Raw genomic sequence first — 452,642 nt, 5'->3', positions numbered from 1 at the left:
AATTCAGATGTTTACCGCACTCCATGCTGCACCCCCGCGCTTTGCGCACGAAGCCTTGCTGGTGGGCAGCGAGGGCAAGCTGTCGAAGCGCCTCGGCTCGCTGGGCTGCGACACTTTCCGCGAACGCGGGATCGAGCCTGAGGCGCTGGTGGCGCTCTTGGCACGGCTCGGCACCAGCCAGCCGGTCGAGCCGATTGCTGCGCGGGAAACGCTTGTAAACACGTTTGATTTGTCGACCTTCGGGCGCGCGCCGGCCAGGTTCGACGACGCCGAGCTGGACCGGATCAACGCCGCCATCGTCCACCAGCTGGACTTTGCCGACGTGGCGGATCGCCTGCCCGAAGGCATGGACGCGGCGGCCTGGCACGCGATCCGGCCCAACCTCGAAACTGTCGCGGGTGCGTCGGACTGGTGGCAGGTGGTCACCGGTCCGGTCGCGCCGCCCGCGTTCGACGACGAGACTCGCGCCTATCTTGCCGCAGCCGCTGATGCGCTGGCCTGGTCCGACACGCCGTGGGCAGACCTCACCGCCAGCCTCAAGGCCAGTACCGGCCGCAAGGGCAAGGCGCTGTTCCTGCCACTGCGGCAGGCGCTCACGGGGCGCGACCACGGGCCGGACATGGCCGAGCTGCTGCCGCTGATCGGCGAGGACGAGGCGCGCAGGCGTCTTCGCACCGCCGGCACGGCCTGACGAAAATGTTGCACCTGCTCACTTGACGTTCACGCCGCAGCGTCTAGATGCTGCATGATATATTGTATCAGTCCCTGTAACAGACAAGGTCGCTTCCCCCCAATGACCAACCGTTCGCCTGCTTTGCTCGCTTCCGTCGCGCTCGCCTGCCTGCTGCCCGCCGCTCCTGCCCTGGCGCAGGACGCGCCGCCCGAAGACATCGCCGAAGAGCCGCGTTCCACCGCTGACGACCTGCACAACGTCATCCTCGTGACGGCCGCTGGCGTTGACCGGCTCGACGTGGTGGCCGGTACTTCGGTCATTTCCGGGATCACCCTGCAGCGCGAAAGCGCGGGCCAGATCGGCGACGTGCTCGACCAGATCCCCGGCGTCACCGCCAGCGGCTTCGCCCCCGGTGCCTCGCGCCCCGTGCTGCGCGGCTTCGGCGGCGAGCGCGTGCGCGTGCTGACCGACGGGGTCGGCGCGCTCGATGCCTCGGGCGCCTCGGCGGACCACGCGGTGTCCGTCGACCCGCTGATCGCGGACCGCATAGAAGTGCTGCGCGGCCCCGCCGTGCTGCTTTACGGCAGCTCCGCCATCGGCGGCGCGGTGAATGTCATCACCAAGCGCATCCCGCCGCGCCTGCCGACCGAGCCGGTGCACATCGATGCTCTGGCCGGTGCCGACACTGCGGCCAACCTGCGCGAAGGCGGCCTGTCGCTCGACGCGCCGCTGGGCGGCGGCTTCGCCTTCCACATCGACGGCTCCTACCGCAACACCGACGATATCGAGATTCCCGGCTTTGCCGCCACGCCGGACCTGCGCGCCGACCTGCTGGCAGACGCTGCCGAGGAAGAGGAAGAAGGCCATGTCGACGAAGCGGAAGAGCTGCGCGAAGGCGCCAATACCCGCGACGTGTTGCCCAACTCCTGGACCGAGGCGACCTCCTTCGGCACGGGCCTCGCCTTCTTCTCCGGCGACAGCAATATCGGCGTCTCCTTCGACTATTACGACACCAGCTACGGCGTGCCCGGCCTGCCCGGCGTGGGCCATGTCCACGGTGAGGAAGAGGAAGACCACGACGAAGGCGCTGAAGGCGGCGAGGAAGAAGAAGGCCCTGTCTCCATCGGCATGAAGCGCTACCGCGTCGACCTGCGCGGCCAGCTGGACCTGGGGGACGGCTTCTTCGACCACGTGCAGACGCGCTGGGGCTGGTCCGACTACACCCACACCGAATTCGAAGGCGACGAGACCGGCACCGTCTTCGACGTGCAGGGTATCGAGGGCCGCATCGAGCTGGTGCAGGCGCGCCACGGAATCTCGCGCGGCTCGATCGGCGCGCAATATTCGCACGTCGATTTCGAAGCCATCGGGGCCGAGGCCTTCGTGCCGCCCAGCGTCACCGAGAACTTCGCCGTGTTCACCCTGCAGGAACTCGACTTCGATGCCATCGAGGTCGAGGCCGGCGTCCGTTACGAGCACACGTCGGTGAGCGAGGGCGTGCTCAACCGCGAGCGCAAGTTCGACACCTTCTCGGGTGCGCTGGGGGCGAGCTACACCCTGTTCGACGACTTCCGCCTCGGCGTGAACCTCAGCCACGCGGAGCGCGCGCCGTCAGCGCAGGAACTGTTCGCGGATGGCCCGCACATCGCCACCCAGCAGTACGAGGTCGGCAACGACGCGCTGGACGTCGAAAGCGCCTGGGGCGTCGAGGGCTACCTGCGCGGCGAGATCGGCGCGGTGCAGGTCAATGCCAGCGTCTATCGCAACTGGTTCGACGATTTCATCTACCTCGCCGAAACGGGGCTGGAGGAAGACGGCCTCGACGTGTTCGAATTCCTGCAGCAGGATGCCGACCAGTGGGGCCTTGAAGGCCAGGTCACCTTCCCGCTGCTGCACAACGGCGAATTCACCCTGCTGGGCGACCTGCGCGGCGACTATACCGAGGCGACGCTGGCCAACGGCGACCCGGTACCGCGCATCCCGCCGCTGAGCCTGTCCGGCGCGCTGGAAGCCCAGACCGGCCACTTCGACATTCGCGCCGAGGTGGAGTGGAACGATGCCCAGAACCGCGTCGCCCCGCTGGAAACCCCGACCGACAGCTTCACGCACGTCAACCTGTCCGTGGCCTGGCACCCCTTCGAGGGCGCAAGCAACCTGACCGTGCTGGCTGCCGTCGATAACCTGTTCGACGCGGAAGGCCGCCGCCACGCCAGCTTCACGAAGGAGTTTGTGCCGCTGCAGGGCCGCAACTTCCGCCTGAGCGTGCGGTCGAGTTTCTAGGTTGTCGTTGAGCTCGGGGCGTCGGCTTCCGGGCGGCGCGATGGAATCGTTGGCGGGTGAGAGGGGATGGTTAGCTGCTATCGAAAATTCAGCGCAGCGATCATTCGAGTTCTTGCTTCGGAAAGAAGCGCTCTCCGATGAAGTCGATGACTGCCAAGGCAATCCCAAACCAGAAATCCGAACGATCAGCAGTCCTCACTGCTCCTCTCCCAGAAGTCACGTCGAGTTCACCGAGGTTGGCAGAAGAGTGACATGTCCGCAATCGGGCCGAAAGCGGACCGGTCACAGCCTTGGTCAGGCGCATCGACCAGTCCGCTATGCTTGATTGCAGTTCGTGTCAGTCGTTCCAGACCTGACGACGTAGCAATATTTCACTACCCAAAGTGCGATACTCCGCGCGACCAGCAGATGCCTCCTGCATCTGTTCCGCGGTCATGGCCATGTGAGCCCGCATGGCTTCGCCCCTGGCTCGGCCTTCCTCAGGTGTCGTCCACTCGGTGTAGCGGGTCAAAAGATAGACATCGGGTTCGCCTTCGCGAGCGTGGACGTTGGTCAGGATCTCGTAGCTGTCGATCCAACCCTGTTCGACTTGAAAGTCCATCGACCGCCGCCAAAGTGTCGCGAGGTGATTGGCATAATCGAGTCCGTGACCATCATCTATATGGATGGCACTCACGTTCACGTATTCGGCTGGCCGCAATGGCGGATCATCCTGTGCTGCGACCATGGCAGGATTAGCAATGGCTACCGACAATATGGCAGCAGTAGAAAGAAGCAATTTTTTCATGAAGTCCCCCTGTTTGAAGCACGGCGTTAATCGCCGCATACTTGCCCAGGAGGCGCGCGCCCCTCACAAAATACTTAGCCCCCCGAACAGTTGCAATGAGCCCGAAGGTTAACGGCCTGTCAAGCTAAGAGGATTTTCTACCATAAGCACTTATGATCGCTTCACTTCTCGGACATTCGCAATCGGGTCGTTAACGGCTGGTCCGCTCCTCGCCTATTGGCAGCTCGTAAGACTAGACTAGAACTGGGTCGAAAGCGGTCGTTGGCCAGGATGGGCCATGCGTCAACTGTCTCATCTATTTGTAGGCTATGGCGGCACTACTTGGACCCGCAAGGTGCATCACCTCGGTCTTCTTAAATCCGGCCTCCGTGCACCATGCGGCGAAGTCAGCTCCTGTATAGTCGAAGGCATCACCACCCTCGATCAACATGTTCAGGCTCATCATTAGGCCGAATACATTCTCCCGCCGAGCATCGTCGATAAGTTGCTCTATCACGATGTAGGCGCCACCTTCGGGAAGTGCATCATAAGCCTTGGCAATGAGCATCTTCTTCGTCGGCAGGTCCCAGTCATGCAGGATCATGCCCATGGTAATGACATCGGCTTTTGGAAGGTCGTCCTTAAAGAAGTCGATCGCGCGGGTGGTCACCCGTTCACTCAACCCGGCTTCTGCGATCTTGGCCTGCGCAATCGGTTGGACGGGCGGCAGGTCCGCCGTGAGGCAGCTCATGTGCGGATTGGCCCGAGCCACTTCTATTGCCAGGATACCTTCCGCTCCCCCAACGTCACAGTGTGTTTGGTATGGAGAGAAATCGAAATCTGCAGCGAGAGCCTTGAAGTTGCCGGTTGAAATGCCACTCATGGCGGACAGGAACTGCTCGAGGCTTTCCTGACTGGAGTAGGCGGTCTCAAAGATCGACGCCATGCCTCGCTTGGCCTCATTCTGGGCCTCGCCAGTCTTTAGTCCCTCGCCTAGGTCTTCCCAAAACGGGTAGAGCCTGTCGTGCGCCATCTCCAGAAACCCGCCGATGTAGGCTGAACTTGCCTTGTCGAGGAAAAGGGCCGCTTCCTCGCTGTTGTGATAGCGTGCCTCGGGACCCTCACCATCTCGCTCGAGAAATCCTAGCGCCACCAAGGCATCTGGAAAGTCGGGAATGGCACGTGGCGCAAGGGCGAGCTTGTCGGCAATTTCCTCGCCGCTCATGCTTTGACTGCCCAGCGTCGTGAACAAGCCAAGTTTGGCGGCGGTCTGCAAAGTCCGCGCGGGCCAAAATCCCATGCCAACCTGAATGATCCTCTCAGGTGTCAAACTCGTCATCTCACCCCCCCCTTGCTCAAGCGATGCTTGGTAACATGACAAGAAGATGTGGCCCAGTGGGATCGCCTTGGGCCAGGCCTATTGAGTTAAAGAAAGCCCGCCGGCTGGAATTGGGTGGAAAGCGGACTTTCGCTCCGCTGGGACATGATCCACTTTCTCCGCGGATTTGGAGCGACTCCACGCGGAATGATAAAGACCCTGTTCGAACTCAGGCTCCGTCGGGAGAGGGAAGATGCACAGAACGGCGGTTCCATTGTCGATGAAGACGGCCCGCGACGAAGTTCTGATGGCTCTTTCTTCCCCGACTCAGCAAATGGCAGATGTTCATTGCCAACGCGCTGCTCGTCTCTTGAAGGATGCAGTCTGCTCGATTCAGGCCCACCCAAAATCCCATTATGACTGGTCTTTGTTGCGTTCGCAGGCAACGCCATGACAAGCCATAGTCTGCAGTTGGGTGGAGAGCGGACGTCTGCCAAGCCCTTCCCAATCGTCCCTATCGGCCCCTCCGGCGAGCAATCTTAATGGCCCCCCAAACGATGAGACCGACCGTAGCGGCAATAGCGAAAGAGGGGAGCAGCACTTGCGTCAAAAATCCCTTCTGACATGAGGTACCAGGCGCACAGTCTCCAAGCGCGTCAGCGACAAGCAAGAACAAGAAGATTGGCGTACCGACGAGAGTTGAAGCGATGCAACCCCACCTCTCTTCTGTAGAGCGTCCAGTATAGCCTTCGTCATCCATCGGGGTAGGATAGCCGCAACAGCCGTGTCCGCAATCGGGTCGCAAGCAGAACGGCAGGTATCCTGCGTCCGGTAATCAGAAGCGGACCGACTGCTTACGGCCCAACAAGAGATGTTACAGTGGGACTAGTCCCTGCATATGCCCTCGATTTGCGAACCGGCCAGTTGCAGTATTATTTCGATCCTGAGACGCTGGTCGCATCCAGAATCACGCGGACGGTCTCCTCTGGCTGATCCCACATCGGGAAGTGTCCGCTACGCTCGAACCAGTGCAGCGTCGCTTCAGGGAAGGCTTTCATCGCGCGATCCGCCTGCTGCGGTAAACACAACCGATCCTTACGTCCCCAGCCGATGACAACCGGTGCAGCCGTGTTTGCGGGACCCGCTTGCATCGCGCCGTTGGCGAGGTCCTTCACCAGCGAATTGACAGTGCGCGTATCAGCCAATGACTTCAGTTCACGCGCGACGAATGCCGGGTCGAGCGCCCAAGGCCTCGCTGAGAGCTGGGCCATCAGCGCTGTCCGTCCTGCGACATTTCCGGTGATGGCAGAAAGCGCCGGTCGCAGCGCGCGAACCAGGGCAACCGAAGGCGTTATGGTGGCTTTGAAGAACGTCCGCTCCCACCCATGCCAGAAGCCACCCGGATCCAGTGCGGCGACCGCGCCCGATTGGCCGCGCCGCGCCATCTCGAGCACCAGGCGAGCGCCCAACGAACTACCCACCATATCGACCCCGATGAGATTTTCGGTGCGGAGCCAGCTGTCCAGACTGCGCGCAAGTCCGTCGAACGTGCCGCTATCGGCCTCTTCGGGTGTCTGCCCGTGGCCGGGCAGGTCAACGGCGATTACCTCCCTGACTCGAGAAAGAGCAGGCGAGATCGTGTCCCACGAGCCGCAGGTCGCCCCCAGTCCGTGGACAAGGAGGAGGGGTTTTCCGCGCCCCGTGCGCGTGTAGTGCATGGTCATGTAATGGTAACGTCTCACACCGACTTATGGGCCCGTGGATGTCTACATTGCCGAAGGTGAGGCCAAGAGCGGACGGTCCGCTTCCGGGTCGTTAGCGGTCAGTTCGCTCCAAGCGCCAATTTTCTAGACTTCGTCGTAGTGAAACGGCGCGATTACCGCCTTGGGGTGGGCTTCGTATTCGAAGCTGGGCGGGCGGTCCGGCTGCAGCCCGTCGGTCGAGCGCAGCAGGGCGACGCCGCCCTTGTGCCAGCCTTCCTCGTATTCGGCGTAGAAGTTGATCACGCCGTGCAGGCTGGCGATGCGCCACTTGCCGTTCTCGCGGACGTAGGAGTTCTCGTAGGTCGCCTCGCCCCAGCGGCCTTCGCGGCCGATGAAGCCGACCATCATCAGCGTGCGCCAGCGGCCCTTGGCCGTGCCCGCCTCGCTGTCGATGTGGAGCACCGGCTGCAGCTGCATGTGGTTGTAGATCGTGCCGTCCACGTAGGGCGGCAGGTGGTGCAGGTATTCGCGCACCCGGTCCTGCCCGACGTAGACGCCGCGCCCGGCGATCTCGAGCGTGCCGTCCCTGGCGAAGAGGTCCGCCGCCTTGTCGAACAGGCCCTTGTCGACATAGTAGCCGTAGGCCGCCTGCAGGTTCATCAGGTCGCGGTAGTCTTCCGCCGCGAGTGCGCGCGTTTCGAGCGCCTCGATCCGGGCGAGCAGTTCTTCGGTTGTCGGCATGTGTCCTCCCTTTCACGCGGAGGAATAGGTCACAATCTCGGCAGCGTCACCCCGCGCTGGCCCATGTATTTGCCCGCGCGGTCGGCATAGGTGACTTCGGGCCGCTCGTTGCCCTGCAGGAACAGGAACTGGCAGGCGCCCTCGTTGGCGTAGATCTTCGCGGGCAGCGGCGTGGTGTTGGAAAATTCCAGCGTCACGTGGCCTTCCCAGCCCGGTTCCAGCGGGGTGACGTTCACGATGATGCCGCAGCGGGCGTAGGTGCTCTTGCCGAGGCAGATCACCAGCACGTCTTCCGGGATGCGGAAATATTCCACCGTGCGCGCGAGCGCGAAACTGTTGGGCGGGATCACGCAGACGTCGGTCTCGCGGTCGACCAGGCTGTCGCCGTCGAAATTCTTGGGGTCGACCACGGCGGAATTGACGTTGGTGAAGATCTTGAATTCGGGCGCGACGCGCGCGTCGTAGCCGAAGCTGGAGAGGCCGTAGGAGATATTCCCCTCGCGCCGCTGCGCCTCCACGAAGGGCTCGATCATGCCATGTTCGAGCGCCTGGGTACGGATCCACTTGTCGGAAAGAATCGCCATGGACGAGGGATTCCCCATGTGAGGGCGGGGGGCAAGCTGTCGGCGAGAACTTTCCCCCTTTCCGGTTCGCTCCTATTCGCCCGCGACGGTGAAGCGGGTGAAGAAACCGCTTTCCATGGCATCGGGAATTTCCGCGGTGATGCCGTATTCGCCGGGTTGGAGATCGACCCGGAAATAGCCTGTCGCGCCTTGCGGCATGTCGTGGATGCCGCCCACGAACCGTGCCGGTGCGGGGGTCTGCTGGCCATCGACGGGGAAGAAGTCCGGCCATGCTGCTGCCGCTTCGACATCGGTATCGTCGTCGATGCGGAAGACATGGGCGTCGTGCCCGACGAAATCGTTGTAGCGGCGCTGCTCCGCGAAATTGACCCGCACGGTATTGTCGCCGCTGACGAAGGCCCCCTCAGCGATGTCGTAGCCGTCGTTGGTCACGGTCAGCGTCACATTGGCATCGGGTTCGGCCATGCCCCCGTCTTCGGCGAGCACTGTCAGCGGGAAAACCATGCCGAACTCGCCTGGTGTCGGATTGTAGTTGTGCTGCACGCCGTTGGTCTTGACGTAGCATTCGACGATGTAGTTGCCGGGTTCGAGGAACATGGTGGCTTCGCCGGTGACGCCGTCGGACATCATGCCCGGCCCGCCCATCCAGACGAGGTCTGCCACCCAGGCCGGCATTGTCGCCGAGATGGCGGCGGCGGTTTCGAAATCCCCGGCGATAGCCGCGGTAAGGCTGGCTTGGATCGGCCGCACCACCAGTTCGTCGAGCATTTCCGCGGTCACGCCCTCGGGCAGGCGGTAGACCAGCGCATGGTGCGTCATGCCGCCTTCGTTGACGACGCGGATCGTGGTCCAGCCGGAGTTGATCGTGTCGGGGCCGGTGAAGGACAGGCCTTCGACCTGCAATTCAAGGACGTTGGGCTGCGCGACCTCGGTCGGGTCGCCTTCCGGCTCCGCTTCGCCTGAACAGCCCGAAAGAGCTGTCGCCAGTGCGAGCGCGATTGCGAAATGCTTCATTTGGTTTCCCCCCGGTCCGGAACGGCCGGGAGAAGAAGAGCATGTCAGGCCCGGCCATTCAAGACCGGTTCCCGCGTGTCAGGACTCGTCCTGCTCCGACCGCAGGCGCAGCATGTAGGCGACCAGCGAATCCACCTGGTGGGGTTCGAGGTGCACGCCCATCTCGGTGGGATAGTTGTGCGCTTCGTTCAGCCAGGCGGTGAGCGAATCCGCTGTCATGCCGGGCCGGTTGATCACCTCGCGAAAGGTCGGCGCATGGTCGTTGGGGGATTCCCCGCCCAGCGACACGGCATGGCAGCTGGCGCAGGAATCGCGCGCGATCAGCATGCCCATCGAGGCATTGCCTTCGTAGGGTGCGTCAGTGCCACTGGTCGCGCAGGCACCCAGGGCCAGCAACATGGCGGCCAGGGTGAAAGGTACTGCGGGGTTGGTTTTCGTTACAGCCATGCGGCCTGCTCTCCGGATCTTGCCTGAAAAATCAGGTTGGACCCGGAGCGGAGGCTTGGCAAGTGGCTGTAATCCGGAAGTGGATCAGGCGTCGGTAGGGAGCGCCAGGTTGGCAGCGCACCAGGCGCAGGCCGCTGCTGCGCCCAGCCGCAGCTGGAACTCGCCGATCCGTTCGGCGATGCCCGTTGCCTGCAACAGGTGGGCACGGCGACCGTTATCATTGGTAGCTGCCTTGGCAGACATCAACGCACTCTGGTGAGCGGCATATTCCAAGTTCAGGTCCATTGGCTTTCTCCGGGCGGTTGCGGGGATGCCGGAAGCATGGCCGCTGGTGTTGGTAATGCTCAGTCGACCATCGCCGCGACAAGCCGTCGCAATTCGAGGGTCGAAAGCAGTGCAGGGAAGGACGACTGGTTGCCGGTCTGCGCCTGCGGGCCCTTGCTCTCGCACGGGAGGGTATTCTGGTGCTTATGCGCACCTGCAAAAATGGTATTCATTATGTCCTTGTCGGCAGCACCATGGCTGCCGTTATCAATTCGCCGTCAGCGCTTGAATCCGCGTTTGCGAGGGCCGCCGGGACCTTGCCCGGGGGTTCGTTCGCGGAACACGATCCGACCCTTGGTCAGATCGTAAGGCGTCATTTCGACGTGCACGCGGTCTCCGGCTACGGAGCGGATCCGGTAGCGACGCATCTTGCCCGCCGTATAGGCGATGATCCGATGGCCGTTATCGAGTGTGACGCCGAAGCGACCATCGGGCAAAACCTCGTCGATTTCGCCCTCGATGGTCATGAGTTCTTCTTTCGCCAAACCCGGTCCTTGCATGCAAAAATACAATCCGCGCGCGGGTGCATCCCGTGGCGGAGCCATGCAGCATGAAATGGAGAAGGAGACTGCCGTGGGCAGTGATCAATTCCGTCGCAGGCGACGTTAGGCAATTTTCATATAGTCTATTCTAAAAAAATTGCAAGGAGCGACCTCAGACCCCCGCCAGCAGGCTCGCATTGCCCCCCGCCGCCGTGGTGTCGATGGTCGTTACCCGTTCGGTGGCGAAGCGCGTTACGTAGTGCGGGCCGCCCGCCTTGGGTCCGGTGCCGCTGAGGCCTTCGCCGCCGAATGGCTGGCTGCCGACCACGGCGCCGATCTGGTTGCGGTTGACGTAGAAGTTGCCGACACGGGCGTGCGCCTCGACGAAGCGGCGGGTCTCGTCGATGCGGCTGTGCAGGCCCAGCGTCAGGCCATAGCCGGTGGCGTTGATGGCATCGATCACGCTGCCCAGCGCGCTGGCCGGATAGCGCACGACGTGCAGGATCGGGCCGAAGTGTTCCTCGTCGAGGTCGAGGATCGAGCCCAGCTCGATGATCGTCGGGGCAACGTAGTGACCGTGCTTGCAGAACTCGGGCAGCTCGCGCCGCCAGACAGGGAAGCCGGACTCCTGCATTTCGGCCACGTGAGCTTCCAGCTTGTCCCTGGCCTCGGCGTCGATCACCGGGCCGACATCGGTAGCGAGGTCAGCCGGATCGCCGATCACAAGCGCCTCGAAGGCGCCCTTGATCATTGCCAGCATCTCGTCCGCAATGTCCTCCTGCAGGTACAGCACGCGCAGGGCCGAGCAGCGCTGGCCCGCGCTCTGGAAAGCCGAGGCCACGACGTCGCGGGTCACCTGTTCGGGCAAGGCCGAACTGTCGACGATGAGCGCGTTCTGGCCGCCGGTCTCGGCGATCAGCGTGCCGATCGCTCCTTCGCGCGCGGCGAGCGAGCGGTTGATGGCGTGGGCCGTGCCGGTCGAGCCGGTGAAGGCCACGCCGGCAATGCGCGGATCGCTGGTGAGCGCCGCGCCCACCTTGCCGTCACCCGGCACCAGCTGCAGCACGTCCTTGGGAATGCCTGCCTCGTGGCACAGGTCGATGGCGAGGGCCGCGATCAGCGGGGTCTGCTCGGCCGGCTTGGCGAGCACGGTATTGCCCGCCGCCAGCGCGGCCGCGGTCGGACCCATGAAGATCGCCAGCGGGAAGTTCCACGGGCTGATCGTGGCGAAGACGCCGCGGCCATGCAGGCGCAGCAGGTTCTGTTCGCCGGTCGGCCCCGGCAGCGGTTGCGGCGCGCCGAACAGCATGCGGGCTTCGCACGCGTAATAGCGCAGGAAGTCCACCGCCTCGCGCACTTCCAGCACGGCGTCCATCATGGTCTTGCCCGCCTCGCGGCGGCACAGGTCCATGAACCGCGGGGTGTTCTCTTCCAGCAGGTCGGAGGCCTTGATCAGCAGCTGCGCGCGTTCCTCGCCGCCCAGTGCGTCCCACGCGGGCTGGGCGGCAGTGGCGCGGGCAATGGCGAGGTCGATGTCGCGCTGGCTGGCGATCATGTATTCGCCCACCACCTTGCCGGTCTGCGGGGCGTGGATCTCGACCAGTTCCTCGTCGATGTCGGCGCGCAGGGTGGGGCGGGCCACGGGATGTTCCTTGCGCCAGAGCGCGAGGCACTTGCGTAGCTCCTCCATCTCCGGCGGGTGGGCGAGGTCGACCCCCAGCGAATTGCGCCGGTTGGGATAGATATGGGCCGGCAGCAGGATCGACGGATTGCGGTAGGGCGTCAGTGCGGCGAGGTCGTCCACCGGGCTGGTGGTAAGTTCTTCCACCGGCACTTCCGCATCGGCCATGCGGTTGACGAAGCTGGAGTTGGCACCGTTTTCGAGCAAGCGGCGCACCAGGTAGGCGAGCAGTTCCTTGTGTCCGCCTACGGGCGCGTAGATGCGTACCGGGGTGCGCTTGTCGCCCTCCATCGCCGACAGCACGGCATAGACATCCTCGCCCATGCCGTGGAGCCGCTGGAATTCGAACGATTTCTTGCCAGCGAGCGCCTTGATCGCACCGATAGTGTAGGCGTTGTGGGTGGCGAAGGCGGGGTAGATGGCATCGTCCGCCGTCAGCAGTTCCTGCGCACAGGCGAGGTAGGATACGTCCGTGCCCAGCTTGCGCGTGAACACGGGATAGTCGGCATAGCCGCCAACCTGCGTGAGCTTGATCTCGGCGTCCCAGTAGGCGCCCTTCACCAGCCGGACGAACAGCTTGCGGTCGTGCTTGCGCGCCAGCTTGGCCACCCATTTGCACAGCGGAACACCGCGCTTCTGGTAAGCCTGGATCGCCATGCCGAAGCCTTGCCAGCCTTGCGGAGTGCCGTTGTCGAACAGTTCGTCGTCGGCAACCAGCGCCTCGATGATGTCGAGGCTCAGCTCCAGCCGTTCGGCTTCCTCGGCATCGACCGTGAAATGGATGTTCGCCTCGCGCGCCATCATGGCAAGGTCGCGCACGATGGGGACCAGCGCTTCGACGGCGGCTTCGCCGTGGAAGAAATCGTACTTGGGATAGAGCGCGGACAGCTTGACCGAAATGCCGGGGCCGGTGTGGACGTCGCCCTCTTCCTTCGCCAGCCGCGCGATCGCGGTCTCGTAGGCCAGGCGGTATTTCTCGGCATCGCCATAGGTCATGGCTGCTTCGCCGAGCATGTCGAACGAGTGCGTCAGGCCGCGCTTCTTTTCGGGTGCGGCGCGCTTCATCGCTTCGCCGATGGTGCGGGCGTAGACGAACTGGCCGCCGATGATCTTCATCGCCTGGTTGGTGGCCTTGCGGATGACGGGCTCGCCCATGCGGCCGGTGGCGCGGCGCAGGGCGTTGGCGAGGCCCTTTTCCTGCCGCTCGCTGCCGCGCAGCACTTCGCCGGTCAGCATCAGCGAGAAGGTGGCGGCATTGACGAAAACGCTGCCCGATTCGCCGACGTGTTCGGCCCAGTCCTGCGTCGCCACCTTGTCGCGGATCAGCGCGTCGGCGGTCTCCTCGTCCGGCACGCGCAGCAGCGCTTCGGCGAGGCACATCAGGGCAATGCCTTCGTCGGTGTCGAGACCGTAGGCGGCAAGGAAGGCATCGAGCCCGCTGGAATCCTTTGCCCGCGCACCTTCGATCAGGTGGGCGGCAATGGCCTGGGCTTCTTCGTGCACCGAAGTGCTGACGGCGGCCTGCTCGAGCCGTTCGGTGAGGCAGGCGTCTTCGTCCTGGCGGTAAGCGTCGCGGAGCGCGGTTCTGTCTATTGCCATAAGTCGCCCTTGCACTTGGTTACTAGCGCAATCAAGTCAAGTCGGCGGTGACAGGTCGTCCGTGGGTCAGGGCACGACCCATTCGTAGCGGTAGGCATCGCCGTCGCTGCGGACATGCCCCGCGCTGGTCTTGCGGAAGTGCGCGGGGAAGCACAGCAGTTCCTCCTCCGCCGCGCGTTTCATCACCCGCTGGCGGGTCACGCTGGCCGTGGCCGGGTCGGCGTCGAAGGCGAAGGGCAGGTCCGGACGAAGCAGTTGCACCGGGTGGTGGATGACGTCGCCCCAGAAGATCGCTTCGCCCGCGTCGGCCTGCCCGTGGATCGTGCAGCAGCCGGGCGAGTGGCCGAAAGCCGGTTCCAGCCACACGCCGTCACCGATCTCGCGGTGGGCGACGTGGTTCTCGTCGACGATCACGCCCTTGCCCGCTTCCATCACCGGCAGCACCGAATCGATGAAGCTGGCGTGGTGGGCATCCTCGCCTGCAGGCTCGTCCTTGAAGTATTCGTAGTCGCGGCGGCCGAACAGGTACCTGGCGTTGCCGAAGGTCGGCACCCATTTGCCGTTCTCCAGCCGGGTGTTCCAGCCGACATGGTCGAAGTGCAGGTGGGTGCACATGACGAGGTCGATGTCTTCGGGCGCAAAACCGGCGCGGCGCAGGTTGCCAAGGTAATCGGTGTTGAGCTGGTTCACTTCGGGCACCAGCCGGTCCTTGTGGTTGCCGTCGCAGGTGTCGACGAGGATGGTCTGCCCGTCGACTTCGATCACCCACGAATGGACCGAGAAGGTCATACGCGAGTTTTCGGCATCCGCGCCGATTTCGTCATCGCCGGGATCGTACCACTGCCTGAGCCGCGCGAGGTCCTGCGGCGTCACGCCGGGCAGGTTCATCACCATCGGCGTGGGCGATTCCATTTCCATGACGCGGTGGATACGCATCCGGCCCAGCTGGATTGGCTGCATCTGACTCTCCCTTGGCCGCGATCCTAGCCCGCGCGCAGCAGGCAGGCTAGGGCACTTCGCCATGCGGATCGTGTTCTCGCGCAAGGGGTTCGACAGCGCGGCGGGGGGAGGGCCTTCGCCGATCGTCGAAGGGCGCCCGCTGAGCCTGCCGATCCCGGCGAACGGCGAACTTTCGCGCACGACCTACGGCGCGCTGGGGCTGGGCGTGCACGCCGCTGCCGCCAGCCGCGGCAAGCTGGGCGCACAGGACCTGTGCCACCACGACCCGATGTTCCTGCCGGACGGACGCGCGGTGCTGGGCCAGTGCGGCGCGGCGCAGACCCATCTTGAGCGGCAAGGCGTGGGCGAGGGCGATTGCTTCGTCTTCTTCGGCCTGTTCCGCCAAGCAGGCGAGAGGCCGCACCACCGGATCTTTGCCTACCTCATGGTCGAGGAGGTGCTGCCGCTACCCGAAGCGCCAGCGCACCGGCTGGAGGAACTGTCCGCGCTTGGCGTGCCGCATGCCATCGGCCTGCATGCCGCCAACGATGTTGCCTGGCTGGGACGCGGCGCCATGGCCAGGTCTGCCAGCCACGCCCTGCGGCTGACCGTTCCGGAGGGTCCGCCCAGCCTGTGGCAGGTGCCGCCATGGCTGCACGAGACCGGCCTCAGCTATCATGACAAGGCTTCGCGATGGCTGCCCGAGGGGCGCCTGCAAAGCGTGGCCAGGGGCCAGGAATTCGTCGCCGATGTCGGAGGGCGGCGGGACGCGCGCGACTGGCTTGCTGCCACGATTGCACAGATCGAGGGTTAGTCTTTCGGGGTATTCAGGGCATTGATGCCGGCATGCACCCGCATTTCGATCTCGGCGCGGGGCAGGCCCGGCTCGATAGGTTCGCCGAAATGGATCGTCAGCGTGCCGGGACGCTTGAGACCCGGCTGGTACACCGGCCCCGAATCCACCGCCACGGGCACCACCGGCAGGTCCAGCAGCTTGTAGAGCGCGGCAAAGCCTGCCTGCAGCTGCGGTTGCTCGCCGTGGGGCACGCGGGTGCCTTCGGGGAAGATCACGATGGGGCGATTGCTTTGCTTCATCGGTTGCAGCGCGCGGATCATGTTGCGCAGGGCCTTGGCCCCTTCCTGCCGCGCCACCGGCACCACGCCATACTTGCTCGCCGCCCTGCCCCACCCGGGAATGTCGAACAGCTCCTGCTTCGCGAACAGCGCGGGGAAGTCGAGCATGTGGGGCAGGTTGATCGCTTCGAAAAAGCTCTCGTGCTTGATCGCGTAGAAGGCGCGGCCTGCGGGCCGGTTGCCGGTTTCGACAATCCTTATGCCCAGCAGGTTGCGGCAGGCCCAGGCGTGCAACCCCGACCACATGTCCGGGAAGTACCGGACCTTGCTTGGCACGAGGTAAGCCGTGAGCACCGCCCCGATCACGCAGAAGATCGAGCCCATGTAGAAGGTGAGATAGAAGGCGATGTTGCGAAGAAGGATCACTCGAGAACCTGCAAGAACCAGACTGCGATCAGTTTGTGATATTCGAGGAACAGTGTTTTCAGGCTCGGCTGCGAATGCACGGCATCGCGCGTGATGCGAATATCGTCAGGGAGCTGCTGGCGCAGTTCCAGCGCCGCGCGGCGCATGTGCCAGTCTGCCGTGACCAGTCGCAGCGAAGTATAGTCCTGCTGTTCCAGCCACTGTGCCGTCTCGCGGGCATTGCCGCGCGTGTCGAGCGCCGAGAAGCCCAGCGTCACGCAGCAATCCATGATCCGCTGCGGCACCTGGAATTCCACCTGGAACTCGCCCGGCTGCACGGTGGTGTCGACGCCGGTGACCAGCATCTGTTCGGCGGCGCCCAGTTGCAGCATTTCAAGGCCGCGCTCGATGCGGCCGCCGCTGCCGGTTGGCACCACGATGGCATCGGTGCGTGATCGCGGTGCCGGCTGCGGCAGGAAGACCGTGAACCAGATAAAGCCGAGTGCCCAGAGGATCAGCGGTGCGGCAAGGACCCGGCGCAGCATCACAGCATCCTCCGCAAGGCGCCGATCACGGTGAGCCGCGCGGTCAGCACGGCCAGCACCACGCCTGCCACGGGGACTGCCGCGATGGTGATCCAGTCCTCCAATGCCAGGGCGCCGCCCGCAACCAGGCCTGACCCGAGATCGGAAAATTGCCGCCCCAGCACGAATATCGCGCCTACGCCCAGCGCGAGGCCCGCCGCGCCGCCCAGCGCGGCGTCGAGACCGATCGAGCGCTGGAAGATTCGCGCGATCTGGCCGTCACTGCCGCCCAGGTGGTGGATCACCTCGATGGTGTCGCGGTTCGAGCCGAGCGCCGAGCGCGCTGCCAGCCACACGGCAGCCACGCTGGTCGCCGCCAGCAGTACGACGAGGCCGATCGCAAGGTATTGCAGCGAACGGATCGCTTCGAACACGGGGGCCAGCCAGCCCGCTTGTGCGTCGAGCCGGGCGGCAGGCACTTCGGCCACCAGCGCGGCGCGCAGGTCTTGCAGGCGGCGCGCGGTGACGGGGCCGGACAGCCGCACGTCGATCAGCGCGGGCGTGGGCACGGCCTCGCTTTCGGTCGCCGCTTCTCCCAGCCAGGGTTCGAGCAGCGCCGCCAGTTCCTCGTCCGGGACGCGGCGGAAGGAAATGATATCCTCGCGCCCGCCCAGGAAGGTGAGCGTGCGGTCGGCCTGCCGTTCGCGCTCTGCCGGTGCGCCTTCGACGATCTGTATGGTGACGCCGCCCGCGATCTCGGCGCGGGCGTTGCTGGCGACATTGCTCAGCGCCAGTCCGGCACCGGCGGCCATCACGGTCAGCGCGATCATGATGGCGATCACCCAGGGCATGGGGCCGGCGATCCGCGCTTGCGGCATCATGCGCGACGAAGCCCCGGAAAACCGCGGCCCGCCGCGCCGGATGAGGCCGGAATTGATCATCCCGCGATCACCTCTCGCTTTGGCGGATAGCGCAGCGCCCCGGTGGGATCCGAAAGCGTCCCCTTGTCGAGCCGCATGATCAGCGAATCCGGCACCTTGCGCAGCAGGTGAACGTCGTGGGTGGCGACCACCACGGTGGTGCCCAGCCGGTTGAGCGCTTCGAACAGCCGCAGCAGTTTGACGGCCATTTCCGGGTCGACGTTGCCGGTCGGCTCGTCCGCCACGAGGATTTCCGGGCGGGCGATCACGGCGCGGGCGATGGCCACGCGCTGTTGCTCGCCGCCGGAGAGGGTGGCGGGACGCGCGTCGATGCGGTGTTCCAGCCCCACCCATTCGAGCATGTCGGCCACCGGCTTGGCGATCTCGCTCTCGCTCATGCCCGAGATGCGCAGAGGCAGGGCGACATTGTCGAAGGCAGTGAGATGCGGGATCAGGCGGAAGTCCTGGAACACCACGCCGATGCGCCGCCGGAAGTCGGGCAGACTCGCGCGCGGCTGGGTGATCAGGTCGTGCCCGAACATGCGGATCGCCCCCCGCGTCGGGCGCTGGGCGAGGTAGAGCAGCTTCAGCATCGAGGTCTTGCCCGCGCCGCTGGCGCCGGTGAGGAAGTAGAAGCTGCCGGGGTAGAGGGTGAACGAAATGTCGCTCAGCACTTCCTTGTCAGTGCCGTAGCGCAGCCCGACATTGTCGAACTGGACAATGGAATTTTCGCCCCCGCTCATGGCCGGTGCCTAGTGCGTCGAAACGGCATGCGGAAGGGTAAGCGCGACATTCACTATGCATATAAGCGCTGGTGCTTGTGGAAAAAAGACGGAACTGTGCGGCTCTTGCGCCTACTCACGCTTGTTGCATGGGTTTGTCGGGCGTAGGAATCATGACAGCCAGATGATCATCCAGTGCCCAGCCTGCTCGACGCGCTATGTCGTGCCAGATACCGCCGTTGGCGTCGAAGGCCGAACCGTGCGCTGCGCCAAGTGCCGGCATTCGTGGTTCCAGGAAGGGCCGGACATGTCCGCGCCCGCCGCGGCAGAAGAGCGGGTTGCCGCCCCGCCGCCACCTCCGCCACCGCCACCGCCACCTCCTCCCGCGCCCGAGCCGGAACCGGTTGCAGCTCGGCCGGTGGAAGAGGCAGTTCCTGCCCCTGGACCGGAGGTGGAGCCAGAGCCGGCTCCCGAGCCGGAACCTGGTCCCGAACCGGTCGACGATCCGCTGCCCGAACCACCGCCGCAGCAGGTGCATGAGGAAGTTGCGCCGCCGCCGGTGATCGAGGCCCACGGCTACGCCGAGGACGAGCACTCGCAGTTCGATGCGGAGCCGCCGTTCCGCCCGCGCCGCAACCCGCTCAAGATGTGGACCTGGGCCGCCGCGATCTTCGCCTTGCTGGCCGCCGGCACGATTGTTGCGGTCAGCTATTGGGGCCTGCCCGACTGGGTACCCGTCGAGCGCCCGACCTTCGCGGCTGACCAGCCGGACCTGCAACTCGAGTTTCCTGATGGCGAGCAGGAGCGCCGCACCTTGCCCAACGGCACCGAGTTCTTCGGCGCGAGCGGGCGAATCACCAATATCGGCACCCAGACGCGCACGATCCCGACGATCCTGATCGTCCTGCGCGACAGCCGCGACACCATTGTCTTCAGTTATGAAGTGGCCCCGCCGCAGCGCGAACTGGCGCCCGGCGAAACGGTGACCATCAACGAGGCCGTCACCGATATTCCCCGCCGCGCGGCCTATGCCGAATTCGGCTGGAAGCCCGAGTAATCACGCCGCGAGCAGGGGACTTCACTCACTGCTTGCAGCGGGCATACCTCTTTGCTAGTGGCGCGCTCCTACCGAGACGGGCCGCTGGCCGGTCGTTCGAATCGATGTGCGGTCGTGGCGGAACTGGTAGACGCGCAACGTTGAGGTCGTTGTGGCCGAAAGGCCGTGGAAGTTCGAGTCTTCTCGACCGCACCATCTCTTTCCCGACATCCGGTATGATACCGCCATGGGGCAATTGCCGACCTTCGCGGTTGAAATGTGTATTGGCTGGTTTAACGCCCTAGCCGATGATCACGGCGCTGCTCCTCAACGATACACGGATCGATAACCATCACGGCTGCACCACCGTGATCGAGACGATAGACCGGCTCTGCGCCGCCAATGGCGTCGAAGTGGTGGCGCGGGTTCCCGCCCATGCCGACTGGCGGCAGGACGCAGCCGCGCTGGAGGCTTTCCGGCAGGTCGACCTGGTGCTGGTCAACGGGGAAGGCACGATCCACCATGACCGCCCGGCGGGCAGGCTGCTGCTGGAGGCGGGCGCCCATGCTGCGGGGCTGGGCAAGCCGGCAGTGCTGCTCAATGCCACATGGCAGGCGAATTCTGCCGAGGCGCTCGACCTGCTGCGCAGTTTCAGCATTGTCAGCGTACGCGAGAGCGCCAGCGAGGCGGAACTGGTCGGGCACGGCTTCTCGCCCCGGCGCATCCCGGACCTCGCCCTGTTCCACGAACCGCAAATGGCGGTGCGCCGCGAGGGCGTTCGCTATTGCGACAGCGTGCAGGGCGGCAAGGCGATGGCGCTGTACCGGCGCATGTGGAAGCTTGGCGCCGATCCGCTGCCGATCACTCGGCTGGATTACCACCCGATGATCGTCCTGCGCTGGCTGCGGCGGTGGAGTCCCCGGAAGACGGCCCTGCTCAACCCGGTCCACCTCGCGCTGGCACTGCGTGCGACTTGGCAGGACTACACCCGGCAGGTGGCTGGCCGCGATGACCTGACGACCAGGGTCGCCGCGAGCGAACTGATAGTAACCGGGCGCTTCCACATGATGATATTCGCACTCGCCGCTTCCACGCCCCTGCTGGCCCTGGCATCCAACACCCACAAGATCGGCGCGACCATGCGCGATGCGGGGCTGGAGGACTGGCGGCAAGTGGATGACATCGCTGCCATCGACGCGGCGCTGCTGGAGAAAGCGTCTCGCTGGCACGGCGATGAAGAGGCGCGCCTGCGGGCGTTCCTCGAGGAGGGCTGTAGCGCCATGCGCACCCTGTTCGCGGACGTTGCGCAGCTGGCGGGGCAGTGATGCTGCCGACCCCGCCGGATGGGTCTGCCGTGGTCAACGCCACCCAGGTCGTGAGCGACAGGGTGAGCGGCATCGGTGACCGGCTCTGGCAGCTCGAATTGGCGGCACTGGCTGCGGGTGATCCGGCAGCAGCGCCAGTGCGGCGCAATCGGCTGGCCAATGCGCTGGCACAGCTCGCCGCCTCCATGCTCGCCCTGGGTGCGCTGCTGATGGTGCTTGTCCGTTTCGGTGGATCTTCGCCAGCACGCGCCGCGAAGGAGTTGCAAGCCGCGCCGCTGGTCATCGCGTTGCACGGCGAGGATACGACCCGCACCCGCCACTTGCGCGCTGCGCTGTCGCGCTATTGCGAAAGTGACGAGACCGCGCCTCCGCCCGTGCTCCTGCTCGGCAGGCCTTCCGCCCCGCTCGGCACTGCCGCGTCCCGCCTCGATCCGCAGGCGCAGCTTGCGGGCCTGCCGATGTTCCGCCCCCTCTCGCTCGGCAGCTTCCTCGCCGGTCTTGGTCCGGCCTTTCTCCTGCTGCTTCGCGGGATCGCCGCGACCCGCGCTTTCCCTGGCCCGCTGCCCTTCCGCGAGCGCGTGGCGATCAGCTACCGCATGGCGCAAGGCGCTGCCCATGCGCGATGGTGGAAGCGTGCGGGCCGTGGTGCAGGCCCTGCGAAAGTCGTGTTCGGCCACACCGGTACGGCTGACACCAGCCAGCTTGAACAGGCCATGCAGGCCGGCGGCGCGGTCACCGTGCACGCGGTGCACGGCGTGAACAATGGCTGGCCCTTCGCCGGACTGTCGGACGTGGCAGTCTTTCCGAGCGGCGCCGATGCGCGGCTGGGTGCCAGCCTGCCAGCCTACGGGCGCTGCCTGCACCTGCCGCTGGCGCGTCCTGCGGTCGTGGCCGGCAATCGCGACTGGGCCTTGCTGACGTCCTATACCCACCTGCTGAACCCGGCTTTCGCCACGCTCGGCTCCCAGCCGGATTGCGAACTTGTCCAATGGATGTGCGAGGCGGCCAAGGCCCACGGGCAGGACCCGTCGCGTGTATTCTGGCGCCCCCATCCGCAGATTGCGCTGGTTCCAGCGCCGGAGCGCGAGCGGCTGGAGCAAGCCATAACCGATGCCGGGTTCATCCGCTGGCCCGAAGAATTGCCTTACGAGGCACTCGGCAACTTTTCCGCCGTGGTGACGACGCCGTCGACCGTGCTGGTCGACGCAATGCGGCTGGGCCAACCGGCTATCGTTGTCAGCACGACCCCGCTCCAGCGCGACCTGCTCTATGCCGTGCATCCCTTGCTGGTCGAGGATCGCGACCGCCTGCCCGCTGCCATCGCCCGTGTCAGCGATCCGGAAAGCCGCGAGCAGGCCTTTGCCGATGCCTGGGCGGTGATCGAACCGGGCGACCGGCTCGACCTCGCGCACCTGCTCGCCGAAAGCTAGGGAACCAGCGACGGCCCGGGCTTGCGGCCCTGCGATCCAATGCGGATCAGCGGCTGCTCGAACACCCGCCACGACACCAGGCCGGCCAGGTAGGTGATCGCCGAAGCGATCAGGAAGGCCGGCCAGAAGCCCAGACCCAGGCCCAGCGCGCCGTCTGCCAGCAGGACCGCTTCGATCACGAAGAGGTGGAACAGGTACATGAAATAGGACACCAGCCCGATGCTGGCGAAGAAGCCGAGCAGCCGGTTCTCGGTCGGCTCCATCCGCGCCAGCGCGGCAACCCACAGCGCGGCGAACAGGCCGAAAATGGGATAGCCAACGGTCGCTATCAAAGGCGGATACCAGGTGGCAAAGCGGAAGGCGATGATCGTGCCGATTGTCAGCAAGCCATAGACCAGTGCGGCCCTGCGCAGGGCCAGCAGCCGGTCGAACCACCCGATGGCCGCGAGCGCGCCGAGGGCAATCGCATCGATGCGCGCAGGCGGGAAAATGCCGATCATGCCCTCGTCCCAGTGCAGCCACATGGCCAGCCAGAAGCGCAGCGGGACCGACAGGATGACCAGCGCCATCAGTACCTGCCCGAAACGCGGCCAGGCCTTCCACGCCAGCAGCCCCAGCAGCACATAGGCGCTGACCTCCACCGAGAGGGACCAGGTGATGGTGTAGGGTACCGCAGCCTCGCCCTGCAGCGGCTGCAGGTAACCCGTCAGGAACAGCAGCGGTTTCCAGATATTGGCCAGGTTCTCCCCGGCATTGGTGAGGTAGTCCGCAACGGCGAAGGTGCCTACGGCTATCACGAAGATCGGCACGATACGGAAGAAGCGCTTGCGGAAGAACAGCGCGATGTCCTGTCGGTTCTTCTCCTTCGCGAGGATCGATCCGACGAGGAAACCGCTGAGCGCGAAGAACAGGTCGACGCCCATCCAGCCGATCACCCGCAGCACCCGGCCTACCGGATCACCTTCCAGCGGGGCGAAGCGGTAGGACGTGTGGTAAGCGATGACCAGCAGAACGCCCAGCGCGCGGATTGCATCGAGTCTTGCCAGCCGGTTGGCCGCACTCACGGCAGGACACCGATTTCGAGGTCCCACGGATCGACGAACAAGGCGTTCCGATAAGGCAAGTGGGCCGACGAGGAATTGGCCATCGTCAACCAGACCACCATCACGGCAAGCATCAGGCCGCTAATTGCAAGACGAGAAAGCCTCCTGAAGCGGGGCACCACCACTGAAGGCAGAGCTGCCCAGACCCACATGGAGACAGGGAACCAGTAGAGCGAGATGCGGCCGGCAGCGGCAGAGGCGAAGAACACCAGCGGAAAGGTGATCATTGCCGCGAACGCCAGGTTTCGCAGTAATGGCGTGGGAAACAGCACCTGCCGGTAACGGGGAAACAGGAAATAGAGCGATGCCGGAATGGCGTTCATTGCCACATGATAAATCGCCCCGCTCGACTGGGTCGCGGCCGACTGGCCCACGCCGTAGGACCTGCTGTAATAGTCGCCATATCCGCTCTGTTGGATAATGTAGATTGCCACCAGCGAAAAGATCGCGATGCCCACCAGCTTTACCATGCGCGGCAGGCGCAAGTCGATAGCCACGAAGGCAAGGAAGATCAGCGCGCTGGCATGGAACCCTGCAATACCAATGATGCACAGCATCCTGACTGGAAGCTTCAGCCGTTCCCAATGGGCGATCAGCAGCATGATCAGTCCGGCGGCCAGCGCCTGCCGGTTTGCGCTCATCGCCACCACGACAATGTACAGGGGCATGGCTGCAGTCAGCGCCAACCATGGTTCGCGGGTGCGTCGCGCAAACGCAAATACGCCGATCATCGCCACGAAGGTGGAGACCAAATTGACCATATACATCCCGCCGCCAGTCCAGTTTCCGAAGACGAGCAGCAGTGCGTAGAAGGGCTCGCTGACGCTGATGGCCTGCGACCAGTCCCGCGAGATGTCCACGGCGTAGATCATCCGCAGGTAGTTGTTCCAGTCCATGCCAACGTGGTGCCGTAGGCCAACAAAAATCACGGTAAGCAGGAACACGGCTACCCATGGCATGGGCGACGGCTTGCCGGGGCGCCCGAAGGTCGCCGCAGTCGAGAAAATCCCGCCAAAAACAAGGAAAGGCCACATTCGAGGTGTCGCTCCGATGCGTGGTTGTCTCACCCGGAAAGTTGGCCTATCGGCCCAATTCCAGTTAAGACGCCTGTGCGAAGCGCTCCGCATTAACGAGGACCTACGCGATGTCAAAGGCGCTGGCGTGAGGCTTGCGCAGGCTGGACCGGGATAGGGGACCGATGAAATTCCGCCTCGTCGTTGCGCTGCTACTGGTGCCTTTCCCCAGTCTTATCAAGAAGGCAGTCTATCGGCTGTTTTTCGGCTACCGCTTCGGTCGCGGAGTGAAAATCGGACTCAGCGCGATCATCGCGCAAAACTGTACCATCGGCGACCGGACGCGGATCGGCCATTTCAACCTGCTCTACCGCAGCAAGGACTTGCGCATCGGTTCGGACGTGGTGATCGGTTTCGGCAATCGCATTTTCGGCGGGGACTTCGTCGTTATCGGTGATCGCTGCCAGATCTTCAGGGCGAACGAGATCAATTCTGGGCTCAATCCGCTGGTACTTGGCGACTTCAGGCCGGAGCTGGTGCTGGGGGCAGGCACTGTCATCACGGTCGGCCACAAGATCGATTTTAACGACAAGGTGACCTTCGGCGAGAACGTGGTCTTCGCCGGACGCCATTCCAACATCTGGACGCACAACCGCCAGAAGACCGCGCCGGTGACGATCGGGCGCAACTGCTATATCGGCTCCAACGTGCAGTTCGTGCCCGGTTCCGGCGTGGGCGATTATTGCGTGGTCGGGCTGGGCTCGGTGGTGACCAAGAAGATCGAGGCTGACTGGTCGCTTGTCGCCGGCATGCCGGCCAGGCTGGCCAAGCCTCTGGACGAAGACAGCAAGGTCCTCGTCACCTTCCCCACGCGACCGGACCTTGAGCCGGCACCGACTCCGGCTGCGGACTAGGCCATGAAGCTGCTTTTCGCCATCAAGGGGCTGGTCGTTTCCGGCGGCGGTGCCGAGCGCGTGTTCGTCGACGTGGTCAACGCTCTGCGTGGCCGGGGTCACGATGTGCAGGTGGCGACCTTCGATTCACCTGGGAAGCCGTTCTTCTATTCGCTCGATCCCGCGACGCCGGTGCATTCACTGGCGCAGAGCGGCCCGGCACAGCCGACGCGGCTGGCCGAGCTGCCCGGCATCATGCGCAAGTCGCGCCAGCTGGTGCGGCAGGAACGGCCCGACGCGGTCGTCGCCTTCATGCATTCGACCTTCGTGCCGGTCGGGCTGGGCGTGCTGGGCACCGGCGTTCCCTTCGTCGCCAGCGAGCATACGGACGACATCCATTACCGCACCCGCCGCTTGCAGCGCTGGTTGCGCGATGCGGTCTTCGCCCGGTCGGATGCCATCACCATCCCAACCGAGGCCTCGCGGCAGGACCAGCCGGAACGGTGGCAAAAGCGGATGTATGCCATCCCCAATGCCATCGATTTCGAGGCACTGGGCGCGCTGGCCGCCAATCGCCGGCCCGGGCAAGTTGTGCTGTCGGTCGGCCGACTGATGGCGGAAAAGGACTATCGCACCCTGATCCAAGCTTTCGCACAGGTTGCAGGCGAATTTCCCGATTGGCGCCTGCGGATCGCCGGAGACGGCCACCTGCGCGAGCAGGTCGAGGCCGAGATTGCGCGCAGCGGCGTGAGCGAGCGGATCGAACTTCCTGGGTATGTCCGAGACATTCCCGCCGAATATGCTCGCGCCGCGATCTTTGCCTCATCCTCGATCAACGAATCCTTCGGTTTGGTGACGGCAGAGGCGCTGGCCTCGGGCTGTCCTGCCATCGGCTTTGCCGACTGTATCGGCACCGCGCAACTGATCGAGGACGGTACCAATGGCCTGCTGGTGGAACCGGGTGCGGACCGCGTGCAATCGCTTGCCAATGCCTTGCGCAAGCTGATGGCCGACCAGGCCTTGCGCGAACGGCTGGGCGGGGCGGGGCCGGTCTCGGTGGCGCAATATTCGCTCTCGTCGATCACCGACAAATGGGAGACCATGTTGGAGAACGTCTGCAAGAGAGCGCGCGCGTGAGCGTGGCACAGCGATCACGGTGGCATGTGCTGCGACGCCGCGTCCTGGCCGCCTTGCTGTTTGCCGTGATCGGAATGACCGCTGCTGCCACATGGTACGTGCTTGGTCCGGCAGGGCAGGTCACCCCGGTCAACCAGGACGGCATCCCGGCTGAAGCCATGCCGCGCCTGACCGTCAGCGAAATCCGCGACCTGCCCATGGCCTGCCAAAGGATCGCGGAAGGCGGGGAGCCTGACGGGCAACGTCGCATCCCGCACCGCAACCACGTGTACCTGGCTCGGCACGACGGCCTCTACTTCGCCATGTTCAGCTATTGGTACGGGCCGGAAGACCAGCCGGGCGGCATCGTCCGTTATGCGACCTCAACGGACGGGATTACCTGGAGCGAGGCCCGGCCTCTGGCCCAGCCGGCAACGGGTCACGGCATTATCGCGCGCGGCTTTGTCGAACGCGATGGCCGGCTGTTTGCCTGGTATGCCACCCACACGGGCGACACCTTTTTTCGGGGCGGACAACCAACGTCCGCTGCGGCGCAGGAAGCATCGGAGCGCAACATTGCTATTCTCGAAAGCGAATGGATGGGCGAGGCAGATGGCTGGCGCTTCAACCGCACCGTAATCGAAGGCTACCTCAACAACTACGCCCCGCGAGGCTTCGACGGCACCTTGACGATGGCCCTGCGCGATCAGGACCGCCAGACCTTCCTCGCCACCAGCCGTGATGATGGCCTGACCTGGGATGTCGGCCCCGCCATGCCGGTGCCCCTGGTTCCCGAACGCGGCGAGCCGGGCCTGTTCCTTCCTGATGAGCCGGTGGTTGTCAGCCGGACCGGCAACGCTGCGCACGTCCTGCTGCGCAACAACAACACCTTTGACAGACGGCTGTGGGCGGCAGAGGTCGTCGATGGTGCATGGCAGGCGCCGTACCCGCTCGAATTTCCCGCCGCTGCCAGCAAGTTCGTGCCGCTGGACCTGGCCGACGGAAGCAGCGCCATGATCGGCAATTTCGAACCCGAAGTGCACCGCGCCCTGCTGCACCTGGCGCTGAGCGGGGATGGCGGCGAGAGCTATGACAGGCTCTATCGCCTCGCCCTGGAAGGCCAGTATTCCGATTTCGGCTGGCGTTCGCCGCAATATCCGCACGCGCTGGTGGACGGCGACAGGATGCTGCTGGCCTTCTCTTACGGCAAGCGCGACATAGCCCTATGTTCGGCGTCGGCAGAACCGGACGAGCTGGAACGGCAAGCGGGCTTTGCGCTTGTGCCGCGCCTGTTTGAAGGCCTGTGCAATCGCAACCTGCCCCGCTATCTGCGCCAGGCTGCCGGATATGCCGGTTGCCGCGAGTACTTCGTCTGGGGTTGAACTGAAGCATGTGCGGACTGGCAGGATTTTTCGGCTTTGACGCGGCGGGTCCCAACCCGCGCGCGGCGCTGGAGTTCATGTCGCGCGCCATTGCTCACCGCGGCCCCGATGCCGAGGGTTACTGGCTGGACAAGGAGGCGCAGGTCGCGCTTGGTCACCTGCGGCTTGCCATCATCGACCTGACCGATGCCGGTGCCCAGCCCATGCACTCGCACGACGGGCGATGGTCGATCGCCTTCAACGGCGAATTCTACAATTTCGCTGACCTGCGCGCGAATCTGGAGGCGCGGCATGGCCCAATCGCTTGGCGCGGCCATTCGGATACCGAAGTGGTGCTGGAAGGCTTCGCTCGCGACGGCGTGCAGCCCGTGCTCGACAAGCTGGATGGCATGTTCGCCATTGCCCTGTTCGACCACCGGGAACGCACGCTGACGCTGATCCGCGATGCCTTCGGCGAAAAGCCACTCTATTACGGCCTGTGGAACGGCAGCCTGCTTTTCGCTTCCGAACTCAAGGCGATGGAAGCCTTCCCGGGTTTCGCTCCCGCGATGGACCTCGATGCGCTGGGTGACTTCTTCAAGTACTCTTACGTTCCCGGACCGAAATCGATCTGGCAGGGCTTCCGCAAGTTGCAGCCGGGCCATCGCATCACCTTGCGGCTGGAACAGGCTCAGTCTGGCATGTTGCCCGATGCCGAGCCGTGGTGGGACCCGGTGGCCGATGCGCTTTCGTCGCGCGCCGACATGTTCGCCGGCTCGCTGGAGGATGCCCGCCGCGAAGGCGACGCTCTGCTGCTCGCCTCCACCAGCCGGCGGATGATGTCCGACGTTCCACTCGGTGCCTTCTTGTCCGGTGGGATCGACAGCTCGATGACGGTCGCGCTGATGCAGGCCAGCGCCACGCGGCCTGTTCGCACCTTCTCCATCGGCATGGCGGAAGACGGCTACGACGAATCCCCGGCGGCCAAAGCAGTCGCCGCGCACCTCGGCACCGATCATACCGAACTGGTGCTCTCGCCTGCCGAGGTGCAGGAGGCCATCCCGCATATTTCCGGCGTGCACGACGAACCCTTCGCGGATTCGAGCCAGGTGCCGACTTTCCTCGTCTCGCGCATGGCGCGCGAGCATGTCACCGTGGCCCTGTCGGGCGATGGCGGGGACGAGATCTTTGGCGGCTACAACCGCTATTTCGCTGGCCCAAAGGCGTGGAACCGCGTGGCATGGATGCCGGCCCCCATGCGCAAGGCCTTCGGTAGTGCACTGGCCGCGATCCCGTCTGGCCTAGTCGATTCCCTTGGCGGCCTGCTGTCGAAGGAGCTAGCGGCCGGACGCGGGGGAGAGAAGGTGCAGAAGCTGGCCCGCGTGATCGCCACCAGCGACGAGGCGGCCTTTCACGACCGCCTTCTCGCCACGGCAGACGCGCCCGGGGAACTGCTGGCGCAGGACGCGGAGCTCTCGATCCTCTCCGCACGGCAGGACCCACGTGCCGCGGCGCTCGACTTCGCCCATCGCGCCATGCTGGTCGACACCCAGAACTACCTGCCCGATGATGTTATGGTGAAGGTCGACCGCGCGGCCATGGCCGTCGCGCTGGAAACGCGTACGCCATACCTGCAGCGCGACCTGTTCCGGTTTGCCTGGAGCCTGCCTTCCGAAATGCGCGCGGGCGCGGGTCTGGGCAAGCGGCTGCTGCGCGAGATGTTGTACCGCCGCGTCCCGCGTGAACTGGTCGACCGACCCAAGGCTGGTTTTGCCATCCCGGTCGGGCGCTGGCTGCGCACCGGCCTGCGCGACTGGGCCGAAAGCGAACTGTCTGCCGAAGCGCTGGGGCGCAGCGGATTGCTCGACGCTTCTGCGGTCCGCAAGCGTTGGCAGGAACACCTTTCGCGCAAGCGTGATCACGAGACGCTGCTGTGGAACGTGCTAATGTTCCAAACCTGGTACGGACGGCAGGCGCGCTGATGCTGCGCAAGCTCCTGCAGCAGGGTGCCTCGGTGGCCACCATTCGTGTCTTGGGCACCGGCATGGGCGTCGCCATTTCGATCGTGCTGGCCCGCGCATTCGGAACCGAAGCGCTCGGTGTCTACTCATTCTGCATCGCGCTGTTCATGCTCGCCACGGTCCCCATTTCTTATGGCTGGGCGGGCATGCTTCTACGCAGCGTCGCGCGCGAGGGGCGGCTGGACGGAATGTCGCGCGCGATGGCGCGCTATGGCGCTGTCGGTGCTGTGGGAATGGCCCTGCTGGCGGCGGTGGTGGGATATGTCGCACTGCGAATTGGCCGGACCGACATTGCCACCTTGCTGGAACCTGTGGCGCTGGGCGCAGTCGGTCTTCTGGCCGTGGCCTTGCTGGCGGACCAGGTCAGCGCGCTGCGCATGGCCAGCCTGCGCGGCATCGACCGCCCCACGCTGGCGCAGTTGCCCGAGATGGTCCTGCGCCCGACCTTCCTGATCGCCGGGATAGGCGCGCTGTGGTTCTTCTACGGGCCCGACGGCCTTGCCCAGACGATGCTCGGTGTCTTTGCCGCCGTTGCCCTGGCGGCCCTGCTCAGCGCGCTGTTTGGGCAAGTGCTCTTGTCCCGCGTGGCGAAGCTGAGTCCGCCGCGCCGCGTCGACCCATTGACCCAGAGGCACTGGATCGCCAGCGCCGCGGCGCTCGCGGGAAGCGCCGGACTGGTGCAGCTCAACGGCTATGTCGACCTGCTGTTGTTGGGCGGCATGCGCGATGCGGACGAGGTGGGTCTCTACCGCGCGGGACTGCAGATCGCCATGCTCGCCAATTTCGGTTACATTGCGCTCAACATGCTGGCAGGGCAGCGATTTTCGAACTTGCTGGCGAAGGGTGACAAGCAGGCCGCATCGCAAACCGGGACCCATCTCTCGCGGCTCGCCCTGCTGACCGCCATTCCCGTGCCGATAGCGTTGCTGATTGGTGGCGAATGGATTTTCGGCTTCCTGTTCGGTGCCGATTTCGCGCCATCCGCGCTCCCCGCGCTGATCGTATCGCTGGGCTTCTGCTTTAGCGCGACGATCGGCATGGCCCACGCGCTGCTAATCATGAGCCACGGCGAATTCATCGCCATCCGGCTGACAGCAGTGGCGCTGGCGACCAACGTCATGCTGTGCCTGCTGCTGATCCCGGCTTACGGAATGCTGGGTGCGGCTGTCTCGAACGTCGTCGCCAGCGCGCTGTGGAATGTCCTGCTCTGGTATTTCGCACGCAAGCGGACCGGAATCGACCCGAGCGCGGTCGGGCTGATTGCCTCGGACGGTACCAATGGGTAGGGCGCTGCCTACAAGTCACGAAAAGGGCAGGACATTCGCATGAAAGCCGCATTGCGCAAGGCATTGACGCTCCGGCCGTTGAGCAAGGTTGCGGTCGGCGTGGCTCGCGCGATGCCCGGCACATGGCAGAAGCGTCTGCCGGTCAACGTCCCGTTCAGCAGACTAAAGGTCGACGGCGGAGACGACGTGCTGCTCTCCAAGCCGCACCGCTGCCATGTGGCGCAAGAAGTTTACTGGGGTGACGGCCAACTCGACAGCCCGCAGGACCGTAACGCACTCAGCGCCGCGCTGGCCTTTGCGCGTGGCGCGTCGACCTTCCTCGATATTGGCTCCTATACCGGCCTGTTCGCGCTCGCCGCTGCGCGTGCGAACCCTGACCTGCAGGCTTACGCCTACGAGATCGTTGGCGAGAATTACCTGCTGCTGTGGGAGAACGTGCTGCAGAACGACCTGGGTGACCGGGTGCATCCGCAATTGGTGGCGGTGGGCGGTGAGGATAGCGAGATCCGCATCCCCTATGCGCAGTCATCTGGCCAACTCGCCTCGTCGGTCGACATCGGCTGGAGCACCGATCACGGTGTGCGCGTGCCGATGAAGCGGCTCGACGACCTGCACCTCAACAGCCCCGGCCCGGTTGCGCTGAAGATCGACGTCGAAGGGTTCGAGATGGAAGTTTTCGACGGGGCCATGGCCTTCCTCGAAAAGCACCGGCCCGACATGGTGTGCGAGGTCTTGCGCCGCGCCAAGCGGGTGCCCGAAATGATGGAGTTGCTCGGCAGTCTCGGTTACCGCTGGTTCCACATCCGCGAGGACGGTTTTGCTCGCCGGGAGAACATCGTGGCCGACAAGTTCCGCCGTGACTGGATGCTAAGCTGCAAGACCGACGAAGAATTGGCCGAGCTTGGCCTCGCACTGATCGACTGACGGCGCTAAGGCGCAGCTTCGCTGTACTGAATCGAAAGAGCTTTCCATGACCGACCACATCAGCCCCGCCGCCAGCGGTGCCGAGGTTATTCGCACGGAGGTTGCTGCGCTCGGGCAAATGGCGGACAGCCTGGGCGAGGCCTTTGACCGCGCTTGCGAGATGGTCAGCACCTGTGCCGGCCGCGTCATCGTCTCGGGCATGGGCAAGTCCGGCCATATCGGCAATAAGATTGCCGCCACGCTCGCGTCCACCGGCACGCCGTCGTTCTTCGTCCATCCCAGCGAAGCCAGCCACGGCGACCTGGGCATGGTGAAGCAGGACGATGTCTGCATCGTCATCTCCAATTCGGGCGAGACATCGGAACTGCATGCCATGCTGGCCTATGTCACGCGGTTCGACATTCCGATGATCGCGATCACGCGCAGCCCCGATTCCACCCTGGCGCGGCATAGCACGGTCGCCCTGCTGCTGCCGGACGCGCCCGAGGCCTGCAGCGTCGGCATGGCGCCGACTACCTCCACCACCTGCACGCTGGCGCTGGGCGATGCCCTGGCCGTCGCCGTGATGCGGATGAAGGGCTTTGCCAAAGAGGACTTCCATGTCTTCCACCCCGGCGGGAAGCTGGGCGCGCAATTCATCCGCGTGAGCGACATCATGCATGTGGGCGACGAATTGCCCCTGGTCCGCGCTGACCAGCCCATGAGCGACGTGCTGATCGAGATGACCTCGAAAGGGCTGGGCGTTGCCGCGATTGTCGACGGCGATGGCAAGCTCGACGGGATCATCACCGATGGCGACTTGCGCCGGAACATGAACGGGCTGATCGAGCGCTTGGCCGGCGATGTCGCCACGCGCCAGCCTTCCACGATCGGTGCCGACGTGCTCGCCAAGGAAGCCACGGCGCGCATGGGCGAGCTCAAGGTCAGCGCGCTGCCGGTCACCGACGACAGCGGCAAGCTGGTCGGCATGCTGCATATCCACGATTGCCTGCGCGCCGGCGCGAAATAGGGCGAGACCATGTCTGCGAATGTAACCATCGTCATCCCCGCGCGCTTCGCTTCGCAGCGCTATCCGGGAAAGCCGCTGGCCGAGCTGACCGGCTGCACGGGAGAGGCGAAGAGCCTGATCCGGCGCTCCTGGGAAGCCGCCCAGCGCGTGAGCGGCGTATCGCGCGTGCTCGTCGCCACCGACAGCCCCGAGATCGTCGAAGCCTCGACCGCGTTTGGCGCGGAAGTGATCGACACGTCTTCTTCCTGCCGCAACGGCACCGAACGGTGCGCCGAAGTGCTCGAAGGTCTTAGCGAAGAACCGGACCTGGTGGTGAACCTGCAAGGCGATGCGCCGCTGACCCCGGCCTGGTTCGTCGAAGGCCTGATCGAGGCCATGCTGGCGGATCCGGACCTTGCCGTGGCAACCCCGGTGGTCCGCGTCGGGCGCGACCTGCACGCCAAGCTGGAAGCCGACGAGCGCAAGGGCATTGTCGGCGGCACTTTCGCGGTGGCCACGGCAGCGGGCCGGGCGCACTATTTCTCCAAGCGGATGATCCCGCATTTCGACATTGGCCGGATCGACGGCGACCAGCTGCCGCTGTTCCTGCACATCGGCCTCTACGCCTACCGGCCGGCAGCGCTGCGCGCCTATGCCGCGGCGCAGCCGAGCGAGCTGGAGCAGCTCGAAGGACTGGAGCAATTGCGCTTCCTCGACCTCGGCATGCCGATCAGGATCGTCGAAGTCGCCTCGCCCGACTGGGAAATCTGGGAGCTCAACAACCCCTCCGATATCCCGCATATCGAAAAGGCCCTGCAGATCATGGGCGTCGAATGAGCCTCGATCCGAAGTATCGCGTCCTGTTCTGCGACCTGTGGGGCTGCGTCCACAACGGCGTCGCGCCCTTTCCCGGCGCGGTCGACACCTTGCTGGGGTGGAAGGCGGAAGGCCGCACGATCGTGTTCCTCACCAATGCCCCGCGTCCCGCCCATGCCGTGGTCGAGCAGCTGGAAAGTCTCGACATCCCCGCCGATTGCTACGACGGCGTGGTGAGCTCGGGCGATGCCGCGCTGGCCTATCTGGCCGAGCGCGAAGCGGCGGAGCAGATGGTCTTTGTCGGGCCGGAGCGCGACCGGAAGGTGCTGCTGGAAGAGGGCCTCACGTTCGGCGACAGCGGCGATATCGTCTGCTGCGGATTCGCCGATGATCGCCCCAACGACATGGCCGGCGTTGCGCCGCTGCTGGAAGCAGGTGCGGCGCGCGGGGCGGAGATGGCCTGCCTCAACCCCGACCTGTTCGTGATCCGCGGCGGCAAGAAAGAGCTGTGCGCGGGTGCCATTGCCGAGGAATACGCGGCGCTTGGCGGCAAGGTCACCTACTTCGGCAAGCCCTATGCCCCGATCTACGACCGCGCCATGGCCGTGGCATCGCAGGCTGCGGGCCGTACGGTATCGAAAGAAGAGGTCGCCGCCATCGGCGACAATGCCAAGACCGATCTCCGAGGCGCGATCGACTACGGCCTCGCCTTCGCTTTCATCTCCACCGGGGTCGAAGCGGTGGAAGAAGGGGCCGAAGCGGGCCTTGCTCGGGCAAGACACCTATTCGCAGGCGAGGCCGATGCTGATAAGGCGCTGCTGATCGCTGCGGTCGAGGACCTGGCAGCACTTTCCTGAACCCATCCCAGAACACGATTTAAGGCAGTACCATGCAACTTTGCGGACATTCCATCGGGCTCGACCAGCCGTTCTTCCTGATCGCCGGCCCCTGCGTGATCGAGAGCGAGGACATGGCCCTGCGCACCTCCACCGCGCTGAAGGAAATCACCAACCGGCTGGGAATCCCGTTCATCTACAAGAGCTCGTTCGACAAGGCGAACCGCACCTCGGGCAAGAGCTTTCGCGGGCCGGGTCTCGATGAAGGGCTGGAAATCCTCGCCAAGGTGAAGCGCGAAGTCGGCGTTCCCGTGCTCACCGACGTGCACGAGAAGGAGCAGGTCGCTTCGGTCGTGCAGGTTGTCGACGTGATGCAGACGCCCGCTTTCCTTGCGCGGCAGACCGATTTCATCAGCGAGGTCGCGAAGTACGATACGCCGGTGAACATCAAGAAGGCTCAATTCATGGCGCCGGGTGACATGGCCAACGTGGTCGAGAAGGCACGCGATGCGGCGAAGGCTGCTGGCGGCACCGGCGAGAACATCATGGTCTGCGAACGCGGGGCCTCGTTCGGCTACCAGAACCTGGTTTCCGACATGCGCAGCCTGGCGATCATGCGCGAGACGGGCTGTCCGGTGGTGTTCGACGCCACCCATTCGGTGCAGCTTCCGGGCGGCAAGGGTACGTCCTCGGGCGGGCAGCGCGAATTCGTGCCAGTGCTGGCGCGCGCAGCCGTCGCCGTCGGTATCTCCGGCCTGTTCATGGAAACGCACCCGAACCCGGCCGAAGCCATGTCCGACGGGCCCAATGCCGTGCCGCTCGACAAGATCGAGGGCCTGCTGCAGACGCTCAAGACGCTGGACGATACGGTGAAGTCGCAGCCCTTCGCCGAAAACGATTTCGGCTAGTACCGCCTACAGCCGCAGGTCGGCCTCTTCGGCCGTGAAGAGGTGCTTCAGGTCGTAGAGCAGGTGGCCGTCGCGTCCGAAGGCGCGGATCGCATCGACGCCCATGGCGCGGTACTCGCTGTGCGCCACGGCCAGCAGGATGGCGTCGTAGTGCCGTGACTTCGGTTCGGCTGTCAGCGTGATGCCGTAATGGGCTTCCGCCTCGGCGGGGTCGGCGCGCGGATCGTGCACGTCGACCTCGACGTTGAAGTCACGCAGCTCGTCGATCACGTCGACCACGCGGGTGTTGCGCAGGTCGGGGCAGTTTTCCTTGAAGCTGAGGCCCAGCACCAGCACCTTCGCACCGTTCACGCTTATATTGCTGCGCAGCATGGCCTTCACCAGCTCGCCCGCGACATAGGTGCCCATCCGGTCGTTGATGCGGCGGCCCGCCAGGATCACTTCGGGATTGTAGCCGATCGATTCGGCCTTGTGGGTCAGGTAGTAGGGATCGACGCCGATGCAGTGCCCGCCGACTAGGCCGGGACGGAACGGCAGGAAGTTCCACTTGGTGCCCGCCGCCTCCAGCACGGCCTGCGTGTCGATGCCCAGCCGGTTGAAGATCAGCGCCAGCTCGTTGATCAGTGCGATGTTGAGATCGCGCTGGGTGTTCTCGATCACCTTTGCCGCTTCGGCCACCTTGATGCTTTCGGCCTTGAAGGTGCCGGCCTTGATGATCGAGGCGTAGAGCTGGTCCACCATTTCGGCGACTTCGGGGGTCGAGCCGGAGGTGACCTTGAGGATATCGACCAGCCGGTGCTCCTTGTCGCCCGGATTGATGCGCTCGGGCGAATAGCCGCAGTAGAAATCGCGGTTGAATGTGAGGCCCGATGCCTTCTCCAACACGGGCACGCATTCTTCCTCGGTGGCGCCGGGGAAGACCGTGCTTTCGAACACGACCACATCGCCCTGTTTCAGTGCGGCGCCGACCAGTTCGCAGGCACCCACCAGCGGGCGCAGGTCGGGGCGTTTGTGCTCGTCGATCGGCGTGGGCACGGTGACGATGAAGATCGACGCGTCGCGCAGGTCGCCAGCGGCATGGGTGAATTGCAGCTGCCCGGCCTCGGCCAGTTCGTCGGCATCGACTTCGCAGGTACGGTCGAAGCCCTTCTCCAGCTCGGCGATGCGTCCGGCGTCGATATCGAAGCCGATGACGGGGCGCCGCTTGCCGAATTCGACCGCCAGCGGCAGGCCGACATAGCCGAGGCCGAGGATCGCGATCCGCTTGTCTTCGTGTGTCATTGCGCTGTTGCTTCGCCTTATTTGTGTCCGCGAGCCAATGGGATATTTGAAACGGCGCTTGCCCTAATGCGTGATCGTCGCGGGTCCAAGAGCTTAATCGGTGATAGCGCTCATCCCGGTGATGTCTGCAATGGCCCTGCGATAGGCATTGGCCACGTGCGCCACGTCATATTCGCGCACCATCTTGTCGCGGCCTTCCTGGCCCATGGTCGCCCATTGTTGCGCTTCCATGTCGAGGAAGCGGCGCATGGCCGAGGCGAGGCTTTCGGCATCGCGGACCGTGCAGAGCAGGCCGTTGCTGCCGTCATCGACGATGTCGTGGCAGCCCGGTACGTCGCTGGCGATCAGCGGGCGTCCGATGGCCGCAGCCTCGATCAGTGTGCGGGGTGCACCCTCGCGATAGGAAGGCAGGACCACGCAGTGCGCCTGCTCGATATGCGGCCGCACGTCGTCGCTCGGGCCAAGGTATTCGATGCCGTGGGTCCGCTCCCATTCGTGCGCCTGTTCGGCGGAGAAGGCCGTGCGATTCTCCGATCCTGCCGGGCCCAGCAGCAGGAAGCGCGTGCCGGGGTGGCTTTCGCGGACCATCTTCGCCGCTTCGACATATTCCACCACGCCCTTGTCGCGCAGCAGGCGCGCGATCATCAGGAACTGCACCGGGCCATCGTGGGCGGGCATGGGAGCCTGGGCGAAATGCACGAGGTCGATGCCCGAACCGGGGACCACGACGACCTGGTCTTCCCGCACAAGGTTCAGACCGGTGAACAGCGCCGAATCGTCGCGGTTCTGGAAGAAGACGAGCGGGCAACCGGCGAAGGATACGCGATAGAGCAGGTGCGCCACACGTTGCAGGAACTTGCCCGAGAGGAAGGCAGTGCCCAGTCCGGTGACATTGGGGATGAAGGGAATCCCCAGCAGCCGCGCGGCGATAGAGCCGAACGTGTTGTTCTTGATCGTGAAGCCCAGAACCAAGTCGGGCCGCAACTGCCGGAAGGCGCGGAACATGGCGAAGAACAACCCCAGTTGCGCGAAGGGGTTGAGGCTCTTGATATCCATTTCGAGCGGATGAAACTCGCAGCCGAGATCGACCAGCCTGTCGACTGCTTCGTCGCTCGGGGCGAGCACCGTCACCCGGTGACCGTCGGCCAGCAGGGCAGTAAGCATCTGGCGGCGGAAGTTCCACATGTTCCAGGCCGCATTCACCGTTGTGACGATATGCAGGCGGCGCGTGGCAGCACTGTCGGCCTGACGGGCAGCAATGTCTGATTGCGGAAGGTTCATGGACGCTTTCGGTCGCGGCAGGACGGGTTTGCAGGGCGAGGCGGCGGAACAGCCGCATGGCCACCCCGCAAGTGACTGATAGCGGTTGTGCCGGGGCACTCAAGACAGAAGCCGGAGGGGCGGGAACATATGTCTGGCATTCACACAAGGCTTGCGAAGGCTAAGGGGGGATGCCACCGTAGAATTGAGTTCTTCACAACCCCTTGGGGCCACAAGCTGAATGCCAAATTCCACGACAATGGAAGGCCAGCCGCGCGATGCTGCGGCCTTCGATCTGGCGCTTTTCTACGCAGTTTGCGCGTTCACCGCGCTGCTCGGAGGCAGCTCTCGCTATGACCTGATGCAGATCCCCATGCTGCAGGCGGGCCTGTGGGCCATGCTGGCTGTCGCTATCGTGCGCATGCGCGGCGTGCCCTTTGCGCGCGGCCTGTTGGTGCTCGCCGTGGTCTATGCCGGCTGGTTGGTGCTGCAGGTGATCCCCTTGCCGCACAGCCTGTGGATCATGCTGCCGGGCCGTGAAGCGCTGGAGAACGTCGAGACCGCACTCGGCAGCCACCATGCCCGGCCTTTCTCCATGGCGCCCAGCCGCACCCTGAATGCCTTGGGAGGATTCGCCGCCGTGCTCGCGCCGCTGGTGGCCGCGATCAACCTTGGCCGGTCCGCTCCCAAGCAAATCGTCATCGTGCTGATCGCGATTGCTGCGGTTTCTTCGGTGCTGGCATTGTCGCAGGTACAACTTGGCAGTCCCTACCTCTATTCGATCACCAATACCGGCAAGCCGGTGGGCCTGTTTGCCAATTCCAACCACTTTGCCGTCTGTACCGCGGTGATGATCGTGGTGCTGGGCTATGTTGGACGTTTTGCCGCGCCGAAACTGCAGCCGGCGGCGGCCATCCTTGCCTTGCTGTTGGTGGTATCGGTACTGCTCGGCCCGTCGCGCGCCGGCCTGCTTACGCTGGTGGTGGCGATCATGGCGCTGGGCCTGTTCATGGTCCAGAACCTGCCTGCCGAAAAGCTGCTGGGTGGCCGGGTGCGCGCCTCGACCCTCGTCGGGGTTGCCGGTGCGGGTGGTCTGGTGGTGCTGGTCTTGGCAATGGCCAATTCCGACCAGGTGCCGGCGCTGGACCGCCTGCTGGCGAGCGACACTTTCGAAGACATGCGCTTTGCCATCCTGCCGACCCTGCTGGAAATGATCGGCGAATTTGCGCCGTTCGGTTCGGGCACGGGATCGTTCGAGAATGTCTATTACATGTTCGAAACCCGCGAGAACATGGAAGCGAGCTACGTCAACATGGCGCACAACGACTTGCTCCAGGTCCTGATCGAGGGCGGGGCTGTCGTGCTGGGTTTCATCCTCACCGCCGCTGTCATCGTGTATCGCACCGTGATGTCGCTCTTGCGCCGTCACGAGGCTCCGCGCCCGCTGTTGATTTGCGTCGCCGCCATCACGCTTATCGTTGTCATGGCGAGCGCCGCCGACTACCCGCTTCGGGCGCCGCTGTTCCAGGCCAATATTACCTTGCTGCTGGTCGCACTTTCGGCGTTAGCGGCAAAGGCTAGGCAGGAGGCGCAAGGTGCGCGGAAACAGGGAGGCTGGCAGTGAAGGCCCGGGCCCCCCACGGCGCCCCGACCGTTATAAAGGGCAGGGAAGGTGTTCCCCTGCATTGTGAGCAGTATATAGGCGACCTGCGGCTGAGCCTGCATGGAACGCCGACACGGATTGGCAAGGTAGTGAACTGAGTATGGCAACTGATTCCAACATCTATCCAGGCGAACGCCTCGATGGCGACGCAGGCGGCGAGGGCAACAAGCCCATCCTGATCGATTTTGTCCGCCTGTGGCAGCGTGTCATCCAGTATCGCTATTGGATCGCGGCATTCCTTGTCAGCGTGATCGTGACGGCGGTGATCATCACCATGCTGCAGACGCCCTATTACCGCTCGACCGCGCAGATCGAGATCAACCGCGTCGACGCGGGTGCAAGCCAGTCCGCTGGCGAGGGCGATTTCGTGGTCGAGGAGCGCGACGCGCAATACTACAACACCCAGTACGAGCTGCTGCAGACGCCCTCGGTTGCGGAGCGCGTCAGCGATGCCCTCAACCTCGCGCGCGATCCCGTGTTCAACGATGCCTTTGCCGGCAGTGACAGCGAGGTCGGCGAGCAGCGGATCATCACGATACTGCTGGACAGCGTGACTATCACCCCGATCCGCAATTCGAACCTCGTGGACATCGGCGTTTCCAGCCCGGACGCCGCTCTTTCTGCCGAGATCGCCAATGCCTGGGCGGAGCAATTCCTCGAGATGAACTACGAGAAGCGTTTCGGCGATACGATCCTCGCCCGCGAGCGGCTGGAGGGGCAGCTGGCTGAAATGCGCGTGCAGCTGGAGCAATCCGAGGCACAACTGAACGAATTCGCCAGCGACAACGAGATCATCGTCATCGACACGACTTCCGAAGCCGGTGAATCGGGGCGGAGCACGATCCTGGCCAACCAGCTCGAAGCCATGAGTTCGGCGCTTGCTGATGCCACCATCCGCCGCATTTCCGCACAGTCCGCGCTGCAGTCACGCAATGCTGATCGTGGCGGCCAGCGTGTGTCAATTCAGCAACGTATCGCGGAAACCGAAGCCGAACTTGCGAACCTTCGCACCACGCTTGGACCTGCACACCCGAGCGTGCTGGCGCAGGAAGCCGAGTTGCGTTCGCTGCGGGCGTCGCTCGACAATGCCGGTTCGGATGCCCGCGAGGAGCGCCAGGCGGCCTACCAGCAGGCCCTTGCAGAGGAACAGGAGCTGCGGGCCCGCTACGAGGCAGCAAAGTCGCAGTACCTCGGCCAGCAGGGTCGCGGCGTGGGCTACGGCATCCTCGAGCGTGAGGTCGATACCAACCGCCAGATCTACGATGCGCTGCTGCAACGCTACAACGAGCTCGGCCTCGTCGGCACGGGTCGCAACAATATGGCACTGGTAGAACAGGCGCGTCGTGCTCCTGGGCCGTACACGCCTTCGCTGCCGCGCAACCTGGCGATTGCCTTCGGGCTCGGCCTGGTTGGCGTTGTCGGCTTCGTCTATGTCAGCGACATGCTGGACCAGACGGTACGCGATCCCGACGAAGTGGCGCGCCAGTTCGGCCTCCGCCTGCTCGGACTGATCCCGGATGCGAGCGACATGCCTATCGAAGACGCGTTGCTCGACAAGCACTCGGCATTGTCTGAGGCCTACGCCTCGGCGCGTGTCGCCATGCAGCTCTTGCCCGATGAGACGCCAACCAAGTCGCTGATGCTCACCAGTTCACGACCGGCAGAGGGCAAGTCGGTCAGTTCGGTGGCACTGGCGAAGAGCTTTGCCGAAGTGGGCGAACGCACCGTCTTGGTCGATCTCGACCTGCGCCGCCGCGGCGTCAGCCAGATCCTTTCGATGAACCCCTCGGATATTGGCATTGCCCGCTACCTGTCGGGCACAGCCGAGGCCCCGACCCTGCGGCACCAGGAAGAACACGGGTTCGACTTCATCGGCTCCAATTCCAACGCGAAGAACCCGGTTACCCTGTTGTCGTCGCCCAAGCTGGCGGTGTTGCTGCGCGACCTGGCCAAGAACTATGACCGCATCGTGGTCGATGGACCGCCGGTCCTCGGCCTGGCTGACGCGATCGAGCTGTCGCGCATGGTGGACGGAGTGGTCTACGTGGTGGAGGCCAATTCCGGCACCAACCGTGCGATCCGCCTTGCCCTGTCGCGCCTGCGCGGTGCCTCGGCCAATATCATCGGCGGCATCCTGACCAAGCTCGATGAACGCAATGCGGCCTACGGTTACGGCTACGGGTACGGCTACGGTTATGCCTACGAGCCGAAGACCTGATCGACACGGGAGGAGGCAGTATCGTGTTGCGCAAGGCCATCGCCATCGTTCTCACGGTCGCCATCGGCATGTTTGCCCTTGGCAATGCCTTGTCCAATGCGCTTTCCCGCAAGAGCCCGGAAGCAGCCGCACCGCTGTCCGTCTATTCGGCGGATGCGCACCTGCAGCTTGCCATGCAGGAAATCGGGTCCGGCGCGGCCGACGGGACGCTCGACGTCACCAGGGCCCAGGACCAGGCGATGCAGGCCTTTGCGCGCGACGGGTTGGCGACCGAGGCGGCGGCCATCCTTGCGCTGGCGCAGGAGGATGCCGACCAGCGGGCGGCAACGCTCGATGTCATTGACGACCTGTCCCTGCGCGGGCGCTTGCTCAACTTCGGCCTGATGCAGTCGGCTGCAGAGGCGGGCGATGACGAAGCTGCGCTGGCGGCGCTCGACCGGCTCATGGTGCTCTATACGAATGTCCGCAGCCAGCTGATCCCGGCAATGGCCGAATATCTGCAGGACGAAAGTACGATTCCCGCTTTCGAGCAGATCCTGCGGGCCGATCCCGAATGGGCAGGGTCGCTCTTCTCTTATCGCGGCGGCGGCCCCGCTTCGGTCGGCGCGCTGGGCAGGTTGCGGGTTCGGCTGGGCGACCAGGTTACGATCGAGCCTGCGGCGGACAGGCAGCTCTTGCGCAGCCTCGTAAACGCCGATCAATGGGACGAAGCGACTGCGCTCTACGCCTTGCTCGGCGGCTCTGGCAACGCGACGGGCGGCAACCCTGACCAACTGGACTGGGCCAACGCCTTCCCGCCGTTCGAATGGCAATTGGCGGACGAGCGCGATTTCCATGCGCGGCCGAGCCTCGACGGTTCCGATGTCGCCGTACGCATCGATAGTGGCCGGGGCGGTGACTTTGCCACGCGGCTGGTCTCCTGGCCCGAAGGCGCCACCCACCTGTGGATCGAACACACGATGGAGCCGATCGCCCAGCTATCCGACATGAGTGTGCGGCTGACCTGCGCCGAGACGAACCAAGTGCTCGTGGAAGCCGAGTTCATGCCGTCTGTTACCGCGGCGCAGCTGCCGCAGACCGATTGCCAGTGGATCGAGATCGCGCTGGCCGGGCGGGCATGGACGGGGCGCACAGGCCTGTCCGGCGAGATCACCGAAATCCGTTTCGGGAGCTGATCAGCTTGCCGACTTGAGCAGGGCCTCGCGCTCTTCGACATACCAGTGCATCGCCGCTGCCAGCCCTTCACCGATCCGGTGCGTGGGGCTGTAGCCGATAGCGCCGCTGGCCTTGTCGATGCTGGCCAGCGAATGGCGTACGTCGCCCTTGCGGAAATCGGCGTAGACCGGGTCCTTGTCGTAATGGATCTGGTACTCGCGCAGGGCATCGCGGATGGCGCCGAACAGTTGGTTCAGCGACGTGCGATCACCCACGGCGACATTGTAGACTTCCGCCTTGCCCTGTTCCTGGAAAATCGCCGCGCGCAGGTTGGCCTGCACGGCATTGTCCACGAAGCAGAAGTCGCGGCTGGTCTCCCCATCGCCGTTGATCGTCACGTCCTCGCCGCGGATCATCCGGTCGGTCCACTTGGGGATTACCGCGGCATAGGCGCCTTCGGGGTCCTGCCGCGGGCCGAAGACGTTGAAATAACGCAGCCCGGTGGAGCCGAAATCGTAGGACCGCTCGAAGATCTGCGCGTAGATCTCGTCGAAATACTTGGTTGCCGCATAGGGTGACAGCGGGTTGCCGATGCGTTCCTCGATCTTGGGCAGGTTCGGCTCGTCGCCATAGGTCGAGCTGGATGCCGCGTAGACGAAGGCCTCGCAGCCGTTCAGCCGCGCGGCATTGAGCATGTTGAGGAAGCCGGAGACGTTCACGTCGTGGGTGGTCTCCGGATCGTCGAGCGAGCGCGGGACCGATCCCAGCGCGGCCTGGTGGAGCACCATGTCGATCCCGTCCATCGCCTGCGCACAGGTTTCGCGGTCACGGATATCGCCTTCGATCAGGCGGAAGTTCTCCCACGCCGCGCCCACTTTCGAAGCCACGTGCACCAGGTTGTGCCGGTGGCCCGTGGCGAAGTTGTCGAGCCCGGTCACCCGCTGGCCCAGCAGCAGCAGGGCCTCGACGATATTCGATCCGATGAAGCCCGCGGCGCCGGTGACCAGCCAGTGGCGCTGCTGGCCTTCGATCCGGGCTTTCAATTCCTGCTGGCTTTCCAGCGCGAACCAGTTTTGCGGTGTGATGGACATGGCTGCTCCGTAGAGCGCGACTTGCGCCGGTTCAATCGGCCAGTTCCCGATTGCTGCGATTGGCTGTTGAGTGGAGCCTGCGCTCGCTTGAACCGAATCGGGCGGCTCCCTAACTCCAGTGGCCGCACAGAAGGATTCGCGCCGTCATGACCACCCACACCACCCGCATGCTCATCATCGGTTCCGGCCCCGCCGGGCTGTCTGCCGCCATCTATGGCGCACGCGCAGGGATGCAGCCGATCGTGGTGCAGGGCCTGCAGCCGGGCGGCCAGCTGACCATCACCACCGATGTCGAGAACTATCCCGGCTTTGCCGATGTCATCCAGGGCCCCTGGCTGATGGAGCAGATGACCAAGCAGGCCGAAGCCGTCGGCACGCGGATGATGTGGGACACGATTGTCGACGTTGACATCGCGAACGGCTCCCCTTTCCGCGCCGTTGGCGACAGCGGTGACGAATACGTGGGCGACGTCCTGGTGATCTCCACCGGTGCCCAGGCCAAGTGGCTGGGCGTTCCGGGCGAGCAGGAACTGGGCGGCAAGGGCGTTTCGGCCTGTGCCACCTGCGACGGGTTCTTCTACCGCGGCAAGAAGGTGGCCGTGATCGGCGGCGGCAACACCGCCGTGGAAGAGGCGCTCTACCTCACCAACCACTCCGACGACGTGACCCTGATCCACCGCCGTGACGAACTGCGCAGCGAGAAGATCCTGCAGGACCGCCTGTTCGCCAATCCCAAGATCTCGACGCTGTGGAACAAGACCGTCGAGCGGTTCGTGGCGGGCGAGGACGGCAAGCTGCACCACCTCGAACTGGTCGATACGGTGACGGGCGAGAAGTCCACATTGGAATGCGACGGGGCTTTCGTCGCCATCGGCCATGCCCCGGCGACCGAGCTGTTCAAGGGCAAGCTGCCGATGGACGCTGGCGGCTACCTGGTGGTCGAGCCGGGCACGCCCAAGACCGAGGTCCCCGGCGTCTTCGCTTGCGGCGACGTGATGGACCACACCTACCGCCAGGCCGTGACGGCCGCGGGCACCGGCTGCATGGCTGCCCTCGACGCCGAGCGGTTCCTGGCGGCGAAGGAGCACGCGGCGCTGGAGGCCGCGGAGTAGCCACCAGCATCGACTTCGGCTGCGAAGTGCCCTTGGCGAGGGCTGGCGGCCCCTCGGCTGGCGCCCGCCCAAAGCGGTTTCAAAGGTAATTTTAAAAGCCGTTGTGCAGCCTTTGCGGCGGCGATACGCACCCGCGCTGTTGGCGGCAGGCCGATTCCTGCCGCCCGGTCGCAGCAGGAGTGGTTCGTAGATGGTTGAAGATCGCGTGTTGATAGCAGGGGCGGGTATTGCCGGGCTTACCCTTGCGCTGACCCTGCACGAGATCGGCGTGCCATGCGTAGTGCTCGAAAGCGTGCGCGAACTGCGCCCCTTGGGCGTTGGCATCAACATCCAGCCCAACGCCGTGCGCGAACTGGAAGACCTCGGTATCGGCTCTGCCGAGATGGACGAAGTTGGCATCCCGGCGCGCGAGTGGGCGCTGGTGGGCCTCAACGGGCGCGACATCTATTCTGAAGCGCGCGGCAAGCTGGCGGGTTACAACTGGCACCAGTATGCCGTCCATCGCGGCAAGTTCCACCTGATGCTCTATCGCAAGGTGATCGAGCGGCTCGGCGCGGATGCCGTCAAGTTGGGGCACAAGGTCAGCGGCTACCGCAAGGAGGCGGATGGTTCGGTCACCGCCCTGGCGCACAAGGCTGACGGCTCGACCGCGGAATTCGCCGGCTCGCTGCTGTTCGGGGCCGAGGGCATCCATTCCGAAGTGCGCGCGCAGATGCACCCGGACCAGCCGGAGATCCACTGGGGCGGCACGATCATGTGGCGCGGCACCGCGCGCAGCGTGCCGATCCGTTCGGGCTCCTCGTTCGTCGGGCTCGGCACCAGCCGCCACCGGGTGGTGTTCTATCCGATCTCGCACCCTGACGAGGACGGGATGGCAGATATCAACTGGATCGCCGAGAAGACTTTCGACGACACCCACGACTGGACCAAGTCGGGCTGGTTCCGCGAAGTCCACCTCGCCGATTTCGCGCATGATTTTTCCAGCTTCGTCTACGACTGGTTCGACCTGCCAACGCTCCTGCAGCAGTCGGACGTGGTCTACGAGAACCCGATGATCGACCGCGACCCGCTGCCCACCTGGGTCGACGGGCCGGTGGCCCTGCTGGGCGATGCCGCGCATCCGATGTATCCCACGGGCTCCAACGGCGCATCGCAGGCGATCGTCGATGCCCGGGTGATCGGACAGCTGATGCTCGAACATGGCGTCAATCCTGCCATGCTGCGCGCCTATGACGAGAAGCTGTGCGGCCCGGTGGGCGGCCTTGCCCTGCGCAATCGCGGAGCAGGTCCGTTCGGCCTGCTGAACATGGTGGAGGATCGCTGCGGCGGCACCTTCGACAACATCGATGATGTCATCCCCGCTGCCGAGCGCGCGGAATTCATGCTCGCTTACCAGCGTGCCGCCGGCTTCGCCCGCGAAACGCTGAACGCCGCGCCGCGCACCATTCCCGCAGGCGCGCGGGTGGAGCAGGTTACCGCGTGACGATCGCGCTCGAACATGCCTGCGACTTCACCGTCGAACTGTCCCCGCCGCACGAACTGGGCAGCTGCGACACCGGTGTGCGGCGGATCATCCCGATCGTGGGCGGCGCGGTCAGCGGGCCGCTGATCAATGGCCGGATACTCGACGTCGGCGCGGACTGGCAGACCGTCACGCACAATGGCGTGGCCGAACTGGACGCGCGGTACGGAATCGAAACCGATGACGGGGCCATGATCGAAGTGGTCAGCCGCGGCATTCGCCACGCTTCGCCCGAGATCCATGCGCGCATCGCTGCCGGGGAGGAAGTGCCACCTTCCGAGTACTACATGCGCACGGCAATCCGCCTCGACAGCGGACACCCGGACTATGCCTGGGTCGGCAAGTCGCTGTTCCTCGCGCGTGGCGGCAAGGTCGGCTCCACGGTAAGGCTGGCGGTCTACCGCGTAGCCTGAGCGGCGCTAGAACTTCGAGAAATCGGGCGCGCGCTTTTCCATGAATGCTGTGAAGGCCTCGCGCGCTTCGGCACTTTGCAGGCGTTCGGCAAAGACCTGCGCCTCGCGCACGATCACCGCGTCGATGGCGTCGAAATCGCGCATCAGCGCCTTGGTCGCCTGCACCGCGCCCGGCGGCATGGCGGCAATTCCTGCTGCCAGCTTGGCCACGGCCTCGTCGAGCGCGGCGTTCGGCACGACCATATTGGTCATGCCTGCCGCCAGCGCCGCTTTCGCATCCATGGCCTGCCCCAGCGCCAGCATCGAGAAGGCCTGCCGGTGACCGACCAGCTGCGGCAAGAGCACGCTTGAGGCGGCTTCGGGGACCAGCCCTAGCCCGACGAAGGGCGTGGTGAGCAGGGCATCCTCTGCCAGCACCACCTGGTCGCAGTGCAGCAGCAGGGTAGTGCCGATGCCTACCGCGCGGCCCTGTACGCCCGCCACCAGCGGCTTGGGGAAGCGGCCGAGCAGGCGGATGAATCGGAAGACATTGGCCTCGGCCACGTTGCCGCCGCTCGCCGCGGCAAGGAAATCGCCGAGGTCGTTGCCCGCACAGAACATGTCGCCATTGCCGCGGATCACCACCACGCGCACTGCCGCATCGTCCCGCGCCGCTTCCATGGCATCGGACAGCGCGCCGTACATGGCATCGGTCAGCGCGTTCTTCTTGTCGGGCCTGTTGAGCGTCAGCGTCAGCACGCCGCCTGCCTGTTCGGTTATGACGTGCTCGCTCATGACCTACTCCTGCTCGTTGTCGCCCGGATCGTGCTCGTGGCGGCCGAAGTCCGGCCGCGCATCGTCCTGACCCTGTTCGATGATCCGGCGGCGGATCGCCCGGGTCTTGCTGAACTGGTCGAACATCATCTCGCCGTCGCCCGCCCGGATGGCTTCGCGCATCATGCCGAGATCGGTCAGGAAACGGTCCATCATCTCCAGCACGGCCTCCTTGTTGTTGAGGAAGACGTCGCGCCACATGGTCGGGTCGCTGGCGGCAATGCGGGTAAAGTCACGGAAGCCACCGGCCGAATACTTGATCACCTCGCCGCGCGTCACTTCCTCCAGGTCGCTGGCCGTGCCGACGATGGTATAGGCGATGAGGTGGGGGATGTGGCTGGTCACCGCCAGCACCATGTCGTGGTGCTGCGCATCCATGATCTCGACCGTCGAGCCGAGCGCCTTCCAGAACTCCGCGAGATCGTCGACCTTGCCCTGCGGTGCATGTTCGGGCGGGGTGATGATGCACCAGCGATGGTGGAACAGGCTGGCAAAGCCCGCGTCGGGACCGCTCTGCTCGGTGCCCGCGACAGGGTGCGCGGGGATGACGACGTGATCGGGCAGGGCGGCGGAGAGTGCTGCGGCAATCGACTGCTTGGACGAGCCGACGTCGCTGATAACGGCATCGGGGCGGAGGCCGGGGGCAATAGCTTCGGCGGCGGACCCCATGGCGCCCACCGGGACACACAGGATGACGAGGTCAGCGCCCTGCACGGCTTCGGCGGGATCGTCGGCAATCGTTGCGCACAGGCCGCGCTCGCGTGCCCGCTCGCGCACCTTGGGGTCGGCATCGAAGCCGCTTGTGGCTATGCCGGGCAGGTGCTCTTGCGCGGCGAGGCCAATCGACCCGCCGAGCAGGCCGAGGCCGATGATGGCGACTTTCTCAAAGCTCATTCGAACCGCCCGCCAGCCCTGCCAGCAGGTCGGCAATCTCGTCCATCTGCGCGCGCGTTCCCACGGTGATGCGCAGGCAGGAATCAAGTTCGGGCAGGTGCCGCACGGCATAGCCGGCGCCCGCGATAGCATCCTGCGCAGCCTTTGCCGTCACCTCGCCACCGAATTGGACGAGCACGAAATTCGCCTCGCTCGGCACGACCGCAACCCCGCGATTGCCCAGCATCTGCATTCGCCGGGTAAAGCGTTCGCGCACCTCGGCGTTGTGGACGCGGCTTGCCTCGACGAAGTCCTGGTCGCCCAGCGCGGCCACGGCAGCGCGCTGGGCGCTGGCGGTGACGTTGAACGGCCCGCGAATGCGGTTGAGCGCGTCGATCAGGTGCGGCGCGCCGGTGGCCCAGCCCACGCGTTCGGCGGCAAGTCCGTAGATCTTGGAGAAGGTGCGGGTGACCAGCACGTTCTCGTGTGCCGCTGCCAGCGCGAAGCCGCCGTCCTCGTCTTCGGGAGCGACATATTCGGCATAGGCCTGGTCGAGCACGAACAGGACATCCTCCGGCAGCCCGGCGTGCAGCTTGGCCACGTCTTCCCGCGGCAGGTAGGTGCCGGTGGGGTTGTTGGGGTTGGCCACGAAGACCACGCGGGTGTTCGGCGTGACGGCAGCCAGCATGGCGTCCACGTCGGCGCGGAAATCGCGGTCATCCACTTCCACCGGCGTTGCGCCGCAGCGGCGCGTGGCAATGGGATAGACGGCGAAGCTGTTACGGCTGAACAGTACCTCGTCGCCCGGTCCGGCAAAGGCCTGCACCGCCAGGTTGAGCAGTTCGTCGGACCCCGTGCCGCAGACGATCCGGGCGGGGTCGATGCCGTGCAGTTCGCCGATGGCCGCGCGCAGCTCCTTTGAGTCCGGATCGGGGTATCCGGCCGGCTTGCCAATGCTCGCCAGGGCCGACAGTGCAGCCGGCGAAGTGCCCAGCGGGTTCTCGTTGGCGGACAGCTTCACCAGCGGCTTGCCGTCAGCACCGGCGCTCTTGCCGGGCACATAGGCATGGATTGCCGCCACATAGGGCTTCATCGTCGGGCGAGACATGGTCTGGTGAGTCTGGCGATTGTCTTCGGTCACGGAAAGGGCGCATAGCGGCCATTTACGGCGATTGACAGCCTGCTTCGCCTCCCCCAATCGGTGGCGCACTGATCATGGCGACGACTTCCACCACCTCCTTCCGCAGCGTGACGCTCGATGCGCCGCTTCCGCTCGACAGCGGACGCGAGCTGGCGGGCGTGCAGGTGGCCTATGAAACGGCGGGCGAGCTGGCGGCGGACAAGTCCAACGCGATCCTCATTTTCCACGCGCTGACGGGCGACCAGTTCGTGGTCGGTCAGCATCCCGTAACGGGCAAGCCCGGCTGGTGGGAGCGCATGGTCGGCCCCGGCAAGCCGATCGATACGACCCGCTACCACGTGATCTGCGCCAATGTGGTCGGCTCGTGCATGGGTTCGACCGGCCCGGCCAGCCTCGGCGCGGACGGCAAGCCCTACGCCATGAATTTTCCCGTCATCACCATCCGCGACATGGTGCGCGCGCAGATGATGCTGCTCGATGCGCTGGGGATCGAGACGCTGCACGCCGTTGTCGGCGGGTCGATGGGCGGGATGCAGGCACTCTCCTGCGCAGCCAATTTCCCCGACCGGGCGAGCCGTGTGCTGGCGATTGCCACCACGGCGCGGCATTCGGCGCAGAACATCGCCTTCCACGAGATGGCGCGGCAGGCGATCATGGCCGATCCCAACTGGCGCGGCGGCGACTACTATGATGGCCAGAGCCCGGACAAGGGCCTCGCCGTGGCGCGCATGGCGGCGCACATCACCTACCTGTCGGAGGAAGGGCTGACCGAGAAATTCGGCCGCCGCCTGCAGGACCGCGACGCCAAGAGCTTCGGCTTCGATGCGGACTTCCAGGTGGAAAGCTACCTGCGCCACCAGGGCCTGTCCTTCACCGACCGGTTCGACGCCAACAGCTATCTCTATATCACCCGGGCGATGGACTACTTTGACCTCGCGGAAGAGGCGGGCGGCCTGCTGGCCGATGCCTTCGTCGGGGCAAAGGAGACGCGCTTCTGCCTCGTCAGCTTCGACACCGACTGGCTCTACACCACGGCCGACATGCGCGAGGTCGTCCACGCGCTCAATGCCGTCGCAGCACCAGTGAGTTTTGTCGAATTGTCGGCGCCTTACGGTCACGACAGCTTCCTGCTCGACGTGCCCGCGCTGGACCAGGTGGTCACGGGGTTCATCGCATGAGCCTGCGCCCTGACCTTGCCAAGATCGCCAGCCTCGTGCCGCAAGGCGCGCGGGTGCTTGACGTGGGCTGCGGTGACGGCGCGCTGATGGCCGAACTGCAGGCGCAGAAGGGTTGCGACGCGCGCGGGATGGAGATCGACGCCGAGGAAGTGGCCAAGGCCGTCGCCCGGGGCCTGAGCGTGGTGCAGGGCGATGCCAACCGCGACCTGGCCGACTATCCCGACGGTGCCTTCGACGTCGCCATCCTCAGCCAGACCTTGCAGACGGCGGCGCGGCCGGACTGGCTGCTCGACCAGCTGCTGCGCGTGGGGCGCGAGGCTTTCGTCAGCTTCCCCAATTTCGCCTACTGGCGCATGCGCCTGTCGCTGCTGACCAATGGCAGGATGCCGGTAACGCGGCACCTGCCCGTCAGCTGGTACGAGACCGACAACATCCACCACCTGACCGTCGCCGACTTCCGCGAATTCCTCGACGCGCGCGGGGTGGAGGTGAAGGGCTGCTGGTTCTTTGCTGCGGGTCGGGAGATTGGTGGCAGCAACGCCAACTGGCGCGCGGAGCATGCGGTGTTCCGGCTGAGCAGGTGAGTGACTGCTCGTGGCCCGATTGCAGACGTTCGGCAAGATGGTCACTTCAAGCTACTCTTGAGGCTCTTGTGAACGATCTCGCATTCGCGAGCCTCTACAATCTCAATTTTTTAACCGGTTAAGCGCAGGGTCTCCCTACGAGGCTATCAACGTGACCAGATGGCAGGTCGCCAGAGGGATTTAGAATGCGTAGGTCGTTCAACTTAAACAGGGATTTCGAAGAAACGAGAGTTCAGGCTTCGCTTGATCGTATGATTAAGCACTGTGCCGATGAATTTGGCAGCGAGATCGCGCTCGTTTCGCTCGTTGACGAAGTGACCCAAACCTTCATCGCTACGCATGGAACTGAGCTCAAGGGCACGCCCCGAGAGTTCTCATTCTGCCGCTTCGTGGTTGAGAGCGAAGAAGGCATGCTCGTGAATGACGCGCGACAGGACGAGCGCTTTGCAAAGAATCCGCTTGTGCTCGGTGCACCGCATATCCGCTCATATGCCGGATCTCCCATCACGAATTCCGCGGGTAAGGTCATCGGGGCCCTGTGCCTTATTGACAAAGCTCCGTGCAAATTCCCCCCCGAGACGTTGGAAGTACTTGGGCGCTACGCAAGCGGCGTGAACGACATGATCCGTTTGCACGAAACTTCGCTGCAGTCTCGGCGCATGGCTGAAGAGCTCCAGGTCAAGAATGATAATCTTCGCTCAGCAAACCGCGTGTTCAGGCAAGCGGAGCGGATCGCCAGGATCGGTTCGTGGGAGGTCGAGATCGATAGTGGCAAGCTCTTCTGGTCCGAAGGCGTCTATCGCATCCATGGTTTGGAGCCAGGCAGGGACATTACTCTTGAAGAGGCTGTGTCATTTTATGACGAGTCCGATCAACTGACAGTGGCGGCGTTCGTCCAGAGCGCCATCAAGGAGCGCGGCTCTTTCGAGTTCGAAGCGGTCCTGAGCCTTCCGAACGGAGAAGCAAAGCCGGTCCACAGCAGCGGTGAATACCTGGAAAACGACGGTGAACGGCCCGCTCGGCTCGTCGGAGTCATTCGTGACATATCCTCCCAATACGAAGCCCGATCTGCGCTGGAACATGCCGCCAATCACGATAGTCTGACCGGACTGCCCAATCGACATGCCTTCGATCGGATGCTGCAAAGCCGTTTGCGGAAGCATAACCAGAAGGGCCAGGAAGTCATATTGATCATCTTGGACCTCGATGGGTTCAAGGACATCAACGACACTTTCGGTCATATCGCGGGGGATATCGTTCTCGAGGAAGCTACAATACGGATGCGGTCAGTGGCTCTGGAAGGCGTGATGCTGGCACGTTGGGGGGGCGACGAGTTCGTGGCCGTGCTGCCGGAGGGAACGAGTGTTCAGGGGGCAATCGATTACGCTCACGCGATGATCGAGACAATCGGCACTGACACTGATATCGGTGGCAGATCGGTTTCCCTGGGTGCGTCATGCGGCATTGCCAGGTCCAGGAGGGAAGTCGGGGCACGGGAACTGATCCGCCGTGCGGATACTGCCCTTTACCACGGCAAGAAAAGCAATCCCGGCGGCGTAACCGTTTACAGTTCTGAATTTGAAGCAGAAAATCGGCATCGCCAATTCGCAATAAGCGAAGTCAAAGCCGCGATCCGAAACGACCGACTCTTTGCCGGCTATCAGCCTATCGTCGACTTGGAAACGGGTGAGTATCTGGGCTTCGAAGCGCTCCTGCGCCTGCACTCGCGCACCAATCAACGCCTTGCGGCTACCGAAGTGTTACCCGCGCTGCTGGATCCGGCGATCTCGCGGCAGGTAAGCCGCAAGATGACAGAGTTCGTCGCCGCCGAGGTCACAACCTTATTCGAGCATTTTCCCGACCTTCGCTTTGTCAGCCTCAATGCCACCGAAAGCGATTTGCTGGATCCCCACTTTGTCGAGAGGTTTCTGGCTTCGTTCAGGAGCCACGGCGTCGACCTTGGACGGATTGTGCTCGAGGTGACCGAGACCATGCTCCTGGTCAATGATCCCTCCGCCGTCAGGAAGGTTCTCCGGGAACTGAGTTCGGCGGGAATCAAGGTTGCGCTGGACGATTTCGGCACAGGGTTCTCATCATTGAGCCACCTGCGCGATTTTCCGATCGACAAGGTGAAGATTGACCAGAGTTTCGTTCAAGGCATGGTTTCAGAGCAAGATTCCAGAATCCTCGTGCAGGCAATCATCGGAATGGCGAGGAGCCTGGGCAAAAAGGTCATTGCCGAGGGAGTGGAAACCCAAGCGCAGCGCAGCCTGCTCTTGCAGATGGGTTGCTCGGTCGCTCAAGGGTTCTTGTTCAGCCCCGCGCTCGACGTCGGCCAGATTATACTCCGTTCGCAGCACAACTGTTCCAAGAGGCACGGAAAAGCGCGAGCAGCCTGAGAATACCATGCGAGGGCTAGGTTGAACGAACGGAGGTTTCGCAAGTCGGGATCGTTTCCTGACCGGCCAGGCAATCTCCAAACCCCAACGAAGGGGCTTGGTTGATCTTCTTGAGGGCTGCCTCCCAGCCGCTAAGCGCCATTCACACAGATCACGCTGTCATCGCGCGCGAGGCACCACAGGCTGAGGCCTGCCGCCTTGGCGCGGTCGACGGCCATCGAGGTGGGTAGCGAGATCGTGACCAGCCGCGTTGCGCCAGCGCGCACGGCCTTCTCGACGATCTCGTAGGAACAGCGCGCGCTGGAGAGGATGAAGCCGTCCGCCGCGTCCTGCCCGGCGGTGGCGAGGGCGCCGACCAGCTTGTCCATGGCGTTGTGGCGGCCCACGTCCTCGCGGGCGTGGAGGATCATGCCGTCGGGCGTACAGAAGGCGGCGGCGTGGGCGGCGCCGGTCTGCTTGGTCAGCGGCTGGTGATCGCGCAACTTGCCGAGCGCGGCGAAGATCGCCTGCGGGTCCAGCGCTGCATGTGCGGCAACGGGCGGCAGCGGCGTGCTGACGGCTTCGAGGTTCTCGATCCCGCACAGGCCGCAGCTCGATTCGGCAACGCGGGTGCGCACGCGTTCGGTCAGCTTCTCGATACCGAGGCCCGACAACTGTGCGCGGACAATCCAGCCCTTCTCGACTTCGACCACGGCGATGTCGGCGATGTCGGCGGGAGTTTTGGCGAGCCCCTCAGTCAGGGCAAAGCCGCGCGCGAAATCATCGAGGTCCGACGGCGTTGCCATCATCACCGCATAGCTGAGGCCGTTGAACTCCAGCGCGACAGGGACTTCGGGCACCCATGAGCGCTCTGCCGGGGCAGAGCTGCCGTCCTTGCGGACTTCTATTGGGTTATCCGGCATCCGAGCTGACGAGGCCGTGGGTATTGGAGAATTCCGTCGCGCGCGTCTGCGAGCCGGGGTGGCCCTTTTCGTAGAGGTGCGCGATGGCCTTCGCCGCGACGTCGTCCAGCCCGCTGCGGTCGCCATCGAAGATGCAGGCCTTCATCCGCGGGTCCCAGAAGCTTTCGATGTGGTCGGCCGTCGCCAGAACCGCCTTGTCGTGACCCAGCGCCATGAAGTTCTTGGCGATCTGGTTGGCGAAGCGGGTGACCGTTTCGAGCTGGCTCTTGCTCATTCTGCGGGCTCCATTTCGCTGTCCTGGATCCGGCGCGATTTCTCGGACCAGCTTTCATAGCTTTCCTGCCAATCGGTCGGGCCGTTGGAGGCCGTCACCTGCACCGCCGTCACCTTGTATTCGGGGCAGTTGGTGGCCCAGTCGGAGAAGTCGGTGGTGACCACGTTGGCCTGCGTCGCCGGGTGGTGGAAGGTGGTGTAGACCACGCCCGGAGCCACGCGGTCGGTGACCTTCACCCGTAGCGTCGTCTCGCCGGTGCGGCTGGACAGCTTGGTCCAGTCGCCGTCCTTGAGGCCGCGGTTCTCGGCATCGACCGGGTGCATTTCCAGGAGGTCTTCCGGGTGCCACACGGTGTTGGCCGTGCGCCGCGTCTGCGCGCCGACATTGTACTGCGACAGGATGCGGCCCGTGGTGAGCAGCAGCGGGAAGCGCGGACCGGTCTTCTCGTCGGTCGGCACGTAGTCGGTGACCACGAACAGGCCCTTGCCGCGCACGAAGCCTTCGATGTGCATGACGGGCGAGCCGTCCGGGTGCTTCTCGTTGACCGGCCACTGGATCGAGCCGCGCTCTTCCAGCATTTCCCACGACACACCGGCAAAGCTGGGCGTCAGGCGGGCGATCTCGGCGAGGATTTCCTTCGGGTGGCCGTAGTTCCAGTCCGCGCCCAGCGAGTTGGCGAGCAGCTGGGTAACCTGCCAGTCCTCGTAGCCGCCATTGGCCGGTTCCATCACCTTGCGCACCGGCTGGATACGGCGTTCGGCATTGGTGAAGGTGCCGTTCTTCTCGAGGAAGGTGGAGCCCGGCAGGAAGACGTGGGCGTAGTTGGCGGTCTCGTTGAGGAAGAGATCGTGGACGATCACGCATTCCATCGCAGACAGGCCGTCGGCCACGTGCTGGGTATTGGGATCGGACTGCAGGATGTCCTCGCCCTGGATGTAGATGGCCTTGAAGCTGCCATCCACGGCGGCATCGAGCATGTTGTTGATGCGCAGGCCCGGGTTCGGGTCGAGCGACACGCCCCAGTCCTTTTCGAACAGTTCGCGCGTGGCACCGTCCGACAGGTGGCGGTAGCCCGGCAGTTCGTGGGGGAAGGAGCCCATGTCGCAGGCGCCCTGCACGTTGTTCTGCCCGCGGAGCGGGTTCACGCCCACGCCCTTGCGGCCGATGTTGCCGGTGCACATGGCAAGGTTGGCGATGGCCATGACGGTCGAGCTACCCTGCGAGTGCTCGGTCACGCCGAGGCCGTAGTAGATCGCGCCGTTGCCGCCGGTGGCATAGAGGCGTGCGGCCCCGCGCAGGTCTTCCGCGGGCACGCGGGTGACAGCTTCCAGCACTTCAGGCGAGTGGCGTTCTTCGGAGACGAAGGCGGCCCATTCGGCAAAGGCATCGGTGTCGCAGCGTTCCTGGACGAACTTCTCGTCGACCAGCCCTTCGGTCACGATCACGTGGGCCATGGCGGTGAGCACGGCGACATTGGTGCCGGGCTGCAGTGGCAGGTGGTGCGCGGCTTCGACGTGCGGGGTGCGCACGAGATCGATGCGGCGCGGGTCGATCACGATCAGCTTGGCCCCTTCGCGCAGGCGCTTCTTGAGGCGGCTGGCAAAGACGGGGTGGCCGTCGGTCGGATTGGCGCCGATCACCAGCGCGACGTCGGTGTGCTGGACGCTATCGAAGTCCTGCGTACCGGCCGAGGTGCCGAAGGTCGTTTTCAGGCCATAGCCGGTGGGCGAGTGGCACACGCGGGCGCAGGTATCGGTGTTGTTGGAGCCGAAGACGGCACGGATGAGCTTCTGCACGAGGAAGGTTTCCTCGTTGGTGCAGCGGCTGGACGTGATGCCGCCCAGCGCGGTGGCGCCGTGTTCTGCCTTGATCGACTTGAGCTTGCCCGAGGTGAAGGCCAGCGCCTCTTCCCAGCTCACTTCGCGCCACGGGTCCTGGATGGAATCGCGGATCATCGGTGAGGTGATGCGGTCCTGGTGGTTGGCATAGCCGTAGGCGAAGCGGCCCTTCACGCAGCTATGGCCGCGGTTGGCCTTGCCGTCCTTGTAGGGGACCATGCGCACCAGCTGTTCGCCGCGCATTTCGGCGCGGAAGGTACAGCCGACGCCGCAATAGGCGCAGGTGGTGACCACCGAACGTTCGGGCTTGCCGATTTCGGTGACGCTCTTTTCCATCAGCGCGCTGGTGGGGCAGGCCTGCACGCAGGCACCGCAGCTGACGCATTCGCTGGAGAGGAAGTTGTCCTCGTCCTGCCCGGCGGAGATGACGCTGGCAAAGCCGCGTCCGTCGACGGTCAGCGCGAAAGTGCCCTGCACCTCGCCGCAGGCGCGCACGCAGCGGCTGCAGACAATGCACTTGTCGGGCTGGAAGGCGAAATAGGGGTTGGAGGTGTCGTCGACCGTGTCGAGGTGGTTCGCACCTTCGTAGCCGTAGCGCACGTCGCGCAGGCCGACAGCGGCGGCCTCGTCCTGCAGTTCGCAGTCGTTGTTGGCGCTACAGGTGAGGCAGTCGAGCGGGTGATCGGAGATGTAGAGTTCCATCACTCCGCGGCGCAGCTTCTCGAGGCGCGGGGTCTGGGTCTTCACCACCATGCCATCGGCGACCGGCGTGGTGCAGCTGGCGGGTGTGCCGCGCGCACCTTCGATCTCGACCAGGCACAGGCGGCAGGAGCCGAAGGCCTTGACGTTATCCGTGGCGCAGAGCTTGGGAATATGGCCGCCGCTCTCGCTGGCAGCGCGCATGACGCTGGTACCCGCGGGCACGGTCACTGCGCGACCGTCGATCGTCAGGGTGACCTTTTCGGTCGACTGCGATTCCGGGGTGCCGAAATCCTTGGGTGCTTCATATCCCATGGTCTTGCTCCATCGCCGCAAGGTCTGCGGGCGTATTGATATTTGCTGGCGCGTAAGAGGCTTTCACGCCGCGCGCATTGGCGGCCTTTGCGAAAGCCAGCATCGAGTGGCGTCCTTCACTCTGGAGGAGGCCTGAAACGATTGCGGCGCTGTTGCTTTTCCAATGCCCTATGACGGGCTGCGATTCAAGGTAAGCCGAAGGCGGCGACAAGTCATCAAGCAGGCTGTCGGGCAGGGCGACCGAGTCGACCCCGCAGGTCAGCACCGAGTCGTAATCCTCGTCCTCGGCGTAGCGCAGGGCGGCAGCGATGCCGCCCAGCGGCCCCATGTCAGCGTGGGGCCAGTCGGGAATGGTCGGCGCCGGGGCATGTTCGCGCCCGACGACGATGACATGGTCGGCCAGGCCGGAGAGGGCGTCCACCGCGCGCGCGATCAGCGTATGCCCCTGCAATTCGGCGAGCGCCTTGTCGCTGCCGAACCGCGAGGACTTGCCGCCTGCGAGGACTGCCCCCAAAATCACTTCAAGACCCTCATCATTTCTGGCCGAACTCCTCGGGCCAGTGCTTGAGCGCGCTCATCACCGGGTAAGGCGTGAAGCCGCCCAGCGCGCAGAGCGAGCCGAACTTCATCGTCTCGCACAGGTCGGTCAGCAGCTCGACTTCGTCGGCCACGGTGCGGCCACGATCCTTGACCGTGTTGTGCATCTGCGGGGCCAGCTCGATCACGTCGCGCTCGCGGCCACCGGCAGCAATGCGGTCGATGATCTCGACCCCGCGCACCGCACCGATGCGGCAGGGGGTGCACTTGCCGCAGCTCTCCTCGGCGCAGAATTCCATCGCGAAGCGGGCCATGCCCAGCATGTCCGCCGTGTCGTCGAACACGGTGACGCCGGCGTGGCCGATCAGGGCATCAGCCGCGGTGAAGGTTTCGTAGTCGAAGACGATGTCGAACTGGTCAGGGTGGATATAGGCGCCCAGCGGTCCGCCGACCTGCACGGCCTTGACCGGACGGCCGGAAGCCGTGCCGCCGCCGATGTCGTTGACCAGCTCGCCCAATGTCACGCCGAAGCCGACCTCGTAGAGCCCGCCATGCTTGATGTTGCCGGCCAGCTGGATCGGCATGGTGCCGCGCGAACGGCCGAAACCGATATCCTTGTAGGCCTCGGCCCCGCCTTCGGTGAGGATGTGCGGGACAGCGGCGAGGCTCAGCACGTTGTTGACCACGGTGGGCTTGCCAAGGAAGCCTTCGAGCGCGGGCAGCGGCGGCTTGGCGCGTACTTCGCCGCGCTTGCCTTCGAGGCTGTTGAGCAGCGAGGTTTCCTCGCCGCAGACATAGGCGCCCGCACCCACTCGGATTTCCATGACGAAGGGCGCGATGATGTCCGCGCAAAGCTCGACAGCGGCGTTCATCTTGCGGATCGCGTCGGGATATTCGCTGCGCAGGTAGACATAGCCGCGCGTCGCGCCGACCGCCTCGCCCGCGATGGCCATACCTTCGATCAGGGCGAAGGGATCGCCTTCCATCACGGCGCGGTCAGCAAAGGTTCCGCTGTCGCCTTCGTCGGCGTTGCAGACGATATATTTCTGATCAGCTTCGGCCTTGCGGACGGTGTCCCACTTGATGCCGGTTGGGAAGCCAGCACCGCCGCGGCCGCGCAGGCCGGAGGTCTTCACTTCCTCAACAATGGCTCCGGCACCGATTGCACGAGCGCGCTTGAGACCGGCCCAGCCGCCGGTAGCTTCGTAGTCTTCGAGGCTCAGCGGGCGGGTCTTGCCCGCGCGAGCGAAAGTGAAGCGCATCTGGCCGGCAATGAAGGGGTGTGCGGCAATCTCGCCGATGCCCTTGTCGCTGGAGCCATCGAGGATGGCGTCGACATCGGCGAGCGTGGCGGGGCCGAAACCCTTGCCGTCCACTTCCACCAGCGGTTCGAGCCAGTGCATGCCCCAGCTCGAGACGCGATGCACTTCGCAGCCCTTCTTCTCGAAGGCGGCAGCCAGCTTGTCGGCTCCCGCCGCGCGTGCCAGTGCATCATCGGAAATCTTGACAATAGTCATGCGTTTTCAACCAGTTTCGTAATTCCGTCAGCATCGAGCCGAATATGCAGGTCGTCACCCGTGCGCGCAGACGGGCCCGCGCTGCACAGCCCGAGGCAATAGACTGTCTCGATCTTGACCCGCTCCCCGGCAGCCTTGGTGGCGGCATCGATAATCCGTTCGACACCGCGCGCCTTGCAGGCCTCGGCGCGGCAGACCTGCACCACGGGGCGCGGATCGGCTTCGCTCTTGTAGTCATGGTAGAAGCTGACGACGCCGTGCACGTCGGCGCGGCTGATGTTCAGCCCGTGCGCGATCATGGCTTCGCTCTCCGAATCGACGCAGCCGAACTCGGCCTGCACGTCGTTCAGGATCGGTAGCAGGGGGCCTTCCTGGCCATGGTGGCGGGCGATGATATCGCCGATGGTTTCGCTCTTGTCGCTCATGCTTTCAGCCTCTCTGCGTGCCACGCGATATGGTCCGCAATGAAAGTGGAAACGAAGAAATAGGAATGGTCGTAACCGTCCTGCATGCGGATGGTGGCGTTCATTCCAGCCTCTGCCACTGCCTTCTCAAGCAGGTGCGTCTTCAGCTGTTCTTCGAGGAAATTGTCAGCCGCGCCCTGGTCTACCAGCAGGTCGGACAGGCGGGCGCCGTCTTCGATCAGGGCGCAGGCGTCGTATTCGCGCCATGCCGCCTTGTCCGCGCCGAGATAGCCGGTCAGCGCCTTCTCGCCCCAGGGGCAGTTGAGCGGTGACACGATCGGCGCAAAGGCGCTGGTCGAGCGGAAGCGGCCGGGATTGCGCAACGATACGGTCAGCGCGCCGTGGCCGCCCATCGAGTGGCCGGAAATGCCCTGCCGGTCCATGTCGACGGGGAAGTGCTCTGCCACGATCGCGGGCAGTTCCTGCTCGACATAGTCGCGCATGTGGAAGTGCTTGGCCCACGGATCCTGCGTGGCGTTGACATAGAAGCCCGCGCCTTGGCCGAAATCGTAAGCCTCGTCGTCGGGCACGTCGTCACCGTTCAGGTCCGGGCCGCGTGGGCTGGTGTCGGGGCCGACCAGGATCACGCCCAGGTCCGCGCACGCCTTGTGATAGGCGCACTTGGTCATGGCGTTCTCGTGGGTGCAGGTCAGGCCCGACAGCCACCACAGCACCGGCAGCTTCTCGCCCTCGGCATGATCCGGCACGTAGACGGCAAAGGTCATCGGCGTGCCGGTGGAGCTGCTATCGTGACGATAGACGCCCTGTGTGCCGGTAAAGCATCGTGTTTCGCTGACGGTTTCGAGGGTCATCGTGCTTCCTTCAGTCGGGCCGGTAGAGGGCGCACAGCTTGTGGCCATCCGGATCGCGCAGGTAAGCGAGATAGAGCTTGGTCCCGTTCATGTCGCGCATGCCCGGCGGGTCTTCGATCTCGGTGCCGCCAGCAGCTGCACCCGCGGCGTGCCAGGCATCGGCCTGTTCGGGGCTGTCCATGGCGAAGCCGATGGTGCTGCCGTTCGACACGCAGGCCGGTTCGCCGTCGATGGGTTTGGTGACGAGGAAGATGCCACCGTTGTGCAGGTAGACCAGCCGACCCTTGGGATCGGTGATACCCGGCTTGCCGCCGATGGCGGTGAACACGGCATCATAGAAGGTCTTGGCTTTCTCGAGGTCGTTCGACCCGACCATCATGTGGCTATACATATCGCTTACTCTCCCAGATCGACCCAGAATGCGCAGAGCTTGTTACCCACGGGATCGCGCAGGTAGGCACCTACCATCGGCTTCTCGCCGTAATCCCGCGGACCGGGTGCGCCTTCATCTGTGCCGCCGTTGGCCATGCCCGCTGCGTGCCATGCGTGCACGGCTTCCGCATTGGGTGCGGCGAGGCCAATGGTGCCGCCATTGGCGCAGGTTGCACTCTCGCCGTCGGCGGGCGGGCCGACCATGAACATGCCGGTTCCGTGATCGCCGTACATGGCGTGGATGCCTTCGTGATGCTGGCCCGGGATGCCCAGCGCCGCAAAGGTCGCGTCATAGAACGCGATGGAAGCAGCCGGATCGCTGCTTCCCACCCTTACGTGTGTGAATATCCCGGCCAACGGATCAGCCTTCGGCGTTGGGGCAGAAGACGCAGATCTTGTTGCCGTCCGGATCGCGCAGGTAAGCGCCGTACATCCGGCCGGGCGAGTTCTCGCGAATGCCGGGGGCGCCTTCGTCGCTGCCGCCATTGGCGAGACCGGCAGCATGCCAGGCGTTCACTTCGTCATAGTTCGCAGCCTTGAGGCCCAGCGTCGCACCGTTGGAAACGGTGGCATCCTCGCCATTGGCGGGCTTGCCCACGGCAACGGCTCCGCCTTCGTTGGCATAGACCGTCAGGTGCGGATATTCGCCGGCAGCCGACACGCCGATGGCACCCATGGTTGCGTTGTAGAACTGGCGGGACTTCTCGACATCGTTGGTGCCGAGGAAGACGTGGTTCAGCATGGTTTTCTCTCCTCCACGCGCGCGGGATCGCTCGCCCGCCGCGATTCATTTCATCACATAGCCGAAATTTTCGGTCTTGTGAAAGACTGATTGGCCGGGGAGGGCAGAAAAGTGCCCCCGCCCGGTCAATTCGATGTCAGTAGACCACCACGGAGCGGATGCTTTCGCCCGCATGCATGAGGTCGAAGCCCTTGTTGATCTCTTCCAGCGTCAGCGTGTGGGTGATCATCGGGTCGATCTTGATCTTGCCGTCCATGTACATGTCGACGATCACCGGCACGTCGGTGCGGCCCTTGGCGCCGCCGAAAGCCGTGCCGCGCCAGTTGCGGCCGGTCACCAGCTGGAACGGGCGGGTGGAGATTTCCTTGCCTGCCTCGGCCACGCCGATGATGATCGAGGTGCCCCAGCCACGGTGGCAGCATTCCAGCGCAGTGCGCATGACTTCGGTATTGCCCGTGGCATCGAAGCTGAAGTCGGCCCCGCCGTCGGTGATCTCGACGATCTTGGCGATGGTGTCTTCGCGGCTCATCCCCTTGGTGTTGAGGAAGTGGGTCATGCCGAACTGCTTGCCCCATTCCTCGCGCTCGGGATTGATGTCGATGCCGAGGATGACATTGGCACCAGCCATCTTGGCGCCCTGGATCACGTTGAGGCCGATGCCGCCGAGACCGAACACCACCACGTTGTCGCCCGGCTGGACCTGTGCGGTCTTGGTCACGGCGCCCACGCCGGTGGTGACGCCGCAGCCGATGTAGCAGCTGGTCTTGAACGGCGCGTCTTCGCGGATCTTGGCCACGGCGATCTCGGGCAGCACGGTGAAGTTCGAGAAGGTCGAACAGCCCATGTAGTGGTAGATCGTCTGGCCCTTGTAGGAGAAGCGGCTGGTGCCGTCCGGCATCAGGCCCTTGCCCTGCGTGGCGCGGATCGCGGTGCACAGGTTGGACTTGCCCGAGAGGCAGGTTTTGCACTTGCCGCATTCGGGCGTGTAGAGCGGGATAACGTGGTCACCCGGCTTCACGCTGGTGACGCCCGCGCCGACTTCGCGCACCACGCCTGCACCCTCGTGGCCCAGCACCGAAGGGAAGATCCCCTCGCTGTCGAGTCCGTCGAGGGTATAGGCGTCGGTGTGGCAGATGCCCGTGGCCATGATCTCCACCAGCACCTCGCCAGCCTTCGGGCCCTCGAGGTCCAGCTCGACAATCTCGAGCGGTTGCTTGGCTTCGAAGGCTACGGCGGCGCGGGTTTTCATTCTGGATTACTCCTCAATTCTCTTTGTCGGTCTTAAAGATCAGGTCGTCGCCTTCGCGTTCCGGAAGCATCAGGAACAGCAGCAGCGAGATTACCGAACCCATGGCCATAATGGCGGACACCACCAGCAGTTCGTCGTTGCCCAGCCATGCGAACAGCGCACCGGCTATCAGCGGACTCCCCGCCGCGCCAAGGCGGCCGATGCCCAGCACGAAGCCGGTGCCGGTGGCACGGGCATAGGCCGGGAAGCCTCGGGCGAAGGCGGCGTAGTAGCCACTGATTGCGGCATTGGTGAAGAAGCCGGTCAGGATCGTCGCCCATTGCCAGCCGTCCAGCGTTTCCCTGCCGGTGCCGAAGCTGACCACGGCAGCCGAGCCGATCAGCAGCATCAGCGCGGTCGGCCACCTGATGCCAAGTCGTGCCATGACGAAGCCGAACAGCGCAGAGCCGGCGAAACCGCCGACATTGGCCCAGGTCAGCACGGTCGCGGCGTCCGACGGGGCATAGCCCGGCGGGTAGTCAGCCACGATCTGCACGGCGAACTTCAGGATGTAGTAGAAGGTGATCGTGTGGAAGGCGTAGCCGAAGGCCAACAGCAGCGTAACCGGACGCAGCTGGCGGTTCGACAGGATGTCCGTCACCTTGGGCTTGGATGCAGCGTCCGCAACCGGCGGAAGCGATTCGATGGCGGGCTTGCCAAAAGCGGCGAGCGTCTTGTTCACGCCCGCGAGGTTGCCCTTGCTGGCATGGTAGGGTGCCGTTTCCGGCACGACCAGGAACACCACCGGGATCAGGGCGGCGGTGACGATCGCGCCAAAGTCGAACACACCGCGCCAGCCATAGGCTTCCAGCAGCCATTCAGAAGCGGCAACGCCGCCAATGATCGCGCCAAGCGGGTAGCCTGCCACGTAAACCGCGATGGCTGCCTTGCGCCACTTGCTGTTGGTGCATTCTGCCGTCACGGCGTTGGTAGCGGCGAGCATGCCGCCGATGCCGATGCCGGTGATGAAGCGATAGACGAACATGTCACCCACGCCATTGGCGTGGCCTGCCAACCACATGCCGGCTGCCATCAGGACGAGGCAGGCGAGCATGGTGTTCTTGCGGCCGAACTTGTCGGCGGCCCCGCCGAGCAGCACCGAGCCGAAGCCCATGCCCACCAGCTCTGCCGAAAGCACGATGCCCAGCTCACTGCGGGGAATGCCCCAGTCAGCAGTGATACCCGGCGCGGCAAAGGCGCTGGAGAGGACATCGAAACCGTCAAGTGCGTTGAGCAGCACCATGAGGACAACCACCATCCATTGGCGGACCCCCATGGGCGTTTCGTTGATGACATTGATGGGGTTGGTGCCCCCGCCTACTGGTGCGGCCATATTGACTTTGTCCTCTTCCCTGGAAGGCCCCTATTCGTGGATTCGCGCGAGCATTTCCACCAGTTTTTCCGATTCTTCGGGTGTGAACCGGCTTTTCAACCACTTCTCGTGTTCGGCAATGCAGGTCTTGGCCTGTACCAGCGCCGCCTCGCCTGCCTCGGTGAGGTGCAGCGCCTGCTTGCGGCCATCGCTGTCGGAGCGCTCGCGGCGGAGGTATCCGCGCGACTGCAGGCGGTTGACAATGGTCATGGTAGTGGCCCGGTCCATGCGCAGCCGGGTGCCCACTTCGATTTGCGCCAGCCCGGGGACGTCGCCCACCAGCCAGAGCACGCTGACCTGCTTCTGCGTCAGGTCCAGTTCGGCAAAGGTCTCGGTAAAATGGCGGTAGACTGCGCCGTGGGCCAGGCGCAGGTGGAACCCGACGATCCCGTCGAGCTCGCCGAATTCCGGCGCCTCCGTTGAAGAACCCTTGTCCTGAATCAATGCGGCATTCGCCAATGTTCTATTTTCCTCTGCCTTGCCGAGATTGTTAGTAGAGCATACAATTATCCGCAAGGAGAGGACTTACGATGGCAAAATTCCCCGACACGCCGAGTTTCACCGGTTTCAACACCCCCAGCCGGGTCGAGGCGGATATTGAAGACCTCGCCTACGAGGGAGAGATCCCCAGGGAAATCGACGGAGCCTTCTTCCGCGTCCAGCCCGATCCGCAGTTCCCGCCTATGCTGGGCGATTCGATTGCCTTTGACGGCGACGGCATGATCAGCCGCTTCCACATCCATGACGGGCAGGTGGACTTCAAGCAGCGCTGGGCCAAGACCGACCGCTGGCAGATGGAACACGAAGCCGGCAAGGCATTGTGGGGCCACTATCGCAACCCGCTGACCGACGATCCCGTGACCAAGGGAACCTACCGCGCCACCGGCAATACCAATGCCTGGGTCTTCGCGGGCAAGCTGTGGGCGATGAAGGAAGACAGTCCGGCGCTGGTGATGGACCCCGTCACCATGGAGCGCGAGCAGGTGGAGACCTGGGACGGCGCGATGAAGAGCGAGACCTTCACTGCCCACCCCAAGATCGACCCCAAGACCGGCAACATGGTGTCGCTGTGCTACGCAGCCTCGGGCATTTGCAGCGACGACTGCGCCCTCGTGGAAATCAGCCCCGACAACGAGCTGGTGCGCGAGGTGTGGTTCAAGACCCCTTACTATTGCATGATGCACGACTTCGCGATCACCGACGATTACCTGGTGCTGCACGTCGTACCGTCGGTCGGCAGCTGGGAACGGTTGGAGAAGGGCCTGCCGCACTTCGGCTTTGACACCACCAAGCCGGTCTACCTCGGCATCATCCCGCGCCGTGACGACCTGAAGGCAGAGGACATCCGCTGGTTCAAGCGCGACAACTGCTTTGCCAGCCACGTGGTCAACGCCTGGCAGGAAGGCACCAAGATCCACTTCGTGGTCCCCGAAGCGAAGAACAACATGTTCCCCTTCTTCCCTGACGTGCACGGCGCGCCGTTCAACGGGGCCGAGGCGATGAGCAAGCTCACCCGCTGGACCGTCGACCTGTCGAGCAACACCGACAAGTTCGATTCGATCACCCCGCTGACCGAAACCGCCAGCGAGTTCCCGCGGATCGACGACCGCTTCACCGGCCTCAAGAACCAGTACACCTGGGGCCTGGAGATGGACATGTCGCGCCCCTGCGAACTGAAGGGCGGCAGCGCCGGCGGGTTCCTGATGAACTGCCTGTTCCTCAAGAACCTCGAAGACGGCAGCGAGCAGCACTGGTGGTGCGGCCCGGTCTCGAGCTTGCAGGAACCCTGCTTCATCCCGCGCACGCCGGACGCCCCCGAAGGCGACGGCTGGATCGTGATGCTGTGCAACCGGCTGGAGAACCGCAACACCGACCTGCTGATCTTCGACGCGCTCGATATCGAGAAGGGCCCGGTGGCAACCGTCCACGTGCCGATCCGCCTGCGCTTCGGCCTGCACGGCAACTTCGCGCGCAGCGAGGACATCGGGCTGAAAGTGGCGGAGCCGGCATGATGCGCGCTCTTGCTGGCGCAGCGGCAGCGGCCCTGCTGGCTGCTGCACCGGCACAGGCGCAATCGGCAGACGAGTCATGGCGGCAATGGGACGTGGCTCCTGCGTGCCGCGACCTTGCCCCGCTCGATCCCGCGCCGACCGGGCCGGCACTGGCCTTTCGCGAGCCCTCGCCCGCGACGATCTCCATGCGGCGGCACCTGCTCGATCCGGAGGTGAACAGCTTCACCTTCCGCGAAGCGAGCGAGGTCTGGGCCAATCGCCAGGTTGCCCGATCCGGCAACCCGCGCCCCTGGCAGGTGGCCGAGGGGTTCGAAATGCCCGATGGCTACCAGGACTTTGCGCAGTCGACCTACACCGACGCCATGCTGGTGCTGCGCGACGGGCAGATCGTGTTCGAGGACTACCGCAACCGTTTCAGCGCGGACGAGCGGCACATCGGCTTCTCGATGTCGAAGACGATCATTGCCATGCTCGTCGGACAGGCGCTGGCACGCGGCGAGATTGACTCGCTCGACCAGGCAGCGGTGATCTACTGGCCTGCGCTGCGCGGAGGCGGATATGACGGGGTGACAATCCGGCAGCTGCTACAGATGCGCAGCGGCGCGGACATCGTGGAACGCTATGACTTCGGGGACAATCCCAGCCTCGCGGCCTGCATCCACGAAACGGCCATCGTACTCAATCGCGCGCGCTTCGCCGACTTCGGCATTGCCGTGGGGCGCCGCGAGGCGCCGGGGACCAGTTTCAACTATGCCACGCTGGATACGGCCGTGCTGGGCCGCGTGCTGGAGAATGCCACCGGCACTCCGCTGGCGCAGCTGACGACCGAACGCCTGTGGCAACCGCTAGGATCGGAAAGCAATGCCTTCTGGCTGGCAGACGGGCCGCCCGGCGCGGGACGTTCGCTTGCAGGCATGGGCTTCAACGCCACGCTGCGCGATTTCGCGCGGCTGGGGCAGTTGCTGCTTGACCAGGGCGTCGTTGGCGATCGCCGTGTGCTGCCCGATGGCTGGGTCACCGAGATGACCACCATGCTGCCGCTGGATCCCGCCAGCCCGATGCCGGGTTATGGCTACCAGACCTGGCAGCTGGGCAACGAGCCGGGTGCCTTTGCAGCCGTCGGCCTGGCCGGACAGTTCATCTACGTCCATCCCGCCAGCCGGACGGTGATCGTCAAACTCAGCCACTTCCCGCCCGGCGCCGAGCTGGAAGACCAGGTGGCCGACTACTTCGCGCGGATTGCCAATACTCCGATGGATTGATCCCGGCACGGCTTGACGCGCGGCCCGCTTTGCGCCGAACAGTCCTGCCCGAAGAGGAGAGGCACATTGATCCAACCAGGACTGGAATTTGTTTACGAGGCGAGTGGCGAGCTCGAAGAGCCGCGCCAGATTGGCGAGACCCATGACGGCACGCGCCGGATCATCCCGATCATCGCCGGCGGCTCTGTGAAGGGGCCGAAGATCTCAGGCAAGCTGATGGGCAATTCTGCCGACTGGCAGCTGACCCGGCACGACGGGGTGACCGTGGCCGATGCCATCTACGCCATCGAGACCGATGACGGCGCACTGATCCAGATCCGCAACAGGGGCCTGCGCCACGGTCCGGTCGAGGTCATGCGGCGGCTGGTCGCGGGCGAGGACGTCGATCCGTCCGAATACTATTTCCGCACCGTGCCCGAATTCATCGCGCCCGATGGCCCTTACGAGTGGCTGAACAAGTCGATCTTCATCTGCAGCGGGGCGCGCTATGCCAATTCGATCAAGCTGTGGGTGTGGCGGGTGACCTGATCGCCTGCACCGCATGACGGCGCAGCACACAGGAAAGGCGCGGCGGGTTTGGTCCAGCCGCGCCTTTCCTGTGTGCCCCCTCAGCCCGAAGCCCGGCGCTGATCGCCTCCGCACAAATGAATGGGGGCGACCTTTCGGCCGCCCCCAAGCTCCCCAGTTCGGAGGAGGTTCCTTATGACCGTTAGGTCTTACCAGGTGACCTGGAAGCCGGCGCGGGCGCCAACTTCACCTTCGCTGAAGCCGATGCCGAAGCCACCGGTGAACTGCGCGTTGTCACTGATGCGGGCGGCGAAGCTGGCCGAACCCGCGACACGGTCGTTGTAGTAACCGAAGCCACCCGACACGCCGAAGCTGTCGGTCGGCATCAGGACCGGCGATTCCATCGACAGCGCCATGGCCACACCTTCGTTCGCCTCACGAACGCCGCGGGCGTTCTGTGCGGTGAGATCGAAGAGGGTAGCCGTCTGACCCTGCAGGACACCGATCGCTGCCGCGTTGGCTGCGATGTTACCGGAGTTGGCGGCGATGAGGCCGGAGTTGACCGCAATCGCTGCCGTGTTGGAGGCGATGTCGGCGCGGACGCTCGGATCGACACCCACGACACCGTTGGCGTCGACGGTCATCACTTCGCCGGCATCGATCTGCGCAGCGGTGCTGGCAGCGATGTCGCCGATGCGGACCGCGCTACCCGTGCCGCCGAGGGCGACCTGGTTGGCGGCGGTGCTGGTGGCACCGAAGCCGATGGCGGTCGATCCGTCGAAGGCTGCCGTGGCGCTCTGACCGATGGCGGTCGACTGCAGGGCCGAGGCAGTTGCCTGGCGACCCACTGCGGTCGACTGGTTGCCCGAGGCATTGGCCTGCCAGCCGAGGCCGGTAGCACCGACACCGTTGGCGAGGGCTTCACCACCGAGGGCCGTCGAGTGGAATGCGGCCTGGGCCGATTCACCGATGGCCACGGCGTCCTCGTCAGTGGCCTGGGCGTTGAAGCCCAGAGCCAGCGACTGGGCGCCGGTTGCACTTGAACCCTGGCCGTAGGCGCTCGACTGGAAGCCGCTGGCCGAAGCCTGGCGACCCGTGGCGGTCGACTGGCCACCGGTGGCAGATGCCTGCCAGCCGAGGGCCGTGTCGCCAGCGCCGGTTGCCTGCGATTCAGCACCGACCGAAGTCGAATGGAAACCGCTGGCCACTGCCGTCTGGCCGAGAGCCACTGCGTCCTCGTCGCTGGCCACCGCACCATTACCCATGGCGACAGCGTCGAGGCCGGAGGCGGCACTCAGGTTGCCCACTGCGATTGAGGTCACGCCAGAGGCGCTGGCGCCGGTACCCGATGCAATGCTGTTGTCAGCCGTGGCGACCGCCCCGAGACCAGAGGCACTGCTGCCGATGCCGGCAGCAAAGGAACCCGCCCCGGTTGCAATGGCGCCCTCACCCGTTGCAGAGGCCTGAAAGCCACTAGCAATCGACGCGTCACCGCTGGCATTTGCAAGCGGACCAGTCGCAGTGGAGGCAAACCCACTGGCCGACGAGCCCACACCAATAGCCGACGAACCCACACCCGAGGCGCTGGCACCAGCACCCACTGCCGTGGCGACAAGTTCCGTGGCCGAAGCATTGTCACCGACAGCCGTTGAACTCTCTCCGCTGGCAAGCGAGAAGTTGCCGGTAGCCGTCGAAGCGAAGCCGGAAGCAATGGCCTCGTTACCGAGGGCAGTCGAACCAAAGGACGACGACGTGGTGTTGTCACCAAGTGCGACCGAGCCAAGTCCCGTTGCTTCACTCGACTGGCCAATCGCGATCGAGAAGCCGCCGGAAGCAAGCGACGTGTTGCCCATGGCAATGTCGTTCTCTCCGGTAGCCTGGGCGTTGATGCCCGAAGCGACCGAGTTGGCGCCGCTGGCTACCGCCAGCGAGCCGAAGGCACTGCTACCTTCGCCAGAGGCCTGCGTGTTCTGACCGAAGGCGCTGGAGTTGGTGCCGGACGCATTGGCCGTTTCACCCACAGCAGTGGACTGATTGCCAGTGGCCTGAGCGTTCTGGCCAACCGCGGTGGAATCGGCGCCGGTGGCATCCGAGTTTTCACCCAGCGAGGTGCTGTCGTCGCCCGAAGCGTTGGCAGCGATACCGAAGGCTGCGGAGTTGGCACCCGTGGCAGAAGAGCTGCCGCCGACTGCGGTCGAGCCGCTGGCTACCGCGCCGCGGCCGATAGCGACTGCATCGGTGTTGGTGGCCTGGGCGTTGCCGCCGATGGCGACCGCACCGTCCTGCGAGGCGTTGGCGAGATCACCGATGGCCACCGACTGTACACCAGCGGCATTTGCACTGGTGCCACCGGCAAACGAATTCTGCCCGGTCGCTTGCGAGCCGGTGCCAACTGCGGTCGAACCATCACCGGTTGCAGCCGCTCCAATGCCGTTGGCGGTCGAGTTGATGCCCGATGCTGTTGTGAATGAGCCGGTAGCCGTCGCACCGTCACCTGAAGCATTGGAAACGGCGCCCACCGAGACCGATGCAAAACCGCCGGCATTGGCGAAGGTGCCCAATGCGGAAGATCCATCGCCGCTGGCAATCGAGCTGTCGCCGAGTGCCTGCGCCTGTTGGCCGCTTGCCAGTGCGTTGATACCCAGTGCCGAGGAAAAATCACCGGTTGCCTGGGCATTTACGCCGATCGCATTCGTCGCAAGTCCGGTTGCCTGAGCGGATATGCCAGTAGCAGTGGAGAAATCGCCAGTTGCCTGGGCACCTGAACCGGTTGCAGTGCTGCCGAAACCGGAAGCGGTAGAATCTGAACCAATCGCGGTGGACTCATCGCCTGAAGCGGCGGCTCCTTCACCGAAGGCCGAGGATTCCTCGCCCGTTGCGACTGAACCCGCACCTGTCGCGGTAGACGAAGTACCCTGCGCTAGGGCGAGGTTGCCGATCGCCACAGCGTCTTCCGCCTGCGAGCGGGCCTCTGTGCCGATGGCAAGGCTGTTGTCGCTGGTGGCGGAAGCAAGCTGGCCGATCGCAGTCGAAGCGGTCCCGCCGCCGTCGGCATTGTCGCCGATGGCGATAGAGGAATCTCCATTTGCGCGACCGGTACCAACCGAGATCGAGTCGTCGCCGGTCGCATCCGCGCCGAAGCCGATTGCCGTTGAACGATCGCCGGTTGCTGCCGACGAGTCACCGTATGCTGAGGCGCTCACGCCATTGGCAGTCGAATCGAAGCCGACTGCGGTGCTGCCCTCAGTCAGCGCCTGCGAGCTGTTGCCGATCGAAACCGAGTTGTCGCCGCGGGCATTCGATTCGGTGCCAACAGCGGCCGAGCCGTCGCCCGATGCAGTCGCCAAGTAGCCGCTTGCGGTTGATGCTGTGCCCGAAGCCAGCGAGTCAGCGCCGATGGCCGTGGATTCGGTGCCCGATGCAATGGCATCCGTACCGATTGCGGTCGCGCGGTTGGCAGTCGCTTCCGAGCTCTGGCCGACGGCCGTGCTGCGCGCGCCGGTTGCTTCGGCGAGGCGGCCTACTGCCGTCGAGACCGAGCCGCTGGCCTCCGAAGCCGAGCCGACTGCGGTTGAACCGTTGCCCGAAGCCTCTGAGTCGTAGCCGGTTGCCGTCGAGGCGACACCCGATGCTTCCGCGTTGGTTCCGCAAGCCAGCGAGTTTGCGCCGCTACCGCTAGCACCGCCGGTGGTGTCCGGGGTGGCGGTGGTGCCGAAGTTGTTGTTGCTTTCGTCGGCATCAAGCGCGCTGACGACATTGCCTTCGTTGGAATAGGTCGCGCCCGAGCCAAAGCCGGCGACGACGTCGCCCGTGCCATTGTCGAGCAGGCACTCTTCTGCAGCGGCTGTGCTCGGCGTGGTGCCGACCATGGCGACAGTTGCAATTGCGAGACCCGAGGCGCCGAGCGCCATGGTGGTCATCTTGCCGAAAGTCTTCGGCGCTGTTTTCGAACTGGGCATTGTAAAGATTCCTCCTGTTTACCGAAACGAGCTTGAGCCCGAGGGATCGACAAAAAAGGAGAGACTGACCCTGGCAGTCATGAATGCCCCCCTGATGTGTGTCGCAACCCCCCGATTGCGGCAAAAGCCCGTTTCCGGACTCCGCGTATGTTAAGGATATTTCTGAATTTCGCACGTCCAAAATGCAAAAAATTAACGATTTGTGCCTGAATGGGGCGGTTTGGATGGATAAATTGTGCGGTAAATGCCGCGACAAGGTTCGTTAAGACGAACTCAACGGGCCTAGGCGATGCGCAAGTCCAACAGAGTCGGCTCTGGCGACTCGAAGCTCCAGCGCAAGGCGTCATCAAGATTGTCGACCGAGTCCACTTTGCGACCTGCAATTGCTTGACCCTCTGCCAACTGGACGAAGTCGAGACCTCTCAGGTCACAGCCAGGCACGCTATTCATCCCGAACTCGCCGGAAAATCCCATAAGTGCGGCATATGCAGCGTTGTTCATGATGATGACGCTCACCGGCAGGCCTTGCTGGTGCGCCGTGAACAGTCCCTGGATCGTGTACATGGCAGCGCCGTCACCGAGGATCGCGATCACCTTGTCGTCCTGGCCCATGCAGACGCCCAGCGCACCCGGCAGCGAATAGCCGAGGCCGCCGCTGGCGCAGGAATAGAAGCCGCCCTCGCGAACGATCGGCAGGGTCTGGTGCTCGGGCCCGCGCGCTGTCGGGGCCTCTTCGACGATCACGGCCTTGTCAGGGCGCAGCGCGGCGATGCGGCTGAGCACGTAGGCTGCCGTCATTTGCGGTTCGGGCGTGATCAACTGGTGGCGGGGTCCGGTGTAGTCGCGCGCCCTGGCGCGTTCGGCGAGCTTCGTAAGGGCGGCTGCCGGATCCCCCAGCACGCCGCCGCCGCCGGGCAGGTTGGCGAGGTGCTGCGGATCATCGCTCAGGGCCATCAGCCTGGCATGGGCAGGCCAGTGCGGGCCGCTGCCTTCGACGTGGTAGGTGAACACCGGCGCCCCGGCGACAAGGATGGCGTCAAACGGATCGAGCGCATCGCGGATCTGGTCGCGCCAGGCGTTGAGGAAGCCCGCGAATTGCGGGTGATCTTCGGGGAAGGTCTCGCGCGCGGCGTAGGGCGCGGCGAAAACAGCGCAGCCAGCCTTCTCGGCCAGCGCGATGGCAGCATCCCAGCCGCCGGCATTGGCGACCCCGGTGCCCACCACCAGCGCCGGATTGCTGGCACTGTCGAGCAGTTCCGCCAGGCGGTCGATACCCTTGTCCGAGGGCACTGTGATCGCGTCGATATCCGGCAGCCCCGGCATCTCGCAGTCGCGCTCCCAGTCGTCGACGGGGATGGAGACGAAGACCGGGCCCATCGGCGGGGTCAGGGCAATTGCGAAGGCGCGCGCCAAAGCCAGCGGCACGTCCTCGGCGCGGGCGGGTTCGACCGAATACTTGACGTAAGGCCGCGGGAACTCGCTCGGCCGTTCGGCATAGAGGAAGGGATCGTAAGGCAGGATCGAGCGCGCCTGCTGGCCCGCCGTCACCACCACGGGCGCATTGTTCTTCCACGCGGTGAACAGGTTGCCCAGCGAATGCCCGGTGCCCGCGGCACTGTGCAGGTTGACCAGTGCCGGCTTGCCGGACGAACGCGCATAGCCGTCTGCCATGCCGACAACGACGGCCTCGTTGAGACCCATCACATAAGGGAAGGGCATGCCCTTGAGCATGGGCAGCTCGGTGCTGCCGGGATTGCCGAACAACCGGTCGACCCCGAAATGTTCGAATACGGCGAAGGCGGCGTCACTAACATTAGGCATTGTATCAGACCTCTTCACCACCCGCGCGGGCGCGGTCGAGCATGGATGCCTCGTCCTTGCCATAGCGCGTCAGCACAATCAGCAGCAGCGCGACGATCACCGGGCAGACCCACATCAGCGAAATCAGCGCGGCGGCCAGGTCATTGCCGTTCTGGTCGGAAATGATCCCGACCACATAGGGGCCGAGACCCTGGCCGAGCAGGGTCATGATGACGAGGTAGGTCGAGAAGATGATCCCGCGCATGCGCGGCAGGGCCAGGCCCAGCAGCAGGGCATAGGTCGGCGGCAGCCACAGCGTCAGGATCAGCGAGAAGACGGTGTAGCGGAGGTAGAAATCGCTCAGCGTTTCGGCGCTGTAGGTCCAGATCCCGAAGAAGGGCGAAATGCCCAGCGACAACAGCACCAGGAAGATCATCCCGCGCGTGCCCATCTTGCCGCCCAGCCAGTCGGCCAGCGGTCCGGCCACCAGCGCGCCGATGGTTGCCAGCACGGCGGATAGCAGGCCGAACTGCAGGCCGACGTCGGCCATCGACAGCTCGAATTGCCGGATCAGGATCTGCGGGCTGGCGAACATCACGCCATAGTTGATGGCGGTCTGCAGGCCGCCCATCACCATCAGCAGCAGCAATGACGGATTGAGCGCGACCTTGAAGGTGGGCTTGTCGGTCAGGCGGAAGTTCTGGAACAGGTTGAGCACCACGAAGGCGCCGAAGCCGAACACGCTCCATTGCAGCACATGCGGACTGATTGACACGGCGCCGAAATCGAGCGGCGGGCGCGGCGAGAAGTCGCTGGTGACCTGCACCATCAGGGCGCAGAAGCCCACGATTACTGCCAGGCCGACAAGGTTGATGGTCCACTGTTTCGCCCCGGCGTCATGGCGCCACAGGTTCATCCAGTTGGTGCCCGGCGTCACCGCGCCCAGTACGCCTGCGCTGGCCTTGAACGGGGCCGGATCGGGCTTGGTCTTGATGCCGTCCATCGCGCCGCGCTCGGGCTCGCGCAGCTTGTAGATCAGCCATGCCAGCGGGAAGCCGGGCAGGGCGGCGACAAGGAAGGCGAACTGCCAGCCAGCAAAGCCGAAGTTGGCCCCGCCAGCGGCCACGCGGTTGTCCCACCATTCGGCCGCCACGCCGCCCAGCGCCATCGACAGGCCAAGGCCCAGCGCCAGGCCGACACCGAGGCCGCCCATGGCAAGGCCGCGGCGGCCCTTGGGCAGGCTGTCGAACAGGATGGAATTGGCGGCAGGCTGCGTCGCCGCCTCGCCGATGCCCACGCCGAGGCGCGAGATGGCAAGCAGGGTGAAGCCTTGCGCAAAGGCGGACAGGCCGGCGAAGAACGACCAGCCGGCAAGGCAGATCGCCAGCAGCTTGGTGCGCACCCAGCCGTCCACCAGCCGTCCCAGCGGCAGCGAGAACAGCGCGTAGAACAGCGCGAAGACCGTGCCGTAGAGCAGGCCCATCTCGGCATCGCCGATGCCCAGGTCCGCGCGAATATCGTTGGCGAGGATGGAGAGGATCTGCCGGTCGAGCAGGCTCATCATCTGCGCCGAGGACATCAAGATGATGGCGTGCCAGCCATAGCGGCTGATGCGGTTGCTGTCGGGTGCCTCGCTGGATGCCGGAGCGATCGGCATTCCTGGTGCCGTACCCGCAGCGTCAGGTGCAGTATTGGGTGTATCGCTCACAAGCCGCCCTTCAAATCCCGAACAGCGCTTCCGCATTTGTCTGGAAGAACTTGCGCTTGGCATCGGGGCTGATGTCCATGGCGTCAAGACGGCGCACCTCGTCCGGTACAAATTGATACGGATAGTCCATCGCGTAACAGACGCGGTCTTCGCCCATGACTTCCATCATCAGCTTGATCGACGCGGGACTGGGAAGGCCGGAGTTGGTGCCCCACACATTGGTGCGCAGGTAATGGTGCAGGCCGTGCTGCAGCGGCTTCAGCCGTTCGTAGCGCTTGGAGCGTACACCCGCGTTGAACATGTAGTCGAAACGGTCGATCCAGAACGGCAGGCCTTCGCAGCCGTGGCCCAGCACCAGCTTGAGCGAGGGATAGCGGTCGAACACGCCGGTCGTAAGCAGGCGCAGCGCGTGGTAGCTCGTCTCCATCGCGAAACCGAAGATCGCGCCTTCGAGGCCTGCCTCCACCATGCCGCCGATCATGTTGTCGGGCGGGCCTTGCGGGTGGATGTAGAGCGGGATGTCCATGTCCGCGCAGGTGCGTAGGATGGGGTCGAACTGCTCCTCGTCGAGGTAGTGGCCGTGGGTGTGGGAGTTCACCTGCACGCCGACGAAGCCCAGTTCTTCCTTGCCGCGCTTCAGCTCCTGCGCCGACCATTCGGGGTCCTGCGGGCAGATCGCGGTCATGCCGATGAAGCGGTCCGGATAGCGCTCGCAGGCGTCCTTCAGCTGGTCGTTGCCGCGCGTGACGATGCCCTTGGCCTCGTCGAGGTCGAACAGCGACTGCACCCCCGGGCTGGTCATGGCGAGCACGGCCTTGTCGATACCGCTTTCGTCCATCGCCGCTATGCGCAGCGGCCCGAGGTCGAGCAGGCGTTCGCGGATGAAGGTCGTGCGTTCGCTGGGGCTGGTGCCGTAGAAACCCCACAGCGAAACCGTGCCCTTGTCGGCGCGGCCTTCCTTCACCAGCCGCAGGATGGCGTCCATCTGCTCGGCAGTGCCGAAGGCTTCTTCGGTGGCGATGCGCAGGTAGCCGTGCTGGCCACCGGTCTTCAGTTCTGTTGTCACGCGCTTTCCTCTCCCTTGTCGCGCTTGATAGCGGTCAGGCCTCGTGGATGGCTTTCACCACCATGCAGGCCTTCACGCCCTCGGGGCCGTCTTCGCTGCCGTGGCCGGACCACTGGACGCCCTGGAACGGGGCATCGGGACCGGCAATCATGTGGGTGTTGAGGCCCATCATGCCGACCTGCACCTCGTCCGCCAGGCGGCGCTGGCGCTGCACGTCGTTGGTCCAGGCGTAACCGGCCAGGCCGTAAGGCAGGCGGTTGGCCTCGGCGATCATCTGTTCTTCGCTGGCATAGGGGTTGATGAGCGCGAGGGGGCCGAACGGCTCTTCGTTCATCACTTCGGCATCGAGCGGGATTTCGCTCAGCACGGTCGGCTGGAAGAAATAGCCCTGGTTGCCGATGCGTTCACCGCCGGTGTTCACCTTGGCACCCTTGCTCTTGGCGTTGGCCACGAACTTTTCCATCGCGTCGGGACGGCGCGGGTTGGCCATGGGGCCCATCTGCGTTTCCGGGTCGAGACCGTCACCAACCTTGGTGGCGCCAAGGCGCTCGGCCATGCCGTCGCGGAACTTCCCGAACACGTTTTCCTGCACGATGAAACGCGTCGGACTGACGCAGACCTGGCCGGCGTTGCGCGTCTTCCCGGGCGCGGCGGTGGCCAGCACCTTCTCCATGTCGGCATCGTCGAACACCAGCACCGGGCCGTGGCCGCCAAGTTCCATGGTGGTGCGGATCATGTTGTCCGCCGCCAGCTTGGCAAGGTGCTTGCCGACCACGGTCGATCCGGTGAACGACAGCTTCTTGATGATCGGCGAACCGAGCAGGTGGCGGCTGACTTCATCGGGCACGCCGAACACGGCCTGCGCCACTTCCTTGGGCAGGCCTGCGTCGTAGAGGCACTGCAGGATGCCCAGCGCCGATGCCGGGGTTTCCTCGGCCGACTTGAGGATGATCGAGCAGCCCGCGGCGACTGCAGCACCCAGCTTGCGGCTGGGGTTGCCGAGCGGGAAATTCCACGGCGCGAAGGCGGCGATGGGGCCAACCGGCTCCCACCGCACGGTGGAGCGCTGGCCCACCGGACGTACCAGTTCGCGGCCATAGATGCGCTGGCATTCGCCCGCAGCGAAATCGAACCAGCCGGCAGAAGCCATGCATTCCATCCTGGTCTCGCCGACCGGCTTGCCTTCCTCCATCGTCGCGACGCGGGCGAGGTCGTCCGCGCGTTCGCGGATCAGCGCGGCAGCCTTGTGCAGCACGGCGGCGCGCTGGGCGGCGGGCGTGTAGCGCCAGATCTTGTAGCCGCGCTGCGCCACTTCCAGCGCCCGGTCGAGGTCTGCCGGGTCTGCCAGCGGCAGTTCGGCCAGCGTCTCGCCGGTGACGGGATTGACGACATCGAAGGTGCGGCGGCCACCGCCGGACACCCGTTCGCCGTCGATTACCATGTGGAGGCTGGGGTACTGGGTCATTTGCTCTCTACCTCGTAATACCTGCGGAAGCGGGACCGTGGCCCCGCTTCCCTGCATCGCTGTTCTGGAACCCCGCTGCTGCGAGGTCGTCGGGCAGGCCTTAGCCCTTCGCCTTCTCGCGCGCCACATCGCCTTCCCAGCGATCCGCCTTCATTTCCTCACCGGTGATCGGGTGCTTCATGTGGAAGGGCAGCAGCTTGTGCGTCGGCCACAGCCAGTGGTCGTCGATCAGCGCGTCCGGACCCGACGGGTCTTCGGGATAGAGCACCTTGGGGAAGGGCACATATTCGGGATCGGTGTAGGCCCAGCCCTTTTCGAAGTCGGCGTGCCAGTGCGGGAAATAGTTCAGCACGTGGATGCGCCACTTGCCGTCTTCGCCCTTCTTGTAGACGTTCTCGTAGAGGCCGCCTTCCCACCACTGGCGGGCCTTCAGATGCGGGGCGTCGCCCTCGTAATCCTTGTGGCGACCGGCCTGCATGGTGGAACGGCCGCGCAGGCGCGCGGTCTTGCCGTCGGGGTCGATGTCGATGATCGTCTGGATCTGCGGGTGATCCAGCAGGAAGCCGTCGATCGGGCCGTTGTTGTTGTAGGTGAAACGCTTGCGGAAGCGGTCGATGTAAAGGCGCGCGACGCCCGCCTTGCCCTTCCACACGCCGCCGAAGAAACGCACTTCGCCGTCGTCGGTGAACAGGTCTACCACCTGGTCATACATGCATTTGTCGATCAGGTAGCCATAGAGGTACTGCAGCTTCTTGACGTCCAGCTCGTCTTCACGCTGGGTCAGGCGCTTGTCCATCTCGGCCACCTTGGCCTCGAGCGCTGCGATGCGATCTTCCGACATACCGATTCTCTCCCAATTTGTATGTTGTGCATACAATTGTGTGAGCGCCCCGCGCCTGTCAACGGCGTGATTGTATCATTCGTTAGATACCTAGTGCTTCAAGCCGCTCCACCTCTTCGCGGTAGGGCCGGATGGCGCGCCACATGAACAAGGTGGCAATCGGCATGAAGACCGCCGCGACGATCAGCAGGGCCTGCCACAGCTTGGCCGGATCGCCCACGATCAGGTCGCTCACAGAGCCGATCACGAAGCTGCCCATGGCGCCGAAAAAGGTGAACATGAACAGGTAGAGCGCCGTCACCTGCCCGCGCATCTCGTTGGGCGCGATACGCTGGATGGCCGCGTTCTGCGCCGGTGCGCCAGCCAGCCCGAACATGGCCGTGGCCGCCATGCAGCCCAGCGCCAGTTCGGCATAGGGCATCAGCGGCGTCAGGATGGCGAAGGTCGTGGTGCAGGTGAAGATGATGGCGCAGGCGCGGATGTTGCCGTCCTTGTACTTGCGGTTCATCCAGCTGACGAAGACCCCGCCCAGCACGATGCCGGTGATCGAGGCGACGAACAGCAGCGGGCCGAGCAGGTTGCCGATATCGGCCTCGGTCCAGCCGTATGTGCGGCTGATGAAGGGCACGCGCCAGGCGGGCAGGCCCTGGCTCTCGATGGCGGACAGCGCCAGCGCGGCGAACAGCGGCCAGTAGGTCGCGCCGCGCAGGTTGATCGCGCGAATGGCATCGAAGCCGGTGAAGGCCAGCAGCTTGCGGCCCATCGGCGCATCGGCGGGCACCAGCCGCGCGGAATCGGGCGGCGAGCGGCGCGGGGGTTCGCGCACCAGCAGGAACAGGATCGCCGCCAGCAGGCCCGGCAGGCCGATGATGATCAGCACCAGCTGCCAGTTGAAGATCGCCAGGCCGAGGAACTCGATCCTCTCGGGGAACTGCTCGGTCCAGGCGATCAGCTGGCCGCCGCCCCAGGTGCCGCCCGACTGGCCAAGCACGAAGCCGAACTGCACGAGCGCGAAGACGATGGGGATGCGCACCGGCCGGAAGGCGTCGGCCAGCAGCGAATAGGAACCTGGTCCGTGCGCCGATCCGCCCGCACCGACGAACAGCCGCGTCCCCACCAACTGGGCGAAGTTCTGCGCCAACCCGCCCAGCGCCGTGATTGTGCCGAGCACGGCAATGCCGGCTGCCAGCACCTTCTTGCGCGGGAAGATATCGACCAATCGCGAAAGCGGGATGCCGACGAAGACGAAGGCGATCACGCTGGCCGGACCCAGCAGGAAGCCGAGCGCGGAATCGCTGAGTTCGAAGCTGGCGCGCATCTTCTCGGCCAGCATGGCAAACACCGTCTGGTCGAAGAAGGTCAGGAACATTGTCAGGACGATGACGAACAGCGCGTACCAGCCCGCTGTTTCGCTTGGCCATTGCCGTTCCGCCGCCGGTGCGTCACCGGTTGCGGGCGCTTCGGCCACCAGGGGTCCTGCCATCAAATTCTCCCGACCTGCTTTGCTTTTGGTGCTCAATCCTTGCCACGCAGGCCCCGCGATTCCATGACGCAGGTCAAACAAGACCAAGAAATATCAAGACGGAGAGGATTCGCCCCATGCCCAAGTACCCCGCCACCTACGCCCAGGACCGCGCCGAGATCGAAGACCTGATGGCGCGCTACCTCCTGGCCATGGATTGGAACGATTTCGACATGTACGCCGAAACCTTCACCGAGGACGGCACGCTCGATTACGCTGGCGGGCAGACCGTGGGCCGCGAGAACATCCGGGCCGAGGCCAAGGAGTTCAAGGAACGGGTCGGCACCATCTTCAAGGACATCGACGGCAATCCCGCCATCCTGCGCCACATCCTGTGCCATTCGGTGATCCGCGTCGAAGGCGACAAGGCCTGGCACACGGGCTTCTGGTTCGAGACCGCCAACGATGGCCCCAAGGTTCCCTCGCAAGGCAGCCCCGACGGCTTGCGCAAGACGCCGACCATGGGCAGCTTCGGCACTTACGAGGACGAGATCGTGCGCGTCGACGGCGAGTGGAAGTTCAAGTACCGCAACATCCGCAACGAGTTCCTGCATGGCCGCGCAAGCCGCCCGGAAAACCCGGTGCGCGAACTTGATCGTGCAGCGGAAGGCTCGCGTTCATTCTCGCCGGTCTAAGGGCGATCGCATGATCCGCACCGCACTCGCTTTCGCCCTTGCCGTCACGCCGACTCTGGCCACTGCCCAGGCTGCCGCGCCGCAGCTGGGTGTGGAGCACCGCATGCTGGTGCGCTGCTCTGCCGCTTTCGCGCTGGTCGCTTATCGCCAGGACAACGGCAATGCCGAGGCCATGCGCTATCCGGCCATGGCCGAACGCGGGCGCGAATTCTTCGTGCGGGCCAGCGCGCAGGTGATGGACGAGGCCGGTCTCGACCGCGACCAGATCCAGGCGGCCCTGTCCGCCGAAGCGCAGGACATGGTCGACAACGGCACGCTGGACCAGGTGGTGCCGGTCTGCCTCAACCTGCTCCCCGAAGAATAGCGGAGATCGCCGGATAATTGGCACTTGGCCGCTGGACCGCGCGCGGCGCATGCGGCATTAGGCGGCGGATAAACATGTGGCAGCTTTATCATTTCCCGCTCTGTCCGTTCAGCCGCAAGGTGCAGCTCGCCCTGAGCGAGAAGAAGGTGCCTTTCGCCCTGCGGCTGGCCTACCCGTGGGAAGATGACGAGGACTTCCACCGCCGCAATCCGGCGGGCAAGACTCCGGTCCTCTACCAGGAAGAACGCCGCCTGACCCTGGCCGACAGCCAGGCGATCTGCGAGTATTTCGAAGAGACCGAGAGCAAGAGCCCGCTGTTGCCCGGCTCGGCCCAGGCGCGCGCGGAGATCCGCCGGCTGGTCGCGCTGTTCGACGATGCGCTCTACAACGGTGTCACCGCGCCGCTGCTGCACGAGAAGATGAAGAAGCGGCTGTTCCTGCGGCAATCGCCCGACAGCCGCGTGCTGCGGCAGGCGACGCGGGTGCTGCACGACCATCTCGATTACATCGACTTCCTCGTCGACCATAACCGCTGGTTGGGCGGGGCGCAGCTCAGTCTCGCTGACTTTGCCGCTGCCGCGCAACTGTCGGTGATCGACTACCTCGACTGCCTCGAATGGTCGGACCATTCCAGCGCCCGCAACTGGTACCGCGTGATGAAAAGCCGTCCCAGCTTTGCCCCGTTGCTGACCCAGAAGATGGAAGGCCTGCCGCCGCCAAGGCACTACGCGGACGTGAACGCCTAGTTTGTTTTTCGAGGCCGCCTCCGCGGCCTCGTCCTCCCGGCTATTCCCTCCGCTGCGCTTCGGGGCCGGTGCGGGCGGGCGGTCGCCCTTGCGGTCCGCCTTTGGCGAACCGATATAGCGCTCCGTAGCTAACTTGCGGGGGTATCGGGCGCGATCAGCGCCCGACAAAGGGCGACCGCCCGCCCGCAGGTGCCGCGCAGCGCAGCGGAGCGAACAGCGCCGCGGACGCTCGCGCGGAGGCGCGAGCGAAAGGAAAACAGATGGCCCAGAAAATCACCCTCACCGAAGCCGAATGGCGCGAGAAGCTGACGCCGGAGCAGTATCGTATCCTGCGCGAGGCGGGCACCGAGCGGGCCTTCACCGGCAAGTACGAGAAGAACAAGGCCGCGGGCGAATACAGGTGCGCCGGCTGCGGCCAGCCACTGTTCGTGAGCGATGCCAAGTATGACAGCGGCTCCGGCTGGCCCAGCTTCACCTCGCCCGCTGCTGCCGAGGCGGTGGAGGTGAACCAGGACGTGTCGCACGGCATGGTGCGCACCGAGGTGGTCTGTTCCAACTGCGAAGGCCATCTCGGCCATGTCTTCCCCGACGGTCCCGGCCCCGAAGGGCTGCGGTATTGCATCAATTCCGCCGCCCTGGCCTTCGAACCGGAGGAAAACCAAGGCGATTGAGCGCGTGACCCGTTCACGCTGGATTAGCATTGCCCTATGCATGACTCCCCGGAAACGGGACATTGCCGGGCGCCGGGCGCCTGCTGACAGGAATTGACGGCTTATGGCCAGGCGGCGGGGCACCAGCTCCAACAAACGAGGGTACCGGTCGCGCAAGGCGGCTTCGGCAGCGCGCGAGCGTGAAGCACGGGCAGGTGGCTGGAAGCCGTGGTTGTGGATGTGGACCAAGCGCCTTTTCCTGGTCGGCACCCTTGCCGCGCTGCTGGGCGCGATTGCCCTGACCACGGCGGTCTACTTCGCCTCGCGCAGCCTGCCATCCTACGCCGCGCTGCGCGAAAGCCAGCACGGGCAGACCATCGTGGTGCGCGCACGCGACGGCTCGCAGATCGTCGAGATGGGGCCGAGCTATGGCCAGTGGCTGACAGCTGACGAAATTCCCGATGTGATGAAGCACGCCATGGTCTCGGTGGAAGACCACCGGTTCTATTCGCACTTCGGCGTCGATCCGATGGGCCTGGCGCGCGCGGTCTACAACGCTTTCGCCGAGGACCGGCAGGTGAGCGCCACCTCCACGATCACCCAGCAGCTGGCGCGCAACGTTTTCCTCAATTCCAACCGCACGTTCGATCGCAAGATCCGCGAGGCGGTGCTGGCCATGGCGCTCGAATGGCGCTTCTCCAAGGAGCAGATCCTCGAGCTGTACCTCAACCGGGTTTACTTCGGCGGGGGTGCCTATGGCATCGATTCCGCCAGCCGCCGGTTCTTCAGCCACTCGGCGCGCGAACTGACGCTGGAGGAAGCGGCGATCATTGCGGGCATGGTGAAGGCGCCCAGCCGCTATTCCCCCACCGCCGATCCGCAACGTGCGGTCGACCGTGCCAACGTGGTGGTGGCGCAGATGGTCAACTATGGTGACCTCGATCCGGCAGAGGCGCGTGACGTGAACCTCGACACGGTGAACCTGCGCGAGGATGTCGGGCAGAACTCGATGCGCTATTTCACCGACTGGGCGCTGCCGCAGCTCGACCTGCTGCTGCCCGACGACAATTTCGAACCGATCGAGGTCTGGACCACGCTGGACGTCGGCATGCAGGCCGCAGCCACGACCGCGATCCAGTCCAACGCGCCGGACGGCGCGCAGGGGGCGTTGGTCAGTCTCGACCGTGACGGGGCGATCCTCGCCATGGTCGGCGGGACCGATTACGTCACGTCCAACTACAACCGCGCAACCGATGCCTTGCGGCAGCCGGGATCGTCGTGGAAGCTGTTTGTCTACCTCGCCGCACTGGAAGCGGGCTACCGGCCTGACGACCACGTGCAGGACGTGCCGGTGACCATCGACGGCTGGTCGCCGCGCAATTCGGGCGGATCCTATGCCGGCGACATCGACGTGCGCACGGCCTTTGCCTATTCCAAGAACTCGGTCGCGGCGCAGCTGGGCAACGAGGTGGGCTTCTCCAACGTAGCCAGCATGGCGCGGCGGTTCGGCATCACCTCGCCCATCTCCACCTATCCGGCCATGGTGCTGGGCAGCAGCGAGGTGCGGCTGATCGACATGACCCGCGCCTATGCCGCCGTCTCTGCGCGCGGGCAGTCGATCGAGCCCTACGGCATCATCCGCGTCACCACGGCAGACGGCGAGGAGATCTACCGCCACCGCAGCGCGCGGCCCTATACCCTGGTGCCCGACTACGTCGCCGCCGGGATCACCGACCTGCTGCAGACGGCGGTGGCCACCGGTACCGGGCGTGCGGCGCAGATCGGCCGGCCCGTGGCGGGCAAGACCGGCACGACCAATTCCAGCCGCGACGGCTATTTCGTCGGCTTCTCCAGCGGCATTACCACCGGCGTGTGGATGGGCCGCGACGACAATGGCCGCGTTCCCGGTCTGCAGGGCGGCACCGCGCCCGCACGCGCCTTCGCTGCCTACATGCGCTACGCCGTGCGTGACCGGCCGGTGGAGGAATTCGATACCGACCTGCAGCTCCCGGCCTGGCAGCTCGAGCCGGACGACGAGTTCTATTACGGCGAGAACGACGACTATTACTTCTACATCGACGACCAGGGGAACCTGGTCGAGCCACGCAGCACGGAAGAGCAGTTCGACGATGCCTTCGGCGTCGAAGGCGAAGGCGAGAACGTGGTGCGCGAGAACATCGATCCGCGCCGCAATACCGAGCGACCGGCCCAGTCGGGCTCCGGTTCCGGCTCCAGCTCGCGCGAGGCCCCGCCGGCGGCGAGCGATGACTTCCTGGAAAGGGCTACCGGACGGCAAGTGCCGGACGACAAGCCCAACCGGAAGCGGGCTGTCGATGCGATGATTTCAGAGCGCAGGGATTAGGGGAAGTTTGTATTGCGCACCGACCTCCGTCGGTGCGTCCTCGCTAGACGCGCTCCGCTTCGCTGCGCGCCCGCTGCGGGCGGGCAGTCGCCCTTGCCTTCGCTACTCTCGGTATTGGTGAACCGCAGCTAGCTGGCACTATTCTCGGTCGCGATCAGCGACCGACCGAGCGCACGCGCGCGACCCGCAGGTGCCGCGTAGCCCGAAGGGCGGAGCGAACTGCACCGAGGACGAGCCTGCGGAGGCAGGCTCATGAGACAATCAATCTAGCGAGGATGCACCCGCGGAAGCGGGTGCACCAACCTACTGATCCATGAACCGTACGGGCACCGACTGGGTCAGGCCGCCCGGCGCCTGCAGGCGTAGCAGCACCGCTTCGCGGCCCGCTGCCTGTGCGTCGGAGAGGATCGCTTCCAGCTCTTCCACGGTGGCGATCGACTGGCCGTTGGCACCTAGGATCATGACGCGGCGGGCGAGGCCGCGGCGCGCGGCGTCCGAGCTCGGGTCGACGCCCGTGATGGCAACGCCCGTGGTATCGTCCGCCACGCCCAGCTGGCGTGCGATCTGCGGAGTGATCTCGACCGCGTCGATGCCGAGCAGTTCCTGCATCAGGCCGGCACCCTTGTCGGGGGTGTTGTCCTGCGGCGTATCCTCGTCATCGCCCTGGAACATCTGCTGCTGCATCAGTTCCTCGTCGCTGGGACGGCGGCCGACAGTCAGCGTCACGCGGTTGCGTTCACCGTTGCGAATAAAGACCAGCGGCACGCGCGTGCCGGGAGCGATATTGGCGACGATGCGCGACAGGGTGTTGTCGGGCGTCACGTCCTCGTTGTTGACCGAGATCACCACGTCGCCGGCGCGCAGGCCGGCGCCTTCGGCAGCTTCGCCGGGCTGGACGCTCTGGATCAGCTCGCCGCGATCTTCCTCGATGCCCAGTGCCTCGGCGATGTCGTCATCCACCGCCTGGATACGCACGCCGATATAGCCGCGCAGGATTTCCTCGCCGGCGATCAGCGCCTGCACGATCGGCGAGGCGTCCTCTGCCGGGATGGCAAGGCCGATGCCGACGCTGCCGCCCGAGGGAGAGAGGATGGCATTGTTGATGCCGATCACATTGCCCTGCATGTCGAACAGCGGGCCGCCGGAATTGCCGCGGTTGATGGAGGCGTCGGTCTGGATGTAGCGGTCGAATGCGCCGCCCTGGCCGGTGGTGCGCTGCACGGCGGAGACGATGCCGCTGGTAACAGTGCCGCCGAGGCCGAAGGGGTTGCCGATGGCAATCACCCAGTCGCCCACACGCGCCTGCGAACTGTCGCCGAAGCGGACGAAGGGGAACGGCTGCGCGCGGGTAATCTTCAGCACCGCAAGGTCCGACGAGGGGTCCGTGCCCACCAGTTCTGCCGGATATTCGGTGCCATCGGGCAGGGTAACGGTGACTTCTTCGAGCGTCGCCCGTGCGTCGGGGGCAACCACGTGGTTGTTGGTAACGACATAGCCGTCGGCCGACACGATGAAGCCCGAACCCAGCGACTGGGCCTCGCGCGTGGTCGGACCGTTATTTCCACCACCGCGGCGGTTGAAGAACTGGTCGAACGGGTTTTGCGACGGCGGGATGGTGATCGACTGGCGGGTGGAGATGTTGACCACCGCAGGCTGCAGCACCTCGGTCAGGTCCGCGAAGCTTGCGGGCGCACCGCCCACTGGCACCGCGTTTTCCATGTGGATGCGGTCGTTCTGGGCCACCTGCGCCCCGGCGGGAAAGCCGGTCAGCATGGTAACGGTTGCCCCGCCTGCAAGCAGGGCCGAAGTGATTGCATAGGAGTATCGCACAGGCTTCACGTCCTTATATGTCCTTCGTCTCAAGCGGTCCTACCGGAAAAACCCGGCGGCCGGATTGGTTTCAAGTCCTCTCGTCCCGAGGCTCGCCACACACTCCAGTGCGGCTGAACACGCGTTTAACGACAGATGTAATCGACAGCCTGCATCCGGTCAGCGATAGCTCGCCTATTGTCCGGGGTTGCGGAACTGCCGCAGGTATTCGTTGTCCGGGCTCATGATGATCGCGCTTTCGCCGTCACCCGACATGAAGGTCATGCGGTAGGACTGCATGGCGCGGTAGAAGTCATAGAAACCCGGGTCCTGGTTGTAGGCCTCGGCATAGATGCGCGCGGCCTGGGCGTCGGCTTCGGCCTCGATGATCTGCGCATCGCGGCGACCGCCGGCACGGATCGTCTCGGCTTCTTCCTGCCGGTCCGACCGCATGCGGTTGAAGGCCGCATCCAGCGGTGTGCCCACAGGCAGGTCAGCCTGCATGATGCGCACGTCGATCACCTGCGCGCCATACTGGCGGGCCTGCCGGTCCAGCGCATTGCGGATCGCCGTCATCGCACGTCCGCGTTCGGGTGTAAGCAAGTCGGCAAACGAGTTGCGACCCAGCTCCTGCCGCAGCACCGAGGTAAGGATCGGTTCGAGCTGGTTGACCAGCTGGTCCTCGCTCGCCGTGGTTTCGACGAACAGCACCGGATCGTAGATGCGGTAGCGGGCATAGGCGTTGACCTCGAGGCGCTGCTGGTCTTCCGACAGCACGGTCTCGTCTTCCATGTCGAGGGCGAGGATACGCCTATCGACCATCTGCACCCGTTCAAACATCGGGATGCGCCAGGTCAGGCCAGCGCCTTCGCCGTACTCCTGGTCCGGGTTGAAGCGGTTGATGACGCGGACCGGTTCACCGGTGCGGATCACCACGGCCTGGTGCGTTTCCGGCACGATCACGACCGAGCTCATGGCAACCACGGCGGCCACTGCGGCAAGGATGATCAGGCTCTTGTAGCGCTGCCACATGTTACTGCCCTCCCTGCGCGGCTTGCTGGCCTTCGGACGGGGTCACCGTCAGCGTCGGCCCCTGCGACGCGTTCCGGCGGCGCTGCACTTCGGGCAGCGGCAGGTACGGCGTCACGCCCTCGGTTTCGATGATGGTCTTGTCGGTATCGCGCAGCACGGCCTCCATGGTTTCGTAATAGAGGCGTCGCCGCGTCACTTGGGGTGCGAGGCGATACTGCTCGTAGATCTCGTTGAATTCGGCCGCGCTACCTTCGGCGCGGGCGAGCACCTGCTGTTCATAGCGGCGCGCGTCGTTGAGGTTGCGTTCGGCGTCCTGCCGCGCGGCGAGCACGTCGTTGAACGCCTCGATGACCTGCTGCGGAGCCTCGGTGCGGGCGATTTCCACGCCCTGTACCTGGATACCGGCACCGTAGGTGTCGAGAATGCCCTGCATCCGCGAACGCACGCGGGTTTCCACCTGCTCGCGGCCTGCACCCGACAGCACGGTGTCGAGATCGGTTTCCGCCACGGCAGCGCGCATCGCCGATTCGGCGGCATCCTGCAGCGTCTCCGTCGGGTCAGCCAGCTGGAACTTGAACTTGACGAGATCCCTGATGTTCCAGCGCACGAGATAACTGAGGTCGACCAGGTTCTGGTCACCGGTCAGGATCAGGTTTTCCTCGCCTTCACCGATGGTGTTGCGACGAATGACCGAAACGTTCTCGACCTCGACCATCTGGATCGGCCAGGGGAGCGTGTACTCGGTGCCGGGATTGAGCGTGCGCGAATATTGCCCGCCCATCCAGGTCACGATTCCCTGTTCGCGCGGCTGGATGAAGTGGATCGAGGTGGCGATGATCCAGACGCCCAGAATCGCCGCCATGGCGATGGGGAACCAGCTCTTGCCGTCGGGGCGTTGCGGGATGCGGAAGCTGGGTCCGCCGCCTCCGCCACCGGAGCCGCCACCGCGGCGCGGGCCGCCACGACCCTTGAAGATATCCTCGATATTGGCTGAACGGCGTCCCCGATCGTTGCCGCCACCGGGCAGCCAGGGATTGCGCGGCCCGCGCGGAGGAGGCGCATCGCCACCGCCGCTGCCTTCGCCGCCGGTTTCGGGAGCGTCACCGCTGCCGCCGTCGCCGGAGCCACCACCGTCACCACCGCCCGGGGGCTTGCCCCAGGGATTGCGCTTGCCGGCCATTGCGAGGCCAAACCTTTCGAAAAACCCGCCCAAAATTGTCATGCCTTCCTCTATAGGAACGCTTTCACCAAAAAACAGGGGGTCTGGTGAGCAATAATGCTGACCTCGGCGCGGCGACACGCTAGTCCACCGCCCCATGAGTAGTGAAAAAGCCATCAAATCCGCCATCCCCGCAGAACTTTCCGGCATGATCCGCTCGGCCAAATTCGCCGAGGGGGTCGCCACCATTGTCGCTGACGCCAGCGGCCTAGGCCGCAGCGCCATGGCGCAATTGCAGCGCGAGCTGGAACAGGCCGTGGGCGCCTTGCCCGAGGTAAACGAAGTGCGCGTGGCGCTGATGGCCGACAAGCGCGAGCGCAAGATCGTGGTGGTCGGATCGGGCAAGGGCGGTGTCGGCAAGTCGACCCTGACCGCCAACCTCGCCGTGGCCCTGGCCAGGTCGGGCATGAAGGTGGGCGTGGTCGACGCCGACATCTACGGCCCCTCGCAGCCCCTGTTGCTGGGCACGGCCAACGAGAAGGTCCGCGCCGAAGGGCAGACGCTGATTCCGGTGCAGACCGAATTCGGCGTCAGCATGCTGTCCATGGGCCAGCTGATCGAACCGGGCCGCGCGATTGCCTGGCGCGGGCCGATGGTCGGCAAGGCGCTGGAACAGCTGATGGAAGCCGATTGGGGTGACACGGACCTGCTGCTGGTGGACCTGCCGCCGGGCACGGGCGACGTGCAGCTATCCATGCTGCAGAACTTCAAGCCTGCCGGCGCCGTGGTGATCTCCACCCCACAGGACCTCGCACTGATCGACGCAACCCGCGCGATCGACCTGTTCAAGCAGGCCAAGGTGCCGATCATCGGTCTGGTGGAGAACATGGCAGGCTATCTCTGCCCGGAATGCGGCGCGGTCAGCGCGCCCTTCGGCCAAGGTGGCACCGAAAGCGCCGCGCAGGCGCTGGGCGTGCCGTTCCTTGGCCGCGTCCCGCTGGCGATGGAAATCCGCGTGGCCAGCGATACCGGCCAGCCGCCTGCCGCCAACGAGACGCAGCACGGCCCGCACTTCTCGGGGATCGCGGCGCAGGTCGCCAGCTACCTGGCGGGTAGCCAGGGCTAGGCCATGAAGGTCACGCGGCGCGGATTGCTGGCAGGGGCCGCCGTCGGCGGCGGCCTGCTGGTGGCCTGGACCCTCGTACCCCGCAGCTTCGACAATCCCTTGCAGCCGGGTGACGGCGAGATCGCCGTCGATGCCTGGCTCAAGATCGCCGAGGATGGCGTGGTCACCGTCGCCGTGCCGCAGCTGGAGATGGGGCAGGGCGTCACCACCCTGCTGCCGCAGATCGTCGCCATGGAACTCGGCGCCGACTGGCGGCAAGTGGCGGTGGAGCCTGCCCCCGTCAGCGGAGCCTATGCCAATGTCCCGCTGGCCGCGGCCTGGTCTCCGCTGTGGCGCCCGATGATCCCCGCGCTGGCAGACGAGCCGGACGACCTGCTGCTGCGGAACTGGGCACAGGAAAACCGCTTTACCGTAACCGCTGGCGGCACCACCCTGGCCGCTTACGAGCGGGCCTGCCGCGAGGCTGGCGCCGCCGCCCGGGCCATGCTGGCCATGGCCGCGGCCGAGCGCTGGGACGTTTCGTGGGAACAGTGCCGTGCCGAGAACGGCGTGATCTACCATGGGGCCAATTCCGCCAGCTTCGCCGAACTGGCGCTGGAGGCTGGCCGCCACGACCCGCCCGATCCGCCGCCGGTGCGCCCCGCGGCACCTGCCGAACGCGCACCGGCAGAGGGCGTGGCCGAGCGCGAACTGCCGCTCGCCTTCCCGCGGCTGGACCTGCCCTCGAAGGTGGACGGCACCTATGTCTTTGCCGGCGATGTGCGCTTGCCGGGCATGGTCTATGCCGCGATCCGCCACGGCCCGCAGGACAAGTGCGAACTGCTGGAATACGATGCTGCGCGTGCAGCGGGGCAGCGCGGGCTGGTCAAGCTGGTCGAATCGAAGCGCTGGCTGGCCGCCATTGCCGACAACTGGTGGGCTGCCGAACAGGCCCTACAGAAGATCGCCCCGCGCTTTGCCGTCGAACGCCCGATCAACACGACCAGCATGGAAGACATGCTGGCCAATGCCTTGAGCGCGGCGGGCGGCGCCGTGATCGAGAAGCGCGGCAATGGCATCGACGGATACGACTTCGACCTGGCCTTGCGTTACGACGCCGCGCCGGGCGTGCACGCCACCATCGAGACCAGCACGGCCACCGCCCGCTTGCAGGATGGCATCCTGGAACTGTGGTTGCCGACGCAGGCGCCCGAAGCCGCACGGGCGGCGGCGGCCAAGGCATTGGGCATGAGCGCGGCCGATGTCGTGCTCTACCCCGTTGGTGCAGGCGGCAGTTTCGACCGGCGGCTGGACAACCAGGTGGCGATCCAGGTCGCCCTGCTGGCGAGGGAGGCGGGCCAGCCGGTGCAGCTGACCTGGTCGCGCTGGCAGGAACTGGCCGCCAGCTATCCGCGCGCGCCCATGGCCGGGGTGATGGCGGCAGAGACGGACGATTCGGGCAATATCCGCCGCCTTCGCGCGCGGGTCGCCAGCCCGCCGACAATGCGCGAATTCGGCCGACGACTGTTCGACAACGAGGTGACCTGGGCTGCGATCGATGCGCTGGAAGGCGAGGCCGATCCCATGGCCGTGGCGGGCCTCTCGCCGCCCTACAACATTCCCGACGTCTCCGTGGAACATGTGCCGGTCAGCCTGCTGCTGCCGACGGCACCGATGCGCGGGCAGGCCGACGGCGTGACCTGCTTCATGCGCGAATGCTTTATCGACGAACTGGCCCACCGGCACGAACGCGAGCCGATGAGCTACCGCATCGCCATGCTGGGGCAGGACGCGCAGTTGGCTGACGTCCTGCAGCGCGCCGCCCGGCTGGCAGCATGGGATGGCGGCACGCCCGGCAGCGGGCAGGGGATCGCTTGCCACCGGATGCAGCTGGGGGACGCGGTCGGACGCATTGCCGTTGTGGCCGAAGCCAGCGCTGGCGAAGGCGGCGTACGCGTGCGGCGGCTGTTTGCCAGCGCCAACCTGGGCCGCGTGGTCAACCGCGACATCGCCTTGCAGCAGGTCGAAGGCGGACTGGTCTTCGGCCTCGCCATGGCGCTGGGCTGCGGAGCCGAATATTCGCAAGGCCTGCCGACGCAGCAGCGGCTGGCATCGCTCGACATTCCCGCCCTGTCCGACTGTCCGGAGATCGAGGTGGAGCTGGTCGACAGCGAAGAGGCCCCGTTCGACCCTGGTGAAATTGGCGTGCCGCCAGTCGCCCCGGCAGTGGCCAATGCATTTTTCAGCGCAACAGGGCTTCGCTTGCGGCGCCTGCCGCTGCTATCGGCCCTGGTATGACCTGGACAGAGCAACAGCTACCGGCGGACCATCCGCCGGTGAAATCGGGCAAGGTGGGCGTGCTGGTGGTGAACCTCGGCACCCCCGAGGCAGCCGAAACCGGCGCGGTGCGCCGCTACCTTGGCGAATTCCTTTCGGACAAGCGCGTGATCGAGATCCCCGCGCTGGTCTGGCAACCGATCCTGCGCGGCATCATCCTCAACACCCGCCCAGCCAAGAGCGCGGCGGCCTATCGCGAGGTCTGGACCGACAAGGGCTCCCCGCTCGCCGCCATCACGGCGGACCAGGCGATCGGCTTGCAGGAACGGCTGGGTGCCGAAACCAACGGGGGTGTCACGGTCGAATGGGCCATGCGCTATGGCAAGCCGTCGATCCCCGAAGCGCTCGAAGCGCTGATGGACGGTGGCTGCGAACGGATCCTGCTCGCCCCGCTCTATCCGCAGTACTGCGCTGCCACGACCGCCACCGTGGTCGACAAGGCCGCAGACTGGCTGCGCGAGCGGCGCTGGCAGGCGAGCCTGCGCACCCTGCCGCCCTACCATGACGATCCGGCCTATATCGGCGCGCTCGCCACGGACCTTGGCCGCCAGCTCGATGCGCTCGATTTCGTGCCGGAGGTCCTGCTGCTGAGCTTCCACGGCATGCCGCAGCGCACGCTCGACCTCGGCGATCCTTACCACTGCCATTGCCGCAAGACCGCACGCCTGCTGGAAGAGGCCATGGCGCAGACGGGCAAGTACCCGGACCTGCGCATGGTGACGACATTCCAGAGTCGCTTCGGCCGCGCAAAGTGGCTGGAACCCGCGACTGACACCACGTTGGAGGAAGAAGGGGTCAAGGGCACCAAGCGGCTGGCCATTGCTGCGCCGGGCTTCTCCGCCGACTGTCTCGAAACGCTCGAAGAGCTGGCGATCCGCGGCAAGGAACAGTTCCTCGAAGCGGGCGGCGAGCAGTTCGCCACCCTGTCGTGCCTCAATACCAGCGAGCCGGGCATGGCCATGCTGGAGACGATCATCCGCCGAGAGCTGGGCGGATGGATCTGAGGTTCGGCGGCGGCCTGCTGGCGTGCCTGCTGTGCGCCTGCACCACGCCTTCTGCCATCAGCAACTCTGCCACGCACCAGCAGGCCGGGCCGCAGTGCAACCTGCTGCCCGCCGAGGTCTGGTCAAGCACGGCCTATGCCGGCTGGTCGCAAGGCCAGTTGTGCAATGCCGGGCAAGGGCCACTATGGCAGGGCACGCCCGACGGGATTGCCCGCATTACGCGCTTCACGTTCACCCACGGCCACGCGAGCTTTTTCCGTTATGCCGTGATCAGCGAGCGCGACGATGGCCGCGCATGGATCGAATTCGGCGGCGGTGGCTATGGCGAAGACGGCGTGCGCAGCGGGTGGGAAGCATTGGAGCCGCACCGCCGCGACCTGTCTGCCGAAGACCTCGCGCGCTTCAACGCGCTGGCGGAGTCGACCGGCACCTTCGAGCATTCGGTCGGCACATGGGACGGTGGCGAGCTGTACATGCATTGCCAGCTGCTGGAGATGGAACGCGCCGAAGGAAGCGACTACAGCTTCTCCTCGGTCAATATCGGCTGCAACCAGCCGGAGCGATTGATGCCGCTGGTGCGCCACGTGATGGACCTGGCCTGGCTGGAATTCGCTGAGGAAGGACGCTTGATCCGCTGAGCCATGGCTACCGAAATGCTTATCCTGTTCGCGGCGGTCTTTGCGATAAACCTGCTGCCCGCCTTCGGACCGCCGACATGGTCGGTGATCGTCTTCTTCGGCCTCACCAGCAACCTGCCGTTGCCGGTGCTGGTGGTGACGGCTGCCCTGGCATCGTCGAGCGGCCGCTTTCTGCTCGCCCACGGGTTCCGGCTGCTGGCCGGCCGGGTGTCAGACAAGACCAAGCGCAGCCTGGCCGCCGCGCGCGCGGCCTTCGAACGGCAGCGGCATCACGGCCTGATGGCGCTGGTCTTCTTTGCCGTCTCGCCCTTGCCATCGGCGCAGCAGTTCGCAGCCGTCGGGCTGGCGGGGGTGCGCATCCTTCCCTTCATACTGGCCTTCTTTGCCGGGCGGCTGGTGTCCTACAGCTTCTACGCCATTACCGCGAAGATTGCTGACCGCTACACCTCGCTGGGCGACGTGTTCCGCGAATCGCTCACCAGTCCCTGGGGCATTGCCATCCAGCTGGTGCTGCTGGCGGGCCTGGTGGCCATGGTGAAGATCGACTGGACGCGGTTGTTCGGGCCCGCGCCAGAGCATGCAGAAGAACATGCAAAGGAAGAAGAAGGGAAGGGCGAGGGCTGATCCCCTTGGCCCTTGTGCTATCCGCCGCGATCACCGATGAATCGCGCAAACAGAAATCCAGAGGAGACCACACGATGAAAGCCCTGTTCGCCACCAGCCTTGCCGCCACCGCCCTGCTGGCCGGATGCGCACAGGAACCTGCCGAGGTGCCGCTGGACGGCGCATGGGTCCTCGACGGTGACCGGTCGCAGGTGTCCTTCGTCACGGTGAAAGCGAGCCAGGTCGCCGAGGTGCATCACTTCGGTGAGGTCTCGGGTAGCGTCAGCGCCGATGGCGGCGCGTCGGTCGCCATCGACCTCGCCTCGGTCGAGACCAATATCGACATCCGCAACGAACGCATGCGCGATATCCTGTTCCAGGTGGCAGAGTTCCCGCAGGCGGAAGTCACCGCCGCGCTCGACCCGGCCGACTTTACCGGCCTTTCCGTGGGCGACGCACTGACCACCTCTGTCGACCTCACGGTCAACCTGCACGGCAGCAGCGCCACCATGCCGGCAGACCTGCTGGTGACGCGCATCGGGGATGACCTGGTGAAGGTGGAAACGGCGCAGCCGCTGGTGGTGGCCGCAGCCAGCTTCGGGCTGGCCGAAGGCGTGGCCGAGCTGCAGTCGGTCGCCAACCTCGATTCGATCACCACGCAGGTGCCGGTATCGGTGTCGCTGGTCTTCGCCCGGGATGCGGCCGACGAGACTGCCGACTGATCAGAAGTCGACGGCAATGCCCTTGTTTACCCAGTCGCCGTAGCGGGTGGGGCTGAGTTCCTCGTCCACCTTCGGCGCCTCGGGCGCGGGGACCGGATCGTTGCTCCAGTGGGCAGGCTTCACAAAGCCTTCGGGACGTTTGGTCGCGCGTTTCATGGTGCGGCCTCTATGCTGCCTCTGGCGCGGGGACGCAACTGGCCCTAGGGCCGTGGCATGGCCAAGACCCCCGGACTGCAACCGCGCCGTGCCGCGCTGAAGATGCTCGACGCCGTGCTGCGCCGGGGCGAGACGCTGGAGCAGGCGGGCGGGGCGGCGAACAGCCTCGGCCAGCCGAGCGACCGTGCGCTGGCCCGTGCCATTGCCGCTGAAGTGCTGCGCTGGCTGGTCGATCTCGACGCGCTGATCGACAGCGCCACCAAGCAGGTCCTGCCTGACGACGCCAAGGCGCGCATGGTGCTGCGCATGATGCTGGCCCAGTGGCTGCGGCTGGAAACGCCGCCGCATGCCGTGGTGGCGACGGCCCTGCCCTTGCTCGACGGCGGCCCGCGCAAGCTGGCCCACGGGGTCTTCGCGACCCTGACGCGGCAAGAGGTGACCTTGCCCGAAGTGCCCACGCTGCCGCCCGCCGTGGCTGAACGTTGGGGCGAACGGACCGGGGCCATCGCTGCCGGGATTGCCGTGCCGCCGCCGCTCGACCTCGCGCTGAAGGCGCCTGCGGAAACGGACCACTGGGTGGAGAAGCTGGGCGGCACCAGCCTTGCCGCCGGCCATGTGCGCCTGCCGCGCGGGTCAGCCGTGGAAGACCTTCCGGGCTACGAACAGGGCGCATGGTGGGTGCAGGACCTTGCCGCCTCCATCGTGGCGAATGTCTGCGGTGCCGGGGCAGGCCGCGCGCTCGATCTCTGTGCCGCGCCGGGCGGCAAGACCATGGCGCTGGCGGCGGCCGGTTGGCAGGTCACCGCGCTCGACAACAATGCGCGCCGCATGTTGCGCCTGCGCGAGAACCTCGCCCGCACCCGCCTCGACGCGCAGACGGCGATTGCCGACGTGCTGGAATGGGAGCCGGAGGAAAAGTTCGCCGCGATCCTGCTCGATGCGCCGTGCACGGCCACGGGCACCTGCCGCCGCCATCCCGAAGTGATCCACCGCATCGGCCCGCGCCAGATCGCCGAGGCGGCCGAACTGCAACGCGCCATGATCAGCCGCGCGGTGGACTGGCTCGAGCCGGGCGGAGTGTTCGTTTACGCCGTCTGCTCGCTCGAAGCCGAAGAAGGCGAGGAACAGGCGCGCTGGATCGACAGCGAACTGGGTCTCGAACTCCTGCCGATTACCACCACAGACCTGCCTGAAGGGATCGAACCCACGCCCGAAGGCTGGGTCCGCACCGATCCCGGAATGTTTAACGAAGCAGGCGGAATGGACGGCTTCTTCATCGCCCGCTGGCACAAACCCAAGGCTGGCTGAAGTTAACTCAGCTTTGCCTGAGCAGTTGCCGGCAAGTTAATGGATCGCAGGAGGCGACAGGCGACAGGCGACCGCAGCGGGCGCAGCTATGCTGCGCGTCGAGCGAGGACGAAGCCGCGCAGGCGGCTTCGCAAACGAGATTAGCTCTTCACCTTGTCGGCAAAACTCTTGCGCAGCTTCATCAGCTTGGGCGGGATCACTGCCATGCAGTAGGGGTTTCGCTGGCCTTCGCCTTCCCAGTATTCCTGGTGGTAGTCCTCAGCCGGATACCAGGTCGCCGGGCCTTCGATGGTGGTGACGGCGGTCTGGCCGGCATGGCCTTCGTTCCACCGCGCGATGGCAGCTTCGGCCTCCACGCGCTGGGCGTCGTCGAGCGGGAAGATGGCGCTGCGGTACTGCGTGCCCACGTCATTACCTTGCCGGTTGAGCTGGCTGGGATCGTGTGTGCCCATGAACATGTCGTAGATCTCGGGCAGGGTCACCGTGTCGGGATCGAAGGTGACCTTGATCGCTTCGGCATGGCCGGTGCTGCCGGTGCAGACTTCCTTGTAGGTCGGGTTCTGGGTGGTGCCGCCGATATAGCCGCTCTCGACGCCGGTAACGCCGATCACGTCCTTGAACACCGCTTCGGTGCACCAGAAACAACCGCCGGCAATGATGGCCTGTTCGCTCATCGAAATCTCCTTTGCAGGGAGAGATGGGGACCTTTGGCCCGCTTGTCATCTCCCCCGCGCCAGCTAGTTAGTCCCCAACCGGAAGTTTTGGAGAGAACCATGCGCATCGCCCCCCTGTTCGCTGTTGCTGCCCTGGCGGTTTCCAGTCCCGCCCTGGCAGACCACCACGCCGAGGCGCCCTCGCTGGCTGAGGTCCTGGCAAGCGAGCATCGCGCCGACGATGCCCCGCGCGACCAGTACCGCCGCCCGGCGGAAACGCTGGCCTTCTTCCAGGTGGAGCCGACCATGCGGGTGCTGGAATATGGCCCCGGCGGCGGCTGGTACACCCGCGTGCTGCTGCCGTGGATTGCGCCGCAGGGTGACTACCTGGCGATGCAGCCTGACACCGGTCCGAGCGAGGATGGCGAGCCCAGCTGGGCAGAGCGCTTCAGCGCTACGATCGCAGCCAGCGGCATGGCCGTGGCGGGCGATGCCACCCTGTTCGAGAGCGACGGGATTCCCGAGGGTGTCGAAGGAACGGTCGACCGCATCCTGGTCTTCCGCTCGTTGCACGGCATGCTCAACAACGAGATCGCCGACACCCAGCTGCGCACCATGCGCCGACTGCTGGCGGCTGACGGCATGGTCGGCGTGGTGCAGCACCGCGCGCCCGCCGATACGTCCTATGCCAGGGCCAACGGCAGCCGCGGCTACCTGCGCCAGGAGGATGTGATCCGGCTGTTCGCGATCAACGGCTTCGAACTGGTCGCCGCTTCCGAGATCAATGCCAACCCGGATGATCCCGCCGACTGGGAAGGCGGGGTGTGGACCCTGCCGCCGGTGCTGGCGGGAGGCGACAGCGACCGCGAGCGTATGCTAGCTATCGGTGAAAGCGACCGTATGACCCTGCTGTTCCGAAAGGCTGACTGATGCGTATTGCCACGATCCTCGCCGCCACTGCCGCTCTGGCCCTGTCTGCGCCTGCTTCGGCGCAGCAGTCTCAGGGCCAGTCCCAGACCCAGGGCTCCGGTGCCCGCGAAACCGTTGACCGCGTGCTCGATACCCTGCTCGGTCCGCGCCGCCAGCAGGAGGCCGCGCCGCAGGAACAGCAGGTCGCCACGGAGCAGGCCAACAACATGAACGCGGTGCTGCTGCATCCCCGCCGCGCCGAAGACCGCGCCCGCGATGCCTGGCGCCACCCGGCCGAAACGCTGGACTTCTTCCGCGTCCAGCCGGGCATGACCGTGGTCGACTTCATGCCCGCTGGCGGCTGGTACTCGCGGGTGCTGATCCCCTACCTCGGGCGCGACGGTAATTACATTGGCCTGGATCCGGAAATCGGCGACGAGTTCAGCAGCTACTGGGATACCTATCGCAACACCGCCAGCCGCCTGCCGCGCGATGCGCGCCAGTGGGTCGGCCTCGACGGGGCACGGGTCTACGGCCTCAACACCGATGACGAGCTGGATGCCTATGCCGGCACGGCAGACCGCGTGCTGATATTCCGCGAGATCCACAACATGCGCCGGTTCGGCTGGTTCCACGATGCCATGGTGGCCATCCGCACCCTGCTGAAGGACGACGGCCTCGTCGGCGTGGTGCAGCACCGCGCCCGCACCGGTGCGCCTGCGAGCTATACGCTGGGCGACAACGGCTACCAGCGGCAGCAGGACGTGATCGCTCTGTTCAGCGCCTATGGCTTCGAACTGGTGGAAGCGAGCGAGATCAACGCCAACCCGCGCGATCCGGCGGACTGGGAAGACGGCGTCTGGAGTCTTCCGCCGAGCTATCGCGGCGCACCCGAAGGCAGCGAGGAACGCGCCCGCCGCGCCGAGATCGGCGAGAGCGATCGCATGACCCTGCTGTTCCGCAAGCGTCCGTGATCATTCGTGCACCAGTCGCATTTGCTGCGCTTCTGGCGCTGACAGGCTGCGACTATTTCGCCGCGCGCGAGCCTGATCTGCCGCAGCCTGTGGTCGTCGATGTCGCGCAGGTGCAGGGCGAGATAGAAGCCGAGATGCTGGCCAGCGCCGAAGGCTGGAACAGCGGCGACATGGACGCCTTCCTCGCCATCTATTCCGTGGCTCCGGAGACCAGTTTCGTCGGTTCGGGCGGGCTGGTACGCGGGCGTGCGGCGATGGAGGAGCGTTACCGCGCCGCCTACGACTGGTCCGATCCCGATCCGTCCGAGCGCGGCGTGCTGACCTTCGAGACGCAGGACGTGCGCCCCCTGGGGGATGGCCACGCGCTCTACATCGGGCGCTATATCCTCACCTATCCCGACGCGCGCGAACCGGCGACGGGCCTCACCAGCCTTGTGTTTGCGCGCGAAGACGGTAGCTGGCGCATCATTGCCGACCATTCGAGCTAGACAGCCATGACCACGCTTAGAGTTGCCGCCCTGCAGTTGCCGCTCAATTCGCCCGACGAGGGCGAGAACATCGCCGCCGTTTCGGCGCTGGTGGAAGAAGCTGCCGGGCAGGGCGCGCAGGTGATCCTGCCGCCGGAGCTGTTTTCCGGCCCCTATTTCTGCCGCGAGGAGAAGGACGAATTCTTCGCCCTCGCGCGGCCAACCATGGAGCACCCTTCGGTGATCGCCATGCAGGCGCTGGCCAAGGAGCTGGGCGTCGCGATCCCCACCAGCTTCTTCGAGCGCGACGGGCACCACTATTACAACACGCTCGCCATGATCGGCCCGGACGGCGAGATCATGGGCACTTACCGCAAGAGCCACATCCCCGACGGACCGGGCTACGAAGAGAAGTTCTATTTCCGCCCCGGCAACGACGGCTTCAAGGTGTGGGACGTTTTCGGCGCGCGTATCGGCATCGGCGTGTGCTGGGACCAGTGGTATCCAGAAACCGCGCGCGTGCTGGCGCTGAAGGGTGCGCAGGTGTTGTTCTACCCCACGGCCATCGGCAGCGAGCCGAAGGATGCGGAGATGGACACCAGCCGCATGTGGCGCCGCGCAATGATCGGCCATGCGGTGTCCAACTGCATGCCGGTGGTCGCTGCCAACCGCATCGGCCACGAAGGCGGCGTGGACGACGGCACGACCTTCTATGGACACAGCTTCATCTGTGACGAGTGGGGCGACATGGTGGCGGACTTCGGGGCTGACGAGACTGGTGTCCTGATGGCTTCCCTGGACCTGGAGTCGGCGCGCCAGCACCGCGCCAGCTGGGGCTTCTTCCGCGATCGCCGCCCGCAACTCTACGGCAGGATCGCCGAGGACATTTGAGCAAACACCGGTACATAATCGCGCTCGGCAGCAACCAGCGGCACCCGCATTTCGGTGATCCGCGCGCCGTGGTTGCAGCGGCGATGGGCATTGTCGACGAGACACTGGGCAAGGTGAAGGCGCGCTCGCCGGTCATCGATTCCGCGCCCGTCGGCCCCTCGCAACGCCGCTATGCCAATGCCGCGCTGCTGCTGAAGAGCAAGCTCTCGCCGCCCGCCCTACTGCACTGCCTGCAGGAGGCCGAAGCCGCCTTCGGCCGCAAACGGCGCGGACAGCGCTGGCGAGCCCGTCCGCTCGACCTCGACATCGTCCTGTGGGACGGTGGTATTTTCGCCTCGCCCGAACTGCTCGTGCCGCACCCGCTGTTCCGCGATCGCGACTTCGTGCTGGGGCCAGCAGCCGCCATTGCACCGGGCTGGCGCGACCCCGTGACTGGCCTCACCCTCAGGCAGCTTCATGGACGCTTGACCCATGGCAGCCCCGTGCCTAGGTGAGCGCCGCAACGCATCGCGCTGCCACTCCCTTGGGGGCCCTTAGCTCAGTCGGTAGAGCAACTGACTTTTAATCAGTAGGTCGCTGGTTCGAACCCAGCAGGGCTCACCACCTCTCGCCGCCGCCACAGTGCCGAGCAGAGGTTTCCGGTTGCAATTGTAACCATCTCCGCGCAATTGACCTGCTTGCAGGAACACATGGCCATCGGCCATCGTATTATCCGTAAGACGGAGAGAGAGGCGCGGCGCAGATGCGACAGATCGACCATTTCATCACAGGCGGCAGCGGTTCGGCAGGATCCGGACGCAAGCACCAGGTGTGGAACCCCTCGACCGGCGAGGTGCAGGCCGAGGTCGCGCTCGGCGATGCCGCGCTGCTGGCCAAGGCGGTCGAGACTGCCAAGCAGGTCCAGCCCGGCTGGGCCGCTACCAACCCGCAGCGCCGCGCGCGGGTGATGTTCAAGTTCAAGCAGCTGATCGAAGACCACATGCAGGAACTGGCCGAGCTGCTCTCCAGCGAGCACGGCAAGGTCATCGACGATGCCAAGGGCGACGTGCAGCGCGGGCTGGAAGTGATCGAGTTCGCTTGCGGCATCCCGCAGGCGGGCAAGGGCGAATATACCACCAGCGCCGGACCGGGCATTGACGTCTATTCGATGCGCCAGCCGCTCGGCATCGGTGCGGGGATCACCCCGTTCAACTTCCCCGCCATGATCCCGATGTGGATGTTCGGAATGGCCATTGCGGCGGGCAATGCCTTCATCCTCAAGCCCTCCGAGCGCGACCCGAGTGTGCCGGTGCGGCTGGCCGAACTGTTCCTCGAAGCTGGGGCGCCCGAAGGCCTGCTGCAGGTGCTGCACGGCGACAAGGAAATGGTCGACGCCATCCTCGACCACCCCGATATCGCCGCCATCAGCTTCGTCGGTTCGAGCGACATCGCGCAGTATATCTACGAACGCGGCGCAGCGAACCACAAGCGCGTGCAGGCGTTCGGCGGGGCGAAGAACCACGGCGTGGTCATGCCGGATGCCGACCTCGACCAGGTGGTGAACGACCTTGCCGGCGCCGCTTTCGGCTCGGCTGGCGAACGCTGCATGGCCCTGCCCGTCGTGGTGCCGGTGGGCGAGGACACGGCCGAGCGCCTCAAGGCAAAGCTGATCCCGGCGATCAATGCCTTGCGCGTCGGCGTCTCGAACGACCCCGAAGCACACTATGGCCCGGTGGTGACGCCCGAACACAAGGCGCGCATCGAAAGCTGGATCGACACGGCCGAGCAGGAAGGCGCGGAGATCGTCATCGACGGCCGCGGCTTCAGCCTGCAGGGCCACGAGAACGGCTTCTTCGTCGGCCCGACACTGATCGACCACGTCACGCCTGACATGGAAAGCTACAAGGAAGAGATCTTCGGCCCCGTCCTCCAGATCGTGCGCGCGAAGGACTTCGAGGACGCCCTGCGCCTTCCCAGCGAGCACCAGTACGGCAACGGCGTCGCGATCTTCACCCGCAACGGCCACGCCGCGCGCGAATTCGCCGCGCGGGTGAACGTCGGCATGGTCGGTATCAACGTGCCCATCCCGGTGCCGGTCTCCTACCACTCGTTCGGCGGCTGGAAGCGTTCGGGCTTCGGCGACATCGACCAGTACGGCATGGAAGGCCTGCGGTTCTGGACCAAGTCGAAGAAGGTCACCCAGCGCTGGCCCGACGGCGGCGGTGACGGGTCGAATGCCTTTGTCATTCCGACCATGGGTTAAGGGGAAAGCATGACCGACCAGTTCAGCCTCACCGACGACCAGCTCGCCATCCAGGAGATGGCGCAGCGCTTTACGGCCGACATGATCACGCCCAACGCCGCGAAGTGGGACGAGGAGCACCACTTCCCGCGCGACGTGATCCAGGCGACCGGCGAGCTCGGCTTCGGTGCGATCTACGTGTCCGAGGAATCGGGCGGGATCGGCCTCGGGCGGCTTGAAGCCGCGCTGATCATGGAAGCCATGGCCTACGGCTGCCCCGCCACCAGCGCCTTCATCTCGATCCACAACATGGCCGCGTGGATGATCGACCGCTTCGGCAGCGACGACGTGAAGGAGCGCCTGCTGCCCGATCTCGTTACCATGGAAAAGCTCGCCAGCTACGCGCTGACCGAACCCGGCAGCGGGTCGGACGCGGCGGCGCTCAAGACCAGCGCGGTGCTCGACGGCGATCACTACGTGGTCAACGGCACCAAGCAGTTCATCTCCGGCAGCGGGGTGAATGACGTCTACCTCGTCATGGTGCGCACGGGCGAGCACAAGACGCGCGGCATCACCTGCCTTGCGGTCGAGAAGGGCACGCCCGGCCTCGGCCACGGCGCGCCCGAGAAGAAGCTCGGCTGGAACGCCAGCCCCACCGCGCAGCTGATCTTCGAGGACTGCCGCGTGCCGGTGGCCAACCGGATCGGCGGCGAGGGCGAGGGGTTCGGCTTTGCCATGGCCGGGCTCGACGGCGGGCGCCTCAACATCGGCGCCTGCTCGCTGGGCGGGGCGCAGCGCTGCCTCGACGAGGCGGTGGCCTATACCAAGGACCGCCAGCAGTTCGGCCAGCCGCTGGCGGACTTCCAGAACACCCAGTTCACCCTGGCCGACATGGCCACGCGCCTCGAAGCCTCGCGCGCGCTGCTCTACACCGCTGCCGCCAAGGTGACCGCCAATGCGCCGGACAAGACCCGCTTCGCCGCCATGGCCAAGCGGTTCGCCACCGACGAATGCTCCGCCGTGGTCAATGATGCGCTGCAGCTGTTCGGCGGCTATGGCTACCTGCAGGACTACCCGATCGAACGCTTCTGGCGCGACCTGCGCGTGCATTCGATCCTCGAAGGCACCAACCAGGTGATGCGCATGATCGTCGGCCGCGACCTGCTGCGCCAGTAACAAGGAACGGAACGCCATGAGCTATGCCAACCTGATCGTAGAACAGCGTGATGCCGTGACCCTGGTCACGCTCAACCGCCCGCAGGCGCTCAACGCGCTCAACAGCGAGGTGCTGCGCGAACTGGGAGAGGCCTTTGCCACCTATGAAGCGGACAGCTCGCAGCGTTGCCTCGTGCTGACCGGCTCGGGTGACAAGGCTTTCGCCGCAGGTGCCGACATCAAGGAGATGGTCGAGAAGGAAGCGGCGGACTTCTATCTCGAGGACTTCTTCTCCGGCTGGCAGACCGACGTCGTGAAGGGCACCCGCAAGCCGTGGATCGCTGCCGTGAACGGCTTCGCGCTGGGAGGCGGGTGCGAGCTCGCCATGATGGCGGACTTCATCCTCGCCAGTGACAAGGCGCGCTTCGGGCAGCCCGAGATCAACCTTGGCGTCGCACCCGGTATGGGCGGCAGCCAGCGCCTCACCCGCGCGGTGGGCAAGTCGAAGGCCATGGAACTGTGCCTGACGGGCCGCATGATGGACGCTTCCGAAGCCGAGCGTGCGGGCCTCGTCGCCCGCGTGGTGCCGCATGACGAGCTCCTCGACGACGCGATGAAGACCGCTGCGACCATTGCCTCCAAGGCTCCCATGGCAGCCATCGCCAACAAGGAAATGGTCAACGCCGCATTCGAAACCATGCTGGAACAAGGCCTGACGCACGAGCGCCGCCTGTTCCAGATCCTCTGCGCGAGCGAGGACAAGGGCGAAGGCATGAGCGCCTTCGTCGAGAAGCGCGAAGCCAACTGGAAGGGCCGCTGACATGAAAATCGCCTTTATCGGACTCGGAAACATGGGCGGCGGGATGGCCGCGAACCTCGTCAAGGCGGGCCACGACGTGCACGCTTTCGATCTCAGCGAAGAAGCGCTGGCAGCAGCGAAGGACAAGGGCTGCACGACCTACAGCACGGCTGCTGAAGCTTGCGAGGGCGTCGACGCCGTCGTCTCGATGCTGCCTAACGGTGCGATCGTGAAGACCGTCTATGCCAACAACGTGTTCGGCCATGCTCCGGCAGGTGCCGTGCTGCTCGACTGCTCCACCATCGACGTCGCCACAGCGCGCAAGGTGTCCGAAGCGGCCGCGGAAGCTGGCTACCCGATGGTCGATGCGCCGGTATCGGGCGGCATCGCGGCGGCTGACGCGGGCACGCTCACCTTCATGGTTGGTGGCAGCGAGGATGCCTTCAAGAAGGCCGAACCGGTGCTGCAAGCCATGGGCAAGGCAGTGATCCACGCTGGCGATGCGGGCAACGGGCAAGCCGCCAAGATCTGCAACAACATGCTGCTGGGCATCCACATGATCGGCACCTGCGAGGCCTTTGCCATGGCGCAGAAGCTGGGCCTCGATCCGCAGACCTTCTATGACATTTCCAGCGTCAGTTCGGGCCAGTGCTGGTCGATGACCTCCTATTGCCCGGTTCCCGGTGTCGGCCCGACCACGCCAGCCGACAACGGCTACAAGGGCGGCTTTGCCACTGCGCTGATGCTGAAGGACCTGAAGCTGGCGATGGAAGCCGCGGAGACTGCCGGTATCACCCCCAACATGGGCCAGCGCGCGCGTGAACTTTACGAGATCTTCGATCGCGCCGGCAACGGTCCGCGCGACTTCTCGGCCTATATCGAGACCTTGGACTGAGGTGCGGCCATGCGGCTGCCCAATCCGAAGGCTGTTGTTAACTAATCTTGTTCATAGCTCCGGTTCGAACAACCGGGACGGAACATGGACGACCTGAAAGCCGAATTTGTCGCCGAGACCCAGGAAATGGTCGAGGCGCTCAGCAGCGAGATTGTTGCTTGGGAAGCAGACCCGGCAGACCGTTCGCGGCTGGATGCCATTTTCCGTTTCGTGCACACGGTGAAAGGCAACTGCGGCTTCTTCGAATTCCCGCGCCTCGAAGCGCTTAGCCACGCGGCAGAGGACGTCCTGTCCGAGATGCGCGCGGGACGCCGCGAACCGGATCGCCAGGTGGTGAACGCGGTGCTGGCGATCATCGACCGCATTTCCGACATTACCGCAGACATCGCTTCCAATGGCTCTTGCCCCGAAGGCGACGACTCTGCCCTGGTTGCGGCGCTGAACGGCGAAGGGACGGAGGAGGTCGAGGAAACCGGCGAGACCGGCCAGCTGATTCCCCGCGCCAATGCCAACCGTACCGTGCGCCTGCCTGTCGAGCTGCTCGACCGGGTGATGAGCGGCGTGTCCGACGTGGTACTGGCGCGCAACGAACTGGCCCGCTTCATGGCCGAGCTGGATCGCGACAACCTGCTGCGCGGCCCGTTCGACCGGCTTTCCGCCGTCATCAACGAGGTGCGCGACGGCATGACCCGCACGCGCATGCTGCCGCTGGAAACGCTGTTCACCTCGCTGCCGCGCATGGTGCGCGACCTGGCAGGCCAACTCGGCAAGCGGGTAGTGATCGAAACTGACGGCGGCGATGTGGAACTCGACCGCGAGATGATCGAAGTCGTGCGCGACCCGATCATGCACTTGCTGCGCAATGCCATCGACCATGGCATCGAAACCCCTGACGAGCGCAATGCCGCGGGCAAGCCCGCGTCCGGGCTGATCAAGCTTGCTGCGCGGCAGTCGGGCGACAAGATCATCATCGAAATCAACGATGACGGGCGCGGCGTGAACACCGACAAGCTGGTGGCCAAGGCCGTGTCCGCAGGTGTGATCGACGAAGAGCGCGCAGCGCAGCTGACCATGGAAGAACGGCACATGCTGATGTGCGAGGCCGGTCTGTCCACGGCAGACCGCGTGACGGAGATCTCCGGCCGCGGCGTGGGCATGGACGTGGTGCGCGACAACGTCGAACGCATCGGCGGCTCGCTGCGGATCGACTCCGTCGTCGGGCGCGGCCTGCGCGTGCTGCTGCAACTGCCGCTGACCCTGTCGATCACCCCCGCGATGACCATTGTCGTCGGCCAGCACACCATGGGCGTGCCGCACAGCTTCATCGAAGAAATCATCGATTCCGCCAACAAGGACGTCAGCTTCGAACAGATGGGCGATGCCTGGTTCGCGAAGATCCGCGACCGGCGCATGCCCTGTGTCGGGCTGAACACGCTGCTCGGCATCGCGGAGGCCGACAACAAGCGCCGTGCCCTGGTGGTGCTGCGGCTGGCGGGCGGCGCGGAATTCGTGCTCACCGTGGACAAGGTGCTGGCGCACCAGGAACTGGTCATCAAGGCGGTTTCGCCGGCCTTGCTGGCAACCGGCCTCTACGCCGGCACCTCGCTGACCGACGATGGCCGTCCGGTGCTGCTGCTCGACGTCACCGGTATTGCCGAAGCTGCCGGTATCGACACCGGCATCGAAGGCCGCACGCGGGCTGACGACAAGTTGCAGCGCGAATGGGAAGAGCAGGAAAGCCGCGTGCCCGCAGTGCTGTTCACCAGCCTCGATGGCACCCGCAAGGCCCTGCGCATGTCGGTCGTCTCGCGCATCGAGATGGTCGAAGCCAGCCAGCTGACCAGGTCGGGTGGTCGCTGGCGCGTGATCCTCGGCGACCTGATCGTCCCGCTGGCAGGCCTCGACAAGGTGCCGGAAGACGGCGAGGCCATTCGCGTCCTGCGGCTGGGCGACGGCAATTCGGTGCTGACCTATGCCTGCGGCGACGACACCGACGTGACCGACCTGCCCGAAGACCTGACCCCGATGCCGGGCGACAACGAGATCGAGGCCATTGCCCTGATCGACGAACGACCGGTCGAACTGCTCGACAGTCACTGGCTGTTCTCCAACTTCGGCGAAGCCCGCAACCAGGACGATCGGCCGGTCTGCCGCCTTTCGGCGCAGGACAGCTGGGCGCAGAACTTCCTGCGGCCGGTGATCGAAAGCGCGGGCTACCGCGTGGTCGACGAAGACGACAAGACCGAGGCTGACGTCGCCATTTGCGGCGATCCGAAGGAGAGCAAGGTCCTGCCTGCCGGCCAGCACATCGTGCTGCGCAAGGAAGAGCCCAAGCGGACCAAGTCCGACAAGTCCATTTATCGCTACGATCGCGACAGCCTGGTTGCCGCGCTCGAAGCCGCCCGCGCAAGGAAAGCATGATGCAGGAACAGCTGCTTGTCGCCAGCATTGCCGGTCGCCGCGTGGCGATCCCTTCCGGCCAGATCCTGTCGGTGATCGAACTCGACGAGATCGAATGCGTGCCGCGCTCGCCGCCGGGCGTCGCGGGGCTGACGGCCCTGCGCAGCCGCGTGCTGACCGTGATCGACTGCGCACAGGTAATCGATCCTGCGAATTATTCCGATGAGGACGGGCGCGCTGGCGAACCCTACGCCGTGGTCATCGACATCGACGACTATGGCTACGCCTTGCTGGTCGAAGACGTCGAGGACGTGACCGAACCGCACGACAAGCTGTCCGATGCCAAAGCTGACCTCGGGGGCGGCTGGTCGAATTTCGTGATCGGCGTCGCGGAAACCTCGGTCGGCGCGCTGGTAGTTGTCGACCCGGTGCGGATCGTCCGTGGAGTCATCGCGGGCGCAACGAAGGCCGCGTAAACTAATAATTACGCAATTGCTGGCAGGCCTGCGTGACGGGAAAGAAGGAGTGGGTTGTGAAGAATTGCCTGATTGTCGACGATTCGCGCGTCATCCGCAAAGTCTCTCGACACTTGCTTGAAGGCATGGGCTTCGCAGTGACCGAGGCGGCTGATGGCAAGGATGCCCTGGAGCAGTGCACGGCGCAGATGCCGGATGTCATCCTGCTGGACTGGAACATGCCGGTAATGAGCGGACTGGAATTTCTGGGCCACCTGCGCGATCAGGAAGGCGGGGACCAGCCGCGCGTGGTCTTCTGCACCACCGAAAACGATATCGACCATATCCGCGCCGCCATCGATGCCGGTGCCGACGAATACGTGATGAAGCCATTCGATCGCGAAACGCTGCACGTGAAGTTGCAGCTGGTTGGAATGGTCTGAGGCGAAGGCGGATGTCGGGACAGAGCGCCAGTCCTGTCCTGCCCGAGGTTGCGGGTGAGAGGCCGGGCACCAAGACTAGGGTAATGATCGTCGACGATTCGATCGTCGTGCGCACCGTGCTGGAGCGCATGGTGAGCGAGGCTGGCGATATTCAGGTCGTGGCGAGCGAGAGCAACGCCGAACGCGCACTGGAGCGGCTCGACAGCACTGAGGTCGACGTGATCCTGCTGGATCTTGAAATGCCGGGCATGGGCGGCATCGCCGCCATCCCGCTGCTGATCGAGAGATCGCGCGGGGCACGGATCATCGTTGTCTCGCAATATACTCCGCACGGCGCGGAAAAGGCCGTTGAAGCACTTTCGCTGGGCGCGGCGGACACCTTCCCCAAGCCCGGTTCCGGCGGCTTCGACGATGCCTATCGCGCGCGGCTGGCCGGACGCGTTCGCGGCCTGGCCAAGCCTCGGCCGCCTGCGCCCAAGGTCGTCGCCGCACCGGTCAAGCTGAGCAACCGGCGCGCCCCGATAGCAGGCGCGCCCCGGGCCATCGCCATTGGTGCTTCGACGGGCGGCATTGCCGCACTCCAGGCCCTGTTGCAGTCCCTGCCGCCGCGTCTCGGAGTGCCCATCCTGATTGCGCAGCACCTGCCGGGATCGTTCATGACGGTCTTTGCCAAGCAGGTCAGCAAGGCAGCGGGCCGTCCTGCAGTGGTCGCCGATGAAGGCATGATCCTGCAGCCCGATCATGTCTACATCGCTCCGGGCCATGCGCACCTTGCGGTGAAGCAAGAGCGTGATCGCGTGGTCGTGCGCCTCGATCACCGGCCGGCAGCAAGCGGTTGCACCCCGTCGCTCGATCCCATGTTCGTCTCGCTCGCACGCGAGTTGAAAGGCCGTGTGATGGGCGTGGTCCTGTCAGGCATGGGCCGTGACGGTACCATTGGTGCTGGCGAACTGGTGGCGGCTGGTGGCTGCGTCCTTGTGCAGGATGCCGCGACCTCGGCCGTCTGGGGCATGCCGCGCGCCGTTGCCGAAGCAGGCTTCGCCTCTGCGGTCCTGCCGCCCGAAGCGATCAGCGAACGCCTTGCCAAGCAGCTGGGAGTCGCGGCGTGAACGACAGCGGCCTGAACACGAGCGACATGACGCACGAAGTGCTGGCGCAATTGCTGGCGGAGCGGACCGGGCAGGATCTTTCACCCAGCCGCCGCTGGCGCGTGGAAACCGCCCTCTCCGCCCTGCTGCGCGAAAGCGATGCCAGCACCATAGATGAGCTGGTGGCCAAGCTGACCTCACCTTTCGGCTGCCCATTGTCGTCGCGCGTTGCCGATGCCCTGCTCAACAACGAGACCTATTTCTTCCGCGACCAGCAGGTGTTCGAGGTGCTGGCAAAGTCCGCGCTGCCGCGGCTGATTGCCCAACGTCAGGACAAGCGCCGCCTGTCGATCTGGTGCGTCGGCTGCTCGACCGGGCAGGAGCCGCTCTCGCTTTCCATGTTGCTGGCCGAGCGCGCTGCCATGCTGGACGGTTGGCAGATCAACATCGTCGCCACAGACGTCTCGCACCGCGCGATCGATGTTGCCCGTCGCGGCCTCTATACCCCCTTCGAGGCGCAGCGCGGACTTGGCATCGACCGGATGATCCGCTGGTTCGAGGAGGTCGACGGGCGCTGGAAAGTCTCGCCGCGCTTGCTCAAGCCCATCCGCTACCAGCAGCACAACGCCTTGCACGCGCCGCCATCGGGCGGACCGTTTGACCTCGTGCTGTGCCGCAACGTCCTGCTCTATTTCGACCAGGCGACGCGCCAGCAGGTGTTCTCACAGATCGCTTCCAGCCTGGCCGATGACGGCATGCTGCTGCTGGGCGCAGGCGAAACACCCGTTGGCCAGACCGCCCGCTTCACGCCCGCAAAGGACCTGACCGGATTCTACCGCTTGGGCATTCCGGAAGCGCGGACAGAACAGTTGGTGGCTACAGGAATCTCGGCAAGAGGCTGACTTAAAAGGTTTATCATATCTTAAGCACGAGAACCTATTGACCTTGGTCACTTAGCAAACCGATCGGGACAAACAGATTGCTGGATCTCCGCCAGATTGAACAGACGTCGCCCCGGCTGACGGTATTCGTACCGCTGGTTGTGCTGAGCACGGTGTTCGGCGGTATCCTCTATGCCGTGGTGCACACATCGGTTGGCGCTAAACCGCTTTCTCCCCTTGTCGTGCTCGGTAGCCTGTTTGCTTACCTGGCCGCCGTGCTGCTGCTGGCTCGCATCGGTTTCGCCAATATCGGCGCGCTGGAGAAGATTGGCCTGACCGATGGCCTTAGCGGTTTGCCCAACCGCCGTGCGCTCCACTACGACTTCAAGGCGCTGGACGGCGACAACCAGCATGCTGCCCTGGCCATGATCGATCTCGATGGCTTCAAGCTCGTCAATGACAGCTACGGCCACTTTGTCGGAGATCGCCTGATCAAGGAGTGTGGCGAGATCTTCAGCGAGGTGGCTGGGACGGAAGCCACCGTATATCGCCTCGGCGGCGACGAATTTGCCATGCTGGCAGTCGGCCCGATCTCGTCGAACATACTCGAAGGCATTTGCCGTGGCCTGCTGGTTCGGCTGACGCGTTCGCTGACCATTGATAACCGCCTGATCATGATTGGTGCCAGCATCGGGCTGGCGCGCTGCGAGCCTGGCGATGGCGTTTCCTCGTCAGAGCTGCTGCGCCGCACCGACGTGGCCATGTATGCCTCCAAGCGGGCCGGCAGGATGCGCTGCACCTGGTTCAGCGAGGAGTTCGATACCCTGCGCGAAGAGCTAACCGGGCTCGATGCCGACATGCGTGCCGCGCTCGAGAACGATGAGTTCCGACTGCATTACCAGCCGCTGGTCGACGCCGGTTCGCAGCAGGTGGTGGCGGTCGAGGCGCTGATCCGCTGGGAACGGCCGGACGGCAAGAATATCGGCCCCAACGTGTTCATCCCGGTTGCCGAGGATTCAGGCCTGATCAACCAGATCGGCATGTGGGTGCTGCGCCGCGGCTTCGAGGATGCGCTCGACTGGGGCGATATCAAGCTGTCGGTCAACGTTTCGGCCGCCCAGTTGCGCAATCCCGAATTCCCCGTCGAGCTGGGTTGCCTGCTCGAGGAAACCGGCTTCCCGGCCGACCGGCTGGAGCTGGAAGTGACCGAGACGCACCTGGTGCTGGATTCGGTTATCGCTGGCAACTCGATGGACGTCATCCGCGATTTCGGCGTCCACATCGTGCTCGACGATTTCGGTACCGGCTATGCCTCGATCGGTTTCCTGCGCCAGTTCCGTTTCGAGAAACTGAAGCTTGACCGCTCGCTGGTGGCAGAGGCGGCCAGCGATAACGGCATCCACGCCATGATGCTCGCCAGCATCGCCGTGGCACGCTCGCTGGACATGGACGTGACCGCGGAAGGCGTCGAGACCGAAGCCCAGGCCACCTTGGTGCGCACTGCGGGATGCGACCAGATCCAGGGATGGCTTTACTACAAGGCCATGCCGGCCGACGAACTGGAAGCGACGTTGCTCGCCAACTTCGACGAAGTTGGCGTGGCTGCCATAAAGAAGCGGTCGGTAGCCTGACCCTGCGGTCCTAGCTCTCCAACAGGGCCAGCAAGGCAAAGCTCGCCAGCCAGTGCGAGCCCATATAGTCCCCGTCGATCGCGTGCATCGAGGCAGCCATGTGCTGACTGGCCAGTTCCTGCATCGCTTCTGCCCGAGCCGGGTCCGGCAACCGCGCCGAGATGCCTCGCAAGGCCCATGCGCGGCTGAAGTTCAACCCGTCGAGGTGCGCCATCTTGCCGTCGCTGGCATCGCTCACCGTCACTGGAGAACAGGAAGTCTCCAGCCACCCGGCTGCGGGCAACAGCGCGCCGAACCAGTCGGCGAAGTCTCCGGCGGGCATGATCCGGCTTTGCAGCATGGCGACGGACAGGACCGGTGACAGGAACTCGTCACCGCCCGGCTCCCACCCGCGATAATCCTTGAGGTGGTCGAACCTGGTCCCGGCATAGCCGACGATAGCCTTGTGCAGCGCGGGGTCGAACGTTCGCGCCCATTCCTCCGCCAGTGTCAGCGCGAAGGCGGTGTTTGGATGGGTGCCCACGGTGATCGGGTAAGTCAGCACGTCCAGGTAACCGATCAACCCGGCCGCGAAGTGCCGCGCCAGCGGTTCCAGCCGCGCGGCCCATTCGCGGTCTGCATGCCGCGAGGCCTCGAGGTGTAGGTAGAGCAGCCAGGCCCAGCCATAGGGCCGCTCGAACCCGCGCGCTTCGGGCTTCTGCGCATAGGCCAGTTCGGCGGCAAGCTTGTCCTCGGTGAAGGTCTGCTCGGCCAGAGCGGTGATCCCGGCTGCCTCCGGCGCATCTGGGTAGAGCCGCCGCAAGGTGAGCAGGGTCCACCATGAGTGGACGCAGGAATGCCAGTCGAAGCTGCCGTAGAATACCGGATGCAAGTCGCGCGGGGTGCGGGCGTCGTCCGGCCCGGCCATCACGTGATCGAGCTTGTTGGGATATTCCTGCCCGATATGCCCCAGCGCGGTGCGGGCGAAACGGCTGGCCACTTGCGGGGTGAGCGTTGTCATGGCTTGCCAAAGCCTCCGCCGCCGGGAGTGCGAATGGTGATGCTGTCGCCTGGCGCCATGTCGGCAGCCCCGGTCGCGCCGAGGTCCACCAACGAGCCATCGCCGCGCGTCACGAAGGTCTCGCCAGCAGCCGCATCATGCCCGCCGGCGATCCCGCGCGGCGGACACTTGCGACGGTTCGCGAGGATCTGCGCGCGCATGGGTTCGAGGAAGCGGATCACGCGTTCGGTGCCCTCTCCACCCTTGTGGGCGCCGCTTCCGCCCGACCCCTCGCGCACGGCAAACCGCTCGACCCGCACCGGCAGGCGCGTCTCCAGCACTTCGGGATCGGTCAGGCGCGAATTGGTCATGTGGGTTTGCACCGCATCGGTGCCGTCGAAGTCAGGCCCCGCGCCGGACCCGCCGCAGATCGTCTCGTAATACTGCCGCGTGTCATCGCCGAAGGTGAAGTTGTTCATCGTGCCTTGCGAGGGTGCCAAGGCTCCCAGCGCGGCGAAGACCGTGTCGGTGATCACCTGGCTCGTTTCGACATTGCCCGCCACCACGGCAGCAGGCGGTTGCGGCGAGAGCATCGAGCCTTGGGGCACCACGATTTCGACCGGGCGCAGGCACCCGTCGTTGAGCGGGATGGCGTCGTCGATCAGGCAGCGCAGGCAATAGAGCACGGCGGCACGGGTGATCGCTTCGGGCGCGTTGAAATTGTCGGGCAGCTGCGCGCTGGTGCCGGTGAAGTCTAAACGCACGGTGCGCGCCTCGCGGTCGATCGACACGGCGACCGCAACCTTTGCGCCGTTGTCCATGGCATAGGTGAAGCTGCCCGGCGCCAGCCGCTCGACCAGCGCGCGAACGGCAGCTTCGCCGTGGTCCAGCGCGTGGCCCATGTAGGCGGTGAGCACGTCCGATCCGTGTTCCTCGGCAGCGAGGGCGAGCAGGTCCGCTCCGCGTGCGCAGGCGGCGAGCTGGGCCTTGAGGTCGGAAATGTTGCGATCGGGATTGCGCGCCGGATAGTCGCCCGCGCTCAGGATCGCGCGCAATTCGGCCTCGCAGAAGCGGCCTTCGTCCACCAGCAGCACGTCGTCCAGCCGCACGCCTTCCTGCGCGATGCTGGTGCTGTCGGGAGGCATCGAGCCGGGCGCGATCCCGCCGATGTCGGCGTGGTGACCGCGCGCGGCGACCCATGCACTGGGCCTGTCCCCGTCCTCGCCAAACACCGGCACGATTACGGTCACGTCGGGCAGGTGCGTGCCGCCGGCATAGGGATCGTTGAGGCAATAGGCATCGCCGCGCCGCACGCCGCGCTGCGACCCCGCGCGGTTGTCGATCACGCGGGCAATGCTGGCGGACATCGACCCGAGGTGGACGGGAATATGCGGGGCATTGGCGATCAGCGCGCCGCCCGCGTCGAACAGGGCGCAGGAGAAATCCAGCCGCTCCTTGATGTTCACCGAGCTGGCCGTGCTTTCCAGCACCATGCCCATCTCCTCGGCAATGGCCATGAAACGGTTGTTGAAGATGGCAAGGCGCAGCGGGTCGACTGCCGTGCCGAGCGCGGGCGCATGTTCGCGCGGCGCCGTGCGGTGGAGGACGAGCGAGCCGTCTTCTGCGAGGCGCGCCTGCCAGCCTGCTTCGACGATAGTGGTGGAGCCGGGATCGGCGATCATCGCCGGGCCGTCGAGCCTATCACCGGCCTCCAGCGACCCGCGCTTCGTCACCGCAGCCTGCGTCGCCAGCCCGCCGCTCTGTCCGCGTCCCTCGACGCTTAGCGCTTCGAGGATGACGGTCGCGTGCTCGTCCGACCAGCCGAAGCGGCGGCGATGTTCGCTGCGGAAATGCGCATCGGCGTCGTCGCCAAGCGGCAGGTCGAGCGTGGTGTCGCTGCCTTCGAAGCGCAGGCGCAGGCGGCGGACCAGTTCGATGCTGTCAGCGGCAATGCCCTGCGCGGTCAGGTCTTCGGTCACTCGCGCGTCGAGCGCGGACAAGGCATCGGCAAAATCCTCAATCAACGGCCGCACCACGCCCGCCTCACGGATCGCCACGACCGGGGCGAGGCCGATGCCGTAGGCGCTGAGCATCCCTGCCAGCGGGTGGACCAGCACCGTGGAAATGCCGAGTTCGTCCGCCACGCGGCAAGCGAACTGGCCGCCCGCTCCGCCGAAACAGGCGAGTGCGTGGTCGCTGACGTCGTGGCCGCGTGCGGTGCTGATGCGGCGGATGGCATTGGCCATCTCGTCCACTGCCAGCGCGAGGAAGCCCTCGGCCAGCGCTTCAAGCTCCATCGGCTCGGGCAGGGCGGCGCAGACCTCTTCCAGCCGCGCGCGCGAGGCATCCGGGTCAAGCGGCTGGTCGCCAGAGGGGCCAAACACCTTTGGAAATTCTGCCGGGTCGATCCGTCCCAGCACCACGTTGCAGTCTGTCACTGTCAGCGGTCCGCCCTTGCGGTAGCAGGCAGGGCCGGGGTCCGCACCCGCGCTTTCGGGGCCAACGCGCAGGCGCTGGCCGTCGAAGCTGCAGATCGAGCCGCCGCCTGCCGCCACGGTGTGGATCTGCATCATCGGCGCAGCGATGCGCACGCCCGCGACCACGCTGTCACCCGTACGCTCGAACGCGCCCGCGTAATGGCACACGTCCGTGCTCGTGCCGCCCATGTCGAAGCCGATCAGCTTGTCGTAGCCGAGTGCCTGTGCTGTCTCGACCATCCCCACGACGCCACCTGCCGGGCCGGAGAGCACGGCGTCCTTGCCGCGAAAGGCGCGGGCATCGGCGAGGCCGCCGTTCGATTGCATGAAGCGCAGCGAGCCGTGGTCGGGCAGGCGGGTGTCGAGTTGGTCGACGTAGTGGCGGATCACCGGCGAAAGGTAGGCATCGGCCACGCTGGTATCACCGCGCGGCACCAGCCGGATCAGCGGTGAAACCTCGTGGCTGGCGCTCACCTGGGTGAAGCCGAGATCGCGGGCAATTTCTGCCAGCTGCGCCTCATGGCCGGTGAATGTCCAGCCGTGCAGCAGCACAATGGCGAGCGCGTCGAAGCCGTCGTCGCGCAGGGCAGCAAGATCGCGCCGCGCCGCCTCTTCGTCCAGCCGGGTCAGCACTTCGCCCGCGGCGCTGACGCGTTCGGCGATCTCGATGACGCGCCGCTCCAGCCGTTCGGGCTTCACGATGTGACGGGCGAAGATCTCGGGGCGCGCCTGGTTGCCGATCTTGAGTGCATCGGCATGTCCGGCGGTGATCGCCAGCGCCACCCGCGCGCCTTGCCGTTCCAGCAGGGCATTGGTGGCGATTGTCGTGCCGATCCGCAGTTCGGCAACCGGCGCGGGCCCATGCTCCGCCACGATCCGCTGCACCGCTTCGCTCGCGGCATCGGCATATTGCGCCGGATCGCTGGAGAGCAGCTTGGTTGTCACCAGCTCGCCGGAGGGCACCTGTGCCACCACGTCGGTGAAGGTGCCACCGCGGTCGATTGCAAAGCGATAAGTGCCAGTCATCTTCCGATCGGTCATTTGCCCGCCTTGACGAAAGTTTTCAGGCAAGGAAAGTCGGGATCCAGCAAGAGGCTGTCGATCAGGAATTTCTCAACTGCCTGCTGGTGCGGATCGCTGTCAGCCGGTTTGGAGTAGAGCAGCAGGTTCCAGTCTTCGACCGGCATAAGCTTGATGACATCCTGGCGCATCGCACGCGGCAGGATCGCTTCGGAGAACGAAGCCACCGCCACGCCGCGTTCAAGCATCGCGGCCATGACATCGTAATACTGCGAATGGCCCACCACTTTGCGCGGGCGGATGCCGTGCCGGTCTATCGACTGCAGCAGTTCACGCTCTGGTCGGCTACCGGCTTGCGGCAAGACGAAGGGGAGCAGGTTTATCTGTTCGGGCGATAACGGCAGCCGCAGGCCCTTGGCGAACTTGCGATGTCCGTAGATGCCGCCGGGCAGCAAAGCGAGGCGCCGGAGTTGGGGCGGATACGGCAAGTCTGCCCGCAGATTGAACATGGCAAAGTCATAGCGACCGGATTCGATGGTCTTGAGGATCGAGCTCGATGGCGGGACCGTCTCGAAATCAAGCTCTATGCGCGGGTGCCCGGCGAGGAAGCCGTCGAGTTTGGTGCGGACATAGCCATCGAACATTCCCTGTCCCACCAGCAACCGGAAACGCAGCGGCTGGTCTTTGCTGTCTGCCATGCTGCGACGGTGCGAGGCAAGTGCGGCAGCCGCGCGTTCGAAGGCGCGCAGGTCCTCGTGAAATGCCTGGCCGTCGGCGGTCAACAGCGGGCGCAGTCCCGGCTTGCGATCGAACAACCGGGTGCCGAGCTGCTCTTCGAGCACTTTCAGCTGGTTGCTTACCGAAGCTTGCGAAATACCAAGGTTGTCCGCGCTGACGCGAAAGCTGCGCGTCTCCGCCAGGCTGGCGAAGACTTCGAGCTGACGCAGGGTGAAAGGTAGGGTCGGCATTATACAAAATGTAACAAAACATAATTTGGTGATTATGTCGAGAGATCACCTTGCCATGCGTTGCTTCCCGTCGAAGAAGAGTAGATTTATGAAAAAAATTGGGGAGGATTATTACTATCATGCAAAAGCCAATCGATTTGTCGCGCCAGCGTTCCACTCGCCTGCTCGTGTCCGGAGCCAGCGCACTGGCACTCGCAGCCATCAGTTCTGCCGCTCAGGCGCAGGCCGACACGGAAGAGGACGCATCGCCTCCTCCCAGCGACGAGCGAATCGTCGTTACTGGTTCGCGCATCCAGTCCGATGGCATGCAGGCGCCAGTCCCGGTCACTGTTGTGGGTTCGCAAGAACTGGAGGCGCTGTCTCCTGGCGCACTGATCAATGGCGTATCACAGCTGCCGCAGTTTCTCGGCAATGAAACCCCCAACAGCGGCGGTGCCTATTTTACCCGTTCCGGCTTCGGCACGCTGAACCTGCGCGGTCTCGGCATCAACCGCACGCTCACGCTGCTCAACGGGCGCCGCGTGCCCGCCAGCAGTGCTTTCGGCGGTGTCGATATCAACTTGTTCCCCGAATCTGTCATCAGCTCGGTAGAAACCACTACCGGCGGTGCTTCGGCGGCCTACGGCTCGGATGCAGTTGCAGGTGTGGTCAACTTCAAGCTCGACACCAATTTCACCGGTCTCGAAGTGAACGCTCAGGTTGGCATAACCAGCCGCGAAGATGGTGAGAATTACGAGCTCTCAGGTGCATTCGGCACGCCATTTGCCGGTGGTCGCGGACACTTCATCGTGGCTGGCGAATACTTCAACCACGATGGCATTTTCAGCTATCAGGATCGCGACTGGTACCAAGCCGTTGGTACCTTTGGCAGCGGCACGGCGGCAGATCCCTATCGTTTCGTGCCCGGCACGGTTTCAGCTAATGCCAGCTTCGATGGTCGCATCTTTGCTCCGGGCACCGCGATCCACGCGATGGAATTCAACCCCGACGGCAGCATTGGCGCTTACAACCCGGGCTCGGAAAGCCAGTTCCCATTCGGCATCCCGCCGGCGCGCACGGCAGGCGGCAACAACGATAACTTGGGCGCGGAACTGCCCACGCTCTATCCGGAGCTGGAGCGAATCTCGGCCTTCGCTTATGCCGATTACGAGGTGAGTGATAGCTTGAAGGTGTTCGGCCAGTACATCTTCGGTCGCACCGAGCTGTTCCAGTACAACGTCATCCAGTCCAGCTTTGGTGGCACGCCTACCGCACTGACCATCTTTCAGGACAATGCTTTTCTGCCTAGCGACTTGCGACAAACGATGATCGACAACGAAATCGACAGCTTTATCCTGCGTCGTCGGGGTACGCTGAACGATGTTGGCGGAAATAGTCTCGATGATACATTCACCCAGCACATCGGCACGGTCGGCTTCGAGTGGGATCTCGACACCGGCGGCGTTTTTGACGGTTGGTCGGTCGACGGGTTCTACCAGTATGGCGAGACGACTCGTGAATGGGGCCAGTTCGGCCTTCGCGTGGATCGCATCTTTGCTGCTGTCGACGCGGTCGACGATGGATCCGGCAACATAGTGTGTCGCACCTCGCTGTTCGGCAATGCCTTCCCCGGATGTCAACCGCTGAACCTGTTCGGCGAAGGCAACGCTTCTGCCGCTGCCGTGGACTACGTGACGGGGTTCGAATCGGGACAATCGATCTCCACGCCGCTGTTCTTTGCCGACGACGGCTTCGACAGCGGGCGGACCTATGACTACACCACCACAGACCGCAAGCTGAACGTCACCACCTTCGAACAGCAGTTTGCCGAGCTTTCGGCAGCCGGCGATATCGCAGATCTGTGGGCTGGCCCGATCGCCGGTGCCTTCGGCGTGTCTTATCGCCGCGACGAAGTGCTGCAGCTGGTGCAGGACGTCACCAATCCGCCGTCTGACCATGAAAACGGCCATCCTGTGCTTTGCAACGGCGAGGCGCCCGGCCTGCGCGGCGTGAGCGTGCCCGATTGTCTCAACACGGTTGGTGTGCAGTATTCCAAAGTCTCCAACATCAAAGGCTCGTCCACTGTGTGGGAAGGCTTCGGCGAAGTGCTCTTGCCGCTCTACGACAGTGATGGATTAGGCATTTTCGCCAATGGTGCCGTGCGCTGGGCAGACTATTCGGGGTCCGGTTCCGTCTGGGCCTATAAGGGAGGTCTCGAACTGGAGTTTGGCGATTTCCGCCTGCGCGGCACCTACTCGCGCGACGTGCGCGCCGCCAACCTTTCGGAACGGTTCGACCGGACCGGTGGCTCCGCCACCATTACCGACGTGCGCGATAACAGCACGGTGACGGTCACCATTTTCTCCGGCGGCAACCCTGCCGTGAACCCGGAAGAGGCCGATACCTACACCATCGGCGCGGTATACCAGCCCAGCTTTGTGCCGGGCCTGTCGCTCTCGCTCGACTACTATGACATCACGATTGACGGGGCGATCGGCCAGGTCGGCACCCAGGGCATTGTTGCCGGTTGCTTCAACGACAACGTGCAGTCCTTCTGCGACCTGATCACGCTGAACCCGACCACTAACGATATCGTGTTGGTGGGCGACGTGTTCATCAACATCGATACCGCCACAGCGCGTGGCCTCGATTTCGAAGCCAGCTACAATTCCGACATCAACGTGTTCGGCGGCGACGAAGAGATTGACTTCCGGCTGTTCTCTGCCTGGTTGTTCGAACGCACCGAAACCAATGGCGGGCAGACTTTCGACCTTGCCGGACAGACCGGCGCTCGCCAGCTTTCGCAGGCCTACGAACAACTGCCTGACTTCCGCGTGACTGCCAGCCTTGGCTATCGCAACGGCGGATTTTCGAGCCGCATCGGCGTGCGCCACATCGGTGAAGGCATCCAGGACGTGTGCGGCCTGGGTGATAATTCGGCATGCCCAGCAGGCCAGCAGGTCGTGCTGGTCGACAACACGGTCGACGCCGTGACCTATGTCGACCTGCGGCTGGGCTATGAATTCGACCTGGGCAACACCGAACTGGAGGTGTTCGGCAACGTCACCAACCTGTTCGACGAAAATCCGCCGCTGACGCCTTCCTACAGTGCCTTCTTCGGCTACTCGACCCAGCAAAATCCGGGCGTGTACGACGTGCTGGGCACGCGCTTTACTCTCGGCATGCGCCTGCGCATGTGACTTTACTGCTTGGCGGGGTCGGGCTTCCTCCCTAGTCCGACCTCGCAATCCCTATTCATTCGCGTTCAATTGGAGGAACCCGGTCGTGGGCGACAACTCAAACATTGGCAATTTCACCCGCCGCGGTGCCATGGGGGCAGCAGGTGCAGCCACGCTCGCGATTACCGTCCCGGGGCTGGCTCATAGCCCGGGACGCAAGCCCAACTTCCTGTTCATCATGGCGGACGACCTCGGTTATGCCGACCTGTCCTGTTACGGGCGGCGGGAATACGAGACGCCCGTGCTCGACGGGCTGGCAGCGCAGGGGCTGAAGTTCACCCACGGCTATGCCAATTCGGCAGTCTGTTCGGCGACCCGCGTCGGCCTGATTACCGGCCGCTACCAGTACCGCCTCCGCGTCGGGCTGGAAGAGCCGCTGGGCAACCGCGAACTGGGCCTCGATCCCGCGCACCCGACCATGCCCTCGCTGCTGCGCGATGCGGGGTACCACACCGGCCTGGTCGGCAAGTGGCACCTTGGCTGGCTGCCGAACTTCGGCCCGCGGCTGAGCGGCTACGACGAATTCTGGGGCATCCGCGGCGGCGGCGTGGACTATTTCACCCATGATGTCGGCGGTAATCCCGACCTGTGGGACGGCGACGTGCAGATCGAGGAGGTCGGCTACATGACCGATCTCATGGGCGACCGCGCGATCGAATACCTCGATGAACGCGCGCAGGAAGACAAGCCGTGGCTGCTGTCGCTGCACTTCACGGCGCCGCACTGGCCGTGGGAAGCCAACAACGAAGAGGGCCGCGCCGAAAGCGCGCGCCTGGCCGAACACGGACCGACCATTCCCGGCTCGCTCGACATCACGCACTTCGATGGCGGCAACATGGAAACCTACGCCGGCATGGTCACCAGCCTCGATGCCAATGTCGGCCGCGTGCTTGCCCGCCTTGCCGAACTGGGCATGGAGCAGGACACGGTCGTGGTCTTCACCAGCGACAACGGCGGCGAGCGCTTCAGCGACAACTGGCCCTTTACCGGGATCAAGACCGAACTGCTCGAAGGCGGCATGCGGGTGCCCTTCATTGTCCGCTGGCCGGGCCTGACGCTGCCGGGCACCGAGACCGACGTACCCGCGCTGTCGATGGACTTCCTGCCCACCTTCCTCGCGGCGGCCGGAAGCGCGCCGCATCCCGACTATCCCAGCGACGGCGTGGACCTGCGTCCGGTACTGGCTGGCGGCAGCCTGCCCGAACGCACGCTGTTCTGGCGGTTCTGGGCCAAGGACCAGAAGGCCGCGCGGCGCGGCGACTTCAAGTACCTGTCGATCGGCGGCGAGGAATATCTCTTCAACGTCGTCAGGGACCCGCTGGAGCGCGCCAACCTGAAGTTCCGCGAGCCGGAAATCTTCGCCGAGCTGAAGGCCGCCTTCGACACCTGGAACGAAGGCATGCTGCACGATCCCGATGCCAGCTCCTATCGCTTCACGCCGAGAGAACTGGCGGACCATTTCGGCTGGGATAGTTGACAAAGTCCGCCTCGATACGGCCTAATCGCCGGAGAGGACTGGGAGAGGACAGGGACATGGTCCGGACATTGGCACCAATGGCCATGCTGGTGGCGCTGGCTGCTTGCGCCGAGACTGCTGTCGAGCCTGCGCCAGCGCAGGTGGCGGAAGCATCGCAGGTGGAGCGGACCGAAGCACCGCAAGGCGACCGCGTGCTCTTGTGGGGCGACACCCATGTCCACTCGATCAATTCGATCGACGCCTTCAGCTCGGGCATGGCCAATGCCGATATCGACACCGCCTATCGCTTCGCGCGCGGGCAGCCGGTGATCTTCCCGCGCACCGGCCAACGCGTACAGATCGACCGCCCGCTCGATTTCATGGTCATGGCGGATCACGCCGTCGGCCTTGGCGTTTCCAGCCGTATTGCTGCCGGCGATCCGGAGATCATGCGCTATCCCATCGCCCAGCGGCTGAACGAGATATACCGTGAGCAGGGCGGCCGGGCGCTGACCAATGCCGTCATGGGCTTTGGCGGCAATTCCCCGCTGACCGAGGATGAGCGGGCCGAGTTCGAAGCGCAGATGCGCAGCGACGCGGTGATGCGCGGCAGCTGGGAAGGGCAGATCGCTGCCGCCGAACGCTACAACGAACCGGGCGTCTTCACCGCGATGATCGGCTGGGAATGGACCTTCGCCCCGGACATGCGGAACATGCACCGCGTGGTCTTCACCAACCGCGACGGCGACGTGGCGCGGCAGTTCCTGCCTTTCGCCAACTACCAGGCCGAAGGACCGGAGGACCTCTACGATTTCTTCGAGCAGACGCAGGCGCGCACGGGGGCGGACTTCGTTGCCATCCCGCACAATTCGAACCTGTCCGACGGGCGCATGTTCGAACTGACCGACGTCAACGGCGATCCCTTCGATGCGGACTATGCGGCACAGCGAAACCGCTGGGAAACGGTGGTCGAGATCACCCAGTACAAGGGCAGCTCGGAAACCCATCCCGAACTCAGCCCGCGTGACGAATTCGCCGACTACGAACTGCGCAACATGCTGCTGACCGGGGTGCCGACCGAGGTGAGCCGTGGCTCTTACGTACGCAGCGCCTTGCTGATGGGCCTTGCCGAACAGCGGCGTATCGGGGTGAACCCGTTCCAGTACGGCATTATCGGTGCCTCCGACAGCCACACCGGCCTTTCCAGCCAGGAGGAGGACAACTTCTTCGGCAAGCTGGGCGAGGACTACCTCCCGCGTGACCGGCTTGGTCCCGATGCCGTGCCGATCATCTTTCCTGCGGCGCAGATGTCTGCTGCGGGCCTCGCGGGCGTCTGGGCGGACCACAATGATCGCCAGTCGATCTTCGATGCCTTCCGCCGCCGCGAGGTGTTCGGCACCAGCGGCCCGCGCATGCGGGTGCGGATGTTTGCCGGTTACGATTTCGCGCAGGCCGACCTCGACGCGGGCGACTGGGCGGCGCGCGGCTATGCCCGCGGCGTTCCCATGGGCGGCACCCTGCTGCCTGCCGACGGCCGCGCCCCGCGCTTCATGATCCAGGCCGTGCGTGACGATGCAGGCGCCAACCTTGACCGCGTGCAGGTGGTGAAGGGCTGGGTCGATGCGCGTGGGCAGACGCATGAGCGGATCTACGAAGTCGCATGGTCAGGCAACCGCAGCCTGCGTGCCAACGGCACCCTGCCGGCGGTGGGCAACACCGTGGACCTGGCGACCGCGCGCTACACCAACACCATCGGGGCGCAGGAGCTGGCGGCGGTCTGGACCGATCCCGATTTCGATCCAGACCAGGCGGCCTTCTACTACGTCCGCGTGCTGGAAATCCCGACGCCGCGCCATCACCTGTTCGATGCCCTGGCGCTGGGGATCGATCCGGCCACGATCGACATCCCGCCCACCATACAGGAACGCGCCTGGTCCTCGCCGGTTTGGTACAGGCCCTGATCGCTGCTACCCGGCAGCGGAGCTGCATGAGGTAGTAAAGTGGCGGACAATCCCGGTTTCATCGGCAAGCGGCGCAAGCTGAGCTGGAAGCTGATTGTCCTGATCTTCCTGCTACACCTGGCGGCGCTCTACGGCCTTGCCCGCTTGCTCGCGCCCGGGATGACCGCACGGGTGATCGAGGAAGCGACCACCTTCGTGACCGTCACCGTGGGTACTTACGAAGAGCCGGAGGCCGAACCGAGCATTTCCCCGCCACAGCCCGACGAAGGCGCTGCCGCCGAAGCAGGCGAGGAGGACGTGCCGCGCGAAGTGGTCGCGCCGCCGCAGCCCTTGCCGCGCCCGACACCGGCCCCGCAGGCTTCCTCCACCGGCAATGCCAATGCCTCGGGCGCAACCGAGGCGGGCGAAGGCACCGGTGCGGGCGGCGAGGGTATCGGCACCGGCAGCGGTCGGAGCGGCAGCGGGCAAGGCGGCGCGGTCGCGGTCGGCCCCTCTGTCCATTCCGGCGAGCTGAACGAGGCACGCGATTTCCCCATTCCCGAAGGTGGTCGCGGGTCTCGCTTCGGCAAGTCGGTGACCGTGCACTTCATCGTCACCACCGATGGCCGCGCACGCAATTGCACGGTTGCCAGCAGCAGCGTCGACGCCGCCGCCACCGCGCGCGTCTGCCCGCTGGTGGTGGAGCGCATCCGCTTCAATCCCGCCACCACGGCAGAGGGCACGCCGGTCGAGGCGCGCTACGGATATCGCGTCGACTTTCGTGCGCGATAGATATTGACGCAATTGCTGTGCTAGTGCCGCCGGTATGAGCTTGATCCATCCGGTAATCCTGTGCGGTGGCAGCGGCACGCGATTGTGGCCGGTCAGCCGCAAGGCCATGCCCAAACCCTTCCTGCCGCTGGTCGGCGAGGCGACCCTGTTCGAGGCGACGCTGGCCCGCACATCGGACCCGGCGCAGTTCGCCGCGCCGGTGATCGTGACGGGCGAGGCGCACCTGCCGCATGTCGAGGCGCAGCTGGGCGATACGGATGCCACGATCATCGTCGAGCCGGCAGCGAAGAACACCGCGCCCGCCATCGCCCTTGCCGCAGCGCGCTTGCCGGAAGACGCGGTCATGCTGGTCTGTCCCAGCGATCACCACATTGCCAACGTTGCGGCCTTCCACGTGGCGGCTCAGGCCGCGGCAGGGCTCGCCCGCAAGGATCACATGGTGGCCTTCGGCATTACCCCGAGCCTTCCCGAAACCGGCTATGGCTATATCCGTCGCGGGGCGGAGATCGCCGGCGGCTTCGCTGTCGAACAGTTCGTCGAAAAGCCCGCCCTTGACCGCGCCATACAGTTCCTCGCTTCGGGCGATTACAGCTGGAACGGCGGTATCTTCGCCTTCCGCGCCGGTGCATTCCTGGCCGAGCTGGCGCAGCATCGACCGGACATGGCAGAGGCGGTGCGGCAGGCGGTCGCGGCAGGAACAAGCGAGGGCGCGCGGTTCCATCCCGACGCCGCCAGCTTTGCCGCGATCTCCGGCGAGAGCGTGGACTATGCGGTGATGGAGGAAACCTCCCGCGCGGCCATGGTGCCGGTCGCCATGGGCTGGTCCGACATCGGCAACTGGCAGGCCCTGCGCGACGCGCGCGAAGGCGACGCGCATGGCAACCGCACACGCGGCAATGTCGAGCTGCTCGAATGTCGCGGCGTGCTGGCGGAAACCGACGGACCGCGCATTTCCGCCATCGGGCTCGCGGACATTGCCGTAGTGGTCAATGGCGACGAAGTGCTGGTAACAACGATGGATGGCGCCCAACTGGTGGGCAAGCTGTCCGGCGCGGCGAAGCAATAGGGGGCGTGGTGATGGGAGTACTCGGCACCGACGTCATGATCGCGCAGACCATCCAGCTGGCGCTCGCGCCGGTTTTCGTGCTGGTGGCCATTGGCGGGATCATGAACATCCTGTCGATGCGACTGGGCCGCGTGGTCGACCGCAGCCGCGAATTGCAGGAACTGCACGGCGAAACCAGTGGCAGCGAGCACGACAAGGTGGTGCGCGAGATCCGCAGCCTCGACCTGCGCATCGTCATCATCGGCCGCGCCATGCGCCTGCTGGTGATGGCGTCACTGTCCATTGGCGTGACGGTGGTGCTGCTGTTCCTTGAGGAATTCGCCCACGTTGGCCTCAATCCGGTGGCGGCGGGCACCTTCATACTCGCCATCGGGCTATTCATGTGGTCGCTGGTGCAGTTCCTGCGCGAAACGCGCGAGGCGACCGCGGCGCTGCGTATTCCCGAGATGTATCTTGAGCGGGAGCGCGATCTCTAGCCCGGCACGGTCAGCTCTGCGGCGGCTCAAGCAGGTTCTGGCCCTGCTTCCTGATCGCGCCTTCGATCATCGGGGTGAGGAAGCCCAAGGCCGCAGGCAAGGTCATGTGGAACACCACCTGCTGGTCCTCGATATCAATATGACCCGTCAGCGCCTGGCCCATGGCCTCGATCGCCATGTTCATGCGATCCTCGCTCGGCCAGCTGGTTTCGATTTCGGCCATGCCGCCGGGAATGGAATCGCCGATCCTGTGGGTGTTGTCGCGAAACCGGCGGCGGACTTCCTCGCGATCGAGGTTGTGCGGGATGGCGACCTGCATCAACCCGACTGCCTCAACCCGGGAGCCATCAGTTCGGCGACTTCTGGCGGTTGAAATCGAGCGGCACGCCCGAGCCCTGGTCAGCCAGCGGTTCGCCTTCGGCATCGCCGTACTTGTAATCGAGGTAGCGGTTCTTGATCGCGAGGTCGTCGAGCGAGCCTTCGGCCAGTTGCCGCGTCACGCTGTCGATCTCGCGGCTGACCTTGGCGAGGCTGTCGGTGAGCTGCCTGTCGGGCGTCGAGCCTGCGCGTTCCTCCGTGCGCAGGTGCGCGGGGATCTTGGTGTAGCTTTCGACCAGTTCGGGCAGGGTTTCGCCCACCAGCTTGCGCACTTCGCCAGCCGCAGGGTGCGCCGGGTCGACATGTTCAAGCTGCTGGCCAAGGCCGTCCAGCTGCACGCCGATCCGGTCCACCAGCGAGACAGCGGGCGCGGGCAGGGCCGGGCGCTGCTGTTCCAGCCACAGTTCCGTCCTCGCCACCAGCTGGCGGGCATCGGTGGTGCGCGTCAGGTCAATGCGCTTGGGCATCTTCACCTTCTGCGTCATCACCCCGCCGAACAGCAGGATCATCAGCACGATGACGATCATCATGCCCCAGAAGCCGATGCCGTTGATGATCGATCCGACAATGCCTGCGCCGACGAAGATGGCTAACACGCCTGCCAGCAGCGTGAGCAGCTGGCGCTTGAAGTGCTTCACCTTGACCCGCGCCGAGCCTTCGCCGATCGAGCCGCCGCTTAGCCGGTGGCGGCCGCCGTTCTGGTTGTCGCGCAGCAGCGAACGGCCTTCCGAAAGGAGGCGGTCGCTGTCACGGGTGAGGTCGTCAGCCATCGTTCGTGTGCTTACCCTTCGAGGCTCAGCAGGCTGGAGTCATTGACCTGCGCGGCAGCCTGGGCCTGCCCTTCCGCCCGCGCGATATAGCCCTTCGACTTCTCGACTTCGGTGGTGAGCACCTCGACCGTCTGCTTCATGGAATCGAGCGCGCGCAGCTTGAAGGTGTCGACCTCGTCCATGGTGTCGTAGATGTTCTGGAAGGCGCGCTGCAGCGTTTCCATCGGGATGGTGCTGCTGGCGGCCTGTTCGTGGATCTTGCTGGTATTGTCGCGCAGCATCTGGCTGGTGGAATCGATGATCCCCGCGGTCGTCTCGTTGAGCGCGGTGATCTGGCCCAGCACCAGCTTCTGGTTGGTCATGGCCTGCGCCACGGTAACCGCCGTGCGCAGGGCGCCGACGGTGGTGGTGCTGGCGCGATCCACGCCCTTCACCAGCTCGACATTGTTCTTCTTCACCAGGTCGAGTGCCAGGTAGCCCTGCACCGAAACCGCCATCTGCGTCAGCAGGTCCTGCGTGCGCTGGCGGACATAGAACAGCGCGGTCTCGCGGATGGCCTTGGCCTTCTGCGGGTCGGTCGCATCGAGTTCGTTGGCTTTTTCTTCCAGCTCGCCGTCCAGCGTGCGGGCGATGTGGATCATCTGCTCCAGGTTGCCCATGGCTTCCCACAGCTTCTGCCGTTCGACGTCGATCGCGGCATTGTCCATCAGCAGCTCGTCCTTGCCGCTGGAAAGGCGGGCGAGGATCGACTGGATGTGGCCCTGGGCCGAAGTGTAGCTGTCGAAGTAGTTCTTCAGCTTGTTGCCGAACGGAATGATGCCGAGGAACTTGCGCCCGGTCATCTTGCCGCGGCGGCCCGGATCGAGCTCTTCCACCGTGCGGCGCAGTTCGCTGAGGTCCGTGCCGACGCTGGTGTCGGTGTCCATGGCGCGCACCGGGCGGTCGAGGAAGCGGTTCGACATGGCGCTGGCGGCCATGATTTCCTTGCGGCCCATGTTGGTGATCTGGTCCACCTTCTTGCCGAAGTCCGGCGAATTGGCGTCCAGCGCGATCAGCTCGTCGACGAAGCCGTCGACCTTTTCCTGCAGCGCGGACTTCTTTTCCTCGCTGACCGGCACCAGGCCAGCCGCCTTGTCAGGCGCAACAGAGGGCACCGGATCCGGCGGAGTCAGGTTCAGCGCGGTATCGGTAGCAGTGGCGGTCTCGTTATTGGTAGCCATACGGCGTCGGTTCCCTCTTTGCCTGTCCCCAAACCCGGTTTGCGGTATCTATCTACTGTATTAGTCGCACAAGACACATGTTTCAAGTTTTGCCACCAAGAGTTTCTGCGATATTGCGCGGTAATGCAAACGGAACCCGTTCAGACCGAACCGCCAAGCCCAAGGTCCAGTTCGCTCGGATTCGCTCACGTCTTGACCACGTTCCAGCGCTGGTGGCGGCGCGACGTGATGGGGACCGTCGATCAGGCTGCGGTGATCGAAAAGCGCCGCGCGGAATGCGTGCTGTCGGCGCGCTACCTGCTGATGGTCTGCATGTCGGCCGGCATTGCCGTGCTGGGCTTGCTGCAGGGCTCGGCCGCGGTGGTGATCGGCGCCATGCTGCTGTCGCCGCTGATGGATCCGATCATGGGCGTGGGCTTTGCCCTGGCCGTGGGCGACTTCCGCTGGCTGCGGCAGGCGGGCAAGTCGCTGGCGATCGGCGTGCTGATGGCCATCCTGTTCACCGCGCTGGTGGTGTTCTTCTCGCCGCTGCAGACCATAACGTCGGAGATCGCCGCGCGTACCCGGCCGACGCTGTTCGACCTTGCCGTGGCCTTCTTCTCCTCGGTCGCGGGTGCCTATGCCATGATCCGCGGGCGCGAGGGCACTATCGTCGGCGTGGCCATTGCCACGGCCTTGATGCCGCCGCTGGCCGTGGTCGGCTTTGGCCTCGCCACCCTCAACGGCACCGTGTTCTGGGGCTCGCTGTTCCTGTTCATCACCAACCTTACCGCCATCGCCCTGACAGCGACGGGCATGGCGCGGCTCTACGGCTTCTCCACCAGCCTCTCCGAAAAGCAGACGCAGGTGCAGGTCGGCCTGATCTTCTTTGCCTTTGTCATCCTGGCCGTGCCGTTGTTCCTGTCGTTGCGGCAGATCGTGTTCGAATCGCAAGCAACGCGCCAGGCAAGCTCGATCGTGGTCGAAGTGTTTGGCGGGCGCGCCACGGTGTCGCAGCTGGAACCCAATTTCGATACCGACCCGATGGAAGTGACCGCCACCGTGCTCACCCCGCAGATCATCGGTGATGCCGAAAACCGCGCCGCCGAACGCATGACGAGCGCTCTTGGTCGCCCCGTAGATGTTTCGCTGACCCAGCTGCGCGTGGGCACCAGCGCCCAGGCGCAGGAAGAGGCGCAGCTGGCACATGCACGCCAGCAAGAGGCCGAAGCCCGCGCCCAGGCGCAGGACATCGCTGAGCGGCTGGCACTGCTCGCGGGCGTACCGACGGACTCGGTGACCGTGGACCGCGAACGGCGGCGCGCGCTGGTGACGGCGCGTCCGCTCGATGGCGCGACGCTCTATGCCTATGCCGAGCTGGAGCGCCGCATCGACGCGACCGAGCCCGAATGGGATATCCGCCTGACACCGCCGCTGCTGGCCTTGCCGGTCGTGACCTTCGAAGCCGGACCCGAGGGCGAGGACGGCGAACCGGCTGATCCGTTGTTCCTGCCCGATGCCCAGGGACGCCGCGCGATTTCGCTGGTTGCATGGGCGCAGGCGCGCACTGGCGTGCCCGTACGGGTCACCGGTCCGGAAGAGGCCATCGCCGCCGTGCGCACGGCGCTGTCGACGCACGATATCGCGGTGCAGGAAGAATGGACCGGCACAGGCTACGGCCCAGTGTCGGCCCGCTGGGCAACAGGGGAATAACCATGCCGCCAGAGCTTACCGTACTCGCGCTCGCCGGCCTGTTGCTGCTGGTTCACGTGTTCAGCGCGACGCATTTCAAGACCAAGCAATACGGTCTCGACTGGAACATGGGTGCGCGCGACGAGGACCTGCCACCGCTGGGCGACCTTGCCGCCCGGCTGGACCGCGCGCGGGGCAACTTCCTCGAGACCCTGCCGCTCGCCATCATCGGGTTCGGCGGCGTGGTGCTGGCGGACAAGGCCAGCGACTACACGGCCATTGCCGCCTGGGTCTGGCTGGGCGCACGGGTGACCTACCTGCCGCTCTACTGGGCGGGAATTCCCAAGGTCCGGACCTATGTCTGGGCCGTGGCGCTGCTGGCGCTGCTCTATCCGATTGGCGCGCTGCTGCTGGCCTGACCCCGGAGGTCAGGCCGCCAGTTCGAACGGCTCGATCTCGCCCGACAGGTAAAGCTTCTTCGCCTTGGCCCGGCTGAGCTTGCCCGAGCTGGTGCGCGGCAGGGTGCGCGGGGGCACCAGTTCGACCACGCAGTTCATGCCGGTGACCGAACGCACCTTGTCGGCGATCTGGTCACGCAGGCGCAAGCGTTCCTCGGGGTCGCCGACGCGGCAATGCACCAGCACGGCAGGCGCTTCCTCGCCGTTTTCCATCTCGATCGAGAAGGCCGCGATATCGCCGTGGTTGAAGCCCGGCAGCTGTTCCACCGCCCATTCGATATCCTGCGGCCAGTGGTTCTTGCCGTTGATGATGATCATGTCCTTCGCGCGGCCGACGATGAACAGGTAGCCATCGCCCATGTAGCCCATGTCACCGGTGTCGAGCCAACCGTCGACGAGGCACTCGTTGGTGGCCTCCTCGTTGCGGAAGTAGGAATGCATGACGCTGGGGCCGCGGCACCAGACCTTGCCGATCTGGTGATCGCCCTTGGCTTCGTTGTTCTCGCCGCGGATCTGCACCTCCATGTCCTTCAGCGGCTTGCCGCAGTTGACGATGGCGCGATAGCGGGCCGGGCGCTTCAGGTCGCGCGGCGAACCGGACAGGCGCTCTTCTTCCACCAGTTCGACACGGATGCCCTCGCCCGGCGGCATGACCGTGACGGCCAGCGTCGCCTCGGCCAGGCCGTAGCTGGGGGTGAAGGCATTGGCCTTGAACCCGGCTTCGGAGAAGGCGTTGACGAAATTCTGCATGACGTCGGGCCGGATCATGTCGGCACCGTTGCCGGCCAGCCGCCAGCGCGACAGGTCGAAGCGTTCGGCGACATTGGTCTGGCTGGAGACGCGGCGGGCGCAGATGTCATAGCCGAAGGTCGGCGAATAGGAGAGCGTAGTGCCCTGGTTGCGGCTGACGAGATCGAGCCATGCCAGCGGACGGCGGGCGAAATGCTCGGTCTTCAGGTAATCGACGCTGACCTGGTTCGAGATCAGCGACAGGAAGCAGCCGACCAGGCCCATGTCGTGGTACCACGGCAGCCAGCTGACGACCCGGTCGTTGTAGCCGATGTTCATCGAATCGGCATGGCCGAACAGGTTGTGCAGCAGCGCTTTGTGGGTCACGGCAACGCCGGTCGGGAAACGGGTCGAACCGCTGGAATACTGTAGGTAGCAGATGTCGTCCGGTTTGGCCTCGTGCAGGTCAACCGCGGGGGCGTCCAGCTGCGAGAAGGTGATATAGTCCATGCCCTGGCAGCCCTGCCGTTCGGCAGCGGCACCGGCCATTTCGGCGATCTCTGCCGGATAGAGCAGGATCTTGGGATCCGAACTGGAAAGCTGCACCGACAACTGGTCGATATAGCTTTCCTTGCCGCCGAAGGTGGTCGGCAGCGGCAGCGGCACGGGCCATGCACCGGTGTAGACGCAGGCGCAGAACAGCGCGGCAAATTCGGGGCTGGTGTCAGCCACCAGGGCCACGCGATCGTCCTTGCCGATGCCCATGGCGCGCAGCCGGTAAGCATCGGCAATCGCGTCTTCGCGCATCTGGGCGAAGGTATAGACCCGTTCCAGCGTGCCGCGCATGTCGTGAAAGTTCATGCCCTTTTCGCTGCGCGCAGCATAATCGATCGCCTCGTTGAACGTGGCGAAATCCGACCGGCGTCGCGGCAGGGGGCAATCATTGGGAGTGGGGGTGAGATCAGTCATGATCGTTATGGGGTACCCTTTGTTACCTGCACTCTTGTGGCGCTTCCCATATCCAAAAAACGGCGCCGAGTATGATACCGGCACCGTCTGAAACTTTCCCATTTGACAGGAAGTGTGGCACGAATAAGGCCAATGGACCCCAATCGACAAGTGTGTAAGCGCGAAAAGCGACCGAAAAAGCCGCTCGACCCCGTGCGGCTTGAGGAATTGGCGCTCGCCTATGTCGCCCGTTTCGCTACCAGCGCGGCCAAGCTGGAGCGTTACCTGGAGCGGAAATTGCGCGAACGCGGCTGGGACGGGGAAGACGAACCGGACCTCTCCGCCATGGTGAACCGCTATGTCGAGCGCGGTTATGTCGACGACGAGGTCTATGCCCGCGCAAAGGCCGGAGACCTGCTGCGCCGCGGCTATGGCGGGCGGCGGGTCAGGCAGGCGCTGGGGCAGGCGGGGATCGGCGAAGGCGTGGCTGAAAGCGTCGCTCCGGACGAGATGGCGGCGCGGCACGCCGTCCTGCGTATGGCGCAGAAACGCCGCTTCGGTCCCTTCGCCGTCCAACCGCCGGAGAGGGACGTGCTGGAAAAGCAGCTCGCCGCACTGATCCGCGCCGGCCATTCGTTCGAAATGGCTAGAAAAGTACTCTTTGCTTCCGATATCGAGGAGGCCGAAGACTGGGCGGCGGAACTGGACGAGGATTCTCCGAGCGATGATTTTTAGCCTGCCGTCCCCGGCGCAATATGTCTGCTGGACCGCACCGCTCGCGCTGGTCCTCTCGGCCTGTTCGCCGCAGGCGGCGGACCGCCCGGCCGAACCGGCCGTATCGGAAACCTCGGTGCACCGGGTGTCAGGCCTCGAGGTCATCCCCGTCACCGTCACCACCGACAGCGAGACCTATACCTTCGCGAGCGAACTGGCCGACACCATCCCCAAGCAGCGCCAGGGCCTGATGTTCCGCACCGAGATGGGCGCCGACGAGGGGATGATCTTCCCCTACGATCCGCCCGAACAACTGGGCTTCTGGATGCGCAACACCGTGCTGCCGCTCGACATCATCTTCATCGGGCCGGACAACCGCATCCTGAATATCGAGGAAGGCGTGCCCTATAACGAGGTGAGCGTGCAGTCCGAGGGGCTGGCGATCGCCGTGCTCGAACTCAACCGGGGCCGTGCGGAAGAACTCGGCATCGAACCGGGTGATCTGGTAGAGTGGTGAAAGGGTCGAATCCTGGTTGGCCCTGCGCGGCAAAACGGCTAGAGGCGCGGCCATGGGATTCTTAGGCAAGATCTTCACCTGGTGGGACGGTGCCACCATCGGCACCATGTTGTGGTCGTCGCGCAATGGCGAGCACGTCGGCACGGATGCGCAGGGCAACAAGTATTACCGGTCCAAGGCCAAGTCCGGCCAGCGGGAACGGCGCTGGGTCATCTATAACGGTGCCAACGACGCCAGCCGCGTGCCGAGCGAATGGCACGGCTGGCTGCATCACTCGTACGACGAGCTTCCCGAAAGCCACCTCGCGCCGCCCAAGATCTGGGAAACCGACTACACGCCCAACGCCACCGGCACGAATGCGCGCTATCTGCCTGCTGGTGCGCTGGAGCGTGGCGGCAAGCGTGCCGCAGCTACCGGCGACTACGAAGCGTGGACGCCCGACGCGTGAACCTGTCGCGCGCCGTGATTGCGGGCGCAGCGCTGCTGGCGCTTTCGGGCTGCGATAACGACGCGCCCGCGCCGGAGGCCGAGGCCACCGAAGTTCCCGAGGAATTTGCTTCCGATCCGCTGCCCGACCTGTCGGAAGTGCAGGGCATCGGTACACCGATGGAAGAGCGCGTGGCCACCATCGGCCTGATCAACAAGCGCAACAACCTGTCGCGCGATATCGAGATGAGTCCCGGCGAATCACGCCGGTTCGGCGACGTCGTTCTCCGTCTGGCAGCCTGTGAGCGTACCCAGCCGTGGGAAAGCCCGGCCGAGACCGGCGCCTTCGTGCAGGTTTTCGTGAACCAGGAACGCGATCCGAACGCGGATCCGGAGTTCCGCCGCATCTTCTCCGGCTGGCTGTTCAAGAACTCGCCCAGCCTCAACGTGGTCGAACACCCGGTCTACGATGTCTGGGTCAAGGACTGCGCGATGAGCTTCCCGGGGGAAGAGGACTCCTGATCCGCTGCCCGCGCCAGCAGCGCGGCATGGGCTTCCGGAAGGCTGCACAACGGCTGTCCATCGCAAGCCTTTGACAGCTTCATCAGGTATTCGTCGCGGCTCATTTCCACCGCACCCAGCGAGGCAAGGTGGCCGGTCATGAACTGGCAGTCGAGCAGCATGTATCCCGCGTGGCGCATCAGCGCGATCAGCCAGGCCAGCGCCACCTTGCTGGCATTGTCGGCGCGGCTGAACATCGACTCGCCGCAGAACGCGCGGTCGATCGCGACGCCGTAGAGGCCGCCGACCAGTTCCTCACCCTCCTCCGTCTTGGCCCAGCATTCCACCGAGTGGGCATGGCCGTGCCGCTGCAGGTTGCGGTAGCTGGCGGCGATGGTGTGGCTGATCCAGGTCCCGCTGGTGGAGCCGTCCGGCTCCTGCCGCGGCTGGGCGCAGGCGTCGACCACCGCGCCGAAATCGGCATCCACGGTGACGCGGTAGCGATCCTGCTTCAGCACCTTGGCCAGCGAGCGAGAGCAGTGGAACCCGTCGAGCGGGAACACGGCGCGGTGGCGCGGTTCGACCCAGAACACTTCGGTGTCGTCGCGCGAATCCGCCATCGGGAAAATCCCGCTGCGATAGGCCAGCAGCAGCACTTCGGGAGGAATCAGTTTCGTGCCGGGAGGGGGCGGGGGGGCATGCATCCGCGCCCCCTTAGCAAAGTGATGCGATTCGGTCGCTTGCCATCGCGCTGCCTTGGCGATAGAGGGCGCGCTTCCAGTGCAGGGGTGTAGCTCAGCTGGTAGAGCATCGGTCTCCAAAACCGAGGGCCACGGGTTCGAATCCTGTCACCCCTGCCAATTTTTCCATTCATCTTGAGAAGCCGTATCCGCGGCTTCGTCCTCGCCAGGTGCGCAAGCAAGCTGCGCCCTTGCGGACCTGCGGCCCGCGGAACCCGTCGGGGCATTTCCACAGATTCTGGATCCCGCTCGCTTTTCACGACTCGCGAAAGGCGTCCACACATGGACTGTGGAGCAATCCGGAACACAACCGGATGCTCCGAAGAGGGATGTTGCAAGGAGGTGGACATGGCCAGAATCTTTCGCAGCGGCCGGGCTGACAACTGGAGCAGCCCGCGCTTTCATTCCGACGAAAGCTTCCGCACGCTGGCGCACGGCAAGATCCAGCCGATGGAGGAACCAGGGTTCTTCGAACGGCTGTTCGGACGGCGCTGACTCAGGCGGCAAGCACGAAAAAGGGCCGGAGAGCACCACGCTCTCCGGCCCTTTTTGTTGGGTCGAGACCCGGTCGCCCTAGTATTCTTCGGGCTCTTCCGGCGTTTCCGCGTGGTGGTCCGGTCCGGCCTTCTTGTCACCGCGAGCCAGTGCGAAGACTACGCCGCTCAGCAGTGCCAGCGCCAGCAGGTTGGGCAGGGCCATGGCGGCATTGGAAATGTCACCCAGGCGCCAGACCAGCTCACTCGGCTGGGCCGCGCCGACCCAGATCACCAGGCACCACAGCACCCGCCAGCCCATGTGCAGCTTCTTCTCGCCAGCGCGGTTCGAACCCTTGAAGCGGTCGTAGATGAAGGTGATTGCCCGCTCGCCGTAGTACGACCAGGTCAGCAAGGTGGTGAACACGAACAGGATCAGCGCGATGGAGGCGATCAGCGTGCCGACCGGGATGCTGCCCAGTTCGAACGGGAAGGCCGCGGCAAAGGCGCCGCTGGTCATCTCGAAGCCGACCCGGTCCGACTGCCAGGCGTGCAGCACGGCCTCGCCGCCAGCGGTGAAGTCGCCGCGCACGGTGAGGATCACCAGCGCCGTCATGGTGCAGATCACCACGGTGTCGATGAAGGTGCCGAGCATGGCCATGCGGCCCTGCTGTTCGGGATCGTTGGTCTGTGCCACGGCGTGCGCGATCGGGGTCGAACCCTGGCCCGCCTCGTTCGAGAACAGGCCGCGCGCAACACCGGCGCGGATAGCCATGATGATTGCGGCACCGGTGAAGCCGCCAACCGCACTCTGCGGGTTGAACGCGCCGTCGAAGATCAGTGCGAAGGTTTCGCCCAGGTCGGCGAAGTTCAGTGCCAGGGCGATCACGGCCATCACGATGTAGGCTGCCGCCATGAACGGCACGACCTTCTCGGCAACACTGCCGATCGACTTGATGCCGCCGATGATGACCACGAAGACAAGCACGGCGACGATCAGTCCGCCCAACCATTCCTGGATGCCGAACAGCTCGTTGAGGCCGTCGGCTACGGCATTGGCCTGGATCGAGTTGCCGGTGACCAGCGCCGAGAACAGCGTGCCGACGCAGAATACCACGGCCAGCCAGGTCCATTTCGGGCCAAGGCCCATCATGATGTAGCTCATCGGGCCGCCGCGATAGACGCCGTCCGACGTGGTTTCGCGGTAGCGGATCGCCAGCGAACCTTCCGCGAAGGCCAGCGCCATGCCGAACAGCGCGGTGACCCACATCCAGAAGATCGCGCCCGGACCGCCCAGCGCGATAGCCGTGGCGACACCGGCAAGGTTACCCGTGCCGACCTGTCCGGACAGCGCGGTGGAGAGCGCTGCAAAGGGGCTGATTTCACCCGAACCCGAGCTCTTGCGGCCCGCGAACAGGCCCTTGATCGCCGAGCCCAGCTTGACGATCGGGTAAAACCGCAGCCCCACCATGAACCACAGGCCCACACCCAGCAGGATGATGGCCAGCGGCGGGAAGGGGATTATTGCCTCGCCATTCCATGTGCCGCCCCAGATGAAATCCGAGATATTGGTGACCGGCGCCACCATGCGCTCACCAAAGGAAAGTTCGCTTCCTGCTGCCATTGTATTCTCAACCCCTCATGCGATCCCGATGGGAAAGGGGGCACGCTATCGGCGGCGTGGCCCGCTGCCTAGCCCCCTTGTTGCATTTGCAACCGAATTGCATCTCCGTCTCAAGTCTTGCCAAGCTGGCAGCACACACCTAAATACGCTCCACCTTCCGACATCGGAACTTCGCCAAGCCCCTCCCGGACCTAGCCCGGGGCGGCGCGGAGCCCTACCCGGAAGCCACGAGTTATTTTGCAGCACAGGTACGGACCCGATCATGGCCGAAGACACTCCCAAGGACGCCAAAGCCCCCGCCAAGACGCGGACTTCGCCCGGCGAATTCGTGCGTCAGGTGCGCTCGGAAACTTCCAAGGTCGTCTGGCCCACCCGCGAAGAGACGATCCGCACCGCGATCTTCGTCTTCATCATGGTGGTGATCCTGTCGCTGTTCTTCCTCGGCGTCGATTCGCTGTTCGGCTGGGTCGTTCGCCAGCTGCTTGGCCTGCTCTGATAGCGCCAAAGAGCGAACACGCGTTCAACTAGGTTCAGGTTAGAAAAGAGAGTTCCATGGCTGCCCGCTGGTATATCATCCACGCCTATTCCGGTTTCGAGAACAAGGTGCGTGACGCAATCCTGTCCGAGGCCGAGCGTCTTGGCCTGTCCGAAGGCGTCGAAGAGGTCGAAGTGCCGACCGAGACCGTGACCGAGATCAAGCGCGGCAAGAAGGTGCAGGTCGAACGCAAGTTCATGCCCGGCTACGTGCTGGCCAAGCTGAACATGACCGACGATGTCTACCACCTGGTGAAGAACACCCCGAAGGTGACCGGCTTCCTCGGCAACAACAACAAGCCGCAGCCGATCTCCGAAAAGGAAGCCGCGCGCTATTTCGGCGGGGTGGAAGAAGCCAAGGCCGCGCCGAAGAAGGACATCAGCGTCGATTACGAGATCGGCGACCAGGTCAAGGTGCTCGAAGGCCCCTTCGCCAGCTTCAACGGCGTGGTGGAAGAGCTCGACTTCGACAAGGCCAAGGTCAAGGTCAGCGTGTCGATCTTCGGCCGCGCGACGCCGGTGGAACTGGACTTCGAACAGGTCGAACTGGTCAAGTAAGGAACTGGCGGGCGTCGGCCTCCGGTCCGCACGACCATCTGCTGGCAGCCCAAGCGTTTTCCGTTACCGGCTGCAATTGATCTGTCGAACTCGTCGAGTGCGGCTTGATCGGTGTTGCCTACGCCAATGGTCGAGTAGCAGATAGCGCCGCTCAGGCGACCGCTACTTCTTCGCCCGCTTGCCCTTGGCCGGACGCATCGCTGCCAATTCTGCCTCGATAGCGCTGTCCCGCGCCAGCCCGGCGAGCTCGTCGTCGACCTGTGCAGGATCGAGCGGTGCCTCCTTGTCAGCGACAAAGCCCACGCGCTTTTCCATGCCGTCGATACGGCTGCGCTGCCGGTCGGCCGCCATACTGGCGGCGGATGGCGCTGGCTTGGCGGGGGCGGGCATGGCTTCGAGCTGTTCCAGCGTCTCGGCTCGCTTGGCTTCCAGCTCGGCAATCGCGGCGTCGATCTCGGCCAGTTCCGCCTTGGCCGACTCGGCTTCGGCGGCCAGCTCCCTGGCCGCAGCCCGATCGCCTTCGCGCGCCAGCAGGGCGGAGCGGCCAAGGTCTTCGCGACCCTTGTCCATCGCCACCTTGGCCTTGGCGGTCCACTCGTCTGCCGCGGCGGCCTTCGCTTCGGACAGCCTCAACGCCTTCTTGGCGCGGCTTGAGGCCTTGGCGCGGGCTTCGGTGAGCTTGAGGATCGAATCCTCGATCTCCGTGCGCAGCAGCAAGAGCATCTTGCGCGGGTCTGTCGCCTTGTCGATCAGCGCTTCCACATTGCTGGAGACGAGCTCTCCAAGGCGTTTGAACTGTCCCAGCATCAACTCTGTCCCCTCTGTGCGGTGGGCCCGCTTGTCCTAAAGTTCCGGTGAAATTTCAAGCGTGTTCAGGCGCCAAGCCAGCCCAGCTTGTCGGCATAGGCGAGGCTCATCATGATCGTGTCGACCATGGCATGGGCGATCACCACGGCCCACAGGTTGCCGCGCTGCATGATCCGCACCCAGCCCAGCAGCAGGCCGACCATGCCGGTGACGATAACGCCGCCCCAGCCCTGGTAGAGGTGCGGCAGGCCGAACAGCACGGCTTGCACCACCAGCACCAGCCAAACCTTGCCGCGCAGGCCGCCGATCCGCTCCAGCCGGTCCATCAGGAAACCGCGCCACAGCAGTTCCTCGCCAAGTCCGGCGGCGAACCACGCCACGCCGATCACCCACAGCGCGAACATGGCCGGGCTCTCGGTCACCAGGTCGAGGACGAAGCTGGGATCGGGCTGCGGCAGGCCGAGCGCCTCGACCAGGGCCCCGCCAAGACCGAAGATGGCCACGGTCCCGCCGGTCGCGAGCAGGGCAAAGCCCAGTACGCTACGCCAGCTGGACGGCGCGGAGAGATTGAACACTTCGCCCACGCGCTTCTCGCTGCGCAGCCATAGCCAGCAGACCCCCAAGGCCAATGCCATGCCGATAATCGCGGTGGTCGCCGCCAGGGCGGAGCCGATCTCCACTACCTCCCCGCCTTCCAGCACCTGGGCGAAGACGCTCGGCAGGACGGGCAGGGTGCTGCCGATGAGGTAGACCGCGACCACGGTGACCAGCTGCAGCAGGAAGCGCCACCACGAAATGCCCTGTTTGTCGGCCAGTGTCGCGGGTGCGGGGATGCTTGCCTGGTTCACGATTGTTACTGCCTCTTGTCCGACTGTCCCTGCGCGTGGTCTGCCGCTCCCGGGCGGGAGGTGCAAGCAGCGGGAGACGGTTTCCTACATTGCCAGTGGCAGGAAATGGTGAAGTCGGGGTTGAAGCGGCGCCGTTCCGGGGCGCACTGGCCGCGACCGACGGAAGGTTACACTGTGCGAACACAAATGGCATGCACGGCCTTGAAATAATGTTGTTTTCTGGAGTCTCGCATTCTTCCCGCCGACCCGGGTGGGTGTTCCATCTCGCCCATGGTGCCGCACGCCAAATGGCTTGCTTTTCGCGCGCCAACCGCTATGTGCGCGCTCTTCCTGTCCTTGGCCCCGTGCCAGACAGGGAAATCCGTGCGGGAGGTTCGCCCCGGTGAACCGCTGGACCGCTTAACAGGAGCCACAGCTCGAAAGAGCCGTGGCGACAGTGTGAAAGGAGGCCATCATGGCCAAGAAGATCGAAGGTTACATCAACCTTCAGGTGCCCGCCGGCACCGCCAATCCGTCGCCCCCCATCGGCCCGGCCCTGGGTCAGCGCGGCGTCAACATCATGGAATTCTGCAAGGCGTTCAACGCCGCGACCGACAGCCTTGAAAAGGGCGCGCCGATCCCGACGAAGATTACCGTCTATGCCGACCGTTCGTTCACCTTCGTGACGAAGTCGCCGCCGGCGAGCTTCCTCATCAAGAAGGCGATGAAGATCAAGTCGGGCTCGAAGGAGCCGGGCAAGAACATCATTGGTTCGATCAAGACCAGCCAGCTGGCCGAGATCGCCGAAACCAAGATGGCCGATCTGAACGCCAACGACATCGACCAGGCTGTGAAGATCATCGCCGGTTCCGCCCGTTCGATGGGCATCGAAGTGGTGGAGGGCTGATAGATGGCTACCCTGACCAAGAAGCAGAAGACGCTGGCCGCGCTGGACAGCGAAAAGCTGTACACCGTCGACGAAGCAATCGCGACGCTGCGCGAGTACAAGGGCAAGTTCGACGAGACCGTCGAAGTCGCCATGAACCTGGGCGTCGATCCGCGTCACGCTGACCAGATGGTCCGCGGCATGGTTTCGCTCCCGGGCGGCACGGGCAAGGACGTCAAGGTCGCCGTGTTCGCGCGTGGTGACAACGCCGACAAGGCGCTGGCCGCCGGTGCCGACAAGGTCGGCGCCGAAGACCTTATGGAAGACATGCAGAACGGCAACCTCGACTATGACCGCGTGATCGCCACGCCGGACATGATGGGTGTTGTCGGCCGCCTCGGCAAGGTGCTGGGTCCCAAGGGCCTGATGCCGAACCCGAAGCTGGGCACCGTCACTCCCGACGTGGAAAAGGCCGTGAAGGACGCCAAGGGCGGCCAGGTCGAATTCCGTGTCGAGAAGATGGGCATCATCCACTCCGGCATCGGCAAGCTGTCGTTCAAGGACGCAGACCTGAAGGCGAACTTCGAAGCGCTGACGCAGGCTGTCGTGAAGGGCAAGCCGTCGGGCGCCAAGGGCAAGTATGTGAAGAAGGTCTCGCTGACCTCGACCATGGGCCCGGGCCTGAAGATCGACCTGTCGGAAGTCGAAGGCGCCTGATTTAGCGCTTTCCTACAGAACCGAGTTTGCAAAGGGCCGGGGGAGCAATCCTCCGGCCCTTTCTCATGCGGCAGCCTCGGTGCTCCGAAGCTGACGCGAATAGACCCAGCCAATACCGATCAGGCTTACACCCAGCGCAAAGAAGCTGGCGATCCGCAACAGCCCTTCGAGACCGGCTGCATCGACCATGAAGACCTTGAGCACTGCCAGCAGCATCAGTACCAGCGAACCGATCCGCCAGCTTCGCTGCTGCTTGCGCGATCCCCACCAGAGGAAAGCGAGCGCCAGGACAATGCCGAGCAGGGAGCGCAGCAGGTCTTCGCCCTGGCTCATCGGCAGGTCGACCAGGATGGTGCCGGAGTAGCTGTGGCGCAGCTCCGACAGGGCCCATAGCGATACCAGCAGCATCATCAGGGCATCGCGGAGGGGTTGAAGGTTCTGCCGCAGCAGCCCGCGCGAGTGTGCGAACAGCCACCAGACCATTGCCGCTGCCAGCGCATGTGCAGGCAGCAGCCAGTTGGCTACCGGCAGCGTGCCTACCGCCTGCTCGTCCCACAGCGGGTTGTGCAGGGTGAGCGTGAAGACGGAAAGATGCGCCAGCCCCAGGGCCACGCCAATCGCGCCCAACCGTTGCAGCAAGGGCTGCGGGGCGAAGCGGGCAAGGGCAACGCCGCCAGCAGCCAGCAGGGCCTCCCAGACGGTGCGCTCGGCAATGCCCAGGGAAACGAAGCTGGTCTCGTCCGAAAGCTGGAACAGCTGTTTGAAGAGAATGTGGGCGAGGCAGATGCCGCCGATCAGGGCGGCGGTCCCGAAGCCGGCGAGGACAAGCTTGCGGTGCTGCATGCGCCAGGCTGCAAGTCCGGCAACCAGTCCGGCCGGCAAGATCCGCAGCATGACGGTGTCCAGCTCTGGCAGGGCGGTGACCAGCACGGGTTCGCCCGCCAGCGCGGCGATCCCGCTGACCAGCCAGGTGCCGAAGGGAACGAGGGCCCACAGCACGCCAAGGCCAAACATGGCACCCCAGAAGCCGGGAGCCTGCCTGCGCCACCACAGGCATCCGGCAGCGAGCAAGGCGGCGCTCCATGCCAGCCAGGTGCCGGGGATGAACTGTGCGACAAGGCCGTAGGTTACCAGCGCCAGCAAGACCTCGGCAATGCGTCCTACGCGGTGCCGGCGTTCGATGAACGCGAGGGCGAGGAACGGCAGCGCGGCAGCGCCCCAGCGCAGCACTGCGTGGACCATGCCGCCGCTGCCCTGGCCCTCGTCGACCAGGTAGCCCAGCTCGTCAAGGATCGAGCCTGTCGAGAACAGTGTGACCAGCACGGTGATGCCGCCCGCCCAGGCGAGTGCGGTCAGTCCGCCGCGCGGCTTGCACCAGGCCAGCCCAGCCGCGGCCAGCGCGACTGCCGCCGCACCAAGCACCTCGGCCCAGTCGGGCAGGAGCAGGTGCAGGGCGGCAAAGGCCAGGATTGCTGCGGCGGAGGCGGGCAGGACGAGGAAGTGTTTCCGGTCCTCCACCCGCCACAGGCGCCACAAGGCCAGCGCGGGGAAGGTGAACAGGGCCGCGGTGGTCGCTGCCAGTCCGGGCTGGAACACGTCGTTGTCGGCGGTGCCGAACTGCATCAGCGTTACGCCCGCCAGTACCGGAGCGCCGACCGCGACCTGTGCGAGGGCAGTCAGCTCCAGCGGATCGCGCCACATCCGTGCCAGCGGGTTGGCCAGCCCCAACAGTGCCAGCGGGACCGCCACCAGCGCAAAGTCGCCGGGACCGGGATCGGGCCATGTGGCGAGCAGGATGGTCCCGATGGCAAGGATGAAGGCATTGCCGAACAGCAGTTCGCGGGTCCGCCACGACAGCACCACCATCGCGGCCGCCAGCAACAGGTAGAGGCCCCAGGTGAGCAGGTCATATCCGGCCAGCCCGACCAGCGCGGCCATCTGCACCGCAGCAAGCGCAGCCGAGGCCAGGCGCGTCCAGGGGATGCGCCCTTCGCCGCCCAGCAGGAGCGGGATCGCCGCCCCCAGCGCCAGCAGGTAGAGCCCGAGGGCGAGCCAGTCGCTGTCCGCAGACGGGCGCCCGGCCAGCATCAGCATGCCCCAGACAAACCCGCCAGCGAGAGCCGCTGCACCCAGCCACCGTTGCCCCAGCCTGCGCGCGGTGAGCGCCAGCCCTGCAGTCAGCAGCGTGAGGTAGAACGACAGCACCGGCAGGTTGGCCTCTTCGCTCGCCACCAGCAGCGGCGTGGCGAACCCTCCCACCAGGCCCAGCACGGCAGCCGGCAAGCCGAACCGCAGCGACAGGCCAAGGGCAATCGCGGTCACCAAGGCAAGGCCGGTGAAGGCGATGGCCGGTCCGATGAGGCCATATTGCGATCCGGCGAGGTAGAAGCTGGCATAGAGCGTGGCGATGCCGGCTCCGGCAAAGGCCTGCCTCACGCGCGGATCGCGCACCCGGTGCTCGAAGCGATAGGCAGCTTCTGCGGCGACGAGCAGCACCAGCCCGGCCAGGAAGCTGAGAGCCACGCGGACTTCGGGGCCGAGCAAGCCGGCCTCGATCGAGTAGCGGACAAGGAATATCCCGCCCACGGCCAGTGCCACGCCGCCCGCCCAGATCGGCAGCTTGCGCCCGAAGATATCCTCGAAATCGAAGCGCGGCAGGCGAAAGCCCTCGCTGCGGTCGAGGAAAGTTGCCGAATCGAACCGCATGTCCGGCTCACTCGCCTCGACCGCTCCAACTTCCGGTGTGGACTCGGGCAGCTCTCGCGTGATGGCGGGCTCGGCCGAGGCCGGATCGGCCCGCGGCATGGGCTCGGATGCGGCTTCGTCTTCTGTGAGGTCAGGTTCGAGGGGACGGGTGCGCTCTGGCGGGGGCGCTTCGTAGGGAACATGGGACAGGGGCTCGATCTCGCGCAGTCGCTGTTCGAGCCGGTCCACGCGGCGCCAGAGTTCGTAGATCGCCCAGATCAGGCCGAAAATCAGCAGGTATTCCAACGATCGGCCTCCCCCTCGGAAGAGACTAGCCTGCCCTTGCCTGCGCGCAAGTCAAGCAAGGACCACGCGGACGGGCCTGGCAATCGGGGCAATGCAGAGGGCGCTGGCGCCGGTGGGCCTCAGATCCCGCCGGGCGTGAAGTCGAAGCCGAGTTCGCCCAGCGCCTCGCAGAGGGTGTCGACCGCGCTTTCGAGATCGTCGCGGCTGGTCGAGCGGATCACGAAATTCGCGCCGGTCTTGCCTTCGCGGAAGAAAGGGTAGCTGCCGATCTGGCAGTTGGCGTGGGCCTTTTCCACTTCGCGCAGCGCGTCGGCGACCTCGCTTTCGGCGACCCAGCAGCCGACCGTCTCGGCGATCAGCGGTGCGCCGCCTTCGAGCTTGCCGGTGAGGGCATCGAGCATCTGCGCGGTGATGTTGGGCACGCCCGCCATCACGTGGATCTTGCCGTGCCTGATGCCCGGCGCGGCGGACATGCGGTTGGGGATCAGTTCCGCACCCTCGGGTACGCGCGCCATGCGCAGGCGGGCTTCGGTCAGGCCGCCGGGCTTGTCCTTGTAGTAATCTTCCAGGATCGCGCGGGCTTCCGGGTGGATCACCACGGGCACGCCCAGCGCCTTGGCCACGGCGTCCACCGTGATGTCGTCGTGGGTCGGGCCGATGCCGCCGGTGGTGAAGACATAGTCATAGCGTTCGCGCAGCGCGTTCAGCGCTTCGCCGATGGCATCCATGTTGTCCGACACCACGCGGGCTTCGGTGAGGCGGATGCCTTGCACCTGTAGCCACGAGGCGACCTGGGCGATGTTCTTGTCCTTGGTGCGACCGGACAGGATCTCGTCACCGATGACGAGCATGCCTGCGGTCCAGACCTTGTCGGTACTCATTCGGCGGCAACAGCCTCATGCGAGACCGCTTCGCTGTCCTGCGAGGCGGCGGGCGGGTTCTTGAAACGCAGGACACCGTCGGCGACGGGGCGCTGGCGGAAATCGCGGCGGTCCTCAAGGTAGTTGTGCGCCAGCGTCCAGGGGCGTTCGGCAGCCACCTTGGGCATCATGTCCTTGGCGCGGTTGAGATAGCCCGAGGTATAGTCCCACGGCTCGACAGCTTCGGGTTCATCTTCCGGTGCCAGTTCGGGTTCGGCGACCAGCGTGCCGGTCTTGCCCATGTGCTTGAGCACTTCGCAGGTGAAGCGCGAATTGGTGTCCGCCCGCAGCGTCCAGCTGGCGTTGAGGTAGCCGAACACGAAGCTGAGGTTGGGCAGGTTGGAGAACATCAGGCCGCGGTAGAAAAAGCGCTCGGTCCAGTCGACCGGTTCGCCGTCCTTGGACACGTCCACCTTGCCCGCCAGCACCAGTCGCAGGCCGGTGGCGGTGATGACGATATCGGCGGGCAGGTGCTCGCCAGATTCCAGCATCACGCCCGTGGCGTCGAAGCCTGCGATATGATCGGTGACGACCTTGGCCTGGCCCGCGTTGATCGCGTTGAACAGGTCACCGTCGGGCACCAGGCACAGGCGCTGCTGCCACGGGTTGTAGGGCGGCTCGAAATGCTTGGCGTCGTAGTTCTCGCCCAACTGCTGCCGCGTCATGTCTGTCAGCATCGCCCGCAGCTTCTCCGGCTTGCGGCGCGAGAGGTTGAAGAAGTAGCTGCGCAGCAAGATGTTCTTCCACCGCGTGAGCTTGTAGGCCCATTCGTCGGGCATGAATTTCTGGAAGCGCTTGCTCCACTTGTCCTGCTTCGGCCCGGCACCCATCCAGGTGGGCGTGCGCTGGAGCATGGTGACGCTCTTGGCTGTCTTGGCCATGGCAGGCACCAGGGTGACCGCCGTCGCGCCCGATCCGATCACCACTACGTCCTTGCCCGCGTATTCGAGGTCGTCCGGCCAGAACTGCGGATGCACAACCTGCCCGCCGAACTGGTCGATCTGCGGGATCTGCGCATCGTGCGGGTTGTCGTAGTCGTAGTAACCGGAGGCAAAATAGAGCCAGCGCGCCGTGGTGGTGCCGGTCTTGCCGTCCTTGCCGCGCGACGTGACGGTCCACATGGCCGTCATCGAATCCCAGTCGGCCGACAATACCTCCTGGTCGAACCGGATGTTCTCGCGGATGCCGCGCTCGTCGGCGATACGGTTCAGGTATTCGAGGATGTTCGGCCCGTCGGCGATGGCGTCTTCATGGCGCCACGGCTCGAAATCGAAGCCGAGCGTGTGCATGTCGCTGTCCGAACGGATGCCGGGATAGCGGAACAGGTCCCATGTCCCGCCGATGGCATCGCGCCGTTCGAGGATGGTGTAGCTGCGATCGGGACAGATCATCCCGATGTGGGCGGCCATCGATATGCCCGATATGCCTGCCCCGATAATAAGTACGTCGGTGTCAGGCTGGGTCATTGCAATCGCTCACTCGTTGGGAATGTTTCCATTTCCGGTGAACATAGAGCGAGACGGCACATCATGATAGTCGCTACTGACATCCTTGTTGACGCCCATCAGGCCCTTGGCGGCCTGTACGGTGTTGGCAAGCAGGCAGGCAATGGTCATGGGGCCGACGCCGCCGGGCACGGGGGTGATGGCCTTGGCGTGCTGGCATTCGTCGAAGGCCACGTCGCCGACCAGCCGTTCCTTGCCGGTTTCCTCGTCCATGATGCGGGTGATGCCGACGTCGATGATGACGGCGCCTTCCTTGACCCAGTCACCCTTGACCAGTTCGGGCGCACCGGCCGCAGCGACGATTACGTCGGCCTTGCGGCAGATGGCGGGCAGGCCGTGCGTGTAGATGTGGGTGACCGTCACGGTGGCTTCGGCGTCGAGCAGCAGGTTGGCCACCGGCTTGCCGACGATGTTCGACTTGCCGATCACCACCGCGTCCATGCCGGTGAGGTCAGGGATGACAGAATGGATCAGCATCATCACGCCCAGCGGGGTGCAGGGCACGATGCCGCCGGTACCGGTGCTGAGGCGGCCGACGTTGACCGGGTGGAAGCCGTCGACGTCCTTTTCAGGAGTGATCGAGCGCAGCACCAGGCGGGTGTCGATGTGGTCCGGCAGCGGGACCTGGCACAGGATGCCGTGCACCTCGGGATCCCTGTTGAGCTGGTCGATCAGCGCCAGCAGGTCCTCCTGGCTGGTGTCGGCAGGCAGGCGGTGCTCGTTCGAGCGGATGCCGACCTTCTCGCAGGACTTGATCTTGCGGCGGACATAGACCTGGCTCGCGCCGTCATCGCCCACCAGGATCACTGTCAGGCCCGGTGCCGGATGGCCGGCAGCCACCAGCGCATCGACTTCGGCCTTGGTCTTCTCGTCCAGCTGGCGTGCGATTGCGCGGCCATCGATAATGTCAGCCATTTCGGCTCCGTCTCTCTTTTCAGTTCTAGTTTTCGAAGACGACCGTGCGGTCGCCGTTGAGGAATACGCGGTCTTCCAGGTGAGCCCGCACGGCCTTGGCCAGGACCCGGCGCTCGACGTCGCGGCCCTTGGCGACAAGGTCGTCGGGGCTTTCGGCGTGGCCGATGTTCTCCACGTCCTGCGCGATGATCGGACCTTCGTCGAGATCGTCCGTCACATAGTGGCTGGTCGCGCCGATCATCTTCACGCCGCGCGCATAGGCCTGGTGATAGGGCTTGGCACCCTTGAAGCCGGGCAGGAAGGAATGGTGGATGTTGATGCAACGGCCATTCATGTAGGCCGCCATCTCGTCCGAAAAGATCTGCATGTAGCGCGCCAGCACCACCAGGTCCGCGCCCGTATTCTCGACGATACGGCGCACCTCGGCTTCCTGCTGCGGCTTGGTATCCTTGGTGATCGGCAAGTGGTGGTAGGGAATGTCGCCGATCAGGCTGGTGGTCAGCTTTTCGCGCGGGTGGTTCGAGATGATGGCCGGCACGTCCATGGCAATCTCGCCAATGCGCATACGGTAGAGCAGGTCGCCGAGGCAGTGATCGAAGGCACTCACCATCAGCACGACCTTGGGCACCCAGCCGGGTTCGCGCAGGTCCCATTCCATCTCGAAATTCTCGGCGATGGCCGAGAAAGCCTCACGCAGGCTGGCAATATCGTTGTCCTGCGGATCGAACACCAGCCGCATGAAGAAGCGGCCGGTGCGGCGATCCGAGAACTGCTGGGCTTCTTCGATGATGCAGTCGCGATCCGCGGTGAATCCGCTCACCCGCGCCGATATTCCGGTGCGGATGGGGCAGGATAGTCGCAGCGTGGCGGTGCTCATCGGGAAACCTTACGAATTGCGGGCGTGGTAGTCGTTGATCCATTCGGCGCAAGGAGTCAGTGCACCGAAGGGATAGAAGTGCAGGCGCACGCGGCCGTGACGCGCGGTCAGCTTCTTCTCGAGGTTGCCCACCAGCTTGTCCGGACCGGCGCTGCCGATCAGGTTGGTCAGGCTGATGCCGTACTTCTTCATGACGCTGGCCGAAGCACCGACGCCGCAACGCTTGGCAAAGCCCAGCAGGCGCTTGATGCCGGCGGGGCCGGGGACGCCGAGGCGTACGGGCACGTCGATGCCGCGGTCGCGCATTTCGGCGAGCCAGGCGACGATGGCGTCATCGTCGAAGGCGAACTGGGTGACAACCAGCGGCGTCATGCCGTGGGCGCGCACCGCGTCGATCTTCTTCTGCATCCACACCCACAGCTCTTCCGCCGTGTTGTTGGGGTGGCCTTCGGGGTGGCCGCCGACACCGACGATCTCGATGCCGTGCTTTTCCAGCAGGCCGGTCTCGATGATCTGCAGGCTGTCCGAATAGGGGCCTTCCGGTTCCGGCGGGTCACCGGCGATGATGAAGACGCGCTTCACGCCGGCCTTCTGGGTGATCTCGCCGAGGTACCAGTCGAGCTGTTCTTCGCTCTCGATGCGGCGGGCGGAGAGGTGGACGATCGGCTCGAAGCCCAGTTCGCGCACCAGCACGGCGGCTTCGACGCGCTGCGCCAGCTCTTCGCCAGGGAGGAAGGTGACGGCGACCTGCGTGTCCGGACGGATGAGCGGTGCGGCTTCCTTGAGGCCTTCCACTTCCTTGGCGGTCATTTCCAGCGAATAGCCGTCGACCATGTTGGCCATCGGGGCTTCCCAGTTGGGATGGATGGTTTCGTAGGTTGCCATTTCACTCTCCTCCATGGCCCGGGGCGGAAACGATGCGCGAAAGCGACTCCGGCGGGCGGCATATTGTCTGAAGAATCCTCTAGCGCATCTCGACAAATTCGTATAGATGAAATTTTCAAGAACGCGAAAAAATGCGAGAGTGAGCGCCCGAGAATGCTTCTGTTCCTGCCTGGACTGATTTGTGACGCACGTGTCTATGCGCCGCAGAAATCAGCCTTTCCGGAGGCCCTCGTGGTCGACGGCTATGGCATGGCGGACAGCCTTGCGGAAATGGCGCGAATCGCCCTTGCCGAGGCAGATGCCGCTGGTGCGGGCCAACTCGACGTTTTCGGCCATTCGATGGGTGGCCGTGTGGCCATGGAAGTGGTCCGGCTGGCGCCGCACCGCGTGCGCCGGCTGGCGCTGGTTTCGACCGGTATCCACCCGGTCGGCCCCAACGAACCGGCCAAACGTGCCGAACTGCAGCAGGTCGGCTACGACCACGGGTTCGAGGCGCTGGTCGACACCTGGCTGCCGCCGATGGTGGCCGATGCCAATCGCGACACCCCGATATATGCCGAGATGCGCGAGATGTGCCTGTCCCAGGACCAGGCCACTTTCGACGCGCAGATCAAGGCCCTGCTGGGGCGTCCCCCCTTCGATGACCTGCTGGCAGGCCTGACCTGTCCGGCGCTGGTGATGACCGGTGAACTCGATGCCTGGGCCCCGCCCAAGCAGCACGAGGCCATTGCCGCGAAGATCGCCGGTGCGGAGCTGGTGGTGGTGCCTGGCGCTGGCCACATGATCACCGTGGAAGCCCCGCAAGCGGTGAATGATGCAATTTCCGATTGGCTCGCTCGCGAGCCTGCAACCCTCTGAATACCCAAACTTTCCCAAGGAGAGGACGACAATGAGTGAGAACCTGCAACAGAAGCTGGATGCCCAGGGCGACGTAGTCGAATTCCTGCGCAACCAGCAGCTTGGCCCGAACCCCTATCCGGGCGTTCCTGCCGAATATTCCAACTGGCGCAACGAACAGCGTGCCTGGGCCAAGAGCGCCGTGCTCTTCAATCAGTCGTACCACATGGTCGAGCTGTATGTGCGCGGCCCCGACGCCATGGCGCTGCTCGAATACACCGCCATCAACAGCTTCAAGAACTTCGCCGTCAACAAGGCCAAGCAGTACGTTCCGGTGACCCCGGACGGCTACGTCATCGGCGACGTGATCCTGTTCTACCTCGATGAAAACGAGTTCAGCCTGGTCGGCCGCGCTCCGGCCATCGAATGGGTCGAATTCCACGCCCAGTACCACAAGCCCGACGGCAGCAAGTGGGACGTCGAGATCGAGCGTGACGAACGTACCGCCATGCGTACCGACGGCAAGCGCAAGAACTACCGTTTCCAGCTGCAGGGCCCCAACGCCATGAAGATCCTGGAAAAGGCCATGGGCCAGACCCCGCCGGACCTGAAGTTCTTCAACATGGCTCACGTCGATATCGGCGGCAAGGACGTGATTGCCCTGCGCCACGGCATGGCTGGCCAGCCGGGTTACGAACTGTTCGGCCCGTGGGAAGACTATGCCGCCGTGCACGGTGCGCTGGTCGAAGCCGGCAAGGACGATGGCCTGACCCTGGTCGGTGGCCGCGCCTACTCTTCGAACACGCTGGAATCGGGCTGGCTGCCTTCGCCGCTGCCGGCCTTCTTCACCGGCGACAGCCAGATGATGAAGGACTTCCGCCAGTGGGCCGGTGCCAACTCTTACGCTGGCATGTGCTCGATCGGTGGCAGCTACGTTCCCGACAGCATCGAGGGTTACTACCTCACGCCGTGGGATATCGGTTACGGCCACATCGTGAAGTTCGACCACGACTTCGTCGGCCGTGAAGCCCTCGAAAAGATGGCCACCCAGAAGCACAAGCAGAAGGTGACCCTGGCTCTCGACAACGAAGACATGATGCGCGTCCTTTCCTCGCTCTATGCCGAGGGCGACCGCGCCAAGTACTTCGAATTCCCGAGCGCCGTTTACGCCATGCACCCGTTCGACGAAGTGAAGAACGCTGCCGGCGAAGTCATCGGCGTGTCGACCTGGGTCGGCTACAGCTCGAACGAAGGCAAGATGCTGACGCTCGCCATGATCGATCCGGACGAGGTCGAAATGGGCAAGGAAGTGAAGCTGGTCTGGGGCGAACCCAACGGCGGCACCTCCAAGCCGACCGTCGAGCCGCACGTCCAGACCGAGATCAAGGCTGTCATCAGCCCGGTCCCGTACTCGAACGTTGCCCGCACGGCCTATGCCGATTCGTGGCGTGCCACGGGTGTTGGCGCCAACACCTGATCGCATCCAGCGAACAGTTGAAGGGGCGGTTGCGCAAGCAGCCGCCCCTTTTGCTTGCCCCGGGCACGGGCCTTGCTGCATGACACCTGCCATGATGCCGCGTTTCCTGATTGCCCTGTGCGCCATGCTGTTGCCTGTGCAGGCGCTGGCCAATGATCTCGAAGGTCACTGGGCCTTCCGCATCGACGAGGCGACGATCTTCGTCTTCGCGCTGGAAGAACGCGAAGGTGGTGACTGGACCGGCAGCTGGACCCGGCCGGCACAGATCACCAGCAACGGCATGGTGTTCCAGAACATGGACGGCAGCGAGACAGTATTGCCGCAGGGCGTGATCGAACGTGAAGGCGCAGTGCAGCTGACATTCACCGGGCCGCCCGAGGCGCGCGGTCGCAACGACATCCTGCAGTTCCGCCTCGTCAGCGAGAACCAGGCGCAGCTCACCTACATCGGCCTGCCCGGCGATCCCTATCCGCTGGTGCGCGTGGTGCCGGATACGCCTCTGGGTCCGTTCGAGGAGGCACGGATCTACGACCGCGACCGCGCCGTTACCGAGGCCGCATATATCGAACCCTGGGAGCCCACCGGCGACCTCGAAGCGGCGGCGGCGATGGGCGGGGCCCCTCCGCTCGATCCGCTGGACGAGATCGCGGTGGAACTGGGGCTGGAGGTGACGGGTGCCGAAGCCGAACTGCCCGTTCTGGACATGGCAGACGAGGGCGAAGAGGCAGTCGAAGCGGAAGTGGAAGAAGAGCAACAACGACCGCGTATCGACGCGGACTTCCTCGACGGCCTGGACGACCTTTAGAAGGCCCTAGTTGCCTTCGAGCAGGGCGGCAGTCTTGCGCAGCATGTCGCTGACGCGCTCTGCGGTGTGTTCGTCGAAGCGGACCTTGGGAATGGCGACCGACAGCGAACCGGCCATGTTGCCGTCAAAGGTCACCAGCCGGGCGATACCGATGATGCCGCGTGAATATTCCTCGTCCGTCTGGGCGACACCCGTCTCTTGCACCGCCGCGATCTGTTCGCGCAGGCCTGCTTCGGTTGTGACCGTGGCGGGCGTGAAGGCTTCCAGCTCGACCTCGGCGAAATAGCGCGCGAGCTCTTCTTCGGGCATGGCCGCCAGCATCACCTTGCCGGACGCGAGGGCGTGCAAGGGCAGGCGCTGGCCCTGCGGCACCGAATAGCGCAGCGCCTGTTCGCTGCTTTCGGTAACGATGGCCTCGATCTCCCAACCGTCGCGCAGGAAGAAGCTGGTGGTTTCGTCCAGCTGCATGCGCAGCGTGCGCACCAGCGGCGCGACGCGGTCGGCAATCGAGAAATGTCCGGTCGACTTCTGCAGGCGGGCAAGGCCCGGTCCGGCGGAATAGCGCCGACCGTCACGCTCGAGATAGCCGCGGTCGACCAGGGTGGAGAGCAGGTAGGACAGACTCGACACCGGGATCGCCAGCGCCGTGGCGATTTCCTGCGCGACCAGCGGACGGCCGTGCGCCACGACATATTCGATAATGTCGAGCGTACGCGTCGCCGATTTCACCTGGCTGTTCTGTGCCGGTGCCGCTGCGCGATTCCTGGTGGAGGCTTCTGCCATCCACGCTCTATTTCATATATACGAAAAATACGCAAGAGTGAAAAAGGACTTGTTCACCCTAATCTTGTATCAGCGATATCAGCGCCTTCGCGCAGGGCGCGCAGCTTGGCCCAGGCGACCTTGGGGTCGATCTTACCGTAACCGGCGAAAGTGCCAAACCCGCAATCGGTGCTGGCAATGACGCGGTCCTTGCCGACGATATCGGCGAAGCGTTCGATGCGCTGGGCGATCAGTTCGCCGGTCTCGACATAGTTGGAACAGGTATCGACCAGGCCGGGGGCGAGTATCTTCTCGTCCGGCAGGTCGGCCTTGGCCCAGACGGCCCATTCGTGCTCGTGGCGCGGGTTGGCGGCTTCGAACAGGATTGTGGCAGGGCGGGCCGACAGCACCACGTCGAGGATCGTCTCCAGCGGGATGTCGTGGGTGTGCGGGCCTTCGTAATTGCCCCAGCACACGTGCATGCGCATCTGCTCGGGCGCGATGTTGGCGGTCGCCTCGTTGAGGGCGTCGACATTGGCGCGGATGGCGGCGAGGAATTCCGCCTCGGTCATGTCCTGGTAGCCGGTGTGGCGGCTCATCGCCAGGTCGGGGCAGTCGAGCTGCAACTGCAGACCCGCGTCGACAATGGCCTCGTACTCCGGCCGCATCGCGGCAGCGAGATCAGCCAGGTAGGCTTCGTGACTGGGGTAGTACTGGTTCGGCTGGAACGCGGTAATCAGGCCGGGGGAAGCAGAGTTGAGGAAGGCCTCCACGCCCTTGCCTTCGGCTTCCAGCGCGGCCTTGAACCGGCGGATATCGTCGTGCAGCGGCTGCAGGTTCACCAGCTCGACCTTGTCGATGGCGCTGGCGCGGGTGAATTCCTGGCTGCCCATTATATGCGCCAGCTTCTTGGTCAGCTCGGGCACTTCGGCCAGGTCCAGCGCGGGCTTGCGCGGGGTGTGCCCGCCGAACCCGGACAGCCGTTCGATGATGTAGGTGGAATAGCCCACCTTGCCGAGTTCGCCGTCGCTCACCACCGAAACACCGGCGGCGACCTGCTGGCGCACGCCCTCGGTCACGGCCGCCTGCACCACGCGGTCGAATTCCTCCGCGTCGTAGGGCTCACCCTTGTCGCGGGCGAGGAGGAGGGGGACGAGTTGTTCCCCGCGCGGAAGGCTGCCGACGTGACTGGTCTTGATCATGGCAGCGCCTTTTCATGGTGACGAATGTTTCGCAAGGGCGAATTTCCGCGGGGTTTGGTTGATGAGATACATGCGGGGCGGGCTTCGCAGGATCTCCGCGAACCCAAGCCATTTGGGCAGGTGACAGGAATGCCCCGCGAAGCTGACGCGCGCCGCGGCTGTAGGAAAGCGAAATCCCCCGTCAGGGCACGATCGCGCAGCCGACGCCGGCGATCTTTCCGTCCCGCAAATGGTAGTGGATGTATTGCCGCATTTCCTGCACGTCACCGGCGGAAATGGGGAAGAACTGCTGCATGCCGCGCGCGTCCAGCTCTTCGCGGGTCAGGTCCTTGAAGGCCTCGATGCGGATCACCCCTTCGACCGCTGCCAGCTCGTCCGAGGCGGCGAACTTCTCGACCGTGATCGTCTCGCGCACATAGCTGTGCAGAAAGGTGTAGAAGTCGCGCAGTTGCTGGCGCGTGCGGATCTCGATCCCGAAGAAGGCCATCTGCGGATTGTCGGCATAGAAGTCGAACACCGCATCGTAATCGCGCGCGTTGAAGGCGGCGGCGTAGCGATCATAGTCCTCGCGGGTCATTGTCCTCTCCTCAACCCCTGCCTTAGTCGTTGCCGACAATCGTAACGCGCGTTAGCATCGTGGCAACAAAAGGGGAGAGAAAATGAGCCGTACGCCCACAGAAGAGGCGAACCTGAGCCTTGTGGTGGAAATGTTCGAGAACGTGCTGGTGCCGCTCGATAGCAGCCGCGTCGACGAATACATCGCGCCGGACTACATCCAGCACCACCAGAACGTCGATCCGGGGCGCGAGGCGCTGAAGACCTTCCTCGACTGGGCCAAGGGCCAGCCGGGCGAGGCCGAGCAGATCCTCCACCGCTCCTTCGTCGATGGCGACCATGTCATGCTGCACTACCACGTGATCCGGCACGAAGGTGATCCGGGCTTCGCGGTGATGGACATCTTCCGCGTCGAGAACGGCATGATCGCCGAACACTGGGACGTGATGCAGGACGTCAATCCCGACCGCCTCAACCCGCTTTCACCCTTCTGAGGAGCCGTCAGGTGCGTTTCAAAGACAAGATCGTGCTGGTGCTCGGCGGCAATTCGGGCATGGGCCTCGCCGCTGCGCAGATGTTCGCCGCGGAAGGCGGCAAGGTCCACCTGACCGGCCGCGACCAGGCCACCATCGACGCCGCGGTGGAAAGCATTCCGGGCGCCACCGGCTACCGGTCGGACATTTCCGATCCCGCCGCGACCGAGGCTGTGGTGAAGGCCATCGAGGAGGCCGACGGCCGTATCGACGTGCTCTACATCAATGCCGGTGTCGGCGGCTTCGCACCCCTGCGCGGCATCACCGAGGAAGCCTGGGACCACACCCATGCGATCAACCTGCGCGGCTGCGTCTTCGCCTTGCAGAAGGCGATCCGCATCATGGGCAAGGGCGGCTCTGTCGTCGTCACCGGCTCCATCGGTGCGCACGGCGCGCTGGAAGGCAACGGCACCTATGCCGCTGCCAAGGCCGGGCTGTTCATGGCGATGAAGGTCTTCGCCAAGGAACTGGTCGCCGAGGGCATCCGCGTGAACGTGGTCAGCCCCGGACCGATCGACACCCCGCTGCTCTACCGCAATCCCGGGATGAGCGACGAACAGGTCGAGGGCCTGAAGGAAATGATGATCGAGAACATCCCGATGAAGCGCATGGGCGAGAGCGAGGACGTGGCCAAGGCCGTGCTGTTCCTCGCCAGCGACGATGCCAGCTTCATTTCGGGTGCCAACCTGTTCGTCGATGGCGGACTGATCGAACTGGGATGAGGCAAATGGAATTCAACGACACCACCCCTTTCACCGCGCCGTTCAGCGAGCTGGACAACCCGCGCATGGAATTCGTGATGGAAGTGCGGCTGACCTTCCCCGAGGTCTACTCGATCACGCCGCATCCCAATGGCGGCATGCGCAGTGCCGTGCTGGTGAAGGGCGGCACCTTCGAAGGGCCGCACCTGAAGGGTCGCGCCATTCCCGGATCCGGCGGCGACTATGCCTATTTCCGGCCCGACGACGTGGCCGTGTTCGACGCCCGTTACCTGCTGGAAGAGGACGACGGCACGGTGATCCTGCTGCACAACAAGGGCTTCCTCTGGGGTCGCCAGCCGGACACCATGCAGCGCCTGCGCGACTGGGCCTTTGCCGATGGCGAGCCGGTTCCGCATCCCGAATACTACCTGCGCGGCAACCCCACCTTCGAATGCGCCGTGGGCAAGCACGACTGGCTGACCAAGCACGTCTTCATCGGCGTGGGCGAACGCAAGAGCGACGGCAACTGCCTGCGCTACTACGCGCTGACCTAGCCCGCTTTTCCAATCCGCCTTCGCGGCTCCGTCATCGCCCGATGCGGTTCGATTCGCCGTAAGTTGATCGCGGCTTGTCGAGCATGTGCCTGGCGTTCCCAGCATGGCGCCCGCCCACCTCGAGGCCGCGAGGGCGGAGAGGTCAGGTCGCGACCTGTCAAAGGTCCGCATGAATTCGCTGGAAGAGGGGTCGTGCCTTTCGCACCTGCACCACAAGCTCATCCCCGATAGCGGCCACGCCTTCAACGGCCGCCACCACGAAACCTGCCCGGGCGATCCGCGCCGCAGGGCACCGGAGAAATTGCGCACGGTGCTGCGCCAGCCGGTAAAACTCTAAGCTTTTGACATAGTTGGGGAACCGATTCGCAATTGCGATCGATTATCGGTAGAACGCGCCCGAGGAGTGAGCATTTCCACATCGCTCCGGAAAGGCAGATGCCAAATGCATCGAGTTGCCAACTTAGACGTTGCCAGACGGATTGAGAGCAAGCGCCTGGGCTTGTTCGCCAAGATACTTTTCGGCCTCGGCTGTACCCTCGCCATGATTGGCTTGCGCGTGGTGCTGGACGTCTGGGCAGAAACGGCCGGGCCCTTTGCGCTGGTCTATCCCACGGTCTTGATCGCTGCCCTGTTCGGTCATTGGCAGGCAGGCCTGGCAAGTTTCGTCACCAGCTTCCTGTGGGCCTGGTACTATGCCCTGGCGCCGGTGCAATCCTGGGAGTTCGAAGTCGCCAGCGATCCTTCTCGGGTGGCCATCAACGCGGCTGCAGTGCTGATCGTGCTTTTCCTGGCGGAGGCCTTCCGCCGCGCTGTTTCCAAAGCCTTGCAGGAACGCGACGAAGAGATCGAGCGCCGGGTGATGCTGCAGCAGGAACTCGAGCACCGCACCAAGAACAACTTCGCGCTCGCCGCCAGCCTGCTGGAAATGCAGAAGCGGCGCGAGAGCCTGCCCGATGTGGCCGCTGCGCTTGATCAGGCAATTGCCCGTATCCATTCCTTCTCCTCCGCCTATTCCAACCTGGCTTTGACGCAAGGGGAAGGCGCCATGGTCGCCATGCAGGATTACCTTGTCGACGTGGTCGACCGGGTAGCGCGCGGCGCTTTCTTGGATAACGTCGAGGTCGAGATCGACCCGGGAACGACCGACCTCACCATGCCGCGCGAGGTGGCCGTGGCAATTGGCCTGTTCACCAACGAAGCCCTGACCAATTGCGCCAAATACGCCTTCCCCGACGGACAAAACGGGAAGGTCGCGATCCGCTTTTCCGGCGAGGGAGAGCGGTGGTCGCTGGCAATCGAGGACAACGGTGTAGGCATCGCCGCTGGCGAGAGCGATGAGAACTCGGACGGCATCGGGGAGCGTCTGTTCGCCGCCTTCGCGCAACAGGCACGGGCGGAATACAGGATCGACGCGCGGCCCGGTGGCCGTTCATTGAGGCTCGAAAGCCAGCAGCTCAACTAGGTCTCACTCACAGGTCGTCCACCCCGAAATCGCGGCGCGGCTCGTAATCCGGGTATTGTTCGGCCGGCAGGGCGCTGTCGGCGATCACCACGCGGTGGCTGAACTTCCATTCTCCGTCGACCTTCACCAGCCGGTCGAACTCGCGGCCCTGTTCCAGCAGCACGGGCGGCGCGTCGATCGACGGATTGCCGACGCCGGTCCAGATGAAGCTGGCCGTGGCACTGTCGCCGTCGACCTGGATCACCGGGTTGGACAGCAGCATGCGGAACGGTCCGCCCTGGTTCGATGCGCTGGACGGGTCTTCGCCGATCGAGCCGTAGAGCGCCTCGATCTCGGCCCGCCCGGTGGCGACATTGCCGTTGACGTCGAACACCGCATCCTCGGTGAAGTATTCGTCGAAAGCTTCCGCATCGCCGCCGCCGAGGTGGGCATAGTATTCCACCACCATGTCCTCGATGGCGATCCGGTCAGCCAGCGCCTGCGCGGCCGGGTCGGCACTGCCGTCGTCGGCGGCATTGCAACCACCAAGCAGGCTGCCCGAAAGCAGCGCGGCGAAAATCACTGTCTTGCGCATTGTCGTCTCCCTCTTCCGCTGGCGAGATTGCGCCTGTCCGGCTCGCCTGACAAGTCCACAGGCCATTTCTCTCCCTATGGACATTTGCCAAGGTTGACTTAGTCTCCCCGCCCAGCGGCCCCGGACAGAGGCTGCATCATGGAGAGGGGAACAACAATGACCGCATATCTTGCGCTCGCCATCTCGGTGGGCGTCCTTGCCATTCTCGACACCTGGCTGTTCGGCGTGCCGTTGGCGGAAATGCTGCCCGGCCTCGTCTGGGTCAGCTTCATCGCCTGGGGCTGTCACTTCCATTCGGGTGGCGGCGTCAAGGGCATGACCACGGCTGCCGTGGGCATGAGCTTCGGCGCCATTGTCGGCATGGCGGCGATCTGGGCGCTGATGGGCCCGCTGGCCTCGCTGGGCGACTTTGCCGGACCGGTAGCCGTCGGCCTGGGTGCCTTCGTGATCTGCCTGGCCAGCAAGGTGCCGCTGCTGGCGACCATTCCCGCCAGCGTCTACGGCTTTGCCGCTGTCGCAGGTGCGACCTTCCTGATGGCAGGCGGCGGCGACATGGACCCGGCGGGTGCCCTGGTGCCGACCGTGGTCTCGGTGGTGATCGGCGCGCTGTTCGGCATCGTGTCGGAAAACCTCGCGGGCGTTCTGACCAAGAAGGCCTGATCGAAAGACCGGCTTCCGCGTTCGTGCGGACAGAAGAGGGGCGGTGGACCGATGGGTCCGCCGCCCCTTTTCGCGTCAGGCAGGCGCCGCCGGCCGGTTACCGCACCGGCGCGCTGACGTGGTTCTCGACGCCCTGCGCTTCCCATGCAGCCTGGCGTTCCTCGGCAAAGCGCGGGCTGGTCGACATGATGTAGCCGCGCACCTGCACGTTGCCTTCGTGGCAGGCATATTCGTACATGCCGTAGTCGTCTTCGCGCAGCCACGGCACGTCGAGCTTGTAGTGGCCTTCCATCACCACCGGATCGCGCACCCAGGCCTCGTAGTGGACCTGGTTGTCGTTCATCAGCGTCAGGTGCTCGGTGACGTGCAGCTGGTCGGAATTGGGGGCAGGCCCCATCGACATGCCGGGACGGAAATTGGTGGTCTCGATCACCAGCGTGTCGCCTTCCCAGTGCCCGCGGGAGAAGCCGAGGTCGTACTGCACGTCGGCGGGCGGCGGATCGCGGCCGTCGAGGTAGACCATGCGGCTTTCGTGGATCATCTCCAGGGTGATCACGACCAGGCCGGGTGACTGGAAGATCTCGATCCCGCCGTTGTAGGCGCCGGGCAGCATGGAACCGGGCATGCCGCGCGTCAGGCAGCGGTCGAAGATGCCGAAGTCGTCCATGTCCTCGAACACGTAGGTGTTCCAGCTGGTGCGCTCGTTTGCCTGCCATTCCTGACCCAGCGGAGTGAGCGGTGGGTAGCGACCGTTGGCGGGCTCGACGATCATGCTCGACTGGCGCAGCGGCAGGCCGAACTCGGTCCAGTGGCCCATGGCCATCAGGCCGGCCTGGTTCTCTTCCTCGTAGCGGCCCAGCTCGTCCTCGACGCGGGCGAAGGCGCGGTCGTACTCCTCGTCGGTCAGGAAAGCGCGTTCGCCCAGCGCGGGAGCGCGTTCGCGTGGCGTGCGACCAAGGTAATCGACCGGCCACTTGCCGCGAAGGTCGGGATCGCCCCATTGCGTGCGCGGCATTTCCCAGCCCGGCGGCGGCGTCTCGAACCGCGCTGCCATCAATTCTTCGACGCTGGCATCCTGTGCCGCAGCGGTGACAGGCATGACTGCGGTCGTGGCAAGTGCGACCGCCATGAGCATTGTTCGCATAACATCTTCTCCCCGGGGCAAGAGATTATGGAGAAGGCCGCAGGCTGGCAAGCGGCACATTGCCCCAACGCTTCACCGCAGATGAACCACGGCTCCACTCGCCGTTCACCCGCACCATGCGACATTTGCCGTGCAATACCGCCAACACGGGGGAAAGATTCGATGACGGCATTTGGTCACAGGAAGATCTGGCTGGCGCTGGCGGCGTCGACGCTGGCACTCGCGGGCTGCACCACGGTGCCGGTGCGGAACACCACTTTCGACCAGGCCGTGCTGCCGGATGCGCCTTCGTCATACGAATTGCCGGTGGGCAGCACGCAGGTGCGCGGAAGCGGGTCCTATTACAGCAGCGCGCCGCAATCCGACTGGGGCCGCTATGACGAACGCTACGCGGACAATTATTACCGCAACACCTACGGCGACGACACCTACTACGCGCAGGACGCCGGGCCGGATCGCTTCGCCTGGCTCGACCTTGCCTATGACGTGAGCGACGAGATCGGCACGACCGAGCCGGATTTCTCGTTCCGCTTCAACCGCCGGGAGAGTTTCGCCTGGGAAACCTGGGACGGCTACCGGCTCTATGCCGAGCCGATCGCGGGCGGTTATCGCTATTACTACTTCGGTCCGGGCGCAGAGCGGCCCTTCCTCGTGCGCGACCCGCTCTACGCCTATGCCTTCCGCTACGGACGGCTGGTGGCGGTCTATGATCGCGACGGACGCATCCTCAACTCCAGCGCCGCAAACCGACTGCTGGGCGAGGCGAGCTACTTCTACCAGCTGGGGCGCGAGATCCACGCGGCGGCCCGCTATGGCTCGACCCCGCGTTACTCCGCTGCACCGCTGTGGCTGACCTGGCAGAACGACATCTACCGCGATCACTATCGCTGGGGCCGCGATCGCTACCGGCATGGCGACTACGACGAATGGCGGCGAGACCGGCGCAACCGTCGCGGCGACCGGGCCGGGGATGGATCGGGCGGTCGCCATGATCGCCGGGACCGTGACCATGCGGAGAGCCGGCAGGAACGCGCGGAGCGGCTGGCACACGAACGGGACGGGCGCGATCCGCGCCGTGGTCGCGGCGAAGGCATGGGCGGTGCGGGCGGACGCGAATCCGCGCAGTTGCCCGAACGGGCGACGCCGGTGCTCGAGGTCTCCACGCCGGATGACACCCGCGAGAATGCCGGAGGGATCCGCACCAATCCGCCGGTGGGCACGAACCCGCGCGGCGACGGGCGGCGGGCCGGTCGCGGTGGCCGCGATACCGCTGCGCCTGACGTGGCGGAGCGTCCGGACAGGCCGCGCCGCCCCACCCAGCCGGTGACCGGCAGGGTTGTCGAACAGGACGAGGCTAACCTGCAGGCTGCCCGGGCGGAGGTCCGGCGCCAGCAACGCGAGGCAGAGCGCGATGCCATGCTCCAGGCCGAGGCCGAGAGGCAGGCGCGCAACGACGAGGGCCTGCGTCGTGAACTGGAAGCAGAGCGCCTTCGCCGGGATGCCGCCGAGCGCGAGACGCGCACGGTCAACGCCCGCCAGCAGGCGGAACAGGCACGCCGATTGGAACAGCAGCGTCAGGCCGAAGCCGAGGCCGCGCGCCAACGGCAGTTGCAGGCGCAGCGCGCCGAGGACGAGCGTCGCCGCCAAGCGCAGGCTGGGGCCCAGGCTGAAGCTGCTCGCCAGCGGCTTGCCACGGAGCAAGCAACTGCCGAACCGCGGGAGCGTGAGACGAATGCGCGACTGCGGGCACAGCAGGCCCGCGAAGCCGAAGTCCAGCGTCGCGCACAAGCCGAGCGGCAGGCCCAGGCCCAGGCCCAAGCCCAGGCCCAAGCTCAGGCTGAGGCTCAAGCTCAGCGCCAGCGGCAACAGCAGCAGGCCGAAGCGCAGCGTCAGGCAGCTGCCCAGCGTCAGGCGGAGGCACAGCGCCAGGCCGCGGCAGCTGCCGCCGCACGGGCACAGCAGCAAGCGGCCCCGCCACCGGTGTCTGCTCCGGCAGCCACGCCCGCGCCGCCGCCGGAGCGTCCGAGCCGTCCGGCACCGTCACGGCGTCCGGACCGGCCAGAGCGCGAGCCGGACTAGGGGATCAGCCCTCCAGCTTGCTGGCAGCCAGCTTCTCGCGCGAGACCCAGGTGCCGTGTACTTGGCTGCGCAGGGCCTTGCCGGTCTTGATCTTGGCGATCGGACCCTTCTCGATGGCGTCGGCTTCGATCACCCACACCTCGCTCGAATAGTCCGCCGGATCGCCCGCGCCCGGAGGGCCATTGGGAATATCGATCACCGACAGCAGCCAGCCGCCATGGCCTTGCTCGGGCGAGACGACGTGCGCGGGCTCGCTGATGGCGGCACCGGGTGGCGTTTCCATCATCGCCAGTTGGCCGGTCTGCGGGTTGATGCGCAGCAGGCAGTTGAAGTTCGCGCCGACCGGACCGCCCAGCATCGGCGGCCCCTTGGCCTCGGGGTTCATCGACAGGTACCAGGCGCGGTCGTAAGGGCGACCCTGCACGGCGTCTTCCACGCGGCACAGGTCGCCCGGAGGCCCCAGCGGGCGTTCGGCCAGCGCCAGCTCGTCGGCGCTCATGTCCACGCTCCAGCGGGTCAGCGCGCCCTGGATTTCCTGCTGCGGGATGTCGATCCCGCCCGCTTCGCGCATGAAGGCAAAGGCGTTGGTATTGGTCAGGCACAGGTCGATGTGGACCGTGTCGCCTTCCTCGAAGGCATTGACCTCGTGGAAGCAGGAGACGCCAATCGGCCCCTTCACCCAGCGCATTTCCGACACGTCGCCATAGCGCGGCATGATCCCGACATAGCTCGGCAGGTCCTGGTGGTGGGCCCAGTGCGCGCCGCCAGCCTTCAGCCGGTCGAGGTCGCACAGCGTCGGGAAGATCGGGAAGATCGCGTAGTGATCGGTGATCACGAAATCGTGGATGGTGGAGGGGTAGGGTTGCTCGAACCATTCCTCCTTCACCAGGTTGCCGTCGGCGTCGGCGATGCAATAGGCAACGTGCGGATCGCACAGGCCGCCAGCCTCGTAGCCGAAGAAGAACATCTCGCCCGTCTCGGCGTCGATGCGCGGGTGGGCGGTGAAGGTCTGGCTGCGCAGCTTGCCTTCGTAGTCCCAGCGGCCGGCGGTCTCCAGCGTGTGCGGATTGACCTCGTAACCGCGCCCGTCCTCCTTGGTCATGAACAGGCGGCCGCCGTGCCAGACCGGGGTGGTGTTGGCGAGGGTGCGGTCCTTGCCCGCGACGCTGGGATCATCGGTGAAGGGGTTGCGGTAACGCCCGAACAGCGCCTTGCCCGCGGCCTTTTCCAGCAGGTAGCGTTCGGTCTCGACATATTTGATCCCGAAAGAGACCTTGCCGCCGGAGATGTCGAACTTGGCGATCATGCCGTCGTGGTTCAGCGCGATGTCGTCGTCGAACATCGGCGCATGGGCATTGTCCGGCACGGCGCGGAAGAAGGCCCCGTCGATCGCGGCGGGGATTTCGCCTTCGACTTCAAGCCCTTCCAGCTCGTATTCCTGCTGCCTGGGGGTATTGGTGCCAATGAAATGGATAGTCTGCGGAAACGCGCCCAATGTCTCTCTCCTCGCGTGATTCTTTGCGATAACGCTAACGGTTGTTACAATCGGCGCAAGAGCGCATAAGATCAGAATGCCAAAGGGAGAGGGGCCAATGGATGTGCAACGGCGCGGCGTACAGGCCACAGGCAGCCATGTGCATATGGACGAAACCAGCGAAGTGGTGCTGCTGCACCGACTGCTGAAACTCACCAACCGGCTGATGGCGCCGTTCTCCACCCACCTGTCGCACCGCTACACCATCAGCGTGAACGAATTTCGCCTGCTGATGACCATCGGCGCCCTGGGCCGCACCGCCAGCCACGAGGTTGCCGAACTGACCGGCGTCAACGCCATGAGCGTGAGTCGCGCCGTGGCCACCCTGCAGAAGCATGGCCGCGTGATCGTCGAGACCGACGAGAGCAACCGCCGCCGCAAGTGGCTGTCACTGACGGACGAGGGCAAGCGCCTCTACGAGATCATGCGCCCGCAGACCGAGACGGTGGCGCACTACCTGTTCGGCAAGCTCGACACCGACGAAGTGGCCGGTTTTGCCAGCACGGTGGAAAAGCTGATCGAACGCCTCGATGCCGAGGACGAGAAGGGCCAGTCGGTCTTCCTCGAAAGGACGAAACCCGCCGATGAATAGTGACGAACGCCGAGCAATCGAAGCCGACATAACGCGGCTGGTGCACCAGTACGTCTGGGCCAACGACGCGCAGGACTGGGAACTCTGTGCTTCGCTCTACACCGAGGACGCCGTTTTCCGCCGCCCCAGCGGGGGCGACCCTATCGTCGGGCGCGAGGCGATCTACGCCAGCTTCACCGACCGCCCGCCGCGGGCGCAGCGGCACGTGATGGCGAATGTGCTCGTCGACGTGGAAGGCCCGGCGACAGCACGCGTGAAGAGCGTGATCGTGCTCTACGTAGGTGACGCTGCCGAAGGTGGCGGATTGCCGATGCAGGATGTCAAGAGTCCGCTGATCGGGACCTACACCGATCTCGTGGTGCAGACGCCGAAGGGCTGGCGTTTCAAGGAACGCACCGGCGCGCTCGACTTCAGGCCCTACGGCCACGGTGGCTAGGCGAAGACCGTATCGGCCTTTTCCTTTTCCTTGTCCTCTTCGATAACGCGCCGCTTCAGCGCGGCGGGCACCATCAGCGCAATCACCACGCAGGCCAGTGCCGGGATCGCGGCAACGCCAAGGAAGCTTTGCGCGGGCACCTGGTTCTGCAGCATGAACTGGCCCAGCGGCGGTCCCGCGAAAGCGCCAAGCCGCGCCACCAGCACGCCGACGCCCACGGCTGACGACAGCATCCGCGCGGGGAAGAGGTAGGCAGCGAGGCCCGGCAGCACCATGCCCCCGGCATTGGCGCCGCCGACGCCGACCATCAGCATCAGCGTCCAGAAGCCCGGATCGGGCGCGGTCACCCAGATGGCGATGAAGCTGGCGGCCATGGCGCCGAACATCAGCATCAGCGTGGGCCCCTTGCGCCAGTTGTCGATCAGCAGGCTGGCGGCAATGCCGATGCCGAGCCCGGCAAGGTTGGCCACGCCCGAAACCCGCGCTGCGTCGTCCAGCGTCAGGCCGGCTTGCGGCAGCACGGTCGGCAGCCACGAGTTGAGCAGGTAGAGGTTGCAGGCGTTGAAGGCGAGCATGGCGGCGAAGACCGCGAAGGGGAACAGCCATGGAGACTTCAGCAAGGCCAGTTGCGGCAGCTTCGCGGCAAGCTCGCCCGCGGCCTTGGGCTCTGCGCCCCTGGGCAGTCCGCCTTCCAGCATTACCAGCAGGCCAGCCGCGAGCACGACTGCAAAGATGCCGGGCACGTAGAACAGGCCCTTCCACGTCAGCAGGCCGACGATCTCCGGCGCGAGGATCCCCGCTATGGCCAGGCCGACAGGAATGCCCGCCGATACCACGGCCATGATCGTCGCGCGCAGGCGCGGCGGGGCCAATTCGGCGGACAAGGCGCTGACATTGGGCAGGCAGGCGCCCAGCGCCGCACCGGTGAGCAGTCGCCAGACAAGGAATTCGGTCACGCTGGCGGCAGTCGAGGTGCCCAGCGTGCATAGCCCGGTCGCCAGCGCCCCGGTAACGATCAGCGTGCGCCGCCCGAAGCGGTCACCCAGCGGGGCAATCAGCGCACCGCCCGCGCCAAGGCCGATCAGCAAGGCGGTGAAGACCCAGCCGAAACTGGCCGGGTCAAGACCCATGGCGCCTTCCAGCCGCGGCACGGCCAGCGACATGGCGGCAATGTCAAAGCCTTCCATCACGAAGATGCCCGCCAGCAGCGCCAGCGACGCGATTGTTCGTCCGTTCAAGCGTTCTCTCCCCGCCCGTCACCCCTGGAGTCCCACGGGCTTGGCATGCGGTATGGCACGGTAAGGAAGTCGGCTTCAACGCCTTCGATCTTGCCCTTGCGGATCTTGAAGGCCTCGGCGAGGTAATAGGAATGCGGGCGGCGCACCGGGCTCTTGGCCTTGGTACCGTCGGTCAGCTCGTATTCGCCCAGCCTGCCCGAATGGTCGATGAAGCCGTAGGCCAGCACGATCCCGCGCTCGACATCCACCAGCGGGAAGCGGCGGGCGCGCAGGTCGTCGTCATAGCGGTACCAGCCCAGCAGGAACTGATCGGCGCAGCCCAGCCGCGCCACCGGCAGCGGGAAGTCCTTGTTGTTGGTGGTCTGCACCCCGTTCTCGACGCGGTTGCAGTGCAGCCAGAAATGGGTGTGCAGCTTGCCGTCGTTGCGCTCGATGGTCTCGAAGTAGCCGTTGGCGATCCGTACCAGCTCGGCCCGGTCGGAGCCTTCGCCCTCGGGTACCGCGGCTTCCATGATCGGCTTGCGCTCGAACTTCTGCGGACCGAAGGGGAAGCCTTCGTCCTTGTTGCGTGCCACCACGGTCTCGATGCCGGTGATGTGCCCTTCGCGGACTTCCAGGCGGATGCAACAGGGGTTGAGCGCGTCGGTTTCCTCAACTGCGGTGAACAGCGCCACCTGGCCCGTTTCGGGATCGGCAAAGCGCAGGTCATAGTCGTGCTTGGCGGTCAGGGTGTTCCACAGCCCGTCACCCACGGCGAGCGCCACGTTGTTCTCTGTGTTGAAAGCGTCGGGCGCAATGCGTGCGCGCGACGGACCCCGGCTGGCGAGCGCGTCGACATAGTCGTCGAGCACGCGATAAAGTTCCTCGCGCGAATGCACCGCTTGTCCCCTCCACTTGACTCTTGGTAGGCCTAGCCCAAAAGTAACGATCGTTAAAGTGGCCCCTTTGGGTGCCATCTGGGGAGAGGACTATACATGGCGGACACACCGCTTCCACCGCGCATGACCTTGGCGCAGCTCGATGCCGCAAGGCGTGACTTCGAAGCCGTGCTGGGTGCCAGCCAGTGCTTCTTCGAAGACCTGGACCGGCGCACCTACCAGGACAAGTTCGCCGTCGACGACAGCGCGCACCATCCGGCTGGCGCGGTGGCGCCGGAAAGCCTGGAGCAAGTGCAGGCCGTGCTGCGGGTGGCGAACGAACACCGGCTGCCGGTCTTCCCCATCGCCCGCGGCAAGAACCTTGGCTACGGTGGCACCGCTCCGGTCATGGCCGGTTCCGTCGTGCTCGACCTGTCGCGCATGAAGGCGATCGAGTTCGACGAGGAAATGGGCACCGTGCTGGTGGAGCCGGGCGTCGGCTTCTACGACCTTTACGACTACGTCCAGCGCAACAACCTGCCCTACTGGCTCTCGGTCCCGGCCAACAGCTGGGGTTCGGTGATGGGCAACGCGCTCGATCGCGGCGTGGGCTATACTCCCTATGGCGAGCACACGCGCAATATCTGCGGCCTCGAAGTGGTGCTGGCCAATGGCGAGGTGGTGCGCACCGGCATGGGCGCGGCGGCCAATGCGCCGACCTGGCAGCTCTATCCCTTCGGCTTCGGTCCCGGCTGGGACCAGGCCTTCGTGCAGTCCAACTTCGGCGTGGTCACCAAGATGGGCATGTGGCTGATGCCCGCGCCGGAAAGCCTGATCGGGCTGGACTGCGAGTTCGACCGTCCGGAAGACCTCAAGGTGATGGTCGACACCATCGGCCCGCTGCGGCGCGAGCGAATCCTGCAGCAGAGCCCGTCGATCGGCAACTGGATGCGCGCCGCTGCCGTGCTGACGACCCGCGACGAGTGGACGGACGAGCCGGGCGCGCTGTCCGACACCGTGATCGATGCCATTCGCCGCCGCTTCGACATCGGCTGGTGGGGTGTCTCGCTGCGGCTCTACGGGCGCGAGGACATCAACCGTGCGGCGCTGGGCCACCTGCGCACCGCCATGGGCAATGCCGGTCCGATGAAGATGGTGGAAACCGAATGGCGGCAGGGCGATCCCATGCAGTATTCGACCTGGACCGGCACCCCTGTCACCTTCGCCATGCAGAACGTCAACTGGTACGGCGGGCGCGGCGGGCACATCGGTTTCTCGCCGGTGTTGCCGCAGGACGGCGATGCCGCGCTGGCGCAGTTCCGGCGCACCTATGCCCGCTACCAGGAGTACGGGATGGACTACCAGGGCAGTTTCGCCTTCGGCGAACGGCACCTGACCAATGTCAACGCCATGGTCTTCAACAAGGATGACCGCGCCCAGATGGGCCGGATCGACCCGTTCTTCCGCCAGCTGGTGGCCGATGCGGCAGAGAATGGCTATTACGAATACCGCACCCACCTCGATTACATGGACCTCGTCGCCGAGAGCTACGACTTCAACGGCGGCGCCTTGCAGCGCATGAACGAAAGCGTGAAGGACGCGCTCGATCCCAATGGCATCATCGCTCCGGGCAAGAGCGGGATCTGGGGCAGTCGCTGGCGCAGCGAAGGAGAAAGCGCATGAGCAATCCACGTCATTCCGGACTTGGCCCGGAATCGCCTTCGACCCGCGCGAGTGGCAACCGATCCCGGATCAAGTCCGGGATGACGATTGTGGCGGGCTTGCTGCTGGCGGGCTGTGCTGCCGTGGCCACCGCCCAGCAATCGGAAAGCGCGCCGCCGGCCCAGGCCGGGCCGCCGCCCGCTCCGCCGCCGCAGACTCTGTCGACGCGCCCTGACGCCTCGGGCGGCGAAGCGCTTTATGTGGCGAAGTGTGCCATGTGCCACGGGCCGGGCGGCATGGGCACGGGCCTGCTCGCCCGCCGCATGGATACCCCGCTGCTGGAGGAGCGCGACAACCTTGCCGCGCCCTTCGTGGTGATCGCTGCACGCAACGGCATCGGCAACATGCCCGCCATCCCGCGCGGCGAAGTGTCCGACGAGGACCTGCAGGCGATTGCCGAATATCTCGCGGCTGGCCCGCATGGAGGTGCGGAATGAGGGTTTCCCGGCGCGGAGTCCTGGCAGGCGCAGCAGCCCTGCCGATAGCCACCCAGGCGCGCGGCTGGCGGTGGGAGCATCACGGCGACACCGTGCTCCTCTACGATCCCGCCTTGCCTGCCGCGCAGACCTTTGCCGAATCCGGCCGCAGCGCGGGCCGCACCGTCCTTGCGCTGGAAGGTGACCGCATCCGCATGGCGCGCGACCTGTTCGCGGGCCGCCCCGCGCTGGTGCGCGGCGTCAGTCGGCAGGCCGACGCCGTACTGGTGGAGGAAGTGGCACAGGAGGCAGGCTACTACCCTGTCGGCCAGCGGGTCGACGGCGACGTCCTCGACTGGACCCTTGCGCCGCGCAACCGCGCCTAGGGCATGGCCGACAAGCAGCATCCATTCGAGCTGGCTATCCCGCCAGCCGTGCTGCTGATTGCTGGCTTCGCACTCATCTGGGCCGCTGAGCGGTTCCTGCCTGCCGCCGCGCTCACTTTTCCTGCACAGAAGTGGCTCGCCGTGGGCCTCGTCGTGGCCGGGGTGGGGGTTATCCTCGCGGGGATACTCACGTTCCGGCGGCACCAGACCAGCGTCGATCCGCGCGACCCCGGGGTGGCGAGCACATTGGTGGACGGTGGCATTTTCGCGTTGACCCGCAACCCGATGTATCTCGGGATGACATTGATTCTGGCGGGCAGCGCCCTAGGCCATGGAAACTGGGTCGCGCTGGTCGTCCCGGTGCTTTTCGCCCTGTGGATCGACCGCTTCCAGATCGTGCCCGAGGAAAGGTCGCTGGGCGCAGCCTTTCCCGAGGCATTCGCGGCCTATCGGGAAAAGACCCGCCGTTGGCTCTGATCAGGTGTTTGGCATCCCGCAGCTGAAGCTTTCTGCTACATTCGGATCGCCCGACCCGTCGTAGACCGCCACGGTCGGCCAGGGGCAGAGCGGGCGTTCCATCGGCTCGCGCGGCGGTTGCGGCGGTTGGCCGGGGAAGCCCGCGACCTGCGTCGGCCGCGTCGCGATCAGGCGGTTGGGGGCATTGCCCGTGGTCGCCCATTCGTCGATTGCTGCCAGCGTGTCGAAGTCGCTCGGCCCGTCGCCGCCCGCGCAGTGATCCATGCCCGGGGCCATGAACAGCCGCAGCTGGTTCTCGCGCTGGCTGGCGGGCAGGGCGCCGTAGAGCCCGTGGTGGAAGGCCAGCGTGTTGGTGGCGGGGATCAGCCCGTCGGACCAGCCGTGGCTCAGCAGCAGCTTGCCGCCGCGCGCGAAGTATTGGCCGAGGCCATCGCTGGGCACGTTGAGGATGTCGGCGCCATAGCTGCGCGCATCGACCATGTATTCGCGGTAGTCGGTGGTGCGCCAGTCCCAGTCCTCGCGCCCGGCATAGGCGAGGTCACGGAAGTAGCTCATGGCCACGGGGAAGGGCTCCTGCCCCATCACCAGGGCGGCCATCTGCATTTCGGTGCCATAGGGCCAGCCGGGCAGCAGCAAGGTGCCATCGTTCGCCCGCACGCCGCCGAACAGGTTGTGCACCGCGCTTACCTGCCCGGGGCTGAGGCAGCCCTCGGTCTGGCCGGGGGTGCATTGCAGGCGGGCGAAGTCGGGGCGGCATTGCAGCGGGCGGCCGACAATGCCGTCGGTCACGCCGTCCTGCGCATCGCAGGCGCGCAGCACTTCGCCGTGGACGAGGCCCAGCGCCTGCGGGGTCATGGCGACGCCGAAGCGCTGCGGCTGCCAGCCCTGCCACATCGACTGGGTCATCAGGTCGGTCATCGGGTTGGCCGGTGCCATGGCGCTGATGGCGTCGAAATCGTTGGGGTAGCGATAGGCGGCCATCAGCCCCTGCCGCCCGCCGGTGGAGCACGAGTTCCAGAACGACAGGTCCGGCCCGCGACCGTAGAATTCACCCACCAGCGCCTTGGCCGCCGTGGTGGTGACGTGCACCGCGCGGTGGCCGAAATCGACCAGCCGTTCGGGGTGGCCCACGGCCCATTCGGCGGTCAGGCCGTTGCCGGTATGGCCGGTGTCGGTGCTGGCCGTGGCATAGCCGCGGCGAATCGGCTCGGCCATCTGCGAGTAGGAGATCGAGCCGGCCCAGATGCCGTTGCCGATGCCGACATACTTGCCGTTCCACCCGCTGATCGGCAGCCAGACCTCGCTGCGGATGTCGCTGTCGGATGTCGGGGTGAGGCGCAGCTGCACGCGGCAGAAGGCCGGCACATCGCTGTAAGCGCCGCCCGCCACGCCGGGATTGACCCCGCCGCCGCCCGGTTGCTGGAAAGCACCTGCGCCGACGGTCTGCGCGGAGACCACTTCGCCGCTGTCCAGCGCCAAGTCGGCCAGGTCTTCACAGGCCGCCTGGGCCGGTGATGCCAGGGCCATGATCGCCAGCGAGGCTACGCTCCCCAAAAACCAGTGTGATCGCATGGATTCCCTCTCCCCTCTCTTGTTGCCTCGATAATAACATTCGTTATGATCGCGTCGAGGGCCATAGCCTGCACTGGGAGAGAAAATTGGGCAAGATCATCGTATCCGGCGCGTCCGGCCAGTTCGGCCATGCCGCCGCATCGCAATTGCTGGACATGGGGGAAGAGGTCATCGCCCTGTCGCGATCGACCGACAAGCTGGCCGACCTCGCCGCACGCGGTGCCGAAGTGCGCGCCGCCGATTTCGATTCGCCGGACGGGCTGGTCGAGGCCATGCGCGGCGGTGACAAGCTGCTGCTGATTTCCACCACCCTGGTAGGCGAACGCCCGCGCCAGCATGCCAATGCCATCAACGCCGCCAAGCAAGCCGGTGTGAAACACGTGGTCTACACCTCGCTGCTCGGCGCGCGGAAGCCGGGTAACCCGTCGGTTGAAGGGTTTGACCATATCGCGACCGAGGAGATGCTGGAGCAGTCGGGTGTCGCCTACACCTTCCTGCGCAACAGCCTCTATGCCGAAGCCGTGGCCACCGCCATGGCGATCCCCGCACTGACCTCCGGCACCAAGCCGGAGAACGCGGGCCGGGGCCGCGTGCCGATTGTCAGCCGCGACGATTGCATTGCCACGGCGGTCGGCGTCCTCACGCAGGAAGGGCACGAGAACAAGGCCTACGACGTGACCGGGCCGGAGCTGTGGGCCCTGCCCGATGCCATGGCGCTGGTTTCGGAAATGGCCGGCAAGCCGATCGAGGTGCAGGACGTCGATGACGAAGGCATGTTCGCCTATTTCGATGCGCTGGGCGTGCCGCGCAAATCAGAAGATGTCGATCCGAACGGCCCCATCCCCTGGGCGAGCGAGGGCATGGTGACCTTCGGCAAGTCCATCCGTGAGGGCTTCATGGACGTGGATTCCGATGACGTGGAACGCATCACCGGCAACAAGCCGCGCACGCTCAAGTCCGTATTCGAACAGTACCAGGGAGCCTGGCCGAAATGATCCGCAACTTCGCCTTGGTGGCCGCTGCCAGCCTTGCGCTGGGCGCATGCGGCGACAGCTTCGATCCGTCCTCGATCGACACCAGCACCTATGGTGCGGGCGAGAACTGGGACAATCCCGGCGGCGACTGGGCCGAAAGCCACTTCTCGCGGCTGGAAGAGATCACGCCTGCCAATGTCGGCGAGCTGGGCCTCGCCTGGGAATACGACCTTGGCACCGCTCGCGTGCAGGAAGCCACGCCGGTGGTGATCGACGGGGTGATGTATACCTCGGGCAACCTCGGCCGCGTCTACGCGCTGAACGCCGCGACGGGTGAGGAGCTGTGGACCTTCCTCCCCGAGCTCGACATGCAGGTGAACCGACATGCCTGCTGCGACCAGGCCAACCGAGGCGTCGCCGTGGCTGACGGAAAGGTGATGGTCGGTGCGCTCGACGGGATGCTCTATGCGCTCGATGCGGAAACCGGCGCGGTGGAGTGGAGCGTCGACACCGTGGTCGACCACGCCCGCGGCTATACCATTACCGGCGCGCCCGAGCTGGCCGGCAACCTCGTGGTCATCGGCAATGCCGGCGCAGAATACGATGCGCGCGGCTACGTCACGGCCTATCACGTCGAGACCGGCGAACAGGCCTGGCGCTTCTTCACCATTCCGCGCGATCCCGCCTCCGGCGAACAGGAAAACCCGGAGCTTGAAGCGGCGCTGGAAACCTGGAGCGAAGACACCCGCTGGGACATCGGCGGTGGGGGCACCGCGTGGGATGCCATCGTCTACGATCCGGAGTTCGATCAGGTGATCGTGGGCACCGGCAACGGCGGCCCCTATCCGCAGGCGATCCGCAGCCCCGGCGGCGGTGACAACCTGTACCTCAATTCGCTCGTCGCGCTGGACCGCGAGAGCGGCGAGATGAACTGGTATTTCCAGGAAACGCCGCAGGACAACTGGGACCTGACCGCAACCCAGCCGATGACGCTGGCGCAGCTGGACGTGGGCGGCGAGGAACGCCCCGTCATACTGCACACCCCCAAGAACGGTTTCTTCTTCGTTGTGGACCGCGAGACGGGATATGCCCATGCGGCCAACCCCATCGTGCGCACCAACTGGGCCGATGGCTTCGATGTTGAAACGCAAAGCTTCAACATGACCATGGACCAGGCCGATTATTCGCAGGGTCCGAAGATCGTTTACCCGGCATCGCCGGGCGCGCGTAACTGGTATCCGGCGGCTTACGATCCCACGCGTGACACCTATTTCGCGCAGGTGCTGGACATGGGGAACCTGATGTTCCTCACCGGCGATCCGTCCGAGGCCGAATATCAGGAGAAGTTCCTGAATGCCGGCGCCGCGATCATCTTCACCAGCGACCTGCAGGCAGCGGCCGCAACGCTGCCGCCGCCGCTGCGCGCGGCGATAGAGGCCGAGGACAGCTGGCAATGGGTGCTGGACCAACCCTTTTCCAGCCAGCTGCGCGCGATGGACCCGCTGACGGGTGAAACCAAGTGGGCGGTCGACGGGCTTGGCTGGCAGGATCGCTTTGGCGTGCTCGCCACCCAGACCGGGCTGGTTTTCCATGGCAACTCTGCCGGCACGATTTTCGCCCGCGATTCCAATACCGGCGAGGAACTGTGGTCCATGGAAACCGGCACCACGATCATGGCCGCGCCGATGACCTACAGCGTGGACGGCGTGCAATATGTCGCCGTGCAGGCAGGCTGGGGCGGCGGTGGCTGGGGCTTCGTGCCTGGCTACTCGGCGGCCTACAACAAGGGCTTCACCAACCGCCTGCTGGTGTTCCGCCTTGGTGGCGGCGAGGTAGCTGTTCCCGACGATCTCCCGCCGCTCGAACCCGCTCCTGCCCCGCCGGAGCAGTTGGAAGGCGTGACGCCGGAAATGATCGCCATGGGCAACGCGCTGTTCACGGAGAACTGCACCATGTGCCACTCCAACCAGCCGCGCGCGCCCTTACCGGACCTGCGCCGCATGCAGCCCAACGTGCACGCGGGCTTCGACCAGATCGTGCGCGAAGGCCTGTTCGTGATGAACGGCATGCCGTCATTCGGCGATCGCCTGTCGCCCGAAGAGGTGCGCGCAATCCATGCCTGGCTCATCAGCGTGCAGGGCCCGCTGCGCGAACGCGAACTGGAACTGCAACGCCGCGGCCTGCCGCTCGACAGCCAGTCGCTGACCATTCTCTCTAACTTCTAGGAGACCTGCCATGACCCCCGAAGGCGTGAACATCAAACACCCCGACAAGCTGTTTATCGGCGGCGAGTGGGTGAAACCTGCTGGCAACGATTCCATCGAGGTGGTGAATCCGGCAAGTGAGGAAGTCGTCGCGCGGGTCGCCCATGCGGGCAACCGTGACATGGACGCTGCCGTGGCCGCTGCCCGTGAGGCCTTCGACAATGGCCCCTGGCCGAAGACGCCGCCGCTGGAGCGCATGGCCAAGCTGATGCAGTTCGTCGACGTGCTGGAGCCGCGCGTTCCCGAACTGGCTGCCGCATGGACGGCGCAGATCGGCGGCCTCGCCAGCGCGGCGGGACCGATGCATGCGGGCGGCGTTGCCGGCCTGCGCGGCATTGCCTCGCTGGGTGAGCGGTTCCAGTGGGTGGAGCAGCGGCCCGGCATGGCCGTCGACACCGTCACCGTGGTGCGCGAGCCTGTGGGCGTGGTTGTTGCCATCGCCCCGTGGAACGGTCCCTTTGCGATCATGGCGAACAAGGTGTTCTACGCCCTCATCGCGGGTTGCACCGTGGTGATGAAGCCCAGCCCGGAAACCCCGCTGGAAGCCTATATCATTGCCGAAGCGGCAGAAGCCGTGGGCATGCCCGCCGGCACGGTGAACCTCGTCCCGTCGGACCGCGAGGCTGCCGATCACCTGATCCATTCGACCCACATCGACAAGATTACCTTCACCGGCTCCAGCGCCGCCGGTCGCCACATCGCCAGCGTGGCGGGCGGCAACATGGTGCGCGCGACCTTTGAGCTTGGCGGCAAGTCGGCCGCGATCATCCGCGACGATTTCCCCACCGAGGCAGCGGCGCAGATCCTTGGCAACACGATCACCGTGATGAGCGGGCAGGTCTGCGCCATGCTCAGCCGCGCCATCGTACCCAGGGCGCGGCATGACGAACTGGCCGAGGCCATCGCGGGCGTGATGAAGGGCGTGAAGATCGGTCATCCCGAAGACCCGGAGACCCAGCTCGGTCCGGTGGCCATGCGCCGCCAGCTCGAACGCATCGAGATGTATATCGAGGCGGGCAAGGCATCCGGCGCGGACCTGGTTACCGGCGGGCACCGGCCCAGCCACATGAACAAGGGCTATTACATCGAGCCGACCCTCTTCGCGAACGTCGATAACAAGTCGAAGATCGCGCAGGAGGAGATTTTCGGCCCGGTGCTGTGCCTGATCCCGGCAGAGGACGAGGAAGACGCGATCCGCATCGCCAACGAGAGCGACTACGGCCTCAACGGCTCGGTCTTCACCAATGATGCGCAAGCCGCCTACGATATCGCCCGCCGCGTGCGGACCGGCGTGGTCGGCCAGAACGGCATGCGCATGGAATGGACCGCGCCCTTCGGCGGCTTCAAGCAGTCGGGCATTGGCCGCGAAGGCGGCGACGAGGGCATCCATGCCTATGTCGAGACCAAGACGATCCTGACGGACGGGGCCGTGCAGGCCTGAGTGCGTCCGGTCAATTAGCCTCGATGCCGGCCGTGCCGCGCAGCTGACGGATGACATCCTGACCCTGCGCGAGGACGATTGCCGCCTCGCGTCCTCCTGAGCATCGCCGCTTGCCGCTTCTCCCGAGGGCGCATCGGGCCTTCACCCGATGGAGGCACACCGTCACCGTCCGATAGACTGCCGGGACAGGCAAACACGGAGCGAGGACGCTGGCACTCAAGAAATTCAAGGCCGGTCGGTGTCCGGAGTCGCCGCTCGTCACCAGTTGCGCGCCGGTTCTAGCTCCGCCGGCGCGCAAACCCCCCAAAGGGAGGTTAGCGATGATCCGCCTTCATAGCTGGAAGCCGTGCAAGGTTCGCAGCCGGGCGATGCGGCGCGCCGCAATCCTCGCCGCGTTCGGCGTCCGGCCGATCATCGGCCCGGCAAGCGGAAAGGAGTCCGACCCGCGTCGGAAGTGACGCGCTCCTCCCGTCAGTCTTGCGCGCCGGCCGGTAATCCCTCACCGTTGTTGACGCCGGGAGCAGCCTGCGCAGTTTTGATGCGGCACAATGCTGCCGCTCCCGCGCGATCTATGATACCTTTGTATCGCACTCCGCGACGAAAGGTATTTGCCATGGCTGCGACTGAACCTCACGACGACCTGCCGCCGCAGTTCGCCCTTTGCGAACAGATGATGACGGCATGGTTCGAAACCATGCTGGCCGCGACGGACCAGTGCTTCAGGTTCTGGTGTGCGCCGTTCGCCCTGCCAGCCGATCACGCGGCGGAAGAGCCGGGCGACCTCGACGTCCCCGGCCCGCTCGAGCGGGATCACGAACACAACCTGTTCGCCTGAGGCGTCCGGCCCGGTCGGGGCCAAGGACCGCGACTAGTCGATCCCGATCGCCGCCAGCAGCGCTTCGTCCGGCTCGAGGGCCGTGTTGCCTGCCGGATAATCGTTCTGCTGCAACAGGTAGGCCGTCACCGCGAGATAGTCCGTATCGCTCAGCGATCCGGCAGCGCCCATCGGCATGGTGTCACGGGTGGTGGCGAACAGTTCCGCCACGCTGCGCCCGCGCCAGCCGCGCATGAAAGCCGCACCGCGCAGCGGGGCCGTGCCGCCCGCGCCCTGCAGGTTCGCGCCGTGGCAGGCGGCGCAGGAACGCTGGTAGATCGCAAGGCCCGCTTCGGCCTGTGCGCTGGTGAAGACACCCGAGGAGGCCGCACGGCTGAAGCCGCCGATATTGCCGCCGGGCGGCGGTGCGTCAGCCGAGCCCATGGCGCCCGCCGGGTTGACCTGCTCGCGCTCCGGACCGCGATGGCCGATCCCGGCCTCGGGCAAGGCAAAGACGAACAGCGTGTTCTGCCGTCCGTGCCGGATTTCGGGCGTGAAGTTGTCGGAGAGCCAGAAGCCGGTCGACACCGCCACGTACTGCTGTCCGTCCACCGCGAAGGTGGCGGGATAGCCGGTGACCGAGGAGCCGACATTCATGTTCCAGAGCATCTCGCCGGTCCGCTGGTCCATGGCGAAGACATGCCCCTCGGCATCGCCGCCGAACAGCAGCCCGCCGCCGGTGGTCAGCAGCGACTGCGTGCCCGCGCGCTGGTGGAAGGTCCACTCGCTGCGTCCCGTCACCGCGTTCACCGCGTGGATAGCGCCGAGCATGCCATCGACATCGGGCGCCAAGTAGGCGCGCGTCGAGATGCCATAGGTGCCGGTATCGCCCTCAGCCGGATCGAGCGCGGACATTTCTGCGCAGGTGTTGGTGAGCGGGAAATACATGGTCTGCGTCAGCGGGCTGTAGGCGGGGGCGTAATAGTTCGCGCCGCCGGTGGGGCCGGGGCAGATGGTGATCGAGGTGCCATATTCGGTCGGGATCGTTTCCGGGTTCACGGTGACGCGCCCGGTCGCCCCGTCGATGTGGCTGACGAGGTTCTGGTAAAGCGTGGGCCGCGCCCACAGGAAGCGGCCGGTCTCGCGGTCGAGCGTGTAGATCACCCCGGTCTTGCCCGGCACGCCCGACAGCGTGCGATAGGTGCGGCCCGCCTCGATATCGGGCGCCATCCATGCGACTTCGGAAGGATCGGGTGCCACCTGCTGGTCGATCAGCATGCGCGGGAAGGTGTGATCCATGTCCCACTGGTCCACCAGGTGCTGGTAATGCCAGACGATCTCACCGGTCTCCACGTCGAGCGCGAGCGTGGAGTTGTGATAGAGGTAATCGAGGTCATTGCCGGCCAGCCGGATCTTCGGCGTCGGCGCGCTGACCGAGGTGCCCATGTAGACCAGGCCCAGTTCGGGATCGAAGCTGGGGATCATCCATGCGCCGACCTGCTGCCGGTCCTCCAGCGGTACATCACCCCAGGTCGCGTCATTGGGATCGTCGCCCTGTGCGATCGGGCTGGTGCGCCAGACTTCCTCGCCGGTTTCGGCATCGTGTGCGGTGATGACGCAGGCCTGCGGACCGCCTTCCGGCTGGCACGAGCGGCCGGTGATAGCCAGGCCGTTGGCGATGATCGGGCCGGCGCTGACCTTGGCACCGTTGTGGTAGTCCATGATCTGCGTTTCCCACACCAGTTCGCCGGTGCGGGCATCGAGCGCGTAGAGGTAGTCGTCGGCGCCGTTGCCAATGATCAGGTGGCCGTAGAGCGCCACGTTGCGGGTGGTGTCGTAGACCGGCAGGATCTGGCCGATATCGTCGGGCAGGTCGCGCGCGTAGGTCCAGATTTGCTGGCCGCTCCGCGCGTCCACGGCGTAGATCGTGTCGGCAGGGCCGGGGAAATACATGATCCCGTCATGCACCAGCGGCGTGCCTTCCTGGTGCCCCGGATTGAGCGGCATGGCCCAGACCATGCGCAACTGGTCGACATTGCCGGTATTGATCTGGTCGAGCGGCGAATAGCCCCAGCTATCCAGCGTGCGCCGCCAGCTGAGCCAGTCCGCTGCATCGGGGGCCTGGATTTCGGCGTCGGTGACGCCGGGGAAGTCGGGCACGGTCTGCCCCACCACCTGTGTCATCGCCAGTGCTGTCAGTAGGCTACCCAGCGCCAGGTTCCCGATCCGCCTCATGTGTTGTCTCCCGTCTCCTGCGCCTCGAATAGCGGGCAAGGGCTGCTGCGCGAAGTGTAATCGAAGCCCCAGTTGCGGAAACCCTCGCCGTCGATGTGGAAGCGACCGTGCGCCCGGTCAGGGTCCGCGGGGTCGAAATAGGCGCCCAGGCCCATGCGGCTGGCAGGACCGGCACGGGCCTGCATGGCGCAGAGGCTGGTGAAGAAAGCGGCGTCGTGCTGCCGGTCTACCGTGGCGAGGTCGAGCGCGGCGAAGGCCATGTGCTTGCTGCCCGAAGCCCCGCCTACGCAGGTGTTGATCGCAGTCGGGCGGAATGCCGACAGCACCTCCACCTCGCCGACCAGCGGCTCGACCCGATCGCGCACCAGCCGCAACGCGGGCACGATGCGCGGCCACAGACCCTCGGGCGGCACGGCGAAGGATGGCTGGTCGCATCGCGCGGCAAGGTTGGTGTCGATCCGCAGCAATTGCCAGTCGGGCACCACGCCGCTCACCCCTTGCGATTGCAGGAAGGTTTCGAAACGTCCGAAGGCTTGGCCGTGTTCGGCATCCGCAGCCAACCAGCGTTCGAACGCGGCGTGCGAGTTTGTGTCGTCACCGACAAGAAGGCCGTGCAGCCGGTCGCGGAACAGCAAGGCCGTGCCCACGGCCAGTCCGGCGAGAACGACCAACGCGATCAGCAGCCGCTTCGTCACTCCTCCAGCCGCTGCTCGTTCGGGTCGATCTGCTCGTCGGTCTTGAGCATCGGGTCCCAGTGTTCGGCGATCAGCCCGTCCTCGATGCGGAACATGTCGAACCAGGTCGAGAAATAGGTCTGGCCGTCGGCATCGACCTGCGAGCGGAGGAAAGCGATGGTGACGTAGTTGCCTTCCGCCATGATGTGGATCAGCGGCAGTTCCAGCCGGTCCTCGATCTCGCGTTCGGGGCGGGTGCGGCGGACGTAGTCCTGCAATCCGGCAAGGCCCTGGTCGGCGTTGGGATTGTGCTGGATATAGTCCTCGGCGATGAATTCGCCCGCGCGGTCGGCCAGGCCCGCCTGCAACACGATCCGGTACATGTCGTAGACCAGCCGCTTGTTCGCTTCCAGCTGCGGATCGTCGCTGGCGAGCAGCGCCTGGTGGTCCTGCGGCAATTCAGGCGGTACGGGCGGGATGGCACTGGCCGCCGGAGCTGCCGTCTCCTCCGGAACCTCGCTGCCGCAAGCTGTCAGCAAAATGGCAGCAAAGCCTGCCAGGACAATACGCATGAACCCCTCCCGCTCCGTCTCTTGAACCCTTCTTTGCCAAACGCGGGGTGACGCGGCAAGATTTGGCCGCTAAAGAACCGGACAAAATCAATTTGGATGCCACGAACCATGAAGAAACTGCTGCTTGCCAGTGCCGCTAGCCTCTTAATTGCCACGCCAGTTCTTGCGCAGGATGACGATCAGGACGATTCGACTGCAAGCGAGGACAATGTCATCGTCGTCCTCGGTGAAGGCCTCCCGGAAACGCCGGGTACGCCGGCCTATTCGACCATCACGATCGACCGCGACCAGATCATCTCCAGCGGCTCCGGCCAGCTGGAAGACGTGTTGGAGAACGTGGCGGGCTTCCAGCAGTTCCGTCGCTCGGACAGCCGCTCGGCCAACCCCTCTGCCCAGGGAGCCACGTTGCGGGCGCTGGGCGGCAATGCCTCCAGCCGCGCACTGGTGCTGCTCGACGGTGTACCGATGGGCGATCCGTTCTTCGGCTACATTCCCTACAGTGCGGTCGACCCGTCGCGACTGGGCCAGATCCGCGTGACGCGCGGCGGCGGCTCCGGCCCCTTCGGCGGCGGCGCACTGGCGGGCACGATCGAGCTGGAAAGCGTGACCTCTGCCGACCTTCAGACCTTCAATGCCTACGGCCTGATCAACGATCGCGGCGACACCGAACTTGCCGCCAGCGCCGCGCCGCAGTGGGACGGCGGCTATGCCGTGGTCCATGGCCGCTGGGACCGCGGCGACGGTTTCTTCACCACGCCCGAAGCGGACCGTGTCGCTGCCACCAGCCGTGCCAATTACGACAGCTGGTCTGCCGGCGGGCGACTGGTGCAACAGCTGGGCGAAGATGTCGAAGTGCAGGCCCGCGTGCTTGCCTTCGAGGACAACCGCACCCTGCGTTTCGACGGTGCCGACAACTCCATCGAAGGTCAGGACGTCTCGCTCCGCCTCGTCACCCGCGGCCCGTGGGAAGTCGACGCGCTCGCCTATGGCCAGTGGCGCAACTTCACCAATGTCGTGATTTCCTCCACCCGTTTCGTGCGCGTGCTGGACCAGAAGGATACCCCTGCCGAAGGCCTGGGCGGCAAGCTGGAGATCCGCCCGCCCGTGGGTGAAGACCATACCCTGCGCTTCGGTGCGGACTATCGCCGCAGCGAAGGCGACCTGTTCGAGGATGCCTACTCCGCCTTCAGCGGAAACCTCACCGAAAACCGCTTCGCTGGCGGCGTGAACACCGACTTCGGCCTGTTCGCCGAACATGACTGGGAGATCGGTGCGCTGACCCTGACCGGCGGCATTCGCGCAGATCGCTACACGATCCGCGACGGCTACTATCAGGCCTTCGACGGCTCTGGTGCCGTGGTGCGCGATGATACCTATCCCGACCGCAGTGACTGGGAAGTCAGCTGGCGCGCCGGTGCGCTGTTCGACGTGAACGATGCGGTGACCCTGCGCGCGGCGGCCTACACCGGCTTCCGCCTGCCCACGCTCAACGAGCTCTACCGGCCCTTCGTGGTCTTCCCCGTTGTGACCGAGGCCAACGAGGCGCTGGAACCCGAGACCTTGCGCGGCTGGGAAGTCGGCGCGGACTTCGATTTCGATGTGTTCGACCTGTCGCTGACCTACTTCGACAACAAGGTGGAAGACGCCATCGCCAATGTCACCATCGGCACCAACCTGCGCCAGCGCCGCAACCTCGACGCGATCGAGGCGCAGGGCGTGGAGGTCATCATGGGTTTCGACATGGGTGACTTCCGGCTCGACGGGTCGCTGGTGGCGGTCGATGCCGAGGTGGTGGGAACGGGCTTTGCCGCGCCGCTGGACGGCAACCGCCCCTCGCAGACGCCCGACCTTGCCGCCAGCCTGACGGCCAGCTGGAACTTCATGGACGGCGGACGGCTTGCGGCGACCTTGCGGCATGTTTCCGACCAGTTCGAAGGCGACCAGGAAAACGACGTCCTGCCCGCCGCGACCACGGTGGACCTGTTCGCGCAGGTGCCTCTGGTCAGCAACCTGTCGGTAATCGGCCGGGTGGAGAACCTGTTCGACGAGGTGATCATTACCCGCAACCAGGGCGGATCGATGGATATCGGTACGCCGCTGACCGGCTGGATCGGCCTGCGCTGGGGCTATTGAACTCCTCCCCGGGCACCTGCAAAAGGGAAGCATTGGGGAGAAGTCTTTGGAACAGCTAGCAGTCATCAACCCGCGTACGGGCCAGCCCGATCACGCGATCACGCCCGCGACGGCTGAGGAGGTCGCTGCCAAGGCGGCGGCGCTCAAGGCCGCGCAACCGGCGTGGGAAGCGATGGGTGTCGGCGGACGCTGCGCGGTGATGGCGCGCTGGCTGGGCGCGGTGAAGGCGAAGGCTGCCGAGATTGGCGAGGCGGACGCCCACGATACCGGCGGGTGCCACACCAGCTATATCCAGGGCTTCATCACCATGGGCAACATCGGTGGCTGGCTGGAAGATGCGCCCAAGGCCTTCGCCGGGCTGGAATGGGATTCCATGTCCACCTCCATGCCCACGGTGCGGGTGCAATCGCAGGTGGTGGCCTATCCGCTGGTCGGCGTGATCAGTCCGTGGAACGCCCCGCTGATGCTGGCGCTGCTCGACGCGGTGCCGGCGCTGTTTGCAGGCTCGTCGGTGCTGCTCAAGCCCTCTGAAGTCACGCCCCGCGTGATCGAGGCCCTGTTCGAAACCGTGGCCGAAGTGCCCGAACTTGCCGCCGTCTTCGACTATGTCGCGGGTGCAGGCGATGTCGGGCAGGCGGTCATCGCCGAGGCGGACACGATCTGCTTCACCGGCTCGGTGCCGACGGGCCGCAAGGTTGCGGTCGCCTGCGCCGAGCGGCTGATCCCCTGCAATCTCGAACTGGGCGGCAAGGACCCCTGCATTGTCACCGAGAGCGCCGATCTCGACCGTGCGGCGACCGCCGTGCTGCGCGGCGCGGTCTATGCCACGGGGCAGGTCTGCTACTCGGTCGAGCGCGTCTACGTGCACCAAAGCGTGCATGATGCCTTCGTCGCCAGGCTGGTGGAGAAGGCTGCCGAAGTGCGGCTTAACACCGACAATCCGCGCGCCGGACATATCGGCCCCTTCACCCACGGACCGCAGGCGGACATCGTCGCGGGCCACATCGCCGATGCCGTCGCCAAGGGCGCGACTGTCGTCACCGGAGGCGAGATCGAAGAAATCGGTGGCGGGCGCTACATGCGGCCCACGATCCTCACCGGCGTCACCCATGACATGGCGATCATGCAGGACGAGACCTTCGGCCCCTGCATTCCCGTCATGGCCTATTCCGACACGGACGAGGCCGTGCGCCTCGCCAACGATACCCAGTTCGGCCTCACCGCCAGCGTGATCGCCGGGACCGCCGAGGAGGCCGAGGCCATCGGGCGGCGGATCAACGCGGGCGGCATCTTCCTGCAGGACACCTTCCTCACCTTCGCCAAGCTGCGCACCTTCGGGTCGGACAGTTTCGGCTGGTCCGGCTACGGCGCGCCGCGCATCGGGCCGGAGAGCCTGCGCCGCTTCCTGCGCCGCAAGAGCCTGCTGACCCAGACCGGCGCACCCGCCGACATCCGCAACGACCACCACCTCGGAGACAAGGCATGAAGATCACCGCAGCCCTCTCCGGCCACGGCGGCACCGCGCCCGAACTGGTCGAACTCGAACAGGAAGCCCCGCGCGCGGGCGAAATGCGCGTACGGCTGGTCGCCACCGGCATCTGTCACACCGACCTGCACGAACACCCCGGTCGCCACAGCCCGCAGCCGATCGTGCTGGGCCACGAAGGCGCGGGCGTGGTCGAGGAACTGGGCGAGGGCGTCGAGGGCTTCGCCGTGGGTGACCACGTCGTGCTGTCGGGCAGCTCTTGCGGGCGCTGCCCCTCGTGCCGCGCGGGGCGCCCGACCTATTGCGACCTCGCCATGCCGCTGTGTTTCGGCGGCCAGCGCATGGATGGCTCCACCGCGCTCAGCGACGGCGAGACCTGCGTCCACTCGCACTTCTTCGGCCAGTCGAGCTTCGCCAGCCATTCGATCGTGCCGCAGCGCACGGCGGTGAAGATGGACAAGAGCCTGCCGCTCGAAAAGCTCGGCCCGCTCGCCTGCGGTGTCATCACCGGCGCGGGCGGCGTGATCGAGGCACTGAAGGTGCAGCCGGGCGAGTCCATCGCCGTGCTCGGCACCGGCGGCGTCGGCCTGTCGGCGATCATGGGCGCCAAGATCGCCGGGGCAGAGCAGATCGTCGCGGTGGACCTTTCCGACGAACGGCTGGAACTGGCGCGCGAGATGGGTGCGACCCATTGCTTCCGCGGCGACCAGCCAGACCTGAAAGACGCGATCCGGGGTGTCACCGGGCGCGGGCTGAACTACACCTTCAACACCACCAATGTCGGCGCGGTGCACACGCTGGCACTGGAAGTGCTGGCCATGAACGGCACCGCCGGCTTCGTCGCCGCGCCGCTGCCCGATGCCGACGGGCCGTGGAAACCGCAGATGTTCGCCATGCTCGCGGGCGGGCGGCAATTGCGCGGTATCCTCGGCGGCGACGCCAACCCGCAGACCTTCCTGCCGCAGCTTGCCGAATGGTGGCAGCAAGGCCGCTTGCCCTTCGACAAGATGCTGTCATTCTACCCCTTCGCCGAAATCGACCGCGCCTGGGCCGATGCCCATTCGGGCGCGGCGATCAAGCCCGTCCTGCTGATGGAGCAGCCTGCATGACCCCTGAAATCCGCGCAACGCTGGCCGGTCTAGGCCGCGATCTCTCGCCCGACATGATCGGCGGTACGCAGCGCCTGTTTGCCGAAATGAACCACGGGCTCGATCCGCGCACCGTGGTCGCGCGCGACTTCAGCTACGGCGAAGACGCGCGCCACCGGCTGGACTTGTTCCGCCGCGACGGTATCGACGGCGCGCCGGTCTTCGTCTTCCTCCATGGCGGCGGCTTCATGATGGGTGACAAGCACACCGAAGGCTCGCCGTTCTACTCCAACCTGGGGGATTTCGCCGCGCGGCAGGGCTGGCTCGGCGTCACCGCCACCTATCGCCTGGCACCGGACAACAAGTTCCCCAGCGGGGTCGAGGACCTGCGCCTGATGGTCGACTGGCTGCGCGCCAATGTCGAGGAACACGGCGGCGATCCGGACAAGATCGTGCTGTCAGGCCAGAGCGCTGGCGCGGCCCATGTCGCCAACTACCTCGCCCATGCGCGGGACCATGCCGAAGGCGTGGCGGGCGCGGTCTTCATGAGCGGCGTCTACGACACCACCACGGCAGAGGATAACCCGATGGGACGCGCCTATTACGGCGAGGACCGCAAGGCCTGGGGCCCGGCCTCGGCCCTGGCGGGGCTGCTGGCATCGCCAGTGCCCATGCAGTTCAGCGTCGCCGAGTTCGACCCTGTCGACTTCCAGCGGCAGGCCGCCCAGCTGGTGCGCCAGTGGTTCGACACCAAGCAGGAATGGCCCGCCATGCACCTGTTGTCAGGTCACAACCACCTCAGCCCGGCGCTCAGCATCGGCAGCGACCAGCGCGAGATCGAACGGATGGTGGCGGGCTTTGTTAGCCGCGTAACGGGGTAAGCTACGAAGGGGAAAAGACATGCGACGACTACTGCTACTTGCAGGCATTGCAGCCATGCTGGCAGCACCTGCTGCTGCACAGATGCGGCCAGCGGAACCTGTGGTCGAAGCCGAGCTATCCTCCGAACAGGCAGAAATACTCGCGCTTGAACAGCAATGGGGACAGGCGTTCCTCGACGGTGACTACGATTTCATCGAGGCCTTGGTCGCCCCCGAGTTCCACCTCGTCGTGCATGAAGGCGCGCCGTTCATCATCCCGCGTGAGCCATGGTTGGCGAATACCCGCCGCTGGCACTTCGCGTCATTCACGGTCGAAGTGCTCGATATCGCAGTCACCGGCGATACTGCGGTCGCAGTCCTGCGCGGCACCTGGCAGGTCGACGAGGATGGCGTGCGCATTATCGACGAGGCGTTCTTCCTGACCGATACCTTCGCGAACCGCGACGGCAACTGGCAGGTCATCCGTCGCCATTCGCAGACGATTGCCGACAATATGCCGGCTGACGACTAACCCTTCCTCGCGCAGTTGATGCACAGCGCGGCTTCGGGGCGTGCCTCCAGCCGGCCGTCGCGGATTTCTTCGCCGCACTGCACGCAATAGCCGTATTCGCCGCTCTCGATCCGGTCGAGCGCGCGCTTGGTTGAAGCGATTTCGCGGGTCACGAGGCGGGCCTGCCCTTCCAGGCTGTCGTCGTCCTCCATCTGCACTGCGCGTTCGGAGCTGTCGGGGTCGTGCGGCTCGTCGAGGTCGCGCTGGATCCGTTCGAGGCGGCCTTCCAGCTCCACCAGGTTGGCTTCGAGGGTGGCCTTGGCCTTGGCAGTGTCAGTCATTCTTGTGTCTCCGATATGAGAGGGGGGAACCGGCGTTCCTGCATGTGGCGAGACTGCTCGTCCCATGGGCATGAACCGGATGTGTCGAAACGCAAAATATCGTGCAGGGTGTCAACTTCGTCAGCTTCGCGGCACCCAGCAGCCGTGGAAGGCCATGGGCATGGCAAACGGCAGCTTGATCCTGGCAATGGCTTCGCGGCTGACGTCGTTGCCGTCGAGAATGTGCAGTTCGGTGGTCTTGTCGGCGAAGCGGTCGACCACGGTGAGCACGAAGCCGTCGCCTTCGGGCGCGTCGGGCGAGCGGGGGATGAAGACCGGCTCCTGCGCGGCGGCCCCTTCCAGTTCGTAGACCTTGAGCTCGCCCGTTTCCCAGTCGATCTGGCCCACGCCCATCTGCGGGAAGGCACGCAAGGCGAAATAGCCGGTGCGATACTTGCTCATGGCATAGCGGTCGTCGATCTTGGGCATGTCGCCCAAGGCGCCTGCAACGGGATGCATGGAGACGGCTTCGTCATCGCTCTTCGACAGGTCGAAGACCACGCGGGTGATCTGGGTGATCGTCTCCGGCATTTCGGGGAAACGCCCGTTCTTGTCGGCGAAGAAGCTGAAGCAGTTGCCCGGACTGATCGGCGTGTCGATGATGACCTTGTCGCCATCGGTGTAGGCATTCATCACGTGGCCCATCACGCCCGGCACGTCGAACCAGCGCATGTCGGTGGCGGGGTCGCCATCGCGCGGCATGACGCCCCACTTGGCGGGCTGGTCCGGATCGTATTCGTAGTAGGGCTTGCCCTGCCGCAGCCGCGCCTCGCTGGCGACCAGCGGCATGATCGGCAGGACGATGTGTTCGCGCGTCACGCCCCAGTCGTGGGCGAGGCCGGGGAAGGGGGTGTGGAACCACTGTTCGCGCACCAGCTTGCCGTCCTTGTCGAACACGTGGAGACTGGCGTCGGTGGTCGGCTCGCCGCCCGCGAAGACGCCGTAGGACCACCACTCGCCGGTCACCGGGTCGATCTTGGGATGGGCGGTCAGCGCGGTCGAGCGCAGGTCGCCCCACTGGCCTTCGCCCAGTGTATCGAGCGTCTCCATGTCCACGCGGTATGGCCGGCTGTCCTCGCGCAGCATGAACAATTCGCCATGGTGTTCAAAGGCATAGGTGTTGCCGGTATTGTCGCGGTTGGGCAGGTTGGAGACGCTGGGATCGTCGGTGTACTTGTTGCGGTAGTGGCCATAGAGCCGCCGCCGCGCCGCACGTTCGGCCTTCAGCCGTTCGGTCTGGACATAGCGGTTGCGGAAGGAAACGTGGCCGTCATCGAACCAGAAGGCACTGACCATGCCGTCGCCGTTGAGGATGATGTCGTCCTCCAGGCTGGGGTACTGCCGGTCGCCCCCGGTGCGGAAATAGGCGCCTTGCAGCTCTGCCGGAATCTCCCCTTCCACTTCGCATTCGAAGACGTCGGCCTCGAACCGCATGGGCATGCGCTCCTGCAAGCCAAAGCTGGCAAAGGGGTGAAAAATTTCCGGCATCGCTCTCTCCCGTGTTACGCCGATTGAAAGGCTTATAGGTCCGCTTGGCAAGCGGGTATTTGATGGGAGACAAATTGATGCCGAGGAAAAGCAAATGAGTAACTGTTGGCCCCAGGGTGTCCCGGAAATCATGCCGGCCGAAGATCGCGGCGAGATCGAGGAGCTCTACGCCCGCTATGCCTGGGGCATTGACCTCGCCGACGAAGAGCAGGCGATCGCCACTTTCGCGCGGGAGGCGGAGTTCGACCACCTGTGGCAAGGCAAGGTGAAAGGCCACGACGCGATCCGCGAGAACCTGCGCAGCCTTTGGTATGACCGGCAGCACTGGTGGTATGGCCGCCAGCACCTGATGAGCCAGTTCATCATGGACCCGCGCCCGGAAGGCGCGCGGGTGCGCTGCTTCTTCCAGATCCTGCAATGGAACGCCGACTACCGCACCAATTTCGTCTTCGGCATCGGCACCCGCGATGACCGGCTGATCCGCGAAGACGGGCGGTGGAAGTTCCTGCGGCTGACGGTGAACGCCTGGACCGAAGTCGACCAGGTGCCGTGGAAAGGTGAGCGCAAGCTGCCGCAGCGACCGCCCTATCGCAGCGATCCCGCTGACACGCGGCCCTTCGACGAACAGTCGCACGATCCGTTCTGACTCTGTGAAAGGACGGCGCGGGCAAGGGGGGCTCACCCGCGCCGTTCTGGAGTTTCCCTTCGAGCGACCCGAAGGGTGTAAGGGACTTACTTGCCCTTTTTCTGTCCGGTTTTCTGGCCGGGGATCTTGGCGAGCTTCTTGTTTTTCTTCTTGCCCGTCTTCGGCGCCGCAGCCTTGGCCTTCTTGCGCGCCTTTTTCAAGTCAGCCCGCAAGGCCAGCACACCTTCGGCGAGGCGGCGAACACTGCTGGCGCGCGGACGGAACTCGCGCTGCAGCACGCCTTCGGCGAGCGCTTCCAGCGCCAGCGCGTCCTGGTCGACCGCCGCGTTCTCGTTGGCCGCGTCATGCGGGTCGGGTGTCTGTTTCTTTGCCATCGCGCCTGTTTCCATGCCCACGACATGGGGTGATCGGACCACGCGGGCAAGCGCAGCCGCATGATGTCACAAAAATGTCAGAAAGGATCAGACTTCCAGCAAGCCTTCGCAGCCCAGCCATGCCGCCAGCCTGGCAAGGTCTGTCTCGACCTGTTCGGACACCAGCTCGACGCGGTCCGGTTCCAGCCACAGCCGCAGCGTTTCGCCCTCGCGCGTGAGCTTGCTCGACAGCAGCGAGGTGCGTGTCCCTGCGCCGATACGGCGGCAGAGGCGGAAGGCGAGGCCCCAGGTGGCGGCCTCGTGCAGGTCGTCCTCGCTGGCAAGCGCCAGCAGCTCGGGCGTCGGCTCGGGCCGGCCATTGGCGGCGCGCAGGGCTGCGGCGATGATCGCCCGCCCGCGGTGGTCGAGCGCCAGCCAACGCTTGTCGAGCGCCCAGTCCATCGAGTGGTTGAGCCGCATGTTCGGCTCGATCCGCCACTGCGCGAGGCACAGCATCATCGCCGCCTGCCGCAGCCGCTCGGTATCGGTGCCGCGCCCGTTGCTGGCCTGGGCGGTCCACCCGGCGATCTGCATGGCGATGGTTGGCGAAACCCCGCGCGGTTCGGTGAAGTGCGCCACGGCGGCCAGCAGCGGGTCGAGCTGGCGCGCATGCTCGGACAGGTCGCGGAACAGCAGTCCCTCGCGCAGGCCCCACGAGGAAAACACCAGTCCGTCCGGCTGGAGCGCCGCGAGCACCGGGCGCAACATGGCAGCCGCATCGGGCAGGCCGGCCGCGCGCGAGGAGGAAATCCCGCTGATCGAGGTCAGCTCGTCCGGCGTCATGCGCGAGACCTTCTTGGCGATCTTGTCCGCCTCCTCCACCGACATGGTGTAGGCGTGCGAATCGGTGAGCGGGTAGCCGCTGCGGTGCATGGCGAAACTGGCGAAGGCGCGCCAGGTGCCGCCGACCATGTACAGCGGGCCGGGATGGGCCGTGGCCCAGTCGGCTGCGACCAGTTCCGATTTCACCTTCTTGTTGAAGGTCTTGGTGCCCTTTTCCCGGAGGGCGGCCAGCCGCAGGGTCCCGAGCGGCAGGCTGACACCGTGCGAACATTCGCCGTCGCCGATGGCCACCAGTTCCAGGCTGCCGCCGCCAAGGTCTGCCACCACGCCTTGTGCGCCGGGGAAGGCACCGATCACGCCATAGGCCGAAGTGATCGCCTCTTCCTCGCCCGACAGGACTTCGACATCGAGGCCGAGGGATTCCACCTGTTTCACGAAGGCGGGACCGTTTTTCGCATCGCGGGCAGCGGCGGTTGCCACGGTGCGCACGTTGGTGACGCCGATGTCTTTCAGGATGCGGGCAAAGCGCGCGAGGCCGCGCATGGCGATCTCGATCGCCTCGTCGGGAATCTTGCCGGTGCTGGCGAGATCGCGGCCCAGCTTCGCCGTCACCTTCTCGTTGAGCCAGACCGAAGGCGCGCGTTGCGGCGCCGAATAGATCACCAGGCGCACGGTGTTCGACCCGATGTCAATGACGGCCCGCTGTGGCTGGTCGGCAAGTTTGGCGCGGCTGCTGGAATAGCCGACGCTCATACCGCTCCCTTGCGCAGGGTGAGATTGGGCACGCGGTCGTCCTTCAGCGCCCCACCGCGTCCCGAAAGTGACGGATTGGTCATGAAGTACTGGTGGCAGTTGAAGCCACCGTCCTCAACCCCGTCACCGGTCTCGACGCGCTCGTAATCCCCCGTCTCGCCATCGAGCAGCCAGGATTGTTCAGTGTCGAGCAGGTTGGCGAGCAGCACCTGTTCGAGCACCTGGTCGTGCACCGTGGCGTTGACGATGGGTACCAGCGCCTCGACCCGGCGGTAGAGGTTGCGGTCCATCACGTCGGCGCTGGAGATATAGACCTTGGCCTTGTCGCTCGGCAGCGGTTCGCCTTTGCCGAAGGCGTAGATGCGGCTGTGTTCGAGGAAACGGCCGATGATCGACTTGACGGTAATGTTGTCGGAAAGGCCGGGGACGCCGGGACGCAGGCAACAGATGCCGCGACATATCAGCACCACCTGTACGCCCGCCTGGCTGGCTTCGTAGAGCTTGTCGATCACCCGCTTCTCGGTGATCTGGTTCATCTTCCACCAGATCGTCCCCGGCTTGCCCGCGCGGGCCAGTTCGATTTCTTCCTCGATGTCCTCGATCAGGGTTTCGAGCAGGTCGAGCGGAGAGATTGCCAGCCGTTCCATCTTCTGCGGTTCGACATAGCCGGTGATGAAGTTGAACAGCTTCGATGCGTCGCGGCCCAGCGCCGGGTCCGCCGTGAAGTAGCTGAGGTCGGTGTAGATCTTGGTGGTGACCGGGTGATAGTTGCCGGTGCCGAAATGGCAGTAGGTGCGGTAGCCGCCGTCTTCCTGCCGCACGACCATGGAGATCTTGGCGTGGGTCTTCCAGTCGATGAAGCCGTAGATCACCTGCACCCCGGCGCGTTCCAGCTCGCCCGCCCACTTGAGGTTCTGTTCCTCGTCGAAGCGCGCCTTCAATTCCACCACGGCGGTGACCGACTTGCCGTTCTCCGCCGCTTCGCACAGCGCATTGATTACCGGCGATTGCTGGCCCGCGCGGTAGAGCGCCTGCTTGATCGAGACGACATTGGGGTCGACCGCCGCCTGCCGCAGGAAATCGACCACCACCTCGAAGCTCTCGTAGGGGTGGTGAATGACGATGTCCTTCTCGTGGATGGCAGAGAAGACGTCGCCGTCATGCTCCATCACCCGTTCGGGGTAGCGCGGGGAATACGGGGTGAACTTGAGATCGGGACGATCCTCTTTCACCACCTCTTCCAGCCCGACGATGCCCAGCATGCCGATAGTCTTGGTGATGAAGGCCTGTTCCAACTCCAGCTTGTCGCGCAGCAGTTCTTCGGCCTCGGCATCGAAGTTCTCGTCGATCTCCAGCATGATGACCTGCCCGCGGCGGCGGCGCTGGATGGCGCTGCGGAAGTAACGCACGAGGTCCTCGGCCTCTTCCTCGATCTCGATATCGCTGTCGCGCAGCACGCGGAACACGCCGTCACCGGTAATCTCGAAGCCGGGGAACAACAGGTCGGCAAAGCGCACTACAAGTCGCTCGATCGCGACATAGGTGGCGTCCTCACCCAGCACGCTCTGGGGCACACGGACGAAGCGCGGCAAGGCGCTGGGAATCAGCACCATCTCCACCAGCTGGCTGCCGTCCTCGCGCCGCGTCAGGTTGAACAGCGCGCCGATGCCGAGGTTGGCGACAAAGGGGAAGGGATGCGCGGGGTCGATCGCCTGCGGAGTGATGACCGGCATGATGTGGTCGAGGAAATACTGCCGCAGCCAATCTTCGGCCTTGGGGTCGATCGGATCGCCACCCTTGATGTGGATGCCTTGCGCGGAGAGCAGCGGGCGCAGTTCGTCGAGCGTGCGCTGCTGCAACTGTCCGAGTTCGCGCACCTTTTCGCTAATCGCGGCCAGCTGCTGGCCCGGGGTGCGCGCGTCGAGAGACATTTCGGCCACCCCGCTGCGCACCTGCCCGGCTAGGCCGGCCACGCGGATCATCATGAATTCGTCGAGGTTGCTGCCCGAGATCGACAGGAAACGCAGCCGTTCCAACAGCGGGTAGCTTGCCCGGTTGGCCTCTGCCAGCACGCGCTCGTTGAACGACAGCCACGACAGCTCGCGATTGAAATAGCGCTCTTCCGGGGCAAGTGTTTCCGGATCGAGGATATCGGGGGCGGTGCTCATTGGGACTTCCGGAAATGCCTTGCAGTTCAGGTGATGTCAGTTCCAGACATCCACCAGTTCGCTGGCGCGCGCAATCGCGGAAATGCCGCGCTTGCCGTCAGTGCGTTGCAGCTGGACGATCACGTCGATGACGCTGGCGGCATAGGCGATGGTGTCGCTGCGCGATAGGCCGATGCCGGTCTGCATTACCATCAGGCTGAGCTGCTCGAGCGAGCCGCGCAGGCTGTTCGCGTGGATGGTGGAGAAGCTGCCCGGGTGGCCGGTGTTGATCGCGCGCAGGAAGCTGACGCTTTCGGCGCCGCGCAGTTCGCCCAGCACGATGCGGTCGGGCCGCAGGCGCAGGGCCGACTGCAGCAGTTCGTTGGCGGTGACCTTGGCTTCGCCCAGTTCGCCCTTCACCGCGACGAGGCCCACGGCATTGGCACCGGGGAACTTCAGTTCGGGCGTGTCTTCCACCAGCACCACGCGCTCGTCGCGCGGGATTTCTCCCAGCATGGCGTTGAGGAAGGTGGTCTTGCCGGTGCTGGTGCCGCCGGAAATCAGGATGGTCTTGCGCGCACGGATCGCGGCGCGCAGGAATTCGACCGGCTGCTCCTGCGGGTCAGGCATGTCGCCTTCGCTCGCCTGCCGCAGCGGCCCGGCGTCGTAGGCGTCGAGCGGCAGGTCCAGCCGGCGGTGGCGGCGGATGGCCATGGCCCAGTGCTTGCGCGTGGCTGGCGGGCCGCAGAACTGGATGCGCGCGCCGTCGGGCAGGGTGGCGCCCAGCAGCGGATGCTCGCGGTTGATGCCCTGGTGGCTGACCCGCGCGACCTGTTCGGCGAGGCGCTGCACCAGCTTGTCGTCGATGGCCTCCAGCTCGATGCGCTGCATGCCGGGACTGGCGGCGTCTTCCACCCACATCTCGCCCGGCTTGTTGACGAGGATCTCGGTGACCGTGTCACGCTCCAGCCAGTCGCGGAACGGCGCGAGGTAGGCGTCGAGATAGACCGAACCACTGGGAAGCTGCGGAGCTTCCGGTTCGGGCTCGCCGCCCAGCTGGTGGATCTCGGCGCTCATCGACTGGCTCAGCGGACCTGCGGGGCCTGGCTGAAGTCGAGGTGACGCGCGGTATAGACGCGGATCGGCTCACCCATGCGCACGCGTACTGTCGGCGGACGCTGGCCGTCCTGCTGCAGGGCGGTGTTGGCAGCGCTCTGCCCGCCGCCCAGCACGACCGAGGCACCGCCGCTGGCCACGGTGGTGAGGCCGCCGATTACCGACAGCAGCATGGCCGAGCCGAAGCGGCTGAAGAAGTGCGTGTTGACGTCGCCCTCGAGGCCCGCCGTGCCGTCGAACGAGGTGGCGGGGCTTTGCAGCTGTACGGTCACGCCGTCAGGGCGGATCAGGCTCTGCCATACGACATAGGCGCGGCGTTCACCCGCCTGCAGGCCCGACTGGTACTGGCCGACGAGGCGGCTGGAGCGCGGGATCAGCACGCGGCTGCCGTCGTGGCTGCGCACGTCCTGGCTCACCACGGCGCGGACATAGCCGGGCACGTCGGTGTTGATCGCGGTTTCCAGGATGGCGGGGATCATCGTGCCCTGCGTCACCGTGGTCGTGGGATTGACGTTCTGGATGGCGAGGGCGGGGCCGCCTCCGACACCACCGATGCGCGCGGCGAAGTCGCCGGCCGCGCCGGAGCCCGGCACCGATGCAGCCGAGGGGGCCGCGGCTGCCGCTTCGGCAGCAGCAGCATTGGCAGCCGCTGTCGCCGGAGCAACGCCGCCGTCGAACACCAGCGTCGGCGAGGAATAGGGGTTGGCCATGGTGCCCGGGGCATTCGATGCATCGGGTGCGCGCGCGAGCACGGCGGCAGGTGCCGGATCGGGCTGCGGCGCAACGCCGGCATTGGCACTGGGCAGGCCATCGGCGGGCGAGGTTGCCAGGTTGGCGGGCGCGGGCGGCGGCGGAGCGGCTTCTGCAGGCGCTGCGGCAGCAGCTTCCTCGTTGCTGATACGGCTGGCGTTGAGGCCCCACAGCGTGGCGGCTCCCAGCAGGGCGACGAAACCGACACCGGCCATCAGGCCCAGCGCATCGCGGCCACCCTTGCGGTTGGCCACCGCCGGATAGGAGGTGCGGCTGGCAAGATCGATGACCTCGGTCGTCGCATCGTCGCGCGGGTCCGCACTGGCGGCGGAGTTCTTCTCGGGCAGGCGCATGGCAAGTTTCATATCGTCTTACTCCAATTCACCGCGTCAGGCGCCCGAACGCGCCGTCTGGGCCGTGCCGTCGGCATTGGTGCCGCCGACCGGGCCCTCGTTGACCAGCATGGCGGCATCGTCGCCCGAGCGCAGGATGATCTCGCGCGGAACGATGTCGAGCACGATGGTGTCACCGCGCACGGCAAAGTTCACCGGGCCTTCCGTGCCCTCGTAATCTTTCACCAAGATGGCAGGCATGGCCGCGCCGGAGGGCCAGGCCAGGAAAGTGGCCGTGCCATCATCGTAGATGCGTTCCGGCAGCAGGGCGGCATTGCCGCTGCCCGCCCAGTTGAAGTTGAGCGTCGAGGGATCGAGCACGGCGTAGTCGTCGTTCGCGGCCGCCATTTCCAGCGCATTGGGCTGCAGGGCCGGGTCGGCACCGGCCAGCGCCGTTTCGTCTTCCACCGGCTCGACTTCCACCGGATAGGTGAAGGTAAGCACGTAGAGCGGATTGCGGGCATTGGGGTTGGCGACGAGGTCGAACAGGTAGGTGTGACGGTTGGTCACCACGGTCATGTTGGTGGTGGCGCGCGGGGCCAGCGGCTTGACGAACAGCAGGTTCGCGCGGCGGTTGGGTGTGACCTGCCACGACTGGCTGTCACCGATGGCGACGTTCTCGATCACTTCGCCTTCGCCGAACTGGATGGTCGACTGGACGTTCACCTTGCCTTCGATCCGCACCACCTGGGTGGGGTCGTAGAGGCGCTCGACCAGCCGTGGGTCCTGCGCCATGGCGGGGGCGGTGAGCAGGGCACTTGCCAGCAGTATTGCGGCTAGTCCTTGGCGGATCATTACATCTTCTCCGTGGAGCGTTTGGGCGCGGACTTGAAGCGGCTGCCAATGCCGCGAGCGCGCGAAGGTGTGGTCGACGTGGTCCCGCCCTGATCGGGAACATGGCCGCCGGCGATAATGCGCGTCTCGCGCGTCGTGTTCGAACCGGTGTCGTTGGCAGCCGCAGGCGTGTTCGCCGTGACGCGAATGTCGCGGGCGGCGGCAGCAGCAGAGGTCTGCGCGGCGCGGTCCGCCGCCGTGCTGTTGACCAGCGCGGGCGAAATCGGCGGCTGTGCCGCACCGCCGCTGGTGGTGTCCTTGCCGCGTTCGTCAGCCGCATTGTTGTTGGCAAGGCCGAAGACGGACCAGCCGCTGACCATGGTGGTGGTCACCTTCAGCACCATGAACATCAGCGCCAGGTGCACCGCGCCGATCATGAAAAAGGCCATGGCGGGCCGCACGTCGATCTCGCCCGGCGTGGCCATCAGGCTGGCGAGCACCGGCACCGACAGTTCCAGCATCAGCGATCCGCCGAGCACGGCGAACAGCGGGGCAAGCGCCATCAGCACCACGCCCTTCAGCCAGCCGACGAACAGGCCGCGCGTGCCGTTGAACAGCGCCAGCAGGATGAAGATCGGACCAAGGCCCATGAGGATCGCGAGCGCGATCTTGCAGGTCGCCAGCACGCCAACGGTGCCGAGCAGCAGCATGGTGCCGCCCGACCACAGCAGGCCCGGCGGCGAGAAGATCGAGGTGTTGGCGTCCATCGCATCGCCGCCCGATGCTTCCATCAGCGAGAGCATGACGACGTCCAGCTTGTCCGCGAAGATGACCGTGGCCGAACCGTCGGTGCCCATGATCGCGGTGGCGATCCAGTCCGGCGCGAGTACGGCGAAGTTCCAGAACACCGCCGAGAAGGCGAGCCAGCTGGTGGCGAAGGTGGCGACGGCCACCACGGTGACCATCTTCGGCGTCAGCGAGGACAGGCCCAGCCGCGTGCGGCCGGTGATCAGGCCGAAACCGATGAAGGCGACGAACAGCGTCAGGACCAGCGTCAGCGTGGTGCCCATGGCACCGTTGGCGAACAGGTTGTTGAAGGCCGCCTGCGCCATGGCATTGGCGGCACAGTCCACCCCGCGCAGGCTCGCACCGATGCCGGCCCCGACACCTTCCATTGCGCGCATGCATTCGGTGGAGACCTGGTTCATTCGGCGACCTCCCAGTTGAGGTCGTCGGCATCGTCCACAGTGCCCGAACCGGGCCACGGACGGTTGGTGAGCGCGGGATACCACTGTGCCGGGTCGTCACCCACGGCTTCGCGCAGCAGGTCCAGCCGGCGCACGGTGCTTTCGCGGCCCGAGAGGATGGTCAGCACTTCGGGCGCGCCCGACAGGTCGAGCCGCACGACGACGCTGGCATCCGGCTGGCGCACCAGGAAACAGCGGCTGTGCGCGGGCAGGCTCTTGATCAGCGCCAGCTCGTGATCGGTCAGGCCAAAGCCTTCGCAATAGTCCTCTGCCCGCGCGCGGGCATTGGGCATGAAGATCATGGTGGCGGTCTGCTCGACCAGCGCGGTGGAAATCTTGCTGTCCAGCGCGTCGCGCGCCGACTGGGTGGCAAAGCCGACCAGCGCATTGCGCTTGCGCAGCGTCTTCAGCCAGTCGCGGATGCGCGCAGCGAAAACCTCGTCGTCCAGCGCCTTCCAGCCTTCGTCGATCAGCACCATGGTGGGATGGCCATCGAGCCGTTCGTCGATGCGGTGGAACAGGTACATCATCACCGGCGTGCGCAGCTTGGGGTTCTCCAGCAGCGCGGTCATGTCGAAGCCCATGACGCGGGTGGACAGGTCCAGCTGGTCGGTTTCGTTGTCGAACAGCCAGCCGTGCTCGCCGTCCTCGATCCAGGCCGACAGGCGGTCTGCCAGGTCACCCGGTTGCGGGCGGCGGCTGCCGGACACCAGCTCCTTGAAATAGCGCAGGCGGCGCAGCGAGCTGTCGTTGGCATAGGCCGCGTCGACGGCGGCGGCGATGGTGGAGCTTTCCTCCGCGCCATTGGCCCGCAGCAGGACCGAGAGCCAGTCGCGCAGGAAGGCGCGGTTCACCGGCGTATCGGGCAGGGCGAGCGGGTTGAACCCGGTCGGCTCTCCCGGACGGATGCGGTCGTAGCTGCCGCCGATGCCGCGAATGAACAGTTCGGCGCCGCGATCCTTGTCGAACAGGATCGTGCGGGGGCTGAACTTCTGCGCCTGGGCGGCGAGGAAGTTCATCACCACGGTCTTGCCCGAACCCGACGGGCCGATGACCGAGAAGTTGCCCAGGTCGCCGTTGTGGAAGTTGAAGAAGAACGGGGTCGCACTGGTGGTCTGCAGCAGCGTGACCGCCTCGCCCCAGTGGTTGCCGTCGGCCTGGCCCAGCGCCATGCCGTGCAGGCTGCCGAAACTCGCCATGTTGGCGGTGGAGATCATCGCCCGGCGCACGAGGTACTGTTCGTTGCCGGGGAACTGTCCCCAGAAGGCGGGCTCGAGGTTGGTATCCTCGCGCACGGCTATCGCGCCGGTATCGGCGAGGCTGGCCGCGACCGAAGCCGTGGCATCGTCGAGCCGTTCGAGGTTGCGTTCGCGCACCAGCACGGTGAGGTGGTGATCCCCGAAGGCCACCGATCCGGCACCCAGTTCGTCACGCGCGGCCATCATGTCGGCGCGTTCGGAAGCGGCTTCCTCGTCCGCGCTCTTGAGGCGGCGGATGGCGAGGTCGATCTTTTCGCGGGCGGTCTGCCGTTCCTCGGGCGCGAAGCTTTCCGAGACGATCATCTCGTAAGGCAGGCGCAGCATGGCATCGAGCAGGCCCGGGCTGGTTGCGTCGGGATAGTCCTTGAGGCTGAGGATCGAGGCGAAGTCCGCCCCGCCGGCACCGCGCAGTTCCATCGCGTCGAGGCCGAAAGAGGCGCGGCGGTAAGGCAGCATATTGCCCACGTCGGTGTCGAAGTCCGGCTTGCGCACGGGGCGCATCTCGCCGTTGTAGAGCGCGGAAAGCAGCTCCAGCAGCTCGTTGTTGGTGGTGCCGGTGGGGCTGGCATAGTCGCCCAGCGGCTGCGCCCCATAGTCACCCAGGCTGGCGGCCAGCGCCTGCAGGGCCGCGCGCAGGCTGCGCAGGTCCTTGGGGTCGACCGGCTCTTCCTCGCTGCGGCGGCGCAGCAGCTTGCCCATGCGTTCGGCCAGGCCCGCCTTGCCGCGCGCCGGGCGGCGCACCAGCGTCACGAACTGGTCGTTCACGAACAGCGATCCGCTCGACAGCTTCTCGCGCCAGCGGCGGTCGATATGGGCTGACAGCGGATCGTCGAAGCTGGCTTCCAGCTCCACGCTCACCCGGCGGCGGATGACGTGGTGGTACATGACAAAGCGCGCATCGAGGTTCGACCGCAGCATCACCTCGCGCGTCTGCGCATGGGCGTTGAGCGCGGCGGTATCCTCGGTCTCGAACAGCAGGCCGGGCACCTGCAGAGCGCCCATCAGCGAGCCGTCGCGCAGTTGCAGCACGTTCTCGTCGATCAGGCGCGCATAGGGCAGGCGCGCGCCAGCGGGCGCTTCCTTGGCGCTCCAGGCGGCGGCTCCGAGCCACTTGTTACCCATCAGACTTGCTCCTTACCGCCGTCAGGCGGCGTAGCTGTTACAGCCCCAGCGGCTGTAATTGCGAACCCGCGAACACTTGCTGACCTTGGTCAGCCACAGGTCGAAAATGCGCGGTTCGCGCAGGCAGGCGAAATATCCGATAACGTGCATGATGATCGGGATCGGGATGATCCAGAAGCTCTTCAGGATGAGGAAGGCTTCGGTCGTGACCAGCGCATTGATGACGAAGTAATTGAGCGTCACCCCGGCAAACATTTGCGGGCGCGTGAGCGCGCGATGGACGGGATGGCGGACGAGCTGCATCTGGCTATTTCCCTCTCCGGCCTTAACCCGCTGCGCCCTGGATGCCGGCCACGATCGAGGCGGCGCCAAAGATGATGAAGCAGCCGATGATCACGGTGGCACCGAAACGCCAGTTCATCCGGCCGGTCAGCATCATGAAGCCGACTGCGGCCACGGCCATCACGGCAACGGCGGTGGCCACGCTGCCGAGCAGGGTACCCTGCATCCATGCCAGCGCATTGTTGATCGGCCCCGATCCGGCGGGATCCTGCGCATTGGCAGCTGCGGGCAGCATGACCGTGAGCAGGGCGGCGAGCTTGGCAACTGGGCGGTAAAGGACACGCATTTTCAATCGGTACTCCGGGAATAGTCAGACAAGCGGCCAATGATCGCAGCGACATAGGCCTGTGTTTCACGAATTCGCGGAACCCCGCCTGAACGCTCCACGCGTCCGGGGCCCGCATTGTAAGCGGCCAGCGCCAGCTCCAGGTCGCCATCGAAACGGTCGAGCTGCTCGCGCAGGTAACGCGCGCCACCTTCGAGGTTGGCGAGCGGATTGTCGGGGTCGACGCCAAGGTCGCGCGCCGTGCCGGGCATCAGCTGGGCCAGGCCGCGCGCGCCAGCCGGCGATACCGCATCCTCGCGCCAGCGGCTTTCCTGCCAGACCACCGCTTCGAGCAGTGCGGGGCTGAGATCGAACCGCTCTGCCAGCCGGTGGACATAGGCCATGTATTCGGGCGGGATCGCGGCCGCGTGGTCGCCGGTGTTGGCAACGGCGGTGTCGGGCACCAGCGCGGTCGATTCCACAGGCACTTCGGCCAGCGGGTAAGCGGCGCTCATCTCGACAGAAACGGGGAGTATTTCGGGGGTGCCGCCAGCAATCCACTGGGCGCTGCCGTCCGGCGAAACTTCCAGCACGTCTGCCTGCGCGGGAAGCGCACAGAGGGCAGCCAGCGCAAGGGCGGCTGCAGCAGAGGCAGAACGCAGAATCATCGGGTACTCCAAGTCCGCCCCAATGCTTACATCAAATGACAACGGCATGACAAACGGCGCGCACATGGCCGCTGCAATGGCAAAGGCCCGGAGAACAAGGGTCTCCGGGCCTTCATGGCCATATAACATGGGCGTGGCTGCCACCCGCAGCCGGAATGCCGGTCAGTTGGCGCGGCTTTCCAGCGAAAGCAGCGCCATGCGCGCGGCATTGCGCGAATCGACCCATTGGCCGTCCGCCAGTTCGAGGTCGTAGCGGTCTTCACTGGCAATGGCCTGGCGATAGCATTCCTCCGCCCGCGCATATTCACCGGTGGCGGCATAGGCGGCACCGAGGTTGATCAGCAGTGCCGGATCGCCGGGATTCTCCACCCGCGCGGCTTCGAGCCTGGCGATGGCCTGCGCCATGTCGCCGGTGGCAATGGATTCATAGGCGACCTCGCGGGTCGTCTCGTTATCGGATTCGAAGGCCGGAGCCGGACCGGCCTGTGCGGTCGCCATTGCGGCCATGATAATTGCAGTCAGCATCGCCAATCTCCCTTAGCGTTGCCGTGACTTTGCGCCGCAGATCACAGTTTCGCAACAAAACCGTCACTTTGTCACAAAAGTGAAACATCGCCCGCAGCGTGTGGAGTGATGCCCGAAAGCCACGCATTGTTTCGCCAAACCGTAACATAGCCCGCAAAGTGTCATTCCCGGTCCCTAGCTGGCGAGTCGCGACATCGCATTTCGCTTTCCGTGATTCTCGGTTTTTTGAGGGGACCGTTCGCTGTGACTACTCTTTCCCGTTCGTTGATCCTGGGCTGCTCGCTGGTAGCCCTCTCCGCCTGTGGTGCTGACGAAATCGTCTCGCCGGGCACTGGCGGCAACGTCATCATCAACAATCCCACGCCGACGCCAACGCCGACGCCGACTCCCACCAATTCGCAGGTGACCCCGGCTGGTGGTTGCCCGACCATTGCAGACCCGCAGGGCCTGACCGACGAGGGCACGATCACCGGCCCCGAAGGCGAATGGCGCGTTTGCGCGACGCCGGAACGCTTCAACGTGTCGACCACGCTGGTTCGCATCCCCGGCCTGCTTTACCGCCTGCCGGGCCAGGTCAGCGTCGGTACCGACGGCGGCCCGACCCCGGACGCCAGCGACGGCCTGACCGACACCAATGTCGAACTGACCATCGAACCCGGCGTGATCCTCTATTCCAGCGGCTCGTCGTTCCTGAACGTCACCCGCGGCAACTCGATCAATGCCAACGGCACGCCCAGCATGCCGATCATCTTCACCAGCCTCGACAATGTCGTCGGCTTCAACGGCGCGAATTCGTCGGGCCAGTGGGGCGGTGTGGTGCTGTCGGGCCGCGCTCCGGTCACCGACTGCTTCGAACCGCTGGCAGCCCCGGGCACCATCGACTGCGAACGCAAGGTCGAAGGTGCGGCCCAGGACAACTTCTTCGGTGGTGCCACCAACGACGACTCGTCGGGTTCGATGAGCTACGTGCAGATCCGTTACTCGGGCTTCGTGCTTTCGGGTGACAGTGAGCTGCAGTCGCTGACCACCGGCGGCACCGGCACCGGCACCTCGCTGCACCACATCCAGTCGGTGAACAGCTCGGACGACGGCGTCGAGTTCTTCGGCGGCTTCGTCGATATCTCGCACCTGATCGTGGCTGGTGCAGAAGACGACTCGCTCGATACCGACACTGGCGTCAAGGCGAACATGAACTTCGTCCTTTCGGCCCAGCGCGACGGCATCGGTGACGCCACGATCGAAGCGGACTCGAACAACGGCCTCGAAGACCAGACCCCGCGCCAGAACACGCAGATCGTCAACTTCACCTTCATCCAGCGCAAGTCGGATGACCAGGTCGTGCGTATCCGAGGCGGTGCCGATTACGGTCTGCACAACGGCGTGATTATCGACGAAACCGGCAATACGCCCTGTATCCGCATCGACCTCGATGAAACGGTTCGTGCTGCCAATGCCGGCCTCGACGATGTCGGCCCGCCGAGCTTCAACTCGGTTGCCCTGGATTGCGCCACCAACTTCCGCGACGGTAGCGGCGGTGTGACCGCAGCGCAGGCCGAAGCGATCTTCGATGCTGGCACGGGCAACAACAAGGCCTACACCAACACGATCACGGGCGGTTACCTGAACGGTGCCAATGAAGACGGCTACACCCCGATCTTCGATCCGACCGGCCTCTCCAGCTTCTTCGCCGTGGGCGTCACCTACATCGGTGCCGTGACCTCCGGCGACGATTGGACCCAGGGCTGGACCTGCGATTCCGCAGCGATCACCTTCGGCAACAACACCGGCGCCTGCTCGGCTCTGCCGGTCTTCTAAGACCATGCGGGAGGGGGAGCACGCCCGGCCTGTCCGGCGCGCTTCCCCTTCCGATTCCATGCTGCGGGCCGTGCTGGTCCGCCCGAATTTCTGGATCGATTGATAAGGAAGTCATGACCATGACGACTGGCAAACAGCTGGCGGGGCTGCTGTTGCTCACCACCGCGCTCACCGTACCCGGCGTGGCACTAGCCCAGGACGACCCGGCCGAAGCGCCCGCGTCCCAGCCGCAGGACAGCGATCCTGAAGAAGGCGAAGAGGAACCTGAAGTTTCCATTCCCGGCGGTTCGATCATCGTTACCGGCCGCATCAATCGCAATCCGGAGCGCAACTCCACCCAGGTCGTCAACCTGCTCTCGACCGAACAGATCGCCCGCACCGGCGAAGGCGACATTGCCGGCGCACTCAGCCGCGTCACCGGCCTTTCGGTCCAGGGCGACGGCTACGTCTTCGTGCGCGGCCTCGGGGATCGCTACTCGCTGGCCCTGCTCAACGGCCTGCCGCTGCCTTCGCCGCAGCCGCTCAGCCGCGTGGTGCCGCTGGACATCTTCCCCACCAATGTCGTGGCCTCCAGCCTCGTGCAGAAGACCTATTCGGCCAACTTCCCCGGTGAATTCGGTGGCGGTGTGATCAACCTCACCACCCGCGCCATTCCCGACGAGAGCTTCCTGACCATCGGCGGCAGCATCAGCGGCGATACCGTGACCACGGGCAGCAATGGCCTGGCCTACTACGGTTCGGACTACGACTGGTTCGGCTTCGACGACGGCACGCGCGACGTGCCCCCGGCGCTGCAGACCTATTTCGACAGCGGCCTGCGGATGAGCGACATCCCGCTCGACAGCTCGCGCAACATCACCAATGCCCCGGTGACCCAGGCGGATATCGCCAAGCAGCTGGGTAATCCCAACCTGATCCTGCTGCAGCGCATCCCGGACGTGCAGCCGAACTGGTCGGCCAGCATGACGGCGGGCACTTCGCTCGACGTGTTCAGCGACGGCCAGCTCGGCGTGGTGCTGACCGGCTCGATCAAGAACAACTGGCGCACGCGCAACATCATCAACCAGTCGATCCTGGCGGACTTCACGCTCGACACCGACTTCAACGACACCGTCACCGAGAACTCGATGCTGGTGAACGCGCTGCTCGGTTTCGGCCTCGAAGTGGGCGACCACCGCTTCCGCTGGACCAACCTGTTCATCCGCGACACCTCGAAGCTGGCGCGCCTGTCGCAGGGCGAGGACTTCCAGGACGACGATTCCATCCAGCAGCAGCAGACAGCCTGGTACGAACGCCAGTTGATCGACAGCCAGGTGGTGGCGGAATTCGACTTCGGCGATGTCTCGCTCGACCTGCGCGGCGGCTATGCCCGCACCGACCGCGAGGCACCGTACGAATATACCTTCACCTATGTGCGCGATAACGCCCAGGGCGATTTCAGCGACACCTTCATCAACGTGCTCGACCGCCAGACGGGCGATGCCTCGGTGGTATTCTCCGACCTGCAGGAAGAGCTCTACGCCTTCGGTGTCGACCTCGGCTACCAGGCGACCGATGCCTTCGGGATCACGGTGGGCTATTCCTACAGCGACACCGAGCGTTATTCGGAACGCCGCGAATTCCTGTTCAACGCGCCGACCAGCTTCCCCGACGGCGTCGGTGCGCTGCGCCCCGACCTGTTGCTGGGCGATGCGATCATCGACTTCTATGATATCGGCCTGATCGAATCGACGCAATCGGACCCGGCCTTCAATGCCGGGCTGACGGTCCAGGGCGGCTATGCCAAGATCAACTGGGAGCCGGTGCTCGGCCTGATGCTGGACCTGGGCGTCCGCTACGAAGATGCCGAACAGACGGTCGATCCGGTGCAGGTGTTCACCACCCCGCTCAATTCGACCAGTTCGACCGCGCTCAGCAACGATTACTGGCTGCCCGCAGCCACGCTTTCCTTCGAGCCGATCGACAACCTGCAGCTGCGCGCCAATGCGTCGAAGACCATTGCCCGTCCGCAGTTCCGCGAGCTGATCTTCCAGACCTATTACGATCCGGAGACCAACCGCCAGTTCAACGGTAACCCGTTCCTGGTGGACAGCGAGCTGACCAACCTCGAAGTGCGCGCCGAATATTACTTCGGCGGCAGCGACCGCGTGTCGCTGGCAGGCTTCTACAAGGACATCTCGAACCCGATCGAGGCCTTCTCCAGCTTCTCCGACAATGCCCAGCTGACCAGCTTCGCCAATGCGCCGAGCGCCACGCTGTGGGGCATCGAGGCCGACGCGCAGTACACCTTCGACCTGATGAACTGGGGCGGCTTCTTCGAGACCAAGGAACTGGTGGTGGTGGCCAACTACACCTACACCAATTCGGAAATCTCGGTGGGAGCAGGGGACATTACCCGCCTGTTCCCGGGCGGTGACACGGCTGCGTCCAACCTCTTCATCGACGGCGTTCCGCTGACGGGGCAGTCGGACCACCTGGTCAACGCCCAGGTCACGCTGGAAGATGTCGACCGGTTGCAGCAGTTCACCGTGCTGGCATCCTATGCCAGCCAGCGCGTGACCAGCCGCGGCACGGCGGGCCTGCCGGACATTATCGAGGACCCGGGCCTGCAGGTCGACCTCGTCGCGCGGCAGGGTTTCAATGTCCTCGGCAGCGAGGCCGAGCTGAAGCTGGAGGCACGCAACATCTTCGGGCAGGGCCACGAAGAGTTCCAGACCGACGGCACCAACCGCGCCGACATCAGCACCTACGATCGCGGCACCACGTTCAGCGCTTCGCTCTCTTTCACGTTCTGAACGACCGGTAGCCATAAACGAAACGGCCACTTGCCCAGGGGCAGGTGGCCGTTTTGCTGTCCGGTGAAAAATGGTGGCTGCGGTTGCTCCGGCAGTACGGGTCAGATCATGTCGAAGACATAACCCTTGCCGTGCACGGTGCGCAGCAGGTGGCCGGCACCGGCGTTGCGCAGGCCCTGCCGCAGGCGCTTGATCCAGACATCGACGGTGCGCAGGTATTCCGGATCGCCTTCCTTGCCGAGCGCATCGACCAGTTCCTGCCGCGACAGCACGCGGTTGGGGTTTTCGGCCATGAAGCGCAGGACGCGGAATTCGTTGGGGCGCAGGGCGATCAACTGGTCGTTCCAGCGGGCCTGTTCGCCCGCGACGTTGATCTGCAGGTCGCCGACCTCGATCACGCGGCCCACGGCGTTGTTGCGGCCTGCCGCGAACAGCGCCAGCACCCGGTCGAGCATGGCCTGCCGGTCGAGCGGACCCACGGCATAGTCATCGGCCCCGGCCTTCAGCGCGCGGCGGCGATCCTCGGCGTCGTCTTCTTCCAGCATCATGGTGATGTGCGCGTCGCGCATGCGCGGGTCGGCGCGCAGGCGGCGAACCATCTCCAGTCCGGAAAGATCCTCCATCACCCAGTCGACAAAGACCCATGCCCGCCCGTCGACCAGCGCGCGAGGCCCGTCGGATTGCAGCAGGACGAAGCTGAAAACAGCCTCGCCCTGGGCGAACTCCCGGAACTGTGCGGCGTCACGATTCGACGTGAATATGCTGATGCGTTCCATCTGCCCCGAAACCTCTGGTTTCGCAGCGACTGCCCCACGGGTATGACTGCCCTATGACACAATGACCGCAAATTTGGGGCAGCAAATCTGGGGCTGCCTCACACCTGCGGTGCGGGGCAGTAGCGGGCGAGGTATTCGCCGTGTCCGGGCATGTGCTGGACCATGAAACGGATCGACTTTTCGATCTCGTCCAGCTCCTTGCGGGTTTCTTCCGGATCAAGTGTTGCGGCCATGGCATTGTGGCCCTGCATGGCGATACCCTGGCCCATCATGACGGCGGCCCAGCTGGTCTCGGTGAACAGCTCGTCTTCCTCGCGGAAGACCTGGCCGTTGATCCTGAACAGCTCGATCTTCTCGGTCAGGCTGTCAGGTACGTCCATGGTGCGGCAGTAATTCCAGAACTCGGAATCATCGCGCGACGTGGCCTTGTAGTGCAGGATCAGGAAGTCGCGGATCTTCTCATATTCCTTCACCGTCAGGCGGTTGAAGCTATTGGCTTGCGCCTCGGTGATGCCGTCCAGCGACAGCAGGGCCATCAGCTTGTTGATGCCGGTGTTGATCAGGTGGATCGAGGTCGATTCCAGGGGCTCCATGAAGCCGGCGGAGAGGCCGATGGCGATGACGTTCTTGTTCCAGAACTTCTTGCGCCGCCCGGTCACGAACCGCAGGTGGTTGGGGTCTGCCGTGGGCTTGCCAGCCATGTGCCTGACGAGGATGTCGGTCGCCTCGTCCGCTTCCATGAAGCTGTCGCAATAGACGTGGCCGTTGCCGTTGCGGTGCTGCAGCGGAACCTGCCACTGCCAGCCTGCCGAATGGGCGGTGGCGCGGGTGAACGGCGGCGGCGGGCTGCCATCGTCGCGGTTGCAGGGCAGGGCGACGGCGCGGTTGCACGGCAGCCAGTGCGTCCATTCCTCGTAACCGGTTTCCAGCGCCTGCTCGATCAGCAGCCCGCGGAAGCCCGAGCAGTCGATGAACAGGTCGCCGGAGATCTGCTGTCCGCTCTCGAGCTTGATCGAGGTGACATGGCCGGTCTCCGGATCGAGCTGGACGTCGTTCACCTTGCCTTCCTGGCGCACGACGCCGCGTTGCTCGGCAAATTTGCGCAGGAAGGCGGCATAGGCCGTGGCGTTGATGTGATAGGCGTAGTTGACCGGCGGCAGGTCGTCGCGGCCCAGGTCCTTCTTCTTCGCGAACTTGCCGAAATAGGCCGCCATGGTCTCGACGTTGAAGACCTGGATCGGCCGGTTGTCGCCCTGCTGCTGGAAGTGATGCCAGATGTGCGGGAAGGTGATCCCGCCCATGGGATAGCCATAGTTGCCGAAGGGGTGGATGTAGCTGTCGCCAAGCTTGCCCCAGTTGACGAACTGGATGCCCAGCTTGAAGCTGCCTTGCACCGCGGCAAGCATCTCGGCTTCGTTGACGCCGAGCATCTGCTGGAATTCGATGAAGGGCGGAATGGTGGCTTCGCCGACGCCGACGGTACCGATCATTTCCGACTCGACCAGCGTGATTGCGAGGTCGTGACCCTTGCGCAGCTTGGACAGCGCTGCTGCCGTCATCCAGCCGGCCGTGCCGCCGCCAACGATTACAATGCGTTCAATTGCCATGGGTCTGCCGCCATCCTTCTCCACGGCCGTTCTAGCCGCCTTTGTGCACTTCGCAAAACTCGCCGAAAGTCCATCATGCAGAAGCCCGGCGATGTGCGCTATGGCACAAGTGATACACATTCGGGACGAAAATGTGAACGTTCATTTTTTAGGTTGTGAACGCTCACATATTTGGTATGAAGAGGAGGAATTTCCGCCAAGGGAATCCAATTTTGCTTAGCGGTCAGGCCTGAAAAATACAGGCAGATCAATGGGGAGGCAGTACGTGTCAGCTCGAATCGATAACCGTAAACTTGCATCCGGCAGCCGCGTTCGAGCGCTGGCCGGCGTTTCCAGCCTCGCCTTGTGCCTGGTGGGCAGCAATGTCGCTTTCGCCCAGGATGCCGACGAAGACGAAGCAGAAGTCGCGGACGAGAACACCATCGTTGTCTCCGGCTACCGGGCTTCGCTGCAAACGGCGCAGGGCATCAAGGAAAATGCAGACACGTTTGTTGACGTGATCACTGCCGAAGACATCGGCGCCCTGCCTGACCGCTCGGTGACCGAGGCGCTGCAGCGCGTCCCCGGCGTGAACATCGGCCGCTTCGAAAAGCCGACAGACCCCGACCGTTTCTCGGTCGAGGGCACGGGCGTCATCATCCGCGGTCTGCCCTATGTCCGTTCGGAGCTGAACGGCCGCGAGATCTTCTCGGCTACCGGTGGCCGTACGCTGAGCTTCGAAGACGTCTCGCCCGAACTGCTGGGCCGCGTCGAGGTGTTCAAGAACGTCACTGCCGACATGATCGAAGGTGCGATCGCCGGGCAGGTGAACCTGGTTACCCGCAACCCGCTCGATCGCCCCGGCCTGAACATCGCGGGCTCGTTCGAAATGAACTACGGCGACCTGCGCGAAGACTGGTCCCCGACCGTCAACGCCCTGATCTCGAATACCTTCGATACCGGGATCGGCACCTTCGGCCTGCAGGCCGGATATTCCTACAGCGAACTGCGCAGCCGCACCGACGCTTCGCAGATTTCCGATCCCTGCTACCGCGATCCCAGCGACTTCTCGCTCGGCTGTATCCGTTCTACTTTCGTGAACTCGGGCGGTTTCGGGGACTCCCTCTTCGATGCCTCGAACTTCCCGCCGACGGGTTCGGTGATCGTTCCGCAGTACGCGAACGTCCGCACTACCGATCTTGACCGCGAGCGCGAAGCGATCTCGCTTGTCGCCCAGTTCGAAAGTCTGGACGGCGGCATCCTTGTCACTGCCGAATACCTTCGTTCCGATACCAGTTTCGCGACCGAGGAATTCGCCCTGCTTGGCCGCATCGACGACGGCGTATCGTCGCCGAGCCCGGCAGCTGGCAGCACCTGGACCTTCGACGAAAACGGACTGCTGGAGACAGGTGTTCTCACGCAGAATGTCGGCAATATCTTTGCCAACCCGTTCGGCCGCGGCGGTATCCCGCTCGACGCGCTGCGCTTTGTGCGTGAAGCCCGTTCGGTAACCGAAGACATCTCGCTCGATCTCGACATCGAGGTGACCGATCGCTTCCGGGCGAATTTCGAAGGCCAGTACGTCACGTCCAACCTGCGCCGCGATTCCGTGTTCGGTGCCACCAGCACCTGGGCCGATATCGCGCTCGACCTGCGCGGCGACGTGCCCGACATCCAGTTCCTCGCCCCTCCGGGCAGCCCGGACGACTACTTCAGCAGCGGCCTCAACACCTACTACTGGTTCGGTCTCGACAGCCGCGAGAAGAACGAGGGCGATCTCTACAGCCTGCGTGGCGACTTCGAATACGACCTCAGCGACGATGGCTTCTTCCGCTCGGTTCGCTTCGGTGCGCGCTGGGCAGAGCGTGATCGCACGACACGCAACACCGACTTCAGCACCTGGGGCAACCTGTCCGCCCCTTGGGCCGGTCGCGGCGGTTGTACGCCTTGGGGTGAAGGTCCGGGCTGTCAGTCCGGTGCTCCGGGTACGGTGGCGCAGGATTGGAACGGCAACGGCGTTCCCGAGTGCGACTTCGGTGAATGTGTCGGTTACACCCCGGGACGCTTTTACGTCGGTGGCACCTATCCCAACAGCGACCTCCTGGTTCCGGGCAACATCGATGGCATCGGTGGCGGTGCCTATATCGATGAATTCCCGAACTATGCCGCCTTCCGCGATCCGTTCTCCCGCGGTTTCCAGCGCGGCAACTCGGCGACCCCGATCCCCGGCGGTCAGGCGTGGTTCTACGGCGGTGACGACTTCCTCGGCGAATACCTCGCTGGCGAGACCGACGGCCAGTGGGACGAGATCACCACGTTCGGCCAGAGCCCCGAACGCTTCAACCTGGGCGTGAACGGCCGCTCCTACACCGATCCGGTCACCGGCGTGACCACGCAGTGCGACCCCTTCTGCCCGTTCGAGACTTCGGCAGTGGTCGAGGTCACCAAGGCAGCCTATGCCCGTATCGACTATGGCCACGTTTTCTCCAACGGCTGGGACCTCGAAGGCAACTTCGGCCTGCGCTATGTCGAAACCCGGGTGGAAACCGGCGGCCTGATCGGCTTCCCCAACCCCATCCGCTTCGACGATCCCGCAGGCAGCGGTAACGGGGATGGCGTCGTAACCGTCGCCGAGATCCAGGCATCGTGCCAGTCACCGGCAGCTCCCGGCGTGCAGCGCGGTTTCTGCGATCCCGCCTTTGCCCCGCGCCTCGCCGAATTTGCTGCGGCCTACACGGGCGAGATCATCGAGGATGATCGCGATATCGTGTTCGACAACTGGCTGCCCTCGTTCAACGCCAGGTTGGACTTCGGCAATGGCCTGCTGGCTCGTGCTGCCGTGTCGAAGGGCATCTCGCGTCCGGACCTGCAATTGTTCCGCTCGGGCGGCGCCCTGGCTGACAATACCGGCAACCTGCTGCAGTCTGGCACCTTGCTCTCCGGGCCGTTGTTCTCGCTCCGCAGCGGTAATCGCGGCCTGCGCCCGATCCAGTCGTGGAACTACGATCTCTCGCTCGAGTGGTATTTCGACGATGTGGGCTCGCTCACGGGTTCGCTGTTCATGAAGGACATCAGCGGCATCGTGAATACCGGCCTCGAGCTGCGGAACTACACCAGCCCCAGCGGGGTCTCGGCGGATGCGCAGTTCGAAGGTCCGTTCAACGATCAGAGCGGCACCCTGAAGGGCTTCGAGATCGCCTACCAGCAGAGCTACGACTTCTTGCCGGGCATCCTGTCCGGGCTCGGAAGCCAGCTGACCTACACCTATATCGACGGCGGGGACTTCTCGAACCCCAACCTGGCGAACCCGGGTGAGCCATCGGTGGCGACTGGCGGGCAGGCCCTGCTGGCGGGTCCGTACTCGTTCCTCCAGCCGCTTGCCGGGATTTCGGAGCACACGATCAACGCGACCCTGTTCTACGAACGTGGTCCGCTGGCCTTGCGCGCAGCCTACAACTGGCGTTCGGAATTCCTGATCACGCCGCGCGACGACATCTTCCCGTTCTCGCCGATCTGGCAGGAATCCACGGGTCAGCTGGACGCGTCGATCTTCTACGCCCTGACCGATGACATCAAGCTGGGCGTGCAGGCGGTGAACCTGCTCGACGAAGTTACCGAAACCAGCCAGGTCATCGACTTCGACGGCACCCGCGTAACGCGTTCTTCGTTCCGCAACGACCGTCGCTTCACCTTCCTCGTCCGTTTCGACTTCTAAAGTCGGAGCTCCTCCGGACGAGAGGACCAGATGGGCTCCTGTGCGCACTCCGCACAGGGGCCCATTTCCTTCCGGCGCGGCGGACGTGGTAAGGGTCCGCCCGCCGGTCGCAGGAGAGTTGCCCATGCCTCGCCAGTTCAACATGAAGACCCGGCTGGCAGCCTTGCTGCTAGCACCCCTGGCGCTTGCCGGATGCGCAGATGCCGAGCCTGCTCCGGATGGGGCAGGCGACGGCTGGCAGCTTGTCTGGGCCGACGAATTCGACGGCGAAAGCATCGATACCTCGCGCTGGACCGTTCTCAACGATTGCTGGGGCGGCGGCAACGAGGAACGGCAATGCTACACGCCGCGCCCTGAAAACGTTACCATCGAAGAGGGCAATCTCGTCATCACGGCGCACCGCGAGGATTGGGCGGGTCCGGCCTTTCCCGCGTCGTTCGGCCCGGCAGATGGCGACTCCTCGCAGCAAGCCAGCAAGCCATTTACGTCCGGCAAGCTGACCACGCAGGGCAATGCCAGCTGGACCTATGGCCGGTTCGAGATCCGTGCACGGCTGCCGGGCGGGCAGGGCGTCTGGCCCGCCTTCTGGATGCTGCCCGAAGAGAGCGTCTACGGCAGCTGGGCGGCTTCCGGCGAGATCGATATCCTCGAGACGGTCAACCTCGGCGTCGTCTGCGACACTTGCGAAGAGGGCGGCGAGAACACGATCCTCGGCACACTGCACTTTGGCGGGCAATGGCCCGATAACGACCTCCACAGCACGGAAGTTTCGATGCCCGAAGTGCTGGATGGCGCGTTCCACACCTATGGCGTGATCTGGGAGCGCGGCCGCTTTTTCTGGACTTTCGACGGCGAGGTCTACGCCACGGCCGAGGCGGGCGACTGGTTCACCACGGCCAGCAGCGATCCCCATGCGCCCTTCGACCAGCCGTTCCACCTGATCGTAAACCTTGCGATTGGCGGCGGCTTGCCCGAAGGACGCGCCCTGATGGGCGTTGCGGAAGACAATTTCCCCAAACGCATGGAAATCGACTGGGTGCGCGTCTGGCAATGCGAGGCAGACGCCGCTACCGGTCGAGGTTGTACAGGGGGCATGTGAACATGGCGCGCCGTCGACAATCCGTGACGATCAAGCACGTGGCGGCTGACGCCGGCGTGTCGCTGCAGACCGTCAGCCGGGTCATCAACAACGAGGCCAATGTCCGGCCCGAGATGAAGCAGCGGGTGCAGGCGTCGATCGACAAGCTCGGTTATGTCCCCTCGATCGCAGCCCAGCGCATGAGCGGTTCGCGCAGTTACCTTATCCTGGCGCTCAACGACCGCGAACGCACCATTGAGGACTGGCGTGCCCGCGAAGGCCGTGACTGGGTCGACCAGATGCTGCTGGGCGGCATGCTGAAATGCGCCGAATACGGCTATCGCCTGATCTTCGAACTGGTCGATACGCGCAGCGAGCACGTGCAGCGCGAGCTTAACGCCGCCATTGCCGCCTTGCAGCCCGATGGCGTGATCCTGACCCCGCCGCATGGCGACAACAAGCTGATCACGGACCTGCTGGAAGAGCGCAAGATCCCTTTCGCCCGCATCGGTTCGCGCGCCAACGGTGACAACATCTCGATCACCATGGGTGACGACCAGCTGGCAGCCATGGCAACGCGCCACCTCATCGACAAGGGACACAAGCGGATCGCTTACATCGCCGGTGCCCGCGAATATGCGCTCAGCCAGTGGCGCAAGGATGGCTGGCTGGCCGCCATGCGTGAAGCCGGGCTTGAAACGGATAACCTGTGCGAACGCGGGGATTTCTCCTACGCTTCGGGCGAAGAGGCTGCGCGCAAGCTGCTGGGACAGCCCCACCGGCCAACCGCGATCATCGCCGGTAACGACCAGATGGCCATCGCCACCAACGACGTGGCGCACGAGCTGGGGCTGAAAGTGCCGGGCGATCTCTCGCTGATCAGCTTCGACAACACGCCGGTCGTGCGCTTCGTCCAGCCGCAGCTGACAGCGATAGACCAACCCGTGGCAGAGACCGTCGCCACCGCCGTGGAGCTCCTCATCAAGAAGCAGCGCGGCGAAGAATTGCCGCCCATGCCGCTGGTTGTGGAAGGCGGGCTGGTGGAGCGGCAGTCGGTCGCGAAGCCGCGCAAGGGATGAACGAAGCGGCGTCCGCAGCCCACGGCGGCGGGCGGCAGTCACTGCGCTTCCTGCTGCTCTATGCCTTGGCGGCGGCGGGCGGGGCCATGGCCTACATGCCGTTCCTGACCATCCTCCTGCCAGTGCGGGTCGAGGCCATGGCGGGCGGCGCGGAAGTGACCTGGCTGGCCTATTGTTCCTTTTCCGGCGCGGCTGCGGCGAGCCTTTCCAACATCCTGTTCGGCTGGCTGTCCGACCGCACCGGTAACCGGCAAGGCTGGATCGTCACCGGACTGCTGGGCAGTTGTGCCTTGCTGCTGGCGATGCCGCTGGCGGACAGCTTGCCCGCGCTGCTCGGCTTGCTTGTTGCCTGGCAGGTCATGCTCAACATGATGCTGGGCCCGCTGGCCGCGCTGGCAGGCGACTATGTGCCCGACCGGCAGAAGGGCTTCCTCGGTGGGCTGCTGTCCCTCTCGCCCGCGATGGGCGCGCTTGCCGGTGCCTTCGTCACTTTCGAGGGTGTGGCAGGCGCCGATGCGCGGCTGGCGATCGTCGCCGCGCTGGTGGCTCTCTGCGTGTTGCCGGTTGTCCTCTTCGGTCGGCCCGTAAGCTTTCCCGAACTCACCGCGCGCGTCGACAGGCCGATTGTTTCCATTCCCGAGAAGCGGCCGCAAGTGGTCGTTCCGTGCATGTGGCTGGCCCGGCTGCTGGTGCAAATCGCAGAGGCGGTGCTGTTCGCCTACCTCTACGTCTGGTTCCGCACCGTTTCTGCCGATTTCGGGGATGACGATACCGCAGCGGTGTTCGGGGCAGTGCTGGTGCTGGCGATCCCGGCAACGCTGTGGGTCGGGCGTTGGGCGGATCGCAACGAACGGCCGATCCTGCCGCTTGCCGCCTGCGCGGGCCTGACCGCGGTGGCCTTGCTGCTGATGGCCAGTGCCGAGAGCCTGACCTTTGCCGTCGCCGGATATGCGCTGTTCGGACTGGTCACATCGATGTTCCTGTCGCTGCATTCGGCGCAGACCTTGCGAGTCCTTCCCCGGCCGCAAACGCGCGGACGCGATCTTGGCCTGTTCAACCTGACCAATACCGTCCCCTCGCTGATCATGCCGTGGCTGACCCTGGCGACCGTGCCGGCGTTCGGATTTTCCGGACTTTTCATGATCCTGGCGGCGCTTTCGGCCATTGCTGCGCTGCTTCTGGCCAGCATTTCCCGCACGAACTAGGCGCTTGCTTTTCTCATTTATGCATGCGATTGGATCAAGATTGAGAACGTTCCCAATTCTAAGGGATAGGAATGCGCGAGGGGAAGATGATGCGTGCAGCGTTGGCCATGGCGGCCCTTGGGCTGGGACTGGCAGGATGCAATGCCTGGCCGTTCGGAGGCGAGGTGACGGTGGCGGAATCCGCCGTGCCTTACGAGGATGAGGACGCCTTCATCGCCGACCTCGTCTCGCGCATGTCGCTGGAGCGCAAGATCGGGCAGCTGATCCAGCCGCAGATCAACGCATTCACGCCGGAAGACATGGAGCGCTATCGCTTCGGCAGCTACCTCAACGGCGGCAATGGCGGCCCTTATGGTGACGAGTTCGCCCCGGCCAGCGAATGGCTGCGCTATTCTGACGAGATGTACGCAGCCTCGATCGAGCCGCTGCCCGGTGACGAGCCGATCATCCCGACCATGTGGGGCACCGACGCGGTACACGGCCACACCAACGTGGTCGGCGCCACAATCTTCCCGCACAATATTGCGCTGGGCGCGGCCGGCGATGCCGAGCTTGTCCGCCGCATCGGTGAAGCCACGGCTGTCGAGATCGAAGTGACCGGCATCGACTGGAACTTCTCGCCCACGGTCGCCGTGGCGCAGGACGATCGCTGGGGCCGCACCTACGAAAGCTATTCGGAAGATCCCGACCTGGTGGCCGAACTCGGCGCTGCCCTGGTGGAAGGCCTGCAGGGCCATCCCGGCGACGACGACTTCCTTGGCGACGGCCATGTAATTGCCACGGCCAAGCACTTCTTCGGTGACGGCGGCACGCAAGACGGTGTCGACCAGGGTGAGGTCAACGGCAACATCGACGACCTGGTCGCCCTGCACGGCCGCCCCTATCCGGCAACGATCGACGCCGGGGTCGAGACTGTCATGGCCAGCTTCAATTCGATCAACGGCCAGAAAATGCACGGCAACCGTGACCTGCTGACCGACGTGCTGCGCGGCGAGATGGGCTTCGATGGCCTCGTCGTGGGCGACTGGAACGGGCACAGCCAGGTGGCCGGTTGCACCGTCACCGATTGCCCGCAATCGCTGCTCGCCGGTCTCGACATCTACATGGTGCCCGACGACTGGCAGGAACTGATGGAAACGCTGCTCGCCCAGGTCGAGGACGGCACCATTCCGATGGAGCGCGTCGACGAGGCAGTTACCCGCGTGCTGCGCGTGAAGTATCGCGCCGGGCTGCTCGCTCCCGAACCGGTGCTGCCGTCCGAACGCGGGGTCGGCGGCCAGTTCGAGCTGCTGGCATCGGCAGAACACCGCGCGCTTGCCCGCGAGGCCGTGGCCCGCTCGCAGGTGGTGCTGAAGAACAACGGCGTGCTGCCGCTGCAGGCTGGTGCGCGCGTGCTTGTCGCCGGTAGCGCGGCTGACGACATTGGCCGTGCTTCGGGCGGCTGGACGCTCGAATGGCAGGGCGGCCTCGAAAGCGAGATGGGCGAGAGCGAGGGCAAGGTTGGCGAACTGTTCCCCAATGCCACGTCGATCTGGGACGGCATGCTGGAGAACATCAGCGCAGGTGGCGGCACGGCCGTGCTGTCGCCCGACGGCAGCTTCGACGAGCGACCCGATGTCGCCGTCGTGGTCTTCGGCGAGAAGCCCTATGCCGAATTCGCCGGTGATCAGGGCGACCTCGTCTTCCGCGACACCGAAGGGCTCGAACTGCTGCGCCGTTTCCGCGAGCAGGGCATTCCCACCGTCGCCGTGTTCCTGTCGGGGCGCCCGATGTGGATGAACCGCGAGCTGAATGCTGCCGACGCCTTCGTCGCCGCTTGGCTGCCGGGCAGCGAAGGCGCGGGTGTCGCCGACGTCCTGACCGGTGCACGACCCGCGACCGGCCGCCTGTCTTTCAGCTGGCCCGCCAGTTGCGAAGGCACGCCGGTGAACGGGCCGCAAGGCGCGCTGTTCCCCCTGGGCTTCGGCCGTGAGTTGGATGACACCTCGACCCTGCGCCAGCTCGACGAAGGCTGCGCTGCGCTCGACAACTTCGACAGCTCGGACCTGTTCAGCTCGGGCCGCCTCGCCACCGGCGTGGTTGCCTATGCCGCTGGCGGCAATCTCGAGACTGCCATGGACATGCTGTCGCAGATGCGCGGCACCTCGACGGCGGCAGGGATCGCGGCAACGGGTATCGACCGCGATGCGCAGGAAGACGCCCGCCGCATCGTCATGCAGGCTGGCGCGCGCTTCGGCATTGTCCAGTCCAACGGCGGCGAGGGAGCTTTCCGCATCACCTACCGGGTCGAGGGACGCCCCGCGGCGCCGGTCACGCTGACCCTGCGCGACGATGAAAGCGGCGATGAAACGGTCATCGACGTTACCCGCCAGTTCGAGCATGCTGCCCTGAAAGGCTGGCGCGAGATGCTGATTACCGAAGCCTGCGCACCGGGCCTCGGTAACGCCTTCGAGATTTCCACCCAGGCACGGCTCACCATCGGGATTGCCGAAGTGCGGCGCGAAGAGCTGCCGCAAGGAACGGCTTGCACTTTCTAGGCGCAGGCAGGATTGAACGGAAAACCAGCGGGACCAGCCGGAGTGCAGGCCCGATTACGGGGAGAGTACCATGGCCTTGGCGCCTGACGTTTCCAGCAGCACCGATCCGGTTCCGGTGACCGATGACCATCCCCCGGTCCACGCGCCGGGGCTGAACTACTTCGTCTTCGGCCTGTTCTTCATCTTTGGCGGCATCACCTCGCTCAACGACGTGATCATTCCGAAGCTGAAGGAGCTGTTCACGCTCTCCTACACCGAGGCGATGCTGGTGCAGTTCTGCTTTTTTGCGGCTTACCTGATCATTGGCATTCCGGGGGCCAGGCTGGTGAAGAAGATCGGTTACATGCGCGGCGCGGTCGCCGGGCTGGGCACGATGATCCTCGGTTGCCTGCTGTTCATCCCTGCCAGCCAGACGGCGACCTATCCGATCTTCCTCGGCGCCCTGTTCATCCTGGCGAGCGGCGTGGTGATCGTGCAGGTGGTGGCCAATCCGCTGATCAGCCTGCTTGGCAAGCCGTCCACGACGCATAGCCGCCTGACCTTTGCCCAGGCCTTCAACTCGCTCGGCACCACGGTCTTTCCCATCGTCGGCGCTGCCGTCATCCTCGGCAGCCTTGCCGATGTGTCGGCGGACCAGCTGACGGGCGAGGCCCTGCAGGCCTACCGCGCTGCCGAGAGCGAGGCGATCTGGCAGGGCTATCTGGGTGTCGCCGCCCTGATCGCGCTGGTGGCAGCGGCCGTCTGGATGTTCCGCCACCGCCTGCCGCACGATTCCAAGATCATGGGCGACGGTGAACTGGTCTCGACCGGCCGTTACCTGGTCGGGCTGGCGCTTGCTGCCACCGGCGCCTTCGTGGCCTTGCAGGTGAGCGGGTGGCTGGGCGTCCTGCTGATCCTCCTCGCACCGGCGCTCTGGCTCTACGACAACGACCTGCTGAAGCGCGCGCGGTTCAGCTACGGGGCCCTGTGCATCTTCCTCTACGTCGGCGCCGAAGTCTCGATCGGCTCGATCATCATCAACTATCTCTCGACCGAGCGCGTGCTGGGCGAACCGGAAGGCGTTATCGGCTGGATGATCGGCCTTTACTGGGGCGGCGCCATGGTGGGCCGCTTCATCGGGTCGGGTGCGCTGCGCCTATTCAGCCCGGGCAAGATCCTGGCTTTCAATGCAACCGGCTCCATCGTGCTGATCGTCATCTCGGCGCTCACCTCCGGTGAACTGGCGGCATATTCGTTGCTGGCAGTAGGCCTGATGAACTCGATCATGTTCCCGACGATCTTCTCGCTCGCCTGTGAGAAGCTGGGACCGCGGGCAGCCGACGGATCGGGTATCATCAACGTCGCCATCTTCGGCGGTGCTGTGGTGCCGCTGCTTTACGGCGTGGTGGCCGATGCCACCGGCGGAGACCTGGCCCTGGCCATGGTCATCCCGATTGTGTGCTACGCGATCATCGCGGGCTTCGGGATCTTTGCTCGCCGTCCGGCTACCTGACGCAGCCAAGCAAAAGGGCGGCAGGATCGCTCCTGCCGCCCGCTCACATGCCTCGGTAATTCGGGTCAGTTGGCGCGGGCTACCGTCCGCGTCCCGGCGCTGTCGTAATTCATCAGCACCTGCTGGAAGGGCATGCCGTCACCGCCGCGATCGACGATGATGTGCTGGAAGCCCGCCACCTGGTGGTCGCGGAAGTCCTCGGCATCGGTCGCCAGCGGCGTCTCCAGCACCATGCGATAGAACTCGCGGCGCATGTATTCGCCCAGCTCGCCAGCGGCGATGGCGCGGTCGCCATCCATGTCCGCGGCGCCTTCAAGCGCCTGTCGGAAGAGCACGCTGATATAGCCACCCGCCTTGTCACCCTGGGCCACCAGGCTCAGCGTATCGGCGTCGGAGCTGAATATCCCCATGCGTTCGTCGCGCTGGTCGATGACCTGGTCGAAACCGCCGGCAAAGCAGGCGTCGATCACCAGCAGCAGGCGGCCGTCAAAGTCGCCCAGCATTTCGGCCAGTTCATAGTCGAACAGCGCGTCGTCGAAGAGCTCGATCGTCTCGGCGCTGCCGTCACGCTCGGTATCCATGTTCTCCACTTTGTCGCCGTGGCCGGAGAAGAAGATCAGCAGCGTGTCGTCCGTACCCATGGCCTGCGTCATTTCGGTGAGGTGACGGCGGAAGTTGGCGCGGGTGGCTTCTTCGTCGATCAGGGTGACGCTTTGGGGCGCAAGCATGCCGTTGGCACGCAGCGCGGCGTTGACGCGCAGGGCATCTTCATCGGTCCGCGTAAGCACACTGATGCGCTCGTATTCCGAGACGCCCACACTCAAGGCGAAGACCTGTGCCTGGCCGCTCGACGGACGGACCGTGCGGATCGAGGGGTCGGCTTCGCGCGTGGAGACCGTGTAGGGGCCGCTCTCGCCGCGGGCATAGCTGCTTGCGGCGACGGTGTAGGTACCGTCGATCGGCAGGGTGATCGACAGCGAACTGTTGGTGTCTTCCAGCCCGCCACGGTCGTCGTTTTCCTCGATGCTGCCGTCCGGCAGGTAGATCGTCAGGAAGGTGTCGATCCGGTCGGATTCGACGTCGAAGGTCACGCGCTGTCCGGCGCTGCCGATGAAGCGGTAATAGTCGACGTTCTGGCCGCTGAGCGAGGTCGCATCGCTGCGCGCCAGCGCGCCGTTCACGCTCTGGCCGAAGGGCAGGGTGCGCACCTCTGCCCCGGCCGGAACCGGGTTCAGCGTGTCGATCGCGGCGAGGCGGTAGGTGCCGCCGCCCTGGTTGCCATAGCTGGACACGGTCACGCGATAGGTGCCGCTGGCGGGCAGGCTGGTGTCGATCAGGCTGTTGAGCGTGCCGCCCGGTTCGTCATCGTTCTCGACCGAGAAACCGTCCGGACCGGTGACCCGCAGCACGGTGTCGAAATCGTCGGACGACAACGATACGCGCAGGCGCTGGCCCGTTTCGGCCTCAAGGGTGAAAGTGTGTTGGCCGCGCTGCAAATCGCGCGTGACCGACTGGCCCAGCGTCAGTTCGCCGCTGGTGGAAGCGGTCGGCTTGCGGTTCTGCTTGCCGTCGGTCTTGCCCGTCTCGGCCTCGGCGCTGGCGAAAACCTCGCCCGCGCTCCCGATCGGCGTGGCGACGGCGAAAGCCGCACCTGCCAGGGCGATGACGCCGGCTCCGCTGAGAAGAACTCGCTTGAACATTTCTGCCCCCTTGCTTGCACATGCCTGTTCGGCCCTATGCCCGTTGAATGCTGAATAGATACAGAATTTCCTATTCAGGCAAGTCGTCAGCTTTGGCCGTGACCGGCGTCACACCTCCGCGGAATAGGCGAGCACCGGCTTGCGCGCGGCCTGCGCTTCGTCGAGCCGGGCGCGCGGGGCGTGGTGCGGAGCTGTCTTGAGTGCCTCATCCCCGGCCTTGGCGCGTTCGCCCAGCGATCGCATGGCCGTGATGAACTGGTCGAGCACGGCCTTGCTTTCGGTCTCGGTGGGTTCGACCAGCATGGACCCGTGCACCACCAGCGGGAAGTACATGGTCATCGGGTGGAAGCCCTCGTCGATCAGCCCCTTGGCCACGTCCAGCGTGGACATTCCCTCGGCAAAGCCGTGATCGCTGAACAGCGCCTCGTGCATGCAGGGGCCGGTGTCGCCGAACGGTGCGTCGAACAGGTCGTCGAGGCTGCGCAGCAGGTAATTGGCGTTGAGCACGGCATCGCCCGAGGCCTGCCGCAGCCCGTCCGCGCCGTGGCTGAGGATATAGGTCAGGGCGCGGGTGAACATGCCCATCTGGCCGTGGAAAGCGGCCATGCGTCCGAAGGTCTCGGTATGGCCGTGTTCGGCGGCGTTCTCTTCCTCCACCAGCTGGATCGTCCCGTCGGGCATTTTCGCGGTGAAGGGCAGCGGGCCGTAGGGGCACAGTGCTTCGGAGAGCACAACCGGGCCCGAGCCGGGCCCACCGCCACCGTGCGGGGTGGAGAAGGTCTTGTGCAGGTTGATGTGCATGGCGTCGATGCCGAGGTCGCCCGGCCGCACCCGGCCCATGATCGCGTTGAAGTTGGCGCCGTCGCAATAGACGAACCCGCCCACTTCGTGGACCGCATCGGAGATGGCCTTCATCTCGCGTTCGAACAGGCCGCAGGTGTTGGGATTGGTGATCATCACGCCGGCCACATCGGGGCCAAGGCGGGCCTTGAGGGCGGCAAGGTCAACTCGGCCTTCGGGCGTGGCGGGAATGTCCTCCACCTCGTAGCCGGCGAAGGCGGCGGTCGCGGGGTTGGTGCCGTGAGCGCTTTCGGGCACCAGCACCACCTTGCGGGCATCGCCGCGCGCTTCCAGCGCGGCGCGGATGCAGAGCACGCCGCACAGCTCGCCGTGGGCGCCGGCCTTGGGGGTCATGGCGACGCCGTGCATGCCGGTGAGTTCGATCAGCCAGTGCGCCAGCTCGTTGATGACGCCGAGCGCGCCGCGCACGGTATCGACCGGTTGCAGCGGATGGACGTCGGCAAAGCCGGGCATCCGCGCGACCTTCTCGTTGAGGCGCGGGTTGTGTTTCATGGTGCAGGAGCCGAGCGGGAACAGGCCAAGGTCGATGGCGTAGTTCTGGCGGCTGAGGCGGGTGTAGTGGCGCACCGTTTCGGGCTCGGAGAGACCGGGCAGGTTCAGCGCCTGCTGGCGGGCGAACTTGCCGAGGCGGTTCGGCGCCGCGGGGTCAGGCTCGGGCAGGTCGACGCCGCAGGTGTCCCTGCGGCCCAGTTCGAAGATCAGCCGCTCTTCCAGCATCAGCGCCTTGTTGCCGGTGACGGTGGGGTATTGCTCACCGTGTTCGGTCGGGACTGGGGAGCCCGGCTTCCAGCCGCTCTGGTTTATCTGGTTCATGCCCCCATCTCCTTGGACAACGCCTCCTGCAGCGCGGAGGCAAGCTTTTCGAAGTCCTCCTCGGTATTGGTTTCGGTGACCGCGATGACGAGGCCGTTCTCGCGTCCGTCACCATCGGGGTAGAGGCGGCCCAGCGAGACACCCGCAAGAATGCCTTTCTGCGCCAGGTCGCGCACCAGCTGGCGGGCGTCGGTGTCGACCAGGATCGTGAACTCGTTGAAGAAGCTCTCGTTCATCACTGTCACCCCCGGCACCTGCGCCAGCCGGTCAGCAGCCATGCAGGCCAGGCGATGGTTTTCCGCGGCGAGGGCGGTCAGGCCCTTCTCGCCCAGCAGCGTCATGTGCACCGAGAAAGCGAGGGCGCAGAGCCCGGAGTTGGTGCAGATATTGCTGGTCGCCTTCTCGCGGCGGATGTGCTGCTCGCGGGTTGAGAGCGTCAGCACGAAGCCGCGCTTGCCGTCGGCATCCACGGTCTCGCCGCAGAGCCGCCCCGGCATCTGCCGCACGTGCTTGGGATTGGTGATGGCGAAGAGGCCGAGGAAGGGCCCGCCGAACTGCAGTCCGACGCCCAGCGCCTGGCCTTCGCCCACGACGATGTCCGCACCGAGGTTGCCCGGCGCTTCCAGCGCGCCCAGCGCCACCGGCTCGGTGTTGACGACGATCAGCAATGCGCCTTTTCCGTGCGCGGCATCGGCGATCTTCTGCAGGTCGGGGATGCGGCCCATGATGTCGGGGTACTGGACGACGACGCAGGAGGTTTCCTCGTCGATCGCGGCGCAGATCGCGTCCTCGCCAACTTCAGCCTTCGCGGCCGGACAGGCATAGTCGACATGCCCCTGCGTGAAATGCGCCATGGTCTGCGCCACGGCGACATAGTGCGGGTGCACGCCGTCGGTGATGAAGGTCCGGTGCCGCTTGGTCAGCCGCGCTGCCATGACAATGGCCTCCCAGCAGGCGGTCGAGCCGTCGTACATCGAGGCATTGGCGATTTCGCAGCCATAGAGCCGCGCGACCTGCGTCTGGAACTCGAACAGCATCTGCAGCGTGCCCTGCGCGATTTCCGGCTGGTAGGGCGTATAGGCAGTCAGGAACTCGCCGCGCTGGATGATATGGTCGACCGTGGCCGGCACGTGGTGGCGATAGGCCCCCGCACCGCAGAAGAAGGCCGCGTCGGCAGCGGCGAGGTTCTGTTTCGACAGGGCGCGCATGTGCCTTTCGACCGCCATCTCGCCCGCCGCCAGCGGCAGGCCTTCGATCGGGCCGTCGAGGTAGAGGTGGGAAGGCACATCAGCAAAGAGTGCATCGACGCTAGGCGCGCCGATGACATCAAGCATGGCCGTGCGGTCGGTGTCGGTAAGGGGGAGATAGCGCATTGAGGTGATCGCTCCGTTATTCTGGGAGTGCTTCGATTGAACTGGGTTGAATTGCCGCTGACCGATCGAGTCCCGGATTTCGCCATGCGGCTGCATTCACTTGGCCGGTCACAAGGACGTGTCGCCCAGTCAGCGTGGCCGCCACCTGATCAAAGGCCGGACTATAACCGAGGCTTACTGCTCTCTCGTCGAACGCAAGGATCGCGTCTTCGCAAGTCTCGCTTGGGCAACCTGCGCTCAATAGTTCCATGTCGGCGCGCGTAGGAACGAGGTGACAGTTCAATTCGCTGCACTGGAAAAGCCACGCTTCAACGGTGACGGTTTGGCCGTCCCAATTGTCGAGGTTGGCGGCGACTTCCTGCAAACCGATTGGATCTGGTTGTGCAGTGCAAGATGCGAGTGCCGTCAGGCTGACAAGTGCGCTGAGCCGGATCACAGGCCCTCGCAGAATGCCCTGTAGGCAGCTTCGTTCATCAGGCCTTCCAGCTCGCCCGCGTCGGCCACGGTCAGCTTGAAGAACCAGCCGTCTTCCTCGGGTGAGGTGTTCACCAGCGCGGGGTCTTCCTCCAGCGCGGAATTGCCTTCGGTCACCGTGCCGCTGATCGGCGCGTAGACGTCGCTGGCGGCCTTCACGCTTTCGACCACGGCAGCTTCCTTGCCCTTGGCCAGTTCGGTGCCTTCACCCGGCACTTCGACGAAGACGACATCGCCCAGCTGTTCCTGCGCGTAGTCGGTAATGCCGATGGTGGCAGTGTCGCCATCGACCTCGATCCATTCGTGTTCTTCGGTGAAATAGCGGGGCATGTCAGGCTCCTTTGCGGTGATAGCGATGGGGGACGAAGGGCATGGGTACGACTGTGGCGGGAAGGCGCTTGCCGCGCACCTCCAGCTCCAGCGCAGTGCCGTTACCCGCGTATTCGGTTTCTATGGTGGCCATGGCGATCGGGTGGCCGAGCGTGGGCGAGAAGCCGCCGCTGGTGACCGTGCCGACCAGCGCGTCACCGGCAAAGACCTGCGCACCTTCGCGTGCCGGGAGGCGGCCTTCGAGCGCGAGGCCGACGCGCCGCTGCGCCGTGCCGCCATCTTCCAGTCGTACCATGCAGGCGGCATGGCCCATGTAGCCGCCCGCTTCATGCCGGGACTTGCTCAGCGCGAAGGCGAGGCCTGCGCTGACGGGATCGGTCTCCTCGGTCAGGTCGTGGCCGTAGAGCGGCAGGCCGGCCTCCAGTCGCAAGCTGTCGCGCGCACCGAGGCCTGCGGGCTTTACCCGCTCGTCTGCCACCAGCGCATCGGCGAATGCGACGACGCGGTCTGCCGCGATGGAAATCTCGAACCCGTCCTCGCCCGAATAGCCGGTACGGCTGATCCATATGGACGCCTTGCCCCCGGCCCATTCGAACGATCCGGCTTGCATGAAGCCGAGGTCGGACACGCCCGGCGCCAGCGCTTCCAGCGCGGCAGCCGCTTCGGGGCCTTGCAGGGCGAGCAGCGCCCAGTCGTCGAGATGGGTCATGGTGATGTCGTCGGGCAGGTGTTCGCGCAGGTGGGCGATGTCGTCCCACTTGGTCGCGCCGTTGACGACCATGTAGAACTGCGCGTCGCTGTCGTCGGGAAGGCGGGTCACCATCAGATCGTCGAGCACGCCGCCGGTCTCGTTGAGCAGCATCGAATAGCGCACGCGGCGCGGCTTGAGGTGCGCAAGGTCGGCTGGCAGCAGGGCCTCAAGCGCAGCGGCACAGGCGCCGGGATCGGCGGCGGCGAACATCAGCTGGCCCATGTGGCTGACGTCGAACAGGCTGGCGCGGGTGCGCGTCCATTCGTGCTCGGCGACAATGCCTTCATACTGGATGGGCATTTCGTAGCCCGCGAACTCCACCATGCGCGCACCATGGTCGCGGTGCCAGGAATCAAGCGGTAGCTGTTCAGCCGGCAAGTTTTCAAATTCGTCTTCGGTATCAGTCATCGACAGGTCCGCACGGCTCGGCAGCACCCGGTTTTCGGGTCCTTTCGCCATGCCCCCTCTGTCGGGAGACCTGAGAGCCACGCAGTTCCGGAGAACCGCTTACCCCTTCGGTGGCCCGCCGTTGCCGGCGGACGCTTTCCAGAGTGCCTGACCTTGATGCGCGGTCCATTTCGCCTGAGAGTTTCCGGGGCGGTTGCTCCTTCGGCGGTTCCGACAGGAGGTGCCGAAACGCTCTCCCGCGCACCCAGCCGTTTCACATATGCGAATCGACAGGCGAAATCTCTTTGCTGCAATGCGACATCGCGGTCAATCGCCAAAGCGTGTCCGGATGCGGGTAGATTGCCACTTCAGGGGCTGCCATAGCCTTGGCGATTGATACAAAGGGGGTTCCGCCAAGGCGTTTGGGCGGTTAGGGACGAGCTTGTTCCTTTTACGGACCATGATTCAGGAGTGGGGTGAAACGTGATGCGGAAGAACATCATCAGGGGTGGGCTGCTGGCTCTCGGGACATTGGCCCTCGGCGCCTGTGCTTCGGTGGATCGTAGCTACGGTGCGGCTGATGGCATCAGTGTAACGTCCCTGACCGAGCTGCCTGCGCCGGCATCCACGCTCCCGCGATTTTCTCCGATGGGTGTGGTCGAAATCACCGTGGCGCAGGACGACACACTGTCCGGCACCTACATCATCGACGAAAACGGCATGCTCGACTTCCCGCTGGTGGGGCAGATCGCCGCACTCGGCCTGACGCCCACGCAGCTGGCCGCCGTCATCAGCAGCCGACTTGCGGGCAACTTCGTGATCGATCCCGTGGTTACCGTGAACACGGTCAACGCCACCCCGCCCACGATCTCGATCGGCGGGCAGGTGTCGAACCCCGGAACGTACCCCATCGTCAATGCCACCACGCTGATGCGTGCAATCAATTCGGCTGGCGGTTTTGACGACTATGCGCGCGAGGACGATGTGCTGGTGTTCCGCGAAGTCAGCGGGCAGCGGTATATCGGGCTCTACAACATGGCCGCCATCGCGCGCGGCAACTATCCCGACCCGACGCTGTACGAAGGCGATATCGTCATGGTTGGCGACAACCCGGGCGAGCGTCGTCTCGAACGCATCCTGCAGATCCTGCCGGCAGTTACCTCCAGCATCGTCTTGCTGGATCGCATCGGGAACTAGTCCAGGGGAAACGTGCAATCCGGACCTGACCTGAGCACGGTGCCGGGTGATCCCAGCCACGGCTATGGTGCGCAGCAGGTCGTGGGACCGACCCGATTGCTGCTCCGGCGGCTGCGGACGCGGGCGTGGCGGCTCAAGTACCTGCTGTTTCTCCTGACGCTCGGCTGCCTGCTGGGATTTGTTGCGGCTGCGCACCTGCAGGGCCCGCAATACAGCGCGACCGCACGGATCGAGATCGATCCGCTCGGCGCGGGTACGCCAGATGGCTCCCCGCCGGGCGAGGCAGAGCAGGCGCGCGACCGCCAGTATTTCCAGACCCAGTACGAATTGCTGCAATCAGGCTTCATCGCGGAGCGCGTGGCCGGGGCGGAGAACGCTGCGGCCGACGCTGCCTTCCGCCGTGCCCTGGATCTTCGTGCCAGTGACCCGTCGCCTCGCGTTCTGGCCGGCCGCATCGCCGATACCATTGCCATCGAACCGGTCCCGGGTTCGACCCTTGTCGACATTGTCGCCACGACTCCCGTGCCGGAGGTATCGTCGCGCATTGCCAACGCCTGGGCGGCGCAGTTCCTCGAAACCAACCTGGAAAAGCGTTTCGGCAACAACCGGGACGCGCGTGACCGGCTGGCGAGCCAGCTCGCAACCCAGCGCGAGGCGCTCGAAGCCTCGGAGACCCGGCTGGCCGAATTCGCCAGCGAGAACGGCATCGTCGTGCTTGAGGCGCAGTCCGATGAGGCGATGGGCCAGCAGGCCGGGGCCGAAACGCTTTCCACCACGCAGCTGGCGACGCTCAACGAGGCGCTGATTGCCGCCACCCTGCGCCGGGTCCGGGCGCGCAGTGCGCTCGACGCCAAGCCGGCAGGCAACGAGATCGACCGTCTTGCTGACCTGCGCAGCCGCCGCGCCGAGGCCGCGAACCGGCTGGCCGAACTGCGCGGCACGCTGGGCGATGCCAACCCGCGGGTGCAGGCGCTGGAGGCCGAGATCGAATCGCTCGATCGCGCGATCGAAAGCGACAACGGCGGCGAAAATCCTGCCTCGGACTTGCAGGCCGCCTACGAAGATGCCCTGCGGCAGGAAAACCAGCTGCGCGAACAACTGGATGCCTTGCGCGATGGCTTCGTCGATGGCCAGGGATCGGTGACGGAATACGGCATCCTGCGGCGCGAGGTGGATTCCAATCGCGAACTCTACGAGGCGCTGCTTCAACGCCAGGCCGAAGTGAGTGCGAGCGCGGCTGGTACCAACAACATGAGGATGGTTGCCCCGGCAGTCCCACCTTCCGCACCGTCCGGCCTGACCATGGAGCGGGCTGTGTCCCTGGCGCTGGTTGTTGCGGCGATCTTGTCATTGGCGACCGTCGGCCTGGCCGAGCGCCTTGATCGCCGTTTGCGCGATGCGAGGCAGGTGCAAAGGCATTTGGGGCTCTCTGTGGTGGGCGAGATTCCGCAGGACGAGTCTGGCGACCTCCGGTCCGCATTGCGACAACCGCGATCTTACCTGGCGACGGCCTATGCAGCGGCGCGCGATGGGGCGCTGTCAGCCTTGCCCGATCATGCCCGCCGCGTGCTGCTGCTCACCAGCGCCGCGGCCGGCGAAGGCAAGTCGGCATCCGCCTTGGGGCTCGCGCTCGCGCACTGCGAGGCTGGCGGCAAGGCGATCCTGCTCGACCTCGACATCGGCAATCGGGGAGCGTCGCAATTGCTTGGCATCCCCGCCCGGACCGGGGGAATGGGCGACTTCCTTGCGGGCAGGACAGCCGAACCCCCGATCATGCACCTTGCCGATCACGGTATCGACTTCATCCCGGCTGGCTCGGTACCTGCTGAATCGGCTGGATTGACCACGCGTGGCGGACTGGCGCGGCTGATCGCGGACCTCGATCGGCGCTACGATCTCGTGGTCATCGACAGCCCGCCCGTCCTCGACCAGCCGGAAGTGGAGGAGATCGCCTACCTGTCGGGCGGAGTGCTGTTCGTTGTGCGCGCCGATGCCACCTCGGCCTACGCGGCACGCGAGGCGCTGGCGCTCCTTGGCCAGCCGGGCGTCAACCTGCTCGGCGCACTGGTGGCCATGACGAAAGACTGATTGGGTGCCGGGTGGCGGAGACGGAGGGATTCGAACCCTCGATACCCTATAAAAGGTATGGTTCCTTAGCAGGGAACTGGTTTCAGCCACTCACCCACGTCTCCGGACCCAGCAGCAGAAGGCGCGCTATAACGACGCATATCGGGCGCTTCAAGGGGAGGTTTGCCCTGATGCGACAAACCTTCGCCATGGCACGCGAAAGATTCGACTCACCGCAATTTGGATTCGCCCTGCCGCCTATTCATTGCCGCTTCAGGCGCAAAGGACTCAGTCTATCCGTGATTACGTCCGCCCGGCCTTTCGCCGGGCCACCTGCGGCAATCGACTGGAGGAAAGTCATGCGCCTGTTCCGCTCTGCAATCGCCCTGGCCGCACTGCCGGCACTGGCCGCCATGGCCATGCCCGCCGCCGCGCAGGAGATCCAAACGGTCGATCCTGACCTGATGGTCGACGGCGACCTGCTCGATTCGTCCGAACAGGCACCGCCATCGCGCCAGGGCTCGCCAGCCTATGAGAGCGGGGAGGCCCAGGCCTACGACGAGGCCGATGCAGGCGAGGCATACGACATTTCCGAAGCCAGCCCGCGTTACGAAACGACCGGCCCGGTGCTCGACTTGCCGCCCGAAGAAGGCGTCGATGTCAGCGCCAATGTCGATGTGATGGACCCCTCCGCGGTCGATAACGCCCCGACCCAGGCGCAAAGCACCTATGCCGAAGACGACCTGATCGGCGCTGCCGAGGGCCTGTTCGGCCAGGGTGCCGAGGGCCTGGGGCGGCTGATCCAGGACATCCTGAAGGACCAGGGCGAACCCAACGGCTACATCGTCGGCCGTGAAGGTGGCGGGGCCTTCGTGGTGGGCGTGCGCTACGGTTCGGGCACGCTGCACCATGCCGTTGAAGGCAACATGCCGGTCTACTGGACCGGCCCTTCGATCGGTCTCGATGCCGGTGCCAATGCCGGCAACACCTTCGTGCTGGTCTACAACCTGTTCGATACCGAGGACCTCTACGAGCGTTTCCCGGCGGGCGAGGGTCAGGCCTATTTCGTTGGCGGGTTCCACGCCAGCTACGTGCGCCGCGGTGATATCGTGCTGATTCCCATCCGTGTTGGTGCGGGCCTGCGGCTGGGCGTGAACGCGGGCTACCTGCGCTTCTCGCATCGCCAGCGCTGGCTGCCCTTCTGATCCGGTTTCGCAATTAACCTGATTTCCGGTAAACAGCCGCTTGCACCAAGCGGCGCAGGGCGGCATTGGGCCATCCATGCTCGACAGACTCGACCAACAACCGCCCGACGCCCTGCTCGCCCTCATCAAGCTGTATGAGGCAGACCCGCGTCCCGACAAGATCGACCTCGGCGTGGGTGTCTACCGCACCGCCGATGGCGCAACGCCCGTGTTCGGCGCGATCAAGGCTGCGGAACAGCGCCTGATCGATACGCAGGATTCCAAGAGCTATCTCGGCCCCGAAGGTGACATGCGCATGGTCCGCGCGCTCGAACCGCACATTTTCGGCAAGACCTTGCCCAGCGACGGCCGGATCGACGGCATGCAGACCCCGGGCGGCACCGGCGCGGTGCGCCTGGCGCTGGCGCTGGCCAAGAAGTCCGGCGTCACGCGCGTGCTGATGGGCACGCCGAGCTGGCCCAACCACGCGCAGATCCTGTCGGACCTGGACATGGAGCTGGTCGGCTTCACCCATGCCGGTGCCGACGGCACGGCGGACATGGCTGCCCTGCGCGCAGCGCTGGCCAATGCGGGCGAGGGCGATGCCGTGCTGCTGCACGGCTGCTGCCACAACCCCAGCGGTATCGACTACAGCCACGACCAGTGGGACGAGATCGCTACCCTCGTGAAGGACAGCGGCGTCCTGCCGATTATCGACCTTGCCTACCAGGGCCTTGGCCACGGCATGGAAGAAGACGCTTACGGCGTGCGCAAGGTGCTGCCCGCCGTGTCCGAAGCGCTGGTGGCCTATAGCTGCGACAAGAACTTCGGCCTCTATCGTGACCGCGTGGGTGCCTTCTACGCCCAGGGCGCGACCGCCGATGACACCGTGCGCATCATGTCCAACGCTGCCGCCCTTGCGCGCGCCAACTGGTCGATGCCGCCGGACCATGGCGGTGCCGCCGTGCGCATGATCCTCGAAGACGAAGGCCTGACTGCCGACTGGCTGGCCGAGCTGGAAGACATGCGCCAGCGCATCCGTTCCGTGCGCGAGAAGCTGGCCGCAGCGAGCAATGCGGGCGGGGTGAACCTCGAACCGCTGGGCCGCCAGAACGGCATGTTCGCCATGTTGCCCGTCACCAAGGAACAGGTGCAGGCGCTGCGCGAAGACCACGGCGTCTACATGGCTGGCTCTGGCCGCATCAACGTGGCGGGCTTGACCACGGGCAATATCGACAAGTTCGTGAGCGCGCTGGCGGCTGTCACCAGCTGACACGGCCCCAAGGTGTGACACGCACCCCCATGCTTTGAAAATTGCGGTGTTCATGCCCCGCCATCCTCGCCAGGGGGTGGCGGGCAGAGCGCGTCGTAGCGCCGCAACAGTCGCAAGAGCGCGGAATTGTCGGGTTTGTGCCGGATCGCGCAGACACGTCCAGCATGGACCAGCGGGGCGACGAGGCCTGTCGCCACCCGCTGTTGCAACTGTTCGAGTGTAACCTTTCGCCAGTCGGTGGCGGGCGTTGTGCGCTTGTCGCTGCCGGGCGGAGCCAGCACCACGTCCCAGGCATGGGCAAACCCTTGCGCATCAGGGCGACGGCGCAGGCGATAGGCGCTCATGCGGCTCATTCCCGCAGCTGCCGCCGCCCCCGCCACGCTGCCGGTCAGATAGAGATGGCCGAGGAACAGGCACTGGCGCTCCACCGTCCAACCGTCCCGGCGCGAGCGGGGCACGGCGGGATGGAAGAAGGGCGGGCGGTGGCGGCGCATGGCCTGCGCCCCAGCACCGCAACCGGCCTGTAGGAAAGTGCGATGGTCTTTATGGGTGGCAAGCGGAAATCATTGCTTGCCATCGAAGTGGGGCGCACCGCATTTGGGGCATGGATCAATTATCCATGGAAAGTAGAAAATCCCCCATTGGCAAACTAGTCCGTGCCCGCACTTTCTCACGCGAAACGCGAGACTGTAGAAATAGACGACCAAGGCAATCGCAATCGCTAGCCAGATATACTCTGCGACTTGCTGCGGAGGAAAAGCCCACACGCCTGTGACCGCTAGCAAGCCAGCTACGATCATCCGCCTGGAATTGGCTTGCCGGGTTTTGGGCCAAAAAATTGCAGTGCGTTTTGAAGGCATCTTAAGAGGTTAGCCATTTTGCCGATGGCCGCAACCGCGACGATCATGGATGTTCGCCTCCGCCAACCTTATCCTGCGCGCAGCTGTTGCATGCGGTAGAGGTAGCGCGCCAACGTATCCACCTCGAGGTTGACCTCGCCGCCCTGGCGCAGGGCGCCCAGCGTGGTGACTTCCGCCGTGTGCGGGATGATGTTGAGGCCGAAGGAGACCGAGCCGTCGGTGCGGTCTTCCACCGAGTTCACCGTCAGCGAAACGCCGTCGACGGTGATCGATCCCTTGGCCGCGATGAACGGCGCCAGCGCTGCCGGGGCATGGATGGTGAGCCGGGTGGAATCGCCTTCGGGCTGCCAGTCGGCGATCTTGCCCACGGCATCGACATGGCCGGTGACGATGTGGCCGCCCAGCTCGTCGCCGAGCCGCAGCGAGGGTTCAAGGTTCAGTTCGGCACCTTCGACCCACATCTTCTTCGCCGTGCGCGAGATGGTCTCGGCCGATACGTCGACGAGGAAGTAGGACTCTCCCGCCGTGCCGCCACGGTCGATCACGGTCAGGCAGACGCCCGAACAGGCGATCGAGGCGCCGATGTCGATAGTCGCGGGGTCAAACGGGCAGGCCACGCGCAGGCGCAGGTCGCCGCGCTGTTCGACCTTGTCGATGGTGCCCAGGGCCTGGACGATACCGGTAAACATTCAATCGCGCTCCACTTCGCCGCGCTGGTAGACTTCAAGCGTGTCCCTGCCAAGCTGGCGACGTTCCTGCAGCACCAGTCCGCCCGCATAGGCCGCATTGAGAGTGGCGTGTCCCACATCGCCGATTGCAGGCGTGCCGCCGCCCAGCAGCAGCGGGGCGCGGTAAACCAGCAGGCGGTCGACAAGGCCGGCCTTGAGGAAGGCGGAAGCGGTCTGCGCTCCGCCTTCGACAAGCAGGTAGCGCAGGCCTTCCAGCTGCGAGATGGATTCGGGCGCAGCGATGGCGGTCCAGCCTTCGGGCACTTCGCCGGACGTCAGGGCCACGCGGCGCGGCGATCGCGCTTCGAGACCGGGCAGTCGCACGTCGAGCCGGGGATTGTCCGCCCGCAGCGTGCCGCCGCCGACGAGGATGGCGTCCGCCCGCGCGCGCTCGCGGTGGGTGTGGGCGCGGGCCGCTGCGCCGGTGATCCACTGGCTTTCCCCGCCCGAGGTCGCGATGCAGCCGTCGAGCGACATGGCGAGTTTCAGGGTAACGTGCGGGCGGCGCGAGACCGTTGCGGCAACATGGCCGGAGAGCCCCAGTTGCTCGGCGTCCCAGTCAAGTTCCTCGACGGTGATGCCGGCCCCGACTGCGCGGGCATTGCCGCTGCCGGCAGTGCGGCTGTCGGGATCGCCCATGCCGACGACCAGCCGCGCCACGCCCGATCCAGCGACAAGGTCGGCACAGGCCGGCCCGCGCTCGGACTGGTGCGCACAGGGTTCCAGCGTGACATAGAGGGTTGCGCCCTTGGCGGCTGCTCCTGCCGCTTCCAGCGCCATGGCTTCGGCGTGGGGACGACCGCCCGGCTGGGTCCAGCCGCGGCCGACCACGCGGCCCTTGTTCACCACCAGCGCACCCACGCCGGGGTTGGGACTTGCCAGTGGCCGCGCGCGTTCTGCCAGGGCAGCCGCCGCAGCCATCCAGCGGGCATTCACGACACTTGGGTCAGCCTGCGGCACGCGCGCAGTATTCCTCGACCGACAGGGCGATCTCTTCCTCGGTCGGTCCGTCCTGGGCGGCCTCTTCGGCAGCGCGCTCGGCTTCGATCTGGCGCTCCATCTCGTCGACATCGATGAAGGTCGCGCGGCCCAGCGTTTCGTACATTTCGCGGCGCCGCTCGGCGCTCTCGTCAAGTCGCGCCTGCAGCTCGTCCTTCAACTGCTGGTTGGCGCAGTTCGAAGCGATGATCTCCGCCTCGGTGCGCGTCTCGTCGAAGGTGGAGATGTAGATCACCTCCGGCGGCATGGGCTGGACCCGCACGCTGTCCGGCACGAACAGCGTGAAGACGCAGAAGGTCGCCGCCATGGCCACGCCAAGGATCTGCCAGCGGTGCGGGGTCGGCTGCTTCCACTGGTCGTGGAAGTCCGACACCGCGCGGCGCGGGGAAACTCGGCGGAGAAACTGTTTCATGCAGCAAGAATAGGGACGGAGCGGCGCTTTCGCCAGCGCTTGTTCACCCGAAGGCGGCGTAAAGCTCGCGGCCCCGCGCTTTCAGCCAGCCGTCAGCTTCGCTGATCCGGCCCTCGAAAAGCTCGCCCAGCAAGGCGTGGAAGGCGGGCGAATGGTCGAAATGGACAAGGTGGGCGACTTCGTGCGCTACCACCGATCGGCGCACGTGATCGGGTGCCATGACCAGTCGCCAGTTGATGCGGATGCATTGGCCGCGCTTGCGGTCGCCCGAGCACGAGCCCCAGCGGCGCTGGGCGCGGGACAGCCGCAGGTCCGGCTCATCGAGCCCGCCGCGCTGGCAGTAATAGGACAGGTCGTCGCGGCACAGCGCCAGCGCTTCGCCCTCCAGCCAGCGCCGCACCCGGCCCGCAATGCCATCGACGGGTCCGCCGACACGCAGCGCGCCATCAGCCAGAACAGGCTTGCGTCCCGCCTTGCGCGCCCAGGCGATGCGCACCGGCTCGCCGCGGAATGCGAGCGGTGATCCGTCACCGATCTCCAGCGGTTCGGGCACCCGGGCCAGCTGCCGCGCGAGCCATTCCTGTCGGGCCTGGGCAAAGGCCAGCGCGTCGAGCGTGCGGCCCCAGGTCGGCAGGGTGATGCGAATCTCGCTGCCATCGGGCGACAGCCGCATTGTCAGCCGCTTGGCGCGCGCGTGGCGGCGGATGGCGATGGGGACCGTGCGCCCGTCGATCTCGATTGCCGGGTCCTGGTGGTCCTTGCGCAGCCAGTCGATCATTTCACCCGCTCCGCCTCCCAGTCGACGACGTGGTGTTCGAGCGGTCCGGCCACGGTCTCGCTGATGCACCGCCCGGCGACGCAGGCTCCGGCGGCCACCATGGCATCGCGGCTGCCGGTCAGCAGGTGGTGCCATTCCGGCAGCGGCTTGTCTTCCGCGCGCAGGCGGTAAGCGCAGGTGGCGGGCAGCCACGGGACTTCCTTTACCAGCCTGGGGGTCAGGCGCAGGCAATCGGGCACGAAGGCCTTGCGGTGGCGATAGTCGCGGCACTGCGCCGTGCCGGTGTCGAGCAGCTTGCAGGCGACATTGGTCTCGGCGATTTCGCCGGTGTCCTCGTCTTCCAGCTTGTGCAGGCAGCACCGGCCGCAGCCGTCGCAAAGCGCTTCCCATTCGGCGCGGGTCAGGGCGTCGAGGTCGAGCTCCCAGAAGCGATCCCTCAGCGCACCCATTTTGCCAGTTCCGCTGCCACTGCCTCGGCAGACTGGTCGACCGGGATCAGCGCCATGGGCTGGCCCTCGCGGTCGACCAGGTAGCCGATGCTGGGATGCTGGATGTCGTAGTCGCCGCCCGGCTCGATCGGCGGAACGCGCTGCACGGTGAAGAAGAAGTTCTCGGCAACCGCGTCGATCTGTTCCGGGGTGCCGGTGAGGCCGATCAGGTCGTCGGAAAAGGCGCTGGCGAACTCGCCCACCCGCTCCGGCGTATCGCGCTCCGGATCGACGGTGATGAAGATCGGCTGCACGTCGGCGGCGAGATCGGGATGCTCCTCGGCATAGAGATCGTAGCCGCGCATCATCCGCTGTACGTCGAAGGGGCAGACGTTGGGGCAATAGGCATAGCCGAAGTAGATCAGCTGGTAGCGCCCGGCGAAATCGGTGTTGCTGACGGGTTCGCCCGCCGAGTCGACCAGCGAGAAATCACCGCTCAGCGCACTGCCGTAAAGCGGCGCGTCCTCGACCGGCGGCTGGTTGGCGGAAGGATCGCAAGCGGTCAGCGAGAGCGCGACCAGTGCGGCGGAAACGGCCTTGAAGCATGCAGACATGACGTAGCGTTCATGCTCTGCTAACGCGCTTTGGGCAAGCGCTGTCCCCACTCGGTGCGGGGCTTTTGCGCACATTTTGAAAACAGGAGTACCGGAAGTGACGCGCGTCATCTTTCGCAAGATCATCATCACCCTTGTCGCGCTGGCCGTGGCCACCCCGGCGGTCGCGCAGCTCTATTCCGAGGGCTATCGCTTCCTCCAGGCGGTGAAGAACCGCGAAGGCGAGGAAGCAACCGAACTGCTCAACGATCCCGGCTCGACCGTGATCAATGCGCGCGACCTGTCGACCGGCGAGACGGGCCTGCACCTCACCGTGGCCCGCCGCGACCTGACCTGGACGCGTTTCCTGCTGCAGGAGGATGCCAACCCCAACATTGCCGACAACCAGGGGCGCACGCCGCTGATCATTGCCTCGCAGCTGGGCTGGGTCGAGGGCGTGAGCGCCCTGATCGAGGCTGGCGCGCGCATCGACGTGGCCAACGAAACGGGCGAGACACCGCTCATCTCCGCCGTGCACGCGCGCAATGTCGAGCTGATCGCCGTGCTGGTCGAGGCCGGAGCCAATCCGGATCGCACGGATAATACCGGTCGCAGCGCGCGCGAATATGCCAGCCAGCCGGGTATGTCCTCGCGGGTCCTGTCTGCCATTGTCGACAACGAGCCGGACGACAGCGACGGATCCGGCGGCACCTACGGCCCGGACTTCTGATGTCTGCGGCTGACCTCGCGGACGCCACGCTGGACGAGCTGCGGCTGGCCCTGGCGCCGGAAATCGCGCTCGCTGCCATGTTCGACGGCTGGAGTGACGCCGCGCTCGAATCCGCTGCCGAATCGCTGGGCGTGGAGCCGGCCGTCGCCCGGCTGGCCTTCAAGGACGGCCCGATGGACATGGTGCAGGGCTGGGTGGCCGCGATCGATGCCCGCATGGAGGCGCATTTCGCCGATGGCCGGCTCGACACCATGAAGATCCGCGAGAAGATCCGCGCGCTGGTGTGGTTCCGGCTCGAGGCTGTTGCCGGCCTCGAGGAATCGCTCCGCCGCGCACTGGCGATCCAGGCCATGCCGCAGAACGCCCCGAAGGCACTGAAGCTGGGCTGGTCGAGCGCCGACAAGATGTGGCGCCTCGCGGGCGACACCGCGACCGATTACAACCACTACACCAAGCGCGCGATCCTGGCCGGCATCTATGCCGCGACCCTGGCCGTGTGGCTGGATGACGAAAGCGCTGACAAGGCCGAAACCGCGGCCTTCCTCGACCGCCGGATCGAAGGCGTGATGAAGTTCGAGAAGGCCAAGGCGCAGTTGCTGGGGGGAGACCGTGAACACTTCGATGTTGCACGCTTCCTGGGCCGGCTCCGCTATCCGCAGGGCTGACGTTCCTCCTATTGATAATCAGTTGCAATTAGCTCTCTCGTCTGGCACCGCGCCCACCATGGAACCCGAACTTACCCTCGATACGCTGGCTCCGCTGGAGCGTGCGGAAATCACCAGAGTCGACTGGGCCGTGCTGGCCCCTGAAGAAGCCAAGCGCCTGCAGGCGCTGGGTATCGACAAGGGTGCGCGTGTCGCCATCGCCCATCGCGGCATCTTCATCGGCAAGGATCCGATCGCGCTGATGGTGGGACGCATGCAGGTGGCCATCCGCCGGGTCCACGCCAAGGCCATGACGGTGAAGCTGGTATGAGCCGCCTTCGCACTGCAGCCCTCGTCGGCAATCCCAACGCAGGCAAGTCCGCGCTGTTCAACGCGCTGACAGGTGCCCGCCAGAAGATTGCCAACTATCCCGGCGTTACCGTGGAGCGGAAGGCCGGGCGAATGTTCCTGCCTTCGGGCGAGCCGGTTGAACTGATCGACCTGCCCGGTTCCTATTCGCTCGACCCGGCCAGCCCGGACGAGGAGGTTACCCGCCGGGTGGTGATGGGCGAGTTCCCCGGCGAAGCGCGGCCGGACGTGCTGGTGGTGGTGGTCGATGCTGCCAACCTCGAACAGCACCTCGTCTTTGCGCAGGAGCTGGTGGCCATGGGCCAGCCGCTGGTCGTGGCGCTCAACATGGTCGACCTCGCCGAACGTGACGGACTGGTGATCGACCCCGAAGCCCTGTCCGCCTCGCTGGGCGTGCCCGTTGTCTCCACCGTCGCCGTGCGCAAGCGCGGGATCGAGGCGCTGGCGGCCGCCATGGCCGCGGCCGAGGCGCAGGACCTTTCGACCCGCCACGAAGTCGCGCGGCTGACCCTGCCCGAACGCCGCCTTGCCGCGCGCAACATGGCCAAGGGCGCGATCCTTTCCGAAAGCGGCGAGCACCGGCTGCACGCCCAGCTCGACAAGGTGCTGCTGCACCGCTGGCTGGGACCAGTCATCCTGTTTGCCCTGCTGTTCGTGATCTTCCAGGCTGTGTTCGCCTGGGCGACGCCCTTTGCCGACGCGCTCGACGGCGGCATCTCGGCGCTGATCGGACTGGTCGAGGGAGCCATCCCCGAAGGCGTCTTCCGCGACTTCATCACCGAAGGCGTGCTGACCGGCGTCGGCTCCGTGGTGGTCTTCCTGCCGCAGATCATCATCCTGTTCGCCTTCATCCTTGCCATGGAGCAGTCGGGCTACATGGCGCGGGCTGCCTTCATCATGGACCGGCTGATGGCCTATGTCGGCCTGTCCGGGCGCAGCTTCATTCCGCTGCTGTCGAGCTTTGCCTGCGCCATTCCCGGAATCATGGCCACCCGCGCCATTGCCGATCCCAAGGACCGGCTGACCACCATCCTGATTGCTCCGCTGATGACCTGCTCGGCGCGCCTGCCGGTCTATGCCGTGATCATTGCCGCCTTCATTCCCGCTACCTCGGTGGGTCCGGGCGTGGGCCTGCAGGGCCTGGTGCTCTTCGCGCTTTACGTGCTTGGCATCATCGGCGCGATGGTGGTCGCGCTGGTGCTCCGCCGCACGGTGACCAAGGGCAGCGCCTCGGGCTTCATCATGGAGCTGCCGCGCTACCAGATGCCGCCGCTGCGCGACCTCGCCATCGGCCTGTGGCAGCGTGCGTGGGTCTTCCTGCGCCGTGCCGGTACGATCATCTTTGCCGCCACCGTCGCGCTGTGGATCCTGCTCAGCTTCCCCAAGGCGGAACCGGGCGAAAGCCAGATTGATGCCTCTATCGCCGGGCAGGTGGCAGACGGCCTCCACGTCGTGATGGAGCCGATCGGCTTCAACCGCGAGATCAGCCTCGCGCTGATTCCCGCCATGGCGGCGCGCGAAGTGGCCGTCTCGGCGCTGGCGACGACCTACGCGGTCGATGCCGACGACGAGGAAGCCGAAGCTGCCGGCCTCATTCCGCGCCTGCAATCGGGCTGGAGCCTGCCGACCGCGCTGGCCTTCCTCGCCTGGTTCATCTTCGCGCCGCAGTGCATCTCCACCATCGCCGTGACACGGCGCGAGACCAACGGGTGGAAGTGGCCTGCAATCATGGTCGGTTACCTCTTCGGCCTCGCCTACATCGCGGCTGGCGCGACCTTCTGGACCGCGACCGCGCTGGGCCTCTAGCCGCGCACCTGCGCAAAACCCGCTCCACGGTGGAGATAACTGCGCCCGCAGGGGTGGCGACTCGCTTTTGCCTTCGATAAGCCCTTCCGCGAACAGAAGAGGATTCGCGTAATGGCAGGCAGTCTCAACAAGGTCATGCTGATCGGTAACCTGGGTGCAGACCCGGAGATCCGCAGCTTCCAGAACGGCGGCAAGGTGTGCAACCTGCGCATTGCCACCAGCGAGACGTGGAAGGACCGTGAGGGCCAGCGCCAGGAGCGCACCGAATGGCACACCGTGGCCATCTTCAGCGAAGGCCTGGTCCGCGTCTGCGAAAACTACCTGAAGAAGGGCAGCAAGGTCTACGTCGAAGGCCAGCTGCAGACTCGCAAGTGGCAGGACCAGAACGGCCAGGACCGCTACTCCACCGAGGTCGTCCTGCGCGGCTTCAACGGCACGCTGACCATGCTCGATGGCGCTGGCGGCGGCGGTGGTGGTGGTGGCGGCAGCCGTGGCGGTGGCGGCAGCAGCTGGGACCAGTCTGGTCCGGCCGGCGGCGGCTCAGGTAGCGGTGGCGGCTACGGCGGCGGATCGCCGGGCGGCTCCGGTGGCAGCGCACCTTCGGGCGGCGGCTCCAACTACGACGACCTCGACGACGATATTCCGTTCTGAGCCGGAACGCGTCCGCCCCAGCGGTCATTTTGAACACACGGACCGGTCCCGGTGGCAATGCTTCCGGGGCCGTTTTCGTGCACCCGTTATATGCGAAAGTCCTGTCAGCAGACGGAGCGGCGAAAGTTGCAGACATGCGGACTGAAGCTGCCGGCAATCTGAGGTGTGGCAAAGAGCCAGCGGACTTAAGCGATTCCCTTCGAGCGCGCGTACCTTGCCATGAATGTCCCCCTTTTGCCCTGCACCTAAACGGCAATTCGCCGGCGGGGCGAGGCGGAGGGCATCAGTCCTTCTTGAGGCCGCGCAAGGCCTCGGCCAGCGGACCGTCTTGCTCGCCTTCCTCGACCAGCCCATGGCGGCGGCGCGCCTCGTCGGCATTCGGGCCTTCGAGGTAGGGATCGATCGCCAGCCCCAGCGTCTGCGCCACGGCTTCGCCAATGTCGAAGGCGGTGCCGTCGTAGGGGATCTGGTCGAGCTCTTCCTCGCTCAGTTCGACTTCTTCGTCCGGGGCGTAATCGGGCAAGGCGCGTTCGGGCACGAAATGCAGGGAAAGCGGTTCGCTGATGGCGACCTGTAAGTCATCGCCCGACACGGCGCAGCTTTGCACCACCCTGGCTTCCAGCGTGCCCTTGGCGTGGACGTCCTCGCCGCTGGCTTCCAGCGACACGACCGCTTTCAGCCGTTCGATCGAGACGATCGCGAATCGCTCCGCCAGTGCGGCGCATTCCGCTTCGGTTGCGGTCAGCGTCACCGGTTCGGCGGTGATCGAACGGCGATCCACCATGCGGGAGAATTCGGGCCGGGAAGATTGAGGCGTATCACTCATAAAGCAGCGCTCCCTCCAGCAGGCTCGCATCGTCCATGGCGGACAGGCCATTGTGCAGCGCGCGCGTGCGTACGGCGAGGGCGAAGGGCTTCTTGTCCTCGTCCACCAGCGTCACGTTGCGCTGCAGGATGACCGCCAGCGCCGCGTCGCTGTCGGCAAAGGCTTCGCGCAGCGCGCCCAGCCGTCCGCCCAGCGAGGCAACCAGCTTGCCCATGTTCTTGCCCACCATCAGGTCTCCCACGCCGGTGTCGCGCAGCTGCCGGTCCATGTCGGCGACGAACAATTCGGTCAGCAGCGCGGTCTTGGGGGCGAGGGTGGGGCTGTTTTCCATCCGCAGCATCACCAGCGACATGACATGGGTGATCATGTCGAAGCGGCCCTGAACGGTATCGGCCACGCCGCAATCGGCATACCATTCGCGCTCGCGGCTGGTGCCGACCACGCCGTGCCACAGCGTGCGCAGTGCGTCGCGAGGGTCCTGGCCACGGCCCATCAAGCGGGAGAAAAATGACATCGTCGGCGGTGCTTCCATTAAGCGGGTGTTCAATGCGTCTGTCCGAAGCCGAGGACACACCAGTGCTCTTGCGTTGCACAGCCGCGCCGGCTCCCCTAAGGCGGGTGCGCATAGCCGACGCACGGCGTTCCGGCAAAACCGAATTGCAGAAGGGTTTAGAGATGGGTTGGACAGCGCGGGGTAGCGCAGCAGTGGCACTGGCAGTGGCACTCGCAGGATGCTCGTCGATCAACAATCACCGTGGCTATATCGTCGACGAGACGCTCTATGCCGCGATCCAGCCGGGGCTCGACAACCAGCAGTCGGTGCGCGGCACCCTCGGCCAGCCGACCATGATCAGCCAGTTTGGCGATCCGGTATGGTACTACATTTCCAGCCGCACCACGCAGGCCCCCTTCCGCCAGCCCAGGATCAACACGCACTCGGTGCTGCAGGTCCATTTTGACGAGGCCGGCAATGTCGTTTCGACCGAACGCACCGGCATGGAGCAGGTCGCGCGGATCACGCCCGATGGCGACGAGACGCCGACGCTGGGCCGCGAACGCGGATTCCTGCAGGACCTCTTCGGCAATATCGGCACGGTCGGCGCCATGGGCGGCGGCGGCTGATCGCCCATCCCCCGCGCTCCGTGCTTGAAGCGCGCGGGCGTCCTGCCCATATCCCGGCACATGTCTGACGAGAAAGGCAGCCACGGCCTTACCCAGTGGCACGGCACGACGATTGTCGGCGTGAAGCGCGGCGATGCTACCGTCATCGCCGGTGACGGCCAGGTGTCGATGGGCAATACGGTGATGAAGCCCAACGCCCGCAAGGTTCGCCGCATCGGTGATGGCGAAAAGGTGGTGGCCGGTTTTGCCGGTGCTACCGCCGACGCCTTCACCCTGTTCGAACGGCTGGAACGCAAGCTGGAACAGCATAGCGGACAGCTGCTGCGTGCGGCGGTTGAGCTGGCCAAGGACTGGCGCACCGACAAGTACCTGCGCAACCTCGAAGCCCTGATGATCGTCGCGGACAAGGACGTCCTGCTGGTGCTCACCGGCAATGGCGACGTGCTGGAGCCCGAAGGCGGGATCGCTGCCATCGGCTCTGGCGGCAACTATGCCCTGGCGGCGGCAAAGGCGCTCAGCGAATACGAAGATGACGCCGAAGTGATCGCCCGCAAGGCCATGGCCGTCGCGGCCGAGATCTGCGTCTTCACCAACGGTAACGTGACCCTCGAAAGGGTCTAGCCCCTGGCGTCATCCCGGGCTTGCCCCCGGGATCGCTCGCGATCCGGAAACAACCTGATAAGGATCCCGGATCAAGTCCGGGATGACGAGAAACGGAAATATGGACAACCTGACTCCCAAGGCGATCGTCGCGGCGCTCGACGAACACATCATCGGCCAGAAGGACGCCAAGCGCGCCGTGGCCGTGGCCCTGCGCAACCGCTGGCGCCGCCAGCGCCTGCACCCGGATCTGCGCGACGAGGTAACGCCCAAGAACATCCTGATGATCGGCCCCACCGGCTGCGGCAAGACCGAGATCAGCCGCCGCCTCGCCAGGCTGGCCGAAGCGCCCTTCGTGAAGGTGGAAGCCACCAAGTTCACCGAGGTCGGCTATGTCGGCCGCGACGTCGAACAGATTGCCCGCGACCTTGTCGAGGAAGCCATCCGGCTGGAGAAGGACCGCCGCCGCGACGCCGTGCGCGAGGCGGCGAGCGAGGCGGCGATGAACCGCCTGCTCGATGCGCTGGTTGGCCCTTCGGCCAGCGAAGCGACGCGCGAAAGCTTCCGCCGCCGCATCACCGACAATTCGATGAACGATACCGAGGTCGAGATCGAAGTCGCCGAAGCCCAGGGCATGCAGATGGACATCCCCGGCATGGGTGGCGGCGCGACCATGATCAACCTCAGCGAAATGATGGGCAAGGCCTTCGGCGGCCCGCCCAAGAAGAAGCGCAAGCTCAAGGTGCCCGACGCCTGGGACAAGCTGGTCGACGAGGAAGCCGAGAAGCGCATGGACCAGGACGACGTCGCCCGCGTCGCCCTGCAGAATGCCGAGACCAATGGCATCGTCTTCCTCGACGAGGTCGACAAGATCGCCGTTTCCGATGTGCGCGGCGGCTCCGTCTCGCGCGAAGGCGTGCAGCGCGACCTGCTGCCGCTGATCGAAGGCACCACGGTGGCGACCAAGTACGGCCCGATGAAGACCGACCACGTGCTGTTCATCGCGAGTGGCGCCTTCCACGTCGCCAAGCCCAGCGACATGCTGCCCGAACTGCAGGGCCGCTTGCCGATCCGCGTCGAACTGCGCTCGCTGACCGAGGAAGACTTCATCCGCATCCTCAGCGAGACCAAGGCCAACCTCGTCAGCCAGTACAAGGCCCTGCTCGGCACCGAAAAGCTGACCGTCGAGATGACGGACGATGCGGTGACCGAAGTCGCTCGCATCGCCGCGCAAGTGAACGAAAGTGTCGAGAACATCGGCGCCCGCCGCCTGCAGACGGTGATGGAAAAGCTCTTCGAGGAACTGAGCTTCGACGCCGAGGATCGCCAGGGCGAGACCGTGACGATCGATGCTGCCTATGTCCGCGACAAGCTGGGCGAGCTGGCGGGCGACAGCGACCTGAGCAAGTATATCTTGTGACCTGACGCCGCACTTGCTCTTACTCCCTGATCCAAGGGCGGAGGCGGCAGTGGCGGTTTTCAATCGCTTTGAAGATCCGGCGACCGAACGCGACTATGTCGCCGGAGAGCGGGCCAAGTGGCGTCCGGGTGTGCGCTGGCTGACGGTTATCGCCATGGGCATCTTCGTCGTCTTCGCGCTGATGAACCCGATCTTCTTCACCGCCGAAACGCTGGCGCTCTACAACGTCGTGTCGATGGCGATGATCGTCTCGCTGATTGTCGCCTACATCGTCATCGGCCGGGAAGAGTACCTGCGCTGGCGCTGGTTCGACCCGCTGATGTTCACCCTGCTGGCCGTGGCCGCCGTGGTGTTGATGCAGGAGCTGGCACGGCGTGGCCGGCTCCAGCCGGCTCGCCTACGATTACTGGGGTGACGCCATGAACGTCGCCAGCCGCATCGAAGGCACCGCGCGGCCCAATGGTATAGCAGTATCTTCCGCCACCTATCACCAGTGCGCTGGCGCCCACGACTTCGAACCGCCCGAAGTGCTGGTGCTGAAGGGCGTGGGCGAGACCGAAATCCGCCATTTGGCGGTCTGAGTCGGCCATTCGTCGATGCAGTCGTTCTACTGCCTTGCGGATCGCACAGGCTGGTGATCTATTGGTTTCCAAGGATACTTTTGATTCCAAGGGGACGCACCGTGAAATTCCACCTGTTCGCCACCAGCGCCGTGGCGCTTGCCCTTTGCGCCAGCCAGCCCGCGCTTGCCGACCATCACGAAGAAGCCGCCGCCGAGGCCGCGCCCGCGCTGACTGCGCCCGAGATCGAGTTCACCGAGTGGACGCTCGACAACGGCCTGCGGGTGATCGCCATAGAGGACGACACCACCGCCACGGTCACCACTTCGCTTTGGTACGAGGTCGGCTCCAAGCTCGATCCCGAAGGCCGCTCCGGCTTTGCCCACCTGTTCGAACATATCCTCAGCCGCAAGACGCTGAACATGCCCTACAACATGATCAACGGCCTGACGGCGGACGTCGGCGGCACGCGCAATGCCTCCAACGGGACAGACCGCACCAATTACTACGAGACGGTGCCCGCCGAATATCTCGAGACCATGCTGTGGACGCACCGCGAGCGCATGGCTTTCCCCGTGGTCGACGACGACGTGTTCGAGACCGAACGCGCGGTGGTGAAGGAGGAATACCGCACCCGCGTGCTGGCACCGCCCTATGGCCTGCTCAGCCGCGTGGTCCTGCCCGAGGTCGCCTATGACGACCTGCCGCACCGCCGGCCCGGCATCGGTTCGATGGACGATCTCGACGCCGCCACGCTGGATGACGCGCGCGCCTTCCACCAGGCCTATTACGGTCCCGACACCGCCACGCTGATCGTCGCGGGCAATTTCGAGATGGATAACCTGCGCGCGCTGGTGGACCAGTATTTCGCGGACATCCCGCCGCGCGCCAATCCGGTCGATGTCACCATCACCATCCGCGAGGATCGCCGCACCGAGCCGCGCAGCGTCACTGCCAGTGCGCCCAACGTGCCGCTGCCGCTCTATGGTACCCTCTGGCAGTTGCCGGGCGCGGACCACCCTGACACAGCGGCGCTCGAAGTGCTCGAAGCGATCATGAGCGGCGGCGAGAACAGCCGCTTCTACACCGCGCTCGTCGAAAGCGGGCTGACGGTGCAGGCTGGTGCTTCGGCTGGCTTCACCGAGGAAGCCGGTCAGTTCTCGACTACCGCCGTGCTCAGCCCCGCTGTCGACGATCCGCAGGCGGTCCTCGACACCATGACTGCCGAGACCGCGCGCATGCGCGACGAGCTTGTGACCTCTGCCGAGCTGGCCGAGGCCAAGAACGAGCTGATCTCCTCTGCCCTGCGCCGCCGGGAAACCGCGCGCGGCCGCGCCTTCGAGCTGGGCGAGGCGCTGGTCTCGACCGGCGATCCGCGCGCGGCCGACCGCCGCCTTGCCGCTATCGCCGCCGTGACTGCCGAGGACGTCCAGCGCGTGGCGCGCGAATGGCTCGATCCGCAGGCGCGCGTCGATGTCAGCTACACCCGCGGCGAGTTCGACCCGTCGACCTTCGCCAACCCCGAACCCATGCCCGAGTTCCGCACCCTGCCGCCCGCCGTGGGCGAGCCGCTGGCCGTGCTGCCCGAAGGCGAACGCATGGCCCCTCCCGGCCCCGGCGATGCGCCCGAAGTCAGCCCGCCGCAGTTCGTCACGCAAGAGCTTTCGAACGGCATCACGGTGATCGCCGCGCAGACCGGCGAAGTGCCGATTGCGACCATGACCGTGCTCTTCCCCGGCGGCAGCTCCAGCGACCCGCGCGCGCTCTCCGGCACGGCCAACCTTGCCGCAGACCTCGCGACGCGCGGCACGCCAACGCGCTCGGCTTCCGAGATCGCGGCACGGATGGAAAGCCTTGGCGCCGGTATCGGCGGCTCGGCCCGCAGCGATGGCACGGTCTATTCGCTCACCGCGCCGGTCGGAAACATGGCGCAGGCGGGCGAGATCTTCGCCGATGTCATCCGCAATGCCGACTACCCGGAAGAGGAATTCACCCGCGAACGCGACCGCGCGCTGGATGCCATGCGCATCGCGCTCAACGAACCGGGTTCGCTGGCGGGCATGGTCATGCGTCCGGTGGTTTACGGCGATGCGCCCTACGGTTCGATCACCGGCGGCACGCCCGAATCGCTGGCGGCCATCACCCGCGAGGACCTGCTCGCCCACCGCGAGACCTGGTGGCACCCGGGTGCCATGCAGATCGTGGTCAGCGGTGGCATCTCTCCGGACGAGGCCTTTGCCCTGGCAGAAGACATGTTCGGCGACTGGACTGTTGACGCTCCGGTCCCGGCCAATCCCGACAGCCCGGCAGGCCCGGACACCATGGCGCGTACCGTGGTGATCGACATGCCCGATGCGGGCCAGGCTGCTGTCCTGCTGGCCGGTCGCGGCCCCGAACGCGGCACCGACGACTATTTCCCGCTGGTACTGGCCAATGCCGTGCTCGGCGGCGGGTCGAGCGGCCGCCTGTTCGAGGAAGTGCGCAACAACCGCGGCCTGTCCTACGGCGCCTATTCGGGCCTCGGTTCGCTGCGTGACGATCCCGTGCTGCAAGCGAGCTCGCAGACCGCCAACGAGACGGTCGACGAAGTGGTCGATGTCATGCTGACCGAGTTCGCTCGCCTGGGTGAAGAGCCGTTCGATGAGGACCTGCTGGCGCGCCGCCGACTCTACCTGAGCGGGGGCTATGCCCGCGGGCTGGAAACCTCCTCGGGTTTCAACGGCACCGTGGCGGACTTGCTGACGCTGGAAATCGACCCGGCAGAAGTGGCCCGCTATTCCGAGCACCTCGATGCGGTGACAGCGGCGCAGGCCAGCGAAGCGGCTGCGACCTACTTCGACCCGTCGGAAGTGACCGTGGTGGTGGTCGGCAATGCCTCGGCCTTCATCGAAGAGCTGCGCGCGCTGCGCCCGAACGTCGAAGTGATCCCGGCCAGCGAGCTCGACCTGTTCGACCCGCAGGTCCCCGCGAACGGCGGTTGAACCCGGCTATCCGCGCCCCTGATTGCGATCAAGGGTGCGGGGCCAGCCCTATCTCCACGCCGGTCTTGTCGGTCAGGGCGAACTTGTCGACCAGGTCGGCGCTTGCCTCGTTGAGGCCGACAACCTGCACGCTGCGCCCGTTGCGGCGCATGCGTTCCACCACCTTGTCGAGCACGTCGACGCCCGAGATGTCCCAGAAGTGCGCGCGGGTGACATCGATCACCACGTGGTCTGCCGGGTCCGGGCGCTCGCTTTCGCGGCCGAAGGCCTTGGAGAAGCGGTCGACGCTGGCGAAGAAGATCTGGCCGGTGACGGTATAGGTCGCGGTCTGTTCGTCGCGGACGCGCTTGACGCCGAACATCGAGCGGACCTTGCCGGTGAAGAAGATGCCCGACAGCAGCACGCCCACCAGCACACCCAGCGCGAGGTTGTGCGTCGCCACCACCATGACCACGGTCGAGACCATGACGACGCTCGACTGCCACGGGTGGTGCTTGAGGTTGGGGATCGAGTTCCAGCTGAAGGTGCCGATCGAGACCATGATCATCACCGCCACCAGTGCGGCCATGGGGATCTGGCCGACGATCGGGCCGAGCGCCGCGAGCAGGATCAGCAGGGTCAGGCCGGCGGTAAAGGTCGACAGGCGTCCGCGCCCGCCGCTGGTCACGTTGATCACCGACTGGCCGATCATGGCGCAGCCGCCCATGCCGCCGAAGAAGGCGGCGACGACGTTGGCCGCACCCTGGCCCGCGCTTTCGCGGCGCTTGTTGCTGTCGGTGTGGGTCATGTCGTCGACGATCTGCGCGGTCAGCAGGCTTTCCAGCAGGCCGACGGCGGCCATGGTCGCCGAATAGGGGGCGATGATGCGCAACGTTTCCCAGGTCAGCGGCACGTCGGGCAGGACGAAGTAGGGCAGGCCCTCGGGCAGTTCGCCCATGTCGGAAACGGTGTTCACGTCCATGCCGAAGCCGATGGTGATCGCGCCCAGCACGATGATCGCCACCAGCGGTGACGGCACGGCGGTGGTGAACCGCGGCAGCAGGTAGATGATCGCCAGCGCGCCCGCCACCAGCGGGTAGGTAAGCCAAGAAACGCCGATCAGCTGCGGCAGCTGCGCCATGAAGATCAGGATCGCCAGCGCGTTGACGAAGCCGGTAATGACCGAGCGCGAGACGAACTGCATCAAGAGGTCGAGCCGCAGCAGCGCGGCGATCCCCTGGAATATGCCCATCAGGATGGTCGCGGCGAAGAGGTATTCCACCCCGTGATCGCGCACCAGCGGCACCACCACCACGGCGACGGCTGCCGTCGCGGCCGAGATCATGCCCGGACGCCCGCCGGTAAAGGCGATGACCATGGCAATGGCGATCGAGGCATAGAGGCCCACGCGCGGATCGACGCCCGCGATGATCGAGAAGCCGATGGCTTCGGGGATCAGGGCGAGGGCAACGACAATGCCTGCGAGGATTTCGGCGCGCGGGTTGGCGAGCCAGTCGCGCTTGAGCGCGCCGGTGTTGAACATGTGCTTGTCCGTCGGTTTGCAGCGCGCAAGGTCGCGCGCGGGGTCAGGTTTGACCCCGCCTTATATGCTGCACTGCACAATGCAAGGCCGGATTGGGCAAGGGTTCCGGCGGACTAGTCGGTATATTCCTCGGGGTACCAGAACACGTCGTGGCACGCCTTGCACACCGGCTGGGTGTTGTTGACCAGCGTTGTGACCCGCTCGGCATCGCGCGCTTCGGCGGCGATCACCAGCTGTCCGGCATGGCCTGCCAAGGTCATCGACATGGCGCGGTAGAGGTCGCCCTGGGCGTCCAGCCGTTGCTGGATCGCAACCAGGTCGGTGCCTTCCGGCGGATCGGTCAGCGTCCCGTTGGGGTCCGCCGCGACATAATTGGTGGCCTCACCCATCAGGGCCGACTGGCGCTGCAGTTCGCGCGCATTGGCGAGCAGGCTTTCCCACTTGGCGTCGTCCATCAGGGCAGGATCGAAATTGCCGTAGTCGTCCATCACCTCCACCTGCATGTCCCAGATGGCCATGATCGAGGGGTTGAGCCCGTTCACCATGCCCTCGCGCACATAGTAAGGGGCCTCGTCGCTCGCGGGCGCGGAGGCGGTGGTGGCGCAAGCCGCGAGGGTGAAGGCGAGGGCGGATAGTCCCAGTGCCGAGTTGGCCAGCTTCATCATCGCGCGTCTCCCTATTCCGCGGCTTCCGGCACCGCGCTGTCCTCGTTCTGCTGCCGGCTCCACATTTCGGCGTAGAGCCCGTCACGGCGCAGCAGGTCATTATGGCTACCTTGCTCCACAATCCGGCCTGCTTCCATGACATTTATCAAATCCGCATCGGCAATGGTCGACAGCCGGTGGGCGATGGCGATGGTGGTGCGGTTGCAGCTGATGTTGCGCAGTGTCGCCAGGATATCCTGCTCGGTGCGCGAATCGAGCGCGCTGGTCGCCTCGTCCAGCAGCAGGATCGGCGGGTCCTTCAGCAGGGTGCGGGCGATGGCCACACGTTGCTTCTCGCCGCCCGACAGTTTCAGTCCGCGCTCGCCCACTTCGGTGTCGAACTTGTTGGGCAGGCTTTCGATAAAGGGCAGGATGGCAGCATCGGCGGCGGCTTGCCGCACGGCTTCGGGCGTTGGATCGCCTTGGCCCCAGGGCGCGCCGTATTCGATGTTGTAGCCGATGGTGTCGTTGAACAGGACGGAGTCCTGCGGGACGATGCCGATCGCCCGGCGCAGGCTTTCCTGCGTTACCTCGCGAATGTCCTGCCCGTCGATCAGGATGCGGCCCTCCCACGGATCGTAGAAGCGGAACAGCAGCCGCCCGATGGTGCTCTTGCCCGCGCCCGACGGGCCGACCAGCGCGATATGCGCGCCCGCCGGGGCCTCGAAGCTGAGGCCGTGGAGGATCTGCCGGTCCTTGTCATAGCCGAAGCTGACATTGTCGAAGGTGACCGTGGGCCGACGGATCACCAGCGCGGGCGCGCCGGGAGCGTCCTCGACTTCGACCGAGGTATCCATCAGGCGGAACATGTCGGCCATGTCGATCAGGCCCTGCCGGATCGTGCGGTAGACCCAGCCGAGCATGTCGAGCGGGCGGAACAGCTGCATGAGGTAGGTGTTCACCAGCACCAGGTCGCCCGGCGTCAGCCTGCCTTGCGACCAGCCCCAGACCGTCCAGGCCATGGCGCCGCCCATCATCAGGTTGAGGATCGACGCTTGCACGATGTTGAGCAGGCCGAGCGAGTTCTCGGTCTTGATGGCGGCTTCGGAATAGGCCTTGGCCGTGGTCTTGTAGCGGGTGCGCTCGCGCTCTTCCGCGCCGAAGTACTTCACCGTTTCGTAGTTCAGCAGGCTGTCGACCGCACGGGCCATGGCCTGCCCGTCGAGGTCGTTCATCTCCTTGCGCAGCTTCACCCGCCATTCGGTGATGGCCTGGGTGATCCAGATGAAGCTGACCACGGTGACGGCCGTGGCCGCGACCAGCTCCCAGCCGAAGATGGTCCAGAAGATGACCGAGACCACCACCAGCTCGATGGCCGTGGGGGCGATGTTGAACAGCAGGAAATAGAGCATCGAGCTGATCGACTTGGTGCCGCGCTCGATGACCCGGGTGATCTCGCCGGTGCGGCGCGAGAGGTGGAAGCGCAGGCTCAGCCGGTGCAGCCGCGCGAAGACATCCTCGGTCAGGCCGAGCACGGCGTCCTGTCCGACGCGGTTGAAGGTGATATTGCGCAGCTGGTCGAACAGCACGGTGCCGAAGCGGCCGGCGGCATAGGCAATTACCAGTGCCAGCGCGACCGTGAGGGCGGGATCGCCGTCCGCGCCCATGGTGTCCACCGCGCGGGCGTAGGCGAAGGGCAGGGTGAGCACGACCACCTTGGCCAGCAGCACGAAAAAGGCGGCACCCGCGATGCGGCGCTTCAGTTCGCGACGGCCCTTGGGCCACAGGTACGGCAGGAATCGCCGCATGGTTGCCCAGTCGGCGCTTTCGCCGGTTGCCGTGTTGTTGCCCATGTCCCGCACCCGCCCAACTTGGGGGCTGGCAGGCGGGGCGGCAAGCCCGCGGCTGTCAGACTCGTACTTAGTTCAGGCGCGAAGCCCGGCGGTTGAAGCGGAAGGCGGCGTCCAGCGGTACGTCGCCCGGCAGGTCGAACAGCACGCGGCGGGTACGGAAATCGATGGCGACGCGCTGGAATATGCGCAGTTCGCTCATGCCCAGGATCAGCGCCGGGCGGTCGTTCAGGTCAAGGCTTTCGAATGTCGGCGAGTCGGTGAAGGAGACGACGACATTGTTGACGAAGACACGGCCCAGTTGGAGGCGACGGGCAATGCGCGTCGCGCCGGATACGGTGACGCCGTTGACGTCGGTCATGGTTGCGTCGGCCAGTTCCTGGCGGCGGCGCAGGCGGCGCTCCAGTTCCATGTTGCCGACCGAGCCTTGCGCGCCGGTATCGACGATCACGTCGACCCGGATGCCGTCGATCTCTGCGGTGTGGATTATCAACTGGCCCAGCCGCTCGCGCGCGCGCACGACAATATCGTAGGTGGTGGCGCCTTGGGGCAGCGAATCGAGCACGTGCATCGTGCCCGCCTCGAAATCGAGCAGCACCTTCTGGTCCTGCAAGGCATCGAGACCGAGAATTCCGTCCGCCCCGCCGATATGGGCACCATCGACGAGCGGCGCGGTGCGGATGGTCATGGTACGATCGCCCAGGACGAAATCCGGGACCATTGTCGTTTCCACCTCGCGGGTGCTGGCCATGGCCACCAGTGTCGCGAGTTCGCGATCGTGCAACTGCAACTGGTCGGCAAGGGCGATGGAAAGCACCGTGGCCTGGGCGCCGGTGTCGACCATGAAGGCGAATGGGCCTTCACCGCCGATGGTGACCGGCACGGTCATGCGGCGATAGCGTTCGACTTCCATGGCGATCTGCATGGCCACGGGATCGATCACCGGGACTTCGGCAGCCTCGGTAGCTGCGGCGACGACTTCGCCAGCCTGCGGTGCAACGACGGGTGCGACGGTCTCGTCGTTCATCGGTGCACTGGCGGTTCCGCTGGCAAGCAGCGCGGCGCTCAAGGCTATCCAGACCATATCTACTCTCCCGCTCGCCGGCGCGTCCCGGCTGCGGCGAGCAGACAGAGAATATCATGCGGCGGGCAAAGGCCCAAATCGCAAACGGATCAGTTCGCCTCGCGGGGTGCGGGGAACAGCCGGGCGAGGCCAAGACGCGCCAGGGCCTCGCTGGCGAAATGATGGATCTCTTCGTAGGCCGGGTGGCGGATCTGCCGCAGCGTCACCAGCCACAACATGATTCCGGCCATGGCCGCGCTGAACACCTGCAGGAAGGTCGCCTCGGCTGCGGGGGCCACCCAGACATAAGAGAGCCAGACCGGCAGCACGGCCATTCCGGTGACAATTGCCGATTGCAGCCAGACGCGGGCGAGGGCGCTCCAGCGGAACTGCACCACCGAGTGCAGGAAGGGCGCGTGGATGGCCAGCCAGGCAAGGCCGTAGAAGACGCGGCTCGCGGCGGCGGCTTCCAGCGAATAGAAGGCACCCACGGCCAGGAAGGCGACCGACACAAGCGTATCGAGGCCGAAGCGCCAGAGCAGCGGGCGCATCTTGCCGAGCAGGATCGGCAGCTCGACGTGCAGGGGCAGGGCAATGAACAGGATCTGCGAGATCGCGATCCATTCCAGCGGCCGCGCGGCACCGATCCAGCGCTCGCCATAGAGAATGGAGATGACCGGCACCGAGCAGGCAGCAAGGCCCGCCATGGTCGGCCAGGTGATCGCGGTGAAGCTGGCGGTGACGCGCTCGTAGTGCGGACCCAGCGGGTCGCCGCGGTCGCGGAAGCGGGCGAAGGCGGGGTAGAACACCGTCGCCAACCCGCCCGAAACGAGCCAGCGCAGTTGCCAGGCCAGGCCATAGGCGCGCGCGAACAGGCCCACGGCAACGGTATCGAGCAGTCGGCCGATCATCAGCTCGGGCAGGCGCGAGCCGAGCTGGGACAGCGCCTGCAGGACCGTCGAGGCCCCGCCGAACTTGAGCACAGGCACGGCGCCGCCAAGGCGCGGCGGGATCGGCAGCTTGCCGCCAACGCGCCACTGGGCAATGGCGGCGCGGGCCACTTGCTGGGCAAAGGCACCCCAGGCCAGCGCAATCGCGCCGTAGCCATGCCAGGCCAGCGAAATGGCAATCGCGGCATTGGTCAGCACCACGCCGATCTCGATCATGGTGTTGGAGCGGAAGTCCATGTTCCGGTGCAGCAGCGCCATGGGCACGGTTGCCAGCGGCACGAAGAAATAGCTCGCGGCCACCACCAGTAGCAGCGGCAACAGGCCGGGCAGGCCATAGAAGGCCGCAGCCGGCCAGCTCAGCACCACGCAAAGCACGGCAATGGTCCAGCTGACGATCAGCGAGACGGTGAAGGCGGTGCGGATCTTGTCGTCGTCGAGATCCTTCTCGCCGGCGACGTAGCGGTTGATGCCGAACTCCTGCAGAACCGCCAGCAGGCTGACGAAGGAGAAGGCGATGGTGAACAGGCCAAGTTCGTCCGGGTCGATGAACCAGCGGGCCAGCACGACGCTGGCCACGAACTGGATGGAGAAGGCCCCCATCTGGCTCGCCATGGCCAGCAGCGCCGCGCCCCGCACGGACATGCTGCGGTTCTTTTCCGTCGTCATGGCTCAGGCCACCTGCTTGGTGCGGCTGGTGCTGTCCGCGTCGGGAGCACCGGCGCCGCGCGCATTGCGCTTGTTACGGTGGGCCAGCATCGGCGAAGCGAGCTGCGGGAACAGCCGCCATAACAGGAAGCTCGCCTGCCACACCGGACCGATAGGCTTTTCACCCCAGCTCTGGCGCAGGTCGGCAATGGCTGCATGGTCGCCGTCGATAACCCGGTCGATGGCCATCTCGAAACACAGTTCCCGGGTGTTCTCGGCAATCATGGCGCGGGCGACCTCGGCATCCGGTGAGTCAGCGGGCAATTGTTCCAGCGCCTTTTCGAAGGTGCGGATATTGCCCTTTATCATCTTCTGCGAGGCGGCCGAGGCGGAGCGCGAGCGTACCCGGTAGTCGCCCAGCACCTCGTCGAGGTAGAGCGCGTGTCCGCCCAGCAGCATCAGCCGCACCCACAGGTCGAAGTCCTCGGCATGGGTCATGCCGGCATCGAATCCGCCGATGGCGTCGAAGTCGGCACGGCGGAAAGTGGAGCCGATATAGACGCCGAAGCTGCGGTCGAAGACGTCGGCCAGCGATCCGCGCAGACCGTCGCCGGAGCCTTGCTTGCCGGTGAAGCAGAGGCGCTCCTGCGGCACGGCTCCGAAGATTCGCGCGTTGACTGTAACGAGTCGCGCGGCGGGATCAGCCTCGAGTGCCGCCGTTGTGCGGGCGAGGTAATCCGGGCGCAGCATGTCGTCGCCGTCGAGCAGGGCCACATAAGGCGCAGAGGTCGCGGCAATGGCGCGGTTGCGCGCGGTGGAGACGCCGGCGTTGTCCGTTGCGAGGAAGGTGATTCGCGAATCGTCCAGGTAAGGCGCGACGGCGGCGGCCACGTCGTCAGGCGCGCCGTCGTCGACGACGGCGCATTCCCACTCGGTGAGGGTCTGGCCCACCAGCGAATCAAGCGCCTCGGGCAGCAGGTGTGCCACGCCATAGGCAGGCACGATGACTGCTACGCGGGGGCTGCCCTTGTCACTCGGCGCTGTTGCGCCACGGATTTGCTCTGCTTTCATGGAACCCGGAAATCGCCTTGTTGCCCGCTTTGCTTAACCGCGCGCGCGTAAAGATAACCTCAATGCGCCCCCTGAGCGGGAGACGGGGGTTAATGGCCCGACCCGGCCTTGTGGCGATTCACCCGCCTGAATCGGCAAAAACGGCGCTTTTCGGGGGTTCCTGGGGCGTTTTGGGCCAGGAAAGTTGAATCAGATCCGCTTGCTTTGGCGCATCGGGGCTTGAAATCGAGCGAGGTCGAGCCATCTAAGTTCATGGAGTTACGGCCGTTTTTGAATTTTTTCAGTTTCGGCGAAATAAAATTGCAAAAAGGCGTTGACCGAATCTCGGACCCCGCCTAGATGGGCTCCACCGACGCGGCGCTGACGGTTTCTAACCGCCACATCGCGTTGGTCGCCAACACTAATCGGACAGCCGGCTCCCCCGGTGTAAATCGGGGAACCAATAGCTGTCCGCTTTGATCTGTCTGGTGGCTCTTTGACATTGTCGGTTTTTGATGAAGGGACATGTGGGCGACGGCGCCCCGTCTGCGAAGCTCAAGGTCGCAGTAACGGGTAACCAAGCCGACGCCACATCCTCGGAAAACACCACGTTTTCCGTGTGATGATGCATGTTCATTCGTATCCATTACGTTTGACAGTGCAGGTATCGGCTCCTTGAAGCTCTTGCCTTGCAGGTTAGCAACTTCGGTTGTGCCTGTTTGGTGAGTGACACAAACTTGAGAGTTTGATCCTGGCTCAGAACGAACGCTGGCGGCATGCCTAACACATGCAAGTCGAACGAACCCTTCGGGGTGAGTGGCGCACGGGTGCGTAACGCGTGGGAACCTGCCCTTAGGTTTGGAATAACAGTGAGAAATCGCTGCTAATACCAAATAATGTCTTCGGACCAAAGATTTATCGCCTTTGGATGGGCCCGCGTTGGATTAGCTAGTTGGTGAGGTAATGGCTCACCAAGGCGACGATCCATAGCTGGTCTTAGAGGATGATCAGCCACACTGGGACTGAGACACGGCCCAGACTCCTACGGGAGGCAGCAGTGGGGAATATTGGACAATGGGCGAAAGCCTGATCCAGCAATGCCGCGTGAGTGATGAAGGCCTTAGGGTTGTAAAGCTCTTTTACCAGGGATGATAATGACAGTACCTGGAGAATAAGCTCCGGCTAACTCCGTGCCAGCAGCCGCGGTAATACGGAGGGAGCTAGCGTTGTTCGGAAATACTGGGCGTAAAGCGAACGTAGGCGGTGTCGCAAGTCAGGGGTGAAATCCCGGGGCTCAACCCCGGAACTGCCCTTGAAACTGCAACACTAGAATACTGGAGAGGCAAGTGGAATTCCGAGTGTAGAGGTGAAATTCGTAGATATTCGGAAGAACACCAGTGGCGAAGGCGACTTGCTGGACAGTGATTGACGCTGAGGTTCGAAAGCGTGGGGAGCAAACAGGATTAGATACCCTGGTAGTCCACGCCGTAAACGATGATAACTAGCTGTCCGGGCTCATAGAGCTTGGGTGGCGCAGCTAACGCATTAAGTTATCCGCCTGGGGAGTACGGTCGCAAGATTAAAACTCAAAGGAATTGACGGGGGCCTGCACAAGCGGTGGAGCATGTGGTTTAATTCGAAGCAACGCGCAGAACCTTACCAGCCTTTGACATCCTTCGACGGTTTCTGGAGACAGATTCCTTCCTTCGGGACGAAGTGACAGGTGCTGCATGGCTGTCGTCAGCTCGTGTCGTGAGATGTTGGGTTAAGTCCCGCAACGAGCGCAACCCTCATCCTTAGTTGCCATCATTTAGTTGGGCACTCTAAGGAAACTGCCGGTGATAAGCCGGAGGAAGGTGGGGATGACGTCAAGTCCTCATGGCCCTTACAGGCTGGGCTACACACGTGCTACAATGGCATCTACAGTGAGCAGCGATCCCGCGAGGGTTAGCTAATCTCCAAAAGATGTCTCAGTTCGGATTGTTCTCTGCAACTCGAGAGCATGAAGGCGGAATCGCTAGTAATCGCGGATCAGCATGCCGCGGTGAATACGTTCCCAGGCCTTGTACACACCGCCCGTCACGCCATGGGAGTTGGTTTCACCCGAAGGTGGTGCGCTAACCGGTTTACCGGAGGCAGCCAACCACGGTGGGATCAGCGACTGGGGTGAAGTCGTAACAAGGTAGCCGTAGGGGAACCTGCGGCTGGATCACCTCCTTTCTAAGGATATTGGCGGAAAGCGCCTGGCCTCGTGCCGGGAAGTGCTTCCTCCGTTTCCAAAGAACATTGCCGTCGTCCTCATGTCCTTTCATCACTGGAGAAACACACAGGCCTTGGTCTGTCGTGTTTGCGCCTGAGCTGGCTCACGCCGCCCGCGGCCGCCTTCCTTCTATGGAAAGTTAGGCCAGCGATGGCAGTGTGGGCCTGTAGCTCAGTTGGTTAGAGCGCACCCCTGATAAGGGTGAGGTCAGAGGTTCAAATCCTCTCAGGCCCACCATTTTCTCTTGTCTAAAGGGGCCTTAGCTCAGCTGGGAGAGCACCTGCTTTGCAAGCAGGGGGTCATCGGTTCGATCCCGATAGGCTCCACCAGACAACACTCCAGGATGAAATGAATACGGATCCTGCTTCGGCAGGTCAGGCGACATCGGTCGCCGTCTTTGACATTGTGAATGGGTTTTTAAATCGATGCCGTGAGGTGTCGTCGCGCTGGCAAGGCCTTTGGTCTGGTCCAGTCGATGGCAAATCACAAATCAATCAAATTGATTATCTGGCTGAGATAATTCCTCCATGCCGTCGCAAGACGAACAAGCGTTATGCAGGCTTGTCGTTGATGGTGTGGATTCTCAAGCGTGAGGTAAGAGCATTTGGTGGATGCCTTGGCATGTACAGGCGAAGAAGGACGTGGCACGCTGCGATAAGCGTCGGGGAGTTGTGAGCAAACTTTGATCCGGCGATTTCCGAATGGGGAAACCCACCTTCACCATTTCTTCTTTGATCCTTTCGGGGGTTGAAGGAGAGGTGGATAAGGTATCACCTTAGTGAATATATAGCTTTGGTGAAGCGAACCCGGGGAACTGAAACATCTCAGTACCTGGAGGAAAAGACATCAACCGAGATTCCGTTAGTAGTGGCGAGCGAACGCGGACCAGGCCAGTGCCTTCATTTCAACTAGCAGAACACTTTGGAAAGAGTGGCCATAGCGGGTGACAGCCCCGTATGTAAAAGTGATGATGAAGGACTTGAGTAGGGCGGGACACGTGAAATCCTGTCTGAACATGGGGGGACCACCCTCCAAGCCTAAATACTCGTACATGACCGATAGCGAACACAGTACCGTGAGGGAAAGGTGAAAAGCACCCCGATTAGGGGAGTGAAATAGTACCTGAAACCGAATGCTTACAATCAGTTGGAGCCCCTTTGGGGGGTGACAGCGTACCTCTTGCATAATGGGTCAGTGACTTAATCTAGCAAGCAAGCTTAAGCCGTTAGGTGTAGGCGCAGCGAAAGCGAGTCTGAATAGGGCGAATGAGTTTGTTGGATTAGACCCGAACCCCGGCGATCTAGGCATGACCAGGCTGAAGGTGCGGTAACACGCACTGGAGGGCCGAACCGTTTAATGTTGAAAAATTATCGGATGAGTTGTGTTTAGGGGTGAAAGGCCAATCAAGCCGGGAAATAGCTGGTTCTCCGCGAAATCTATTGAGGTAGAGCGTCAGATGTATGCCGATGGGGGTAGAGCACTGGATGGGCTAGGGCCGCGCGAGCGGTACCAAACCTAACCAAACTCCGAATACCATCGAGTCTTGTCTGGCAGACAGACGGCGGGTGCTAAGGTCCGTCGTCAAAAGGGAAACAGCCCTAACCTACAGCTAAGGTCCCCAAGTCATCACTAAGTGGGAAAGCATGTGGGATTTCCAAAACAACCAGGAGGTTGGCTTAGAAGCAGCCATCCTTTAAAGAAAGCGTAACAGCTCACTGGTCTAAATAAGAGATCCTGCGGCGAAGATGTAACGGGGCTAAAGTGATGCACCGAAGCTTAGGGTTCAGAATTTATTCTGAGCGGTAGCGGAGCGTTCCGTAAGCGGATGAAGCCGAAGGGTAACCGACGGTGGACGTATCGGAAGTGCGAATGCTGACATGAGTAGCGATAAAGAGGGTGAGATGCCCTCTCGCCGAAAGACCAAGGGTTCCTGCGCAACGCTAATCGGCGCAGGGTAAGCCGGCCCCTAAGACGAGCCCGAAGGGGGTAGTCGATGGGAACCACGTTAATATTCGTGGGCCTGGAGATGTGTGACGGATGGCGGATGTAGTTCTCTCTTAACGGATTGAGAGGGCTGCCAAGTTGTCCCGGGAAATAGCCTCTCCATATAGACCGTACCCGAAACCGACACAGGTGGTCAGGTAGAGTATACCAAGGCGCTTGAGTGAAGTATCCTGAAGGAACTCGGCAAATTGCCTCCGTACCTTCGGAAGAAGGAGGCCCTCTCATTAGGCAACTAGTGTGGAGGGGGCACAGGCCAGGGGGTAGCGACTGTTTATCAAAAACACAGGACTCTGCTAAGTCGGCTTCAAGACGACGTATAGGGTCTGACGCCTGCCCGGTGCTGGAAGGTTAAGAGGAGGAGTGCAAGCTCCGAATTGAAGCCCCAGTAAACGGCGGCCGTAACTATAACGGTCCTAAGGTAGCGAAATTCCTTGTCGGGTAAGTTCCGACCTGCACGAATGGCGTAACGACTTCCCCACTGTCTCCAGGATATGCTCAGCGAAATTGAAGTTCCCGTGAAGATGCGGGATACCCGCGGTTAGACGGAAAGACCCCGTGCACCTTTACTGCAGTTTCAGAGTGGCATTAGGAAAGAGCTGTGTAGCATAGGTGGGAGGCTTTGAATCTTGGGCGCCAGTCCAAGGGGAGCCATAGGTGAAATACCACCCTGCTGTTTTCTGATGTCTAACCTCGTACCGTTATCCGGTACAGGGACCCTCTGTGACGGGTAGTTTGACTGGGGCGGTCGCCTCCTAAAGAGTAACGGAGGCGCGCGATGGTAGGCTCAGGCTGGTTGGAAACCAGCTGCGAGAGTGCAATGGCATAAGCCTGCCTGACTGCGAGACTGACGAGTCGAGCAGAGACGAAAGTCGGTCATAGTGATCCGGTGGTCCCTCGTGGAAGGGCCATCGCTCAACGGATAAAAGGTACGCCGGGGATAACAGGCTGATACTGCCCAAGAGCTCATATCGACGGCAGTGTTTGGCACCTCGATGTCGGCTCATCACATCCTGGGGCTGGAGCAGGTCCCAAGGGTTTGGCTGTTCGCCAATTAAAGTGGTACGTGAGCTGGGTTCAGAACGTCGCGAGACAGTTTGGTCCCTATCTGCCGTGGGCGTCGATTGTTGAGAGGAGTTGCCCCTAGTACGAGAGGACCGGGGTGAACATACCTCTGGTGTACCTGTCATCGCGCCAGCGGTGCAGCAGGGTAGCTATGTATGGACGGGATAACCGCTGAAAGCATCTAAGCGGGAAGCCTCCCTCAAGATAAGCAATCATCGAACCGTGATAGACCATCACGTTGATAGGCTGGGTGTGGAAGTGCAGTAATGCATGGAGCTAACCAGTCCTAATAGTTCTGTTCGCGCTTGGTGGATCCCACCATCAACGTCAGGCCTGAATGGCCTAGCGTTGTGGAGGATTTGTCCAGCCGGATAATGACGCCTTAAACAGCAACAAACACCTTGATTGGTGCATCGATTTAAAACCTTGCCCGCACGCCGGCTTCATTGCTTGGTGGTCATAGCGCCTGTGACCCACCCGATCCCATCTCGAACTCGGCCGTGAAACCAGGCAGCGCCGATGGTACTGTGTCTTAAGGCACGGAAGAGTAGGACGCCGCCAGGCATTGTAGCCGGCGAGCTCGCAAGGAAATAACCCATTCACAAGTCAGAGGGCTGACCCGCAAGGGGCGGCCCTTTTGGCGTCTCTACGACGCCTGACATAACGGTGCCGCGGGATGGAGCAGTCCGGTAGCTCGTCAGGCTCATAACCTGAAGGTCGTTGGTTCAAATCCAACTCCCGCAACCACCGTCATTCATCAAAAACCGACATTTCCAGCCGCTGCGTGTTGCGTAGCGCGATCGGCGCACGCTTGCGCCCGGAAGATTGTCAACAATTTCACCGATCATGTTTGCCTTGTCTTGCCCTGCGGTGCTCGTTCACCCCTTGGGCGAGACACGGGAGAATTCGCCCTGTCTCACGCCCGATACGTGCGTGAGCAGTTGACGGCGGACGAGCGTTCCACAATGAGCGTTCGCGAACGCGGCACCCGCTCTGGCGGGCACAGCCGCTGGTGCAAGCCAATGAATGGAGAGGCAGGATGGCAAGTTTCGACAGATTGAACCCGATGACCGGCGAGGTTGCCTCGTCTGCGGAGGCGATGCAGCCTGGAGACATCCCGGCGATTGCAGCGAGAGCGCAGGGAGGCTTTGCCGTCTGGTCGAAGATGGGCCCCAATGCCCGCCGCGCGGTGCTGAACAAGGCCGCCGACGCGTTGATGGGCAAGAAGGACGAATTCGTCGCCGCCATGATGGGCGAGATCGGCGCGACCGCCGGTTGGGCCATGTTCAACCTCGGCCTTGCTGCCGGCATGGTGCGCGAAGCCGCTGCCATCACCACGCAGATCTCGGGCGAGGTCATCCCTTCCGATCATGAAGGCACCGTGGCCATGGGCCTGCGCGAGCCGGTCGGCGTGCTGCTGGGCATTGCCCCGTGGAACGCGCCGATCATCCTTGGCGTGCGCGCCATCGCCGTGCCGCTGGCTTGCGGCAACGCGGTGATCCTGAAGGCGAGCGAACAGTGCCCGCGAACCCATGCCCTGATCATCGAGGCCTTTGCCGAAGCCGGCTTCCCCGATGGCGTGGTCAATGTCGTCACCAATGCGCCCGAAGATGCGCCCGAAGTGGTCGGCGCGCTGATCGATGCGCCGGAAGTGAAGCGCATCAACTTCACCGGCTCCACCGCGGTCGGCAAGATCATCGCCAAGCGCGCTGCCGAACACCTCAAGCCCGTGCTGCTGGAACTGGGCGGCAAGGCACCGATGCTGGTGCTGGAAGACGCCGACCTCGACGAGGCGGTGAAGGCGGCCGGTTTCGGTGCCTACATGAACCAGGGCCAGATCTGCATGTCGACCGAGCGTATCATCGTGGTCGACGCCGTGGCCGACGAGTTCGCAGCCAAGTTTGCAGAGAAGGTGCGCAATCTTCCCGCTGGCGATCCCACCGAAGGCAAGACCCCGCTGGGCGCCGTGGTCGATCGCAAGACGGTGGATCACTGCTACTCGCTGATCGAGGAAGCGACTTCCAAGGGTGCAGAGCTGCTGGTGGGCGGCGAGACGACCATGAACGTCGTCATGCCCGCGCACCTCGTCGACAAGGTGACGCCGGACATGAAGCTGTTCCGCGACGAAAGCTTCGGTCCGGTGGTCGGTATCATCCGCGCCCGCGACGAAGCCCACGCGATCGAGCTGGCCAACGACACCCAATACGGCCTGTCGTCAGCGGTCTTCACCAGGGACACGGCACGCGGCCTGAAGGTGGCGCGCCAGATCCAGGCGGGTATCTGCCACGTCAATGCCAGCACCGTCTCCGACGAGCCGCAGATGCCGTTCGGCGGGATGAAGGCTTCGGGTTATGGCCGCTTCGGCGGCAAGGCCGGTATCGACGCCTTCACCGAACTGCGCTGGATCACCTTCGAAACCGAACCCGGACACTACCCGATCTAGGAGGCGGAGCAGACCTGCGCGTCAGGTGTGGAAATGGACGGCCTCGTCGAGTTCCCTGAGGAACGACAGGCCGTTCTCCACGTGCTCGCGCATGGCCCGTTCGGCTTCGGCCGGATCGTTGGCCATGATGGCGGCGAGGATCGCGCGGTGATCGCGGGCGGCCTCGCGCAGCCGTTCGCCGCGGTAGAACGTGCCGAACAGGAGGTGGTGCACGGGCGTGTTCAGCCGCTTGACCACTTGTTCGATTACCAGGTTGCCCGCGCCGCGCATCAGTAGCTGGTGCCATTCCGCATTGAGCCGCCCGAACTCCTCGGGACGCTCGTTCTCGACGCATTCTTCCATCGCCGCGGCGATTTCCTGCAAGTGCTCACGGTCGGCTTGGCTGGCGCGTTCGGTGAAGTCCGCCGCGCACAGGCCTTCCAGCGCCGCGCGCGCACGATAGAGCTGGCGGACCTCGTCCATCGAGGCGCCGCGCACCTTGGCACCGCGAAACTCCTCGATCTCCACCAGGCCGTCTGCCGCCAGCCTCTGGTAGGCTTCGCGTACCTTGAAGCGGCTGCCGCCGGTCTGGCGGATAATGTCCACTTCGACCAGTCGCTGGCCGGGCACGAACCTGTTGGAGCGGATCTGCGCGCGGATCCAGTCGGCGATCTCCGCGCTCGACGGACCCTTGCGGGCGAGGGCTTCTACGGCGTCTTCCATGACTCGTTTGGTAGTATCGCCCGCATTATTGTCAACAATTTGGTTATCCATATTTTCGTTGCCGCTGAATCCGGCAAGCGTAATCAGGCCACCACGCCAGAACCTACAACAGGCTGGCAATGGATGTTCTTGGGGAGGATTTAATGCGCTCTTTTGGTTGTCGCGCCGGCTCAGGCCTGCTTGCTAGCGTTGCCTTGTCGGCAATGATGTTCCCGGTATCGGCATATGCCCAGGATACCGATGAGGAGGAGGCGACTGCGCAGTCGGCCCCGCGTGAAACGATCGTGGTCACCGGCAGCCGTATTGCCGGCGTTGCCCCTGTAGGGGCGACCGTCACCACCTTGGGACGGCAGGAGATCGAGGCATCGGGCGAGGTCACGCTGGACCGGATGATCCGCGAGCTGCCGCAGGTGCTCGACCTCGGCTTTTCGGAAAACTCGCGCGGGCAGTCGGGCGGCAATGGTAACGCCACCTATTCCAATTCGATCAACCTTCGCGGCCTGGGTCCGTTCTCGACGCTGATCATCAGCGACGGTCACCGGATGACCAATAACGGTCGCGCGATCGATCCCTCCGTCCTGCCGACGCTGGGCGTCGAGCGGGTCGAGGTGATCGCCGACGGTGCCTCCGCCATCTACGGTTCGGATGCGGTTGCGGGCGTGGTCAACCTGATCCCCCGCCGCAGCCTTGATGGCGTGGAGGCATTCGGCCGCATCGGCTCTTCCGAAGACGGTGATTTCTGGGAATGGAACGCCGGCGTCGCGCTGGGCAAGGTGTTCGACCGTGGCCAGATCATGGTGGCCTATGAGCACGCCTATCGCTCCAACCTGAGCGGCGACGACCGCGACTTCTTCACCTCCGACCAGCGTCCGTTCGGCGGGCCCGATTACCGAGTCAACACCTGTGCGCCCGGCACCCTGATCTACCAGGGCCAGACCTACGCCCTGCCAGCCAATTACGACGGTAGCCAGATGCTCACGGCGGGGACGGAAAACCTGTGCGAAGCGCTGGCGGGCCAGGATTTGTTCCCGGAACAGGAATACGATTCTGTAAACAGCACCGGCACCTTTGCCATCAGTGACATGATCGAAGTGTTCTACGATGGCTATTACTCGAAGCGGCGCTTTTCGCGCTCACCCGGCGCCGTAACCGCAACGTTCACCGTGCCGGAAAGCAATGCCTTCTTCGTGGCGCCCGATTTCTACGTTCCGGGGTCTGGTGGCTACCAGATCGCCTATAATTTTGGCGAAATCAGGGACTTCGATCAATATGAAGGTTTTCAGGAGAACTGGCAGATTACGCCGGGCCTGCGGGTGAACCTGCCAAACGACTGGATCATCGAAGGCCGAATTGGTTATGGCGAGGCGACCGACCGGGCCGATAACACGGACGAGCTCGACAGCCGCGGCCCCAACAGTGCCCTGGCGGTTGCCCTGCGCAGCAGCGACCCGAGCACCGCACTCGATCCCTACAGCGGTGGTCGGACTGCTTCGTCTACAGTGGAATCGATCTTTGGCGGCTTCCGCACGTTCCCGACCGATGCCGAACTGACTACCTACCAGCTCGGTGCCAACGGCCCGCTGTTCGACTGGGCTGGCGGCGAAGTTGCGCTGGCGGTGGGCTATGAAGGCCAGGATTTCACCCAGACACGCAACCCGGGTACACCGACGGAAGAGACCAGCAACCGCAAGGTAGATTCCTTCTACGCAGAGTTGCTGGTGCCCATCTTCGGCCCTGGCAATGCGACGCCGGGCTTCGAGGAGCTGGAGCTTACGGCTGCTGTGCGCCACGACAATTACAGTGACGTGGGCAGCACCACCAATCCCAAGTTCGGTATCAACTGGGAACCTGCCGATGGCGTGAGGCTGCGCGGCAGCTTTGGCACCTCGTTCCGCGCGCCGACGTTTCCCGAGATCTTCGGCAACAGCTCGCGCCTCTTCATCCAGGCCTACACCAATCCGGACCCGACCGGTCCCTCGCGCGTCAGCGGCTACACTTACGGCTCGGGCCCCAACCCGGACCTGCAGCCCGAAACCGCGACTACCTGGACGGTGGGTGCCGATTTTGACGTAATCCCCGACCTGACCTTCGGCTTCACCTACTTCGACATATCCTACGAGGACACGATCAGCGGACTGCTGTCGAACCTGTCGGTGCTCGCGCTGGCAGACGAATATGCAGGGACCGACGTGATCCTGTTCGGCCAACCGGCTCTGACGCGGATCAATGAGCTGATTGCCCAGGGCAAGCCGATCCTGCAGTTCCCCGGCACGACCGACGACTGTACGGCAAACCAGAATCCCGACGCTTGTATCTTTGTCGACGGACGCAGCCTCAACCTCGGGCGCTCGCAGATGCAGGGCATCGACTTCAACATGCGGTACTTCGCCGAGTTGGGGCCCAACGACTTCCTGACCTTCCAGGCAAACGGTACTTACCTGACCGCCTACGAAGTGGCCTTCACGCCCGGCGGTGACTTCGAGGACCTGCGGAACGAGATCTACCAGCCGCTGAAGTTCCGCGCCCGCGCCAGCGTGACCTGGGAGCATGGCCCTTTCACCACGCGACTGCAGGCCAACCACATCGGCGGCTATGACAACACGCTGACGACGCCGGTGCAGGACGTGGACAGCTACACGCCGATCGATCTCTCGGTCACCTGGGACCTTGTGGAGAGCCTCTCCCTGGGCATGGTCGATCGAGCTGCGCTTACCCTCGAGGTTCGCAACCTGTTCGATGTCGATCCGCCCTACGTCAACGTGGCCCCTTCCGCTAACGGTGGTGGCGGCTACGATGCCACGGTGGCAAATCCGGTCGGGCGCCAGTTCGCGGTCAGCTTGCGGACCTCTTTCTGATAGGCTTGTCTGCGTTCCGGCGGTGCAGGGGTAGTTATGCTTGATATAGCCTTGGTCGGCGACTTGGTTCTGGATGAGCCCGACGCCGACTACTGGCTGGCGGGCATCGCCCCGGCACTCGCTGCGGCAGACCTGGCCATCGCCCATCTCGAAGTACCCCACACTAACCGGGGGCTGGAGAAATCGGGCGATGTGCCGGCTCCGGCAGCTCCGCCGGAGAATGTCGCGGCTATTGCACGGGCTGGCATCGGAATGGTCAGCCTTGCCGGAAATCACATCGCCGACTGCGGCGCTGACGGAATCGAAGATACCATTGCCTTGCTTGACGAACACGGCGTCCTGCATGCCGGAGCCGGGCCGGACCTGGTCGCGGCGCGCAAGCCCGCCGTCACCGAGGTCGGCGGACTTCGTATCGCCATGCTGAGTTACAACTGCGTGGGGCCGGAATTTTCCTGGGCCGGTCCGGCAAGCGCAGGTTGTGCCTATCTCCCGGTGGGGACTGTCGACGGGTCGCCAGTTTCCCCACAAAAGGATCTCGAGAGCGTACTCCCAGGCGCTCTCGAGATACTTTCCGAGGACATTGCCGCGCTCCGTCCGCGCGCTGATGTCGTCATCGTCGCCCTGCACAAGGGTATCGTCCATACACCGGCGCAGCTGGCACCCTACGAACGCCCGATTGCGCAGGCGGCAATAGACGCGGGCGCCGACGCCGTTGTGGCGCACCATGCGCACATCATTCGCGGGGTCGAGTTCCATCGCGGCAAGCCGATCTTCCACGGACTGGGCAATGGCTGCGTCGTCACTTCGGCCCTCTCGCCCGCGCAGGACCATCCGGCGCGGCGCGAATGGGCGCGCAAGCGGGAGGAGATGTTCGGCTTCCGGCCCGATCCTGCTTACCATCTGGCCCCGTTCCATCCCGAAGCGGTGAACGCCTTCATCGCCAAGCTGCGCCTGCGCGATGACGGAACGCTGGAACCGGCGATTGTACCGGTGGACGTCGTGGCGCCCGGCAGGCCGGTGCTCGCGCAGGGCGAGCGCGCCGCAGACATTGCCCGCTACCTGCAGGACATCACCGTCGCTGCCGGACTGCCCGGGATCGCCGTCGACGCGTCCTACCGCCTGGCGGAGGCTGCCTGACGTGCTCAAGCAAGCCGTGATCTGGACAGGCGGTGCCGCGCTGCTGGCGGCAACCACGGTTGATACCGTTGCGGTTGTCGGGCGGCACGTGGGCCTGCCGCTGACCGGCTCGATCGAGCTGATGCAGGCCATCGTCCTCGTTTCCGGCGCCATCGGGCTGGTGATTGCGACATGGGACAATGCCCATGCCCGCGTCCGCCTGCTGGTCGAACGGCTGGGGCCGGGCAGCCGCAGCCTCGCTGACCGCGCATCGGACCTCGTCACGCTGGTCTTCCTGCTGTGCCTGCTGGCCGGTTCGCTGTGGCTGTCGGCTGACCTTTGGGACGGCTACGAACAGAGCGAGATCCTCGGCATCCCCTGGGCCCTGCTGCGCATGATCGCCAACCTGTGCCTTGCCGCCTGCGCCGTGCTGCTGGTGCTGCGCCTCGTGCGGAGGCGCAAATGATCTACGCTACCGCTGCCTCCGGCCTTGTCGGGATCCTGCTGCTGCTGGGCCTACTGCTGGGCGGTGCCCGCATCGGCGCCGCGCTGGGCATTGTCGGGCTGGTCGGCCTTGCCATCGTGCTCGGCCCCGAGGCGGCGCTGATCAAGAGCGGCGTCGTCCTGGTCGACACCCTGACCCGCTACGAGCTGGGCACGCTGCCGCTGTTCCTGTTCATGGCGCACATCTTCTTCTCGATCGACGCCAGCCGCGACCTGTTCGACGCGGCGGCGAAGTTCCTTGGCCACCGCAAGGGCGGGCTGGCCTATGCCTCTATCGCCGGGTGCGGCGGGTTCGGCGCGATCAACGGATCGAGCCTCGCGACCACCGCAACCGTGGGCCTTGTCGCCTATCCCGAGATGAAGCGGCGCGGATACGATGACCGGCTGGCAACCGGCACGATTGCTGCCGGGGGCACGCTGGGCCAGATGATCCCGCCTTCGGGCGCGCTGATCGTCTTCGGCATCATCGCCGAGACCTCCATCGGCACGCTGTTCACCGCGGCCATCATCCCGGGCATTACCCAGGCGCTGTTCTACGCGCTGGTGGTGTTCATCCTGGTGCGCTGGAAGCCGCACCTCGCCACCACCGGCGATCGCGCGTCGTGGGGCGAGCGCTGGCGTGCGCTGGCGCGGATATGGGAAATCATCGTCATCGTGGTGCTGGTCATCAGCGGCATCTCGATGGGCTGGATAAGTCCGGCGGAAGCAGCTGCCATCGGCTCTGCCGGTGCCTTGCTGACAGCGGCAATCCGCCGCAAGCTGACCAAGCAGGCGCTGTTCACCGCTTTCCACGAGACCCTGCGCACCACCGGCCTGATCTACCTGATCCTGCTCGGCGCACTGCTGTTCTCGGTCTTCGTCGGGGTCACCGGGCTGGCCGTATCGGCTGGCGAATTCGTCGAAAGCCTGTCGCTCGGCACGGTCGGCACGCTGATCCTCGTTGCGCTGATCCTGCTGCTGCTGGGTTCGGTGCTCGATGGCCTGGCGTTGATGCTGCTGACCACGCCGATCCTGCTGCCCATCGTCGAGGCGACCGGGCTGACGGCGATCTGGTTCGGCATCTTCATCACCCGCGCGATGGAAATCGGCTTTGTCCATCCGCCGCTCGGCATGAACCTCTACATCATCCAGGGCGTGGCCAAGGACGTGTCGATCACGCGCATCTTCAAGGGGGTGATCCCCTTCCTGATGAGCGATTTCGTCCACCTGCTGCTGATCATCCTGTTCCCCGCCATTGTCCTGTGGCTGCCCGAATACCTTGGAAGTTGACCCGTGATAGCGATTGCCGGACCCAATTTGCCCCACCAGTTGCTGCAGGCCGCAGGCCGTCACGGCGGCGCGCTGCCGTTGACGCCGGACCGCGAATGTCCGCGCGCCGGACAGTGGCTGGAAAGCAAGTTCCAGCCCTGGGCCCCGCGCGTGCTGGAGCACTGGCTGGATGGCGACTACGATCACTTCGACGCGGTCATGTTCAGCCGCGCCGACGACAGTTCGCAGCGGCTCTACTACTACCTGGGCGAGATGCAGCGCACGGGGCAGGTGGGCGGGCCGGAGCCGCTGATTTTCGACGTGGCCAAGATCCCGCGCCAGAGCAGCCTCGTACACATTGCCGACAAGCTCAGGGCGCTGGCGGACCAGCTTTCGGTGGACAGGGATTCGCTGGAAGCGGCGATCCGCCAAGGCAATAGTGCTCTTGACGGCCGTGCGCCCGTCGCATCCGGTCCGGTGTGCCTGGTGGCCGGGTCCCCACCGCCCGATACCCGCCTGTTCGACGCGGTGGAGCAAAGCGGTTTCGCGCCTGTAGGCCAGACGCTGGAGCAATCCTGGCTGGCCTCCGCCGCGCCTGTCGAAGAGGGATCGGACGATCCCCTTGCCGCCCTTGCCAAGGCCTTGCATGTGCAGGACAGCGGTCCGCGCTCGTTTGCCGATCCGGCAGAACGCTTGTGTCGGCAGATTGCCGACAGTGGCGCGCGGGCCGTGGTGATCTGGCATATCGAAGAGGACGAGACGCGGACCTGGCAGCTGCCGTCCGAACGTGCGGTTCTCGAACAATCCGGTCTGCCGTTCCTGGTCCTGAGCCGCCGCGACTGGCTGGCACAAGACGGCGCAGCAGACGAAATTGCCGAATTTCTCGAAGGTGTTTCCGCATGAAGTTACTGGCAGGACACAAGGTTGCCGTTCTTGGCGGCATGGCAGAGCGGCCGCTGGCGCGTTACTTCGCCTCGCTCGGCGCGACGCTGGGCTGCGATGTGGCCGATGCAAGCTTCGTGATCGACGATCTGGGCTTGGCCGCCACGCGCGAGCTCGCCATTCCCGAAAGCGCCGTGCATGTCTCGGTCACCGGCTTCGGCTCTGGCGGCCCGCGCGAGCAATGGCAGTCCAGCGAACTGGTCTGCTCGGCGGTGGGCGGGGTCTTGCGCCTGACCGGTGAGCCGGGCCAGAAGCCGGTCAAGGAAGCGGGCGATGCCTGCACTTTCCACGCCGACATGGTGGCGGCATCGGGCGCGATGGCGGCGCATTTTGCCCGCGGCACGCACGGGCAGGGACAGCACGTCGACGTTTCCATTCAGCAGGTCGCCATGAGCCGCAACACCAACGGCGTGCTGGTCTGGCAGTTCGACCGCCGCAAGCTCGACCGGGCCGGGGGCTGCATCGCCTACGGCAAGGCCAAGGTGCGGGTGATCTGGCAACTGGCCGACGGCTGGTGCTTCCACGCGCTGATGACCGGGCGGCTGGGCGCCCCTGCCAACAAGGGCCTGTCCGACTGGATGGACGAAAGCGGTATCGACAATCCTATGCAGGGCGTCGACTGGCTGGCTTACAACCGCTCGACTTTGCCAGCGGAAACCCGCGCCGAGTGGGAAGCGGCGATGACTGCCTTCTTCGCCACCAAGACCAAGAAAGACATTGCCACCGAAGGCCGCCGCCGGGGCATCAATGCCTGTGTGGTGAACGAGCCGGCTGATGTGCTGAAGGACGAACACCTCAAGGCGCGCGGCTTCCTTGATACAGCAGACGGTTTGCCCGAACGCTTTGCCGCAATCCGCGCAGGCGAGGGCAAGGCCGCTGCACCGGCGATCCACGCGGGCGAGCGTCCCGGACCACTGAGCGGGGTGAAAGTGCTCGACTTCGCCTGGGCACTGGTCGGTTCGATCACCACCAAGACACTGGGCGACATGGGCGCGGAGATCGTCAAGATCGAAAGCCGCGGACGACCGGACCTGTCGCGTCTCGACGTGCAGGTTTCCGCATCGTCGGCAGGCAGCCTCGACGACAAGCCGTGGTTCGCCCACCTGAACTCCTCGAAGAAGTCGCTGACGATAAACCTCAAGGCGCCCGAGGCGCGCGAGGTGCTCGACCCGCTCATCGACTGGGCCGACGTGGTGGTCGAGAATTTCTCGCCCGGCACCATGGCCAAGCTCGGGCTCGACTACGACAGCCTAGCGCAGCGTAATCCCGGCATCGTGATGGTGTCCGGCAGCGTTTTCGGACAGACCGGGCCGCTGGCGAAGGAATGGGGTGTCGACGGCACTGGCGGTGCCCTGTCGGGGCGCACATACCAGACCGGCTACCGCGATGGCGATCCGGTGATTCCGGGCGCTGTTCCCTACGGCGACGTGATCGTGCCCTTCGTCATGGCGGGCCACGTGGCGGCGGCTCTCCAGCATCGTCGGCAGACCGGGCAGGGCTGCCATATCGACGCCAGCATGTACGAGATCTGCGTCCAGCAGATGCGCGACTTCCTCGCCATGGCCAAGGCCGGCGGGGCGCCGCAGCGGATGGGAAATGCCGATCCGGCGGTCTTTTTCCAGGACGTGTTCCCTGCCGCCGGGGAAGACCGCTGGGTAGCGATCAGTACCTTCTCGGCAGAAGAGAAGCGGCGGCTTGAAGCCATCACCGGACCGGACATTGCCGGCTGGACGCGCACGCGGACGGACCATGCCATCATGGAACAATTGCAGGCAGCGGGGATTGCCGCAGGTGCCTTGCAGGACTGCGAGGACCTGCTCGACAAGGATCCGCAGATCGCTGCCCGCGACGCGCTGGTCATGCTGGAGCATGCCGTGCTCGGCCCCTTCGGCCACATCGCCACGCCGATTGCCTTCTCGCGCGATGCCATGGCGCCCTTCCGGGCACCGGGAATGGGCGAACATTCGCACGAAATTGCCACCCGCATTGCCGGCCTCTCGCCGGAACGCGTTGCCGAACTCGAAGCCGGAGGGTTGTTCACATGAGCACCTCAGCCAACCAGCGCAGCCAGAAGCGGCTGGCCTGCACCCAGCGGGCCACCGCCTACCAGCGCGAATTCGGCAAGGAACTGCGCCGCCGGGTGGTGGAAGACCGCGAGCCCTACGCCATCGTCCAGGCCGACACCCCGCACGAGCTGTTCCACGCGATGGATATCCCGATCATCACCAACCAGTGGTGGTCGGCCTACATCTCGGCGAAGCAGCTCTCCACGCGCTATTTCGATGCCATGGTGGCCAAGGGCTATCCCGCCAACAGCTGCAAGTACTGCTCGCTGGGGCTGGCCTGTACGCTGGCCGACGATCCGGAAACTGCGCCCTGGGGCGGGCTGCCCAAGCCGACCGTCATGGTCGCGCGCCTGACCTGTGACTGCATCCAGCAGGTGTTCGGCCAGTGGTCGCAGGCGCTGGGGAGCGAGTTCTTCCCGATGGAGGCCCCCGCGTGGACCGACAAGGACCCGCAATGGTTCGCCAATTCCCGCAGCGAGTGGGAGCGCGTCTTCCAGCCGGACCGCATCCAGCACATGGTGCGCGAGATGGCGGACCTGATCGCCTTGCTCGAGAACCGCACTGGACGCCGGTTCGACGCAGCGAAGTTCCATCACCTGATGGAGCAGATCAACGTGCAGGAAGGCTATATTTGGGAGGCTGCCCAGGCCATCGGCAAGGCGCGTCCGTGTCCGGTCTCGATTGCCGAACAGATGCCCAACACCATGATCCCGCAGTGGCATCGCGGGTCGGACTGGGCCGTGGCCCATGCCAAGGAATTCCGCGACGAGGTGATGGGCCTGATCGACAGCGGCCACGGCGCTTCGAGCAACGAGAAGCTGCGGCTGATGTGGATCGGTGCCGGGGTCTGGCACGATCCGGGCTTCTACCAGGCGCTGGAAGAGACGATCGGCGCGGTGTTCGTCTGGTCGATGTACATGCCCTTTGCGGGTCCGGCCTACATTCGTGACCTCAAGGACAAGCCGATGGAGGCGCTGGCCAGCCGCATCGCCTCGATGAACGAGACGCTGCACCTGCCGCCGTGGATGAATTCATGGATGGTCTCCGAAGCGCAGCGATGCGGGATCGACGCCGCCGTGGTGCTGCTGCCGCCGGACAACCGCCTGTCGCAGTCGGGCACCAAGGCCACCGCCGCCAGCTTGCGTGCAGCCGGGGTATCGGTGCTGATGATCGACGCCGACATGGTCGATGCCAAGGTCTGGGACCATGACCGCATGGTGGCCATGGTCGACGGCTTCCTGCGCGAGGAGGGACTCGCGTGAGGTACCTGCTGGCCCTGCTTGCCTTGCTGGCCCTGTCGGCCTGCGCGCGCGAGGTGCCGGAAGGGGTGACCGAGCTGACCTATGCCACGCCCTATCCGCCTTCCCACCCGTTCAGCCAGGCAGACCAGCGCTGGATGGATTACGTGGAAGAGGAATCGCAGGGTCGGCTGGTGATCCGCCCGATCTGGTCTGGCGCCCTGCTGTCCGCCGACATGTCGATGGAAGAGCTGCGCCACGGCGTCGCCGACATCGGCCTCATTACGCCGATCTACGTGCGCGGCGGCACGCACCTGCTCCGCATCCAGACGGGTTTCTACAGCGGCGCAGACTCGGTGGCATCGCAGGTGGCGCTCTATCGCTGCATGGAAGCCAGAGTGCCGCAGTTCGCGGAAGAACTGGAAGGGCTCGAGGTGCTGGCGGTGCAGGGCGGTCTGATGCCGGGAATCCTGACGCGCGACCGCCCGCTCACTAGCCTCGAGGACCTTCGCGGCCTGCGTATTCGCGCGCCGACCGAATTGCTGCCGGTGCTGCGCGAGCTGGGGGCGGACCCGGTGAACATGCCCATGGGCGAGGTTTACTCCGCGCTGGCCAAGGGCGTGATCGACGGCGTGGTTGCCCCGCCCGACACCTTCCGCGCGCTGCATTTCACCGAAGTCGCGCGGTATTATTTCGAGCTGAAAGTCCCGCGCGGTGCCTATCCGGCCCGGGCCATGGGCACGGCGCGCTGGAACAGCCTGGAAGACTGGCAGCGCGAGGTGCTGGAGCGCAGCTCTGCCGTGTGGGAAGCCGCGCTGGCCGAGGAAATCCTGGCATCGGAACAGGTCGGGCGCGATGCCGGCGAGGGGATTGTCCAGTACACCTACCCATCCGAAGCCGAGCAGCAGGCATTCGACGAGCTGTACCTTGGCGAAGGCCGGGCCAACGCCGTTGCGCTGTCGCGCTTCGGCATCGACGGGCTGCAAGCCTATCGCGTTGCGCGTGAGAGCATCACGGCGCGAGACCAGATCAGTTGTGGAGACCAATCGTGAATCAGCCGCTGGCCGGATTTCGGATAGCAGACTTCAGCCATGTCATGGCCGGCCCTTTCGCCAGCCACGTGCTTCGCCTGATGGGGGCCGAGGTCATCAAGATCGAACCCAAGCAGGGCGACCAGTTCCGCAACTACGGCAGCAACCGCGATTTCCGCGGGATGAGCCCGGCATTCATCGCCGCCAATGTCGGCAAGAAATCCATCGCGCTCGACCTGAAGGACCCCGCCGACCGCGACATCGCGCGCCAGATTGTCGATCGCTGCGACGTGCTGCTGGAGAACTTCCGCCCCGGGGTGATCGGGCGGCTGGGCTTCGGTTACGAGGACGTCTGCAAGACCAATCCAGGTATCGTCTTCTGTTCGGTGTCCGGCTACGGCCAGGACAGCCCGCAGCGCGACTGGCCGGCGATCGACAATATCGTCCAGGCCACCAGCGGCATGATGATGCTGAGCGGGGCAGAGGGCGATCCGCCTATCCGCATCGGCTTCCCCATCGTCGACACCCTGACGGGCCAGACCGCCGCCACCGCCATTCTTGGTGCGCTGATCCAGCGGCTGCGCACGGGCGAGGGCGCATATATCGACGTGTCGATGCTCGACGCGACCATGTCGTTCATGACCTCCGCACTCACTCCCTTCCTCACCACTGGCAGCACGCTGAAGCGGCTGGGCAACACCGGCTACAGCGAACTGCCCACGGCTGGTGTGTTCGAGGCACGCGACGGCCGCTTCCTGTCGCTGGGCGTGGTGCAGGACAACCAGTTTGCCGCCTTTGCGGAGCTCGTAGGACACTCCGAATGGCTGACGGACCCGCGCTTTGCGGATGCTGATGCCCGGCGCGAGAATTTCGATATCTTGTTCGTCCAGCTTGATGAAATGATGCGCAAGCGCGACGCGGCCGACTGGGAGCGGCTGTTGAGCGAGGCCGGTATCCCTTGCGGCATGGTGCGGCGGGTGGACGAGGCCGCCCAGTTGTGCCGCACAGACAGCCTGTTGCGGGTCAATATCGAAGGCCTGCCGGTAAGCGGCGACGTCGCCGTGCCCAATGCAGGCTTTACCATGGAGCCGGGCAACCCGGGCACGGACCAGCCCCCTCCGCGCCTCGACGAACACCGCGAAGAGATCCTGCGCTGGCTCGCCGAAAGTGACGAGTGAAAGTGCGCGCACATTGTCAACGATTTCGTCAGTCGCATTGGGGTTGCGGTTTCGCCGGGAAGAATGTGCACTTGCCGAGCTGGAGAGGACAATGACCAGACTGTTGCGCAATCTGCTGCTCGCGATCCTGGCGCTGAACCTTGCTGCCGTACCAGCCTCGGGGCACGACTATCCCGAATACGCGCGGGAATCGCTCTATGTGCCGGTGCGCGACGGGACGCAGCTGGCGGTCAATGTCTATCGTCCGGCTGATGCCGACGGGGTGGAAACCGACCCGCTGCCGGTGATCTTCGTTTTCACGCCCTACCGCGCCCGCCATGTCGGGCGCGACGGAGAGGTGGTCGAAACCGCCTTGCAGGACGGGCTGGCGCTGCGTTCGCTGCTCCGCGCGGGCTACGTCGTGGCCGTGGCCGACATCCGCGGCAAGGGCGCCTCGTTCGGCGCACGCCGCGGCTTCCAGGACCGGACCGAGGCGATGGACGGTCATGACCTGGTCGAATGGCTCGCGGCGCAGGACTATTCCACCGGCGACGTCGGCATGGTCGGCTGTTCCTACCTCGGCGGCACCACCATGCACACGGCCAGCACCGCGCCGCCTTCGCTGCGGGCGATCTTCACCGGCGCCAGTGACTGGGACAAGTACGCCTTTGTGCGCCGGGGCGGGATCACCGCGCAGTTCAACACCCGTCCGGACGAGCCGCTGTCCGACGACCTTGCCAGCGTGCCGGTCGATGCCGATACCGACGGCTCCATGCTGCGCGCGGCAGTCGCCCAGCACGCGGACAACACGCCGATGGCTGGCCTGTGGTACGGCATGCCCTACCGCGACAGCGTGTCCGACCTGACCGGCAATGCCTTCTGGGACGAAGTGGCGATCTGGCAATATGCCGACACCATCCGCGAAGCCGGCATTGCCACCTATTTCTGGGGCAACTGGAACGACGAGCCGACCAGCGACGTGATCGTGGCTGCCGAGAACCTCGACAGCCGCCTACTGGTGGGGCCGGGCAGCCACTGCGAGACTCCGCGCGACTTCGATTTCACGGGCGAGATCGTGCGCTATTTCGATTTCCACCTGAAGGGCGTGGACAACGGGTTCGCCGACCAGCCGCGCGTCACCTACTGGGCTGACGAGGACGGCGACGGCGGGCACTATGTGCGCGGCGACAGCTTTCCCGGGGCCGGGGCCGCCAACCTGTCCTACTACCTTGGCGGCGATGGCGAGCAGGGCACCCTGGCACCCGATGCCGGGTCTACCGGATCGGCCAGCTTCGCGGTCGACTACGACGTGGCCAACGACGCCTATTTCGCCTTCTGGCCCAGCCCGCTCGACGAGCATGGCCTGGTCTACGACAGCGAACCGCTGGCAAGCGATATCGACCTGCTCGGCTTCCCCACGGCGCATGTGACGCTGGCGGCGGACCGGGAGGACGTGGACGTCTTCGTCTACCTCGAAGTGGTCGACGCGGAAGGCACGGCGGAGGTGATCTCCTTCGGCCGCCTCAAGGCCTCGCAGCGCGCCATCAGCGAGGCACCGTGGGACAACCTCGGCATGCCGTGGCATTCGGGCCGCTCGACCGACGCCGAACCGCTGGTGCCGGGCGAAGCCGCGCAGCTGGTGGTGCCCATGCTGGCAACTTCGCGCCACGTGCCGGCGGGCTCGCGCCTGCGCTTCGTGGTGACCGGGGCAGACCCGCGCCAGCGCAACCTTGCCGACCTGCGGCAGGACCCAGCGCCGGTGATCACCATCAGCCACGGCTGGGAGGCCGGATCGCGGATAGACCTGCCGCTGGTGATGGAAGCCAGCGGCAACTGACGTGAAGGATCGGGAGAGAGACATGCGGGCGAGAGGAATAGTTGCAGCAGGGCTGGCCATGCTGGCGGCGCTGTGCCTTCCGGCGGGCGCCATGGCACAGGACGGTCCGCCCGATCCCGAAGCCATGCAGCGCATGATGGAAGAGCGCAATCGCCTGCCCAATACCGCTGGCGACGGCCCCTATCCCGCCGTGATCGAGGAATACGACAGCCTGCCCGGCCACGTCGTCTACCGCCCCGCCGACATGTCGCCGTTCTTCGGCGGGCACTTGCCGGTGCTGGCCTGGGGCAACGGTGCCTGCGCCGATGACGGCACCGCCCACCGCTTCCACCTCGCCCAGATCGCCAGCTACGGTTACCTCGTCGTGGCCGCGGGCCACTGGCGCAGCGGCCCCGGTGCCCCGCATCCGCGCGTGCAGCAGGCCATGCCCGAAGGTGGCGGCCTGCCGCCGCCTGCCACCACGGCAGAAGACGTGATCGCCGGAATCGACTGGGCGCTGGAGCAGGACGGCAATCCCAACAGCCCCTTCTATGGCCGGGTCGACACCGATGCCCTGGCCGTGGCGGGCCACAGCTGCGGCGGGTTGCAGGCGATCGAGCTGGCAGCCGACCCGCGCATCGATACCGTGCTGATCCACAACAGCGGCATCTACAACAACGAGACCAGCCCGATCCGGGGCGTGACCGTGTCGAAGGACATGCTGTCAAACTTCCACCAGCCGGTGCTCTACGTGCTCGGCGGACCGACCGACATTGCTCACCCCAACGGCACGGACGACTTCGCCCGTGTCGACCACGTGCCGATCATGCTGGCAGACCTGCCGGTGGGGCACGGCGGCACTTTCGGCCAGCCGATGGGCGGCGCGGTGGCGCATGTCGCGGTCGACTGGCTCGAATGGCAGTTACGCGGTGACGAAGTGGCCGCGCGCACCTTCACGGGCGAGAACTGCCGCCTGTGTTCGGGCACCGAATGGACGCTGGAGCGCAAGGGATGGTGATGAAGAACCATCGCTGGATCGCGCTCACGATCGCAGCGGCGGGGCTGGGGGGAGCGCCCGCCGCTGCACACGAAGTGCCGTTCGAAAGCGGCATGCTCTACGAGGGACCGGCTCCCGGCTCGGATGACTGGACCGAGCCGCGCGTCGAGACGGCCTGCCGGGGATCGGTGTCGATCTACAATACCAGCCAGCCGCGCTACGACCTCTACCTGCCCGACGCCGACACGGCGACCGGCGCGGCGGTGCTGATGCTGCCGGGCGGCGGCCTGCGCGTACTGGGCCTGGGCGAAGGCGCCGACGACGAGATCGCGGCTTTCCTCGAACACGGCGTGGCCGTCATGCTGCTGGAATACCGCACGCGGCAGCTGCCCGCAGGCCAGATCAATACCGAGTGCCGCCCGCCCGATCCCGATGCCCCGCCGATCCGCTTCCCTGCGATGGAAATCGTCAACGGCAATGCCAATCCCGCACGCGGCGACGCGGCGGTGAACCGGGTGCTCGAACTCGCCACGCAGGATGCGCAGACTGCCTTCGCCATGCTCCATGCCCGCAGCGACGAACTGGGCCTCGACCCGGACCGGATCGGCGCCATCGGCACCTCGGCGGGCGGCGGCGTGGCCTTTGCCGCCATGCTGGCCGACGCGCCCGATGAACAGCGGCCCGATTTCTTCATCTCGATCTTCGGGCCGAGCCTGCAGGACGTCCACGTGCCCGATCCGGCCCCGCCGCTGTTCCTGGTGACCGAGGCCGATCACGGCCCGGTGACCGACGGCCTGCTCGCGGTCTTCTCGATCTGGAAGGCGGCTGACGAGAAGGTCGAGCTGCACGTCTACGAAGTGCCGAATTTTTCCATGACGGTCGACCTGTGGGGACCGCGTCTGTTTGAATGGATGGCCGAGAGAGGCCTCCTGGAAGAGGGATAAGAGTGACCGTGAAACCGAGACTTTCGCACCTGCTGCTGGGCGTTGCCGTAACCAGTTTCGGCTGGCAGGCGGTAACCGCGCAATCCTCGGACGAGGCCGCTGCTGCGCAGGTGGCCCACGCAGGGGAACTGCCCAATGGCGGCAACGGCTGGTGGGAACCGGGCGAGGGGCGCCCGATCCCCGAGGCTATCGAATACGAGAACGATCACGGCCGCTTGCGGCTGTACAATGTCGATGGCGAAGTGCTGACCGAAGGCCATCCCTTTTTCGAGCCGATAGGCCCCAATGGGCGTGCCTGCGTCAGCTGCCACCAGCCTGCCGACGGGATGAGCCTGTCGCTCCGCTCGATCCGCGAACGCTGGGAAGAAACCGGCGGCAGCGATCCGATCTTTGCCGCGATCGACGGCGCCAATTGTCCCAACCTGCCGCAGGGTGAGGAAGCATCGCACTCACTCTTGCTGGAACGAGGGCTGTTCCGCATCGGCCTGCCCTGGCCGCCGCGCGACCCCTGGGGTGACGGCACAATCGAACCCGAATTCACGCTGGAAGTCGTACGCGATCCGGGCGGATGCAACACCGATCCCGAATACGGCCTCGACAGCGCCAATCCCACCGTTTCGGTCTATCGCCGTCCGCGCATGGTGGCGAACCTGCCCTATGTCGTGCACCGCAATTTCGGCATCGGCCCCTTCGTCGGCAAGACTGGAGAGCCGGCGCTGCGCGATCCGGAGAACGGCGAGCCCGTCAACATGAACCTGATGGCAGATGCCCGCGTACCCACGCTTGCCACGCAGGCTTCCGATGCTGCCGCCACGCACCTGCAACTGCTGCGCGCCATGACCCCGGCGGAGCTGGCACAGATCACCGACATGCAAGGTCAGCTGTTCGCGGCGCAGGTCTACGACAATGTCGCGGGCGACCTGCTGGCAGGGCCCGGCGGGAACGCATTCGGTCCGGAGAACCTCGCCCACGGCGATATCGGCTTCCTTGGCAACAACACCACCCGCTGGGTCTTCCCTGTGGCTGCAGAATGGGCCGAGCCACTTCCCGAGCTGACCGACGAGCAGAACGAGCGTCGCGCCTCGATCTGGCGCGGCCAGCAGATTTACCATTTCCGTACTTTCTGGATCTCGGATTCGATGCACCTCAACAGCGTCGGGCTCGGCAATCCGGTGAAGCGCACCTGCGCCACCTGCCACGGCATGCACATGACCGGGCTCGATACTGCCAACGGCTGGATGGACATTGGCACGACCAACCTGCCGTGGGCGCGCGAAGTGCCGCAGAACCCGTGGACGGACGAGCAGGAACTGATGCCGCTGTTCCGCATCACCTGCCGTGACGACGTGCCGCCGCACCCCTTCCTGGGCCGCGTAATCTATACGCAGGACCCGGGCCGGGCGCTGATTTCGGGCCGCTGCAACGACGTGGGCACCATCGTCATGCAGCAGTTCCGCGCCTTCGCCTCGCGCGCGCCCTATTTCTCGAACGGCTCTGCCGCCAATATCCGCGAGGTCATCGATTTCTACGATCGCCGGTACAACATCCAGTACAGCGAGCAGGAAAAGACCGATCTCGAAAACTTTCTGGCGACCCTGTGATGAAGAACCTTTACCCCGTTTCGCTCCTCGCCCTGGCCCTTGCCGGGGGTAACTCTGCCGCCCAAGCGCAGGACCTGGCCTTTGTTGCCTGTCCCATCGTCAAGGACACGCCCAGCGTCCCGTGCTGGCTGACCGAATATGAGGGGGAGCTCTATTACATGGGCGTCCAGAGTGACGTATCCGCACCGTTCAACCCGCCGTGGCTGGGGCACATGGCGCTGGTCGAAGGCACGCCGAGCGCTTCCGGCGAGAGGATCTGCGGCGGCATCGTGCTGGACCCGGTCCGGGTCGCCGTAATGCCGGAACTGTCGCCGGAGTGTGACCAACGGCTGGTGGCGGAACCGGGCTATGTCCTGCCGTTCGAGCCGCGCCGCCCGCCCGGGCCAAGTACCGGACGGCTGGCATTCTCACCGCCACCGCCTCCGCCGCCGCCCGAGCCGCCGTTCGAGGCGCGCACCTTCCCGGTCTACTTCCCTTTCGAGGGAGCGGTGAACTTCCAGACACCGGGCGCGCTAGGGGAAATCCTCGACTATGCCCGAGCCGTCGGCGCGCAGCGCATCGAAGTGACCGGCTATCGCGCTGCCGTAAGGCTCACCGACGGCACCGTTGTGGAGGAACGCAGCGGCCTTGCCGAACTGCGCGCCGGCCAGGTCGCCCGCATGTTCGACGGGTTGGTGGACAGCGTTGATGAAATTGACGTCGTGTTCGACGAAGATGCCGAGCCGGGCGACTGGCAGGATCGCCGCGTGGACGTACGCATAATCCCCTGATTCAGTAGGGCCTTTTCGCTTGCCGGTCCCCGGCAGGACACGGCGCGGTCATCTGGCTGTCGCCGATCCGTCACGCGATTCTTTTTCCTGTCACGACAACGACATGCGGCAGTCATGCCGCGCCCCTAGGCGCGCCTCCAGAACATTCGGAGGAATACATGAGCCACACCCGCCTGCTCGCATCTGCGAGTCCACTTCCCGTTGCATTGGCCGCCATCGCCTTCGTCGCCACGCCCGCCCTGGCTGGCGACGTCACCGGCGTGGTGATCGACGAAACCGATACCATCGCCCTGCAATCTGCCGTGGTGCGCATTCCCGAGCTGGGCCGCCAGGTCGTGACGGAGCGGGACGGCTCGTTCCGCATCACCGACGTGCCCGCCGGCACCTACACCATCGAAGCGCGCTTCGTGGGCGTGCCGACCGAAAGCCAGACCATCGAAGTCACCGATGACGGCAGCGTCACGGTCAACTTCATGCTGGGCGGGGAGAACGCCGCAGGTATCCTCGTCTACGGCCAGCGCGCCAACCAGTCGAACGCGCTGGCCCGCGAATATGCCAGCGCCACCGTTACCGACGTGCTGACGCGCGACGCCATCGGCCAGTTCCCGGACCAGAACGTGGCGGAAAGCCTGCGCCGCCTGCCCGGCATCAACGTGCTGAACGACCAGGGCGAGGGCCGCTTCGTCGCCGTGCGCGGCCTCGACCCGAACCTCAACGCCACCTCGGTCAACGGTGTGCGCGTGCCTTCGCCCGAGGGCGATATTCGCGCCGTGGCGCTCGACGTCGTCTCCAGCGACATCATCGAGTCCATCGAGGTGCACAAGTCGCTGACGCCGGACATGGACGCCGACACCATCGGCGCATCGATCGAGATCAACACCGTCTCGGCCTTCGATCGCCGCGGCAACTTCCTCACCGTGTCTGCCGAGGGCAGCTACAACGAATATGCCGAGGAACTGAACCCCAAGGGCAGCGTCAACTTCGCCTATGCCCTGACGCCGGACTTCGGCATTTCGGGCGGCGTCTCGTTCTACAACCGCTTCTTCGAAACCGACAATATCGAGGCGGACGACTGGGAAGAGGACAATGGCCTCGTCTATGCCGAGGAAGTCCAGTACCGCGACTACGATGTCGAGCGCGAACGCATCAGCGCCTCGCTCGGCCTCGACCTGCGCGTGGGCGACACCACCGAGCTTTACGCGCGCGGCCTGTTCAGCCGGTTCGACGACCAGGAATACCGCCGCCGCCTGACCTTCGACTTCGGCGACGCCTTCGTCACCGGCAGCGGCACCAGCGCGACCTATGCCGATTTCGACGCCTCGGACCCGGGCGAAGAATACGAGATCACCGTCGAACGCGACATCAAGGACCGTTTTGAACGACAGGAAACCTACTCGCTTGCCGTCGGCGGTGAGACCCAGACCGACAACGGCTGGACCATCGAGTACATGGCCAGCTACGCCGAAAGCTCCGAGCGCGAGAACGGCAGCATCGACCCGACCGAGTTCCGCCGCAAGTTCGAAGGCGATGGGCTCGTCACCACGATCGACTATTCGAACCCGCGCGTGCCGCTTCACGCGGTCAGCGGGGTGAACGATTTCTTCGATGCCGCGACCTACGAACTGAAGGATGTCGAGGTGACCGACCTGTCGGACGCGCAGGATACCGAGATCTCCGCTCGCATCGACGTCGCGCGGGAACTGGTCATGAGCGGCGGCGCGCTGACCCTGCAGACCGGTGTGCGCGGCCGCTGGCGCGAAAAGACCTACGACGCCAACATCTCGTTCTACGAACTCGACGGTTACACCCTTGCGGACGTGCTGGGCTCGCCGACCTATCGCATCACCGACCTCTCGCCGGTGGCGAGCTATCGCGGCGCAAGCGACTACTTCCGCGCCAACTTCGGCAGCTTCGAGTTCCAGCCGGTCGACAGCGCCTTCGACAGCGCCGTGTCCGACTACGAGATCGAGGAAGACATCCTTGCCGCCTACGCCCTGGCGCGGTGGGACAGCGACACCCTGACCGTGATCGGCGGCGTACGCTACGAGCACACGCAGACCGACATCATGGGCAATTACACCCTGCTGGTGGAAGAGGACGGCACCCTGCCCGATGGCAGCACGGCTACCGATGACACCGTCATCGTCTCGCCCACCTTCACTCCGCGCAACTACGGTTACTGGCTGCCCAGCCTCAACATCCGCTACGAGCCGGTGGACGACCTTGTCTTCCGCGCCGCAGGCTATCGCTCGATCGTGCGGCCGGGCTTCTCGCAGGTCGCCCCGCGCTTTGCCGCGGAGGTGAACGACGATGACGAGCTCGAAGGCGAATTCGGCAACCCGTCGCTCGACCCCTACGAGGCCTGGAACATGGACCTCGGCGTCGAATACTACTTCAGCGGCAGCGGTGCGCTGAGCGCCGGGTTCTTCTACAAGGACGTGTCGAACTACGTCGTCGACGTCGAGTTCAATGCCGAAGACCTCAACGGCAACGACGAAATCGATCCGGACGAGCTGCTGGTCTACAACGGCATCGCCTTCAACGAGGCGGTGATCCCGCTCAACGGTGACAGCGCCGAAGTCTGGGGCGTGGAACTGGGCTTCGCCATGCAGTGGGACATGCTGCCCGAGCCTTTCGACGGCCTGCTGACCCAGGCGAACTACACCTACACCGACTCCAGCGGTTCCGTGCCCGTTGGCGGCGTGGACACGATCGGCACCATCGGCGCCACCCGCACCATCCCGCTGCCCGCCACCAGCGAGCACACCTTTAACGCCGTGCTGGGGTACGAGAAGGGCCCGATCAGCCTGCGTCTGGCCGGCACCTATCGCGATGATTACCTTGACGAACTGGGCGGCTCGCCGGAAGAAGACCGCTATGTCGACAGCCACTTCCAGCTCGATGCCAGCGCGCGGTACCGGATCACCGAGAACGTGCAGGTCTTCGTCGAGGCGGTGAACCTGACCGATGCCGAATACTTCGCCTACAACACGGTCGGCAGCCGCCAGAACAACTACCAGTATGAAGTCTATGGACGCACCTTCAAGGGCGGCGTCCGGGTGTCGTTCTGATGCGTAACCTGGCGATTGCGATGGCGGCGGGTCTGCTCGCGGGCTGCGCCACCACCCCCATGGGCCTGCCTCCGGTTGCCGTCGCCGCCAGCGGCGAGACGGTGCCGGTGGGCACGGCCAACGAGGACGCGGCGGACGATCCGGCAATCTGGCGCAACGCGGCGGACCCGTCGCAAAGCCTGATCGTCGCCACCGACAAGAAGGCGGGACTCTACGTTTACGGCCTCGACGGCCAAGTTCGCAGTTTCGTCGAGGCCGGTGCGGTGAACAATGTCGACCTGCTGGAACTGGACGACGGGACGGTCTTCGTCGCTGCCAGCGACCGGATCGACCTTGCCAATTCGCACATCTCCACCTTCCTGCTCGACACGGCGAGCGGTGAATTGCACCCGCTCGGGCGACTGCCCAGCGGTGCGGGCGAGGGCTACGGTTTCTGCCTCTCCGCGCACCGCGGCGTGACCGCGCTGGCCGTGATCAAGGATGGCCGCTTGCGGGAATATGCGCTCACCGGCGTGTTCGATGGCCAAGTCACCGAGCCCCGATTGGTTCGCGAGATGTCGGTGCCGACCCAGCCCGAAGGCTGCGTCTTCGATGACCGCGACGGCACGCTCTACGTCGGCGAGGAAGCGGCAGGCATCTGGCGCTTCCGCGACGGCCAGACCGAAGGCGAACTCGTCGCCCCGATTGACAACCAGTACCTCGTCGCTGACGTCGAAGGCCTTGCCATTGCCCCTGCGGGCGAGGACGGCGGTTACCTGATCGCGTCGAGCCAGGGCGACAACGCCTATGCCGTCTACGCGCTGCCCCGGATGACGCCGGTCGGTCGCTTCGCTATCGGGCAGGGCGCGTTTGGCGCTACCGAGGAAACCGACGGGATCGGCCTCGTGCTCGGCGACTTCGGCCCGGACTATCCCGCAGGCCTGTTCGTCGCACAGGACGGCCAGAACGCGCCGCTGGCACAGAACTTCAAGCTGGTCAGCTGGGAGGCCATCCGCGCGGCATTGGGCTTGGATTAGCCTTCACGTCACGCTTGCCCTTCCCGCCGTGCATGGGGCATGTCCCCGTGGGGGCAAGGGAAGGGAAAGCCACTGACCGAATTGACAACGAGCGAACGCCTGCTCGCGGCAGCAGAGCAGATCCTCGTGGAGCGCGGGGTGACCGGCCTTTCCGTGCGCAAGGTGGGCGACCAGGCGGGGGTGAACCCGACGCTGGTCACCTATCATTTCAAGACTATCGAGAACCTGCTGGCGGAGCTCGCCCGGCGCAACCTTGCACCCATCTTTGCCCGGTGGGACATCATCCAGCCGGGCATGCCGCTCGACGAAGCGCTGTCGCTGTGGCTGGTGCCCATGGGGACGCCGGCCCATTTTACGCCGGGAGGGCGCGCGCTGGTGGTACTCGACGAGCTTGCCGCCCACGCCGAAGGCGCGCCGCGCAAGCTGGTGCTGAAGGCGCTGGCAACCTTCGTCGTGCGCCTGCGCGAGACATTGCACCCGCATTTCCCGCACCTCGACGAAGGTGAATTGCGCGCGCGACTGCGCTTCATTTCCGGCGCCGCACTGGGCCCGCCGCCGCGCACCCACGGCGCGCCGGCCTTGCCCGACGGGCGTGCGCTCGACGACCCGGTATTCCTGCTCGCCTTCGCCCGCGCTGCTTTGGCTGGACAGGCGGCGGAGCCTTGATTTATACGACTGTATGAATCCCGTGGGTCAGCGGGGCGGGAGCGGAAAGTACAGTGACGACACCACCGGGAATGGATGCAGCGACCTTCGCTGACGGCCTGGCTGCCATGCGCAGCGCCGTGGGCGATGAATGGGTGTTCGACAGCCCCGCCGACCTCAACACCTACCGTGATTTCTACTCGGTGCTCTGGGGCGAACCCGAAGAGAAGGTGGCCAGCGCCGCCGTCGCACCCGCCAATGTGGAGGAGGTGCAGGCGGTGGTGCGCGTAGCCAACGAGCGGCGCATGCCGATCTATCCGATCTCCACCGGTCGCAACCTCGGCTACGGCGGCTCGGCGCCGGTGCTCAGCGGCTCCGTGGTGGTGGACCTCAAGCGCATGGACCGCGTGCTGGGGGTGAACGAGGACAACTGTTCGGTGCTGGTCGAACCGGGCGTCTCCTTCTTCGACATGTACCGCCACCTGCGCGAGAGCGGCTCCAAGCTGATGATGAGCGTGCCCGATCCGGGCTGGGGCTCGCTGGTCGGCAATGCGCTCGACAGCGGCGGCGGCTACACCGTTTCCGGCTATCGCGGCCATTTCGAGGCGGTCTGCGGCATCGAGGCGGTCATGGCCGACGGCGAACTGCTGCGCACCGGCATGGGCGCGCTGCCGGGCAGTGAGACCTGGCAGCAATACCGCATGGGTCTTGGCCCCTGCCTCGACGGCATGTTCCGCCAGTCGACGCTGGGCGTGGTCACCAAGATGGGCTTCTGGATGTTCCCCACGCCCGAGGCATGGCTTTCCGCCAGCGTCAGCGTGATGCGCTACGAGGATCTCGACGAACTGGTGCGCGTGGCCAACGAGCTGGAATATGGCAACCTGTTCAACGGGATGCCCGGCTTCGGCTCGCCCGTTCTCACCCGCGAAAACCCGATCGCCATGGCCATGATTCCGGAACCCGAGGTCATGAATGCCATGGTCGAGGAAAGCGGCGTTCCGGCATGGTCCTTCTCGCCCAATTTTTACGGCCCCGAACGCGTGATCCGCGAACAGTGGGCCTATGTGAAGTCGCGCTTCGAACACATTCCCGGCGTGCGCTTTGCCGAGACCGGCTATGTCGACCTGCCCCTTTCCCCGGAGGACATGGAGCGTATCCACAAGCCGCGCTTCGGCATCCCCTCGCTGGAAATCTTCAGCGTTGGCAGCCGCGGCTACGGCAACTTCAATCCCAGCGACGGGCACATCTGGTTCAGCGCCGTGATCCCGCGTTCGGGCAAGGGCATCATCGACGCCAACCGCGTCATGCGCAGCGAATGCGAGCGGCTGGGGCTGGACCTGTTCATGTTCGCGCCCGCCGTCACCTGCTGGACCCGCAGTTTCGTGCTGTTCGCTGCCGTGCCGGTCTACAAGGATGGTCGCAATGCCCACCTGCGCGATGCCGTGCGCGAGATCATCCGCACCTGTGCCGATCACGGTTGGGGCGAGTACCGCTGCCCGCCCGCCTTCATGGACGACGTGATGGATGCCTACAGCTTCGGCGACCATAAACTGCGCCGCGTCAACGAGGCGATCAAGGACGCGCTCGATCCCAATGGAATCATCTCGGCAGGGCGCTACGGCGTCTGGCCGGAACGTTATCGCCAGCTGCGGCGCACGGGAGACGGGGCATGAGACTGGTCCTTTCCGCCGCCGTCGTGCTGGCACTGGGCGTGGGCGTCGCCACCGCGCGGCAGGAGGTCCGCACCGGCCCCGCCGCGCCCGAGCTGGAGCATGGCAAGGCCGTCTACGCCCACTGGTGCGCGCCGTGCCATGCGGATTCGATGCGCCTTGCCGGGACGAACAGCCTCGCAGTCAAGTACCAGGGCACGGACATTCCCGCCGCGCTGGAGGACCGCACGGACCTGTCCGCCCCGCTGATCGCATACTTCGTGCGCAACGGCGTATCGTGGATGCCGCCTTTCCGTCGCACAGAGGTCTCCGATGCTGATCTCGCGGCCCTGTCCGCCTACCTGACCGCGCCGCTGGATGACCGCGGCGCACACGTGCCGCTGCTGGCGGACGAGATGGCCGAGATGGAGGCAAGTCGATGACCACCCGCCGCGATGTGCTGAAATGGGGCGCGGCCCTGCCCGCGCTCGGGACCGGCTGGCACGGTGCCTTTGCCGCCGCGCCGCAGGGCCTGGACGCCATGCTGGTCGATACCCGTTTTCCCGGCGCGCTGGCCGTGGCTGACGCGCCGGTGCCGGTGATGCAGTTCGCTGGCGACGTGACCCGCGTCTGGTTCGACGATCTCGATGCCCGCTGGCGGCAGCCCGGCTTCGTGCTCGGCGGCATTACCGGCAGCGATGCGCTGTTCGTGCTGGAAACGCTGGCCCAGCACCAGGGACGGCGCGTGGTGTCGCGCGCGGCGCTCGACCTGCCGCCAGTGAACGGGGTGCAGGCCGTGCGCTGGATCATCGCTCCGCACCACCCGAGCGTCACCGCGTGAGCGTCCTTCCACCCGATCTCGACCAAGCCGGTTTCGCCGCCTTCCTCGCTGACCTGCGCGCCGCCGTGGGGGAGGACTGGGTCTGGTCGTCCGATGCCGACATGTTCCCCTATCGCGACAGCTTCTCGCCGGTGTGGAACACGCCGGAGGAAATCCAGGCGAGCAGCGCAGTCGCGCCCGCTGACGTGGCGCAGGTGCAGGAAGTGGTGAGGATCGCGGGGCGCCACGGCGTGCCGCTGCACCCGATCTCCACCGGCAAGAACTTCGGCTACGGCGGGCCGTCGCCCAATGTGCAGGGCAGCACGGTGCTGGACCTGAAGCGGCTGGATGCCGTGTTCGAGGTGAACGAGGATCGCAACTACTGCCTCGTCGAGCCCGGCGTTTCCTATTTCGACCTCTACCGTCACATCACCGATCGCGGCCTCAAGGTCATGATCGACTGCCCCGATCCCGGCTGGGGTTCGCCCGTCGGCAACGCACTCGACCGCGGCGTGGGCTACACCATGCCGCAGTTCCGCGACCATTTCGGCGCGCACTGCGGGATGGAGGTCGTGCTCCCGAATGGAGAGCTGATGCGTACCGGCATGGGGGCCATGCCGGGGGCCGATAGCTGGCAGGAATACCCCTACGGCTTCGGGCCGGACCCGTCGGGCCTGTTCGCGCAGGGCAATTTCGGCGTGGTGACCAAGATGGGCTTCCGGCTGATGCCGCAGCCCGAATATTACCGCACCGGCCTGATCCGCGTGCCGCGCCGCCGCGACCTGGTGAAGCTGGTCCAGCACGTCAATTACCTGTCGGACAGCGGCATGGTCAGCGAAGTGCGCTTCGCCAGCCCGCTTGCGGCGCTGCTCGGCAATCCCGAATTCGCTGCCCTGGCGACCAAGCTGGGCGGACCGAGCGATGCCGAGATGGATGCCGCCGCCAACGAGGCGGGCCTGCACTCCTGGGCGATCGACCTGCAGTTCCTCGGCCCCGAGGCGGCGACGCTGGCGCAGTGGGAGTATGCCAAGGACCGCATCCTCTCGGACATTCCCGGTGCCGAGGCGCTGGACGGCGACCACTTCGCCTTGCCTGCGACCGAAGAGCAGCTCGACAATCTTACGCAGCCATACCCCAGCGCGATCCGTCGCCGCGGGGCGCTGGGCGTGCCTTCGCTGGGTATCTGGGAGATCGTCCGCGACGATGGCCATGTCGGCTTCTTCCCCGTCCTGCCGCGCGATGGCGAGGCGGTGTTCGCAATGCAGCGCGTCTTGGGCGACGCCAGCCGCGAATACCCGCTGCCGCCCTATTTCAGCGCCGTTACCGCGCCGCTGTTCTGGCACAGCCACACCTTCCAGATGGTCTTCGCCCCGAGCATCCGCCACGACGATCCCGAGCATAACGCCATGGTCCACCGCGCCATGAAGCACATGGTCGCGGTCGCCGCTGAACACGGCTGGGGCGACTACCGTGCGGCACCGATCTACCAGGACGATGTCGCTGCAACCTACAGCTTCAACAACGGCTCGCTGCGGACCTTCCTCGAAGCGTTGAAGGACGCGGTCGATCCCACCGGGATCATCGCGCCGGGGCGGGGCGGGGTCTGGCCCCGAAGGTTCCGTCCATGAGGTATCTCGCAGTCGCCCTGCCCTTCTCGGCCCTCGCTCTGACCGTATCGGTTTCGGCGCAGGATGAAGACCCGCAGGTCGCCCAAGGGCGGCAGGTGTTTGAACACATGTGCGCGCCGTGCCACGGGCAGGGACCGGGAGACGATGGCTCCGCAATGCTCCCCGGAACGGCCGCGCTGGCAGAGAAGTACGATGGCACCCGTCCCGGCGCGCTGGAACTGCGGAGCGACCTGTCGGCGCCCGTCCTCTCGCTGTTCGTCCGGCGCGGCGTGGGGGCCATGCCCGCCTTCCGTGCCTCGGAACTGCCGGATGATGACATTGCCGCCGTCGCTGCCTATCTGGCTGCCAATGCCGCTGCTGCGGGACAGTAGCCGGGCCGTCATACAGGTTGCATATTTTGCGCTAGAATGGCCGTCCTGATTAGCAAGTCAACGGGTCGCAACCGCCATGAAATTCGAAATTCCTTCCGCGCATCGACGCCAGTTCCTGCGTACGTCGACAGTTTTCGCCGCCTTGGCTGTCGCCGGATGCATGGGGCGCCCGGCTGCGCCGCGCGCAGCGATGGCCACGACCCGCGGCTACGGCGAATTGGTGCCCGATCCGGCAGGAATTGTCGATTTGCCGGAAGGCTTTTCCTACCGCGTAATCTCCCGCCTTGGCGACCAGATGGACGACGGCTTCACCGTACCTGACGATGCCGACGGGATGGGCTGCTTCGATCTCGGCAACGGCGAGATCGGGCTGGTCCGCAATCACGAACTGAGCATGTCGCAAGATGGCGGCGGTGTCGTGGGCCCGGCCTATGATACCTTTGCCCGCAGCTTGCTGCCCTTGCCCGGCGGAACCACCACCGTCGTGCTGGATGAGCGCACACTGGAGGTGAAACGGCAGTATCGCAGCCTCGCCGGCACGATCAACAATTGCGCTGGCGGTGTGACCCCCTGGGGCAGCTGGCTATCTTGCGAGGAAGATGTCACGCTGCCCGATGGCCGGGCCAACCGCGATCACGGCTATGTGTTCGAGGTGCCGGCTGATGCGCCCGGACTTGTCGATCCCGTGCCGCTGAAAGCGATGGGCCGGTTCAAACACGAAGCCGCCTGTGTCGATCCCGCAACCGGCGCCGTGTACATGACCGAGCACCGGGACGAATCCCTGCTCTATCGCTTCATCCCCAACGTGCCCGGCCGGTTGGCAGAGGGTGGCAGGTTGCAGGCGCTGGCCATCGCCGGCATTCCTGACACCACCAACTATTACCGCCGCGACATCGAGCTGGGAGACTGGCACACGGCCAGCTGGGTCGACCTCGACAATCCGGAGGCGCCCGACGACGACCTGCGCTTCCGCGGTGCTGCTGCCGGGGCCTCCATTTTCCACTCGAACGAAGGCATCCACATGGGAGAGGGCGAATTCTACTTCTGCGCCACCTATGGCGGGGCCGTCCGCGAAGGACAGATCTTCCGTGTGCGTCCGGGGCGAGATGGTGAACCGGACATGGTGCAGCTGTTCTTCGAAACTGCCGATCCCGAGCAATTCAGCTTTGGCGACAACCTGACCATTGCGCCGAACGGCCACCTCATGGTCTGCGAAGACCAGTATAACCGTGTGCGCCCGATCAACCACATTCGCGGAATCACCCGGCAGGGTGCGGTCTATCCATTCGCGCGGATGGACCTCGACACCGAGTGGGCGGGCGTGTGCTATGCGCCGGATGGACAGACCATGTTCGTCAACATACAGCGGCCCACGATGACGCTTGCGATCACCGGACCCTGGCTCCCTTCGTGAGCAGCTCTCCCGCCGTCCTGTTCGTCTGCCTCGGCAATATCTGCCGCTCGCCCATGGCCGAAGGGGCCTTGCGCGTGGCGGCGGATGCGGCGGGGCTGGCCATCCACATCGACAGCGCGGGCACCGGCGGCTGGCACGTCGGCAATCCGCCCGATCCGCGCGCGCAGGCCACCGCACTGGCGAACGGCGTCGACATTTCCGGGCTGCGGGCGCGGCAGGTGGAGGCGGAGGATTTCCTGCGCTTCACCCACATCTTCGCGCTCGATGCGGAGAACCAGCGCAACCTTGAACGACTGATGCCCCGTGATGCGACGGCGGAACTGGCATTGCTGCTCGACATGGTGCCGGGGCGCGCGGGGCAGGCCGTGGCCGATCCCTATTATGGCGGTGACGAGGGCTTTGCCGAGACCTGGCGGGACGTGAGAGCCGCTGCGGAAGCGTTGGTGACGCGGCTGGCCTAGCTGGCCAGCGACTGCACTTCGGCCAGAACCCGTTCGGCCCATTCAGGGCGGCAGATCAGCAGGTCGGGCAGGTAGGTATCGCGCTGGTTGTAGGCCATCGGGCTGCCGTCGATGCGGCTGCAATGCAGGCCGAATGCCTGCGCTACGGCGACGGGCGCGCAATTGTCCCATTCGTACTGACCGCCCGAATGCAGGTAGATTTCCGCCTCGCCGCGCACCACGGCCATGGCCTTGGCGCCGGCGCTGCCCATGCCCACCAGCTCGCCGCCGATTGTCTCGGCCAGGGCCACGGCCTCGGCGGCTGGACGCGTCCGGCTGACCACCAGGCGCGGCTTGTCGGCAGCGGCAGGAAGGGGCGAAGGCTGGTCGCTGCGCAGCACCAGGCCGAGACCCGGCAGGGCAACCGCGCCGGTGGTGGCGAGGCCGTCCACCGCGAGGCCCACGTGCACTGCCCAGTCCGTCCGTTCCTCGCCATATTCGCGGGTGCCGTCGACCGGGTCGACGATCCACACGCGCGATTTGTCGAGGCGTTCGAGCGTGTCCTTGCTCTCTTCCGACAGCAGGCCATCGTCCGGACGCTGGGCCCGGATGGCCGCGACGAGGAATTCGTTGGCGGTCTTGTCGCCTGCCTGGCCCAGGGCCTTGCCTGCAAACATGCCGCTGGCGCGCACTTCCAGCAGGATGCGGCCTGCCTGTTCGGCCAGCGCGGCGGCAAGTTCGGCGTCCGTCATGGCGGCGGTCATCGCGGGTCTCCGGGGTCAGCTACGGCAAGGTCGACGATAGTGTCCGCAGGCTCTTCCGCGAAGCCCCAGCGAATGTTCGCCCACACCCGCTCGTGGCCGTAATAGAGCACCATCTTGGTCAAGACCTCGGTCACCGCGATGGCCCCTGCGGCCTTGGCGCTGGAAGTGAACAGCCAGGAGAGCAGGAACGTGTCGATCGAGCCGAGCACTCGCCAGCTGACGGCTTTGGCAAAGGATCGACTGTGCGCCTCGCGCCCGTTGAACAGGAGCATTTTCCGTCAGCTGTCGCGCAGCAGCCAGTCGACCACCAGGTCCGCCGCCTCTTCGGGCGTCATGGCCGTGGTTTCGATCCGTACTTCGGGGCTCTCCGGCTCCTCGTAGGGGCTGTCGATGCCGGTGAAATTCTTCAGCTGGCCAGCGCGCGCCTTGGCATAGAGGCCCTTCACGTCGCGTGCCTCGGCCACTTCCAGCGGTGTGTCGACGTGCACTTCGATGAACTCGCCATCGGGCAGCATGTCGCGCACCATCTGCCGCTCGGCGCGGAAGGGGCTGATGAAGGCGGTGATGACGATCAGTCCGGCATCGGCCATCAGCTTGGCCACTTCGCCCACGCGGCGAATGTTCTCGATCCGGTCCTGCTCGGTAAAGCCGAGGTCCTTGTTGAGCCCGTGGCGCACGTTGTCGCCGTCGAGCAGGAAGGTGTGCCGGTTCATCCGGAACAGCTTCTTCTCCACCATGTTGGCGATGGTCGACTTGCCCGAACCGGAAAGGCCGGTGAACCACAGCACGGCGGGCTTCTGGTTCTTCATCCCGGCGTGCTGGTCACGCGTGATGTCGACCGACTGCCAGTGCACGTTCTGCGCCCGGCGCAGGCTGAAGTTGATCATGCCGGCGCCGACCGTGGCATTGGTCAGCTTGTCGATCAGCACGAACCCGCCCAGCTGGCGGCTGTCGGCATAGGGCGCGAAGGTCAGCGGCTTGTCGGTGGTGACTTCGGTGACGCCGATGGCATTGAGGTCCAGCGTCTTGGCCGCGAGGTGCTCCAGGCTGTTGACGTCGATCTCGTACTTCGGCTGCGCCAGCGTGGCCGTGACCGTTTGCGTGGCCAGTTTCAGCCAGTAGCCGCGCCCGGGGATCAGCGGCTGGTCGGAAAGCCAGACGACATTGGCTTCGAACTGGTCCGCGCTTTCGGGCGGATCGTCGGCTGCCGCGATCACGCTGCCGCGCGACACGTCGACTTCGTCAGCCAGGGTCAGGGTGACCGACTGGCCGGCGACGGCCTCGTCGAGGTCGCCGTTCATGGTAACGATGCGGTCGACCGTGCTGGTCTTGCCCGAGGGCACGATGCGCACGGCGTCTCCCGGCTTGACCGAGCCGCTGGCGATCAGGCCGGAGAAGCCGCGGAAGTCGAGGTTGGGGCGGTTCACCCATTGCACCGGCATGCGGAAGCTGCCCGCCTGCGCCACCGCATTGGCGATCTCCACCGTCTCGAGGTGCTCGATCAGCGAGGGGCCGGTGTACCACGGCGTATTGGCCGAGGGGGCCGAGGCGATGTTGTCGCCCTTGAAGCCGGAGATCGGGATCGGCGTGAACTCGGCAATGCCGATTTCCTGCGCGAAACTGCGATAGTCGGCGACGATGTGTTCGAAGGTCGACTGGTCGTAGTCCACCAGGTCCATCTTGTTCACTGCCAGCACCAGGTGCCTGATGCCCAGCAGGTGGGCGATGAAGCTGTGGCGTTTGGTTTGCGTCAGCACGCCCTTGCGCGCGTCGATCAGGATCACCGCGAGGTCCGCGGTCGAAGCGCCGGTGACCATGTTGCGGGTGTACTGTTCATGCCCCGGCGTATCGGCGACGATGAACTTGCGCTTCTCGGTCGCGAAGAAGCGGTAGGCGACGTCGATGGTGATGCCCTGTTCGCGCTCGGCGGCAAGGCCGTCCACCAGCAGGGCGAAGTCGATTTCCTGCCCCTGCGTGCCGACCTTCTTGCTGTCGGCTTCGAGCGCGGCCAGCTGGTCCTCGAAGATCATCTTGCTGTCGTAGAGCAGCCGCCCGATCAGGGTGGACTTGCCATCATCCACGCTGCCGCAGGTGATGAAGCGCAGCAGGCCCTTGTTCTGGTGCAGCTGCAGGTAGGCCTCGATATCCTCGGCGATGAGGGCATCGACCTTGTAGGCAGGGTCACTGGCGGGAGTGTCAGCCATCAGAAATAGCCCTCCTGCTTCTTCTTCTCCATGCCGGCACCGCCTTCGTCCTTGTCGATGACGCGGCCCTGGCGCTCGCTGGTGGTGGTGAGCAGCATTTCCTGCACCACTTCGGCCAGCGTTTCGGCCTCGCTCTCCACCGCGCCGGTCAGCGGGAAGCAGCCCAGCGTGCGGAAGCGCACCTTGCGCATGGTGATGTCGGGCTTCTTGCCCATGACCCGTTCGAGCCGGTCAAGATCGTCAGCCATGAACAGCCCGCCTTCGTATTCGTAGGTGGGGCGTTCGGCGGCGTAGTAGAGCGGCACGATCTCGATGTTTTCGGCCATGATGTATTGCCACACGTCGAGTTCGGTCCAGTTGGACAGCGGGAAGACGCGGATGCTTTCGCCCTTGGCCTTGCGGGTGTTGTAGACGTTCCACAGCTCGGGGCGCTGGTTCTTCGGGTCCCATCCGTGGCTGGCGGTGCGGAAGGAGAAGATGCGCTCCTTGGCGCGGCTCTTTTCCTCGTCGCGGCGCGCGCCGCCGAAGGCCGCGTCGAAACCGTGCATGGTGAGCGCCTGCTTCAGCCCCTCGGTCTTCCACATGTCGGTGTGCAGCGGGCCGTGGTCAAAGGGATTGATCCCCTGCGCTTCGGCTTCCGGGTTATGATGGACCAGCAGTTCCATGCCGGCATCCGCCGCGCTCTTCTCGCGCAGGGCATACATGTCCTTGAACTTCCACGTAGTGTCGACGTGCAGCAGCGGGAAGGGCGGAGGCGAGGGGTAGAACGCCTTCTTCGCCAGGTGCAGCATGACTGCACTGTCCTTGCCGATCGAATAGAGCATGACCGGCTTGGTCGCCTCGGCGGCAACTTCGCGCATGATATGAATGCTCTCGGCTTCGAGCCGTTCGAGGTGCGTAAGTCGTTTCATCGTGGCGAGAGCCTTGGCGGGTGCATTCGCAACTCGCAAGCCTTGGCCTGACGAGATTTTGTTTCAGCCCTTCAATTCGCGCATTTGACGGGGGTCCACTCCTCGCCTTCCGGAAGCGGGGAGAAGACGGCATCGACCATGTCCTGCGTCACGCCTTCCGCCGTTGCGGGCGACCACTGCGGGGCATTGTCCTTGTCCACCAGCACGGCGCGCACGCCCTCGGCAAAGTCCGGTCGCATGATCATGCGCGCGGCGATGCGATATTCCATGGCCATGTTGTCGGCGAAGGTTGCGCAGTGGGCATTCTCGGCGAACTGGCGCAAGGCGACCTTGGCCGTGACGGGGCACTTGGTGGTGACCGCTTTCAGCTCCTTGGCGGCCCACTCGCTGTCGTCGGCGGCCAGGGCTGCCTCGATCTCTTCCAGCGTTTCGCCCGCGAAGAGCCGGTCGATCTTCTCGCGGTTCCCGGCCAGCCGCGCTTCGGGCGCGCTTTCGGCATGCATGACGAGGTAGCGTTCCAGCGAGGCCGGGTCGACTACGATCTGCGCCTTGGTCTCGGCCAGCCTGTCGCTGGGAATGTAATGCGTGGCGAGACCTGCCCAGAGGCATTCCGCCCCGTCGAGCCGCGCGCCGGTGAGCGCGAGGAACTTGCCGACCTCGCCCGGCAGGCGCGGCAGGTACCAGCCCGCGCCGACATCGGGGAACAGGCCGATGGCGCCTTCGGGCATGGCGAACTTGGTATTCTCGGTCGCCACGCGGAAGTCGCACGGCTGGCTGATGCCCACGCCGCCGCCCATGGTCACTCCGTCCATGAATACCACTGTCGGCTTGGGATAGGTGAACAGCAGGTGGTTGAGCCGGTATTCCGCGTGGAAGAATTCCCGCCCGCGCTGGCCGCCGTCCTCGATCGCCGAATTGCGCAGCAGCGCCACGTCGCCGCCCGCGCAGAAGCCGCGCGTATCCGGCTGGTGTTCGATGATCACCGCCGCGACCGCGTCATCGCTGCACCATTCGAGCAGCGCGGCGGTCATGGCCTCGCACATGTCGAGCGTCAGCGAATGCAGCGCCTTGGGGCGCGTCAGGGTGATGCGGCCGACCTTGCCATCGACCTTGGTGGTGACGTTCTCGCTCATGCGATCAGCCCTCGCACCGCTTGCGGCGCAGCTGGCCTTCGCCCACCGGGGCAGGCATGTCGCTTTCGAGGATCGTCCCGCCTTCGACCAGTCGGTAGGTGAGGCTTTCCTGCCAGGTTTCGCCTTCGCCCTCCATGGCCAGCGCAAAGGTCACGTCATCGCCATCGCGGGTTACGGACTGCACCGTGCCGTAGCTCTCGTAGAAGGTGAGGTGGTCCGGCGCGATCTCCAGTCGCAGGTCCGATGCCGGATCGCAGGTGCCTTCGACATAGTCCCACACGCCGAGCATGGCGGCCGGGATGCCTTCAGAGTCCGTGCCTTCTGGTGCTTGTCCGGTGCCAGCCGTCGCTGCCACTTCGCTGGCCTCGCTCGGGACGGGCGCGTCGGGCGCGGTGGCTTCGGGTTCGGACGAACAGGCGGAAAGCGACAGTGCCGCAGCGACTGCGAGCAGGGCGATCTGGGGATGCTTGGTCATGCCCGCAGCCATGTCAGGAAGGCGGTCGCGGTGCAAGGAACTGGCGGTGGAGCGAGGGCCTGGCCCTATTCGCCTCCGCCTACGTCCATCGGCGAGGGATCGAAGCCCATGGTGTCGTCCATTGGCGACGGATCGAAACCCTCGGCGGAATCGATGAAGGTCTCCGGCCCCGCGTCGACTTCGATCACCTCCTCCGCGCTCTCGTCTTCGGCAAAGCCCTGCGAAGTCGGCTGGGCATTGGGCGCGCGAGAGGTAGGGGACTGGCTGGAACGCGACGGCGCGGAATTCTGCGAAACGATCCGCATCTCGCCGCCTCCTCCGCGCGGGTCCAGCCCGGCGGCTTCGTTGCGGCTTTCGAGACTGTCGCCACAGGCGGCGACAAGCGCGAGGACGGGCAGCGCAAGCGCTGCCCGGGCAACTATTGCAGGCTTCCGATCACTGCTTCGGCTTCGATTTCGCATTTCCACTCCGGACTATACAGTGCGGCAATTGCCACCAGCGTGCCGGTGGGCCGGGCATGGCCCACCGCGCGCGTGAAGGCGGCGGTTACGGCATCTGCATAGGCGATATCGGTTACGAACATCCTTACGCGCACGACATCGCCCGAATGTCCGCCCAGCTGGCCGATATAGTCGAGGATCTGTTCGAAACAGCGGTCCGCCTGTCGCCCGGCGTCCGGGCTGACGGTGCCGTCTTCCTCCACCCCGACATTGCCGGAGACGATGATGCGGTCACCCACGCGGATCGCGCGGGTAAATCCGGCTTGCTCTTCAAAGGGGCCCAGCGGCGGGATGCGCTGGCGGCCGTCATTGGGGTCAGCCACAGGTGATCCTTTCGATAATCATGTCGTCGTCATAGGAAACGGTCAGGCGGTCAGGCCGGAAATCCATGGTCACGGCGGTGCGCGGCGGCACCCAGCGCAAGGTGGCAGCTCCGGTCAGACGCAGCAGGGTGGCGCCCGCCTCGGCACTGGCGGTGTGGCCGACATGGTCCTGCACCGCGCTGGCGTCGCATTCGCCCGCAGGTTCGCGCACGGGCGGCGGGCCGTTGCCATCCGCCGTGGTGGCACAGGCCGCCAGCGGCAGCAGCAGGCAGGGAAGGAAAAGCAGCTTCATGGTCGGGTTTCTCCTCTTGGCGGCATCCTAGCGTCAAGCCGTTCGAGGCGCTAGGACGCGGGACAAGAGGAGAAACGCACATGGCAGGGCTTTGGTTCGAGGAATTTTCGGTGGGGCAGGTATTCGACCACCCGCTGCGGCGGACCGTGACCGAAACGGACAACCTGCTGATCAGCACACTGACCCACAACCCCACGCCGCTGCACCTCGATGCGGAGTTCATGAAAGACAGCGAATTCGGCCAGATCCTGGTCAATTCGTGCTTCACGCTCAGCCTGATGGTGGGGATCAGCGTCAACGACACCACGCAGGGAACGGCGGTTGCCAATCTCGGCTGGGACGAGGTGCGTTTCCCCGCGCCGGTCTTCATCGGGGACACCCTGCGGATCGAGACCGAAGTTGTCGGAACGCGGGAAAGCCAGTCGCGGCCAAATCAGGGCATAGTCAATTTCGTCCATCGCGCCTATAATCAGGACGACGTGCTGGTGGCGAGTTGCAAGCGCGCCAGCCTGCAGAAAAAGCGGCCTGCCGAATAAGGGCCGACACGGAGAGAAAGTGATGTCGTTGAAAGTCGAACCCATCCTGCCCAATTTCGGTGCCGTATGTTCCGGACTGGACCTGACGCAGCCGCTGTCGGCGGACGAAGTCAAGCAGATCACCGATGCGATGGACAAGTACGGCGTCACTGTCTGGCGCAACACCGGGCTGACGGACGAGCAACACGTCGAATTCAGCCGCAATTTCGGCTACCTCGAACGCGTGCCCAAGCGCCCCGACGGCGCCAAGATGCGCCTTCCCTACCGTGAATTGTTCGACGCTTCGAACCTCAATCTCGAAGGCGAAATCACCACCGATCCCGCCGCCGTGGAATACCGCAAGGGCGACCGGCTGTGGCACACCGACAGCGCCTTCCTCGAAAAGCGCACGAGCTATTCGATCCTGCTCGCGCACATCACCCCGCCGCCGGAAGCCGGGGGTGAGACCTGGTTCGCCGATGCGCGCACGGCCTATGAAGACCTGCCGCAGGAAACCAAGGACCTGATCGAGGACAAGGTCGGCATCAACTCGCTGTGGTGGAGCCGCAAGAAGGCCGGGGCCGACGTGGCCGAGGAAGAAATCCTCGAACGCCCGCTGGCGCGCCACCCGATCGTCCACACCCATGCCGGGTCGGGCCGCAAGAGCCTGTTCATCGCTGCCCACACCATGGACATCGAAGGCATGGAAGGCCCCGAGGGCCGTCAGCTGATCGCGGATCTGATCGCTCACACCACGCAGCCACAGTACACCTTCAAGTGGTCGTGGCAGCCGGGCGACATGGTGATCTGGGACAACCTCGCCACCATGCACCGCGGCGGCGAATACGACTACACCGCCTACAAGCGCGACATGCGCCGCACGACCGTGCGCGAAGGCACCGAACCGCACCTGATGGAAACGGGCGACGACCCCTACACGGCGCTGTTCGCCAAGAGCCCCAAGGCCGTCGACATCAATTCGGCGCGCGACGCTGGGCGTTAGGTGACGATTGCCGTTTGACTGGTAATCCCGGTTTGACTGGCATGGGCAGTTGCCGGAACCTTGATGGTTCCGCACCTATGGCTAGCAACAGGGAACCATTTTGACCGACACGCCACCCCAGATCGACATGCCGCAGCAGACCGATGGCCGGACCGAAGTCGGCCGCAAGCGGCGTGCGGAAACGCGGGCGCGCATTATCGCGGCTGCGTTTGCTATCTTCGGTGAAGAGAACGGCCTGTTCGCGCGGATCGAAGATATCGTGGAGCAGGCCGGCGTCACCCGGGCGACCTTCTACAATCACTTCTCCGGCATGGTGGACCTGCGCGAGGCGGTGACGCGCGAGGTAACGCACGATTTCCTTGAGGCAGTCACGGCCACCGTTTCACAGATCCCCGACTCGCGTGAGCAGTGCACCGTTGCCGTGCGCTATTATCTGCGGCGCGCGCAGAAGGACCGGCGCTGGGCATGGTCTATGCTCAACATGAGCGCTTCAGGCGAGATCTTCGGGGCGGAGACAGTCCGCCAGGCCCTGCGCACCATTACCGACGGGGTGGACAACGGCTCGCTGCCGATCCCCTCGGCGGAACTGGGGCGCGATATCCTGCTGGGCGCGACGTTGGCGGCCATGGGTTCCATCGCCAAGCGCGACATGCCGGAGAACTATCCGGAGGTGGTAGCCGGATATATCCTGTGCGGGCTGGGCGTCGATCGCGATGCCGCCAAGTCCATCGCTCACCTGCCTTTGCCACCGCTCGAGGCTGCGGCAGCGAATGATTGAAGCGACAGCCAATATGTTTAATTGACAAATTGTCCATTGTAATTATCACCTGACCCGACAAGGCGGAAAATCGCCGATCGGGAGAGGAACACATGCAAGTCGGGCAGGGACGCTGGATGGCGCTCGCAATTGGATTGTCGCTGGTCGCCGGAAGTAGACTGGTTGCCGCCAGCTCGGTCGAGGCAAGCGCCCAGGCGACTTACGAGATCGAGCCGCGCGAACCCGAATATCTCTATGCGCGCACCTGCGGCTACTGCCACGGGCACAACATTGCGCCGATCATTCGCGGACGCAGCCTGCCGCCCGCCGTGATCGAGTCCATCGTGCGGTCCGGCATGGGAGCCATGCCTGCCTTCAAACCCACTGAAATAACTGACAACGAGCTGGACGCGCTGGCCGAATGGCTCTCGCAATCCGAGGCCGATCCAGAGGAGCACGGCGGATGAGCAATGGATTTTCCCGTCGCGAGGTGATGGCCATTGGCGGCGCTGTGGCGAGTACGGCGGCGCTGACCCCGCTCGCCCGTGCGCGCATGATGCCGCAGGACATGGACCGTGACCAGTTCGTCGCCGTCGTGCGCGAATTGCGCGCCATCGTGGGTGAAGACTGGGTCTTTGCCGACGAGGCCAGCACCATTTCCTATCGCAAGAGCGGCATTCCCGACCTGCGCGGCGAGCACATACCCAGTGGTGCCGTGGCCCCTGCCAGCGTGGAACAGGTGCAGGCGATCCTGGCCGTGGCCAACCGCTATCGCCTGCCGCTGTGGCCGATCTCCACCGGCAAGAACATGGGCTACGGCATGGCCACGCCCGCCAGCAGCGGCCAGATGATCCTCGACCTCAAGCGGATGAACCGCATCCTCGATTTCGATGCCGAACTGGGCACGATCCTGGTGGAGCCGGGGGTCACCTACCAGCAGATCCACGACTATATCGAGGATAACGACCTGCCGTACTGGATCGACGTGCCCACTGTTGGCCCGATCGTCTCGATGATGGGCAATACGCTGGAACGCGGCGTCGGCTATACGCCCTATGGCGATCACTTCTTCATGCAGTGCGGCATGGAAGTGGTGCTGGCCGATGGCACGGTGCTCAAGACGGGCATGGGCTCGATCGAGAACGGCAACACCTGGCAGGCGTTCAAGTGGGGCTATGGCCCCTATCTCGACGGCATTTTCACCCAGTCCAACTTCGGTATCGTGACCAAGCTGGGCATGTGGCTGATGCCGCGACCGCCGGTCTACAAGCCTTTCATGGTGCGTTCGCCGAACGTGGAAGACGTGGCGGCGATCACCGACACCATCCGCCCGTTCCGCATGAACAACCTCATCCCCAACGGCGTGCTGATCATGGGCGCGCTCTACCAGATGTCGATGTTCAACAGCCGGGCAGACCTGTGGGACGGTGAAGGCGTGATCCCGCTCGACGTGATCCAGCGCCACGCGCGTGCCAACGATATCGGCATGTGGAACACCTTCTACGCGCTCTACGGCACGGAAGAGATGATCGCGGCGATGGAGCCGATCCTGACGGGAGCCTTCGAGGCAACCGGGGCCGACGTGCTGACCGCAGCCGAGATGCGCGGCAACCCCTACTTCGAGCACAACGAAACGCTGATGCGCGGCGGCATGACGCTGGAGGAAAAGGGCCTGGTCCGTTGGTGGGGCCGCAGCGGCGGCGCGGTCGCCTTTGCCCCGGTGGCGCCTGCCAAGGGCGTGGAAACGATCGGGCAAACCGAGCTGGCCACCGAGATCATGAACAAGTGGGGTTTCGACTATGCCCCTGCCTACGCCGTCGGCGGGCGCGAGTTGCACCACATCATCTTCCTGATGTTCGACAAGGGCGACGACGAGCACTCCGCCAAGGCGGAACAGTGCATGGAGGAGATGATCACCCGCTTCGGCGAACGCGGCTGGGCGGCCTATCGCTCGTCGGTCTCGACCATGGACCTGGTGGCGGACCAGTATGGCGCGGCCAACCGCGAGGTGAATGCCCGCATCAAGCAGGCGCTTGATCCCAACCACATCATCGCTCCGGGCAAGCAGGGCATTGCCTGACCGGTGCGATGCCGGCCCCGCTCTCCCATCCCATCTGGCGGGGCCGGCCCCTCATTCTGACTGACGAGGTGCGACCATGAGTGACGTGCAGTACTACTTCCCCGGCAAGGTGGCCCTGGTGACGGGGGGTGCCACAGGTATCGGCCGCGCGGTGTCCACGGCCTTTGCCGAGCGCGGCGCCAAGGTGATGATCGGCGATATCGACGACCGCGCCGAGGAAACCGTGGCCATCATAGAACAGGCCGGCGGGGAGGCCGACTTCATCCGCACCGACGTGCGCGACAAGGCTGCGGTCGATGCGCTGGTAGCGCTGACGGTCACCCGCTTCGGCGGCATGCACATGGCCTTCAACAATGCCGGTATCCTGCCAGAACAGCGCCTGATCCACGAAGTGACCGAGGACGAGCTGGACCTTGCCATCGACGTGGACTTCAAGGGCGTGTTCTATTCGATGCAGTCAGAGATCCGTCACTTCCTGCAAGCGGGCGGCGGGGCCATCGTCAACACGGCATCGGTCGGCGCGCTGATCGCGGACCCGAACATGAGCGTCTACTGCGCCATGAAGCACGCGGTGTCCGGCCTGACCAAGGCAGCTGCTGTGGAATATGCGCAGAAAGGCATCCGCGTGAACTGCGTCGCACCCGGCTTCGTGCGCACCCCGATGACCCAGCACTGGGCCGACAGCAGCGACTTCACCGACATGTTCTTCCAGCACAATATCTCGGGCCGCTATGCCCAGCCCGAAGAGATCGCCGGAACCGTGCTGCACCTGTGTTCCGACGCCGCCAGCTTCGTCAACGGCGCGACCTGGACCATCGATGGCGGCCAGACCGCGCACTGATTGCGGCCCAAACGAAGAAAGGCCCGGCCCCTTTTGCAGGGGCCAGGCCTGATTGTTCACGGCAGCCGGCAGGTGCCGGCTCCCACAGCTGTCAAACTGTTAGGGCAGGATGGCAGTCAGCAGCGAAGTGCTGACCGAAATCGCCGCAAGCGTCGACAGCAGACGGTTGGCAATAGTGGACATTCTTGGTCTCCGGTTTCCCCGTTGATCGGGGAGCGGTCGCGCATATGGTGCGGCGCAACATAATTGGCAAATGACCAATTCGCGACATGTGTTGCGTATTTTTCAACATAGCGGCGTGGCGGTTGCCTGCCGCGCAAGCAAAGCCGCCCGATCGTCGCAAGTTTGTCGATTGGGCCCCGGAGTTACAGGCCTAGCTGACCAGCAAGGCGAGGTTGACCAGGCCCACACCGCTGCGGATCAGGCCGATTTCGCGGGCAGCGGCGTACGACAGGTCGATCACCCGGTTGCCGTGATAGGGTCCGCGATCGTTGATGCGCACGACCACGCTATCGCCGTTGCGCGGATTGGTCACGCGCACTTCGCTGCCCAGCGGCAGGGTGCGGTGGGCAGCGGTGAGCTGTCGTGGATCGAAAACCTCGCCATTGGCGGTGAGGTTTCCTGCCAGTTCGTCACCGTAATAGCTCGCATTGCCAAGGCCGAGACTGCTTTCCTGCGGGGCGGGATGGGCGGCCACCGGCTCAAGCTCGCTGACCGGCATGGATTCCACGCTTGCGCGCCCAGCGCCCAGTTTGACAACTTCCGGCGCGGTGCTCTCGTGCATCAGCGCGCCCCCCAAGCCTAGTGACAGTACGGCGAACAGGCCGGCGCCGAGCAAGGCCATTTGCCGCTGGGACTTCAGCCGCAAGAGCATCCGCAGCCGCTCCCGGCGGCTGGGCAAGGTGTTGCTGTCATGGGCGGCGGTTTCGGGATTCGTCATACCCAATCAAGGGATGAGCCGTGGACGATGTTCCGAAAAAGAAAGACGCCCGGCCCCCTGCGTGGAGGGCCGGGCGTCTCGTTTACCTGCTTGTCGCGGGGATCAGAAAATACGGCAGGCCGTCTCCGCCGGAGCGTCGAGCAGCTTTTCGAGCTCGTCGTCCAGCTTGAGCATGGTCAGCGAGCAGCCGGCCATTTCGATGGCGGTGCAGTATTCGCCGACGTAGTTGCGGGCGATGGTCAGGCCGGTTTCGCCAGCCAGCTTGGCAGCTTCGTTGTAGACCACGTAGAGTTCGGCCGGCGGGGTGCCGCCAAGGCCGTTCACCATCATGGCGACGCGGTCGCCCGAGCTGAAGGGCAGGTCCGACTGCACGGCGTCGTAGAGGATCTTGGTGATCTCTGCGGCGCTCTTGATCTTGGTGCGTTCGCGGCCTGGTTCGCCGTGGATACCCACGCCGATTTCCATTTCGTCGTCACCGATGTCGAAGATCACATCGCCCTTGGCAGGCGGGATGCAGCTGGTCAGCGCGACGCCCATCGAGCGGACGTTGTTGTTCACCTTCTCGGCCACGGCGACCACTTCTTCAAGGCTCGCACCAGCTTCGGCAGCAGCGCCGCAAGCCTTCATGACGAAGAAGTTGCCGGCCACGCCGCGGCGACCGACAGTGTACAGGCTGTCCTGCACGGCGACGTCGTCGTTGATGTGGAACTGGACGACCTTGATGCCTTCGGCTTCGGCCATTTCGCTGGCCATGTCCCAGGCCATGCGGTCACCCTGGTAGTTGTTCACCAGCACCAGCACACCGGCGTCGGTGGCGACCGACTTGATCGTTTCGTAGCAGGCGTCGACCGGCGGGGCGGCGAAGACCGGGCCCTGGCAGGCGGCGGTCAGCATGCCGGGGCCGACAGCCATGACGTGTGCCGGTTCGTGGCCCGAGCCCGAACCCTGGACGATGGCGACCTTCGAGGGATCGACGTTCTTGCGCTTGATCAGCTGGAATTCGGGCATGGCCTCCAGCAGGTCAGAATTGGCGGCGATCACACCGGCCATGAATTCGGGAACGAAGTTCTCCGGATTATTGACGAATTTCTTCATGTTTCATTCCTCTCATGCGTGAAACAATTGGTCTTAATTACAGATCCTTGACGCTGGAAACCTGCAGTTCGCGGGCGTTCGGCGTGTAGTCGACGCCGTAGGCCTTGCACCAGTCGCGCAGGATCGTGGCCACGCCGACAATGCCCGGATCGGGCGTGTTGGCGCTGCGCTCACCCACCTGGCTGGCGCGGCCCCGATGGGCGACCGAGCTGCGCGTCTCGTCGATGGCCTTGTCGGCCTCGGCCGTGATGGCGGCCAGCACGGCACCCATGTCCGATCCATCCATCTCCTGCATCTTGTCGTGGATCGGCCAGAGCGCGTCGAGCAGCGTCTTGTCGCCGCGCTTGGCCCCCCCACGCGCGACGATGCCTTCGATGGCGGAGCCGAGCATTTCGGTCAGCTGCTGGTAGCTGACTTCTTCCAGCCCCTTGCCGACCATGCCTGCGCGCATGAAGCCCGTGCCCCAGATCGGGCCGGACGAGCCGCCGACGTGCTTGGAACAGATCATCGAGATCTTCAGCATCATGGCGCCGATGGCGCTCTTGTCGATCTCCGGCAGGTCTTTCTTGATGACCTTGAAGCCGGTGGCGAGCGAGGTGCCGAAGTCACCGTCGCCGGCCAGGCCGTCGAGGTCGGAAAAGTACTTTTCGTTGGCGATCACCGTGTCGCAGGTGATGTCGATGGCCTTCTCGAAATCAGCAATCGTAAACGTCGTCATCAATCTCTCCCTGGGCTGCCGGTTATGCGGTCAGCGCGGACAAGTCTGCAAGGGTAACTTCCGGGTTCGGCGCGTCTCCCAGTTCGGGAACGACGCGCGCGGCCTCGGTGAAGTCTTCATCCACCGTATAGGTGCTGGTGGTGATGAGCGTGGGGTATCCCGCACCGGTCGAGGCGAGCAGGCCGTTGCGGCTGTCCTCGATCACCACGCATTCCTTCGGGTCGAGGCCCAGCGACTTGGTGGCGAGGTGATAGATTTCCGGATCGGGCTTCTTCTTCGACACCACGTCGCCCGCATGGACGAACTCGAAAGCGGCTTTGCGCTCCGGCCCGAACAGGTCGAGCACGGCGTCGATGAACTTGGGGTTGGACGTGGTGCAGACGCCGAGGCGCACACCATTGGCCATGGCTTCGTCCACGATGCGCAGGACACCGGGGCGAACCGGCAGGTCCTTGACGATCGCGGAGACCTGCGCGGTCTTGTACTTGTGCAGGGCGGCAATCAGTTCCGCCTTGCCGCCATATTCGGCCACCTTGTCTTCCGGCCAGCCGGCTTCATCGAAGTAGGCGGTCATGCGTTCCTTGCCGCCGGCGACCAGCAGCATCTTGGCATAGAAATCGACAGACCATTCGGCGTCGATCCCGAAGTGTTCGAAGGCCTGGTTGAAGCCGACCCGGTGCGCATCGCGCTCGGTATCGACCAGCACGCCGTCGCAATCGAAAATGATCGCCGAGACCATCAGGCAGTCTCTTTCAGCGAGGCAAGGAACTGGCTGCCATGGCCCTTGCCGCCGAACTTCTCGATGAAGCCGCCGAACAGCGACTTGCACGCCTGGTACTGGGCGTCGATCACGCGCAGCGGCTCGTAGTCGTCGGGATTGGCCTTGCGATAGGCTTCGAAGCTCTCGACGAAGACGTGCTTCAGGTTGGTCGAGATGTTCACCTTGGCGCTGCCGCGGGCGATGGCCTTGGCAAAGGTCTCGTCCGACAGGCCGGTGCCGCCGTGCAGCGCCATCGGCGTGTTGGTGGCAGCGTTGATGGCGGCGATACGGTCGAAGTCGACCTTGGGCTCACCCTTGTAGAAGCCGTGCGCAGTGCCGACGGCGCAAGCGAAGGCCGACAGGTCCAGCGCATCGCAGAACTTCCTGGCGTCTTCCGGATCGGTCAGCACCGAATCCTCTTCCGCGACGACCATGTCGTCTTCCACGCCCATGATCTGGCCCAGTTCGGCTTCCATGCCGACGCCGTACTTTTCGGCGATGTTGCGCACCTTCTTCGACATTTCGAGGTTTTCCTCGAACGGGAATTCGCTGGCGTCGATCATGATCGAGGTCCACCCGGTCTGCGCGCACTTCTCGATCATCGCGAGGTCCTTGCAGTGATCGAGATGCAGCACCACGGGTACCGGCGAATTCTCGGCGCAGGTACGCACCCAGCTGACGATTTCCTCGTGGCTGTAATAGTCGATGGTCTTCGACGAGGTCTGGCAGATGACCGGTGCGTCGAGTTCCTCGGCCGCTTTCACCATGCCCTTCGTGGTGTTGTAGTCGACCAGGTTGAACGCCGCGACGGCATAGCCGTTGTCCATGGCGTGGCGAAGCAAGGGCTTCATATTAACAAGTGGCATGTCGTGCTCCCTACGAGTGCCGTCCAAGAAAAAGGCGGCCGGTGATTGTGTCCGGCTGCATCGAATCGGGTCCATAGCCTCTGGTGCGGCGGCAAACCACCCGTGATTGCGCAGCTGAACGCCTTCGAGATTGAATATGTCCGGAATTGTGGCTCGCCGCGGCGCAATGCTGCTGCCTGCCACACCCATGGCGTTCCGGGGGCGCGCGCAGCTTCATAGTCTGGGCCTCATTCCTGGGGGCAAGTTACCGGGGAAACGGAGGAACCAATGAAGAAGTTGACCGCATACGCGGCCGCTGTCGTGCTGGCCGCATCCTGCAACGTGGCGCTGCCGACGGCTGCCAGTGCTGCCGCCAATGACGAGGTGCAGGTCTGCCGCCTGCTGGTGGAGCTGCAGTTTTTCGATAGCCACGGCGCATGCATGAGCCAACTGCGCACCAATGCGCCGCGCACCTGCCGCCAGCTGCGCGACTACGATGCGCTCGACTTCTTCAATTTCCGCAACGTGGGTGACTGCGTCTCGGCCTTCCGCGCCGCGACCTGAACCGGCCATCCCCGTGCGGCAGCCCGCGACCGCTGCTGCGCAACCCGGCCCGGAACCTGGACAGTCTTCCTGCCCGAGGTTCCGGGCCCTTTTCGTGCCTGACAGCTTCAGTCGATCGACAGCTGGCCGGTGCGCAGCGCGGTATAGACCGCTTCGCCGCGCGAATGGACGGCCAGCTTGCGGTAGATCGACTTGACGTGGTTGCCCACGGTCAGCGGCGAAATGTCGAGCGCGCGGGCGGCTTCCTTGTAGCTCATGCCGCGGGCGAAGACTTCCAGCAGCTCCACCTCACGCGCGGTGAGCGAGGCGGTCTCCTCGTCACCGTTCGCCTCGGCATTGGCGGTGATCGCCGGCTTGCTGCCCTGCAGCCGCTCGAGCAGGTAGGCCGCCGCTGCCGGGCTGATCGGCGCGCCGCCGTTCAGCGTGGCGGCGATCCCGTCGAGGATGGTGGCGGGGCTGGAATCCTTCAGCAGGTAGCCGTCCGCACCAGCCTCCAACGCGGAGACCACGGTCTCCCGGTCGCCGAAACTGGTGATCATGAGCACCTTGCAGTCGCGCTGCTTCTTGGCGAACTCGATGAAGTCGACCCCGCTGCCATCAGGCAGGCCGACATCGACCAGGAACAGGTCCGGCTGCTTGCGCACCATCATGTCGCGCGCGCGGGCGATGGTGGGGGCGGTGCCAGCCAGGTCGTAGTCCGGGCAAGTGGTGACGATATCGGTCAGGTGCTCGCGGATCGCGGGATCATCGTCGAGTATCGCAATGCGTGCATTAGCCATGACTTGTTGCCCTGTTGCGGCCTTCCGGCCCGCCCTGTTCTTGTGGCAGCTCGATCCGGGCAACGGTCTGTTCGCCTTCGCGCCGGAGGGTGAAGCTCCCCCCGATGGCGCTGGCGCGCGCCGTCATGTTCTCCAGGCCTCTGCCGCCGGGTCGTTCATCGCCCAGCAAGGTACCGTTATCGCAGACCGAGATGGCGTGCGATGCCACATTTACGGTCACCACAGTGCCGTCCGAATGCTTCAGCGCATTGGTGAGTGCTTCCTGCAATACGCGGAAGACCTGCAATACTGCTCGCGGGGAGAGGTTTGGCAGATATCCCTCCGCGGTGTCATTCCATTCAATGGCAAAACCCGCGCCTGTCGCCCGCTCGGCCGCGCGTTCGCGGAACAGCGCCAGTGCCGAAGCGAGCGATTCCCCGACAGAGTCCATGGAATCGATCATCAGCCGCATCTCGTCGAGCGCCCCTTGCAGCCCGCGCGTGACCCGCTCCGGGTCGGCCTTGCCGCGCCGCGCCAGCAGCAGCAGGCTCATCAGCTGCGAACCGAGTCCGTCGTGCATGTCGGCCATGATCCGCCGCCGCTCGTCCTGGTGCGCCTGTTCGCGCAGCAGCACCTTCTCGCGCTGGTGCGCCGTGGCCAGTTCGGCCGTGCGTTCGTCCAGCTGGCCTTGCAGCAGCGTGTTGATCTCTTCGGAAGAGCGGAACAGGCGGATGTTGCGGGCGAAGAAGGCCGCGGCCAGCGCCACCAGCAGGAACGGCAAGATGTAATCCGTGGGCGAACCGATGTTGAGGTCGAAGATCTCGCCCAGCGCTTCGCCCGCCAGCACCGTGGCGCAGAGCACGAAGACCGCGAATTCCCACGTATGTTCGCGCCCGATATGGCGCACCTTCCATGCCAGCAGGCCCAGCACGGCCAGCGCCAGCACGCCGCTGACGATGTAGGAGAACATGGCGGCAAGGTTGGTCCCCGCATCGCCCGCGTTGGCGAGGTTGAAGATCACCACGCCTGCCGCATAGATCACCAGCGATGCGGGCAGTACATAGGGCAGGCGGTGGCCGGCCCAGTTGTTGGTCATGTTCACCCAGGCCACGGGGATCAGCATCATCGCGCAGCTCGATACCAGTGCGAACAGGCGACCGGTGAACCACGGGTCGGCCCAGTCCGACTGGAAGATAAGGAAGGCCCATGACCCCGACAGCGTTCCCAGCCAGAACAGGTAGCGCTGGAACCCGCCGCGCGCCCAGCCGACAAAGGCCAGCAGTGCCACCAATGCGCCGATCACCGAGCAGATCAGCAGGTATTCGTTGAGCAGGAAATTGCGGAAGCCGAATTGCGCGATCACCGCGTCGTATTCGCCCAGGTAGGGGCTGGCGGCGAAGAACCCGCCGGTGCCTTCCTCGCTGACGAGGACATAGGTCAGCTGGTTCTCGCCCAGGTTCAGCAGCCCGGCAGGCAAGCGGTTGATCCCGCGATAGGCGCGCCCGTGGTAGGAGATGTCGGGCAGTTCCATGCGCCCTTCGGCGTAGTGCTGACTGCCGTTGATCCAGGCGGTGTAATTGTCCGCGCCGATGATCGGCACCTCGCCGATGCCGGTGGGCGGGATCTCGTCGAGCGCGAAGGTGACGCGCACGGCGCGGTAGCCTTCTTCGCAGCATTCCTCCCACGGCACGTCGACGGCGTGGTAGCTGGCGCTGCTGGCCGCTTCCCATGTCGGCGCGTCGATTTCGGCGACTTCGATGGCTGTCGGCTGGATGCGGTCGAGCGGACGCTGCACGGGCTCGAACAGCGGGCCGAGGAACAGCCAGTAGGCTGCCTGCAACACGACGATGGCCAGCGCCAGCTGCCGCCAGTCACGCTGTCTTGCTGTCTGCATGGTCCCCACCAGCGAAAGCCCCCGATGCCATCTCCGCTTGCTGCCGTGTTTATGGCAGGCCACCGGCGAAAGTCATGCCATATGCTTGGCAGGCCTGAACTTTTCGCTGGCGCTGCCCAGAGCCCTGCCGCGCCTGGTTGGAAGTGCTAGCTGCGCAAGTCGATTGACGGCGCCTAGGCGCACCAGCTAATGGCGCGCTCCTTCGGGAATGCGGGTGTAGCTCAATGGTAGAGCAGGAGCTTCCCAAGCTTAAGACGAGGGTTCGATTCCCTTCACCCGCTCCACCTCTTCGCCGCGCGAGCGGCTTTCCATCACCTCAGCTTCGGTACCGTAACAGCGCCTCGAGGCGCAGGGACCACTTGCGATAGGGCGTGCCGGCATAGTCGGCTGTGCCGAGCGGCCGCGCGCCCAGACGGGTGAGGGCGCGTTCGGACCGGGATAGCGGCAGGAGGAAGGTCACCTCCTCTATCTTCGTATGCAGCCTGGCCCATTCGAAGGCCTGGACGGCAATGGCATGGCCCTGCCGGAAGAATGCGGGGCGCAGGACCAGCCCGAAATCCCAGGCGTCACCTTCGCGCTGGAAACCTCCCCAGCCGACGTAGTCGTCGCCGCGCAGGATGGCCCAGTGGCCCAGACCGTCACGCTCCCAGCATTCCTCCTTTGCCTGCACCAGTTGGCCGATGAAGGCTTCGTCGATGGCAGGTGGCAGCAGCGGCAGGTGCCGCGCCACGCGCGGATCGCGCAGGTGGGCGAGAAGTGCCGCCGGAGAGATCACGGCCAGCCGTGTGAAGCGGAACGGACCGAGGCGGTCGAGCTTGGCCGTGTTGCTTTCGAGATGGATCATGGGAAATCACGCCGCTGCCAGGATTGCAGATACCCGTTCGCGCAGCACGCCCAGAAGGTCACTTTCGAACCACGGATTTTGCGCCAGCCAGCGCTGGTTGCGCGGGCTGGGGTGGGGCAGCACCACCTGTTCCGGCAAGGTCTCGCGCCAGCGTGAAACGGCTTGCGTCACCGTCTGGCGCGGTCCTTCGCAATGCCAGCTCGCGGCATATTGTCCGAGGACGATGGTCAGTTGCACCTGTCCGAGGCGGCGGAGCAGGTCCTGCCGCCACAGGTCGGCGCAGACGGGTGGCGGCGGCAGGTCACCGCTGCTTCCCGTGCCGGGATAACAGAAGGCCATGGGCACGATGGCGAACAGCGCCGGATCGTAAAAGGTTTCGCGGTCCACCCCCAGCCACTGGCGCAGGCGATCCCCCGACGGATCGTCGAAGGGAATGCCCTTGGCGTGGGTCCTGCTGCCGGGGGCCTGCCCGGCAATAAGGATCTTGGCTGCCGGGTCCCATTGCAGGATCGGGCGCGGCCCCAGCGGCAGCGACGCACAGTTCCGGCAGCCGCGCACGGAGGCGAGGAGTTGCTTGTCCGCAAGGGCTGCCGGGCTGGTCATCGCATCACTCTTCCAACGGTTTCGCAGCCTGGCTCACGCCACCTGCAGGCCGATCGCCAGGATCGCTGCCCAGGACACCAGGTAGGACGGGGTCCGCAGGTAGGGAACGCCAAGCGAGTAGACGATATAGTGCGCCACGCGGGCATAGTAGAACACCGAAGCCCACAGGTTGACGCTGGCGGCATCGATCCGGTCGGGCAGCATGGCCGCTGCCAGCACCACTGCGATGAAGGCGGGAAGCGTCTCGACCATGTTGAGGTGCGCCCGCTTGACGCGCTGCGCCCACAGCGGCGGTTCGGGCTCCGTTGCAGGAAAGCCGGCCGGGTAGTTGCCGAGGAAGTCCTTGAAGCCCCAGACGAAGAGCCGGGACAGGATGTAGGGAACCCACATCAGGACGGTGAACACGCCGGCAAGGGCGAGGAAGTGATAGGCCTGTTCCATTTGCTCGACTCCCCTTACGCGGCAAAGCCGTTGTGGATCGCTTCGAGCTTGTGGCCGAAGGGATCGATGACGAAACCGGCGTAGACGTCGGCGGCGGGATAGTCGGGACGCGGCCCGGGCTTGCCCGCACACATGCCGCCAGCCTTGAGCGAAGCGGCGTGGAAGTGATCCACATTGGCCGGGGTTTCGGCTTGAAAGGCCACGTGGGTGCCGTTGCCGCGGGTGAAGTCGTCTCCGTCCGCCGGGACCATGACGAGGAACTGCACTGCGTCCTTGCCGTAGGCGGCAAAGGCGCCGTTGGCGGCAAGGCACGACAGGCCGAGCGACGCCATGACGGGATCGTAGAAGCGGCGGGCCGCGTCGATCGCGGGCACGCCCAGGCTGATATGGTCGAGAATGTTCATGCAATAATTCCTTGTCTTGGTGGACGGCGGCCACCCGCCCTGCGGGCAGAGATCGGGGTGCCGGCAGGACGAGCGCCGCCGTCCGCGCGGCCGCTACGGAGTCGGGCGGCCGCGACGCTGTGGATGGTTGTCTGTTTGGGGGATTCTGGTGCCGGTGCCGGCTAGCTGGTCGAGCGGGTTACGATGCGTTGCAGTGGTTCCTCCGGGGTTGCGTTGATGACGCGGCGGAGATGCGCGAGGCGGGACGCATGGGCAAGGCAGGTGACCGAATTAGGGATTTGCAGCTAAGCAGATCGGACGATCTGCAAATTCAAGCGGCCGAACGGGTCCGGAAACTGGTGGGGGACTCGCCGAACATGTTGGCAAAGGCGCGGGTGAAGGCAGCGGGCGACTGGTAGCCGATGCGGGCCGCGACCTCCTGCACCGGCACCTTGCCTTCGCGCAGCAGGGCGCAGGCTTTCTGCAGACGCCATTCGGCGAGGTAGGTCAGCGGGCCGCAGCCCACCAGTTCCTGGAACCGCGCGGCGAAGCGGCTGCGCGACATGGCCGCCTCGCTGGCCAGTGCCTCGACCGTCCACTGCGAGGCGACGTCGCGGTGCATGGCCTCGATCGCGCGCGAGATCTTCGGGTCGCCCAGGGCTTCGAACAGCCGGGCCAGTTCGGGCGACTGGGCGGCGGTGGAACGGACGGTTTCGATGAACATGATTTCCGACAGGCGGCGCACGACCGCAGAGGTGCCGGGGGCGGTGCCGTCCATCTGGCCAGCCATCAGCCGCAGCGTCTCGTCGAGCCAATAGGTGGACCGGCGCAGTCCCGCGCTGACGTGGATGACGGGCGGCAGTGCCCGCAACAGCGGGTGGTTGCTGCCTTCGGCGAAGGTGAAGTGGCCGCACATGAGCCTGGTCGCGGTGTTCGCGTTGCCCTTGCCGACGACAAGGGTGCCGCTGCCGCTATAGCCCGCATCCTGCAGCACCGTTTCGAGGCCTACCGGCCTGCGCTCGGCGCTGTCCGAAATGGCATGGGCCGCGCCTGCCGGGATGAGGGCGAAATCGCCTTGCCGCATGTGGTGCGCCTCGCCCTCGCCGGCGCGAATGAAGCATTCGCCCTGCACCACGTAATGGAAACGGATCGCAGCGGCATAGCTGGGGACGCCGACCGACCATGGACGGTTGAAGCAGGTGTTGAAATAGAACTGGCCCTGCAGCGAGAGTGAATCGAGGATGTCACTGAGCAAGTCCATGCGACTCTACCTGTCCTGCGGGCGCCATGGTTGGCGACCCGATAATCCGGAATGCCCAAGCGGTGTAACCGGATGCACTGCAACACCTTGCGCGAGAATTGGCACTGGGCGCAAGCACTACGAGACGATCTGCAAAGCGCGCGGCCGTGCTCCTGCCTGACCTGATCGGTTCGCCGCAGGCGGCTTGAAGGCATGAACTGGCTTGTGCTTAGAAACGCACGGAAAAACCGATTTCCAAGCATGAAAAGGGGATGGAATTGCTTCGTTACAAGACCAAGATGCTCGCACCCTGTGTCGCACTCGCCTCGCTGGCGCTGTCCGCCTGTGGCGCGACCGGATCCGACATGGACGGCGCCTGGGTTACGGCCAGCATGAACGATGCCATGGAATGTTCCATGGGCCGCGTCATGGTGATCGACGGCGACCGGATCGACTTCGGTATTGCCGGGCAGGTCGTGCAGTCGTTTGAAGGCTTGCAGACCGAAGCCGCGGAAAACGGCAATGTTGTCATGCGCTCTGACAGCGCGACCTTTGAATTCCGTCCTGGTGCCACGCCCGACGAAATGACGATCGTTGCCGGCCCCATGGTGTTCGAACACCACACCTCGCGCCTGCCCATGGATCTGGGCCGCTGCGGCGGCTAATCCGCGCTAGCCGACATTCTCGCAGGCGATGCGGCGTGTGCTGTGGGAATCCCGGCGCACGCTGCCGCTGCGATCGCGGAAGACGGTGAAGCTGTAGAGGTTGCAGCGGTCCGGATTGTCCGGGTCCTGCGCGGCGATGGCCGCGTCGCGGGTCTGGCCGATGACGCGGCCATATTCCACCTTGTCGCTCCACCCGCTGGTCACGGCGATGCGCATGATGCGGTAGGGGATGCCGCTGGTGGGCCAGGCCTGCCGGAACGGCGCCTCGGCATCCGGGCCGCTGGCGACTGCGGCGGGCATGCGGACGTTGCGCGCTGCCTCCAGTGCGGCGGCGTCGAACCCGGCTGCGGCCTGTTCACGCGATACCAGCATGGCCAGCGCGGCCTCCGTCTTGCGCTTCTCGGCGGCGAAGTCCACGCGGTCCGGGAAGAGGCGCGTCGCGGCGTGGAGCTCGGTATCCTGCACCAGGATCTCGTTGTAAGCCGATGCGGCGAGCCACGGGGTGGTGCCGGCGTTGCGGTCCACCCGCTCCATCGACCAGTCGATCGTCCCCTCGGTGCGCCGCGCGCGGTTCTCTGCCGTCACCAGCTTGGCGCGCAGGTCGCGCTCCCACTGCTCGGCGCTCACACCGGGATAGTCGCGCGCCACCAGTCGCTCGACGGCGGCATTGTGCGCGGCGATCATCTCGTCGAGCTGGCGGTTGTGCTCGGGGCTTTCGGCAGTTCCGGGCGGGGTCAGGCCGCCGAGGACGATGCCCATGTCCTCGCGGTAGCGTTCGCGCGCGTCGGGGCGTTCCTCCTCCACCGGAGCCGTGGTGGTTGCGCCGGAGGTCTGCGGCGTTGCCTCTTCCGCCGCTGGGCGCGGGGCAGGGCGGGGCGGCGGAGGCGCGCTCGGCAGGCGGACTTGCGGCACACGGAACTGCGCCGTCGCCACTTGCGGGACAAAGGCGCCAGACAGCGCCAACGCGGCGGCAAGAAGGCATGGCTTGGACAGCATGGCAGGCGGCTCCATCGGGCGATTTGCGCTGCCAAGAGTGCCGGACCGGCCAGGCACGATAAATGCCACAGCCGTGGGGGCGCAAATATGGCACCCATTTTAACCGCCTCGTGTTAGGCCAGGCGCATCATGCCGGCCTTCTTCCTCACCTTCCTCGCGGTCGCCGTCGCCATGCTGGCGGGACGCGATGCCGTGCGGGTTGCGCGGCTGAAGGCATCCTTGGGGTGGGCCGGACCGCTGACCGTCACCGTGCTGCTGGCAGCGCTGGCGGGGGCTGCCCTGGCGGCATGGATCGCGGACAGCCTGATCCCGCTCATCCCGCCGCAATTCAAGCCGGTGACGGTCGCTGTTGCGCTGGGCCTCGCCGGGCTGGAGGTGCTGCTGCGCTCCCCGCCGGAGAAGCCGCGCGAGCCCACGCGCTCGATGGGCGCGATAACGCTGGTGCTGCTGCTGGGCATGGTGACCGACGCCAGCGGCTTCATCATCCTGTCGCTGGCCATTGCCACGGGTGAACCGCTGCTGGCGGCGGCAGGCGGCGCCTTCGGGGCCGTGGTCGTCCTGTTCGGCGCGATCATTGCGGGCGAGGACTGGCAGGCGCTGCCCCTGGAAGCAATCCGCCGGGTGGTCGGCGCGGGCCTGCTGCTGGTCGCGGTTGTGCTCCTGATTTTCGCGCAGAACCTGTTCGGCTGATCGCCAAAGTCGATCAAAGTAACCTGCCATTGTCGTGAAACCCGATGCTTGCTGACCCGTTGGTTAGGCAAACAAGCAATTCAAAGGACACGAAAATGGCTACTACCGGGGACAATTCGAAGACCGCGCTGATCGAGGGGCTGAATGGCCTGCTCGCCGATCACCTTGCGCTCTATTTCAAGACCAAGAACTTCCACTGGCACGTGACCGGTCCGCGCTTTCGCGACCTGCACCTGCTGTTCGACGAACAGGCGCTGGAGATCCAGGGCCAGATCGACGCCATTGGCGAGCGCGTGCGCAAGAACGGCGCGAAGACGCTGACCTCGATCGGTGCGGTTGCCCAGCACACACAGATCGCTGACCAGGACGACACCGAGCTGTCGCCGGAGAACATGCTGACCGAATTGCGCGACGACAACGCCAAGCTGGTGGAGCGGCTGAAGGGCCTGAAGGAGCATGCCGAGAAGGCGGGTGACAATGCCACCGACGGCCTGCTCGACGACTGGACCGACATGGCAGAGGAGCGCGTGTGGTTCCTCAATTCGACCCTCAACTAGATTTTGCGTTGTCGGCTCATGGCTCCAACCGCTAGGCGAGGGGCCATGGCCGACATCGATATCATCGAAAATGCGACGGACGGTGACATTGCCGCCCATATCGAAGCTGCGCTGAAGCGCGCACTGGCTGCCGGAGGACCGGTGGCCATTAGCGTTCCCGGCGGTTCCACCCCGTTTCCCATCATGCAGAAGCTGGTCGCGGCTGATTTCGACTGGTCGCGCGTTACCGTCTGGCCGGGCGATGACCGCGTCGTTCCGGAAGGCCATGCAGCCAGCAATACCGGCAAGATCCGTGCCCTGTTCGAGCCGGCTGGCGCGTCCGTTGCCACCTTGCACGAAGATGCACGGCCGCCGCATTTCGCGCTGGTCTGGCTGGGCATGGGCGCGGACGGTCACATCGCCTCGCTGTTTCCCAACACCGATCCGCAGGTCGATGACGCGCAAGTCGTGCGCCGCCTAACGCCCGACCCGCTGCCGCCCGAGGCACCGTTCGACCGCCTGACCCTGACCATTCCCGCCTTGCTCGACGCCGACGCGCTGATGTTCGTCATCCGCGGTGGCGACAAGCGCGCCGTGTTCGATGCGGCTGCTGCAGGTGAAAGCGACCTGCCTGTCGCGCGCCTGTTGGGCGCAGCCAGCCAGACGGTGACATGCTTTACCTGATCCCCGCGAGACTGCACCGCGCGGCCATGCCGCTGGGCTATGTCCTGTGGCGGGCCTACATCCGTATCGTGCGCCCTGACGTGGCGAGCGTTTCGGTCTTTATCGAGGATGACGAGGGACGCATCCTCCTGATCCGCCAGAGTTACGGCACCCGCGACTGGACCATGCCGGCCGGCGGCACCAAGCGCAACGAGGATCCCGAACTGGCCATCCGGCGCGAGGTCCAGGAGGAGCTGAGCTGCGAGCTTCATACCCTCGAACTGCTGCGTCACGCCGAAGAATCGGTATTTGGCGCGCCGCACCGCGCCTCGATCTTTCGTGCGCGCGCAGCCAGCGAACCGGTGGCCGACCGGCGCGAGGTGGTAGAGGTGCGCTGGTTCGCGCTCGATGACTTGCCCGACAACCTGACGAGCGTGACGCGGCGGCGGCTGGAACTGCTACAGCAAGGATAGTTGCGCGGTGTCGCGCGGGGGGGCGTCGCCTTCGTCGCTCTCGAGGTTGCTCAGTGTCAGGCCCATCAGCCGGATCGGCATGGGCATGGGCAATTCGTTGTCCAGCAGTTCGCGCGCCAGCCGCGCAAATTCCGCCTTGTCGGCGACCGCTTGGGGCAAGGATCGCGAGCGGGTGGCGGTCTGGAAATCGTTGTACTTCATCTTCAGCGTCACCGTGCGGCCCTGCGCCTCTTTCTCGGCGATCCTGTCCCAGACGATGGAGATGATCCGCTCCAGCGTGTCGCGCAGTTCGTCTTCGGCGGAGATGTCTTCGTTGAAGGTGCGTTCCCCGCCGATGGACTTGCGGATGCGGTTGGCGCGGACGGGGCGCAGGTCGATCCCCCGCGCGGCGCGGTAGAGGTAGTCGCCGAAGCTGCCGAAGTGCTGGCCCAGCCAGGCGCGGTCCTTTTCAGCGAGGTCGGCGCCCGTCTCGATCCCCAGCCGCGCCATCTTTTCCGCACCCTTCGGCCCCACGCCATGGAACCGCCGCACCGGCAGCGACTGCACGAATCGCGCACCTTCGCCCGGACGGATGACGCAGATACCGTCAGGCTTGTTCTGGTCGCTGGCGAGCTTGGCGAGGAACTTGTTGTAGGAGACCCCCGCACTGGCGGTGAGCCGCGTCTCCTCCTTTATCCGCGCCCGGATCTGCTGGGCGATGGCCGTCGCGCTACCGATGCCGTGCAGGTCCTCGGTGACGTCGAGATAGGCCTCGTCGAGGCTGAGCGGTTCGACATGCGGGGTATAGTGGCGGAAAATCGCGCGGATCTGTCGGCTGACCTCCTGGTAGACGTCGAAGCGGTGCTTCACGAAGATCAGGTCCGGGCATTTTCGCCTGGCTGTCACCGATGGCATGGCCGAACGCACGCCGAACTTGCGCGCTTCATAGCTCGCCGCTGCCACCACGCCGCGCCCGGAAGATCCGCCCACGGCCACCGGTTTTCCCCGCAAGTCCGGGTTGTCGCGCTGTTCGACGCTGGCGAAAAAGGCATCCATGTCGACGTGGATGATCTTGCGCAGCCCCTGCGCTTCTTCCTCCTCCCCGCCAGCTTGTGCCTCGTCCGCCATAGGTCCTTTTACCGTGTCACCGACGTTGACTTAATCCTTTTCTCGCCCCTCGTGCTTGTCTAGGGCCTAGGGCATGGCCACTGCCTCTTCTTCTCCGGACAGCGCACTCGACAGTCTGCCGCTGGGCAAGCGCGAGCTGGTGGTGCTGCTGGCCTTGCTGATGAGCCTCAATGCGCTCGGCATCGATGCCATGCTGCCCGCGCTGGACGAGATCGCTCTCGACCTGGGGATCGGTGAAGGCAACGAACGCCAGCTGATCATCGCCGTCTACACCATTACCATGGGTATCGGCTGCTTGGTCCCCGGGAGTTTTGCCGACCGCTATGGCCGCCGCCCGATCATCTTCCTCGCGCTGGTCGCTTTCGCGCTGCTCTCGCTGGTCACCGCCATGCTCACCCATTTCGAGACCATGCTGGCGGTGCGGGCGCTGACCGGCCTGCTTGGCGCGGGCCTGATGGTCGCGCCCATGGCAATCGTACGCGACCTTTACGAAGGCGACGCGATGGCACGCATGATGTCGACCATCGCCGCCGTGTTCATCTCGGTACCGGTCTTCGCGCCAAGCCTGGGCCAGGCCATCATGCTGGTGGGCAGCTGGCGGCTGATCTTCGTGGCCCTGGCTCTGGTGGCGGCGGGAGCGGCGCTGTGGGTATGGTTCCGCCTGCCGGAAACGCTGACCGAGGAGAACCGCCAGCAGGTCAACCTGCCGGTGATCGCCCGCAACATGGTGGCCGCGCTCTTCAACCGCCAGTCGTTCGGCTATGTGCTTGGCACCGCTTTCCTCATGGGCAGCGTGTTCGGCTATGTGAATTCGGGCCAGCAGCTGTACCAGGAAGCCTTCGGCGTCAGCGATGCCACCTTCCCCATCCTGTTCGGCGCGACAGCGGCGATGATGAGCTTTACCAACCTCGTCAATTCGCGCATCGTGATGCGGTTCGGGGCCCGGCGCGTATCGCATTTCGGCGTGCTGGTGTTCATAACGGTGAGTGCAGTCCAGGTGTGGTCGTCCTACGCCCACCCCGGCAACATCGCCTGGTTCCTGCCGCTGATGAGCGTGAACCTTGCGCTCCTCGGCTTCCTCGGTGCAAACTTCGGTTCGATCGCCATGCAGCCCTTCGCACAGATTGCCGGATCGGCCAGCTCGGTGCAGACATTCTTCCGCATGTTCGGTGCGGCCATGGTCGGCATGGTAATCGGCCAGCAGTTCGACGGCACGCCGATCCCGTTTGCGTGGTCGTTGCTGATGTGTTCCTCAACCGCACTGCTGCTCGTGCTATACAGCGAACGTGGCAAGCTGTTCCGCCGCCTCAACGTACAACCACCCAAGGAGCGCATCGTACCGTGAGCGAGACCCCCGAAAGCCAGACTTACGACCTCATCGTAATCGGCGGCGGGGTCAACGGCGCGGGGGTGGCGCGCGATGCTGCGGGGCGCGGGGCTTCGGTCCTGCTGCTGGAAAAGGGCGACCTTGCCAGCGGTACCTCGTCGAAGAGCACCAAGCTGGTCCACGGCGGGCTGCGTTACCTCGAATACTACGAATTCGCCCTCGTGCGCGAGGCGCTGGGCGAGCGCGAGGTGCTGTGGCGGATCGCCCCGCACATCGTCTGGCCCATGCGCTTCATCCTGCCGGTGACAGACAACATGCGGAACCCCGCCGTGCTGCGCGCGGGCCTGTTCCTCTACGACCACATCGGCGGACACGGCGAGTTCCGGAAAACGAAATCGGTCAAGCTCAAGAAGCACCGCGCGGGCGCGCCGCTGGAGCGTGCGTACAAGCGCGCCTTCGAATACTCGGACGGATGGGTCGACGATGCGCGGCTGGTGGTGCTCAACGCGCTCGACGCGCGTGAACACGGGGCCGATATCCGCCCGCGCACCGAGGTTTTCGGCGCGCACCGCGACGGCGGAGACTGGGTGGTCGAGTCCTCGGACGGTACCTTCCGCGGCCGTGCGCTGGTCAACGCGGCCGGTCCGGCGGCGGACGACGTGGCCAAGCTGGCGGGCGAGAAGCCGAGTTACGGCATCCGCCGTGTGCGCGGATCGCATATCGTGGTACCCAAGCTGTTCGACCACGACTGCGCCTACATCCTGCAACAGCCCGATACGCGGATCTGCTTCGCCATCCCGTGGGAGAACGACTTCACGCTGGTCGGTACCACCGATGCCGACCACAAGGGCTCGCTCGACGATCCAGAAGCCAGCGACGAGGAGGTGCGCTACCTGCTCGACGCCGTGAACCGCTATTTCGAGCATGACGTGACGCAGGCCGACGTGCTGCACACCTATGCCGGCGTCCGCGCGCTGGTGGACCTTGGCGAGGGCCGCCCGGAAGCCGCGACGCGCGGCTACCGCCTGGCATTGAGCGCGGAGGCCGAAGGCGCGCCGCTGCTGGGCATCTACGGCGGCAAGCTCACCTCCTACCGCCATGTGGCCGAGGAAACCGTGGACCTGCTGGCGGGACGCCTGCCGGTGTTCAAGGGCGAGCACTGGACCGGGAAGGAGGCACTGCCCGGCGGCGACTTCGACCACCGCGCGCAGCACCACCTGATCGACGTGTTGGCGGAAGAATATCCGTTCCTCTCCGAACGCGACACCCTGCGCATTGGCCGCGCCTATGGCACCCGCGCGGTCGACTGGCTGGGCGATGCCAAGTCGTGGGACGACCTGGGCAAGAACTTCGGCGCGGGCCTGAGCCAGGTAGAAGTCGACTACCTGCGCGATGCCGAATGGGCCGAGACGGCGGAAGACGTGCTGTGGCGGCGGACCAAGCTGGGCATGCACCTGAGCGAGGCCGAGCAGGCCGCGGTGAAGGAATACCTGGGCGGCTAGCCCTCGACCTGTTCCACCCGCGCCAGCAGCGCCTCGACCTGCACCTGCGCCCCTTCACTGGCGGAAAGCTCTGCCACCACACCGTCGAACGGCGCGGTGAGCGCGTGTTCCATCTTCATCGCTTCCAGCACCAGCAGGCGCTGGCCAGCCGTGACGCTGTCGCCTTCCGCCACGTCGACCGCGATCACCTTGCCCGGCATGGGCGCGATGATGTCGCCGTCGTGGGCGTGGGCCGTGCCGGTGCCACGCGCTGCAAAAGGTCGAAGCGCAAACGTCTCGCCCTCTTGATTCAACCAGACGGTATCTCCGTCATCAAGTTGAAGCAGCCCGTCAAAAGGCTGATCTGCGTCGCCGATCTTCACTTGCTCACCAAACATCATGGCGACCTTGGATCGGTTCGGGGCATTCATACGAAACCCCTTCAGACTTGAGTTTTGGTCATCAACGCCCCGGTTCAACATCGAAAGCGCTGCCTGAGACGTCGCTGCCTCTGAAAGGTCGACTGCTTCTGCCCATTGCGGGTTTCGTTCGATCAGGCCGGTATCAAGTTCGGCCGCAATGAATTGTTCGGACAACAGCGAACGCAGGAGGAAAGGCGCATTGGTCTTTACAGGAAAAACAAGCAGCTCGGACAGGCAATCTTCCAGGCGGTAGATGGCATCCTGTCGATCTTCGCCGCGCGTTACGACTTTGGCGATCATCGGGTCATAAAAGGGCGAAATTTCCGAGCCTTCCTCGACGCCGGTCTCAATGCGTGCGTAACCATCGTCGACGCAGAACATCTCTAGCCGCCCCGTGCTCGGCAAAAACCCCTTCGCCGGATCCTCCGCGTAAAGCCGCGCTTCGATCGCCCAGCCGTTGATCGACAGCTCCTCCTGCTTGAGCGGGATCGGCTCGCCGCTCGCCACGCGCAGTTGCCATTCGACCAGGTCGACGCCGGTGATCTCTTCGGTGACGGGGTGTTCCACCTGCAGGCGGGTGTTCATCTCCATGAAGAACACGCGGTCGGCGCGCAGGCCTTCGCTGGCGTCGGCGATGAATTCGATCGTGCCCGCGCCTTCGTAGTCGACCGCCTTGGCCGCGCGCACGGCGGCGGCGCAGATCGCTTCGCGGGTTTCCTCGTCCATGCCGGGGGCGGGGGCTTCCTCGATCACCTTCTGGTGGCGGCGCTGCAGCGAGCAGTCGCGTTCGAACAGGTGGACCACGTTGCCGTGGCTGTCGCCGAACACCTGCACCTCGATATGGCGGGGCGAGGTGATCCACTTTTCCAGCAGCACTTCGTCGTTGCCGAAGCTGGCCTTGGCCTCGCGCTTGCAGCTTTGCAGGTCGGCTTCGAAATTGGCCGGGTCATCGACCTTGCGCATGCCCTTGCCGCCGCCGCCCGCGACCGCCTTGATCAGGACGGGATAACCGATTGTGTCCGCCTCGGCCTGCAGCCGCTCGACCGACTGGTCCTCGCCGAGGTAGCCGGGCGTGACCGGCACATTGGCGGCGATCATCCGTTCCTTCGCGGCATCCTTCAGGCCCATCGCCTCGATGCTTTCGGGCTTGGGACCGACCCAGATCAGGCCCGCGTCGATCACCGCCCGCGCAAAGGCGGCGTTTTCGGACAGGAAGCCGTAGCCGGGATGGATCGCTTCCGCGCCGGTCTGCCTTGCCGCCGCGATGATCTTCTCGCCGACGAGGTAGCTCTCGGTAGCGGGCGAGGGGCCGATATGCACCGCCTCGTCCGCCTGTCGCACGTGCAGCGCCTTGGCGTCTGCGTCCGAATAGACGGCGACCGTGGCAATGCCCATGTCGCGCGCGGTGCGGATCACGCGGCAGGCGATCTCGCCGCGGTTGGCAATGAGGAGCTTGGAAATCATACGGGCATGTCCGGGCATTGGTCTTCTATATGCGAGTAGGTGACGGTGGCGATCTTCCACTCTCCGTCGACCCGCATCAGGGTGAAAATGTCGATCCCGCAGTGGCTGCGTTCGCCGTCGACCAAGAACGCATAGGGCGCCCAGACCATGGCGACCGGTCCTTCGACCATCACCACTTCGTCCCATGTCGGCTCGGCAATGTCGCTGGGAATCGAAGCGATACCGCCGGCAGCATCGGTCAGCAGCATCGATTGGGTGCGGTCGCCATCTTCCATCGGACGGACCAGCGCCAGGTAACCGTCTTCCGTCACCAGCGCGGTCATGGCCTCGGCATCCTTGGCGGCAAGGCCGGCCATGAAGGCATCGACCACGGCCATGACCTGCGCTTCCTCTCCTTGCTCGTCCGCCAGTGTGGGCAGTGGTGAAAGCAGCAGCGCGGCGGCAGATGCGGCAGCAAGGATGGTTTTCATGGCAGGTCGCTCCTCTCCCCGACGGATGCCTGCGAGTAGTTGCAATTGCAACCGTCAACCACGGTTGTCAGTCATCCTTGCGGCGTACGCCCTCGTCGCGGATCGGCGTATTGGGGACGGGCGCAGCCGGACCCGCCATGCGCGCCATCACCATCAGCTTGCCCCGGTTCCATTCGGGCATGACTTGCGGTTCGTAGGAGCCGGTCACCGTCTCCCGCAGTGCCTTGGCGACGAGCCACAGCTTCTCCGCCGTGCTGGTATGGACGCGGTGGTCCCAGGCGAGTTCGGCCTGCTGCACCACTTCCTCGCCGATGGCGCCGTAGATGTTGGCGGCGGCAAGGATGGCCCAGCGCTGGCGGAAGCGCAGACGGCCCGCGCCGATCCGCGCGGCGGCATCGTGGACTTCGGCCAGCTTCACCAGCCGTGCGGCCATCTTCACCAGCTTGGCGCGGTGCTGCGGCTTCATGTGCTGTCCCGGCGGGATGTCGAATTCGGCGAGCCATTCCTGCGGCAGGTAGCAGCGCCCCGCCGCGTCATCTTCCCAGATGTCGCGGGCGATATTGTTGAGCTGGAAGGCAATGCCGAGGTCGCAGGCGCGGTCGAGCGTATCGTGCGCGTCGTTCGGCACGCCCATCACCTTGGCCATCATCACGCCCACGGCCCCGGCGACGTGGTAGCAATACCGCATCAGGTCACCCTCGGTGCGCGGGAACCAGCCCGCGGCGTCGAGCGCGAAACCGTCGATCACGTCGTCGCACATCTCGCGGGTGATGCCGCATTCGCTGGCAACCAGGCCCAGCGCGTCGAAGGCGACTTCGGCCGTCGGTTGTCCGTCGAGCGCGCGGTGGGTCAGCACGCGGATGGCCTCGACCCGGTCTTCGGCGGTGGCCTTGGACAGGTTGAGATCGCCGCCCTCCTCGCGAAAACCATGGTCCTGCCCGTCGGCAATGTCGTCGCAGCGGCGGCACCAGGCATAAAGCAGGTGCGCGCGTTCGCGTGTGGCCTTGTCGAACAGCATGGAGGCGACGGCAAAGCTCTTCGAGCCTTTGGCGATGCTCTGCCGCGCGCGCTTGACCAATGCGTGGCGCGGCCTGCCGCCGCCCTGCTGGCGCGGAGTCGCACGCACGAACTGGCTGGCAACCAGGCGGCGTGGCTTGATCCGCTTCAGCTGGTTCTTCGATGCCATTACAGGTCGTCCACGCTCATCTGCACGATGGTCTTGATCGGCTGGTAGTCGGCCATCTTGGAGAGCAGCGCCTCCAGCGTCTCCTCGACGAGCATGATGCCCTGGTGCATCTCGCGCACGAAGCCGACCTTGGCCATGTGGGCGTTGAATTCCACCAGCCCGTCATAATAGCCGAAGGCGTTGAGCAGGCCGACCGGGCTCTGGTGATAGCCCAGCTGCGCCCAGCTGATCGCTTCCCACAGCTCGTCCATGGTGCCGACGCCGCCGGGCAGGGTGACGAAGCCGTCCGAGAGGTCGGTGAACAGCTGCTTGCGCTGGTGCATGGTGTCGACGACGTGCAGCTCGGTGCAATCGAGGTTGGCGACTTCCATGTCCTTCAGCGCCTGCGGGATGATGCCGATCACCTCGCCGCCTGCCTCCAGCGCGCCAGAGGCGACCGCGCCCATCAGCCCGGCCTTGCCGCCGCCATAGACCACGCCGATGCCGCGCTTGGCCAGCACTTCGCCGGTCTCCTGCGCGAGCGCGAGATAGCGCGGGTCTTCTGGCGAGGCGGACCCGCAGTAGACAGCGAGGCGTTTCACGAACTCAAGTCTCCAATCATCAGTCCCGCCGTGGCCTTCGCACTGCCCACCACGCCGGGGATGCCCGCCCCCGGATGGGTGCCCGCACCGACAAGGTAGAAGTTGTCGATCACGTCGTCACGGTTATGCCCGCGGAACCATGCACTTTGTGTTAGCACCGGTTCAAGACTGAAAGCACTGCCGAGGTGTGCATTCAGGTCGTGCCCGAAGTCCTTGGGAGTGTAGTGGAACGAGGTGACGATCCGGTCGTGGATATCGGGGATCAGCCGCCGTCCGACCTCGTCGAGCACGCGCTTTTCCAGTTCCGGCCCGACCTGGTCCCAATCGACCGGCATCTTGCCCATGTGGGCGACCGGGACGAGGGCGTAGAAGGTGCTCTTGCCGTCGGGGGCCATGCTCGGATCGGTCACGGTCGGGTGGTGCAGGTAGATCGAGAAATCTTTCGGCAGAACACCGCGATCGTAGATGTCATCCAGCAGCCCCTTGTAGCGCGGACCGAACAGGATCATGTGGTGCGGAATGCCCGGCCACGAGCCTTCGATGCCGAAATGCACGACGAACAGTGAAGGCGAGAACTTCTTCTTCTTTAGGGACTTGCTATAGTCCTTGCCGCGCTGGTTGTCGCTCAGCAGGTCGCGGTAGGAGTGCACGATATCGGCATTGCTGGCCACCGCATCGAACTTGCCCGACCAGCCGCTTTTCGTGTGCACGGCCTTGGCGCGCTTGCCTTCGGTCTCGACGCGGGTGACGCCGTCGCCCAGCCGCATGGTGCCGCCCAGCCGCTCGAAATGGCGGACCATGCCGGCGATCAGGCGGTTGGTGCCGCCGCGCGTCCACCAGACGCCGCCGTCCTTTTCCAGCTTGTGGATCAGGGCGTAGATCGAGCTGGTCTTCATCGGGTTGCCGCCCACCAGCAGGGTGTGGAAGGATAGCGCCTCGCGCAGCTTCTCGTTGCGGATGTACTTGGACACCATCGAATAGACCGAGCGCCAGGCCTGCTTCTTCATCAGCGCGGGCGCGGCCTTGATCATCGACTTGAAGTTGAGGAACGGCACGGTGCCCAGCTTGACGTAGCCTTCCTCGTAGACCCCGGCGGAGTAGTCGAGGAACTGGTCGTATCCGGCCACGTCGGCAGGCTCCAGCTTCATGATCTCGTTGCGCAGCTGCGCCTCGTCGTTGGAATAGTCGAAGTTGGTGCCGTCGGGCCAGTTGAGGCGGTAGAACGGCATGACCGGCATCAGCTCGAGGTCTTCGTTCATGTCGTGCCCGGTCAGCTCCCACAGCTCGCGCAGGCAATCGGGATCGGTCACCACGGTCGGGCCGGCGTCGAAGGTGAAGCCGTCCTTCTGCCAGAAATAGGCGCGTCCGCCGGGCTTGTCGCGGCTCTCGACCACGGTGGTGGCGATACCGGCGCTCTGCAGGCGGATGGCCAGAGCCATGCCGCCGAAACCAGCGCCGATCACGCATGCGGTACGGCCTTCGGGAGAACTCATCGGGGGACCTTGCTGTTTTTGGCCACGTCAGGGGCCAGGAGGGGAGGGGAGGATGACGTCAGCGCGCCGATCGCGCGGCCGATGGGGACGGGCGGCTTGCCGACCAGCACGCGCGCCTTGTCGGCCATGGTCGACTTGCCGGAATAGAACCTTTCGATCAGGGGCTCGCGCAGGCGGTAGAAACGCTGGAAGACCCTGTAGCGTTCCTCCGGCTGCGCCGCGCCGAACAGCATCTTTCCGAGGAACCGGTAGTAGCCCGTGTCCGCCCAGTGGCGCCGCGCGCGCGCCTCGATCTTGGCGGACAGCTGCTGGCCGGGAAGGTCGGCATCCTCCGCAATGGCCAGTGCCGTCGCCACGGCGATAGGCAGGGTATAGCTGGTGAGCGGGTGGACAAAGCCACCGCGCGCACCGGCGAGCGTCACGCCGGAAATGGCCAGCCCGCGCTGCCAGCTGCGGAAATCGCCGCCGGTGATGACGGGCAGGACGCCGGTCTCGAAACCTTGCGGCTCGCCGGTCCAGCCCATCTGCGCCTGGTATGCGTCGATCCGGGCGGAAAGGGCCGAGCGGTCCAGTTCGGGTGTGTCCTGGTAATAGGTATCCTCGATAAACAGGTCCTGCGCGCCTAGCGGCAGGGTGTAGACGAAGCGGTAGCCGCCCAGTTGTTCGACGTGGGCGTCCATGATGATCGGGCGGGCGACCCCGTGCGGTTCGGGGGTGCGCAGGTGACGGCCCATGAACACCTGCCAGCCGCCTTGCAGCTTGTCAGTGGCACTGAAACCGCGACAGTCGATCACCGCCCGCGCGGTGACGCGGGTGCCGTCTGAAAGCGTGACACCTCCACCGTCGAGCTGCGTCACCTCGCGATTGGTGACGATCGACCCTTCGGGCAATTCTCGCTCCAGCCGCGCGGCAAAGTCGGCGCTGGCGAGCGAGCGATAGGGCGTGTGCAGGTGGCGGCGATAGGCGGGGAAGCGGACGAGGTAGCCCTCGTCCCACACGGACTTGCGAAAGCCCGCCATCAGCATCTCGCCCGCTGGCGGCAGGTCGCTGGCGAACCACGACCAGCGGTGGTTGCCGCCCAGCCGCTGCCCTGCCTCGATCAGCCTGAAAGACACGTCAGGACGCAGGCGGGCCAGCGCCAGCGCCGTTAGCCCTCCGGAAAGGCCGCCACCGATAATGGCAATATCCGCTGTGCGCCCGCTCATCGCCAAGAGCCTTAGCGTATTGGCGTAATGGCGCAATCACCGCCCTTGGTCGGTCTGGTCGCCGGTGGCAGGATGAGGAACAGGTGCAGCGGTCACCCGTTCACACGGATAAGTGCAACAGGAAACCTCATGAAAAACATCCCCAATCCCGTCTTATTCCCGCTCATTGCCATGGCCCTGCCGACAGCAGCCCTGGCGCAAGAGAACGGGGACGAAGCGGCGCCGCCGGTTTCGATGGAGGACTCGGTGTTTGCGGGTGATTACCTCTCCGTTGGCGCGGGCGTGGCGATCAGCCCCAGCTATACCGGCTCCGACGACTACGTGTTCAACATCCTGCCCATCGTGCAAGGGTCGCTCGGCGGGGTGGAGATCTCGCCCCGCGCGGCTGGCGTGACGCTGGATTTCGTGCAGGACCCGGCGCAAGGCGTGGGGCTCGACCTCGGCGTTTCGGCCCGCCTGCGCAGCAACCGCGCCATGCAGATCACCGATGACGTCGTCGAGCTTTACGGAGAGCTGGACCGCGCCGTGGAAGTCGGCCCCCATTTCGGCGCCAGGATCCCGCAGGTGCTCAACCCCTACGACAGTCTCACGATCGGCACCGATGTCATGTGGGACATCGCCGGCGCGCATGACGGCATGGTGGTAAATCCCTCGGTCACCTACTTCACCCCGCTCAGCCAGGCGGTGGTCGCTAGCCTGTCCGTGTCTGCCGAATGGGCGGACGAGAATTTCCACGATTACTACTTCTCGGTGAGCGACGCCGCCTATGCCGGGCCGGGCGCAGCCCCGCTCACGGAGTTCGATGCCGATGGCGGCGGCTTTACCTCGGCCGGCGTCAACCTGCTGGTGGGGATCGACCTAGACGGCGACGTGACCAATGGCGGCCTCGGGCTGGTAGTGATCGGCGGATACTCACGCGTCCTGGGCGATGCGGCGGATACGCCTTTCACCAGCATTCGCGGCAGCAAGGACCAGTTCCTTGGCGCCGTCGGAATTGGCTATACGTTTTAGTCTTGCGAAGCCGCGGAGGCGGCTTCGTCCTCGCCAGATGCGCAGGCAAGCTGCGCCCGCTGCGGGCGGGCGCAGCTTGCCTTCGCTTTCCTCGGTTTGCGCGCCAGTTGCCTAACTCGTCCTGATCTCGGTCGCGGCCAGCGACCGACCGAGCGCACCCGCAGAAGCGGGTGCGCCTACGAAAACTATTCCTCTATCTGCAGCTCCGGACGCGTTGGCGGCAGCGGGGCGTCGCGGTCGCCGGTCATCAGGTAGGTGTCGAACCATTCCATCATCCGCAGGTTGTAATCGTAGCGCGCCGCGGCGCGGGAGTTGCCGTGGCCTTCGCCCGGATACTGCACCAGCCGCAGCGGCGTGTCGGGACGACGCAGGCTGATGTTGCGGTAGAGCTCCACGCTCTGGCCCGGATCGACGCGCGTGTCGTCGAGGCCGCCCATGATCAGCAGCGGTGTATCGGCGCGATCCGCATAGTAGATCGGGCTGACTTCGAGGAAGTGCTGCCAGTCTTCCCACGGCCACTGGCGCGCGTGGACGAGGAACATCTCCATCGGGATGTCGCCCGTGCCGACCTTGCTGATCTGGTTGGAAATGCCCACGAACATCACGCCCGCCGCGAAGTGTTCGGAGTTGTAGGTGCTCGACCAGGCCGTGGCATAGCCGCCGTAGGAACCGCCGGTGATGCCCACGCGCTCCGGATCGGCGATGCCCATTTCGACCAGGGCGAACTTGGCATCCACCAGGTCGCGGAACTCGGGGTCGGTGTAATTGCCCTGGTGCTGCTTGGCGAAGTCGACACCGTAGCCGGTGGAGCCGCGATAGTTGGGCAGGAAGACGGCGTAGCCGGCACCCGCGGCTACCTGTCCGGGCCCGCCGTAATTGGTGACCCAGCCGTTGCTTTCGTGCGATTCCGGGCCGCCGTGGACATCCATGATCAGCGGCGCGCCGCCGCCGGGAATGCCGTCCACCGGCAGGATCAGCACGCCTTCGATCTGCTGGCCGTCGGTGGCTTCGTAGGTCAAGGTGCGCTGCTCGCCGAAATCGATCTCGGCCAGCCACGGGTTGTGGTCGGTCCAGCGGGTGAATTCGCCGTTGTTGAAGGCGAACATCTCGTTCGGGTGCATGGGCGAATTGGCTTCCACCAGCAGGCGGTTGCCGCCTTGCTCGACGGATGTGAGGATCAGGCCGTCGGGATCGTATTCGCCCGCTTCGTTGCCGCTGTCGTCGTAGAACCGCAGCAGGCTCTGCGCGCCAACGTGGACCGCCACGGCCAGGCGGCCATCGGCCATCCATTCGGCGTCGACTGCCGCTTCGGCGGCGCCCTCGTTGAGTGCGCGGTATTCGCCCGTCAGCGTGTCGACCAGGTGCAGCGTGGTTGCCGCCGGATCGTTCTCGTCGACACCCGCGATCAACGACAGGCTCATGCCGTCCGGCGAGATCTCGATGTCGCCCAGCTTGCCCGGAGTCATCACCTCGATGCTCTCGCCCGTGGCGAAGTTGAGGATGTGCGGGCGCTGCGAGGTGTACTGGTCGTCGATCAGCGGGGTCGGTGCGGACGTATAGACCGCAAATTCGCCGTTGGGCGCGACCTCGAACGACAGGACCTGTCCTTCCACTTCGATCTCGCGCGGGTCCTCGTCGATCCCGTCATCATGGATCAGGGCCGCGAAAACGCGGTTGAACTGGAACTCCTCCTCGTAAACGACCGCGTCGAAACCGGCGTCTTCCTCTTCTTCGCGCGCATTGTCAGGCGCGGCGGAAGTGCGCAGGTAGACCACGCTGCCGTCGGGCGAGAAGGAATAGCCCAGCACGCGCGCGTCCTCGACGCCTGCCAGCTTGCGGTAGGCACCGCCTTCCACCGGCACGCCCCACAGCGCGCGGTCGTCGCCGGAGTCGGCCCACAGGAAGGTGATCATCGACCCATCGGGTGTGAAACCGATGGAAGACACGCTCATGTCTTCCGGCAGGTAGGCGCGCACGTCCATCGCGCCGTCGGCCAGGAACAGCTGCTGGCGGCTGCTGCCATTGTCCTCGCCGCGGGTCACGTCGGGATAGTAGACGCGGGTATAGGCAATGTGATTGCCGTCACGAGATACGGCGATGGTGCCGGTATTCTCGATCCGCGCGACATCCTCGGGCGTCATGTCGCGGGCGAGCGCTGGCGTGAGCGGCAGAGTAAGGGCTGTGGCAAGCAGGGCCGGGCGGAAAAGGTTCATTTGCAAGACGTCCCTCGTCTTTCGGTTTCAGTTGCAACGGGTCATAGCGAAGGGCACCGGCTTGGCAAATGCGGCATTTCGGGCCGGACGAGGTAACCTTGCTGGTGCGGCTGGCGAATACTGCCAGACCACAGACACAGGGACTGGACCAAATGGAACCCAACACTCGCCGCGCCGCGCAGGCCATTGCTGCTGCACTGGCTTTCACCGTTGTCACGCAGATCGCCTACCTGGCGCTGGACGCAGGCGGCAAGTCGGAGATCGGCTATCCGATCTGGCGGCTGGAGGCTGTTCTGCAGTTGGTGGTCATCGCTTTCGGCTTGATGCTGGTGCCGCGCCAGCCGCTGCTGGGCGGCGCCATTTCGGCAAGCGGGATATTCAACTTGCTGCAGCTCGGGCTGGGCCTGACCATGTTCTACAACCTCGGCCTGGGGACCGAAGACGGTCCCGAGCCGACTTTCTTCGCTGTCGTGGGCTTTGCCTTCTTCCTCTACTTCGCCGCCAAGGCCTTGCTGGGCATTGCGGCATTCGCCCTGGGTGCGGCGCTGTGGCGCGAGGAACGCGGCCCCTGGCGCATTGTCGGCGCGCTTACGGCGCTGTCAGGCCTCGCCGCGCTGGCGGTCAACATTGCCGCCATGGCGAGCGAGATGGAGCTGACCTTCCCCGCCGGAGCCGCCGGAACCGTGGCGACGGCGCTGCTGGCTCTGGCGCTGTCGGCGGCATCACGCCAGGGGAATGCACAGCTCGCGCGCAGGTGAGGACGCAGCTGACGACATTGTTTCCGGCTTCCGGACAAGATAGCTGTCTCCCGAAGGATTGATTGGGGGCCGCCATGCACACCGTCATCGTCAAGTATCCGCTGGCCGAGCCACGTTCGCGCGAGCAGATGCTGGCCGCCTTCAAGGCTGCCGAAGGGCAGTTCGCCAGCCTGCCGGGGCTGGTGCGCAAGTATTTCGCTTATGACGAGACGGCGCATTGCGGGCACAGTGTCTACCTGTTCACTGACAAAGCCTCCGCGCAGGCGTTCTTCGGCCCGCAGTTTGCCGAGACGATGCAGGAGAAATTCGGCGCGGAGCCCGAAGTCTTTGGCGTCGACACCTTGCTGGTGATAGACGGTCCCGAAGCCTGAGGAGGACCTGGCAATGGCACACGCTGCAGACATTCCCGCCTGGATCGCACTGTTCATGGGGCTCTACGCCCTGGGCGCTTCGGTGGGCGAACTGCGCTCTCCCGGCAGCTGGGCGGCCATGCTCGACGGGTTCGAGCGCAACGAGGCGCTGCGGTTCCTGACCGGCATCGTCCTGTTGGCGCTGGGTGCGACGATCTACCTGGTCAACCCGTGGAACCCGGAAGACTGGCTGGCCGTGGCAGTCACGATCATGGGCGCGGGCATGGCGCTGGAAGGCGTGGTGATGCTCGCTTTCGGGCGGCCCTTCATGCATTTCGCCTCGCAATTGCTGGGCGTGGTCAACCGCGTCTGGGCGCTGATGGCGGCGGCCCTGGGCGTGGTGCTGATCTGCCTTGCGGCGCTCCGTTTCTGATGCGGACAGGGCTGGCGGTGCTGGCGCTGATCGGTGCGCCACTGGCCGCGCCAGATCCCGCACAGGCACAGGATGCAACGCCGTGTGACTACGAACTCGTGGTACTGGGGGCGGGGCAGGATGCCGGCGCTCCGCAGATCGGCCATGCCGACGACACGGGCCCGCGCCTGCTGCCTTCGTCGCTCGCCCTGATCGACCGCTCGGAGGGCAAGCGCTACCTGTTCGATGCCAGCCCCGCCATCACCGAACAGCTGGCCATGCTCGACGGGATCGAACCACCACGCGAAGGGCTGGGCGTCGACGGCGTCTTCCTCACCCATGCCCATATTGGCCACTACCTCGGCCTCGCCTACTTCGGGCGCGAGGCTGCAGGCGCGAGCGGGGTGCCGGTCTTTGCCATGCCGCGCATGATCGAATTTCTCGCGGCCAATGGTCCGTGGAGCCAACTGGTGGAGCTCGAGAATATCTCGCTCGATGCACTGAACGATCGCACGCCGAGGATGCTGCCGGGAGGCCTTGCGGTAACGCCCTTCGCGGTGCCGCACCGTGACGAGTTTTCGGAAACAGTCGGCCTTGTTATCCATCACCCGGACGTCGGCAGCGCGCTCTACCTGCCGGATATCGACTACTGGCCGGAGGAAGGGGAGAGCAACCTGCTGCTCAGCCTGCTGTCACGGGTCGACCATGTATTCATCGACGCGACCTTCTGGGATGACAACGAGTTGCCCGGACGCGACATGTCGGAAATCCCGCACCCGCGCGTCACCGATACGATGGACCTGCTGGCGGACCTGCCGGCGGAAGCGCGGGCCAGGGTCCACTTCATCCACTACAACCACACCAACCCGATCCGCGATCCGGCCTCGGCCGAGAGCGCCGAGGTGGAAGCGCGCGGGTTCAGCGTTGCCCGGCGTGGTGACCGGTTCTGCCTGTAGCGGAAATCAGGTCTCTCAGACCTGGCGCATCTTGGTGAGGAAGACCTCGCCCTGCGTGGTCAGCGTCGAGGCCTGGCGTTCCAGTTCGTTGGCCGAGCCCAGCGTCTGCGTGGCGGCGGCACCCGAGGTGGTGGCGGCTTCGCGCAGCTTTGCCAGCTTGCCGCTGATCTCGCTGGTCGAGCGGGCGGCCATGTCGATGTTGCGCGCCAGTTCCTGACCCGCGACCGACTGCTGGTCTACCGCCGAAGCGATCGAGACTGCGGTCTCTTCCAGCTGGCTGATCTTGGTGCCGATGGCCTGCAGCGCGGACACGCTGTCGCCGGTCGAATCCTGGATCGCGCGGATCTGCTTGGCAACCTCGTCGGTGGCGCGGCCGGTTTGCGCGGCAAGTTCCTTCACCTCGGCAGCCACCACGGCGAAACCGCGACCGGCTTCGCCACCACGGGCGCTTTCGATCGAGGCGTTGAGCGCCAGCAGGTTGGTGCGCTTGGCGATCGAGCTGATGAGTTCGACGATGGTGCCGATCTGATCAGCCGAAGCGGACAGCGAGCTGATCGTATCGTTGGCTGACGTGGCCGTGCTGCCGGCGTCGCGGGCCAGCTCTGCCGACAGGGCGACCTGGCGGCTGATTTCGGAAATCGACAGGGCGAATTCGTCCGAGGTGGCAGCAACCGAGGTCACGCCTTCGGTATTCTGCTGCATGGCGCGGGCGACCTCTTCGGTCTGCGTGATCGATTCCGCGGCGGCCGCTTCCATCGACGTGGCCGCAGCATGCAGTTGCGAGGCCGAAGCAGCCACGCTGCCCGACACATTGCCCATGGTAGTTTCAAACTCGTCGGCAATCTTGTTGAGCGAACGCGTGCGGCGACCGGCCATCTCGACCCGCTCTTCTTCCATTCTCTTGCGCTCTTCGATCATGTCGTCGCGCTCGAAGCCCCAGTTGGAAAACTGGTTCAGGGCGCGGGCGAGCGTGCCGATTTCATCGTTGCGGTCGAGGAAGGGGACTACCGTATTCCGTTTTTGTTCGGAAATGCGCAGCATGGTGTTGCCGATCTGGTACATCGGGATCACGCTGCTCTGCAGCACCCGCCAGGTGCTGTAGATACCGAAGCTTAGCCCGAAAGCGGCGCCGGCAACCACGATGACATTGGCCGTGCTGGCCGTCTGCGGGTAGCTGGTGCCGATCAGGGCTGCGGTGCTGACAATCAGCAGCGCACCGACCAGGAAGGCGGCGTTGCCGAGGATTTGCCGCAGCATGGTCTTCGTGGTCAGCAGCTCCTTCACGCTGCTACCAGAGGTGGCGTGACGCGGATGCGCGATACCAGCCTCGGCGACATCAGCCTTGGCGACCGTTTCTTGCGGCGCGGCGGATTCGAAATCCTGAGTATAAGCGTTCACTTAGAGGCTCCCTTCACTCCGACTGAGCCGAGTAAAGGAGATTGCCTAACCAGAGGTTAAGTCTGCCCCAGCCGGTGACCGGCTTGTCGGGCTAGGTCTCGACCTCTCGCAGCACGGCACGCGGGCAGGGTTGCAGCAGGGCTGCGGCCCGGTCCCAGGCGCCATGAAGCCAGGTGTACCAGGCGCTGCGGTCAGCTGGCAGGACAACCGGCATGACATCGCGGCCAGCCTGCCGCAGCAGTGCGTTCGCCGGGCAGGTGAGCAAGGCGAAGCCTGGAACTTCGCTGTCTTTGCATACGGCTGCCATGGCGAAGACGCGCTGGTCAGTGCAGGCGAACCAGTGGCGCAGGCGGCGGCCTTCGTAGTCGGTGCCGCTGCCCCATTCCATGAAGGCCGTCGCAGGGACCAGGCAGCGGAACTCCGGGTTGCGCAGGTTGCCCACCCAGAACGGGCTGTCGACATTGCGCACGCTCAGTACCGGACGTGCTGCATCGTGGGCTGACGGCGGCGGCGGGACACCCCACAGGCGCGGCACCATGCGCCACGGCTGGTTCGTCCGGCCCGGCCCGGCGATGAATTCGCGTCCGGCGGTGATGACCGGGGCAAAGCTGCCCGGCGCAACATGACCGCCCGCCCACGGATCATCACCCGCCGCGATCCCGAAGGTCCGGCCGATCGCCGCAGCATCAGCCTCGAGGCGGTAGAGCACGGTCACGCGTGGCGGGTATCCCTAGGGCGTGTAGAAGGTCGGCGACCCCGGACCCACGGGCAGGCCCGCCACGAAGGTCCAGAGGTAGAAAAACAGGCTCCAGGCGGTGATGAAGAAGATGGTGTAGGGCAGCATCATCGCGATCATCGTGCCGACGCCCAGGTCCTTCTGGTAGCGCGTGGCCCAGGCCAGGATCAGCCCGAAATAGCTCATCATCGGGGTGATGATGTTGGTGGTGCTGTCGCCGATCCGGTAGGCCGCCTGGATCGCTTCGGGCGCATAGCCGATCAGCATCAGCATGGGCACGAAGATCGGCGCGGTCACCGCCCACTGCGCCGATGCCGAACCCAGCGACAGGTTGATGATCGCGCAGATCAGGATGAAGGCGAAGAAGACTACCGGCCCGGTCATCCCGCTTTCGACGAGGAAGTTCGCCCCCGTCACCGCCGTGATCGCACCGAGGTTGGTCCAGCCGAAGAAGGCCACGAACTGCGCCGCGAAGAACACCAGCACGATGTAGAGGCCCAGCGCCGAGATGGCGCCGGACATGGCGTCGATCAGGTCTCGGTCGTTCTTCAGCGATCCGGTGGCGCGGCCATAGGCATAGCCGATGGCGACGAAGAAGATGAAGATCCACACCACGAAGCCGTCGAAGAAGGGGGAATCCATGCGGTCCCCCGTGTCGGCATTGCGCAGCACGCCCCATTCGGGAACCAGCGTCAGCGCCATCAGGCCCAGCACGCCCAGCAATGCCAGCCCGGCCCAGCGCAGGCCCTTGCGTTCGCTGTCCTCCAGCGGCTTCATCATGCCGTCGTCGAGGATGGTCGGATCCGCCTTGCTGGCGTCGTAGGGGCCCAGCTTCGGCTCGACGATGTAGATCGACACCAGCGAGCCGATGGCTGCGATCAGGAAGGTGCTGGCGAACATGAAGTACCAGTTGGCGGTCGCCAGCACGGTGTAGTCGGGATCGATCAGCTGCGCGGCTTCCTGCGTGATGCCCGCCAGCAGCGGGTCGATCGTGCCGATCAGCAGGTTGGCGCTGTAGCCGCCGGAAACACCTGCGAAGGCCGCCGCCATGCCTGCCAGCGGGTGGCGTCCCAGCGCGTAATAGATCGCGCCGCCCAGCGGGATCAGCACGACATAGCCCACCTCGCTGGCGGTGTTCGAGATGATCCCGGCGAAGACGATGGCCACGGTCACCAGCTTGGGCGGGGCGTTCAGCACCATGGCGCGCACGGCGGCCGACAGCAGGCCGGATTTCTCCGCCACGCCCACGCCCAGCATGGCCACCAGCACCACGCCCAGCGGGGCGAAGCCGGTGAAGTTGTCGACCAGGCCGGTGAAGATGCGGCGCAGTCCGTCCCCGTCCATCAGGCTGACGGCGCGGATCATGCCGTCCTCCGCCACGCCGGAGGCACCGGCCGGGCGGGGATCGGACACGGCCACGCCCATCCACCCCAGCAGGCCCGACAGCAGGACGATTCCCAGCGCCAGCAGGGCGAACAGCGTCACCGGATGCGGCAGCAGGTTGCCCAGCCATTCCACGCCGTCGAGGAAGCGCGTGAAGGCATTGCGCTTGCCTTGCTGGTGTTCGGCGGTGGGGGTGGGGAATTCGGTCATTTGGCTGGCCTCATTGGTCAGGTCGGAATGTTGCAAGTGCAAGTGCCTAGCGTTATCTGCACCTTTCTCAATAGGGCCGGATGACCGTGGCCTGACTGGCGGCAAGTCTCTTGCCATGCCGGTTGGAAGTACTAGCCTTGCCGCCCATGGGCTCGCTCGTTCCGGACCGCCGCGCGGTCATCGTCTCCGTAATCATCGCCATAGTCGCCGTCGGCGTGCTGCTGGCCATGGATCGCCCGCCGATCTGCGAGTGCGGCTATGTCAAGTTGTGGCACGGCAAGATCAACGATGCGGGCAACAGCCAGCACATCGCCGACTGGTACACGCCCAGCCACATTATCCACGGCATGGTCTTCTACGCCCTCGGCTGGTGGGCGTTGGTCCGGCGCGGGTGGGGCGGAAAGAACGCACCGCGCTGGGGCCTCGCACTGGCGGTGGTGCTGGAAGCCGGGTGGGAAGTTCTCGAGAATACCGAGATCGTCATCAACCGCTTCCGCTCGGTAACGGCCAACTACGGCTATTCAGGCGACAGCGTGCTCAACTCCGCCGCCGACATCGGCTGGATGGCCTTCGGCTTCTGGCTGGCCCTGCGCCTGCCGGTGAGAGTGACCGTCGGGCTGGCCCTGTTGGGAGAGATCGTGGCCGGGCTGGTGGTGCGCGACAACCTCACGCTCAACGTCATCATGTTGATCTTCCCGATCGAGGCCATTGCCGAATGGCAGGCGGCGGGCGGGGTGCAGTAGCAGGGCTGGACCGCGCCAACCTGAAGGTCTATCGCATGTCCATCCCCGGGGAGCCGCTTGGCTGAGAGGGAGGTTTCGCACCCTCCGACCCGTTGAACCTGAACCCGTTAGCACGGGCGGAGGGAAGGGCCGGTCACCACCGCCCGAAGTCCCGCACCGCCCGGAAGAGAGGACTTCACATGGCCGACATCAACTCGCAATTCGAAATCGGCGTTACCACCGGCCCGATTCGCGGCAGCCGCAAGGTCCACGTCGGCAAGCACAATGTCGCCATGCGCGAGATCGACCTCGAACCGAGTTCGGGCGAGCCGCCGGTGCGTGTCTATGACACCTCCGGCCCCTATACCGATCCCAATGCTCAGATCGACATTGCCGCCGGCCTGCCGCAGCTGCGCCGCCAGTGGCAGCTCGATCGCGGCGACGTGGAGGAATATGCCGCCCGCGAGGTGAAGCCGGAAGACAACGGCCAGCTCGGCCCGGACCGGTCCGGCGGCGTCCCCGCGTTCCCCAACGTCACCAAGACGGTCTACCGCGCCAAGCCGGGCAAGAATCTTAGCCAGATGCACTATGCCCGCCGCGGCATCATCACGCCGGAGATGGAATACGTCGCCGAGCGCGAGAACCTCGGCCGCGAGAAGCTGCGCGAATACGACCGCGACGGCGGCCAGTCGTGGGGCGCGGAAATCCCCGACTACGTGACGCCGGAATTCGTCCGCGACGAAGTGGCGCGGGGGCGGGCGATCATCCCCTCCAACGTCAACCACCCCGAGGCCGAGCCGATGGCCATCGGGCGCAACTTCCTCGTCAAGATCAACGCCAATATCGGCAACTCCGCCGTGGCATCGGATGTCGCGAACGAGGTGGACAAGATGGTCTGGTCGATCCGCTGGGGTGCGGACACCGTGATGGACCTTTCCACCGGTCGCAACATCCACGACACCCGCGAGTGGATCATCCGCAACAGCCCCGTTCCGATCGGCACCGTGCCGATCTACCAGGCGCTGGAGAAGGTCGGCGGCGTCGCCGAGGACCTGACCTGGGAAGTGTTCCGCGATACCCTCATCGAACAAGCCGAACAGGGCGTCGACTACTTCACCATCCACGCCGGCGTGCGCCTGCCCTATGTGCCCATGGCGGCCAAGCGCGTGACCGGCATCGTGTCGCGCGGTGGCTCGATCATGGCGAAATGGTGCCTTGCGCACCACAAGGAGAGCTTCCTCTACGAGAAGTTCGACGAGATCACCGAGATCATGAAGGCCTACGACGTCGCCTATTCGCTGGGTGACGGCCTGCGCCCCGGCTCCATCGCGGACGCCAACGACGAGGCGCAGTTCGCCGAGCTCTACACGCTGGGCGAGCTGACCCACCGCGCGTGGAAGGAAGACGTGCAGGTGATGATCGAAGGGCCGGGCCACGTGCCCATGCACAAGATCAAGGAGAACATGGACAAGCAGCTGGAAGTCTGCGGCGAAGCCCCGTTCTACACCCTCGGCCCGCTCGTTACCGACATTGCGCCGGGTTACGACCACATCACCAGCGGCATCGGAGCGGCGCAGATCGGCTGGTACGGCACGGCCATGCTTTGCTACGTCACGCCCAAGGAACACCTCGGCCTGCCCGACCGCGACGATGTGAAAGTGGGCGTCATCACCTACAAGCTGGCCGCCCATGCAGCAGACCTCGCCAAGGGCCACCCGGCCAGCAAGGTGCGCGACGACGCGCTGTCAAAAGCGCGCTTCGAATTCCGCTGGCGCGACCAGTTCAACCTGTCGCTCGACCCCGACACGGCCGAGCAATACCATGACCAGACCCTGCCCGCCGAAGGCGCCAAGACCGCGCACTTCTGCTCTATGTGCGGTCCGAAATTCTGCTCGATGAAGATCAGCCAGGAAGTGCGCGATTTCGCCTCGAAACAGAATTCCGATCCCGACAGCTTCCTCGAAGCCACCGCATCGGGTGCCGAAACTGCCGAGGCGAGCCGCCAGGCCGCGCTGAAGGGGATGGAGGAGATGAGCGCTAAATATCGCGAAGTCGGTGATCTCTACATGCCGGCCGAGGAGGCCGGGACCGCCACGGATTAGCCCCCGCCGATTTGCAGGCAGCCTTGCGTTTCCCTACCCTGCGTATCGAAACACTCGATACTTGGGGGGATTACCATGATTGTTCGTTCATTCGCACCCGCGTTGGTGCCTGCTCTTGCGCCCGCTCTCATATTGGCCCTGGCGGCTTGCGGCGGCAGTGAGACGGCGGGCGAGAGCGGCGCCGAGACCGCGACGGCCGATGCCGACAGCGGGAATGAGGTTGCCACCATCGGCACGATCGAGGCGACCATCAATGGAGAAGCCTACAGCTTCGCCGTCCCCGCCGACCGCGGCGCGGAAGAACGCGAAATTTCGGGCATACCCTCGCTCAACCTGACGGGCATGACGCGGCAGGACGATGGCTCGCTCGGCATGCCCTACATCACGATCACGGTGCAGGGTGGCGCGGTGGCGATCCAGAACGTCACCATCCATGACGGCTCGATGATGCACCAGCTCGAAAGCACGAGCATGGGCGGCAGCAGCGTGACCTTCGACACCCGCGAGGCCGGCGGACCCTACGCAGGCAGCTTCTCCGCCACGCTGGAACGCCTCGACGCCGATAGCATGCCGGAGGATGCGGAGGTGCTGTTCACCGGCCCGGTCGAGGTGAGCGGGACGTTTTCGGTGGAGTGAGGGGCGGAGCCTGGCTGGGTGCGGATTGCACCGGAGGACGTGTTCAGGCCTGAAGGCGAGCCTTGAAGAGTGAACCGCGCCGCGCGCCGGGGAGCAGCCGCCAGTCAGCGGGATTTATCGCAGCCCCACCAGGACCCGGTCCAGCGCCTGCAGGAAGCGCGAGCGATCGGCCTTGCTGAACGGGGGCGGGCCGCCCCCCGTGCCGTCCATCCCGGCGCGCAGGTCTGCAAGGATGGCGCGAGTGGCAATCGCATTGCCGATGCTGGCGGCGTCGAACGTGCTGCCGTCGTGTTTCAGCACGACAGCGCCCGCCTTGAGGCAGCGTTCGGCCAGCAGGATGTCTCCGGTCACGACAACGCTGCGCGGACCGGCGTTTTCCGCGATCCAGTCGTCCGCCGCGTCAAAACTGTCGTCCACCACCACGCGTTTGACCCGCTCGCTCACCGGCACGCGGAAGGGGCTGTTGCTGACGACGCGGACATGCGCCCGGAAGCGCTCGGCCACGCGGTATACTTCCTCTTTCACCGGGCAGGCATCGGCATCGACGAGCACGGTGACGGGGGGATTGCCAGTCGGGTTCTCCGGCGGATTATCGGGCGGGGCTTGGGACATCGGCATGCATTGTAGCATTGCTTGTCACCAGCCTGTCACCCGTAAAGGCCTAGCCGTTCTTCATGTTCTCCAGACCCTTGATCGCACCGGGCTTCAGGCTGGGTTGGCTGGCGTTCTTTTTGGGCCCCTTGTCCGCCTTGGGTTTGCGGTTTTCGCGGCTCTTCTTCATCTGGCCCTTGGCCATGGTCTTTTCCAATCGGGGCGGAATGCCCCGGCGACGACGATAGGCCTGTTCCGGGGGAATAGCGCGCTAATTCGGTCCCCGTCGCGGGGCGGGAGGCGCAGGGCCTTGCCCCGCACCCGCCGCGAGGCCACATAAGCCCCATGTCCGCCGACTGCTGTTCCGCCAAGTCCAGTGAACTGGAAAAGCTCGCCCGCCAGACCGAGCAGCGGCGTGTGCTGGTCATCGTGCTCGTGATCAACGCGGTCATGTTCGTGCTCGAATTCGGGGCGGGCATTATTGCGGGGTCGGCGGCGCTGATGGCCGATGCCTCTGACATGCTGGGCGATGCGCTGGTCTATGCGGTCAGCCTCTATGCCCTTGCCCGGTCGGACCGGTGGAAGGCCGGCGTGGCCATGTTGAAAGGGCTGGTGATCCTGGCGCTAGGCGTGGGAATCGCGATCAACGTGGTAGCCAAGATCCAGAGCGGTGTGCCGCCAAGCTCCACGCTGATGCTGGTGTTCGGTGCACTGGCGCTCGCCGCCAATCTTTACTGTTTCCGGCTGCTCACCCGTTTCCGTCACCAGGACGTGAACATGGCGAGCACCTGGGAATGCTCGCGCAACGACCTCATCAACAATTGCGGCGTGCTGCTGGCCGCGGCGCTGGTCTGGTGGCTTGCGTCGCCCTGGCCCGACGTGATCATCGGATCGCTGATGGCGCTGGTGTTCCTGCGCTCGGCCCTGCGGGTGATCGCCGAGGCCGCCCCGCAACTGCGGTCTGCCTGAGCGCTTTCCCGGGCTCGGTTCGCCGTGCCCGGATCCTGCGCATGAGCAGCGAGAGACCTCCCCCTTCCGCCGGTCGGTAAATCGTTAGACCTCCCCCTTCCGCCGGTCGGTAAATCGTTGCTCTTGCCCCGGGGCCGCGTTCCACCTGTTCCATATTGGCGAGCCGCAAGGGCGGGATACCGCCTTTGGACTCATATCCCTTCGTCCGTGTCGCAATGCCCGTCCGGCGCGCCCATGTTCGATAGTGGACGGGAATACGAATGAAGTTTTCGAAAGGACGACCATGTTCCGCAAGATTATGATTCCGCTCATGGCGGGTACCGCTCTCTCGCTCTCGGCCTGCGCCGATGCAGCGGACCAGGCCGCCGACGGTGATTCCGCCATGGCCGATGCCAGCTCGGTCGAAGAAGCCACGCCCGATATCGTCGGCGTCGCTTCGGGCAATGCCGACTTCTCCACGCTGGTTGCTGCGGTACAGGCCGCCGGCCTCGTCGAGACGCTGCAGGGCGATGGCCCGTTCACCGTCTTTGCGCCCAACAATGCCGCCTTCGACGCGCTGCCCGAGGGCACGGTGGAAACCCTTACCACCGAAGAAACCGGGATGCTCGGCTCCATCCTCACCTACCACGTGGTGGCGGGCGAGCTGATGGCGGCGGACGTGCTGTCGGCTATCGAGGCTGCCGGTGATGAAGGCCTGGCTGTCGAGACCGTCAACGGTGGCACGTTGACCGCCACGCTGGTGGACGGTTCCGTGGTGCTCACCGATGCTAACGGCGGCACCGCCACCGTGATCGCGACCGACGTGGACGCGTCGAACGGCGTGATCCACGTGATCGATACCGTGCTGATGCCCGCCTGATCCTGGGCTGACCGGCAACAATTGACAGGCGCGGCGTCCCCCCTTGGCGCCCTGTGTGCCTGTTGGCGAGAGGCGGGCCTCCTTCCAGGCCCGCCTTTTTCGCGTCTCCGGGTGAGGGGGCATGGACGGGGCGCTTCGCCTGACTCGCCAGCTCGGCGGAGGATGGCGCCGTAATTGCTTTCCCGCCGTTTTAGGCCTATAGGACACCTCAGCTACCAGTCGAAATCGACGGTCGAAGCACTGCCCGCGCCGGTCCAGCCGCGCGATGTGCCGCCTCCATCCATTCCGCCTCTTCAGCCGCAGCTTGCCGCGTCCGGTGGGCTTGCACTTTGCCAGCCGCAGGGCCTCCGAAGGAATGACCGATGGACCTCAACCAGCTTCTCGCCAACCACCGGCGGGCCCTGCACAACCAGCGCAGCGCTTGCAGCCTGCAGGATCGCAATACCTATTTCGACCTCGTCGGGTATTACGCGGAACGCATCCACAAGCACCGGCTCGCGACCGGTCTGCCGCACCATTCCTTGCCCAACGACGGACGTTCGCCGCAGGAATGATTAGCCAAGCGGTGACAAACCGGCTAGGGCGCACCTGCTGAACGTCGATATTTGCGACGGACTTCGAAATTTGCCGACCGCCGCTTGCCCGACAAAGGCCCCGGCGCAAACCAGACGACGACTTCCCTTTCGATGACGATTTGACGCACGACCATGCCGCATGTCGCGGCAGGGTAATACACATGTTCTCGAAAGGAACTCGATCATGGCCAAAGTTGGCTCCGTAAAATTCTTCAATGCAGACAAGGGCTACGGCTTCATCCAGCCCGACGACGGCTCGGCTGACAGCTTCGTCCACATCAGCGCAGTGCAGGCCGCCGGCATGCAGACGCTCGATAAGGAACAGCGCCTCAACTACGACGTCGAGATGGGCCGCAACGGCAAGGAAAGCGCCGTCAACCTTTCGGCTGCGGACTAATCCGCGCCGCTGTGTGCCTCCCGCCGCCTTTTCGGTGGCGGGAGGCGTGCAGGCCATTTCACGCGAGCGGGAGAAGACCCATCGCCCAGACATTCTCATTCTACAATGCCCGCGCCGACGAAGCTGCGGTGGAGGCCGGGAAGGCCACGCTCGACAACGTGCGCGACCGTGCCTTGCGCGCCGAACGTACCTGGCGCAGCCTGGCAGACCAGGCCCAGAAGGTTGAAGACGACCGCGCCAAGGCGAAGGTCGAACGGCAGGAGCGGCTCGACCGCGAGGCACTGGAAGCCGACGAAGCTGCCGAAACAGAAGCCGCGGCAAGGATCGCGCAGGAGGGCTAGGGCCCTGCCGAGCACATTGCGCTCTTCAACAACAAAACGCCCGGCAGCCTCAGCCACCGGGCGCACTTTGCAGGCCTGTCGGGAGAGGACGCCTGCAGTGTGTTCTGCTTATGCGGCTTCGCGAGCCGCCTGCACGGCCGGCAGCAACAGGCTGATCATCTGCACATAGGTTTCAGCGGCAAAGGATCCGACCGAGATCAGGTCGGCCCAGTCATCGTGACGGCTGTCACGCGTCCCGCCGGCCATGGCCGGGGTGGCAGCGGTAGTCATGGTGATCGCGATCAGCGCGGTAGCAATTGCCTTCTTCATCTCGGGTCTCCTTCAAGGTCTCATCTGCTTGATCTGACGAGACCTTGATGGCGCAATTGCGCTCCCGATTCTGTGCTGTGCATCACCAGGGCGGCTTTTCTGGTGCGTCTAGTCCAGTTCCAGCGCCAGCGAGACGTTGATCGAGCGCGAGGTGGCGACCTTGTGGCTCTCCTCAACCAAGACCATTTGCGGCTCCACGGTCACGCGGGCCGGCTCTCCAAGGTCAAGCGGAGCGGGGGCCAGTGCTGCGGCGGCACGGCTCTCCACCTCTTGCTCAGCCCAGCGCGATTCCATCGCGGCCAGGTCCGCCTCGTAGCGCGCTTCTCGGGCTTGCGCTGCGCGCCAGCGATCGGCCTCCCGGCCACGCATGGCCAGTTCGTGCACTTCGACGCGCCCCTCGGGAGTTTCCATCGCATAGTGATCGGACAAGCGCGCGCGGGTTTGCGGCGCGGCGTCAGCGGCAGTGACCGGCGAGCCGGAGGGTACGCTGCTGACCCTCTCCGGGGCGAGCGGGGTGGTGTTGAGGGACATGCCGGCGACGGCGCCGGCAACCGGCACAAGCGCGCAGGCACCCAGAATCCAGGGCGAGACTTTCATGGACTGCTCCGTGTCGAAATCAGGTCTGTTGGATCAACGACCCTGACCGCCCGGAGGTTCCGGAACGGTGGCTTAATTGTTTGGAGCCAGGTGTCCCTGCGGCACGAGTTTCTCCACCAGCGCACGCCAGTAGGAAGTCGAGTGCTTCCGCGCCCGCTACTATGGCCGGAAGCTTTGAAAAACCACAAAATTAGGTAGTGTGCGAATGCTAGCGCCGCCTGCCGCGCCCGCGGCCCTGGCCTGCCGGATCGGCATGGCGGCCGCTGTCGTTGTCGGTCACCCCGCGACCACGGCCATTGCCCGCCGGGTCGGCGTATTGCCCCGCATCGCTGTCGGTAACGCCGGAGCGGTAATTGCCGCCGCGGCCTCGCCCGTTGCCGGCGGGATCCGCGTACTGGCCGGCGTCGCTGTCGGTGACGCCAGACTGGTAATTGCCGCCACGGCCGCGTCCGTTTCCTGCCGGGTCCGCGTATTGGCCGGCATCGCTGTCAGTGTAGCCCGAGTTGTAATTGCCGCGCCCGCGGCCATTGCCAGCGGGGTCAGAATAGGCGCCGCTGTCGGCGTCGGTAATACCGGAGTTGTAGTAGCCGCCCTGGCCGTTTCCTGCCGGGTCGGCATAGGCGCCGCTGTCACTGTCGGTCAGGCCGGTGTTGGAATAGCCGTTGGCGCGGCCGCGTCCGTAACCTGGCGGATCGGCATAGGCCCCGGCATCGGCGTCGGTGTAGCCCCCCATCGTGGTGCAGCCCGACAGGCCGGTTCCGACGGCAGCGGCACCCGCGACGCGGGCAAGGAACGAACGGCGGCTTGTGCGATATGTGCGTTTCATGACCAGGTCCTCCCCTGTCAGGTTGGTCAGGTCACAAGCTGTCACGCTTTCCTTGAACGCATTCCGAACGCTGCTGTTGTCAGCCGTTCAGGGAAACTTCCGGTCTGAGCCAGTGGTCACGCCGGCCTTTTCCAGCTCCGGGCCGAGCCTTCCGGTCAGCCACAGGCCGAACATGCGGAAATCGGCGGCGAGGCTCCAGACCGGGTAGGTGAAGGTGGCCGGGCGGTTCTTCTCGACCGTGAAGTGGGCGAGCCAGGCAAAGAAGTAGCCGCAGAGAGGCATGGCCAAGAGGAACCACCAGCGGCCCGTCGCCAGGGCGAAGATCGCGACCGCGATCACCAGCGCGGTACCGACATAGTGCAAGCCGCGCGTTACCGGCAGCGCGTGTTCGCGCAGGTAGAAGGGCCAGAACTCGGCAAAGGTGGCATAGCGTTCGCTCATCGCGGGGATGCTGCGCCAATGGGACCTAGGGCGCAAGAGCAGGTCTCAAACGAGGATCGCACCGGCTCCGGGGAAGGGGTCGGTGCGATCTACCGCCATGCCTGGCGTTACCCGCTGTCCGGCGGGCTCGAGGAGCGGGCGCTATTTCGCGTCGCCGTTCCATTGCATTCGCTACGAAAAATGGCATGCTCCCGCCCGCCGGCATTGGCCAGCATTTTGGTGCAGGACGTGTCAGGTTTGCGTCAGGGTGCCGCGCCATGGAACAACGGGGGCAGGATAGCGGTTCCAGACTTAGAGGAGATAGAACCATGGTTCACATTGTCCCGAAAACCGCCGCAGCCGCGCTCTGCAGCGCCTTGGCCCTGACCGCCTGCACCCCGGTGGACCGCGCCGAGACCGACGCGCAGGATCCGGCGCTGGCCAACCTCGATACCAGTCGCGCCTGCTTCTTCACGCGCGAGATCAACGGCTTTTCCAATGCCCCCAACGGGCCGCACGGCCGCGACCGGCTCTATGTCAGCACCGGCGTGCGCGAACAGTGGTTGCTGGAAACGCGCGGCGCCTGCCCGGAACTCGACTTCAGCATGCAGGTCGGCTTCGACACGCGTGGCCGCACTTCGATGTGCACGGGCGACCTGGAGACGCTGGTGGTGCCCGATCGCGTCCGCGGAACCGTCGATCGCTGCCCGGTAGAAGTGCTGGGCCGGGTGATCGAGCAGGACGACGAAGCGGAGGACTAGGGCGCCTAGCGCTTCCTTACGAACTCTGCGCGTAGCACCAGGCCCTTGATGCCGGGGTACTTGCAGTCGATCTCCTGCGCATCGCCCGTCAGGCGGATCGACTTGATCAGCGTACCCTGCTTCAGCGTCTGGCCCGCGCCCTTGACCTCGAGGTCCTTGACCAGCGTCACCTGGTCACCGTCGGCCAGCAGGTTGCCCACCGCATCGCGCACTTCGACCGTGTCGGCAGCGGCCTGCTTGGCGTCGAACTCCGACTGCGGCATCCATTCGCCGCTCTCTTCGTCGTAGACGTATTCTTCATCGCTGGCGGACATCGTCGCGGTCTCCGGATCGGATAGGTGTGCTGGCGCGCTAGCGCATGCCTAGTGCTTGATCCAGCTTTTCGCCTCTTCGAGTTCGGCCAGCGGGAAAATCCCCAGCTCGTAAGGCAGGATCGGCTGGAACAGCCTGGCCGTCTTGATCATCCAGCCGATGTCGGTCACCAGGGCGATGCGGCTGAAGTCGGTCATGTGGCGCAGGTCGAACTTGGTGTCCTCCCAGGCGGCGCCGCCGGAGAAGGTCGCATAGTCGTCATCGAGCACCAGCAGGCACTTCAGCTTGTCGTGCTGGGCGAGCTTTTCCTGCATCAGCGGGATCAGCATGTCGCGGTAGTCATCGGCGGTGATCACGCCCACCACGCGCAGGGCGATGACGTCGCTCGGCAGGCCATCGATCGGTTCGAAGCGGCCCGGATCGTCGCCTTCGGCGCGGGCCCATTCCTTGGCTTCCTCGAGTTTGGCGGAGGGGAAGCGGCGCACCGTGGCCTCGACAAAGCGGTTGGCGATCTCGGGCGCGACCGACAGCAGCGGTGAATCGCCCACGATCGCCACCTTGCGCACCAACTGGTGGTGCTGCTGCACGAAATGGAAGTGCCGGGTGAGCGCGCCGATGGAGTCCCAATAGGGCAGCTTGTCCACGCAGATCACCAGCGCCGGCACGCTGTCGGTGGTGTTGATATGGTTGTCGATGGCTCCGGCGAGCCCGGTAAAATCCGCCTCGCTCAGTGCGCCCTGGGGGGAGATGACGGCCAATTGCGGGTCGGAAAGGTCAAGGTCGATCATGGTCAGTTCCTTTCGGCTATGACGCAACTCTCCCCGATAACGCCGGGCCAGTCATTGCGATCCGTCAATTCCGCGGCGCAAGCGGTGTTGGACATGTCCAGGCAACAGGCGTAACTCCCCGGTCAGGGTCGACTCCAAAGGGGAGGGGAGACCTATGTCACACAATCCAAAACTGACGCGGCGCGCGTTCACCGCCGGGGCCCTGGCCAGTGCTGCTGTCGGGCAAGGCGCGCTCGCGCAGGTATCGCAGACGCCGATGTCGGTGATCGGGCCGTTCTATCCTTCAGGCTATCGCGGCGAGACCGACGCGGACCTGACGCGCATCGCCGGCCATGCCGAGCGGGCCCAGGGGCAGATCATCGAGGTGATGGGCCGGGTGCGCGATCGCTTCGGCAACCCGATCAACGGGGCGCGACTGGATATCTGGCAGGCCAATACGCACGGCCGTTATGACCATCCGCAGGACAGTTCGGACTATCCGCTCGATCCCAATTTCCAGGGCTTCGCCAGCATTCATACCGGCACCGATGGCGGCTGGTCGATGACCACGGTCAAGCCCGGCGGATATGGCCAGGGCAGCGACCGGCGCACGCCGCATATCCATGTCGACGTGGTCGGGGTCGATTCCCGCAAGATCCTGCAGATGTACTTTCCCGAAGAGGCGGAGGCCAACGCGGCGGACCAGCTTTACAGTTATCTCAGCAATGCGGCGCCGCGCTCGACGGCCACCGCGCTGGGCGACAACCGCTACAGCTGGGATATCGTCCTGATCGAAGGCTAGCGGCTTCGGTCGTTTCGTGCGGCGATGCCTTGCGCTATGGCCTCCGGGCAATCCATTGACGGAGGCGAGAGTGAATCGTGCGGCAATCTTAGCGGCAATCCCGGCACTGCTGACCCTGTCCGCCTGCCAGCAAGGCGAAGATGCGGGCAATGTCCCCGGCGATGCTTCGGACACCCACGCCTTCGACGGGATCGGCGAGCACGACGTGGTCCGCTTCACCGGCACCGAGCCGTTCTGGGGCGGGCAGGTGGCGGGCACCAGCCTGACCTATTCGACGCCCGAGAATATCGACGGCGAGACGATCACCGTCACCCGCTTTGCCGGGCGCGGCGGGTTGTCTTTCAGTGGCAACCTCGACGGGCGGCCGCTCGACCTGGCGATCACGCCGGGCGACTGCTCGGACGGCATGAGCGACCGCAGCTACCCCTTTGTCGCCACGCTGCAGCTGGGTAGCGAGCAGCGAAATGGCTGCGCCTGGCGCGAAGGTATCGACGACCTCGGGCCGCAGCCCTAGGCCGCACGATCAATAGACGCCGGGCGTCTCGTGGTGGGCCACGGTGCTCGGGCGTTCGGGCTGCAGCAGCTGCGGGCCAAGCGACTGCGTGGTCGCGGGGCCGCCCAGGATCGGGGTGCAGGTACGCCCGGCGAGGAAGTCCAGCGCGGTGGCCAGCATGGCCTCGTCCGGATCGCCGAAATCGTGGAAGATGTCGTCGTTGGCGCGGCACGAATTGGGCACCGTCGCGGCGAGGCCGTTGAAGTATTCACCCAGCCCGTCGGCATTCTCCAGCTTGATGGTGACGATCCGCAGGCGGTCATCGCAGGCCGTCAGGTCGAAGGCCGACTGGCCTACCGGCTTGCCGAAGGTGTTCTGCCCGACAATGGCAAGATTGGTGTCGATATAGGGCTGCATACCGTTGATCAGGGCTTCCGACGCCGAGGCCGAACCGCTGGTGGTGATGAAGGCCACGCGCGTCGGCGCGATGGATGCGCTGTTCGGCTGGAAAAGGTAGGTCTCGTTGTTCGATGCCTTGGAGGCGCGGAAGGCGATCGTCTCGAATACCTGCCCGCCAAGGTTGCGCGCCATCAGGTCGGCAAAGGCCTCGTTCACGTTGATGCCGCCGCCGCCGTTGTAGCGCAGGTCGATCACCAGTTCGGTGACGCCCGCGGCGCGGAAGTCGGCGAAGGCAGCCTGCAGGTCGGCGATGGCCGGGTTGATGAAGTTGGTCAGGCGGATGTAGCCCACCTGCTTGCCGCCATCGTTGATGATCTGCGCGCCGTAACGCGGGACCGGATCGAGGTCGTATTCCGCCTTCACCAGGTTGACTTCGCGCCGCACGGCGCTGGCGTCGATCACGTCGAGCACGCGGGAGACGCCGGGGTCGGAGGGGCCAAGCGCGTCGATCACCGCTTGCGGGCCGCCGGTGGCCATCAGGCTGTTGACCGTGACGAGGTTGCTGGCAGTCGTGCCGATGGCGATGATTTCCGTGCCGCGTTCGAGGTTGGCGCCCAGCGCCGGCGTGTCGTCGAAGGTTTCGGCCAGGAAGACCCGGCGGTTGGTGGTGTCGTAGATCAGGCGGAAGCCGAAGCCCGCGCTGGCACCGCCGTTGAAGAAGGCGTTCTCCTCGGCAATCGACGTGATGTAACTGAAGAAGCGGTCCTTGTTCTGGGCGCGGGCAGGCGCCACCAGCGCGTCGATATAGGACTGCACGTCGTTGTAGGAGCTGCGGTTGACGCCGGTCGCGAGCAGGTCGGGGAAGAGGTACCATTCCTGCAGCACGTCGTTGGCGAACTGCTGGCGGTTGGCAAGCGAACAGGTCGAAGTTGTCGGGGTGGGCGTCGGGGTCGGCCCGGTCGTCGCCGTGGGGGAGGGCGTGCCGCCGCCACCGCACGAAGCCACCATCGCGGCGCAAGCAATGGAAAGTACAAGCTTCGAAGTGCGCATGGAAATATCCCGATGTTTGAGCGCCTTGAGGCGGCCTTCTCTGTAATGGCAGGCCTAACCCTCCGGCCCCCTACTGGCAAGCGGGCATGGCCGCTCTCCACCGCCCGGAAGCGGCCAGGGACAAGTGCCAGATGCAATCCTTCGACAGCCTGAACGGTTCACGCCCTTGAAAAGCCGTTCCGCAACCGGCACATGGCAGCCTCTTTATACGGATAGGCAGGAGTACAAGGACCCGTCATGGCAGATTCGATTCCCGGTTGGCTGGCAAATGCACTTGGCGAAGTGCGCGCGGGCCATGCAGGACTGGTTGCTGCGCGGGTCGGGTCCGAAGCTGCCTTGGGCAAGGGCGGCTTCAAGCTGACCTCCGCCGCTTTCGATCATGGCGGCGATCTCGATCCCTGCTTCACCGCTGACGAGGAAGACGCCGTCGCCCCGCCGCTGGAATGGACTGCCCCGCCCCCGGGCACGCAGGAACTGGTGCTGGTGGTGGAGGATCCCGATGCTCGCGACAAGAAGGCCGGGGGCGACAAGCCGTTCTGTCACTGGCTGGTCTGGGGCCTGCCGGGACAGAAGGGCATGATCCTCGAAGGCGAAGCCCCGCCGCGCGTGGGCAAGAACAGCTTCGGCAATTCCGAATGGCTGCTGCCCGATCCGCCGACGGGGGCCGCTCCGCATGACTACGTATTCCAGCTCTTCGCCCTGGACCTGCCGCTGGTGCAGATGCCGGGCGCGACGCTGGATGAACTCGAATCGGAAATGCAGGGCCACGTAATGGGAATGGCGCTGCTGACCGCAAGATATGCCCGCGAAGAAGGCGGGGATTACGACTGGGACGAGGAAGACGGGGCCGATTGAAGGGTGCTAGACCTTCGCCCAGCTATTTGACTGAAAGGACCAATTGAAATGGCTGCCAAGAATAACGCGCTCAACAAGCCGGTGAACCTTTCGCCCGCTCTGGAAGCAGTGATCGGCAAGGGCCCGATGACCCGTGCGCAGGTTACCAGCAAGGTGTGGGAACACATCAAGGCCAACAACCTGCAGGATTCGAAGGACAAGCGCCAGATCAACCCCGACGCCAAGCTGGGCGCGGTGATCGGCAATGACCAGATCTCGATGTTCAAGATGACGGCTGCGGTCTCCAAGCACCTCAGCTAAGCCATCCGCGCCATCCGGCGCTGGAACACGAACGGGCGGGGAGCTTCGCGCTCCCCGCCCGTTTTTGTTTGCGCGTGCGCGATTTTTGGCATGGCTCCAAGGGGGCTTGGCAAATCGTTCTTGGCATTGCAGTATCGAATTTCGGACAAAATCAACGGGGCACGAAGTCCCGACCGAGGGGATGATCGATATGGCCAAGCAGTTCCGCCTGCTCGTTGCTTCCATGTGCCTGCCTGCCACTGCCTTGCTCGGCATGACCGCCGGTGCAAATGCGCAGGATCGCTGGTCTGATCCGGCCACATGGCCTTCGGGCGAAGTGCCCGGTGATGGCGATGCCGTTACCATTGATCGCGGCATGGACGTGGTGCTCGACGTCGACGGGCTGTCGCTGCGCAGCCTGACGATCCAGGGCAAGCTCAGCTTTCCCGATGATCGCGACATCAGCCTGGCTTCCGAATGGATCTACGTCCCCGGCGGCGAGCTGGAGATCGGCACGGCGGACGATCCCTATACCCATAACGCCGCCATTACCCTGACCGACAATGTGCCGGGTGAAGACCTCAACACCATGGGCGACCGCGGCATCATGCTGATGAACGGTACGCTCAACCTGCATGGCGACCGCGAACACACCTGGACCCAGCTGGCCGCCACGGCTCCGGCAGGCGCGACGCAGATCGAAGTGCTCGACGCGGGCGACTGGCGCGTGGGCGACGAGATCGTGCTGGCCTCCACCGACTTCAATCCGCGGCAGGCCGAGCGGCGCCACATCACCGCGATCAGCGGCAACCGCCTGACGCTGGATAGCCCGCTGGAACACATGCATTTCGGCGAGATCACCTTCGGCGTGGACGAGCGCGGCGAAGTGGGCCTGCTCACGCGCAATATCCGCATCCAGGCATCCGAAGACGCGGACGAGAACTATTTCGGCGGGCACATCATGGCGATGGCGGGTTCCGAAATGTACGTTTCGGGCATCGAGCTGAGCCGCATGGGCCAGCACATGAACCTGGCGCGCTATCCCATCCACTGGCACCTGATCGGCGAGGGAGCGGGGCAGTACATCCGCAATGCCGCGATCCACGATACCTACAGCCGCTGCGTCACGGTGCACGGCACCAACAACCTGAGCATCGAAAACAACGTGACCTACAATACCGTGGGCCACTGCTTCTTCCTCGAAGACGGGATCGAAACGGGCAACCAGTTCGTCCGCAATCTGGGCATCCAGACCAAGTGTCACCCGACCATGGACTGCGACCCCACCAACCTGACGCTGCCGCACCAGGGCACCGACGGGCAGCGGGCGGACAATATCCTGATCCCCTCGGACAACACCGCCTCGACCTTCTGGATTACCAATCCCGACAACGTCTACCGCGACAACGTGGCGGCGGGTTCGGACCAGATCGGGTTCTGGATCGCCTTGCCGGTCCACCCGACCGGCCAGTTCGAAGGCACCGAGATCAGTGCCCGCACCTGGCCGCGCCGGACGGCCTTGCGCGAATTCAGCGGCAACCGCGCGCACTCCAACTTCGACGGGCTGATGTTCGACCGCGGCCCCAACCCGGAAGGCTTCTTCACCATCGGCGGCGGGGCGCACATCAGCCGTGCCGATCCGGGCGACGAGAATAGCGCAGTCGTACCCTCGGTGGTTAGCGACTACACCGCCTACAAGAACCGCAACGGCGGGATCTGGGGACGCGGCGAGTACCACCTGTTCACGAACCTGCGGATGGCGGACAATGCCATCGGCTTTACCCATGCCGCCGGCTCGCCCGGTATCGCGCCCTATACCTCGCGGGTGGAGAATTCGCTGTTCGTGGGTGAGAGCGACAACGTGGGCAATCCCTCGCGGCCGGAAGAGATCGCCTATGGCCGCAGCCTGCCAGCCGCCGCTGCCGACTTCCCGATCCGCGGCTACGAATACTACGACTACCTGCACGAGGTGGTGAACACGAGGTTCGTCAATTACCAGCCCAACGAACAGCGCGATGCAGGGGCCCTGTCCTACCTGCTCTATACCAGCTTCGGCATGAGCACGCGCAACTCGGTCGAGAACGTCGAGTTCGTCAATTCGCAGCCGGTCAGTTTCCCGCGGATCGACCGCCGCTGGGCTTCCGACTGGGGACTGCGCTCGGCCTATCGCAGCGCCACGATCTTCGACAGCGACGGCTCCATCACCGGCAGGCCCGGCGCGACCGTGGTGATCGACAACGGCATCGCCACCCACGAGGACGAGTGTGAAATCGTGTCCAACTGGGGCGCGGCGATCTGCATGGGCGACATTGGTCGCCTCAACATCAATGGCGACATGTTCACCTTCGGTGCGCCGACCGTCATCGACCCGATCATCCTCGATCGCGATGGCAGCCGCTTCGAATACAACCAGGAAACCACCATCGCCAGCGGCTCGCAGCTGCGCGTGGAAACCGCTCGTGACGAGCTGACCCTGTCGCTGCGCGAGATGGACGAGGGCGGCTTCCTCCTGCTCGAACTGCCGGGGTTCACCATGGCCAGCGGCGGCATGCAGGCCGCCAGCCTCGACGCCTTGCGCGCCGCTGACGAGAACGCCTGGTTCCGTGACGAAGGCAGCCTGTGGGTCAAGCTGGTGGTCGATGATGCCACCCCCGATGGCGAAGTCGTCGTTCAGGTGGGCCAGTTGCGCGCCCAGACCACCATCGAAGTGAGCCGCGGGGAGCCGGAGGAAATGCGCGGGGGCTAACCCCTCGTGCGTTCTTCGCATATCCGAACATTTCGCATTTCCGGATAATTGACTTGCCGCCGCCTGCGCCCACATGGCAAAGTGGCAGCAAGACATAAGCCGGGCGATTCAACGCGCCCGTGGAAGAGGAAAGGCACGATCCCATGGCCACTATCGTTGGCGGCGTCGCCACGTCGCACACCCCCACCATCGCTTTCGCCAAGGACGGCGGCAAGCAGGACGATCCCGTGTGGAAGCCGATCTTCGAAGGCTATGAGCCGGTGCAGGAGTGGTTCCGCGAGAAGCAGCCCGACGTGCTGGTCTACATCTACAACGACCACATGACCTCGTTCTTCGACCACTACAGCCACTTCGCGCTGGGCGTGGGCGAGGAGTTCAAGGCAGCCGACGAAGGCGGCGGGCCGCGCGACATCCCGGCGATAAAGGGCGATCCCAAGTTCGCCGAACATGTCGCCAAGGTGATGGTCGCCAATGAATTCGACCTGTCCTATTTCCAGGGCAAGGGGCTGGACCACGGCGCCTTCTCGCCGCTGTCGGTCATGGTCGACTACGACGATGCCAACGGCTGGGCCTGCAAGCTGCTGCCGGTGGTCTGCGGCGTGCTCACCGTGCCGCTGCCCTCTGCGCGCCGGTTCTACAAGTTCGGCAAGAGCCTGCGGCAGGCGATCCTTTCCTACCCGGAGGACATCAAGGTCGCCATCGCCGGTACCGGCGGCCTGTCGCACCAGGTCCACGGTGAAGGCTGCGGCTTCAACAATCCCGAATGGGACCACCAGTTCATGGAAATGCTGGAGAAGGACCCCGAGGCCCTGCTCGACTACCCCATCGCCAAGCTCGCCGAGCTGGGCGGCTGGGAAGGCGCAGAGGTGGTCATGTGGTTGATGATGCGCGGCGCGCTGTCGGCGGACGTCGAAGCCACCCACAAGACCTATTTCCTCCCCTCGATGTGCCCCATCGCCACGATGATCTTCGAGGAACGCCGTTCCGACGCGCCGGTCGAGCCGCCGGAAAAGACGCTCGAGCGGATCAACTGGGACTATGACGGCGCGGAGAAGATGGAGGGCACCTATCCCTTCACCATCGAGCGCAGCGTGAAAGGCTTTCGCCTCAACCACTTCCTGCATTCGCTGACCGATCCGGCAATGCGCAAGCTCTTCCGTGAAGACGAGGAAGCCGCCTACGAAAAGGGCGGCCTGACCGAGGAAGAAAAGCGCCTGGTGCGCGAACGCGACTGGATCGGCATGATCCACTACGGCGTGATCTTCTTCATGCTGGAAAAGCTCGGCGCGGTCACCGGCATCGGCAACATCGACATCTATGCCGCGATGAAGGGCATGACCGTCCCGGAATTCCAGAAGACCCGCAACGCGCAGATCAATTACGGCGTGGCGGGCAAGGAAGACTAGGCGCCGCCGCGCCTGCGAAACGGCCAGTCAATCACCCGCCCGGTCCACAGCGCCAGCCAGATGATCACCGGCTGGGCGATCATGCGCGGGACGTGGTAGGCCAGCCCCCAGCCGCCGTCCTCGCGCGCCATGTCCATCAGCATGTGGTTCACGTTGGCGGGCCAGACGCACAGGGCATAGAGCGCGAGGCCGATCGCGCCCGCTTGCCGCAACCTTGCCGATAACGGCTGGGCCAGCGCTGCCGCGCCGGCGAGTTCGGCAATGCCAGTCCACCAGATCACCTGCTCGGGGAAGGGTACCCACGCGGGCATGATCTGCAGGAAAGGCTCCGGCCCTGCCAGGTGGCGGTAACCGGCATAGGCGTAGAAAATCGCCAGGACGAAGCGGAGAGCCGTGCGGATCATGCCTCGGGATACCAGCCCGGCGGGGCGAGGGTGAAGCCGGAGAACTCGAAACCGGGCGAGACCACGCAGGAAACCAGCGTGTAGTCGTACTCACCCGGCAGCGGTTCGGCGGCTTGCCAGTCACCGGCACGGATGACGTAGTGCGCGAGGTCTCCGCCTGCCAGATCAGGGCCGAGCCGTAGGCGCACCACCTTGGGATTGGCCGGGTCGCTGATCGACAGTTGCAGCGGATTGCCTCCGTGCCACAACCAGATTTCCGCCGCGTCGACGTGGTGCCAGTGCGATTCTTGGCCGCTTTCGAGCAGGAAATGGATCAGGGTCGCGCTCGCCCGTTCACCCTCGGCCGCATTCGCGCGCCAGGTCTCGCGGAACCAGCCACCTTCGGGATGTCGGGTCAATTCGAGCTTGTCGATCAGGTCGCGGGCAGTGGTCATATGGCCAGCAGTCTTGCCACGCGGGCATGCTGGTGCATAGTCCGGTCCATGAGCAAGATTGCAATTCGCGCCACCCTGATGGCCGCCGCCCTCATCGCCTCTCCGCTCGCCGCACAGGACACGCCCGAAGAGGTGGCCATGGCCGCGCTCGAAGCCGCGCCGGTGTGGGATGGCCACAACGACGTGCCGGGACGCCTGCGCGGGCAGCATGGCAACGTGCTGGCCGACTTCGACTTCCACGACACGCTGGACGGAGACGAGTGGTCGCCCGGCCAGATGCACACGGACCTTGCCCGCCTGCGCGAAGGCATGGTCGGCGCGCAGTGGTGGTCGGTCTATGTCTCCGCCAGCCTCGAAGAGCCGGTCGCGGTGCAGACCACTATCGAGCAGATCGACATTACCAAGCGGCTGGTCGAAGCCTATCCGGAAGACCTGATGCTGGCGCTCACCGCCGACGATGTGGAAGCCGCCATGGCCAGCGGCCGCATCGCCTCGCTGATCGGCATGGAGGGCGGCCACTCGATCGGCTCCAGCCTCGGCACGCTGCGGCAGATGTACGACCTTGGTGCGCGCTACATGACCATTACCCACTCGCGGAACACGCCTTGGGCCGACAGTGCTACGGCTGACCCGGAGCATGGCGGCCTCACCGACTTCGGCGTGCTGGTGGTGCGCGAAATGGCGCGGCTGGGCATGCTGGTGGACCTGAGCCACGTCTCTGCCGAGACCATGCACGATACGCTCGACGTGGTCGGTGCGCCGGTGATCTTCAGCCACTCGGGCGCGCAGGCCGTGAACGGCCATGCGCGCAACGTGCCGGATTCTGTGCTCGAACGCCTGCCTGAGAACGGCGGCATTGTCATGACGGTGGGCCTGCCGGGCTATCTCAGCGAGACCCAGCGCGTCTGGTACGCCGCGCGGCAGGCCGAGCAGGCGCGGCTGGAGGCATGGTGGCAGGGTCGCCCTGACCTGGTCGAGGCCGGATTGGCCGAATGGGATGAGGCAAATCCCACGCCGGACGCGACGATTTCCGACTGGGCCGACCATATCGACCACGTGCGCGAGGTGGCGGGGATCGACCACATCGGCATCGGCGGCGACTATGACGGCATGGCCAGCGGCCCTGTCGGCATGGAAGACGTGACCGGCTACCCGGCGCTGTTCACCGAACTGGCGCGGCGCGGCTATTCGCAGGACGACCTGGAGAAGATATCCTACCGCAACATGCTGCGGGTAATGCGCGGAGCCGAGGAATATGCTGCGGCCCACGCCGACGAGGCGCCGATCGAATACCCGGTCGGCTAGCCGAGCATCTCCAGTGTCGTGAGATCGCGCTCGCCGTCGTAGAACGCGTCCAGCGCCCGCGCGAATACCGCCGGATCGTCGGCGACCGCTTCGAACAGCGTCATCGCGCTCCTGAACTTGAGCGCGTCGGTGAAGCCCAGCACCTTGCGCGCAGAGCGCTTGTCGGCGTGTTCCAGCATGGCCGCGGTGCATTCGCGCAGCCGCGCACCCAGCAGAGGATGCGCGAGGTAGGCCTGCGCCTCCTCGCGTCCCGAAATACCGTAGAAATTGGCGGTGGAGGTCCGTCCCAGTCCGCGCAGCTGCGGGAAGACGAACCACATCCAGTGGCCGCGTTTGGCGCCGCTCCGCAGCTCTTCCAGCGCTTGCCGGTAGACCGGCGCCTGCGCCTCGACAAAACGTTCGAGGCCGAATGCGTCGGTCACCGCGTCAGGCGAAGAAAGCCGAAGCGTTTTCCAGCATGTCGGCTGCGCCGTAGTCGCCGCCGCTGTCAGGCGCCATGGCCGGAGCCACGAACAGGATAATGACGAAGATCAGGATGAGTGAAATCATGCTGATGAGCAGTACCCAGCGCACCACGCCCGGCTTGCGACCGGCCGAAGCGTCCTGCTCGTCGATGTGGATCTGGCCGTTCTCTTCTTCGCTCATGTTCGATTCTCCCGATTCTGGGGTACTGTACTGCAACGGCTCGCAGAGGCAAAAGTTTCGCCTGCTCGCGAGGAACTCAGTCGCGCAGAAGCTCGTTGATGCCGGTCTTGGAACGGGTCTGCGCGTCCACCGTCTTGACGATGACGGCGCAGTAGAGGCTGGGGCCGGGCGTGCCGTCGGGCAGCGGCTTGCCGGGCATCGAGCCGGGCACGACCACGGCATAGGGCGGCACCTTGCCATAGTGGACCTCGCCAGTGGCGCGATCGACGATCTTGGTCGAGGCGCCGATATAGACACCCATCGACAGCACCGCGCCTTCACCGATCACCACGCCTTCAACCACTTCGCTGCGCGCGCCGATGAAGGCGCCGTCCTCGATGATCACCGGTCCGGCCTGTAGCGGTTCCAGCACGCCGCCGATCCCGACGCCGCCGGACAGGTGCACGTTCTTGCCGATCTGCGCGCAGGAGCCGACCGTGGCCCAGGTATCGACCATTGTGCCTTCGGCGACGTAGGCACCGATGTTCACGAAACTGGGCATCAGCACGGTGTTGCGGCCGATAAAGCTGCCGCGACGGACCACGGCACCGGGCACCACGCGGAAACCGGCCTCGGCAAAGCGGGCCTCGCCCCATCCGGAAAACTTGCTCGGCACCTTGTCATAGGCGGGGGCACCGGCCGCGCCATTGTCCACCACGCGATTGTCGTTGAGGCGGAAGGACAGCAGCACGGCCTTCTTCAGCCACTGGTTGACGGTCCAGCCGCCGTTGCCGTCAGGCTCGGCCACGCGGGCTTCGCCGCTGTCGAGCAGGGTGAGCGCCTCTTCCACCGGCCCGCGCACGTCGCTGCTGGCGGGCGTGACTTCGGTGCGGTTTTCCCAGGCCTGTTCGATGGTGGCGATAAGGTCGGCGGACATTGTGAAAGCTCCCTGTGGTCGGAATCGAAGGTCTCGTCGCTCCGTTTGCAGCGCGGCTAGCGGCTTGCGCCCCAGTGCACAAGCGCGCAACTTCTGTGGGCTATTCGCCGATATTCAGCAATCGTTAGACCAAGCCCGGGCAGGCAGGCCCCAAGTATGAGGGACCCAAGTGGGACACGGTAGGCGCACAGGCAGCTGGAAAAGCTGGCACGGGGCATCCCTGGTGGTGGTGGCCGCGCTATTGACCGGCTGCGGCGGCGGCAACAGCCCGGTCATCTCCGCACCGGCACCGACACCTGCTCCAACGCCTGCTCCGACGCCAACGCCAAGCCCCACACCCAGTCCCACACCAACGCCCACCAGTGCCGCTTTCCCGGTCGTGCCGGTGCCCGCCCAGTTCAACACGCCGGAATTCCGCTTGTCGGACGGGCCGGGCCAGCACAATGCCGTGGCGGCATGGGAGCAGGGCTTTGCCGGGGACGGCGTCACCATCGCGGTGATCGACACCGGCGTCGACCCCGACAACCCCGAATTCGCCGGGCGCATCTCGCCCGCCTCGACGGACATTTTCGGCACCCGCGGGATCGAAGGGACGGACGATCACGGCAACCTCGTGTCGCTGGTGGCCGCAGCAGGACGCAACGGGACCGACATCCTCGGCATGGCCTGGGAAGCGACCCTGCTGGCGATCCGCGCGGACGAGCCGGGCAGCTGTGCGGGCGACAATCCGCAGAATGCCAACTCCGAATGCGGCTTCACCGACACCGCCATTACCCAGTCGATCGACCATGCCGTCGCCAACGATGCCAAGGTGATCAACATCTCGCTCGGCGGCCCCGGCGGGATTACGGCGGCGTTGGAATCCGCGATCCAGTCGGCGGTGAACGCCGGCGTGCTGGTGGTCGTGGCGGCCGGCAACGACGGGCAGGGCGAACTGACGGCCTTTGCCCGGCAGATGGGCAATGCGGGCAGCGGCGGGGTGATCGTGGTCGGATCGGTCGACGAGACTTACCAGATATCCGACTTCTCCAACCGCGCGGGGGCGAACACGCAATTCTTCCTCGCTGCTCGCGGCGAGGCGATCTGCTGCGTCTACGAGAACGGCACGATCTTTGTCGACAACGAGGGGTTCGCCTACCTCTTCTCGGGCACCAGTTTTGCCGCACCGCAGGTGGCAGGCGCAGCAGCGCTGCTGGCGCAGGCCTTCCCGCACCTGACCGGCACCGAGATTGCCGAAATCCTGCTGCGCACGGCTTTCGACGCCGGGGCCATGGGTGATGACGGGGTCTATGGCCGGGGCATCCTCGACATCAATGCGGCCTTCGAGCCGGTCGGCACCACCCAGCTGGCGGGCGAGTCCATCGCCATGGCACTGGGCGACAGCACGGCCACCTCCTCGCCGGCCATGGGCGATGCCTTCCGCACGGCCTCGCTGCCTGCCGTGGTGACCGACGAATACCGCCGCGCCTTCTCGACCAACCTTGCCGGAACCCTGCGCGGGGCGGACTTGCCGCAGCGCCTGCACGGAGCGCTGGCCATGTCCAGCCGCAGCATCTCTGCGGGGTCCGGAAGCGCCAGCGTGGCCTTCTCCATCGACGCGACCGGCCGCGAGCCGCCGCGCGCGCGGGCGCTGCAGCTGCGCAGCGAGGACGCCGAACAGGCGCGGGTGCTGGCCGCTCGCGTCGCCCTGCAACTGGCGCCGGACCTGCAACTCGGCTTCGGCTACCGGCAGGGAGCCGAAGGACTGGTCGCCGGGCTGCAAGGGCGCGAACGTCCCGCCTTCATGATCGCTGAGAGCGGCGCGGGGGAAAGCGGCATGCTGGCCGAGACCGACAGCGCCATTGCCTTGCGCCGCCAGCTGGGCAGCTGGGGCCTGACAGTCAGCGCCGAGAACGGCTCCACCATTACGGCAGCCAATGAACGCCGGGCGGCGCAATTGCTCGGGCAGCGGAGCGCGGAAGACATTTCGCGGCTCGCCTTGGCGCTCGACCGGCAATTCGGCCTCGTCGATTCTGCGCTGGGTGTGACCTTGCTCAGCGAGGATCGCACCGTGCTAGGCGCGCGGTTCCACGAGGGCTTCGGCCTCGCGGGCAGCGATACCCTGTTCCTCGACGCCGATCTCGGCTGGCACTTTGCCCCTGAGTGGCGGCTTGGCGCGGCGTACCGGCAAGGCTTCACCCGTCTGCGCAGCGCGCCCCTGCTGGCGCAGGGTCCGGACCTGACGAGCAATGCCTGGTCGCTCGACCTCGAGCGGCGCGGGGTATTCGCGGGCAATGACGCGCTGGCTTTCCGCCTGTCACAGCCGCTGCGGGTCGCCGCGGGCGGGATCACGCTCAACCTGCCGGACAGCTTCAGCTACGAAACGCTGAGGCCCACCTATGCAGCGCAATATCTCAGCCTCTCGCCGCAGGGCCGCGAACTGGCGAGCGAACTTGCATGGCGCGGCTGGTTCGGCGGCGGCAATGCCATGGTCAGCCTGTTCTACCGCCGCGAGCCTGGCCACTACGACGCCGCGCCGGACGATGCGGGCGTGGCGCTCCGCTGGAGCCGTCGCTTCTAGCTCATCAGCTTGCGGGTAAAGTCCACCAGTCCGACCTGGCGTGCGCGCTTCATGCGCTCGGCTTCGAGGATGGTCAGCACCTTGTGGTAGCAGGCCTCGATATCGTCGTTGATCACGACATAGTCGTAGCCGTCCCAGTGGCTGATCTCGAACCGCGCGCGGTCCATCCGGCCACGGATCACGTCCTCGCTGTCGGTGCCCCGGCTGCGCAGGCGGTGTTCCAGTTCCTCGATGCTCGGCGGCAGCAGGAAAACCCGCACCACGTCCACTTCCATGCGCTGGTACAGCTGCTGGGTGCCTTGCCAGTCGATGTCGAAGAGGAAGTCCTCGCCCGCCTTCAGGCCGGCCTTGATCTGCGCCTTGGGCGTTCCGTAGCTGTTGCCGAAGACCACGGCCCATTCGAGGAATTCGCCGGCCTCGACCATTTCGTCAAACTTGGCCTGGTCGACGAAGATGTAATCCTTGCCTTCCACTTCGCCGGGCCGCTTGGGCCGGGTGGTGACGGAGACCGACAGGCCCAGCCCGTCCACTTCGGCCAGCAGCTTGCGCGCGATGGTGGTCTTTCCCGTGCCCGAAGGCGAGGAAAGGATGAACATCAGCCCCCGGCGGGGCAGTTGGGAAGTGGAGTCGGCCATGCAGTGCTATTGCGCGGGGCGGGGGCCAGTATCAACCCTCTGGGGTATGCGTTTCCTCTGCCGCCTGTTCCAGCAGCTGGGTATCGCCCTTGCGCCGGTTGGCGCGGCGCGTCTTGGCGCTGTCGTATAGCAGCTTGCCGACAATGCCGGTGCCGACGATGGCCGCGCCGGGGATCGACTTGCGCGCGAACTTGGCCACGGCCACCGCGCCAAGCGTGCGCAAGGCCGAGCGGTTGTCGACGATGGCATTGGCGGTATCGGGGTCGTAGCGGTTCTTGAGGAAGGCCTTTTCCACCCCGGTGCGCAGGAAGCTGGTGCCGATGCGGATGACGATGTCGGCCAGCAGGAGGTTGGTGGCGGGATTCTCGCTCGGGCCGGGCAAGGCAGGCTTGCCGGCCCGCTCGCGCACGCGGCGGCGTACTTCCTCGCGGCTCAATTCTTCGCTCATCTGTGCCCCCCATGGAATCCGCAATGGTGGCGGGAATGGATCGGTTACTTCTTCTTACCGAAATCCACGGTGACGACATTCGATCCATCTTCGCTCGAAACGGCGACATCGTCATCGTCCGGCGTGTCGTTTTCGGCATCGTCGTGCAAGGCCGGCTCGACGTCTTCGGCTGCCGCCTGGAACTGCAGGCCGAAATCGACCGCCGGATCGACGAAAGCGGTGATTGCCGAGAAGGGAATGTCCAGCTTCGACGGGATCTGGTTGAAGCTCAGCCCCACGGTGAAACCGCGATCGGAAACATTCAGGTCCCAGAACTTGTTCTGCAGGACGATGGTCATCTCGTCGGGAAACCGTTCACGCAGGGCCGCGGGAATTTCCACGCCGGGCGCGCCGGTCTTGAAGGTTATGTAGAAATGATGGTTGCCCGGCAGCGTGCCGCCATCGCGTTCCACCGTGCCGAGCACACGCCCTACCACGGCGCGAAGCGCCTCCTGTACGATCTCGTCGTACGGTATCAGGCTGTCGGGTGCATCGTCGCTCATGGGCGCTAGGTGACGTCGCAGCGAGGCAAAATCAAGCCGGAATCGGCGGGATTCGCCCTCTTCGCCGCTTGCGCGTGCCCGTTATCCGCCTATAGGCATGCCCCCATGCGAACCGGGCGAACAGAGCGAAAAACGGCCGAAACCGACATCCTCGTCGAGGTAAATCTCGACGGGTCGGGGAAATACGACATATCCACCGGAATCGGCTTCCTTGATCACATGGTGGAGCAGTTTTCACGCCATTCGCTGATCGACGTGACGCTGAAGGTGCAGGGCGACCTGCATGTCGACCAGCACCACACCACCGAAGACAGCGCCATCGCGCTGGGGCAGGCGCTGTCCGATGCGCTCGGCGACAAGGCCGGGATCGGGCGTTATGGCGAGGCACACTCGCCGATGGACGAGACGCTGGCCCGCGTCGTGCTGGATATCTCCGGCCGCCCCTACTTGGTGTGGAAAGCCCGCTTCACGCAGGAGAAGCTGGGCGAATGGGATACCGAGCTGATCGAGCACTGGTTCCACTCGGTGGCGCAGTCCGCCGGGCTGACGCTGCACTGCCAGGTGCTTTACGGCCAGAACAACCACCACATCTGCGAAGCGCTGTACAAGGGCTTTGCCCGCGCCATGCGGCAGGCGGTGGAACTGGACCCGCGCAAGGGCGGGGCCGTACCCAGCACCAAGGGGCAGCTGGGTGGCTGAACGGCGACAGCCGCAAGGGCGACCGCCCGCCCGCAGCGGGCGCAGCTCGCCTGCGCATCGAGCGAGGACCGCGCGCCCGGAGGGGCGTGCGGAAAACGACAATGGCTGAGGCCATTGCGCTCATTGATTACGGCGCTGGCAATCTTCACTCGGTTCACAACGCGCTGAAGGCGGCCGGGGCGGAGCACGTTACCGTCACCGACGATCCCGCGCTGGTGCGCGGTGCACACCGCATTGTCCTGCCCGGCGTCGGCGCCTTCAAGGCCTGCCGCGACGGGCTGTGGCACATCCCCGGCATGGTCGAGGCGCTCGAAGAGCGCGTGATCGAGGACGGTGTGCCCTTCCTCGGTATCTGCGTCGGCATGCAATTGCTCGCCACGCGCGGGCTGGAGCATGGCAGCCACAACGGGCTCGGCTGGATCCCCGGCGAGGTCAAGCTGATCGAGCGCACCGATCCCGAGATCAAGGTGCCGCATATGGGCTGGAACGACGTGATCCACGCCCACCACCACGACGGCAGCGAGCTGATCGAGGAGGGCGAGGCCTACTTCCTCCACTCCTACCACTTCCAGCCGGATGACGGGCACCACGTCGCCGCCATGACCGACCACGGCGGCGGGCTGGTGGCGGCTGTTGCCCGCGACAATATCCTTGGTGTGCAGTTTCACCCGGAAAAGAGCCAGCGCTACGGGCTGGACCTGCTCGCCCGTTTCCTCGAATGGGATCCGTCATGATCGTATTTCCTGCCATCGACCTGAAGGGCGGTGAAGTCGTGCGCCTTGCCGAAGGCGACATGGCCCGCGCCACCGTCTACGGCGATAACCCCGCCGCGCAGGCGCTGCTGTTTGCCGAAGCTGGCGCACAGCACCTGCACGTGGTCGATCTCGACGGCTCTTTCGCGGGCCGGACCGAGAACCGCGAAGCGGTGGAAGCCATTATCGAGGCCTTTCCCGGCTATGTGCAACTGGGCGGCGGCATCCGCGATGCGGCGGCGGTCGAGGGCTGGTTCAACCTCGGCGTGGCGCGCGTGGTGATGGGCTCGGCAGCGCTGAAGAACCCCGAATTTGTGAAGGACATGGCCCGCGAATGGGAAGGCGGCATCGTCGTCGCGGTCGACGCGAAGGACGGCATGGTTGCCACCGAAGGCTGGGCCGAAGTGTCCGACGTTCCCGTGGAAGACATGGCCCGCCGGTTCGAGGACGCCGGCGTTGCCAGCCTGCTGTTCACCGACATCGGCCGCGACGGGCTGCTGAAGGGCTGCAATGTCCAGGCGACGGTGGAACTGGCGCGCTCGGTCGATATCCCCGTGATCGCCAGCGGCGGCGTGAAGGGGCTGGACGACATCCACATGCTCGCGCTGCAGGCAGACCAGGGCATCGAAGGCGTGATTACCGGACGCGCGCTCTACGAGGGGCGCCTCGACCTCGCGACCGCGATTGCGCTGGCGAACCGGTGAGTGGGCTTATCAGCACAGCCGAGTTTATCGTGTTTGCGCTAATTGCAGCTTTGTCCGTGATCGAGCTTTTTTACGCATTTCGGACCAACGAGGTTTCAATCCTATCATTCCGTAAGCGCGCTAGTCGGTCTCGGCACCCTGTAGTGTTCTGGTCGCTGGTCGCACTTTGGGCAGCATTGCCTGTAGTGTTCTTCATTCCCTTGGTGACCAAATGACCGTCCGTATCCGCGTCATCCCCTGCCTCGACGTGGCCAATGGGCGCGTGGTGAAGGGTGTCAACTTCGTCGATCTCAAGGACGCGGGCGATCCGGTCGAGCAAGCGCAGGCCTATGATGCGGCGGGCGCGGACGAGCTGTGCTTCCTCGACATTTCCGCCAGCCACGAAGGGCGCGGCACCCTGCTCGATATCGTGCGGCGCACCGCGGAAGTCTGCTTCATGCCGCTGACCGTCGGCGGCGGCGTAAGCTCGGTTGAGGATGCGCGCGCGCTTTTGCTGGCAGGGGCCGACAAGGTCGCGGTCAATTCCGCGGCCGTGCGGCGTCCGGAAATCATGGCCGACATTGCCGAGAAGATGGGCAGCCAGTGCGCGGTCGCCTCGATCGACGCGCGGCGCGTGGGCGAGGGGCGCTGGGAAATCTTCACCCACGGCGGCCGCCGCGAAACCGGGATCGACGCGGTCGCACATGCCATCAAGCTGGCCGACCTCGGCGCGGGCGAACTGCTGGTCACCTCGATGGACGGCGACGGCACGCAGGCCGGTTACGACCTCGAACTGACCCGCACCATTGCCGATGCGGTCTCCGTGCCGGTGGTGGCGAGCGGCGGGGTGGGCAACCTCCAGCACCTCGTCGAGGGCGTCACCAAGGGCCACGCCAGCGCCGTGCTGGCCGCCTCCATCTTCCATTTCGGCACCCATACGATAGCCGAGGCGCATGCCGCCTTGCGTGCCGCTGGTCTCCCCGCGCGCAGCTAAAACGGTTCCGCTTCGGGACACTATTCTTTCGCCGATTGAAATCGAATAAAATCAGGCGCTTTGCAGCCTCATGCCATCGCGTCTCGCACTTGCAGCAATCGCTCTTTCCTCCGCGGCACCCGCATGGGCCAGCAGCGCAGCGCAGGTGCCCGAAGGCTCCGGCCTCACGCTCTTCGCGCTTGGCGCAGCGGGGGTGCTGATCGGCCGCCGCCTGTCGATGCGCAAGGCCGACAAGAAGAGTGGCGACGACAGCTGAACGCTTCCCTGCTTGACCGCAGGCCATGCAATCGCCCATTTGCAGCGGCGATGGACACATTGACCCGCCTCGAGCAGACCATTTGCCAGCGCATGGGCGCTGATCCCGCAACCAGCTATGTCGCCCGGCTCCACGCCAAGGGCTTGCCCAAGATCGCCCAGAAAGTGGGCGAGGAAGCCACCGAGACGGTGATCGCGGCGCTTGGCGGCGACAAGGCCGAACTGACCGGCGAGGCAGCGGACCTGCTGTTCCACCTGCTGGTGCTGCTCAACGCCAAGGGCGTGTCGCTGGCCGACGTCATCGCCGAACTCGACCGCCGCGAGGGCACTTCGGGCCTGGACGAGAAGGCTTCGAGGAGCGCGAACTGATGGCAATCGACCCCACCAAGCCCTACGACCCGGACAATATCTTTGCGAAGATCCTGCGCGGCGAGATACCGTGCAACAAGGTCTATGAAGACGAACATGCGCTCGCCTTCCACGACATCGCCCCGCAGGCGCCGGTGCACATCCTGGTGATCCCCAAGGGCCACTATGTCAGCTGGGACGACTTCTCCGAAAAGGCCCCGGCGGAAGAGATCGCCGGTTTCGTGCGCGCCGTGGGCCATGTCGCCCGCGAACAGGGCCTGCCCGTGCGCGGCTACCGCCTGCTGGCCAACGTGGGCCGTAACGGCGGGCAGGAAGTGCCGCACTTGCACGTCCACCTGTTCGGCGGCGGCCCGCTGGGACCGATGCTGGCTCGCTAGGCCGCATTTGCGAGTCGGTTCACCGATAAACGCTCTTTTTTTGGCGGCGCGCCACCTGTAAGCCGCCGTTCATCGATGGAAGAGCAATTGCAACCACCCTCCGGAAAAATCCAAGGGTCGCGCCACCTTTACCCGGTGCGCGTCTTCTTTGAGGATACTGACCTGTCCGGCATCGCCTATCACGCGAACTACCTGAAATGGTGCGAGCGTGCCCGTTCCGACATTTTGCGCCTGCTCGGCATAGACCAGCGCGCCGCCCACGAGGCGGGCGAGGGCTTCTATGCCGTCTCCGAAGCACAGATAAAGTGGCGCCGCCCGGCGCGCTTCGAGGACGAACTGCTGGTGGAAACCCGCGCGAGCCAGATTCGTGCGGCCAGCGCCCACATGTCGCAGAAGATCCTGCGAGGGGGTGAATTGCTGGCCGAAGTGGATATTGTGGCGGCTTTCCTGGGGCCTGACGGGCGCCCGCGCCGGCAGCCCGAGGCATGGCGTGCCGCCTTCCAAACCTTTGCCGAGAAAGAGTGAGAATGGACCTGCTGAATAGTCTTGCCGTTGCCGCCGCGCCGACCCGGCTCGATCCGGTCGAACTGTTCTTCGATGCCGACATCGTGGTGCAGGCGGTTATCGTCGGCCTGGTGCTGGCATCGGTCTGGGTCTGGGCGATCATCATCGGTTTCACCCTGCGCATGGGCAGGAGCAAGAGCCGCTCCGAAGCCTTCGAGGAAGAGTTCTGGACCCACGAGGACGTGGACTCGGTGCTCGACCTGAAGCGCCGCAAGGACAACCCCTCGGCCCGCGTGGCCGCTGCCGGCATCGCCGAGTTCCGCCGCAGCCACAAGTCGGGCCTGAAAGACCCCTCCGCCGCGCGCAGCCGTGTCGCCCAGGCGCTGGAAGGACAGGTGGCTTACGAGGCGGATACCATGGCCAACCGGCTCAACTTCCTTGCCACCACCGGCTCGGTCGCGCCCTTCGTGGGCCTGTTCGGCACCGTCTGGGGCATCATGAACAGCTTCTTCCAGATCGGCATGCAGCAGAATTCGTCGCTGGCCGTGGTCGCGCCCGGTATTGCCGAGGCGCTGTTCGCCACGGCGGTCGGCCTGTTCGCCGCCATCCCGGCGGTGATTGCCTACAACCGCCTGTCCAACAAGGTGAACGGCTACGAGGCCGGGCTGCAACGCTTTGCTGACCGCGTCCACGCGCAGATCAGCCGCGAGATGGAAGCCATCTGATGGGCATGGGGGTCATGTCCTCCTCCCGGCGCGGGCGCTCGGCACGGCGCGCGCCGATGGCGGAGATCAACGTCACGCCTTTCGTGGACGTGATGCTGGTGCTGCTGATCATCTTCATGGTCACCGCGCCGTTGCTGGCCAGCGGCGTGCCGATCGACCTGCCCGAAAGCAACGCCACCCCGCTCGACCAGGAGCCGGACCAGGTGACCATCGCGCTGGACGAGCAGGGCTTCATCTTCGTCGACGACGAGCTGGTGGAGCAGGCCGTGCTGCCGCAGGTGCTCGATAACCTGGCGGTATCGGCAGGCGGACAGCCGCCGCTGGTCAACCTGCGCGCGGATCGCAGCCTCGACTATGGCCGCGTCATGGCGGTGATGGGCGAACTGAACGCCGCGGGCTTCAATGCGATCTCGCTGGTGACGACCACGCCTGCTCCAACTTCGGCACCGGCTCCCGCGCCTGCGGCAGAGCCGGTCACCGACGGTTCAGAAGTCGGCGAATAGCTGTCAGGGCCATGGCAAAGACCGCCAACCTCACCAGCGAAGAAGGCGTCGGCATCGGCGTTGCCGTGGCATTGCACCTGGCGCTGGCCGCAGCACTGGTCTGGCACGCCACGCGCGAGCCGCCCTCGCTGGCGCCGCCCGAGCGTATCGAGGTGAGCCTGGCCACCGATATCAGCCTGGAAAGCACCGCGCCCGATCCCAGCGCCGAACCGGCAGCGGCCTCGGCGCAGCCGGAACCGGCAGAGGTGATGGAGGCGGAGCCGGAAGTCGCGCCCGCGCCGGTGGAGCGAACGGTCGAACGGCCTGTCACCACGCCGCCGCGCCGGACGACAGAGCGCAGCACGCCGACCCCGCAGCCCACCCGTACCACCGCGCCGCCGCCGGAACGCACGCCGCGTGACCTGTCGCGCGAGCTCGACCTGAACGGGCTGAGCCAGAATGATGGCGAGGAAGGTTCGCCCGGCGACCGTCCGAGCGCGCGCCAGCAGGCCAGCATCGATTCCGAGATCGTCCGCCAGCTCAAGCCGCACTGGAACCCGCCATCGGGGACCGAGGTGGAACGGCTGGTGACGGTCGTCCGTTTCCGCCTCAACCGCGACGGCTCGCTGCGCGGGAATCCGGAAGTCGTGTCCACGAACGGCGTTACGGCCTCGAACCGCGCCCAGGTGGGCCGACACCAGGAACAGGCGGTTCGTGCCGTCCGGCTGGCGGCACCTTTCAACCTGCCAGAACGGTTCTATTCCGGCTGGAGCGTGGTAACATCGAACTTTGATAACAGGTTGGCTCAATGACTCTGAAACTTGCCCTTGCTTCCGTCCTGATGCCGCTTGCTGCTTTTGTGGCCCTGCCCGCAGCGGCACAGCAGCTCGACCTGCCCGATGTCGAGGACACGGCGCAAAGCGGTGATGAGGAAGGGCAGGGCACGGTTGTCACTGTCACGGCGGACAGCTGGAACGACCTCGGCATTGCCATCGCCAGCTTTGCCACCAACCGTGACGTACCGACGCCGGCCAACTCCAGCGGCACGGCGGCGCTGGGGCTGGAACTGTCGCGCGTGGTCTACAACGACCTGCGCTTCAACGGCCTGTTCCGTCCGGTTGGCCCCGACAGCCTGCCGCGCCCCAGCTATGGCCAGATCACCGATCCGGCATGGGGCACCTGGCGCGGGCGTTCGGCCGAAATGCTGGTGCACGGCTATGTGCGCGCCAACGACGATGGCCGCCTGACGGTCGGCTGCTACCTCTACGACGTCGAGCTTGAAATCGAGCTCGTGCGCGAAGGCTGGGTGGTGAACCCCGGCGAATGGCGCCGCGCGGCGCACAAGTGTTCGGACCTCGTCTATTCGCGCCTGTCGGGCGAAGACCCGTTCTTCGACAGCCGCATCGCCTATATCGCCGAAACCGGCCCGCCCGAGGCGCGCATCAAGCGCCTCGCCATCATGGACAGCGACGGGGCCAACCACCGCTTCATCACCAATGGCCAGTCGACCGCGCTGACCCCGCGCTACTCGCCCGACTATTCGAAGATCGCCTACCTGTCCTACGTCGACGGCAACCCGCGCATCTATGTCTATGACATCGGCACGGGCCGACAGACGCTGGTGACCGAAAGCAGCAATCCCACCTTCGCCCCGCGCTGGAGCCCGGATGGCCGCTGGATCCTCTATTCGATGGCCATTGCCGGCAATACCGACATCTACCGCGTGCCCTCCTCGGGCGGCGGCCGGCCCGAACGGCTGACCTTCAGCCCGGCAATCGAGGTGGGCGGGTCCTACTCGCCCGACGGCAGCCGCATCGTCTTCGAAAGCGACCAGTCGGGCGCGCAGCAGTGCTACATCATGAATGCCGACGGTTCGAACCAGCGCCGGATCAGCTTCTTCGGCGGGCGCTGTGCAACGCCGGAATGGAGCCCGCGCGGCGACCAGATCGCCTTCACCCACATCGCCGGCGACTTCCACATCGCGGTGATGAACACCGACGGGCGCAACATGCGCACCCTTACCAATGCGTGGCACGACGAGGCGCCCACCTGGGCGCCGAACGGCCGCATCATCCAGTTCTTCCGGACCGAACGCGGAACGGGCAATACGTCGATCTGGCAGGTGGACCTGACCGGAGAAAACGAACGCCGCCTTCGCACCCCGGTGGGAGCGTCAGATCCGGCGTGGGGACCGGTTTTGCCATGAATGCGTTAGTTCCCCATAAGGGTCGCAAGAAACCCTGAATTGCTGCACCTGGTTCAAGGAGAGCCAAAACATGAAACGCCTTATTATTGCCGTTACGCTTACCAGCGCCCTGGCGCTCAGTGCCTGCAAGAAGGAACCGCCGGTGATCACGCCCGACGCGCCACAGGATACTGTCGCGCCGACGCCGACCCCGACGCCGACTGCAACCACGCCTGTGGGGCCGCAGCCGGGTTCGCAGTCGCACTTCTCTGCTGCCATGCAGGGTGCCGACACGATCTACTTCGACACCGACATGTACAACATCGACAACGAGGACGGGGCCGCCCTGCGCCGGCAGGCCGAATACCTGCTGCAGTTCAGCACTGCCCGCGCCACTGTCGAAGGCCATGCCGACGAACGCGGCACGCGCGACTACAACCTCGCCCTGGGCGAGCGCCGGGCCAATGCGGCGAAGAACTACCTCGTCAGCCTGGGCGTGCCCGAAAGCCGCCTGCGTACGGTGAGCTATGGTGAGGAACGTCCGGCAGCGACCGGTTCGACCGAGAGCGCCTGGGCACGCAATCGCCGTGCCGTGACGGTGATGATCGAACGCTGATTAGCGGATGATATCGAGCAGGCCCGTCACTGACGGGCCGGCAGCGGGCGCGGTGGCATAGGCTTCCGCGCCCGTTTGCGTCCGTGCCAATGGGTTCTGGGCCAGCGGGTTCGGCTGCATGGCCGTGGCCGTCAGCGAAAAGGCCGCCATCGCGAGGACGGAAAAGGTGGCGGAAATGGCGAGCTGCTTGCTCATGAGGACCTGCTGGTTGACTATGTCTGACTGGCAAATAGGCGCTGCCGCCCATATTGCAATGCAGCATTTTGCACCGAATTGTATCAATTGTGTGAAAGCCAATGTGCAAATACGGACAACAAGACCGGTTCACGTGAGCGCATGTCCTGCCTATATGGCGCCCATGCAGCATTGCGGAACAGACAGCTGATGGCGCGATCAGGCCGTTCGAACGACTGGGGTTTCCCCCGGTGGCGTGGTTATGAAGAAGGCCGCGAAGCCGTCGAGGTGCGCATCTGCGACCGCCACGGCTGCAACGAGCCGGGCAAGTGCCCTGCGCCCAAGAGCCCCAACAGCAAGGACCGTTGGTACTTCTGCGAGAAGCACGCCGCGGAATACAACAAGGGCTGGGACTATTTTGAAGGCCTCGACAAGGAAGAAGCGGCCCAGCGCGCCAAGAGCGAGCAGGCCGAAAACGCCGGCTATGCCGAGGCCCAGCACTACGGCTGGAGCGGCAGCGGCGACGGTTCGCGCAGCGCCGACGAGATGCGCGCGCTCGAAGTTTTTGAGTTGGAATCGGATGCCGATTTCGACGCGATCAAGCGCGAGTACCGCGCCCGCGCGAAGAAGGTACATCCCGACGTGAAACCCGGCGACAGGGATGCAGCGGACGAGTTCCAGAAGCTGCAGCTGGCCTATGAAGTCCTCAAGGCGGCGGAAGAGCGCCGCGAATGGAAAGGGTGAAAACCTTTCTTGCGCCTTTGGGCCCGCACTGCGCGCCGCACCTATCCAGCACATTTCCTGACGCGATGACGACGTCTCCAAACCCCCACGAAAGGTTCTAGAATGTCCCGCAAGATCCTGGCCTTTGCCGCCAGCAATTCCTCCGTCTCGATCAACCGCCAGCTGGTGGAATATGCCGCCTCGTTGCTGGAAGATGCGGAGATCGAAACGCTCGACATCCATGAATTCGAGATGCCGCTGTACCGGCACGACCGCGAGGAAGAATCGGGCATCCCCCAGCTGGCGCACGACTTCCGCGACCGGCTTGCTTCCGCCGACGCCCTGCTGATCGGCCTGGCGGAACATAACGGCCATTATCCGGCCGCCTTCAAGAACCTGTTCGACTGGTGCACGCGGATTGACCGCGACGTGTGGCAGGGAAAGCCGATGGTCCTGCTTGCCACCTCGGGCGGCCCGGGCGGCGCCGGGCGGGTGCTGGACATCGCCGCGACGGCTGCACCGGTCTTCGGCGGTGACCTGCGCGGGACCTGGTCACTGCCGCAGTTCTACGATGCCTTCGACATGGAAGCAGGCGAGCTGCACAATCCGGAGCATGTTACCGCGCTGAAGGACGTTCTGGCCAAGCTCTGACTCCGGCACCCCAGGCCCGCGCGCGGGTTTTGCCATAGCCATGGCATGGCCCCGCACATGCGGCTGGGCGAACACTGCTGGCGTGACTTGCGGGCGCAGCATGTCTCCATGCTGCCTCCCCCGATCGGCGGGTGAGCGCCATGCATCGCCCGCCATCGGGGAATCCTGCCGCATGTCATGGATCGCATCTTGATGCGGTCGCCAACCTTGCGGGGCGGCGATGCGACCCCCTTAGTCAAACCAGCGCCGCCCCGTTTTTGGTCAGAGCAGCGATCCGGCAGGCCTACTGCTGGCCGATGAAGCGGCCGACGAAGCGCCGGTCGTCGTCGTCATCTTCATTGCCGGTGACCGAGAAAATCAGGAGCAGTTCCTCGCGGTCGGGCCCGGCCAGGGCACCTGCGAAGTTACCGGCAAAATTGTTGTCGGTGTCGGTCAGGATGCCGGATACGACGCCGGTTGAGCCGAACACACCGCCGGTGACCGCGCCCGTATCGTTGGTCGTACGCTGGAACACCAGGGTGGTGGCCAGTTCCGGCGTGCCGTTCACGTCTTCGAAGATCTGGATCGTGCCGGAGATAGCATCGTTGGCCGCCAAGACGCTGATGGTGGCGTCGGGTGCGGAAATTGCGTCCGATGCTGTCGTCCCCGGGTCGCCGCCAACCACCTGCACCGTGCCATCATATTGAATGTCGGCGGTGATATCGTCTTCGGTCGTGATCCTGTTGAAGAAGAAGGCCGCGCGCGTGCCGCGCAGGGTGCCGTCGGTGGTGTCGCGGGTGAAATCCTGCGTCAGTTCGTAGTTCACCTGCATGATGTGCGCGAAGGGCAGCAGCATGGTCAGCTTCTCGCCAGCCCGCGCATAGTTGCGCTCCGTCGCCGTGACGCTGGCGAAATCGGTTGCGTCGAACACCACGTTGTCGGTGAGGTCGGGGAAGGCGAAGGTCACGCTTTCGGGATCGGTCAGGAACTGGATGCCGGCAGTGCCGTTCAGTCGCGCAGCACCGTTGAAGACTTCGTCCATCGACCCGTCGGGGGTGAAATAGGCGAAGGCGGCATTGGCGTTGCTGCTCTCAGCCGTGAAGGCCTCGGTGACGGAAAAGTCCACCTGCGAGCTGGTCGGCGTTGGCGTTGGCGTGCCCGTTCCCGAGTCGGTCGGTGTAGGCGTCGGGTTGGCGGTGTCGTCACCTCCGCAAGAGGTAACCAGGGCGCCAAGGGCGGCGACGCCGACAAAAAGAGCATATTTGCGCAGCACTGTAATTCCGTCCGTTTCCAAAAGCTTTTGGTGTGACCTTAGTCACTCGACCTTGCTCTTAGCTGTCCGGAAGCGGGCAGGGCAAGGTGCCAAATGTGTGGTTACACCGCTTCCAGCGCCTGTTCGAAGTCCGCGATCAGGTCATCGGGGTCTTCGATGCCGATGGAAATGCGCACCAGGTTGTCGGCAATGCCCAGCTCCGCGCGGCGGCCTTCGGGCACCGAAAGGTGCGTCATCGAGGCCGGATGGCTGGCCAGCGTTTCCGTGCCGCCAAGGCTGACGGCGAGCTTGGCCACCTTGAGCGCGTCGAGGAAGCGGAAGCATTCCGCCTCGCCGCCCCTGATGAACAGCGAGAAGGTGGAACCGGCGCCCAGGCAATGGCGATCATAGATGTCCTGCTGCCGCGCGTTCTCGATCATGCCGAGGTAGCCGAGGCCTTCGACCTTGGGGTGCGCCTTCAGCATGGCGCAGACCTTGGCCGCGTTCTCGCCGGCGCGCTGCATGCGCAGTTCGACGGTTTCGAGGCTGCGCAGCAGCATCCACGCGGTGTTGGGATCGGCGATGCCGCCCATGGTGTTGCGCAGCGCGCGGATCGCGTCGATCCAGCGCTTGTCGCCCGAGACCGAGCCCGCGACGAGGTCCGAATGGCCGCCGACGTACTTGGTGAGCGAGTAGACCACCAGGTCCGCGCCGTGTTCCAGCGGGCGCTGCCACAGCGGGCCGAGGAAGGTGTTGTCGATGGCGATGGGGCAGCGGTCCGCATCGAAGTGCGCATCGCGCGCGTCGCGGACGGCTTCGATATCGACCAGCGCATTGGTGGGGTTGCCCGGGCTTTCGAGGTAGATCAGCGGCACTTCGCCGCCCTGCTCCTCGGCCATGGCCTTGGCCTTTGTCATCACCGCGTCCAGCTCCTCGCGGCTGGCTCCGGCGGGGAAGGCGACATAGGTGACGCCGAACTTGGCCATGACCTTGGCGACGAAGCCTTCCGACGCGGCATAGAGCGGGCCGGAGTGCACGATCACGTCGCCGGCGTTGCAGGCGGCAAGGATCAGTACGGCGATGGCGGTCATGCCGGAAGAGAAGCACAGCGCGTCTTCGGCGCCGTCCCAGACCGCGAGGCGATCCTCGAGGATTTCCTGGTTCGGCCCGTTGAAGCGCGAATAGACGAGGCCTTCCGCCCCGCCCGGACGCTTGCCCGTGATGCCTTCGAAGTGCCGCTTGCCCGCTGCCGCGTTCTCGAAGGCGAAGGTGGAGGTGAGGAAGATCGGCGGCTTGAGCGAGCCTTCGGACAGCGCGGCGTCGTAGCCGAGGCCCATCATCAGTGTCGACGGCTTCAGCTCGCGACCGCCGATGGAGGGCACTTCGGGCTTGGGCTTGCGGCGCGGAGTGGGGGTGTCGACAGCGTTCAGTGGATCGTCGTGGTTGTCAGCCATGGTGCGGCTCCTTCCAAAGGTCTCACCCCTAGGAAGGCAGGGGATGGCAAGGAGTTCCGGGCCGCCCGCTCCTAACCTCCGCAGGAACGCCTCTGCCCGTTAATCCGGTTTCAGGTGTAATTATATTGGTGCCGCGCTTGGTGCAAGGGTCAGTTGACGAGTGGCGCCAGCGCAAACACCACGCCGACGATCAGGAAGATGCCTGCAATGTCGAGTGCAAGTCCGGCCTTGATCAGCTTGGGCAATTGCAGCCGTCCCGTCGCCCAGGCGATGGCATTGGGCCCGGTCCCGGCGGGCAGGACGAACCCCCAGCTGGCGGCCAGTGCCACGGGCAGGGCCAGCAGCAGCGGATCGCCGCCCAGCGCCACGGCCAGCGCGGCGACCACGGGCATGATGCCGCTGGCGGTGGCGACATTGCTGGCGAACTCGGTGATCAGCACAACCATGGCCACCAGCGCCAGCGCCACGACGATAAGCGGCAGGCCGGACAGCGGCAGCAGGGCCTCGCCCAGCCAGTCCGCCAGCCCGGTGCGCATCATCCCGCCAGCCAGCGCCAGCCCGCCGCCGAACATCAGCAGCACGCCCCACGGCGCGCGGTCGGCCTCGTTCCAGGCCAGCAGCCGCCTGCCGGTGCCGTCGGGCAGGACGAACAGCGCCACGCTGGCCGCGATGGCCACGGTGCCGTCGGTCAGTGATCCCGGCGGGAAGTAAGGCGCGACCCAGCCGCGCAGCATCCAGGCCACGAAGGTCAGCGCGATCACCGGCACCAGCCGCTTTTCGGCTTCCGTCCAAGGCCCGTGCGGATCGATGGCTTCGCGCGCGGCGGCAATGTCGAAGGGGTGATTGGCAATGTCCTGCACCTTGGCGATGATCCATGCCGCCAGCGGGATACCCACCAGCACCACGGGCACGCCGAACATGGCCCACTTGGCAAAGCTGATCTCGACCCCGGAAACATCGCGCAGCAGGGCCACGCCGATGGCATTGGTGGGCGAGCCGATGATCGTGCCGAGCCCGCCGATGCTCGCGGCAAAGGCGAGGCCCATCGGCAGCGCGCCGGACAGGCCTTCGGTCTCCGGTTCGCCGTCGCTTCGCGCCATGGTCCCACCTGCCAGCACCGCCAGCACCATCGGCATCATGATCAGCGTGGTGGAAGTGTTGGAGATGATGTTGGAGAGGATCGCCGCGGCCACCATGAAGCCCAGCAGCAGCCCGAACTCCCCGCCGCGCCCGCCGATCCGGTCGAGGATGAACACGGCCAGCCGCTTGTGCAACCCGGTACGTTCGATGGCGAGCGCCAGGAAGGCGCCGCCCAGCAGCAGGAAGATGATCGGGGAGTAGTAGTCGCTGGCCACATCACCCGCGTTGCCGCCGCCGGAGAAGGGCAGCACGACGAAAGGCAGCAGGCCGGTCACCGTCAGCGGCACGGCCTGGGTCATCCACCAGCTGGCCATCCAGCCAACCAGTCCCGCGACATGGAAGGCAGGGGCGGACATGCCCTCGGGAACGGGCAGCAGCACGGTCAGCGCGAACAGCGCCGGTCCCAGCCAGAAGCCGATGCGTGCGGCTGTCATCCGTGTTACCCTCCCGTATGCGGCAAACCTTACGGCGTGGCGCGCGCGATACAAGGAGGGGTTGATGGCAGACGGCAAGGTTGTGGGGATAGGTGGCCTTTTCATCCGCTCGGCAGACCCGGCAGCGCTGGCGGCATGGTACCGCGATCACCTCGGCATCGCCGCCACATGCAGCGGCGAACCCACGCCCGATGGCGAATGGGTATGGATGCAGCAGGCGGGGCCGACGGTCTTCTCCGCTTTCAAGGCTGACAGCGACTACTTCGCGGCAGACCGGCAGGTGATGCTCAACCTGCGGGTGGAGGGCCTCGACGCGCTGCTCGCGCGGCTGGAAGCGGCAGGAATCGCGATCAGCCACCGCGAAGCCATGGAAGGCGTGGGCGCCTTTGCCCGCGTGCACGACTGCGACGGCAACCCGGTGGAGCTGTGGGAGCCCTGATCTCCTGGCCAAAGCTCAGCTTGGCATTACGCTAGAAAGGGTAGGTTCCATTTACGGGAGCCCGCTCACATCTGCGCGGACAGATCAGAACAACGATAATCGAGGTCCGCCGTGTCCGTTTTTCCTACCCTCCCTTCGCTCCGTTTCGCCGCGCTTGCCGGTGCCGGTGTACTTGCGCTCGCCAGCGCGCCTGCCGCCGCGACTGACGGCTATTTCCTCAACGGTGTCGGGGCCAAGGCCAAGGGCATGGGCGGTGTCGGTATCGCCTTGCCGCAGGACGCCCTGACCGGCGCCAACAACCCTGCCACCATCAGCGCCATCGACAGCCCGCGCGCCGATTTCGGGGTCGAGGTCTTCGTGCCCGATCGCGGCGCGACCATCGAAGGCAATGGCGCAGGGCTGGACGGTTCCTACGACGGCAATGGCGCGAACCCCTTTGTCCTGCCCGAATTCGGCTATGTCCGCCCGCTGTCGGATGAGCTCACCTTCGCGCTCACGATCAACGGCAATGGCGGGATGAACACCGACTACGACAGCGGCAATCCCTATGCCGCCTTCGGCGCGCAGGGCGCTGCCGGGGTCGACCTGAAGCAGGTCTTCATCTCGCCCACGCTGGCCTACGAATTTTCCGAAGGCCATTCGCTGGGCGTTTCTGCGGTCGGCATGGTGCAGGGCTTCCGCGCGACCGGCATCCAGCCGTTCACCCAGGCTTCGGCCGACCCGGCCAATTTCACCGACAACGGCACCGACGTGTCCTTCGGCGCGGGCTTCCGCGTCGGCTACTACGGCGAGCTGACCGAGAACATTGCCATCGGCGCCTTCTATCAGTCGAAGGTCTGGGCGACCGAGTTCGACGACTACGCGGGCCTGTTTGCGGACCAGGGCGGCTTCGACGTGCCGGCATCCTACGGCGCGGGCATTGCCGTGCGTCCCACCGAACGGCTGGTGTTGGCGGCTGACATCAAGCGGATCGAGTATTCGGACGTGAACTCGGTCGGCAACCCGCTCGGTGTGCTGTTCACCGGCGTTCCCTTTGGCGGCGCCAATGGCCCCGGCTTCGGCTGGGACGACGTGACCGTGGTGAAGTTCGGCGCGGCCTACGACATTAGCGATGCCGTCACCGTGCGCGCCGGTTATGGCCGTTCGGACAACCCGGTGCCCGCATCGGAGACCTTCCTCAACATCCTCGCCCCCGGCGTGGTGCAGGACCACTTCACCGTGGGCGCCACCTGGCGCGCGAACAGCGGCACGGAAATCACCGCCTTCGCCATGCGCGCGCCGCGCAACGACGTGCTGGGCCAAGGGGCGATCCCCGCGCCCTATGGCGGCGGCGAGGCCAATGTCTTCCTGGCCGAGACCTCCTTCGGTCTCGAAGTCGGCTTCCAGCTCTAGCCCGCAGCGGCTGGCGGCAGCGCCAGCCGCACGACCGTTTCCTCGCCCTCGCGGTCAACGGTCAGCGTGGCGCCGATCGACTGCGCCCGCACCTCCATGTTCTCGAGGCCGCGACCACCCTGGCGCGGCCCCTTGAACGCCTGCCCATTGTCCCTGATTTCGACCGAGTCCGGCAGCAGCCGGGCAGAGATGCGGTCGCCGCTCGAATGTTTCAGCGCATTGGTGACGGCCTCCTGCAGCACGCGGAACACCTGCAGGATGTCACGCGCGCCGAGCGGCGGGAGATTGTCGCCGCTGTCGTCCGCGCACGCGAAGGCAAAGCCCGCGTCGTCGCAGCGCCGCCTGGCGCGCTCGCAGAACAGGGCGAAGGCGGTCTGCAGGTTGTCGCCCATCGAATCCATCGAATCGATCATCAGCCGCATCTCGTCGATGGCTGCCTGCAGGCCCAGGGCCATGCGCTCGCTGTCCATCCGCCCGCTGCGGGTCCCCAGCAGCAGCGACATCAGGCTGGAGCCGATGCCGTCGTGCATGTCGCGCATGATCCGGCGGCGTTCCTCCACCCGCGCCTGGTCGCGCAGCAGGCCCTTCTCCCGCTCGTGCGCCACGGCCAGTTCCTGCGTGCGTTCGGCCAGCTGCCCGGCCAGTTCCTCGTTCAATTGCTCGCGGCTGCGGAACAGGGCGAAATTGCGCTGGAAGAAGCCGATCACGAGCAGCAGCAGGACCAGTGGCTGGGTGGCGGAGAGGTAAGGGCGGTTCACGTCGTAGAGGATGATCGTGATCAGGTGGTAGGCCATCATCGAGGCCAGCAGCACCAGCGCTGCCGCCTCGATATATCGGCGCTCGTCCCGCTGGGTGGCAAAGTGCCAGACCAGCCGCGCGACCGTGGCGAAGGCCAGTGTCAGGCCGGCCCATTCGACCGCCGTTTCCACCACGTTGAAGGCAGTGTCGGAATAGGCGATGAACATGGCCCAGAAACAGGTCAGTGCCCCGGTGCCAAAGACGGCGAAGACGGCAGGCCGGTAAAGGCGCAGCCGCTTGCCGGACCAGGCATCGGCGAACACCGCCCAGGCCATGGCGAGGAAGATCGTGGCAATCCCGTAGTAGAACCCGCGGCCCGGCCCCACCAGGGGTAGCCACAGCCATTCGAAGAACAGGTTGTAGGCGGTCCACCCGGCACCCGCGAGGAACAGCCACTTCGGCAGGTCCCGGTCCCGCGCGCGCAGAGCAGCCAGCCCGGCAAACAGGGTGACGACGAAGACCATCACCGCGGTGATCAGCCGGTATTCCTCGATCGTGAAGGCGCGCCAGCGCGCGGCATCGGACAGGGCGACATATTCGCCGAGCACGGGCGGGTGGAAGTTCAGCTCGTGCGGCAGGGTCTGCAGGTAGATGCCGGTGATCTCGTTCTCGCCCTCGCGCAGGGTCGATGGCGGGACCAGCAGCACTTCGCGCTGGTAGGCATGGTAGCTGGGTTCCTCCAGCGACATGGAGCCGGGAGCGTGGAACAGCTGGCCATTGGCAAACAGCCGCATGTTGTCGCCGCTCATCTGGTCCAGCATGGCGAGGCCCTGTTCGGGCACTTCGTCCAGCGTGAAGGTGGAGCGCACGGCATAGTAGCCGACCGGCAGGTTCAGCGGCTCGCGCGGGGCGGGCTGGTAGTCCGCATCCGGCAGGGCGTCGGCGCCGGGTGCTGCGACCGCGGCAAAGGTGAAGTCCTCGACTTCGACCAGCGGCGGGCTGTCATAGCCGGGCAGGACGATGGTGGGCACCATCACCAGCCAGAAGAAGGCTTGCAAGGCGGCAATCGCAACGAGCAGCCGCACCAGCTGGCTTCCTTGCACTGCGGTCTCGCTGGTCACAGTCGCCCCCCTTAACGCGCGAGCTGCCTCATCCCTGCCCGGTCGGGGCAAGGGTTTGGGCAATGATAGGGGAGGGTGCAAGTGCGACGCATGCCAAGGTTATGGCATGCGTCCCAATCACTTGTGCCTACTTGGGGGCAAGCACCATCAGCATCTGGCGGCCTTCGAGGCGCGGGAAGGCTTCGACCTTGGCGATTTCCGCCACGTCGTCCTGCACGCGCTTGAGCAGGTCCATGCCCAGGTGCTGGTGCGCCATTTCGCGGCCACGGAAACGCAGGGTGACTTTCACCTTGTCGCCGTTTTCGATGAACTTGTTCACGTTGCGCATCTTCACATCGTAGTCGTGCGTGTCGATGTTCGGGCGCATCTTCACTTCCTTGATGTCCTGCGTCTTCTGCGTCTTGCGCGCCGCATTGGCCTTTTTCTGGGCTTCGTAGCGGTACTTGCCGACATCGAGGAACTTGCACACCGGCGGGTTCGCATTGGGCGAGACTTCGACGAGATTCAGGCCGACTTCGGCCGCCTGTTCGATCGCTTCGCGGGTGTACATCACGCCAAGGTTTTCGCCCTGATCGTCGATCACGCGAACCTTGTCGGATTGGATAAGGTTGTCAAATTTCGGGCCGGACTTGACCGGCGGTGCCATCATGCGGCGGGGTGGACGAGGTATGTGAACGCTCCTGATTCTGCTGTTGTTCGTGCGCGCTATGTAGGGATTTACCGAAGGGAACGCTAGAGGCTACGCCGCGTGCCGCCACAAGGGGAAACGGGCGAGCTTTCTGGCGGTCGGAACCACGGCATCGATGGTGCTGGCGGGTTGCAGGGCTGCGAGGATCGCCGGGTCGCTCGCATCCATCCCGCCGGTCAGCGCGCCGAAGGCCGGCAGGATCATCCGCCCGCTGCCGGCGTTGTCGCTGCTCACCACCGCGCAGGGGCGGCGGATGTGGCGCTGGCGCACGGTCATCTGCACGCGCGGGTGGAAATGGCCGGAAAGCTCCGGCCGCGTCTCGCCGCGCTTGGCCTCGTGCCGCAGCACCATTCCCGCGACTTCCAGCTCCTCCGCAATCGTGCCGCCGCTGTGCGCGGCCATGGCGGGATCGTGGTTGCCGGTGATCCATACCCAGTCGGTGACGCGGGTGAGGGCGCTCAGCATGCCAGCGGCGTGTTCCTCCAGCCGGTGCGATCCTTCCGAATCGTGGAAGTTGTCCCCCAGCGTGAATACCCGCCGCGCACCGAACTCGCGCACGGCCTCTGCCAGCCGTTCCAGCGTCTCGCGGCTGTCGTAGGGGGGCAGCATCTGCCCGTGCTTGGCGAAGAAGCTCGCTTTCTCCAGGTGCAGGTCCGCCACCAGCAGCGCCCGTTCCCGCGGCCAGTAGAGCGCATTGGCCTTGGTCAGCACGAACTCGTCGCCGCAAAAGGGGAAAGTGAACGAAACGGGAACCATTGGTCTCACTTGCCGCTTGCCCGCGGGTTTGGCAAGAGCACTTCCCATGGATTGGAGTAAACAGAGCAAAGAGGCCCGGACCTGGTTCGAAAGTCTGCGTGACCGCATCTGCGCGGAGTTCGAAGCGATCGAGCGCGAGGCAGGGTCCGACGCTGCCTTCGACTATATCGCCTGGGACCGCGAGACCCATGAGGGCGAGGGCGATGAAAGCGACGGCGGCGGCGGCGTGCGCGGGGTGATGAAGGGCAAGGTGTTCGAGAAGGTCGGCGTCAACGTGTCCACCGTCTCGGGCAAGTTCTCCGAGAAGTTCGCCGAGCAGGTGAACGGTGCCAGCCCGGAGAACCCGGATTTCACCGCCACCGGCATCAGCCTCGTGGCGCACATGGCCAACCCGCACGTGCCCGCCGTGCACATGAACACCCGTTTCCTGACCACGCAGTCGGCCTGGTTCGGTGGCGGGGCGGACCTCAACCCGCCGATTGAATATGCCGAGGATACCGAGGCCTTCCACGCCCGCCTGCGCGCCGCCTGCTCGGCGCATAACCCTACCTATTACGAGCGCTTCAAGAAGTGGGCGGACGACTACTTCTTCATCCCCCACCGGGGCGTGGCGCGCGGCGTGGGCGGGATCTTCTACGATCACCTCGAATGCGATGACACGGTCACTTTCGACCGCCACTTCGCCTTCACCAAGGACGTGGGCGAGGCCTTCCTCGATGCCTTCCCCGCCATCGTGCGCAAGCGCATGGGCATGGAATGGAGCGACGAGGAAAAGGCCGCGCAAAAGGAATGGCGCGGCCGCTATGTCGAGTTCAACCTGGTATACGACCGCGGCACGCTCTTCGGCCTCAAGACCGGCGGCAATATCGACGCCATCCTGATGAGCCTGCCGCCCGAGGTAACCTGGGGCTAGCTCACTCCTCCGCGCGCGCTTCGATTTCCATCAGTTCGTCGACATTGCGCAGGGCCATGCGGCTCGGGCGGTCTTCGCGGCTGGAATAGAGGCTTTGCAGGTAGGCGAGGTCGAAGTCGGTCAGGCGGTCCGGCGGGGACACGTCGTCCTCGTCGAACAGGGTCAGTACCGTGTCATAGGCATTCTCGCGGCGCGGCGGGCGGGTCTGGGCGAGGGTACGCATGGTGGCATAGTCGCCCAGCGCCACGGCATCGAGGCCGGCAATGGCCGAACGTTGCACCAGCATCACCGAGAGTTCGATGTCCTGCCGGATCGCAGTGCGGGTGCGCGACATGGTGGTGACCGTGTTGCCGGGAATCCCGTCCCCCAAGGCACGGGCATCGGTTGCGGCTGCCGCTGTCTCGCTGGGGGAGGCGACGGGCATGCCTTCCTCGTTGTAGATTCCGATGACGTTCCAGGCCAGCACCGGACCTTCCTGCTCGGTCACGGCCTTGCGTTTCCAGTAGTCCAGCCCGCGAACCAGGAAGGCATTCTCGTCGCGCAGCTGCTGGAATGTCTCCTGCGGGTCGTCGACAAAGATTACCCACACGTTGGCCCCGCATTCCGGGTCCTCGTTGATATCCACCCCGGCGCGCTCCGCGTTGTCGTACATGCGGTCGATCACGAGCTGGGCGTTCTCGGGCGACAGGCCCCAGACACCGGGACAGATCGGGCGCTGGAAGCGGGCCAGAGGATCCTGGCTGGTCGACGGACGCGGGGTGATGTCGCGGCCCAGGCGGCCGACTTCCTCCCCGTCGACGATGCGATCGCCCTCGACGACGATGTCCCCGCGGCGATCGCGCTCGACCGCGTCGACAACGTCCTGCGCCACCGCAGGCGCGGTCAGGGAGGCGCATAGCGCTGCACCAAGAGCAAAAGCGGAAAGGCGGGTCATGAAGGCTCCTGCATGGCTGGGGCTGCAAATCATCTTCCCTATACCACGCAAGGCGCTGAAATTCGACGGCATTCGACCAACCGTCGAATCTGGGGGGATCGAAGGGTGACAGCACCGCCTTGCCTACCTATTGTTGCCTCCGATACCAATTACATCCCCCGGAGTTTCCATGCGTCTTGCCGCACCTTTTGCTGCCGTTCTGGCCCTGAGCGCCACGCTTTCTGCCTGTACTGGCGACCTGCCCGAGGAAGACCGCATCGTCGCGCCGATCCTCACCAGCGAACAGGCTTTCGACGAATTCACCTACGCCCGCCCGACCGAGGCCCGCGTCACCCATGTCGCGCTCGACCTCGTGCTCGATTTCGAGGCGCGCAAGGTGGACGGCACGGCCACGCTCGATGTCCAGGCGGCGGACGGCGTCAACGAGATCGTGCTCGATTCCAATGGTCTGGTGATCGGCGGCATTACCGACGGGCTGGGCAACGCGCTCGACTTCACCATCGGCGAGAGCCAGGGCGAGAAGGGCGAACCGATCACCGTCCAGCTGGGCGAACTGACCGGCCCGGCCTTGCAGCAGGTGGTCATCACCTATGCCAGCGGCTCCGATGCCGAGGCGCTGCAGTGGCTCGACCCCGAGCAGACCGCCGGCGGCGAATATCCCTTCGTCTTCAGCCAGGGCCAGGCCATCCTCAACCGCAGCTGGATCCCGACGCAGGACAGCCCCGGCATCCGCCAGACCTGGGAGGCGCGCATCACCGCGCCCAAGCCGCTCGACGTCGTCATGAGCGGCATCAGCCGCGGCGAGCCGGAAGACGTGGGCGAGAACATGCGTGCCTTCGAATTCGTCATGGACAATTCGGTGCCGCCCTACCTGATCGCGCTCGCCGCCGGTGACATCGACTTCGCCGAATTGGGCCCGCGTTCGGGCGTCTGGGCCGAGCCCGCCGTGCTGGAAGAGGCTGCCGCCGAACTGATCGACACCGAAGCCATGATCGACGCGGCGGAAGAGATCTACGGCCCCTACCAGTGGGGCCGCTACGACATGATCGTGCTGCCGCCCAGCTTCCCCTACGGCGGCATGGAAAACCCGGTCATGACCTTCCTCACCCCCACCTTCATCGCGGGTGACCGCTCCAACACCGGCCTGATCGCGCACGAGTTGGCGCATAGCTGGTCGGGCAACCTCGTCACCTATTCGTCGTGGCGCGACGGGTGGCTGAACGAGGGCGTGACCTCCTACTTCGAAAGCCGCATTTCCGAAGCCGTCTTCGGTGAAGCGCGCGCCGAGCAGGAATATGCCCTCAGCTATGCCAGCCTTGTCGAGGCCGTGGAGGAGAACGGGCAGGACAATCCCAACACCGCCATGCGCACGCCGGACGGCATCAGCCCTTTCGATACCGTGAGCGAGGCGATCTACGACAAGGGCACGGTCTTCCTGCGCACGGTCGAGACCATCGTCGGCCGCGAGGAATTCGACGAATTCATGCGCGGCTGGTTCGACCGCCACGCCTTCCAGCCCGCCACCAGCGAGATGTTCCTCGCCGAATTGCGCGAGCACCTGGTGGGCGATGACGCGGAGCTGGAAGAGGCGCTGATGCTGGACGAATGGGTCTATGGCACCGGCCTGCCGGAAAATGCCGTGGCACCCGATCCGGCAGCCTTTGCTGCCGTGGACGAGGCCGCCGCTGCCTATGCCGCAGACGGCACCCTGCCGATGGCCGGCACCTGGACCGGCTGGACCGGCGCCGAACAGCAGCGCTTCCTGCGCGAACTGCCGGAGACGATGAGCGATGAGCAGCTGACCCGTCTCAACGAGAGCCTCGCGCTGTCGGGCAACGGCAACAACGAGGTGCTGTTCCTGTGGCTGCAGATGGCGCTGCGCAACGAATACGAACCGGCCGTGCCGCAGGCAGAGGAGTTCCTCGCCGAAGTGGGCCGCAACAAGTTCGTCGCCCCGCTGTTCCGCGCCATGTGGGACACCGGCAGCTGGGGCCGTCCGCTGGCGACGCGCATCTACGAAGCAACGCGCGGCCGCTACCACTCGATGACCCGCGGCAACGTGGACGAGATCGTGGGGTACGAGGCGGAGTAGGGGCTGGACCGCCTGATGCTTGGCCGGCTGGGGGGGTAGCGGCTGCTAGCGACCCGTTTGCGGACAAAGTGTCTGCTCACTGTTCCTTGGGAGTGTATAGCAGCTTTACATAGGATCTGAGCAGGTACACCTGGCGGGAAGTGATCAATGGTTCATTGAGGGCGCGCGCCATGACGATCCCTCCTTCGAGCAATGCGCTGACCATGTCGGCTAGTGCAACGCGATCGACACTATCATTGGGTGGGTAAACCTCCTCAATTTCGTCGAACATCTGCCGGAACCTGCTTCTCCACCCAAGTACGGCTCGCTTGTTGGCCTCACGCACCTCTCGGTCAAACAATCGATCTTGATAGGCAGCGGTCGCGACAATGCATCCGGGATGTCCACCAGGCATGTCTTCAATCAGCTCCGCAAGCAGCTTCAAACCAATCAGCATTATCTGCAGCGGATCGTCACTAAGCTCCTTTGCACGCCCAAATAACTCGTCGAAGAGATCATCTTCCACTACAATATGCCGCTCGATCAATGCACGGGCGAGCGTATTCTTGTCCTTGAAATGGTAGAAGAAGCCGCTCTTGGTTATCTCGGCGTTAGCTACGATTTCCTCGATTGACGTGGCGTCGAATCCCTTGGCGAGGATCGCTTCCTGAGCCACATCCAGGATCTTCTGGCGAGTCTCGAAGCCACGCGCCATTGCTGCCTCCTTCGGAAATCCAACTGCCTTATTGTACCTGCGGTACAGTTTTTGCCAAAGTGAGTCCTGAGATGATGGCAGGGTAATGCCTAAGCCATTGCAGTTGCGAAGCAATTCGTCTTCGCGAAAAATGTACCACGGGTCGCCTAGGATGAAAGCTCTCGATCTATCATCATTGCCTCATCACAAAGCCGAATGAGGAAATGGGAATGCCAGCATTTGATCAATTGATGAATACCAAGAGGCCGTTTCTCACGGATGGCGGCCTCGAAACCTGGCTGTTTTTTCAGCAAGGATTTGAGGCACCAGAGTTTGCCGCACTCACGCTGATCGATGATCCTGCAGCCAGAGCGGCGCTAGACAACTATTTCGATCATTTCCTAAGTATCGCCGAACAGGCCAGAACTGGGTTTGTGCTCGACACAAACACATGGCGTGGCTGCCCTGTCTGGGCGGAGAAACTGGGCGTTACGGATCAGCAATTGCTGGCGATGTCTGCTCGCTCGGTCGAATTTGCCAAACTCGTCCGTGAGCGCTGGGGCCATCGTGTTGAACCCATCTTGGTCAATGGAGTGATCGGGCCAGCCGATGACGCATATAGACCCGGAGAGTTACTATCCGCGGAGACCGCGCAAACCCTGCATCGGCCTCAAATCGAAACATTCGCCCGACTGGGCGTCGACATCGTTTCAGCCATCACGATGACCAACATCAACGAGGCAATCGGGATTTCACGCAATGCAGTCGAAGTCGGATTGCCGGTCGTTATTTCGTTTACCGTAGAGACCGACGGGCGACTACCAACGGGTGACATGCTGGGTGAGGCGATTGACGCGGTGGATGCTGCAACGAGCAGTGCGCCGGCATATTACATGATCAACTGCGCGCACCCGGAGCACTTCCGGAATGCCATAGCAACAGATGAGAGATGGGTGACACGAATTGGCGGAATAAGAGCCAATGCATCTCGTCTTAGCCACGACGAACTCGACGAAGCCGAGGAACTTGACCAAGGTGATCCTGACGAGTTCGGTCGCCTGCACGCCGAGCTTGCGACACTCCTGCCCAATCTCCGGGTGGTGGGCGGTTGTTGCGGCACTGACTTCCGTCATGTTGGATGCGTCTCGCGAGCGCTGCATCTCGAACAAGCAGCCTGAACGCGAAATTGAGACTGGCGCTGGCTATTTTCGAGTGTGGCCAGCGCCATTCGAAATTAGACCTTCAAGTCGGTTCCGGTAGACCATCCCGAAGTCCGCTTCCCACCCATTAGCCGACATTCGCCAAATCAGCTTTCCTACACCGTCAGGGCCCGCCCACAGTCGGTCCCATGCACCTTGCGCCCACAGCCCTGCCGACGGAGATTACGCACACCCGCTGTGACCCGAATACCGCATGTACTTGTTCAACTTGCATAGCGTGCAACTGCGAGGCGGTTTCCCCTTGCCGAATGGCCACCCGCACCGCACATTCCGTATTGATGCTGCGCCAGTACGAACTTGTTGAGCGGGTCAAGGAATATGACCCGAACGCCGACGAGGCGCTGCTCAACCGTGCCTACGTCTATACGGTGCAGAAGCACGGCACCCAGAAGCGCGCCTCGGGCGACCCTTACTTCAGCCATCCGGTCGAAGTCGCCGGCCTGATGACGGATCTGAAGCTGGACCAGGAAACCATCGTCACGGCCCTGCTGCACGATACGGTGGAAGACACGCTCGCCACCATCGAGGATGTCGAGGAAAAGTTCGGCACCGAGGTCGCGCGACTGGTCGACGGGGTGACCAAGCTGTCCAAGATCGAGGCCATGCCCGAGAACGAGCGCGCGGCGGAAAACCTGCGCAAGTTCCTGCTCGCCATGAGCGCGGACCTGCGCGTGCTGCTGGTGAAGCTGGCCGACCGGCTGCACAACATGCGCACGCTGCACCACATCAAGTCGCCCGAAAAGCGCCGCCGCATCGCCCGCGAGACGATGGATATCTACGCCCCGCTGGCCGAGCGGGTGGGCATGTACGAATACATGCGCGAGATGCAGCTGCTGGCCTTCGAGCAGCTCGAACCCGAAGCCTACGAGACGATCAACAACCGGCTGGAGGTGCTGCGCCAGTCCGACGTGGGGCAGGTCGACCGCATCGCGCTCGACATCAAGCAGGCGCTGGCTGCCGACGGCATGGAGGTCGAGGTCTGGGGCCGCGAGAAGCACCCCTATTCGATCTGGAAGAAGATGGCCGAGCGCCACCTGCCGTTCGAACAGGTAACCGACATCATGGCCTTCCGCGTGCTGACCGAAAATCCGGAAGACTGCTACCGCGCCATGGGTGTGCTGCACCGGACCTTCCAGTTCGTGCCGGGGCGCTTCAAGGACTACATCTCCACCCCCAAGAACAACGGCTATCGCAGCCTGCACACCACGCTGTTCTACGACCAGTCGATGCGCGTTGAGGTGCAGATCCGCACCCGCGAGATGCACCATACCAACGAATTCGGCCTGGCGGCTCACTGGGCCTACAAGCAGGGCGACCGGCCCGACGGCGAAGTGGGCTGGCTGCGCGACCTGATCGAGATCGTCGATGCCAGCCACGATGCCGAGGAACTGCTCGAGCACACCAAGCTGGCGATCTACCAGGACCGCATCTTTGCCTTCACCCCCAAGGGCGCGCTGTTCCAGCTGCCCAAGGGCGCCACGGCGGTCGACTTCGCCTTTGCCGTGCATACCGACCTCGGTGCGCAGACCGTGGGCGCGAAGATCAACGGGCGGCACATGCCGCTGCGCACCCCGCTGGGCAACGGCGACGTGGTGGAGATCATCAAGGGCAAGAATGCCGAACCGCAGCTGTCGTGGCTGGGTTTTGTCGTCACCGGCAAGGCCCGCGCCTCGATCCGCCGCGCGGTGCGCCTGAAGGAGCGCGCCGAGGTGGCCGAGATCGGGGCCAAGCTGTTCGAGGAGATTGCAGACAACCTGCCGACCAAGGTGGGCAAGAAGGCAATCAAGGCAGCGGTCGAGCGGCTCGAAATGGACGACGCCGAAGACCTGATGTTCGCCATCGGTGCGGGCAAGATCAGTGACCGCGCGGTGATGGAAGCCATCGTTCCCGGCTCCAGCGCAGACCTGCCGGCAGAGATCGAGCAGGAACGCGCGATCTCGATCAGGGGGCTGACTGCCGGTGTGGGGTTCACTCTCGCCCAATGCTGCCACCCGGTGCCGGGTGACCGCATCGTCGGCCTGCGCCGCCCCAACGAGACGGTAGAGGTCCATGCCATCGACTGCCTCGAGCTGGCCAACGGCGTGGATGCCGACTGGGTCGACCTGTCATGGGGTGAACGCTCGCACGGTGCGGTTGGGCGGCTCAACGTGGTGCTCTACAACCGGCCGGGCACGCTGGCGGAAATGGCCGGCGTCTTCGCGCGCAACACGGCCAACGTGATGAACCTCGAACTGCAACAGCGCGACGATCCGTTCCACACCTATTGCGTGGACCTGGAAGTGCAGGACCTGGCGCACCTCACCCGCATCACCAGCGCCCTGCGCGCCAACGATGCCGTGGCGCAGGCGGACAGAATCTAGAGCAGGGTCAGCAAGGCGCTGACCTCGTCACCTTCCGCCAGTCCTTCGGCCTTGCGGACCGCCGACTTGATCGGAAGCAGGTAGCCGCCCTGGCTCTTGCTGGGAAAGACCGAGGTCGCCCATTCGCTTGTCCCGATGGAGGCACGCACCTTGACCGATCCGAACCCGCGTCCCCGGCCCAGCTCCATCCGCCGCATGGCCTCGTGCGCGGCCACGGCTTCCCCGGCCTCGCCATCGATGGTGACGAAGTACCACCCGCCCGCCGGCGAACCGTCACTGGACCAGCGCCAGAGCTCTGCGGTGAAGGTGACCTCGCTCATTCGGCCACGCGGCGGACCGGCACCTGCACGCTGCACACGTCCACCCCGCCAGCAGGCACAGTGTAAAAGGCATCGTTGCGGTTGGCGCGGACGGCAACATATCGGGCGAAGCTCTCGCTGGACGTGTTCAGATACTCGAAGGACGGCGGATTTTCGAGATCACTTGCCAGCCGCACCGACAGGATTGGCGTCCGCAAGTCCGCCTCGTCCTCGGTGTAAAAGCCGAGATCACCAGACCCGCGCGGGAGGCTGGACATATGCTCCATCCCCTCGATGATCCGGCCCACGACCGCGAGGTTGCGATCCATGTGCCGCTGCGGCTGGCCGATGATGGTGTAGAGGTCCGCCCCGGTTCCGGTGTCTGGCGCGTACCCTCGCCCGACGCCGACATAGCCGTAGCAGTGGATGGGCCAGAAGGTGCTGCTGTCGACCACTTCGTATGGCTCATTGTACTGGTTGGGAGGCAGCCGCCGGCCGGGGTCGGGAACGACATTACCTTCGTCATCTTCGAAGTGAAGTTGTTCTTCATTGCCGATTGGCCAACCGTTCCAGATTTCAACCCATTGGGCTTCGGAATCCCGATCGTGCCACCCTTGTTCTGTAAGGCGCGTTTGGGTCGTGGCGATTGAAAACATGGCAAACTGCTCGGAACGCGAGAAACCGTTTGTCGGGACGAGACCCGCAAATTCGAGGAATGCCTGAATGGCCCTGTCGCGCTTTTGCGGAGTGCCCGCATTTTCAATCAATTCGATCAGCCGGTTCCCTTCGGTGATCTCCTCTTCCGACATCGCTTCCTCGGCGTTCGGGAATGGCGCTTCAATCATGGCGTCCATGTCGACCTCATACGGCGCGGTTGGCGAAACCACACCCTCCGGCAGTTCCTTCTCCTCGGTGACATCGCCCCACTGTGTCACGTAGTTGTCCTGCACCCGGTTGACGCTGGTCCCGTCCCACCAGTGCGCGCGGGCGAGGGTGCGGATGTTCTCCACCCACGGCTGGCTGAACGGCGGGGGCATCAGCTGGATCACCACGGTGCGCGGATTGCCTGCGGCGTGGGGAGCAAGTTCCATCACCAGCAAGTCTTCGGGTGCGATGACGACCCATTCTCCCGCGCTGGCGGCAGCGACCACCGAGGTGGGGGTTGCGGGGGCCTCTTCCTCCTGCGCTGTGGTAGGCGAGGTGAGGGCGAAAGCGGCGAGGGCGACGAGCAATCTCATGCCCGCATCCTGCCACCGCGCGGGCAATTGGCAAGAACTAGAGGACCTGTTCCTCCAGTGCGTGCATGTCCTCATCCGAAAGCCCGAAATGGTGGCCGATCTCGTGCACCAGCACGTGGCCGACAAGGTGCTCCAGCGTCTCGTCGCCGCGCTCGCACCATTCGAGCAGGATGGGCAGGCGGAACAGGCGAATCCGGTCGGGCATGGTGCCCGAATGCTCGATGGAACGTTCGGTCAGCGGCAGGCCTTCGTAGACGCCGGTCAGCTCGAAGGGGTTTTCGATGTCCATTTCGGCCAGCAGTTCGTCGTCGGCGAAGTCTTCCACGGCGATGACGACGGCACCCAGGTGCTCCGCAAAACCCGCAGGAATCCGCGCGAAAGCGGCCTGTGCGATGGTTTCCATTTCGGCGATCGACGGGGCAAACCCGATAGTCCTGCTCATGCAAGCGAGATAGGCATGCCGCGAGTGCTTGTCATCAGCAGGCACCTTGGCTAGACGCGCCGCTCTGCCAAGTCAGGCATGCGGAGCGGTGGCCGAGTGGTCGAAGGCGCACGCCTGGAAAGTGTGTATACGGTAACCCCGTATCGTGGGTTCGAATCCCACCCGCTCCGCCACGCACCCCCAGCACTTGTCTCTGGTTACAGGGACTGCCCGCAAGCCCGCGGAACAGGCGGCTTTGCGAGACCACTTCCGTAACGGCGCCATCATTCATCGCGTCTCTCGGGCGGTATCAGGGCCGATTTTCCCGGCCAGTCTCTGGCGAGGTCTGCATCGGTTCGGTTTCCCAGCATTACTGGGAAAGAACAGGGAAAAACCCGTATTTGGACACCAAAACAGGTTCATAAGGCCGATTTGAGCGGTTTGGAGCACCAGAAAGTGGCTTAATATCGGTGCTTTACAGGGGAGAGCCGGAGGTTTCCCTGTTATTCGACATAACAGGGTATCAAATCGCGATAACAGGCCCTGTTATCGCGCAGAACAGGCCATTTCTTCAGCGGAACAGGGAGTTCGATCAGGCGTGCCATCCGAGCGCTGCGCGCTGCTCCGACCAGGCGAGCGGCAGCCCGATCTTCTTGAACAATTCCAAGTTGAACTCCGCAGGCTGACGCCCCTGCAAGATGTCACGCTGGATGGCGGGTGCAAGAAAGGCGAGCCGCAGGATCATGCGTTCGTAGGGCGATGCGGGAGCAGTACGCATCACTGGCTGGCCACGCTCGGAGGCGAGCATGGCGTGCGCGCGGCGCAGTGCTGCGATCAAGACGGGGTCGGGCTGAGCTGCCCGATTGGTGCCACGCATGACGAGGCGCTTCCCGCCGCGCAGCGGCATGGCGAGAGGGAAAAGGACCGTGGCACAATCCCCATGCTCGTGGAGCAGCCGTTCGTCATCCGACAGCTGTGTTGAGAGGCGAGCGGGATGGACGTGTGCAAGCTCGAAGAGCAGACCTTCGGCGTGAAGACGCAGCGAGACGAGGTGATCGAGCGGTGACCTTTCCTGCGGCAGCCAGCGCGCGAGGGTCTCACCAGCGATGCGTTCGATGGTGCTCGCGCTCAGCCGGCGGACTGCGTCGCCGCCGAGGTTGCGGCCCTGCTGCAGCGAGGCCGAGACATAGTAGCGGTACTTGCGTCCTGACTTGCCGCGCGATGTGGTCGGGCTCATCGGTTCGCCGGTCGTATCGAAGAGCTTGCCCGTAAGTGGCGCCCTGGCTGTGCGCTGCTCCGTGCTGCCGCTGTGCCGACGCGTGTTGGCAGCCAGATGTCGCTGCACGCGCGCGAACAGATCGGCATCGACGATCGCCTGGTGCTCGCCTTCGTGAACCTCGTCCTTGTGGCGGATCTTGCCAAGATAGACCGGGTTCTTGAGCAGGTGGAACAGTGCGCCGCGACTAAAGGGCGCGCCGCCGACCTCCTTGCCCTTTCTCGTGGTCCAGCGCTTGGAACAGATGCGCTGCTGCTCGAGATCCCGCTCCAGCGCATGAACCGAGCCCAGCTCGAGATAGCGGGTATAGATCTGCCGCACGATCGCGGCTTCGGGTTTGTTGACTTTGAGAACCCGCGATCCGGTCTTCGGGAGGTCGTAGCCGAGCGGCAGGTTGCCGCCCATCCACAGGCCCTTCGCCTTGGAGGCGGCGATCTTGTCTCGGATGCGTTCGCCGGTCACCTCGCGCTCGAACTGGGCGAACGAAAGCAGCACGTTGAGCATCAGCCGGCCCATCGAGCTGGTGGTGTTGAACGACTGGGTGACCGAGACGAAGCTGCAGCCTGCCTGTTCGAACACCTCGACGATGCGCGCGAAGTCGGGAAGGCTGCGGGTGAGGCGGTCGATCTTGTAGACCACCACGATGTCGATGCGTCCGGCTGCGATGTCGGCGAGCAACTGCTTGAGACCGGGACGCTCCATGCTGCCGCCCGAGAAGCCGCCATCATCGTAGAGGTCGGGCAGGGCCTCCCAGCCTTCGCTGGCCTGGCTCAGGACATAGGCGGCGCAGGCCTCGCGCTGGGCGTCGAGGCTGTTGAATGATTGCTCCAGACCTTCTTCCGAGCTCTTGCGGGTATAGATCGCGCAGCGCAGTGTCTTGGTGCTCATCGCGCGTCTCGCAGGCCGAAGAAGCGCGGCCCGTTCCAGCGTGATCCGGCAATGGCGGTGGCCGCTGCCGAGAGGCTGGGGAACAGCTGATCCTCCCAGCGGAACCCCTCCGCCTCGACCGTGACCCTGACCTCGCGGCCTTTCCAGCTGCGGGTCAGCACGGCGCCTGTTCCGAGGTGCTTGCCCTCTGCCTCGACCGGTCCGGTGCGCGCGAGAAGCCGCTTCGTCTCCGCATCGAGACCGCCCAGTGCTGTCGACTGGATGCGCCAGGCAAGCAGCTGACGCATGATCGGTTCGGAGCGCAAGGGGGGAGGGGCGCCGTAGCGCCGCCTCCACTCTTCGCGCAGGATATCGAGGCTCATGCCTTCGAGCCTTGCTACTGCGCCTTCGATGTCCTCTTTGCTCATGCCGGCTCCTCCGCGCGGTAGCGGCGGGTGCCGTCGATCTTCTGCGAGGTAATAATGAGCCCGCGCTTCTTGAGCGATCCGGCAAGCGCGCCGCGCACCGAGTGCTGCTGCCAGCCGGTGGCCTGCGTCATCTCCGCGATGCTCGCGCCGTTCTTGCGGGCGAGCAGCTTTGCCAGCTGGTCGAGCTTGCTGGGCGCCTTCGCCGTGGCCGTATTGGTCATGATGGTTCTCCGGTTGCTGCGGCGCCGGAATGGCCGCCGCTACCGGGACGAGCCCGGCTCGCCGGGCGTGGTGACAGCAATGCTCGAATGTGGCGTCCAGTCCAGTCGAAAGCGCGAGGTGGAAAACAGAACGGGGATAAATCCACCCGTGCCTTGGTCGCAAGTTTGTGTTCCTGTATTGTTCCTGTCATGAGCATGATCCACGAGCCGGCATCTCCAACTGCCGCCCAGCCGCTGCAGGTCACCTATAAGGCGCCGGCCAGTCTCACCCCCGATCCGCGCAATGCGCGCACGCACTCGAAGCGGCAGGTCGCGCAGATCGTCCAGTCGATCCGCGCGTTCGGGTTTACCAACCCGATCCTGGCCGACCCCGAGGGCAACCTCATCGCTGGTCATGGCCGCCTGCGTGCAGCGAAGGAGATCGGGCTCGACGAGGTGCCGGTGATCACGCTTGCCGGCCTCACCGAGGCGCAGAAGAAGGCGCTGCGGCTTGCCGACAACAAGATCGCCCTCAATGCCGGGTGGGATACCGAGATCCTCAAGCTCGAGCTTGCAGAACTCTCATTGCCAGAGATCGATATCGATCTGGGCCTTACCGGGTTCAGCCCGGGCGAGATCGACGTGGTGCTTTCCGACAGCGATGATCCCGCCGACGAGGTCATCCCACCGGTGCCGGAAAGCTCGCGTGTCCAGCCCGGCGATATCTGGCAACTGGGCGAGCACCGTATCGCCTGCGGTGATGGGCGCGACACCGCCTTCCTGCAGCGCCTGGTGGGCGAAGGCTCGAAGATCGACTGCGCCTTTCTTGACCCGCCCTACAACGTGAAGATCAACGGTCATGCCAATGCCAAGGGCCGCCACCGCGAGTTCGCGATGGCCTCCGGCGAGATGAGCGAAGCCGAGTTCCGCACCTTCCTCGCCGATACGCTCGGTGCATGCGCCCAGGTGTCGCGCGACGGGGCGGTCCACTTCGTGTGTATGGACTGGCGGCATATGGATGACGTGACCGCTGCCGTGGAAGGTGTTTACGACGACCTCCTCAACATCTGTGTCTGGAACAAGAGCAATGCCGGCATGGGCTCGCTCTACCGCTCCAAGCACGAGATGGTGTTCGTCTACCGCGTCGGCAGCGCACCGCACACCAACACCGTCGAGCTGGGCAAGCATGGTCGCAACCGCACCAATGTCTGGGACTATGCCAGCGTCAACTCGATGCGAGGTAGCAGGCGCGAGGACCTGGCGCTGCATCCGACGGTGAAGCCTGTTGCCATGGTCGCCGATGCCATCTGCGACGTGACCCGGCAGGGCGAGCTGGTGCTCGATATCTTTCTCGGATCGGGCACCAGCCTGATCGCTGCTGAACGCGTTGGCCGCAGGTTCCGCGGTCTCGACATCGACCCGGCCTATGTCGACCTCGCCATGAACCGCTGGAGTGATCTGACTGGCAGGGAGCCTGAGCTGGTGCACCGCGAGGACACACCGGAGATCGCCGCATGAGCAGCACGCGGTTCAAACCCGGCCAATCAGGCAACCCGAGAGGCCGGCCCAAGGCCCGGCGCCCACACAACTCGGCGTTCGACATCATCTTCGACAAGACGCTGACCGTCACGCAGGGAGGAAGGGAGCGCGAACTGACCATCGACGAGGCGCTTGAACTGCAGACCTACCAGGCCGCACTCAAGGGTAGCCGCATGGCGATCCGCAAGGTCCTCAAGATGATCGAGAAGCGCGAACTTGCGCTGCGTACGCGTGCTCCGACGCAAGCGCACGAAGTGAAGTTCGCGCATCATCACAACAGCGACAATGCCAACGAAGCCATGCGCATCCTGGGTATCGCCGACAAGGATCCGAGCCATCCGATGCGATGGAAAGTGCACGCTTGGGCGACGCAGGCCGCGCTCAGCCGTCCGGGACGGCGCCGGTTCACCGAGCCGGAGGTGCGCGAGATCAAGTTCTTCACGTTCGATAGTGAAGCGCTGCGTTGGCCGCCGGGGAGGCTGGGATGAGCACCGACGAGGATGTCGGCTACGGCAAGCCTCCCAAGGCGACACAGTTCACCAAGGGACGCTCGGGCAACCCGAAAGGCCGACCCAGAAACCGCCACCGGGCGATCCCTCACGATGCCGTGCTCGGCCAGATGGTCACAGTGCGCGAGAACGGGAAAGAACGCCGGGTCACGGCAGCCGAGGCGTTCCTGCTGCAACTCACCCAGAAGGGCTTGGCAGGCGACAGTGCAGCCGCGCGCGCTTCGCTCGAGGCGCTCGAGCGGGCGAGAGCTACTCGCGGCGACAATACGCATGACGTTCTCACCATCGTCATCTCGCCGATCAACAACGGCGCCGACGTAATCCTCGAACCGTTAGGTCTCGGCAGAAAAAAATACCCTAACGACGAGAAACGGGTTCGATGGGAGATCAATCCCTGGATCGTCGAGGCGGCACTGGAGCGGCTTGGTGATCGTCAGTTGACCGAGGACGAGCAGCGCGAAGTCTGGGCCGCCATTCGGACGCCGAACAAGGTCAGTTGGCCCGATTGGTGGGTTGTACAAAGCTAAAGGTCAGCTTTGCGCCCCATTTCGGACATTTGGGGCCGGCAGTAGGCCGCCCTAAAGCGGACATTCCTCGGCCTGAAAGTCCACCAGTGGTGGAAAACGGACCTAGGCCCAAATCTATTTGAGAGGCGCGTTCGGCCGACGGTATTAAGTTTAAGCAAATATGATGTTCTGCTGGTCGGCCAAAGCGGCGTTATCAATCCTCAGTTGCTCGTCCACTCCTCACAGGATGACAACGCTACTCCCTACCTCGGTTGCATGATTGTTAGTGAGATCTGTGAGGTCGGCGATCTCAATGATGGCACTGAAGTCAAGTACGTCGGAGGCGTCGTCGAAATCGAGGATGATATCCGCACCATTGTCGAGCGCGAGCACGAAGGTGTCGGAGGCTGATCCGCCGGTCATTGTATCGTCGCTGGCACCGCAGACCAACGTGTCCTCGCCCGCCCACCGTTTAGTGCGTTATCGGTACCGCCGTGATAACGGACCATATCGGCAATCTCGACCGCACCTGTTCCTAGTTCTTGCTCGTCCTCCTCATCGAATCCTTAGAGGGTGATGCTGGTAAGGTCCGTCGAGGGCGGAAGAAGTTCGAGAGCCGTGCGCGCAGCCCAAGCCTCATGGTAAGCGTGTCCAGCCTTCGATGCTTGGACCTTGTCAAGCGCTATCGGCTTCACCGCGCCAACTTCGCGGTCATCTATAATCGGCTGATCTGCCAATCGAGTGGTCTCGCCCTGCATGCATCCTTCACTAACCGGATTGCGTAATGTTCCAGATCCGCATCGGGTCCTCAGTTGGTGGCGTCATGATTGTGAGGTGGATTGCTCAGGAACGCCGTCCCCTCTTTTCGGCATCGGAGCCAGAAAATGAAGGAGGGCGAACGTAACGGCCAGCCAGCCAGCAGCCAGTAGGAAAGCGACTGGAATACTGTGTAAGTCGGAAATCGCCCCCCAAACCCAAGCCCCGATCGCCATCCCGCCAAATGTGACCGCCTGATAGATCGAAAGACACCGGCCGAGGATGTCATTGGGCGAGCGCACCTGCATCGCGACGTTCAGCGTCGTCATCACTGTGACCCATGCGGCGCCAGCAAGAATTGCGGCAGTTACCGCCAGAACGAAGTCATCACTGGCAATCAGGATTAACTCTGCGACCGCGAAGATGAGCGTACCCGCTCCGATTACTGCCTCACTGCCGATGCGGCGCCTAATGGGGCTGACAAAGAGTGCACTTGCTATCGAAGCGACACCGAAGGCGCCCAGCATGAGGCCGAAGCTGAATTCATCGCCGCCAAGCCGATTGCGGACCACAACCGGAAGCAAAGCTTGATAGGCTGCGACCCCGAAGCCGATCGTTACGCCGCGCAACAGAACCTTGCGGACTGGATGGGACGTCACACAAAAGCGAATACCTGTGAGAATGGAGTTAAACATCGGCCCACGCTTAGGTCGGGGCACGTGCGGTCGCCATTTCAGCAAGACTACAATCATGAAAACGTAACTCAGAGCATTGAGGGCAAATGCCAGACTTATGTCCCATAACGAAATCAACAGACCACCAAGCGCCGGGCCGACGCTACGCGCCAGATTGAAGGCGATACTGTTCAGGCTAATCGCCTGCGGCAGGTCTTTCAGTCCCACCTGCGCTCGCACTGAGGCTTGCCATGCGGGACCATTCAGCGCCGTCCCGATGCCGACGAACAAAGTCAATCCAAGTAGGCTGAATGGAGTCACCGCCTCCTGAAAAGTCACAATAGCCAGAACGGTTGAAGTGATGAGCATACCAAGCTGGGCGCAGAGCATGACCCGGCGACGATCGAAATTGTCGGCAATCGCGCCAGCGATGACCCCAAACAGCATGATCGGCAAGGTCGCAGATGCTTGTACCATAGCGATCAGAAGATTGGATTGGGTAAGTTCGGTCATCAGCCACGCTGCGGCGACAGACTGAATCATCGAACCGATGTTTGAAAAAAGATTGGCCGTCCAGATCGCGCGGAAGGCAGGAAATCTGAAGGGGGCTAGGGCTTTCCCGCTGGCCATCTTGCCTGATGGGTGATCGATGTCACTCGACGGGGTCTTGGTCATTCGCGAGCGATGGATTAGCCAGCCCAGCCGGTCAAGTAGAGAGGGCATCGCCAAGCGACCTCCTTTTTGCTGACGAAAGGCTTGCCGCTCCCGGAGCGACGCTGGCGGGTCTGCGCATCGCCACTCACCAGCATGAAACTAAGACCTGAAGAGCGGTGCTGAGCGGCCAACACCTCATCCGCGAAAAGCTGCTGTGCGGATTTTTGGACCGACCGACTGCTACGTCGAGGGGAGTGCAGGGGCGTCGGCATGCACGGGCCGATGATCGAGCAGGGTGAAGGTTAGGGACCGTCGTTGCGCCAGGCAGCACAGGGCGACGCTCGCATGAATCCTTGACCATCAAATTATAACTATCATACGCTTTGTATACGCGATATGCAGGGGATCCACCTGAGCGGAATACGAGTGTATTCGGCTCACGAGGGTGACAGATCTGAATAATTTTTAGAATATCGATAATATCGTAATATGGGAGAAGCAGGTGATGGCAGTCATATCATTTGGGGCGATGACGTCTCATGGCCCAACGCTTAGCACCCCTCCTGAAAACTGGACGGATCGCGTAGCGGTCGATCGGCAGCGCAATCACCACTATAAAGGTGAAACGCTCTCGTTCGACGAATTGGTGCACCGCCGCGCTGGAACCGGGTTGGAACAACAGATTGAACTCGCCAGTCGCCGCGAAAAGAGCGACGCGTGCCATCGCGCGATTGATACGCTCGCCGATCGATTCGAGGCTGCCAAACCTGATATCGCGATCATCTTCGGGAATGATCAGCGAGAACTTTTTCTCGAAGATGTCACGCCCTCGCTTACCCTGTTCACGGGCGATACCGTGTGGGACCGCCCAGCTACGCCGGATCAGGCTTCACGCATGCCGCCCGGCATCCATCTTTCCGAAATGGGGCATAGTCCGCCAGAGTACCGTGAATATCCCGCCCATCCTGACCTTGCGCTGCACCTCGTCGATGCGGTGCGGAAAGCGGGCTTTGACCCCGCGGTGTCGAAAAGGCTTCCCGAACCGCCGGGGCATTGGTCAAGCGGCGCGCCCCATGCCCTCGGCTTCGTTTATCGCCAGATTATGCGGGATCGGGTCATCCCACATGTGCCGATCATTCTGAATACTTTTTTCCCGCCCAATCAACCAAGCGCCGCGCGCTGCTTTGCGCTTGGACAGGCTATTCGCCGGGCCATCGCGAGTTGGGCCGGAGAAGAGCGGATCGCCGTGATCGGGTCAGGCGGGATGAGCCATTTCGTGATCGACGAGCAGCTGGACGAGCAGATAGTGGGGGCGATTATCGGCCGTGACGGCGCGGCTTTGACTGCGATCGATGAGGCCTTGCTTCAGTCGGGCACGTCGGAACTGAAGACCTGGATCGCAGCCGCGGGGTGCCTATTCGAAACCGACCTGACGCCTGAACTCGTGGATTATCAGACCTGCTATCGTTCGCTCGCGGGAAGCGGCACCGCGAATGGATTTATGTCATGGAACTGACGCGCGACACCGACATCGTCACCCAGCTGCTGAAATTCGACAGTTGCACACTCAGCGATGCGCTCGACCGGCTAGGCCTGGTGGGCGGCATCAGCGGGCTTGTGCCGATCATCCAGCAGCGACGTGTGGCAGGCCGCATTTTCACTGTCCGGCTGGAACCAGGCCCGCCGCCAGCCGGAGCGCCGGTACGACATCTCGGCGCTGCCGCGATAGACGCGTGTGGACCGGGCGACATAATAGTCGTCAGCCAGCGAGCGGGCATCGACGCTGGTGCCTGGGGAGGCCTGCTGAGTAATGCGGCGGTGCGCAAGGGAATTGCCGGCGTCATCGTTGACGGAGCGCTACGCGATGTCGACGAGGCGCGGGAACTAGGGCTCCCGATATTTTGCCGTCGCTTTACGCCGTTCACCGCACGAGGTCGGGTGTACGAGGCAGAGAGCGGCGGCCCGCTCGCACTAACCGACTCGTTCACCGTCACGCCCGGATACTTTGCTTTGGCCGATGGCAGCGGCTGCGTCTTTGTGGCGCCGCAAGACGTGGATGCAGTGCTTAGGGAAGCGGAGTTCATCGGAGCGCGCGAGCAAGCCATGCTGACGCAGCTGGCGGCGGGAGCGACTGCTTCGGAGGTAATGGGCGCAAGCTATGAGAACATGTTAAAAGGTGACTTCAATGAGTGAAGAAGTGAACATCCGGCGCGCAGCCGCTCTCGAGACGGCGACGCTCAGTGACGCGCTCGATCGGTTGGGAATTCAGTCCCAGTGCAACGGCATCGCGCCGCGTTCGCCCGGCTTTCGGATGGCTGGCCGGGCGCGCACGATCCTCTATGGGCCGGCAGGCGACCCGCCTGGAAGCGTGGGCGACTATATCGACGAGATCGCGGCCGGAGAAATCGTCGTGCTCGACAACGGCGGGCGCACCGACGCTACCGTGTGGGGCGACATCCTGACCGAAGTCGCATTGAACCGTGGCATCGCCGGCACCTTGATCGATGGTGTCTGCCGCGACGTCGCGTTGTGCCGTGAACTGTCCTATCCTGTTTTCTCAAAAGGGCACTGGATGCGGACCGGAAAGGACCGTGTGCAGGTCGTTGGAGCAGATGTTCCAGTAACGATCGGCACGGTGCGGGTCTGTCCTGGCGATCTGATCGTCGGCGATGCCGACGGCGTGATTGTCATTCCGAGGGCGAAGGAAGACGCGGTGCTCGATGCTGCGGAAGAGATCCATCAGGTCGAATCCCGTATTCGTGAAGACGTGCGAGGCGGGATGAGGCTCGAAGTGGCGCGACGATCGCATGGCTATCATGACCTTCAATCGCGGAGGGCGTCATGATCATCGATTGTCACGGCCATGTCAGCGCGCCAGTTCAGCTCTGGGCATACAAAGCCAACATCCTGGCCCATCGTGGCGCGCATGGTCGCGGCGGAGTAAAGGTGACCGACGAGGAAATTGTCGAGGCGGCGCATCGCAAGGAAGCGTTTCCCAAGGGGCATGTAGCATCGATCAAGGAGAACGGCATCGACCTGCAGCTCATTTCGCCGCGCCCGTTTCAGATGATGCACTCGGCCACCCCGGCGCGTGTCGTTCACTGGTTCTGCGAAGAGACCAACATAATCATCCATCGACAGTGCCAGCTACTTCCTGACCTGTTCGTGCCGATCGCCGGGTTGCCCCAGGCTGCGGGCGAGCCGATCGAAATGGTGTTCGATGAACTCGAGCGCATCGCCAAGCTGGGTTTTAAAGGCGTGCTTCTGAATCCGGATCCTTACGAGAATTCAGGGATCGAGCCGCCGGGACTCAACGAACGCTATTGGTACCCACTTTATGAAAAACTCTGCGAGCTTGGGCTGCCAGCACATGTTCACGCCAGTGGTTCACACTCCGACCGCGTGCCATACTCGTTACATTTCATCAACGAGGAGAGCAACGCTGTTTTCGCCTTGTGTAATTCGACAGTGCTTGAGGATTTCCCAGACCTCAAGATCGTGATCAGCCATGGCGGCGGCGCGATCCCGTATCAGTTAGAGCGTTTCGAAGCATCGACGGTCAACCGGCCGATCCGATTTTCCGATCGCATGAGAAAGCTGTTTTTCGACACTGTCCTTTATGGCGAGCGCTCTCTGCGCCTGCTGGTCGAGACGGTCGGTGCCGACCGTTGCCTGTTCGGAAGCGAGTGCCCTGGCGTTGCATCTGCAATCGACCCTAGGACTGACCGGCCAATGGATGACGTCGCTGGTATAATCCGCAGGGTTGACTGGCTCTCGGAAAATGAGCGCCATGCGATTCTTGAAGGCAATGCGCGAGCGGTCTTCGGCCTTCCAGAATCCTCATGATGCCGCATGATTTGCGCTTGGCATCGAAAACGTAATACGGTATGATGTATTTCGATATGGATGCTGGAGGATTAGAATGATTGCTCAACCCAGAGTTAGCGATCTGCACTACGTGGCGCTTGCGGTGCCGGACCTTGGGTCGGAGCGCGAGTTCTTCACAGAGAAGTGGGGCTTGGTGGAAGTCGCCGAACGGGATGGCATGGTCTATCTTGCCGCCGAAGGAGTTGCCCATCCCTATGTGATCCGGCTGCGCCAGGATGACGTGCGCAAGATTGATCTTATCGGCTTTTCGGCGCCGGATGCCCAGAGTGTCGACGCGTTGCGCGAGTCGGTTTCTGCGGCGGGCGGAAAGATTATTGGGGAGCCAGCTTTGCTCGACCGTCCCTTTGGGGGTTACGGGTTTCGCTTCTTCGACATCGATGGCCATGCGATCGAGGTTGTGGCTGATAATGAACGGCGTGAAGCGCGCGAGTTGAGCAAAGGCGAGGCCATTCCCACGGGCCTCAGTCATATCGTGCTCCATTCTCCGAGCGTCCAGGGGCTGGTAGATTTTTACCAGCGGGCCTTGGGCTTCCGATTGAGCGATGCGATTGGCGAATTCATGCTTTTCCTGCGGTGTAACAGCGCGCACCACAGGCTTGCCATTTTGCCCGGACCAGCCTCGCTGAATCATGTAGCTTTTGATGTGCTTTCCGTCGACGAACTGATGCGTGGCCTCGGCCGCCTGAACAAGTCGGGTGTTCCCGTGCAATGGGGGCCGGGCCGTCATACTGCCGGGGATAACACCTTCACTTACTACCTGACGCCGAACGGCAATGTCGTCGAATATACTTCCGATCTTGAAGAGGTTGACGACGAAAACTGGCAACCGCAGGTCTATAAATTCTCACCTTCGATTACCGACCAGTGGGGCACGGGCCGGATCATGGCCAACGCGCCTCACACACCAGCCGGTGAGGACCCCGGACTGTGGCAGGAGCCGGTATGATGGCTAAACGAGCGCTGATCGTCGGAGGGGGTGTCGGCGGAATGAGCGCGGCACTAGCGCTTCATCGTACTGGCTGGGCGGTCACTCTTATAGACCACGATCCCGCATGGCGAGTGGCCGGCGCAGGAATTACTCTGACGGGGCTCTCGTTGCGCGCCTTTGCCGATCTCGACATACTGACCGAGGTCAGGCGGCGAGGGGCAGTGGGTGCAGGACTGCGCGTAAGAGAAGTCGATGGCACTCTTCGGTTCGAGACGCCTTTGCCAAGCGATCCCGAGCCGATCGACCTCGGCGGGGGTATCATGCGTCCGGAGCTTCATGCCATATTGTCGGAGAGAGTGCGGGCGACCGATATCGAGGTGCGTCTTGGCGTCGGCCTCGACAATTTCAAGCCCGACGATGATTTGGTCGAGGTAGCGTTTTCGGACGGCACGACGGGCGCGTTTGAAGTCGTGGTCGGGGCGGATGGACTTCACTCGTCCCTGCGTTCGAAACTTTTTCCAGATGCCGCCGTGCCCGAATTTACCGGGCAGGGCTGTTGGCGGATCGTGGCGCAGCGTCCAGCGGCAATCGATCGCGGAGAGATGTATGTCGGTGGCGCTGCCAAGGTTGGACTTGTGCCGGTCTCGGAATCCGAAATGTACATGTTCATTTTGGAGCACGTGCCCGACAATCCCTGGTTCGCACCGGAGGACTTTGTCCCGCATGTGAAGCAGTTGCTCGAACCGTTTGGCGGCGAGGTCGCAAATGTGCGCAACGCGATCAGCGAGGATTCGGCGATCATCTATCGACCGCTCGAATGGCATATTCTCGAAAAGCCGTGGTCGGTGGGGCGCATCATCCTGATCGGAGATGCCGCGCATGGCACCACCCCGCATATGGCTTCGGGAGCCGGTCTTGCGGTCGAGGATGCGCTCGCTCTTGCAGAAGAACTGGCCAATGACGGCGATGTCCCCGCGGCGCTGACCGCGTACACCGAACGCCGGTTCGAGCGCGCCAAGCTGGTAGTCGAAACGTCGGTGGGACTGGGTAAGGCCGAGATGGCACGTCTGCCGCCGGGGGCGGGCGCGCTCAAGCAAGTCTCCGTCGTGCAGAAGCTGCGGCAACCATATTGATGATCACAAAATCAGGAGAGAATGAGATGTCTTCACTAACCGGCACTTGGCGCGCTGTCTCCAAAACCCCGGTAGGCGACCAGCATTCCACGCTCACTATCGTCGTCGACGGCGACGCGCTGACGGGAACCTGCGTCACCGATGCCGGGGCAACGATGCCGTTGGAAAATGGCAAGGTCGACGGCAATGCCGCGACGTGGGGCATGGAGATGACCACGCCCTTCGAACTCCATATGCGTGCGGCGATCGAGGTTGACGGTGACACCTTCAGCGGCACGATGGCCAGCGATTTTGGTTCCTCACCCTATTCTGGCACGCGGGAAGCCTGAGCGGATGCCCATGTTTGAGCGCTTTGGCTTCGCGACGCTTTCAGTGGCGGGGGGGGATCCTTTCGCCGCGGTGGTGTCGGGGGAAAGCTATGTGCCGGTGCAGGCTTTCGGCTTGCCTGCCGCGGCGACCCTGGATGACCTCTTGGAGGACTGGGACGCCAACTTCACGCATATTGCTGAGCAAGAGGTCGATCCCGGTGAATTCCGACCGCTAGCAGAAGCGCGCGTCCATGCTCCTTATGTCCCGCGTCAGATTTTTTGCATCGGCGCGAATTACCGCAAGCATGTGATCGGATTGCTCACTGGGCGCGATGCGGCCTCTCGGGCGAAAGAGCTAGAAGGAATTTCGGATCCGGCGGAATTGCAGCGGCGTGCGGAAGAGGTCATGGATAAGCGTTCACGCGAATCGCTGCCTTTCGCCTTCGTAAAGCTGTCGTCATGCGTGACCGGACCGGAGGACGAGGTTGTCCTGCCGAAAAACGTGAAAAAACCCGACTGGGAATTGGAGCTCGGCGTCGTCATCGGCAAGACGGCGCGTCATGTCGCGCCAGAAGATGCGATGTCGTATGTCGCGGGTTTTGCAATCGTGAATGACGTCACCGCGCGAGATCATATCTTTCGCCGCGACGGTACGGCTATCGGGGCCGACTGGCTTTCGGGCAAGTGCTTTCCAACTTTCCTACCTTTCGGGCCGCAGATCGTCCCGCGCAAGTTCGTGCCGGACCCTTATGATCTCGGCATCAGGCTGGCGGTTAACGGCAAGGTCTATCAGGACGAGACGACCAGCGACATGCTTATCCCGATCGATAGGCAGATCAGCTTCCTGTCGGATCGGGTGGCGCTGCAACCGGGTGATATCATCTGCACCGGATCTCCTTATGGGAATGGCGCGGCGTTCGGCGTCTCGCTTGCGCCGGGCGACGTGATGAGCGGCGAGATCACGGGCCTTGGCCAGCAGCGCAATCTTTGCGTGAGCGAGACCGCTTGAACGCCGTCACCTTCGACAGGCGCGGAAAACATAATTGCGGAGAGAGGATGGAAAGATGGGCAACTGGGCATTCACGCAAGGGATCCATGATCTCGGCAAGGGCCTGTACGGCTATGTCCAGCCAGACGGCACCTGGGGTTGGTCGAATGCCGGTCTGATCATCAGCGATGGTGAGAGCATGCTGGTGGACACGTTGGTTAGTCTGCCGCTGACTCGCACGATGCTGGAAGACTTTAAGCGCCGGGTGCCGGGTGCCGAGCACATCGACACTGTGGTCAATACCCACGCCAATCCGGACCATTTCTTCGGCAACCAGTTGCTCTCCGATGCCCGGATAATCGGCACGGAAACCGCAGCGCGCGACATGTCCCGTTTCGATCCGGCATCGCTGGCCAATTTGCGCGAGCATCATGCGGAAATGGGAGAGGGCGGAGAATTCCTCTATGAAACGATGGGTCGGCGCTTCGATTTCGAAGGGATTGTAGTCACGCCCCCTAATCAGACGTTTCAGAAAAGCCTGGCGCTCGACATCGGCGGAAAGAGGGTCGAGCTGACCGACCTCGGGCCCGCGCACACCGCGTCCGACACCATCGTTCATATTCCCGAGGACCGAGTAGTTTTCACGGGCGATCTGTTGTTCAACGAAGGGCATCCGATCATGTGGTCGGGCCCTGTCGAGAACTGGATCGCGGCGTGCGACCACATTCTCGCACTTGACGTCGACGTCGTGGTGCCGGGCCACGGACCAATCACCGATAAGCAAAGTGTCCGCAATCTGCGCAGCTACTTCACCTATGTCAGGGAGCGGGCGCGCGAGTTGTTTGAAGCGGGCGTGGACTTTGAGGAAGCGGCGCTGAAGATCAACCTAGACGAATTTCGCGGCTGGAGCGACCCTGAGCGCATCGTGGCGAATGTCTATTCGCTCTATCGGCAATGGGGTGCGGAGTTTCCACGCGCCCAACGTGGCGCGCTGTTCGGCGCGATGAAGCGGTATCAGGTTGCGATGGCTTCCCATGAGGAGCATTGCGGACATGAGCACTGAATCTTCTAGGACCGACTGGACGCATGATCCGGTTAGGCGTTCCTGGTTGGATTCGGCCAATGTTGAGGGCGCCCAGTTCCCGATCCAGAACCTGCCGCTCGGGTTGTACAAACTTCAGGGTCCCGCGCGTGCCGGCGTAGCGCTAGGGGATCAGATCATCGACCTGGGATTCTTGGCAGATGAGGCGTTGCTGCCGCCGAATCTGGGCATGCACATCGCCGCCGTCAATGCCAAGGAATCGCTAGCGACCTTGATGGATGCGCCTGCAGATCATGTGGTCGCTCTGCGGAGGGGGCTCTCGGAGTTGTTCTCGAAAGACAACGACCCGGAGGGAGCGAGCCGCTCGCTGGTGCCACTTGTCGATGCGGAATTGCAATTGCCTGTCAAGCCGACGGCGTTCACGGACTTTTGCGCTTCGATAGAACATATTCGCGGCATGGCCAAGTTACACGGAGGGCCGCCGCGACTGGCGCATGGCTGCATACCGATCGCTTACAACGGGCGTGCAAGCTCGGTGACTGTGAGCGGGCAAGCGGTAACGCGTCCCGTTGGCCTGTTTGAACCACATCGCGGGGCCGGTGTGGTGTGCTTCGGCGCCGAACCGCGCCTCGATTTCGAATTGGAGCTTGGCGCCTGGCTGCGTCGGGGACCGCCGCTTGGCGAACGGATTCCGATCTCACTGGCGGAGCGTCATATTTTCGGTCTGTGTCTGGTCAACGACTGGTCGGCACGCGCGATCCAGAGCCTCGAGAGTGTCCTGGGCCCGCACTTGGGCAAAAGCTTCCACACGAGCGTCAGCCCGTGGATCATCACGACCGAGGCGCTGGCTCCTTTTCGTGTCGCCGCGCGTAGGCGCGAGGGTGATGAAATGCCGGTGCCGGATCACCTGCTGGACGAGGATGACCGCGCGGCCGGCGCATATGCAATCGAATTGACCGCGGAAATTAGCCAGGCGGGCGGCGCATCGGTGGTGGTGACCCGCACCCATGCGCGCGACCTGTACTGGACCCTTGCCCAAATGATCGCGCATCAGTCGTCGGGCGGTGCCCCGATCGAAACCGGCGATCTCATTGCAACCGGGACCGTGTCCGGCGCGTCTACGGGATCGCGTGCCTGCCTCGCGGAAATTAACGAGGGTGCCGCTGTGCCCGTGCGCTTTGCCGACGGCAGCCAGCGCATTTGGCTTGAGGACGGCGATACCGTCACGATCCGTGCATTTGCGCGCGCGCCCGGCCATGTGCCGATCGGTTTCGGCGAATGCACGGCCACCATCCTTCCTAGTCAGGAGAGCTATTGATGACAGACACATTCCACTCCTGCCACGATCACGGAAGGAGGACAACTTTCAGTCGACGCGGCCAACATTTCGTAGTCGACATCCACTGTCATCTTCACGTTCGTGAGGCTGACGAAATGATCCAGGCGGAGAGCCCAAGTTCGTTTGGGGCCCACATGAAGTTCACTTCGCCCAAGACGATCGAAGTCAACCGCGCTCAATTCATGGGACTGGCGAGGCGGGGCGGGGTTGAAAATCGCCTTGCTGACATGGATCGACTTGGCATTGACGTGCAGGCGATCTCGCCCAACCCGTCGCAGTACTACTATAATGCTCCGGCAGAGGTCGGGCGATTGGTTTCGCGCCTGATCAATGATCGTATTGCCGCAACGGTCGCGGGAAATCCCGATCGGTTCGTCGGAATGGGAACAGTGCCTTTGCAGAACGTCGAGATGGCGATCGCGGAGCTGCGCCGTTGCAAGTCCGAGCTCGGTCTGCGCGGGATCGAGATCAACACGAATGTTGATGGAGCCGACCTGCACGACCGGCGGCTAGACCCTTTCTGGTCGGCCGCCGAGGACGCTGGCGTGCTCATCTTCATTCACCCCCTTGGCTTCACCCACGCTGAGCGGATGTCGGAATACTATTTCAATAACCTAATCGGCAATCCGCTCGAATCCACGCTTGCAATCGGCCATCTGATTTTTGGCGGCGTGCTGGATCGTCACAGCGGGCTGCGTATCTGTGTCGCGCATGGTGGCGGCTATATGCCTGGCTATTGGGGACGCATGGATCACGGATGGCACGCTCGGGCGGACTGTTCAGCAGATTGCCTCCACAAGCCATCGTCATATCTCCGGCGCCTGTGGCTCGACACTCTGGTTCACGACCAAGACCAACTCGCCAACCTGGTCCGCACCCACGGCGCCGACCGGTTGTGCTTGGGCACCGACTACCCCTTCGACATGGGCGAACCGGATCCCGTGGGGTTTCATTCCGGGCTTGATGACGCAGACCTTCCAAAAGTTCTCGGCCTGAACGCTGCTGGACTTCTCGGCATCGAAGCACCGGAGGTCACGCCATGAGCGGGAAGCGCATCAGCATGCCGGGTAACGGCGTTGCGATCTATACAGTTTTCGTTCTGTTTATCGCGAACGTCTTTAACTTGGTGGACCGCTCGATCCTCGGCGTCTTGTTGGAAGAGGTCAGAGTAGATCTCGGTCTGTCCGACACTCAGATGAGCGTCGTGTCCGGACTGGCATTTGCGCTAGTGCATCTGGCAGCAGGTATCTTGGTATCGCGTTGGGTCGACTATCGCTCGCGCAAGTGGATTTTGGCGGTTGGGGTTATGGTCTGGTCACTTGCCACCGTCGCCACAGGGCTGTCCACTTCCTTCGCTACTTTGTTTTTAGCCCGGATGATGACGGGTATCGGCGAAGCTGCCGTATTCCCGGTTGCGATGTCTATGATCGCCGATCTGTTCGACGTGAACCGAAGGCCCAAGGCTGTATCCGCATTTCATTTGAGCAACGGAGTTGGCATCATCCTTGGCACCGTTCTCGCTGGGATCATGGCTGCAGCATTCGGCTGGCGTTACGTTTTCATTATCTTCGGCAGCCTGGGCGCGATCCCGCTGCTTCTGGCGCTCACGTTGCGCGAACCGGTACGCGGAGCTCAGGACCGATCGCGGGTCAGCGGTACCGCGGAGAACTTGCACCAAGCCTTGGCAACGGTGTGGCGACTGCCCGGTTTCGGCTTTCTGGTCACTGGCTTCGGCTTTGCCAGCATGGCCTTCGCCGTGCTGCCAATCTGGGTACCCACGTTCCTGGCGCGTTCTCACCAAGTCGATATTGCCGATCTCGGGCTAGTCTTGGCGCCTCCGGTCGGGCTGGGCGGTGTGCTTGGCATCGTCATCTCCGGCGTGGTCGCCTCGCGACTGGTCGAGCGCAGCGGACGCGCCGTTGATGGCTTGAAGGTGCCGCTGATCGCCCTGCCGATTGCACCCCTTTTCTTCCTGCTATTTCTGGCTTCGCCGACGCTAGTGCCAGCACTCGTCGCGCTGGGGTTGGGGAACTTCTTCCTGTCGGCGGCGATGGGCCCCTCCCTAGCTTACGCAATTAGCCTCACACCGACCGGCGTTCGTGCGGTTGGTGCCAATTTGATGCTGGTCAGCCAGGGGTTGCTCGGTGGTACGCTCGGCCCGCTGGTTGTGGGCATGGTCAGCGACGGTCTTGGCGCGAGCTTAGGTGTCGAATCGCTGCGCTACGCACTCGGCGTTCTGGTCATTGCGCCAATCATCGCTCCCTGTCTGCTTTGGCTTGCCTTCAAGGCAAACCGCAGGGGCTTTGCCAAACCTGATAGCCAAGACGAGCTCATTTCTCTTGGAAAGAGCCTCCCTTAGTGACGCTACAAACTGAAATATATAAACATATTATTGTTTTGAGGATTGGGAATGAAGCAGGATCAGAATGAGCGACTCACCGCCACCGCGGCCGGTACACCGATGGGCGAACTGCTGCGTTGCCACTGGCAGCCGATTGCAGGCGTTGATGAGCTGAATCAACGATCGACGAAGGCTGTTCGGATCCTGGGCGAAGACCTTACCCTTTATCGCGACCTGAGCGGCAATTTGGGCTTGATCGACCGACAATGCCCCCACCGGCGCGCCGACATGACCTTCGGCTATGTCGAGGCGTGCGGCTTGCGGTGCTCTTATCATGGTTGGCTATTTGATCGCGATGGCAGTATCCTCGAACAGCCGTGGGAGGAGACAGTAAACCCAAATCGCAGGGAACCCGTTCGGATCAAGGCCTATCCAGTGCGCGAGATGGCGGGCTTGATCTGGGCTTACTTGGGCCAAGGCCAACCGCCTGAACTGCCTTGCTGGGAACCGTTCACATGGAAGAATGGCTTCGTGCAAGTGGTCATATCGCATGTCCCCTGCAATTGGCTTCAGGCGCAGGAAAATTCGATCGACCCGATCCATTTCGAATGGATGCATGCAAACTGGACGATCCGGCTGCGCGGCGAGAAGGGGCCTTACGCACCACGTCACCAAAAAATCGATTTCAGGGAATTCGATTATGGCTTCACTTATAATCGAATACGCGAGGACACCGACGAGAATAATCCGCTCTGGACTGTCGGTCGCGTATGCCTTTGGCCAAATGCTGTATTTACCGGAGACCATTTTGAGTTCCGCGTTCCGGTAGATGATGAAAACATGCTGAGTATCGGCTGGTTTTTTGTTCGCGTGCCGCACGAGAAGGAGCCATTTGTTCAAGAACGTATCCCTACTTGGTATGGGCCGCTCAAGGATGAAGCAACGGGCGAGTGGATCACGTCGCACGTCATGAACCAGGATTTCATCGCCTGGATCGGGCAAGGCGCGATCGCCGACCGGAGCAAGGAAAATCTTCGGTCCAGCGACCGTGGCATCGGAATGCTTCGGCGACAGCTGTTGCGCGATCTCGAAGCGGTGGCACGTGGCGAGGATCCGAAGGGCATCATCAGGGATCCTGAACGGGCCAAGTGTGTTCCACTGCCGGTGATCGACCGAAAGATGGTTATTGACGGCATCCCACTCGCCGAGTTCATTACACCCAAACGGCGGCATATGCGCAAATTCATCTTTCAGTACGGTCAGCCTGAGCATGTACGGCAAGCGCAGGAAGCGGCCTTGGGCGTCGAGGTCGAGATCGGCAGCTATCTTCAGATCGACGAAGGTGGACGCATGGCTAGTGGACCGAGCAAGACTAAATGATCAAAGGAGGGTGGCGCGAGCGATCGCCTATCAGTATGATAGTACCTTCAAACGGTCACTTTTCCAGAGAGAGGCCTGAGTTTAGTTAGGAACGATGCGGAATGAATAGGCCTCGTAGCAACAGAGTATTTCGCTCGCTGCAAGGCGAATCCTTGTCTTCCCGGATTGTTAACCAAGTGCTCGATGCGCTTTTCTCGCGAAAAATATCGTCCGGCGAATTTCTCGGCACGGAAGCTGACCTAGGCAAGATGTTCAAGACGAGCCGTGTGCCTGTTCGTGAGGCGCTGGGTCGTCTCGAATCGCTCGGCGTGGTGACGATCAAGACCGGGATCGGTGGCGGCGCGACAATCGCCGATGGTCGACCGGATCAGTTCGCTACAGCACTCGCGATCCAGTTCCTGCTGATCGGCGTCTCCGCGAGTGAGCTGTTCGACGCTCGGATTGCCGTTGAATGCCGCGCTACCGAACTGGCAGCGGAGCGCATCACGGACGAGGAACTTGCCGATCTTAGGGTTCGCTTAGACAACATCACTGAACGAGGCCCTTCGCCCGCGACGACCGAGGAAATCCTGGCCTTCCACCGCGCGATCGTCGATTCGTCTAGGTCGCGCACCCTGATCACGCTAATGCACGGTCTGGAACATGCTCTGCTCAACCTGTACCTTGACGTGCCGGTGCGCACGTCGACAGCGCCAAAGACGTACCCGATGCTCCACAAGATCCTCGAGTGCCTAGAGCAGCACAACAGCGAGGCGGCTTTCCAAACCATGCGCAGTCATCTGCTTTCGCAGCAGAGCGCCGTGGTCGAGCGCTTTGCTTCAGCCGAGGTACGGGACGAGGACGCCAACCGCCCTGTTACTGGCTGATCAATCTGCGCGCAAATCGCGAGCTGGGCGTCTCCTTCTACCGATTAGTCCGAGCGGGTTGGGGCGCGGGGCGTCAGCGCTGGCGTGTTCGGAGGCCTGATCTGGCTTTGATGCCGCTTTCGGAGATTCTCCGTTACCAGGGCGCATCTATCCTATTGTAGCTCGTCGTTCGTCGAAGATCAGCCTAAGTACCTTGTGCGCCAGATTACCAAGAGGGCTGGCGCTCATCTTTCGCGCCGTCGTGAGAGCCCAGCACTGGTCCACCGTCAGACGAAACATTCCACTGCGATGATCCGGCTCAACTCCTGCGGATCAGCGGGCGCTGACAGCCGCTTCGGATTATCTGGCAATCCGAATAATCCTGCCCTTCGCAGCACTACCTCCTCATTGGCGAAACGAATCAGATCGGCCGGGAAAATACGAGGCGTTTGGAGGTTCCTGGCTTGAAGAGGCACTCCGCTTTCATCTCAAATAATTCGCGCTTTCGCTCGATCAGAAAAAACTCCTTTCAAACTATCATACAGTATGTCATAAGCACCAAAATTGATATAAATCAAAAGCTGTGGCGTAGACCGCGGCACGTTCGGGGAGAAGTCGATGATTACTGTAGCAAGGCACCGCTTGGCCGTGGAATTGTTGTTGGGGTGCGGAACCGCGATGTCGCTGTTGATGGCGTCCCAGGCAGTCGCGCAGAGCGCTCAGTCCGAGGAGGTAGAGCAGGCTGACGATGAGAGTGTGACTTTGACACCCCGCAATCGTCGTGAAACTGATATCGTGGTGACGGGCACACTTCTGCCGGGGGTTGCTCCCGTGGGGACGGAGGTGATCGTCATAGACCGCTCGGAAATAGCCAAGAGCGGTGCCGCTCGCACGCCCGATATTCTCGCTGATGTCCCGCAAATTACCAGCTCGTTCATGGCTACCCCCTCGGGAACGCGCGACCGCGAAGCCTATACATACCGGCCGAACATTCGTGACATCAATGTAACCGGAGGCTCGCCCACAACACTGCTGTTGCTCAACGGCCGAAACATCGTTGGGGTGGGTAGAAATCAAAGCCCGGACCCTTCGTTCATTCCTCCCGCGGTGCTAGATCGCGTTGAGGTGGTGCCAGATGGAGGCTCTTCGCTTTACGGCGCGCAAGCTGTTGGCGGGATCATAAATTTCATTACGATCAGAAGGTTCTCGGGGTTGGAGGTCAGCGGCCGAGCCGGCGTGGCTGAAGATTATTATAGTGTGGACGGAAATTTGCTTGCCGGGCACGATTGGGGCTCAGGGTCCGTGCTGGCCGCCTACTCTTACACTGAGCACGATGGCATCCTGGGATTGGATCGCGACTACGTTACCGAAGACTTCAGGTCGGTTGGTGGGCCCGACGACCGCTCCTTCGCCTGCGCTGTACCGAACATCCGTATCGACGACGGTGATGATGAAATATATTACCCGCTACCAGACTTAGTAGCCGTCACCAACGAGTCTGATGCAAACCGGTGTGATACAACGGACTACGAAAGCATCTTTCCGGCGGAACGCCGCCATTCGGCATTGGTGGGGTTCAACCAAGAGCTTGGCGAAGTCTTGGAGTTCAATGTTACTGGAATCTGGGGCCGTAATGATTGGGAAATCCAGTCCGCTGTGTTCGCTCCTAGTACGAGCGTTAGCAGGCGCGATCCAGTTTATCGTCCCATCCCCTCGGTTGATGGCAATCCCCGGCAGAGGGTCTTCTTTAGCTATGAGCCAATACTTGGGCCGGTGCGAAATTCAGAGGCGTTCACCGAGGTGCTGCAGATCGTTCCGGAACTCATCTGGCAGGTGGGCGATGATTGGAACGTATCACTGTCGGGCAATTACGGCGAATCGCGGACGAGGTTTGACTTTGCTAGTTATGATGCAGTCCAGGCGCGCGGATATTATGGCGATGGCCTGCTGAACCCTTACGACATTGCGGCAAGTGATCCGGCTACGCTGACCGAGATTTTGGACTACGGGCAGACCATAACCAGCGATCAAGAAGTGCAGGAGGTGCGCCTAGATACTGATTTTGAATTGCTAAATCTACCTGGCGGAGCGGTCAGGGTCGCGGCAGGGGGCGAGCACCACTATGAGCGCTTTGATGTATCGTCGGGCAGCGGGCCTCCAGGCGAACCCGTGCCTTCCGGTGGCGGCAGTAGGAAAGTTAACTCCGTCTTTGGCGAGATCTTAGTCCCGGTGATAGGTCCGGAAAACAGCTTTCCGCTTGCATCGTCCTTGTTGCTGAGTGCCTCGGCAAGATACGACCACTATTCGGATTTCGGTTCGACCACCAACGTGAAGGTGGGCGCCACCTGGGAACCCGTTGAATGGGTAAGCATCCGGGGAAACTATGGCACCTCCTTCACTGCGCCCACTCTCGCCGACACCGTTGCCGACGTGGATAATAGAGCATCGTATTCTTCCAGTAGCAGGAGAACGCCCGATGGGGAGACGATCCGCACGCGTCCGACGATTACTTTGATCGGGGGCGCCGAAGGGCTTCAGCCGCAAACTGCGGAGACGTATTCGGTCGGCATAGATGTAAGGCCGGAGTTTATCCCCGGCCTCACACTGTCAGGCACCTATTTCAACGTCAACTTCGATAATCTCATCACTACCGGGCAAGATCTGATCGGGACGCCCGAGTCGTTCTCCAACCCAGACCTAGCTCCCTATCTCATCCTTAATCCGACCCAGGATCAGCTGGAGGCGGCCGTCGCAGGCCTTACACTTCAAGACTTTCCGGGTTCGGCAGCGTCGCTCTATGATGGTGATCCGTCTTCCTATCCTTACCTGATATTGGACTTGCGCCGGAAGAATCTCGGAACCTTCAATATCGATGGTTTGGATTTTGCCGCGCGCTACACGCGCCCGACCCGATTTGGATCGATCAATGCTTCACTCAACGGAACGTACACGCTCGGTCGGGAGAGTATCATCCTTCCCGACTCTGCGCCCGTCGACGTCATGATCGATCAGAGGCGGCTTGCGCTGACTGGTACCATTGGGATGACCCATGGGCGGTATGATGCCCGGGTAAGGGTGAGTCACTCCGGCGGCTATGAGGTCAGTAATGCATTGCCTCAAACCCACATTTCGTCATACACATTGGTGGACTTCGCCTTCTCATACGACCTCGATCCTTCGAGCCGAGGTCGCCGCCTCCTTATGTTGAATGTCGACAACGTCTTCGATCAGGACCCACCAGTCCTTTTTAAGGGGAGTGGCTACGGCAACGGTGCGACTCTCGGGAGGGTTATCTCGCTTGGGCTCCGTTTCAGAATCTAGGGGGAGAGTACCCTTTTGATGAACTTAGAGAGCGTGAGTCGACTACACCGTTTCGAGCCCTATTTTGTCGGGATGCTTGCCAACGCCACATGGTGTCCCCGCCAAAGGAGAATGAAATTATGAAGAAAATTCTTTTGATTGCGGCGGCGAGCCTGATTTACGGTTGCCAATCTCTTCCTTCCACAGTTCCACCGCCATCGATGCAAACTGTGAGTTCTCCTCGGGAGTCAATTGAGTTTGCGGACGGCTGGCGATTCGTCCGGGATGACACACTTACCGGCGTCGAATTACCGACGTTCGATGACTCGGGTTGGGAACGAGTTTCCGTTCCTCATTCCTGGAACAACGTCGGCCATTACTTGCCCAACCCCGAGACCCATATCAATCGTGAGGAAAACATAAACGACAGATTGGGGATTGGCTGGTATCGTCTGGATTTTGCAACTCCCCAGATCGGGCTCGATGAACGGGCTTGGCTTGAATTCGACGCCGCAAGTCGTGTCGCCGACGTGTGGCTTAATGGCGTTCACCTGGGCACTCACAGAGGCGGGTTCACCCGCTTCCGGTTCGATGCAACCGACGCGCTTAACACCGGGCAGCCGAATGTCCTTGTGGTAAAGGTTGACAACCGGCAGCCAAATGTAAGCGGCACAGTTCCCGAGACTCTGCCCCTCGCGGGCGACTTCTTCATCCACGGCGGGCTTTACAGGCCCGTCAGCCTGCTAGTTACCAGTTCGGTACATCTCGACCTTGCAGATATGGGAAGTTCCGGGGTCTACGCGATTACCGAAGCGATCGGCGCCGATGCCTCGACCGTCCAAGTTCGCGCGCGAGTCAGAAACGACGAGCAAGAGGCGAAGGACGTTCTCGTCACTTCAGCGCTTATCGACGCGCAGGGAGCGACGGCGGCGTCATCGCAAAGCCGGATCAATGTCGCTCCAGGGAGCGTTGCGGAGCCCGTTCAGAGCTTGGAAGTCGAGAATGCTCGTCTGTGGCAGGGTGTAACTGATCCGTATCTGTACACTCTTCGAGTCACTGTGAGCGCACCATCGGGCCAAGTGCTGGACAGTGTCGAACAGCAATTCGGCATACGGCAATTCGCAATTGATCCCGACACAGGCTTTTCTCTCAATGGGGAGCCGTATGAGTTACGCGGCGTTGGCTTCCACCAGGATTTCGAGGGCCAAGGCTGGGCCGTCAGCGCGGAAGATACGGCCCGGTCCGTTGATATCATTCGTGAAATGGGTGCGAACACCATTCGCCTGGCGCACTATCCACACGGGCAGACGGTCCATGAGTTAGCAAACCGATACGGCCTGATCCTGTGGGACGAAATTCCGTTGGTGAACATGTGGTCGTACAACAGTGGCCAAGTCGATCCTTCTCCTGAAATGCGTGAAAACATAGAGCAGCAGCTTCGCGAGATGATCCGGCAGAACTACAACCATCCCTCGGTAATCACGTGGGGATTAGCCAATGAACTCGACATGGGATCGACCGACGCATTGCCACTTCTCGCGACGCTGAACGAGATTGCCCACAACGAGGATCCTACCCGGCCCACTTCCCAAGCGGTCTGTTGCGAGGACATTTATCCTGGAAAGCCGGTTTTCGCGCCAGGAGCAGATCTCGGTGGTGCGAACCGGTACTACGGCTGGTACTATGGTACCGTCGGGCAGCTGGGCGAGCATCTGGACATGTTACGGGACAAGCGGCCAATGCAACCGCTTGCCGTTACAGAGTACGGCGCTGGCGGTGCGGTTACGATACACACCGACAACCCACTGGGCGGACCCATCGACCGCAGTGGCCCGGTTCAGCCGGAAGAGTATCTGTCCTATTACCATGAGGAAAGTTGGCGGCAACTGGCTGAACGGGAGTACCTGTGGGGGACTTGGCTCTGGAACATGTTCGACTTTGCAACCACGACGCGGCGCGAGGGTGATTCCGTCAACATTAACACCAAGGGCTTGGTCACATATGACCGAGAAATCCGGAAGGACGCATACTACTTCTACCAAGCGAACTGGTCAGATGAGCCCACCGTCCACATCAACAGTCGGCGCTACACTGATCGCGCCTATTCCGTTACCGACGTGCGCGTATACAGCAATCGGGAAGAAACCTCCCTTAGCCTCAATGGGGTATCGCTGGGCACAAAGGATGACTGTCAGCAGAACACGTGCGTTTGGGAAGACGTACGCCTGAGACCTGGCGTCAACACAATAATCGCTACAGGTTCCGACGGGACTGAGGATCGCATCGAGTGGAATCTCGCGCCCCAGTCGGCAAATGCCTTCCGTATCGACAGCGGTACACTCGTTGCTGCACCGGTCGAAGGAGTTCGTTACGGTTCGGACACATTCTTCACCGGGGGCACTGCCGCCAATATGAGTACCAGGGTGGGCAGGGGACCAGTCCAGCCAGCAGTGATTGAGGACACTACCGAACCCGTTTTGCTCTCAACCTACAGAAGGGGAACTTTCGGCTATCGAGTGCCGACCGGGAATGGTCGCTATACCGTAACGCTTCACTTCGTGGAGCCGAACCAAGACGCTGGCGAGCGTATTTTCAACGTGATGGCTAACGATCAGCTGGTCCTAAGCCGGTTGGATGTCGCTGCGATCGCTGGCGGGCGTCTCAAAGCAATCAGCCGTGACTTCGAAGTATTGGCCGAAGATGGGTTTGTCGACTTGCAATTCCAGCCAGTGTCGGGTGAACCCATTGTATCCGCTGTGGAGATTACTCCTGTAGATGACTAACTATACTTTAATTGCCGTTTGCTTTCAGACGCCTGCGTCAGACACGAGCAGACGACGGGGGGGCCATCACCACCATAGGTTGGGGATGCGTAAAGCCGGCGGAAGATTCGCGTTCGAGCTTTACGATTAGGTTTCGTCTAGCTGGCAGATTGACAGGCTCAGTTAAGTTTCAGCCCGCTAGAATTTTTGTAATTAGTTTTAGTCAGTTAGTTCCGAATATAGCTCGCTACATGAAAAGAGAGGAAAGTTAAAATGCGTGGTTACATTATCGCCGGACTATTGCTTGCGTCCATTTCGCAGCCCGGCATCGCACAGTCGCCGCAGGTTGATTCGGAAGCGTCCAGCGACTCGGAAGTTTCTCCGACCGCTACTCGTCGTTCGATCGATACGCCCATCGCAGAGCTTCTGGCTTCCGACGATAGCCGCGAAGTCGTCAATCGTCACTTTCCGGGTGTCGTGAATTTCCAGCATCGAATTCCGAACCTGGATACAGTTTCGCTGCGTGAATACTCTCAACAGCCTAACATAAGGGCGCGCGGCGTGCTGAACGAGGAACTGCTTGCGACGATTGATGCAGATTTAGCCAGTCTCGACGGCGTCCCGGTAGCGGGCAGTGGCTTTTCGATCGACACTCCACTCGAAGTTCTTCTCGCTTCACCAAGCGGAAGGGCTGTCCTTGAGACTTATCTGCCCAGCATGGTCGCCTATTCTCCTAATATTCCCAATTTGGACCGGCTTACACTTCGTGCAATGGCAGAAAACGAGACAGCGCGTTCCATGGGCGGTCTTACGCCCGAGCTACTCAGCCAGATCGATGAAGACCTGCAAGAGCTGTAATTTTAAAGACTACGTCATTGCAGAAAGCGGAAGGGCAAAAGGCGCGAGCTTGGCCCTGGTCTTGTCAAACCAAAAGCACCTGGCTGGGGCTTGTCAAAACAAACGCACCTGATTGAAAGGTGAGCCGGCGAGGGTAGGGTAGGTTCCATGTCACGCCCCCGCAAACCAGCCAGTCCATTCCGCTATTTCAACTCGTCACCCGAGGTGATCCGGCTCGTGGTGGTGATGTATGTGCGGTTCCCGCTGTCGTTGCGGAATGTCGAAGACCTGCTGTTTGAGCGCGGCATCGATATCTGCCATGAGACGGTGCTGTCAGAGTAAATGCACCGTCTAGCGGAATATGCCTGATCAGCTAGGGCGTGGCCATGCCTCGCCCTAGAAGACCAGCCGGCGCTGTCAGAGCAAATGCACCTGCTGGTAACGGTTCATGGGCAGGGCGGTGAGATGCCGCGCAAGAAGCAACCAGCCAGCCCGTTTCGCTATTTCAACTCGTCACCAGAGATCATCCGCCTGGTGGTGATGATGTATGTCCGGTTCCCACTGAGCCTGCGGAACGTGGAAGACCTGCTGTCCGAGCGCGGGATCGATATCGGTGCTGTCAAAGCAAATGCACCTGATTGAAAAGTGAGCGGGCGAGGGTAGGGCATACGTCATGCCCAGACCCCGCAAACCAGCCAGTCCATTCCGCTATTTCAACTCGTCACCTGAGGTCATCCGCCTGGTTGTGATGATGTACGTCCGCTTTCCGCTGAGCTTGCGGAACGTGGAAGACCTACTGTTCGAACGCGGGATCGACATCTGCCACGAGACGGTACGTCCGTGGTGGAACCGCTTCGGTCCGATGTTTGCGGCGGACATCCGCCGCCAGCGCGTAAGCCGGATGAAGGGCTTCCGGCAGTGGAAGTGGCACCTCGATGAAGTGTTCGTGAAGATCAATGGCGAGCGTCACTACCTGTGGCGAGCCGTGGATCACGAGGGCGAGGTTCTCGAGAGCTACGTTACCAGAAAACGTGACAAATCCGTGGCATTGCGGTTCCTGAAGAAAGCACTGAAGCATCATGGCAAGGCTGAGACAATCGTCACCGATGGCTTGAAATCCTATCCTGCTGCAATGCGCGAACTGGGCAATCTGGGCCGACGCGAGATGGGGCGTTGGCTGAACAATCGGGCGGAGAACTCGCACCTTCCGTTCCGACGACGAGAGCGGGCGATGCTACGATTTCGACAAATGAAATCGCTACAAAAGTTCGCCTCAGTACACGCCTCGTTTCACAACCACTTCAACTTGCAGCGCCACCTCGTCGACCGCCAGACTTACAAGACCTGCCGCTCGGCCGCACTGGCCGAGTGGCAGAACCTTATGGCCTGAGTTCAAGCTGGGTAGGGGATTGCTGCGTCGATCGGAGACAAGTTGTGATTAGACTGACAGCTCACTTTTGAGGAGTCTTCTCATTTCAAACCTTTGCGGGATTGTGCGGTTTCGCGGCACAGTTCTTGGGCCAATCGCGCGGCGTCCATTGTGTCCGGGTAATGCGCCAGATACTGGAATCGCGCGTCCATCAGATAGGTGAGGGCGGTATGCGGCATGTCGTACCCCTCCGGATCGCTGGGGTCGGCCACTTTGGTTGCGAACACCTTGAAGGCGGCGCGCACCTGGTCGATGGCCTCACGCTTGCCGGTGAGGCCCGTAAAGCGCGGCCAAGGAGTTTCCAGAAAGTTGCGCATCACATCCGGCGTGTCGCGCTCGGGATCGACGGTGACATATAACGGCTTGATGTTCGCGGCCTGGTCGCCGAGCAGGTCCAGCGCCTCCGAAATCCGCGTGAGGGCGCGGGGGCACACCAACTTGCAATGGGTGAACCCGAAGAAGATCAGCGCGAACTGGCCTTTGTAATCCGCTTCGGTCACCGATTTGCCAAAGTGATCGGTCAGCGCAAATCCGCTCCCGATGGCATTGCCCTTCATGCCTTGCCATCCCGCACAAGCTGGAGGTCGATCGGCCCGTCAATCGCTAGGTCGAGTTCGATGCGTTCGCCTACTACTGGGTTCAAAGGCTCGCCATTGCGCAGGATCCTACAGCTGCCGCCGCCTGGATTAACGATGACTAGCTTCGCCTCCTCGACCGTATCCTTCACGGGGCGCAGCGTCAGCGACAATATGCCCTGTTCGTCGTCATAGCGCGCCTGCAGGACATCCACTTCGAACGGACATTCGCTCAGGTTCGGCTGGCGAAAATGCGCCTCGCCCCAGGGATGGTTGTAAAGCTGCCACAGGCCATCGGGCACGTTGAGCCGCGCATAGCCCGCCAGCACATTGCCCGTCAGCGGCTCGACGAAGGTGAGGTTACCCTCATCGTCATAGCTGCGGTCGTTGCGCGGATAGTACAGCCCGCCCTTCTCCCAGGTCGGGTTCATGTGCTTATCGGCATGAGCGAGCATGGCGGAAAGCGTTTCCTCATCGCCCAATTCGGACAGCCACATCAGTACCGTGCCGAAATCCGGGGTGGACCACTGCACCGCCAGTTCGTCCAGCGCGGCAGCATCGTCCACTTCTTCATAGGATTCCGCCGTACCTGGAAGCATCGCCAGCGGGCGCAGCGATACTGTGCCGTCGTCCGCGGTCTTGAGCGCTTGATAGACCTGGCTGCGGCGATGCTCCCGCACGAATTCGCGGTTCCAGGCGTGCATGATCGCGCCTGTATGCGAGTCTGTGGCCGGGCCGCCGGGAACGAGCACGTTTTGCCGTACCATGAGCATCATCGGCATCGTGCCGGGCCGGTCCAGCACGTCGCGGTCCTGCCATGCCTGGCGGTATCCGGCGGCGGCTTCCTCGGCGATGGTCGTCCCTTTGCGGATGTCGTGGAAGCGGAAGCCCAGCATCGGGAACTGGTTGCAGACCAGGAAGATGCAGTTCGGCTCGCACGCGACGCCCAGCCAGCCGTTCTCGACCATCTGCCAATAGATGATGTCGTTGATCGAGGAGAAGTCGTACTTGAACTCCATCTCCTCGCCCACGAACAGCGGCGAATGTCGGATGGTCAGGCCGCCATCCTGCTCATAGCGGTCATCGTTGAACAGCACGCCATACATGCCCGCCATCGCGTGGAGGTGGCCGGAATACATGATGTTTTCCTTCACCACCGGGTCGTGCCACTGTTCGCGGCGCCCCTCCAGGTCGGGATCGATCCGCTTGTCGGACTGGCTCGCTTCGAACCAATAGCCCCACACCTCGCGCCGCAGCATCTTGCGGATTGCGGCCTGCATCGCCTCCTTGAACACACAGGGTGCAGCAGGCAGGTGATGAAAATGCGCGAGGCCCAGCGCGTATACGATATGGCCAAGCTGGTAGCGGTACGACGACAGCCCTTCCTGCCCGGCTTCCATCGAATCCATATGCGACCAGTCGCCATCGGGCTGCGCCATAAGATTGCGCATATGCCGGATGTGCCCGGCCTGTTTATCGGTCAGCACGGCTCAGATTTCCGTCAGTTCGTACAATAGCGAGCGCGCCGGTTTGGGCGAGTAGTTGGGAACATCGGCGCCGGCCGCGGCGGCTTCGGGCGTTGCAAGGGCAGCCAGCAGTGCCTCCTTGCTCTCGTAATCGGCTTCGAACACGCAGAAGCAGTCGATGTCGCCGTTGATCTGGATGTCCGGCGCAAAGGCATAACCGCGCCGGATTGCGCCGGGCACGTTGGCCCCAAGCGGCAGGTGGACCTCCACGAAGTACCGCTTGAACTCTTCGGGATCATCAGGTGTGGGATACAGGTTGATCAAACGGTACATGAATGTCCTTTCTGGTGCCGCGACAGCGTCAGAGGCGTTCGACGATCGAGGCGCCGGCGAGATTGATATCGAGCCGCATCCAGCTTTCCTGAATTTTCTCGCGCACCGGCAACTGGTGCCACGGGTCGAGATCGGAAACGCCGGTGTAATGGCAATTGCCTTCGCCCAGCCAGGCGAATTTCGGGCGGCATTCGAGCTTGCCCAGGACCAGTTCCGCCAGCGAATAGGGCTCGTCAGGTTCGGGGCTCTGGATCACGCGCAGGTTCAACCCCTTGAGCATGAAGCTTTCGGGCACCTCCATCGGACTGAGCCCGCGGAAAACGCCGTTCATGATCCTTAGGCCCTGCGGCCGTTCGTAAGACATGCCGACGAGGTCTTCGTGCTTTTCGAACGCAATGTGGCCAATCTTCTTGGGAAAGCCGTAGCCTTCGCGCCCGGCCATCAATGCAATGCTCTGGCTGACACCCGCCTGGGTGAAGTAGGCGTACTCCTCGCCGTCATAGAGGACGTTGATGCATTGCAGAATCTCGCGATAGGGGCCGCCGGTGCTCCATTCGTAATCCGCAAAGATCAGCCGGGCATGCGTCGGGTCGGTCAGCTCGAGTTGTTCGGGCACGATCACGGCGGCCGCCTCCGGATCGGTGCGATATTCGAACGTGTACCAGTCGGCATTGCGCCAGTAGGATGGCTTCTCGACATAGGCAGCCGATTGGACAGGCATGGTCAGCTCGAACTGGTCCTTGGTGAGCCTGCCCTGCATGTCTTCTCCTGTAATCGGGGGTCTTCTACCTACTCGGCGGCTTCGACCATTACTGCCTCTCGGCCAGCATCAGTGCGGACCGGTTGCTTGGGCGGAAACGGTTTGACCGGAGTACCTTCCTTTCGCATCAGCTCGGCCATCAACTGCCGGAACATGCCCGGCCCCTTGTCGGCGTCGATCCACGCCATGCGTTCCGCAGGATGGCGGTCGATGATCTGCTGCTGCGCTTCGATCATCACGCGGTCTTCTTCGAACGCCGCGCTTGCGACGTTCCACATGCCCTCGGCTTCGTCGTCGGTCACGTCGGCTTTGCGTGGGCCCGACGAGAAGAAATAGCGGGTGGTCCGCTCGGTCATCGGGGTAACGGCCTGGCAGCTGGTATTGTCGCTTAGCGGTTCGACGTCCTCTGGCGGCAGGCCGAAGCCACACTTCTCCGCCGTGCCGGCTGGAAAGGTCGCGACGCGCGAGATAAACACACCCGGTACGACGTAATCGAGCCGCGACCAGACGTCGCCCGTGCCGCCCGACTTGGCCTGGATCACAGCGCGGGCAAAATCTCCGACGCGCCAGTTTTGATAGCGTACGCCCGTCGGGATACGCTGCCCGGCCGAACCGCCCTGCGCCTGCCCCGTCTGCTTGTCTTCGGGCTCGCCTTCGGGGCGAGCTGCCAGCGTTTTCTCATGCAGGAAGTTCACGTGCGACAGATCGAGCAGATTGTCGCTGATCAGCGCATGGTGCGCTTCGTAATCCAGTTGGCCGGTCTTGAAGCGGCGCGTCGGGTCATCCATGTAGCTGCAATCCGGGATTGTCGACGGGTCTGCCAATGCCGGATCACCCATCCATATCCACGCCCATTGGTGCTTTTCAGCGACCGGGTACGGTTGCAGGCAAAGCTGCGGAGAGAATTTCTCTTGCCCCGGCACCTCAACGCACGCTCCTTCGGCGTCGAACTTTAAGCCGTGATACATGCAGCGGATGTGGTCACCTTCGAGCCGCCCCTTCGAAAGCGGAGCCCAGCGATGCGGACACCGGTCCGGAAGTGCAGTGAGCGTCCCATCTCTCTTGCGAAAGAACACCACCGGTTCACCGGCGATCATGCGACCGGCAAGATCGCCCGCTTCGAATTCGATCAACCAGCCGACGACATACCAGACGTTCTTGAGAAACACCCTGCTCTCCTCTCCGGTCCCGGCCAGTGCCTCGTGCGCCCCGCCATTGCTTTTGATGTACACCTCTAACGATTTAGTGTCAAAGTGCTCAAAGGGCGGTGTGCGTGCGATGTCGGTCGCAGCTACTTGCGCGCTTTGCATTGCGGGCAGCGCTCCCCTACCGCGGCTGACGCGCAATACCGAACTGTGCGAAGGCTTGATGCTCGATGGGTAGACTGAATTGACGACAGACGGCTCACCGACACCGGTCGATTTGGCGGACCGACATAAGGCCATCGATGCGCATATCCATTCGCCGGCCCACCTTATTGCTCGGGCGGACCAGATGGTGAATGCGGGATATCTCCAACGATGCCGTGCCGACCGGTTGAAGCTCACCTTGCCGCAATTGCTGTATCTGTGTGCAGTCGCCGCCAATCCCGGCGGCCATCAGGCCGCAGCCGCCCGCATGGTGGGAATGGACACGCCGACCGGAGCCCTGGTGATCTCCGCCTTGGAACGCAGGGGCCTGGTCGAACGGCGGCAGTGCGACACCGACAAACGACGCAAGCAAGTCTACTGCACGGACGAAGGAGACACGGCACGGGCCAGGGGACTCGCGATCTTCGCCACTGCCACGCGTAACTTCATGGAGCCCGCCTCTCGCTCGGATCGCCAGGAACTCCAGAGAATACTCGAGAAGATTGCAGCGCATGAGGAGGCCACGCCCCCTCCCTTGTGCAATGCCGATGGCAAGCCAATCACAGTTCCTGGATACCTGCCGGCAGACGTTCTGCTAGGATACCTATTCGGGCGCTGTCTGCAGCTCGCCGTGGCGCTTGTCGCACCGGCCCTTGCTCCCTTCGATCTCACCATTCGGCAGTACGTCGTGCTAGCGATGCTCGACATCGCGGGGCCGTGTAACATGACCTTGCTCAACCGGGTCATGGGCTCCGAACGCTCTGCGATGGCCATTGTCCTGCCGACCCTCGAGGGGCGCGGACTGGTCAGCATTCATCGCGAAACCGATCGCTCGCTATCCATCGCATTGACCGAAAGCGGGCGTCTGCTTCTTGCGCAAGCAAGACCGGAAGCTGAAGCTGCCAATCGCCGTATTGCCTCCGGCCTTAGCGATACTGAGAGACTGCATTTTACGGAAACTCTCACACTGGCCCTGTCAGCGCAAATGAACTGGCTAGCGGGCGCTGTCAGAGTAAATGCACCAGCTAATGGAATTGACCTGATCAGCTAGGGTAGGGGTCTTGTCAGACCAAATGCACCAGATTGGGCGCTGTCAGAGCAAATGCACCTGCTGGTAACGGTTCATCGGGCAGGGCGGTGAGATGCCGCGCAAGAAGCAACCAGCCAGCCCGTTCCGCTATTTCAACTCGTCACCAGAGATTATCCGCCTGGTGGTAATGATGTATGTCCGGTTCCCACTGAGCCTGCGGAACGTGGAAGACCTGCTGTCCGAGCGCGGGATCGATATCTGCCACGAGACTGTGCGGCACTGGTGGAACAGGTTCGGCCCGATGTTCGCCGCTGATGTCAGGCGCCAGCGGGTCAGCCGGATGAGAGGCTTCCGCCAGTGGAAGTGGCATCTCGACGAGGTGTGCGTGAAGATCAACGGCGAGATGCATTACCTCTGGCGCGCGGTCGACCAGGAAGGCGAGATCCTCGAGAGCTACGTCACGAAGTCGAGAGACAAGAAAGCAGCGCTCAGGTTTATGAAGAAGGCGCTGAAGCGTCACGGCTCGCCAGCAGAGATCACCACCGACGGCCTGCGCTCGTACAAGGCGGCGATGAGCGAGTTAGGCAACCAGGAAAAGCAGGAGGTGGGACGCTGGGCCAACAACCGGGTGGAGAACAGCCACCTGCCATTTCGAAGACGAGAGCGGGCCATGCTCAGGTTCCGGCAGATGAAGAGCTTACAAAAGTTCGCCTCTATTCACGCCAACGTCCACAACCACTTCAACCATGACCGCCACCTCACAGACCGCAAGACTTACAAAGCAAACCGCTTGGTCGCACTGGCCGAGTGGCAGAACCTCATGGCCTGAGTTAAAGCTGGGTAGGGGATTGCTGCGTTGATCGGAGACAAGTTGCGATTAGACTGACAGCACCCGCACTTGCCATTCCGACGAAGAGAGCGCGTCATGCAGCGATTTCGCAGGATGAAGAGTCTACAGAAATTCGCCTCAGTCCACGCCAACTTCCAAAACCACTTCGATACTCAGCGCCATCTCGTCAATCGTCAGACATTCAAAGCCGCCCGCTCCGCCGCATTGGTTGAGTGGCGGAACCTTGCGGCTTGAGTTGGATGTGTGCTCGGGCGAATTTCGCGAAGTGGAGACGAGTTGCCGTTAGACTGACAGCACCTGACAGCACCCTTGTCTGCGATGAGATATCCGGACGGTCGTAGGTCTGCGATGGTCATTAAGGCTACCTCTGAACCCTAGTTCTCGCTCGGCCAATCTCCACGTGTCAGCCGTGACCAAACCACAGGCGCGACATCACCGGGTCGAAGATACGCGGGTTCAATTCACGCGCCTTGGTTCCAGCCGCCTGTGATGCCGCCTCGTTGCCGAGCAACTCTTCGGCTTCGGAAAGGCGCGCATACAGCGGGGCACTTCGCCAGCCTTGTGCTTCGGCTTCCAATAAGTGCCTGCGCGCTTCGCGAGGTTGGCCGGTTGCCAGCAGCGCTTCTGCCACCAAGATGTGGGCGTCGCCATAGGAGCGATTCGCCAGGTTCTCCAGCGCCAGCCGCAGGGCACGCTGCGGCTGGCCGAATGCAAGCTCGTTCTCGAACGCATGCGCGGTGTAGGCGAACGGCATGTCCTCGGCCCGTGCGCGCCAGATCGTGGTTGAGCGCTGTGTGAGGCGACGCACCTCACCCTCGCGCCCTTGCGCTGCATATAGCGAGGCAGCGGCATCCATTGCTTGGGGATTGCCCAATTCATCGGCAATGCGCTCCTGCACGGCTATGGCTTCGTCGAAATTTCCCAAGAGGCCTTGCGTCTCGGCCATGTAGAGTTCGGTCAGCCAGTAGCCGGGGAACAGCCTGTCGGCCTCAGCATAGTGCGCCGCCGCTTCCTCGAAATTGCCGCTCGCGCTCTCGATCATGCCGAACTGCAGGGCATAGGATGCCATGCTGCGCGGGGTGCGCAGGCTGTCACGTTGGGCGGCGACGTGTACCCATTCCATTGCCGTGTCGAAGCGGCCTTGCGATCTTGCCAGCAGGGCTCGGCGGATGGCCGTGCCTGGAGTGGGAATGAAGCTATCAGCGCGGTTATAGGCTTTGGCAGCACCTGCCATGTCGCCGCGATAGAAGGCGATATCGCCGCGCAGAGCCGCAGCTGCGGCTAGCTCGGCGGGTGGGGGCATTACGGCGACCTGTTCAAGCAGGTCGAGCTGGTGTTCGGCGGTTTCGAGATCGTGTCCCGCAAGCGCGATTTCCGCCGAAGTCAGCATCGGTCCGGAACCCTGCGGCGCCAGTGAGCGAGCTCTTTCTATAATTGCGATGGCACCGGCCAGTTCCGCCGGGTCCGACGTCAGTTTGAACCGGGCAAAGTGTGCGCGGGCGAGCCCTTCAGTCGGCAGCCATTGTTCTACCGCACTGCCCGCTCGTTCGCTCACCAGATTAAGCTGGCGGTTTGCTGAGGCAAGCTCCTGCGCGAAATCGGCAGGACCGTAACCCGCTGGCGGCAGCGCGACCCCCGCCCTGGCGGTGTCGCTGTCACTCCACATACTCTCCGCGCCGGCAACCGCCAGCACGGCGATCGCGGAAAGGGGGATGATGCGAGCTATGCGTGCCTTTCTTCTTGTTCCATTCTTGGTAACAGCGGGCTTGCCAGCCCTCTTTGTGCCACTGCCGGCCATCAATTGGGCGTTGCGCACGGGCTCAGGCCTGCACCCGTCAGGTCATCAGCCAGCGCCTCGGTCAGTCCCGTCAGCTGGGCGGTGATCTCGGGCACAAACTCGCCAGTGATGTCATCCTGCGGACGTGCATCGTTGTAGGCATTCTTCAGGTCTGATCCGATGAGCACGGTGGCGACGGCGGGCATGCCCACTCTGTCAACCCGCACGTAGGCGCCCGGTGCATCGCTCCTGAAATTGAAGTTCGAACTACCCGAAGATGCGATCGGCGGTGTTCCCTGCGGCGGTGCAAGGAACGGGAAATCGCTCTGAAAGGCCACGTCGTTGGCGGGCGGATTAAGCGGGATCATGGCCAACGTTGCAGGGCTGTGCGTCATCAAATCGAGGAAGATAACTCCCAGCGTCGCATCGACAACAGGATCTGTTAGCAGTCGACCATTGGGAAAGCCGGCTCCGGCACCAAGGTTGATCGTCAGCGTGTCGGGCACGACAGCGTCTGCCACTGTGAAGCCGCCAGTGCCGGGGATTTCCTGTGTCAGGCATGGTGTTACGTCGAACGAGGCCGTTGTCGGTGTCGGAGTGGGTGTTGGCGCAGGCGCTGGGCCTGGCGTTGGTGCTGCGACGACGTCATCATCGTCGTCGAAGCAGCTGGTCAGCATAGCGGTGGCCAAGATAGCGGATGCGGCAGCCAGTAGGCGGAGGTTCTTGCGCGGCAGGAATGTCATCACATCTGTCCTCCGAAACGACTTGCCTCTGCCCAGACGTCGATGAGGTTGTCGCCGTTCTCGATATTGTCCCGCGGGATGGAAATCACAATTGCAGTCAGGTTCTGACCGGCGAAGAAATCGCGATCACTATCGAAACTCAGAGTTCCCGTGTTCAGGGTTTCCATGAACCCCTGAGAGTCGAAGAAAAAGGGATCGTCGAACAGACCCGCCTGGACCATCACGCCGTCTTGCGTGATCGTCGTCTCTACGGCGCCCTCAATCGTCCCGGTTACGCCCGGCACGTTGTCAACTTGGATACCGAATTCGTCGGTCATCGCACCGGTCCCGAAACGCACCCGGATCGGAAATTCGGTGCTGGCGCGGCTGCCTGCGTTGGAAAGGTGGATCTGGTAGAGCACGTCCGGGTCGTAGACTGCTGGCTCGTCCGTCGCCTGCGGCCCGGCGAAGGTGACGATCACGTTGAAGCGATCAACGGTATGCCATGCGTAAAGGTCAGCGATATCGGCGGCGCGGTCAGGCGTGTTGTCCAAGCTTGGGTTCGTACGTAGGGGCGGATCGAGGTGGTCGGCGGCGGTCAGCGCAAGTCCGGGCAGGAGTTGCGCCAAGCCAAGGGCGCAAGCTGCTAAGCCTCCACTGGCCAGCAGCTTCGTCGGAATCTTCATGAAATTTCCCCCCCATGGTCATGGCATCGGTCTGATCCGGTGAAGGTGGACGATATAGTTTTCCTGACAAAAAGAACAGTAACGAGATTCTTGGAAAAAATTATGGGTCGGGAGTTGAGCAGCGACAACATGATGTAAGAGAATGGGAAACGTGGGTCTTACGTACCGGAAGTGTGAGAGTTGGTGCTGATCCTGTCCCGTTAGGCGAACCGTTTTACGCACGCCGTTCGATGTCTGCTGATGGCATTTATGTTGAGTTTTCTGAGACGTCTGATGTTGTCACCACTCTTTCAAATGACGTTCCCTCGGATCTTGAGGCGTTGGCGGGGAGGCCGGACTTGCAGCGGGCTCTCGATGAGCAAGCAGTGCCGGCAAAATTCGTGACACCGCCTAAAATCGCGATGTGAACTTGGTCAGCTATCGGGTCGCTAACTGAACCTCGGCTTTTGGGCTTTGGCAACCATAACCAGACATTCCGCAACCGGCCCAACGGGGGTCATTGCGGCCGACAATCGGTTTGTCGACGATCTTTCCAGAGGATCAGAAGGGCGACGATCGCCGACAGCGGCAGCGCCCGGTCTTGCGGAACTGACAGAAGTATTGCTGCACTACCCCCAACCAATGCCCACATCGCTGGCACAACCCAGAGCCACCATTTCACGCGACTGGCCCACAGCAACAACCCAAAGGTGTAGATTACCAGAGGGCAAGGGGCGACACCGAAAAGAGGTATTGCCGTGTATCGCTCGCCAGCCAGAAATCCAATCAAAGGATAGAAGATCATAGCGTATACGATCATCGTCGCACCGGCGCCGGTGCGAAGGCGGGAGCGAGCACCATATTCGAGGCCGCGACGCTTCCAGACGTGATAGCTAAAGAGCAGCGCTTGGATCATAAACGCCAAGGCAAAGACGCGCGCCATCGGATTGACGGGGATGAAGAATAGCGCTTGGTATACAATACCGACCCAGCCCCACATCAGTGCGAGCACCGCCGCCACAACTCGGCCGGCTTGAGGTGTCCCTCGCCATACAAGAACAAGCACGATCAGCGCTAAAAGATAAGCTACAATAACTGCAGGCCAGGTCACGGCATTATATGCCGCGAATACCTCAAAGAATTGGTCACGGGTAAACGGAAGCATCCCTCCAACGGTAAATTTTCCTACGACGGCCTTCCATCTAATTGCAGGACCTCGGCGATTAGCTGAGCGCAATGTCCGTATTCTGACTTGCGCTGTCTAACAGCGGACAGGCGGCTAACGGCCCAATCTTTGCGCTCATGCTCTCGTCCTGCTTCCTGTGAGACGGGGACATTTGCCATGATCGCCACTAATTGCGTTCGTGCAGCAAGATTTCTCGGCTCATCGTGCCGCCGCAATACATCCAAGTCACTCGCTCAATGGCCATGTAACGTCCTGTAACGTTGCGATTACGGTAATTAACCTAACAAGCGCACGCCGGGAGGAGGAATAGGGCGGCTGATAGATACGGGGCACATCGACCCCGTGGTCCCGGGGCTGTCCTGCAAATGCAAATCGATCGAAATTCGCTGTGTTCGACCTCGCTGCTTGTGCTGGCGCTGGCCGTTCCATCTGTCGCCAAGGCGCAGGAAGTCGGTGATAATGGCCGCATCGTCGTGACCGGCACGCGCGAACAGGTGCTGACGAGCGAGGGCCCGACCGGGAGCCGGCTGGACATGTCGATCCTGGAGACGCCGGCCACGGTGCATGTCGTGACCGGCGAGGATATTCGCCAGCGCGGCGACCTGGCGATCGTCGATGCCGTCTCGCGCGCGCCTGGCGTCACCAACGCGGGTGATCCGGGCAATGCCGGACTGACCTTCTCGGTACGCGGCTTCAACGGACAGGGTTCGGTCCTGCAACTTTATGATGGCGTGCGGCTGTTTCCCAACAACGGCTCCATCTCCTTTCCGTCAGACCCGTGGAACGTCGAACGGGTCGAGGTGCTGAGCGGACCGGCCTCGGTGCTGTTCGGCCAGGGCGCGCTTGGCGGCGTGGTCAATGTCATTCCCAGGGGACCAAACTTCGATGCCTTGGAAGTGGATGCCGAGCTGGGATACGGCTCGCAGGACACCTGGCACGCCGCCGTCGGGGTTGGCGGCCCGCTGGGCGAAATGTTCGCCTTCCGTGCCGATGTTTCCTACCGCGCGTCCGACGGCTTCGTCGACCGGGGCGAGAGCGAGAACCTTGCGATCTCCGGCGCGCTGGAATTTGCGCCCAGCGAGACCTTCAGCCTCACCCTGCGCAACGACTTCGGCAACAACGAGCCGACGCGGTATTTCGGAACGCCGCTGGTCGATGGCGAACTTGATACCTCGATCCGCCGCGAGAACTACAACGTCGGCGATTCCACCATGCGTTTCCGCGACAACCGCACCGCGCTGACGATGGACTGGCAGCTGGGCGAGAATGTCAGTGTGGCCAACACCGCCTATTACCTCACGTCGAACCGCAAGTGGCGCAACCTCGAGACCTATTGCTGGATCGCGGCTGACGGCAACTGCCCCAATGGTATCGGCTTCGGCACCCCCGGCAACATCTACCGCGCCGACAATTTCGGCATCATCCACGACGTCGACCAGTACGGCAGCCAGGGCCATGTCGCGTTCTCGAGCACGCTCGGAGGCGGCGCGTCGAACCAGCTGCTGGTGGGCTACGACGTGAACTACTTCACGCTGAACTATTCGCACCAGTTTGCTTCCGACTACCAGGAGGACGAGGTGGCGATCACGGGCTTTGACCCGGGCCTGTTCCTCGACACGGTCGGGCTGATCCCGCGCTATCACACCGATACGCGGACTTGGGCGATATACGCCGAGGACCGGCTTGAAATTACCGACCAGTTCTCGCTGGTGGGCGGCATAAGGCACGAGGAAAACCGGGTTGGCCGGTGGAACTGGGTCTACGACGCAGCAGGCACCACGATCATCGGCGATTCGCCAGCCCTCAACGGCGGGGCAGACGCCTACAAAGACCTTTCGAGCACGACCTGGCGGGTGGGCGCGGTCTACCAGCCGGCCGACGACCTCTCGCTCTATGTGCAGTACTCGACGGCGGTCGATCCGCTCGGCACCCTGACCACCTTCTCCGGCTCGGCCAGTCAGTTCCAGCTGACCTACGCCGACGGCTACCAGTACGAAGCAGGTGTGAAAGGGCTGTTCCTCGACGGCAACGGCAGTTTCACGCTCGCCGCTTACCGGCTTGTGAAGAACAACCTGTTCACGCAGACCGCGCCCGGCGGCGCGATCGACCAGGTTGGCCAGCGCTCCTCGCAAGGCATCGAGGCGAGCATCGACCTGCAACTGCCCGCGGGTTTCGGCCTGTCGGCCAATGGCACCTTGCTCGATGCGAACTTCGACGATTTCGCCGGGTTCGAAGGCAATACGCCGCCCGGCGTTCCCGAATCTTCGGCGAACCTTGAACTGCGCTGGGCGGGCATGGATCGCTTCTCGGCCCGGGCCAACCTGCGCTATGTCGGGCGGCGCTTTACCGACAACGCCAACACCTTCCGCGTCCCGGCATTCACCGTCGTCGATCTCGGCGCATCATATAATGTGACCCAGAACCTGACGCTCAGCGTGACCGTGCAGAACCTGTTCGACGAGGATTACGCTTACACCACCTACGGCAACGAGCAGTGGATCCTCGGTCGCCCCCGCTCGGTGGACGTGGCCTTGCGGGCCAGCTTCTGACCGCTCGCGCGATGTGGCGAACCACCAAGTACTGGCTTTATTTCATCCATCGCTGGATCGGGATCGCGACGTGCCTGCTGTTCGTGCTGTGGTTCGCCTCGGGGCTTGTCATGCTCTATGCGCCCTTCCCGTCGCTCGAGGAGGCGGAGGAACTTGAAGGGCTGCCGCCGATCGCGTGGGAGCAGGTAGACCATGGCCCTGATGCCGCCGCCACCGCGTCCAGCGACCTGCGCGAAATCATCCTGGAGATGCGCGGCGACCGGCCGGTCTGGCGGCTGTCGCCCTGGGAAGCTCCGGCTTATGCCATCTGGGCGGATACCGGCACGACTGCCGGGCCAGCCGACGAAGCCGAGGCGCGGGAGAATGCCCGGCTTTTCGGAGGGGCCGATGTCTCGGACATTCGCCTCATCCACAACGATCAATGGACCGTTCCGGGGGGATACGACCTTGATCGACCCTTGTGGAAGGTCGAGTTGGCGGGCGAAGCGGGCCGCGTGCTTTACGTTTCCTCGGTCGACGGTTCGGTCGTGCTCGATACGAGCTCGCGCGAGCGCTTCTGGAACTGGCTCGGCTCGGTTCCTCACTGGCTCTACCCCCGCGCGCTGCGCGAGGACCAGCCGCTCTGGCGACAGGTGGTGATGTGGGTTTCCGGCCCCTGCATCATCGTCGCGATCACCGGCATCTGGATCGGCCTGACGCGCCTGAGGATGGGCCGGCGGCGCTTCAGCGGCGGCAATATGACGCCGTACCGCGGGTGGATGAAGTGGCACCACGTCTCCGGCCTGATCGGCAGCGCCTTCCTCCTGCTGTGGATCTTCTCGGGCTGGCTATCGGTCGACCCCGGACGACTGTTTGCCAGCGAGGGCGTGTCGCCGGAGGCTGTCCGCGACTACGCCGGTGCGAAGCCATTGCCTGCGCCGGACCTGGCCATCCTGTCGCAGGTTGCAGGAGAAGCACGCCGGGTAATGGTCAATTCGGCCGCGGGGCAAGCGCAGGTTCGAATCCAGCAGCCGGGGACCGGCGATACCGTGCTGAATGCGACCTCCTACGAACCGTTGGCCGTTGACGAACAGCAGCTGCGCCAGTCCGCCTCGTCCCTGCTACCCGGGGCGGCAATCGTGGACGCCGCGACGCTGACCGAGCCCGATGCCTACTGGTATGCCGTGCACGGCGAGGTTCCGCTCCCGGTGCTGCGCTTCCGCTTTGACGATCCCGCAGAAACCTGGGTGCATATCGACCCGGCGACCGGCCAATTGCTCGCGCAATCCGATTCCCGTCGCCGCACCTACCGCTGGCTGTTCGACCTGTTCCACCGCTGGGACTTGAACGTCCTGCTGGAAACAGGGCCAGCCCGAGATGTCTTGATCTGGCTGATGTCGCTGTTCGGCCTGATAAGTTCGGTCACCGCCGTCTACATCGGCTGGAAGCGTCTCAAGCGTCCTAGTGGAGCCCGGCCCCAGGATTGACTGACAGTTTCGAGCCTCTGTTCCTGTCATCGCAAGCCGCATGGCGGCTTGCCACTGGTACTGCGCCAAAAGCCGCCAGTCCGCTTACGGCCCAAAGGCGGACTTAGCCACCAAGTTGATCACGATGTCCCGTCCCGAATTTTCGTCTTGCGTGTTTCAGCGTGAGAAGACCGCTCCGTGGGGCGCACCTTCGCCGGTCCAGCCGTGTGGCCAGGTTTGGCTGGCAAAGCTGAATCCAACCTCACCATCCGCGCCGCGGAAGGCTTCGTCGACGGTTAATTCCCCGGTCTCTTCATCAAGCTCGAGCAGATACATTCGCTGGCCCGAACTGCCGGGCGTGACCACCAACCTTCGATTATTGGGGTCCCATGCCGTCCAGTGCGGATCAAAGTTCTCTCCGAAGGTAAGGCGGGAGACTTCCACCGGTTCTGTCCCTTCGGAAATGTCGAGGACAATGAAGGCACGGATGTCCGGCACGGCCTGCACCATGTAGCGGCCGATGATCGTGGGTACTCCGCACCAACTGCCCGGATACTGGTAAACGAGCTGCGCCTGGGGTGTCGGGCTATCGAGGCCGGTAATGCGCTGGACACCACACGAAAGGGTGTGGACATAAACGGCACCATCCGGCCCGACCCGCGGTTCTTCCGGAGAGATATGGCCGTTGAGGCGGGGCCCGGGATCGAGACGATATGTGCCAAGCAGTTCGAGATCGGACAGGCGGAACAGTTGATAGGTGTTGCTGGTCAGCAGCCAATCATTGCCCATGGGTGAATTGGTAACGATCACCCTGTCAATTTCGGGCAAGACAGCCAAACCGTAGGGAAGCAGGCCTTCTTCGGCAAAGGCTGGATCGACGTTGTTGACCGAACGGACCATCCTGCCGCTATCGTCGATTTCTACCACCCCGCCGCTCATAGCCGACATGGTTTCGTTGGCGTGATGTTCAGTGTGCTGGAAGGTGGCCAGGACATTGCCGTTGGGCAGGCGAACGAAGCTGTGCGGCATGCTGAAGCCGCCAAGGCTGGTGAATGCCGCAACCTGACTTGGCTGCAAAGGATTTGTCAGGTCGAGTATGACTGTCCGGTTCGCATCATGATCGTTGGCGAACAACATGCCACTGGCAGGCATCTCGTATTCGGTGTGATGGGCATTGACGCTTCTCTGGTCGGTGGCCTCGCTGGTTACGATGTTGCCGTAGCTGGCGGAACCCGGATCAGCATCAACGACGAGGATGAAGTCGTTTCCCTCGGTGGCTGGATCACCAACCCACACAAACAGATAATTTCCGGCTTGATCCTCGGCAAGGGTATGCCCGGGCATGAATGGTGTCGATAGGGCCCCTGCGACTACGAAAAGAAGGCGTAGCATCACCGTCCCCCAAAAGCTCCCGACCCGTAATCGGCTGCCTATCACCCGAACTTATAATTGGCCAATTTGAACTGGCCTGATCACATTGGATCGGAAACCGAGATTCCCGATTTTCTGCGCTCTAACACCCGCAATTGGGTGGAAAGCGGTCGAGGAAGGCCGCGAGGTATATGCTTTCAGTGTTAACCGTTCTTCACAAGCTGAAGTCTTTAAGAGAAATCATCCACGAACCTTGGGCTAGGAGTAACTCCGTGTCGGCTAGTCAAGTTGCGTCCGTTAGAAGGCAAGATACGGTTTGCGTCGATCTGTTCGAGACGGGAATTGAGTAATTTCCCAGCGGAAGCGGAACAAACGGTTTCAACATTATAAGATTGTGGGGCGCGCCACGTTGACTCATTGCCTTGAGACAGGAACGCCATGTCACGCGACCATTGCCTGCACTTCGAAAAGACGTTGCCTGAGCCCAATCTAATTATCGACGAACTCCGAATCCACGACACACGCTGGATTACCGCAACGGTCGCGATCTTATCGATCATAGTATTTGTAATCTCCGGCAGCCAAATCATGCCGGCAATTTTGGTCACAGATTCAATAGATGCGGAACCGTCAGGTGCAGAACTCTCCGCGTTTCTGTTGAACATCGCCCTGATCATCTTCGCGTGGAAGCGATCAAATGAGCTGGTTTCCAGCTTTGCTGAATTGGACGCCTGGCAAAACCGGGCAATCAGCTTGGCCTATCAGGATGACATGACCGGTCTCTGCAACAGGCGGTATCTGACAGAGGCTTTCGAGTTGCTGCAATCGTCGAGGAATTCCTTGCCGATACTGATTTTGATCGACCTTGACCGCTTCAAGCAGGTCAACGATCTATTCGGCCACAAAGCTGGCGACCAAGTCCTGGCCTTCGCCGCGACGATGATACGACAATTGTGCCCCACAAACAGCATTTGCGTACGTCTCGGTGGGGATGAGTTTGCGATTCTGCTCTACGATAAAGATGCAGACATGAGAGTTGCGAAGAGGCTGGCATGGCAAATCGTCACACAACTCAAATCGCCGATCAGACTGGAAAATGGCGAATTCCTGATCGGTGCCTCGATCGGCATTTGTGGCTCGGAGGCGGGAACAAGAGAGCTCGACGAGCTGCTGAGCAATGCGGATATCGCAATGTATGCAGCCAAGGCGTTGGGCGGCAATTGTCTTGTCGAAGCGGACCATGCGATGGTTGCGACAAGGAGTGAAAGGAACACTCTCGAAGCCGAGATCCGCAACGGCTTGGCAAAGCGTGAGTTCCGTCCATACTTCCAGCCAATCGTAGATCTGGCTTCGGGTGAATTGATGGGCTTTGAAGTGCTGGCCCGTTGGAAACATCCCAGCCGCGGAGTGCTTGAGCCGTCTGCCTTCATGCGGATCGCAACGATCTGCGGACTCTTCGCCGAGATTTCCTTCTCAGTCATGGAGTACGCGCTCAAGGTAGCGAGAGCCTGGCCCGACCACTTGAGGATCGGGATCAATGTCGCCCAGGACCAGTTTGAAGATCCGCTCTTTGTGCAACGCGTAAGAGATGCGCTGGCTTCTCTCGATTTCCCAGCCAACCGCCTGGACCTTGAAATCCCGGAAATCTGCCTGATTTCTGACCACGACCAGTCCATGTCAAAAATTCAGCGACTTAAGAAGCTCGAAATTGGGATCGTCGTTGACGATTTTGGAACCCGATATGCTTCGATGATGAATAGTGACAGTTTGCCCTTCGACCGCATCAAGATCGGCACGAAGTTGGTGGAAGCGATCAACGAAGATCGGGCTACTGGTGCATTGGTTCAAGCAGTCGCCACTCTGGGCAAAGGCCTGAGCATCCCCATTTCGGCTGCAGGCGTGGAAACCAGCGCAATGCATGCCACGCTTGAAAGGATGGGCTGCGACAATGCTCAAGGCTTGCTTTTCGGCAAGGCACTGGCACGCGAGGAAGTTGAACTGCAATTGAAAATGGGGAGCTAATGTCAGCTACTGGAAGGCTTCAAACTCAAACCAGACAGTCCGCTGTCGGTCGAGATTGAGCCCCTAGATGTCGCCCGGGAGTGGGTGGAAAGCGGACATTTAATCACGGCTAACGTTTGCATGGCACTGTCAAAGCAAACTAGCTGAGCGGGCAGGGCGGTGCTAGCCGGCGTGGATGAGCAAGGCTGACAACCCGTTTCGCTACTTCAATTCGTCGCCCGAGGTCATTCGCCTGGTGGTAATGATGTATGTCCGATTTCCGTTGAGCCTGCGGAACGTGGAAGACCTGCTCTTCGAGCGCGGGATCGACATCTGCCACGAGACCGTGCGGCTGTGGTGGAACCGCTTTGGGCCGCTGTTCGCTGCTGACATCCGCAGGCAACGAGTGAGCCGGATGCGTGATTTCCGACACTGGCGCTGGCACCTCGATGAAGTGTTCGTGAAGATCAATGGCGAGACGCACTACCTGTGGCGTGCGGTCGATCACGAGGGCGAGGTTCTTGAGAGCTACGTTACCAGGAAGCGGGACAAATCCGCGGCTTTGAAGTTCTTCAAGAAAGCGCTGAAGCGCCACGGTAGCCCAACTGCAATCGTCACCGACGGGCTCAAATCGTATCCTGCGGCTATGAAGCTTCTGGGCATTTAGGATCGCCGCGAGATGGGGAGATGGCTCAACAACCGAGCCGAGAACAGCCACCTTCCATTTCGACGAAGAGAGCGTGTGATGCTCAGATTTCGCCAGATGAAGAGCCTACAGAAATTCGCTTCCGTTCACGCCAACGTCCACAACCACTTCAATCAGGATCGCCATCTCGTAGACCGCCAGACCTACAAAGCCGCCCGCTCAGCCGCGCTGGCTGAGTGGCAAAACCTCGTGGCCTGAACTGCGGACGTGGATAGGGCGAGTTCTGCCAACTGGAGACGGGTTAGCGTTAGACTGACAGCACCCAACGGTGCCAGCGCCGACTTTTTCAACAGAATACAGCCAATTGCGGACATTCGGGATGATAACGCGGTCTATGAGAAATGGTCGTCCGAGAGGCTTTTGCTTTCGACCGACAGCTCCCCCTTCGTCAGAAGTAACAGCTATGAGTTGAAGGTTGTCAATTGCACATGAGCGGTGATGCAGCTTAGATATCCAATCATGCAGCGGAACCAGATTTGAGATCGGCGATAACGATATGACTTGCGAACTGCACCCAATTTTTAGACTAGCTCCGTTGGCCTTGATTTCTGCATTGCCAAACGTTGCCAATGCGCAGGATCACACACTGGATACGCCGTCTTGCGAGGCGCTTTCGACGATTGTTGTTTCAGCCGAGGAGATCGGCCTGCCTACCGGTGGTGCGGCAGTTGGCCGCGCACAAATGCTCGCCGCTGACGATGGTGGCGCTGAAAATGATCCTGACGGGGAGGTGCAGCTGCCACGACCTCATCGCTGTTTAGTCACCGGAGAGATCGCGCCCGTCGATCCTGAAGCGCCGATGATCAATTTCGCCGTAAACCTCCCAGTCGTCTGGAATGGCAGGGCGCTGCAATCGGGCGGTGGCGGACTTGGCGGGGTTTTGATCTCTGCTCCCGGCAACAAAGGGCAAGGCCGGATGGACCCCATCCCGCTAGATGAGCCCTACCCTATAACGCTGGGCTATGCCGTTTTTGGATCTGATGGTGGACACCAGAGCGGTGACCTGCAGTTCGCCTACAATGACGAAGCCATGCGCAATTGGGCCGGAGACGCGCTTAAGAAGACCCGCGATGTGGCCCTCACGATTATCGGGGGAGCGTATGGTCGACAGCCTGACCGGCTCTACTTCACCGGTGAATCAGCCGGCGCGCGCGAAACCCTGTGGGTCGCGCAGCGATATCCGCAAGATTATGACGGCTTCATCGCCACTTCGCCGGTGTTGAACTGGAACTATATCCATATCGCCGATGGCATTATTCGGGACCGTCTGATCGAAGGGCCTTTGTCGGTTGCCGATATCGCCTTGGTCGCGGAAAATACGCGCACAGCGTGTGATGCATTGGATGGGTTGGAGGATGGGGTGATCGCCCGTTACCTAGAGTGCCCCAACACGGTTGCTGATTTGCGCTGCGAAGACGGAGCCACCGGAGAGGGATGCCTGTCCGATGCCCAGATACAATCGGTCAACGCGATTCGCCAACCGTGGTCCATGAATGTCCCGATGGCGAACAATGTCATCCGCAACGCTGGCTATGGTACAACCGGTGATGAAGACGGTGATCGATATCAGTGGAACTTCTATACTGTAGGGGCCCAGCCGCCCGCCGAGCGGCTTCCCGCCGGCTCCGGTTTCGAACCAGGCGTTGGTGCAATCCTCGGCTTTGCAAATTTTTGGGTTCGGCATGCAATCGCACAAGATCCCGAGTTCGAACCGCGCCACTTCAACCCTGAGTTGTATGAGGAACGTATCCAATACCTCTCTCAATTGTTCGATGCCACCGATCCGGATCTGTCCGGACTGGCGAACAGCGGCGCTCGACTGATCGTTTACCAACCCTCTGCGGATAATGCCGTGGGTACGCCTATGGTGTCTGAGTGGTATAGGTCAGTCGTGAATGCGATTGGTGAAGAGATGGCCGGAGACGTGCTGCGTTACTACGTCGGGCCGGGAGGCGGGCATAACGCCACTGGCATTACCCAGATGAACACACTGGCATTGCTGGAATCCTGGGTCGAGGATGGCGTTGCACCGCCTGATGCTCTTGTTGCGGTCGATATTGACCCAGTAAATCTGACCCGGGGTCGCGAGATGCTGACTTGCCGCTATCCCGCCTATGCACATTATATTGGCGATGGGCATACCGAGACCGCAGCCAGCTTTGAATGCCGTGACCGCCCGGATCCAATGGAGTTTCATCCCAACTGACACTGCTGTCAAATTGGATAGCAGAGTTAAAAGTGCAGTTGATTTCAGGGTAGTTCTGTCAAAGCAAACACACCTGATGGCACTGTCAAAGCAAACTGGCTGAGCGGGCAGGGCGGTGCTAGCCGGCTTGGATGAGCAAGGTCTACAACCCGTTTCGCTACTTTAACTCATCACCTGAGGTCATTCGGCTGGTCGTGATGATGTACGTTCGCTTTCCACTTAGCTTGCGGAACGTCGAAGACCTGCTGTTCGAGCGGGGCGTCGACATTTGTCATGAAACAGTTCGGCTATGGTGGAACCGCTTTGGGCCGCTATTCGCTGCTGACATCCGCAGACAACGAGTGAGCCGGATGCGTGGTTTCCGTCATTGGCGCTGGCACGTCGATGAAGTGTTCGTGAAGATCAACGGCGAGACGCATTACCTTTGGCGTGCAGTCGATCATGAAGGCGAGATCCTGGAAAGCTACGTCACGAAGAAACGGGATAAATCTGCGGCTTTGCGGTTCTTCAAGAAGACCCTGAAGCGGCACGGCAAAGCCGAGAAGGTCGTAACGGACGGACTGAAATCCTACCCAGCAGCCATGCGCGAACTTGGGAACGAGGATCGCCGCGAAATGGGCAGATGGCTCAACAATCGAGCCGAGAATTCACGCCTTCCGTTCCGACGAAGGGAGCGTGTGATGCTCAGATTTCGACAGATGAAGAGCTTGCAGAAATTCGCTTCCGTTCACGCCAACGTCCACAATCATTTCAACCAGGATCGCCATCTCGTAGATCGTCAGACTTTCAAAGCTGCTCGCTCAGCCGCCTTGGCTGAGTGGCAAAATC

Annotated in this window: 426 protein-coding genes, 9 tRNA genes, 3 rRNA genes, 4 pseudogenes and 3 riboswitches (2 of these 445 cut by a window edge); of the genes and pseudogenes, 247 read left to right on the top strand and 195 right to left on the bottom strand. The window is 64.4% G+C overall.

What is annotated here, in order from left to right; translation table 11 throughout:
* Positions 1-691 carry the 3' portion of a glutamate--tRNA ligase gene (gene gltX / locus AAEO60_RS12915; RefSeq protein ID WP_341674120.1) on the top strand. Its footprint begins 641 nt before the window's first position, so only the last 691 of its 1,332 coding nucleotides appear in the window; its start codon lies off the left edge, out of view; the stop codon is at positions 689-691.
* A 102-nt stretch (positions 692-793) separates the two neighbouring features.
* The gene (locus AAEO60_RS12910) at positions 794-2,953 is read left to right on the top strand and encodes a TonB-dependent receptor (protein WP_341674119.1); all 2,160 of its coding nucleotides are present in this window, start codon (positions 794-796) and stop codon (positions 2,951-2,953) included.
* A gap of 100 nt (positions 2,954-3,053) precedes the next feature.
* Here AAEO60_RS12910 and AAEO60_RS12905 read toward each other — a convergent pair whose 3' ends face one another.
* From AAEO60_RS12905 to AAEO60_RS12845, 13 genes are all read right to left on the bottom strand, one after another.
* Complete coding sequence (locus AAEO60_RS12905; RefSeq protein WP_341674118.1) at positions 3,054-3,257, bottom strand: hypothetical protein; 204 nt, start codon at positions 3,255-3,257, stop codon at positions 3,054-3,056.
* 33 nt (positions 3,258-3,290) lie between these two features.
* On the bottom strand, positions 3,291-3,740 hold the full coding sequence (locus AAEO60_RS12900) for a hypothetical protein (protein ID WP_341674117.1): 450 nt from the start codon (positions 3,738-3,740) through the stop codon (positions 3,291-3,293).
* Positions 3,741-4,035: 295 nt separating this feature from the next.
* Positions 4,036-5,058 (bottom strand): methyltransferase, encoded by a 1,023-nt coding sequence (locus AAEO60_RS12895; RefSeq protein ID WP_341674116.1) that lies wholly within the window; start codon positions 5,056-5,058, stop codon positions 4,036-4,038.
* Between the two features lie 911 nt (positions 5,059-5,969).
* Positions 5,970-6,761: an alpha/beta fold hydrolase gene (locus tag AAEO60_RS12890; RefSeq protein WP_341674115.1), complete on the bottom strand. Its 792-nt coding sequence runs from the start codon at positions 6,759-6,761 to the stop codon at positions 5,970-5,972.
* Positions 6,762-6,884: 123 nt separating this feature from the next.
* Complete coding sequence (locus tag AAEO60_RS12885) at positions 6,885-7,481, bottom strand: nuclear transport factor 2 family protein (RefSeq protein ID WP_341674114.1); 597 nt, start codon at positions 7,479-7,481, stop codon at positions 6,885-6,887.
* Between the two features lie 29 nt (positions 7,482-7,510).
* Positions 7,511-8,065: a dCTP deaminase gene (dcd, locus tag AAEO60_RS12880; protein WP_341674113.1), complete on the bottom strand. Its 555-nt coding sequence runs from the start codon at positions 8,063-8,065 to the stop codon at positions 7,511-7,513.
* A gap of 72 nt (positions 8,066-8,137) precedes the next feature.
* Positions 8,138-9,079, bottom strand: coding sequence for a hypothetical protein (locus AAEO60_RS12875; protein WP_341674112.1), 942 nt, complete (start codon positions 9,077-9,079; stop codon positions 8,138-8,140).
* A 78-nt stretch (positions 9,080-9,157) separates the two neighbouring features.
* Complete coding sequence (locus AAEO60_RS12870; protein ID WP_341674111.1) at positions 9,158-9,526, bottom strand: c-type cytochrome; 369 nt, start codon at positions 9,524-9,526, stop codon at positions 9,158-9,160.
* 84 nt (positions 9,527-9,610) lie between these two features.
* On the bottom strand, positions 9,611-9,811 hold the full coding sequence (locus tag AAEO60_RS12865) for a hypothetical protein (RefSeq protein ID WP_341674110.1): 201 nt from the start codon (positions 9,809-9,811) through the stop codon (positions 9,611-9,613).
* A gap of 59 nt (positions 9,812-9,870) precedes the next feature.
* Complete coding sequence (locus tag AAEO60_RS12860) at positions 9,871-10,023, bottom strand: hypothetical protein (RefSeq protein WP_341674109.1); 153 nt, start codon at positions 10,021-10,023, stop codon at positions 9,871-9,873.
* A gap of 45 nt (positions 10,024-10,068) precedes the next feature.
* The gene (infA, locus tag AAEO60_RS12855; protein ID WP_341674108.1) at positions 10,069-10,335 is read right to left on the bottom strand and encodes a translation initiation factor IF-1; all 267 of its coding nucleotides are present in this window, start codon (positions 10,333-10,335) and stop codon (positions 10,069-10,071) included.
* Positions 10,336-10,504: 169 nt separating this feature from the next.
* A complete protein-coding gene (gene putA / locus AAEO60_RS12850) occupies positions 10,505-13,612 on the bottom strand; it encodes a bifunctional proline dehydrogenase/L-glutamate gamma-semialdehyde dehydrogenase PutA (RefSeq protein WP_341674107.1) in 3,108 nt (1,035 codons plus the stop codon).
* A 66-nt stretch (positions 13,613-13,678) separates the two neighbouring features.
* Positions 13,679-14,572: an MBL fold metallo-hydrolase gene (locus AAEO60_RS12845; protein ID WP_341674106.1), complete on the bottom strand. Its 894-nt coding sequence runs from the start codon at positions 14,570-14,572 to the stop codon at positions 13,679-13,681.
* A 61-nt stretch (positions 14,573-14,633) separates the two neighbouring features.
* Here AAEO60_RS12845 and AAEO60_RS12840 point away from each other — a divergent pair, with 61 nt between their 5' ends.
* Entirely contained in the window at positions 14,634-15,365 is a 732-nt protein-coding gene (locus AAEO60_RS12840; protein WP_341674105.1) for an Nmad3 family putative nucleotide modification protein, read from the top strand.
* Here the strand turns inward: AAEO60_RS12840 and AAEO60_RS12835 are convergent.
* The 4 genes from AAEO60_RS12835 to ftsE are packed head-to-tail and all read right to left on the bottom strand — an operon-like array spanning position 15,362 to position 18,217.
* On the bottom strand, positions 15,362-16,051 hold the full coding sequence (locus AAEO60_RS12835) for a lysophospholipid acyltransferase family protein (RefSeq protein ID WP_341674104.1): 690 nt from the start codon (positions 16,049-16,051) through the stop codon (positions 15,362-15,364). The genes AAEO60_RS12840 and AAEO60_RS12835 overlap by 4 nt on opposite strands.
* On the bottom strand, positions 16,048-16,575 hold the full coding sequence (locus tag AAEO60_RS12830) for a YdcF family protein (RefSeq protein WP_341674103.1): 528 nt from the start codon (positions 16,573-16,575) through the stop codon (positions 16,048-16,050). Before AAEO60_RS12830 ends, AAEO60_RS12835 begins: the two co-directional genes overlap by 4 nt.
* Positions 16,575-17,495 (bottom strand): cell division protein FtsX, encoded by a 921-nt coding sequence (locus AAEO60_RS12825; protein ID WP_341674102.1) that lies wholly within the window; start codon positions 17,493-17,495, stop codon positions 16,575-16,577. The genes AAEO60_RS12830 and AAEO60_RS12825 overlap by 1 nt, the downstream gene beginning before the upstream one ends.
* Complete coding sequence (ftsE, locus tag AAEO60_RS12820) at positions 17,492-18,217, bottom strand: cell division ATP-binding protein FtsE (RefSeq protein WP_341674101.1); 726 nt, start codon at positions 18,215-18,217, stop codon at positions 17,492-17,494. The genes AAEO60_RS12825 and ftsE overlap by 4 nt, the downstream gene beginning before the upstream one ends.
* 163 nt (positions 18,218-18,380) lie before the next feature.
* On the opposite strand from ftsE, the gene AAEO60_RS12815 reads away from it, so the two are divergent.
* The 4 genes from AAEO60_RS12815 (at position 18,381) to AAEO60_RS12800 (ending at position 21,987) form a co-directional block, all read left to right on the top strand.
* On the top strand, positions 18,381-19,253 hold the full coding sequence (locus tag AAEO60_RS12815; RefSeq protein ID WP_341674100.1) for a zinc-ribbon domain-containing protein: 873 nt from the start codon (positions 18,381-18,383) through the stop codon (positions 19,251-19,253).
* 108 nt (positions 19,254-19,361) lie between these two features.
* Positions 19,362-19,448: transfer RNA gene (locus tag AAEO60_RS12810), tRNA-Leu, on the top strand.
* Positions 19,449-19,540: 92 nt separating this feature from the next.
* Entirely contained in the window at positions 19,541-20,557 is a 1,017-nt protein-coding gene (locus AAEO60_RS12805; RefSeq protein WP_341674099.1) for a polysaccharide pyruvyl transferase family protein, read from the top strand.
* Entirely contained in the window at positions 20,554-21,987 is a 1,434-nt protein-coding gene (locus AAEO60_RS12800) for a hypothetical protein (RefSeq protein WP_341674098.1), read from the top strand. Before AAEO60_RS12805 ends, AAEO60_RS12800 begins: the two co-directional genes overlap by 4 nt.
* Here AAEO60_RS12800 and AAEO60_RS12795 read toward each other — a convergent pair.
* A complete protein-coding gene (locus AAEO60_RS12795) occupies positions 21,984-23,051 on the bottom strand; it encodes an acyltransferase family protein (RefSeq protein ID WP_341674097.1) in 1,068 nt (355 codons plus the stop codon). The two genes, AAEO60_RS12800 and AAEO60_RS12795, sit on opposite strands and share 4 nt — an antisense overlap.
* On the bottom strand, positions 23,048-24,124 hold the full coding sequence (locus AAEO60_RS12790) for an EpsG family protein (RefSeq protein ID WP_341674096.1): 1,077 nt from the start codon (positions 24,122-24,124) through the stop codon (positions 23,048-23,050). Before AAEO60_RS12790 ends, AAEO60_RS12795 begins: the two co-directional genes overlap by 4 nt.
* A 164-nt stretch (positions 24,125-24,288) precedes the next feature.
* Here AAEO60_RS12790 and AAEO60_RS12785 point away from each other — a divergent pair, with 164 nt between their 5' ends.
* From AAEO60_RS12785 to kdsA, 10 genes are all read left to right on the top strand, one after another.
* Positions 24,289-25,017, top strand: coding sequence for an acyltransferase (locus AAEO60_RS12785; RefSeq protein ID WP_341674095.1), 729 nt, complete (start codon positions 24,289-24,291; stop codon positions 25,015-25,017).
* A gap of 3 nt (positions 25,018-25,020) precedes the next feature.
* Entirely contained in the window at positions 25,021-26,133 is a 1,113-nt protein-coding gene (locus tag AAEO60_RS12780) for a glycosyltransferase family 4 protein (protein ID WP_341674094.1), read from the top strand.
* Positions 26,134-26,207: 74 nt separating this feature from the next.
* Positions 26,208-27,494 carry an exo-alpha-sialidase gene (locus AAEO60_RS12775; RefSeq protein WP_341674093.1) on the top strand — a complete coding sequence of 429 codons (1,287 nt, stop codon included), beginning with the start codon at positions 26,208-26,210 and terminating at the stop codon, positions 27,492-27,494.
* Positions 27,495-27,502: 8 nt separating this feature from the next.
* The gene (asnB, locus tag AAEO60_RS12770; RefSeq protein ID WP_341674092.1) at positions 27,503-29,455 is read left to right on the top strand and encodes an asparagine synthase (glutamine-hydrolyzing); all 1,953 of its coding nucleotides are present in this window, start codon (positions 27,503-27,505) and stop codon (positions 29,453-29,455) included.
* Positions 29,455-30,780: an oligosaccharide flippase family protein gene (locus AAEO60_RS12765; protein ID WP_341674091.1), complete on the top strand. Its 1,326-nt coding sequence runs from the start codon at positions 29,455-29,457 to the stop codon at positions 30,778-30,780. Before asnB ends, AAEO60_RS12765 begins: the two co-directional genes overlap by 1 nt.
* 99 nt (positions 30,781-30,879) lie before the next feature.
* Positions 30,880-31,704: an FkbM family methyltransferase gene (locus AAEO60_RS12760; protein WP_341674090.1), complete on the top strand. Its 825-nt coding sequence runs from the start codon at positions 30,880-30,882 to the stop codon at positions 31,702-31,704.
* A 46-nt stretch (positions 31,705-31,750) separates the two neighbouring features.
* Positions 31,751-32,713, top strand: coding sequence for a KpsF/GutQ family sugar-phosphate isomerase (locus AAEO60_RS12755; protein WP_341674089.1), 963 nt, complete (start codon positions 31,751-31,753; stop codon positions 32,711-32,713).
* Positions 32,714-32,722: 9 nt separating this feature from the next.
* The gene (locus AAEO60_RS12750; RefSeq protein WP_341674088.1) at positions 32,723-33,529 is read left to right on the top strand and encodes a 3-deoxy-manno-octulosonate cytidylyltransferase; all 807 of its coding nucleotides are present in this window, start codon (positions 32,723-32,725) and stop codon (positions 33,527-33,529) included.
* The gene (locus AAEO60_RS12745; protein WP_341674087.1) at positions 33,526-34,365 is read left to right on the top strand and encodes a TIGR01459 family HAD-type hydrolase; all 840 of its coding nucleotides are present in this window, start codon (positions 33,526-33,528) and stop codon (positions 34,363-34,365) included. The genes AAEO60_RS12750 and AAEO60_RS12745 overlap by 4 nt, the downstream gene beginning before the upstream one ends.
* 32 nt (positions 34,366-34,397) lie before the next feature.
* A complete protein-coding gene (gene kdsA, locus AAEO60_RS12740) occupies positions 34,398-35,252 on the top strand; it encodes a 3-deoxy-8-phosphooctulonate synthase (protein WP_341674086.1) in 855 nt (284 codons plus the stop codon).
* 6 nt (positions 35,253-35,258) lie between these two features.
* Here kdsA and tviB read toward each other — a convergent pair whose 3' ends face one another.
* A complete protein-coding gene (gene tviB / locus AAEO60_RS12735) occupies positions 35,259-36,533 on the bottom strand; it encodes a Vi polysaccharide biosynthesis UDP-N-acetylglucosamine C-6 dehydrogenase TviB (RefSeq protein ID WP_341674085.1) in 1,275 nt (424 codons plus the stop codon).
* A 93-nt stretch (positions 36,534-36,626) separates the two neighbouring features.
* A complete protein-coding gene (locus tag AAEO60_RS12730) occupies positions 36,627-37,814 on the bottom strand; it encodes a glycosyltransferase family 4 protein (protein WP_341674084.1) in 1,188 nt (395 codons plus the stop codon).
* Positions 37,815-38,034: 220 nt separating this feature from the next.
* Here AAEO60_RS12730 and AAEO60_RS12725 point away from each other — a divergent pair, with 220 nt between their 5' ends.
* From AAEO60_RS12725 to AAEO60_RS12715, 3 genes are all read left to right on the top strand, one after another.
* Positions 38,035-39,417 (top strand): O-antigen ligase family protein, encoded by a 1,383-nt coding sequence (locus AAEO60_RS12725; RefSeq protein ID WP_341674083.1) that lies wholly within the window; start codon positions 38,035-38,037, stop codon positions 39,415-39,417.
* Positions 39,418-39,556: 139 nt separating this feature from the next.
* Positions 39,557-41,674 (top strand): GumC family protein, encoded by a 2,118-nt coding sequence (locus AAEO60_RS12720; protein WP_341674082.1) that lies wholly within the window; start codon positions 39,557-39,559, stop codon positions 41,672-41,674.
* A 23-nt stretch (positions 41,675-41,697) separates the two neighbouring features.
* The gene (locus AAEO60_RS12715) at positions 41,698-42,849 is read left to right on the top strand and encodes a hypothetical protein (protein WP_341674081.1); all 1,152 of its coding nucleotides are present in this window, start codon (positions 41,698-41,700) and stop codon (positions 42,847-42,849) included.
* Here AAEO60_RS12715 and AAEO60_RS12710 read toward each other — a convergent pair whose 3' ends face one another.
* The gene (locus AAEO60_RS12710) at positions 42,850-43,920 is read right to left on the bottom strand and encodes an SDR family oxidoreductase (RefSeq protein WP_341674080.1); all 1,071 of its coding nucleotides are present in this window, start codon (positions 43,918-43,920) and stop codon (positions 42,850-42,852) included. It lies immediately after the preceding gene.
* 146 nt (positions 43,921-44,066) lie between these two features.
* Between AAEO60_RS12710 and trxB the strand changes: the two genes are divergently transcribed.
* From trxB to AAEO60_RS12695, 3 genes are all read left to right on the top strand, one after another.
* On the top strand, positions 44,067-45,032 hold the full coding sequence (trxB, locus tag AAEO60_RS12705) for a thioredoxin-disulfide reductase (RefSeq protein WP_341674079.1): 966 nt from the start codon (positions 44,067-44,069) through the stop codon (positions 45,030-45,032).
* Positions 45,033-45,222: 190 nt separating this feature from the next.
* A complete protein-coding gene (locus tag AAEO60_RS12700; RefSeq protein WP_341674078.1) occupies positions 45,223-46,515 on the top strand; it encodes a flavin-dependent oxidoreductase in 1,293 nt (430 codons plus the stop codon).
* Positions 46,512-46,967: a DUF3237 domain-containing protein gene (locus tag AAEO60_RS12695; protein WP_341674077.1), complete on the top strand. Its 456-nt coding sequence runs from the start codon at positions 46,512-46,514 to the stop codon at positions 46,965-46,967. The genes AAEO60_RS12700 and AAEO60_RS12695 overlap by 4 nt, the downstream gene beginning before the upstream one ends.
* A 6-nt stretch (positions 46,968-46,973) precedes the next feature.
* Here AAEO60_RS12695 and AAEO60_RS12690 read toward each other — a convergent pair whose 3' ends face one another.
* Genes AAEO60_RS12690 through hisC form a run of 3 tightly spaced genes read right to left on the bottom strand, consistent with a single transcriptional unit; the run spans position 46,974 to position 49,761 of the window.
* A complete protein-coding gene (locus AAEO60_RS12690; RefSeq protein WP_341674076.1) occupies positions 46,974-47,741 on the bottom strand; it encodes an enoyl-CoA hydratase in 768 nt (255 codons plus the stop codon).
* Between the two features lie 3 nt (positions 47,742-47,744).
* Positions 47,745-48,674, bottom strand: coding sequence for a prephenate/arogenate dehydrogenase family protein (locus AAEO60_RS12685; RefSeq protein WP_341674075.1), 930 nt, complete (start codon positions 48,672-48,674; stop codon positions 47,745-47,747).
* A complete protein-coding gene (hisC, locus tag AAEO60_RS12680; RefSeq protein ID WP_341674689.1) occupies positions 48,664-49,761 on the bottom strand; it encodes a histidinol-phosphate transaminase in 1,098 nt (365 codons plus the stop codon). Before hisC ends, AAEO60_RS12685 begins: the two co-directional genes overlap by 11 nt.
* Positions 49,762-49,868: 107 nt before the next feature.
* On the opposite strand from hisC, the gene metX reads away from it, so the two are divergent.
* The 3 genes from metX (at position 49,869) to AAEO60_RS12665 (ending at position 53,955) form a co-directional block, all read left to right on the top strand.
* Positions 49,869-50,972, top strand: a complete 1,104-nt coding sequence (metX, locus tag AAEO60_RS12675) for a homoserine O-acetyltransferase MetX (protein ID WP_341674074.1) — start codon at positions 49,869-49,871, stop codon at positions 50,970-50,972.
* Positions 50,969-51,556 carry a methionine biosynthesis protein MetW gene (gene metW, locus AAEO60_RS12670; protein ID WP_341674073.1) on the top strand — a complete coding sequence of 196 codons (588 nt, stop codon included), beginning with the start codon at positions 50,969-50,971 and terminating at the stop codon, positions 51,554-51,556. The genes metX and metW overlap by 4 nt, the downstream gene beginning before the upstream one ends.
* A gap of 185 nt (positions 51,557-51,741) precedes the next feature.
* Positions 51,742-53,955, top strand: coding sequence for a sensor domain-containing phosphodiesterase (locus AAEO60_RS12665; RefSeq protein WP_341674072.1), 2,214 nt, complete (start codon positions 51,742-51,744; stop codon positions 53,953-53,955).
* Between the two features lie 131 nt (positions 53,956-54,086).
* Here AAEO60_RS12665 and fdhD read toward each other — a convergent pair whose 3' ends face one another.
* The 13 genes from fdhD to AAEO60_RS12600 all read right to left on the bottom strand — a co-directional run bounded on the left by fdhD (position 54,087) and on the right by AAEO60_RS12600 (position 65,591).
* Positions 54,087-54,857, bottom strand: a complete 771-nt coding sequence (gene fdhD, locus AAEO60_RS12660) for a formate dehydrogenase accessory sulfurtransferase FdhD (protein ID WP_341674071.1) — start codon at positions 54,855-54,857, stop codon at positions 54,087-54,089.
* Positions 54,847-55,131, bottom strand: a complete 285-nt coding sequence (locus AAEO60_RS12655) for a formate dehydrogenase subunit delta (RefSeq protein ID WP_341674070.1) — start codon at positions 55,129-55,131, stop codon at positions 54,847-54,849. The genes fdhD and AAEO60_RS12655 overlap by 11 nt, the downstream gene beginning before the upstream one ends.
* Positions 55,128-57,983: a formate dehydrogenase subunit alpha gene (gene fdhF / locus AAEO60_RS12650; RefSeq protein ID WP_341674069.1), complete on the bottom strand. Its 2,856-nt coding sequence runs from the start codon at positions 57,981-57,983 to the stop codon at positions 55,128-55,130. The genes AAEO60_RS12655 and fdhF overlap by 4 nt, the downstream gene beginning before the upstream one ends.
* Entirely contained in the window at positions 57,973-58,503 is a 531-nt protein-coding gene (gene mobA / locus AAEO60_RS12645) for a molybdenum cofactor guanylyltransferase (protein ID WP_341674068.1), read from the bottom strand. The genes fdhF and mobA overlap by 11 nt, the downstream gene beginning before the upstream one ends.
* 13 nt (positions 58,504-58,516) lie before the next feature.
* Positions 58,517-60,037 (bottom strand): NADH-ubiquinone oxidoreductase-F iron-sulfur binding region domain-containing protein, encoded by a 1,521-nt coding sequence (locus AAEO60_RS12640; protein ID WP_341674067.1) that lies wholly within the window; start codon positions 60,035-60,037, stop codon positions 58,517-58,519.
* Positions 60,034-60,462, bottom strand: a complete 429-nt coding sequence (locus tag AAEO60_RS12635) for an NAD(P)H-dependent oxidoreductase subunit E (protein WP_341674066.1) — start codon at positions 60,460-60,462, stop codon at positions 60,034-60,036. The genes AAEO60_RS12640 and AAEO60_RS12635 overlap by 4 nt, the downstream gene beginning before the upstream one ends.
* Positions 60,459-61,313 carry an S-formylglutathione hydrolase gene (fghA, locus tag AAEO60_RS12630; RefSeq protein WP_341674065.1) on the bottom strand — a complete coding sequence of 285 codons (855 nt, stop codon included), beginning with the start codon at positions 61,311-61,313 and terminating at the stop codon, positions 60,459-60,461. Before fghA ends, AAEO60_RS12635 begins: the two co-directional genes overlap by 4 nt.
* Positions 61,314-61,323: 10 nt before the next feature.
* Complete coding sequence (locus AAEO60_RS12625) at positions 61,324-61,704, bottom strand: VOC family protein (protein ID WP_341674064.1); 381 nt, start codon at positions 61,702-61,704, stop codon at positions 61,324-61,326.
* A 5-nt stretch (positions 61,705-61,709) separates the two neighbouring features.
* Positions 61,710-62,102, bottom strand: coding sequence for a VOC family protein (locus AAEO60_RS12620; protein WP_341674063.1), 393 nt, complete (start codon positions 62,100-62,102; stop codon positions 61,710-61,712).
* Between the two features lie 4 nt (positions 62,103-62,106).
* Positions 62,107-62,487: a VOC family protein gene (locus tag AAEO60_RS12615; RefSeq protein WP_341674062.1), complete on the bottom strand. Its 381-nt coding sequence runs from the start codon at positions 62,485-62,487 to the stop codon at positions 62,107-62,109.
* Positions 62,488-62,623: 136 nt separating this feature from the next.
* Entirely contained in the window at positions 62,624-63,736 is a 1,113-nt protein-coding gene (locus AAEO60_RS12610) for an S-(hydroxymethyl)glutathione dehydrogenase/class III alcohol dehydrogenase (protein WP_341674061.1), read from the bottom strand.
* Between the two features lie 13 nt (positions 63,737-63,749).
* On the bottom strand, positions 63,750-65,108 hold the full coding sequence (locus tag AAEO60_RS12605) for an MFS transporter (protein WP_341674060.1): 1,359 nt from the start codon (positions 65,106-65,108) through the stop codon (positions 63,750-63,752).
* A 30-nt stretch (positions 65,109-65,138) separates the two neighbouring features.
* Positions 65,139-65,591: a Saro_0803 family transcriptional regulator gene (locus AAEO60_RS12600; protein WP_341674059.1), complete on the bottom strand. Its 453-nt coding sequence runs from the start codon at positions 65,589-65,591 to the stop codon at positions 65,139-65,141.
* Positions 65,592-65,677: 86 nt separating this feature from the next.
* Here AAEO60_RS12600 and AAEO60_RS12595 point away from each other — a divergent pair, with 86 nt between their 5' ends.
* The 3 genes from AAEO60_RS12595 (at position 65,678) to AAEO60_RS12585 (ending at position 68,949) form a co-directional block, all read left to right on the top strand.
* On the top strand, positions 65,678-67,159 hold the full coding sequence (locus AAEO60_RS12595; protein WP_341674058.1) for a lignostilbene-alpha,beta-dioxygenase: 1,482 nt from the start codon (positions 65,678-65,680) through the stop codon (positions 67,157-67,159).
* Positions 67,156-68,421, top strand: a complete 1,266-nt coding sequence (locus AAEO60_RS12590) for a serine hydrolase domain-containing protein (protein ID WP_341674057.1) — start codon at positions 67,156-67,158, stop codon at positions 68,419-68,421. The genes AAEO60_RS12595 and AAEO60_RS12590 overlap by 4 nt, the downstream gene beginning before the upstream one ends.
* Before the next feature lie 66 nt (positions 68,422-68,487).
* Positions 68,488-68,949, top strand: a complete 462-nt coding sequence (locus AAEO60_RS12585; protein ID WP_341674056.1) for a DUF3237 domain-containing protein — start codon at positions 68,488-68,490, stop codon at positions 68,947-68,949.
* 188 nt (positions 68,950-69,137) lie between these two features.
* On the opposite strand, the gene AAEO60_RS12580 is transcribed toward AAEO60_RS12585, so the two are convergent.
* From AAEO60_RS12580 to AAEO60_RS12550, 7 genes are all read right to left on the bottom strand, one after another.
* Positions 69,138-72,887 carry a beta strand repeat-containing protein gene (locus tag AAEO60_RS12580; protein ID WP_341674055.1) on the bottom strand — a complete coding sequence of 1,250 codons (3,750 nt, stop codon included), beginning with the start codon at positions 72,885-72,887 and terminating at the stop codon, positions 69,138-69,140.
* Between the two features lie 282 nt (positions 72,888-73,169).
* A complete protein-coding gene (gene mdlC, locus AAEO60_RS12575) occupies positions 73,170-74,708 on the bottom strand; it encodes a benzoylformate decarboxylase (protein ID WP_341674054.1) in 1,539 nt (512 codons plus the stop codon).
* A gap of 4 nt (positions 74,709-74,712) precedes the next feature.
* Entirely contained in the window at positions 74,713-76,395 is a 1,683-nt protein-coding gene (locus AAEO60_RS12570) for an MFS transporter (protein WP_341674053.1), read from the bottom strand.
* A gap of 10 nt (positions 76,396-76,405) precedes the next feature.
* Positions 76,406-77,461 carry an amidohydrolase family protein gene (locus AAEO60_RS12565; protein WP_341674052.1) on the bottom strand — a complete coding sequence of 352 codons (1,056 nt, stop codon included), beginning with the start codon at positions 77,459-77,461 and terminating at the stop codon, positions 76,406-76,408.
* Between the two features lie 34 nt (positions 77,462-77,495).
* Positions 77,496-78,926: an NAD-dependent succinate-semialdehyde dehydrogenase gene (locus AAEO60_RS12560; protein WP_341674051.1), complete on the bottom strand. Its 1,431-nt coding sequence runs from the start codon at positions 78,924-78,926 to the stop codon at positions 77,496-77,498.
* Positions 78,927-79,026: 100 nt separating this feature from the next.
* Complete coding sequence (locus AAEO60_RS12555; protein ID WP_341674050.1) at positions 79,027-79,767, bottom strand: nuclear transport factor 2 family protein; 741 nt, start codon at positions 79,765-79,767, stop codon at positions 79,027-79,029.
* A gap of 82 nt (positions 79,768-79,849) precedes the next feature.
* Positions 79,850-81,250, bottom strand: a complete 1,401-nt coding sequence (locus AAEO60_RS12550; protein ID WP_341674049.1) for an MFS transporter — start codon at positions 81,248-81,250, stop codon at positions 79,850-79,852.
* Between the two features lie 116 nt (positions 81,251-81,366).
* On the opposite strand from AAEO60_RS12550, the gene AAEO60_RS12545 reads away from it, so the two are divergent.
* The 5 genes from AAEO60_RS12545 to AAEO60_RS12525 all read left to right on the top strand — a co-directional run bounded on the left by AAEO60_RS12545 (position 81,367) and on the right by AAEO60_RS12525 (position 86,046).
* Entirely contained in the window at positions 81,367-81,924 is a 558-nt protein-coding gene (locus tag AAEO60_RS12545; protein ID WP_341674048.1) for a nuclear transport factor 2 family protein, read from the top strand.
* A gap of 10 nt (positions 81,925-81,934) precedes the next feature.
* Positions 81,935-82,288, top strand: a complete 354-nt coding sequence (locus tag AAEO60_RS12540) for a hypothetical protein (RefSeq protein ID WP_341674047.1) — start codon at positions 81,935-81,937, stop codon at positions 82,286-82,288.
* A gap of 74 nt (positions 82,289-82,362) precedes the next feature.
* Positions 82,363-83,034, top strand: a complete 672-nt coding sequence (locus AAEO60_RS12535; RefSeq protein ID WP_341674046.1) for a glutathione S-transferase family protein — start codon at positions 82,363-82,365, stop codon at positions 83,032-83,034.
* 260 nt (positions 83,035-83,294) lie between these two features.
* Entirely contained in the window at positions 83,295-83,705 is a 411-nt protein-coding gene (gene msrB / locus AAEO60_RS12530; RefSeq protein ID WP_341674045.1) for a peptide-methionine (R)-S-oxide reductase MsrB, read from the top strand.
* Between the two features lie 103 nt (positions 83,706-83,808).
* Entirely contained in the window at positions 83,809-86,046 is a 2,238-nt protein-coding gene (locus tag AAEO60_RS12525) for a transglycosylase domain-containing protein (protein ID WP_423970177.1), read from the top strand.
* A gap of 303 nt (positions 86,047-86,349) precedes the next feature.
* Here AAEO60_RS12525 and AAEO60_RS12520 read toward each other — a convergent pair whose 3' ends face one another.
* The 3 genes from AAEO60_RS12520 to hflK form a co-directional block, all read right to left on the bottom strand.
* Positions 86,350-87,876, bottom strand: a complete 1,527-nt coding sequence (locus tag AAEO60_RS12520; RefSeq protein ID WP_341674687.1) for a Do family serine endopeptidase — start codon at positions 87,874-87,876, stop codon at positions 86,350-86,352.
* 174 nt (positions 87,877-88,050) lie between these two features.
* Positions 88,051-88,887, bottom strand: a complete 837-nt coding sequence (gene hflC, locus AAEO60_RS12515; protein WP_341674044.1) for a protease modulator HflC — start codon at positions 88,885-88,887, stop codon at positions 88,051-88,053.
* Position 88,888: 1 nt separating this feature from the next.
* The gene (hflK, locus tag AAEO60_RS12510; RefSeq protein ID WP_341674043.1) at positions 88,889-90,067 is read right to left on the bottom strand and encodes a protease modulator HflK; all 1,179 of its coding nucleotides are present in this window, start codon (positions 90,065-90,067) and stop codon (positions 88,889-88,891) included.
* Between the two features lie 136 nt (positions 90,068-90,203).
* Between hflK and AAEO60_RS12505 the strand changes: the two genes are divergently transcribed.
* The 6 genes from AAEO60_RS12505 (at position 90,204) to AAEO60_RS12480 (ending at position 96,455) form a co-directional block, all read left to right on the top strand.
* Positions 90,204-91,172: an Mrp/NBP35 family ATP-binding protein gene (locus AAEO60_RS12505; protein WP_341674042.1), complete on the top strand. Its 969-nt coding sequence runs from the start codon at positions 90,204-90,206 to the stop codon at positions 91,170-91,172.
* A 3-nt stretch (positions 91,173-91,175) separates the two neighbouring features.
* On the top strand, positions 91,176-93,449 hold the full coding sequence (locus tag AAEO60_RS12500; protein WP_341674041.1) for a molybdopterin cofactor-binding domain-containing protein: 2,274 nt from the start codon (positions 91,176-91,178) through the stop codon (positions 93,447-93,449).
* On the top strand, positions 93,446-94,492 hold the full coding sequence (gene hemH / locus AAEO60_RS12495; RefSeq protein WP_341674040.1) for a ferrochelatase: 1,047 nt from the start codon (positions 93,446-93,448) through the stop codon (positions 94,490-94,492). The genes AAEO60_RS12500 and hemH overlap by 4 nt, the downstream gene beginning before the upstream one ends.
* Entirely contained in the window at positions 94,483-95,130 is a 648-nt protein-coding gene (locus AAEO60_RS12490; protein WP_341674039.1) for a hypothetical protein, read from the top strand. The genes hemH and AAEO60_RS12490 overlap by 10 nt, the downstream gene beginning before the upstream one ends.
* 3 nt (positions 95,131-95,133) lie before the next feature.
* Positions 95,134-95,754 carry a hypothetical protein gene (locus tag AAEO60_RS12485; RefSeq protein ID WP_341674038.1) on the top strand — a complete coding sequence of 207 codons (621 nt, stop codon included), beginning with the start codon at positions 95,134-95,136 and terminating at the stop codon, positions 95,752-95,754.
* A 74-nt stretch (positions 95,755-95,828) separates the two neighbouring features.
* The gene (locus AAEO60_RS12480; RefSeq protein ID WP_341674037.1) at positions 95,829-96,455 is read left to right on the top strand and encodes a YceI family protein; all 627 of its coding nucleotides are present in this window, start codon (positions 95,829-95,831) and stop codon (positions 96,453-96,455) included.
* Here AAEO60_RS12480 and AAEO60_RS12475 read toward each other — a convergent pair whose 3' ends face one another.
* Entirely contained in the window at positions 96,456-96,611 is a 156-nt protein-coding gene (locus AAEO60_RS12475; protein WP_341674036.1) for a DUF1674 domain-containing protein, read from the bottom strand. It abuts the gene before it with no gap.
* 57 nt (positions 96,612-96,668) lie between these two features.
* Here AAEO60_RS12475 and AAEO60_RS12470 point away from each other — a divergent pair, with 57 nt between their 5' ends.
* The gene (locus AAEO60_RS12470) at positions 96,669-97,919 is read left to right on the top strand and encodes an RsmB/NOP family class I SAM-dependent RNA methyltransferase (protein ID WP_341674035.1); all 1,251 of its coding nucleotides are present in this window, start codon (positions 96,669-96,671) and stop codon (positions 97,917-97,919) included.
* A gap of 140 nt (positions 97,920-98,059) precedes the next feature.
* Here AAEO60_RS12470 and msrA read toward each other — a convergent pair whose 3' ends face one another.
* Positions 98,060-98,593, bottom strand: coding sequence for a peptide-methionine (S)-S-oxide reductase MsrA (msrA, locus tag AAEO60_RS12465; RefSeq protein WP_341674034.1), 534 nt, complete (start codon positions 98,591-98,593; stop codon positions 98,060-98,062).
* A 99-nt stretch (positions 98,594-98,692) separates the two neighbouring features.
* Between msrA and AAEO60_RS12460 the strand changes: the two genes are divergently transcribed.
* The 16 genes from AAEO60_RS12460 to AAEO60_RS12385 all read left to right on the top strand — a co-directional run bounded on the left by AAEO60_RS12460 (position 98,693) and on the right by AAEO60_RS12385 (position 113,781).
* The gene (locus AAEO60_RS12460; RefSeq protein ID WP_341674033.1) at positions 98,693-99,502 is read left to right on the top strand and encodes a class I SAM-dependent methyltransferase; all 810 of its coding nucleotides are present in this window, start codon (positions 98,693-98,695) and stop codon (positions 99,500-99,502) included.
* A complete protein-coding gene (locus tag AAEO60_RS12455; protein ID WP_341674032.1) occupies positions 99,502-100,455 on the top strand; it encodes a class I SAM-dependent methyltransferase in 954 nt (317 codons plus the stop codon). The genes AAEO60_RS12460 and AAEO60_RS12455 overlap by 1 nt, the downstream gene beginning before the upstream one ends.
* Entirely contained in the window at positions 100,452-100,943 is a 492-nt protein-coding gene (locus AAEO60_RS12450; RefSeq protein WP_341674031.1) for a YybH family protein, read from the top strand. Before AAEO60_RS12455 ends, AAEO60_RS12450 begins: the two co-directional genes overlap by 4 nt.
* A gap of 6 nt (positions 100,944-100,949) precedes the next feature.
* Positions 100,950-101,813: an N-carbamoylputrescine amidase gene (gene aguB, locus AAEO60_RS12445; RefSeq protein WP_341674030.1), complete on the top strand. Its 864-nt coding sequence runs from the start codon at positions 100,950-100,952 to the stop codon at positions 101,811-101,813.
* A complete protein-coding gene (gene folK / locus AAEO60_RS12440) occupies positions 101,810-102,307 on the top strand; it encodes a 2-amino-4-hydroxy-6-hydroxymethyldihydropteridine diphosphokinase (protein ID WP_341674029.1) in 498 nt (165 codons plus the stop codon). The genes aguB and folK overlap by 4 nt, the downstream gene beginning before the upstream one ends.
* Positions 102,308-102,340: 33 nt before the next feature.
* Positions 102,341-102,416, top strand: a tRNA-Lys gene (locus tag AAEO60_RS12435).
* 139 nt (positions 102,417-102,555) lie between these two features.
* Complete coding sequence (locus AAEO60_RS12430) at positions 102,556-104,055, top strand: CoA-acylating methylmalonate-semialdehyde dehydrogenase (RefSeq protein WP_341674028.1); 1,500 nt, start codon at positions 102,556-102,558, stop codon at positions 104,053-104,055.
* A 9-nt stretch (positions 104,056-104,064) separates the two neighbouring features.
* Positions 104,065-105,210 carry an acyl-CoA dehydrogenase family protein gene (locus tag AAEO60_RS12425; RefSeq protein ID WP_341674027.1) on the top strand — a complete coding sequence of 382 codons (1,146 nt, stop codon included), beginning with the start codon at positions 104,065-104,067 and terminating at the stop codon, positions 105,208-105,210.
* A gap of 16 nt (positions 105,211-105,226) precedes the next feature.
* Entirely contained in the window at positions 105,227-106,009 is a 783-nt protein-coding gene (locus tag AAEO60_RS12420) for an enoyl-CoA hydratase-related protein (protein WP_341674026.1), read from the top strand.
* 1 nt (position 106,010) lies between these two features.
* Positions 106,011-106,883 (top strand): 3-hydroxyisobutyrate dehydrogenase, encoded by an 873-nt coding sequence (gene mmsB / locus AAEO60_RS12415; protein ID WP_341674025.1) that lies wholly within the window; start codon positions 106,011-106,013, stop codon positions 106,881-106,883.
* 84 nt (positions 106,884-106,967) lie between these two features.
* Entirely contained in the window at positions 106,968-109,304 is a 2,337-nt protein-coding gene (locus tag AAEO60_RS12410) for a chemotaxis protein CheA (RefSeq protein WP_341674024.1), read from the top strand.
* Entirely contained in the window at positions 109,301-109,759 is a 459-nt protein-coding gene (locus AAEO60_RS12405; protein WP_341674023.1) for a chemotaxis protein CheW, read from the top strand. The genes AAEO60_RS12410 and AAEO60_RS12405 overlap by 4 nt, the downstream gene beginning before the upstream one ends.
* A gap of 56 nt (positions 109,760-109,815) precedes the next feature.
* Positions 109,816-110,181, top strand: coding sequence for a response regulator (locus tag AAEO60_RS12400; protein WP_341674022.1), 366 nt, complete (start codon positions 109,816-109,818; stop codon positions 110,179-110,181).
* An 11-nt stretch (positions 110,182-110,192) separates the two neighbouring features.
* A complete protein-coding gene (gene cheB / locus AAEO60_RS12395) occupies positions 110,193-111,290 on the top strand; it encodes a chemotaxis-specific protein-glutamate methyltransferase CheB (RefSeq protein WP_341674021.1) in 1,098 nt (365 codons plus the stop codon).
* Complete coding sequence (locus tag AAEO60_RS12390) at positions 111,287-112,171, top strand: CheR family methyltransferase (protein WP_341674020.1); 885 nt, start codon at positions 111,287-111,289, stop codon at positions 112,169-112,171. The genes cheB and AAEO60_RS12390 overlap by 4 nt, the downstream gene beginning before the upstream one ends.
* A gap of 77 nt (positions 112,172-112,248) precedes the next feature.
* The gene (locus AAEO60_RS12385) at positions 112,249-113,781 is read left to right on the top strand and encodes a putative bifunctional diguanylate cyclase/phosphodiesterase (protein ID WP_341674019.1); all 1,533 of its coding nucleotides are present in this window, start codon (positions 112,249-112,251) and stop codon (positions 113,779-113,781) included.
* A gap of 10 nt (positions 113,782-113,791) precedes the next feature.
* On the opposite strand, the gene AAEO60_RS12380 is transcribed toward AAEO60_RS12385, so the two are convergent.
* The 3 genes from AAEO60_RS12380 to AAEO60_RS12370 are packed head-to-tail and all read right to left on the bottom strand — an operon-like array spanning position 113,792 to position 119,225.
* On the bottom strand, positions 113,792-114,781 hold the full coding sequence (locus AAEO60_RS12380) for a DUF2891 domain-containing protein (protein WP_341674018.1): 990 nt from the start codon (positions 114,779-114,781) through the stop codon (positions 113,792-113,794).
* A complete protein-coding gene (locus AAEO60_RS12375) occupies positions 114,778-118,278 on the bottom strand; it encodes a hydantoinase B/oxoprolinase family protein (RefSeq protein ID WP_341674017.1) in 3,501 nt (1,166 codons plus the stop codon). The genes AAEO60_RS12380 and AAEO60_RS12375 overlap by 4 nt, the downstream gene beginning before the upstream one ends.
* Complete coding sequence (locus AAEO60_RS12370; RefSeq protein WP_341674016.1) at positions 118,275-119,225, bottom strand: LysR family transcriptional regulator; 951 nt, start codon at positions 119,223-119,225, stop codon at positions 118,275-118,277. The genes AAEO60_RS12375 and AAEO60_RS12370 overlap by 4 nt, the downstream gene beginning before the upstream one ends.
* Before the next feature lie 119 nt (positions 119,226-119,344).
* Between AAEO60_RS12370 and AAEO60_RS12365 the strand changes: the two genes are divergently transcribed.
* From AAEO60_RS12365 to AAEO60_RS12340, 6 genes are all read left to right on the top strand, one after another.
* Positions 119,345-122,404, top strand: a complete 3,060-nt coding sequence (locus tag AAEO60_RS12365; RefSeq protein WP_341674015.1) for a TonB-dependent receptor domain-containing protein — start codon at positions 119,345-119,347, stop codon at positions 122,402-122,404.
* Positions 122,405-122,489: 85 nt separating this feature from the next.
* Entirely contained in the window at positions 122,490-123,920 is a 1,431-nt protein-coding gene (locus AAEO60_RS12360; protein ID WP_341674014.1) for a sulfatase family protein, read from the top strand.
* 56 nt (positions 123,921-123,976) lie between these two features.
* Complete coding sequence (locus AAEO60_RS12355; protein WP_341674013.1) at positions 123,977-125,860, top strand: DUF3604 domain-containing protein; 1,884 nt, start codon at positions 123,977-123,979, stop codon at positions 125,858-125,860.
* 39 nt (positions 125,861-125,899) lie between these two features.
* The gene (locus AAEO60_RS12350) at positions 125,900-126,631 is read left to right on the top strand and encodes an energy transducer TonB (RefSeq protein WP_341674012.1); all 732 of its coding nucleotides are present in this window, start codon (positions 125,900-125,902) and stop codon (positions 126,629-126,631) included.
* 34 nt (positions 126,632-126,665) lie between these two features.
* Positions 126,666-127,697, top strand: a complete 1,032-nt coding sequence (locus AAEO60_RS12345; RefSeq protein ID WP_341674011.1) for a mannose-1-phosphate guanylyltransferase — start codon at positions 126,666-126,668, stop codon at positions 127,695-127,697.
* An 11-nt stretch (positions 127,698-127,708) separates the two neighbouring features.
* Positions 127,709-128,173, top strand: a complete 465-nt coding sequence (locus tag AAEO60_RS12340) for a DUF2721 domain-containing protein (RefSeq protein ID WP_341674010.1) — start codon at positions 127,709-127,711, stop codon at positions 128,171-128,173.
* A gap of 10 nt (positions 128,174-128,183) precedes the next feature.
* Here the strand turns inward: AAEO60_RS12340 and AAEO60_RS12335 are convergent, their stop codons facing one another.
* From AAEO60_RS12335 to AAEO60_RS12325, 3 genes are read right to left on the bottom strand one after another with little or no spacing between them, the layout of a single operon-like run.
* The gene (locus tag AAEO60_RS12335) at positions 128,184-128,492 is read right to left on the bottom strand and encodes a polyhydroxyalkanoic acid system family protein (RefSeq protein ID WP_341674009.1); all 309 of its coding nucleotides are present in this window, start codon (positions 128,490-128,492) and stop codon (positions 128,184-128,186) included.
* Between the two features lie 28 nt (positions 128,493-128,520).
* Positions 128,521-129,321: a hypothetical protein gene (locus AAEO60_RS12330; RefSeq protein WP_341674008.1), complete on the bottom strand. Its 801-nt coding sequence runs from the start codon at positions 129,319-129,321 to the stop codon at positions 128,521-128,523.
* An 11-nt stretch (positions 129,322-129,332) separates the two neighbouring features.
* Positions 129,333-130,541: a toxic anion resistance protein gene (locus AAEO60_RS12325; protein ID WP_341674007.1), complete on the bottom strand. Its 1,209-nt coding sequence runs from the start codon at positions 130,539-130,541 to the stop codon at positions 129,333-129,335.
* Positions 130,542-130,733: 192 nt separating this feature from the next.
* Here AAEO60_RS12325 and AAEO60_RS12320 point away from each other — a divergent pair, with 192 nt between their 5' ends.
* Complete coding sequence (locus AAEO60_RS12320) at positions 130,734-132,233, top strand: DUF389 domain-containing protein (protein WP_341674006.1); 1,500 nt, start codon at positions 130,734-130,736, stop codon at positions 132,231-132,233.
* Between the two features lie 2 nt (positions 132,234-132,235).
* Positions 132,236-132,631 carry an MAPEG family protein gene (locus AAEO60_RS12315; protein ID WP_341674005.1) on the top strand — a complete coding sequence of 132 codons (396 nt, stop codon included), beginning with the start codon at positions 132,236-132,238 and terminating at the stop codon, positions 132,629-132,631.
* 9 nt (positions 132,632-132,640) lie between these two features.
* Here the strand turns inward: AAEO60_RS12315 and AAEO60_RS12310 are convergent, their stop codons facing one another.
* Positions 132,641-134,368, bottom strand: coding sequence for a fatty acyl-AMP ligase (locus AAEO60_RS12310; protein WP_341674004.1), 1,728 nt, complete (start codon positions 134,366-134,368; stop codon positions 132,641-132,643).
* 150 nt (positions 134,369-134,518) lie between these two features.
* Here AAEO60_RS12310 and AAEO60_RS12305 point away from each other — a divergent pair, with 150 nt between their 5' ends.
* From AAEO60_RS12305 to AAEO60_RS12290, 4 genes are read left to right on the top strand one after another with little or no spacing between them, the layout of a single operon-like run.
* The gene (locus AAEO60_RS12305) at positions 134,519-135,082 is read left to right on the top strand and encodes a regulatory protein RecX (RefSeq protein ID WP_341674003.1); all 564 of its coding nucleotides are present in this window, start codon (positions 134,519-134,521) and stop codon (positions 135,080-135,082) included.
* On the top strand, positions 135,072-135,578 hold the full coding sequence (locus AAEO60_RS12300) for a DUF192 domain-containing protein (protein ID WP_341674002.1): 507 nt from the start codon (positions 135,072-135,074) through the stop codon (positions 135,576-135,578). Before AAEO60_RS12305 ends, AAEO60_RS12300 begins: the two co-directional genes overlap by 11 nt.
* A 52-nt stretch (positions 135,579-135,630) precedes the next feature.
* Positions 135,631-136,026, top strand: coding sequence for an NADH:ubiquinone oxidoreductase subunit NDUFA12 (locus AAEO60_RS12295; RefSeq protein ID WP_341674001.1), 396 nt, complete (start codon positions 135,631-135,633; stop codon positions 136,024-136,026).
* A complete protein-coding gene (locus AAEO60_RS12290; RefSeq protein ID WP_341674000.1) occupies positions 136,023-136,526 on the top strand; it encodes a DUF2155 domain-containing protein in 504 nt (167 codons plus the stop codon). Before AAEO60_RS12295 ends, AAEO60_RS12290 begins: the two co-directional genes overlap by 4 nt.
* Here the strand turns inward: AAEO60_RS12290 and aat are convergent.
* Positions 136,469-137,209: a leucyl/phenylalanyl-tRNA--protein transferase gene (gene aat, locus AAEO60_RS12285; RefSeq protein WP_341673999.1), complete on the bottom strand. Its 741-nt coding sequence runs from the start codon at positions 137,207-137,209 to the stop codon at positions 136,469-136,471. The genes AAEO60_RS12290 and aat overlap by 58 nt on opposite strands.
* A gap of 80 nt (positions 137,210-137,289) precedes the next feature.
* On the opposite strand from aat, the gene AAEO60_RS12280 reads away from it, so the two are divergent.
* Positions 137,290-137,365 (top strand) — tRNA-Trp (locus tag AAEO60_RS12280).
* A gap of 228 nt (positions 137,366-137,593) precedes the next feature.
* On the top strand, positions 137,594-137,740 hold the full coding sequence (locus tag AAEO60_RS12275) for a hypothetical protein (RefSeq protein WP_341673998.1): 147 nt from the start codon (positions 137,594-137,596) through the stop codon (positions 137,738-137,740).
* A 78-nt stretch (positions 137,741-137,818) separates the two neighbouring features.
* Here AAEO60_RS12275 and AAEO60_RS12270 read toward each other — a convergent pair whose 3' ends face one another.
* Complete coding sequence (locus AAEO60_RS12270; protein ID WP_341673997.1) at positions 137,819-139,342, bottom strand: alanine/glycine:cation symporter family protein; 1,524 nt, start codon at positions 139,340-139,342, stop codon at positions 137,819-137,821.
* Positions 139,343-139,604: 262 nt separating this feature from the next.
* Between AAEO60_RS12270 and secE the strand changes: the two genes are divergently transcribed.
* Together secE and nusG are read left to right on the top strand one after the other, a co-directional pair.
* Positions 139,605-139,838, top strand: coding sequence for a preprotein translocase subunit SecE (gene secE / locus AAEO60_RS12265; RefSeq protein ID WP_341673996.1), 234 nt, complete (start codon positions 139,605-139,607; stop codon positions 139,836-139,838).
* Positions 139,839-139,894: 56 nt separating this feature from the next.
* On the top strand, positions 139,895-140,434 hold the full coding sequence (gene nusG, locus AAEO60_RS12260) for a transcription termination/antitermination protein NusG (RefSeq protein ID WP_341673995.1): 540 nt from the start codon (positions 139,895-139,897) through the stop codon (positions 140,432-140,434).
* Between the two features lie 162 nt (positions 140,435-140,596).
* On the opposite strand, the gene AAEO60_RS12255 is transcribed toward nusG, so the two are convergent.
* Positions 140,597-141,241 carry a PspA/IM30 family protein gene (locus AAEO60_RS12255; protein ID WP_341673994.1) on the bottom strand — a complete coding sequence of 215 codons (645 nt, stop codon included), beginning with the start codon at positions 141,239-141,241 and terminating at the stop codon, positions 140,597-140,599.
* Positions 141,242-141,306: 65 nt separating this feature from the next.
* Complete coding sequence (locus AAEO60_RS12250; protein ID WP_341673993.1) at positions 141,307-142,089, bottom strand: CPBP family intramembrane glutamic endopeptidase; 783 nt, start codon at positions 142,087-142,089, stop codon at positions 141,307-141,309.
* A gap of 454 nt (positions 142,090-142,543) precedes the next feature.
* Between AAEO60_RS12250 and rplK the strand changes: the two genes are divergently transcribed.
* Together rplK and rplA are read left to right on the top strand one after the other, a co-directional pair.
* Positions 142,544-142,975, top strand: coding sequence for a 50S ribosomal protein L11 (gene rplK, locus AAEO60_RS12245; RefSeq protein ID WP_341673992.1), 432 nt, complete (start codon positions 142,544-142,546; stop codon positions 142,973-142,975).
* A 3-nt stretch (positions 142,976-142,978) separates the two neighbouring features.
* Positions 142,979-143,671: a 50S ribosomal protein L1 gene (gene rplA / locus AAEO60_RS12240; RefSeq protein ID WP_341673991.1), complete on the top strand. Its 693-nt coding sequence runs from the start codon at positions 142,979-142,981 to the stop codon at positions 143,669-143,671.
* A 63-nt stretch (positions 143,672-143,734) separates the two neighbouring features.
* Here rplA and AAEO60_RS12235 read toward each other — a convergent pair whose 3' ends face one another.
* The 6 genes from AAEO60_RS12235 to AAEO60_RS12210 form a co-directional block, all read right to left on the bottom strand.
* Positions 143,735-146,662: a DUF2339 domain-containing protein gene (locus tag AAEO60_RS12235; RefSeq protein ID WP_341673990.1), complete on the bottom strand. Its 2,928-nt coding sequence runs from the start codon at positions 146,660-146,662 to the stop codon at positions 143,735-143,737.
* Between the two features lie 119 nt (positions 146,663-146,781).
* Positions 146,782-147,543, bottom strand: a complete 762-nt coding sequence (locus AAEO60_RS12230; RefSeq protein ID WP_341673989.1) for a competence/damage-inducible protein A — start codon at positions 147,541-147,543, stop codon at positions 146,782-146,784.
* A complete protein-coding gene (locus AAEO60_RS12225; RefSeq protein ID WP_341673988.1) occupies positions 147,540-149,048 on the bottom strand; it encodes a flavin-containing monooxygenase in 1,509 nt (502 codons plus the stop codon). The genes AAEO60_RS12230 and AAEO60_RS12225 overlap by 4 nt, the downstream gene beginning before the upstream one ends.
* Positions 149,049-149,057: 9 nt before the next feature.
* Positions 149,058-150,002: a bifunctional methylenetetrahydrofolate dehydrogenase/methenyltetrahydrofolate cyclohydrolase FolD gene (gene folD / locus AAEO60_RS12220; protein ID WP_341673987.1), complete on the bottom strand. Its 945-nt coding sequence runs from the start codon at positions 150,000-150,002 to the stop codon at positions 149,058-149,060.
* 25 nt (positions 150,003-150,027) lie between these two features.
* Positions 150,028-150,879 (bottom strand): formyltetrahydrofolate deformylase, encoded by an 852-nt coding sequence (gene purU / locus AAEO60_RS12215; RefSeq protein WP_341673986.1) that lies wholly within the window; start codon positions 150,877-150,879, stop codon positions 150,028-150,030.
* A 9-nt stretch (positions 150,880-150,888) separates the two neighbouring features.
* A complete protein-coding gene (locus tag AAEO60_RS12210) occupies positions 150,889-151,764 on the bottom strand; it encodes a methylenetetrahydrofolate reductase (RefSeq protein ID WP_341673985.1) in 876 nt (291 codons plus the stop codon).
* A 153-nt stretch (positions 151,765-151,917) separates the two neighbouring features.
* On the opposite strand from AAEO60_RS12210, the gene AAEO60_RS12205 reads away from it, so the two are divergent.
* The 3 genes from AAEO60_RS12205 to AAEO60_RS12195 all read left to right on the top strand — a co-directional run bounded on the left by AAEO60_RS12205 (position 151,918) and on the right by AAEO60_RS12195 (position 154,883).
* Positions 151,918-152,622 (top strand): alpha/beta fold hydrolase, encoded by a 705-nt coding sequence (locus AAEO60_RS12205; protein WP_341673984.1) that lies wholly within the window; start codon positions 151,918-151,920, stop codon positions 152,620-152,622.
* 31 nt (positions 152,623-152,653) lie between these two features.
* A complete protein-coding gene (gene desA / locus AAEO60_RS12200; protein WP_341673983.1) occupies positions 152,654-154,078 on the top strand; it encodes a syringate O-demethylase in 1,425 nt (474 codons plus the stop codon).
* Positions 154,079-154,169: 91 nt separating this feature from the next.
* A complete protein-coding gene (locus AAEO60_RS12195) occupies positions 154,170-154,883 on the top strand; it encodes a hypothetical protein (RefSeq protein ID WP_341673982.1) in 714 nt (237 codons plus the stop codon).
* Between the two features lie 6 nt (positions 154,884-154,889).
* On the opposite strand, the gene AAEO60_RS12190 is transcribed toward AAEO60_RS12195, so the two are convergent.
* The 3 genes from AAEO60_RS12190 to AAEO60_RS12180 all read right to left on the bottom strand — a co-directional run bounded on the left by AAEO60_RS12190 (position 154,890) and on the right by AAEO60_RS12180 (position 157,424).
* On the bottom strand, positions 154,890-155,666 hold the full coding sequence (locus AAEO60_RS12190; protein WP_341673981.1) for an IclR family transcriptional regulator: 777 nt from the start codon (positions 155,664-155,666) through the stop codon (positions 154,890-154,892).
* Positions 155,667-155,719: 53 nt separating this feature from the next.
* Positions 155,720-156,847, bottom strand: coding sequence for a cobalamin-independent methionine synthase II family protein (locus AAEO60_RS12185; RefSeq protein WP_341673980.1), 1,128 nt, complete (start codon positions 156,845-156,847; stop codon positions 155,720-155,722).
* A 181-nt stretch (positions 156,848-157,028) separates the two neighbouring features.
* On the bottom strand, positions 157,029-157,424 hold the full coding sequence (locus AAEO60_RS12180; RefSeq protein ID WP_341673979.1) for a nuclear transport factor 2 family protein: 396 nt from the start codon (positions 157,422-157,424) through the stop codon (positions 157,029-157,031).
* Between the two features lie 82 nt (positions 157,425-157,506).
* Between AAEO60_RS12180 and AAEO60_RS12175 the strand changes: the two genes are divergently transcribed.
* From AAEO60_RS12175 to AAEO60_RS12155, 5 genes are all read left to right on the top strand, one after another.
* Positions 157,507-157,896, top strand: a complete 390-nt coding sequence (locus tag AAEO60_RS12175; protein WP_341673978.1) for a nuclear transport factor 2 family protein — start codon at positions 157,507-157,509, stop codon at positions 157,894-157,896.
* 11 nt (positions 157,897-157,907) lie between these two features.
* Positions 157,908-158,657: an SDR family NAD(P)-dependent oxidoreductase gene (locus tag AAEO60_RS12170; protein WP_341673977.1), complete on the top strand. Its 750-nt coding sequence runs from the start codon at positions 157,908-157,910 to the stop codon at positions 158,655-158,657.
* A 5-nt stretch (positions 158,658-158,662) separates the two neighbouring features.
* Positions 158,663-159,190, top strand: a complete 528-nt coding sequence (locus AAEO60_RS12165) for a DUF3237 domain-containing protein (RefSeq protein WP_341673976.1) — start codon at positions 158,663-158,665, stop codon at positions 159,188-159,190.
* Between the two features lie 103 nt (positions 159,191-159,293).
* The gene (locus AAEO60_RS12160) at positions 159,294-159,527 is read left to right on the top strand and encodes a hypothetical protein (protein WP_341673975.1); all 234 of its coding nucleotides are present in this window, start codon (positions 159,294-159,296) and stop codon (positions 159,525-159,527) included.
* 162 nt (positions 159,528-159,689) lie between these two features.
* Positions 159,690-160,652, top strand: a complete 963-nt coding sequence (locus AAEO60_RS12155; RefSeq protein WP_341673974.1) for a sensor histidine kinase — start codon at positions 159,690-159,692, stop codon at positions 160,650-160,652.
* A gap of 7 nt (positions 160,653-160,659) precedes the next feature.
* Here the strand turns inward: AAEO60_RS12155 and AAEO60_RS12150 are convergent, their stop codons facing one another.
* Complete coding sequence (locus AAEO60_RS12150; RefSeq protein ID WP_341673973.1) at positions 160,660-161,226, bottom strand: nuclear transport factor 2 family protein; 567 nt, start codon at positions 161,224-161,226, stop codon at positions 160,660-160,662.
* 156 nt (positions 161,227-161,382) lie between these two features.
* Between AAEO60_RS12150 and AAEO60_RS12145 the strand changes: the two genes are divergently transcribed.
* Entirely contained in the window at positions 161,383-161,886 is a 504-nt protein-coding gene (locus AAEO60_RS12145) for a DUF1097 domain-containing protein (protein ID WP_341673972.1), read from the top strand.
* 97 nt (positions 161,887-161,983) lie between these two features.
* Here AAEO60_RS12145 and AAEO60_RS12140 read toward each other — a convergent pair whose 3' ends face one another.
* Positions 161,984-163,015, bottom strand: a complete 1,032-nt coding sequence (locus AAEO60_RS12140; protein ID WP_341673971.1) for a hypothetical protein — start codon at positions 163,013-163,015, stop codon at positions 161,984-161,986.
* Positions 163,016-163,192: 177 nt separating this feature from the next.
* Between AAEO60_RS12140 and AAEO60_RS12135 the strand changes: the two genes are divergently transcribed.
* Positions 163,193-165,109, top strand: a complete 1,917-nt coding sequence (locus AAEO60_RS12135) for a hypothetical protein (RefSeq protein WP_341673970.1) — start codon at positions 163,193-163,195, stop codon at positions 165,107-165,109.
* Between the two features lie 4 nt (positions 165,110-165,113).
* Here the strand turns inward: AAEO60_RS12135 and nov2 are convergent, their stop codons facing one another.
* The gene (nov2, locus tag AAEO60_RS12130) at positions 165,114-166,604 is read right to left on the bottom strand and encodes a lignostilbene-alpha,beta-dioxygenase NOV2 (protein WP_341673969.1); all 1,491 of its coding nucleotides are present in this window, start codon (positions 166,602-166,604) and stop codon (positions 165,114-165,116) included.
* A 97-nt stretch (positions 166,605-166,701) separates the two neighbouring features.
* Between nov2 and AAEO60_RS12125 the strand changes: the two genes are divergently transcribed.
* Together AAEO60_RS12125 and AAEO60_RS12120 are read left to right on the top strand one after the other, a co-directional pair.
* Positions 166,702-167,235, top strand: coding sequence for a MarR family winged helix-turn-helix transcriptional regulator (locus tag AAEO60_RS12125; protein WP_341673968.1), 534 nt, complete (start codon positions 166,702-166,704; stop codon positions 167,233-167,235).
* Positions 167,228-167,671 (top strand): nuclear transport factor 2 family protein, encoded by a 444-nt coding sequence (locus tag AAEO60_RS12120; protein WP_341673967.1) that lies wholly within the window; start codon positions 167,228-167,230, stop codon positions 167,669-167,671. The genes AAEO60_RS12125 and AAEO60_RS12120 overlap by 8 nt, the downstream gene beginning before the upstream one ends.
* On the opposite strand, the gene AAEO60_RS12115 is transcribed toward AAEO60_RS12120, so the two are convergent.
* Both AAEO60_RS12115 and AAEO60_RS12110 read right to left on the bottom strand, forming a co-directional pair.
* Positions 167,668-168,909 (bottom strand): MFS transporter, encoded by a 1,242-nt coding sequence (locus AAEO60_RS12115; RefSeq protein WP_341673966.1) that lies wholly within the window; start codon positions 168,907-168,909, stop codon positions 167,668-167,670. The two genes, AAEO60_RS12120 and AAEO60_RS12115, sit on opposite strands and share 4 nt — an antisense overlap.
* Positions 168,906-169,787 (bottom strand): DUF8021 domain-containing protein, encoded by an 882-nt coding sequence (locus tag AAEO60_RS12110; RefSeq protein ID WP_341673965.1) that lies wholly within the window; start codon positions 169,785-169,787, stop codon positions 168,906-168,908. Before AAEO60_RS12110 ends, AAEO60_RS12115 begins: the two co-directional genes overlap by 4 nt.
* Positions 169,788-169,883: 96 nt before the next feature.
* On the opposite strand from AAEO60_RS12110, the gene AAEO60_RS12105 reads away from it, so the two are divergent.
* The 4 genes from AAEO60_RS12105 to AAEO60_RS12090 are packed head-to-tail and all read left to right on the top strand — an operon-like array spanning position 169,884 to position 172,767.
* Positions 169,884-171,449 (top strand): FAD-binding oxidoreductase, encoded by a 1,566-nt coding sequence (locus AAEO60_RS12105; RefSeq protein ID WP_341673964.1) that lies wholly within the window; start codon positions 169,884-169,886, stop codon positions 171,447-171,449.
* On the top strand, positions 171,446-171,925 hold the full coding sequence (locus AAEO60_RS12100) for a c-type cytochrome (protein WP_341673963.1): 480 nt from the start codon (positions 171,446-171,448) through the stop codon (positions 171,923-171,925). Before AAEO60_RS12105 ends, AAEO60_RS12100 begins: the two co-directional genes overlap by 4 nt.
* Positions 171,922-172,290, top strand: coding sequence for a hypothetical protein (locus AAEO60_RS12095; protein WP_341673962.1), 369 nt, complete (start codon positions 171,922-171,924; stop codon positions 172,288-172,290). The genes AAEO60_RS12100 and AAEO60_RS12095 overlap by 4 nt, the downstream gene beginning before the upstream one ends.
* 3 nt (positions 172,291-172,293) lie before the next feature.
* Positions 172,294-172,767, top strand: a complete 474-nt coding sequence (locus AAEO60_RS12090; RefSeq protein ID WP_341673961.1) for a methyltransferase family protein — start codon at positions 172,294-172,296, stop codon at positions 172,765-172,767.
* Here AAEO60_RS12090 and AAEO60_RS12085 read toward each other — a convergent pair whose 3' ends face one another.
* Positions 172,768-174,339, bottom strand: coding sequence for a tannase/feruloyl esterase family alpha/beta hydrolase (locus tag AAEO60_RS12085; protein WP_341673960.1), 1,572 nt, complete (start codon positions 174,337-174,339; stop codon positions 172,768-172,770).
* 86 nt (positions 174,340-174,425) lie between these two features.
* On the opposite strand from AAEO60_RS12085, the gene AAEO60_RS12080 reads away from it, so the two are divergent.
* The 5 genes from AAEO60_RS12080 (at position 174,426) to AAEO60_RS12060 (ending at position 179,853) form a co-directional block, all read left to right on the top strand.
* Complete coding sequence (locus tag AAEO60_RS12080; protein WP_341673959.1) at positions 174,426-175,334, top strand: SDR family oxidoreductase; 909 nt, start codon at positions 174,426-174,428, stop codon at positions 175,332-175,334.
* The gene (locus AAEO60_RS12075; protein ID WP_341673958.1) at positions 175,331-177,538 is read left to right on the top strand and encodes a PQQ-dependent dehydrogenase, methanol/ethanol family; all 2,208 of its coding nucleotides are present in this window, start codon (positions 175,331-175,333) and stop codon (positions 177,536-177,538) included. Before AAEO60_RS12080 ends, AAEO60_RS12075 begins: the two co-directional genes overlap by 4 nt.
* A gap of 10 nt (positions 177,539-177,548) precedes the next feature.
* Positions 177,549-179,018, top strand: a complete 1,470-nt coding sequence (locus AAEO60_RS12070) for an aldehyde dehydrogenase (RefSeq protein ID WP_341673957.1) — start codon at positions 177,549-177,551, stop codon at positions 179,016-179,018.
* A 320-nt stretch (positions 179,019-179,338) separates the two neighbouring features.
* Entirely contained in the window at positions 179,339-179,476 is a 138-nt protein-coding gene (locus AAEO60_RS12065) for a hypothetical protein (protein WP_341673956.1), read from the top strand.
* A gap of 155 nt (positions 179,477-179,631) precedes the next feature.
* The gene (locus AAEO60_RS12060; RefSeq protein WP_341673955.1) at positions 179,632-179,853 is read left to right on the top strand and encodes a hypothetical protein; all 222 of its coding nucleotides are present in this window, start codon (positions 179,632-179,634) and stop codon (positions 179,851-179,853) included.
* 33 nt (positions 179,854-179,886) lie between these two features.
* Here AAEO60_RS12060 and AAEO60_RS12055 read toward each other — a convergent pair whose 3' ends face one another.
* From AAEO60_RS12055 to AAEO60_RS12045, 3 genes are read right to left on the bottom strand one after another with little or no spacing between them, the layout of a single operon-like run.
* Positions 179,887-182,067: an outer membrane protein assembly factor BamB family protein gene (locus AAEO60_RS12055; RefSeq protein ID WP_341673954.1), complete on the bottom strand. Its 2,181-nt coding sequence runs from the start codon at positions 182,065-182,067 to the stop codon at positions 179,887-179,889.
* On the bottom strand, positions 182,064-182,762 hold the full coding sequence (locus tag AAEO60_RS12050; protein ID WP_341673953.1) for a FecR/PupR family sigma factor regulator: 699 nt from the start codon (positions 182,760-182,762) through the stop codon (positions 182,064-182,066). Before AAEO60_RS12050 ends, AAEO60_RS12055 begins: the two co-directional genes overlap by 4 nt.
* Complete coding sequence (locus tag AAEO60_RS12045) at positions 182,759-183,313, bottom strand: nuclear transport factor 2 family protein (RefSeq protein ID WP_341673952.1); 555 nt, start codon at positions 183,311-183,313, stop codon at positions 182,759-182,761. The genes AAEO60_RS12050 and AAEO60_RS12045 overlap by 4 nt, the downstream gene beginning before the upstream one ends.
* Before the next feature lie 108 nt (positions 183,314-183,421).
* Here AAEO60_RS12045 and AAEO60_RS12040 point away from each other — a divergent pair, with 108 nt between their 5' ends.
* Genes AAEO60_RS12040 through AAEO60_RS12020 form a run of 5 tightly spaced genes read left to right on the top strand, consistent with a single transcriptional unit; the run spans position 183,422 to position 189,412 of the window.
* Entirely contained in the window at positions 183,422-185,446 is a 2,025-nt protein-coding gene (locus AAEO60_RS12040; RefSeq protein WP_341673951.1) for a TonB-dependent receptor plug domain-containing protein, read from the top strand.
* A gap of 46 nt (positions 185,447-185,492) precedes the next feature.
* Positions 185,493-186,932 (top strand): aldehyde dehydrogenase family protein, encoded by a 1,440-nt coding sequence (locus AAEO60_RS12035; RefSeq protein ID WP_341673950.1) that lies wholly within the window; start codon positions 185,493-185,495, stop codon positions 186,930-186,932.
* Positions 186,929-188,041 carry an NAD(P)-dependent alcohol dehydrogenase gene (locus AAEO60_RS12030; protein ID WP_341673949.1) on the top strand — a complete coding sequence of 371 codons (1,113 nt, stop codon included), beginning with the start codon at positions 186,929-186,931 and terminating at the stop codon, positions 188,039-188,041. The genes AAEO60_RS12035 and AAEO60_RS12030 overlap by 4 nt, the downstream gene beginning before the upstream one ends.
* On the top strand, positions 188,038-188,901 hold the full coding sequence (locus tag AAEO60_RS12025) for an alpha/beta hydrolase (protein ID WP_341673948.1): 864 nt from the start codon (positions 188,038-188,040) through the stop codon (positions 188,899-188,901). The genes AAEO60_RS12030 and AAEO60_RS12025 overlap by 4 nt, the downstream gene beginning before the upstream one ends.
* A gap of 19 nt (positions 188,902-188,920) precedes the next feature.
* The gene (locus AAEO60_RS12020) at positions 188,921-189,412 is read left to right on the top strand and encodes a nuclear transport factor 2 family protein (protein ID WP_341673947.1); all 492 of its coding nucleotides are present in this window, start codon (positions 188,921-188,923) and stop codon (positions 189,410-189,412) included.
* Here the strand turns inward: AAEO60_RS12020 and AAEO60_RS12015 are convergent.
* Together AAEO60_RS12015 and AAEO60_RS12010 are read right to left on the bottom strand one after the other, a co-directional pair.
* A complete protein-coding gene (locus AAEO60_RS12015) occupies positions 189,409-189,732 on the bottom strand; it encodes a TraR/DksA family transcriptional regulator (RefSeq protein ID WP_341673946.1) in 324 nt (107 codons plus the stop codon). The two genes, AAEO60_RS12020 and AAEO60_RS12015, sit on opposite strands and share 4 nt — an antisense overlap.
* A gap of 120 nt (positions 189,733-189,852) precedes the next feature.
* Entirely contained in the window at positions 189,853-191,259 is a 1,407-nt protein-coding gene (locus tag AAEO60_RS12010; RefSeq protein WP_341673945.1) for a carotenoid oxygenase family protein, read from the bottom strand.
* A 94-nt stretch (positions 191,260-191,353) separates the two neighbouring features.
* On the opposite strand from AAEO60_RS12010, the gene AAEO60_RS12005 reads away from it, so the two are divergent.
* On the top strand, positions 191,354-191,905 hold the full coding sequence (locus AAEO60_RS12005; protein ID WP_341673944.1) for a nuclear transport factor 2 family protein: 552 nt from the start codon (positions 191,354-191,356) through the stop codon (positions 191,903-191,905).
* 86 nt (positions 191,906-191,991) lie between these two features.
* Here the strand turns inward: AAEO60_RS12005 and AAEO60_RS12000 are convergent, their stop codons facing one another.
* From AAEO60_RS12000 to AAEO60_RS11945, 12 genes are all read right to left on the bottom strand, one after another.
* On the bottom strand, positions 191,992-192,279 hold the full coding sequence (locus AAEO60_RS12000; protein ID WP_341673943.1) for a hypothetical protein: 288 nt from the start codon (positions 192,277-192,279) through the stop codon (positions 191,992-191,994).
* A gap of 87 nt (positions 192,280-192,366) precedes the next feature.
* On the bottom strand, positions 192,367-193,854 hold the full coding sequence (locus tag AAEO60_RS11995) for a Ppx/GppA phosphatase family protein (protein ID WP_341673942.1): 1,488 nt from the start codon (positions 193,852-193,854) through the stop codon (positions 192,367-192,369).
* A complete protein-coding gene (locus AAEO60_RS11990) occupies positions 193,851-196,022 on the bottom strand; it encodes an RNA degradosome polyphosphate kinase (RefSeq protein ID WP_341673941.1) in 2,172 nt (723 codons plus the stop codon). The genes AAEO60_RS11995 and AAEO60_RS11990 overlap by 4 nt, the downstream gene beginning before the upstream one ends.
* A gap of 36 nt (positions 196,023-196,058) precedes the next feature.
* The gene (gene virB11, locus AAEO60_RS11985) at positions 196,059-197,078 is read right to left on the bottom strand and encodes a P-type DNA transfer ATPase VirB11 (RefSeq protein WP_341673940.1); all 1,020 of its coding nucleotides are present in this window, start codon (positions 197,076-197,078) and stop codon (positions 196,059-196,061) included.
* 8 nt (positions 197,079-197,086) lie between these two features.
* Positions 197,087-198,232, bottom strand: a complete 1,146-nt coding sequence (locus AAEO60_RS11980; RefSeq protein ID WP_341673939.1) for a TrbI/VirB10 family protein — start codon at positions 198,230-198,232, stop codon at positions 197,087-197,089.
* Between the two features lie 24 nt (positions 198,233-198,256).
* The gene (locus AAEO60_RS11975; RefSeq protein ID WP_341673938.1) at positions 198,257-199,054 is read right to left on the bottom strand and encodes a TrbG/VirB9 family P-type conjugative transfer protein; all 798 of its coding nucleotides are present in this window, start codon (positions 199,052-199,054) and stop codon (positions 198,257-198,259) included.
* Positions 199,054-200,241, bottom strand: coding sequence for a TrbL/VirB6 family protein (locus tag AAEO60_RS11970; protein WP_341673937.1), 1,188 nt, complete (start codon positions 200,239-200,241; stop codon positions 199,054-199,056). Before AAEO60_RS11970 ends, AAEO60_RS11975 begins: the two co-directional genes overlap by 1 nt.
* On the bottom strand, positions 200,238-202,661 hold the full coding sequence (locus tag AAEO60_RS11965; RefSeq protein ID WP_341673936.1) for a VirB4 family type IV secretion/conjugal transfer ATPase: 2,424 nt from the start codon (positions 202,659-202,661) through the stop codon (positions 200,238-200,240). The genes AAEO60_RS11970 and AAEO60_RS11965 overlap by 4 nt, the downstream gene beginning before the upstream one ends.
* 21 nt (positions 202,662-202,682) lie before the next feature.
* On the bottom strand, positions 202,683-202,964 hold the full coding sequence (locus tag AAEO60_RS11960) for a VirB3 family type IV secretion system protein (RefSeq protein WP_341673935.1): 282 nt from the start codon (positions 202,962-202,964) through the stop codon (positions 202,683-202,685).
* Positions 202,965-202,986: 22 nt separating this feature from the next.
* Entirely contained in the window at positions 202,987-203,289 is a 303-nt protein-coding gene (locus AAEO60_RS11955) for a TrbC/VirB2 family type IV secretion system protein (RefSeq protein ID WP_341673934.1), read from the bottom strand.
* Between the two features lie 2 nt (positions 203,290-203,291).
* Positions 203,292-203,936: a lytic transglycosylase domain-containing protein gene (locus AAEO60_RS11950; protein ID WP_341673933.1), complete on the bottom strand. Its 645-nt coding sequence runs from the start codon at positions 203,934-203,936 to the stop codon at positions 203,292-203,294.
* Positions 203,937-204,098: 162 nt separating this feature from the next.
* On the bottom strand, positions 204,099-204,461 hold the full coding sequence (locus tag AAEO60_RS11945) for a tetratricopeptide repeat protein (protein WP_341673932.1): 363 nt from the start codon (positions 204,459-204,461) through the stop codon (positions 204,099-204,101).
* A 243-nt stretch (positions 204,462-204,704) separates the two neighbouring features.
* On the opposite strand from AAEO60_RS11945, the gene AAEO60_RS11940 reads away from it, so the two are divergent.
* Both AAEO60_RS11940 and AAEO60_RS11935 read left to right on the top strand, forming a co-directional pair.
* Entirely contained in the window at positions 204,705-206,276 is a 1,572-nt protein-coding gene (locus tag AAEO60_RS11940; RefSeq protein ID WP_341673931.1) for a hypothetical protein, read from the top strand.
* Between the two features lie 119 nt (positions 206,277-206,395).
* Positions 206,396-209,071, top strand: coding sequence for a TonB-dependent receptor domain-containing protein (locus AAEO60_RS11935; protein ID WP_341673930.1), 2,676 nt, complete (start codon positions 206,396-206,398; stop codon positions 209,069-209,071).
* A gap of 101 nt (positions 209,072-209,172) precedes the next feature.
* Here the strand turns inward: AAEO60_RS11935 and AAEO60_RS11930 are convergent, their stop codons facing one another.
* Both AAEO60_RS11930 and AAEO60_RS11925 read right to left on the bottom strand, forming a co-directional pair.
* Entirely contained in the window at positions 209,173-209,847 is a 675-nt protein-coding gene (locus tag AAEO60_RS11930) for a response regulator transcription factor (RefSeq protein ID WP_341673929.1), read from the bottom strand.
* 98 nt (positions 209,848-209,945) lie between these two features.
* On the bottom strand, positions 209,946-211,454 hold the full coding sequence (locus tag AAEO60_RS11925; protein ID WP_341673928.1) for a tryptophan halogenase family protein: 1,509 nt from the start codon (positions 211,452-211,454) through the stop codon (positions 209,946-209,948).
* Between the two features lie 265 nt (positions 211,455-211,719).
* On the opposite strand from AAEO60_RS11925, the gene AAEO60_RS11920 reads away from it, so the two are divergent.
* From AAEO60_RS11920 to AAEO60_RS11895, 6 genes are all read left to right on the top strand, one after another.
* Entirely contained in the window at positions 211,720-215,148 is a 3,429-nt protein-coding gene (locus AAEO60_RS11920) for a TonB-dependent receptor domain-containing protein (protein ID WP_341673927.1), read from the top strand.
* A 124-nt stretch (positions 215,149-215,272) separates the two neighbouring features.
* Entirely contained in the window at positions 215,273-216,247 is a 975-nt protein-coding gene (locus AAEO60_RS11915) for a glycoside hydrolase family 16 protein (RefSeq protein WP_341673926.1), read from the top strand.
* 2 nt (positions 216,248-216,249) lie between these two features.
* Positions 216,250-217,305 carry a LacI family DNA-binding transcriptional regulator gene (locus tag AAEO60_RS11910; protein ID WP_341673925.1) on the top strand — a complete coding sequence of 352 codons (1,056 nt, stop codon included), beginning with the start codon at positions 216,250-216,252 and terminating at the stop codon, positions 217,303-217,305.
* On the top strand, positions 217,302-218,510 hold the full coding sequence (locus AAEO60_RS11905; protein WP_341673924.1) for an MFS transporter: 1,209 nt from the start codon (positions 217,302-217,304) through the stop codon (positions 218,508-218,510). The genes AAEO60_RS11910 and AAEO60_RS11905 overlap by 4 nt, the downstream gene beginning before the upstream one ends.
* Positions 218,511-218,581: 71 nt before the next feature.
* Entirely contained in the window at positions 218,582-221,047 is a 2,466-nt protein-coding gene (locus AAEO60_RS11900; protein WP_341673923.1) for a glycoside hydrolase family 3 protein, read from the top strand.
* A gap of 70 nt (positions 221,048-221,117) precedes the next feature.
* Positions 221,118-222,539, top strand: coding sequence for a sugar MFS transporter (locus AAEO60_RS11895; protein ID WP_341673922.1), 1,422 nt, complete (start codon positions 221,118-221,120; stop codon positions 222,537-222,539).
* Positions 222,540-222,604: 65 nt separating this feature from the next.
* On the opposite strand, the gene AAEO60_RS11890 is transcribed toward AAEO60_RS11895, so the two are convergent.
* The 6 genes from AAEO60_RS11890 to gcvT form a co-directional block, all read right to left on the bottom strand.
* A complete protein-coding gene (locus AAEO60_RS11890; protein WP_341673921.1) occupies positions 222,605-224,239 on the bottom strand; it encodes a pre-peptidase C-terminal domain-containing protein in 1,635 nt (544 codons plus the stop codon).
* 108 nt (positions 224,240-224,347) lie between these two features.
* A complete protein-coding gene (gcvPB, locus tag AAEO60_RS11885; RefSeq protein ID WP_341673920.1) occupies positions 224,348-225,913 on the bottom strand; it encodes an aminomethyl-transferring glycine dehydrogenase subunit GcvPB in 1,566 nt (521 codons plus the stop codon).
* Complete coding sequence (gene gcvPA / locus AAEO60_RS11880; protein ID WP_341673919.1) at positions 225,910-227,286, bottom strand: aminomethyl-transferring glycine dehydrogenase subunit GcvPA; 1,377 nt, start codon at positions 227,284-227,286, stop codon at positions 225,910-225,912. The genes gcvPB and gcvPA overlap by 4 nt, the downstream gene beginning before the upstream one ends.
* Before the next feature lie 16 nt (positions 227,287-227,302).
* Positions 227,303-227,650, bottom strand: a complete 348-nt coding sequence (locus AAEO60_RS11875; protein WP_341673918.1) for a hypothetical protein — start codon at positions 227,648-227,650, stop codon at positions 227,303-227,305.
* Positions 227,651-227,718: 68 nt separating this feature from the next.
* The gene (gcvH, locus tag AAEO60_RS11870) at positions 227,719-228,090 is read right to left on the bottom strand and encodes a glycine cleavage system protein GcvH (protein ID WP_341673917.1); all 372 of its coding nucleotides are present in this window, start codon (positions 228,088-228,090) and stop codon (positions 227,719-227,721) included.
* Between the two features lies 1 nt (position 228,091).
* A complete protein-coding gene (gcvT, locus tag AAEO60_RS11865) occupies positions 228,092-229,300 on the bottom strand; it encodes a glycine cleavage system aminomethyltransferase GcvT (protein ID WP_423970165.1) in 1,209 nt (402 codons plus the stop codon).
* Positions 229,298-229,400, bottom strand: a riboswitch (glycine riboswitch). (Overlaps the previous gene by 3 nt.)
* Positions 229,401-229,498, bottom strand: a riboswitch (glycine riboswitch).
* A gap of 216 nt (positions 229,499-229,714) precedes the next feature.
* On the opposite strand from gcvT, the gene AAEO60_RS11860 reads away from it, so the two are divergent.
* Both AAEO60_RS11860 and AAEO60_RS11855 read left to right on the top strand, forming a co-directional pair.
* Positions 229,715-230,425: a polysaccharide biosynthesis/export family protein gene (locus AAEO60_RS11860; protein ID WP_341674685.1), complete on the top strand. Its 711-nt coding sequence runs from the start codon at positions 229,715-229,717 to the stop codon at positions 230,423-230,425.
* A 12-nt stretch (positions 230,426-230,437) separates the two neighbouring features.
* The gene (locus AAEO60_RS11855) at positions 230,438-232,513 is read left to right on the top strand and encodes a GumC family protein (protein WP_341673916.1); all 2,076 of its coding nucleotides are present in this window, start codon (positions 230,438-230,440) and stop codon (positions 232,511-232,513) included.
* 12 nt (positions 232,514-232,525) lie between these two features.
* Here the strand turns inward: AAEO60_RS11855 and AAEO60_RS11850 are convergent.
* Positions 232,526-232,617 (bottom strand) — tRNA-Ser (locus AAEO60_RS11850).
* A gap of 234 nt (positions 232,618-232,851) precedes the next feature.
* Here AAEO60_RS11850 and AAEO60_RS11845 point away from each other — a divergent pair.
* Positions 232,852-233,697: a DUF1134 domain-containing protein gene (locus AAEO60_RS11845; RefSeq protein WP_341674684.1), complete on the top strand. Its 846-nt coding sequence runs from the start codon at positions 232,852-232,854 to the stop codon at positions 233,695-233,697.
* A 76-nt stretch (positions 233,698-233,773) separates the two neighbouring features.
* Positions 233,774-234,949 carry an amino acid aminotransferase gene (locus tag AAEO60_RS11840; protein WP_341673915.1) on the top strand — a complete coding sequence of 392 codons (1,176 nt, stop codon included), beginning with the start codon at positions 233,774-233,776 and terminating at the stop codon, positions 234,947-234,949.
* A 50-nt stretch (positions 234,950-234,999) separates the two neighbouring features.
* Here the strand turns inward: AAEO60_RS11840 and AAEO60_RS11835 are convergent, their stop codons facing one another.
* The 7 genes from AAEO60_RS11835 to AAEO60_RS11805 all read right to left on the bottom strand — a co-directional run bounded on the left by AAEO60_RS11835 (position 235,000) and on the right by AAEO60_RS11805 (position 239,768).
* Positions 235,000-235,443 (bottom strand): hypothetical protein, encoded by a 444-nt coding sequence (locus tag AAEO60_RS11835; protein ID WP_341673914.1) that lies wholly within the window; start codon positions 235,441-235,443, stop codon positions 235,000-235,002.
* A 434-nt stretch (positions 235,444-235,877) separates the two neighbouring features.
* The gene (locus AAEO60_RS11830) at positions 235,878-236,498 is read right to left on the bottom strand and encodes a riboflavin synthase (protein ID WP_341673913.1); all 621 of its coding nucleotides are present in this window, start codon (positions 236,496-236,498) and stop codon (positions 235,878-235,880) included.
* Positions 236,499-237,458: a bifunctional diaminohydroxyphosphoribosylaminopyrimidine deaminase/5-amino-6-(5-phosphoribosylamino)uracil reductase RibD gene (gene ribD, locus AAEO60_RS11825; protein WP_341674683.1), complete on the bottom strand. Its 960-nt coding sequence runs from the start codon at positions 237,456-237,458 to the stop codon at positions 236,499-236,501.
* Positions 237,459-237,483: 25 nt separating this feature from the next.
* On the bottom strand, positions 237,484-237,948 hold the full coding sequence (locus AAEO60_RS11820) for a hypothetical protein (protein WP_341673912.1): 465 nt from the start codon (positions 237,946-237,948) through the stop codon (positions 237,484-237,486).
* Between the two features lie 43 nt (positions 237,949-237,991).
* Positions 237,992-238,726: a M48 family metallopeptidase gene (locus tag AAEO60_RS11815; protein WP_341673911.1), complete on the bottom strand. Its 735-nt coding sequence runs from the start codon at positions 238,724-238,726 to the stop codon at positions 237,992-237,994.
* Positions 238,723-239,175: a YcgN family cysteine cluster protein gene (locus tag AAEO60_RS11810; protein ID WP_341673910.1), complete on the bottom strand. Its 453-nt coding sequence runs from the start codon at positions 239,173-239,175 to the stop codon at positions 238,723-238,725. Before AAEO60_RS11810 ends, AAEO60_RS11815 begins: the two co-directional genes overlap by 4 nt.
* Positions 239,163-239,768 (bottom strand): SCO family protein, encoded by a 606-nt coding sequence (locus tag AAEO60_RS11805; protein ID WP_341673909.1) that lies wholly within the window; start codon positions 239,766-239,768, stop codon positions 239,163-239,165. The genes AAEO60_RS11810 and AAEO60_RS11805 overlap by 13 nt, the downstream gene beginning before the upstream one ends.
* A gap of 97 nt (positions 239,769-239,865) precedes the next feature.
* Between AAEO60_RS11805 and AAEO60_RS11800 the strand changes: the two genes are divergently transcribed.
* The 5 genes from AAEO60_RS11800 to ssb all read left to right on the top strand — a co-directional run bounded on the left by AAEO60_RS11800 (position 239,866) and on the right by ssb (position 243,947).
* A complete protein-coding gene (locus AAEO60_RS11800; protein ID WP_341673908.1) occupies positions 239,866-240,477 on the top strand; it encodes an ankyrin repeat domain-containing protein in 612 nt (203 codons plus the stop codon).
* On the top strand, positions 240,477-241,142 hold the full coding sequence (locus AAEO60_RS11795; protein WP_341673907.1) for a COQ9 family protein: 666 nt from the start codon (positions 240,477-240,479) through the stop codon (positions 241,140-241,142). The genes AAEO60_RS11800 and AAEO60_RS11795 overlap by 1 nt, the downstream gene beginning before the upstream one ends.
* Before the next feature lie 58 nt (positions 241,143-241,200).
* Positions 241,201-241,452, top strand: a complete 252-nt coding sequence (locus AAEO60_RS11790) for a FeoA family protein (protein ID WP_341673906.1) — start codon at positions 241,201-241,203, stop codon at positions 241,450-241,452.
* On the top strand, positions 241,449-243,296 hold the full coding sequence (feoB, locus tag AAEO60_RS11785) for a ferrous iron transporter B (RefSeq protein ID WP_341673905.1): 1,848 nt from the start codon (positions 241,449-241,451) through the stop codon (positions 243,294-243,296). Before AAEO60_RS11790 ends, feoB begins: the two co-directional genes overlap by 4 nt.
* A 111-nt stretch (positions 243,297-243,407) precedes the next feature.
* Positions 243,408-243,947: a single-stranded DNA-binding protein gene (gene ssb, locus AAEO60_RS11780; protein WP_341673904.1), complete on the top strand. Its 540-nt coding sequence runs from the start codon at positions 243,408-243,410 to the stop codon at positions 243,945-243,947.
* A 283-nt stretch (positions 243,948-244,230) separates the two neighbouring features.
* On the opposite strand, the gene AAEO60_RS11775 is transcribed toward ssb, so the two are convergent.
* The gene (locus tag AAEO60_RS11775) at positions 244,231-244,773 is read right to left on the bottom strand and encodes a YceD family protein (RefSeq protein ID WP_341673903.1); all 543 of its coding nucleotides are present in this window, start codon (positions 244,771-244,773) and stop codon (positions 244,231-244,233) included.
* Positions 244,766-245,287, bottom strand: a complete 522-nt coding sequence (locus AAEO60_RS11770; RefSeq protein WP_341673902.1) for a ubiquinol-cytochrome C chaperone family protein — start codon at positions 245,285-245,287, stop codon at positions 244,766-244,768. The genes AAEO60_RS11775 and AAEO60_RS11770 overlap by 8 nt, the downstream gene beginning before the upstream one ends.
* A 161-nt stretch (positions 245,288-245,448) precedes the next feature.
* Between AAEO60_RS11770 and AAEO60_RS11765 the strand changes: the two genes are divergently transcribed.
* The 6 genes from AAEO60_RS11765 (at position 245,449) to AAEO60_RS11740 (ending at position 251,456) form a co-directional block, all read left to right on the top strand.
* A complete protein-coding gene (locus AAEO60_RS11765; protein ID WP_423970164.1) occupies positions 245,449-245,895 on the top strand; it encodes an outer membrane protein assembly factor BamE in 447 nt (148 codons plus the stop codon).
* A 60-nt stretch (positions 245,896-245,955) separates the two neighbouring features.
* The gene (hslV, locus tag AAEO60_RS11760; RefSeq protein ID WP_341673900.1) at positions 245,956-246,516 is read left to right on the top strand and encodes an ATP-dependent protease subunit HslV; all 561 of its coding nucleotides are present in this window, start codon (positions 245,956-245,958) and stop codon (positions 246,514-246,516) included.
* Positions 246,517-246,616: 100 nt separating this feature from the next.
* Positions 246,617-247,915, top strand: a complete 1,299-nt coding sequence (hslU, locus tag AAEO60_RS11755; RefSeq protein WP_341673899.1) for an ATP-dependent protease ATPase subunit HslU — start codon at positions 246,617-246,619, stop codon at positions 247,913-247,915.
* Between the two features lie 49 nt (positions 247,916-247,964).
* Positions 247,965-248,330 carry a hypothetical protein gene (locus AAEO60_RS11750; protein ID WP_341673898.1) on the top strand — a complete coding sequence of 122 codons (366 nt, stop codon included), beginning with the start codon at positions 247,965-247,967 and terminating at the stop codon, positions 248,328-248,330.
* Complete coding sequence (locus tag AAEO60_RS11745) at positions 248,290-248,496, top strand: adenylate/guanylate cyclase domain-containing protein (protein WP_341673897.1); 207 nt, start codon at positions 248,290-248,292, stop codon at positions 248,494-248,496. Before AAEO60_RS11750 ends, AAEO60_RS11745 begins: the two co-directional genes overlap by 41 nt.
* Positions 248,497-248,597: 101 nt before the next feature.
* Positions 248,598-251,456, top strand: a complete 2,859-nt coding sequence (locus AAEO60_RS11740; RefSeq protein ID WP_341673896.1) for a M16 family metallopeptidase — start codon at positions 248,598-248,600, stop codon at positions 251,454-251,456.
* Between the two features lie 28 nt (positions 251,457-251,484).
* Here AAEO60_RS11740 and AAEO60_RS11735 read toward each other — a convergent pair whose 3' ends face one another.
* From AAEO60_RS11735 to AAEO60_RS11710, 6 genes are all read right to left on the bottom strand, one after another.
* The gene (locus tag AAEO60_RS11735; RefSeq protein WP_341673895.1) at positions 251,485-252,978 is read right to left on the bottom strand and encodes a SulP family inorganic anion transporter; all 1,494 of its coding nucleotides are present in this window, start codon (positions 252,976-252,978) and stop codon (positions 251,485-251,487) included.
* Between the two features lie 113 nt (positions 252,979-253,091).
* On the bottom strand, positions 253,092-253,643 hold the full coding sequence (locus AAEO60_RS11730) for a hypothetical protein (protein ID WP_341673894.1): 552 nt from the start codon (positions 253,641-253,643) through the stop codon (positions 253,092-253,094).
* A gap of 11 nt (positions 253,644-253,654) precedes the next feature.
* On the bottom strand, positions 253,655-255,475 hold the full coding sequence (locus AAEO60_RS11725) for an ABCB family ABC transporter ATP-binding protein/permease (RefSeq protein WP_341674682.1): 1,821 nt from the start codon (positions 255,473-255,475) through the stop codon (positions 253,655-253,657).
* Positions 255,476-255,542: 67 nt separating this feature from the next.
* Complete coding sequence (locus AAEO60_RS11720) at positions 255,543-256,556, bottom strand: retropepsin-like aspartic protease (RefSeq protein ID WP_341673893.1); 1,014 nt, start codon at positions 256,554-256,556, stop codon at positions 255,543-255,545.
* Positions 256,557-256,645: 89 nt separating this feature from the next.
* Positions 256,646-258,151, bottom strand: a complete 1,506-nt coding sequence (locus AAEO60_RS11715; protein WP_341673892.1) for an oligosaccharide flippase family protein — start codon at positions 258,149-258,151, stop codon at positions 256,646-256,648.
* Between the two features lie 3 nt (positions 258,152-258,154).
* Positions 258,155-259,201 carry a glycosyltransferase family A protein gene (locus AAEO60_RS11710; RefSeq protein WP_341673891.1) on the bottom strand — a complete coding sequence of 349 codons (1,047 nt, stop codon included), beginning with the start codon at positions 259,199-259,201 and terminating at the stop codon, positions 258,155-258,157.
* Positions 259,202-259,913: 712 nt separating this feature from the next.
* Here AAEO60_RS11710 and AAEO60_RS11705 point away from each other — a divergent pair.
* The 7 genes from AAEO60_RS11705 to AAEO60_RS11675 all read left to right on the top strand — a co-directional run bounded on the left by AAEO60_RS11705 (position 259,914) and on the right by AAEO60_RS11675 (position 266,949).
* A 16S ribosomal RNA gene (locus tag AAEO60_RS11705) occupies positions 259,914-261,400 on the top strand.
* 200 nt (positions 261,401-261,600) lie between these two features.
* Positions 261,601-261,677, top strand: a tRNA-Ile gene (locus AAEO60_RS11700).
* A gap of 16 nt (positions 261,678-261,693) precedes the next feature.
* Positions 261,694-261,769: transfer RNA gene (locus AAEO60_RS11695), tRNA-Ala, on the top strand.
* A gap of 255 nt (positions 261,770-262,024) precedes the next feature.
* Positions 262,025-264,816 (top strand): 23S ribosomal RNA (locus AAEO60_RS11690).
* Positions 264,817-264,955: 139 nt separating this feature from the next.
* Positions 264,956-265,070: ribosomal RNA gene (rrf, locus tag AAEO60_RS11685) — 5S ribosomal RNA — on the top strand.
* The 16S, 23S and 5S rRNA genes sit together here with 3 tRNA genes alongside, the layout of an rRNA operon.
* A 106-nt stretch (positions 265,071-265,176) precedes the next feature.
* A tRNA-Met gene (locus AAEO60_RS11680) sits at positions 265,177-265,253 on the top strand.
* Positions 265,254-265,545: 292 nt separating this feature from the next.
* Positions 265,546-266,949 (top strand): aldehyde dehydrogenase, encoded by a 1,404-nt coding sequence (locus AAEO60_RS11675; protein ID WP_341673890.1) that lies wholly within the window; start codon positions 265,546-265,548, stop codon positions 266,947-266,949.
* 21 nt (positions 266,950-266,970) lie between these two features.
* Here AAEO60_RS11675 and AAEO60_RS11670 read toward each other — a convergent pair whose 3' ends face one another.
* Positions 266,971-267,651: a GntR family transcriptional regulator gene (locus AAEO60_RS11670; protein ID WP_341673889.1), complete on the bottom strand. Its 681-nt coding sequence runs from the start codon at positions 267,649-267,651 to the stop codon at positions 266,971-266,973.
* A 203-nt stretch (positions 267,652-267,854) separates the two neighbouring features.
* Here AAEO60_RS11670 and AAEO60_RS11665 point away from each other — a divergent pair, with 203 nt between their 5' ends.
* From AAEO60_RS11665 to AAEO60_RS11550, 24 genes are all read left to right on the top strand, one after another.
* A complete protein-coding gene (locus tag AAEO60_RS11665) occupies positions 267,855-270,506 on the top strand; it encodes a TonB-dependent receptor domain-containing protein (protein WP_341673888.1) in 2,652 nt (883 codons plus the stop codon).
* A 36-nt stretch (positions 270,507-270,542) separates the two neighbouring features.
* Positions 270,543-271,643 carry a CapA family protein gene (locus AAEO60_RS11660; RefSeq protein WP_341673887.1) on the top strand — a complete coding sequence of 367 codons (1,101 nt, stop codon included), beginning with the start codon at positions 270,543-270,545 and terminating at the stop codon, positions 271,641-271,643.
* A gap of 1 nt (position 271,644) precedes the next feature.
* The gene (locus AAEO60_RS11655) at positions 271,645-272,088 is read left to right on the top strand and encodes a TRAP transporter small permease (RefSeq protein WP_341673886.1); all 444 of its coding nucleotides are present in this window, start codon (positions 271,645-271,647) and stop codon (positions 272,086-272,088) included.
* On the top strand, positions 272,085-273,395 hold the full coding sequence (locus AAEO60_RS11650; protein WP_341673885.1) for a TRAP transporter large permease: 1,311 nt from the start codon (positions 272,085-272,087) through the stop codon (positions 273,393-273,395). The genes AAEO60_RS11655 and AAEO60_RS11650 overlap by 4 nt, the downstream gene beginning before the upstream one ends.
* Before the next feature lie 39 nt (positions 273,396-273,434).
* On the top strand, positions 273,435-274,277 hold the full coding sequence (locus tag AAEO60_RS11645) for a 2-hydroxyacyl-CoA dehydratase (protein ID WP_341673884.1): 843 nt from the start codon (positions 273,435-273,437) through the stop codon (positions 274,275-274,277).
* Positions 274,274-276,361, top strand: coding sequence for a CaiB/BaiF CoA-transferase family protein (locus AAEO60_RS11640; RefSeq protein ID WP_341673883.1), 2,088 nt, complete (start codon positions 274,274-274,276; stop codon positions 276,359-276,361). The genes AAEO60_RS11645 and AAEO60_RS11640 overlap by 4 nt, the downstream gene beginning before the upstream one ends.
* Positions 276,358-277,644 (top strand): 2-hydroxyacyl-CoA dehydratase subunit D, encoded by a 1,287-nt coding sequence (locus AAEO60_RS11635; RefSeq protein WP_341673882.1) that lies wholly within the window; start codon positions 276,358-276,360, stop codon positions 277,642-277,644. The genes AAEO60_RS11640 and AAEO60_RS11635 overlap by 4 nt, the downstream gene beginning before the upstream one ends.
* Entirely contained in the window at positions 277,641-278,672 is a 1,032-nt protein-coding gene (dctP, locus tag AAEO60_RS11630) for a TRAP transporter substrate-binding protein DctP (RefSeq protein ID WP_341673881.1), read from the top strand. Before AAEO60_RS11635 ends, dctP begins: the two co-directional genes overlap by 4 nt.
* Positions 278,669-279,829 (top strand): CaiB/BaiF CoA transferase family protein, encoded by a 1,161-nt coding sequence (locus AAEO60_RS11625; RefSeq protein WP_341673880.1) that lies wholly within the window; start codon positions 278,669-278,671, stop codon positions 279,827-279,829. The genes dctP and AAEO60_RS11625 overlap by 4 nt, the downstream gene beginning before the upstream one ends.
* Positions 279,830-279,920: 91 nt before the next feature.
* Complete coding sequence (locus tag AAEO60_RS11620; protein WP_341673879.1) at positions 279,921-281,645, top strand: CocE/NonD family hydrolase; 1,725 nt, start codon at positions 279,921-279,923, stop codon at positions 281,643-281,645.
* Between the two features lie 22 nt (positions 281,646-281,667).
* Positions 281,668-282,642: an alpha/beta hydrolase gene (locus AAEO60_RS11615; protein WP_341673878.1), complete on the top strand. Its 975-nt coding sequence runs from the start codon at positions 281,668-281,670 to the stop codon at positions 282,640-282,642.
* Positions 282,642-283,565: an alpha/beta hydrolase gene (locus tag AAEO60_RS11610; protein ID WP_341673877.1), complete on the top strand. Its 924-nt coding sequence runs from the start codon at positions 282,642-282,644 to the stop codon at positions 283,563-283,565. Before AAEO60_RS11615 ends, AAEO60_RS11610 begins: the two co-directional genes overlap by 1 nt.
* Positions 283,566-283,573: 8 nt before the next feature.
* Positions 283,574-285,166, top strand: coding sequence for a hypothetical protein (locus tag AAEO60_RS11605; RefSeq protein ID WP_341673876.1), 1,593 nt, complete (start codon positions 283,574-283,576; stop codon positions 285,164-285,166).
* Complete coding sequence (locus AAEO60_RS11600; protein WP_341673875.1) at positions 285,166-285,936, top strand: hypothetical protein; 771 nt, start codon at positions 285,166-285,168, stop codon at positions 285,934-285,936. The genes AAEO60_RS11605 and AAEO60_RS11600 overlap by 1 nt, the downstream gene beginning before the upstream one ends.
* A 158-nt stretch (positions 285,937-286,094) precedes the next feature.
* Complete coding sequence (locus tag AAEO60_RS11595; RefSeq protein ID WP_341673874.1) at positions 286,095-289,007, top strand: TonB-dependent receptor; 2,913 nt, start codon at positions 286,095-286,097, stop codon at positions 289,005-289,007.
* Positions 289,007-290,023: a phytase gene (locus tag AAEO60_RS11590; RefSeq protein WP_341673873.1), complete on the top strand. Its 1,017-nt coding sequence runs from the start codon at positions 289,007-289,009 to the stop codon at positions 290,021-290,023. Before AAEO60_RS11595 ends, AAEO60_RS11590 begins: the two co-directional genes overlap by 1 nt.
* Positions 290,024-290,104: 81 nt before the next feature.
* Positions 290,105-290,689, top strand: a complete 585-nt coding sequence (locus AAEO60_RS11585; protein WP_341673872.1) for a TetR/AcrR family transcriptional regulator — start codon at positions 290,105-290,107, stop codon at positions 290,687-290,689.
* Between the two features lie 53 nt (positions 290,690-290,742).
* Positions 290,743-292,341, top strand: coding sequence for an FAD-binding oxidoreductase (locus tag AAEO60_RS11580; protein ID WP_341673871.1), 1,599 nt, complete (start codon positions 290,743-290,745; stop codon positions 292,339-292,341).
* Complete coding sequence (locus tag AAEO60_RS11575; RefSeq protein ID WP_341673870.1) at positions 292,338-292,760, top strand: c-type cytochrome; 423 nt, start codon at positions 292,338-292,340, stop codon at positions 292,758-292,760. Before AAEO60_RS11580 ends, AAEO60_RS11575 begins: the two co-directional genes overlap by 4 nt.
* Positions 292,757-293,158, top strand: coding sequence for a hypothetical protein (locus tag AAEO60_RS11570; RefSeq protein WP_341673869.1), 402 nt, complete (start codon positions 292,757-292,759; stop codon positions 293,156-293,158). Before AAEO60_RS11575 ends, AAEO60_RS11570 begins: the two co-directional genes overlap by 4 nt.
* The gene (locus AAEO60_RS11565; protein ID WP_341673868.1) at positions 293,155-294,765 is read left to right on the top strand and encodes an FAD-binding oxidoreductase; all 1,611 of its coding nucleotides are present in this window, start codon (positions 293,155-293,157) and stop codon (positions 294,763-294,765) included. Before AAEO60_RS11570 ends, AAEO60_RS11565 begins: the two co-directional genes overlap by 4 nt.
* Positions 294,762-295,136 carry a c-type cytochrome gene (locus AAEO60_RS11560; protein WP_341673867.1) on the top strand — a complete coding sequence of 125 codons (375 nt, stop codon included), beginning with the start codon at positions 294,762-294,764 and terminating at the stop codon, positions 295,134-295,136. Before AAEO60_RS11565 ends, AAEO60_RS11560 begins: the two co-directional genes overlap by 4 nt.
* A 190-nt stretch (positions 295,137-295,326) precedes the next feature.
* Positions 295,327-296,550 carry an alkaline phosphatase PhoX gene (locus AAEO60_RS11555; protein WP_341673866.1) on the top strand — a complete coding sequence of 408 codons (1,224 nt, stop codon included), beginning with the start codon at positions 295,327-295,329 and terminating at the stop codon, positions 296,548-296,550.
* Entirely contained in the window at positions 296,547-297,011 is a 465-nt protein-coding gene (locus tag AAEO60_RS11550) for a low molecular weight protein-tyrosine-phosphatase (protein WP_341673865.1), read from the top strand. Before AAEO60_RS11555 ends, AAEO60_RS11550 begins: the two co-directional genes overlap by 4 nt.
* Here AAEO60_RS11550 and AAEO60_RS11545 read toward each other — a convergent pair.
* From AAEO60_RS11545 to AAEO60_RS11505, 9 genes are all read right to left on the bottom strand, one after another.
* On the bottom strand, positions 297,008-297,742 hold the full coding sequence (locus tag AAEO60_RS11545; RefSeq protein WP_423970225.1) for a 3'(2'),5'-bisphosphate nucleotidase CysQ: 735 nt from the start codon (positions 297,740-297,742) through the stop codon (positions 297,008-297,010). The genes AAEO60_RS11550 and AAEO60_RS11545 overlap by 4 nt on opposite strands.
* Positions 297,743-297,750: 8 nt before the next feature.
* Positions 297,751-298,026, bottom strand: coding sequence for a DUF2061 domain-containing protein (locus AAEO60_RS11540; RefSeq protein ID WP_341673863.1), 276 nt, complete (start codon positions 298,024-298,026; stop codon positions 297,751-297,753).
* A 6-nt stretch (positions 298,027-298,032) separates the two neighbouring features.
* Entirely contained in the window at positions 298,033-299,958 is a 1,926-nt protein-coding gene (gene cysN, locus AAEO60_RS11535) for a sulfate adenylyltransferase subunit CysN (protein WP_341673862.1), read from the bottom strand.
* Positions 299,958-300,908 (bottom strand): sulfate adenylyltransferase subunit CysD, encoded by a 951-nt coding sequence (gene cysD / locus AAEO60_RS11530; RefSeq protein ID WP_423970162.1) that lies wholly within the window; start codon positions 300,906-300,908, stop codon positions 299,958-299,960. Before cysD ends, cysN begins: the two co-directional genes overlap by 1 nt.
* A 32-nt stretch (positions 300,909-300,940) precedes the next feature.
* Positions 300,941-302,002 (bottom strand): enoyl-CoA hydratase/isomerase family protein, encoded by a 1,062-nt coding sequence (locus tag AAEO60_RS11525; protein WP_341673860.1) that lies wholly within the window; start codon positions 302,000-302,002, stop codon positions 300,941-300,943.
* A gap of 4 nt (positions 302,003-302,006) precedes the next feature.
* Positions 302,007-302,477, bottom strand: coding sequence for a hypothetical protein (locus tag AAEO60_RS11520; RefSeq protein ID WP_341673859.1), 471 nt, complete (start codon positions 302,475-302,477; stop codon positions 302,007-302,009).
* Between the two features lie 65 nt (positions 302,478-302,542).
* Positions 302,543-302,782, bottom strand: coding sequence for a hypothetical protein (locus AAEO60_RS11515; protein WP_341673858.1), 240 nt, complete (start codon positions 302,780-302,782; stop codon positions 302,543-302,545).
* Between the two features lie 113 nt (positions 302,783-302,895).
* Positions 302,896-303,300 carry a Rid family hydrolase gene (locus AAEO60_RS11510; protein ID WP_341673857.1) on the bottom strand — a complete coding sequence of 135 codons (405 nt, stop codon included), beginning with the start codon at positions 303,298-303,300 and terminating at the stop codon, positions 302,896-302,898.
* Positions 303,293-303,592, bottom strand: coding sequence for an I78 family peptidase inhibitor (locus AAEO60_RS11505; protein WP_341673856.1), 300 nt, complete (start codon positions 303,590-303,592; stop codon positions 303,293-303,295). The genes AAEO60_RS11510 and AAEO60_RS11505 overlap by 8 nt, the downstream gene beginning before the upstream one ends.
* Between AAEO60_RS11505 and AAEO60_RS11500 the strand changes: the two genes are divergently transcribed.
* The 6 genes from AAEO60_RS11500 (at position 303,490) to AAEO60_RS11475 (ending at position 308,788) form a co-directional block, all read left to right on the top strand.
* Positions 303,490-304,128, top strand: coding sequence for a MaoC family dehydratase (locus AAEO60_RS11500; RefSeq protein WP_341674681.1), 639 nt, complete (start codon positions 303,490-303,492; stop codon positions 304,126-304,128). The genes AAEO60_RS11505 and AAEO60_RS11500 overlap by 103 nt on opposite strands.
* Positions 304,129-304,150: 22 nt before the next feature.
* Entirely contained in the window at positions 304,151-305,110 is a 960-nt protein-coding gene (locus AAEO60_RS11495) for a TauD/TfdA dioxygenase family protein (RefSeq protein WP_341673855.1), read from the top strand.
* A gap of 100 nt (positions 305,111-305,210) precedes the next feature.
* Positions 305,211-305,888, top strand: coding sequence for a TetR/AcrR family transcriptional regulator (locus AAEO60_RS11490; RefSeq protein ID WP_341673854.1), 678 nt, complete (start codon positions 305,211-305,213; stop codon positions 305,886-305,888).
* Positions 305,889-306,004: 116 nt separating this feature from the next.
* Positions 306,005-306,334, top strand: a complete 330-nt coding sequence (locus AAEO60_RS11485; protein ID WP_341673853.1) for a c-type cytochrome — start codon at positions 306,005-306,007, stop codon at positions 306,332-306,334.
* Positions 306,331-307,947, top strand: a complete 1,617-nt coding sequence (locus AAEO60_RS11480; RefSeq protein WP_341673852.1) for an FAD-binding oxidoreductase — start codon at positions 306,331-306,333, stop codon at positions 307,945-307,947. The genes AAEO60_RS11485 and AAEO60_RS11480 overlap by 4 nt, the downstream gene beginning before the upstream one ends.
* A 76-nt stretch (positions 307,948-308,023) precedes the next feature.
* The gene (locus tag AAEO60_RS11475; RefSeq protein ID WP_341673851.1) at positions 308,024-308,788 is read left to right on the top strand and encodes an SDR family NAD(P)-dependent oxidoreductase; all 765 of its coding nucleotides are present in this window, start codon (positions 308,024-308,026) and stop codon (positions 308,786-308,788) included.
* A 373-nt stretch (positions 308,789-309,161) separates the two neighbouring features.
* On the opposite strand, the gene AAEO60_RS11470 is transcribed toward AAEO60_RS11475, so the two are convergent.
* The 5 genes from AAEO60_RS11470 to AAEO60_RS11450 all read right to left on the bottom strand — a co-directional run bounded on the left by AAEO60_RS11470 (position 309,162) and on the right by AAEO60_RS11450 (position 313,167).
* Positions 309,162-309,728 (bottom strand): septal ring lytic transglycosylase RlpA family protein, encoded by a 567-nt coding sequence (locus AAEO60_RS11470; RefSeq protein ID WP_341673850.1) that lies wholly within the window; start codon positions 309,726-309,728, stop codon positions 309,162-309,164.
* 102 nt (positions 309,729-309,830) lie between these two features.
* The gene (gene dhaK / locus AAEO60_RS11465; protein ID WP_341673849.1) at positions 309,831-310,823 is read right to left on the bottom strand and encodes a dihydroxyacetone kinase subunit DhaK; all 993 of its coding nucleotides are present in this window, start codon (positions 310,821-310,823) and stop codon (positions 309,831-309,833) included.
* Between the two features lie 37 nt (positions 310,824-310,860).
* The gene (gene dhaL, locus AAEO60_RS11460; protein WP_341673848.1) at positions 310,861-311,541 is read right to left on the bottom strand and encodes a dihydroxyacetone kinase subunit DhaL; all 681 of its coding nucleotides are present in this window, start codon (positions 311,539-311,541) and stop codon (positions 310,861-310,863) included.
* 22 nt (positions 311,542-311,563) lie between these two features.
* Entirely contained in the window at positions 311,564-312,280 is a 717-nt protein-coding gene (locus tag AAEO60_RS11455; protein WP_341673847.1) for an HAD-IA family hydrolase, read from the bottom strand.
* The gene (locus AAEO60_RS11450) at positions 312,280-313,167 is read right to left on the bottom strand and encodes a class II fructose-bisphosphate aldolase (RefSeq protein ID WP_341673846.1); all 888 of its coding nucleotides are present in this window, start codon (positions 313,165-313,167) and stop codon (positions 312,280-312,282) included. Before AAEO60_RS11450 ends, AAEO60_RS11455 begins: the two co-directional genes overlap by 1 nt.
* Before the next feature lie 267 nt (positions 313,168-313,434).
* Between AAEO60_RS11450 and AAEO60_RS11445 the strand changes: the two genes are divergently transcribed.
* Positions 313,435-313,710, top strand: a complete 276-nt coding sequence (locus AAEO60_RS11445; protein ID WP_341673845.1) for a hypothetical protein — start codon at positions 313,435-313,437, stop codon at positions 313,708-313,710.
* A 107-nt stretch (positions 313,711-313,817) separates the two neighbouring features.
* Here the strand turns inward: AAEO60_RS11445 and AAEO60_RS11440 are convergent, their stop codons facing one another.
* Complete coding sequence (locus AAEO60_RS11440; RefSeq protein WP_341673844.1) at positions 313,818-314,489, bottom strand: response regulator; 672 nt, start codon at positions 314,487-314,489, stop codon at positions 313,818-313,820.
* Positions 314,482-316,362 (bottom strand): sensor histidine kinase, encoded by a 1,881-nt coding sequence (locus tag AAEO60_RS11435; RefSeq protein ID WP_341673843.1) that lies wholly within the window; start codon positions 316,360-316,362, stop codon positions 314,482-314,484. Before AAEO60_RS11435 ends, AAEO60_RS11440 begins: the two co-directional genes overlap by 8 nt.
* 210 nt (positions 316,363-316,572) lie before the next feature.
* Between AAEO60_RS11435 and AAEO60_RS11430 the strand changes: the two genes are divergently transcribed.
* Positions 316,573-316,646: transfer RNA gene (locus AAEO60_RS11430), tRNA-Gly, on the top strand.
* 32 nt (positions 316,647-316,678) lie between these two features.
* On the opposite strand, the gene AAEO60_RS11425 is transcribed toward AAEO60_RS11430, so the two are convergent.
* The 5 genes from AAEO60_RS11425 to AAEO60_RS11405 form a co-directional block, all read right to left on the bottom strand.
* Positions 316,679-317,206, bottom strand: a complete 528-nt coding sequence (locus AAEO60_RS11425) for a GNAT family N-acetyltransferase (protein ID WP_341673842.1) — start codon at positions 317,204-317,206, stop codon at positions 316,679-316,681.
* 6 nt (positions 317,207-317,212) lie between these two features.
* On the bottom strand, positions 317,213-317,809 hold the full coding sequence (locus AAEO60_RS11420; protein WP_341673841.1) for a uracil-DNA glycosylase family protein: 597 nt from the start codon (positions 317,807-317,809) through the stop codon (positions 317,213-317,215).
* Positions 317,810-317,842: 33 nt separating this feature from the next.
* Positions 317,843-318,250 (bottom strand): MAPEG family protein, encoded by a 408-nt coding sequence (locus tag AAEO60_RS11415; RefSeq protein WP_341673840.1) that lies wholly within the window; start codon positions 318,248-318,250, stop codon positions 317,843-317,845.
* Positions 318,251-318,264: 14 nt separating this feature from the next.
* Complete coding sequence (locus AAEO60_RS11410) at positions 318,265-318,654, bottom strand: VOC family protein (RefSeq protein ID WP_341673839.1); 390 nt, start codon at positions 318,652-318,654, stop codon at positions 318,265-318,267.
* Positions 318,655-318,964: 310 nt separating this feature from the next.
* The gene (locus tag AAEO60_RS11405; protein WP_341673838.1) at positions 318,965-319,894 is read right to left on the bottom strand and encodes an AraC family transcriptional regulator; all 930 of its coding nucleotides are present in this window, start codon (positions 319,892-319,894) and stop codon (positions 318,965-318,967) included.
* A 251-nt stretch (positions 319,895-320,145) separates the two neighbouring features.
* On the opposite strand from AAEO60_RS11405, the gene AAEO60_RS11400 reads away from it, so the two are divergent.
* Positions 320,146-320,538, top strand: coding sequence for a hypothetical protein (locus AAEO60_RS11400; protein WP_341673837.1), 393 nt, complete (start codon positions 320,146-320,148; stop codon positions 320,536-320,538).
* Positions 320,539-320,544: 6 nt separating this feature from the next.
* On the opposite strand, the gene AAEO60_RS11395 is transcribed toward AAEO60_RS11400, so the two are convergent.
* Positions 320,545-321,534 (bottom strand): hypothetical protein, encoded by a 990-nt coding sequence (locus AAEO60_RS11395; RefSeq protein WP_341673836.1) that lies wholly within the window; start codon positions 321,532-321,534, stop codon positions 320,545-320,547.
* Positions 321,535-321,663: 129 nt separating this feature from the next.
* Here AAEO60_RS11395 and AAEO60_RS11390 point away from each other — a divergent pair, with 129 nt between their 5' ends.
* From AAEO60_RS11390 to AAEO60_RS11375, 4 genes are all read left to right on the top strand, one after another.
* A complete protein-coding gene (locus tag AAEO60_RS11390) occupies positions 321,664-322,224 on the top strand; it encodes a hypothetical protein (protein ID WP_341673835.1) in 561 nt (186 codons plus the stop codon).
* A 95-nt stretch (positions 322,225-322,319) separates the two neighbouring features.
* The gene (locus AAEO60_RS11385) at positions 322,320-322,781 is read left to right on the top strand and encodes a Dps family protein (RefSeq protein ID WP_341673834.1); all 462 of its coding nucleotides are present in this window, start codon (positions 322,320-322,322) and stop codon (positions 322,779-322,781) included.
* Positions 322,782-322,826: 45 nt separating this feature from the next.
* Positions 322,827-323,444 carry a 6-phosphogluconolactonase gene (locus tag AAEO60_RS11380; protein WP_341673833.1) on the top strand — a complete coding sequence of 206 codons (618 nt, stop codon included), beginning with the start codon at positions 322,827-322,829 and terminating at the stop codon, positions 323,442-323,444.
* Complete coding sequence (locus tag AAEO60_RS11375; protein WP_341673832.1) at positions 323,432-323,896, top strand: NUDIX domain-containing protein; 465 nt, start codon at positions 323,432-323,434, stop codon at positions 323,894-323,896. The genes AAEO60_RS11380 and AAEO60_RS11375 overlap by 13 nt, the downstream gene beginning before the upstream one ends.
* Here AAEO60_RS11375 and dinB read toward each other — a convergent pair.
* The gene (gene dinB / locus AAEO60_RS11370; RefSeq protein WP_341673831.1) at positions 323,882-325,003 is read right to left on the bottom strand and encodes a DNA polymerase IV; all 1,122 of its coding nucleotides are present in this window, start codon (positions 325,001-325,003) and stop codon (positions 323,882-323,884) included. The two genes, AAEO60_RS11375 and dinB, sit on opposite strands and share 15 nt — an antisense overlap.
* A 73-nt stretch (positions 325,004-325,076) precedes the next feature.
* Between dinB and AAEO60_RS11365 the strand changes: the two genes are divergently transcribed.
* Both AAEO60_RS11365 and AAEO60_RS11360 read left to right on the top strand, forming a co-directional pair.
* The gene (locus AAEO60_RS11365; protein ID WP_341673830.1) at positions 325,077-326,348 is read left to right on the top strand and encodes a multidrug effflux MFS transporter; all 1,272 of its coding nucleotides are present in this window, start codon (positions 325,077-325,079) and stop codon (positions 326,346-326,348) included.
* A complete protein-coding gene (locus AAEO60_RS11360) occupies positions 326,345-327,832 on the top strand; it encodes a glycerol-3-phosphate dehydrogenase (protein ID WP_341673829.1) in 1,488 nt (495 codons plus the stop codon). The genes AAEO60_RS11365 and AAEO60_RS11360 overlap by 4 nt, the downstream gene beginning before the upstream one ends.
* Here AAEO60_RS11360 and AAEO60_RS11355 read toward each other — a convergent pair.
* From AAEO60_RS11355 to crtY, 6 genes are all read right to left on the bottom strand, one after another.
* On the bottom strand, positions 327,829-329,697 hold the full coding sequence (locus tag AAEO60_RS11355; protein WP_341673828.1) for an acetyl/propionyl/methylcrotonyl-CoA carboxylase subunit alpha: 1,869 nt from the start codon (positions 329,695-329,697) through the stop codon (positions 327,829-327,831). The two genes, AAEO60_RS11360 and AAEO60_RS11355, sit on opposite strands and share 4 nt — an antisense overlap.
* A complete protein-coding gene (locus AAEO60_RS11350; RefSeq protein ID WP_341673827.1) occupies positions 329,694-330,167 on the bottom strand; it encodes a nuclear transport factor 2 family protein in 474 nt (157 codons plus the stop codon). The genes AAEO60_RS11355 and AAEO60_RS11350 overlap by 4 nt, the downstream gene beginning before the upstream one ends.
* 67 nt (positions 330,168-330,234) lie before the next feature.
* Positions 330,235-331,353, bottom strand: a complete 1,119-nt coding sequence (locus AAEO60_RS11345) for a phytoene/squalene synthase family protein (protein ID WP_341673826.1) — start codon at positions 331,351-331,353, stop codon at positions 330,235-330,237.
* On the bottom strand, positions 331,353-331,934 hold the full coding sequence (locus tag AAEO60_RS11340) for an LOG family protein (protein WP_341673825.1): 582 nt from the start codon (positions 331,932-331,934) through the stop codon (positions 331,353-331,355). The genes AAEO60_RS11345 and AAEO60_RS11340 overlap by 1 nt, the downstream gene beginning before the upstream one ends.
* Complete coding sequence (locus AAEO60_RS11335) at positions 331,931-333,427, bottom strand: phytoene desaturase (RefSeq protein WP_341673824.1); 1,497 nt, start codon at positions 333,425-333,427, stop codon at positions 331,931-331,933. The genes AAEO60_RS11340 and AAEO60_RS11335 overlap by 4 nt, the downstream gene beginning before the upstream one ends.
* Positions 333,424-334,632: a lycopene beta-cyclase CrtY gene (crtY, locus tag AAEO60_RS11330; protein ID WP_341673823.1), complete on the bottom strand. Its 1,209-nt coding sequence runs from the start codon at positions 334,630-334,632 to the stop codon at positions 333,424-333,426. The genes AAEO60_RS11335 and crtY overlap by 4 nt, the downstream gene beginning before the upstream one ends.
* Positions 334,633-334,761: 129 nt before the next feature.
* Here crtY and AAEO60_RS11325 point away from each other — a divergent pair, with 129 nt between their 5' ends.
* On the top strand, positions 334,762-335,643 hold the full coding sequence (locus AAEO60_RS11325) for a MipA/OmpV family protein (RefSeq protein WP_341673822.1): 882 nt from the start codon (positions 334,762-334,764) through the stop codon (positions 335,641-335,643).
* Positions 335,644-335,828: 185 nt separating this feature from the next.
* Here AAEO60_RS11325 and AAEO60_RS11320 read toward each other — a convergent pair whose 3' ends face one another.
* Positions 335,829-337,856 carry a prolyl oligopeptidase family serine peptidase gene (locus AAEO60_RS11320; RefSeq protein ID WP_341673821.1) on the bottom strand — a complete coding sequence of 676 codons (2,028 nt, stop codon included), beginning with the start codon at positions 337,854-337,856 and terminating at the stop codon, positions 335,829-335,831.
* Between the two features lie 152 nt (positions 337,857-338,008).
* Between AAEO60_RS11320 and AAEO60_RS11315 the strand changes: the two genes are divergently transcribed.
* The 4 genes from AAEO60_RS11315 (at position 338,009) to AAEO60_RS11300 (ending at position 340,332) form a co-directional block, all read left to right on the top strand.
* A complete protein-coding gene (locus AAEO60_RS11315) occupies positions 338,009-338,614 on the top strand; it encodes a hypothetical protein (RefSeq protein WP_341673820.1) in 606 nt (201 codons plus the stop codon).
* A gap of 74 nt (positions 338,615-338,688) precedes the next feature.
* Positions 338,689-338,985 (top strand): YdhR family protein, encoded by a 297-nt coding sequence (locus AAEO60_RS11310; protein WP_341673819.1) that lies wholly within the window; start codon positions 338,689-338,691, stop codon positions 338,983-338,985.
* A gap of 13 nt (positions 338,986-338,998) precedes the next feature.
* On the top strand, positions 338,999-339,397 hold the full coding sequence (locus AAEO60_RS11305; protein ID WP_341673818.1) for a hypothetical protein: 399 nt from the start codon (positions 338,999-339,001) through the stop codon (positions 339,395-339,397).
* Positions 339,397-340,332, top strand: coding sequence for an MBL fold metallo-hydrolase (locus AAEO60_RS11300; protein ID WP_341673817.1), 936 nt, complete (start codon positions 339,397-339,399; stop codon positions 340,330-340,332). Before AAEO60_RS11305 ends, AAEO60_RS11300 begins: the two co-directional genes overlap by 1 nt.
* Before the next feature lie 15 nt (positions 340,333-340,347).
* Here AAEO60_RS11300 and AAEO60_RS11295 read toward each other — a convergent pair whose 3' ends face one another.
* From AAEO60_RS11295 to AAEO60_RS11285, 3 genes are all read right to left on the bottom strand, one after another.
* A complete protein-coding gene (locus AAEO60_RS11295) occupies positions 340,348-341,730 on the bottom strand; it encodes a methyl-accepting chemotaxis protein (protein WP_341673816.1) in 1,383 nt (460 codons plus the stop codon).
* A 91-nt stretch (positions 341,731-341,821) separates the two neighbouring features.
* A complete protein-coding gene (locus tag AAEO60_RS11290) occupies positions 341,822-342,445 on the bottom strand; it encodes an SOS response-associated peptidase family protein (RefSeq protein WP_341673815.1) in 624 nt (207 codons plus the stop codon).
* A gap of 15 nt (positions 342,446-342,460) precedes the next feature.
* Positions 342,461-344,059 carry an AbgT family transporter gene (locus AAEO60_RS11285; RefSeq protein ID WP_341673814.1) on the bottom strand — a complete coding sequence of 533 codons (1,599 nt, stop codon included), beginning with the start codon at positions 344,057-344,059 and terminating at the stop codon, positions 342,461-342,463.
* Between the two features lie 146 nt (positions 344,060-344,205).
* Here AAEO60_RS11285 and AAEO60_RS11280 point away from each other — a divergent pair, with 146 nt between their 5' ends.
* The 3 genes from AAEO60_RS11280 to AAEO60_RS11270 all read left to right on the top strand — a co-directional run bounded on the left by AAEO60_RS11280 (position 344,206) and on the right by AAEO60_RS11270 (position 347,519).
* Positions 344,206-344,802, top strand: a complete 597-nt coding sequence (locus AAEO60_RS11280; protein WP_341673813.1) for a DUF2585 domain-containing protein — start codon at positions 344,206-344,208, stop codon at positions 344,800-344,802.
* A 36-nt stretch (positions 344,803-344,838) separates the two neighbouring features.
* A riboswitch (TPP riboswitch) is annotated at positions 344,839-344,944 on the top strand.
* Positions 344,945-344,981: 37 nt separating this feature from the next.
* Positions 344,982-346,883, top strand: a complete 1,902-nt coding sequence (thiC, locus tag AAEO60_RS11275) for a phosphomethylpyrimidine synthase ThiC (RefSeq protein WP_341673812.1) — start codon at positions 344,982-344,984, stop codon at positions 346,881-346,883.
* Between the two features lie 75 nt (positions 346,884-346,958).
* A complete protein-coding gene (locus AAEO60_RS11270; RefSeq protein ID WP_341673811.1) occupies positions 346,959-347,519 on the top strand; it encodes a hypothetical protein in 561 nt (186 codons plus the stop codon).
* A gap of 114 nt (positions 347,520-347,633) precedes the next feature.
* Here AAEO60_RS11270 and AAEO60_RS11265 read toward each other — a convergent pair whose 3' ends face one another.
* Together AAEO60_RS11265 and AAEO60_RS11260 are read right to left on the bottom strand one after the other, a co-directional pair.
* On the bottom strand, positions 347,634-348,131 hold the full coding sequence (locus AAEO60_RS11265) for a YaiI/YqxD family protein (RefSeq protein ID WP_341674680.1): 498 nt from the start codon (positions 348,129-348,131) through the stop codon (positions 347,634-347,636).
* 49 nt (positions 348,132-348,180) lie between these two features.
* The gene (locus AAEO60_RS11260) at positions 348,181-348,315 is read right to left on the bottom strand and encodes a hypothetical protein (protein ID WP_341673810.1); all 135 of its coding nucleotides are present in this window, start codon (positions 348,313-348,315) and stop codon (positions 348,181-348,183) included.
* 140 nt (positions 348,316-348,455) lie between these two features.
* On the opposite strand from AAEO60_RS11260, the gene AAEO60_RS11255 reads away from it, so the two are divergent.
* The 5 genes from AAEO60_RS11255 to AAEO60_RS11235 all read left to right on the top strand — a co-directional run bounded on the left by AAEO60_RS11255 (position 348,456) and on the right by AAEO60_RS11235 (position 351,251).
* Positions 348,456-349,079: a cation efflux transmembrane domain-containing protein gene (locus AAEO60_RS11255; RefSeq protein ID WP_341673809.1), complete on the top strand. Its 624-nt coding sequence runs from the start codon at positions 348,456-348,458 to the stop codon at positions 349,077-349,079.
* A 283-nt stretch (positions 349,080-349,362) separates the two neighbouring features.
* Complete coding sequence (locus tag AAEO60_RS11250; RefSeq protein ID WP_341673808.1) at positions 349,363-349,938, top strand: fasciclin domain-containing protein; 576 nt, start codon at positions 349,363-349,365, stop codon at positions 349,936-349,938.
* Between the two features lie 362 nt (positions 349,939-350,300).
* On the top strand, positions 350,301-350,492 hold the full coding sequence (locus tag AAEO60_RS11245) for a hypothetical protein (RefSeq protein WP_341673807.1): 192 nt from the start codon (positions 350,301-350,303) through the stop codon (positions 350,490-350,492).
* Between the two features lie 205 nt (positions 350,493-350,697).
* A complete protein-coding gene (locus AAEO60_RS11240; protein ID WP_341673806.1) occupies positions 350,698-350,910 on the top strand; it encodes a cold-shock protein in 213 nt (70 codons plus the stop codon).
* Positions 350,911-351,038: 128 nt separating this feature from the next.
* Positions 351,039-351,251 carry a hypothetical protein gene (locus AAEO60_RS11235; RefSeq protein ID WP_341673805.1) on the top strand — a complete coding sequence of 71 codons (213 nt, stop codon included), beginning with the start codon at positions 351,039-351,041 and terminating at the stop codon, positions 351,249-351,251.
* Positions 351,252-351,359: 108 nt separating this feature from the next.
* On the opposite strand, the gene AAEO60_RS11230 is transcribed toward AAEO60_RS11235, so the two are convergent.
* The 4 genes from AAEO60_RS11230 to AAEO60_RS11215 all read right to left on the bottom strand — a co-directional run bounded on the left by AAEO60_RS11230 (position 351,360) and on the right by AAEO60_RS11215 (position 353,424).
* The gene (locus AAEO60_RS11230) at positions 351,360-351,560 is read right to left on the bottom strand and encodes a hypothetical protein (protein ID WP_341673804.1); all 201 of its coding nucleotides are present in this window, start codon (positions 351,558-351,560) and stop codon (positions 351,360-351,362) included.
* 108 nt (positions 351,561-351,668) lie between these two features.
* The gene (locus tag AAEO60_RS11225; RefSeq protein ID WP_341673803.1) at positions 351,669-352,157 is read right to left on the bottom strand and encodes a hypothetical protein; all 489 of its coding nucleotides are present in this window, start codon (positions 352,155-352,157) and stop codon (positions 351,669-351,671) included.
* A 208-nt stretch (positions 352,158-352,365) separates the two neighbouring features.
* A complete protein-coding gene (locus AAEO60_RS11220) occupies positions 352,366-352,983 on the bottom strand; it encodes a hypothetical protein (protein WP_341673802.1) in 618 nt (205 codons plus the stop codon).
* An 87-nt stretch (positions 352,984-353,070) separates the two neighbouring features.
* A complete protein-coding gene (locus tag AAEO60_RS11215; RefSeq protein ID WP_341673801.1) occupies positions 353,071-353,424 on the bottom strand; it encodes an Mpo1-like protein in 354 nt (117 codons plus the stop codon).
* A gap of 308 nt (positions 353,425-353,732) precedes the next feature.
* Here AAEO60_RS11215 and AAEO60_RS11210 point away from each other — a divergent pair, with 308 nt between their 5' ends.
* Complete coding sequence (locus AAEO60_RS11210) at positions 353,733-354,164, top strand: DUF6491 family protein (RefSeq protein WP_341673800.1); 432 nt, start codon at positions 353,733-353,735, stop codon at positions 354,162-354,164.
* Positions 354,165-354,169: 5 nt separating this feature from the next.
* On the opposite strand, the gene AAEO60_RS11205 is transcribed toward AAEO60_RS11210, so the two are convergent.
* The gene (locus AAEO60_RS11205; protein WP_341673799.1) at positions 354,170-354,478 is read right to left on the bottom strand and encodes an alkylphosphonate utilization protein; all 309 of its coding nucleotides are present in this window, start codon (positions 354,476-354,478) and stop codon (positions 354,170-354,172) included.
* Between the two features lie 48 nt (positions 354,479-354,526).
* A complete protein-coding gene (locus AAEO60_RS11200; protein ID WP_341673798.1) occupies positions 354,527-355,264 on the bottom strand; it encodes a SpoIIAA family protein in 738 nt (245 codons plus the stop codon).
* A 154-nt stretch (positions 355,265-355,418) separates the two neighbouring features.
* On the opposite strand from AAEO60_RS11200, the gene AAEO60_RS11195 reads away from it, so the two are divergent.
* Both AAEO60_RS11195 and AAEO60_RS11190 read left to right on the top strand, forming a co-directional pair.
* Positions 355,419-356,045: a dioxygenase family protein gene (locus AAEO60_RS11195; RefSeq protein WP_341673797.1), complete on the top strand. Its 627-nt coding sequence runs from the start codon at positions 355,419-355,421 to the stop codon at positions 356,043-356,045.
* Between the two features lie 70 nt (positions 356,046-356,115).
* Positions 356,116-356,559 (top strand): COG3650 family protein, encoded by a 444-nt coding sequence (locus AAEO60_RS11190; RefSeq protein WP_341673796.1) that lies wholly within the window; start codon positions 356,116-356,118, stop codon positions 356,557-356,559.
* A gap of 9 nt (positions 356,560-356,568) precedes the next feature.
* Here AAEO60_RS11190 and AAEO60_RS11185 read toward each other — a convergent pair whose 3' ends face one another.
* Positions 356,569-357,987: a S41 family peptidase gene (locus AAEO60_RS11185; RefSeq protein ID WP_341673795.1), complete on the bottom strand. Its 1,419-nt coding sequence runs from the start codon at positions 357,985-357,987 to the stop codon at positions 356,569-356,571.
* 237 nt (positions 357,988-358,224) lie between these two features.
* Between AAEO60_RS11185 and AAEO60_RS11180 the strand changes: the two genes are divergently transcribed.
* The 4 genes from AAEO60_RS11180 to AAEO60_RS11165 all read left to right on the top strand — a co-directional run bounded on the left by AAEO60_RS11180 (position 358,225) and on the right by AAEO60_RS11165 (position 363,273).
* Positions 358,225-358,842 carry a YbhB/YbcL family Raf kinase inhibitor-like protein gene (locus tag AAEO60_RS11180; RefSeq protein WP_341673794.1) on the top strand — a complete coding sequence of 206 codons (618 nt, stop codon included), beginning with the start codon at positions 358,225-358,227 and terminating at the stop codon, positions 358,840-358,842.
* A 48-nt stretch (positions 358,843-358,890) separates the two neighbouring features.
* The gene (locus AAEO60_RS11175) at positions 358,891-359,142 is read left to right on the top strand and encodes an SWIB/MDM2 domain-containing protein (protein ID WP_341673793.1); all 252 of its coding nucleotides are present in this window, start codon (positions 358,891-358,893) and stop codon (positions 359,140-359,142) included.
* Between the two features lie 190 nt (positions 359,143-359,332).
* A complete protein-coding gene (locus AAEO60_RS11170; protein ID WP_341673792.1) occupies positions 359,333-361,867 on the top strand; it encodes a G8 domain-containing protein in 2,535 nt (844 codons plus the stop codon).
* Positions 361,868-362,010: 143 nt separating this feature from the next.
* Positions 362,011-363,273 (top strand): gallate dioxygenase, encoded by a 1,263-nt coding sequence (locus AAEO60_RS11165; RefSeq protein ID WP_341673791.1) that lies wholly within the window; start codon positions 362,011-362,013, stop codon positions 363,271-363,273.
* Here the strand turns inward: AAEO60_RS11165 and AAEO60_RS11160 are convergent.
* Complete coding sequence (locus AAEO60_RS11160; protein ID WP_341673790.1) at positions 363,270-363,677, bottom strand: DoxX family protein; 408 nt, start codon at positions 363,675-363,677, stop codon at positions 363,270-363,272. The two genes, AAEO60_RS11165 and AAEO60_RS11160, sit on opposite strands and share 4 nt — an antisense overlap.
* The gene (locus AAEO60_RS11155) at positions 363,674-364,111 is read right to left on the bottom strand and encodes a cupin domain-containing protein (RefSeq protein WP_341673789.1); all 438 of its coding nucleotides are present in this window, start codon (positions 364,109-364,111) and stop codon (positions 363,674-363,676) included. The genes AAEO60_RS11160 and AAEO60_RS11155 overlap by 4 nt, the downstream gene beginning before the upstream one ends.
* A gap of 48 nt (positions 364,112-364,159) precedes the next feature.
* Here AAEO60_RS11155 and AAEO60_RS11150 point away from each other — a divergent pair, with 48 nt between their 5' ends.
* Positions 364,160-365,416 (top strand): dipeptidase, encoded by a 1,257-nt coding sequence (locus tag AAEO60_RS11150; RefSeq protein WP_341673788.1) that lies wholly within the window; start codon positions 364,160-364,162, stop codon positions 365,414-365,416.
* Here the strand turns inward: AAEO60_RS11150 and AAEO60_RS11145 are convergent.
* From AAEO60_RS11145 to dapD, 3 genes are all read right to left on the bottom strand, one after another.
* Positions 365,413-365,838 carry a DUF1810 domain-containing protein gene (locus tag AAEO60_RS11145; protein WP_341673787.1) on the bottom strand — a complete coding sequence of 142 codons (426 nt, stop codon included), beginning with the start codon at positions 365,836-365,838 and terminating at the stop codon, positions 365,413-365,415. The two genes, AAEO60_RS11150 and AAEO60_RS11145, sit on opposite strands and share 4 nt — an antisense overlap.
* 4 nt (positions 365,839-365,842) lie before the next feature.
* Complete coding sequence (locus AAEO60_RS11140; protein WP_341673786.1) at positions 365,843-366,061, bottom strand: hypothetical protein; 219 nt, start codon at positions 366,059-366,061, stop codon at positions 365,843-365,845.
* 76 nt (positions 366,062-366,137) lie between these two features.
* Positions 366,138-366,977, bottom strand: coding sequence for a 2,3,4,5-tetrahydropyridine-2,6-dicarboxylate N-succinyltransferase (gene dapD / locus AAEO60_RS11135; RefSeq protein WP_341673785.1), 840 nt, complete (start codon positions 366,975-366,977; stop codon positions 366,138-366,140).
* Between the two features lie 229 nt (positions 366,978-367,206).
* On the opposite strand from dapD, the gene AAEO60_RS11130 reads away from it, so the two are divergent.
* Entirely contained in the window at positions 367,207-369,537 is a 2,331-nt protein-coding gene (locus tag AAEO60_RS11130; protein WP_341673784.1) for a S8 family serine peptidase, read from the top strand.
* On the opposite strand, the gene gmk is transcribed toward AAEO60_RS11130, so the two are convergent.
* The 3 genes from gmk to AAEO60_RS11115 are packed head-to-tail and all read right to left on the bottom strand — an operon-like array spanning position 369,534 to position 371,162.
* Positions 369,534-370,172: a guanylate kinase gene (gene gmk / locus AAEO60_RS11125; RefSeq protein ID WP_341673783.1), complete on the bottom strand. Its 639-nt coding sequence runs from the start codon at positions 370,170-370,172 to the stop codon at positions 369,534-369,536. The genes AAEO60_RS11130 and gmk overlap by 4 nt on opposite strands.
* A gap of 31 nt (positions 370,173-370,203) precedes the next feature.
* Positions 370,204-370,620, bottom strand: coding sequence for a hypothetical protein (locus tag AAEO60_RS11120; protein ID WP_341673782.1), 417 nt, complete (start codon positions 370,618-370,620; stop codon positions 370,204-370,206).
* Positions 370,621-370,664: 44 nt separating this feature from the next.
* Positions 370,665-371,162 (bottom strand): SspB family protein, encoded by a 498-nt coding sequence (locus AAEO60_RS11115; protein WP_341673781.1) that lies wholly within the window; start codon positions 371,160-371,162, stop codon positions 370,665-370,667.
* Between the two features lie 105 nt (positions 371,163-371,267).
* Between AAEO60_RS11115 and hisB the strand changes: the two genes are divergently transcribed.
* The 13 genes from hisB to pal all read left to right on the top strand — a co-directional run bounded on the left by hisB (position 371,268) and on the right by pal (position 379,803).
* Entirely contained in the window at positions 371,268-371,861 is a 594-nt protein-coding gene (gene hisB, locus AAEO60_RS11110; protein WP_341673780.1) for an imidazoleglycerol-phosphate dehydratase HisB, read from the top strand.
* Positions 371,862-371,962: 101 nt separating this feature from the next.
* Positions 371,963-372,595 carry an imidazole glycerol phosphate synthase subunit HisH gene (hisH, locus tag AAEO60_RS11105; protein ID WP_341673779.1) on the top strand — a complete coding sequence of 211 codons (633 nt, stop codon included), beginning with the start codon at positions 371,963-371,965 and terminating at the stop codon, positions 372,593-372,595.
* Positions 372,592-373,317: a 1-(5-phosphoribosyl)-5-[(5-phosphoribosylamino)methylideneamino]imidazole-4-carboxamide isomerase gene (gene hisA / locus AAEO60_RS11100; protein ID WP_341673778.1), complete on the top strand. Its 726-nt coding sequence runs from the start codon at positions 372,592-372,594 to the stop codon at positions 373,315-373,317. The genes hisH and hisA overlap by 4 nt, the downstream gene beginning before the upstream one ends.
* 211 nt (positions 373,318-373,528) lie before the next feature.
* Positions 373,529-374,290 carry an imidazole glycerol phosphate synthase subunit HisF gene (gene hisF, locus AAEO60_RS11095; RefSeq protein WP_341673777.1) on the top strand — a complete coding sequence of 254 codons (762 nt, stop codon included), beginning with the start codon at positions 373,529-373,531 and terminating at the stop codon, positions 374,288-374,290.
* Between the two features lie 70 nt (positions 374,291-374,360).
* Positions 374,361-374,546 carry a hypothetical protein gene (locus tag AAEO60_RS11090; RefSeq protein WP_341673776.1) on the top strand — a complete coding sequence of 62 codons (186 nt, stop codon included), beginning with the start codon at positions 374,361-374,363 and terminating at the stop codon, positions 374,544-374,546.
* 50 nt (positions 374,547-374,596) lie between these two features.
* Positions 374,597-374,914 (top strand): phosphoribosyl-ATP diphosphatase, encoded by a 318-nt coding sequence (locus AAEO60_RS11085; RefSeq protein WP_341673775.1) that lies wholly within the window; start codon positions 374,597-374,599, stop codon positions 374,912-374,914.
* Entirely contained in the window at positions 374,914-375,291 is a 378-nt protein-coding gene (locus tag AAEO60_RS11080) for a histidine triad nucleotide-binding protein (protein WP_341673774.1), read from the top strand. Before AAEO60_RS11085 ends, AAEO60_RS11080 begins: the two co-directional genes overlap by 1 nt.
* 75 nt (positions 375,292-375,366) lie before the next feature.
* On the top strand, positions 375,367-375,816 hold the full coding sequence (locus AAEO60_RS11075; RefSeq protein WP_341673773.1) for a YbgC/FadM family acyl-CoA thioesterase: 450 nt from the start codon (positions 375,367-375,369) through the stop codon (positions 375,814-375,816).
* Between the two features lie 2 nt (positions 375,817-375,818).
* The gene (gene tolQ / locus AAEO60_RS11070) at positions 375,819-376,520 is read left to right on the top strand and encodes a protein TolQ (RefSeq protein WP_341673772.1); all 702 of its coding nucleotides are present in this window, start codon (positions 375,819-375,821) and stop codon (positions 376,518-376,520) included.
* Positions 376,520-377,023, top strand: a complete 504-nt coding sequence (locus AAEO60_RS11065; protein WP_341673771.1) for an ExbD/TolR family protein — start codon at positions 376,520-376,522, stop codon at positions 377,021-377,023. Before tolQ ends, AAEO60_RS11065 begins: the two co-directional genes overlap by 1 nt.
* An 11-nt stretch (positions 377,024-377,034) precedes the next feature.
* Positions 377,035-377,814 carry an energy transducer TonB gene (locus AAEO60_RS11060; protein ID WP_341673770.1) on the top strand — a complete coding sequence of 260 codons (780 nt, stop codon included), beginning with the start codon at positions 377,035-377,037 and terminating at the stop codon, positions 377,812-377,814.
* On the top strand, positions 377,811-379,208 hold the full coding sequence (gene tolB, locus AAEO60_RS11055) for a Tol-Pal system beta propeller repeat protein TolB (protein ID WP_423970160.1): 1,398 nt from the start codon (positions 377,811-377,813) through the stop codon (positions 379,206-379,208). Before AAEO60_RS11060 ends, tolB begins: the two co-directional genes overlap by 4 nt.
* 70 nt (positions 379,209-379,278) lie before the next feature.
* A complete protein-coding gene (gene pal, locus AAEO60_RS11050) occupies positions 379,279-379,803 on the top strand; it encodes a peptidoglycan-associated lipoprotein Pal (protein ID WP_341673768.1) in 525 nt (174 codons plus the stop codon).
* Here the strand turns inward: pal and AAEO60_RS11045 are convergent, their stop codons facing one another.
* Positions 379,804-379,998, bottom strand: coding sequence for a hypothetical protein (locus AAEO60_RS11045; protein ID WP_341673767.1), 195 nt, complete (start codon positions 379,996-379,998; stop codon positions 379,804-379,806). It lies immediately after the preceding gene.
* 189 nt (positions 379,999-380,187) lie between these two features.
* On the opposite strand from AAEO60_RS11045, the gene AAEO60_RS11040 reads away from it, so the two are divergent.
* Complete coding sequence (locus AAEO60_RS11040; protein ID WP_341673766.1) at positions 380,188-380,721, top strand: J domain-containing protein; 534 nt, start codon at positions 380,188-380,190, stop codon at positions 380,719-380,721.
* Between the two features lie 102 nt (positions 380,722-380,823).
* Positions 380,824-381,351: an NADPH-dependent FMN reductase gene (locus tag AAEO60_RS11035; RefSeq protein ID WP_341673765.1), complete on the top strand. Its 528-nt coding sequence runs from the start codon at positions 380,824-380,826 to the stop codon at positions 381,349-381,351.
* Between the two features lie 283 nt (positions 381,352-381,634).
* On the opposite strand, the gene AAEO60_RS11030 is transcribed toward AAEO60_RS11035, so the two are convergent.
* The 3 genes from AAEO60_RS11030 to AAEO60_RS11020 form a co-directional block, all read right to left on the bottom strand.
* A complete protein-coding gene (locus tag AAEO60_RS11030) occupies positions 381,635-382,603 on the bottom strand; it encodes a hypothetical protein (RefSeq protein WP_341673764.1) in 969 nt (322 codons plus the stop codon).
* A 101-nt stretch (positions 382,604-382,704) separates the two neighbouring features.
* Positions 382,705-384,036 carry a cystathionine gamma-synthase family protein gene (locus tag AAEO60_RS11025; RefSeq protein ID WP_341673763.1) on the bottom strand — a complete coding sequence of 444 codons (1,332 nt, stop codon included), beginning with the start codon at positions 384,034-384,036 and terminating at the stop codon, positions 382,705-382,707.
* Between the two features lie 149 nt (positions 384,037-384,185).
* On the bottom strand, positions 384,186-385,610 hold the full coding sequence (locus AAEO60_RS11020) for an SLC13 family permease (RefSeq protein ID WP_341673762.1): 1,425 nt from the start codon (positions 385,608-385,610) through the stop codon (positions 384,186-384,188).
* Between the two features lie 64 nt (positions 385,611-385,674).
* Here AAEO60_RS11020 and AAEO60_RS11015 point away from each other — a divergent pair, with 64 nt between their 5' ends.
* Positions 385,675-386,049 (top strand): VOC family protein, encoded by a 375-nt coding sequence (locus AAEO60_RS11015; protein ID WP_341673761.1) that lies wholly within the window; start codon positions 385,675-385,677, stop codon positions 386,047-386,049.
* 111 nt (positions 386,050-386,160) lie between these two features.
* Positions 386,161-387,441 (top strand): OmpP1/FadL family transporter, encoded by a 1,281-nt coding sequence (locus tag AAEO60_RS11010; protein ID WP_341673760.1) that lies wholly within the window; start codon positions 386,161-386,163, stop codon positions 387,439-387,441.
* On the opposite strand, the gene AAEO60_RS11005 is transcribed toward AAEO60_RS11010, so the two are convergent.
* The 3 genes from AAEO60_RS11005 to pdeM all read right to left on the bottom strand — a co-directional run bounded on the left by AAEO60_RS11005 (position 387,438) and on the right by pdeM (position 390,744).
* On the bottom strand, positions 387,438-389,264 hold the full coding sequence (locus tag AAEO60_RS11005) for a sensor histidine kinase (protein WP_341673759.1): 1,827 nt from the start codon (positions 389,262-389,264) through the stop codon (positions 387,438-387,440). The two genes, AAEO60_RS11010 and AAEO60_RS11005, sit on opposite strands and share 4 nt — an antisense overlap.
* A gap of 163 nt (positions 389,265-389,427) precedes the next feature.
* On the bottom strand, positions 389,428-389,949 hold the full coding sequence (infC, locus tag AAEO60_RS11000; RefSeq protein ID WP_341673758.1) for a translation initiation factor IF-3: 522 nt from the start codon (positions 389,947-389,949) through the stop codon (positions 389,428-389,430).
* Between the two features lie 90 nt (positions 389,950-390,039).
* Complete coding sequence (pdeM, locus tag AAEO60_RS10995; protein WP_341673757.1) at positions 390,040-390,744, bottom strand: ligase-associated DNA damage response endonuclease PdeM; 705 nt, start codon at positions 390,742-390,744, stop codon at positions 390,040-390,042.
* Between the two features lie 46 nt (positions 390,745-390,790).
* Here pdeM and hemF point away from each other — a divergent pair, with 46 nt between their 5' ends.
* Positions 390,791-391,657, top strand: coding sequence for an oxygen-dependent coproporphyrinogen oxidase (gene hemF / locus AAEO60_RS10990; protein WP_341673756.1), 867 nt, complete (start codon positions 390,791-390,793; stop codon positions 391,655-391,657).
* 1 nt (position 391,658) lies between these two features.
* Here hemF and AAEO60_RS10985 read toward each other — a convergent pair whose 3' ends face one another.
* On the bottom strand, positions 391,659-392,591 hold the full coding sequence (locus AAEO60_RS10985; RefSeq protein ID WP_341673755.1) for a hypothetical protein: 933 nt from the start codon (positions 392,589-392,591) through the stop codon (positions 391,659-391,661).
* Between the two features lie 169 nt (positions 392,592-392,760).
* Between AAEO60_RS10985 and AAEO60_RS10980 the strand changes: the two genes are divergently transcribed.
* On the top strand, positions 392,761-394,683 hold the full coding sequence (locus AAEO60_RS10980) for a M1 family metallopeptidase (protein WP_341673754.1): 1,923 nt from the start codon (positions 392,761-392,763) through the stop codon (positions 394,681-394,683).
* A gap of 76 nt (positions 394,684-394,759) precedes the next feature.
* Here the strand turns inward: AAEO60_RS10980 and AAEO60_RS10975 are convergent, their stop codons facing one another.
* Positions 394,760-395,377 (bottom strand): TetR/AcrR family transcriptional regulator, encoded by a 618-nt coding sequence (locus tag AAEO60_RS10975; RefSeq protein WP_341673753.1) that lies wholly within the window; start codon positions 395,375-395,377, stop codon positions 394,760-394,762.
* Positions 395,378-395,586: 209 nt separating this feature from the next.
* Between AAEO60_RS10975 and AAEO60_RS10970 the strand changes: the two genes are divergently transcribed.
* Complete coding sequence (locus AAEO60_RS10970; RefSeq protein WP_341673752.1) at positions 395,587-396,534, top strand: homocysteine S-methyltransferase family protein; 948 nt, start codon at positions 395,587-395,589, stop codon at positions 396,532-396,534.
* Positions 396,535-396,854: 320 nt separating this feature from the next.
* Entirely contained in the window at positions 396,855-398,936 is a 2,082-nt protein-coding gene (locus AAEO60_RS10965) for a RelA/SpoT family protein (protein WP_341674679.1), read from the top strand.
* Here the strand turns inward: AAEO60_RS10965 and AAEO60_RS10960 are convergent.
* Genes AAEO60_RS10960 through AAEO60_RS10950 form a run of 3 tightly spaced genes read right to left on the bottom strand, consistent with a single transcriptional unit; the run spans position 398,933 to position 400,915 of the window.
* Positions 398,933-399,256 carry a DUF1905 domain-containing protein gene (locus AAEO60_RS10960; protein ID WP_341673751.1) on the bottom strand — a complete coding sequence of 108 codons (324 nt, stop codon included), beginning with the start codon at positions 399,254-399,256 and terminating at the stop codon, positions 398,933-398,935. The two genes, AAEO60_RS10965 and AAEO60_RS10960, sit on opposite strands and share 4 nt — an antisense overlap.
* Positions 399,253-400,473, bottom strand: a complete 1,221-nt coding sequence (locus AAEO60_RS10955; protein WP_341673750.1) for a peptidylprolyl isomerase — start codon at positions 400,471-400,473, stop codon at positions 399,253-399,255. The genes AAEO60_RS10960 and AAEO60_RS10955 overlap by 4 nt, the downstream gene beginning before the upstream one ends.
* A 37-nt stretch (positions 400,474-400,510) precedes the next feature.
* Complete coding sequence (locus AAEO60_RS10950; protein ID WP_341673749.1) at positions 400,511-400,915, bottom strand: metallopeptidase family protein; 405 nt, start codon at positions 400,913-400,915, stop codon at positions 400,511-400,513.
* Positions 400,916-400,997: 82 nt separating this feature from the next.
* Between AAEO60_RS10950 and AAEO60_RS10945 the strand changes: the two genes are divergently transcribed.
* Positions 400,998-401,088, top strand: a tRNA-Ser gene (locus AAEO60_RS10945).
* Between the two features lie 398 nt (positions 401,089-401,486).
* On the opposite strand, the gene AAEO60_RS10940 is transcribed toward AAEO60_RS10945, so the two are convergent.
* Genes AAEO60_RS10940 through AAEO60_RS10930 form a run of 3 tightly spaced genes read right to left on the bottom strand, consistent with a single transcriptional unit; the run spans position 401,487 to position 403,686 of the window.
* The gene (locus AAEO60_RS10940) at positions 401,487-403,058 is read right to left on the bottom strand and encodes a recombinase family protein (protein ID WP_341673748.1); all 1,572 of its coding nucleotides are present in this window, start codon (positions 403,056-403,058) and stop codon (positions 401,487-401,489) included.
* The gene (locus tag AAEO60_RS10935) at positions 403,055-403,465 is read right to left on the bottom strand and encodes a DUF2924 domain-containing protein (RefSeq protein ID WP_341673747.1); all 411 of its coding nucleotides are present in this window, start codon (positions 403,463-403,465) and stop codon (positions 403,055-403,057) included. Before AAEO60_RS10935 ends, AAEO60_RS10940 begins: the two co-directional genes overlap by 4 nt.
* Positions 403,462-403,686, bottom strand: a complete 225-nt coding sequence (locus AAEO60_RS10930; protein WP_341673746.1) for a DUF3489 domain-containing protein — start codon at positions 403,684-403,686, stop codon at positions 403,462-403,464. Before AAEO60_RS10930 ends, AAEO60_RS10935 begins: the two co-directional genes overlap by 4 nt.
* A 189-nt stretch (positions 403,687-403,875) precedes the next feature.
* Here AAEO60_RS10930 and AAEO60_RS10925 point away from each other — a divergent pair, with 189 nt between their 5' ends.
* Genes AAEO60_RS10925 through AAEO60_RS10915 form a run of 3 tightly spaced genes read left to right on the top strand, consistent with a single transcriptional unit; the run spans position 403,876 to position 406,240 of the window.
* Positions 403,876-405,183 carry a site-specific DNA-methyltransferase gene (locus tag AAEO60_RS10925; RefSeq protein WP_341673745.1) on the top strand — a complete coding sequence of 436 codons (1,308 nt, stop codon included), beginning with the start codon at positions 403,876-403,878 and terminating at the stop codon, positions 405,181-405,183.
* The gene (locus tag AAEO60_RS10920; RefSeq protein ID WP_341673744.1) at positions 405,180-405,692 is read left to right on the top strand and encodes a DUF5681 domain-containing protein; all 513 of its coding nucleotides are present in this window, start codon (positions 405,180-405,182) and stop codon (positions 405,690-405,692) included. The genes AAEO60_RS10925 and AAEO60_RS10920 overlap by 4 nt, the downstream gene beginning before the upstream one ends.
* Positions 405,689-406,240: a DUF5681 domain-containing protein gene (locus AAEO60_RS10915; RefSeq protein WP_341673743.1), complete on the top strand. Its 552-nt coding sequence runs from the start codon at positions 405,689-405,691 to the stop codon at positions 406,238-406,240. Before AAEO60_RS10920 ends, AAEO60_RS10915 begins: the two co-directional genes overlap by 4 nt.
* Positions 406,241-406,459: 219 nt before the next feature.
* On the opposite strand, the gene AAEO60_RS10910 is transcribed toward AAEO60_RS10915, so the two are convergent.
* Positions 406,460-406,642 (bottom strand): hypothetical protein, encoded by a 183-nt coding sequence (locus tag AAEO60_RS10910; protein ID WP_341673742.1) that lies wholly within the window; start codon positions 406,640-406,642, stop codon positions 406,460-406,462.
* A 398-nt stretch (positions 406,643-407,040) separates the two neighbouring features.
* Positions 407,041-408,324 (bottom strand): MFS transporter, encoded by a 1,284-nt coding sequence (locus AAEO60_RS10905; RefSeq protein ID WP_341673741.1) that lies wholly within the window; start codon positions 408,322-408,324, stop codon positions 407,041-407,043.
* Positions 408,325-408,808: 484 nt separating this feature from the next.
* Between AAEO60_RS10905 and AAEO60_RS10900 the strand changes: the two genes are divergently transcribed.
* The 20 genes and pseudogenes from AAEO60_RS10900 (at position 408,809) to AAEO60_RS10805 (ending at position 430,784) form a co-directional block, all read left to right on the top strand.
* Complete coding sequence (locus AAEO60_RS10900) at positions 408,809-409,819, top strand: DODA-type extradiol aromatic ring-opening family dioxygenase (protein ID WP_341673740.1); 1,011 nt, start codon at positions 408,809-408,811, stop codon at positions 409,817-409,819.
* On the top strand, positions 409,810-410,496 hold the full coding sequence (locus AAEO60_RS10895) for an RraA family protein (RefSeq protein ID WP_341673739.1): 687 nt from the start codon (positions 409,810-409,812) through the stop codon (positions 410,494-410,496). The genes AAEO60_RS10900 and AAEO60_RS10895 overlap by 10 nt, the downstream gene beginning before the upstream one ends.
* Positions 410,489-411,148: an RraA family protein gene (locus tag AAEO60_RS10890; protein ID WP_341673738.1), complete on the top strand. Its 660-nt coding sequence runs from the start codon at positions 410,489-410,491 to the stop codon at positions 411,146-411,148. Before AAEO60_RS10895 ends, AAEO60_RS10890 begins: the two co-directional genes overlap by 8 nt.
* Complete coding sequence (locus AAEO60_RS10885; RefSeq protein ID WP_341673737.1) at positions 411,145-412,149, top strand: amidohydrolase family protein; 1,005 nt, start codon at positions 411,145-411,147, stop codon at positions 412,147-412,149. The genes AAEO60_RS10890 and AAEO60_RS10885 overlap by 4 nt, the downstream gene beginning before the upstream one ends.
* Positions 412,150-412,225: 76 nt before the next feature.
* The gene (locus AAEO60_RS10880) at positions 412,226-413,137 is read left to right on the top strand and encodes a VOC family protein (protein ID WP_341673736.1); all 912 of its coding nucleotides are present in this window, start codon (positions 412,226-412,228) and stop codon (positions 413,135-413,137) included.
* A complete protein-coding gene (locus AAEO60_RS10875; RefSeq protein ID WP_341673735.1) occupies positions 413,134-414,252 on the top strand; it encodes an FAD-dependent monooxygenase in 1,119 nt (372 codons plus the stop codon). Before AAEO60_RS10880 ends, AAEO60_RS10875 begins: the two co-directional genes overlap by 4 nt.
* Before the next feature lie 26 nt (positions 414,253-414,278).
* The gene (locus tag AAEO60_RS10870; RefSeq protein WP_341673734.1) at positions 414,279-414,581 is read left to right on the top strand and encodes a hypothetical protein; all 303 of its coding nucleotides are present in this window, start codon (positions 414,279-414,281) and stop codon (positions 414,579-414,581) included.
* Positions 414,582-414,591: 10 nt separating this feature from the next.
* Positions 414,592-415,569 carry a fumarylacetoacetate hydrolase family protein gene (locus tag AAEO60_RS10865; protein ID WP_341673733.1) on the top strand — a complete coding sequence of 326 codons (978 nt, stop codon included), beginning with the start codon at positions 414,592-414,594 and terminating at the stop codon, positions 415,567-415,569.
* A 55-nt stretch (positions 415,570-415,624) separates the two neighbouring features.
* Positions 415,625-416,611: an MBL fold metallo-hydrolase gene (locus tag AAEO60_RS10860; RefSeq protein WP_341673732.1), complete on the top strand. Its 987-nt coding sequence runs from the start codon at positions 415,625-415,627 to the stop codon at positions 416,609-416,611.
* Entirely contained in the window at positions 416,601-417,908 is a 1,308-nt protein-coding gene (locus AAEO60_RS10855; RefSeq protein ID WP_341673731.1) for a fumarylacetoacetate hydrolase family protein, read from the top strand. Before AAEO60_RS10860 ends, AAEO60_RS10855 begins: the two co-directional genes overlap by 11 nt.
* Entirely contained in the window at positions 417,908-418,972 is a 1,065-nt protein-coding gene (locus tag AAEO60_RS10850; RefSeq protein ID WP_341673730.1) for an amidohydrolase family protein, read from the top strand. The genes AAEO60_RS10855 and AAEO60_RS10850 overlap by 1 nt, the downstream gene beginning before the upstream one ends.
* The gene (locus AAEO60_RS10845) at positions 418,969-420,288 is read left to right on the top strand and encodes an MFS transporter (protein WP_341673729.1); all 1,320 of its coding nucleotides are present in this window, start codon (positions 418,969-418,971) and stop codon (positions 420,286-420,288) included. Before AAEO60_RS10850 ends, AAEO60_RS10845 begins: the two co-directional genes overlap by 4 nt.
* A gap of 51 nt (positions 420,289-420,339) precedes the next feature.
* Positions 420,340-421,650: a Rieske 2Fe-2S domain-containing protein gene (locus AAEO60_RS10840; protein WP_341673728.1), complete on the top strand. Its 1,311-nt coding sequence runs from the start codon at positions 420,340-420,342 to the stop codon at positions 421,648-421,650.
* A 152-nt stretch (positions 421,651-421,802) separates the two neighbouring features.
* A complete protein-coding gene (locus tag AAEO60_RS10835; protein WP_341673727.1) occupies positions 421,803-422,516 on the top strand; it encodes a FadR/GntR family transcriptional regulator in 714 nt (237 codons plus the stop codon).
* Between the two features lie 597 nt (positions 422,517-423,113).
* A complete protein-coding gene (locus tag AAEO60_RS10830) occupies positions 423,114-425,816 on the top strand; it encodes a TonB-dependent receptor plug domain-containing protein (RefSeq protein ID WP_341673726.1) in 2,703 nt (900 codons plus the stop codon).
* 119 nt (positions 425,817-425,935) lie between these two features.
* Complete coding sequence (locus AAEO60_RS10825; protein WP_341673725.1) at positions 425,936-428,578, top strand: glycoside hydrolase family 2 TIM barrel-domain containing protein; 2,643 nt, start codon at positions 425,936-425,938, stop codon at positions 428,576-428,578.
* A 252-nt stretch (positions 428,579-428,830) separates the two neighbouring features.
* Positions 428,831-429,415, top strand: coding sequence for a hypothetical protein (locus tag AAEO60_RS10820; RefSeq protein WP_341673724.1), 585 nt, complete (start codon positions 428,831-428,833; stop codon positions 429,413-429,415).
* Positions 429,416-429,562: 147 nt separating this feature from the next.
* Positions 429,563-429,724 (top strand): annotated as a pseudogene (locus tag AAEO60_RS10815) (IS6 family transposase); the annotation flags it as partial.
* A gap of 135 nt (positions 429,725-429,859) precedes the next feature.
* Positions 429,860-430,006: pseudogene (locus tag AAEO60_RS10810) on the top strand (IS6 family transposase); the annotation flags it as partial.
* Between the two features lie 61 nt (positions 430,007-430,067).
* Positions 430,068-430,784: an IS6 family transposase gene (locus tag AAEO60_RS10805; RefSeq protein WP_341673723.1), complete on the top strand. Its 717-nt coding sequence runs from the start codon at positions 430,068-430,070 to the stop codon at positions 430,782-430,784.
* Between the two features lie 80 nt (positions 430,785-430,864).
* Here AAEO60_RS10805 and AAEO60_RS10800 read toward each other — a convergent pair whose 3' ends face one another.
* From AAEO60_RS10800 to AAEO60_RS10780, 5 genes are all read right to left on the bottom strand, one after another.
* Positions 430,865-431,380: an SCO family protein gene (locus AAEO60_RS10800; RefSeq protein ID WP_341673722.1), complete on the bottom strand. Its 516-nt coding sequence runs from the start codon at positions 431,378-431,380 to the stop codon at positions 430,865-430,867.
* Complete coding sequence (locus AAEO60_RS10795; protein WP_341673721.1) at positions 431,377-432,798, bottom strand: linalool dehydratase/isomerase domain-containing protein; 1,422 nt, start codon at positions 432,796-432,798, stop codon at positions 431,377-431,379. The genes AAEO60_RS10800 and AAEO60_RS10795 overlap by 4 nt, the downstream gene beginning before the upstream one ends.
* 90 nt (positions 432,799-432,888) lie before the next feature.
* Complete coding sequence (locus AAEO60_RS10790; protein ID WP_160734981.1) at positions 432,889-433,197, bottom strand: EthD family reductase; 309 nt, start codon at positions 433,195-433,197, stop codon at positions 432,889-432,891.
* A gap of 28 nt (positions 433,198-433,225) precedes the next feature.
* Positions 433,226-433,957: an acetoacetate decarboxylase family protein gene (locus AAEO60_RS10785; RefSeq protein WP_341673720.1), complete on the bottom strand. Its 732-nt coding sequence runs from the start codon at positions 433,955-433,957 to the stop codon at positions 433,226-433,228.
* Between the two features lie 29 nt (positions 433,958-433,986).
* Positions 433,987-435,267 carry a Rieske 2Fe-2S domain-containing protein gene (locus tag AAEO60_RS10780; RefSeq protein ID WP_341673719.1) on the bottom strand — a complete coding sequence of 427 codons (1,281 nt, stop codon included), beginning with the start codon at positions 435,265-435,267 and terminating at the stop codon, positions 433,987-433,989.
* Positions 435,268-435,346: 79 nt separating this feature from the next.
* Here AAEO60_RS10780 and AAEO60_RS10775 point away from each other — a divergent pair, with 79 nt between their 5' ends.
* The 3 genes and pseudogenes from AAEO60_RS10775 to AAEO60_RS15825 all read left to right on the top strand — a co-directional run.
* Complete coding sequence (locus AAEO60_RS10775) at positions 435,347-436,357, top strand: MarR family winged helix-turn-helix transcriptional regulator (RefSeq protein WP_341673718.1); 1,011 nt, start codon at positions 435,347-435,349, stop codon at positions 436,355-436,357.
* Positions 436,358-436,448: 91 nt separating this feature from the next.
* Positions 436,449-437,165, top strand: coding sequence for an IS6 family transposase (locus tag AAEO60_RS10770; protein WP_341673717.1), 717 nt, complete (start codon positions 436,449-436,451; stop codon positions 437,163-437,165).
* A 57-nt stretch (positions 437,166-437,222) separates the two neighbouring features.
* Positions 437,223-437,420 (top strand): annotated as a pseudogene (locus AAEO60_RS15825) (IS6 family transposase); the annotation flags it as partial.
* 169 nt (positions 437,421-437,589) lie between these two features.
* Here the strand turns inward: AAEO60_RS15825 and AAEO60_RS10765 are convergent.
* From AAEO60_RS10765 to AAEO60_RS10750, 4 genes are all read right to left on the bottom strand, one after another.
* Positions 437,590-438,576, bottom strand: coding sequence for a tetratricopeptide repeat protein (locus tag AAEO60_RS10765; protein WP_341673716.1), 987 nt, complete (start codon positions 438,574-438,576; stop codon positions 437,590-437,592).
* Positions 438,577-438,983: 407 nt separating this feature from the next.
* Positions 438,984-439,706, bottom strand: coding sequence for a DUF4331 family protein (locus AAEO60_RS10760; RefSeq protein WP_341673715.1), 723 nt, complete (start codon positions 439,704-439,706; stop codon positions 438,984-438,986).
* The gene (locus AAEO60_RS10755) at positions 439,706-440,371 is read right to left on the bottom strand and encodes a DUF4331 family protein (RefSeq protein ID WP_341673714.1); all 666 of its coding nucleotides are present in this window, start codon (positions 440,369-440,371) and stop codon (positions 439,706-439,708) included. The genes AAEO60_RS10760 and AAEO60_RS10755 overlap by 1 nt, the downstream gene beginning before the upstream one ends.
* A 496-nt stretch (positions 440,372-440,867) precedes the next feature.
* Entirely contained in the window at positions 440,868-441,515 is a 648-nt protein-coding gene (locus tag AAEO60_RS10750) for a DUF6064 family protein (RefSeq protein ID WP_341673713.1), read from the bottom strand.
* Positions 441,516-441,901: 386 nt separating this feature from the next.
* Between AAEO60_RS10750 and AAEO60_RS10745 the strand changes: the two genes are divergently transcribed.
* Both AAEO60_RS10745 and AAEO60_RS10740 read left to right on the top strand, forming a co-directional pair.
* Positions 441,902-444,085: a TonB-dependent receptor gene (locus AAEO60_RS10745; protein WP_341673712.1), complete on the top strand. Its 2,184-nt coding sequence runs from the start codon at positions 441,902-441,904 to the stop codon at positions 444,083-444,085.
* 11 nt (positions 444,086-444,096) lie between these two features.
* Positions 444,097-445,551 (top strand): PepSY domain-containing protein, encoded by a 1,455-nt coding sequence (locus tag AAEO60_RS10740; protein ID WP_341673711.1) that lies wholly within the window; start codon positions 444,097-444,099, stop codon positions 445,549-445,551.
* 156 nt (positions 445,552-445,707) lie between these two features.
* Here AAEO60_RS10740 and AAEO60_RS10735 read toward each other — a convergent pair whose 3' ends face one another.
* Positions 445,708-446,922 (bottom strand): PQQ-dependent sugar dehydrogenase family protein, encoded by a 1,215-nt coding sequence (locus AAEO60_RS10735; RefSeq protein WP_341673710.1) that lies wholly within the window; start codon positions 446,920-446,922, stop codon positions 445,708-445,710.
* A 417-nt stretch (positions 446,923-447,339) separates the two neighbouring features.
* Between AAEO60_RS10735 and AAEO60_RS10730 the strand changes: the two genes are divergently transcribed.
* The 4 genes and pseudogenes from AAEO60_RS10730 to AAEO60_RS10715 form a co-directional block, all read left to right on the top strand.
* The gene (locus AAEO60_RS10730; protein WP_341673709.1) at positions 447,340-448,923 is read left to right on the top strand and encodes a putative bifunctional diguanylate cyclase/phosphodiesterase; all 1,584 of its coding nucleotides are present in this window, start codon (positions 447,340-447,342) and stop codon (positions 448,921-448,923) included.
* Positions 448,924-449,098: 175 nt separating this feature from the next.
* A pseudogene (locus tag AAEO60_RS10725) lies at positions 449,099-449,806 on the top strand (IS6 family transposase).
* Between the two features lie 337 nt (positions 449,807-450,143).
* The gene (locus tag AAEO60_RS10720) at positions 450,144-451,814 is read left to right on the top strand and encodes a tannase/feruloyl esterase family alpha/beta hydrolase (protein WP_341673708.1); all 1,671 of its coding nucleotides are present in this window, start codon (positions 450,144-450,146) and stop codon (positions 451,812-451,814) included.
* 131 nt (positions 451,815-451,945) lie between these two features.
* Positions 451,946-452,642 carry the 5' portion of an IS6 family transposase gene (locus AAEO60_RS10715; RefSeq protein ID WP_341673707.1) on the top strand. Its footprint extends 11 nt past the window's final position, so only the first 697 of its 708 coding nucleotides appear in the window; its start codon is at positions 451,946-451,948; its stop codon lies off the right edge, out of view.

Origin of the sequence: Aurantiacibacter gilvus (assembly GCF_038289935.1) — a bacterium.
Classification (GTDB): Bacteria; Pseudomonadota; Alphaproteobacteria; order Sphingomonadales; family Sphingomonadaceae; genus Alteraurantiacibacter; species Alteraurantiacibacter gilvus.
This window is presented reverse-complemented; position numbering and strand designations above follow the sequence as displayed.

Bases quoted from the DNA above. Each gene is read 5' to 3' on its own strand.
- AAEO60_RS12910 (WP_341674119.1), top strand. From the start codon at position 794: ATGACCAACCGTTCGCCTGCTTTGCTCGCTTCCGTCGCGCTCGCCTGC.
- AAEO60_RS12905 (WP_341674118.1), bottom strand. From the start codon at position 3,257: ATGCGCCTGACCAAGGCTGTGACCGGTCCGCTTTCGGCCCGATTGCGG.
- AAEO60_RS12900 (WP_341674117.1), bottom strand. From the start codon at position 3,740: ATGAAAAAATTGCTTCTTTCTACTGCTGCCATATTGTCGGTAGCCATT.
- AAEO60_RS12895 (WP_341674116.1), bottom strand. From the start codon at position 5,058: ATGACGAGTTTGACACCTGAGAGGATCATTCAGGTTGGCATGGGATTT.
- AAEO60_RS12890 (WP_341674115.1), bottom strand. From the start codon at position 6,761: ATGACCATGCACTACACGCGCACGGGGCGCGGAAAACCCCTCCTCCTT.
- AAEO60_RS12885 (WP_341674114.1), bottom strand. From the start codon at position 7,481: ATGCCGACAACCGAAGAACTGCTCGCCCGGATCGAGGCGCTCGAAACG.
- dcd (WP_341674113.1), bottom strand. From the start codon at position 8,065: ATGGCGATTCTTTCCGACAAGTGGATCCGTACCCAGGCGCTCGAACAT.
- AAEO60_RS12875 (WP_341674112.1), bottom strand. From the start codon at position 9,079: ATGAAGCATTTCGCAATCGCGCTCGCACTGGCGACAGCTCTTTCGGGC.
- AAEO60_RS12870 (WP_341674111.1), bottom strand. From the start codon at position 9,526: ATGGCTGTAACGAAAACCAACCCCGCAGTACCTTTCACCCTGGCCGCC.
- AAEO60_RS12865 (WP_341674110.1), bottom strand. From the start codon at position 9,811: ATGGACCTGAACTTGGAATATGCCGCTCACCAGAGTGCGTTGATGTCT.
- AAEO60_RS12860 (WP_341674109.1), bottom strand. From the start codon at position 10,023: ATGAATACCATTTTTGCAGGTGCGCATAAGCACCAGAATACCCTCCCG.
- putA (WP_341674107.1), bottom strand. From the start codon at position 13,612: ATGGCAATAGACAGAACCGCGCTCCGCGACGCTTACCGCCAGGACGAA.
- AAEO60_RS12845 (WP_341674106.1), bottom strand. From the start codon at position 14,572: ATGCAGCCAATCCAGCTGGGCCGGATGCGTATCCACCGCGTCATGGAA.
- AAEO60_RS12840 (WP_341674105.1), top strand. From the start codon at position 14,634: ATGCGGATCGTGTTCTCGCGCAAGGGGTTCGACAGCGCGGCGGGGGGA.
- AAEO60_RS12830 (WP_341674103.1), bottom strand. From the start codon at position 16,575: ATGCTGCGCCGGGTCCTTGCCGCACCGCTGATCCTCTGGGCACTCGGC.
- AAEO60_RS12825 (WP_341674102.1), bottom strand. From the start codon at position 17,495: ATGATCAATTCCGGCCTCATCCGGCGCGGCGGGCCGCGGTTTTCCGGG.
- ftsE (WP_341674101.1), bottom strand. From the start codon at position 18,217: ATGAGCGGGGGCGAAAATTCCATTGTCCAGTTCGACAATGTCGGGCTG.
- AAEO60_RS12815 (WP_341674100.1), top strand. From the start codon at position 18,381: ATGATCATCCAGTGCCCAGCCTGCTCGACGCGCTATGTCGTGCCAGAT.
- AAEO60_RS12805 (WP_341674099.1), top strand. From the start codon at position 19,541: ATGATCACGGCGCTGCTCCTCAACGATACACGGATCGATAACCATCAC.
- AAEO60_RS12790 (WP_341674096.1), bottom strand. From the start codon at position 24,124: ATGTGGCCTTTCCTTGTTTTTGGCGGGATTTTCTCGACTGCGGCGACC.
- AAEO60_RS12785 (WP_341674095.1), top strand. From the start codon at position 24,289: ATGAAATTCCGCCTCGTCGTTGCGCTGCTACTGGTGCCTTTCCCCAGT.
- AAEO60_RS12780 (WP_341674094.1), top strand. From the start codon at position 25,021: ATGAAGCTGCTTTTCGCCATCAAGGGGCTGGTCGTTTCCGGCGGCGGT.
- AAEO60_RS12775 (WP_341674093.1), top strand. From the start codon at position 26,208: ATGACCGCTGCTGCCACATGGTACGTGCTTGGTCCGGCAGGGCAGGTC.
- asnB (WP_341674092.1), top strand. From the start codon at position 27,503: ATGTGCGGACTGGCAGGATTTTTCGGCTTTGACGCGGCGGGTCCCAAC.
- AAEO60_RS12765 (WP_341674091.1), top strand. From the start codon at position 29,455: ATGCTGCGCAAGCTCCTGCAGCAGGGTGCCTCGGTGGCCACCATTCGT.
- AAEO60_RS12755 (WP_341674089.1), top strand. From the start codon at position 31,751: ATGACCGACCACATCAGCCCCGCCGCCAGCGGTGCCGAGGTTATTCGC.
- AAEO60_RS12750 (WP_341674088.1), top strand. From the start codon at position 32,723: ATGTCTGCGAATGTAACCATCGTCATCCCCGCGCGCTTCGCTTCGCAG.
- AAEO60_RS12745 (WP_341674087.1), top strand. From the start codon at position 33,526: ATGAGCCTCGATCCGAAGTATCGCGTCCTGTTCTGCGACCTGTGGGGC.
- kdsA (WP_341674086.1), top strand. From the start codon at position 34,398: ATGCAACTTTGCGGACATTCCATCGGGCTCGACCAGCCGTTCTTCCTG.
- tviB (WP_341674085.1), bottom strand. From the start codon at position 36,533: ATGACACACGAAGACAAGCGGATCGCGATCCTCGGCCTCGGCTATGTC.
- AAEO60_RS12730 (WP_341674084.1), bottom strand. From the start codon at position 37,814: ATGAACCTTCCGCAATCAGACATTGCTGCCCGTCAGGCCGACAGTGCT.
- AAEO60_RS12725 (WP_341674083.1), top strand. From the start codon at position 38,035: ATGCCAAATTCCACGACAATGGAAGGCCAGCCGCGCGATGCTGCGGCC.
- AAEO60_RS12720 (WP_341674082.1), top strand. From the start codon at position 39,557: ATGGCAACTGATTCCAACATCTATCCAGGCGAACGCCTCGATGGCGAC.
- AAEO60_RS12710 (WP_341674080.1), bottom strand. From the start codon at position 43,920: ATGTCCATCACACCGCAAAACTGGTTCGCGCTGGAAAGCCAGCAGGAA.
- trxB (WP_341674079.1), top strand. From the start codon at position 44,067: ATGACCACCCACACCACCCGCATGCTCATCATCGGTTCCGGCCCCGCC.
- AAEO60_RS12700 (WP_341674078.1), top strand. From the start codon at position 45,223: ATGGTTGAAGATCGCGTGTTGATAGCAGGGGCGGGTATTGCCGGGCTT.
- AAEO60_RS12690 (WP_341674076.1), bottom strand. From the start codon at position 47,741: ATGAGCGAGCACGTCATAACCGAACAGGCAGGCGGCGTGCTGACGCTG.
- AAEO60_RS12685 (WP_341674075.1), bottom strand. From the start codon at position 48,674: ATGAGCTTTGAGAAAGTCGCCATCATCGGCCTCGGCCTGCTCGGCGGG.
- hisC (WP_341674689.1), bottom strand. From the start codon at position 49,761: ATGTCTCGCCCGACGATGAAGCCCTATGTGGCGGCAATCCATGCCTAT.
- metX (WP_341674074.1), top strand. From the start codon at position 49,869: ATGGCGACGACTTCCACCACCTCCTTCCGCAGCGTGACGCTCGATGCG.
- metW (WP_341674073.1), top strand. From the start codon at position 50,969: ATGAGCCTGCGCCCTGACCTTGCCAAGATCGCCAGCCTCGTGCCGCAA.
- AAEO60_RS12665 (WP_341674072.1), top strand. From the start codon at position 51,742: ATGCGTAGGTCGTTCAACTTAAACAGGGATTTCGAAGAAACGAGAGTT.
- fdhD (WP_341674071.1), bottom strand. From the start codon at position 54,857: ATGCCGGATAACCCAATAGAAGTCCGCAAGGACGGCAGCTCTGCCCCG.
- AAEO60_RS12655 (WP_341674070.1), bottom strand. From the start codon at position 55,131: ATGAGCAAGAGCCAGCTCGAAACGGTCACCCGCTTCGCCAACCAGATC.
- fdhF (WP_341674069.1), bottom strand. From the start codon at position 57,983: ATGGGATATGAAGCACCCAAGGATTTCGGCACCCCGGAATCGCAGTCG.
- AAEO60_RS12640 (WP_341674067.1), bottom strand. From the start codon at position 60,037: ATGACTATTGTCAAGATTTCCGATGATGCACTGGCACGCGCGGCGGGA.
- AAEO60_RS12635 (WP_341674066.1), bottom strand. From the start codon at position 60,462: ATGAGCGACAAGAGCGAAACCATCGGCGATATCATCGCCCGCCACCAT.
- fghA (WP_341674065.1), bottom strand. From the start codon at position 61,313: ATGACCCTCGAAACCGTCAGCGAAACACGATGCTTTACCGGCACACAG.
- AAEO60_RS12625 (WP_341674064.1), bottom strand. From the start codon at position 61,704: ATGTATAGCCACATGATGGTCGGGTCGAACGACCTCGAGAAAGCCAAG.
- AAEO60_RS12615 (WP_341674062.1), bottom strand. From the start codon at position 62,487: ATGCTGAACCACGTCTTCCTCGGCACCAACGATGTCGAGAAGTCCCGC.
- AAEO60_RS12610 (WP_341674061.1), bottom strand. From the start codon at position 63,736: ATGAAAACCCGCGCCGCCGTAGCCTTCGAAGCCAAGCAACCGCTCGAG.
- AAEO60_RS12605 (WP_341674060.1), bottom strand. From the start codon at position 65,108: ATGGCCGCACCAGTAGGCGGGGGCACCAACCCCATCAATGTCATCAAC.
- AAEO60_RS12595 (WP_341674058.1), top strand. From the start codon at position 65,678: ATGGCAAAATTCCCCGACACGCCGAGTTTCACCGGTTTCAACACCCCC.
- AAEO60_RS12590 (WP_341674057.1), top strand. From the start codon at position 67,156: ATGATGCGCGCTCTTGCTGGCGCAGCGGCAGCGGCCCTGCTGGCTGCT.
- AAEO60_RS12580 (WP_341674055.1), bottom strand. From the start codon at position 72,887: ATGCCCAGTTCGAAAACAGCGCCGAAGACTTTCGGCAAGATGACCACC.
- mdlC (WP_341674054.1), bottom strand. From the start codon at position 74,708: ATGCCTAATGTTAGTGACGCCGCCTTCGCCGTATTCGAACATTTCGGG.
- AAEO60_RS12560 (WP_341674051.1), bottom strand. From the start codon at position 78,926: ATGACCCAGTACCCCAGCCTCCACATGGTAATCGACGGCGAACGGGTG.
- AAEO60_RS12555 (WP_341674050.1), bottom strand. From the start codon at position 79,767: ATGTCGGAAGATCGCATCGCAGCGCTCGAGGCCAAGGTGGCCGAGATG.
- AAEO60_RS12550 (WP_341674049.1), bottom strand. From the start codon at position 81,250: ATGGCAGGACCCCTGGTGGCCGAAGCGCCCGCAACCGGTGACGCACCG.
- AAEO60_RS12545 (WP_341674048.1), top strand. From the start codon at position 81,367: ATGCCCAAGTACCCCGCCACCTACGCCCAGGACCGCGCCGAGATCGAA.
- AAEO60_RS12540 (WP_341674047.1), top strand. From the start codon at position 81,935: ATGATCCGCACCGCACTCGCTTTCGCCCTTGCCGTCACGCCGACTCTG.
- AAEO60_RS12535 (WP_341674046.1), top strand. From the start codon at position 82,363: ATGTGGCAGCTTTATCATTTCCCGCTCTGTCCGTTCAGCCGCAAGGTG.
- msrB (WP_341674045.1), top strand. From the start codon at position 83,295: ATGGCCCAGAAAATCACCCTCACCGAAGCCGAATGGCGCGAGAAGCTG.
- AAEO60_RS12525 (WP_423970177.1), top strand. From the start codon at position 83,809: ATGGCCAGGCGGCGGGGCACCAGCTCCAACAAACGAGGGTACCGGTCG.
- hflC (WP_341674044.1), bottom strand. From the start codon at position 88,887: ATGTGGCAGCGCTACAAGAGCCTGATCATCCTTGCCGCAGTGGCCGCC.
- hflK (WP_341674043.1), bottom strand. From the start codon at position 90,067: ATGGCCGGCAAGCGCAATCCCTGGGGCAAGCCCCCGGGCGGTGGTGAC.
- AAEO60_RS12505 (WP_341674042.1), top strand. From the start codon at position 90,204: ATGAGTAGTGAAAAAGCCATCAAATCCGCCATCCCCGCAGAACTTTCC.
- AAEO60_RS12500 (WP_341674041.1), top strand. From the start codon at position 91,176: ATGAAGGTCACGCGGCGCGGATTGCTGGCAGGGGCCGCCGTCGGCGGC.
- hemH (WP_341674040.1), top strand. From the start codon at position 93,446: ATGACCTGGACAGAGCAACAGCTACCGGCGGACCATCCGCCGGTGAAA.
- AAEO60_RS12490 (WP_341674039.1), top strand. From the start codon at position 94,483: ATGGATCTGAGGTTCGGCGGCGGCCTGCTGGCGTGCCTGCTGTGCGCC.
- AAEO60_RS12485 (WP_341674038.1), top strand. From the start codon at position 95,134: ATGGCTACCGAAATGCTTATCCTGTTCGCGGCGGTCTTTGCGATAAAC.
- AAEO60_RS12480 (WP_341674037.1), top strand. From the start codon at position 95,829: ATGAAAGCCCTGTTCGCCACCAGCCTTGCCGCCACCGCCCTGCTGGCC.
- AAEO60_RS12475 (WP_341674036.1), bottom strand. From the start codon at position 96,611: ATGAAACGCGCGACCAAACGTCCCGAAGGCTTTGTGAAGCCTGCCCAC.
- AAEO60_RS12470 (WP_341674035.1), top strand. From the start codon at position 96,669: ATGGCCAAGACCCCCGGACTGCAACCGCGCCGTGCCGCGCTGAAGATG.
- msrA (WP_341674034.1), bottom strand. From the start codon at position 98,593: ATGAGCGAACAGGCCATCATTGCCGGCGGTTGTTTCTGGTGCACCGAA.
- AAEO60_RS12460 (WP_341674033.1), top strand. From the start codon at position 98,693: ATGCGCATCGCCCCCCTGTTCGCTGTTGCTGCCCTGGCGGTTTCCAGT.
- AAEO60_RS12455 (WP_341674032.1), top strand. From the start codon at position 99,502: ATGCGTATTGCCACGATCCTCGCCGCCACTGCCGCTCTGGCCCTGTCT.
- aguB (WP_341674030.1), top strand. From the start codon at position 100,950: ATGACCACGCTTAGAGTTGCCGCCCTGCAGTTGCCGCTCAATTCGCCC.
- AAEO60_RS12430 (WP_341674028.1), top strand. From the start codon at position 102,556: ATGCGACAGATCGACCATTTCATCACAGGCGGCAGCGGTTCGGCAGGA.
- AAEO60_RS12425 (WP_341674027.1), top strand. From the start codon at position 104,065: ATGACCGACCAGTTCAGCCTCACCGACGACCAGCTCGCCATCCAGGAG.
- AAEO60_RS12420 (WP_341674026.1), top strand. From the start codon at position 105,227: ATGAGCTATGCCAACCTGATCGTAGAACAGCGTGATGCCGTGACCCTG.
- mmsB (WP_341674025.1), top strand. From the start codon at position 106,011: ATGAAAATCGCCTTTATCGGACTCGGAAACATGGGCGGCGGGATGGCC.
- AAEO60_RS12410 (WP_341674024.1), top strand. From the start codon at position 106,968: ATGGACGACCTGAAAGCCGAATTTGTCGCCGAGACCCAGGAAATGGTC.
- AAEO60_RS12405 (WP_341674023.1), top strand. From the start codon at position 109,301: ATGATGCAGGAACAGCTGCTTGTCGCCAGCATTGCCGGTCGCCGCGTG.
- cheB (WP_341674021.1), top strand. From the start codon at position 110,193: ATGTCGGGACAGAGCGCCAGTCCTGTCCTGCCCGAGGTTGCGGGTGAG.
- AAEO60_RS12380 (WP_341674018.1), bottom strand. From the start codon at position 114,781: ATGACAACGCTCACCCCGCAAGTGGCCAGCCGTTTCGCCCGCACCGCG.
- AAEO60_RS12375 (WP_341674017.1), bottom strand. From the start codon at position 118,278: ATGACCGATCGGAAGATGACTGGCACTTATCGCTTTGCAATCGACCGC.
- AAEO60_RS12370 (WP_341674016.1), bottom strand. From the start codon at position 119,225: ATGCCGACCCTACCTTTCACCCTGCGTCAGCTCGAAGTCTTCGCCAGC.
- AAEO60_RS12365 (WP_341674015.1), top strand. From the start codon at position 119,345: ATGCAAAAGCCAATCGATTTGTCGCGCCAGCGTTCCACTCGCCTGCTC.
- AAEO60_RS12355 (WP_341674013.1), top strand. From the start codon at position 123,977: ATGGTCCGGACATTGGCACCAATGGCCATGCTGGTGGCGCTGGCTGCT.
- AAEO60_RS12345 (WP_341674011.1), top strand. From the start codon at position 126,666: ATGAGCTTGATCCATCCGGTAATCCTGTGCGGTGGCAGCGGCACGCGA.
- AAEO60_RS12340 (WP_341674010.1), top strand. From the start codon at position 127,709: ATGGGAGTACTCGGCACCGACGTCATGATCGCGCAGACCATCCAGCTG.
- AAEO60_RS12335 (WP_341674009.1), bottom strand. From the start codon at position 128,492: ATGCAGGTCGCCATCCCGCACAACCTCGATCGCGAGGAAGTCCGCCGC.
- AAEO60_RS12330 (WP_341674008.1), bottom strand. From the start codon at position 129,321: ATGGCTGACGACCTCACCCGTGACAGCGACCGCCTCCTTTCGGAAGGC.
- AAEO60_RS12325 (WP_341674007.1), bottom strand. From the start codon at position 130,541: ATGGCTACCAATAACGAGACCGCCACTGCTACCGATACCGCGCTGAAC.
- AAEO60_RS12315 (WP_341674005.1), top strand. From the start codon at position 132,236: ATGCCGCCAGAGCTTACCGTACTCGCGCTCGCCGGCCTGTTGCTGCTG.
- AAEO60_RS12310 (WP_341674004.1), bottom strand. From the start codon at position 134,368: ATGACTGATCTCACCCCCACTCCCAATGATTGCCCCCTGCCGCGACGC.
- AAEO60_RS12300 (WP_341674002.1), top strand. From the start codon at position 135,072: ATGATTTTTAGCCTGCCGTCCCCGGCGCAATATGTCTGCTGGACCGCA.
- AAEO60_RS12295 (WP_341674001.1), top strand. From the start codon at position 135,631: ATGGGATTCTTAGGCAAGATCTTCACCTGGTGGGACGGTGCCACCATC.
- aat (WP_341673999.1), bottom strand. From the start codon at position 137,209: ATGCATGCCCCCCCGCCCCCTCCCGGCACGAAACTGATTCCTCCCGAA.
- AAEO60_RS12275 (WP_341673998.1), top strand. From the start codon at position 137,594: ATGGCCAGAATCTTTCGCAGCGGCCGGGCTGACAACTGGAGCAGCCCG.
- AAEO60_RS12270 (WP_341673997.1), bottom strand. From the start codon at position 139,342: ATGGCAGCAGGAAGCGAACTTTCCTTTGGTGAGCGCATGGTGGCGCCG.
- secE (WP_341673996.1), top strand. From the start codon at position 139,605: ATGGCCGAAGACACTCCCAAGGACGCCAAAGCCCCCGCCAAGACGCGG.
- nusG (WP_341673995.1), top strand. From the start codon at position 139,895: ATGGCTGCCCGCTGGTATATCATCCACGCCTATTCCGGTTTCGAGAAC.
- AAEO60_RS12255 (WP_341673994.1), bottom strand. From the start codon at position 141,241: ATGCTGGGACAGTTCAAACGCCTTGGAGAGCTCGTCTCCAGCAATGTG.
- rplK (WP_341673992.1), top strand. From the start codon at position 142,544: ATGGCCAAGAAGATCGAAGGTTACATCAACCTTCAGGTGCCCGCCGGC.
- rplA (WP_341673991.1), top strand. From the start codon at position 142,979: ATGGCTACCCTGACCAAGAAGCAGAAGACGCTGGCCGCGCTGGACAGC.
- AAEO60_RS12230 (WP_341673989.1), bottom strand. From the start codon at position 147,543: ATGAGTACCGACAAGGTCTGGACCGCAGGCATGCTCGTCATCGGTGAC.
- AAEO60_RS12225 (WP_341673988.1), bottom strand. From the start codon at position 149,048: ATGACCCAGCCTGACACCGACGTACTTATTATCGGGGCAGGCATATCG.
- folD (WP_341673987.1), bottom strand. From the start codon at position 150,002: ATGGCTGACATTATCGATGGCCGCGCAATCGCACGCCAGCTGGACGAG.
- purU (WP_341673986.1), bottom strand. From the start codon at position 150,879: ATGAGCACCGCCACGCTGCGACTATCCTGCCCCATCCGCACCGGAATA.
- AAEO60_RS12210 (WP_341673985.1), bottom strand. From the start codon at position 151,764: ATGGCAACCTACGAAACCATCCATCCCAACTGGGAAGCCCCGATGGCC.
- AAEO60_RS12205 (WP_341673984.1), top strand. From the start codon at position 151,918: ATGCTTCTGTTCCTGCCTGGACTGATTTGTGACGCACGTGTCTATGCG.
- desA (WP_341673983.1), top strand. From the start codon at position 152,654: ATGAGTGAGAACCTGCAACAGAAGCTGGATGCCCAGGGCGACGTAGTC.
- AAEO60_RS12195 (WP_341673982.1), top strand. From the start codon at position 154,170: ATGATGCCGCGTTTCCTGATTGCCCTGTGCGCCATGCTGTTGCCTGTG.
- AAEO60_RS12190 (WP_341673981.1), bottom strand. From the start codon at position 155,666: ATGGCAGAAGCCTCCACCAGGAATCGCGCAGCGGCACCGGCACAGAAC.
- AAEO60_RS12185 (WP_341673980.1), bottom strand. From the start codon at position 156,847: ATGATCAAGACCAGTCACGTCGGCAGCCTTCCGCGCGGGGAACAACTC.
- AAEO60_RS12180 (WP_341673979.1), bottom strand. From the start codon at position 157,424: ATGACCCGCGAGGACTATGATCGCTACGCCGCCGCCTTCAACGCGCGC.
- AAEO60_RS12175 (WP_341673978.1), top strand. From the start codon at position 157,507: ATGAGCCGTACGCCCACAGAAGAGGCGAACCTGAGCCTTGTGGTGGAA.
- AAEO60_RS12165 (WP_341673976.1), top strand. From the start codon at position 158,663: ATGGAATTCAACGACACCACCCCTTTCACCGCGCCGTTCAGCGAGCTG.
- AAEO60_RS12160 (WP_341673975.1), top strand. From the start codon at position 159,294: ATGGCGCCCGCCCACCTCGAGGCCGCGAGGGCGGAGAGGTCAGGTCGC.
- AAEO60_RS12150 (WP_341673973.1), bottom strand. From the start codon at position 161,226: ATGCGCAAGACAGTGATTTTCGCCGCGCTGCTTTCGGGCAGCCTGCTT.
- AAEO60_RS12145 (WP_341673972.1), top strand. From the start codon at position 161,383: ATGACCGCATATCTTGCGCTCGCCATCTCGGTGGGCGTCCTTGCCATT.
- AAEO60_RS12140 (WP_341673971.1), bottom strand. From the start codon at position 163,015: ATGGCGGTCGCACTTGCCACGACCGCAGTCATGCCTGTCACCGCTGCG.
- AAEO60_RS12135 (WP_341673970.1), top strand. From the start codon at position 163,193: ATGACGGCATTTGGTCACAGGAAGATCTGGCTGGCGCTGGCGGCGTCG.
- AAEO60_RS12125 (WP_341673968.1), top strand. From the start codon at position 166,702: ATGGATGTGCAACGGCGCGGCGTACAGGCCACAGGCAGCCATGTGCAT.
- AAEO60_RS12120 (WP_341673967.1), top strand. From the start codon at position 167,228: ATGAATAGTGACGAACGCCGAGCAATCGAAGCCGACATAACGCGGCTG.
- AAEO60_RS12105 (WP_341673964.1), top strand. From the start codon at position 169,884: ATGGCGGACACACCGCTTCCACCGCGCATGACCTTGGCGCAGCTCGAT.
- AAEO60_RS12100 (WP_341673963.1), top strand. From the start codon at position 171,446: ATGAGCAATCCACGTCATTCCGGACTTGGCCCGGAATCGCCTTCGACC.
- AAEO60_RS12095 (WP_341673962.1), top strand. From the start codon at position 171,922: ATGAGGGTTTCCCGGCGCGGAGTCCTGGCAGGCGCAGCAGCCCTGCCG.
- AAEO60_RS12090 (WP_341673961.1), top strand. From the start codon at position 172,294: ATGGCCGACAAGCAGCATCCATTCGAGCTGGCTATCCCGCCAGCCGTG.
- AAEO60_RS12085 (WP_341673960.1), bottom strand. From the start codon at position 174,339: ATGCGATCACACTGGTTTTTGGGGAGCGTAGCCTCGCTGGCGATCATG.
- AAEO60_RS12075 (WP_341673958.1), top strand. From the start codon at position 175,331: ATGATCCGCAACTTCGCCTTGGTGGCCGCTGCCAGCCTTGCGCTGGGC.
- AAEO60_RS12070 (WP_341673957.1), top strand. From the start codon at position 177,549: ATGACCCCCGAAGGCGTGAACATCAAACACCCCGACAAGCTGTTTATC.
- AAEO60_RS12065 (WP_341673956.1), top strand. From the start codon at position 179,339: ATGATCCGCCTTCATAGCTGGAAGCCGTGCAAGGTTCGCAGCCGGGCG.
- AAEO60_RS12060 (WP_341673955.1), top strand. From the start codon at position 179,632: ATGGCTGCGACTGAACCTCACGACGACCTGCCGCCGCAGTTCGCCCTT.
- AAEO60_RS12055 (WP_341673954.1), bottom strand. From the start codon at position 182,067: ATGAGGCGGATCGGGAACCTGGCGCTGGGTAGCCTACTGACAGCACTG.
- AAEO60_RS12045 (WP_341673952.1), bottom strand. From the start codon at position 183,313: ATGCGTATTGTCCTGGCAGGCTTTGCTGCCATTTTGCTGACAGCTTGC.
- AAEO60_RS12040 (WP_341673951.1), top strand. From the start codon at position 183,422: ATGAAGAAACTGCTGCTTGCCAGTGCCGCTAGCCTCTTAATTGCCACG.
- AAEO60_RS12030 (WP_341673949.1), top strand. From the start codon at position 186,929: ATGAAGATCACCGCAGCCCTCTCCGGCCACGGCGGCACCGCGCCCGAA.
- AAEO60_RS12025 (WP_341673948.1), top strand. From the start codon at position 188,038: ATGACCCCTGAAATCCGCGCAACGCTGGCCGGTCTAGGCCGCGATCTC.
- AAEO60_RS12020 (WP_341673947.1), top strand. From the start codon at position 188,921: ATGCGACGACTACTGCTACTTGCAGGCATTGCAGCCATGCTGGCAGCA.
- AAEO60_RS12015 (WP_341673946.1), bottom strand. From the start codon at position 189,732: ATGACTGACACTGCCAAGGCCAAGGCCACCCTCGAAGCCAACCTGGTG.
- AAEO60_RS12010 (WP_341673945.1), bottom strand. From the start codon at position 191,259: ATGCCGGAAATTTTTCACCCCTTTGCCAGCTTTGGCTTGCAGGAGCGC.
- AAEO60_RS12005 (WP_341673944.1), top strand. From the start codon at position 191,354: ATGAGTAACTGTTGGCCCCAGGGTGTCCCGGAAATCATGCCGGCCGAA.
- AAEO60_RS12000 (WP_341673943.1), bottom strand. From the start codon at position 192,279: ATGGCAAAGAAACAGACACCCGACCCGCATGACGCGGCCAACGAGAAC.
- AAEO60_RS11995 (WP_341673942.1), bottom strand. From the start codon at position 193,854: ATGAGCGTCGGCTATTCCAGCAGCCGCGCCAAACTTGCCGACCAGCCA.
- AAEO60_RS11990 (WP_341673941.1), bottom strand. From the start codon at position 196,022: ATGAGCACCGCCCCCGATATCCTCGATCCGGAAACACTTGCCCCGGAA.
- virB11 (WP_341673940.1), bottom strand. From the start codon at position 197,078: ATGAGCGCCGAGATCCACCAGCTGGGCGGCGAGCCCGAACCGGAAGCT.
- AAEO60_RS11980 (WP_341673939.1), bottom strand. From the start codon at position 198,232: ATGAAACTTGCCATGCGCCTGCCCGAGAAGAACTCCGCCGCCAGTGCG.
- AAEO60_RS11975 (WP_341673938.1), bottom strand. From the start codon at position 199,054: ATGATCCGCCAAGGACTAGCCGCAATACTGCTGGCAAGTGCCCTGCTC.
- AAEO60_RS11970 (WP_341673937.1), bottom strand. From the start codon at position 200,241: ATGAACCAGGTCTCCACCGAATGCATGCGCGCAATGGAAGGTGTCGGG.
- AAEO60_RS11965 (WP_341673936.1), bottom strand. From the start codon at position 202,661: ATGGGTAACAAGTGGCTCGGAGCCGCCGCCTGGAGCGCCAAGGAAGCG.
- AAEO60_RS11960 (WP_341673935.1), bottom strand. From the start codon at position 202,964: ATGCAGCTCGTCCGCCATCCCGTCCATCGCGCGCTCACGCGCCCGCAA.
- AAEO60_RS11955 (WP_341673934.1), bottom strand. From the start codon at position 203,289: ATGCGTGTCCTTTACCGCCCAGTTGCCAAGCTCGCCGCCCTGCTCACG.
- AAEO60_RS11950 (WP_341673933.1), bottom strand. From the start codon at position 203,936: ATGATTCTGCGTTCTGCCTCTGCTGCAGCCGCCCTTGCGCTGGCTGCC.
- AAEO60_RS11945 (WP_341673932.1), bottom strand. From the start codon at position 204,461: ATGCTGACTGCAATTATCATGGCCGCAATGGCGACCGCACAGGCCGGT.
- AAEO60_RS11935 (WP_341673930.1), top strand. From the start codon at position 206,396: ATGACGACTGGCAAACAGCTGGCGGGGCTGCTGTTGCTCACCACCGCG.
- AAEO60_RS11930 (WP_341673929.1), bottom strand. From the start codon at position 209,847: ATGGAACGCATCAGCATATTCACGTCGAATCGTGACGCCGCACAGTTC.
- AAEO60_RS11925 (WP_341673928.1), bottom strand. From the start codon at position 211,454: ATGGCAATTGAACGCATTGTAATCGTTGGCGGCGGCACGGCCGGCTGG.
- AAEO60_RS11915 (WP_341673926.1), top strand. From the start codon at position 215,273: ATGCCTCGCCAGTTCAACATGAAGACCCGGCTGGCAGCCTTGCTGCTA.
- AAEO60_RS11910 (WP_341673925.1), top strand. From the start codon at position 216,250: ATGGCGCGCCGTCGACAATCCGTGACGATCAAGCACGTGGCGGCTGAC.
- AAEO60_RS11905 (WP_341673924.1), top strand. From the start codon at position 217,302: ATGAACGAAGCGGCGTCCGCAGCCCACGGCGGCGGGCGGCAGTCACTG.
- AAEO60_RS11900 (WP_341673923.1), top strand. From the start codon at position 218,582: ATGCGCGAGGGGAAGATGATGCGTGCAGCGTTGGCCATGGCGGCCCTT.
- AAEO60_RS11895 (WP_341673922.1), top strand. From the start codon at position 221,118: ATGGCCTTGGCGCCTGACGTTTCCAGCAGCACCGATCCGGTTCCGGTG.
- AAEO60_RS11890 (WP_341673921.1), bottom strand. From the start codon at position 224,239: ATGTTCAAGCGAGTTCTTCTCAGCGGAGCCGGCGTCATCGCCCTGGCA.
- gcvPB (WP_341673920.1), bottom strand. From the start codon at position 225,913: ATGAACCAGATAAACCAGAGCGGCTGGAAGCCGGGCTCCCCAGTCCCG.
- gcvPA (WP_341673919.1), bottom strand. From the start codon at position 227,286: ATGCGCTATCTCCCCCTTACCGACACCGACCGCACGGCCATGCTTGAT.
- gcvH (WP_341673917.1), bottom strand. From the start codon at position 228,090: ATGCCCCGCTATTTCACCGAAGAACACGAATGGATCGAGGTCGATGGC.
- gcvT (WP_423970165.1), bottom strand. From the start codon at position 229,300: ATGGCGAAAGGACCCGAAAACCGGGTGCTGCCGAGCCGTGCGGACCTG.
- AAEO60_RS11860 (WP_341674685.1), top strand. From the start codon at position 229,715: ATGCGGAAGAACATCATCAGGGGTGGGCTGCTGGCTCTCGGGACATTG.
- AAEO60_RS11845 (WP_341674684.1), top strand. From the start codon at position 232,852: ATGCGCCTGTTCCGCTCTGCAATCGCCCTGGCCGCACTGCCGGCACTG.
- AAEO60_RS11840 (WP_341673915.1), top strand. From the start codon at position 233,774: ATGCTCGACAGACTCGACCAACAACCGCCCGACGCCCTGCTCGCCCTC.
- AAEO60_RS11835 (WP_341673914.1), bottom strand. From the start codon at position 235,443: ATGCGCCGCCACCGCCCGCCCTTCTTCCATCCCGCCGTGCCCCGCTCG.
- AAEO60_RS11830 (WP_341673913.1), bottom strand. From the start codon at position 236,498: ATGTTTACCGGTATCGTCCAGGCCCTGGGCACCATCGACAAGGTCGAA.
- ribD (WP_341674683.1), bottom strand. From the start codon at position 237,458: ATGGCTGCGGCGGCTGCCCTGGCAGAACGCGCGCGGCCACTGGCAAGT.
- AAEO60_RS11820 (WP_341673912.1), bottom strand. From the start codon at position 237,948: ATGAAACAGTTTCTCCGCCGAGTTTCCCCGCGCCGCGCGGTGTCGGAC.
- AAEO60_RS11815 (WP_341673911.1), bottom strand. From the start codon at position 238,726: ATGATCGACTGGCTGCGCAAGGACCACCAGGACCCGGCAATCGAGATC.
- AAEO60_RS11810 (WP_341673910.1), bottom strand. From the start codon at position 239,175: ATGGGTGCGCTGAGGGATCGCTTCTGGGAGCTCGACCTCGACGCCCTG.
- AAEO60_RS11805 (WP_341673909.1), bottom strand. From the start codon at position 239,768: ATGTCTGCATGCTTCAAGGCCGTTTCCGCCGCACTGGTCGCGCTCTCG.
- AAEO60_RS11795 (WP_341673907.1), top strand. From the start codon at position 240,477: ATGTCTGCGGCTGACCTCGCGGACGCCACGCTGGACGAGCTGCGGCTG.
- AAEO60_RS11790 (WP_341673906.1), top strand. From the start codon at position 241,201: ATGGAACCCGAACTTACCCTCGATACGCTGGCTCCGCTGGAGCGTGCG.
- feoB (WP_341673905.1), top strand. From the start codon at position 241,449: ATGAGCCGCCTTCGCACTGCAGCCCTCGTCGGCAATCCCAACGCAGGC.
- ssb (WP_341673904.1), top strand. From the start codon at position 243,408: ATGGCAGGCAGTCTCAACAAGGTCATGCTGATCGGTAACCTGGGTGCA.
- AAEO60_RS11775 (WP_341673903.1), bottom strand. From the start codon at position 244,773: ATGAGTGATACGCCTCAATCTTCCCGGCCCGAATTCTCCCGCATGGTG.
- AAEO60_RS11770 (WP_341673902.1), bottom strand. From the start codon at position 245,287: ATGTCATTTTTCTCCCGCTTGATGGGCCGTGGCCAGGACCCTCGCGAC.
- AAEO60_RS11765 (WP_423970164.1), top strand. From the start codon at position 245,449: ATGGGTTGGACAGCGCGGGGTAGCGCAGCAGTGGCACTGGCAGTGGCA.
- hslV (WP_341673900.1), top strand. From the start codon at position 245,956: ATGTCTGACGAGAAAGGCAGCCACGGCCTTACCCAGTGGCACGGCACG.
- hslU (WP_341673899.1), top strand. From the start codon at position 246,617: ATGGACAACCTGACTCCCAAGGCGATCGTCGCGGCGCTCGACGAACAC.
- AAEO60_RS11735 (WP_341673895.1), bottom strand. From the start codon at position 252,978: ATGTTCAACACCGGCGCGCTCAAGCGCGACTGGCTCGCCAACCCGCGC.
- AAEO60_RS11730 (WP_341673894.1), bottom strand. From the start codon at position 253,643: ATGATGAAGCTGGCCAACTCGGCACTGGGACTATCCGCCCTCGCCTTC.
- AAEO60_RS11725 (WP_341674682.1), bottom strand. From the start codon at position 255,475: ATGGGCAACAACACGGCAACCGGCGAAAGCGCCGACTGGGCAACCATG.
- AAEO60_RS11720 (WP_341673893.1), bottom strand. From the start codon at position 256,556: ATGGTCTGGATAGCCTTGAGCGCCGCGCTGCTTGCCAGCGGAACCGCC.
- AAEO60_RS11715 (WP_341673892.1), bottom strand. From the start codon at position 258,151: ATGACGACGGAAAAGAACCGCAGCATGTCCGTGCGGGGCGCGGCGCTG.
- AAEO60_RS11710 (WP_341673891.1), bottom strand. From the start codon at position 259,201: ATGAAAGCAGAGCAAATCCGTGGCGCAACAGCGCCGAGTGACAAGGGC.
- AAEO60_RS11675 (WP_341673890.1), top strand. From the start codon at position 265,546: ATGGCAAGTTTCGACAGATTGAACCCGATGACCGGCGAGGTTGCCTCG.
- AAEO60_RS11670 (WP_341673889.1), bottom strand. From the start codon at position 267,651: ATGGAAGACGCCGTAGAAGCCCTCGCCCGCAAGGGTCCGTCGAGCGCG.
- AAEO60_RS11665 (WP_341673888.1), top strand. From the start codon at position 267,855: ATGATGTTCCCGGTATCGGCATATGCCCAGGATACCGATGAGGAGGAG.
- AAEO60_RS11660 (WP_341673887.1), top strand. From the start codon at position 270,543: ATGCTTGATATAGCCTTGGTCGGCGACTTGGTTCTGGATGAGCCCGAC.
- AAEO60_RS11650 (WP_341673885.1), top strand. From the start codon at position 272,085: ATGATCTACGCTACCGCTGCCTCCGGCCTTGTCGGGATCCTGCTGCTG.
- AAEO60_RS11640 (WP_341673883.1), top strand. From the start codon at position 274,274: ATGAAGTTACTGGCAGGACACAAGGTTGCCGTTCTTGGCGGCATGGCA.
- AAEO60_RS11635 (WP_341673882.1), top strand. From the start codon at position 276,358: ATGAGCACCTCAGCCAACCAGCGCAGCCAGAAGCGGCTGGCCTGCACC.
- AAEO60_RS11620 (WP_341673879.1), top strand. From the start codon at position 279,921: ATGACCAGACTGTTGCGCAATCTGCTGCTCGCGATCCTGGCGCTGAAC.
- AAEO60_RS11615 (WP_341673878.1), top strand. From the start codon at position 281,668: ATGCGGGCGAGAGGAATAGTTGCAGCAGGGCTGGCCATGCTGGCGGCG.
- AAEO60_RS11610 (WP_341673877.1), top strand. From the start codon at position 282,642: ATGAAGAACCATCGCTGGATCGCGCTCACGATCGCAGCGGCGGGGCTG.
- AAEO60_RS11600 (WP_341673875.1), top strand. From the start codon at position 285,166: ATGAAGAACCTTTACCCCGTTTCGCTCCTCGCCCTGGCCCTTGCCGGG.
- AAEO60_RS11595 (WP_341673874.1), top strand. From the start codon at position 286,095: ATGAGCCACACCCGCCTGCTCGCATCTGCGAGTCCACTTCCCGTTGCA.
- AAEO60_RS11590 (WP_341673873.1), top strand. From the start codon at position 289,007: ATGCGTAACCTGGCGATTGCGATGGCGGCGGGTCTGCTCGCGGGCTGC.
- AAEO60_RS11575 (WP_341673870.1), top strand. From the start codon at position 292,338: ATGAGACTGGTCCTTTCCGCCGCCGTCGTGCTGGCACTGGGCGTGGGC.
- AAEO60_RS11570 (WP_341673869.1), top strand. From the start codon at position 292,757: ATGACCACCCGCCGCGATGTGCTGAAATGGGGCGCGGCCCTGCCCGCG.
- AAEO60_RS11560 (WP_341673867.1), top strand. From the start codon at position 294,762: ATGAGGTATCTCGCAGTCGCCCTGCCCTTCTCGGCCCTCGCTCTGACC.
- AAEO60_RS11555 (WP_341673866.1), top strand. From the start codon at position 295,327: ATGGCCACGACCCGCGGCTACGGCGAATTGGTGCCCGATCCGGCAGGA.
- AAEO60_RS11545 (WP_423970225.1), bottom strand. From the start codon at position 297,742: ATGACGGACGCCGAACTTGCCGCCGCGCTGGCCGAACAGGCAGGCCGC.
- AAEO60_RS11540 (WP_341673863.1), bottom strand. From the start codon at position 298,026: ATGCTCCTGTTCAACGGGCGCGAGGCGCACAGTCGATCCTTTGCCAAA.
- cysN (WP_341673862.1), bottom strand. From the start codon at position 299,958: ATGGCTGACACTCCCGCCAGTGACCCTGCCTACAAGGTCGATGCCCTC.
- AAEO60_RS11525 (WP_341673860.1), bottom strand. From the start codon at position 302,002: ATGAGCGAGAACGTCACCACCAAGGTCGATGGCAAGGTCGGCCGCATC.
- AAEO60_RS11520 (WP_341673859.1), bottom strand. From the start codon at position 302,477: ATGACCAAGCATCCCCAGATCGCCCTGCTCGCAGTCGCTGCGGCACTG.
- AAEO60_RS11515 (WP_341673858.1), bottom strand. From the start codon at position 302,782: ATGCGGATCGTTTCGCAGAATTCCGCGCCGTCGCGTTCCAGCCAGTCC.
- AAEO60_RS11505 (WP_341673856.1), bottom strand. From the start codon at position 303,592: ATGAAGCTGCTTTTCCTTCCCTGCCTGCTGCTGCCGCTGGCGGCCTGT.
- AAEO60_RS11495 (WP_341673855.1), top strand. From the start codon at position 304,151: ATGTCGTTGAAAGTCGAACCCATCCTGCCCAATTTCGGTGCCGTATGT.
- AAEO60_RS11485 (WP_341673853.1), top strand. From the start codon at position 306,005: ATGGCGCTCGCAATTGGATTGTCGCTGGTCGCCGGAAGTAGACTGGTT.
- AAEO60_RS11480 (WP_341673852.1), top strand. From the start codon at position 306,331: ATGAGCAATGGATTTTCCCGTCGCGAGGTGATGGCCATTGGCGGCGCT.
- AAEO60_RS11475 (WP_341673851.1), top strand. From the start codon at position 308,024: ATGAGTGACGTGCAGTACTACTTCCCCGGCAAGGTGGCCCTGGTGACG.
- AAEO60_RS11470 (WP_341673850.1), bottom strand. From the start codon at position 309,728: ATGACGAATCCCGAAACCGCCGCCCATGACAGCAACACCTTGCCCAGC.
- dhaK (WP_341673849.1), bottom strand. From the start codon at position 310,823: ATGAAGAAATTCGTCAATAATCCGGAGAACTTCGTTCCCGAATTCATG.
- dhaL (WP_341673848.1), bottom strand. From the start codon at position 311,541: ATGACGACGTTTACGATTGCTGATTTCGAGAAGGCCATCGACATCACC.
- AAEO60_RS11455 (WP_341673847.1), bottom strand. From the start codon at position 312,280: ATGGTCTCGGCGATCATTTTCGATTGCGACGGCGTGCTGGTCGATACC.
- AAEO60_RS11450 (WP_341673846.1), bottom strand. From the start codon at position 313,167: ATGCCACTTGTTAATATGAAGCCCTTGCTTCGCCACGCCATGGACAAC.
- AAEO60_RS11445 (WP_341673845.1), top strand. From the start codon at position 313,435: ATGAAGAAGTTGACCGCATACGCGGCCGCTGTCGTGCTGGCCGCATCC.
- AAEO60_RS11440 (WP_341673844.1), bottom strand. From the start codon at position 314,489: ATGGCTAATGCACGCATTGCGATACTCGACGATGATCCCGCGATCCGC.
- AAEO60_RS11435 (WP_341673843.1), bottom strand. From the start codon at position 316,362: ATGCAGACAGCAAGACAGCGTGACTGGCGGCAGCTGGCGCTGGCCATC.
- AAEO60_RS11425 (WP_341673842.1), bottom strand. From the start codon at position 317,206: ATGATCCATCTCGAAAGCAACACGGCCAAGCTCGACCGCCTCGGTCCG.
- AAEO60_RS11420 (WP_341673841.1), bottom strand. From the start codon at position 317,809: ATGACCAGCCCGGCAGCCCTTGCGGACAAGCAACTCCTCGCCTCCGTG.
- AAEO60_RS11415 (WP_341673840.1), bottom strand. From the start codon at position 318,250: ATGGAACAGGCCTATCACTTCCTCGCCCTTGCCGGCGTGTTCACCGTC.
- AAEO60_RS11410 (WP_341673839.1), bottom strand. From the start codon at position 318,654: ATGAACATTCTCGACCATATCAGCCTGGGCGTGCCCGCGATCGACGCG.
- AAEO60_RS11405 (WP_341673838.1), bottom strand. From the start codon at position 319,894: ATGGACTTGCTCAGTGACATCCTCGATTCACTCTCGCTGCAGGGCCAG.
- AAEO60_RS11400 (WP_341673837.1), top strand. From the start codon at position 320,146: ATGGAATTGCTTCGTTACAAGACCAAGATGCTCGCACCCTGTGTCGCA.
- AAEO60_RS11395 (WP_341673836.1), bottom strand. From the start codon at position 321,534: ATGCTGTCCAAGCCATGCCTTCTTGCCGCCGCGTTGGCGCTGTCTGGC.
- AAEO60_RS11390 (WP_341673835.1), top strand. From the start codon at position 321,664: ATGCCGGCCTTCTTCCTCACCTTCCTCGCGGTCGCCGTCGCCATGCTG.
- AAEO60_RS11385 (WP_341673834.1), top strand. From the start codon at position 322,320: ATGGCTACTACCGGGGACAATTCGAAGACCGCGCTGATCGAGGGGCTG.
- AAEO60_RS11380 (WP_341673833.1), top strand. From the start codon at position 322,827: ATGGCCGACATCGATATCATCGAAAATGCGACGGACGGTGACATTGCC.
- AAEO60_RS11375 (WP_341673832.1), top strand. From the start codon at position 323,432: ATGCTTTACCTGATCCCCGCGAGACTGCACCGCGCGGCCATGCCGCTG.
- dinB (WP_341673831.1), bottom strand. From the start codon at position 325,003: ATGGCGGACGAGGCACAAGCTGGCGGGGAGGAGGAAGAAGCGCAGGGG.
- AAEO60_RS11365 (WP_341673830.1), top strand. From the start codon at position 325,077: ATGGCCACTGCCTCTTCTTCTCCGGACAGCGCACTCGACAGTCTGCCG.
- AAEO60_RS11355 (WP_341673828.1), bottom strand. From the start codon at position 329,697: ATGATTTCCAAGCTCCTCATTGCCAACCGCGGCGAGATCGCCTGCCGC.
- AAEO60_RS11350 (WP_341673827.1), bottom strand. From the start codon at position 330,167: ATGAAAACCATCCTTGCTGCCGCATCTGCCGCCGCGCTGCTGCTTTCA.
- AAEO60_RS11345 (WP_341673826.1), bottom strand. From the start codon at position 331,353: ATGGCATCGAAGAACCAGCTGAAGCGGATCAAGCCACGCCGCCTGGTT.
- AAEO60_RS11335 (WP_341673824.1), bottom strand. From the start codon at position 333,427: ATGAGTTCTCCCGAAGGCCGTACCGCATGCGTGATCGGCGCTGGTTTC.
- crtY (WP_341673823.1), bottom strand. From the start codon at position 334,632: ATGAGCGGGCGCACAGCGGATATTGCCATTATCGGTGGCGGCCTTTCC.
- AAEO60_RS11325 (WP_341673822.1), top strand. From the start codon at position 334,762: ATGAAAAACATCCCCAATCCCGTCTTATTCCCGCTCATTGCCATGGCC.
- AAEO60_RS11320 (WP_341673821.1), bottom strand. From the start codon at position 337,856: ATGAACCTTTTCCGCCCGGCCCTGCTTGCCACAGCCCTTACTCTGCCG.
- AAEO60_RS11315 (WP_341673820.1), top strand. From the start codon at position 338,009: ATGGAACCCAACACTCGCCGCGCCGCGCAGGCCATTGCTGCTGCACTG.
- AAEO60_RS11310 (WP_341673819.1), top strand. From the start codon at position 338,689: ATGCACACCGTCATCGTCAAGTATCCGCTGGCCGAGCCACGTTCGCGC.
- AAEO60_RS11305 (WP_341673818.1), top strand. From the start codon at position 338,999: ATGGCACACGCTGCAGACATTCCCGCCTGGATCGCACTGTTCATGGGG.
- AAEO60_RS11300 (WP_341673817.1), top strand. From the start codon at position 339,397: ATGCGGACAGGGCTGGCGGTGCTGGCGCTGATCGGTGCGCCACTGGCC.
- AAEO60_RS11285 (WP_341673814.1), bottom strand. From the start codon at position 344,059: ATGACCGAATTCCCCACCCCCACCGCCGAACACCAGCAAGGCAAGCGC.
- AAEO60_RS11280 (WP_341673813.1), top strand. From the start codon at position 344,206: ATGGGCTCGCTCGTTCCGGACCGCCGCGCGGTCATCGTCTCCGTAATC.
- thiC (WP_341673812.1), top strand. From the start codon at position 344,982: ATGGCCGACATCAACTCGCAATTCGAAATCGGCGTTACCACCGGCCCG.
- AAEO60_RS11270 (WP_341673811.1), top strand. From the start codon at position 346,959: ATGATTGTTCGTTCATTCGCACCCGCGTTGGTGCCTGCTCTTGCGCCC.
- AAEO60_RS11265 (WP_341674680.1), bottom strand. From the start codon at position 348,131: ATGTCCCAAGCCCCGCCCGATAATCCGCCGGAGAACCCGACTGGCAAT.
- AAEO60_RS11260 (WP_341673810.1), bottom strand. From the start codon at position 348,315: ATGGCCAAGGGCCAGATGAAGAAGAGCCGCGAAAACCGCAAACCCAAG.
- AAEO60_RS11255 (WP_341673809.1), top strand. From the start codon at position 348,456: ATGTCCGCCGACTGCTGTTCCGCCAAGTCCAGTGAACTGGAAAAGCTC.
- AAEO60_RS11250 (WP_341673808.1), top strand. From the start codon at position 349,363: ATGTTCCGCAAGATTATGATTCCGCTCATGGCGGGTACCGCTCTCTCG.
- AAEO60_RS11245 (WP_341673807.1), top strand. From the start codon at position 350,301: ATGGACCTCAACCAGCTTCTCGCCAACCACCGGCGGGCCCTGCACAAC.
- AAEO60_RS11240 (WP_341673806.1), top strand. From the start codon at position 350,698: ATGGCCAAAGTTGGCTCCGTAAAATTCTTCAATGCAGACAAGGGCTAC.
- AAEO60_RS11230 (WP_341673804.1), bottom strand. From the start codon at position 351,560: ATGAAGAAGGCAATTGCTACCGCGCTGATCGCGATCACCATGACTACC.
- AAEO60_RS11225 (WP_341673803.1), bottom strand. From the start codon at position 352,157: ATGAAAGTCTCGCCCTGGATTCTGGGTGCCTGCGCGCTTGTGCCGGTT.
- AAEO60_RS11220 (WP_341673802.1), bottom strand. From the start codon at position 352,983: ATGAAACGCACATATCGCACAAGCCGCCGTTCGTTCCTTGCCCGCGTC.
- AAEO60_RS11215 (WP_341673801.1), bottom strand. From the start codon at position 353,424: ATGAGCGAACGCTATGCCACCTTTGCCGAGTTCTGGCCCTTCTACCTG.
- AAEO60_RS11210 (WP_341673800.1), top strand. From the start codon at position 353,733: ATGGTTCACATTGTCCCGAAAACCGCCGCAGCCGCGCTCTGCAGCGCC.
- AAEO60_RS11205 (WP_341673799.1), bottom strand. From the start codon at position 354,478: ATGTCCGCCAGCGATGAAGAATACGTCTACGACGAAGAGAGCGGCGAA.
- AAEO60_RS11200 (WP_341673798.1), bottom strand. From the start codon at position 355,264: ATGATCGACCTTGACCTTTCCGACCCGCAATTGGCCGTCATCTCCCCC.
- AAEO60_RS11195 (WP_341673797.1), top strand. From the start codon at position 355,419: ATGTCACACAATCCAAAACTGACGCGGCGCGCGTTCACCGCCGGGGCC.
- AAEO60_RS11185 (WP_341673795.1), bottom strand. From the start codon at position 357,987: ATGCGCACTTCGAAGCTTGTACTTTCCATTGCTTGCGCCGCGATGGTG.
- AAEO60_RS11180 (WP_341673794.1), top strand. From the start codon at position 358,225: ATGGCAGATTCGATTCCCGGTTGGCTGGCAAATGCACTTGGCGAAGTG.
- AAEO60_RS11175 (WP_341673793.1), top strand. From the start codon at position 358,891: ATGGCTGCCAAGAATAACGCGCTCAACAAGCCGGTGAACCTTTCGCCC.
- AAEO60_RS11170 (WP_341673792.1), top strand. From the start codon at position 359,333: ATGGCCAAGCAGTTCCGCCTGCTCGTTGCTTCCATGTGCCTGCCTGCC.
- AAEO60_RS11165 (WP_341673791.1), top strand. From the start codon at position 362,011: ATGGCCACTATCGTTGGCGGCGTCGCCACGTCGCACACCCCCACCATC.
- AAEO60_RS11160 (WP_341673790.1), bottom strand. From the start codon at position 363,677: ATGATCCGCACGGCTCTCCGCTTCGTCCTGGCGATTTTCTACGCCTAT.
- AAEO60_RS11155 (WP_341673789.1), bottom strand. From the start codon at position 364,111: ATGACCACTGCCCGCGACCTGATCGACAAGCTCGAATTGACCCGACAT.
- AAEO60_RS11150 (WP_341673788.1), top strand. From the start codon at position 364,160: ATGAGCAAGATTGCAATTCGCGCCACCCTGATGGCCGCCGCCCTCATC.
- AAEO60_RS11140 (WP_341673786.1), bottom strand. From the start codon at position 366,061: ATGAGCGAAGAAGAGAACGGCCAGATCCACATCGACGAGCAGGACGCT.
- dapD (WP_341673785.1), bottom strand. From the start codon at position 366,977: ATGTCCGCCGACCTTATCGCCACCATCGAACAGGCCTGGGAAAACCGC.
- gmk (WP_341673783.1), bottom strand. From the start codon at position 370,172: ATGGCCGACTCCACTTCCCAACTGCCCCGCCGGGGGCTGATGTTCATC.
- AAEO60_RS11120 (WP_341673782.1), bottom strand. From the start codon at position 370,620: ATGAGCGAAGAATTGAGCCGCGAGGAAGTACGCCGCCGCGTGCGCGAG.
- AAEO60_RS11115 (WP_341673781.1), bottom strand. From the start codon at position 371,162: ATGAGCGACGATGCACCCGACAGCCTGATACCGTACGACGAGATCGTA.
- hisB (WP_341673780.1), top strand. From the start codon at position 371,268: ATGCGAACCGGGCGAACAGAGCGAAAAACGGCCGAAACCGACATCCTC.
- hisH (WP_341673779.1), top strand. From the start codon at position 371,963: ATGGCTGAGGCCATTGCGCTCATTGATTACGGCGCTGGCAATCTTCAC.
- hisA (WP_341673778.1), top strand. From the start codon at position 372,592: ATGATCGTATTTCCTGCCATCGACCTGAAGGGCGGTGAAGTCGTGCGC.
- hisF (WP_341673777.1), top strand. From the start codon at position 373,529: ATGACCGTCCGTATCCGCGTCATCCCCTGCCTCGACGTGGCCAATGGG.
- AAEO60_RS11090 (WP_341673776.1), top strand. From the start codon at position 374,361: ATGCCATCGCGTCTCGCACTTGCAGCAATCGCTCTTTCCTCCGCGGCA.
- AAEO60_RS11085 (WP_341673775.1), top strand. From the start codon at position 374,597: ATGGACACATTGACCCGCCTCGAGCAGACCATTTGCCAGCGCATGGGC.
- AAEO60_RS11080 (WP_341673774.1), top strand. From the start codon at position 374,914: ATGGCAATCGACCCCACCAAGCCCTACGACCCGGACAATATCTTTGCG.
- AAEO60_RS11075 (WP_341673773.1), top strand. From the start codon at position 375,367: ATGGAAGAGCAATTGCAACCACCCTCCGGAAAAATCCAAGGGTCGCGC.
- tolQ (WP_341673772.1), top strand. From the start codon at position 375,819: ATGGACCTGCTGAATAGTCTTGCCGTTGCCGCCGCGCCGACCCGGCTC.
- AAEO60_RS11065 (WP_341673771.1), top strand. From the start codon at position 376,520: ATGGGCATGGGGGTCATGTCCTCCTCCCGGCGCGGGCGCTCGGCACGG.
- AAEO60_RS11060 (WP_341673770.1), top strand. From the start codon at position 377,035: ATGGCAAAGACCGCCAACCTCACCAGCGAAGAAGGCGTCGGCATCGGC.
- tolB (WP_423970160.1), top strand. From the start codon at position 377,811: ATGACTCTGAAACTTGCCCTTGCTTCCGTCCTGATGCCGCTTGCTGCT.
- pal (WP_341673768.1), top strand. From the start codon at position 379,279: ATGAAACGCCTTATTATTGCCGTTACGCTTACCAGCGCCCTGGCGCTC.
- AAEO60_RS11045 (WP_341673767.1), bottom strand. From the start codon at position 379,998: ATGAGCAAGCAGCTCGCCATTTCCGCCACCTTTTCCGTCCTCGCGATG.
- AAEO60_RS11040 (WP_341673766.1), top strand. From the start codon at position 380,188: ATGGCGCGATCAGGCCGTTCGAACGACTGGGGTTTCCCCCGGTGGCGT.
- AAEO60_RS11035 (WP_341673765.1), top strand. From the start codon at position 380,824: ATGTCCCGCAAGATCCTGGCCTTTGCCGCCAGCAATTCCTCCGTCTCG.
- AAEO60_RS11025 (WP_341673763.1), bottom strand. From the start codon at position 384,036: ATGGCTGACAACCACGACGATCCACTGAACGCTGTCGACACCCCCACT.
- AAEO60_RS11020 (WP_341673762.1), bottom strand. From the start codon at position 385,610: ATGACAGCCGCACGCATCGGCTTCTGGCTGGGACCGGCGCTGTTCGCG.
- AAEO60_RS11015 (WP_341673761.1), top strand. From the start codon at position 385,675: ATGGCAGACGGCAAGGTTGTGGGGATAGGTGGCCTTTTCATCCGCTCG.
- infC (WP_341673758.1), bottom strand. From the start codon at position 389,949: ATGATGGCACCGCCGGTCAAGTCCGGCCCGAAATTTGACAACCTTATC.
- pdeM (WP_341673757.1), bottom strand. From the start codon at position 390,744: ATGGTTCCCGTTTCGTTCACTTTCCCCTTTTGCGGCGACGAGTTCGTG.
- hemF (WP_341673756.1), top strand. From the start codon at position 390,791: ATGGATTGGAGTAAACAGAGCAAAGAGGCCCGGACCTGGTTCGAAAGT.
- AAEO60_RS10985 (WP_341673755.1), bottom strand. From the start codon at position 392,591: ATGACCCGCCTTTCCGCTTTTGCTCTTGGTGCAGCGCTATGCGCCTCC.
- AAEO60_RS10980 (WP_341673754.1), top strand. From the start codon at position 392,761: ATGCGTCTTGCCGCACCTTTTGCTGCCGTTCTGGCCCTGAGCGCCACG.
- AAEO60_RS10975 (WP_341673753.1), bottom strand. From the start codon at position 395,377: ATGGCGCGTGGCTTCGAGACTCGCCAGAAGATCCTGGATGTGGCTCAG.
- AAEO60_RS10970 (WP_341673752.1), top strand. From the start codon at position 395,587: ATGCCAGCATTTGATCAATTGATGAATACCAAGAGGCCGTTTCTCACG.
- AAEO60_RS10965 (WP_341674679.1), top strand. From the start codon at position 396,855: ATGCTGCGCCAGTACGAACTTGTTGAGCGGGTCAAGGAATATGACCCG.
- AAEO60_RS10960 (WP_341673751.1), bottom strand. From the start codon at position 399,256: ATGAGCGAGGTCACCTTCACCGCAGAGCTCTGGCGCTGGTCCAGTGAC.
- AAEO60_RS10955 (WP_341673750.1), bottom strand. From the start codon at position 400,473: ATGAGATTGCTCGTCGCCCTCGCCGCTTTCGCCCTCACCTCGCCTACC.
- AAEO60_RS10950 (WP_341673749.1), bottom strand. From the start codon at position 400,915: ATGAGCAGGACTATCGGGTTTGCCCCGTCGATCGCCGAAATGGAAACC.
- AAEO60_RS10940 (WP_341673748.1), bottom strand. From the start codon at position 403,058: ATGAGCACCAAGACACTGCGCTGCGCGATCTATACCCGCAAGAGCTCG.
- AAEO60_RS10935 (WP_341673747.1), bottom strand. From the start codon at position 403,465: ATGAGCAAAGAGGACATCGAAGGCGCAGTAGCAAGGCTCGAAGGCATG.
- AAEO60_RS10930 (WP_341673746.1), bottom strand. From the start codon at position 403,686: ATGACCAATACGGCCACGGCGAAGGCGCCCAGCAAGCTCGACCAGCTG.
- AAEO60_RS10925 (WP_341673745.1), top strand. From the start codon at position 403,876: ATGAGCATGATCCACGAGCCGGCATCTCCAACTGCCGCCCAGCCGCTG.
- AAEO60_RS10920 (WP_341673744.1), top strand. From the start codon at position 405,180: ATGAGCAGCACGCGGTTCAAACCCGGCCAATCAGGCAACCCGAGAGGC.
- AAEO60_RS10915 (WP_341673743.1), top strand. From the start codon at position 405,689: ATGAGCACCGACGAGGATGTCGGCTACGGCAAGCCTCCCAAGGCGACA.
- AAEO60_RS10910 (WP_341673742.1), bottom strand. From the start codon at position 406,642: ATGACCGGCGGATCAGCCTCCGACACCTTCGTGCTCGCGCTCGACAAT.
- AAEO60_RS10905 (WP_341673741.1), bottom strand. From the start codon at position 408,324: ATGACCAAGACCCCGTCGAGTGACATCGATCACCCATCAGGCAAGATG.
- AAEO60_RS10900 (WP_341673740.1), top strand. From the start codon at position 408,809: ATGGCAGTCATATCATTTGGGGCGATGACGTCTCATGGCCCAACGCTT.
- AAEO60_RS10895 (WP_341673739.1), top strand. From the start codon at position 409,810: ATGGAACTGACGCGCGACACCGACATCGTCACCCAGCTGCTGAAATTC.
- AAEO60_RS10890 (WP_341673738.1), top strand. From the start codon at position 410,489: ATGAGTGAAGAAGTGAACATCCGGCGCGCAGCCGCTCTCGAGACGGCG.
- AAEO60_RS10885 (WP_341673737.1), top strand. From the start codon at position 411,145: ATGATCATCGATTGTCACGGCCATGTCAGCGCGCCAGTTCAGCTCTGG.
- AAEO60_RS10880 (WP_341673736.1), top strand. From the start codon at position 412,226: ATGATTGCTCAACCCAGAGTTAGCGATCTGCACTACGTGGCGCTTGCG.
- AAEO60_RS10875 (WP_341673735.1), top strand. From the start codon at position 413,134: ATGATGGCTAAACGAGCGCTGATCGTCGGAGGGGGTGTCGGCGGAATG.
- AAEO60_RS10870 (WP_341673734.1), top strand. From the start codon at position 414,279: ATGTCTTCACTAACCGGCACTTGGCGCGCTGTCTCCAAAACCCCGGTA.
- AAEO60_RS10865 (WP_341673733.1), top strand. From the start codon at position 414,592: ATGTTTGAGCGCTTTGGCTTCGCGACGCTTTCAGTGGCGGGGGGGGAT.
- AAEO60_RS10860 (WP_341673732.1), top strand. From the start codon at position 415,625: ATGGGCAACTGGGCATTCACGCAAGGGATCCATGATCTCGGCAAGGGC.
- AAEO60_RS10855 (WP_341673731.1), top strand. From the start codon at position 416,601: ATGAGCACTGAATCTTCTAGGACCGACTGGACGCATGATCCGGTTAGG.
- AAEO60_RS10850 (WP_341673730.1), top strand. From the start codon at position 417,908: ATGACAGACACATTCCACTCCTGCCACGATCACGGAAGGAGGACAACT.
- AAEO60_RS10845 (WP_341673729.1), top strand. From the start codon at position 418,969: ATGAGCGGGAAGCGCATCAGCATGCCGGGTAACGGCGTTGCGATCTAT.
- AAEO60_RS10840 (WP_341673728.1), top strand. From the start codon at position 420,340: ATGAAGCAGGATCAGAATGAGCGACTCACCGCCACCGCGGCCGGTACA.
- AAEO60_RS10830 (WP_341673726.1), top strand. From the start codon at position 423,114: ATGATTACTGTAGCAAGGCACCGCTTGGCCGTGGAATTGTTGTTGGGG.
- AAEO60_RS10825 (WP_341673725.1), top strand. From the start codon at position 425,936: ATGAAGAAAATTCTTTTGATTGCGGCGGCGAGCCTGATTTACGGTTGC.
- AAEO60_RS10820 (WP_341673724.1), top strand. From the start codon at position 428,831: ATGCGTGGTTACATTATCGCCGGACTATTGCTTGCGTCCATTTCGCAG.
- AAEO60_RS10805 (WP_341673723.1), top strand. From the start codon at position 430,068: ATGCCCAGACCCCGCAAACCAGCCAGTCCATTCCGCTATTTCAACTCG.
- AAEO60_RS10800 (WP_341673722.1), bottom strand. From the start codon at position 431,380: ATGAAGGGCAATGCCATCGGGAGCGGATTTGCGCTGACCGATCACTTT.
- AAEO60_RS10795 (WP_341673721.1), bottom strand. From the start codon at position 432,798: ATGGAAGCCGGGCAGGAAGGGCTGTCGTCGTACCGCTACCAGCTTGGC.
- AAEO60_RS10790 (WP_160734981.1), bottom strand. From the start codon at position 433,197: ATGTACCGTTTGATCAACCTGTATCCCACACCTGATGATCCCGAAGAG.
- AAEO60_RS10785 (WP_341673720.1), bottom strand. From the start codon at position 433,957: ATGCAGGGCAGGCTCACCAAGGACCAGTTCGAGCTGACCATGCCTGTC.
- AAEO60_RS10780 (WP_341673719.1), bottom strand. From the start codon at position 435,267: ATGCAAAGCGCGCAAGTAGCTGCGACCGACATCGCACGCACACCGCCC.
- AAEO60_RS10770 (WP_341673717.1), top strand. From the start codon at position 436,449: ATGCCGCGCAAGAAGCAACCAGCCAGCCCGTTCCGCTATTTCAACTCG.
- AAEO60_RS10765 (WP_341673716.1), bottom strand. From the start codon at position 438,576: ATGCTGACTTCGGCGGAAATCGCGCTTGCGGGACACGATCTCGAAACC.
- AAEO60_RS10760 (WP_341673715.1), bottom strand. From the start codon at position 439,706: ATGACATTCCTGCCGCGCAAGAACCTCCGCCTACTGGCTGCCGCATCC.
- AAEO60_RS10755 (WP_341673714.1), bottom strand. From the start codon at position 440,371: ATGAAGATTCCGACGAAGCTGCTGGCCAGTGGAGGCTTAGCAGCTTGC.
- AAEO60_RS10750 (WP_341673713.1), bottom strand. From the start codon at position 441,515: ATGCTTCCGTTTACCCGTGACCAATTCTTTGAGGTATTCGCGGCATAT.
- AAEO60_RS10745 (WP_341673712.1), top strand. From the start codon at position 441,902: ATGCAAATCGATCGAAATTCGCTGTGTTCGACCTCGCTGCTTGTGCTG.
- AAEO60_RS10740 (WP_341673711.1), top strand. From the start codon at position 444,097: ATGTGGCGAACCACCAAGTACTGGCTTTATTTCATCCATCGCTGGATC.
- AAEO60_RS10735 (WP_341673710.1), bottom strand. From the start codon at position 446,922: ATGCTACGCCTTCTTTTCGTAGTCGCAGGGGCCCTATCGACACCATTC.
- AAEO60_RS10730 (WP_341673709.1), top strand. From the start codon at position 447,340: ATGTCACGCGACCATTGCCTGCACTTCGAAAAGACGTTGCCTGAGCCC.